The 452,720-nt window shown below is 65.8% G+C and carries 419 protein-coding genes, 5 tRNA genes, 5 pseudogenes and 1 riboswitch (2 of these 430 only partly in view); of the genes and pseudogenes, 212 read left to right on the forward strand and 217 right to left on the reverse strand.

The genetic code is table 11. The features are described from left to right. The 3 genes from QX135_RS02065 to QX135_RS02075 form a co-directional block, all read left to right on the forward strand. Positions 1–250 carry the 3' portion of a YraN family protein gene (locus QX135_RS02065; RefSeq protein ID WP_315778149.1) on the forward strand. 161 nt of this gene lie to the left of the window's left edge, so 250 of the gene's 411 nt are visible here — the last part of the coding sequence; its start codon lies off the left edge, out of view; it ends in the stop codon at positions 248–250. A gap of 33 nt (positions 251–283) precedes the next feature. Continuing rightward, on the forward strand, positions 284–1,225 hold the full coding sequence (gene gshB, locus QX135_RS02070; protein WP_315813465.1) for a glutathione synthase: 942 nt from the start codon (positions 284–286) through the stop codon (positions 1,223–1,225). 115 nt (positions 1,226–1,340) lie between these two features. Then, positions 1,341–2,159, forward strand: a complete 819-nt coding sequence (locus QX135_RS02075) for an exodeoxyribonuclease III (protein WP_316233917.1) — start codon at positions 1,341–1,343, stop codon at positions 2,157–2,159. 33 nt (positions 2,160–2,192) lie between these two features. Here the strand turns inward: QX135_RS02075 and QX135_RS02080 are convergent, their stop codons facing one another. Both QX135_RS02080 and QX135_RS02085 read right to left on the reverse strand, forming a co-directional pair. Continuing rightward, complete coding sequence (locus QX135_RS02080) at positions 2,193–2,636, reverse strand: cyclic nucleotide-binding domain-containing protein (RefSeq protein ID WP_315740402.1); 444 nt, start codon at positions 2,634–2,636, stop codon at positions 2,193–2,195. Positions 2,637–2,702: 66 nt separating this feature from the next. After that, positions 2,703–3,389 carry a response regulator transcription factor gene (locus tag QX135_RS02085; protein ID WP_315716813.1) on the reverse strand — a complete coding sequence of 229 codons (687 nt, stop codon included), beginning with the start codon at positions 3,387–3,389 and terminating at the stop codon, positions 2,703–2,705. Positions 3,390–3,663: 274 nt separating this feature from the next. Between QX135_RS02085 and QX135_RS02090 the strand changes: the two genes are divergently transcribed. Together QX135_RS02090 and QX135_RS02095 are read left to right on the forward strand one after the other, a co-directional pair. Continuing rightward, positions 3,664–4,185: a L,D-transpeptidase gene (locus QX135_RS02090; RefSeq protein WP_316233918.1), complete on the forward strand. Its 522-nt coding sequence runs from the start codon at positions 3,664–3,666 to the stop codon at positions 4,183–4,185. 20 nt (positions 4,186–4,205) lie between these two features. Continuing rightward, positions 4,206–4,991 (forward strand): fumarylacetoacetate hydrolase family protein, encoded by a 786-nt coding sequence (locus QX135_RS02095; RefSeq protein WP_315813463.1) that lies wholly within the window; start codon positions 4,206–4,208, stop codon positions 4,989–4,991. Between the two features lie 25 nt (positions 4,992–5,016). On the opposite strand, the gene QX135_RS02100 is transcribed toward QX135_RS02095, so the two are convergent. Continuing rightward, positions 5,017–5,700, reverse strand: coding sequence for a YggS family pyridoxal phosphate-dependent enzyme (locus QX135_RS02100; RefSeq protein WP_315759092.1), 684 nt, complete (start codon positions 5,698–5,700; stop codon positions 5,017–5,019). A gap of 112 nt (positions 5,701–5,812) precedes the next feature. Here QX135_RS02100 and QX135_RS02105 point away from each other — a divergent pair, with 112 nt between their 5' ends. Then, positions 5,813–7,510, forward strand: coding sequence for a diguanylate cyclase domain-containing protein (locus QX135_RS02105; protein ID WP_315740406.1), 1,698 nt, complete (start codon positions 5,813–5,815; stop codon positions 7,508–7,510). Positions 7,511–7,533: 23 nt separating this feature from the next. On the opposite strand, the gene QX135_RS02110 is transcribed toward QX135_RS02105, so the two are convergent. Next, positions 7,534–8,520, reverse strand: a complete 987-nt coding sequence (locus tag QX135_RS02110) for a GGDEF domain-containing protein (RefSeq protein ID WP_315740505.1) — start codon at positions 8,518–8,520, stop codon at positions 7,534–7,536. Positions 8,521–8,844: 324 nt separating this feature from the next. Between QX135_RS02110 and leuS the strand changes: the two genes are divergently transcribed. The 3 genes from leuS to holA are packed head-to-tail and all read left to right on the forward strand — an operon-like array spanning position 8,845 to position 13,054. Next, positions 8,845–11,469 carry a leucine--tRNA ligase gene (gene leuS, locus QX135_RS02115; RefSeq protein WP_316180706.1) on the forward strand — a complete coding sequence of 875 codons (2,625 nt, stop codon included), beginning with the start codon at positions 8,845–8,847 and terminating at the stop codon, positions 11,467–11,469. After that, positions 11,456–12,007, forward strand: a complete 552-nt coding sequence (gene lptE / locus QX135_RS02120; protein WP_315740408.1) for an LPS assembly lipoprotein LptE — start codon at positions 11,456–11,458, stop codon at positions 12,005–12,007. Before leuS ends, lptE begins: the two co-directional genes overlap by 14 nt. A gap of 18 nt (positions 12,008–12,025) precedes the next feature. Next, positions 12,026–13,054 (forward strand): DNA polymerase III subunit delta, encoded by a 1,029-nt coding sequence (gene holA, locus QX135_RS02125; protein WP_316163693.1) that lies wholly within the window; start codon positions 12,026–12,028, stop codon positions 13,052–13,054. 386 nt (positions 13,055–13,440) lie between these two features. On the opposite strand, the gene QX135_RS02130 is transcribed toward holA, so the two are convergent. The 7 genes from QX135_RS02130 to hemJ form a co-directional block, all read right to left on the reverse strand. After that, complete coding sequence (locus tag QX135_RS02130) at positions 13,441–14,337, reverse strand: ParB/RepB/Spo0J family partition protein (RefSeq protein WP_315740410.1); 897 nt, start codon at positions 14,335–14,337, stop codon at positions 13,441–13,443. 153 nt (positions 14,338–14,490) lie between these two features. Next, positions 14,491–15,342 carry a ParA family protein gene (locus QX135_RS02135; protein WP_315759087.1) on the reverse strand — a complete coding sequence of 284 codons (852 nt, stop codon included), beginning with the start codon at positions 15,340–15,342 and terminating at the stop codon, positions 14,491–14,493. 34 nt (positions 15,343–15,376) lie between these two features. Beyond that, on the reverse strand, positions 15,377–16,045 hold the full coding sequence (gene rsmG, locus QX135_RS02140; protein ID WP_409997749.1) for a 16S rRNA (guanine(527)-N(7))-methyltransferase RsmG: 669 nt from the start codon (positions 16,043–16,045) through the stop codon (positions 15,377–15,379). A 10-nt stretch (positions 16,046–16,055) separates the two neighbouring features. Further along, positions 16,056–17,933, reverse strand: a complete 1,878-nt coding sequence (gene mnmG / locus QX135_RS02145; RefSeq protein WP_316180703.1) for a tRNA uridine-5-carboxymethylaminomethyl(34) synthesis enzyme MnmG — start codon at positions 17,931–17,933, stop codon at positions 16,056–16,058. Between the two features lie 236 nt (positions 17,934–18,169). Continuing rightward, complete coding sequence (gene mnmE / locus QX135_RS02150) at positions 18,170–19,507, reverse strand: tRNA uridine-5-carboxymethylaminomethyl(34) synthesis GTPase MnmE (RefSeq protein WP_316180702.1); 1,338 nt, start codon at positions 19,505–19,507, stop codon at positions 18,170–18,172. Positions 19,508–19,686: 179 nt separating this feature from the next. Then, on the reverse strand, positions 19,687–20,952 hold the full coding sequence (gene rho, locus QX135_RS02155; protein WP_315740414.1) for a transcription termination factor Rho: 1,266 nt from the start codon (positions 20,950–20,952) through the stop codon (positions 19,687–19,689). Positions 20,953–21,192: 240 nt separating this feature from the next. Then, entirely contained in the window at positions 21,193–21,615 is a 423-nt protein-coding gene (hemJ, locus tag QX135_RS02160) for a protoporphyrinogen oxidase HemJ (protein ID WP_316163696.1), read from the reverse strand. 414 nt (positions 21,616–22,029) lie between these two features. Between hemJ and QX135_RS02165 the strand changes: the two genes are divergently transcribed. The 4 genes from QX135_RS02165 to dnaQ are packed head-to-tail and all read left to right on the forward strand — an operon-like array spanning position 22,030 to position 24,868. Further along, a complete protein-coding gene (locus tag QX135_RS02165) occupies positions 22,030–22,869 on the forward strand; it encodes a pyruvate, water dikinase regulatory protein (protein ID WP_315740416.1) in 840 nt (279 codons plus the stop codon). Positions 22,870–22,880: 11 nt separating this feature from the next. Beyond that, a complete protein-coding gene (locus QX135_RS02170; RefSeq protein ID WP_315740417.1) occupies positions 22,881–23,489 on the forward strand; it encodes a Maf family protein in 609 nt (202 codons plus the stop codon). Positions 23,490–23,527: 38 nt separating this feature from the next. Then, entirely contained in the window at positions 23,528–24,127 is a 600-nt protein-coding gene (coaE, locus tag QX135_RS02175; protein ID WP_315740418.1) for a dephospho-CoA kinase, read from the forward strand. 42 nt (positions 24,128–24,169) lie between these two features. Further along, positions 24,170–24,868 (forward strand): DNA polymerase III subunit epsilon, encoded by a 699-nt coding sequence (gene dnaQ, locus QX135_RS02180; protein ID WP_316233919.1) that lies wholly within the window; start codon positions 24,170–24,172, stop codon positions 24,866–24,868. Positions 24,869–24,926: 58 nt separating this feature from the next. Here dnaQ and secB read toward each other — a convergent pair whose 3' ends face one another. Continuing rightward, complete coding sequence (secB, locus tag QX135_RS02185; RefSeq protein ID WP_315740420.1) at positions 24,927–25,415, reverse strand: protein-export chaperone SecB; 489 nt, start codon at positions 25,413–25,415, stop codon at positions 24,927–24,929. Positions 25,416–25,800: 385 nt separating this feature from the next. On the opposite strand from secB, the gene QX135_RS02190 reads away from it, so the two are divergent. From QX135_RS02190 to QX135_RS02200, 3 genes are all read left to right on the forward strand, one after another. Beyond that, positions 25,801–26,502 (forward strand): Tim44/TimA family putative adaptor protein, encoded by a 702-nt coding sequence (locus tag QX135_RS02190; RefSeq protein ID WP_315740421.1) that lies wholly within the window; start codon positions 25,801–25,803, stop codon positions 26,500–26,502. A gap of 164 nt (positions 26,503–26,666) precedes the next feature. Next, positions 26,667–28,301, forward strand: coding sequence for a murein transglycosylase A (locus QX135_RS02195; protein WP_316233920.1), 1,635 nt, complete (start codon positions 26,667–26,669; stop codon positions 28,299–28,301). 12 nt (positions 28,302–28,313) lie between these two features. Continuing rightward, on the forward strand, positions 28,314–28,889 hold the full coding sequence (locus tag QX135_RS02200; protein ID WP_316180695.1) for a Smr/MutS family protein: 576 nt from the start codon (positions 28,314–28,316) through the stop codon (positions 28,887–28,889). A gap of 3 nt (positions 28,890–28,892) precedes the next feature. Here the strand turns inward: QX135_RS02200 and QX135_RS02205 are convergent, their stop codons facing one another. The 4 genes from QX135_RS02205 to hslV form a co-directional block, all read right to left on the reverse strand. After that, complete coding sequence (locus QX135_RS02205; protein WP_316180693.1) at positions 28,893–30,014, reverse strand: hypothetical protein; 1,122 nt, start codon at positions 30,012–30,014, stop codon at positions 28,893–28,895. A gap of 220 nt (positions 30,015–30,234) precedes the next feature. Further along, positions 30,235–31,539, reverse strand: a complete 1,305-nt coding sequence (gene hslU, locus QX135_RS02210; RefSeq protein ID WP_315740425.1) for an ATP-dependent protease ATPase subunit HslU — start codon at positions 31,537–31,539, stop codon at positions 30,235–30,237. Between the two features lie 51 nt (positions 31,540–31,590). Next, positions 31,591–32,190 carry a DUF2585 domain-containing protein gene (locus QX135_RS02215; RefSeq protein WP_316180691.1) on the reverse strand — a complete coding sequence of 200 codons (600 nt, stop codon included), beginning with the start codon at positions 32,188–32,190 and terminating at the stop codon, positions 31,591–31,593. A 3-nt stretch (positions 32,191–32,193) separates the two neighbouring features. Then, positions 32,194–32,754, reverse strand: coding sequence for an ATP-dependent protease subunit HslV (gene hslV / locus QX135_RS02220; RefSeq protein ID WP_315778162.1), 561 nt, complete (start codon positions 32,752–32,754; stop codon positions 32,194–32,196). Positions 32,755–32,949: 195 nt separating this feature from the next. On the opposite strand from hslV, the gene hisB reads away from it, so the two are divergent. The 7 genes from hisB to coaA all read left to right on the forward strand — a co-directional run bounded on the left by hisB (position 32,950) and on the right by coaA (position 37,715). Continuing rightward, positions 32,950–33,543, forward strand: a complete 594-nt coding sequence (hisB, locus tag QX135_RS02225; protein WP_316180690.1) for an imidazoleglycerol-phosphate dehydratase HisB — start codon at positions 32,950–32,952, stop codon at positions 33,541–33,543. Positions 33,544–33,568: 25 nt separating this feature from the next. Beyond that, a complete protein-coding gene (locus tag QX135_RS02230; protein WP_316180689.1) occupies positions 33,569–34,093 on the forward strand; it encodes a DUF2628 domain-containing protein in 525 nt (174 codons plus the stop codon). Continuing rightward, entirely contained in the window at positions 34,090–34,740 is a 651-nt protein-coding gene (gene hisH, locus QX135_RS02235) for an imidazole glycerol phosphate synthase subunit HisH (protein WP_315740430.1), read from the forward strand. The genes QX135_RS02230 and hisH overlap by 4 nt, the downstream gene beginning before the upstream one ends. A gap of 60 nt (positions 34,741–34,800) precedes the next feature. Continuing rightward, a complete protein-coding gene (gene hisA / locus QX135_RS02240) occupies positions 34,801–35,535 on the forward strand; it encodes a 1-(5-phosphoribosyl)-5-[(5-phosphoribosylamino)methylideneamino]imidazole-4-carboxamide isomerase (protein ID WP_316180687.1) in 735 nt (244 codons plus the stop codon). Between the two features lie 11 nt (positions 35,536–35,546). After that, positions 35,547–36,323 carry an imidazole glycerol phosphate synthase subunit HisF gene (gene hisF, locus QX135_RS02245; protein ID WP_315740432.1) on the forward strand — a complete coding sequence of 259 codons (777 nt, stop codon included), beginning with the start codon at positions 35,547–35,549 and terminating at the stop codon, positions 36,321–36,323. Positions 36,324–36,401: 78 nt separating this feature from the next. Beyond that, a complete protein-coding gene (locus QX135_RS02250; protein WP_257167618.1) occupies positions 36,402–36,725 on the forward strand; it encodes a phosphoribosyl-ATP diphosphatase in 324 nt (107 codons plus the stop codon). A gap of 33 nt (positions 36,726–36,758) precedes the next feature. Continuing rightward, a complete protein-coding gene (coaA, locus tag QX135_RS02255; protein ID WP_315740433.1) occupies positions 36,759–37,715 on the forward strand; it encodes a type I pantothenate kinase in 957 nt (318 codons plus the stop codon). A gap of 48 nt (positions 37,716–37,763) precedes the next feature. Here coaA and QX135_RS02260 read toward each other — a convergent pair whose 3' ends face one another. From QX135_RS02260 to QX135_RS02270, 3 genes are all read right to left on the reverse strand, one after another. Further along, positions 37,764–40,004: a PAS domain-containing hybrid sensor histidine kinase/response regulator gene (locus QX135_RS02260; protein ID WP_316233921.1), complete on the reverse strand. Its 2,241-nt coding sequence runs from the start codon at positions 40,002–40,004 to the stop codon at positions 37,764–37,766. A 127-nt stretch (positions 40,005–40,131) separates the two neighbouring features. Beyond that, a complete protein-coding gene (locus QX135_RS02265; RefSeq protein ID WP_315740435.1) occupies positions 40,132–40,359 on the reverse strand; it encodes a hypothetical protein in 228 nt (75 codons plus the stop codon). Between the two features lie 102 nt (positions 40,360–40,461). Then, entirely contained in the window at positions 40,462–42,000 is a 1,539-nt protein-coding gene (locus QX135_RS02270) for a YifB family Mg chelatase-like AAA ATPase (protein ID WP_316180683.1), read from the reverse strand. 229 nt (positions 42,001–42,229) lie between these two features. On the opposite strand from QX135_RS02270, the gene QX135_RS02275 reads away from it, so the two are divergent. After that, entirely contained in the window at positions 42,230–43,300 is a 1,071-nt protein-coding gene (locus QX135_RS02275; protein WP_316180681.1) for a DUF2336 domain-containing protein, read from the forward strand. A 19-nt stretch (positions 43,301–43,319) separates the two neighbouring features. On the opposite strand, the gene QX135_RS02280 is transcribed toward QX135_RS02275, so the two are convergent. The 4 genes from QX135_RS02280 to QX135_RS02295 all read right to left on the reverse strand — a co-directional run bounded on the left by QX135_RS02280 (position 43,320) and on the right by QX135_RS02295 (position 48,844). Further along, entirely contained in the window at positions 43,320–44,081 is a 762-nt protein-coding gene (locus QX135_RS02280; protein WP_315778169.1) for an outer membrane lipoprotein carrier protein LolA, read from the reverse strand. Positions 44,082–44,276: 195 nt separating this feature from the next. After that, on the reverse strand, positions 44,277–46,754 hold the full coding sequence (locus tag QX135_RS02285) for a DNA translocase FtsK (protein ID WP_316233922.1): 2,478 nt from the start codon (positions 46,752–46,754) through the stop codon (positions 44,277–44,279). A gap of 11 nt (positions 46,755–46,765) precedes the next feature. Then, complete coding sequence (locus tag QX135_RS02290; RefSeq protein WP_316233923.1) at positions 46,766–47,980, reverse strand: aminotransferase class I/II-fold pyridoxal phosphate-dependent enzyme; 1,215 nt, start codon at positions 47,978–47,980, stop codon at positions 46,766–46,768. A 675-nt stretch (positions 47,981–48,655) separates the two neighbouring features. Beyond that, the gene (locus tag QX135_RS02295) at positions 48,656–48,844 is read right to left on the reverse strand and encodes a hypothetical protein (RefSeq protein WP_315716967.1); all 189 of its coding nucleotides are present in this window, start codon (positions 48,842–48,844) and stop codon (positions 48,656–48,658) included. Here QX135_RS02295 and bamA point away from each other — a divergent pair. Continuing rightward, positions 48,795–51,296 (forward strand): outer membrane protein assembly factor BamA, encoded by a 2,502-nt coding sequence (bamA, locus tag QX135_RS02300; RefSeq protein ID WP_316233924.1) that lies wholly within the window; start codon positions 48,795–48,797, stop codon positions 51,294–51,296. The two genes, QX135_RS02295 and bamA, sit on opposite strands and share 50 nt — an antisense overlap. 1,215 nt (positions 51,297–52,511) lie before the next feature. Here bamA and QX135_RS02305 read toward each other — a convergent pair. Continuing rightward, the gene (locus QX135_RS02305; RefSeq protein WP_316180671.1) at positions 52,512–53,270 is read right to left on the reverse strand and encodes an SDR family oxidoreductase; all 759 of its coding nucleotides are present in this window, start codon (positions 53,268–53,270) and stop codon (positions 52,512–52,514) included. A gap of 187 nt (positions 53,271–53,457) precedes the next feature. Between QX135_RS02305 and QX135_RS02310 the strand changes: the two genes are divergently transcribed. Next, positions 53,458–54,984, forward strand: a complete 1,527-nt coding sequence (locus QX135_RS02310; protein ID WP_316180669.1) for a malonyl-CoA synthase — start codon at positions 53,458–53,460, stop codon at positions 54,982–54,984. Positions 54,985–54,991: 7 nt separating this feature from the next. Here the strand turns inward: QX135_RS02310 and QX135_RS02315 are convergent, their stop codons facing one another. After that, positions 54,992–55,249: a hypothetical protein gene (locus QX135_RS02315; RefSeq protein ID WP_315778175.1), complete on the reverse strand. Its 258-nt coding sequence runs from the start codon at positions 55,247–55,249 to the stop codon at positions 54,992–54,994. 558 nt (positions 55,250–55,807) lie between these two features. Between QX135_RS02315 and sdhC the strand changes: the two genes are divergently transcribed. The 10 genes from sdhC to QX135_RS02365 all read left to right on the forward strand — a co-directional run bounded on the left by sdhC (position 55,808) and on the right by QX135_RS02365 (position 67,649). Further along, positions 55,808–56,206, forward strand: a complete 399-nt coding sequence (gene sdhC / locus QX135_RS02320) for a succinate dehydrogenase, cytochrome b556 subunit (RefSeq protein ID WP_008965547.1) — start codon at positions 55,808–55,810, stop codon at positions 56,204–56,206. Positions 56,207–56,226: 20 nt separating this feature from the next. Further along, the gene (gene sdhD / locus QX135_RS02325; protein WP_315740508.1) at positions 56,227–56,601 is read left to right on the forward strand and encodes a succinate dehydrogenase, hydrophobic membrane anchor protein; all 375 of its coding nucleotides are present in this window, start codon (positions 56,227–56,229) and stop codon (positions 56,599–56,601) included. A gap of 3 nt (positions 56,602–56,604) precedes the next feature. Continuing rightward, complete coding sequence (gene sdhA / locus QX135_RS02330) at positions 56,605–58,443, forward strand: succinate dehydrogenase flavoprotein subunit (protein ID WP_315785744.1); 1,839 nt, start codon at positions 56,605–56,607, stop codon at positions 58,441–58,443. A gap of 48 nt (positions 58,444–58,491) precedes the next feature. After that, positions 58,492–59,274 (forward strand): succinate dehydrogenase iron-sulfur subunit, encoded by a 783-nt coding sequence (locus tag QX135_RS02335; protein ID WP_315740445.1) that lies wholly within the window; start codon positions 58,492–58,494, stop codon positions 59,272–59,274. Between the two features lie 121 nt (positions 59,275–59,395). Then, positions 59,396–61,546, forward strand: a complete 2,151-nt coding sequence (locus QX135_RS02340) for an ATP-binding protein (protein ID WP_316180666.1) — start codon at positions 59,396–59,398, stop codon at positions 61,544–61,546. Between the two features lie 64 nt (positions 61,547–61,610). Beyond that, complete coding sequence (locus QX135_RS02345) at positions 61,611–63,566, forward strand: ABC transporter ATP-binding protein/permease (protein WP_316180664.1); 1,956 nt, start codon at positions 61,611–61,613, stop codon at positions 63,564–63,566. Positions 63,567–63,684: 118 nt separating this feature from the next. Next, positions 63,685–64,512: an FkbM family methyltransferase gene (locus QX135_RS02350; protein WP_316180662.1), complete on the forward strand. Its 828-nt coding sequence runs from the start codon at positions 63,685–63,687 to the stop codon at positions 64,510–64,512. 86 nt (positions 64,513–64,598) lie between these two features. Then, entirely contained in the window at positions 64,599–65,084 is a 486-nt protein-coding gene (locus QX135_RS02355) for a pyridoxamine 5'-phosphate oxidase family protein (protein WP_316180660.1), read from the forward strand. Next, the gene (locus tag QX135_RS02360) at positions 65,084–65,302 is read left to right on the forward strand and encodes a hypothetical protein (RefSeq protein ID WP_315758646.1); all 219 of its coding nucleotides are present in this window, start codon (positions 65,084–65,086) and stop codon (positions 65,300–65,302) included. The genes QX135_RS02355 and QX135_RS02360 overlap by 1 nt, the downstream gene beginning before the upstream one ends. A gap of 244 nt (positions 65,303–65,546) precedes the next feature. Further along, the gene (locus tag QX135_RS02365) at positions 65,547–67,649 is read left to right on the forward strand and encodes an OmpA family protein (RefSeq protein ID WP_316180658.1); all 2,103 of its coding nucleotides are present in this window, start codon (positions 65,547–65,549) and stop codon (positions 67,647–67,649) included. A 244-nt stretch (positions 67,650–67,893) separates the two neighbouring features. Here QX135_RS02365 and argG read toward each other — a convergent pair whose 3' ends face one another. From argG to QX135_RS02390, 5 genes are all read right to left on the reverse strand, one after another. Beyond that, positions 67,894–69,231, reverse strand: coding sequence for an argininosuccinate synthase (argG, locus tag QX135_RS02370; RefSeq protein ID WP_316180656.1), 1,338 nt, complete (start codon positions 69,229–69,231; stop codon positions 67,894–67,896). A 113-nt stretch (positions 69,232–69,344) separates the two neighbouring features. Continuing rightward, positions 69,345–70,124 (reverse strand): phosphatase PAP2 family protein, encoded by a 780-nt coding sequence (locus tag QX135_RS02375; protein WP_315740453.1) that lies wholly within the window; start codon positions 70,122–70,124, stop codon positions 69,345–69,347. Between the two features lie 46 nt (positions 70,125–70,170). Next, a complete protein-coding gene (locus QX135_RS02380) occupies positions 70,171–70,656 on the reverse strand; it encodes a hypothetical protein (protein ID WP_316180654.1) in 486 nt (161 codons plus the stop codon). Positions 70,657–70,813: 157 nt separating this feature from the next. Then, positions 70,814–72,025 (reverse strand): 23S rRNA (adenine(2503)-C(2))-methyltransferase RlmN, encoded by a 1,212-nt coding sequence (gene rlmN, locus QX135_RS02385; RefSeq protein WP_315785761.1) that lies wholly within the window; start codon positions 72,023–72,025, stop codon positions 70,814–70,816. 115 nt (positions 72,026–72,140) lie between these two features. Continuing rightward, positions 72,141–72,752 carry an invasion associated locus B family protein gene (locus QX135_RS02390; RefSeq protein ID WP_315778183.1) on the reverse strand — a complete coding sequence of 204 codons (612 nt, stop codon included), beginning with the start codon at positions 72,750–72,752 and terminating at the stop codon, positions 72,141–72,143. Between the two features lie 263 nt (positions 72,753–73,015). On the opposite strand from QX135_RS02390, the gene QX135_RS02395 reads away from it, so the two are divergent. The 3 genes from QX135_RS02395 (at position 73,016) to QX135_RS02405 (ending at position 76,841) form a co-directional block, all read left to right on the forward strand. Beyond that, complete coding sequence (locus QX135_RS02395; RefSeq protein WP_316180650.1) at positions 73,016–73,990, forward strand: NADPH:quinone oxidoreductase family protein; 975 nt, start codon at positions 73,016–73,018, stop codon at positions 73,988–73,990. 515 nt (positions 73,991–74,505) lie between these two features. Further along, complete coding sequence (locus QX135_RS02400; protein ID WP_315740458.1) at positions 74,506–75,513, forward strand: hypothetical protein; 1,008 nt, start codon at positions 74,506–74,508, stop codon at positions 75,511–75,513. A gap of 149 nt (positions 75,514–75,662) precedes the next feature. After that, positions 75,663–76,841 (forward strand): TAXI family TRAP transporter solute-binding subunit, encoded by a 1,179-nt coding sequence (locus QX135_RS02405; RefSeq protein WP_315740459.1) that lies wholly within the window; start codon positions 75,663–75,665, stop codon positions 76,839–76,841. Between the two features lie 129 nt (positions 76,842–76,970). Here QX135_RS02405 and QX135_RS02410 read toward each other — a convergent pair whose 3' ends face one another. After that, positions 76,971–77,384, reverse strand: coding sequence for a YkvA family protein (locus tag QX135_RS02410; RefSeq protein ID WP_315758657.1), 414 nt, complete (start codon positions 77,382–77,384; stop codon positions 76,971–76,973). A gap of 105 nt (positions 77,385–77,489) precedes the next feature. Continuing rightward, positions 77,490–77,909, reverse strand: a complete 420-nt coding sequence (locus tag QX135_RS02415; protein ID WP_316180648.1) for a 4a-hydroxytetrahydrobiopterin dehydratase — start codon at positions 77,907–77,909, stop codon at positions 77,490–77,492. Between the two features lie 245 nt (positions 77,910–78,154). Between QX135_RS02415 and QX135_RS02420 the strand changes: the two genes are divergently transcribed. Continuing rightward, positions 78,155–79,513 (forward strand): TAXI family TRAP transporter solute-binding subunit, encoded by a 1,359-nt coding sequence (locus QX135_RS02420; RefSeq protein WP_316180646.1) that lies wholly within the window; start codon positions 78,155–78,157, stop codon positions 79,511–79,513. Positions 79,514–79,652: 139 nt separating this feature from the next. Further along, complete coding sequence (locus tag QX135_RS02425) at positions 79,653–81,224, forward strand: alkaline phosphatase D family protein (protein ID WP_316180644.1); 1,572 nt, start codon at positions 79,653–79,655, stop codon at positions 81,222–81,224. A gap of 45 nt (positions 81,225–81,269) precedes the next feature. Here the strand turns inward: QX135_RS02425 and QX135_RS02430 are convergent, their stop codons facing one another. Beyond that, the gene (locus QX135_RS02430; protein ID WP_315797944.1) at positions 81,270–81,644 is read right to left on the reverse strand and encodes a response regulator; all 375 of its coding nucleotides are present in this window, start codon (positions 81,642–81,644) and stop codon (positions 81,270–81,272) included. 168 nt (positions 81,645–81,812) lie between these two features. Between QX135_RS02430 and QX135_RS02435 the strand changes: the two genes are divergently transcribed. The 3 genes from QX135_RS02435 (at position 81,813) to QX135_RS02445 (ending at position 86,168) form a co-directional block, all read left to right on the forward strand. After that, a complete protein-coding gene (locus QX135_RS02435; protein WP_315778188.1) occupies positions 81,813–82,574 on the forward strand; it encodes a Crp/Fnr family transcriptional regulator in 762 nt (253 codons plus the stop codon). A 396-nt stretch (positions 82,575–82,970) separates the two neighbouring features. Further along, positions 82,971–84,797, forward strand: a complete 1,827-nt coding sequence (typA, locus tag QX135_RS02440) for a translational GTPase TypA (RefSeq protein WP_315740466.1) — start codon at positions 82,971–82,973, stop codon at positions 84,795–84,797. Positions 84,798–84,923: 126 nt separating this feature from the next. Continuing rightward, a complete protein-coding gene (locus tag QX135_RS02445) occupies positions 84,924–86,168 on the forward strand; it encodes an NAD(P)/FAD-dependent oxidoreductase (RefSeq protein ID WP_316180642.1) in 1,245 nt (414 codons plus the stop codon). Between the two features lie 99 nt (positions 86,169–86,267). Here QX135_RS02445 and QX135_RS02450 read toward each other — a convergent pair whose 3' ends face one another. The 6 genes from QX135_RS02450 to QX135_RS02475 all read right to left on the reverse strand — a co-directional run bounded on the left by QX135_RS02450 (position 86,268) and on the right by QX135_RS02475 (position 91,495). Continuing rightward, positions 86,268–87,152, reverse strand: coding sequence for a LysR family transcriptional regulator (locus tag QX135_RS02450; RefSeq protein ID WP_316180640.1), 885 nt, complete (start codon positions 87,150–87,152; stop codon positions 86,268–86,270). Between the two features lie 7 nt (positions 87,153–87,159). Beyond that, a complete protein-coding gene (locus QX135_RS02455; RefSeq protein WP_316180638.1) occupies positions 87,160–88,230 on the reverse strand; it encodes a YeiH family protein in 1,071 nt (356 codons plus the stop codon). Positions 88,231–88,366: 136 nt separating this feature from the next. Then, positions 88,367–88,777: a thiol-disulfide oxidoreductase DCC family protein gene (locus QX135_RS02460; protein ID WP_315740469.1), complete on the reverse strand. Its 411-nt coding sequence runs from the start codon at positions 88,775–88,777 to the stop codon at positions 88,367–88,369. Next, positions 88,777–90,105: an SDR family oxidoreductase gene (locus QX135_RS02465; protein WP_316180636.1), complete on the reverse strand. Its 1,329-nt coding sequence runs from the start codon at positions 90,103–90,105 to the stop codon at positions 88,777–88,779. The genes QX135_RS02460 and QX135_RS02465 overlap by 1 nt, the downstream gene beginning before the upstream one ends. 10 nt (positions 90,106–90,115) lie before the next feature. Then, positions 90,116–90,583, reverse strand: a complete 468-nt coding sequence (locus QX135_RS02470) for a DUF2269 domain-containing protein (protein WP_315740471.1) — start codon at positions 90,581–90,583, stop codon at positions 90,116–90,118. Positions 90,584–90,592: 9 nt separating this feature from the next. After that, positions 90,593–91,495: a dienelactone hydrolase family protein gene (locus QX135_RS02475; protein WP_316180634.1), complete on the reverse strand. Its 903-nt coding sequence runs from the start codon at positions 91,493–91,495 to the stop codon at positions 90,593–90,595. Positions 91,496–91,735: 240 nt separating this feature from the next. On the opposite strand from QX135_RS02475, the gene QX135_RS02480 reads away from it, so the two are divergent. After that, positions 91,736–92,245: a GNAT family N-acetyltransferase gene (locus tag QX135_RS02480; RefSeq protein ID WP_006611902.1), complete on the forward strand. Its 510-nt coding sequence runs from the start codon at positions 91,736–91,738 to the stop codon at positions 92,243–92,245. A 187-nt stretch (positions 92,246–92,432) separates the two neighbouring features. Further along, on the forward strand, positions 92,433–92,969 hold the full coding sequence (gene ppa, locus QX135_RS02485; protein WP_011923519.1) for an inorganic diphosphatase: 537 nt from the start codon (positions 92,433–92,435) through the stop codon (positions 92,967–92,969). 61 nt (positions 92,970–93,030) lie between these two features. On the opposite strand, the gene folD is transcribed toward ppa, so the two are convergent. From folD to QX135_RS02500, 3 genes are all read right to left on the reverse strand, one after another. Continuing rightward, positions 93,031–93,915: a bifunctional methylenetetrahydrofolate dehydrogenase/methenyltetrahydrofolate cyclohydrolase FolD gene (folD, locus tag QX135_RS02490; protein ID WP_316180632.1), complete on the reverse strand. Its 885-nt coding sequence runs from the start codon at positions 93,913–93,915 to the stop codon at positions 93,031–93,033. A 258-nt stretch (positions 93,916–94,173) separates the two neighbouring features. After that, positions 94,174–94,512, reverse strand: coding sequence for a DUF167 domain-containing protein (locus tag QX135_RS02495; protein ID WP_316180630.1), 339 nt, complete (start codon positions 94,510–94,512; stop codon positions 94,174–94,176). Between the two features lie 93 nt (positions 94,513–94,605). Beyond that, complete coding sequence (locus tag QX135_RS02500; protein ID WP_315740475.1) at positions 94,606–94,896, reverse strand: YggT family protein; 291 nt, start codon at positions 94,894–94,896, stop codon at positions 94,606–94,608. A gap of 181 nt (positions 94,897–95,077) precedes the next feature. Here QX135_RS02500 and QX135_RS02505 point away from each other — a divergent pair. After that, positions 95,078–95,153: transfer RNA gene (locus QX135_RS02505), tRNA-Ala, on the forward strand. A 137-nt stretch (positions 95,154–95,290) separates the two neighbouring features. On the opposite strand, the gene QX135_RS02510 is transcribed toward QX135_RS02505, so the two are convergent. From QX135_RS02510 to QX135_RS02535, 6 genes are all read right to left on the reverse strand, one after another. Then, on the reverse strand, positions 95,291–96,097 hold the full coding sequence (locus QX135_RS02510) for a glutamine amidotransferase (protein ID WP_316180629.1): 807 nt from the start codon (positions 96,095–96,097) through the stop codon (positions 95,291–95,293). Positions 96,098–96,177: 80 nt separating this feature from the next. Further along, the gene (locus QX135_RS02515) at positions 96,178–96,957 is read right to left on the reverse strand and encodes an SDR family oxidoreductase (protein ID WP_315740477.1); all 780 of its coding nucleotides are present in this window, start codon (positions 96,955–96,957) and stop codon (positions 96,178–96,180) included. A gap of 217 nt (positions 96,958–97,174) precedes the next feature. Continuing rightward, positions 97,175–97,642, reverse strand: a complete 468-nt coding sequence (locus tag QX135_RS02520; RefSeq protein ID WP_316163026.1) for a TerB family tellurite resistance protein — start codon at positions 97,640–97,642, stop codon at positions 97,175–97,177. A gap of 125 nt (positions 97,643–97,767) precedes the next feature. After that, a complete protein-coding gene (locus QX135_RS02525; RefSeq protein ID WP_316180626.1) occupies positions 97,768–99,177 on the reverse strand; it encodes an adenylate/guanylate cyclase domain-containing protein in 1,410 nt (469 codons plus the stop codon). Between the two features lie 69 nt (positions 99,178–99,246). Beyond that, positions 99,247–100,638, reverse strand: a complete 1,392-nt coding sequence (locus tag QX135_RS02530; protein WP_315740480.1) for a cytochrome P450 — start codon at positions 100,636–100,638, stop codon at positions 99,247–99,249. A gap of 207 nt (positions 100,639–100,845) precedes the next feature. Continuing rightward, a complete protein-coding gene (locus tag QX135_RS02535; RefSeq protein WP_316163028.1) occupies positions 100,846–102,219 on the reverse strand; it encodes a hydrolase in 1,374 nt (457 codons plus the stop codon). Between the two features lie 166 nt (positions 102,220–102,385). Between QX135_RS02535 and QX135_RS02540 the strand changes: the two genes are divergently transcribed. Beyond that, positions 102,386–104,068, forward strand: a complete 1,683-nt coding sequence (locus tag QX135_RS02540) for an MFS transporter (RefSeq protein ID WP_316233925.1) — start codon at positions 102,386–102,388, stop codon at positions 104,066–104,068. 75 nt (positions 104,069–104,143) lie between these two features. On the opposite strand, the gene QX135_RS02545 is transcribed toward QX135_RS02540, so the two are convergent. Beyond that, complete coding sequence (locus QX135_RS02545) at positions 104,144–105,145, reverse strand: NADP-dependent oxidoreductase (RefSeq protein ID WP_316233926.1); 1,002 nt, start codon at positions 105,143–105,145, stop codon at positions 104,144–104,146. A gap of 136 nt (positions 105,146–105,281) precedes the next feature. Beyond that, positions 105,282–105,872 carry a TetR/AcrR family transcriptional regulator gene (locus QX135_RS02550; RefSeq protein ID WP_316163031.1) on the reverse strand — a complete coding sequence of 197 codons (591 nt, stop codon included), beginning with the start codon at positions 105,870–105,872 and terminating at the stop codon, positions 105,282–105,284. 105 nt (positions 105,873–105,977) lie between these two features. Between QX135_RS02550 and QX135_RS02555 the strand changes: the two genes are divergently transcribed. Further along, positions 105,978–106,784, forward strand: coding sequence for an oxidoreductase (locus tag QX135_RS02555; protein WP_316233927.1), 807 nt, complete (start codon positions 105,978–105,980; stop codon positions 106,782–106,784). Positions 106,785–106,858: 74 nt separating this feature from the next. Here the strand turns inward: QX135_RS02555 and QX135_RS02560 are convergent, their stop codons facing one another. Continuing rightward, positions 106,859–107,074, reverse strand: a complete 216-nt coding sequence (locus QX135_RS02560) for a hypothetical protein (protein ID WP_315811878.1) — start codon at positions 107,072–107,074, stop codon at positions 106,859–106,861. A gap of 115 nt (positions 107,075–107,189) precedes the next feature. Beyond that, positions 107,190–107,477, reverse strand: a complete 288-nt coding sequence (locus QX135_RS02565) for a hypothetical protein (protein ID WP_315740486.1) — start codon at positions 107,475–107,477, stop codon at positions 107,190–107,192. A gap of 321 nt (positions 107,478–107,798) precedes the next feature. Here QX135_RS02565 and QX135_RS02570 point away from each other — a divergent pair, with 321 nt between their 5' ends. Next, entirely contained in the window at positions 107,799–108,845 is a 1,047-nt protein-coding gene (locus QX135_RS02570; protein WP_316230352.1) for a polysaccharide deacetylase family protein, read from the forward strand. Positions 108,846–108,924: 79 nt separating this feature from the next. Here the strand turns inward: QX135_RS02570 and QX135_RS02575 are convergent, their stop codons facing one another. After that, on the reverse strand, positions 108,925–109,341 hold the full coding sequence (locus tag QX135_RS02575; protein ID WP_316233928.1) for a hypothetical protein: 417 nt from the start codon (positions 109,339–109,341) through the stop codon (positions 108,925–108,927). A gap of 431 nt (positions 109,342–109,772) precedes the next feature. Between QX135_RS02575 and QX135_RS02580 the strand changes: the two genes are divergently transcribed. Continuing rightward, positions 109,773–110,351: a hypothetical protein gene (locus QX135_RS02580; protein WP_316163035.1), complete on the forward strand. Its 579-nt coding sequence runs from the start codon at positions 109,773–109,775 to the stop codon at positions 110,349–110,351. Positions 110,352–110,377: 26 nt separating this feature from the next. On the opposite strand, the gene QX135_RS02585 is transcribed toward QX135_RS02580, so the two are convergent. The 3 genes from QX135_RS02585 to QX135_RS02595 form a co-directional block, all read right to left on the reverse strand. Beyond that, positions 110,378–111,781, reverse strand: coding sequence for a GSCFA domain-containing protein (locus tag QX135_RS02585; protein WP_316233929.1), 1,404 nt, complete (start codon positions 111,779–111,781; stop codon positions 110,378–110,380). Positions 111,782–112,383: 602 nt separating this feature from the next. Further along, complete coding sequence (locus tag QX135_RS02590) at positions 112,384–112,884, reverse strand: DUF4411 family protein (RefSeq protein WP_316233930.1); 501 nt, start codon at positions 112,882–112,884, stop codon at positions 112,384–112,386. Continuing rightward, positions 112,881–114,062: an XRE family transcriptional regulator gene (locus QX135_RS02595; RefSeq protein ID WP_316233931.1), complete on the reverse strand. Its 1,182-nt coding sequence runs from the start codon at positions 114,060–114,062 to the stop codon at positions 112,881–112,883. The genes QX135_RS02590 and QX135_RS02595 overlap by 4 nt, the downstream gene beginning before the upstream one ends. Positions 114,063–114,311: 249 nt before the next feature. Here QX135_RS02595 and QX135_RS32410 point away from each other — a divergent pair, with 249 nt between their 5' ends. Next, positions 114,312–114,569: an HNH endonuclease gene (locus tag QX135_RS32410; RefSeq protein WP_410053216.1), complete on the forward strand. Its 258-nt coding sequence runs from the start codon at positions 114,312–114,314 to the stop codon at positions 114,567–114,569. Positions 114,570–115,646: 1,077 nt separating this feature from the next. Here the strand turns inward: QX135_RS32410 and QX135_RS02600 are convergent. The 5 genes from QX135_RS02600 to QX135_RS02620 all read right to left on the reverse strand — a co-directional run bounded on the left by QX135_RS02600 (position 115,647) and on the right by QX135_RS02620 (position 120,411). Then, on the reverse strand, positions 115,647–115,805 hold the full coding sequence (locus QX135_RS02600; RefSeq protein ID WP_316233932.1) for a hypothetical protein: 159 nt from the start codon (positions 115,803–115,805) through the stop codon (positions 115,647–115,649). A 402-nt stretch (positions 115,806–116,207) separates the two neighbouring features. Further along, a tRNA-Thr gene (locus QX135_RS02605) sits at positions 116,208–116,283 on the reverse strand. Between the two features lie 147 nt (positions 116,284–116,430). Then, the gene (locus tag QX135_RS02610) at positions 116,431–118,323 is read right to left on the reverse strand and encodes a heme biosynthesis protein HemY (RefSeq protein WP_316233933.1); all 1,893 of its coding nucleotides are present in this window, start codon (positions 118,321–118,323) and stop codon (positions 116,431–116,433) included. Between the two features lie 7 nt (positions 118,324–118,330). Beyond that, the gene (locus QX135_RS02615) at positions 118,331–119,632 is read right to left on the reverse strand and encodes a hypothetical protein (RefSeq protein WP_316233934.1); all 1,302 of its coding nucleotides are present in this window, start codon (positions 119,630–119,632) and stop codon (positions 118,331–118,333) included. A 50-nt stretch (positions 119,633–119,682) separates the two neighbouring features. Further along, complete coding sequence (locus tag QX135_RS02620) at positions 119,683–120,411, reverse strand: uroporphyrinogen-III synthase (protein WP_316178780.1); 729 nt, start codon at positions 120,409–120,411, stop codon at positions 119,683–119,685. Positions 120,412–120,551: 140 nt separating this feature from the next. On the opposite strand from QX135_RS02620, the gene tsaD reads away from it, so the two are divergent. The 4 genes from tsaD (at position 120,552) to QX135_RS02640 (ending at position 123,928) form a co-directional block, all read left to right on the forward strand. Then, positions 120,552–121,619 carry a tRNA (adenosine(37)-N6)-threonylcarbamoyltransferase complex transferase subunit TsaD gene (gene tsaD, locus QX135_RS02625; protein ID WP_316178782.1) on the forward strand — a complete coding sequence of 356 codons (1,068 nt, stop codon included), beginning with the start codon at positions 120,552–120,554 and terminating at the stop codon, positions 121,617–121,619. 219 nt (positions 121,620–121,838) lie between these two features. Further along, positions 121,839–122,819: an NAD(P)H-dependent glycerol-3-phosphate dehydrogenase gene (locus QX135_RS02630; protein ID WP_316178784.1), complete on the forward strand. Its 981-nt coding sequence runs from the start codon at positions 121,839–121,841 to the stop codon at positions 122,817–122,819. A gap of 312 nt (positions 122,820–123,131) precedes the next feature. Next, entirely contained in the window at positions 123,132–123,545 is a 414-nt protein-coding gene (locus tag QX135_RS02635) for an EVE domain-containing protein (protein WP_315797922.1), read from the forward strand. 167 nt (positions 123,546–123,712) lie between these two features. Beyond that, entirely contained in the window at positions 123,713–123,928 is a 216-nt protein-coding gene (locus QX135_RS02640) for a dodecin family protein (protein WP_042340486.1), read from the forward strand. Between the two features lie 225 nt (positions 123,929–124,153). Here QX135_RS02640 and QX135_RS02645 read toward each other — a convergent pair whose 3' ends face one another. The 5 genes from QX135_RS02645 to QX135_RS02665 form a co-directional block, all read right to left on the reverse strand. Next, positions 124,154–124,657, reverse strand: coding sequence for a DUF2059 domain-containing protein (locus tag QX135_RS02645; RefSeq protein ID WP_316178786.1), 504 nt, complete (start codon positions 124,655–124,657; stop codon positions 124,154–124,156). Between the two features lie 1,038 nt (positions 124,658–125,695). After that, the gene (locus QX135_RS02650; RefSeq protein WP_316178788.1) at positions 125,696–127,198 is read right to left on the reverse strand and encodes an ammonium transporter; all 1,503 of its coding nucleotides are present in this window, start codon (positions 127,196–127,198) and stop codon (positions 125,696–125,698) included. A 39-nt stretch (positions 127,199–127,237) separates the two neighbouring features. Then, the gene (locus QX135_RS02655) at positions 127,238–127,576 is read right to left on the reverse strand and encodes a P-II family nitrogen regulator (RefSeq protein WP_284417133.1); all 339 of its coding nucleotides are present in this window, start codon (positions 127,574–127,576) and stop codon (positions 127,238–127,240) included. Between the two features lie 332 nt (positions 127,577–127,908). Beyond that, positions 127,909–129,219: an ammonium transporter gene (locus QX135_RS02660; protein ID WP_316178793.1), complete on the reverse strand. Its 1,311-nt coding sequence runs from the start codon at positions 129,217–129,219 to the stop codon at positions 127,909–127,911. Positions 129,220–129,309: 90 nt separating this feature from the next. Continuing rightward, entirely contained in the window at positions 129,310–129,648 is a 339-nt protein-coding gene (locus QX135_RS02665; RefSeq protein WP_172112996.1) for a P-II family nitrogen regulator, read from the reverse strand. 208 nt (positions 129,649–129,856) lie between these two features. On the opposite strand from QX135_RS02665, the gene QX135_RS02670 reads away from it, so the two are divergent. After that, complete coding sequence (locus tag QX135_RS02670) at positions 129,857–130,732, forward strand: DUF4339 domain-containing protein (protein WP_315740634.1); 876 nt, start codon at positions 129,857–129,859, stop codon at positions 130,730–130,732. Positions 130,733–130,737: 5 nt separating this feature from the next. On the opposite strand, the gene tesB is transcribed toward QX135_RS02670, so the two are convergent. Beyond that, on the reverse strand, positions 130,738–131,613 hold the full coding sequence (tesB, locus tag QX135_RS02675) for an acyl-CoA thioesterase II (RefSeq protein WP_315740635.1): 876 nt from the start codon (positions 131,611–131,613) through the stop codon (positions 130,738–130,740). Positions 131,614–131,768: 155 nt separating this feature from the next. Here tesB and QX135_RS02680 point away from each other — a divergent pair, with 155 nt between their 5' ends. Further along, the gene (locus QX135_RS02680; protein WP_315740636.1) at positions 131,769–132,989 is read left to right on the forward strand and encodes a ubiquinone biosynthesis hydroxylase; all 1,221 of its coding nucleotides are present in this window, start codon (positions 131,769–131,771) and stop codon (positions 132,987–132,989) included. 3 nt (positions 132,990–132,992) lie between these two features. Here QX135_RS02680 and QX135_RS02685 read toward each other — a convergent pair whose 3' ends face one another. From QX135_RS02685 to QX135_RS02695, 3 genes are read right to left on the reverse strand one after another with little or no spacing between them, the layout of a single operon-like run. Continuing rightward, complete coding sequence (locus QX135_RS02685; protein WP_315740637.1) at positions 132,993–133,922, reverse strand: alpha/beta hydrolase; 930 nt, start codon at positions 133,920–133,922, stop codon at positions 132,993–132,995. A gap of 3 nt (positions 133,923–133,925) precedes the next feature. Further along, complete coding sequence (locus tag QX135_RS02690; protein ID WP_006613415.1) at positions 133,926–134,123, reverse strand: Trm112 family protein; 198 nt, start codon at positions 134,121–134,123, stop codon at positions 133,926–133,928. Between the two features lie 56 nt (positions 134,124–134,179). Then, positions 134,180–134,722 (reverse strand): TetR/AcrR family transcriptional regulator, encoded by a 543-nt coding sequence (locus QX135_RS02695; protein WP_315740638.1) that lies wholly within the window; start codon positions 134,720–134,722, stop codon positions 134,180–134,182. A gap of 91 nt (positions 134,723–134,813) precedes the next feature. Here QX135_RS02695 and QX135_RS02700 point away from each other — a divergent pair, with 91 nt between their 5' ends. The 3 genes from QX135_RS02700 (at position 134,814) to QX135_RS02710 (ending at position 136,649) form a co-directional block, all read left to right on the forward strand. Beyond that, complete coding sequence (locus QX135_RS02700) at positions 134,814–135,164, forward strand: hypothetical protein (RefSeq protein WP_315740639.1); 351 nt, start codon at positions 134,814–134,816, stop codon at positions 135,162–135,164. 346 nt (positions 135,165–135,510) lie between these two features. After that, positions 135,511–135,807 (forward strand): cupredoxin domain-containing protein, encoded by a 297-nt coding sequence (locus QX135_RS02705; RefSeq protein WP_315740640.1) that lies wholly within the window; start codon positions 135,511–135,513, stop codon positions 135,805–135,807. Between the two features lie 11 nt (positions 135,808–135,818). Next, the gene (locus QX135_RS02710) at positions 135,819–136,649 is read left to right on the forward strand and encodes an FTR1 family protein (RefSeq protein ID WP_315740641.1); all 831 of its coding nucleotides are present in this window, start codon (positions 135,819–135,821) and stop codon (positions 136,647–136,649) included. Here QX135_RS02710 and QX135_RS02715 read toward each other — a convergent pair whose 3' ends face one another. Together QX135_RS02715 and trxA are read right to left on the reverse strand one after the other, a co-directional pair. Next, positions 136,650–137,324: an LON peptidase substrate-binding domain-containing protein gene (locus tag QX135_RS02715; protein WP_315715855.1), complete on the reverse strand. Its 675-nt coding sequence runs from the start codon at positions 137,322–137,324 to the stop codon at positions 136,650–136,652. Positions 137,325–137,372: 48 nt separating this feature from the next. Then, entirely contained in the window at positions 137,373–138,293 is a 921-nt protein-coding gene (gene trxA / locus QX135_RS02720) for a thioredoxin (RefSeq protein ID WP_315781732.1), read from the reverse strand. Between the two features lie 288 nt (positions 138,294–138,581). Between trxA and QX135_RS02725 the strand changes: the two genes are divergently transcribed. Next, positions 138,582–138,656 (forward strand) — tRNA-Gly (locus QX135_RS02725). A gap of 37 nt (positions 138,657–138,693) precedes the next feature. Here the strand turns inward: QX135_RS02725 and QX135_RS02730 are convergent. The 3 genes from QX135_RS02730 to QX135_RS02740 form a co-directional block, all read right to left on the reverse strand. After that, positions 138,694–140,127, reverse strand: a complete 1,434-nt coding sequence (locus QX135_RS02730) for a caspase domain-containing protein (RefSeq protein WP_316233935.1) — start codon at positions 140,125–140,127, stop codon at positions 138,694–138,696. A 118-nt stretch (positions 140,128–140,245) separates the two neighbouring features. Beyond that, on the reverse strand, positions 140,246–141,550 hold the full coding sequence (pncB, locus tag QX135_RS02735) for a nicotinate phosphoribosyltransferase (protein ID WP_315758706.1): 1,305 nt from the start codon (positions 141,548–141,550) through the stop codon (positions 140,246–140,248). Between the two features lie 96 nt (positions 141,551–141,646). Next, on the reverse strand, positions 141,647–142,993 hold the full coding sequence (locus QX135_RS02740) for an amidase (protein ID WP_316233936.1): 1,347 nt from the start codon (positions 142,991–142,993) through the stop codon (positions 141,647–141,649). 384 nt (positions 142,994–143,377) lie between these two features. Between QX135_RS02740 and QX135_RS02745 the strand changes: the two genes are divergently transcribed. After that, entirely contained in the window at positions 143,378–144,655 is a 1,278-nt protein-coding gene (locus QX135_RS02745) for a PQQ-dependent sugar dehydrogenase (protein WP_316163052.1), read from the forward strand. 179 nt (positions 144,656–144,834) lie between these two features. Beyond that, entirely contained in the window at positions 144,835–145,422 is a 588-nt protein-coding gene (locus QX135_RS02750) for a c-type cytochrome (protein WP_315811895.1), read from the forward strand. Between the two features lie 250 nt (positions 145,423–145,672). Here QX135_RS02750 and panE read toward each other — a convergent pair whose 3' ends face one another. From panE to QX135_RS02775, 5 genes are all read right to left on the reverse strand, one after another. Further along, positions 145,673–146,596, reverse strand: coding sequence for a 2-dehydropantoate 2-reductase (gene panE, locus QX135_RS02755; protein WP_316233937.1), 924 nt, complete (start codon positions 146,594–146,596; stop codon positions 145,673–145,675). 116 nt (positions 146,597–146,712) lie between these two features. Continuing rightward, positions 146,713–147,450: an SDR family oxidoreductase gene (locus QX135_RS02760; RefSeq protein WP_316233938.1), complete on the reverse strand. Its 738-nt coding sequence runs from the start codon at positions 147,448–147,450 to the stop codon at positions 146,713–146,715. A 108-nt stretch (positions 147,451–147,558) separates the two neighbouring features. After that, positions 147,559–148,167: a 2-hydroxychromene-2-carboxylate isomerase gene (locus QX135_RS02765; RefSeq protein ID WP_316178803.1), complete on the reverse strand. Its 609-nt coding sequence runs from the start codon at positions 148,165–148,167 to the stop codon at positions 147,559–147,561. 104 nt (positions 148,168–148,271) lie between these two features. Beyond that, positions 148,272–149,570 carry an MATE family efflux transporter gene (locus QX135_RS02770; protein WP_315812019.1) on the reverse strand — a complete coding sequence of 433 codons (1,299 nt, stop codon included), beginning with the start codon at positions 149,568–149,570 and terminating at the stop codon, positions 148,272–148,274. 166 nt (positions 149,571–149,736) lie between these two features. After that, a complete protein-coding gene (locus QX135_RS02775) occupies positions 149,737–150,309 on the reverse strand; it encodes a DUF2239 family protein (RefSeq protein ID WP_315781717.1) in 573 nt (190 codons plus the stop codon). A gap of 164 nt (positions 150,310–150,473) precedes the next feature. On the opposite strand from QX135_RS02775, the gene QX135_RS02780 reads away from it, so the two are divergent. Next, positions 150,474–151,139 (forward strand): glutathione S-transferase, encoded by a 666-nt coding sequence (locus QX135_RS02780; RefSeq protein ID WP_315777318.1) that lies wholly within the window; start codon positions 150,474–150,476, stop codon positions 151,137–151,139. 3 nt (positions 151,140–151,142) lie between these two features. Here the strand turns inward: QX135_RS02780 and QX135_RS02785 are convergent, their stop codons facing one another. Both QX135_RS02785 and ggt read right to left on the reverse strand, forming a co-directional pair. Continuing rightward, on the reverse strand, positions 151,143–152,549 hold the full coding sequence (locus QX135_RS02785) for a serine hydrolase (protein ID WP_316233939.1): 1,407 nt from the start codon (positions 152,547–152,549) through the stop codon (positions 151,143–151,145). A 167-nt stretch (positions 152,550–152,716) separates the two neighbouring features. Further along, entirely contained in the window at positions 152,717–154,423 is a 1,707-nt protein-coding gene (gene ggt / locus QX135_RS02790) for a gamma-glutamyltransferase (RefSeq protein ID WP_316179057.1), read from the reverse strand. A 169-nt stretch (positions 154,424–154,592) separates the two neighbouring features. On the opposite strand from ggt, the gene QX135_RS02795 reads away from it, so the two are divergent. Beyond that, complete coding sequence (locus QX135_RS02795) at positions 154,593–155,996, forward strand: MFS transporter (protein WP_316233940.1); 1,404 nt, start codon at positions 154,593–154,595, stop codon at positions 155,994–155,996. Between the two features lie 77 nt (positions 155,997–156,073). On the opposite strand, the gene purH is transcribed toward QX135_RS02795, so the two are convergent. The 3 genes from purH to QX135_RS02810 all read right to left on the reverse strand — a co-directional run bounded on the left by purH (position 156,074) and on the right by QX135_RS02810 (position 161,255). After that, positions 156,074–157,666: a bifunctional phosphoribosylaminoimidazolecarboxamide formyltransferase/IMP cyclohydrolase gene (gene purH / locus QX135_RS02800; RefSeq protein ID WP_315777314.1), complete on the reverse strand. Its 1,593-nt coding sequence runs from the start codon at positions 157,664–157,666 to the stop codon at positions 156,074–156,076. Positions 157,667–157,689: 23 nt separating this feature from the next. Continuing rightward, positions 157,690–157,770, reverse strand: a riboswitch (ZMP/ZTP riboswitch). A gap of 172 nt (positions 157,771–157,942) precedes the next feature. Beyond that, positions 157,943–159,658, reverse strand: a complete 1,716-nt coding sequence (locus QX135_RS02805) for a heparinase II/III family protein (protein WP_316233941.1) — start codon at positions 159,656–159,658, stop codon at positions 157,943–157,945. A gap of 244 nt (positions 159,659–159,902) precedes the next feature. Beyond that, the gene (locus QX135_RS02810) at positions 159,903–161,255 is read right to left on the reverse strand and encodes an RsmB/NOP family class I SAM-dependent RNA methyltransferase (RefSeq protein WP_315740656.1); all 1,353 of its coding nucleotides are present in this window, start codon (positions 161,253–161,255) and stop codon (positions 159,903–159,905) included. Between the two features lie 195 nt (positions 161,256–161,450). On the opposite strand from QX135_RS02810, the gene QX135_RS02815 reads away from it, so the two are divergent. Beyond that, positions 161,451–161,705, forward strand: a complete 255-nt coding sequence (locus QX135_RS02815; protein WP_315740657.1) for a DUF1674 domain-containing protein — start codon at positions 161,451–161,453, stop codon at positions 161,703–161,705. A gap of 84 nt (positions 161,706–161,789) precedes the next feature. On the opposite strand, the gene QX135_RS02820 is transcribed toward QX135_RS02815, so the two are convergent. Both QX135_RS02820 and acs read right to left on the reverse strand, forming a co-directional pair. Further along, positions 161,790–162,296 (reverse strand): L,D-transpeptidase, encoded by a 507-nt coding sequence (locus QX135_RS02820; RefSeq protein ID WP_409997711.1) that lies wholly within the window; start codon positions 162,294–162,296, stop codon positions 161,790–161,792. Between the two features lie 216 nt (positions 162,297–162,512). Further along, positions 162,513–164,465, reverse strand: coding sequence for an acetate--CoA ligase (acs, locus tag QX135_RS02825; protein ID WP_316233942.1), 1,953 nt, complete (start codon positions 164,463–164,465; stop codon positions 162,513–162,515). Between the two features lie 377 nt (positions 164,466–164,842). Here acs and QX135_RS02830 point away from each other — a divergent pair, with 377 nt between their 5' ends. Beyond that, complete coding sequence (locus QX135_RS02830) at positions 164,843–166,030, forward strand: DNA topoisomerase IB (protein WP_315770588.1); 1,188 nt, start codon at positions 164,843–164,845, stop codon at positions 166,028–166,030. Positions 166,031–166,042: 12 nt separating this feature from the next. On the opposite strand, the gene QX135_RS02835 is transcribed toward QX135_RS02830, so the two are convergent. After that, complete coding sequence (locus QX135_RS02835; protein WP_316178815.1) at positions 166,043–166,411, reverse strand: hypothetical protein; 369 nt, start codon at positions 166,409–166,411, stop codon at positions 166,043–166,045. Positions 166,412–166,893: 482 nt separating this feature from the next. Between QX135_RS02835 and QX135_RS02840 the strand changes: the two genes are divergently transcribed. The 3 genes from QX135_RS02840 to QX135_RS02850 all read left to right on the forward strand — a co-directional run bounded on the left by QX135_RS02840 (position 166,894) and on the right by QX135_RS02850 (position 169,115). Beyond that, positions 166,894–167,448, forward strand: a complete 555-nt coding sequence (locus QX135_RS02840; RefSeq protein WP_315770585.1) for a fasciclin domain-containing protein — start codon at positions 166,894–166,896, stop codon at positions 167,446–167,448. A gap of 216 nt (positions 167,449–167,664) precedes the next feature. Then, positions 167,665–168,318 carry a cytochrome b/b6 domain-containing protein gene (locus QX135_RS02845; protein ID WP_316178818.1) on the forward strand — a complete coding sequence of 218 codons (654 nt, stop codon included), beginning with the start codon at positions 167,665–167,667 and terminating at the stop codon, positions 168,316–168,318. 14 nt (positions 168,319–168,332) lie between these two features. After that, a complete protein-coding gene (locus tag QX135_RS02850; RefSeq protein ID WP_316178820.1) occupies positions 168,333–169,115 on the forward strand; it encodes a molybdopterin-dependent oxidoreductase in 783 nt (260 codons plus the stop codon). 167 nt (positions 169,116–169,282) lie between these two features. Here the strand turns inward: QX135_RS02850 and QX135_RS02855 are convergent, their stop codons facing one another. Beyond that, positions 169,283–170,515, reverse strand: coding sequence for a YbfB/YjiJ family MFS transporter (locus QX135_RS02855; RefSeq protein ID WP_316178822.1), 1,233 nt, complete (start codon positions 170,513–170,515; stop codon positions 169,283–169,285). Positions 170,516–170,729: 214 nt separating this feature from the next. On the opposite strand from QX135_RS02855, the gene leuB reads away from it, so the two are divergent. The 4 genes from leuB to QX135_RS02875 all read left to right on the forward strand — a co-directional run bounded on the left by leuB (position 170,730) and on the right by QX135_RS02875 (position 176,039). Further along, positions 170,730–171,842 (forward strand): 3-isopropylmalate dehydrogenase, encoded by a 1,113-nt coding sequence (gene leuB / locus QX135_RS02860; RefSeq protein ID WP_315781700.1) that lies wholly within the window; start codon positions 170,730–170,732, stop codon positions 171,840–171,842. A 566-nt stretch (positions 171,843–172,408) separates the two neighbouring features. Further along, entirely contained in the window at positions 172,409–173,920 is a 1,512-nt protein-coding gene (locus tag QX135_RS02865; protein ID WP_316178824.1) for a sugar ABC transporter ATP-binding protein, read from the forward strand. Positions 173,921–173,924: 4 nt separating this feature from the next. Then, complete coding sequence (locus QX135_RS02870; protein WP_315770576.1) at positions 173,925–174,968, forward strand: ABC transporter permease; 1,044 nt, start codon at positions 173,925–173,927, stop codon at positions 174,966–174,968. A 129-nt stretch (positions 174,969–175,097) separates the two neighbouring features. Next, a complete protein-coding gene (locus QX135_RS02875; RefSeq protein ID WP_315770681.1) occupies positions 175,098–176,039 on the forward strand; it encodes an ABC transporter substrate-binding protein in 942 nt (313 codons plus the stop codon). A gap of 1,137 nt (positions 176,040–177,176) precedes the next feature. Here the strand turns inward: QX135_RS02875 and QX135_RS02880 are convergent. Together QX135_RS02880 and QX135_RS02885 are read right to left on the reverse strand one after the other, a co-directional pair. Next, complete coding sequence (locus QX135_RS02880) at positions 177,177–177,560, reverse strand: hypothetical protein (protein WP_315740669.1); 384 nt, start codon at positions 177,558–177,560, stop codon at positions 177,177–177,179. Between the two features lie 227 nt (positions 177,561–177,787). Next, positions 177,788–178,591: a hypothetical protein gene (locus QX135_RS02885; protein ID WP_316178827.1), complete on the reverse strand. Its 804-nt coding sequence runs from the start codon at positions 178,589–178,591 to the stop codon at positions 177,788–177,790. A gap of 114 nt (positions 178,592–178,705) precedes the next feature. Between QX135_RS02885 and QX135_RS02890 the strand changes: the two genes are divergently transcribed. Continuing rightward, positions 178,706–179,740: an aspartate-semialdehyde dehydrogenase gene (locus QX135_RS02890; RefSeq protein WP_315740740.1), complete on the forward strand. Its 1,035-nt coding sequence runs from the start codon at positions 178,706–178,708 to the stop codon at positions 179,738–179,740. 48 nt (positions 179,741–179,788) lie between these two features. Then, the gene (locus tag QX135_RS02895) at positions 179,789–180,331 is read left to right on the forward strand and encodes a TIGR00645 family protein (RefSeq protein ID WP_315740671.1); all 543 of its coding nucleotides are present in this window, start codon (positions 179,789–179,791) and stop codon (positions 180,329–180,331) included. Positions 180,332–180,397: 66 nt separating this feature from the next. On the opposite strand, the gene QX135_RS02900 is transcribed toward QX135_RS02895, so the two are convergent. Continuing rightward, positions 180,398–181,042 carry a carbonic anhydrase gene (locus QX135_RS02900; protein WP_315740672.1) on the reverse strand — a complete coding sequence of 215 codons (645 nt, stop codon included), beginning with the start codon at positions 181,040–181,042 and terminating at the stop codon, positions 180,398–180,400. Positions 181,043–181,143: 101 nt separating this feature from the next. Between QX135_RS02900 and QX135_RS02905 the strand changes: the two genes are divergently transcribed. Continuing rightward, entirely contained in the window at positions 181,144–182,022 is an 879-nt protein-coding gene (locus QX135_RS02905; RefSeq protein ID WP_315740673.1) for a CoA ester lyase, read from the forward strand. A 4-nt stretch (positions 182,023–182,026) separates the two neighbouring features. Here the strand turns inward: QX135_RS02905 and QX135_RS02910 are convergent, their stop codons facing one another. The 5 genes from QX135_RS02910 to QX135_RS02930 all read right to left on the reverse strand — a co-directional run bounded on the left by QX135_RS02910 (position 182,027) and on the right by QX135_RS02930 (position 184,934). Further along, complete coding sequence (locus tag QX135_RS02910; RefSeq protein ID WP_315781693.1) at positions 182,027–182,398, reverse strand: cytochrome c; 372 nt, start codon at positions 182,396–182,398, stop codon at positions 182,027–182,029. A gap of 34 nt (positions 182,399–182,432) precedes the next feature. Beyond that, entirely contained in the window at positions 182,433–182,849 is a 417-nt protein-coding gene (locus QX135_RS02915) for a DUF6455 family protein (protein ID WP_315770567.1), read from the reverse strand. Positions 182,850–182,960: 111 nt separating this feature from the next. Then, positions 182,961–183,761: a hypothetical protein gene (locus QX135_RS02920; protein WP_316178831.1), complete on the reverse strand. Its 801-nt coding sequence runs from the start codon at positions 183,759–183,761 to the stop codon at positions 182,961–182,963. Positions 183,762–183,842: 81 nt separating this feature from the next. After that, entirely contained in the window at positions 183,843–184,445 is a 603-nt protein-coding gene (gene leuD / locus QX135_RS02925; protein ID WP_315777298.1) for a 3-isopropylmalate dehydratase small subunit, read from the reverse strand. A gap of 90 nt (positions 184,446–184,535) precedes the next feature. After that, entirely contained in the window at positions 184,536–184,934 is a 399-nt protein-coding gene (locus QX135_RS02930; protein WP_315740677.1) for a metallopeptidase family protein, read from the reverse strand. Between the two features lie 143 nt (positions 184,935–185,077). Between QX135_RS02930 and QX135_RS02935 the strand changes: the two genes are divergently transcribed. From QX135_RS02935 to QX135_RS02950, 4 genes are all read left to right on the forward strand, one after another. Next, entirely contained in the window at positions 185,078–185,386 is a 309-nt protein-coding gene (locus QX135_RS02935) for a hypothetical protein (RefSeq protein WP_410052063.1), read from the forward strand. 286 nt (positions 185,387–185,672) lie between these two features. Next, positions 185,673–185,942 (forward strand): hypothetical protein, encoded by a 270-nt coding sequence (locus tag QX135_RS02940; RefSeq protein WP_315740679.1) that lies wholly within the window; start codon positions 185,673–185,675, stop codon positions 185,940–185,942. A gap of 94 nt (positions 185,943–186,036) precedes the next feature. Next, positions 186,037–186,312, forward strand: a complete 276-nt coding sequence (locus QX135_RS02945) for a hypothetical protein (protein WP_316178837.1) — start codon at positions 186,037–186,039, stop codon at positions 186,310–186,312. 328 nt (positions 186,313–186,640) lie between these two features. Beyond that, positions 186,641–187,282 carry a hypothetical protein gene (locus QX135_RS02950; protein WP_316178839.1) on the forward strand — a complete coding sequence of 214 codons (642 nt, stop codon included), beginning with the start codon at positions 186,641–186,643 and terminating at the stop codon, positions 187,280–187,282. Positions 187,283–187,366: 84 nt separating this feature from the next. Here QX135_RS02950 and QX135_RS02955 read toward each other — a convergent pair whose 3' ends face one another. The 7 genes from QX135_RS02955 to ffh all read right to left on the reverse strand — a co-directional run bounded on the left by QX135_RS02955 (position 187,367) and on the right by ffh (position 193,844). Beyond that, positions 187,367–187,582 (reverse strand): hypothetical protein, encoded by a 216-nt coding sequence (locus QX135_RS02955; RefSeq protein WP_315715897.1) that lies wholly within the window; start codon positions 187,580–187,582, stop codon positions 187,367–187,369. A gap of 191 nt (positions 187,583–187,773) precedes the next feature. Next, positions 187,774–189,180, reverse strand: coding sequence for a 3-isopropylmalate dehydratase large subunit (gene leuC / locus QX135_RS02960; RefSeq protein WP_316178840.1), 1,407 nt, complete (start codon positions 189,178–189,180; stop codon positions 187,774–187,776). Between the two features lie 450 nt (positions 189,181–189,630). After that, a complete protein-coding gene (gene rplS, locus QX135_RS02965; RefSeq protein WP_015663536.1) occupies positions 189,631–190,014 on the reverse strand; it encodes a 50S ribosomal protein L19 in 384 nt (127 codons plus the stop codon). A 109-nt stretch (positions 190,015–190,123) separates the two neighbouring features. Then, the gene (gene trmD / locus QX135_RS02970; RefSeq protein WP_316178842.1) at positions 190,124–190,900 is read right to left on the reverse strand and encodes a tRNA (guanosine(37)-N1)-methyltransferase TrmD; all 777 of its coding nucleotides are present in this window, start codon (positions 190,898–190,900) and stop codon (positions 190,124–190,126) included. A 199-nt stretch (positions 190,901–191,099) separates the two neighbouring features. Beyond that, positions 191,100–191,696, reverse strand: coding sequence for a ribosome maturation factor RimM (rimM, locus tag QX135_RS02975; RefSeq protein WP_316178843.1), 597 nt, complete (start codon positions 191,694–191,696; stop codon positions 191,100–191,102). A gap of 127 nt (positions 191,697–191,823) precedes the next feature. Beyond that, positions 191,824–192,156: a 30S ribosomal protein S16 gene (rpsP, locus tag QX135_RS02980; RefSeq protein ID WP_008964221.1), complete on the reverse strand. Its 333-nt coding sequence runs from the start codon at positions 192,154–192,156 to the stop codon at positions 191,824–191,826. A gap of 140 nt (positions 192,157–192,296) precedes the next feature. Continuing rightward, the gene (gene ffh, locus QX135_RS02985; RefSeq protein ID WP_316178845.1) at positions 192,297–193,844 is read right to left on the reverse strand and encodes a signal recognition particle protein; all 1,548 of its coding nucleotides are present in this window, start codon (positions 193,842–193,844) and stop codon (positions 192,297–192,299) included. Between the two features lie 413 nt (positions 193,845–194,257). Between ffh and QX135_RS02990 the strand changes: the two genes are divergently transcribed. Then, positions 194,258–195,250: an MBL fold metallo-hydrolase gene (locus QX135_RS02990; protein WP_316178847.1), complete on the forward strand. Its 993-nt coding sequence runs from the start codon at positions 194,258–194,260 to the stop codon at positions 195,248–195,250. An 83-nt stretch (positions 195,251–195,333) separates the two neighbouring features. Here the strand turns inward: QX135_RS02990 and QX135_RS02995 are convergent, their stop codons facing one another. Both QX135_RS02995 and QX135_RS03000 read right to left on the reverse strand, forming a co-directional pair. Continuing rightward, positions 195,334–196,044, reverse strand: coding sequence for an SIMPL domain-containing protein (locus QX135_RS02995; protein WP_316178849.1), 711 nt, complete (start codon positions 196,042–196,044; stop codon positions 195,334–195,336). A 5-nt stretch (positions 196,045–196,049) separates the two neighbouring features. Then, positions 196,050–196,820 carry a GyrI-like domain-containing protein gene (locus tag QX135_RS03000; protein ID WP_316178851.1) on the reverse strand — a complete coding sequence of 257 codons (771 nt, stop codon included), beginning with the start codon at positions 196,818–196,820 and terminating at the stop codon, positions 196,050–196,052. A 170-nt stretch (positions 196,821–196,990) separates the two neighbouring features. Between QX135_RS03000 and dapF the strand changes: the two genes are divergently transcribed. Continuing rightward, positions 196,991–197,857 carry a diaminopimelate epimerase gene (gene dapF, locus QX135_RS03005; protein WP_316178853.1) on the forward strand — a complete coding sequence of 289 codons (867 nt, stop codon included), beginning with the start codon at positions 196,991–196,993 and terminating at the stop codon, positions 197,855–197,857. Beyond that, complete coding sequence (gene mtaB / locus QX135_RS03010; RefSeq protein WP_316178855.1) at positions 197,854–199,203, forward strand: tRNA (N(6)-L-threonylcarbamoyladenosine(37)-C(2))-methylthiotransferase MtaB; 1,350 nt, start codon at positions 197,854–197,856, stop codon at positions 199,201–199,203. Before dapF ends, mtaB begins: the two co-directional genes overlap by 4 nt. A 9-nt stretch (positions 199,204–199,212) precedes the next feature. Here the strand turns inward: mtaB and QX135_RS03015 are convergent, their stop codons facing one another. After that, positions 199,213–200,106: an RNA pseudouridine synthase gene (locus QX135_RS03015; protein ID WP_316178856.1), complete on the reverse strand. Its 894-nt coding sequence runs from the start codon at positions 200,104–200,106 to the stop codon at positions 199,213–199,215. A 59-nt stretch (positions 200,107–200,165) separates the two neighbouring features. On the opposite strand from QX135_RS03015, the gene ftsY reads away from it, so the two are divergent. Continuing rightward, positions 200,166–201,113 (forward strand): signal recognition particle-docking protein FtsY, encoded by a 948-nt coding sequence (gene ftsY, locus QX135_RS03020; protein ID WP_315757133.1) that lies wholly within the window; start codon positions 200,166–200,168, stop codon positions 201,111–201,113. Positions 201,114–201,233: 120 nt separating this feature from the next. Beyond that, positions 201,234–201,836 (forward strand): septation protein A, encoded by a 603-nt coding sequence (locus QX135_RS03025; protein WP_315740693.1) that lies wholly within the window; start codon positions 201,234–201,236, stop codon positions 201,834–201,836. A gap of 106 nt (positions 201,837–201,942) precedes the next feature. Here the strand turns inward: QX135_RS03025 and QX135_RS03030 are convergent, their stop codons facing one another. The 5 genes from QX135_RS03030 to ccmA all read right to left on the reverse strand — a co-directional run bounded on the left by QX135_RS03030 (position 201,943) and on the right by ccmA (position 205,201). Beyond that, positions 201,943–202,533: a DsbE family thiol:disulfide interchange protein gene (locus tag QX135_RS03030; RefSeq protein WP_316233943.1), complete on the reverse strand. Its 591-nt coding sequence runs from the start codon at positions 202,531–202,533 to the stop codon at positions 201,943–201,945. Then, positions 202,530–202,709, reverse strand: coding sequence for a heme exporter protein CcmD (gene ccmD, locus QX135_RS03035; protein ID WP_315740695.1), 180 nt, complete (start codon positions 202,707–202,709; stop codon positions 202,530–202,532). Before ccmD ends, QX135_RS03030 begins: the two co-directional genes overlap by 4 nt. Position 202,710: 1 nt before the next feature. Next, entirely contained in the window at positions 202,711–203,487 is a 777-nt protein-coding gene (locus QX135_RS03040) for a heme ABC transporter permease (protein ID WP_315740696.1), read from the reverse strand. Positions 203,488–203,580: 93 nt separating this feature from the next. Beyond that, entirely contained in the window at positions 203,581–204,249 is a 669-nt protein-coding gene (gene ccmB / locus QX135_RS03045) for a heme exporter protein CcmB (protein WP_315740697.1), read from the reverse strand. Positions 204,250–204,571: 322 nt separating this feature from the next. Beyond that, complete coding sequence (gene ccmA / locus QX135_RS03050; protein WP_315781654.1) at positions 204,572–205,201, reverse strand: heme ABC exporter ATP-binding protein CcmA; 630 nt, start codon at positions 205,199–205,201, stop codon at positions 204,572–204,574. A gap of 223 nt (positions 205,202–205,424) precedes the next feature. Between ccmA and acnA the strand changes: the two genes are divergently transcribed. The 3 genes from acnA to QX135_RS03065 all read left to right on the forward strand — a co-directional run bounded on the left by acnA (position 205,425) and on the right by QX135_RS03065 (position 209,903). Continuing rightward, positions 205,425–208,142 (forward strand): aconitate hydratase AcnA, encoded by a 2,718-nt coding sequence (gene acnA, locus QX135_RS03055; protein WP_315781651.1) that lies wholly within the window; start codon positions 205,425–205,427, stop codon positions 208,140–208,142. 188 nt (positions 208,143–208,330) lie between these two features. Next, a complete protein-coding gene (locus QX135_RS03060) occupies positions 208,331–209,113 on the forward strand; it encodes a DUF1223 domain-containing protein (protein ID WP_315777347.1) in 783 nt (260 codons plus the stop codon). Positions 209,114–209,537: 424 nt separating this feature from the next. Next, complete coding sequence (locus QX135_RS03065) at positions 209,538–209,903, forward strand: DUF2794 domain-containing protein (protein ID WP_315757137.1); 366 nt, start codon at positions 209,538–209,540, stop codon at positions 209,901–209,903. A 43-nt stretch (positions 209,904–209,946) separates the two neighbouring features. Here the strand turns inward: QX135_RS03065 and QX135_RS03070 are convergent, their stop codons facing one another. From QX135_RS03070 to QX135_RS03085, 4 genes are all read right to left on the reverse strand, one after another. After that, positions 209,947–210,474 (reverse strand): GNAT family N-acetyltransferase, encoded by a 528-nt coding sequence (locus QX135_RS03070; RefSeq protein ID WP_315740701.1) that lies wholly within the window; start codon positions 210,472–210,474, stop codon positions 209,947–209,949. Between the two features lie 152 nt (positions 210,475–210,626). Next, positions 210,627–211,418, reverse strand: a complete 792-nt coding sequence (locus tag QX135_RS03075; protein WP_315740702.1) for a Bax inhibitor-1/YccA family protein — start codon at positions 211,416–211,418, stop codon at positions 210,627–210,629. A 264-nt stretch (positions 211,419–211,682) separates the two neighbouring features. Beyond that, a complete protein-coding gene (locus QX135_RS03080; protein WP_315781648.1) occupies positions 211,683–214,253 on the reverse strand; it encodes an ABC transporter permease in 2,571 nt (856 codons plus the stop codon). Next, positions 214,250–214,987 (reverse strand): ABC transporter ATP-binding protein, encoded by a 738-nt coding sequence (locus tag QX135_RS03085; protein ID WP_315757140.1) that lies wholly within the window; start codon positions 214,985–214,987, stop codon positions 214,250–214,252. Before QX135_RS03085 ends, QX135_RS03080 begins: the two co-directional genes overlap by 4 nt. 55 nt (positions 214,988–215,042) lie before the next feature. Here QX135_RS03085 and QX135_RS03090 point away from each other — a divergent pair, with 55 nt between their 5' ends. From QX135_RS03090 to QX135_RS03140, 11 genes are all read left to right on the forward strand, one after another. Continuing rightward, complete coding sequence (locus QX135_RS03090) at positions 215,043–215,675, forward strand: arylesterase (RefSeq protein WP_315781752.1); 633 nt, start codon at positions 215,043–215,045, stop codon at positions 215,673–215,675. A gap of 205 nt (positions 215,676–215,880) precedes the next feature. Further along, complete coding sequence (thpR, locus tag QX135_RS03095) at positions 215,881–216,420, forward strand: RNA 2',3'-cyclic phosphodiesterase (protein WP_315740705.1); 540 nt, start codon at positions 215,881–215,883, stop codon at positions 216,418–216,420. Positions 216,421–216,611: 191 nt separating this feature from the next. After that, positions 216,612–217,793, forward strand: a complete 1,182-nt coding sequence (gene zapE, locus QX135_RS03100) for a cell division protein ZapE (RefSeq protein ID WP_315757141.1) — start codon at positions 216,612–216,614, stop codon at positions 217,791–217,793. 226 nt (positions 217,794–218,019) lie between these two features. After that, the gene (gene mdh / locus QX135_RS03105; protein ID WP_009031546.1) at positions 218,020–218,988 is read left to right on the forward strand and encodes a malate dehydrogenase; all 969 of its coding nucleotides are present in this window, start codon (positions 218,020–218,022) and stop codon (positions 218,986–218,988) included. Positions 218,989–219,115: 127 nt separating this feature from the next. Next, positions 219,116–220,312: an ADP-forming succinate--CoA ligase subunit beta gene (gene sucC, locus QX135_RS03110; protein WP_315777283.1), complete on the forward strand. Its 1,197-nt coding sequence runs from the start codon at positions 219,116–219,118 to the stop codon at positions 220,310–220,312. Between the two features lie 55 nt (positions 220,313–220,367). Continuing rightward, positions 220,368–221,252 carry a succinate--CoA ligase subunit alpha gene (sucD, locus tag QX135_RS03115; protein ID WP_172184319.1) on the forward strand — a complete coding sequence of 295 codons (885 nt, stop codon included), beginning with the start codon at positions 220,368–220,370 and terminating at the stop codon, positions 221,250–221,252. A 139-nt stretch (positions 221,253–221,391) separates the two neighbouring features. Further along, positions 221,392–224,349: a 2-oxoglutarate dehydrogenase E1 component gene (locus QX135_RS03120; RefSeq protein WP_316178862.1), complete on the forward strand. Its 2,958-nt coding sequence runs from the start codon at positions 221,392–221,394 to the stop codon at positions 224,347–224,349. Positions 224,350–224,487: 138 nt separating this feature from the next. Further along, positions 224,488–225,726, forward strand: a complete 1,239-nt coding sequence (gene odhB, locus QX135_RS03125; RefSeq protein ID WP_316178864.1) for a 2-oxoglutarate dehydrogenase complex dihydrolipoyllysine-residue succinyltransferase — start codon at positions 224,488–224,490, stop codon at positions 225,724–225,726. A gap of 65 nt (positions 225,727–225,791) precedes the next feature. Then, positions 225,792–226,538, forward strand: a complete 747-nt coding sequence (locus QX135_RS03130) for an SDR family oxidoreductase (RefSeq protein WP_315770549.1) — start codon at positions 225,792–225,794, stop codon at positions 226,536–226,538. A gap of 44 nt (positions 226,539–226,582) precedes the next feature. Beyond that, entirely contained in the window at positions 226,583–227,986 is a 1,404-nt protein-coding gene (lpdA, locus tag QX135_RS03135) for a dihydrolipoyl dehydrogenase (RefSeq protein ID WP_315770548.1), read from the forward strand. Between the two features lie 129 nt (positions 227,987–228,115). After that, the gene (locus tag QX135_RS03140) at positions 228,116–228,646 is read left to right on the forward strand and encodes a hypothetical protein (protein WP_315740714.1); all 531 of its coding nucleotides are present in this window, start codon (positions 228,116–228,118) and stop codon (positions 228,644–228,646) included. Positions 228,647–228,687: 41 nt separating this feature from the next. On the opposite strand, the gene QX135_RS03145 is transcribed toward QX135_RS03140, so the two are convergent. Both QX135_RS03145 and QX135_RS03150 read right to left on the reverse strand, forming a co-directional pair. Further along, a complete protein-coding gene (locus QX135_RS03145) occupies positions 228,688–229,278 on the reverse strand; it encodes a DUF4337 domain-containing protein (protein WP_315740715.1) in 591 nt (196 codons plus the stop codon). An 82-nt stretch (positions 229,279–229,360) separates the two neighbouring features. Next, positions 229,361–230,344, reverse strand: coding sequence for a tyrosine recombinase XerC (locus QX135_RS03150; RefSeq protein ID WP_315781751.1), 984 nt, complete (start codon positions 230,342–230,344; stop codon positions 229,361–229,363). Between the two features lie 117 nt (positions 230,345–230,461). Here QX135_RS03150 and QX135_RS03155 point away from each other — a divergent pair, with 117 nt between their 5' ends. Next, complete coding sequence (locus QX135_RS03155; RefSeq protein ID WP_316178868.1) at positions 230,462–232,672, forward strand: primosomal protein N'; 2,211 nt, start codon at positions 230,462–230,464, stop codon at positions 232,670–232,672. A gap of 128 nt (positions 232,673–232,800) precedes the next feature. On the opposite strand, the gene QX135_RS03160 is transcribed toward QX135_RS03155, so the two are convergent. Next, positions 232,801–233,349 carry a septal ring lytic transglycosylase RlpA family protein gene (locus QX135_RS03160; protein WP_315740717.1) on the reverse strand — a complete coding sequence of 183 codons (549 nt, stop codon included), beginning with the start codon at positions 233,347–233,349 and terminating at the stop codon, positions 232,801–232,803. 650 nt (positions 233,350–233,999) lie between these two features. Here QX135_RS03160 and QX135_RS03165 point away from each other — a divergent pair. The 6 genes from QX135_RS03165 to QX135_RS03190 all read left to right on the forward strand — a co-directional run bounded on the left by QX135_RS03165 (position 234,000) and on the right by QX135_RS03190 (position 241,022). Continuing rightward, the gene (locus tag QX135_RS03165) at positions 234,000–234,560 is read left to right on the forward strand and encodes a F0F1 ATP synthase subunit delta (RefSeq protein ID WP_316178870.1); all 561 of its coding nucleotides are present in this window, start codon (positions 234,000–234,002) and stop codon (positions 234,558–234,560) included. Next, a complete protein-coding gene (gene atpA, locus QX135_RS03170; RefSeq protein ID WP_315715935.1) occupies positions 234,560–236,092 on the forward strand; it encodes a F0F1 ATP synthase subunit alpha in 1,533 nt (510 codons plus the stop codon). Before QX135_RS03165 ends, atpA begins: the two co-directional genes overlap by 1 nt. 156 nt (positions 236,093–236,248) lie before the next feature. Further along, positions 236,249–237,127, forward strand: a complete 879-nt coding sequence (locus QX135_RS03175) for a F0F1 ATP synthase subunit gamma (RefSeq protein ID WP_315770540.1) — start codon at positions 236,249–236,251, stop codon at positions 237,125–237,127. A gap of 96 nt (positions 237,128–237,223) precedes the next feature. Then, positions 237,224–238,666, forward strand: coding sequence for a F0F1 ATP synthase subunit beta (gene atpD / locus QX135_RS03180; RefSeq protein WP_315740720.1), 1,443 nt, complete (start codon positions 237,224–237,226; stop codon positions 238,664–238,666). A gap of 97 nt (positions 238,667–238,763) precedes the next feature. Next, positions 238,764–239,171, forward strand: a complete 408-nt coding sequence (locus QX135_RS03185) for a F0F1 ATP synthase subunit epsilon (protein ID WP_315740721.1) — start codon at positions 238,764–238,766, stop codon at positions 239,169–239,171. Positions 239,172–239,339: 168 nt separating this feature from the next. Beyond that, positions 239,340–241,022 carry an adenylate/guanylate cyclase domain-containing protein gene (locus QX135_RS03190; RefSeq protein ID WP_316178873.1) on the forward strand — a complete coding sequence of 561 codons (1,683 nt, stop codon included), beginning with the start codon at positions 239,340–239,342 and terminating at the stop codon, positions 241,020–241,022. 82 nt (positions 241,023–241,104) lie between these two features. Here the strand turns inward: QX135_RS03190 and QX135_RS03195 are convergent, their stop codons facing one another. From QX135_RS03195 to QX135_RS03260, 14 genes are all read right to left on the reverse strand, one after another. After that, on the reverse strand, positions 241,105–241,611 hold the full coding sequence (locus QX135_RS03195) for an RNA pyrophosphohydrolase (protein WP_315740723.1): 507 nt from the start codon (positions 241,609–241,611) through the stop codon (positions 241,105–241,107). A 137-nt stretch (positions 241,612–241,748) separates the two neighbouring features. Then, positions 241,749–242,255: an RNA pyrophosphohydrolase gene (locus tag QX135_RS03200; RefSeq protein ID WP_315740724.1), complete on the reverse strand. Its 507-nt coding sequence runs from the start codon at positions 242,253–242,255 to the stop codon at positions 241,749–241,751. An 87-nt stretch (positions 242,256–242,342) separates the two neighbouring features. Beyond that, positions 242,343–243,557, reverse strand: coding sequence for a divergent polysaccharide deacetylase family protein (locus QX135_RS03205; RefSeq protein ID WP_316178875.1), 1,215 nt, complete (start codon positions 243,555–243,557; stop codon positions 242,343–242,345). 186 nt (positions 243,558–243,743) lie between these two features. Next, complete coding sequence (locus QX135_RS03210) at positions 243,744–245,096, reverse strand: S41 family peptidase (protein ID WP_315740726.1); 1,353 nt, start codon at positions 245,094–245,096, stop codon at positions 243,744–243,746. After that, positions 245,093–246,463 (reverse strand): murein hydrolase activator EnvC family protein, encoded by a 1,371-nt coding sequence (locus QX135_RS03215; RefSeq protein WP_316178877.1) that lies wholly within the window; start codon positions 246,461–246,463, stop codon positions 245,093–245,095. The genes QX135_RS03210 and QX135_RS03215 overlap by 4 nt, the downstream gene beginning before the upstream one ends. A gap of 33 nt (positions 246,464–246,496) precedes the next feature. Then, complete coding sequence (gene rlmH / locus QX135_RS03220) at positions 246,497–246,979, reverse strand: 23S rRNA (pseudouridine(1915)-N(3))-methyltransferase RlmH (RefSeq protein ID WP_315740728.1); 483 nt, start codon at positions 246,977–246,979, stop codon at positions 246,497–246,499. A gap of 56 nt (positions 246,980–247,035) precedes the next feature. Further along, entirely contained in the window at positions 247,036–247,392 is a 357-nt protein-coding gene (rsfS, locus tag QX135_RS03225; protein WP_315740729.1) for a ribosome silencing factor, read from the reverse strand. 307 nt (positions 247,393–247,699) lie between these two features. Beyond that, positions 247,700–248,323, reverse strand: coding sequence for a nicotinate-nucleotide adenylyltransferase (locus tag QX135_RS03230; protein WP_315757270.1), 624 nt, complete (start codon positions 248,321–248,323; stop codon positions 247,700–247,702). Positions 248,324–248,389: 66 nt separating this feature from the next. Further along, on the reverse strand, positions 248,390–249,679 hold the full coding sequence (locus QX135_RS03235) for a glutamate-5-semialdehyde dehydrogenase (protein ID WP_316178879.1): 1,290 nt from the start codon (positions 249,677–249,679) through the stop codon (positions 248,390–248,392). A gap of 74 nt (positions 249,680–249,753) precedes the next feature. Beyond that, the gene (gene proB, locus QX135_RS03240) at positions 249,754–250,890 is read right to left on the reverse strand and encodes a glutamate 5-kinase (RefSeq protein ID WP_315740731.1); all 1,137 of its coding nucleotides are present in this window, start codon (positions 250,888–250,890) and stop codon (positions 249,754–249,756) included. A 143-nt stretch (positions 250,891–251,033) separates the two neighbouring features. Beyond that, positions 251,034–252,104, reverse strand: a complete 1,071-nt coding sequence (obgE, locus tag QX135_RS03245) for a GTPase ObgE (protein ID WP_316178881.1) — start codon at positions 252,102–252,104, stop codon at positions 251,034–251,036. Between the two features lie 127 nt (positions 252,105–252,231). Next, positions 252,232–254,346: a hypothetical protein gene (locus tag QX135_RS03250; protein ID WP_315797876.1), complete on the reverse strand. Its 2,115-nt coding sequence runs from the start codon at positions 254,344–254,346 to the stop codon at positions 252,232–252,234. Positions 254,347–254,365: 19 nt separating this feature from the next. Beyond that, positions 254,366–255,538, reverse strand: coding sequence for a phosphatase PAP2 family protein (locus tag QX135_RS03255; RefSeq protein WP_316178883.1), 1,173 nt, complete (start codon positions 255,536–255,538; stop codon positions 254,366–254,368). 117 nt (positions 255,539–255,655) lie between these two features. Beyond that, positions 255,656–257,578 (reverse strand): adenylate/guanylate cyclase domain-containing protein, encoded by a 1,923-nt coding sequence (locus QX135_RS03260; protein WP_316178885.1) that lies wholly within the window; start codon positions 257,576–257,578, stop codon positions 255,656–255,658. Between the two features lie 495 nt (positions 257,579–258,073). On the opposite strand from QX135_RS03260, the gene QX135_RS03265 reads away from it, so the two are divergent. Continuing rightward, positions 258,074–258,991, forward strand: coding sequence for a DMT family transporter (locus tag QX135_RS03265; protein ID WP_316178887.1), 918 nt, complete (start codon positions 258,074–258,076; stop codon positions 258,989–258,991). A 31-nt stretch (positions 258,992–259,022) separates the two neighbouring features. On the opposite strand, the gene QX135_RS03270 is transcribed toward QX135_RS03265, so the two are convergent. From QX135_RS03270 to rplU, 3 genes are all read right to left on the reverse strand, one after another. Beyond that, complete coding sequence (locus QX135_RS03270; protein ID WP_315777272.1) at positions 259,023–259,616, reverse strand: GNAT family N-acetyltransferase; 594 nt, start codon at positions 259,614–259,616, stop codon at positions 259,023–259,025. Positions 259,617–259,756: 140 nt separating this feature from the next. After that, a complete protein-coding gene (gene rpmA, locus QX135_RS03275) occupies positions 259,757–260,026 on the reverse strand; it encodes a 50S ribosomal protein L27 (RefSeq protein WP_008961804.1) in 270 nt (89 codons plus the stop codon). A 132-nt stretch (positions 260,027–260,158) separates the two neighbouring features. Next, entirely contained in the window at positions 260,159–260,542 is a 384-nt protein-coding gene (gene rplU, locus QX135_RS03280) for a 50S ribosomal protein L21 (RefSeq protein WP_315757168.1), read from the reverse strand. 371 nt (positions 260,543–260,913) lie between these two features. On the opposite strand from rplU, the gene QX135_RS03285 reads away from it, so the two are divergent. From QX135_RS03285 to QX135_RS03300, 4 genes are all read left to right on the forward strand, one after another. Next, a complete protein-coding gene (locus QX135_RS03285; protein ID WP_316178890.1) occupies positions 260,914–262,050 on the forward strand; it encodes an ROK family protein in 1,137 nt (378 codons plus the stop codon). 479 nt (positions 262,051–262,529) lie between these two features. Continuing rightward, the gene (locus tag QX135_RS03290) at positions 262,530–263,189 is read left to right on the forward strand and encodes an outer membrane protein (protein ID WP_316178892.1); all 660 of its coding nucleotides are present in this window, start codon (positions 262,530–262,532) and stop codon (positions 263,187–263,189) included. 245 nt (positions 263,190–263,434) lie between these two features. Next, positions 263,435–263,524, forward strand: a tRNA-Ser gene (locus QX135_RS03295). Positions 263,525–263,573: 49 nt separating this feature from the next. Next, entirely contained in the window at positions 263,574–264,332 is a 759-nt protein-coding gene (locus tag QX135_RS03300) for a DUF2786 domain-containing protein (protein ID WP_315781591.1), read from the forward strand. Positions 264,333–264,442: 110 nt separating this feature from the next. Here the strand turns inward: QX135_RS03300 and QX135_RS03305 are convergent, their stop codons facing one another. Further along, positions 264,443–265,051, reverse strand: coding sequence for a hypothetical protein (locus QX135_RS03305; RefSeq protein ID WP_315777267.1), 609 nt, complete (start codon positions 265,049–265,051; stop codon positions 264,443–264,445). 190 nt (positions 265,052–265,241) lie between these two features. Between QX135_RS03305 and QX135_RS03310 the strand changes: the two genes are divergently transcribed. Next, complete coding sequence (locus QX135_RS03310) at positions 265,242–265,577, forward strand: MmcQ/YjbR family DNA-binding protein (RefSeq protein WP_316178896.1); 336 nt, start codon at positions 265,242–265,244, stop codon at positions 265,575–265,577. Positions 265,578–265,618: 41 nt separating this feature from the next. Here QX135_RS03310 and QX135_RS03315 read toward each other — a convergent pair whose 3' ends face one another. Continuing rightward, positions 265,619–266,653, reverse strand: coding sequence for a hypothetical protein (locus QX135_RS03315; RefSeq protein ID WP_315770535.1), 1,035 nt, complete (start codon positions 266,651–266,653; stop codon positions 265,619–265,621). A gap of 502 nt (positions 266,654–267,155) precedes the next feature. On the opposite strand from QX135_RS03315, the gene QX135_RS03320 reads away from it, so the two are divergent. The 3 genes from QX135_RS03320 (at position 267,156) to QX135_RS03330 (ending at position 271,298) form a co-directional block, all read left to right on the forward strand. After that, the gene (locus tag QX135_RS03320) at positions 267,156–267,653 is read left to right on the forward strand and encodes a YchJ family protein (protein ID WP_315770675.1); all 498 of its coding nucleotides are present in this window, start codon (positions 267,156–267,158) and stop codon (positions 267,651–267,653) included. Between the two features lie 365 nt (positions 267,654–268,018). Continuing rightward, positions 268,019–269,527, forward strand: coding sequence for a bifunctional class I SAM-dependent methyltransferase/glycosyltransferase family 2 protein (locus tag QX135_RS03325; RefSeq protein WP_315740824.1), 1,509 nt, complete (start codon positions 268,019–268,021; stop codon positions 269,525–269,527). 151 nt (positions 269,528–269,678) lie between these two features. Beyond that, entirely contained in the window at positions 269,679–271,298 is a 1,620-nt protein-coding gene (locus tag QX135_RS03330) for a hypothetical protein (RefSeq protein WP_316178899.1), read from the forward strand. 19 nt (positions 271,299–271,317) lie between these two features. On the opposite strand, the gene QX135_RS03335 is transcribed toward QX135_RS03330, so the two are convergent. Then, entirely contained in the window at positions 271,318–272,058 is a 741-nt protein-coding gene (locus QX135_RS03335) for a GntR family transcriptional regulator (protein ID WP_316178900.1), read from the reverse strand. Positions 272,059–272,266: 208 nt separating this feature from the next. Here QX135_RS03335 and QX135_RS03340 point away from each other — a divergent pair, with 208 nt between their 5' ends. Genes QX135_RS03340 through QX135_RS03355 form a run of 4 tightly spaced genes read left to right on the forward strand, consistent with a single transcriptional unit; the run spans position 272,267 to position 276,942 of the window. Beyond that, positions 272,267–273,301: an extracellular solute-binding protein gene (locus QX135_RS03340; protein ID WP_316178902.1), complete on the forward strand. Its 1,035-nt coding sequence runs from the start codon at positions 272,267–272,269 to the stop codon at positions 273,299–273,301. Continuing rightward, on the forward strand, positions 273,298–274,374 hold the full coding sequence (locus tag QX135_RS03345) for an ABC transporter ATP-binding protein (protein WP_316178903.1): 1,077 nt from the start codon (positions 273,298–273,300) through the stop codon (positions 274,372–274,374). Before QX135_RS03340 ends, QX135_RS03345 begins: the two co-directional genes overlap by 4 nt. Beyond that, a complete protein-coding gene (locus QX135_RS03350; protein ID WP_316178905.1) occupies positions 274,371–276,032 on the forward strand; it encodes an ABC transporter permease subunit in 1,662 nt (553 codons plus the stop codon). The genes QX135_RS03345 and QX135_RS03350 overlap by 4 nt, the downstream gene beginning before the upstream one ends. A 4-nt stretch (positions 276,033–276,036) precedes the next feature. Next, positions 276,037–276,942, forward strand: a complete 906-nt coding sequence (locus QX135_RS03355) for a polysaccharide deacetylase family protein (RefSeq protein WP_316178907.1) — start codon at positions 276,037–276,039, stop codon at positions 276,940–276,942. Positions 276,943–276,948: 6 nt separating this feature from the next. Here QX135_RS03355 and QX135_RS03360 read toward each other — a convergent pair whose 3' ends face one another. Further along, positions 276,949–277,104, reverse strand: a complete 156-nt coding sequence (locus tag QX135_RS03360; RefSeq protein WP_316178909.1) for a hypothetical protein — start codon at positions 277,102–277,104, stop codon at positions 276,949–276,951. A 45-nt stretch (positions 277,105–277,149) separates the two neighbouring features. Between QX135_RS03360 and QX135_RS03365 the strand changes: the two genes are divergently transcribed. Continuing rightward, entirely contained in the window at positions 277,150–278,028 is an 879-nt protein-coding gene (locus QX135_RS03365) for an NAD-dependent protein deacetylase (RefSeq protein ID WP_316178911.1), read from the forward strand. Between the two features lie 124 nt (positions 278,029–278,152). Here QX135_RS03365 and QX135_RS03370 read toward each other — a convergent pair whose 3' ends face one another. After that, positions 278,153–278,326 (reverse strand): hypothetical protein, encoded by a 174-nt coding sequence (locus tag QX135_RS03370; RefSeq protein ID WP_315740815.1) that lies wholly within the window; start codon positions 278,324–278,326, stop codon positions 278,153–278,155. Between the two features lie 186 nt (positions 278,327–278,512). On the opposite strand from QX135_RS03370, the gene QX135_RS03375 reads away from it, so the two are divergent. Continuing rightward, a complete protein-coding gene (locus tag QX135_RS03375) occupies positions 278,513–278,761 on the forward strand; it encodes a hypothetical protein (protein WP_315740814.1) in 249 nt (82 codons plus the stop codon). Between the two features lie 60 nt (positions 278,762–278,821). Here the strand turns inward: QX135_RS03375 and QX135_RS03380 are convergent, their stop codons facing one another. The 3 genes from QX135_RS03380 to QX135_RS03390 form a co-directional block, all read right to left on the reverse strand. Continuing rightward, positions 278,822–280,123 (reverse strand): sorbosone dehydrogenase family protein, encoded by a 1,302-nt coding sequence (locus tag QX135_RS03380; RefSeq protein WP_316178912.1) that lies wholly within the window; start codon positions 280,121–280,123, stop codon positions 278,822–278,824. A 143-nt stretch (positions 280,124–280,266) separates the two neighbouring features. Then, positions 280,267–280,695: a type II toxin-antitoxin system VapC family toxin gene (locus QX135_RS03385; RefSeq protein WP_315777254.1), complete on the reverse strand. Its 429-nt coding sequence runs from the start codon at positions 280,693–280,695 to the stop codon at positions 280,267–280,269. After that, entirely contained in the window at positions 280,695–280,943 is a 249-nt protein-coding gene (locus tag QX135_RS03390; protein WP_315770518.1) for a type II toxin-antitoxin system Phd/YefM family antitoxin, read from the reverse strand. Before QX135_RS03390 ends, QX135_RS03385 begins: the two co-directional genes overlap by 1 nt. Positions 280,944–281,454: 511 nt before the next feature. Here QX135_RS03390 and QX135_RS03395 point away from each other — a divergent pair. The 9 genes from QX135_RS03395 (at position 281,455) to QX135_RS03435 (ending at position 292,380) form a co-directional block, all read left to right on the forward strand. Next, on the forward strand, positions 281,455–282,792 hold the full coding sequence (locus QX135_RS03395) for a DUF3422 domain-containing protein (RefSeq protein WP_316178914.1): 1,338 nt from the start codon (positions 281,455–281,457) through the stop codon (positions 282,790–282,792). Between the two features lie 69 nt (positions 282,793–282,861). After that, positions 282,862–283,554, forward strand: a complete 693-nt coding sequence (locus QX135_RS03400; RefSeq protein ID WP_316178916.1) for a DUF2848 domain-containing protein — start codon at positions 282,862–282,864, stop codon at positions 283,552–283,554. Between the two features lie 327 nt (positions 283,555–283,881). After that, positions 283,882–285,036, forward strand: a complete 1,155-nt coding sequence (locus QX135_RS03405; protein ID WP_316178918.1) for a glycosyltransferase — start codon at positions 283,882–283,884, stop codon at positions 285,034–285,036. A gap of 27 nt (positions 285,037–285,063) precedes the next feature. Beyond that, positions 285,064–287,334, forward strand: coding sequence for an exopolysaccharide transport family protein (locus tag QX135_RS03410; RefSeq protein ID WP_316178920.1), 2,271 nt, complete (start codon positions 285,064–285,066; stop codon positions 287,332–287,334). Further along, positions 287,331–288,488, forward strand: coding sequence for a glycosyltransferase family 4 protein (locus QX135_RS03415; protein WP_316233944.1), 1,158 nt, complete (start codon positions 287,331–287,333; stop codon positions 288,486–288,488). Before QX135_RS03410 ends, QX135_RS03415 begins: the two co-directional genes overlap by 4 nt. Continuing rightward, complete coding sequence (locus QX135_RS03420; protein WP_315777245.1) at positions 288,485–288,673, forward strand: hypothetical protein; 189 nt, start codon at positions 288,485–288,487, stop codon at positions 288,671–288,673. The genes QX135_RS03415 and QX135_RS03420 overlap by 4 nt, the downstream gene beginning before the upstream one ends. Next, positions 288,670–290,190: a lipid II flippase MurJ gene (locus tag QX135_RS03425; RefSeq protein WP_315740804.1), complete on the forward strand. Its 1,521-nt coding sequence runs from the start codon at positions 288,670–288,672 to the stop codon at positions 290,188–290,190. The genes QX135_RS03420 and QX135_RS03425 overlap by 4 nt, the downstream gene beginning before the upstream one ends. Then, positions 290,187–291,209 (forward strand): polysaccharide deacetylase family protein, encoded by a 1,023-nt coding sequence (locus QX135_RS03430; RefSeq protein ID WP_315797857.1) that lies wholly within the window; start codon positions 290,187–290,189, stop codon positions 291,207–291,209. Before QX135_RS03425 ends, QX135_RS03430 begins: the two co-directional genes overlap by 4 nt. Next, positions 291,202–292,380, forward strand: coding sequence for a glycosyltransferase (locus QX135_RS03435; protein WP_315797856.1), 1,179 nt, complete (start codon positions 291,202–291,204; stop codon positions 292,378–292,380). Before QX135_RS03430 ends, QX135_RS03435 begins: the two co-directional genes overlap by 8 nt. Here QX135_RS03435 and QX135_RS03440 read toward each other — a convergent pair whose 3' ends face one another. Next, positions 292,381–293,565 carry a glycosyltransferase family 4 protein gene (locus QX135_RS03440; protein WP_315797855.1) on the reverse strand — a complete coding sequence of 395 codons (1,185 nt, stop codon included), beginning with the start codon at positions 293,563–293,565 and terminating at the stop codon, positions 292,381–292,383. It lies immediately after the preceding gene. Between the two features lie 147 nt (positions 293,566–293,712). Here QX135_RS03440 and QX135_RS03445 point away from each other — a divergent pair, with 147 nt between their 5' ends. From QX135_RS03445 to ipdC, 4 genes are all read left to right on the forward strand, one after another. Next, positions 293,713–294,933 (forward strand): hypothetical protein, encoded by a 1,221-nt coding sequence (locus QX135_RS03445; RefSeq protein WP_409997713.1) that lies wholly within the window; start codon positions 293,713–293,715, stop codon positions 294,931–294,933. 198 nt (positions 294,934–295,131) lie between these two features. Next, positions 295,132–296,043 (forward strand): acyl-CoA acyltransferase, encoded by a 912-nt coding sequence (locus tag QX135_RS03450; protein ID WP_315797854.1) that lies wholly within the window; start codon positions 295,132–295,134, stop codon positions 296,041–296,043. A gap of 141 nt (positions 296,044–296,184) precedes the next feature. Further along, positions 296,185–296,376 (forward strand): hypothetical protein, encoded by a 192-nt coding sequence (locus QX135_RS03455; RefSeq protein WP_315797853.1) that lies wholly within the window; start codon positions 296,185–296,187, stop codon positions 296,374–296,376. A gap of 156 nt (positions 296,377–296,532) precedes the next feature. Next, a complete protein-coding gene (gene ipdC / locus QX135_RS03460; RefSeq protein WP_316233945.1) occupies positions 296,533–298,170 on the forward strand; it encodes an indolepyruvate/phenylpyruvate decarboxylase in 1,638 nt (545 codons plus the stop codon). A 33-nt stretch (positions 298,171–298,203) separates the two neighbouring features. Here ipdC and QX135_RS03465 read toward each other — a convergent pair whose 3' ends face one another. Beyond that, the gene (locus QX135_RS03465) at positions 298,204–299,355 is read right to left on the reverse strand and encodes a hypothetical protein (RefSeq protein WP_315740797.1); all 1,152 of its coding nucleotides are present in this window, start codon (positions 299,353–299,355) and stop codon (positions 298,204–298,206) included. Positions 299,356–299,671: 316 nt separating this feature from the next. Here QX135_RS03465 and QX135_RS03470 point away from each other — a divergent pair, with 316 nt between their 5' ends. After that, the gene (locus QX135_RS03470; protein ID WP_315777238.1) at positions 299,672–300,277 is read left to right on the forward strand and encodes a LuxR C-terminal-related transcriptional regulator; all 606 of its coding nucleotides are present in this window, start codon (positions 299,672–299,674) and stop codon (positions 300,275–300,277) included. 127 nt (positions 300,278–300,404) lie between these two features. Here QX135_RS03470 and QX135_RS03475 read toward each other — a convergent pair whose 3' ends face one another. The 5 genes from QX135_RS03475 to QX135_RS03495 all read right to left on the reverse strand — a co-directional run bounded on the left by QX135_RS03475 (position 300,405) and on the right by QX135_RS03495 (position 305,341). Next, positions 300,405–300,650 carry a hypothetical protein gene (locus tag QX135_RS03475; protein ID WP_315740795.1) on the reverse strand — a complete coding sequence of 82 codons (246 nt, stop codon included), beginning with the start codon at positions 300,648–300,650 and terminating at the stop codon, positions 300,405–300,407. Between the two features lie 240 nt (positions 300,651–300,890). Then, complete coding sequence (locus QX135_RS03480; RefSeq protein WP_316233946.1) at positions 300,891–303,440, reverse strand: hybrid sensor histidine kinase/response regulator; 2,550 nt, start codon at positions 303,438–303,440, stop codon at positions 300,891–300,893. A 6-nt stretch (positions 303,441–303,446) separates the two neighbouring features. After that, a complete protein-coding gene (locus QX135_RS03485; RefSeq protein ID WP_315740839.1) occupies positions 303,447–303,761 on the reverse strand; it encodes a response regulator in 315 nt (104 codons plus the stop codon). A gap of 223 nt (positions 303,762–303,984) precedes the next feature. Then, on the reverse strand, positions 303,985–304,374 hold the full coding sequence (locus QX135_RS03490) for a response regulator (RefSeq protein WP_008968243.1): 390 nt from the start codon (positions 304,372–304,374) through the stop codon (positions 303,985–303,987). A gap of 244 nt (positions 304,375–304,618) precedes the next feature. Continuing rightward, complete coding sequence (locus QX135_RS03495) at positions 304,619–305,341, reverse strand: Crp/Fnr family transcriptional regulator (RefSeq protein ID WP_315740838.1); 723 nt, start codon at positions 305,339–305,341, stop codon at positions 304,619–304,621. A gap of 652 nt (positions 305,342–305,993) precedes the next feature. On the opposite strand from QX135_RS03495, the gene QX135_RS03500 reads away from it, so the two are divergent. The 8 genes from QX135_RS03500 to QX135_RS03535 all read left to right on the forward strand — a co-directional run bounded on the left by QX135_RS03500 (position 305,994) and on the right by QX135_RS03535 (position 315,329). Beyond that, the gene (locus QX135_RS03500) at positions 305,994–306,743 is read left to right on the forward strand and encodes a histidine kinase dimerization/phospho-acceptor domain-containing protein (RefSeq protein WP_315740793.1); all 750 of its coding nucleotides are present in this window, start codon (positions 305,994–305,996) and stop codon (positions 306,741–306,743) included. A 297-nt stretch (positions 306,744–307,040) separates the two neighbouring features. After that, positions 307,041–308,591 (forward strand): flagellin, encoded by a 1,551-nt coding sequence (locus tag QX135_RS03505; RefSeq protein WP_315777235.1) that lies wholly within the window; start codon positions 307,041–307,043, stop codon positions 308,589–308,591. Positions 308,592–308,817: 226 nt separating this feature from the next. Beyond that, positions 308,818–309,213: a flagellar biosynthesis repressor FlbT gene (gene flbT, locus QX135_RS03510; RefSeq protein WP_315740791.1), complete on the forward strand. Its 396-nt coding sequence runs from the start codon at positions 308,818–308,820 to the stop codon at positions 309,211–309,213. Positions 309,214–309,471: 258 nt separating this feature from the next. Further along, entirely contained in the window at positions 309,472–312,267 is a 2,796-nt protein-coding gene (locus tag QX135_RS03515; protein ID WP_315757213.1) for a hybrid sensor histidine kinase/response regulator, read from the forward strand. A 26-nt stretch (positions 312,268–312,293) separates the two neighbouring features. After that, on the forward strand, positions 312,294–312,764 hold the full coding sequence (locus QX135_RS03520) for a chemotaxis protein CheW (RefSeq protein WP_172114528.1): 471 nt from the start codon (positions 312,294–312,296) through the stop codon (positions 312,762–312,764). A gap of 68 nt (positions 312,765–312,832) precedes the next feature. After that, a complete protein-coding gene (locus QX135_RS03525; RefSeq protein ID WP_006613312.1) occupies positions 312,833–313,198 on the forward strand; it encodes a PleD family two-component system response regulator in 366 nt (121 codons plus the stop codon). Between the two features lie 74 nt (positions 313,199–313,272). Continuing rightward, positions 313,273–314,463 (forward strand): chemotaxis response regulator protein-glutamate methylesterase, encoded by a 1,191-nt coding sequence (locus QX135_RS03530; protein WP_316182269.1) that lies wholly within the window; start codon positions 313,273–313,275, stop codon positions 314,461–314,463. Beyond that, a complete protein-coding gene (locus QX135_RS03535; protein WP_315734099.1) occupies positions 314,460–315,329 on the forward strand; it encodes a protein-glutamate O-methyltransferase CheR in 870 nt (289 codons plus the stop codon). Before QX135_RS03530 ends, QX135_RS03535 begins: the two co-directional genes overlap by 4 nt. A gap of 140 nt (positions 315,330–315,469) precedes the next feature. Here the strand turns inward: QX135_RS03535 and QX135_RS03540 are convergent, their stop codons facing one another. From QX135_RS03540 to QX135_RS03565, 6 genes are all read right to left on the reverse strand, one after another. Beyond that, a complete protein-coding gene (locus QX135_RS03540) occupies positions 315,470–316,555 on the reverse strand; it encodes a DUF2252 family protein (protein WP_316182271.1) in 1,086 nt (361 codons plus the stop codon). A 36-nt stretch (positions 316,556–316,591) separates the two neighbouring features. Further along, the gene (locus QX135_RS03545; RefSeq protein WP_316182273.1) at positions 316,592–316,828 is read right to left on the reverse strand and encodes a hypothetical protein; all 237 of its coding nucleotides are present in this window, start codon (positions 316,826–316,828) and stop codon (positions 316,592–316,594) included. Between the two features lie 106 nt (positions 316,829–316,934). Then, positions 316,935–318,098, reverse strand: a complete 1,164-nt coding sequence (locus QX135_RS03550; RefSeq protein WP_316182276.1) for a glutathionylspermidine synthase family protein — start codon at positions 318,096–318,098, stop codon at positions 316,935–316,937. Between the two features lie 339 nt (positions 318,099–318,437). Next, positions 318,438–318,830: a hypothetical protein gene (locus tag QX135_RS03555; protein WP_316182278.1), complete on the reverse strand. Its 393-nt coding sequence runs from the start codon at positions 318,828–318,830 to the stop codon at positions 318,438–318,440. Between the two features lie 2 nt (positions 318,831–318,832). Further along, positions 318,833–319,237 (reverse strand): DUF350 domain-containing protein, encoded by a 405-nt coding sequence (locus tag QX135_RS03560; protein WP_315771802.1) that lies wholly within the window; start codon positions 319,235–319,237, stop codon positions 318,833–318,835. A gap of 71 nt (positions 319,238–319,308) precedes the next feature. After that, on the reverse strand, positions 319,309–320,064 hold the full coding sequence (locus tag QX135_RS03565; RefSeq protein WP_315734086.1) for a GntR family transcriptional regulator: 756 nt from the start codon (positions 320,062–320,064) through the stop codon (positions 319,309–319,311). A 201-nt stretch (positions 320,065–320,265) separates the two neighbouring features. Here QX135_RS03565 and QX135_RS03570 point away from each other — a divergent pair, with 201 nt between their 5' ends. The 5 genes from QX135_RS03570 to hydA all read left to right on the forward strand — a co-directional run bounded on the left by QX135_RS03570 (position 320,266) and on the right by hydA (position 325,255). Continuing rightward, complete coding sequence (locus tag QX135_RS03570; protein ID WP_316182293.1) at positions 320,266–321,273, forward strand: ABC transporter substrate-binding protein; 1,008 nt, start codon at positions 320,266–320,268, stop codon at positions 321,271–321,273. A gap of 1 nt (position 321,274) precedes the next feature. Continuing rightward, on the forward strand, positions 321,275–322,084 hold the full coding sequence (locus QX135_RS03575) for an ABC transporter permease (RefSeq protein ID WP_315734084.1): 810 nt from the start codon (positions 321,275–321,277) through the stop codon (positions 322,082–322,084). 2 nt (positions 322,085–322,086) lie between these two features. After that, positions 322,087–322,863: an ABC transporter ATP-binding protein gene (locus tag QX135_RS03580; RefSeq protein WP_315771904.1), complete on the forward strand. Its 777-nt coding sequence runs from the start codon at positions 322,087–322,089 to the stop codon at positions 322,861–322,863. A 247-nt stretch (positions 322,864–323,110) separates the two neighbouring features. Further along, positions 323,111–323,839, forward strand: coding sequence for an aspartate/glutamate racemase family protein (locus QX135_RS03585; protein ID WP_316182281.1), 729 nt, complete (start codon positions 323,111–323,113; stop codon positions 323,837–323,839). 12 nt (positions 323,840–323,851) lie between these two features. Continuing rightward, on the forward strand, positions 323,852–325,255 hold the full coding sequence (gene hydA, locus QX135_RS03590; RefSeq protein WP_316182282.1) for a dihydropyrimidinase: 1,404 nt from the start codon (positions 323,852–323,854) through the stop codon (positions 325,253–325,255). Between the two features lie 544 nt (positions 325,256–325,799). Here hydA and QX135_RS03595 read toward each other — a convergent pair. From QX135_RS03595 to QX135_RS03605, 3 genes are all read right to left on the reverse strand, one after another. Beyond that, positions 325,800–326,282: a hypothetical protein gene (locus QX135_RS03595; protein WP_316182284.1), complete on the reverse strand. Its 483-nt coding sequence runs from the start codon at positions 326,280–326,282 to the stop codon at positions 325,800–325,802. A 12-nt stretch (positions 326,283–326,294) separates the two neighbouring features. Continuing rightward, positions 326,295–326,609 (reverse strand): hypothetical protein, encoded by a 315-nt coding sequence (locus tag QX135_RS03600; RefSeq protein WP_316163628.1) that lies wholly within the window; start codon positions 326,607–326,609, stop codon positions 326,295–326,297. A gap of 744 nt (positions 326,610–327,353) precedes the next feature. Then, positions 327,354–328,507 (reverse strand): IS3 family transposase gene (locus QX135_RS03605; RefSeq protein WP_315797622.1). Its coding sequence is split into 2 segments (ribosomal slippage): positions 327,354–328,258 and positions 328,258–328,507, totalling 1,155 coding nucleotides; the frame shifts between segments, so codons are not numbered across the junction. 428 nt (positions 328,508–328,935) lie between these two features. Here QX135_RS03605 and opgC point away from each other — a divergent pair. Both opgC and QX135_RS03615 read left to right on the forward strand, forming a co-directional pair. Then, the gene (gene opgC / locus QX135_RS03610; protein WP_316233947.1) at positions 328,936–330,303 is read left to right on the forward strand and encodes an OpgC domain-containing protein; all 1,368 of its coding nucleotides are present in this window, start codon (positions 328,936–328,938) and stop codon (positions 330,301–330,303) included. A gap of 431 nt (positions 330,304–330,734) precedes the next feature. Continuing rightward, positions 330,735–330,866 (forward strand): annotated as a pseudogene (locus tag QX135_RS03615) (IS3 family transposase); the annotation flags it as partial. 53 nt (positions 330,867–330,919) lie between these two features. On the opposite strand, the gene QX135_RS03620 reads toward QX135_RS03615, so the two are convergent. The 3 genes from QX135_RS03620 to QX135_RS03630 all read right to left on the reverse strand — a co-directional run bounded on the left by QX135_RS03620 (position 330,920) and on the right by QX135_RS03630 (position 335,694). Then, complete coding sequence (locus QX135_RS03620) at positions 330,920–332,152, reverse strand: GGDEF domain-containing protein (protein ID WP_315797391.1); 1,233 nt, start codon at positions 332,150–332,152, stop codon at positions 330,920–330,922. A gap of 155 nt (positions 332,153–332,307) precedes the next feature. Then, complete coding sequence (locus tag QX135_RS03625) at positions 332,308–333,816, reverse strand: class I adenylate-forming enzyme family protein (protein WP_316233948.1); 1,509 nt, start codon at positions 333,814–333,816, stop codon at positions 332,308–332,310. Between the two features lie 51 nt (positions 333,817–333,867). Then, complete coding sequence (locus QX135_RS03630) at positions 333,868–335,694, reverse strand: extracellular solute-binding protein (protein ID WP_316233949.1); 1,827 nt, start codon at positions 335,692–335,694, stop codon at positions 333,868–333,870. 261 nt (positions 335,695–335,955) lie between these two features. Here QX135_RS03630 and QX135_RS03635 point away from each other — a divergent pair, with 261 nt between their 5' ends. Next, positions 335,956–336,732 (forward strand): invasion associated locus B family protein, encoded by a 777-nt coding sequence (locus QX135_RS03635; RefSeq protein ID WP_315757443.1) that lies wholly within the window; start codon positions 335,956–335,958, stop codon positions 336,730–336,732. A 149-nt stretch (positions 336,733–336,881) separates the two neighbouring features. Here QX135_RS03635 and hspQ read toward each other — a convergent pair whose 3' ends face one another. Next, a complete protein-coding gene (gene hspQ / locus QX135_RS03640) occupies positions 336,882–337,214 on the reverse strand; it encodes a heat shock protein HspQ (RefSeq protein ID WP_315711998.1) in 333 nt (110 codons plus the stop codon). A gap of 144 nt (positions 337,215–337,358) precedes the next feature. Here hspQ and QX135_RS03645 point away from each other — a divergent pair, with 144 nt between their 5' ends. Then, positions 337,359–338,312: an AEC family transporter gene (locus tag QX135_RS03645; protein WP_316233950.1), complete on the forward strand. Its 954-nt coding sequence runs from the start codon at positions 337,359–337,361 to the stop codon at positions 338,310–338,312. Between the two features lie 6 nt (positions 338,313–338,318). Here QX135_RS03645 and QX135_RS03650 read toward each other — a convergent pair whose 3' ends face one another. Further along, positions 338,319–339,518: a UbiH/UbiF family hydroxylase gene (locus tag QX135_RS03650; RefSeq protein ID WP_316178308.1), complete on the reverse strand. Its 1,200-nt coding sequence runs from the start codon at positions 339,516–339,518 to the stop codon at positions 338,319–338,321. A gap of 118 nt (positions 339,519–339,636) precedes the next feature. Between QX135_RS03650 and pcsA the strand changes: the two genes are divergently transcribed. From pcsA to QX135_RS03665, 3 genes are all read left to right on the forward strand, one after another. Then, complete coding sequence (pcsA, locus tag QX135_RS03655; RefSeq protein WP_315772111.1) at positions 339,637–340,371, forward strand: phosphatidylcholine synthase; 735 nt, start codon at positions 339,637–339,639, stop codon at positions 340,369–340,371. Further along, positions 340,368–341,093, forward strand: coding sequence for a TerC family protein (locus QX135_RS03660; RefSeq protein WP_315737916.1), 726 nt, complete (start codon positions 340,368–340,370; stop codon positions 341,091–341,093). Before pcsA ends, QX135_RS03660 begins: the two co-directional genes overlap by 4 nt. Before the next feature lie 184 nt (positions 341,094–341,277). Further along, the gene (locus QX135_RS03665; protein ID WP_315772107.1) at positions 341,278–342,252 is read left to right on the forward strand and encodes a quinone oxidoreductase; all 975 of its coding nucleotides are present in this window, start codon (positions 341,278–341,280) and stop codon (positions 342,250–342,252) included. Positions 342,253–342,276: 24 nt separating this feature from the next. Here QX135_RS03665 and QX135_RS03670 read toward each other — a convergent pair whose 3' ends face one another. From QX135_RS03670 to QX135_RS03680, 3 genes are all read right to left on the reverse strand, one after another. Continuing rightward, entirely contained in the window at positions 342,277–343,032 is a 756-nt protein-coding gene (locus QX135_RS03670) for a hypothetical protein (protein ID WP_316233951.1), read from the reverse strand. Between the two features lie 120 nt (positions 343,033–343,152). Next, a complete protein-coding gene (locus tag QX135_RS03675; protein ID WP_315772105.1) occupies positions 343,153–343,434 on the reverse strand; it encodes a hypothetical protein in 282 nt (93 codons plus the stop codon). Positions 343,435–343,818: 384 nt separating this feature from the next. Continuing rightward, positions 343,819–345,015: an acetylornithine transaminase gene (locus QX135_RS03680; protein WP_316160222.1), complete on the reverse strand. Its 1,197-nt coding sequence runs from the start codon at positions 345,013–345,015 to the stop codon at positions 343,819–343,821. A gap of 417 nt (positions 345,016–345,432) precedes the next feature. Here QX135_RS03680 and QX135_RS03685 point away from each other — a divergent pair, with 417 nt between their 5' ends. After that, positions 345,433–346,554, forward strand: a complete 1,122-nt coding sequence (locus tag QX135_RS03685; RefSeq protein WP_316178302.1) for a DUF2336 domain-containing protein — start codon at positions 345,433–345,435, stop codon at positions 346,552–346,554. A gap of 91 nt (positions 346,555–346,645) precedes the next feature. Here QX135_RS03685 and rimO read toward each other — a convergent pair whose 3' ends face one another. Beyond that, complete coding sequence (gene rimO / locus QX135_RS03690; protein WP_315785398.1) at positions 346,646–347,971, reverse strand: 30S ribosomal protein S12 methylthiotransferase RimO; 1,326 nt, start codon at positions 347,969–347,971, stop codon at positions 346,646–346,648. Between the two features lie 113 nt (positions 347,972–348,084). Between rimO and QX135_RS03695 the strand changes: the two genes are divergently transcribed. From QX135_RS03695 to QX135_RS03715, 5 genes are all read left to right on the forward strand, one after another. After that, on the forward strand, positions 348,085–348,675 hold the full coding sequence (locus QX135_RS03695; RefSeq protein ID WP_012044202.1) for an ANTAR domain-containing response regulator: 591 nt from the start codon (positions 348,085–348,087) through the stop codon (positions 348,673–348,675). Beyond that, positions 348,672–349,826 carry a CmpA/NrtA family ABC transporter substrate-binding protein gene (locus tag QX135_RS03700; RefSeq protein ID WP_316178299.1) on the forward strand — a complete coding sequence of 385 codons (1,155 nt, stop codon included), beginning with the start codon at positions 348,672–348,674 and terminating at the stop codon, positions 349,824–349,826. The genes QX135_RS03695 and QX135_RS03700 overlap by 4 nt, the downstream gene beginning before the upstream one ends. Positions 349,827–350,171: 345 nt before the next feature. Further along, on the forward strand, positions 350,172–351,962 hold the full coding sequence (locus tag QX135_RS03705; protein ID WP_316178297.1) for a NirA family protein: 1,791 nt from the start codon (positions 350,172–350,174) through the stop codon (positions 351,960–351,962). Beyond that, positions 351,959–353,560: a sulfite reductase subunit alpha gene (locus tag QX135_RS03710; protein WP_316178295.1), complete on the forward strand. Its 1,602-nt coding sequence runs from the start codon at positions 351,959–351,961 to the stop codon at positions 353,558–353,560. Before QX135_RS03705 ends, QX135_RS03710 begins: the two co-directional genes overlap by 4 nt. 160 nt (positions 353,561–353,720) lie before the next feature. After that, positions 353,721–353,870, forward strand: coding sequence for a hypothetical protein (locus tag QX135_RS03715; protein ID WP_315774743.1), 150 nt, complete (start codon positions 353,721–353,723; stop codon positions 353,868–353,870). A gap of 6 nt (positions 353,871–353,876) precedes the next feature. On the opposite strand, the gene QX135_RS03720 is transcribed toward QX135_RS03715, so the two are convergent. Genes QX135_RS03720 through pxpB form a run of 3 tightly spaced genes read right to left on the reverse strand, consistent with a single transcriptional unit; the run spans position 353,877 to position 356,457 of the window. After that, complete coding sequence (locus QX135_RS03720) at positions 353,877–354,644, reverse strand: 5-oxoprolinase subunit PxpA (protein WP_316178291.1); 768 nt, start codon at positions 354,642–354,644, stop codon at positions 353,877–353,879. 50 nt (positions 354,645–354,694) lie between these two features. Next, on the reverse strand, positions 354,695–355,729 hold the full coding sequence (locus QX135_RS03725; protein WP_316178289.1) for a biotin-dependent carboxyltransferase family protein: 1,035 nt from the start codon (positions 355,727–355,729) through the stop codon (positions 354,695–354,697). Beyond that, positions 355,726–356,457 (reverse strand): 5-oxoprolinase subunit PxpB, encoded by a 732-nt coding sequence (gene pxpB, locus QX135_RS03730; RefSeq protein ID WP_316178287.1) that lies wholly within the window; start codon positions 356,455–356,457, stop codon positions 355,726–355,728. Before pxpB ends, QX135_RS03725 begins: the two co-directional genes overlap by 4 nt. A gap of 248 nt (positions 356,458–356,705) precedes the next feature. Here pxpB and QX135_RS03735 point away from each other — a divergent pair, with 248 nt between their 5' ends. Both QX135_RS03735 and QX135_RS03740 read left to right on the forward strand, forming a co-directional pair. Next, on the forward strand, positions 356,706–357,404 hold the full coding sequence (locus QX135_RS03735; protein WP_315737930.1) for a ribonuclease activity regulator RraA: 699 nt from the start codon (positions 356,706–356,708) through the stop codon (positions 357,402–357,404). A 48-nt stretch (positions 357,405–357,452) separates the two neighbouring features. Continuing rightward, positions 357,453–357,860, forward strand: a complete 408-nt coding sequence (locus QX135_RS03740; protein ID WP_316178285.1) for a cupin domain-containing protein — start codon at positions 357,453–357,455, stop codon at positions 357,858–357,860. Between the two features lie 89 nt (positions 357,861–357,949). On the opposite strand, the gene QX135_RS03745 is transcribed toward QX135_RS03740, so the two are convergent. Together QX135_RS03745 and QX135_RS03750 are read right to left on the reverse strand one after the other, a co-directional pair. Beyond that, positions 357,950–358,804, reverse strand: coding sequence for a DUF2147 domain-containing protein (locus QX135_RS03745; RefSeq protein WP_315774748.1), 855 nt, complete (start codon positions 358,802–358,804; stop codon positions 357,950–357,952). 91 nt (positions 358,805–358,895) lie between these two features. Beyond that, complete coding sequence (locus tag QX135_RS03750; RefSeq protein ID WP_315774749.1) at positions 358,896–359,372, reverse strand: Lrp/AsnC family transcriptional regulator; 477 nt, start codon at positions 359,370–359,372, stop codon at positions 358,896–358,898. Positions 359,373–359,517: 145 nt separating this feature from the next. On the opposite strand from QX135_RS03750, the gene QX135_RS03755 reads away from it, so the two are divergent. After that, the gene (locus QX135_RS03755; RefSeq protein ID WP_315757464.1) at positions 359,518–360,537 is read left to right on the forward strand and encodes a 1-aminocyclopropane-1-carboxylate deaminase; all 1,020 of its coding nucleotides are present in this window, start codon (positions 359,518–359,520) and stop codon (positions 360,535–360,537) included. A gap of 889 nt (positions 360,538–361,426) precedes the next feature. On the opposite strand, the gene QX135_RS03760 is transcribed toward QX135_RS03755, so the two are convergent. From QX135_RS03760 to QX135_RS03815, 12 genes are all read right to left on the reverse strand, one after another. Further along, positions 361,427–361,774: a GNAT family N-acetyltransferase gene (locus QX135_RS03760; RefSeq protein ID WP_316178282.1), complete on the reverse strand. Its 348-nt coding sequence runs from the start codon at positions 361,772–361,774 to the stop codon at positions 361,427–361,429. Positions 361,775–361,900: 126 nt separating this feature from the next. Beyond that, positions 361,901–365,074 carry an efflux RND transporter permease subunit gene (locus QX135_RS03765; RefSeq protein WP_316178280.1) on the reverse strand — a complete coding sequence of 1,058 codons (3,174 nt, stop codon included), beginning with the start codon at positions 365,072–365,074 and terminating at the stop codon, positions 361,901–361,903. Beyond that, entirely contained in the window at positions 365,071–366,495 is a 1,425-nt protein-coding gene (locus tag QX135_RS03770; RefSeq protein WP_315774752.1) for an efflux RND transporter periplasmic adaptor subunit, read from the reverse strand. The genes QX135_RS03765 and QX135_RS03770 overlap by 4 nt, the downstream gene beginning before the upstream one ends. 76 nt (positions 366,496–366,571) lie before the next feature. Beyond that, positions 366,572–366,964: a FixH family protein gene (locus QX135_RS03775; protein ID WP_315779891.1), complete on the reverse strand. Its 393-nt coding sequence runs from the start codon at positions 366,962–366,964 to the stop codon at positions 366,572–366,574. A gap of 90 nt (positions 366,965–367,054) precedes the next feature. Beyond that, positions 367,055–367,423, reverse strand: coding sequence for a hypothetical protein (locus QX135_RS03780; protein ID WP_316178393.1), 369 nt, complete (start codon positions 367,421–367,423; stop codon positions 367,055–367,057). A gap of 275 nt (positions 367,424–367,698) precedes the next feature. Continuing rightward, positions 367,699–368,490, reverse strand: a complete 792-nt coding sequence (locus QX135_RS03785; protein WP_316178275.1) for a transporter substrate-binding domain-containing protein — start codon at positions 368,488–368,490, stop codon at positions 367,699–367,701. 180 nt (positions 368,491–368,670) lie between these two features. Further along, on the reverse strand, positions 368,671–369,081 hold the full coding sequence (locus QX135_RS03790) for a hypothetical protein (protein ID WP_316178274.1): 411 nt from the start codon (positions 369,079–369,081) through the stop codon (positions 368,671–368,673). 252 nt (positions 369,082–369,333) lie between these two features. Next, positions 369,334–370,332, reverse strand: a complete 999-nt coding sequence (locus tag QX135_RS03795; protein WP_316178272.1) for a hydroxyacid dehydrogenase — start codon at positions 370,330–370,332, stop codon at positions 369,334–369,336. 28 nt (positions 370,333–370,360) lie between these two features. Further along, entirely contained in the window at positions 370,361–371,461 is a 1,101-nt protein-coding gene (locus QX135_RS03800; RefSeq protein ID WP_315737943.1) for a sn-glycerol-3-phosphate ABC transporter ATP-binding protein UgpC, read from the reverse strand. 19 nt (positions 371,462–371,480) lie between these two features. Further along, positions 371,481–372,392 carry a carbohydrate ABC transporter permease gene (locus tag QX135_RS03805; RefSeq protein WP_315737944.1) on the reverse strand — a complete coding sequence of 304 codons (912 nt, stop codon included), beginning with the start codon at positions 372,390–372,392 and terminating at the stop codon, positions 371,481–371,483. Beyond that, the gene (locus QX135_RS03810; protein WP_315737945.1) at positions 372,392–373,327 is read right to left on the reverse strand and encodes a sugar ABC transporter permease; all 936 of its coding nucleotides are present in this window, start codon (positions 373,325–373,327) and stop codon (positions 372,392–372,394) included. The genes QX135_RS03805 and QX135_RS03810 overlap by 1 nt, the downstream gene beginning before the upstream one ends. A 123-nt stretch (positions 373,328–373,450) precedes the next feature. After that, the gene (locus QX135_RS03815; RefSeq protein WP_316178270.1) at positions 373,451–374,791 is read right to left on the reverse strand and encodes an ABC transporter substrate-binding protein; all 1,341 of its coding nucleotides are present in this window, start codon (positions 374,789–374,791) and stop codon (positions 373,451–373,453) included. A gap of 397 nt (positions 374,792–375,188) precedes the next feature. On the opposite strand from QX135_RS03815, the gene QX135_RS03820 reads away from it, so the two are divergent. The 15 genes and pseudogenes from QX135_RS03820 (at position 375,189) to QX135_RS03890 (ending at position 389,431) form a co-directional block, all read left to right on the forward strand. Beyond that, a complete protein-coding gene (locus QX135_RS03820; RefSeq protein ID WP_316178391.1) occupies positions 375,189–375,917 on the forward strand; it encodes a Spy/CpxP family protein refolding chaperone in 729 nt (242 codons plus the stop codon). 118 nt (positions 375,918–376,035) lie between these two features. Continuing rightward, positions 376,036–376,725, forward strand: coding sequence for a hypothetical protein (locus QX135_RS03825; RefSeq protein WP_316178268.1), 690 nt, complete (start codon positions 376,036–376,038; stop codon positions 376,723–376,725). 312 nt (positions 376,726–377,037) lie between these two features. Continuing rightward, a complete protein-coding gene (locus tag QX135_RS03830; RefSeq protein ID WP_316178267.1) occupies positions 377,038–378,186 on the forward strand; it encodes a tyrosine-type recombinase/integrase in 1,149 nt (382 codons plus the stop codon). A gap of 186 nt (positions 378,187–378,372) precedes the next feature. Continuing rightward, positions 378,373–378,555 carry a transcriptional regulator gene (locus QX135_RS03835; RefSeq protein WP_316178265.1) on the forward strand — a complete coding sequence of 61 codons (183 nt, stop codon included), beginning with the start codon at positions 378,373–378,375 and terminating at the stop codon, positions 378,553–378,555. Positions 378,556–379,250: 695 nt separating this feature from the next. After that, positions 379,251–379,775, forward strand: a pseudogene (locus tag QX135_RS32415) (AAA family ATPase); the annotation flags it as partial. 1,393 nt (positions 379,776–381,168) lie between these two features. After that, complete coding sequence (locus QX135_RS03845) at positions 381,169–381,348, forward strand: hypothetical protein (protein ID WP_316178261.1); 180 nt, start codon at positions 381,169–381,171, stop codon at positions 381,346–381,348. 55 nt (positions 381,349–381,403) lie between these two features. Beyond that, positions 381,404–381,601, forward strand: a complete 198-nt coding sequence (locus QX135_RS03850) for a hypothetical protein (protein WP_316178260.1) — start codon at positions 381,404–381,406, stop codon at positions 381,599–381,601. Positions 381,602–381,615: 14 nt separating this feature from the next. Then, the gene (locus tag QX135_RS03855) at positions 381,616–381,807 is read left to right on the forward strand and encodes a hypothetical protein (protein WP_316178258.1); all 192 of its coding nucleotides are present in this window, start codon (positions 381,616–381,618) and stop codon (positions 381,805–381,807) included. Then, positions 381,804–382,145, forward strand: a complete 342-nt coding sequence (locus QX135_RS03860) for a hypothetical protein (protein WP_316178256.1) — start codon at positions 381,804–381,806, stop codon at positions 382,143–382,145. The genes QX135_RS03855 and QX135_RS03860 overlap by 4 nt, the downstream gene beginning before the upstream one ends. Then, positions 382,135–382,707, forward strand: coding sequence for a hypothetical protein (locus tag QX135_RS03865; protein WP_316178254.1), 573 nt, complete (start codon positions 382,135–382,137; stop codon positions 382,705–382,707). The genes QX135_RS03860 and QX135_RS03865 overlap by 11 nt, the downstream gene beginning before the upstream one ends. Positions 382,708–382,709: 2 nt before the next feature. Next, on the forward strand, positions 382,710–383,933 hold the full coding sequence (locus QX135_RS03870; protein WP_316178252.1) for a hypothetical protein: 1,224 nt from the start codon (positions 382,710–382,712) through the stop codon (positions 383,931–383,933). Between the two features lie 29 nt (positions 383,934–383,962). Then, on the forward strand, positions 383,963–384,304 hold the full coding sequence (locus tag QX135_RS03875) for a hypothetical protein (RefSeq protein ID WP_316178250.1): 342 nt from the start codon (positions 383,963–383,965) through the stop codon (positions 384,302–384,304). After that, complete coding sequence (locus QX135_RS03880) at positions 384,305–386,239, forward strand: hypothetical protein (protein WP_316178248.1); 1,935 nt, start codon at positions 384,305–384,307, stop codon at positions 386,237–386,239. Positions 386,240–386,489: 250 nt separating this feature from the next. After that, complete coding sequence (locus QX135_RS03885; protein WP_316178246.1) at positions 386,490–388,703, forward strand: hypothetical protein; 2,214 nt, start codon at positions 386,490–386,492, stop codon at positions 388,701–388,703. 275 nt (positions 388,704–388,978) lie between these two features. Next, entirely contained in the window at positions 388,979–389,431 is a 453-nt protein-coding gene (locus QX135_RS03890) for a hypothetical protein (RefSeq protein WP_316178245.1), read from the forward strand. Here the strand turns inward: QX135_RS03890 and QX135_RS03895 are convergent. The 3 genes from QX135_RS03895 to QX135_RS03905 all read right to left on the reverse strand — a co-directional run bounded on the left by QX135_RS03895 (position 389,423) and on the right by QX135_RS03905 (position 390,384). Then, the gene (locus QX135_RS03895; protein WP_316178243.1) at positions 389,423–389,662 is read right to left on the reverse strand and encodes a hypothetical protein; all 240 of its coding nucleotides are present in this window, start codon (positions 389,660–389,662) and stop codon (positions 389,423–389,425) included. The two genes, QX135_RS03890 and QX135_RS03895, sit on opposite strands and share 9 nt — an antisense overlap. Further along, the gene (locus tag QX135_RS03900) at positions 389,659–389,931 is read right to left on the reverse strand and encodes a hypothetical protein (RefSeq protein ID WP_316178241.1); all 273 of its coding nucleotides are present in this window, start codon (positions 389,929–389,931) and stop codon (positions 389,659–389,661) included. The genes QX135_RS03895 and QX135_RS03900 overlap by 4 nt, the downstream gene beginning before the upstream one ends. 363 nt (positions 389,932–390,294) lie before the next feature. Then, positions 390,295–390,384 (reverse strand) — tRNA-Ser (locus tag QX135_RS03905). Between the two features lie 928 nt (positions 390,385–391,312). On the opposite strand from QX135_RS03905, the gene QX135_RS03910 reads away from it, so the two are divergent. Next, positions 391,313–392,233 carry a septal ring lytic transglycosylase RlpA family protein gene (locus QX135_RS03910; RefSeq protein ID WP_316178239.1) on the forward strand — a complete coding sequence of 307 codons (921 nt, stop codon included), beginning with the start codon at positions 391,313–391,315 and terminating at the stop codon, positions 392,231–392,233. A gap of 75 nt (positions 392,234–392,308) precedes the next feature. On the opposite strand, the gene QX135_RS03915 is transcribed toward QX135_RS03910, so the two are convergent. Next, positions 392,309–396,739 (reverse strand): IPT/TIG domain-containing protein, encoded by a 4,431-nt coding sequence (locus QX135_RS03915; RefSeq protein ID WP_316178237.1) that lies wholly within the window; start codon positions 396,737–396,739, stop codon positions 392,309–392,311. A gap of 1,026 nt (positions 396,740–397,765) precedes the next feature. Between QX135_RS03915 and QX135_RS03920 the strand changes: the two genes are divergently transcribed. The 4 genes from QX135_RS03920 to QX135_RS03935 all read left to right on the forward strand — a co-directional run bounded on the left by QX135_RS03920 (position 397,766) and on the right by QX135_RS03935 (position 400,113). Then, positions 397,766–398,308 (forward strand): phage tail protein, encoded by a 543-nt coding sequence (locus QX135_RS03920; protein ID WP_316178236.1) that lies wholly within the window; start codon positions 397,766–397,768, stop codon positions 398,306–398,308. Positions 398,309–398,437: 129 nt separating this feature from the next. Next, a complete protein-coding gene (locus tag QX135_RS03925; protein ID WP_315711949.1) occupies positions 398,438–398,965 on the forward strand; it encodes a phage tail protein in 528 nt (175 codons plus the stop codon). Positions 398,966–399,027: 62 nt separating this feature from the next. Continuing rightward, a complete protein-coding gene (locus QX135_RS03930) occupies positions 399,028–399,576 on the forward strand; it encodes a phage tail protein (protein ID WP_315774770.1) in 549 nt (182 codons plus the stop codon). 18 nt (positions 399,577–399,594) lie between these two features. After that, the gene (locus QX135_RS03935; protein WP_316178234.1) at positions 399,595–400,113 is read left to right on the forward strand and encodes a GNAT family N-acetyltransferase; all 519 of its coding nucleotides are present in this window, start codon (positions 399,595–399,597) and stop codon (positions 400,111–400,113) included. On the opposite strand, the pseudogene QX135_RS03940 reads toward QX135_RS03935, so the two are convergent. Then, positions 400,110–401,063: pseudogene (locus tag QX135_RS03940) on the reverse strand (alpha/beta fold hydrolase). The gene QX135_RS03935 and the pseudogene QX135_RS03940 overlap by 4 nt on opposite strands. 164 nt (positions 401,064–401,227) lie before the next feature. On the opposite strand from QX135_RS03940, the gene QX135_RS03945 reads away from it, so the two are divergent. The 7 genes from QX135_RS03945 (at position 401,228) to QX135_RS03975 (ending at position 408,734) form a co-directional block, all read left to right on the forward strand. After that, positions 401,228–402,487 carry a D-alanyl-D-alanine carboxypeptidase family protein gene (locus tag QX135_RS03945; RefSeq protein ID WP_316178232.1) on the forward strand — a complete coding sequence of 420 codons (1,260 nt, stop codon included), beginning with the start codon at positions 401,228–401,230 and terminating at the stop codon, positions 402,485–402,487. A gap of 4 nt (positions 402,488–402,491) precedes the next feature. Further along, on the forward strand, positions 402,492–403,172 hold the full coding sequence (gene tmk / locus QX135_RS03950; protein WP_316178230.1) for a dTMP kinase: 681 nt from the start codon (positions 402,492–402,494) through the stop codon (positions 403,170–403,172). After that, entirely contained in the window at positions 403,169–404,209 is a 1,041-nt protein-coding gene (locus QX135_RS03955) for a DNA polymerase III subunit delta' (protein ID WP_316178228.1), read from the forward strand. The genes tmk and QX135_RS03955 overlap by 4 nt, the downstream gene beginning before the upstream one ends. A 70-nt stretch (positions 404,210–404,279) precedes the next feature. Further along, positions 404,280–406,340 (forward strand): methionine--tRNA ligase, encoded by a 2,061-nt coding sequence (gene metG / locus QX135_RS03960; protein WP_316178226.1) that lies wholly within the window; start codon positions 404,280–404,282, stop codon positions 406,338–406,340. After that, entirely contained in the window at positions 406,340–407,131 is a 792-nt protein-coding gene (locus tag QX135_RS03965) for a TatD family hydrolase (RefSeq protein WP_315779924.1), read from the forward strand. Before metG ends, QX135_RS03965 begins: the two co-directional genes overlap by 1 nt. Beyond that, positions 407,128–407,928 carry an MBL fold metallo-hydrolase gene (locus tag QX135_RS03970; protein ID WP_316160199.1) on the forward strand — a complete coding sequence of 267 codons (801 nt, stop codon included), beginning with the start codon at positions 407,128–407,130 and terminating at the stop codon, positions 407,926–407,928. The genes QX135_RS03965 and QX135_RS03970 overlap by 4 nt, the downstream gene beginning before the upstream one ends. A 176-nt stretch (positions 407,929–408,104) precedes the next feature. Continuing rightward, on the forward strand, positions 408,105–408,734 hold the full coding sequence (locus QX135_RS03975; protein ID WP_315774779.1) for an antibiotic biosynthesis monooxygenase family protein: 630 nt from the start codon (positions 408,105–408,107) through the stop codon (positions 408,732–408,734). A gap of 5 nt (positions 408,735–408,739) precedes the next feature. On the opposite strand, the gene QX135_RS03980 is transcribed toward QX135_RS03975, so the two are convergent. Next, entirely contained in the window at positions 408,740–409,324 is a 585-nt protein-coding gene (locus QX135_RS03980) for a hypothetical protein (protein ID WP_316160196.1), read from the reverse strand. A 76-nt stretch (positions 409,325–409,400) separates the two neighbouring features. Here QX135_RS03980 and QX135_RS03985 point away from each other — a divergent pair, with 76 nt between their 5' ends. Both QX135_RS03985 and QX135_RS03990 read left to right on the forward strand, forming a co-directional pair. Further along, entirely contained in the window at positions 409,401–409,949 is a 549-nt protein-coding gene (locus QX135_RS03985; protein ID WP_315779930.1) for a DUF2975 domain-containing protein, read from the forward strand. Positions 409,950–409,955: 6 nt separating this feature from the next. After that, complete coding sequence (locus QX135_RS03990; protein WP_315711932.1) at positions 409,956–410,192, forward strand: helix-turn-helix transcriptional regulator; 237 nt, start codon at positions 409,956–409,958, stop codon at positions 410,190–410,192. Between the two features lie 43 nt (positions 410,193–410,235). Here the strand turns inward: QX135_RS03990 and QX135_RS03995 are convergent, their stop codons facing one another. Genes QX135_RS03995 through QX135_RS04005 form a run of 3 tightly spaced genes read right to left on the reverse strand, consistent with a single transcriptional unit; the run spans position 410,236 to position 414,849 of the window. Further along, positions 410,236–411,879, reverse strand: coding sequence for an acyl-CoA synthetase (locus QX135_RS03995; protein ID WP_316178223.1), 1,644 nt, complete (start codon positions 411,877–411,879; stop codon positions 410,236–410,238). A 28-nt stretch (positions 411,880–411,907) separates the two neighbouring features. After that, the gene (locus QX135_RS04000; protein ID WP_316178221.1) at positions 411,908–413,794 is read right to left on the reverse strand and encodes a TRAP transporter large permease subunit; all 1,887 of its coding nucleotides are present in this window, start codon (positions 413,792–413,794) and stop codon (positions 411,908–411,910) included. A 35-nt stretch (positions 413,795–413,829) separates the two neighbouring features. Then, positions 413,830–414,849 carry a TRAP transporter substrate-binding protein gene (locus QX135_RS04005; protein WP_316178220.1) on the reverse strand — a complete coding sequence of 340 codons (1,020 nt, stop codon included), beginning with the start codon at positions 414,847–414,849 and terminating at the stop codon, positions 413,830–413,832. 402 nt (positions 414,850–415,251) lie between these two features. Here QX135_RS04005 and QX135_RS04010 point away from each other — a divergent pair, with 402 nt between their 5' ends. After that, positions 415,252–416,157 (forward strand): hypothetical protein, encoded by a 906-nt coding sequence (locus QX135_RS04010; protein ID WP_316178219.1) that lies wholly within the window; start codon positions 415,252–415,254, stop codon positions 416,155–416,157. A 60-nt stretch (positions 416,158–416,217) separates the two neighbouring features. Here QX135_RS04010 and QX135_RS04015 read toward each other — a convergent pair. From QX135_RS04015 to QX135_RS04030, 4 genes and pseudogenes are all read right to left on the reverse strand, one after another. Further along, positions 416,218–417,077: pseudogene (locus QX135_RS04015) on the reverse strand (ATP-binding cassette domain-containing protein); the annotation flags it as partial. Next, a pseudogene (locus tag QX135_RS04020) lies at positions 417,076–417,321 on the reverse strand (ABC transporter substrate-binding protein); the annotation flags it as partial. The pseudogenes QX135_RS04015 and QX135_RS04020, both read right to left, overlap by 2 nt. A 115-nt stretch (positions 417,322–417,436) precedes the next feature. Then, positions 417,437–418,162 (reverse strand): site-2 protease family protein, encoded by a 726-nt coding sequence (locus tag QX135_RS04025; protein ID WP_315770706.1) that lies wholly within the window; start codon positions 418,160–418,162, stop codon positions 417,437–417,439. Next, positions 418,159–418,977: a DUF2167 domain-containing protein gene (locus QX135_RS04030; protein ID WP_315770709.1), complete on the reverse strand. Its 819-nt coding sequence runs from the start codon at positions 418,975–418,977 to the stop codon at positions 418,159–418,161. Before QX135_RS04030 ends, QX135_RS04025 begins: the two co-directional genes overlap by 4 nt. Before the next feature lie 357 nt (positions 418,978–419,334). Between QX135_RS04030 and QX135_RS04035 the strand changes: the two genes are divergently transcribed. Beyond that, on the forward strand, positions 419,335–420,156 hold the full coding sequence (locus tag QX135_RS04035) for a hypothetical protein (protein WP_316233952.1): 822 nt from the start codon (positions 419,335–419,337) through the stop codon (positions 420,154–420,156). Between the two features lie 70 nt (positions 420,157–420,226). Here QX135_RS04035 and QX135_RS04040 read toward each other — a convergent pair whose 3' ends face one another. Continuing rightward, positions 420,227–421,051, reverse strand: coding sequence for a hypothetical protein (locus tag QX135_RS04040; protein WP_316233953.1), 825 nt, complete (start codon positions 421,049–421,051; stop codon positions 420,227–420,229). Between QX135_RS04040 and QX135_RS04045 the strand changes: the two genes are divergently transcribed. Then, on the forward strand, positions 421,050–421,190 hold the full coding sequence (locus tag QX135_RS04045; RefSeq protein ID WP_315737998.1) for a hypothetical protein: 141 nt from the start codon (positions 421,050–421,052) through the stop codon (positions 421,188–421,190). The two genes, QX135_RS04040 and QX135_RS04045, sit on opposite strands and share 2 nt — an antisense overlap. 103 nt (positions 421,191–421,293) lie before the next feature. On the opposite strand, the gene QX135_RS04050 is transcribed toward QX135_RS04045, so the two are convergent. Further along, the gene (locus tag QX135_RS04050) at positions 421,294–422,754 is read right to left on the reverse strand and encodes a GH1 family beta-glucosidase (RefSeq protein WP_316233954.1); all 1,461 of its coding nucleotides are present in this window, start codon (positions 422,752–422,754) and stop codon (positions 421,294–421,296) included. 278 nt (positions 422,755–423,032) lie between these two features. On the opposite strand from QX135_RS04050, the gene nthA reads away from it, so the two are divergent. The 4 genes from nthA to QX135_RS04070 all read left to right on the forward strand — a co-directional run bounded on the left by nthA (position 423,033) and on the right by QX135_RS04070 (position 425,677). Next, a complete protein-coding gene (gene nthA, locus QX135_RS04055; protein WP_315774787.1) occupies positions 423,033–423,668 on the forward strand; it encodes a nitrile hydratase subunit alpha in 636 nt (211 codons plus the stop codon). Further along, a complete protein-coding gene (gene nthB, locus QX135_RS04060) occupies positions 423,668–424,330 on the forward strand; it encodes a nitrile hydratase subunit beta (RefSeq protein ID WP_315779952.1) in 663 nt (220 codons plus the stop codon). The genes nthA and nthB overlap by 1 nt, the downstream gene beginning before the upstream one ends. Then, positions 424,327–424,713 (forward strand): nitrile hydratase accessory protein, encoded by a 387-nt coding sequence (locus QX135_RS04065; RefSeq protein ID WP_315738002.1) that lies wholly within the window; start codon positions 424,327–424,329, stop codon positions 424,711–424,713. The genes nthB and QX135_RS04065 overlap by 4 nt, the downstream gene beginning before the upstream one ends. 187 nt (positions 424,714–424,900) lie before the next feature. After that, positions 424,901–425,677 carry a hypothetical protein gene (locus QX135_RS04070; protein ID WP_316178214.1) on the forward strand — a complete coding sequence of 259 codons (777 nt, stop codon included), beginning with the start codon at positions 424,901–424,903 and terminating at the stop codon, positions 425,675–425,677. Positions 425,678–425,728: 51 nt separating this feature from the next. On the opposite strand, the gene queC is transcribed toward QX135_RS04070, so the two are convergent. Beyond that, entirely contained in the window at positions 425,729–426,445 is a 717-nt protein-coding gene (gene queC, locus QX135_RS04075) for a 7-cyano-7-deazaguanine synthase QueC (RefSeq protein WP_316178212.1), read from the reverse strand. 134 nt (positions 426,446–426,579) lie between these two features. Here queC and mazG point away from each other — a divergent pair, with 134 nt between their 5' ends. Further along, a complete protein-coding gene (gene mazG, locus QX135_RS04080) occupies positions 426,580–427,398 on the forward strand; it encodes a nucleoside triphosphate pyrophosphohydrolase (protein ID WP_316178210.1) in 819 nt (272 codons plus the stop codon). A 23-nt stretch (positions 427,399–427,421) separates the two neighbouring features. Here the strand turns inward: mazG and QX135_RS04085 are convergent, their stop codons facing one another. Further along, positions 427,422–428,324 (reverse strand): LysR family transcriptional regulator, encoded by a 903-nt coding sequence (locus QX135_RS04085; RefSeq protein ID WP_316178208.1) that lies wholly within the window; start codon positions 428,322–428,324, stop codon positions 427,422–427,424. Between the two features lie 128 nt (positions 428,325–428,452). Between QX135_RS04085 and QX135_RS04090 the strand changes: the two genes are divergently transcribed. From QX135_RS04090 to QX135_RS04100, 3 genes are read left to right on the forward strand one after another with little or no spacing between them, the layout of a single operon-like run. Then, a complete protein-coding gene (locus QX135_RS04090) occupies positions 428,453–429,826 on the forward strand; it encodes an MFS transporter (protein ID WP_316178206.1) in 1,374 nt (457 codons plus the stop codon). Between the two features lie 20 nt (positions 429,827–429,846). Beyond that, positions 429,847–431,547 (forward strand): FAD-dependent oxidoreductase, encoded by a 1,701-nt coding sequence (locus tag QX135_RS04095; RefSeq protein ID WP_316178205.1) that lies wholly within the window; start codon positions 429,847–429,849, stop codon positions 431,545–431,547. Then, positions 431,544–433,277 (forward strand): thiamine pyrophosphate-requiring protein, encoded by a 1,734-nt coding sequence (locus tag QX135_RS04100; RefSeq protein ID WP_316178203.1) that lies wholly within the window; start codon positions 431,544–431,546, stop codon positions 433,275–433,277. The genes QX135_RS04095 and QX135_RS04100 overlap by 4 nt, the downstream gene beginning before the upstream one ends. Positions 433,278–433,341: 64 nt before the next feature. On the opposite strand, the gene hflX is transcribed toward QX135_RS04100, so the two are convergent. The 7 genes from hflX to dusB all read right to left on the reverse strand — a co-directional run bounded on the left by hflX (position 433,342) and on the right by dusB (position 442,753). Further along, on the reverse strand, positions 433,342–434,721 hold the full coding sequence (gene hflX / locus QX135_RS04105) for a GTPase HflX (protein ID WP_316178201.1): 1,380 nt from the start codon (positions 434,719–434,721) through the stop codon (positions 433,342–433,344). A 27-nt stretch (positions 434,722–434,748) separates the two neighbouring features. Next, positions 434,749–434,997, reverse strand: a complete 249-nt coding sequence (hfq, locus tag QX135_RS04110) for an RNA chaperone Hfq (RefSeq protein WP_006613906.1) — start codon at positions 434,995–434,997, stop codon at positions 434,749–434,751. Between the two features lie 269 nt (positions 434,998–435,266). Beyond that, entirely contained in the window at positions 435,267–436,637 is a 1,371-nt protein-coding gene (locus QX135_RS04115; protein WP_315711893.1) for a sigma-54 dependent transcriptional regulator, read from the reverse strand. 17 nt (positions 436,638–436,654) lie between these two features. Continuing rightward, complete coding sequence (locus tag QX135_RS04120; protein ID WP_316178200.1) at positions 436,655–439,000, reverse strand: PAS domain-containing sensor histidine kinase; 2,346 nt, start codon at positions 438,998–439,000, stop codon at positions 436,655–436,657. 175 nt (positions 439,001–439,175) lie between these two features. Then, positions 439,176–440,618: a nitrogen regulation protein NR(I) gene (gene ntrC / locus QX135_RS04125; RefSeq protein WP_315711890.1), complete on the reverse strand. Its 1,443-nt coding sequence runs from the start codon at positions 440,616–440,618 to the stop codon at positions 439,176–439,178. 9 nt (positions 440,619–440,627) lie between these two features. After that, the gene (locus QX135_RS04130; RefSeq protein WP_315770733.1) at positions 440,628–441,803 is read right to left on the reverse strand and encodes a nitrogen regulation protein NR(II); all 1,176 of its coding nucleotides are present in this window, start codon (positions 441,801–441,803) and stop codon (positions 440,628–440,630) included. Beyond that, complete coding sequence (dusB, locus tag QX135_RS04135; protein ID WP_316233962.1) at positions 441,800–442,753, reverse strand: tRNA dihydrouridine synthase DusB; 954 nt, start codon at positions 442,751–442,753, stop codon at positions 441,800–441,802. Before dusB ends, QX135_RS04130 begins: the two co-directional genes overlap by 4 nt. A 448-nt stretch (positions 442,754–443,201) precedes the next feature. On the opposite strand from dusB, the gene QX135_RS04140 reads away from it, so the two are divergent. Both QX135_RS04140 and QX135_RS04145 read left to right on the forward strand, forming a co-directional pair. After that, positions 443,202–444,383 carry a bifunctional 2-C-methyl-D-erythritol 4-phosphate cytidylyltransferase/2-C-methyl-D-erythritol 2,4-cyclodiphosphate synthase gene (locus QX135_RS04140; RefSeq protein WP_316233955.1) on the forward strand — a complete coding sequence of 394 codons (1,182 nt, stop codon included), beginning with the start codon at positions 443,202–443,204 and terminating at the stop codon, positions 444,381–444,383. A 66-nt stretch (positions 444,384–444,449) separates the two neighbouring features. Further along, positions 444,450–445,061: a CinA family protein gene (locus QX135_RS04145; RefSeq protein ID WP_316233956.1), complete on the forward strand. Its 612-nt coding sequence runs from the start codon at positions 444,450–444,452 to the stop codon at positions 445,059–445,061. A gap of 142 nt (positions 445,062–445,203) precedes the next feature. Here QX135_RS04145 and QX135_RS04150 read toward each other — a convergent pair whose 3' ends face one another. After that, positions 445,204–445,488, reverse strand: coding sequence for a type II toxin-antitoxin system RelE/ParE family toxin (locus QX135_RS04150; RefSeq protein ID WP_316233963.1), 285 nt, complete (start codon positions 445,486–445,488; stop codon positions 445,204–445,206). After that, complete coding sequence (locus tag QX135_RS04155) at positions 445,485–445,712, reverse strand: hypothetical protein (RefSeq protein ID WP_315770741.1); 228 nt, start codon at positions 445,710–445,712, stop codon at positions 445,485–445,487. Before QX135_RS04155 ends, QX135_RS04150 begins: the two co-directional genes overlap by 4 nt. A gap of 401 nt (positions 445,713–446,113) precedes the next feature. Between QX135_RS04155 and QX135_RS04160 the strand changes: the two genes are divergently transcribed. Further along, positions 446,114–447,082, forward strand: a complete 969-nt coding sequence (locus tag QX135_RS04160; protein WP_316233957.1) for an alpha/beta hydrolase family protein — start codon at positions 446,114–446,116, stop codon at positions 447,080–447,082. A 36-nt stretch (positions 447,083–447,118) separates the two neighbouring features. Here the strand turns inward: QX135_RS04160 and QX135_RS04165 are convergent, their stop codons facing one another. The 3 genes from QX135_RS04165 to QX135_RS04175 all read right to left on the reverse strand — a co-directional run bounded on the left by QX135_RS04165 (position 447,119) and on the right by QX135_RS04175 (position 448,583). Further along, on the reverse strand, positions 447,119–447,469 hold the full coding sequence (locus tag QX135_RS04165) for a DUF1127 domain-containing protein (RefSeq protein ID WP_315779981.1): 351 nt from the start codon (positions 447,467–447,469) through the stop codon (positions 447,119–447,121). 249 nt (positions 447,470–447,718) lie between these two features. Then, on the reverse strand, positions 447,719–448,276 hold the full coding sequence (locus tag QX135_RS04170; RefSeq protein ID WP_316233958.1) for an HD domain-containing protein: 558 nt from the start codon (positions 448,274–448,276) through the stop codon (positions 447,719–447,721). Between the two features lie 46 nt (positions 448,277–448,322). Next, a complete protein-coding gene (locus tag QX135_RS04175) occupies positions 448,323–448,583 on the reverse strand; it encodes a hypothetical protein (protein WP_315779985.1) in 261 nt (86 codons plus the stop codon). Between the two features lie 228 nt (positions 448,584–448,811). On the opposite strand from QX135_RS04175, the gene QX135_RS04180 reads away from it, so the two are divergent. Together QX135_RS04180 and QX135_RS04185 are read left to right on the forward strand one after the other, a co-directional pair. Further along, positions 448,812–449,165, forward strand: coding sequence for a hypothetical protein (locus QX135_RS04180; RefSeq protein ID WP_315738022.1), 354 nt, complete (start codon positions 448,812–448,814; stop codon positions 449,163–449,165). After that, positions 449,137–450,399 (forward strand): methyl-accepting chemotaxis protein, encoded by a 1,263-nt coding sequence (locus QX135_RS04185; protein ID WP_315738023.1) that lies wholly within the window; start codon positions 449,137–449,139, stop codon positions 450,397–450,399. The genes QX135_RS04180 and QX135_RS04185 overlap by 29 nt, the downstream gene beginning before the upstream one ends. Positions 450,400–450,747: 348 nt before the next feature. Here QX135_RS04185 and QX135_RS04190 read toward each other — a convergent pair whose 3' ends face one another. Both QX135_RS04190 and lipA read right to left on the reverse strand, forming a co-directional pair. Further along, positions 450,748–451,221 (reverse strand): type II toxin-antitoxin system RatA family toxin, encoded by a 474-nt coding sequence (locus tag QX135_RS04190; RefSeq protein ID WP_315738024.1) that lies wholly within the window; start codon positions 451,219–451,221, stop codon positions 450,748–450,750. Positions 451,222–451,231: 10 nt separating this feature from the next. Next, positions 451,232–452,191 (reverse strand): lipoyl synthase, encoded by a 960-nt coding sequence (lipA, locus tag QX135_RS04195; protein WP_316233959.1) that lies wholly within the window; start codon positions 452,189–452,191, stop codon positions 451,232–451,234. Between the two features lie 135 nt (positions 452,192–452,326). On the opposite strand from lipA, the gene QX135_RS04200 reads away from it, so the two are divergent. Beyond that, on the forward strand, positions 452,327–452,720 hold the 5' portion of the coding sequence (locus tag QX135_RS04200; protein WP_316233960.1) for a DNA-3-methyladenine glycosylase. 230 nt of this gene lie beyond the right edge of the window; only the first 394 of its 624 coding nucleotides appear in the window; it begins with the start codon at positions 452,327–452,329; the stop codon falls past the right edge of the window.

The following is a 452,720-nucleotide window of genomic DNA, read 5'->3' on the forward strand; positions in this document are numbered from 1 at the left end:
TGGCGAGATCGACATCATAGTGCGCAAGCGCAGCCTGGTCGCCTTCGTCGAGGTCAAGGCGCGCGCCTCGCTCGACGATGCGGCCTATGCCGTGACGCCTCGCCAGCAGCAGCGCATCATCGATGCCGCCCAGGCCTGGCTGATGGCTCATCCGGACCATGCCGAATTCGAGCTGCGCTTCGATGCGATTCTGGTTGCGCCGCGCAGCCTGCCGCGCCATCTGATGGCGGCCTTCGACGCCAGCACCTGACATGAACTGACTGCAGAGAGCAGGGACCTGCCCATGAAACTGAATGTCGCCGTCCAGATGGATCCGATCGCGCGCATCAACATCCGCGGCGACTCGACCTTTGCGATGCTGCTCGAAGCACAGCGGCGCGGACATGGCCTGTGCTACTACACGCCGGACAAGCTGTCGCTGCGCGGCGAGGAGCTGTACGCGCCGGTGCAGGCGCTGACCGTGCGCGACCAGGTCGGCGACCACTTCACGCTCGGCGAGCCCAAGCCGACGGCGCTGACCTCGTTCGACGTCGTGCTGCTGCGCCAGGATCCGCCGTTCGATCTCGCCTACATCACCTCGACGCATTTCCTCGAGCGCATCCATCCGAAGACGCTCGTGATCAACGATCCCGCCAGCGTGCGCAACGCGCCGGAAAAGCTGTTCGTGATGAACTTCCCGCAATTGATGCCGCCGACCTTGATCTCGCGCGATCTCGACGAGATCAACGCCTTCCGCGATCAGCACGGCGCTGTCGTGATGAAGCCGCTGCATGGCCATGGCGGCGCGGCAGTGTTCCGCGTCATGCCGCAGGACATGAATTTCGGCTCGCTGTTCGACATGTTCTCGGTGACGTTCAAGGAGCCCTGGGTGATTCAGCGCTTCCTCCCCGAGGTGAAGCATGGCGACAAGCGCATCATCCTGGTCGACGGCGAGTTCGCCGGCGCCGTCAACCGCGTGCCGGCGGCGGACGATCTGCGCTCCAACATGGTGCGCGGCGGCGCTGCGCAGGCCACCGATCTCAGCGCCCGTGAGCGCGAGATCTGCGACACGCTGGGTCCTGAATTGCGCGCGCGCGGCCTGCTGCTGGTCGGCATCGACGTCATCGATGGCAACCTCACCGAGATCAACGTGACGTCGCCGACCGGCATCCGCGCGATCTCGCGGCTCGGGGGCCCCGACATCGCCGCCCGCGTATGGGACGTCATCGAGAGCAAACGGCGCTGATCAGGCACCGTCCCACATGGCTGGGGATAAGGCCAGCCAACGCGGTCATTCCGATGCGTCAGAAGCGGAGTGGAATCGCCGACATCGACGCATTTCATGATATGACGCGGGTCTCATGCGTCTCGTCCTGACCACCTGGAACATCAATTCGGTGCGCCTGCGCATCGACCTCGTCGCCAAGCTCATCAAGCAGGTCAGGCCCGATGTGCTGTGTCTGCAGGAGACCAAGTGCATCGACGACGCTTTCCCGTTGAAGCGTTTCAAGCGGCTCGGCTATGAGCATGTCGCGCTGAATGGGCAGAAGGGCTATCACGGCGTCGCCGTGATCTCGAAATGGCCGTTCGAGGAGACCAACGTCCGCACCTTCTGCGACAAGGTGGATTCGCGCCACATCACGGTGGCGTTCGGCGAGAAGGCGCAGCTCGCGCAGCCGCTGGTGCTGCACAATTTCTACGTGCCCGCAGGCGGCGACATTCCCGACCCCGCGCTCAACCCGAAATTCGAGCACAAGCTGCAATTCCTCGACGAGATGAAGGCGTGCGAGCCGCTGCATCCGCGCGGCGACGACCGGCACATCCTGGTCGGCGATCTCAACGTCGCGCCGCATGAATACGATGTCTGGTCGCACAAGCAGCTCCTGAAGGTGGTGTCGCACACGCCGATCGAATGCGAGAAGCTGTTGGCGGCGCAGACCCATGGCGAATGGGTCGACGTCGCCCGCGAGCGCATCCCGATGTCGGAGAAGGTCTACACTTGGTGGAGCTACCGTGCCGCCGACTGGACCGTCGGTGATCGCGGCCGAAGGCTCGACCACATCTGGGTGTCACGTGCACTGAAGGACCGGGTCAGCGACTTCAGGATCCTGCGCGACGCCCGCAGCTGGGAGCGGCCGTCGGATCATGTGCCGGTCACGGTGACGCTGGACGTGTCGTAGCGAAAGCGAAGCTGACCCGCCCGGTCACGAAGATCACGACGTCAGCTTGGTCCCGGCCGCCATGATGTCATTGGCGATTCGGCTGGCGCGGTGGGCGAACTCGTCGCGCAGCCGGCGCGCAGCCATGGCGTCGCTCTCGAGCACACGCTGAAACAGGCTGCGCGAAATCCGCACCACGGTCGAATATTCCAGGGCCGTCGCGGTCGCCGGGCGCCGCATCTCGACCAGCAGCGCCAGCTCGCCGATCAGCATGGTCGGCGTGGCGACGATCTCGGCACCGACCTCGTCGCTGATGCGCAATGACCCGCGCTGGACGACATAGCCGCAATCGGCGGTGTCACCCTCGCGGAACAGGGTCTCGCCGCTCTGGATGTTACGCTGCTCGGAGCCGATGGCGATCATGCGAAGTGAGTCGCTTCCCAGCAGGCGCAATGTTGGGACGCGCTCCAGCAGCGCAATATCGTCTTCGATCGACATCAAGGGCCCGGGGAAGGCGGAATGGAACCAATATCATAAATGGCGAAACCGCCATCCCCGAACCTATCACGGTACCAACTTGTAGCCACCGGCCTCCGTCACCAGAATCTCTGGATTCGCGGCATCTTTCTCGATCTTCTGCCGCAGACGGTAAATGTGCGTTTCCAGCGTGTGGGTGGTGACGCCGGAATTGTAGCCCCAGACCTCCTGGAGCAGGGTCTCGCGTGACACCGGCTGCTGGCCGGCGCGGTACAGGAAGCGCAGGATCGCCGTTTCCTTCTCCGTCAGGCGGACCTTGCGGGCGTTGGCGCCCGTCAGCATCTTCGAGCCCGGCCGGAAGCTGTAGGGGCCGACCGAGAACACCGCGTCCTCGCTGGCCTCGTGCTGGCGAAGCTGGGCGCGGATGCGGGCCAGCAGCACGGCGAAGCGGAAGGGCTTGGCGACATAGTCGTTGGCGCCGGATTCGAGCCCGAGAATCGTATCGGAATCGGTATCGTGCCCGGTCAGCATGATGATCGGCGCCTTGAAGCCGCCCTTGCGCAGGGACCGCACCACTTCGCGGCCATCGGTGTCGGGCAGGCCAACGTCCATCAGAACCAGGTCGGGTGAATTGGCCTTTGCGGCGGTGGCGCCTTTGGCACCGGTATCGACGGCCTGGGCTTCGAACTCGTCATGCAGCGAGAGCTGCTCCATCAGGGCATCGCGCAGATCGGTGTCGTCATCCACGATCAGGATCTTGCGGGCATTGGCCATTGTACAATCCTCTAGGTGGCGCCGGCGGGATCGGATGGGTGGCGCCGTCAAACGGTGGGCAAACAGGCTCATCAGCCCTGTTCCGTCTTGAAGTAGGGGGCTGTTACCGATTCACAAGCGCCCGGACTCTACTTCAGAATTGAGCAGGGATTGAGATGATTGTCCTGTTCGACCCTCGCGGCGGACCATTTGCCGACATTAAGGCAATTACCGGGCAATCCATGGCAATGAAAAGGCACGTTGTTTCATGTCGTTATCGAAGGTAAAGCTTGGCATGCCAGCATCGCGGATCTCGATTCGCACCAAAGCCGGGTCGCGGCAGCGCGGCTGGCTCCATGTCTGGGGCCAGGTCATCCCGGTGGCGCTCGGCCGCGGCGGCATCCTGGCCAACAAGCGCGAAGGCGATGGGGGTACGCCACGAGGCGTGTTCCGGCCGCGGCGGCTGTGGTGGCGGGCCGACCGTCACCCGCGCCCGCACACGGTCCTGCCGGTTCGGCCGATCGGTCCGGAGGATGCCTGGTGCGAGGACCCGGCCGACCGGCATTACAATCAGGCGATCCGGCTGCGCGGCGACCGGCCCGGAGACCGGCTGGCGCGCCAGGACCATCTGTACGATTTCATCATCGAGATCGACCACAACACGCGGCCGCGGATCGCGGGCCGCGGCAGTGCCGTATTCCTGCATCTGGCGCGGCCGAACTTCGGCCCGACCGCAGGCTGCGTGGCCATGACCCGCCCAGCGATGCTGCGTCTGTTGCAAAGGATCGGCCCGCGGACCAGGATCGTCATCCAATAACAAGAGAAGGGGAGGACGGCATGCGCGCACCGGATCAGCCAGCCAGCGCCGCGGGCCTTCTGCGTCAGCATTGGAACGAAGGCCGGAAGCTGGCAGCGCTGCCGCCGGAGCTGCGTCCAAGGGACCGCGCCGAGGGCTATGCCATCCAGGCCGAGCTCGAGCGCCACTCGCCCAAGCCACTATTTGGCTGGAAAATTGCGGCGACCAGCGAGGCCGGCCAGCGCCATATCAATGTCGCCGGTCCGATGGCCGGGCGGATCCTGGCCGAGACGGTGTTGCCGGCGGGTGGCACCGCAGCGATGGCCGGTAACGCGATGCGGGTCGCGGAGCCGGAGTTCGCGTTCCGCCTGGGAGCGGACCTGCTGCCGCGGCCGACACCCTATGATGTCGCAGAGGTGCTGGCCGCGGTCGACACGCTGCATCCCGCGATCGAGATCCCGGATTCGCGGTTCGCCGACTTCGTCAGCGCCGGCGAGGCGCAACTGATCGCCGACAATGCCTGCGCGCATCTGTTCGTGCTGGGCGAGGCCACCACCGCCGACTGGCGCAGCCGCGACCTGATCGCGGAGCGGCCGCGCATCGCGCTGCGTGGCGAGACCTTCATCGGCCACGGCCGCAACGTGCTTGGTGATCCGCTGATAGCGCTGGCCTGGCTGGTCAACGAGCTCAGCGCGCTTGGCGTGCCCGCGCGGGCAGGGCAGGTGGTCACGACCGGCACCTGTCATGCGCCGCTGCCGATCGGCAGCGGGGACCACATGGAGGCCGATTTCGGCGATCTGGGGCAGGTATCGGTGCGGTTCGAGTAGGGGCCGGCCGTGATTGCGCCCCCCTTCAGCGATGCCCGAAGATCGCCGAGCCAACACGGACATGCGTGGCGCCGAACTGGATGGCGGTGGCGAAGTCGGCGCTCATGCCCATCGACAGATGCGCAAGGCCATTGCGGGCGGCGATCTTGGCGGTCAGCGCGAAATGCGGACCGGGCGCATCCTCTACCGGCGGAATGCACATCAGCCCTGAAATCGCGAGCCCGTAGTCCTTGCGGCAGGCGGCGATGAAGGCGTCGGCGTCGCCGGGTGCGATTCCCGCCTTCTGCGGTTCCTCGCCGGTATTGATCTGGACGAATAGCTGCGGATGCCGGCCCTGGGCGGAAATCTCCTTGGCGAGCGCCGCGCACAGGCTTGGCCGGTCCACCGAGTGGATGGCCTCGAACAGCGCCACCGCCTCCTTGGCCTTGTTGGATTGTAGCGGCCCGATCAGGTGCAGTGCGAGTCCCGGATGCGCGGCCATCAGTGGCGGCCACTTGGCTTTGGCTTCCTGAACGCGATTTTCACCGAACACGCGCTGTCCGGCCGCGATCACCGGCTCGATTGCCTCGGCATCGAAGGTCTTCGACACGGCGATCAGCGTGACCGAGGCGCGATCGCGCTCGGCATCGCGGCAGGCGCGCAGAATCTCCTGCTCGACGGCGGCGAGCGCAGACGGCGAGGACGGGGATGAGGCGTTCAATTCAGGCACGATGGCGTCCGTCGGTCGGTAGATTTGCGGGTTTGGCTGCAATTTTACAGAGTTCGAGAAAGGGTTCTTGAGCCCTTCTCCTTACCCTGCACGGTCGGGGTAGGGGAAAGAAATGCCAAGCATCCGCTTCAATCGCAATAGAGTGAAGCTGAACCGGCTGATGGGGATCCGCGCCCGGCTGGCGCTGCTCGCCCTGATCCTGGTGGCGCCGCTGATGCTGGAACGCGCGCGCTCCCTGGAAAGCGCCAGGACGAGGCAGATCGCGCTCGCATCGGAGGAATTCTTCGGCCTCGCCCGGCAAAGCGCCGACATGCAGCGCGAGGTCATCATGTCGGTGGAGACGGTGCTGAAGTCGACCGCCTATGTCCGGGCGTCGAGCACCGGCGTGAGCCGCAGTTGCGACATGATGCGCGCCAGCCTGCCGGCGACCCTGCCCTGGATCCGCACCCTGATGATCGCCGGCCGCGACGGCCGCATCCAGTGCTCGACCAACAACCAATATGTCGGGCTCGATTTCAGCGACCGGCCGTATTTCCGTGGCGCCCAGGAATCACGCGATTTCGTGTTCAGCGACTACCTGCTGTCGAAACCGTCGCACGTGCCGATCGTCATGGCCGCCTATCCGGTCGGCGCCATCACCGGCGAGCCGGACGCGGTGATGCTGGCGAGCGTGAACCTGGAATGGATGTCCAAGATCATGAACAATCTTGGCGGCCGCCCCGGCATCACGGCGGTGCTGGTCGACAGCGAAGGAACCGTGCTGGCAGCGCCCGTCGACCGCACCGAGCTGATCGGCCGGCCGCTCGACAGCGTGCCGTTGTTGTCGGCCGTTGCCGAGACCGCGCTGAGTTCGGGGAAGCCGACCGAGACGATGGGCTTCACGGCGGCGGATGGATCCAAGCGCGCGATCACCTTCACCCGGATCGCCGACACCGGATCGCGGCTGATCGTCAGCATCGATGAGACCCGCGTCACCGCCGCCATCGACCGCGAGATCCGCAACGCCTATCTGCAGGCCGGCCTCGTGTGCCTGATCGTGCTGCTCGGCGCGCTGATCGCCGCCGAGAAGCTGATCGTGAAGCCCGTCAGCATGCTCGCCGCGACCGCCAAGCGCTTCGGCCATGGCCACTGGTCGGCGCGCGTCACCACCAAGCATCTGCCGTCGGAGTTCGTGCCGCTGGCAAAGTCCTTCAATGCGATGGCCGCCAAGCTTGGCCAGCGCGAGCGCGAGCTGGTCGCCGCGAATGACCGGCTGACGGTGATGGCGTCGATCGACATGCTCTCAGGCCTCGCCAACCGCCGCGGCTTCCAGAACCGCATCGACGTCGAATGGAGCCGCGCGCAGCAGGCCGGCACCGAGCTGTCGCTGCTGATGATCGATGTCGACCACTTCAAGCTCTACAACGACACCTATGGTCACCCCGAGGGTGACGCCTGCCTGTCACGTCTCGGCGAGACGCTGTCGCAGATCGCCGGCGCGATGACGGCGTTCGCCGGCCGCTATGGCGGTGAGGAGTTCTGCCTGTTGTTGCCGGGCATGGGTGCCAGAGAGGCGCTCGCGATCGGCGAGCAGGTGCGCGCCGCGGTGCTGGAGCTCGAGCTGCCGCATGCGACCTCGGCGCATCAATGCGTCACCGTGAGCGTCGGCGTCGCCTCGACGCGGCCGAACGAATCGCTGATGCCCTCCGACCTGATCGAAGCCGCCGACGCCGCGCTCTATGCGGCCAAGCATCGCGGCCGCAACACGGTGGTTGCACATGGCTTCGCGGATTTCGCTGACGACAGGAGCGGCGTGGTGCGCGCCGGATAGGGCGCTGCGGCCGCGGCCCGCAATCAGCCGACCGCGAGCTTGCGGTCGAGCTCGAGCTCGGTGACGACGCGGTTGCGACCGAGCTTCTTGGCGAGATACAGCGCACGGTCGCAACGGTCGATGAGATCAGCCATCGATTCGCCGAACTGGAACTGGCCGACGCCGATCGACACCGTGATCTGCGGCAACACCTCGCCGGTCGAGCGACGCGTGAACTGACAGTCGGCGATGGTGCGTCGGATCCGCTCCGCGATGACAGTGCAACCTTCGAGGTCGGTCTGCGGCAGCACCGCGATCAGTTCCTCGCCGCCATAGCGCGCCGGAAGATCGTTGTCGCGGACGCGCTCGCGCAAGGCTTTGGCGACAAGGCGAAGCACCTGATCGCCGACGCCATGGCCGTAATTGTCGTTGAACTTCTTGAAGTGGTCGACGTCGATCAGGAGAATGCTGAGCGGCTCGTCGCGCTCCATCGCCTCGATCTGCGCGTGGCGGAAGAACTCTTCGAGCGCGCGGCGGTTCGGCAATCCGGTCAGCGTGTCGGTGCGCGCGCGCTGCTCGGACTTGTTGAGCGAGTCCCTGATGGTGTCGAGCTCGCGTGACTTTTCGGCAAAGCTCACTTCGAGTTTCGCAGCACGCGCGGTCGCCTGGGCGAGCTCGCTGACCAGGTTCTCGATCAGGATCTTCGGATCGACGCCCTGCTCGCTGCGTTCGGCAACGCCATCGATCGCCGCCATGTGCGTGCGGTTGTCGGCGATCGCGGCGGTCAGATAACTTTTGGCGGAGTCCATCACGCCATGCAACTGCTGCGAGACTTTGTGGACGACGGCCGCTTCCGTACCCTGCTGGCCGATGTACGTGTCGAACAGCGCCTGGTTGGTGGTCTTGTCGAACTTGCGCTTGTTGCTGACCAGGATGTCGACGGCGCGCTTGAGGTCCGACGCCGAGCCCAGGGAGTACTTGAACCACAGATGGAAGTTGTTAGGCGTCGGTGGCACGCGCTGTTGAGCCATGGATTTCATGGCCTTTTCCGCGACCGTCGTCGCGTACTCGAAGTCAAGCTCGTCGAACGTAGCGCCGGACACGATGTGGAGTGACCCCAGATGCGGGCGGATGCCTGGATGTATGCACTCAGTCTCCCATTCAAGTCTTAACCGTGCCTCAATCGGACCTTCGACACTGCCGGCAGAGCCCGCAAAAAAACTCACGATTACCGTCGCTTAGCAGATGCCCAAAATGGTATCATCATCTGTCGCCCCATTGACCGGGCTGCCGCTTTTGTGGCCTAGTCCGCCGTCTTCAAACGACGCGAATCCTCGAAAATTATAAGCGATTCCATGACATCCGAACGCTACAACGCCCGTGAAGCCGAGCCGCGCTGGCAGCGCCAGTGGGACGAGAAGGCGATCTTCGCCACGAAGAACGACGATCCGCGTCCGAAATACTACGTGCTCGAGATGTTTCCCTATCCGTCGGGACGCATCCATATCGGCCACGTCCGTAATTATACGCTCGGCGACGTGCTGGCCCGCTTCATGCGCGCCAAGGGTTTCAACGTCCTGCACCCGATGGGCTGGGATGCGTTCGGCCTGCCGGCGGAGAACGCCGCGATCGAGCGCAAGGTGGCGCCGAAGGCGTGGACCTACGACAACATCGCCGCGATGAAGAAGCAGCTGCGCTCGATCGGGCTGTCGCTCGACTGGGCGCGCGAGTTCGCGACCTGCGATCCGTCCTACTACAAGCACCAGCAGAAGATGTTCCTCGACTTCATGCAGGCGGGGCTGGTCGAGCGCGAGAAGCGCAAGGTGAACTGGGATCCGGTCGACATGACCGTGCTCGCCAACGAGCAGGTCATCGACGGTCGCGGCTGGCGCTCCGGTGCGGTGGTCGAACAGCGTGAGATGAACCAGTGGGTGTTCAAGATCACGAAGTACTCGCAGGAGCTGCTGGACGCGCTCGATGGTCTCGACCGCTGGCCCGACAAGGTGCGGCTGATGCAGCGCAACTGGATCGGCCGTTCGGAAGGCCTGCTGATCCGTTTTGCGCTGGATCCGGCGACGACGCCTGCGGGCGAGACCGAATTGAAGATCTTCACGACCCGGCCGGACACGCTGTTCGGCGCCAAGTTCATGGCGATCTCGGCCGACCATCCGCTGGCCCAGGCCGCGGCGGCGAAGAACCCGGAGCTCGCCGCGTTCATCGCCGAGATCAAGCGGATCGGCACCGCGCAGGAGGCGATCGACACCGCGGAGAAGCAGGGCTTCGACACCGGCATCCGCGCCGTGCACCCGTTCGATCCGAGCTGGACCTTGCCGGTCTATGTCGCCAATTTCGTGCTGATGGAGTACGGCACCGGCGCCATCTTCGGCTGCCCGGCGCATGACCAGCGCGACCTCGACTTCGTCAACAAATACGGCCTCGGCAATGTCCCGGTGGTCTGCCCCGAGGGCCAGGACCCAGCGAGCTTCGTCATCACCGACACCGCGTTCGACGGCGACGGCCGCCTGATCAATTCGCGCTTCCTCGACGGCATGACGATCGCGCAGGCCAAGGACGAGGTCGCCAGGCGGCTCGAGAGCGAGCCGCGCGGCGGCGCGCCGGTCGGCGAGCGCCAGGTCAATTTCCGCCTGCGCGACTGGGGCATCTCGCGCCAGCGCTATTGGGGCTGCCCGATCCCGGTGATCCACTGCCCCAAATGCGATGTGGTGCCGGTGCCGGCGCAGGACCTGCCCGTCGTGCTGCCGGACGACGTCACCTTCGACAAGCCCGGCAATGCGCTCGACCACCACCCGAGCTGGAGGAACGTCACCTGCCCGAACTGCGGAGCCAAGGCGACCCGCGAAACCGACACCATGGACACCTTCGTCGATTCGTCCTGGTACTTCGCGCGCTTCACCGATCCGTGGAACGAGGCCTCGCCGACGACGCCTGCCGTCGCCAACCGGATGATGCCGGTCGACCAGTATATCGGCGGCGTCGAGCACGCGATCCTGCATCTGCTCTACAGCCGGTTCTTCACGCGCGCGATGAAGGCCACCGGCCACGTCGCCATGGACGAGCCGTTCGCCGGCATGTTCACGCAGGGCATGGTGGTCCACGAGACCTACCAGAAGGCCGATGGCACCTACGTCAATCCGGCCGAGGTCAAGATCGAGGTCGGCGGCAACGGCCGCCGCGCGGTGCTGGCCGCCACCGGCGAGGACATCACGATCGGCCCGATCGAGAAGATGTCGAAATCGAAGAAGAACACCGTCGACCCCGACGACATCATCGAGAGCTACGGCGCCGACGTCGCGCGCTGGTTCATGCTGTCGGACTCGCCGCCGGACCGCGACGTGATCTGGAGCGACGAGCGGGTGCAGGGCGCGGCGCGCTTCGTCCAGCGGCTGTGGCGGCTGGTCAACGAATCGGTCGCAGCAAGCCAGGAGGCCCCCTCCTCCCGTCCCTCCGACTTCGGCGCAGACGCGCTGGCGCTGCGCAAGGCCGCGCATGGCGCTCTCGACAAGGTGACCGGCGGCATCGAGCGGCTGCATTTCAACGTCTGCCTGGCGCACATCCGCGAATTCGCCAACGCGCTGGCCGAGGTGCTGGGCCGGCCGACGACGCCGGCGCCGGACCTGGCCTGGGCGATTCGCGAGGCCGCTGGCATCCTGGTGCAGCTGATCTCGCCGATGATGCCGCATCTGGCCGAGGAATGCTGGCAGGTGCTGGGCCAGACTGGCCTGATCTCGGAGGCCTCCTGGCCGCAAATCGAACGCGATTTGCTGGTTGAGGACAGCATGACCCTGGTCGTCCAGGTCAACGGCAAGAAGCGCGGAGAAGTCACAGTCGCCAGCAACGCGCAGAATCCGGAAATTGAGTCTGCCGTTTTGGCCCTCGATGCAGTAAAACTAGCGCTGGACGGCAAGGCCGTTCGCAAGGTGATCATTGTTCCCAAGAGGATCGTGAATGTCGTCGGCTAGGTTTCGGATCGCTGCACGCCTCGTTGCCGTGGCCGCCTTGGCCGGGCTGACGGCCGGCTGCTTCCAGCCGATGTACGCGGAGCACGCCGACGGCACCCCTGCCCTGCGCGACAAGCTGATGGGCATCGAGCTGCCGCCGGTCGACAAGCCGAACGCCTCCCCCGAGGCGCGCATTGGCGTCGGTATCCGCAACGCGCTCGCATTCAAGCTCTACGGCACCGCGACCGGCACGGCCCCGACCCACAAGCTGGTGCTGCGGTTGCAGACCAGCCGGTCCTCGCTGATCGTCTCGCAGACGACCGGCCTGCCGACCACCGAGAATGTCGGCGTCGACGTACAGTACAATCTGGTCGAGCTGGCGACCAACAAGTCGGTCATGACCGGTACGACCTTCGCGCGTACCTCCTACGACATCCCCGGCTCATACCAGCGCTTCGCCCGCCAGCGCGCCTTCCGTGATGCCGAGGATCGCGCCTCCGAGGAAGTCGCCGAGAAGATCAAGACGCGGCTCGCGGCCTATTTCACCGCCGGCACCTGACGCACGGCTGACATCGCCGTGGTCGCGCTGCGCGGACGAGACATCGATGCCTTCCTGGCCAAACCGGACGCCGCCCGGCCGCTGATCCTGTTGTACGGCCCGGATACGGGCCTGGTCCGCGAGCGCGCCGAGGCCCTTATCGCGTCGGCCGTCGACAACCCCGATGATCCCTTCTCCGTGGTCAGGCTCGACGGTGACGAGCTCTCCGCGGAACCGTCGCGCCTCGTCGACGAAGCCATGACGGTGCCGCTGTTCGGCGGCCGGCGGGCCATCCGGGTGCGCGCCGGCTCGCGCAATTTCGCCAGCGGCGTCGAGACGCTCTGCGAGATGAATGTACGGGACTGCCGCATCGTCATCGAGGCCGGCGACATCCGCCCCGATTCGCCACTGCGCAAGATTTGCGAGAAGGCCAAAACGGCGGTCGCGATCGGCTGCTACCCGGACACCGAGCGCGATCTCGCCAAGCTGATCGACGACGAATTGCGCATCGCGGCCCTGCGCATCGCGCCCGACGCTCGCGCCTCGCTGATGGCCCTGCTGGGCGGCGACCGCCAGGCCTCGCGCAACGAGCTGCGCAAGCTGACCTTGTTCGCCCATGGCGAGGGCGAGGTGACGCTCGACCATGTGATGGCGGTGGTCGCCGATGCCTCGGAGATGAAGCTCGACCCGATCGTCGACGGCGCCTTCGGCGGCAAGCCCGAAATGGTCGAGACCGAGTTCGGCAAGGCCATGATCGCCGGCACCTATCCCGGTGTCATCATCTCCGCTGCGCAGCGACATGCGGCATGGCTGCACAAATCGGCCCTTGCCGTCGCATCCGGCACGCCCGTGTCGGCCATTCTCGAAGGCGGTTTTCCGCGGCTGCATTTCTCACGAAAGCCGAGCGCCGAGACGGCGCTGCGCAATTTCTCTCCGGCGCGGCTGCTGCCGATCATCGATCAGCTCGCCACCGCCGCCCTCGACATGCGCAAGCAGCCGGGCCTCGCCGCAGCCATCGCGCAGCGAACGCTGCTGTCGATCGCGGTGAACGCGCGGCGCAAGGGATGAGTGGGCCTGCGGCCTTGCTCCAATCTCCGACGTCATTCCGGGGCGACGCGCGCCAGCGCGGCGAGCCCGGAATCCATCGGGCCAAGCGATCTGCCGAGAGATGGATTCCGGGTTCGTGCTGCGCACTCCCCGGAATGACGGAGAAGAGTTTCGAGATCACCAGAGGCAACCGTGACCAGGACGCACTGGTCGTACCCGTCGCCTAATGAGTAACTCGTCGTGCCCGGGCTTGACCCGGGCAGCCATCCTCTTGGAGCGAGTACCATCGAAAGATGGATGACCGGGTCAAGCCCGGCCATGACGATGTGGTGAGGACGTCACAACAAAGCTGACGGGAGTTCGTCGGAAGTATCTCGACAACGGGACCGCAATTACGACCTAACAGCCTAACCCTGCTCCAGCCGCCGCATCACCTCGTCGAGCTGCTCGAGGCTGCGGTAGGTGATCTGCACCGTGCCGCCGGGGTCGCGGTGGCTGATCGACACCGAAAGGCCGAGCGCATCGCCGACGCGCTTCTCCAGCGCGATGGTGTCGGCGTCCTTCTTCTCCGCCGGCGCACTGCCCCCAGAGCTGCGTGGCTTCTGCGGCTTGCGTTCCGGCACGCCCTCCTCGTGCGCGAGCGCCTCGGTCTGGCGGACGTTCAATCCTTCCGCGATGATCTTCTTCGCCGCCGACATCGGATCCGGCAGGTTGATCAGCGCACGCGCATGACCGGCCGAGATCTGTCCGGTCGCGATGAAGCCCTGCACCTCGGCCGGCAGTTTGGTCAGCCGCATCATGTTGGCGACGTGGCTGCGGCTCTTGCCGACGATCTTGGCGATGTCTTCCTGGTTGCGTTTGAACTCGTTGGCGAGCGCGTGATAGCCCTGCGCCTCCTCCATCGGATTGAGATCCTCGCGCTGCACGTTCTCGATGATCGCGAGCTCCAGGGCATCGCTGTCGCTGACATCGACCGGAACGATCGGCACCTCGTGCAGGCCGGCGGCCTGCGAGGCGCGCCAGCGCCGCTCGCCGGCGATGATCTCGTAGCGGTCGTGCTGGCCCTTCACCGGACGCACCACGATCGGCTGGATCACGCCGTGCTGCTTGATCGAGGCCGAGAGCTCGGCGAGCTCGCCGTCGGAAAACGTCTTGCGCGGATTGCGCGGATTCGGCTTGAGGAATTCGATCGGCACCTTGCGCTGATTGCGCGGCCGCTCCGGCGGCGCGCCGGCCTCGCGGCCGACGTCACCGATCAGACTTGCGAGACCCCGGCCCAATCGCGATCGCGACTCGTCGGCCATCGCCTTCTCCTTTGGATTCACGTCACGCTCCGCTTGCGTCTGCTGCCGATCGGTCCCGTCGGCACAATGAACGAGGGAACGGATTCATTTCGGAATCCGCTGCCGTCCTCGAATGAGATCCGGGCGACGAGGTCCCCCGGAGCAGAGGCAAAGTCAGTTCGTGCGCAGGTCACGCTCGCGCTGAATGACTTCGGTCGCGAGCTTGAGATAGGCCTCGCTGCCGACGCACTTCAAGTCGTAGACCAGCACCGGCTTGCCGTAGGACGGCGCTTCCGAGATGCGCACGTTGCGCGGGATCATCGTGTTGTAGACCTTCGATCCCATGAACTGGCGGACGTCGGCGACGACCTGGTTCGACAGGTTGTTGCGCGAGTCGAACATCGTCAGCACGATGCCGTGGATCGAGAGGTTCGGGTTCAGGGTCGAGCGCACCTGCTCCACGGTCTGCAGCAGCTGCGACAGACCTTCGAGCGCGAAGAACTCGCACTGCAGCGGCACCAGGATCGCGTCGGACGCGGCCATTGCATTGACCGTCAGCAGGTTCAGCGACGGCGGACAATCGACCAGCACGTAGGTGTAGTCGTTCTCCGGCGAGACGTTGTTGTTGAGGCCGGCGATCGCATCGCGCAGACGGAAGGCGCGGTTGGCGGTGGAGCCGAGCTCGAGCTCGAGACCCGACAAGTCCATCGTCGAGGAGGCGATGTGCAGCCGCGGCACGGCCGTCGCAACGATGGCGTCGCGCAGCGAGGCCTCGCCGATCAGCACGTCATAGGTCGAGCAGTTGCGGCTGCCGCGGTCGATGCCGAGCCCGGTCGAGGCGTTGCCCTGCGGATCGAGGTCGACGATCAGCACCCGCTCGCCGATCGCTGCCAGCGCCGTACCGAGGTTGATCGCGGTCGTGGTCTTGCCGACCCCGCCCTTCTGATTGGCGAGCGCCAGGATGCGCGGATGCCCCTCCGGGTGCGGGGCTCTATCTTCTTGATAAATCTGATCAATTACGGCCATGCGCGATCGCCATTGGTTGTCGTCTTGACGGAATTCAGCTCTGTCGCTCGATGCAATCGATTGCGACGATCCAGCCCTGCCCGCCCGTCCGGCTGGAGTGAAGTTTCGACTCAATTTTCCAATACTTAGTAGATTCGGTCAATTCCGCTTCTACATCTTGACCCTTGAGAAACAGCGCTTTCGCGCCTTTTTTCACCAAGGGCTCCGCAAAGCCGATGAGCTGATGTAGCGGAGCCAGCGCGCGTGCGGTCACGCAATCGACTCGCCCGCTCCACTTCTCCACGATATCCCCGATCTCTGACAAATGCACGATCCCCGGAGCGCCGGTGACGCGAATTGCTTCGCGCAGGAACGCTGCCTTCTTGGCGTTGCGCTCGACCAAGTGAATCTGTGCACCCGGCCGATCGGCCAAAGCGCAAGCAAGCACGACGCCGGGAAAGCCGCCGCCGCTGCCCAGATCAATCCAGATCCTGGCGTCGGGCGCGAGATCGAGAAGCTGCAACGAATCGGCGATGTGGCGCGTCCAGAGATGGGGCAAGGTCGACGGCGCGACCAGATTGGTCTTCGCCTGCCATTCCAGCAGCAATGCGACATAGCGATCGAGGCGTTGCTCCGTTTCACGTGAAACGGGAGTCAGCGCGAGCGCTGCCGCCTTGTCCGATTCGATCATCTTGGATGCCACCGCTGGCGATGCCTGTTTCACGTGAAACGCCTCAGCCGGTGGCCTTGCTGCGACGTGCTTCTCGACGGAGATAGGCCGCAAGGATCCCGAGCGCCGCCGGAGTCATCCCATCGATCCGGCCCGCCTGTCCGATCGTCCACGGCTTGGCTGCCGTCAGCTTCGCCCGCGCCTCATTCGAAAGACCCGGGACGAGCGCATAATCGACCCCACCGAGCACCAAGCCCTCATCGCGCCGGAAGGCATCCACGTCCTCGCTCTGGCGGCGGACATAGACATCATATTTGGCATCGATCTCCAGATGGACGGCGATGGCGGGATCGATCGCACCGAGCTCCGGCCAGATCGCTCCCACCTCGGAGAAGCCGATCTCCGGATGGGCCATCAGATCGAAGGCCGAGCGGCGCTGGCCATCCTTGTTGAGCGTGAGGCCATGCTTCGCCGCCTCGTTGGGCGTGATCGTCAGCGACCTCGCCATCGAACGGGCAGCCTCCAACGCATCCATCTTGGTTCGATGGAAACGCGCGCGATCATTGCCGACACAGCCGAGCGCGATGCCCTTGTCGGTCAGTCGCTGGTCCGCATTGTCCGCCCGGAGGGTTAGCCGATACTCCGCGCGCGAGGTGAACATCCGATACGGCTCGGTGATCCCTCGCGTGACGAGATCATCGATCATCACGCCGAGATAGCCGTCGGCACGATCGAACACGATCGACTCGCCGCCGCCCGCCGCGAGCGCCGCATTGAGCCCGGCTACCAGACCCTGGGCGGCAGCCTCTTCGTAGCCGGTCGTGCCGTTGATCTGACCCGCCAGGAACAGGCCCCTCATCCGCTTGGTCTGGAGCGTTGGCTCCAGCTCGCGTGGATCGACGTGGTCGTACTCGATCGCATAGCCCGGTCGGATCATCCGGACGCGCTCGAGGCCCGGGATGGTCGGCAGCAGCGCGAGCTGGACCTCCTCGGGCAACGAGGTCGAGATACCGTTCGGGTAGACGGTGGTGTCGTCGAGCCCTTCCGGCTCCAGGAAAATCTGGTGACCGTCGCGATCACCGAAGCGGACGATCTTGTCCTCAACCGACGGACAGTAGCGCGGCCCGGTCGACTTGATCTGGCCGGAGTACATCGGCGAGCGATGGACGTTGGCGCGGATCACCTCATGGGTCGCGGTCGTCGTTCGGGTAATCCCACACTGGATCTGCGGGGTGGTGATCCTGTCGGTCAGGACGGAGAACGGCTCCGGCGGATCGTCGCCGGGCTGCATCTCGACCGCTGTCCAGTCGATCGTCGATCCATCCAGACGCGGCGGCGTGCCGGTCTTGAGCCGCCCGAGCCGAAATCCGATGGCTTCGAGAGACCGGGACAGCCCCAGCGCCGGCGCTTCGCCGACCCGGCCGGCCGGCCAGGTCCTCTCACCCAGGTGGATCAGACCACGCAGAAACGTGCCGGTCGTGATAACGACGGCGCCAGAGATGAAGGTCCGGCCGTCAGTCAGCCGCAACCCCGCCACCCGCCCGCCGGTAGCGATAAGTTCGTCCGCCTCGCCTTCAATGACGGCGAGATTCGCGGTCTCCCGGATCGCCGACTGCATCGCGGCAGCGTAGAGCTTGCGGTCGGCTTGGGCGCGTGGACCTCGAACGGCCGGCCCCTTCCGGCGATTCAGAACCCGAAACTGGATACCGCCAACATCGGCGACGCGACCCATCAGCCCGTCGAGAGCATCAACCTCGCGAACCAGATGTCCCTTCCCCAGCCCACCTATGGCCGGATTGCAGGACATGGCGCCGATGGTCGCGAACTGATGCGTGATCAGGGCGGTTCGGGCACCCATGCGCGCCGCGCCCGCCGCAGCTTCACAGCCAGCGTGGCCGCCACCGATGACGATGACGTCGTAGGATGTCAGATGCTCGCTCATGTGGCTTATCTAGCGCGTGCGGACAACGCTCGGAAGACGTTTCACGTGAAACATTCGCCACCGTCGGGCAGGGAGGGAGATGTTTCACGTGAAACAGCATCGGTGCCATCTGGGACTTGTTTCACGTGAAACGTCCAACGAGGGCTCTACCCTGTTTCACGTGAAACGATTGACGATCAGTTAACCAAGCAACATTTCATTAAGCATATCTGCGTGCGCCGAGGCTCTTGACGCTACTACTTTCCGATACAGAACTCGCGGAAGATCACGTCCAGCACATCCTCGACATCGACCCGCCCCAACAGACGCCCAAGCGCCAGTGCGGCGATCCGCAGCTCCTCCGCGGCAAGCTCCTCACCGAGATCAACAGCCGTAACGCTCCGACGAAGCGCCGCCACGGTCTCATTGAGCAGGGCTCGTTGCCGCTCCCGGGTGATCAGGCCATTCTCGGTCGATCCGAAGAAATCACGGGCGAAGGCTATCAGAGCCTCCAGCAGGCCGGCCACCCCTGCTCCGGTTCTGGCCGAGATCGCAAAGACGGGAGCATCACCCTGCACCGTCGCCGTGGCTGTCTCCTGCGGTCTCGGCAGATCGATCTTGTTCCGGACCAGCCAGACAGGCACCTCGCTTCGACGCTCTGCCTCCGGCTGATTATCCTCGGACAGCCACAGCACGAGATCGGCCTGCGCAGCCCGATCCCGGGCCCGGCGCACACCCTCCTGCTCCACGGGGTCGTCCGTCTCCCGGATCCCCGCGGTATCGATCACCGTGACGGGATAGCCTTGGAGATCGAGCTGGATCTCGATGACGTCGCGCGTGGTGCCGGCATGAGGCGAGACGATCGCCACCTCACGTCGGGCCAGCTGGTTCATCAAGGTCGACTTGCCCGCGTTTGGAGGTCCGGCGATGACGACCGTCAGGCCATCGCGCAGCCGCTCGGCCCGGCCCTGCGCCGAGAACACGGCCTCGATCTCCGCCAGGAGCTGTTCAATCCGCGATAGCGCCGGCGCCATCAGCTCGGTCGGCACGTCGCCTTCATCGGCAAAATCGATCCCGGCTTCGATCAGCGCCGTAGCTTCGATGATCTGCTCACGCCAGCCCCGCGCCTTGTCACCCAGCAGGCCCTTGAGCTGGCGCAACGCCTGGCGCCGCTGCCGATCCGTGTCGGCATGAATGAGATCGTCGAGGCCTTCGGCTTCGGTCAGATCGATCTTGCCATTCTCGAACGCCCGCCGCGTGAACTCGCCCGGCTCGGCAGGGCGCATCTGCGGCATCGCCGACAGGACCGAGAACACCGCCGCGATGACGGCGCGGCTGCCATGGACATGCAGCTCGGCAACATCTTCGCCGGTGGCACTGGCCGGGCCGGGAAACCACAGCACGACGGCATCGTCGATTGGTTCGCCATTGCCATCCCGCAGCAAGGCGCGCGTCGCCATCCTCGGCAGCGGCAGTTTCCCCGCAAGCATCTGAAGGGCGATACCGGCGTGAGACCCGGAGAGTCTGACGATCGCAATCGCACTCGGCAGGCGTCCGGAGGACAGCGCGAAGATGGTCTGGTCGTGAGGATGCATGATCCTCAGTTGGGCTCACCGGCAGCGAAAGACAATCGGTTTGCAGCGGCATGCTTTACGCCGACGAACCATGGCGGGCGGATAAGCATCGAGGACTTCTCGCCGGGCGCAGCGACAAACAAGTCAAACAAAAAGGGCGCTCCAAAGAGCGCCCTTTCCAAATCGAGACCGTGGCGCGATCAGGTGTTCATGGATTCGAAGAACTCGGCATTGCTCTTGGTGCTGCGGAGCTTGTCGAGCAGGAAGTCGATCGCGTCCATCGTGCCCATCGGATTGAGGATGCGGCGGAGCACGTACATCTTCTTGAGGTTCTGCGGCTCGGTGATGAGCTCTTCCTTGCGGGTGCCGGAGCGGGCGATGTCGATCGCCGGGAAGGTCCGCTTGTCCGCGACCTTGCGGTCAAGGATGAGCTCGGAGTTGCCGGTGCCCTTGAACTCTTCGAAGATGACCTCGTCCATGCGGCTGCCGGTATCGACCAGAGCGGTCGCGATGATGGTCAGCGAGCCGCCTTCCTCGATGTTGCGGGCGGCGCCGAAGAAGCGCTTCGGCCGCTGCAACGCGTTGGCGTCCACACCGCCGGTCAGCACTTTACCGGATGACGGCACGACGGTGTTGTAGGCGCGGCCGAGACGGGTGATCGAGTCCAGCAGAATGACGACGTCGCGGCCGTGCTCGACCAGGCGCTTGGCCTTCTCGATCACCATCTCCGCGACCTGGACGTGACGCGCCGCCGGCTCGTCGAAGGTCGAGGACACGACCTCGCCCTTCACCGAGCGCTGCATGTCCGTGACTTCTTCCGGACGCTCGTCGATCAGCAGCACGATCAGGTAGCACTCGGGATGATTGGCCGTGATCGAGTGCGCGATGTTTTGCATCAGCACCGTCTTGCCGGTGCGCGGCGGCGCGACGATCAGCGCGCGCTGGCCCTTGCCGATTGGCGCGACGATGTCGATCACGCGTGGCGACAGATCCTTGCGGGTCGGATCCTCGAGCTCGAGCCGGAAGCGCTCGTCCGGAAACAGCGGCGTGAGATTGTCGAAATTGACCTTGTGCTTGGACTTCTCGGGATCCTCGAAGTTCAGCGTGTTGACCTTGAGCAGCGCGAAATAACGCTCGCCCTCTTTCGGGCTGCGGATGTGGCCTTCGATGGTGTCACCGGTGCGCAGCCCGAAGCGGCGGATCTGCGAGGGCGAGACGTAGATGTCATCGGGACCCGGCAGGTAGTTGGCATCGGGCGAGCGGAGGAAGCCGAAGCCATCGGAGAGCACCTCGACGACGCCCTCGCCGATGATGTCGATTTCCTGGATCGCAAGCTGTTTGAGGATGGCGAACATCAGCTCCTGCTTGCGCATCGTGCTGGCGTTCTCGACCCCGTTTTCCTCCGCGAAGGAGACGAGCTCGGCCGGCGTCTTTGACTTGAGGTCCTGTAGTTTGATTTCCCGCATTGGGGTGGTCCTGTGGAAGCGACTTGGGAGGGATGCGAGGTGGCTGTGGGAAGGCGGACGAAAATGAGGTCCGCAGGTCTGAGCAAGGTTGGCGCCGATGAGGCACCAGACCTGATGCGGCGGCCGGTCAAGCCGGAACGCAACCACATCCGCCTGCGTGGGGTGGGATATCTACAATATAGAAAATCGCGCCGGCGTCTGCAAGGCGTCTGCAGCGCAGCGGTATTCCGAGGGAAACGGTCAGAACGGCTTGACGATCACGAGAATCACGATGCCTATCATCAGTACCGTTGGTACCTCGTTGATGTAACGGTAGAATTTCTGGCTGCGGGTGTTCTTGTCGGCGCCGAATTCCCTGACCCAGCGGGTGAACAGTCCGTGGACTCCGGACATGATCAGCACCAGCAGAAACTTGGCATGAAACCAACCGCTGGTATACCAGTGGCCGGCCCAGACCAGATAGAGCCCGGCAAGCCACGTCACGGTCATCGCCGGATTGATGATCGCCTTGAGCAGGCGCCGCTCCATGACCTTGAACGTCTCGGACTGCTTCGAGCCGATCTCGGTGTCGCAATGATAGACGAACAGCCGCGGCAGATACAGCATGCCGGCCATCCACGCGATGACGGCGATGACGTGCAGGGCCTTGATCCACTCATACATCGGAGACGCGTGATCCTCTCGGCTGGTGATCAGCTTGCGTGCCGAGACATATCCGCTCGCTCAGTCCCCTCCAAACCAAATAATTTTAGAATCTTAAGGTTTGAGTCTAGGTAGCGGTGGATTGGACTCATGCAATGTCATCCGCAGTGTGCCCGCAGCTTGTTCACATCCCTCAACATGTGAGCTGCACACGCCGGATCGCCGCAGAGTTCAATGTGATTCAAACGCTTGCCGAAATCCTTCGACAGCTTATCCAGAGACAAACCGACCTCGTCCCGATATCATCGCGCTGCTGTCTGGCGCTGTCCCGGACGGCGACCATGTGCAGAACTATCGGGGTTATACAAAGGGAGCGGTCCGAGGCTGCTTTTTGGTCCCATCCTTCACAGGGATTCACAGATCGTTAAGGATTTGATGCCCACCACCGGCAATTACTTTCACCTGCATCTGGTTTCCGATTCGACGGGCGAAACCTTGATCACGGTCGCGCGAGCGGTCGCCGCGCAGTACACCAACGTGACCCCCGTCGAGCACGTGTACCCGCTGGTTCGCAGCCAGAAGCAGCTCGACCGTGTGCTCGACGAGATCGAGGAAGCCCCCGGCATCGTGCTGTTCACCCTGCTCGAGAAGGACCTGGTCAGCCGGCTCGAAGGCAAGTGCCAGCAGATCAACATCCCGAGCCTGTCGATCATCGGTCCGGTGATGCAGCTGTTTGAGGCCTATCTCGGCGCATCGACCGCCGGCCGCGTCGGTGCGCAGCATGTGCTCAATGCCGAATATTTCGCCCGCATCGATGCGCTGAACTACACGATGCTCCACGATGACGGGCAGATGGTCGACGGCCTCGAAGACGCCGAAGTGGTGCTGGTGGGCGTCAGCCGGACGTCGAAGACTCCGACCTCGATCTATCTCGCCAACCGCGGCGTGCGCACCGCCAACGTGCCGCTGGTCCCGGGCATTCCGATCCCGCATCAGCTCGAGACATTGAAGAAGCCGCTGGTCGTCAGCCTGCATGCGACCCCGGAGCGGCTGATCCAGGTGCGGCAGAATCGCCTGCTCAGCATGGGTGCGGAATCCGGCAATGAGAACTATGTCGACAAGCAGTCGGTGACGGACGAGGTCGCCTATGCACGCAAGCTGAGTGCGAAGTTCAACTGGGTCATGCTCGACGTGACGCGGCGCTCGATCGAGGAGACGGCCGCCGCGATCCTGAAACTCTATACCGACCGGCAGCGGCAGCGGCTTCCGGACTAGTGAGCGGATCAATGTCCATCTGGTGCAGTGACGAGCCTCTCATTCTGGCATCGCAAAGCCGCGCGCGGCGGATGCTGCTCGCGAACGCAGGCCTCGCGTGCGAGGCCCTTCCGGCCGATATCGACGAACGCGCGGTGCAGGCCGAAGCCGGCCTGGTGGCGCCCTACGAGATCGCGTTACACCTTGCCAACGCAAAGGCCGCTGCGGTCTCGGCAAGCAGGCCCAATTCATATGTGGTGGGCGCGGATCAGACGCTCGCATTGGGTGAGCGCATGTTCAACAAGCCAGCCGGCCGCCAGCATGCCATGCAGCAACTGTTGGCGCTGGGCGGGCGCACCCATGCGCTGCACTCGGCCATTGCCGTGGTCCGCAACGGTGAGGTGCTGTTCTCGCACGTCGCAATTGCCTGGATGACGATGCGCGCCCTCACCGAAACCGAGATCGCGGCCTATCTCGATGTCGCCGGCGAAGCCGTCACATCCAGCGTCGGCGCCTATCAGCTGGAAGGGCTCGGTGTGCACCTGTTCGACCGGATCGACGGCGATCACTTCACCATACTCGGCCTGCCGCTGTTGCCGCTGCTCGCCTATTTTCGCGAAGCGAAGCTGCTCAGGATCTGATGCCGACCGCAGCCATGCGTAAGGGGGAGTGACCGCGGATGAGAGTGCTGGGTCTGACCGGCTCGATGGGCATGGGCAAGTCGACGACCGCAAAGCTGTTCGCGGAAGCCGGCGTGCCGGTCTACGACGCCGACGCGACCGTTCATAAGGTCTATGAAGGCGAAGCCGCGCCGGCGATCGAAGCCGAATTTCCTGGGACGACGGTGGACGGCAAGGTGGATAGGGCCAGGCTCTCGGCCAAGGTCGTCGGCGATCCCGCCGCGATCCGCAGGCTCGAAGCGATCGTGCATCCGATGCTGCGCTCCTATCATCAGAAGTTTCTCGACGACGCCGAGCAGTCCGGCGTGCCCGTTGCCGTCGTCGATGTCCCCTTGCTGTTCGAGACCGGCGGCGACAAGCGCGTCGATGCCGTGGTGGTGGTGTCGACCGCGCCCGAGATCCAGCGTCAGCGCATTCTGGCGCGCGGCACGATGACGGAAGAAGCGCTCGATGCGCTGCTCGCACGGCAGATGCCGGATGCCGAGAAGCGCAAGCGCGCCGATTTCGTCGTGGATACCTCGCACGGGCTCGATCCGGTGCGGGCACGCATCCGCGACATCCTGGCGGAGGTCGTTAGAATGCCGCAGCGCCGGGGCTGATTCGCGAACGCCGGCGGCGCGGAATTCGACGGATCTGATCAGATGCGTGAGATCGTTCTCGACACCGAAACCACCGGCCTCGACGCTCTGCGCGGCGACCGCCTGGTCGAGATCGGCTGTGTCGAGATCATCAACCGCATGCCCACCGGCCAAGTCTACCACCGCTACATCAACCCCGAACGCGACATGCCGGCGGAGGCGTTCGCGGTTCACGGACTGTCGAGCGAGTTCCTGGCGGACAAGCCGCTGTTTCACGAGATCGTGGAGGAGTTCCTGGAATTCATCGGCGATGCCCCGCTGGTGATCCACAACGCCTCGTTCGACATCGGCTTCATCAATGCCGAGCTCGACCGGGTCAAGCGCGCGGCCATTCCCAGGGATCGTCTGGTCGATACGCTGCTGCTCGCACGTCGCAAGCATCCTGGCGTGTCGAACCGCCTCGACGACCTCTGCTCACGCTATGCGATCGACAACTCACGCCGCACCAAGCACGGCGCGTTGCTCGACGCCGAACTGCTGGCGGAGGTCTATGTCGATCTGGTCGGGGCGCGGCAGTCGCAGCTGATCCTGACCCAGGACAGCCAGGAGATCCGCATCGGGGGGGCCGGCGATACGGCGCGCCGTCAGCGCGAGCAGCCGCTTCTGCCACGTGTCACGGATGCGGAGCGAGAGGCGCATCGCGCCTTCATCGCCACCCTCGGCGACAAGCCGATCTGGATGGAGTTTCTCGCCGGCACGTGATCCGCCGGATCGGCAGCGGATCACGCCCTGCAAACATCAATCGTAAAGCTGAACCAGATCAGCTCGACAGCACTTGGCCGCCCTGGGCCGCTGCCTGGCGCTCCATGTTCTGGCGGTACAGGCCAACGAAATCGACCGGGTCCAGCATCAGCGGCGGGAAGCCGCCGTCGCGCACCGAGTTGGCGACGATCTCGCGGGCGAACGGGAACAAGAGGCGCGGGCATTCGATCAGCAGCATCGGCGACAGGTTCTCGCGCGGAATGTTGACCAGCCGGAACACGCCGCCATAGACCAGCTCGAAGCTGAACATCACCTGGCTGCCGCTCTCGGCCTTGCCCTCGATCGTCAGCGTCACCTCGTATTCCGTGTCATTCAGCGCGTTGGCGCCGACATTGATCTGGATATTGATCTGCGGCGGCTGGCCCTGCGGTGCCAGGGACTGCGGAGCGTTCGGATTCTCGAACGAGAGATCCTTGATGTATTGGGCCAGCACGTTCAGTTGAGGAGGAGCAGCCGCCTCGGGAGTGGCGCCGTTACCGTTGGTCATCGCAGTGTTCTCCAGGCAAAAAGGGCGGGTCGTTGCGGCGCGTGGCTACCATAGGGCCGGCTTGTTCCACAAGGACGAGCCACGGACGCCGCAAAAGGCCGAGGCAAAGGATTGATCCGGCCGGCATGCCTCTATTTGTCGCATCGGCCCCCGGGCGGAACCAGCGACCGGCCTACCCCGTTCCAATCAGGGGTCGATCGGATTTCCCCTTGAGAAGGAAAAGGGTTAGGATCGCTACGCCACAATGTGCCATTGGCCGGGCCCAATTCGATGACTACATCCGGGTCGACCGAGGGATTCACGGGTCTTTACCTGGATCCTGTAGAACGGGTGTCCGGTGGCCGGGCTCCGCGTTCGGCTCGACAGGTCAGAAAGCGAACACGACGTGGACATTTATACCATCATCTTCCTGGCGTTGGCGGTCTTCATCTTCGTGCGCCTGCGCGCCGTGCTCGGGCAGCGCACCGGAAGCGAGCGGACGCCGTTCGATCACGCCGCCAGAAACGCGGTCCAGGGTGCGCCGGACAACCACGTTATGCCGGTTCCCAACAAGCCCGTCGACCCCTCGGCTTCGGTCCCCGGCGGCGAGATGCCGGCGGCGGGCGATCGCTGGCGCGGCTTGGCCGAGCCGGGCACGCCGCTCGCGCGCGGCCTCGACGCGATCGTCGCCGATGACTCATCGTTTGACCCGCGCCATTTCCTGACCGGTGCGCGCAGCGCCTACGAGATGATCGTGCTGGCGTTTGCCAATGGCGATCGCCGCGCGTTGCGCGACCTGCTGTCGTCCGAGGTCTATGAGAGCTTCGACGCCGTCATCAAGGAGCGCGAGAAGCAGGAGCAGAAGACCGAAACCCGCTTCGTCTCCATCGATACCGCCGAGCTGGTCGGTGCCGAGCTGCGCGACCGCACCGCGCAGGTCACGGTCCGCTTCGTCTCGCAGATGATCTCGGTGACACGCGACAAGATGGGCAACATCGTCGACGGCAATCCGGACAAGGTGGCCGACATCACCGACATCTGGACTTTCGCCCGCGACACCGGCTCGCGCGATCCGAACTGGAAGCTGGTCGGCACTGGCAGCCATTGATGGAATAGGTTGCCGCCGCCGGCGTTACGTTGGAGGGCACCGCTCTCGGTGTCGGCCGGCTGCGTCAGGAGAACGACGAGGCGCATTCTTGAATTGTGACGTCGATTTTTTAGAATCCCGTTTTTTCCGAACTTCGCGTTGAGTGGTACTTTGATGGTGCAAGCATGGTTCGCGAAATTTGGAAGCGGGGTTTCACCGCTCATCGCGTGAAGTACTGGACATCGGCGCTCGCCTTGAGCGTCGTTGCCGTGGCGCTCGCCCCTTACGCGGCCGAGGCGGTGCGCTCGCGCCACCGGACCCCGGCGGCATCGGTGCGCCACCTGCCCTACCCCCAGCTCGACTGGCCGCTCGAAATCAACAACAGCCAGTACCTGCCATTGGCCTGGAACGACGTGCCCGGCTGGAACGACGATGATCAGCTCGCGGCGTACCGGACGTTCCGCGCCAGTTGCAGGCCGATCGCCGCCAAGACGGATGTCACGCCGGACGCCAAGGCGCTAGGCGATTCCCTGCGTGATCCTTGCCGCGATGCGCGGTCCGCCGATCTTGCCGACAATGCTGCAGCGAGGGCGTTCTTCGAACGGCACTTCGAGCCGCTGAAGATCTCCAAGCTCGGCGATGCCGACGGCTTCGTCACCGGCTACTACGAACCCGTGATCGACGGCTCGCGGACCCAGAACGAGGTCTACAACGTTCCGGTCTATCGCCGCCCCTCCAATCTGTTCGTTCGCGGCTTCAAGCAGGACGCGACGAGTCTGCCCAACAAGGGTCCCGTCTACCGGAAGATCGGACGGCGCAAGCTGGTCCCCTATTACTACCGCGCGGAGATCGAGGACGGCGCCATCGAGGGCCGCGGCCTGGAGATCGCGTGGCTGAGGAACCAGACGGACCTGCTGTTTGCCCAGATCCAGGGATCCGCGCGCATCAGTCTCGACGACGGCTCGACCGTCCGCATCAACTACGATGCCTATAATGGCCATCCCTATACGCCGGTCGGCCGTGTCCTGATCGAGCGCGGCATCATTCCGCGCGAGCAGATGTCGATGCAGCGCATCCGCGACTGGATGGAGCAGAACCCGGAAGGTGCCAACGAACTGCGACGGACCAACCGCTCCTACATCTTCTTCCGCGAGGTGCAGCTGTCGGAGAAGGACGAGGCCGTCGGCGCCCAGGGCATCCCGCTGACTCCGGGCCGCTCGATTGCGGTCGACAAGTCGCTGCACGTCTATGGCACGCCGTTCTTCATCACCGGCGAGTTGCCGATCGAATCCGAGAAGTCGAAGACGGCTTTCCACCGGCTGATGATTGCCCAGGATACGGGCTCGGCGATCGTCGGACCTGCGCGCGCCGATCTCTACTTCGGCGCGGGACCGGACGCCGGCAAGGTCTCCGGCCGCCTCAAGCACAGCATCCAGTTCGTGATGCTGGTGCCGAAGAGCCTCGATCCGGTCGCGCGTGGCCGCAAGATGCCGCTGCCGGATGCGCGTCCGTCGGAGAAGATCGCCAAGCTGTTTCCGCAAGCGCTGCCGAAGCAGGCAGCGAAGGAGCCTGCCAAAGATCAAGCGAAGGAGCAGGACCAGGCCAAGACGGCGGCGGCGCCCTCCGCGGCCAAGGATTCAAAGGCCGCTGCTCCCGTCGCAGCTAGCTCCGTGATCGCCGTCGCAAAATCCGCGACCACGGTGGCGCAGAACGTGGTGGCCCCACAGCCAGTGCCCCTGCCGGAGGCCCGACCGCGACTCGAAAGTGATCGCAATATCCGCCGATTGCGCTATGGCAGACGCCACCGCAACCGCCGATGACAAGCCGTTTCCATGTCGCATGATCCCGAGCCGCCGCGCGGCCGTCGCAAGCGCGGCCTTTCCGAGGACGAGCGCACGCTGTGGGAAACGGTCGCGCGACAAGTCAGGCCGCTGCGCAAGACACAGCGTCCGGTGCGGCTGCATCCGCCGATGACGACGTCCGAACCGCAGCCAGACAAACCCGCGATGACGCAGCGGCCGGTCGCGCCGGTTGCCGCTTCGAAACCTGTCCGGCCAGCGATACCGCCGCTGGTTTCGCTCGGCCGGAAGGAGCGTTCGAAACTGTCGCGCGGCCGCAATGAGATCGATGCGCGGCTCGATCTGCACGGCATGACCCAGAGCCGGGCGCACCAAGCGCTGCATCATTTCCTGCATCGCGCGCAGCATGATGGGCTGACCTTCGTGCTCGTCATCACCGGCAAGGGCACCATCGGCGCGGACCCTGAACGCGGCGTGCTCCGGCGCCAGGTGCCACATTGGCTGAGCCTGCCGGAATTCCGCTCGCTGATCGTCGGCTTCGAGGAGGCCCATGTCGGACATGGCGGCGCCGGCGCGCTCTACGTCCGTATCAGGCGCCCAAGAGGCTGAGGCTCAGAACGGCCGGATGATGCCGACGCGCGGCACGGCGGTGACGATCCAGCCCAGGATCGTGGTCCTGCGATCGTCGGGATCAATCGGTGCAATCGGCTTGGTCGCGGGAAGCGTCTTCACCGCGTGCAGCATCATCACCATGCAAACGACCCAGCTCGAGATCCAGCGCGAATAGTCGAACACCATCGCGAACATCACGACGTAGGCGAGGCTGATGAAGATCAGCGCGGCGATGACGATCTGGCGATGGCGCCGCTCTTCCAATGCGCCGACAAGATCTCTGTAGTAGCTCCATAGCGGTGCATGCAGCCAGAGCAGCAGCGCATATACGGGCACGCCGAGCAGATTGGACGGCATGCGCGCCCAGGTGTCCTGCACTTCCTTGGACAGCGGCTGGTACCAGACATAGGCGAACTGAAGCAGCTCGGTGCGCGATGGATCGGCCATTCGTGTCTGCAAATAACTTACGAAATCGGCTTCGGGCAGCGGCATGGTTCCGAGGAATTGCGCGGCTAGGAACAGGATGCCGAGGCCGAGCAGCGCGCTTGCGCCCACGGCAAGGTCGAGCCGGGCGATGGGGCGGGCCAGATAGCAGCGCAGCACGACGATGGCGACGATGGTGGGCACATACATCAGCAGATGGATGTGATGGATCAGCACCAGCACCGCCGAGATGAGCGTGGCGAGCAGGACGTAGCCGAGTGAGCTCGCCGGGACCAGCAACAGGATGATGACGCCGAGACAGCCATAGATGTCGAAATGACCGAGCGTGAACAGGAAGTTCTTGAAGACGAACGGCGACCCCGCCGTGAAGACGAACAGCGGCAGCTGCGCGCGATCAAAACCAAAGGTGCGTTGGAACAGCTTCAGGTACAGAGCGAGCGTGATCAGCCAGACGCTGCCGCCGATTGCGAACACCAGCCACACCGGCACCTTCGCCGTGAACAGTCCGACGATGGCGCCGACCAGCGTGCGCTTGATGAAGCCGTGGTGATAGTCGACCAGCAGGTGGATGTAGGGGATGTAGGGCGGCAGCGTGAGCTTGTGCAGGAAGACGCCGAGCATCACGGCGGCGTTGACGGCGAGCATCGCCTGCCAGTGTTTGTTGTAGGCGCCGGTCATGAGGCGTCCGCGATGTTCAGGAGGTCCGTGTCACATCCAGCATTGTCGTCCCGGCCTTGAGCCGGGACCCATAACCACCGCTGTCCGCGGTGAGGCAAGGCTGGAGCCGTCATCTTGAGTCACGATCAGCTTTGGTGGTTATGGGTCCCCGCGTTCGCGGGGACGACAGCGGAGTGCGACGTTACGCCGGCGCGAAGGCTGTCGCGACAAAGCGCAGCCTCTACAAAATGAACCGGCTGAGATCAGTGTTCTTGGCGAGATCGCCAATGTGCTGCTGCACGAAGGCGGCGTCGACCCGCATGGTCTCGCCGCTGCGGTCGGAGGCCGTGAAGGAGATGTCGTCGAGGACGCGCTCCATCACGGTCTGCAGCCGACGCGCGCCGATGTTCTCGACCGTGGAGTTGACCGCGACCGCGATGTCGGCGAGCGCGTCGATCGCATCGTCGGTGATGTCGAGCGTCACGCCCTCGGTCTTCATCAGCGCGACATATTGCTTGATCAGCGACGCCTCCGGCTCGGTCAGGATGCGGCGCATGTCGTCGCGCGTCAGCGCCTGCAGCTCGACGCGGATCGGCAGCCGGCCCTGCAACTCCGGCAAGAGGTCCGATGGCTTGGCGATGTGGAACGCGCCCGACGCGATGAACAGGATGTGATCGGTCTTCACAGCGCCATGCTTGGTCGAGACCGTGGTGCCCTCGATCAGCGGCAGCAGGTCGCGCTGCACGCCCTCGCGGGAGACGTCGCCGCCTGCGCGGTTCTCGCGCACACAGATCTTGTCGATCTCGTCGAGGAACACGATGCCGTTGTTCTCGACCACGCTGATCGCCTCCTGCACCAGCTGGTCGCTGTCGAGCAGCTTGTCGGACTCTTCCGCGATCAGGATGTCGTGCGAGGCTTCGACCGTGACGCGCCGCGTCTTGGTGCGGCCGCCGAGTTTGCCGAAGATGTCGCCGATGGAGATCGCGCCCATCTGCGCCCCCGGCATGCCCGGGATCTCGAACATCGGAAGGCCACCGCCGGACGACTGCGTCTCGATCTCGATCTCCTTGTCGTTCAGCTCGCCGGCGCGCAGCTTGCGGCGGAACGAGTCGCGGGTGGCGGCGCTGGAGCTGGCGCCGACCAGCGCATCGAGCACGCGCTCCTCGGCGGCAAGCTGGGCCCGGGCGGCGACGTCCTTGCGCTTGCGCTCGCGCACCTGGACGATCGCGACCTCGACGAGATCGCGGATGATCTGCTCGACGTCACGGCCGACATAGCCGACCTCGGTGAACTTGGTCGCCTCGACCTTCAGGAACGGCGCGCCCGCGAGCTTGGCCAGCCGCCGCGCGATCTCGGTCTTGCCGACGCCGGTCGGCCCGATCATCAGGATGTTCTTCGGCAGCACCTCCTCGCGCAGGCCTGCATCGAGCTGCAACCGGCGCCAGCGGTTGCGCAACGCAATGGACACCGCCCGCTTGGCGTCGGCCTGGCCGACGATGTAGCGGTCGAGTTCGGAGACGATTTCGCGGGGTGAAAAGTCTGTCATGAGGCTCTAGCTAGGGTCGGACGGGGATGAGGGCAAGCCGGATTTCCGCCGTCACAGGAGCGGAGGTCCGGCCTGCCACTGCCGGATCGCCTCGGTTGGATAGATCAGCATCAAGATGTTCAGGGTCAGGTTGTCACGGATGTGCAGGCCCACCCCGATCTCGAGCGCGACTGCAATCACGACGGTCAGCCAGAACGGCAGCACCCGCGCCAGCAGGAAGCCGGTCATCATCGCCAGCGTATCGCCGACGGAGTTCACGATGCTGTCGCCGAAATAGTCCAGCGAGATCGTGGCGGCACGATAGCGCTCGATGATGAAGCTGGAGTTCTCGACCAGCTCCCAGGCGCCCTCGATCAGCATCGCCAGGATCAGCCGCCCCTGCCAGGGCAGCCGCGGCACCACCAGCATGGTCAGCGCATAGAACAAGAAGCCGTGAATGATGTGGGAGAACGTGTACCAGTCGGTGAGATGCTGGGAGTTCTCCGAGCTCTGCACCACGCCATGCCACAGCTTGACGGTGCCGCAGGCGCAGATCGGCAGCCGGCCCATCGCGAACAACAGTGCGGCCTGCAGCGCCAGCAGACCGAGCACCGGGATGAGCCAGGGTCCGGACGACCGCCGGGACGGGGCGCCGATCTCGTCCGCGGTCATGGTCTACTCGGCCGACAATGCTTCGATGGTGATGTTGCGGTTGGTGTAGACGCAGATGTCGGCGGCGATGTCGAGCGAGCGGCGGACGATGCTCTCGGCGTCCTTGTCGGTGTCGATCAGCGCACGCGCCGCCGCAAGCGCATAGTTGCCGCCGGAGCCGATCGCCATCACGCCGGACTCCGGTTCCAGGACGTCGCCCGTCCCGGTCAGCACCAGCGAGACCTCCTTGTCGGCCACGATCATCATGGCTTCGAGCCGCCGCAGATAGCGGTCGGTGCGCCAGTCCTTGGCGAGTTCGACCGCCGCCCGGGTCAGCTGCCCCGGATATTGCTCGAGCTTGCTCTCCAGCCGCTCGAACAGGGTGAAGGCGTCGGCGGTGGCCCCGGCGAAGCCGCCGATGACGTCGCCCTTGCCGAGCTTGCGCACCTTCTTGGCATTGGACTTGATCACGGTCTGGCCGATCGAGACCTGGCCGTCGCCACCGATCACCACCCTGCCCCCCTTGCGGACGGTCAGAATCGTGGTGCCGTGCCAGACGGTGGGCTCGTTCGAGGATGCGTGCATGGGGGATCCCTGGTTGATGCCCTGATTTAGGCGCTCAGGCGTCGGGATACAATTACCGGGTCCCTGCCCTGCCCGACCCGGTCTTGAAATCCGCTCACCATGGCCCGAGATCAGGCGTACGGGGCGCTATCCCGCAGTAGCTAAGCCGACATCCGCCTGATAAAAGGGCCGCGTTTTCAAGGGAAAGCTGACCCCATGCGTAGCGCGACCATCAAGCGCAAGACCAAAGAGACCGACATCGAGGTGTCCGTGAACCTCGACGGCACCGGCGTCGTGAACATCGCGACCGGTATCGGCTTCTTCGATCACATGCTGGATCTGCTTGCCCGGCATTCCCGCATCGACATGACCGTCAAGGCGGTCGGCGACCTGCATATCGACTTTCACCACACCACCGAGGATGTCGGCATCGCGCTCGGCCAAGCGGTGCGGCAGGCGCTCGGCGACATGGCCGGCATCACCCGCTATGCCTCGGTCCACATGCCGATGGACGAGACCTTGACGCGCGTCGTGATCGACGTGTCGGGCCGGCCGATGCTGGTGTTCCGCACGACCTTCGCGCGCGACAAGATCGGCGAGTTCGACACAGAGCTGGTGCGCGAGTGGTTCAATGCGTTTGCCATGAACGCCGGCATCACCTTGCACGTCGAGACGCTGTACGGCGAGAACGCCCATCATATCGCCGAATCCTGCTTCAAGGGTCTGGCGCGGGCGCTGCGGACAGCGCTTTCGATCGATCCGCGCAATCAGGGCGAAGTGCCATCCACCAAGGGTCAGCTCGGCGGCTGACCTCCCCGTCCAAGGGATTATCGACATGCCCGTCTATACGGTTCACGCTCCCCTGGCCGCCGGGGTCGATCTGCGTTCGACCGATCGCTTCGTCTTCATCCGCGACGGCTTCCATTTCTGGGCCGCGGTGCTCGGCGCCGTCTGGCTGGCCTGGCATCGCCTCTGGCTTGCGATGCTCGTCTGGGCCGTGCTGATGATCGCGCTCGACGTGATCCTGGTGCGCGTCGGCGTCAACGGCGGTGCGATTGCCGGCATCGATCTGTTGTTCGCGATCCTGCTCGGGCTCGAAGCCTCCAGCCTGAAGCGCTGGAGCTACTCGCGCGGCAGTTGGCGCCAGCTCGACGTCGTCGTCGCCGATGATCTCGATGCCGCCGAGCGCCGCTTCTTCGAGCGCTGGGCCGCCCGGCGCAGCACGCTCGGCTACGACAATCATACCGTCGATCGCGGCGCGGCGCCGCCGACGCGCGACAACGGCAATGGCCTGCACCCGCCGCCGCTGCCGCACGCCAGCATCATTGGCTTGTTTCCCGAACCCGGAGGTGGACGATGAGTGTTGCAATCATCGATTACGGCTCCGGCAATCTGCATTCCGCCGCCAAGGCGTTCGAGCGCGCCGCGCGCGGCATGGCGGATCCGCAGAAGGTCGTCGTCACGCGTGATCCCGACACCGTGTATCGCGCCGACCGCATCGTGCTGCCCGGCGTCGGCGCCTTCGCCGACTGCCGCCGCGGCCTCGACTCCGTCAACGGCATGCTGGAGGCGATGACCGAAGCCGTCCGCCACAAGGCGCGGCCGTTCTTCGGCATCTGCGTCGGCATGCAATTGATGGCAACGCGCGGCAAGGAGCATGTCACCACCGACGGCTTCGACTGGATCGCCGGCGACGTCGAGAAGATCGCCCCTCGTGACGAGAGCCTGAAGATCCCGCACATGGGCTGGAACACGCTCGACCTGGTGCAGGAGCATCCGGTCCTGGAGCGGCTGCCGCTCGGGCCGAAGGGCTTGCACGCCTATTTCGTGCACTCCTATCACTTGAATGCGGTCAACGAGAACGACGTGCTGGCGCGCGCCGATTACGGCGGTCCGATCACGGCGATCGTCGGCAAGGACACCGCGATCGGCACCCAATTCCATCCCGAGAAGAGCCAGCGTTTCGGTCTCGCCCTCATTTCCAACTTCCTGAAATGGAAGCCGTGAGCGCTGTCGTCCTGTTCGCCGCAAGAGGCGGGCAGGGCGCGCTCTTGAAAGACAACTGATATGATCCTGTTTCCCGCCATCGATCTGAAGAACGGCCAGTGCGTGCGCCTGGAGCAGGGCGACATGGCGCGCGCCACCGTGTTCAACCTCGATCCCGCCGCGCAGGCCAAGAGCTTCGCCGACCAGGGCTTTGAATATCTCCACGTCGTCGACCTCGACGGTGCCTTCGCCGGCAAGCCTGTCAATGCGCAGGCCGTCGAGAAGATGCTGGAGGTCGTCAAGATGCCGGTGCAGCTCGGCGGCGGCATCCGCGATCTCAGGACGGTCGAGGCCTGGCTCGGCAAGGGCATCGCCCGCATCATCATCGGCACCGCCGCGGTGCGCGATCCCGAGCTGGTGAAGACCGCAGCCAAAGCCTTTCCCGGCCGCGTCGCCGTCGGCCTCGATGCCCGCGACGGCAAGGTCGCGGTCGAAGGCTGGGCGGAGACGTCCGAGGTCACCGCGCTCGACATCGCCAAACGCTTCGAGGACGCCGGCGTCGCCGCGATCATCTTCACCGACATCGCGCGCGACGGCCTGCTCAAGGGCCTCAACCTCGACGCCACGATCGCGCTCGGCGACGCCATCTCGATTCCCGTGATCGCCTCCGGCGGCCTTGCCTCTATCGAGGACGTCAGGGCGATGCTGACACCGCGTGCGAAAAAGCTCGAAGGCGCCATCGCCGGCCGCGCGCTCTATGACGGTCGGCTCGACCCGGCAGAGGCGCTGGCGCTGATCCGCGCGGCGCGCGCGTAGGAGAGAACAGGATGTTCAAAGTCCGTGTCATTCCCTGCCTCGACGTCAAGGACGGGCGGGTCGTCAAGGGTGTCAACTTCGTCAATCTGCGCGACGCCGGCGATCCGGTCGAGGCCGCGATCGCCTACGACGCCGCCGGCGCCGACGAGCTCTGCTTCCTCGACATCACCGCCACCCACGAGAACCGCGGCATCATGCTGGACGTCGTCCGGCGCACGGCGGAGGCCTGCTTCATGCCGGTCACGGTCGGCGGCGGCGTGCGCACCATCGACGACATCAAGACCTTGCTGCGGTCCGGCGCCGACAAGGTCTCGATCAATTCGGCCGCGGTGAGCAGGCGGGAATTCGTCAAGGAGGCGGCCGAGAAGTTCGGCGAGCAGTGCATCGTGGTCGCGATCGACGCCAAGTCCGTGTCGCGGCCTGGCGGCGGCAGCCGCTGGGAGATCTTCACCCATGGCGGACGCAAATCGACCGGCATCGACGCGCTGGAATACGCCCAGGAGGTGGTCGCGCTCGGTGCCGGCGAGATCCTGCTGACGTCGATGGACCGCGACGGAACGCGCCAGGGCTTTGACCTGCCGCTGACCCGGGCGGTCGCCGACAGCGTCCCGGTGCCGGTGATCGCATCTGGCGGCGTCGGCAATCTCGACCATCTGGTCGACGGCATCCGCGAGGGCCGCGCGACTGCGGTTCTGGCCGCCTCGATCTTCCATTTCGGGGAATTTACCATCCGGCAGGCCAAGGAGCACATGGCGCGCCAGGGCCTGCCGATGCGGCTCGATCCCTGACGACATTGCGCCGCAAAAATGTTAGATGAACGCTGGTCCGGCCGCCGTGGTTCGGGCAGGCGTTCCGAGTACCGGCTGATGTCCCGTTTCACGCTTCACGATCTCGCTGCCATCATCGACGCGCGCGCCGCGGCGGGCGGCGAGGCGTCGTATACGCGCAAGCTGCTCGACAAGGGCCCGGCGCAATGCGCCAAGAAGATGGGCGAGGAGGCGGTCGAGACGGTCATCGCCGCTGTTGGCACCGACCGCGAGCATCTGATCTCCGAAAGCGCCGATCTGCTGTTTCATCTGTTGGTGTTGTTGAAGTCGCGCGACGTCCGGCTCGAGGAGGTCGAGGCGGCGCTCGGCAAGCGCACCGGTCAGTCGGGGCTGGAAGAAAAGGCGTCGCGCAAGACGGAGTAGGGCGCGTCGGCCGGGGAAACGAAGGGCAGCGTCATGGATATGCGCACCACCGAACAACAATATAATCCGTACCGCGTCTTCACCCGCGAGCAATGGGCCGAGCTGCGCAACGACACGCCGATGACCTTGGAGCCCGGCGAGTTCTCCAAGCTGCGTTCGATGCACGATCGCCTCGATCTCAAGGAGGTCGAGGACATCTATCTGCCGTTGTCGCGACTGCTGTCGATGTATGTCGACGCGGCGCAGCGGCTGTACTACGCGCAGCGCCAGTTCCTCGGCATCCGCGACCGCAAGATGCCCTACATCATCGGCGTTGCCGGCTCGGTGTCGGTCGGCAAGTCCACCACCGCGCGCGTGCTGCAGGCCCTGCTGGCGCGCTGGTCGCCGCGGCCGAAGGTCGATCTCATCACCACCGACGGTTTCCTCTATCCGAACGCGGTCCTGGAGCGGCAGGGCCTGATGCAGAAGAAGGGCTTTCCGGAAAGCTACGACCTGCCGCGGCTGCTCGGCTTCCTCTCCGACATCAAGGCCGGCCGGCATCAGGTGCGCGCGCCGGTCTACTCGCATCTTACCTACGACATCGTCCCCCATCAGTGGGTCGAGATCGACCAGCCGGACATCCTCATCGTCGAAGGCGTCAACGTGCTGCAGACCGGGCCGCTGCCGCGCGACGGCAAGGCCGTGCCGGTCGTCTCCGACTTCTTCGACTTCTCGGTTTATATCGATGCCGACGAGGCGATCCTGCGCAAATGGTACGTCAAGCGCTTCCTGTCGCTGCGCGACACTGCGTTCCATGATCCCCGGTCCTACTTTAACCGCTACGCGCTGCTGTCGGACGAGGAGGCCATCGCCACTGCGATCGCCATCTGGGAGCGCACCAACCTGGCCAATCTCGAGGACAACATCCTGCCGACAAGGCCGCGCGCGACGCTGATCCTGAAGAAGGGCGCGGACCACGAGGTCGAGACGGTGGCGCTCAGGCGGTTGTGAGCGTGGCCCGCGAGCGTAGCGCTGAACTGATCCGCTCCAACTAATTACTTACGCCGCCACCTGTCGCGCCGCCGCCAGATTCGCCAGCGCCTCGTCCAGCTTGTCGCGATCGATCGGCTTGACCAGGAAGCCATCCATGCCGGCCTCGAAGCAGGCGTAGCGGTCCTCGACCAGGGCATTGGCCGTGAGCGCCAGGATCGGCGTGCGCCGGCCCGGCTCGCTGGCCTCGATGGCGCGGATGCGCTTGGCGGCGGCAATGCCGTCGAGCTTAGGCATCTGCACATCCATCAGGATCAGATCATAGGGCGCGCCGGCCGAGCGCGCCGCGAGCCAGGAGTCCAGCGCGGCTTCGCCATGCACGGCGATGTCGGCGTGGTGGCCGAGCTTGGTCAGCAGCGAGCGCATCAGCAGCGCATTGATGTCGTTGTCCTCGGCGACGAGGATGGACCGGCTCCCGCCGGCCTGAACCGCAATCGGCGGCGCGATCGTCGGGATTGGATCGTCAGCGAGTGCCGGGACCGTTCCATCGGTGTCGAAGCTCACGCGCGCGGCGAGCGAGGCGGCCCGCAGCGGCTTGACCAGATAGCCGTTGAACGGCGCCGCTGGGGTCAGCTCGTGGCGGCTCGCCGGCGTGACCAGCACGATCAGCCGTGTCGTGTGATGTTGCGCGGCCCCGCCCAGACGGAGCGACGCGTCGCTGCCGATGGCGTCGTCGACCAGCACGGCGTGCCAGGCGCGTTCGGGCAGCAAGGCTTCCGCCACCTCGGCCTCGGCGACCAGGCACGTCTGCGCGCCCCAGTTCTGCAGGCGCCGTTCGATCAGCTCGGCCTGCAGCCCGGCCGGCGCGACCAGCATGACCGACTGTCCCGCGAGGTCGGGGCCGCGGAAGCTGTTCTGCTCGCCGCGCTCCAGCGCCGGCGGCAGCGGCACCGACACCTCGAAGGTCGAGCCGGCGCCGAGCTGGCTCTGCAGCGCGATGCGGCCGCCCATGCGTTTGACGATCCGGTCGGAGATCGCCAGGCCAAGTCCGGTGCCGCCGAAGCTGCGCGCGACGCTGTCATCGGCCTGCTCGAATTCGCGGAAGATGCGCTCCTGGGCGTCGGCTGCGATGCCGATGCCGGTATCGCGCACCTGGAAGCTGATCTCGTTCGGCCAGATCCCGGGCTCGGCGATCAGCGCGACGCCGCCCGAAGCCGTGAACTTGATGGCGTTGCCGGCGAGGTTGAGCAGCACCTGGCGCAGCCGCGCGGCGTCGCCGGTCACCCAGGTCGGCAGCCGCTCGTCGAGATAGGCCGCGATCTCCAATTGCTTGGCCTGCGCCCGCGGCGCCAGCAGCTCGGTGATCTCCTCGATCAGCGTCGCCAGCGAGAATGGCTGCGCCTCGAGTGCGAGCTTGCCGGCCTCGATCTTGGAATAGTCGAGCAGCTCGTCGATCAGCGACATCAAGGCTTCACCCGAGGTGCGAACCGCCTTGGCGTAGGTGGTCTGCTCCGGCGTCAGCTGCGTCTCGAGCAACAGGCCGCTCATGCCGAGGATGCCGTTCAGCGGTGTGCGGATCTCGTGGCTCGCCATCGCCAGGAAACGCGACTTGGCGCGGTTCGCGGCATTGGCCTGGTCGCGCGCCTCCGCCAGCGCGCGCTCGGTCTCGGTGCGGTCGGTGACGTCGCGGCCGACACATTGCAGCACGGCGGGCTGGCCGGCGTCGGAACGCACCAGTGCCTCGCGCCACGCGATCCAGCGCGGCCCGACCGCGCTCTCGATGCGCTGGTCGTGGACGCGCGTGCCGTTCGGCTCCAGCGCGCTGTCGCCCTGCTCGATCAGCTCGAAGGTGAACGCGCTGCCGAGCAGCTTGTCGCGATCGAGGCCGGCCATCCGGCAATAGGCGTCGTTGACGAAGATGATGCTGCCGTCGCGCGCGCGCATGACGATGAGGTCGCCCTGCTGCTCGAACAGATTGCGGGCGCGCTGCTCGGCTTCCTGCAGCTCCCAGTTCCGGTCGGCCAGCACCTCGTTGTGGAGCGCAATCTTGTGCATCTTCCTGGCGACGAAGCGCAGCCGCATGCTGAGCGTGGCCAGGCCGACGCAGGCGAGCGCGAACAGGAAGCTGGCTCCGATCGCGAACGTGTGTGGGTTATAGCCGGAGTTGTCGGAGATGCTGGCCTTGATGAAGCCGTACGCGCCGCCGAAGCCAGCGGAGAAGATCATCAGCGAGCGCAGGATCGCGAAGATGGTGCGGTGACGGCGCATGAACCGGCGCAGGCGTAGCCTGACGTGAAAAATCGGTCCCATCTCGATCACCCCCGACGATTTCGATCCCAATGTCATGGCCGGCCCGCACCATGCGGCGTCGGTATTGCTGAGACTTTGAAAGGTCGTGCACGCGCGATTCTGCCGTGCAGAGATGGTGAACCGGGCGTTAGCCCGGCTCACAGAACCGGATCGGTCGGTGATGAGGCGTGGTTGCGCGCGCGGGATCATCGGTGAAGTCGACATGGAGATCGGCGTGAAAGGGCGCGGAGCCGAGCGAGACGCTGTCGGCACCGACGGCAATGCAGGGCTGCGGGGAGGGCGCCAATTCGAGTCTGGCGATGACCGCCGCCGCGATCAGCGGCACGGCCAAAACGAGGACCTTGAAACGCAACATGATACGCACCGACGCGGAAGGCCTGATGACGGAACGCGGGCCCTATGGTTGTCGGAGCGTAAAGAGAAGTCGTTACCAGAGTGTTGAGGGGGAGGGGCGCCTTTACGCCGCATGGCGATTGTCCTCCGCCAGCGCGCGATACGACAGCGCCTCGGCCAGATGCAGCCGGCCGATGGTCTCGGCATGGTCGAGATCGGCGAGCGTCCGCGCCACGCGCAGCACGCGGTGATAGCCGCGGGCTGACAGCCGCATCGTCTCGGCGGCCTCGCGCAGCAGCTTCTGGCCGGGCGCATCGAGCCTGGCGATCTCGTCGAGCACGGCGGCCGGCGCCTCGGCGTTGGTCCGGATGTGCGGCAGGCCGGCTTTGGCATAGCGGGCGCGCTGCAGGTCGCGCGCGGCCGCGACGCGGGCCGCGACCTCCTTTGAGCCTTCCTTGGACGGCGGCAGGATGAGGTCCGCGGCGGTGACGGCGGGCACCTCGATGCGCAGATCGATGCGGTCCATCAGCGGGCCCGAGATGCGCATCTGGTAGTCCGCCGTGCAGCGGTCGATGCGGCCGCGTTTGCAGGCGTAGCCGGGCTCGAAGGCATTGCCGCAGCGGCACGGATTCATCGCCGCCACCAGCATGAAGCGGGCGGGGTAGGTGACGCGGTGGTTGGCGCGCGAGATCGAGACCTCGCCATTCTCCAGCGGCTGGCGCAGCGAATCCAGCACGCGCGGATCGAACTCCGGCAGCTCGTCGAGGAACAGCACGCCCTGATGCGCCAGCGAGATCTCGCCGGGGCGGGCGCGCAGGCCGCCGCCGGTTAGCGCCGCCATGCTGGCGGAATGATGCGGGCTGCGGAACGGCCGGCGCGACGTCAGCGCCCCACCCTCGATCTCGCCGGCGACCGAGGCGATCATCGAGACTTCCAAGAGCTCTGCCGGCGACAGCGGCGGCAGGATCGAGGGCAGCCGCGCCGCCAGCATCGACTTGCCGGCGCCGGGCGAGCCGATCATCAGCAGATGATGCCCGCCGGCGGCGGCGATCTCGAGCGCGCGCTTGCCGCTCTCCTGGCCCTTGATGTCGCGCAGGTCGAGCAGGCTGGCGGGCGCCTCCTGAATCCTGGGTTGCGGCCGCGACAGCACCTGCGTGCCCTTGAAATGATTGGCGATCTGGATCAGCGACGTCGCCGCGATGATCTGCAAATCGGGGCTCGCCCATGCCGCCTCGGCGCCGCAGGCGGCCGGGCAGATCAATCCTTCCTCGCGCGCATTGGCGCCGATGGCCGCGGGCAGCACGCCGGCGACTGGCGCGATCGAGCCGTCGAGGCCGAGCTCGCCCAGCACGGTGAAGCCGCCGAGGGCATCCGGCGGAATGGCGCCGATCGCGGCCATCAGCCCCAGCGCGATCGGCAGGTCGTAATGGCTGCCTTCCTTGGGCACGTCTGCCGGCGCGAGGTTCACGGTGATGCGCCGCGCCGGCAGCGCCAGGCCCGAGGCGATCAGCGCCGAGCGCACCCGCTCGCGCGCTTCCGACACCGCCTTGTCCGGCAGGCCGACGATCGCGAAGGCCGGCAGACCGGGCGCGACTTGGACCTGCACGTCGACCGCGCGGGCCTCGATCCCCTCGAAGGCGACGGTGGAAACGCGCTGGACCATGATGCCCCTCCCAGCGACCAAGCTAGCGGAAGCAGGGATTGTTCGCAAGAACGATACAGGAACATCGTCGTTGCCGCGCTCTGCCGCAATCCATTAACGACAGCCGCGCGGGTTGCAGCTCCGTCCGCCGGGCTTAACGCCCCTTTAGTCCGGCCTTCGCATTCTTCCTCAATTGATGATCGACCCGCGCCTCCGTCACGGCCAAGAGGCGCCCAACGAGGGACGTGCGATGCCTCCAGCGCCTGCGGCAGCTCCGACCGCCAAGACGCCCGCCGGTGATGCGCGGACGGTGTCCGAGCTCGCCACCGACATGCTGCGCCGGACCACCAGCCTGTTCCTGGCCGGTCCGCGGCCCGCATCGGACGAGCAGCTCGATCTCTACGACCAGATGTTCGCTCGGCTGATGCCGCAGGTCGCGACCGAGCTGCTGGCCGAGCTGAGCATGGCGCTCGCCGGCGTCGAGCGTGCGCCTTACGCCACCGCGCGGCTGCTCGCCGTTCACCCCGAATTGCGCGTCGCCGGGCCGATGCTGGCCAAGGCGGCGGTGCTGACCGAGCGCGACCTCGCCGAGTTCATCCGCACCGGCAGCCCGGCGCATCTCGTCGCGCTCGCCAGCCGACGCGGCATCGGCGACAATCTCACGACGCAGCTGATCGCGCGCGGCTTTCCGGCGGTGCGCATGGCGCTGGCACAGAACCTCTCCGCCCGGCTGTCCGAGGATGGCTATCGCAGCCTGTTCAAGATCGCCGAGCGCGACGAGGATCTCGCCGAAAAGCTCGCGCTGCGCACAGATCTGCCGGCCAAGCTGTCGCGGGCCTTCGTCGCCGCGGCGAGCGAGGGCGCCCGCGCCCGCTTCATCAAGGCCGCACCGCCGGCGACCCGCGCCACCCTGCAGGCGACGCCGACCCGCTCGCCCGGCGCGGCAATGCGCGCGATCTGGGATTATCAGCAGGTCAAGGCCGAGGTTGCCGCCCTCAGCCGCACCGGCAAGCTCGGCGACTCCGCCGTCAACCGCTTCTGCGCCACCGGCGATTTCCCTGCCGTGATCGCAGCGCTGGCGCTGCTCTGCGTCGTCACCATCGAGACGATCGAAGCGCTGCTGGAGGAGGATCGTCTCACGGATCTGCTGCTGGCCTGCAAGGCGGCGCGGCTGAGCTGGGCGACGACGTCGATGATCCTGCGCGGCCGGCCCGGCTGCGACGCGCTTCCGGCCGATGACCTCGAGGAGGCGCGCAAGCGCTTCGAGAAGCTTGCACTGTCCGAAGCGCAATGGAAGGTGCGCGGGCTCGAATCGCGCTGAGCGAGCGCGAGAGGCGGCGTCAGCCCGGCGGCGTGCTCGGATAGGCCGTGAAGTCGATCTTGAACATCGCCGGATCGAGCTTCTTGGTCGTATCGAGATTGTAGACGGCGATGGTGGTGTCGTAGCCCTGCGGATCGGTCACGGTCCACTGCTTGAGCTGGCCGTCCTTGACGCCGAGCATCAGCATCAGCCGGCTGGTGCCGATCAGAGCCTGCTTCTCCTCGATCGTGATCGTGACGTAGAGGTCGTCGGCCGCAACCGCGATCACGTTGGTGTCCTTGAGCAGGTCGATGCGGTCCGACAGCAGATAGCGCAGCGGCGTCTGCGACAGCGGATAGACGTCCTGGGTCGCGAGCTTGCGGTCGCGCACCACCAGCGAGGAGCCGTCGGCGATGATGTCGATCGGCGTCGGCGGCTCGTATTCGAAGCGGACCTTGCCCGGCTTCTGGATGTAGAAATCGCCCTTGGTCTTGCTGCCGTCCGGGCCGACCTGGACGAAGTTCCCGACCAGCGTCTGCAGCGACGACAGATAGGCGCTGACCTTGGCCGCCTGCGCCTTCTGGTTGGCGTCGAACGAGGTGAAGATGCTGGCCGGCACGTTGCGCCGGGGATCGGGAATGATCGGATTGGGCGGGGCGGTCTGGGTGGTCGAAGGGCTCTGGCCCGAGCGCTGCTGGTCGGAGGCGCTGAGCTGGGAGCCGCTCTTCGGGCCTGATTTCGGAGCCGGCGTGCCCTGCGCGGCGGCGTGACCGGACGCACCGGCGACAGAGCATGTCGTCACGGCGCAGGCGACCAGCCAGGCGCAGATCCGGCGCCCGCGCGAAGCTGCGTGATACGAAAACGTGCTGTTCAACAAGGAGCTTTTCAAAACGACGTCCTGAGTTTTACGCGTTCTATCCCGGATCGGGCGGGCAGCGTGATCGTAATCGCGTGAAGATCGGGCACCGAAGCGGCGTTTCTGCGGCCATCGGGGCCGTCAGAATCCGCCTTCCTCCTCGGGCACCAGGATCTCGCGCTTGCCGGCGTGGTTGGCCTGGCCGACGATGCCTTCCTGTTCCATCCGCTCCATCAGCGAAGCGGCCTTGTTATAGCCGATCTGCAGCCGGCGTTGAATGTAGCTGGTCGAGGCCTTGCGGTCGCGCTTGACCACGGCGACCGCCTGGGAGAACAGGTCGTCGCCGCCGCCACCGCCGCCCATGCCGGTGGCATCGAACACGGCGCCATCCTCCTCGCTCGGCTCCTCGGCGGTGACCGCCTCGAGATATTCCGGCGAGCCCTGTGCCTTCAGGTGCTTGACGACCTTCTCGACCTCCTCGTCGGAGCAGAACGGGCCGTGCACGCGGCTGATGCGGCCGCCGCCGGCCATGTAGAGCATGTCGCCCTGGCCGAGCAGCTGCTCGGCGCCCATCTCGCCGAGGATGGTGCGGCTGTCGATCTTGGACGTGACCTGGAAGGAGATGCGGGTCGGGAAGTTCGCCTTGATGGTGCCGGTGATGACGTCGACCGACGGGCGCTGCGTCGCCAGGATGACGTGCAGGCCGGCGGCGCGCGCCATCTGGGCGAGGCGCTGCACCGTGCCCTCGATGTCCTTGCCGGCGACCATCATCAGGTCGGCCATCTCGTCGACGATGATGACGATGTAGGGCAGGGGATCGAGGTCGAGCTTCTCCTCCTCGTAGATCGCCTTGCCGGTCTCCTTGTCGAAGCCGGTATGGACGGTGCGGGTCAGCTCCTCGCCCTTGGCGCGCGCTTCGCCGAGACGGGCATTGTAGCCGTCGATGTTGCGCACGCCGAGCTTGGCCATCTTCTTGTAGCGCTCCTCCATCTCGCGCACGGCCCATTTCAACGCGACGACGGCCTTCTTCGGATCGGTGACGACAGGCGTGAGGAGATGCGGAATGCCGTCATAGACCGACAGTTCGAGCATCTTCGGGTCGACCATGATCAGCCGGCACTGGTCCGGCCGGAGCCGGTAGACCAGGCTCAGGATCATGGTGTTGATGGCGACGGATTTGCCCGAGCCGGTGGTGCCGGCGATCAGCATGTGCGGGGTGCGGGCGAGATCGATGATGATGGATTCGCCGCCGATATTCTTGCCGAGGCACAGCGGCAGCTTGGCGACGCTCTCGGTGGCCTCCTTGGCGACGAGCAACTCGCGCAAATACACCTTCTCGCGGTGCGCGTTCGGCAGCTCGATGCCGATGGCATTGCGGCCGGGCACGACGGCGACGCGCGCAGACAGCGCGCTCATCGAGCGGGCGATGTCGTCGGCGAGGCCGATGACGCGCGACGATTTGATGCCCGGTGCCGGCTCCAGCTCGTACAGCGTGACGACCGGACCGGGATGCGCCTTGACGATCTCGCCGCGCACGCCGAAGTCCTGCAGCACGCCTTCCAGCGCGCGCGAATTGGCCTCCAGCTCGCTCTTCGACAGCGGCTGGCGGTCGGAGGATTTCGGCGCCGCCAGCATCGAGACCGAGGGCAGGTCGTATTTGTCGTTGGACTTGCGCGCCGGCGTCTTGGCCGCGGGCTTCTTGCGGGCGCGGGGAGCGGGCTCCTCTTCCTCCTCGTCGTCCTCGCCTTCGTCGGCCTCGTCCTCGTCGCCGCCGTGCTCGTCCATCTCGGGCGCGAGCGTCGGCTTGCCCTGGCCGCGGCCCAGGCTCGGCTCCTGCCGGCTTGCGGCGGCGGCGCGCGGCTGCGGGCCTGATGACACCAGTGCGCGGTAGGCCGTGCTCAGGAACCAGACGACCTGCGCCTTGGCGCTCATGATGGCGTGGAACACCCAGCCGAGCCGGATCGCCTTGCGGTCGTCGTCGTCCTCGGGGTCGGCCAGCGGCGTGTCATCGTCCTCCTCCGCGAGCAGGCTCGGATCGGCTTCCTTCGCGCCCATGCCGCCGGCTACCAGCAGGCAGCCGATCATCGCAACCAGAAGAAGGGCGCCGAGCACCAGCCGATAGATCATACCGGGCGGACCGAACACCACGGCCGGTGCGCGCAGCAGGGCGTCGCCGACCACGCCGCCGAGACCGGTCGGCAGCGGCCAAGCGTGCGAGCGCGGCCAGCAACTGGCAAGTCCGGCGGCGATGACGGCGCCGAGCACCCAGGCGCCGAAGCGCAGCGCCTCGCGATCGAACGGCCGGTGCGTCATCATGCGCCAGCCGCGGATCGCGATCGGCAGGATGACCATGATGGCGCCGAGGCCGAAGATCTGCATCAGGAGATCGGCGCCGATCGCGCCGGGATAGCCGACGATGTTGCGGATCGCGCGCGAGGTGGCGTGGCTCAGGCTCGGGTCCTGCACCGACCAGGTCATCAGCGCCGCCGCGGCGATGCCGGACAGGCCGATCAGCGCGAGGCCCGCGAGCTCGCGCAGCCGCCGCACCAGCGCGTCGCGCAGCGACGTCGGCAGGTGGTTGACCAGGGGAATGACTCGTTCGATCGCCGGCATCTGCATCAGCCCCGCGATTATCCCAGGACCTCGACCAGCCGGTGCAACGCCTCACCGGTGGAGTCGGCATCGGCCACCAGCGCCAGCCGGATATAGCCGGCGCCTGGATTGAAGCCGTCGGCTTGCGGCCGCGCCAGGTAGCTGCCGGGCACAACCCGCACGCCGGCGTCGCGATACAGCCGCAGCGTCACCTCCTCGTCGCCGCCGCGGTTCGCCACATCGAGCCAGACGCAGAAGCCGCCATCGGGCCGCCTGTAGCCATAACGGTTGCCGATGATCTGGTCGGCGAGGTCGAACTTGGCGCGGTACAGCCGCCGGTTGTCCTCGACATGTGCCTCGTCGCCATAGGCGGCCACCGCGACGTGCTGCAGCGGCACCGGCACCTGCGGCGCCGCGACGTTGCGCAGCTCGTGGAAGGCGGCGAGGAATTTGCGGTCGCCGGCGGCGAAGCCGATGCGCATGCCCGGCACGTTGGAGCGCTTCGACAGCGATTGGAACGCGACGACGTTGGCGTAGTCGGGGCCGGCATGCTCGAGCATGCTGCCGGGCGCCTGTCGCGTGTAGATCTCCGAATAGCACTCGTCGCTGAAGATCAGAAAGCCCCAGCGGTCGGCGAGCCGGACCAGCTTGCGCATGTAGTCCGGGCTGGCTACCGAGCCCTGCGGATTGGCGGGCGTGGCGAGATAGAACGCGACAGTGCGCGCCAAGGTCGCCTCGTCGATCGCATCGAGGTCGGGCAGGAAGCCGTTGTCGCGCGTGGTCGGCAGATAGATGGAGTCGCAGCCGGCGGTACGGGCGCCGACGCCATACACCGGATAGAACGGGTTCGGCATCAGGATCGCCGATCGTCCGCGGCGCGGGCCGACATGGCGGAGCGCGGCATGGGCGGCGAAGAACAGGCCCTCGCGGCTGCCGTTCAGGACGAGAACCTCGTGCTCGGGATCGATCGCGCGCGGCAGCGCGAATCGCCGCGCCAGCCAGCCGGCGGCCGCCTTGCGGAACGGCTCGATGCCCTTGGCGGCCGGGTAGCGGCCGAACTCGGCGATGTGCTGGGCCAATACAGGCCCGACGAAGTCCGGCACCGGATGCTGCGGCTCGCCAACGGCGAGCGTGATCATCGGCTTGCCCGGCTTGTAGGGGGCGAGCAGCTCGTTCAGCCGCGCAAACGGCGAGCGTTCGCTCTCCGAATGGCTGGCGCCAGCGGGCGCGGGGGATGAAGCGGTCATTGCCATACGTAAAACGCGCGCCAAACCAGTGGAAGCCGCCGATCGCCCATGAACCGGTGTGCCTTTGTGGTCACCATAGGTGGGGCGAGGTTAAGACGCGATTAACCATCGGCGCTGCTGCCCGTTTTGATCGGTTTTTCCGGCCCGATCCAGAGGCAATTTCGCAACAGCGGCGGACATTGTGGTGATTCGGGTGGGGCGGCGGGAACCGTAGGAGGGCAAGGGGACCGCCGAAGGCGGCGGCTTGCACACCGCCGAGCAGCGCATTCGCGGTCAGACCGTGGGCACGGCGCTGCCGCGACCTCGGATGGAGCCGCGGCACTACCACGCCGCTGCCCATCCTACGGGCCATCGGCTCGCGCGCGAGGGAAAAAGGGGCGGCCCGGTGCGCCGGAATATCAATGGGAATCTACGCGCACCGGGCCTTGGCCGAACTACTTGGGGGCTTAGTTCGGATGACGATCAATTAGCACCCTCGTTTTTCCCTCGTATTGCCAACTTCCGAAGATTTGTAGAATTTGATTTCGGAAGCCACCGAATGCGGCGCGGCCGGGCCGATTGCTTAACGGAGATGTCCGTCTCAGCCGTGGCTTTCTGGTCGCAGCGCGGGCGACGCACTTATTAGCTGCTCATGCCCTCTGCCGCTCGGTTGGCCCGAGAATCTTGTCTGACCGGAAACACTCAGTCACATCCAGCATCATCAGACATTTCACGAAACGAGATCGGCGCATCGCGACCATCTTTGACGGGCATCAGCGATTCCGGTGGCGTGCCGACGAACGTCTGCGCGCCGAGGACTCTGACTTTCGAAAGAGCGTCGATGATGCGTCTGAGACTGCCGGGCGTGCTTGCCCTGATGCTGCTGGCCATGCCCGTTTCCTCGCTGCCCCGCATGGCCGCGGCGGCACCCGCCGTCGCCAGCGCGATCACCGTCGAGGGTAACAGGCGCGTCGAATCCGACACCATCCGCTCCTATTTCAAGCCGGGTCCCACCGGCACGCTCGATGCCGGCCAGGTCGACGGCGGCCTCAAGGCCCTGGTCCAGACCGGCCTGTTCGCCGACGTGAAGATCGACCGGCAGGGCGGCCGGCTGATCGTGCGCGTGGTCGAGAATCCCGTGATCGGCCGCGTCGCCTTCGAGGGCAACAAGAAGGTCAAGGACGAGCAGCTCACGGCGGAAGTGCAATCGAAGCCGCGCGGGACGCTGTCCCGTCCGATGGTGCAGTCGGACGCGCAGCGCATCGCCGAGATCTACCGCCGCTCCGGCCGCTACGACGTCCGCGTCACGCCCGAGATCATCGAGCAGCCCAACAACCGCGTCGACCTCGTCTTCACCATCGAAGAGGGCGTCAAGACCGGTGTGAAATCGATCAGCTTCGTCGGCAACAACGCCTATTCCGCCGCGCGTCTGCGCGACGTCATCAAGACGCACGCAACGAACTGGCTCAGCTTCCTCGGCAACAACGACGTCTACGACCCCGATCGCGTCGAGGCCGATCGCGACCTGATCCGCCGCTTCTATCTGAAGAACGGCTATGCGGACATTCAGGTCGTCGCGGCGCTCAGCGAATATGACCCGGACCAGAAGGGCTTCCTGGTCACGTTCCAGATCGAGGAGGGCCAGCAATACCGCGTCAGCTCGGTGCAGTTCCAGTCGAGCGTCGCGGCGCTCGACGCCAACACGCTGCGCGGCTACTCGCGCGTCAATGTCGGCGCGCTCTACAACGTCGAGCAGCTCGAGAAATCGGTCGAGGAGATGCAGATCGAGGCCTCGCGTCGCGGCTTTGCCTTCGCCGTCGTGCGTCCGCGCGGCGACCGCAATCTGGAAGCGCATACGGTCGCGATCGTGTTCCAGGTCGACGAGGGCCCGCGCACCTATATCGAGCGCATCACCATCCGCGGCAACACCCGCACCCGCGACTACGTGATCCGGCGCGAGTTCGATCTCTCCGAGGGCGACGCCTACAACCGCGCGCTGGTCGACCGCGCCGAGCGCCGGCTGAAGAATCTGGACTTCTTCAAGGAGGTGAAGATCACCGCGGAGCCGGGGTCGTCGAGCGACCGCGTCATCCTCGTGGTCAATCTGGAGGAGAAGTCGACCGGCGACCTCTCCGTTTCCGGCGGCTATTCGACCACCGATGGCGCGCTGGGTGAGGTCTCGGTTTCGGAGCGCAACTTCCTCGGCCGCGGTCTGTACGCCAAGGCGTCCGTGAGCTACGGCCAATACAGCAGAGGCGTCTCGCTGTCCTTCGTCGAGCCCTATCTGCTCGACAACCGGATCGCGCTCGGCCTGGATGTCTACTACAAGCAGCAGCTGGCGAACAGCTATACGAGCTATGGCGTGACGACGATCGGCTTCAGCCCGCGGCTCGGCTTCCAGTTGCGCGAAGACCTCTCGCTCCAGCTGCGATACTCGCTCTATCGCCAGGAGATATCGCTGCCGTCCTACTATAAGAACTGCAACAACAATACCGCCAACAGCCTGCTCGCCTTCAACCCGACCCCGGCGTACATCAAGAGTGTGCTCGGCGGCGTCGATCCGACCAATTCGACCAGCTCGGGCTATTATGGCTGGGGCTGCTACGGCGATGGCGAGTCGAGCCTGCCGGTCCGCAAGGAGCTGAGCGACGGCGCCGCGCTGACCTCTGCGCTCGGCTACACGCTCAGCTACAACACGCTCGACAACAACAAGAACCCGACGGATGGTCTGCTGATCGACTGGAAGCAGGATTTCGCCGGCGTCGGCGGTAACGTCAGCTACCTCAAGTCGGCGGTCGATGCGAAATATTACTCGCCGCTGGTGGCCGACATCGTCGGCATCATCCATCTGCAGGGCGGCATGCTGAACAAGATCGGCGACAAGGATCTGCGGATGCTCGACCACTTCCAGATGGGACCGAGCCTGGTGCGCGGCTTCGCCTCGAACGGAATCGGGGCGCGCGACATCACCTATGCGAGCCTCGGCGCGACCGGCGACGCGCTTGGGGGCACCAAATATTGGGGCGCCTCGGCGGAGCTGCAGATGCCGTTCTGGTTCCTGCCGAAGGAAGTGGGCTTGAAGGGCGCCGTCTATGCCGATGCCGGTTCGCTGTGGGGCTATCAGGGCCCGACCTCCTGGGCGGCGACCGGCGAGGTCAACACCGCGACCTGCAAATGCGGCCTGCTGTACGATGACAGCAAGGTGGTGCGCTCCTCCGTCGGAGTCGGCCTGATCTGGGCCTCGCCCTTCGGCCCGCTCCGCTTCGACTACGCGGTGCCGCTGTCCAAGGGCAAATACGACACCGTCCAGGAGTTCAGGTTCGGCGGCGGCACGTCGTTCTGAGCGCGGATGAAGCAGGCTTGATTGATCTGCGAGCGTTGGAATCTCGCCTTGACGCCAGCGGCGGTGCGCTCCCCTCCCCCTTGCGGGGAGGGGTCGGGGGTGGGGGGCCACGAATCATGCTCGACATGAGAGTCAAAGCCCATGCCCTGATATCGGCGATAGCGCCGCTTGCTGTTCGCCCGGCATTCAAGCCACTGAAGTCAGCGCTCGCGGACCCCCACCCCCAACCCCTCCCCGCAAGGGGGAGGGGAGCCGACCGTCTGCGCGGCGCACAGTGCGGTCCACATGATCTCTGATCTGCTTGATCTCTCATGAGAGAGATCGCATCAGAGATGATCGCGTCGATCGAATGATGTTGTTCGCATCCCTCCCATGCGCAAATTGCCCGTCGAGCCAGTTTGTCGCACGCTGCCGACGTTGCATCGTCGGGCAAATCACCTGCACATTTCCGCACGTCCCTGCTGCCGCATGAGGGGCGTTTCGCGACCGTCACGAACCGTTGGCAGTGGGATGCGATGGGCGTGTGTTGCTGCAGCGTGGTCGCCACGCGGACGAACAGCGACACGCGCACGGTCAAGTCGCGCGGTCCTGATATCCCGATGCTGATATCAAGCGGGTGCTGATGCTAGCGTGTCGCGCTCGTGATGGTGGCCAGACAGCCCGGCGCACCAGGGAGAACGCGAAGCAGCCGTTAAAACCGTTGCGCGGGGAAGGCCGGGTGTTCTCGGCCAGACCTGTGGTACCTGCCGCCTGCATTTTCTTTCGCAGGCGGGCCACGGGCGCGGCCAGCGCCCGGCCTTCCCCGCGCCCTCATGATTCGAGGGCGGTGAGTTTCAGCACAGCTCGGGCGCATCGTGTCGTGAGAACGAGATCGTTCGCCTTCGATCTGCGTCTCGGAGGCAACGACGGGTGCGCCAACCACAGCTGTCGTCCCGGGCAAGCGCGAAGCGCGCCGACCCGGGATCCATAACCACAGGGTTCAGTTGTCTTGCGCGGGACTCGCAGCCTGCCTCTTACAAACATCGTGCGGCATGGGTCCCGTTCGCAGGGACGACGCCGGTTATTTGGCGCGCGCTCGGCCCTCACGATCCAAATAATAAAGAGAGGGACATTGCCGGGTATTTGCCCGAACCGAAGTTGCGGACCTGGTCGCGTACGACCAAGTCCTGGGCAGTAGTTGTAGGCGCGCTCGCCGTGCTTGATATCCGGCGCTCCTCAATCCCTGTTGCCCGGCGTCTGAATGAACCCGCGATTCCATGTCGGGCTGATCAGGATCTCGTTGACGCAGACGCGCGGCGGCATGTTGGCCACGAACGCGATGGTGCGGCCGAGGTCTTCCGGCTGCAGCATCCGCGCCTGCTCCTCGGCGCTCGGCGCCACCGGGCGCTGCTCCAGGATCGGCGTGGCGACCTCGCCGGGCATCAGGCAGCAGGCGCGCAGGCCGTTCACGCATTCCTCCATGTTGAACGAGTGCGTCAGCGCCAGCACCGCGTGCTTGGTCGAGGTGTAGGCCGGTCCCGGCATCTTCGAGACATGGCGGCCGGCCCAGGACGAGACGTTGATGATGGTGCCGTCCTGCTGCGCCCGCATCGCCGGCAGCACCGCCTTCATGCAGTAGAGCACACCGTTGAGGTTGATCTCGACCAGCTGGTTCCAGCCCTCGATCGTCATGTCGTCCCAGCGCCGCTTCGGCACGTTGACGCCGGCGGAGTTGACCAGCAGATCAATGCGGCCGTGCCGCGCCAGGATGGCATCGGCCGCGGCCTGCACGTCGGCGGCCTTGGCGACGTCGAGCGGCACGGCCTCGGCCGTGCCGCCCGCCGCGGCAATCTGGGCCACCACGGCCTGGAGCGCGGCCGTGCGCCGGCCCGAGGCGATCACCGTCCAGCCCTCGGCCGCGAGCGCCAGTGCGCCGGCCTCGCCGATTCCGGTGCCGCCGCCGGTGATCCACGCGATCCGTTTTCCCTTGACCATATCCCAGCGTCTCCCGGTTGCCTTCGAAAGGGCGTTTTTGCTAGAGCAGCCTCGATCAGAGATGGCGACCGTGGTGACTGCGATGTCACCGGTCTTGTTCGCTGTCCCGGCCCTTTTCGTCTTCGTCGAGCATGATGTTCCGCCGGCTGGCACTGCCGGCCTGCCGATGCTCCCAGGGGAATGTTGCATGAACCAAGCCGCCAACGCCAATCTGTTCTCCCGCCTGTTCGATGGCCTCGACGATCCCAGCCGCCTGGCGATCGAGACCCATGACGGCCAGCGCATCACCTATGGCGATTTGATCGCGCGGGCAGGCCAGATGGCGAACGTGCTGGTGGCCCGTGGTGTGAAGCCGGGTGATCGCGTCGCGGCGCAGACCGAGAAGTCGGTGTCCGGCCTTGTGCTCTATCTCGCCACGGTCCGTGCAGGCGGCGTCTATCTGCCGCTCAACACCGCCTATACGCTCAACGAGCTCGACTATTTCATCGGCGACGCCGAGCCGACCGTCGTGGTGTGCGATCCCGCGAAGGCCGAAGGCATCGGCGCGCTGGCGGCCAAGGTCGGCGCCAAGGTGGAAACGCTCGATGCGTCAGGCACGGGCTCGCTGACGGAAGCCGCCGACAAGACCGGCTCCGCCTTCACCACCGTGCCGCGCAGCGCCGACGATCTCGCCGCCATTCTCTATACGTCGGGCACCACCGGCCGCTCCAAGGGCGCGATGCTGTCTCACGACAATCTCGCCTCGAACTCGCTGACCCTGATCGACACCTGGCGCTTTACCAAGGACGACGTGCTGATCCACGCGCTGCCGATCTATCACACCCATGGTCTGTTCGTGGCCAGCAACGTCACGCTGTTCGCGCGGGCGTCGATGATCTTCCTGCCCAAGCTCGATCCGGACCTGATCATCAACCTGATGGCGCGCGCCACCGTGCTGATGGGTGTGCCGACCTTCTACACGCGGCTGCTGCAGAACCCGCGGCTGTCGAAGGAGACGACGAGCCACATGCGGCTCTTCATCTCCGGCTCGGCGCCGCTGCTCGCCGACACCCATCGCGAGTGGTTCGCGCGCACCGGCCATGCCGTGCTCGAGCGCTACGGCATGACCGAGACCAACATGAATACGTCGAACCCGTATGACGGCGAGCGCGTGCCCGGCGCGGTCGGCTTCCCGCTGCCCGGCGTGTCGGTGCGCGTCACCGATCCGGAAACGGCCAAGGAGCTCGCGCGCGACGAGATCGGGATGATCGAGGTCAAGGGCCCGAACGTGTTCAAGGGCTATTGGCGGATGCCGGAGAAGACCAAGTCGGAATTCCGCGACGATGGTTTCTTCATCACCGGCGATCTCGGCAAGATCGACAAACAGGGCTACGTCCACATCGTCGGCCGCGGCAAGGACCTCGTGATCTCCGGCGGCTTCAACGTCTACCCGAAGGAGATCGAGAGCGAGATCGACGCCATGCCGGGCGTGGTCGAGTCCGCCGTCATCGGTGTGCCGCATCCTGATTTCGGCGAAGGTGTCACCGCGGTCGTGGTGCGCCATCCGGGGGCTGATGTCAGCGAGGCCGGCGTGCTCAAGGGCCTCGACGGCCGATTGGCAAAATTCAAGATGCCCAAGCGCGTGTTCGTGGTCGACGAGCTGCCGCGCAATGCGATGAGCAAGGTGCAGAAGAACGTGCTGCGTGATCAGTACAAGGACATCTATACGAAGTGACGGCGGCCTAGCGCCGTCGTCCGATCGCGAGGCCGGCGAGCGCGGCCAGCGGCGGCGCGGCGCAGATCAGCACGAATTCGAGCACGGCGAGCGAGGCGATCTCGTGCTGGATGGCGAATGCGAGACAGGCGGCGAACAGGCCGGAGGCGGTGAAGCCGAGCACGCAGGTCAACGGCTCCTCGGCGGGCTCGTGCGACGACACCTTGCGCGCCGGCAGGGCCGCCGGGCGTTCGGTGGTTGTCGGTCGGACCGTCGGCAGCGGCATCGAGGCTCCCTGCACCGCGTCTGTTGCACGTCGTTTGAGACTAAGCCGCTTCGCCGGGCGGCGACATGCGGCAAAATCGACCGGCGGAGGGGCCGTTTGCGCGGCGAGGAACCTGGGAGATCGAGGGAGATTTGCTGCAGCGCAGGCGGTCGCCGACGCAGGTTGTTGCTCCGCGTATCGCTCCGGGCAGGTTTGCAGAATCGTCAGATGGCACTGGCTCTTGTCGCGAAACCCGCTTCCTCAAGACCGAGGTTAAGCGGTGAATCAATGCTCGACAGTCGGCGCTATTCAACAGTCTCGCCGCGTTGGTAACGGCCTTGGTGAGGAGATAAGAATGAACGATGGTTCGTCATATCCGGTCAGGATGGGTTTCTGGTATACCACGGCGGCCATTGGCCCTTTTTCCACCGGTCGCCTAATACTGAATCGTCGTTCGGTTTTGGGCGATTTGTTCGTTGCAACGCCTGTTCCTTCTCCGTAAATAAAGCCCGCCTTGCCGATCCACATGGCCGCAAGTCCCTTCCGTTCACGGCCCACAAGAAATCATCAAAGCAACCAATGACAGCCAGGATCGAACGACCGCTTTCGCCGCATCTGCAAACCTACCGCTGGACGCTGACGATGATCCTCTCGATCGTCCATCGCGCCACCGGGGTTGCACTATATTTCGGGACGCTGCTGCTGGCCTGGTGGTTGATCGCCGCCGCGTCTGGTCCCAGCGCCTACTCCTACGTCCAGGGGTTCATGGGCAGCTTCCTCGGTCGCCTGATCGTGTTCGGCTACACCTGGGCGCTGCTGCACCATCTCTTGTCCGGCATCCGCCACTTCGTCTGGGACCTCGGCTACGGCTTCAAGCCCAATGAGCGCGAGACGCTCACCTGGGGCGCCCTGATCGGGGGCATCACGTTGACTGTCCTGGTCTGGATCGTGGCTTACGCAGTGGGAGGCGGCCGATGAGCAACGCACGCGCGAAGTCGATGCGCACCCCGCTCGGCCGCGTCCGCAACCTCGGCGCGGCCCATTCGGGCACCGGTGATTTCTGGCGCCAGCGCATCACCGCGGTCGCGATGACCCTGTTGATCGTGCCGGTCGTGATCGTGGTGATCATGCTGCTCGGCCGCAACCAGGCCGGCGCGGCGCAGATCCTGGGCTCGATTCCGATTGCCGTGATTATGCTGCTGTTCGTGATCGCGAGCTGCTGGCACATGAAGATCGGTATGCAGGTCGTGATCGAGGACTACGTGCACAGCGAGCCGCTCAAGCTCGTCGCGATCATGGCCAACAACTTCTTCGCGGTGACCGTGGCGCTCGCCTCGATCTACGCCCTCATCAAACTTTCCACTGGAGTCTAGGCCATGGCCGGCGGAGCAAATGGCAGCGCGAACGGCGCGCCCGCGACGAACGGAAAAGCATATCCGATCGAGGACCACACCTATGACGTCGTCGTGGTCGGCGCCGGCGGCGCCGGCCTGCGCGCGGTCGTCGGCTGCAGCGAGGCGGGCTTGCGCACCGCCTGCATCACCAAGGTGTTCCCGACCCGCTCGCATACGGTGGCGGCGCAGGGCGGCATCTCGGCCTCGCTCGGCAACATGCATCAGGACGACTGGCGCTGGCACATGTACGACACCGTCAAGGGGTCGGACTGGCTCGGCGACCAGGACGCGATCGAGTACATGGTGCGCAACGCGCCCGAGGCGGTCTACGAGCTCGAGCATTGGGGCGTGCCGTTCTCGCGCACCGAGGACGGCAAGATCTACCAGCGGCCGTTCGGCGGCATGACCCTGGACTACGGCAAGGGCCAGGCGCAGCGCACCTGCGCCGCCGCCGACCGCACCGGCCACGCCATGCTGCACACCATGTATGGCCAGTCGCTGCGGCACGCCGCGGAGTTCTTCATCGAGTTCTTCGCCATCGACCTGATCATGGACGACCAGGGCGTCTGCCGTGGCGTCATCGCGCTCAAGCTCGATGACGGTACGTTGCACCGCTTCCGCGCCCAGACCACGATCCTGGCGACCGGCGGCTACGGCCGTGCCTACGCCTCCTGCACCTCGGCGCACACCTGCACCGGTGATGGCGGCGGCATGGCGCTGCGCGCCGGCCTGCCGCTGCAGGACATGGAGTTCGTGCAGTTCCACCCGACCGGCATCTATGGCTCGGGCTGTCTTGTCACCGAAGGTGCGCGCGGCGAAGGCGGCTATCTCGTCAACGCCGAGGGCGAGCGCTTCATGGAGCGCTACGCGCCGTCCGCAAAGGACCTCGCCTCGCGCGACGTCGTTTCCCGCGCGATGACCGTCGAGATCCGCGAAGGCCGCGGCGTCGGCCGGAAGAAGGACCACATCTTCCTGCATCTCGACCATCTCGATCCGAAGGTGCTGCAGGAGCGCCTGCCCGGCATCTCCGAATCCGCCAAGATCTTCGCCAACGTCGACGTCACGCGCGAGCCGATCCCGATCGTGCCGACCGCGCACTACAACATGGGCGGCATCCCGACCAACTATCGCGCCGAGGTGCTGACCAAGAAGGACGGCGACGACAATGCGATCGTGCCCGGCCTGATGGCGGTGGGCGAGGCGGCCTGCGTCTCCGTGCACGGCGCCAACCGGCTCGGCTCGAACTCGCTGATCGACCTCGTGGTGTTCGGCCGCGCGGCGGCGCTGCGGCTGGCCGAGAAGCTGACGCCGAACGGCAAGCAGCCGGACCTGCCCAAGGACTCCGCCGATAAGGCGCTGAGCCGGCTCGATCATTATCGCCACGCCTCCGGCGGCACGCCGACCGCGAAGCTTCGCGAGAGCATGCAGAACGTGATGCAGACCAACTGTGCCGTGTTCCGCACCGGCGAGGTGCTGCAGGAAGGCCACAACCTGATCCACAAGGTGTATGGCGGCATCGGTGACATCGCAGTGTCCGATCGCTCGCTGGTGTGGAATTCCGACCTGATCGAGACGCTGGAGTTCGACAATCTGATCGCGCAGGCGGTCGTGACGATGGACTCGGCGGCGAACCGGACCGAGAGCCGCGGCGCCCATGCACGCGAGGACTTCCCGGATCGCGACGACACGAACTGGATGAAGCACACGCTGGCGTGGATCGACAGCAAGGATGGCAAGACCACGATCGATTACCGTCCGGTGCACAACTACACCATGACCAACGACGTGCAGTACATTCCGCCGAAGGCGCGCGTGTACTGATCGCGTGTGACCTGAGCCCGTCCGTCAAACCCAAGAAGGCCTTCCGAAATGGCTGAGTTCGCACTTCCGAAGAATTCTCAGATCACCGGCGGCAAGACCTGGCCCAAGCCGGCCGGCGCCGCCGAGGTTCGCGAGTTCAAGGTCTATCGCTGGAATCCGGACGACGGCAAGAATCCGAGCGTCGATACCTATTACGTCGACGTCAAAGATTGCGGCCCGATGGTGCTGGACGGCCTGATCTGGATCAAGAACCACATCGATCCGTCGCTGACCTTCCGCCGCTCCTGCCGTGAGGGCGTGTGCGGCTCCTGCGCGATGAACATCGACGGCCAGAACACCCTGGCCTGCACCAAGTCGATGCACGACGTGAAGGACGGCGCGGTCAAGATCAACCCGCTGCCGCACCAGCCTGTCGTGAAGGACCTGGTGCCGGACCTCACCAATTTCTACGCGCAATACGCCTCGATCGAGCCCTGGCTGAAGACGACCTCGCCGACGCCGCAGAAGGAATGGCGGCAGAGCCACGAGGATCGCGAGAAGCTCGACGGCCTCTACGAGTGCATCCTGTGCGCCTGTTGCTCGACCTCGTGCCCGAGCTACTGGTGGAACAGCGAGCGCTATCTCGGTCCGGCCGCGCTGCTGCAGGCCAACCGCTGGGTCAAGGACAGCCGCGACGAGGCGACCGGCGAGCGGCTCGACAACCTCGAGGATCCGTTCCGGCTGTATCGCTGCCACACCATCATGAACTGCGCCAAGGCCTGCCCGAAGGGGCTCAACCCGGCCGAGGCGATCGCGGAGCTGAAGCTCAAGCTGGTCGAGCGGCAGATCTAGCCGGGCCGAGCACTTTCGATCTGACCTTCCGCGCCCGAAACTGGTGCAAGTTCCGGGCGCGGCTAGTTTGTAGCTGCCGTCGATTGCGTTAAGCTCGTGGCCCTTTGAAGCCGGAGCGACCGTGCAGACCGCACAACGCAAATCGCTGACGATGCTGCGCTGGATGATGATCGCGTCCCTCGCGCTTCCCGTCGCGCTGTTCGTGATCGCGGCCTACGTATCCCACGGCACGACATATGAGGAGGCCGATCGCGAGATCCGGCGCTCGCTCGAAATCGTCCACGAGCACGCGCTGAAGGTGTTCGAGACCATCGAACGCAGCCTCTCGGAGATCGACGAGGTCGTCCGCGAGCTGTCGGATGCCGACATCAAGGCGCGCGAGCAGGTGCTGCATGCCCGGTTGCGGCAATTATCGGATGCGCTGCCGCAGATGAAGTCCGCCTGGGTGTTCGACGCCAATGGCCGGCCGCTGGTCAACAGCATGATCTATCCGGCGCCGGACATGACGTTCCTCGACCGCGACTACTTCAGTGCCCACGTCAAGGACAGCATCGGCACCTTCATCGGCGCGCAGTTGACGCCGCGGCCGCCCTATCAGGGCGCGCCGTTCTTCAGCATCAGCCGCCGCCGCCAGAGCGACGACGGCAGCTTCACCGGCATCATCCAGGCTTCGGTGCTTCCGGATTATTTCGAGCATTTCTATGCCCGGATCGGCCGGGCGCCCGGCAGCTACTTCGCGCTGCGCCGCTTCGATGGCCTCATTCTGGCGCGCTTCCCGGCCGGCGGGAGAAGCGCGGCCGCGGGCCCCAGCGACGTCCCCGCCGGGGCCGCAGATACGGAGCAGCTCGTGACCGAGATCTCGCCGGTCGATGGCGTTGAGCGTCTCGTCGGCTATCAGCGGCTCGGTGGCTATCCAGTCTACGTCTCGGCAGGGCTGGCGACGTCGACCATCCGCAACCGCTGGCTCGGCACGATCGGCCGGCACCTCATCTTCGGCATCCCGGCAACCGCGCTGCTCATCGTCTTCCTGGCCCTTGCCCGGCGGCGGACCGAGCGCCTGCATGTCGAGGCCGCCCGCCGCCTCGAAGCCGAGGATGCGCTCAAGCACGGTCAGCGCATGGAGGCGCTGGGACAACTGACCGGCGGCGTCGCGCATGACTTCAACAATCTGCTGACCGTGATCCGGGCCTCGGCCGATCTGTTGCGCCGGCCGAATCTGGCTGATGAGCGGCGGCAGCGCTATATCGACGCGATCTCGGATACGGTGGCGCGCGCATCGAAGCTTACGTCGCAGCTCCTCGCGTTCGCCCGGCGCCAGACGCTGAAGCCGGAGGTCTTCGACATCGGCCGCAGCGTCGTCGCCCTGCGCGACATGACCAAGACCCTGGTCGGGTCGCGCGTCGAGGTCGTGGTCTCCGTTCCCGACGAGCCGTGCTACGTCAATTCCGACGCCGGCCAGTTCGAGACGGCACTGATCAACCTGGCCGTCAATGCCCGCGATGCGATGGCCGGCCAGGGACGTCTCAGCATCACCGTCGCCCCAGCAGCGGCGCTGCCGACGCCGTCGGCGCCGCACGACCGTCCGCCGCTGGGCTATGTCGCCATCACCGTCCAGGACACCGGCGTCGGCATCCCGTCGGAGCATTTCGGACGCATCTTCGAGCCATTCTTTACGACCAAGACCATCGGCCAGGGCACCGGCCTCGGTCTCTCGCAAGTGTTTGGCTTCGCCAAGCAGTCCGGCGGCGAAATCGGGGTCACGAGCGAAAAGGGGCGCGGCGCGACGTTCACGCTCTATCTGCCGCGCGTCGCTCCAGCCCAGGTGCAGCGTGGCGAGGACGGCAGCCATGCGGAGCCGATCGGCGGTCGAGGCATGTCGGTGCTGGTGGTCGAGGACAACATCGACGTCGGCAGATCGGCGACCGAAGCGCTGGCCGAGCTCGGCTATCGCACCACGCTGGTCGACAACGCCAGAGACGCGCTGGAGGAGCTGATCGGCGGCACCAGCCGGTTCGACGTCGTCTTCACCGATGTCGTGATGCCCGGAATGACCGGGCTGGAGCTTGCCGAGGAAATCAGGCGGCTCGAGCTCAACGTGCCGGTCGTGCTGGCGAGCGGTTACAGCCATGTGCTGGTGCAGCAGGGCACGCACGGCTTCGAGCTGCTGCGCAAGCCCTATTCGATCGAGGAATTGTCGCGTGTGCTGCACAAGGTCGTTCCCGTGCCGCTGTATCGCGCCCCACCGATGGCGCCGAACACGCAGGTGCCCTGAAAGCGGCGCGAATTGCGCGGGAACCCGGGTGGGAACCTTCTGGTTGCGTTGCTGTTATCGCGGAATGGGACAGGTTCAGGACATCGCGCGGCCGGGGGCACAGGCGTCGGAGAAGGCGCCGATCATCGAGATCGCCGCTGAGAATGGTACCCAGGTCGAGCCGCCGCCGCCCGAACTGGTGGAGCCCGATCCGGAGCTGTCGCCCGAAGAGGCCGAGCAACTGCGCAAGCGCTATCTGCTGACCCGGTTCTGGATCAGCGCCCGCGGCTATTGGGGCAAGAGCGGCGACCGTCTGGCGTGGGCGTTCACGCTCGGGCTGCTGTTCCTGATCGTTGCGGCTGTCGGATTTCAGTACGGCATCAACGTCTGGAATCGGTCGATCTTCGATGCGATCGAGAAGCGCGATTCGGCGACCGTCTTTCATCTCACCGCGATCTTCTTCCCGCTTGCGATCGGCAGCGTCATTCTCGGCGTCGCCCAGGTCTATGCGCGCATGGCGATCCAGCGGCGCTGGCGCGCCTGGCTGACCAACAGCGTCGTCACCCGCTGGCTGGCCAGCGGGCGCTACTATCAGCTCAATCTCGTCAGCGGCGACCACAAGAATCCGGAATACCGGATCGCCGAGGATCTGCGCATCGCGACCGATTCGCCGGTCGACTTCATCGCCGGCGTGACCTCGGCGCTGCTTTCGGCTGCGACCTTCATCGTCGTGCTCTGGACCATCGGCGGCGCGCTGACGCTGCATCTCGGCGCCACCGAGCTCACCATTCCCGGCTTTCTGGTCATCGCCGCGATCGCCTACGCCGCCATCGCCTCGGGCTCGATCATGACGATCGGCCGCCGCTTCGTGCAGGTCTCCGAGGACAAGAACCAGGCCGAGGCCGATTTCCGCTACACCCTGACCCGCGTCCGCGAAAACGGCGAGAGCATCGCCCTGCTCGGCGGCGAGACCGAAGAGCGCGCCGGCATCGACCGGACGTTCGGCAACGTGCTGCAGCAATGGGCGCGGCTCGCCGGCCAGCACATGCGCACCACCCTGGTGTCGCAGGGCTCCAGCCTCATCGCTCCTGTCGTGCCGCTGCTGCTGTGCGCGCCGAAATTTCTCGACGGCAGCATGACGCTCGGGCAGGTGATGCAGGCGGCGAGCGCGTTCACGATCGTGCAGACCGCGTTCGGCTGGCTGGTCGACAACTATCCGCGGCTCGCGGATTGGAATGCCTGCGCCCGCCGCATCGCCTCGCTGATGATGTCGCTCGATGCGCTGGAACGTGCCGAGAGAGGCGACGGCGTCGGCCGCATCAAGCGCGGCGAGACCACCGGCGACGCGATGCTCAGTCTGAATGATCTGCAGGTGACGCTCGACGACGGTACCGCCGTGGTCGGCGAGACCGAGGTCGTGGTCGATCCCGGCGAGCGCCTGCTCGTCGCGGGCGAATCCGGCACCGGCAAGCGCACGCTCGTGCGCGCCATCGCCGGGCTGTGGCCGTGGGGCGGCGGCAGCATCAACCTCCACCCCGACCGCAAGCTGTTCATGCTGCCGCAGCGGCCCTACGTGCCATCGGGCACCCTGCGCCGGGCCGTCGCCTATCCCGGGGCTGCCGAGGATTGGAGCGTGGCGCAGGTCGGCGAAGCCCTGCACAAGGTCGGTCTCGACCATCTCAGGGACAAGATCGAGGAGGACGCGCCCTGGGATCAGACGCTCTCCGGCGGCGAGAAGCAGCGTCTCGCCTTCGCGCGCCTGCTGCTGCACAGCCCCGACATCGTCGTGCTCGATGAAGCCACCTCCGCGCTCGATGAGAAGAGCCAGGACCGGATGATGGAGATCGTGACGTGCGAGCTGCCGCAGGCCACCATCGTCAGCGTGGCGCATCGTGCCGAGCTGGAGGCCTTCCACAGCCGCAAGATCGTGCTCGAGCGGCGCAAGGGCGGCGCCAAGCTCGTCAGCGACATTGATCTCATTCCGCGCAAGGGACGGCGTCGCCTGATCGGCCGTTTCCTGCGTCAGCGCAAGGCGGCCTGAGCGGCTCGGGTGTTGCCTCAGCGCGGTCCTGGTGACGACACAATGCGGCCACGCCGCCTGCATTGGAGATCGCGGCGAAACCGGCTATCACACGTCGCCCTCAGCCCAGGACGCGACCTTGACGCCCGACAACGATCCTTCTCCGCCCTCCTTTGGTGCCTTCGCTCCGAATGCCGCCCAGGCACTGGTGATCCGGCTGGCGCACGGCTCCGGCCTGAAGCGCGGCGCGTTCCGGCCGATGTTGACGCGCGTCGTCAACGTGCTGGGGGCAGGTCCTCTGGATGTCGGCTATCAGGGCGCCAATTTCCGCTTCTATCATCAGGTCAGTGCGACCGAACGTGGTGCGCTGTTCAATCCCGACTACAATCGTGAGGAGCTGGATTTCCTGCGCAGCCACGTTCCGCCGGGCGGCGTGGTGGTGGATGTCGGCGCCAATGTCGGAACGTTTGCCTTGCCGCTCGCGCGTCACGTCGGGCCGAGCGGTCTCGTGATCGCAGTGGAGCCGCATCCGGTCACACATGCGCGGCTGAGCTTCAATCGCGATGCGTCCGCGCTGTCCCAGGTCAGGCTCGTCGCGGCGGCGGCAGGCGAGAGCGACGGCGAGGTGATGATCGAGACTGATGGCGACAATCTCGGCGCCAGCCACATCGTGACCGGAGAGGCGGGTGCTGAGGCATTCAAGGTCCCGTCGTTGCGGCTGCAGACCATCCTCGAACAGGCCGGAGCGACCACGGTCGATGCGCTGAAGATCGACGTGGAAGGCTTCGAGGACCGTGTGCTGACCTGCTTCTTCCGTGACGCGCCTGCCGCGTTGTGGCCGCGGGCCGTCGTCATCGAACACCTGTCGCGCGAGGAATGGCAGAACGATTGTCTCGCCGACATGCTCGGTCGCGGCTACCGCGAATGCGGCCGCACGCGCAGCAACACGCTGTTGCTGCGCGGCTGAATCGGCATTCTGTCGCCGTCCCCAATACGTCCGGAACATCGGCGCCCCACGCGGCGTTGTCGTCCCTGACATTGAGGGAGCCGGCCATGAGCAACGACAACGCGCGCGACCAGGGTCGCGTTTGGGACCTGATGAAGAAGATCGGCTTCGCGATGCTGGTCACCCGCGACGGTGACAGGCTGCGGGCACGGCCGATGAGCGCCTATCTCGCGCGCGACGAGAACATGATCTACTTTCTCACTGACGCGCGGCATCACAAGGACGAGGAGATCGCGCGATCGCCCCAGGTCAACCTGTCGTTCGCAGACGCCGGCAGCCAGAAATACGTGTCGCTGACGGGCACCGCGGCCATTTCCAACGATCGCGGCAAGATCCGAGAGCTGTTCTCGACGCCGGCCAAGGCCTGGTGGGACAGCGCCGAGGATCCGAACATCCGCCTTTTGAAGATCACGCCCGACGACGCCGAGTTCTGGGACTCGCCCGGCACCATCGTGCGCTACGTCAAGATGGCGGCGGCCGCCGTCAGCGGCACGCGTCCCGACCTCGGCGACCATCGAAAGGTTGCGATGTGATGCCGATCGAACCGCCAGAGATTCCGCCGGCGACGCCGGGCCGCCCGGTCGAACCGCCGCCGGAGGATCCGGTTGGCAATCCGCAGCCCGACATTCCGCCGCCGGTGTACGAACCCGATGCGCCGGCGCCCCCGCGCGAGCTGCCCGGGCAGACGCCAGACGAAATCCCCGGCCGAGGGCCGCTCGGCCCGACCACGCCCAATCCGGCCACGGATTGACCGCGATTGAGTGGTCATGATGATCGCCTGCGAAGGGGCTGGCCGTGCGCCGGTCCCGCATTTCGGCGATTGGGCCAAGCCCTTGAAAATCAAGACTGAATGAAACCTGAATGGCGGCCCTGCGGGGGTGGTTTCGCGTCGAAATAAATCCGCCTGCGGATTTGAACTGCGCCACAATCCGGCCTAACGCATACTCGTTGATCTCTCCGTGCTTGAAAAAGATCGTTCCGGGAAAACAAGACACATGAGCAAACTTCGCGTCCTGCTGCTGGCGACGACTGCGCTGTCGGCGATGCAACTAATGAGCTCCGGCTCCCGCGCGCAGAGCGCGCCGATGATCATGGCGCAGGGTCCAGGCGGCCCCGGCGGCGAGGTCGGCCCGGACGGTCGGCCCAAGCAACCGCCGCATGGTCAACCGCCAGGCCCGCCGCAGCGGCCGGGTGGCCCGCCGCCGGCCGCTGCACCGCCCCACCAGGCACCGCCTGCAGCTCCGCAGCCGCCGGCGGCGGCTCCGCCTCGTCCTGCTCCCCCGCCGCCTCCCCCGGCAGCGGCGCCGCGGCCCGCGCCTCCGCCACCTCCCCCGCCGCCCCCGCGTGCGGAGCCACCGCGCCCCGCACCGCCGCCGCCGCGCGCAGAGCCGCCTGCGGCTCCTCCGCCGCGTCCGACACCGCCGCCGCCCCCGGCCGCTGCGCCTCCGGCGCATCCGCCGGCTCCGCCGCCCGTGGTGCGCGAGCCTCCGCGTCCGGCGGCTCCGCCTGCTCCGCCGCCGCCCGCTGCGGCACCATCACGGCCGACGCCGCCTTCGCCGCCCGTGGTTGCTCCGCCTCCGCCTCCAGCTCCGCCTCCAAGTGCGGCGCCGACTCAGCGGCCTGGAACGCCGCCGCCCCCGGCTGGCGCGACGCCGCCCCATTCGCCGCCGGCCGCAAGCCCCTCGCCGCAGCCTTCCGCCGTGCCGAGTCCCCCTCCGGGTGGACCGACGCCAGGAGGCCGGCCGGGCGCTGGTGGCCCGCCGCCTGGCTCCCCGCAAGGCGGGCCCCCGCCGCGGGGTGCTCCCACCGCGCCGGCCGGGACGGTCGCGCCTGCTCCGGGAACCCCGCCGGCGCCACCCGCGCCTGCGGCCACCCAGACGCCGTCGCAGCAAGGCACGCCGTCCGGCAGCCCGCCGCCCGGCGGACGTCCGGGAACGCCTCCAGGCGCTCCGGGTGCGCCGCCTCCAGCGGCAGGTCCCGGTGCTGCTGGACCGGGGCCGGGACCCGCCGGCGCGCCGCAGGCCGGTCCGGGCGCTGTGCCGCCGGCCGGACCCCCGGCCATGTCCAATCGGCCGCCGCCGCAGGTCACTGCGCCCATCCCGGCGCCGCCACCGCCGACGGCACAGCAGCTCACGCCGATCGCGCCGGGCGCGCCGATGGCTGGGCCGCAGCGGCTGGACGATTTCCGCGGCCAGCGCCGCGAGGTCCAGGAGGGCGGTCGCACACTGATCTACGAGCCGGGACGCGTCATCGTGCGCGATCCGAGCGGCCAGTCCTTCGTGCGTCACGACGAGCTCGAGCGCTTCCGCTACGGCGCGCGTGACATCCGCGTGCAGCGGGAGGATCGCGGCGAGATGCGCACGGTGGTGATCCGCCCCGACGGCAGCCAGATCATCACGGTCACGGCGGCCGACGGCCGGCTGCTGCGCCGCATCCGCCGCGATATCGGCGGCCGCGAGATCATCATCATCGACAACGCCTACCGCGATCCCGCCGCGGTCGGCGGCTTCTATGTCGACCTGCCGCCGCCAGAGATCCGCATCCCCTACAACCGCTACATCGTCGACGCCGAGGAGGCGCCGCCGGATGTCATCTACGACACGCTGATCGCGCCACCGGTGGAGCGCGTCCAGCGCCGCTACTCGCTGGACGAGGTCCGCTACTCCCCGTCGGTGCGCCAGCTGATGCCGTCGATCGATCTCAACACGATCACCTTCGAAACCGGATCGTGGGAGATCGGTCCCGACCAGGTGGCGAAGCTGCAGGTCATCGCCGACGGCCTCAACCAGGCGATCCAGCGCAACCCGCGCGAGGTCTTCCTGATCGAAGGCCACACCGACGCGGTCGGCAACGAGACCGACAATTTGTCGCTCTCCGATCGCCGAGCCGAATCGGTCGCCACGCTGATGACGCAGCAGTTTGGCGTCCCCGCGGAGAATCTGACCTCGCAGGGCTATGGCGAGCAGTATCTGAAGGAGCAGACGCAGGGGCCGAGCCGCATCAACCGGCGCGTCACGGTCCGCCGCATCACGCCGCTGCTCAATGGCGGCCAGGCCGCGCTGCCGCCGCCGCCTCCGGGCGTGGCACCGCCGCGCTGAGGTTGCGTCAGATCTAAAAATGAAAATGGCCGGGAGCGATCCCGGCCATTTTTGTAAGTGGCAATCCGTTTCGTCCTGTTCGGTGTCGTCCCCGCGAACGCGGGGACCCATACTCACGGGATCCAGTTTTGCGACGGCTGGAGCCGCAGCCGGCTCTCACCATGTCAGTCGGTGGATATGGGTCCCTGCGTTCGCAGGGACGACAGCGGTGGAGACGGGGAGGATTGCGCTCGACAGCTCCAACTCAGCTCTTGTCGTGGCCGAGCTGGAAGATCTCCGCGCCTTCCGATCCCGACAGCAGGCCCGTATCCGAATAGAGCTTCAGCTTGGTGCGGGTGTCGGTGATGTCGAGATTGCGCATCGTCAGCTGGCCGATGCGGTCGGCAGGCGTGAAGGCGGCGTCCTCGACCTTCTCCATGCTCAGCCGCTCCGGCTGGTAGGTCAGGTTTGGGCTCTCGGTGTTGAGGATCGAGTAGTCGTTGCCGCGGCGCAGCTCCAGGGTCACCTCACCGGTGACGGCGCGCGCCACCCAGCGCTGCGCGGTCTCGCGCAGCATCAGGGCCTGCGAATCGAACCAGCGGCCCTGATAGAGCAGGCGACCGAGGCGCGTGCCGCTGATGCGGTACTGCTCGATCGTATCCTCGTTGTGGATGCCGGTGACGAGCCGCTCATAGGCGATGTGCAGCAGCGCCATGCCCGGCGCCTCGTAGATGCCGCGGCTCTTGGCCTCGATGATGCGGTTCTCGATCTGGTCGCTCATGCCGAGACCATGACGGCCGCCGATCGCGTTGGCCTCCAGGAACAGCGCCACGGGATCGCTGAAGGTCTGCCCGTTCAACGCGACCGGCTGACCCTCCTCGAAGCGGACCACGACCGTCTCCGGCTTCACGGCGCAATCCTCGCGCCAGAACGGCACGCCCATGATCGGATTGACGATGCGGATGCCGTTGCTGAGGCTCTCGAGATCCTTGGCCTCGTGGGTGGCGCCGAGCAGATTGCTGTCCGTCGAATACGCCTTCTCGGCGCTCATCTTGTAATTGAAGCCGTTGGCGGTCAGGAACGCCGACATCTCGGCGCGGCCCCCGAGCTCGTCGATGAACTGCTGGTCGAGCCAGGGCTTGTAGATCTTGAGATTGGGATTGGTGAGCAGGCCGTAGCGGTAGAACCGCTCGATATCGTTGCCCTTGTAGGTCGAGCCGTCGCCCCAGATGTTGACGCCGTCCTCCTTCATCGCGGCGACCAGCATGGTGCCGGTGACGGCGCGGCCGAGCGGCGTGGTGTTGAAATAGGTGATGCCGCCGGTCGAGATGTGGAAGGCGCCCGACTGAATCGCGGCGATGCCCTCATGCACCAGCTGAGTGCGGCAATCCACGAGGCGCGCCTTCTCCCCGCCGAAGCTCAGCGCCTTGCGCGGGATCTCGTCGTAGTCGGACTCGTCGGGCTGCCCGAGATTTGCCGTGTAGGCAAAGCAACGCGCGCCCTTCTGCTTCATCCAGAGCAGCGCGGCGCTGGTGTCGAGGCCGCCGGAAAAGGCGATGCCGACTTTCTCGCCCTTGGGCAGGCTTTTCAGGATCGTGGTCATGGGAGAGTCCAACCAGTGTTTAGGGCTGTGCCGTTCAGAAATTCGGGCGCGAATAACAGATTTTGCGTTGCTGGGCACGCCTTTAATGGCGACTGAGGGTGACCGGCCCGCGCTCAGGCCGCGGGGCTGGTATCCGCGGTACGGCGGCCGAACAGCCGGCGCATCAGGCGGAAGCCCGGCCAGGCGAAGCGGGTCAGGGCGGCGTCGATGCCGGCGTCGGTGAGGCGGGTGGACGGCCAGCGGTAGATGTAGCCGTGCAGCAGCCAGATCACGATGAAGGTGACGAGGCCGGCGGCGGCGATGTCGGTGAGGAAGTGGCCGCCGAAGGCCATCCGCAACACCGAGGTGGCGAGGCCGAACAGGACAGCGGCGCCGTAGGCGACGGGCCGGATCGCCGGCGGCGTCAGCGCGGCCGGCGCCAGGGTCCAGAATGCGGTGGCACCCTCACCGGAGAAGAACGAGCAGTTGCGGCCGCAGCCGCCGCGCGGATCCCACCACGGCACGAACTGCATGTCGCCGCCGAACTCGGCCACGACGACCGGGCGCGGCCGGCCCCAATAGGATTTGAAGGTGAAATTGGTGAGCACGCCGGCCGAGAGCGACAAGGTCAGCAGCAGGAACGCCATGGTGCGGCCCTTCACCAGCAGGGGCCGGTCGGGACGGATGAGCTTCACCACCAGCGCAACGATGGACGGCAGCGCGATGCCCCAGGCGAGCCACATCGCGGCATCGCGCGCGAACGCGGCATAGCCGTCGAGCTTCAAGGGGAAGCTGCGCGTGCGCGGATCGTAGAACAGCGCGGCCAGCTTGAGATCGAGCTCGGGATAGACGCCGAACAGCACGCCGATGACGAGCGCGAGCGACAATGCGATGAAGAGGCCGGTCCGGTTCATGACGCGCGGTTTAGCGAAAGCAGGTGGCGATGGAAAGGCCGGCGGCTCAATGTGGCGATCCCGACGGCAACGGTGGCGGTGGCGGCAGACGCGGCGGCGGCTCGCGCCAGCGGCCGGCGTTGCGCCCGGCAATCAGCCAATAGACCAGTCCGCCGACGATGCCGGCGCCGGTCAGGATCTCGAGATGGCGGCGCACGATGCCTTCGAAGCGGAAGGTCTCGGGATCGAACGGGACGAGACCGAGATAGCAGGCTGCGCCGACCACCCCGCCGCCGATCGCATAAGCAACCACGCTGCGGATCGAGAACGCCTCGGTGATCAGTGAGATCAGCAGCGCCGGGATCAGCGCGAAGCCCGACACGAAGATGAAGCCGAAGCCGATGATGACCTCGAACGCGCCCTGATCGATCGGGCCGTTGCCGAGATCGGCGAACTCCGGAAACAGGATCGCGGTCACGACGATCAGCCCCGCGAGGAAGCACGCGCCGAGAAAGGCGAAAGCGATCACGAAGAGACGGCCAATCAGCGCCATGGCTTTAGACCCGTGTTACCCAAGCGAGGCCCCGCTTTCTTCGCTCGTCATGGCCCGGCTTGAGCCGGCCATCTATCATTCAGTCGATGAATTGATGGGTGCCCGGGTCAAGCCCGGGCATGACGATCTTGTTCGGAGATGCAGGCGCGATCAATCATCAATCCGTCATCGCCATCGCGCGCAGTGCCTGACGCTCCCGCGCGGACAGCTTCTCCGTCTCCGACTTCAACTGGCCGCAGGCGGCGAGGATGTCGCGGCCGCGCGGCGTGCGCACCGGCGAGGAGTAGCCGGCGTTGAAGACGTATTCGGAGAACTTCTCGATCTGCTCCCAGTCCGAGCACTCATAGGCCGAGCCGGGCCAGGGATTGAACGGGATCAAATTGATCTTGGCCGGGATGCCCTTGAGCAGCTTGACCAGCAGCCTGGCGTCATCGAGCGAATCGTTGACGCCCTTGAGCATCACATATTCGAAGGTGATGCGCCGCGCGTTGGAGGCGCCCGGGTAGTCGCGGCAGGCCTGCAGCAGCTCTTGGATCGGATATTTGCGATTCAGCGGCACCAGTTCGTTGCGCAGCTCGTCGCGCACGGCGTGCAGCGAGATCGCCAGCATCACGCCGATCTCCTCGCCGGCGCGCTTGATGTTCGGCACCACGCCCGAGGTCGACAGCGTGATCCGGCGGCGGGAGATGCCGATGCCCTCGTTGTCCGAGACGATCAGCAGCGCGTCGCGCACCGCATCGAAATTGTACAGCGGCTCGCCCATCCCCATCATGACGATGTTGGTGATCAGCCGGTTGCCGAGCGGGGTCTCGCGGTCGGCCCAGTCGTTCAACCGGTCGCGCGCCACCATGACCTGGCCCACGATCTCGCCCGCGGTGAGGTTGCGGACCAGCCGCTGCGTACCGGTATGGCAGAACGCGCAGTTCAGCGTGCAGCCGACCTGCGACGAGACGCACAAGGTGCCGCGATCGGTCTCGGGGATGTAGACGCACTCGACCTCGTGGGCCTTCTGCAGATCGTCGCCGCTCGGCAGCCGCAGCAGCCATTTGCGGGTGCCATCGTTGGAAATCTGTTCGGCCACGACCTCGGGACGGTCGACCGTGAAACGTTCGGAAAGCGCGGTGCGCGTGTCCTTCGACACGGATGTCATCTCGTCGAACGACTTGGCGCCGCGGAAATAGATCCAGTGCCATAGTTGCTGCACCCGCATCTTCTGCTGGCGCTCGGGCACGCCGATGTCGCCGAGCCTGGCCGCCAGCTCCGCACGCGACAGGCCGATCAGCGAAGGCTTCGCCGGCGGGACGTAGGTTTCGAGCGGAGTCTTTTCGAGGGGCGCGGAGGAATCGCGCAGCCCGGCAGTCGTTGCCATGTCGATGGGCCCAAAGTGCTGCCCGGCCGCGGCGGCCGAAGGCTTTCAGCGGGCATATATAACGATCCGGCCGGCAAATGCGACCCGCCCGGCGAACGGTATCGGCGGCTGCCGTCTACCGGCGGCAATCCTGCGCGATGCGGTCGAGCGCCTGGGCCAGGCCCTTCAGTGAGAACACGTCGGTGGTCTCCGTGCCCTTGACCGAGACGCCCTTGACCACCGCCTCGGGCGCCTTGCGCATGGCATCGACCATCCGCTCTTCCTCGGCGGCGTTCTTGATCCAGAGCCCGTCGCCCTGGGTATACATGGCATAGGAGGCGCCGCCGACCTCCACCGCGGCGTCGGATCCGGGCTTCAGCGCATAGCCGATCATGATCGAGACCTCGTTGAAGACCTTCTCGGAGGGCCGCGTCGACACGAAGGCATAGGCAGGATCGCGCGGACGGTTGGGCGGATTGGTCTTGGAAGATGTCGGCTTGGCCAGCGCGAAGCAAACCTTCTTGCCGCCGGGCATCGCGGTATAGGCGCCCCAGCCGCCGAACTGTCCGATCAGCGTCGGTTCCGCCCCGCCGATATTCGGGACGGCTGGCTTCGGTTCCGATTTCGGTGCCGCCTTCGATTGCGGAGCGGCGGCCCTCGGCGCAGCGCTCTGCGCCGCAGCGAGGCTCGGTGCTCCGAACAGCAGCACGCTGCCGACCAGCGTTGTCAACAATCGCCCGAACAACATGATACGTTGAGTTCCCCCGCGACTTCGTTCCACCAATATTGTGACTGGAAAATGGCCCGGAATCGCTGATCCTTGGTCGCGATGGATAGCGGCTAAACGCTTCGCTTGCAAAGGCCGCAGACCTGGATTGTCCGGCGCTCCGCGTCCTTGGGCCGGCGCCGCGCACATGCCGCGGCCTCATGATGATTGTGGCGCGGCGGCAAATCCGGCATGACGTTCCCAAAGCCGGACCTCGATCCGGCACCAACGACCAAGGAGCGCCAATGAAAGCCATTCTCTGCTCGCAATTCTGCCAGCCCGACGATCTCGTCCTCACCGAGGTGCCCGATCCGGTGGCCGGTCCCGGCGAGGCTGTGATTGCGATCAAGGCGGCGGCGCTGAACTTCTTCGACATCCTGATGATCCAGGGCAAGTACCAGATCAAGCCGCCGTTCCCGTTCTCGCCGGGTGCGGAGGTTGCGGGTATCATCGAAAGCGTTGGCGATGGCGTCACCGACCTGAAGATCGGCGACCGCGTCGTCGCCTCCTGCGGCCATAACGGCGCGCGCGAGAAGATCGCGCTGCCAGCAGCGTCGATCGTCAAGATCCCGGACAATCTCGATTTCGACCGCGCCGCCGGCATCATCATCATCTACGGCACTGCGCTGCATGCGCTGGAGGATCGCGCCAGTCCGAAGCCGGGCGAGACCTTGGCCGTGCTCGGCGCGGCCGGCGGCACCGGCCTTGCGGCGTGCGAGCTGGGCAAGCTGATGGGGTTGAAGGTCATCGCCTGTGCCTCTTCGGACGAGAAGCTCGAATTCGCCAGGCAGCACGGCGCGACGCTGACGCTGAACTACGCCAAGGAGGATCTCAAGGAGGGGCTGCGGCGGCTCACCGACGGCAAGGGCGCCGACATCATCTTCGATCCCGTCGGTGGTGCCTACGCCGAGGCGGCGCTGCGTTCCATCGCCTGGGAGGGCCGCTTCCTGGTGATCGGCTTCGCCGCCGGCGACATCCCGAAAATGCCGCTGAACCTCGCGCTGCTGAAGGGCTGTGATATCCGCGGCGTGTTCTGGGGCGCCTGGACCCGACTCAACCCCGCCAAGAACCGCGCCAATCTTGAAAAGCTCGTGCGGTGGACCGCAGAGGGCAAGCTGTCGTCGCATGTCGACCGCACCTTCCCGCTGGCGCAGACCGCCGATGCCTTGAAGGTGCTCGCCGGCCGCCAGGCGATGGGCAAGGTGATCCTGCACCCCTGAGGACGTGCGATGAAGGCGCCCGGGGTGCGTATCCCCGGGGTAGCCTCGCCCTGATCCGCGCAACCAAACCGAGCAGAGCCCTGCCTGCTCTGCGGACGGCTTGCTCGAGCCGGCCCGAGGTCGCTGTGACATCCTCGCGCTGCGAGGCGCCGCAAATTTGTTCTGCGGGCTGCCGCGCCGGCGTCACGGATTCGCAACCGGAAGCAGAAAATCCGAAAACGAGCGTTTCTTGGTTAACGCAACCGAGCCACATTGTGGCATGGTAAATTGTAGGGCTTGGCTGTTGTTATTTCGACGTTTCTGGATTTGGTGCGGTGCGATGTCGCACTCGCGTTGCCACAATCAGATCAAAATATTTCCAGAATCATGCCGGCTCTCGTCCACTTTTAGTCGGATTCAATTAGTCAATTAGTTGTCGGCAGTGGGGTGCCTCTGGCAATCGTGACGTGTCTCGAGCTTCTGACGGGCTTGGGACCAAAAGTATGTTGCGTGAAGTTGAGATGGGGATGAAGGCCATGGCTGAGCGGACGACGCGCGGGCGTTTCAACAACAGAACTCCTTCGGAGCCTGACTTCAGGCCTTTCCCCGATGAACTCCCTCAGGAGCGCCCACCGAACTATCGTTTCGGCCGGTCGACCCAGGACAACTATCCAAACGACGAATCGATGCCGATGTTCCTCTCTGAGTATGAGAGCGGCAATCAGATCGACAGCACGCATTTCGAGGACCAGTGGCCGGTGCGGACCCGCCGCGTGTCGGTCTCGTCCCGGATTCTTCTCGCCGTGGTGGCTGCGGCCGGCGTCGCGGTGCTCTTCGCGCTTGTCACCTCGGATGCGACGCGCGACCTGATCGCCAGTGCCAAGGCTTCCATCATCGGCGCCACGCCGGATCCGACGGCCCCGCCGCAGGCCACCAACACGCAGCTCACCGCGCGCGACATGCAGCTGAACGAGCCGGCGCGACTGCCGCCCGAGCCGCCGGCTGCGGCGGCGCCGGTGCAGACGGCAGCCGTGGCCCCGACGCGTGACGACATCGCCAACGCCTACCAGACAGCGCTGCAGAATCGTAGCGTGACGCAGCCCGCGCCGGTTGCAGCACCACCGAGCTTCGCCACGGCACCGTCCGCGCCGGCCCCGAGCGCGATGGAGCCATCCTCGATCAATTCGCCTGGCGCGGGATCGGCAATCGTTGCACCCGGCCTCGGCGCCGTGACCGCTGCTCCGCCGCCCGCGCAGGTCCGCCGGCTCGATCCCGACGAGCTCGCGGGCATCATGAAACGCGCCAAGAGCCTGCTGGCCGCGGGCGACATTCCGCCGGCGCGACTGCTGCTGGAGCGCGCCGCCGAGGCGCAAGAACCGGCCGCGGCGCTGATGCTTGCGCAGACCTACGATCCGCACGTGCTGGGAACGAAGGACATCCGCAACATCAATGCCGATCCGGCTGCGGCGCGCAACTGGTACCGCCGCGCCGCCCAGCTCGGCTCGACCGAAGCGCAGCGCAGGCTCGATCAGTTGCAGAACTGAACGCTCGTGACGGCAGCGATGCCGCCCCGTTTCATTTTTTTGTTTCACGCGTGATTTTCGAGTCCGTTCATGGGCGACGCCAGGCGAGACTTGGTGCTGCCCGCGTTCCGGCTCGTAAACATGTGCCAACCTTACATCGAGGGGGACAGATGCGACGTGTTGTTGGAGCGGCCGTAGCCGCAATGATGATGATAGCGTGCGGCTTTGCTGCCCACGCCGAGGAAGGCGAGTTCGACCCCGCCAAGGTGAGCGACAGCCTCAAGGCGATCTTCCAGTTCGGCTCGGTGCAGACCAAGCAGGCGCTGAACGCCAACACGGTGACGCTCATCACCGGCACCATCGGCGGCACCTATGTGCAGTTCGGCGCCGACCTGGCCTCGCTGCTCGATGACGGCAACAATCTGCGCGTCTTGCCGATCGTCGGCCGCGGCTCGGTCCAGAGCGTGGCCGACATCCTGTTCCTGCAGGGTGTCGATCTCGGCATCGTCCGAGCCGACACGCTCGACTATCTCGAGCGCAAGGGCTTCGCCAAGGACATCAAGCGGCAGTTCACCTACGTCACCAAGCTCTACAACGAGGAGATGCAGGTCATCGCGCCACGCGCGGTGCGCACGCTGCGTGACCTCGAAGGCCGCCGGGTCAGCGTCGACCTGCCGAATGGCGGCACCTTCGTCACGGCGCTGACGGTGTTCGAGCGGTTGGGCCTGCGCGCCAACTTCGCCTATATCGAGCAGCGCATCGCGATGGAGAAGCTGAAGCGCGGCGAGCTCGATGCCGTCATCGTGGTCGGCGGCAAGCCCTACAAGTCGGTCAGCACCTTCGTCAACGACGGCCGCTTCCATCTCGTCAACGTCGATTACGATCGACCGCTGCAGACCGACTACCTGCCGGCGACCCTGACCGCGAAGGACTATCCGAACCTGATCGCCGAGGGCGAGAAGGTCGACACGATCGCTGTGCCGGCCGTGCTCGCCGCCTATAATTGGGCGCCGAACACCGACCGCTATCGCAAGCTCGCGACCTTCGTCGATGCCTTCTTCACCAAATTCCCGGCATTCCAGAATCCGCCGTTCCATCCGAAGTGGAAGGAGGTCTCGCTGTCGGCACCGCTGGCCGGCTGGCAGCGGCTGCCGTCCGCGAGCAAATGGCTGGAGAGCCATGCCATGGAAGGCGCACAGCGCGACCGCTTCGATGACTTCCTGAAGCAGAGCAGCGCCGGCAGGGCGATGCCGAGCGAGGCCGACCGCGAGGCGCTGTTCAAGCAGTACCAGGCCTGGGAGGCCGAGAAGACCGGCAGCGCCCGCGCCCAGGCGCGCGGCCAGCGCTGAGCTCGTAGCGTTCAACGAGGTCCCATCAGGAGAAAAGCCCCGCGAACGCGGGGCTTTTTGCTGTCGTTTGCCGTTGTGCCCGTCCGAGGCGCTGACTGCGGGAACCCGGCTTGCCGGCCCGAGCCGCCGTCAGCCGATATTCTCGCCGTCCTTCGCGACGTCAGCGTTCTTGTCTGCCGCCAGCCGCGCGAGTACGGCGCGGGCCGCGGCATGATGGTCGGGCGTGATGTTCGAGGCGACCATGCGGATGGCGGTGGCGAGCACCGCCGCGTCGTCGGTGAAGCCGAGGATGGGCAACACGTCAGGCATGAAGTCGAACGGCACGACGAAGTAGGCGATGGCGCCGAGCAGGGCGACCTGGACGTGCCGCGGCGTCTCCTTGTCGAAGGCGCAGTAATACGCCGCAAGCAGCTCCTCGGCGAACGGCAACCGCGCGACAACCTTCTTGAACTTGATCCAGAAACGGCGGCGAAGGGTCTCGCGATCCCGGGCCAGCCGCTCCGCGGGCTCGAAGCCAACGTTGTAGTCGGTCGCATCCGACATGATGTCCGATCTCCGGTTCCAGACGGCGCTGGAGGCGCGGTCCTCGCCCTCGGATGTGGTGATGGCGACGCCGGCCGCAAGGCGCGTGCCGTCGTCGCCAAGGCCTCAGCCGCGCATCGTTGCGGCGATCGCATCCATCGCCTTGGCGAGCTCGATGTCGCGCGTGGTCACGCCGCCTGCGTCATGGGTCGTGAGGACCACCTCGACGGTGCGGTAGACGTTGCGCCACTCGGGATGATGGTCGTGCTTCTCGGCGACCAGCGCGACCCGGGTCATGAAGCCGAACGCTTCGTTGAAGTTCTTGAACGTGAAGGTGCGGGCGATGGCCTCACGGCCCTCCAGCTCGGACCAGTCGGGAAGCTCCCGCAGGGCGGTGGCGCGTGCCTCCGCCGACAATCGTTGCGGCATCTCGATCTCCTCTTGTGGTGCAATCGACCGGACACGTGGCAGCGTACGGGCGATTGCGGGGCTACCTCCGGCTGGATCGCGCCGGTGTCCGGTTGCCAAGACTAGCCGAAAACGCATCCCGATCAGAGCCTTGTCACAGGCGCCGTGCCGGAGGGGCTCGGAACTGCCCCGATCCTGCGGTAACTGGCGCGGTGGTAACCATGACGCAGATGTCACCCCGGGCGGACAAGAAATTTGCTACAGTTCAGCTCTATCGAAGGACGACGTGGCCAGACGAAGCCGCCGGTGGCGTCGCCCGGCCTGGGACCACCGGAGGACGGAATCTGGTAGATACTCAGACCACGCCAGCGCAGCGCTCACGGATGCGCCCTGCCGTGTTCATCGTCATCGCCGGGATCCTCGCGGTCGTCGGCGCTTTGACGGGTGCCTACTATTTTGCGATGCGTCCCGTGGTGCTCAAGATCGCGGTCGGTCCGCCCAACAGCGACGACCTGAAGGTCGTCCAGGCCCTGACCCAGGCCTTTTCCCAGTCGCACGCCTCCGTCAGGCTGCGGCCGGTTCCGACCGAGGGCGCCGCCGAGAGCGCGCAGGCGCTGGCCGCCGCCAAGGTCGACCTTGCGATCGTGCGGGGCGACCTGGAGGTCCCAAAGAACGCACAGGCGGTAGCGACGCTGCGCAAGAACGTCGTCGTCCTCTGGGTGCCCTCGTCCGGCAAGGGCAAGAGCCGCAAGGGTGGCGCCAAGATCACGAAGATCTCGCAGCTCGCGGGCCACAAAGTCGGCATCATCGGCCGGACGCCGGCGAACGCGAACCTGCTGAAGGTCATCCTGCGCCAATATGGCGTCGACCCCGGCAAGGTCGAGATCGTCCAATTCCCGATCACCGAGGCCGCCGAAGCAGTCCGAAGCCAGAGGGCCGATGTCTATCTGGCGGCCGGTCCCATCAACAGCAAGATCACGGCGGATGCGATCGCCGCCGCCACCAGGGAGGGCGGCCCCCCCACCTTCCTGGCCATCGATTCCGCCGGAGCCATCGCACAGAACCATCCCGAATACGAGGCCACCGAGATTCCGGCCGGCGCGTTCGGCGGGGCGCCCGATCGCCCTGAAGATGAAGTGAAGACGATCAGCTTCAATCACCACATCGTGGCACGCAAGGGCCTCGCCGAATCGACGGTCTCGACGTTCACGCATCAGCTGTTCTCGGTGCGCCAGCAGCTGATGTCGGAATTTCCGCTTGCCGCCAAGATCGAGACGCCGGACACCGACAAGGACGCCGCGATCCCCGTCCATCCCGGCGCGGCGGCCTTCGTCGATGGCGAGGAGAAGACCTTCCTCGACCGCTACAGCGACTACATCTGGTGGAGCCTGATGGCGCTTTCGGCGATGGGCTCGGCCGGCGCGTGGTTCGCCGGCTATCTCAAGCGCGACGAACGCACCATCAACACCTCGCTGCGCGATCGTCTGCTGGAGATGATCACGATCGCGCGCAAGTGCGATTCGACCGAGGAGCTCGATCAGCTCCAGGCCGAGGCCGACGAGATCCTGCGCAACACGCTGACCTGCTTCGAGGACGGCGCGATCGAGCACGCGGCGTTGACCGCCTTCAACATCGCGCTTGAGCAATTCCACAACGCGGTCGCCGATCGCAAGCTCATCCTGATGAGCATGCCCGCCAATCTGCAGCGAACCGGCGCGCAGTTGCGTGCCGCCGGCACCTGAGGTCTGCCACGCTCCCCTTGCGGCGGTGTCGCGCGCTGCCCAAGACGCCGCGTGTAATTCCAGCGTCATCAATCTTTTCTAGGTCTGCCGGGCCGTGGCTCGCGCCTGCTCCCGCGCGCGATCCGATCAGGAGATCCGCATGACGCTTCGCATTCCTCGACCGCACGCCGCCCTGTCCCGCCGCCGCTTCCTGTCGACGGCCGCCGCAGCCGGCGTCACGACGCTGGCGATGCCCTATCTGAGCCGCGCCGCCGACCGGCCGCAGATCACGCATGGCGTGCAGTCCGGCGACGTCGGCATGGATGGCGGCGTGGTCTGGGCGCGTGCCGATCGGCCGTCGCAGATGCTGGTCGAGGTGGCGACCACCGAGTCGTTCAAGGACGCGCGAGCGCTGCCACCGATCGCCGCGCTTCCGGAAAGCGACTTCACGGCCAAGATGCTGATCGACGGCCTTCCGAGCGGCCAGGACATTTTCTATCGTGTCAAGTTCCGCGACCTGTCGCATACCGCGGTCGAAAGCGAGGCCGTGGCCGGCCGCTTCCGCACCGCGCCAGGCAACAAGCGTGACGTCTCGTTCGTCTGGGGCGGCGACGTGGCGGGGCAGGGCTGGGGCATCAACCCCGACGATGGCGGCATGTTCACCTTCTCGACGATGAAGAAGCACCGCCCGGACTTCTTCCTGCATTCCGGCGACACCATCTATGCCGACGGCCCGATCAAGTCCGAGGTGAAGCTGCCGGACAGCAAGGTGTGGAAGAACCTCACCGTGGAAGAGAAGGCGAAGGTCGCCGAAACGCTCGACGAGTTCCGTGCCGCTCACAAATACAATTTCCTCGACGAGAACGTCCGCGCCTTCAATGCCGAAGTGCCGATCTTCGTGCAGTGGGACGATCATGAGGTCACCAACAACTGGTCGGCCTCCAAGGAGCTGCCGGCCAGCTACAAGGAGCGCAACATCCAGCTGCTCGCGGCCCGCGCGGCGCGCGCCTTTCACGAGATGTATCCCATGCGCGAGAGCATCATCGAGCCGGGGCGCGTCTATCGCACGATCAATTACGGCCCGCATCTCGACGTGTTCGTGCTCGACGAGCGCAGCTACCGCGGCGCCAACGGTCCCAATCTCGAGGACAAATATGGTCCGGCGTCCTACTTCATCGGGCCGGAGCAGATGCGCTGGCTGAAGCAGGCGCTGCTCAATTCGCGCGCGACCTGGAAGGTGATCGCCTCCGACATGCCGCTCAGCATCATCGTCTATGACGACGCGGCCAACAAGAAGGGCTCGGAAGCGATTGCCCAAGGGGACGGCCCGGCGCGCGGCCGCGAGCTCGAGATTGCCGAGATCCTGCGCTTCATCAAGACGGCGCCGATCCAGAACACGGTGTGGCTGACGGCGGACGTGCACTACGCGGCCGCGCACTATTATGATCCGAACAAGGCGCAGTTTCAGGACTTCGAGCCGTTCTGGGAGTTCGTCTCCGGTCCGCTGCATGCCGGCACGTTCGGTCCGAACGAGCTCGACAACACCTTCGGCCCCGAGGTGCGCTTCATCAAGGCGCCGGGCCTCGATAAGCAGAACCTGCCGCCATCGGCCGGCATGCAGTTCTTCGGCCACGTCAAGATCGAGGGCGCCACGGGCCAGATGACCGTGACCCTGCGCGATCGCGCCGACGTCGCGCTGTGGTCGACCACGCTCGATCCGAAGCTGGGCTGAGCTGTCGTTGTTCGGCGGCAGGACGATCGCGTGCGGCGACGGCAACTAATCGCGTCGCCGCAGCACCGCCTCCAGCGCGTCGGTCGGGCAAGGCTTCGGCAGCCGTGGCCGGTCGGCGAACGCGGCCGGCACGCGGTCGGCGCCATAGCCGGTGGAGAAGGCGAAGGGAATGCCGAGCGCCGTCAGCCGCTCGGCAATCGCAAAGCTCTTTTCGCGGACCAGGCCGACATCGAGCAATGCGAATTGCGGGGTGCGCTCCGCGATCATGGCGAGCGCGGTCGCGACGTCGGCTGCGATCCTGATGTCGGGAACGCCGAGGTCGGTAATCGTGTCTTCCAATCCGAGCGCAATGATGGGGTCGTCTTCGACGACCAGCACATGTTGATAAAGCTCGGGCACGCCTGATTGCGAGCTGGTCATGGGATCTGCGGGTTCCAGGATGAGGGATGGGCGCCGCAGCCGGCGTCTCCTCTTGAGTGCGCTGGCGGGTTCCTGGAACCAAGGCAGCATATCAGAGTTCCTGTGTCGGTGCACTTGTGAACACAAGGAGCACGAATCACGCACATGCGTTGCGCGCAGGGGATGACGATGCTGAGCCAGGGTGTGACCACGCTGAACCGGGAGCGGCCCCACAACAACCTGCTGCTGCGGCTGAGTGCGGCCGACTACGCGCTGATTTCGCCGTATCTGGTGGAGGACGAGGCAACGCCGAACGATCTGCTCTACAGTCCCGGGGACGACGTGCAGATCGTGCATTTTCCCTGTGGGCCGGCGCTCACGTCCTATCTCGTCCCCAATGAGGACGGCCGCGACGTCGAGACCATCCTGGTCGGCCGCGAGGGCGCCGTCGGCGGCATCGTCAGCGAGGGCTTCCTGCCGGCCTATACGCGGATCGTCGTCAAGTTCGGCGGCCCGTTTGCACGGCTGCCACTGTCCCGCCTGGCGGCCGCCAAGCTGCAATCCAAGACGCTCCGCAACGTGTTCGCGCGCTACGCCGATTGCATGCTGGCGCAGATGTTCCAGTCGACCGCCTGCAACGCGATTCATTCGATCGAGCAGCGGACGGCGAAGTGGATCGTGGCCGCGATGGACCGCACCGACGGCGAGCCGATCGTGCCGCTGACGCATGAGCAGCTGGCGACGCTGCTCGGCGTCGGCCGCAGCTATGTCAGCCGGGTCGTCCAGACCTTCCGAGCCGAGGGCATTCTCGAAACCCGCCGCGGCGCCTTCATGGTGCGCGACTTCGACGCGCTGAAGCGCCGCTCCTGCCTGTGCAACGAAGCCGTGAAGACCCATTTCGAGGAGGTCCTGCGCGGCGTCTATCCGACCGAGCAGGCTGCGACGGGCTGAGCCCGCAGGCGTTTTTTACTTTCCGCGCATAGGCGCAGCCGACGGCTGTCAGTGCTGGTCCTCGTGGGATTGCCGGTCGGAGTGGTTGGTCTCGTCTTCTACCGCGCCGCCCGGAAGCGTGCGGTCGCGGAGGCGTTAGCCAGCCGCTCGGAAACCGCTCCTCGTTCCTGAAAGCAGTCATTGTTTTTTGGCATTTTCTGCCTATATTGCGCCGCAACGCGTGAGGTCTGCCCGGTCGATTGGCCGGGCTTCCTATTTGGGGCTGCCGGCCCCTGCCGCCGAACGAGTTTCGCGAGCGCGCGTCGTAAAGCTAACAGCTTGATTCGACTATAACAAAGCGCGCGCCCCGCCGGGGACAGAGCACGGGCTCTTGAGAAAGCTTAGAAGACACCGACCATGAATCTTCGCAACATCGCCATCATCGCCCACGTCGACCACGGCAAGACCACCCTGGTTGACCGTCTCCTGCAGCAGTCGGGTACCTTCCGCGAGAACCAGAAGGTTGCCGAGCGCGCCATGGACTCGAACGACCTGGAGCGCGAGCGCGGCATCACCATCCTGGCCAAGGCCGCCTCGGTGCAGTGGAAGGACACCCGCATCAACATCGTCGACACCCCCGGCCACGCCGATTTCGGCGGCGAGGTCGAGCGCATCCTGAACATGGTGGACGGCGCCCTGGTGCTGGTCGACGCCGCCGAGGGCCCGCTGCCGCAGACCAAGTTCGTGGTCTCCAAGGCGCTCAAGGTCGGCCTCAAGCCGATCGTCGTCATCAACAAGGTCGACCGTCCCGACGCCCGTCCGACCGAGGTCATCAACGAGGTGTTCGACCTGTTCGCCGCACTCGACGCGTCCGAGGAGCAGCTCGACTTCCCGATCCTGTACGGGTCGGCCAAGCAGGGTTGGATGGCTGAGAGCCCGGAAGGTCCGAAGGACGCCGGGATGCAGCCGCTGTTCGACCTGGTGCTGCGCCATGTGCCGGCGCCGTCGGTCGAGGAGGGGCCGTTCCGCATGATCGGCACCATCTTGGAGGCCAACAACTTCCTGGGGCGCATCATCACCGGCCGCATCACCTCGGGCAGCATCAAGCCCAACCAGGCCGTGAAGGTGCTGAACGCCGAGGGCAAGGTCGTCGAGCAGGGCCGTATTTCCAAAATTCTCGCGTTCCGCGGCATCGAGCGCGTGCCGCTCGACGAGGCCGAGGCCGGTGACATCGTCGCCATCGCAGGCCTGACCAAGGGCACCGTCGCCGACACGTTCTGCGATCCCTCGGTCGAGACGCCGCTCCCGGCGCAGCCGATCGACCCGCCAACCGTGTCGATGTCCTTCATCGTCAACAACTCGCCGCTGGCGGGCACCGAAGGCGACAAGGTCACGAGCCGCATGATCCGCGACCGCCTGCTGCGCGAGGCCGAGGGCAATGTCGCGCTGCGCGTCGTCGAATCCGCCGACAAGGACGCCATGGAAGTGTCGGGCCGCGGCGAATTGCAGCTCGCGATCCTGATCGAGACCATGCGCCGCGAAGGCTTCGAGCTGTCGGTGTCGCGTCCGCGCGTGGTGCTGCAGAAGGACGAGGCCACCGGCGCGTGGCTGGAGCCGATCGAGGAGGTCGTGATCGACGTCGACGAGGAGCATTCCGGCGTCGTCGTGCAGAAGATGAGCGAGCGCAAGTCCGAGATGATCGAGATGCGCCCGTCCGGCGGCAACCGCCTGCGGCTGGTGTTCTACGCGCCGACCCGCGGCCTGATCGGCTATCAGGGCGAGCTGCTGACGGACACCCGCGGTACCGCGATCATGAACCGCCTGTTCCACGGTTATGCCCCGTTCAAGGGCGAGATCGCCGGCCGCCGCAACGGCGTCCTGATCTCCAACGACCAGGGCGAGGCGGTGGCCTACGCGATGTTCAAGCTGGAGGACCGCGGCCCGATGATGATCGAGCCGGGCTGGAAGGTCTATCGCGGCATGATCGTCGGCGAGCACACCCGCGACAACGATCTCGAGATCAACGTGCTGAAGGGCAAGCAGCTCACCAACATCCGCACCACATCGAAGGACGAGGCGGTCCGTTTGACGCCGCCGATCCGGATGACGCTGGAGAAGGCGCTGGCCTATATCGAGGACGACGAGCTGGTCGAGGTCACGCCGAAGTCGATCCGCCTGCGCAAGAAGCATCTCGATCCGAACGAGCGCAAGCGCGCCGAGAAACAGAAGGAAGCGGTGGCGTAATTTCCGCCCTCCATTCTCAAATGCGTCATGGCCGGGCTTGTCCCGGCCATCCACGTTTTGGGGCTTGCGAGGACGACGTGGATGCCCGGCACAAGGCCGGGCATGACGACGGAGTTGGATGAGCCAATGTCTTTCCCATCCTCCATCGACATCGCCATCATCGGCGCGGGTGCCGCGGGCCTCGGCGCCGCACATGCGCTGCAGGACAAGGGCGTCTCGTTCATCGTCCTGGAGGCCCGCGACCGCATCGGCGGCCGTGCTCACACCATCATGGCTTCGCCTGACGTCACCTTCGATCTCGGCTGCGGCTGGCTGCATTCGGCTGATCGCAACTCCTTCGTCGGCATCGCCGAGCAGCTTGCTTTCACTATCGACACCAGCCGGCCGCCCTGGCGCGACCAGGCCTATGACGCGGCATTTCCGCGCCACGAGCGCGAGGAGTTCTTGCGGGCGCTGGAGGCGTTCTTTACGCGCACCGCAGAGGCCGCCAAGAGTGGCCGCGATGCCCCGGCGAGCCTCTGCCTGGAGCCCGGCAATCGCTGGAACGGCATGATCGATGCGATCTGCACCTATCTCAACGGCTGCGAGCTCGACCAGATGTCGCTGCTCGATTTCGAGGCCTATGAGGACACCGAGCTGAACTGGCGCGTTCGCCACGGCTATGGCGCGCTGGTCGCCGCCTATGGCGGGGGCCTGCCGATCGCCATGAGCTGCAACGTGACCCTGATCGATCACGGCGACACGCGCATCCGCCTGACGACCTCACAGGGCACGCTGACGGCCGACAAGGTCATCGTCACCGTGCCGACCAGTCTCATCGCCGACGAAACGCTCCGCTTTTCGCCGGCCCTGCCGAGCAAGGTCGAAGCCGCCGCTGGCCTGCCGCTCGGTCTCGACAACAAGGTGACGCTGGCGCTCGACGGCTGGGAGCACCTGCCGAGGGATTCGGGCATGCGCGGCCGAAGCCACACCGCGCGGGTCGGCAGCTTCCAGCTGCGCCCGTTCGGCCAGCCCTGCATCGAAGGTTTTTATGGCGGCAGCTTCGCTCGCGAGATCGAAGTGGCGGGCGAGGGGGCCTTGGCGGCGCAGGCGATCGACGACATCGTGGCCCTGCTCGGCAACGACATCCGCAAGAGCCTCCGTCCGCTCGCCGAGTCCCGCTGGGGCGCCGACCCGTTCGCGCGCGGCGCCTATTCGCATGCACTGCCCGGACATGCCGACAAGCGCGCCGTGCTGGCCGCGCCGGTTGATGATCGGCTGTTCTTCGCCGGCGAGGCGACGCCCGTGGATTTCTTCTCGACCGCCCATGGCGCGCGCGACAGCGGCGAGCGCGCGGCGCGGGAGGCTCTGGCGTCGTTAACCAGGCGCTAGCACATCCACCGTCGTTGCGAGCACAGCGAAGCACTCCAGACTGTCACCGCGATGGGATTTCTGGATCGCTTTCGCTGCGCTCGCGATGACGTGCCCCAATCATTCCGTCTTCCCCACCATCCGCAGAAACTCCCGTGCGGCCTGCGTCTGGTGATGCTCTTTGTGGCGCAGGCTGTAGAAGTGCCGCTTGGGCAGCTCGATGTTGGCGACGGCGAGCAACCCCGCCTTGACGGCGCGCATTGCCACCAAGCGCGACAGCACCGTGACGCCGGCGCCGGCTTCGACGGCGCCGCGCACGGCCTCGTTGGACGGCAGGTCGAACACCACATCGAGCTCGGCCGGAGTGATTCCGAAGCGGCCCAGCGCTGTTTCGAGCGCGGCGCGCGTGCCGGAGCCCTGCTCGCGCAACACCCAGCGTGCCGTCCTCAGGTCGCTGGTTGTCACCGACCTGCCGCGGCACAGCGGATGATCGATCGGGCCGACCAGCACCATGTCGTCCTCCGCGACCGGCTGGGCCGTGAGCACGGGATCGTCGACATCGCCCTCGACGAAGCCGAGATCGGCAGAGCCCTCGCGGACCTGGGTCGCGACCTGCTCGGTATTGCCGATCGACAGTTGCAGCTTGATCGCCGGATGCGCGGCATTGAAGCGGTGAATGAAGGCCGGCAGCCAATAGCCCGCGATGGTCTGGCTGGCCGCCAGCGCCAGCCGCCCCCGCTTCAGGCCGGCGAGATCGTTCAGCACGGTCTCGGCGGCGGCCGCGCGCGCCAGCACCGCCTTCGCTTCGACGAGAAACGCCTTCCCGGTCGCCGTGAGCACGATGCGGCGTCCGACGCGATCGAACAGCTTGGTCTCGTAGCGGGCTTCGAGCGCGGCCACAGCCGCGGATGTCGCCGACTGGGTCAAATTGAGGTCGCGGGCCGCCTGCGTGACGTGCTCGCGGGTCGCGACCGCCACGAAGATCCTGAGCTGTTCGAGCGTCACGTGCGTCCTATGTGGTCAGCTTCACCAGGGCCAGGCTGAAGCCTGCGATGAACAGGAAGGCGAGCAGGCCCAGCGCCAGGGGCCGCAGGCCCTTGGCCTTGAGCTTGGCGAAATCCGTTTCCAGTCCCATCGCGGCCAGCGCCATCGACAGCAGGAACGTGGTCGCCGTCACGATCACGGTCTTCATCTCGGCGGGTATGCTGATCACGCTGTTGAGGCCGACCAGCGCAATGAAGCCGAATACGAACCAGGGCAGCGGCGGCTGCGCATTGCTCCGGGTCTCGCCGCCATGGCGCGCGCGCCGCGTTGCCAGCAGGCCGAGCGTGAGCACGACCGGTGCCAGCAGCATCACGCGGGCCAGCTTGGCGATGGTGCCGAACTCGCCGGCCTGCTGGCCCTGCTGAAACGCGGCCGCGACCACCTGGGCGATCTCGTGAATGGAGGCGCCGCTCCACAGGCCGAAGGCGTGCGCGTCGAGATGCAGCAGCGCCGGAAGCAGCGGATAGATGAACATTGCGATCGAGCCGAACACCGTGACGCAGGCCACCGCATAGGCGACGTCCTCGTCATGGGCGCGCGTGACCGTGTTGGTCGCGATCAAGGCCGATGCGCCGCAGATCGAGGTGCCCGCGGCGATCAGCTCCGCCAGCTTGCGATCGATGCCGAGCAGCCGTCCCATCCACACCGTGAACACGAAGGTGCCGGTGAGGCTCAGCGCGATCACGGCGAGACCACGCGCGCCGACCTCGATGATCTGGGCGGCCGTCAGTTGCAGGCCGAGCAGGATGATCGCCAGCCGCAGCACGCGGCGCATCGAAAAGGCGACGCCGGGCTTGGCTCGCGCCGGCGTGCCGATGACGTTATGCAGCACCATCCCTGCCACGATCGCCATTATCATCGGGCTGAACAGGCCGAGGCCCGGCACCAGGCGCAGCCCGAAGGCACCGGCCGCGAGCGCCGCGGACAGCACGAGCCCAGGCAGCAGCGTCGATGCCGCCGGCGTCGCCGGCGCATAGGCAGGTCGATGAGGAACGGCAACGGGCGCATCGGCGATCAAATCATGCGACGGGGCAGCCATGGAAAACTCTCCCAAACAGGGTCTGGAGAGGAGAATTTCATGCTGCGATCAATCGATCCAACAGATTATATCGTATATATCATTCGTTAAAATCGATTAATTCCTGGCTCGCTCCCTCATCTCACCGCGGATCGGATCAGGACTCCAGCACCCGCCTTCGCAGCTCGGCATCGGGCACGAAGCAGGATTCGTATTTACCGAAGATGCGGTAGCGGTTGCGCGCGACCAGGCTGTAGACCGCATCGCGCAGCGGCTTCGGGATGGCGCGCAGCGCGCGCGTCCAGCCCCAGCCCGGCAGGCTCGACAATACGGTCAGCGCAGCATCGGATTTCAGATGCGCCTTGCCGCCGTGCACTACCGCATTGGTGTCGGGCTCCTGGGGATCGATGCCGAAGGCCTGCGCCAACCGGGTGCCGTAAGGCGACTGGATCGGCGTGAAGCGGAAGCGCTTGGCGGTGTCGCGCGCGATCACGAATTGCACCCAGCGGGAGCAGAACACGCAGACGCCGTCGTAGAGGATCACGTCGTCGTCGGGCCAATGGGTCATCATCGATTGTCCATCATGAGCAGCGCGACCAGCATCAGCACGATCGCTGGTCCCGTCTTCACCAGCGCGCCGAGCGGCTCGAGCCAGAGGTCGGGCGTGAGGATCGCGCAGCCGAGCATGTAGCCGAGCGAGACGAGGATGCCGGAGGCGAGCCCGAATGCTGCGGTTCTGCGGAACGCGATCAATACGCCGACCGAGATGTCCATCATGCTGGTGATCGCCGCAAACGGGGCGGCGAACCAGTCGGGCCAGCCGCGCGTGGTCAGGATCGCCGTGGTCGCGGGGAACGAGACCAACAGTGCGATCGACCCCGACGCGACCCAGAACAACACCAAGCCGGCAATGATCAGCGGCTTGATCAGGAACAGGCGTGCGAACCATTTGTCCTGAATGGTGGCGCCATGTGCGCCGACGGCGCGGTCCAGCGTCGTGGGTGTGATGCCGGTCGCAGCGATCCACGGTGCGGGATCGCCGTGCACCCCGCGGCGAAGCTCGGCAATCGCGGTGGTGCGCATCGGCGGCATCCAGCCGAGCCGGCTGCAGAGGTCACCGGCGAAAGCGCCGAGATTGATCAGCGGCGCGGGCACGGCAACGCGTGGCCAATCCATCGTGCCGAAACTGCGCCGAAACGCACCGAGCACGTCGCCAAGCGTCATCGCCTCGGGCTGCATCAGGTCCCAGCTCACCGCGCGCGTCGCCTCGTCATCGATCGGCCGCATCGCGAGCCAGGCGATCGTCGCGGCGATGTCCGCGACCGCCACCGGCTGGAACGGTGTCGCCGCATCCTTCGCCGGCAGGTCGACCGGAAGCGCCGCGAGCGCGCGGACCATCGCGCTGCCGCCATAGGCCGACGGTGCGATCACGAAGCCCGGGCGCAGGATGGCGTAGGGAATGCCTGAGGATGCAATCAGCCGCTCCGCCTCGCGCTTGGTCGTAGCGAAGGCGGTGTGATCCTCATCGGCCGTACCGGGGATCGAGATGTGAATGAAGCGCACGCGACGGCCGCAGGCCGTGATCGCTGCGAGCACGCGCGCGACGAACTCACGATGCACGGCCGTAGTGTCGCTGCGCGGGCCATCCTGCAGCACGCCGAGGCAGTTGACGACGACATCGATCTCGTGGGCGCGGATCAGACTCGCCAGAGCCGGCGCATCGAGCGCCATGATCGGCAGCTCGATGTCGAACGGCGACACGCGTTGTGATGGCGAGAACGCGCGCGCCACACCGACCGTCGCACAGCCACGCTGGCGCAGATCGTCGGTGATGAAGCGCCCGATCAGGCCGGAAGCGCCAAGCACGAGGATGCGGGGGTTGGTCGACGTGATCATGCGCGTCTCGTCAGAACGGCTTTGCGATCATCAGCCAGAGAATGGCCATGACCGCGCCGAAACCGGGGATGCCGCACAGGAACCAGCGGCGGAAGACGATGAAGTAGCGCGGCGGCAGCTCCTCGGCGCCGACGTCCGCGAGGCGCGCCAGGTCGCGCAGCTCGATCTGCATGAAGATCACCGGCACCCAGAACAGCCCGGCGACCGCGTAGAGCGCGAGCGAGGTGAGCAGCCAGCCGTCAGTCACCGCGGTCGACGACAGCCACATCAGCGTGCCGCCCGTGACCGGCTGCAGCAACACCGCGGACAATGTGAAGAGCATGTCGGCGATCACGACCACGCCGGCGGTGCGAGCGATGAACGCGGCCTCGCCACTCAGATGCGCCATCAGCATGAAGAATGCGATCCCCGTGCCGGTGCCGAGAATGACGATGGCGCCGAGCACGTGCAGATATTTGACCAGGAAATACAGCGTCATCGTGTCCTGCTAGTTCGGCGGCATCGGATGCGTCGATCGACGTGTCGTTGTCAGCGCCCTCGACAGCAAATCCGCCGCCAGTGCCACGCCGTCGTCGTGCTCGATCATCCAATGCCCCTCCTCGCCGGAAGGTGGCAACAGGTTGAAGCCCGCCTGGCCTCCAGCCGACGTGAAGGCATCCGCAAGCCGACGCGAAAGCGGTGGTGGAAAGTAGCTGTCATTGGCCGCAACAAGCCACGTGACCGGCACGCGCGCGCCGCGTCCGAACGCGCGGGCCGTATCAAGCAGGCGCGCCTCTGCACAGACACGCCCGGGCACGTCGTCGGCATGCCCGCCACGGCCGGGCGCGAACACGACGATTGCTGAGACGATCTGCGGCGGCTGATCGGCGAGCGCCAGCGCGCCCCAGCCGCCGGCCGAATGGCCGATGATGACGGCGCCGCCCTTCGCGGCGAACGGCTGCTCGCGCATGTCCGCGAGCGCGCGCAAAATCTGCGCCGCGGTCGCGCGTCCTGCTTTCTCATAGTCCGCGTCGGCGCAGCCGCCCTGGTCTTCGACGTAGGGACCGCCCGTGCGGCCGTGCCCGAGCCGCTCCGGGACCAGCACGGCATAGCCCCGCCCCACCAGGAGACGCGCCAGCGCCGTGTAGGTGGGCTGCGGCAGCTGTGCCCGCCACAGCGGATTCTGCGTCGAGGCATGCGCGATCACGGCCAGCGGAAACGGCCCGCGGCCGGCAGGCCGATAGAGGATCGCACGCGCGGGAATTTCGGTCTTGATGGACGGTATCAGCCATTGCTGCCGGCGCGCCGGCTCGGCTTCGGGCGACGCGGGACCGAACGGCTGTGCCGTTGCGCCGGCTGCCGACAGGACGAGCAGTGCGAGCAACCATGAGACGCAGCGAAGCAGCACCATTCAGCCGAACGGGAAGATGTTGAGCTTGCGCCACACTAGCCCACGCCGCGGCCGGTCAGATGCAGTTTTTCCCGCGACGTGTGAATCGGCGGTGACAGGACACCACCGACGCCCGACAATGTTGCGAAATTGTCCCTTTTCGGCACAGCTTTCCGCCACGGTGATGCCGAAAGTCCACAGGTTAACCGATCTTTAACGTGGCACCTTGAAGGCGGACCGCCGACTTGCTTTGATCTCGTCATGAGCACAACCCTGATCGAAGTCCGTCCGGCCAAGGCTGCAGATGCGGCTGCGGTGGCGTCAGCCCATGATGAAGCCTGGCGTTCCGCCTACCAGGGGATCATCCCTGGCGCAGAGCTGGAGAAGCTGATCAACCGGCGCGGCCCCCAATGGTGGGACAGCGCGATCCGCAAAGGCAGCCGCGTCAGCGTGCTGGTGTTCAACGACAAGGTCGCAGGCTATGCGAATTACGGCCGCAATCGCGCCCGCAGCCTGCATTTTGACGGAGAAGTCTACGAGCTTTATCTGCGACCGGAATTTCAGGGGCTGGGGTTCGGTCGCCGGCTCTTTCAGTCCGCCAAGCGCGACCTCGCGCAGAGCGGCCTGAAGAGCATGGTGGTGTGGGCGTTGTCCGACAACGATCCCGCCACCGAGTTCTACCGCGCATTGGGCGGCCGCATGGTCGCGCGGTCGTCGGAGCGCTTCGGGCCGAAGTCGCTCGACAAGGTCGCCTTTGCCTGGACCAACTGAGCCTGGACCGGCTGTGCTCTGTGCGCGTTAGGCGTTAACGCGCCCTCGAATTGAACTGAAAGTGTTGGCCTGAGGTAGCTGTTGCGCAGCCGCGATTTTTTTGCGACTGCGAATGCCAGCGCTCGCCTGTCGAGCGTCCGACCCTCAACGTTCAAGTTCCCAAACGTTCAAGTTCTACGGAGCATCCATGCGCATCGACGCCATCCCGATCGGGAAAGATCCGCCGCGCGAGGTCAACGTCGTCATCGAAGTGCCGGTCGGCGGCGAGCCGATCAAGTACGAGCTCGACAAGGAAGCCGGCACGCTGTTCGTCGACCGCTTCCTCTATACGGCGATGCGCTACCCCGGCAATTACGGCTTCATCCCGCACACGCTGTCCAACGACGGCGATCCCTGCGACGTGCTGGTGGCCAACACGCGCGCGATCGTGCCCGGCGCGGTCATGAGCGTGCGCCCGGTCGGCGTGCTGCTGATGGAGGACGAGGCTGGCGGCGATGAGAAGATCATCGCGGTGCCGTCCTCGAAGCTGACCCAGCGCTACGACAAGGTCCGCACCTATTCCGACCTGCCGGACATTACGCTGCAGCAGATCCAGCACTTCTACGAGCACTACAAGGATCTCGAGCCCGGCAAGTGGGTGAAGGTGCTACGTTGGGGCAATGCCGACGACGCCCACCAGCTGATCGCCGAGGGCATCGCGCGCGCCAAGGCCGCGAAGAAGTGAAAACAATTGACGTCATTCCGGGGCAGCCGCGCAGCGGCTGAACCCGGAATGACGCAGGTGGTTACACCGCCGGCTTCGGCAGCCCGGCAATGGCGCAGGCGGCGCGCAGCGTGTTGACCAAGAGGCACGCGACCGTCATCTGGCCGACGCCGCCGGGCACCGGCGTGATCGCGCCGGCGACCTCCGCCACTTCCGCATAGGCGACATCGCCGACCAGCTTCGTCTTGCCGTCAGCCGTTGGGATACGGTTGATGCCGACGTCGATCACGGTCGCGCCCGGCTTGATCCAGTCGCGCTTCACCATCTCCGGGCGCCCCACGGCGGCGTAGACCAGATCGGCGCGCGCGGTCAGCGCCGGCAGGTCGCGCGAGCGCGAATGCGCGATCGTCACCGTGGCGTTCTCGTTCAGCAGCAGCTGCAACAGCGGACGGCCGACCAGGTTGGAGCGGCCGATCACGATCGCGTTCATGCCCTCCAGCGAGCCGTGCACGGTCTTGCTGAGGATGATGCAGCCGAGCGGCGTGCACGGCGCCAGCGCCGGCTGGCCGCCGGCGAGACGGCCGGCATTGTGCGGATGCAGACCGTCGACGTCCTTGGCCGGATCGATGGCGTTGATGACGGCCTCGGTCTCCAGCCCCTTCGGCAGCGGCAGTTGCACCAGGATGCCGTGCACGGCGGGATCGCGGTTGAGCTTGCCGATCAAGGCCAGCAGCGCGTCCTGCGAGACGTCGGCGGGCAGCTTGTGCTCGAACGAGGCCATGCCGGCAGCCTGGGTCTGGGTGTGCTTGCTGCGGACATAGACCTCGGAGGCCGGATCGTTGCCGACCAGCACCACGGCAAGGCCTGGTGTCAGGCCATGGTCGCGCTTGACCCGCTCGACCTCACGGGCGACCTGCGCGCGCAGGTCGGCTGCAATGATCTTTCCGTCGATGATGCGCGCGGTCATTTTGCTCTATCCTCGGTTCAAAGGCTGTTCATCGAGCAAGATGCTGGCCGCGTGCTCCCACGCTCCCCTGGAGGGGGAGGGTCGATCGCACGCGAAGCGGGCGAGCGGGGTGGGGTGAAAGCCACGGATGCCGGTGGAGAGATCACCCCACCCCGCCTCACGCTCGCTTCGCTCACCGTGAGGCGACCCTCCCCCTCCAGGGGAGGGTGAAGATCGCCGCTTGCGAAGCCGAAAGGCCTCGGCTCGCGCTTCTTGCGTCTATTCTCGTTGTTTCCGGGTCGGCATATGGGCTGCAATGAGGTCGCGCAAGGCCTGATCGAGCGCCGACGGATCGCCGTCGATGGCGACCTGCTTCAGCCGTGACGTCGCGCCCGAGGTGATTCGCACGGCCTTCTTGGTGACGCCGATCGCCTTGGCCAGCAGCTCGGTCACGGCGCGATTCGCCTCGCCGCCATCGGCGATCGCGCGCACCCGGACCTTCAGCACATTGCGGCCGTCGGACAGCGTCTCGACGCCATCGACGGCGTCCCGGCCGCCGCGTGGGGTCACCCGCAATGCGAGGGTGACGCCGCCCTTCGAACATCGCCAAGGGACCATCGATAGGGACCCTCGATCCGAATCAGCAGCAGACCTGAATTGACGCAAGCAGCACCCTTGAATCCCGCGCGTCTACGTCAGTGCGTGCAGGCGCTAGACAAACAGACCCTGAAGCGCCGGGATGATCACGAACCGGATGAACTGGATGAGGATGAAGAGAACGAGAAACGAAAGGTCCAACGCTCCGGCAGGAGGCACGAAGCGCCGAATCTGTCGGAGCGCGGGCTCTGTCAGAGCATCAAGCGTGTAAAGCACCTGTCGGACCAAGTCGTTCCGGACGTTGATGACGCTGAACGCGACCAGCCAGGACATGATTGCCGCAACGACCAGGATGAACACGTAGAGGCCGAGAAGCCAGTCAACGAAGTCTAAGAGGCGTATCATCCGGGGTTCCTGGAACGAGATATCACCCGGTTAGATATCTGTTCCCTCCCGCGCAAACAAGGGAAGGTGCCCGTCAAGGCTAACAGGCGATGTGACCGTTCTTGACTTGACCAGGGCACCGACTGTAAATGGCGCCCGATCTGCCGGCCGCCTGTTCCCAACATCAAAGCGGTCGTGTTACGGGGCCATAGCTCAGCTGGGAGAGCGCGTCGTTCGCAATGACGAGGTCGGCGGTTCGATCCCGCCTGGCTCCACCACGCTTCGCCTTTCAGGCTACGCGTGGCGCAGCCACGCAATGCCTGAAAGGCGAAGCGTGGTGTCCGGCGTAGCCTCCTGCCGAAGCCGGGCTGAAGTCTGAACATTCCAAGCCAATCGATTGATCAGGACGCCGATCCTACTCCGCCGCCTCGGCCATCGCCGCCACCGGCTCGCGCGCCAGCCAGCCATCCAGAAAATGTGCCAGCCAGGCTCGCTCGGCGGCATCATGCATGGCGCGACCCTCGAAATGGTGGTGGCGCAGACGGGCGCCGGGGATGTCCAGCCGGGCATGTCCGCGGGTGGTCCAGCGGCACATCATCGCATAGGTCACGTCGGGGTGGAACTGCAGCCCGGTGGCGTTCTGGTATTGATAGGCCTGCACCGGAAAGTCGCCGCCCTCGGCGAGCAGATCGGCGCCATCAGGCAGATCGAAGCCCTCGCGGTGCCAGTGATAGACGTGATCAGGCCAATGCGGGCAAAGCCTGCGCCCGGCCCGGGTCGGGCGGATCGGATAATAGCCGATCTCGGCGCGCCCCTCTGGATGCGGCGCAACCGGCGCGCCGAGCTGGATCGCCAGCATCTGCGCGCCCAGGCAGATCCCGAGAAAGGGACGCTGCTCCCGCAGCGGCACCTCGATCCAGTCGATCTCGCGGCGGACGAAGTCGTCCGGATCGTTCGCGCTCATCGGACCGCCGAAAATAACGGCACCCGCATGCCCATCGAGCGTCTCCGGCAGCGGATCACCGAACCGCGGCCGGCGGAGGTCGAGCGGATAGCCGCGGGCGCGCAGGGCGTTGCCCACGCGGCCAGGGCTCGATGTTTCCTGATGCAGGATGATGAGGACGGGCCGCTGCGGCGCAGCCGCCGGGGCCAGCTTCGAGTAGAGATGCCGAACGTCCGCCTGGGTCCCGTTCGGATGGAGCGAAGGGTCTTGCCTGAGCATCACCTGGCGATCATAGCTAAGCAAAGGTTAACGGCGCGTGAGCGAGCGCACATTGCAAAGCAAGCGCCGGGCCAGCGCGATCAGGTCCGCTTCAGCTGCAGCCGGCCGACCGCGGCGAGGATGAAGCCGCGCGGGAACCAGCGCAGCATGAACGGCACGATCTTGATGCCGAGCCCGGGCAGCACCACGCGCTTGTCGGCCATCAGGCCGCGATAGCCGGCTTCCGCCACGGCCTTGGGCGAGACGTTGAGGATCACCGAATCCACGCCCGGCTTGAAGCCGGCGCGGTCTTGGAATTCCGACGGCACCGGACCGGGACACAGCACCGTGACCCGGACGCCATGCGGCGCCAGCTCCTTGCGCAGCGCCTCGGTGAACGAGATCACATAGGCCTTCGAGGCGTAATAGACCGCCATGCCAGGCCCCGGCAGGAACCCGGCCACCGATCCCAGATTGAGGATGCCGCCCTTGTTGCGGATCAACTGGTCGGAAAAGCGCAGCGACAGCTCGGTCAGGGCGCGGACGTTCACCGAGATCATGTCGAGCTGCTCGGTGCGGTCGAGCTGCACCGCCTTGCCGAACAGGCCGAAGCCGGCGTTGTTGACGAGATATTGCAGCTCCAGGCCGGCAGCCGACAGCGCAGCCTCGATGGTCGCGCCGGCGTCGGGGGAGGTGAGGTCACAGGGGATCACCAGCGGCGCCGGGCCGCCCTTGGCGGCGATCTCCTGCGCCAGCGCCTCGAGCCGGTCTTCGCGCCGGGCCGTCAATACGAGCCGGTGCCCGTTCGCGGCAAACACGCGCGCCAATTCGCTGCCGATTCCGGCAGAGGCACCCGTTACGAGCGTGACACGTTCACCCACGATCCCTGCTCTTCGATCACAATTCGCACATCATCCAATTGCGGCGGACGAGAGCATAGTGGGACGGGAACATGCAAGACACCGCGATGCATGGCCTTGCGCTGGATTGCGGCAATAGCCTCGGATTCACATGGATTTACATGAACGGGGGTGTCCGGAACAAAATTAAAGTTTGTTCATCTCCGCATGAAGTCGGTTCCACCCGGAGCGACGCGGTTCAAGCCGGGGCGCCGGACTTGCGCGCCGCCACCCGGTGCTTGAGGTCGAGGCGGTCATGCGTGGAGATGCCGAGCAGCTCCGAGGCGCGCCAGACCACATTGTCCTCGAATTCGGTGACCTTGCCGTCGGCGTAGACCAGCTCCCACATCATCTCGACGATGCGCAGGCGGCCGGCTTCGTCGACCTCGCGCATGATGACGCTGGTGAAGCGATAGAGATCGACCGCGTCGCCCTCCGCCAGCATGCCTTGCGCGATCAGCCGGTCGGCGCTGCCGGGATCGAGCCCGAAGCGCCGCTCGATCAGGCCGTGCAGCTTGCGACGCTCGATCTGGCTCGGTTCGCCGTCCAGCGAGATGACGTGGATCAGCAGGGCCGTCGCCGCGAGCTGATAGCCATTGTCGTCGAACGCCGGGGTCTGCTGCGGCGAAACGACGTCGGCGATGAATTGGCGCAGTCCTTCGAGCATGGCGTCCTTCGCTGTCAGATCCGTAGCGGACCGCAAACCGGCCGGCGAATGCTCATTATATGCAAATGCCGCGCTGCGCCGGCAATCCGCTGCGACCTTTGGACTGCATGACATTTCGGTAAGCCTCAGGGGATTTCGTACACCATCATGCGGTCGGCGATGCCGCGCAGCGCGGCGTGCTTCTGGATGGGCGCGATCTTCGCGCTCCGCAGGATGTCGGCAACGCCGGGGCTCTCGATCACGGGCGCGGTGAGATGGATCTCCTGCGCGGTCGACAGGCTCTGCACGCGCGACGCGATGTTGACGGTCTGGCCGAAATAGTCCTGGCGGTCGTTCAACATCACCGCGAGGCACGGCCCCTCGTGGATGCCGATCTTGACCACGAGATCCTCGGTTCCGCGCTCGGCATTGAGCCGCTGCATCGCCGCGCGCATGCGCAGGCCCGCGGACAGCGCATGCTCGGGCTGGATGAAGGTCGCCATCACGGCATCGCCGATGGTCTTCACCACCGCGCCCTTCTCGGCATTGATGATCTCCAGCAGCGCGCGGAAATGCGCGCGCACCAGGTCGAAGGCCGCGAGATCGCCGACGCGCTCATACAGCGCCGTCGAGCTTTTGAGGTCGGTGAACAGGAAGGTGAGAGAGGTGATCTTCAGCCGCTGGTCGATGTTGAGATTGTCCGCCTTGAACACGTCGCGAAAGGTCTGGTTGGACAATATGCGCTTGGCGGTCAGGAAAGGCCGGCGCTTGCCGAGGAGACGGTGGAGCGCATCGCCGGCAACGAAGACGGTCGGCAGCGTCCGTACGCCGGCCTGATTGTCGAGCGCCAGTCGCAGCGGGCCTGGACGCAACGTGATCGATCCGGTCGGAGGATGCGCCCTGTTGAATAGCAGTCCGAGCTGCTGGCGCTCCCTGGTGGGCTCGCCCTGAACGTCGATGAAATGCGCAGAATGCGTCACCGGTTCGAAGATGATGATGAAATCGGATGGGAGCTGCAGTGAGAGCACGGCCTTCTCACCGGCTGGCAGCTCGAGCGCATCAAGCGTCACTTCTTCGCTGAGCGAGGCAAAAGACTCCCGGTTGAGGTCGATCCCGGAACTCCAGAAGACCTGCTTGTAATACTCCCAGAGCGGCAGCGTGTTCGGATCGTGAGCGGCGATGCTCCTGACCTTGGAGCTCACGGTGAAAGCAACTTCGACCTGCTCGTCGATGGAAGGCTCGTAGCCGCAAGCGCATAGTCCGCAATGGTAATCGTCATGGCGGAGAGATTTCAGCGTGGCGTGCGCATCCAGCACGCCGCTGCAGCCAGGACAGAGCACGTTCCAGGTCAGATCGAACAAGCCGATCCGTGCAGCATGCAGGAACCCGGAAATAACCCGTTCTTCATCGAGACCGGCGCGCGCCGAGAACTCCAGGGCATTGATACGGTTGAGTTCGTGATCTTCACCCGCCTCAATCAACCGTGTGATCGCGTCCGCAACGGCCGGATCGGCGGTCTGCTTCAGAACCGAAAGCTGGGCCTGGATGTCGCTCATGGCGTGTTAAGATGGTGCCTAGCAAACCCACAAGCAAGAGACGAAGCGATGGCCCGGCCGCCGCCGGGATCAGACGCCCGCCCTGGGCGTGAGCTTGAACAGCGGCGAGCGATCCGGCTGGGTCGTGACCACGCCGACCGGCATCACGGGTGCGGCGTCGAGCATTTCGATGTCGAAGGCCGCCACCAGCCGTGCCAGCGCCAGCACCGCCTCGGTCAGGGCGAAATGAGCCCCGATGCAGACCCGCGCGCCCGCTCCGAACGGCAGATAGGCAAAGCGCTCCGGCGGCGGCGCGCCCGGCATGAAGCGATCCGGTATGAAGGCGTTGGGCGTTTGCCACAGCCTCTCGTGCCGGTGCAGCAGCCAGGGCGAGATCAGCACGACGTCGCCGCGCTTCACCTGGAACTCGGCGATACGGTCCGGCCCGCTTGCGGCGCGCGCAATCAGGAAGGCGGGCGGATAAAGCCGCAGCGTTTCGTCGATCACCGCGCGTGTGAATGGCAACTGATCCGGATTGCTCAGATCCGTCGCGGCGCGCGCCTCCTGCGCCAGCCTGTCCTGATTGGCTGGGTCGAGCGCGATGAGATACAGCGCCCAGAACAGCGCCGTCGCGGTCGTCTCGTGCCCGGCGAGGATCATGGTCGCGACCTCGTCGGCGAGCTGCGCATCGGTGAACGCAGCGCCCGTTTCCGGATCGCGTGCCGCGCCCATCAGGTCGAACAGGTCGCGCGGCGGCGCATCCTCCAGCTTGCCGGCCGCGCGCCGCTCGGCCATCAGCATGGCGACGAAGGCGGTCCAGCGCTTGCGGAAGCGTCGGCGCGCGAAGTCGCGCGGCGTCGGCCAGGACAGCGGCAACACGATGTCGAGCAGATGCGGGCTGGCCAGCCGCGCGCCATACTCGTAGACGAAATCGCGCAGGGTGGCGCCGTGCCGGCCCATCTCGAACGAGAACATCGTGCGGCCGGCGATGTCGAGCGTCATGCGCTGCATGATCTCCCGCAGGTCGAGCGGCTGACCGCATTGCTCTCTCAGCCGGACAACGGTCTCATCGGTCACCGCGACCATGTGCGGAACGAGGCCGGAAACGGCGCGCGGCGTGAAAGCCGGCGCCAAGGTGCGGCGCTGGTGCTTCCACGCCTTGCCTTCGGCGATCAGCAGCCCCTCGCCGAGCACTGGACGCAGCACGCGGATGGCACCGACGGTGCGGACGTAGTTCTCCCAATTGTCGACCAGCACATGCTTGATGGTATCAGGCGTATTGAGAATGTAGCTGGAGCTGCCGAAGAAGCGGCCGCGGATGATGTCGTCCTCATAGGCGCGCTGGCTCCAGGTCGCGATCGCGTTGTCGCCCATCATCAGCACGCGGCGCAGCGCGCCCATGCTGTCCGGCGCCCGCGGCGGCGTTGGAGGAACCAGTGGCAGGCGTGCCTGCGGCAGGTAGTGGACTTCGGCGGTACTCATTCACTGCCTCTCGACGCTGTCGTGAGCGGGGGACGGCGGACCGGCTGCACGGCGGCATGCCGAGCGCCGGCTGCTGTAGGACGAACCGGCCGGCCGCGGAACGGCGGTTTCCTGCCAGAGGTAATTCGGTCACCTCGCTTGCAACATGCGTGGGAGAGCGCGATTCAGCGCTCTCCCACGCCGTGATGTACCATCATACTCCAGCAACTAATTAGTCAGCTCGATCATCGCAATCCTGCTCTCCGATGCTGGCCAAAGACGGGCGGCGATGCGTTCCTCGTTGAACAGTCCGATGACGCTGCGCCCGACGTCGCCCGCCGGCAGCCGCAATGTCGTCGCTGCATCGGTCGGTATTCCCTTCTGTACGTCCCCGGGTTCCTTGCCGTCGAGCAGCACGATGTCGCGCGGCAGGCCGAAATAGCCGCGCGGCCTGATCATGATGAGAATCGCTCCGGCGCCGGCATCGGCCTGGCCGAGCGGCCGCGCCGCGCGCAGATGCACGACGTCGGACGAACGCGGGAACGGCGAACGGTAGAAGTGCGTGATCGGCGCGCCCGGCGAGGTCAGCACGATCTCGAGATAGGATGTCGGATCGACCTCCGCGGGACCCCAGCGTCCGTCGGCGCCGGCCTGGCCGCGATAGACAGGCTCGCCGTTGCGTGCGCCGGTCTCGATCGAGACGCGATAGACCTCCACGCTTGCGCCCGCCACTGGGCGATTGGTCGGCGCGCCGCCCGGCGTGCCCGTCACCAGGCCGCTGATCCGCACCTGCTGCTCGGGCTGGATCGCGATCTGCGCCGGCTCACGGCCGGCGATGAATTTGTAGATCTCGCGGAACGCGCGCGGGTGGAACGCGACCTCGCGATGGTCCAGCGCGCCGAGCACGAGATTGGTCGCGCCCTTCAACGCCGGCCCTTCCGCAGTGATCCCGGTGGGCACGCCGGGCTTGCCGACCAGCCGGCCATCGGCCTGCGCATATTTGTCGAGGCCGTCGCTGCGCAGCGTGAGGAAGGCGGTGCCCTCGGCCACCTCGCTGTCACCGACATTCAGTCCGCGCAGGAACGGGCCGCGGCCGTTGAACTCGCTGCCGGGGCTGTCCTCCCAGTCGAACACGCCATGATTGGGCGTGCCGCACAGCACCGCATGGCTGACATCGGCGCCGCCGCCGTTCTTCACCACGTTGCGGATCGCATTGCCGCCGCGCGAGCTGCCGACCAGCGCGATCCGCGCTGCACCGGTGCGCTCCTTGAGCGCCTTGATCGCTTCGGCAAGTTCGCGCCGCTGGTCGTCGGTCGACGAGCGACCCGGCTGCGCCACGGCGTCGTCATTGCGCGCCAGCGGGTCGGTGAAGTTGAGCGCGGCAAGGCGCGTTCGCGGCACGCCGTTGGATTCCATCCGCCACAGCGTCGTCAGCCAGAGCGCCGCGTGGTCGCCATTGCCATGCACGAACAGGATCGGGGGAATCTCGCCTGCCGATGTGGTCGCCGCCGCCGTTTGCGCACGTGCAGGTAAGGTCAGACCGCTGGTGAGCAGGGGCAGGGTTCCCATGGTCTGCAGAATGGTGCGGCGCGTCAGCTTCATCGGCGGTCTCCCTTTTGTCTCATTCATTTTGTGTTCGTTGGCCGCGGTCCATGATGCGAGCCTGAATAGCGAGCACTGGACAGCGGCGGACATTCGCAGGCATCACATACGTCCGGGCGGAATCAAGCGATAGTTCAATGCGGACGGACGACGTGGACGGAACGGCATGAATGCGCCGCAGAAACGTGAGCTGTTTGCGGCCGAGAGCATCGCCGCGCCGCTGCGGCACGCTGTGTTCCGTCGCATCTGGCTGGCGAGCCTGCTGTCGAATCTGGGCCTGCTGATTCAGGCCGTGGGCGCCGCCTGGGCGATGACGCAGATGACGTCGTCGGCCGACAAGGTGGCGCTGGTGCAGACCGCCTTAATGCTGCCGGTCATGTTCATCTCGATGCCGGCCGGTGCCATCGCCGACATGTATGACCGGCGCATCGTCGCGCTGGTTGCGCTTGCGGTGGCCCTGGGCGGCGCCACCACCCTGACCGTGCTGGCCTGGCTCGGCCTCGTGACCCCAGAGCGGCTGCTGGCGCTGTGCTTCGTGATCGGCAGCGGCATGGCGCTGATGGGGCCGGCGTGGCAATCCTCGGTCAGCGAGCAGGTGCCGCCAGAGACGCTGCCGGCGGCAGTCGCGCTGAACGGCATCAGCTACAACATCGCCCGCAGCTTCGGCCCGGCCATCGGCGGCGTCGTGGTCGCCGCTGCCGGCGCGGTCGCAGCCTTTGCGGCGAATGCGCTGCTGTATCTGCCGCTGCTGGCCGCGCTGTTCCTGTGGCGGCGCGTGGTCGAACCGAGCCGGCTGCCGCGCGAGCCGCTCAACTGCGCCATCGTCTCTGGCGTCCGTTATATCATCCATTCGCCGTCGATCCGGATCGTGCTGATCCGCACGCTGGTCACCGGCATCATCGGCGGCTCGATCTCGGCGCTGATGCCGCTGGTCGCGCGCGACCTGCTGCATGGCGGCGCGCAGACCTATGGCATCATGCTGGGCGCCTTCGGCATGGGCGCCGTGGTCGGCGCCCTCAACATCGGGGAGATCAGGAAGCGGCTGTCCGGTGAGGCCGCGATCCGCACCTGCGCGCTGACCTTGGGCGCGGCCACTGCCGCCGTCGCACTCAGCACCGCGCCGGTGCTGACGGCGGCGGCGCTCGTCATCGCCGGCGCGGTGTGGATGCTGGCGGTGGCGCTGTTCAACATCGGCGTGCAGCTTTCGGCGCCCCGCTGGGTCGCGGGCCGCGCGCTGGCGGCATTTCAGGCGGCGATCTCCGGCGGCATCGCGATCGGCAGCTGGGGCTGGGGCCGCCTCACCGACGCCGCCGGCGTCGAGGTCGCGCTGCTGGTGTCGGGCGCGCTGATGATGGTGTCGCCGCTGCTCGGCCTGTGGCTGCGGATGCCGCCGATCGGCGCCCGCAACGAGGACGGCGAGACCTTGGCCGATCCGGAGGTGCAGCTCGAGCTGACGCCGCGCTCGGGGCCGCTGGTGGTCGAGATCGAGTACCGCGTCGCCGAGGACAATGCCCGCGCCTTCCACGACCTGATGCAGGACGTGCAGCTCAGCCGCCAGCGCAACGGCGCCTATGGCTGGTCGATCGCCCGCGACATCGCCGATCCCGAATTATGGACAGAGCGCTATCACTGCCCGACCTGGATCGACTATCTGCGTCAGCGCAACCGCTCGACCCGCGCCGAGCGCGAGCTGCACAAGCGCGCGATCGACTTCCACATCGGCACCGACCCGGTGCGCATCCGCCGCATGCTGGAACGCCCATTCGGCTCGGTCCGGGCCAAGGAGGATATCGACCGCACCGCCGAGCAGGCACCGGCCGTTGCGTCAGCGGCCCGCAGCGGGCCCTAGAACGGCGGGGGCAAGCGTAGCCTTCGCGAGCTATGTCCGCTTCAGGATCGCTGTCAGCTGCAATCAAGAAACCCGCTACTGCACCTTGATCACGACCTTGCCCTTTGCACGGCCGGTCTCGACATAGGCGAGCGCCTCGGGCGTCTGGGTGAAGGGGAATATCTTGTCGACGACGGGGCGAATCGCGCCGCTATCGATCAACCCGGCGATCTGCTCGAGTTGCCGGCCATCGGCGTGCATGAACAGGAATGAATAGTCAACGCCGAGGCTCTTTGCCCTCTTGCGCACGCTGCGGCTCAACAGCCGGATAACAAGCTTCAGAACGGCGTTCAGCCCGAGAGCCGTGGCAAAGGGCGGATCGGGCGGCCCCGAAATCGAGACAAGGCGGCCGCCTTGCTTCAGGACGTTCAGCGATTTCGCAAGCGTCTTCGGATCCTGGCTGTGCAGCACGACGTCGTAGCCCGAGAGAACTTTTTCGAAGTCCTGGGTCGTGTAGTCGATCACGACATCGGCGCCGAGGCTGTTGACGAGGGCGGCGTTCTTCGCACTCGTCGTCGTCGCGACCGTCGCCCCCAGATGCTTGGCAAGCTGGATCGCGATCGTACCGACTCCGCCGGAGCCAGCCTGAATGAAGACCTTCTCGCCCGGCTTCACCTTCGCGACATCGACCAGAGCCTGCCACGCCGTCAGCGCGACCAGCGGCACGGACGACGCCTCTTCCATCGTCAGTGTGCGGGGCTTGAGTGCGACATCGTCTTGGTGGATGGCGATGAATTCCGCGAAGGTGCCAATGCGGTGATCTCTTGGCCGGGCATAGATCTCGTCGCCGACCCTGAAGCGGCTGACCCCATCGCCGACCTTGACGACGGTCCCGGCGACGTCGTGACCGAGCACAAAGGGCAGACGGTAGGGCAGGAAGATCTTGAACTCGCCGTCCCTGACCTTCGAGTCGATCAGGTTCACGGCCGAGGCATGAACGCGAATGAGGACGTCAGCGCTCTGGACCTGCGGATTGGGCCGTTCGACGAGGCGTAGCGGGCCCTTCTTCTTGTACTTCTCGACGACGTAGGCTTTCACTGGGCTCTCCGGTCTGTGTTCCTTGCCTGGCAAGGTTTGGCTTCCGCCGTGCGATCTGCACAAATTCAGGTGTGGTCGAGGCTGATGGCGCCGCGCGTGACGTCATCGGAACGCGCACGACGCGCGCATCGGGGGTTCATTCAGACTTAGGAAGCTGATGCGCGCGAAGGCCAGCCAAGGTGCGGATCGCGAGTTTTCCGCTCCGCAGGATGCCACTCGACGCCTCTTTGTCGACTGCGCGTGCCAGCTGGAGCGTCCCGATCAGGGTCGCAAAGATCGCGCATGCCACATCTTCCCTCGCTTCGACATGGGCCGGAAGTGCTTCTGCGAGCTGCAGCACAAGGGCGCGAGACTGTTGGGCATACATGCCGCGCGTCTCTTCCGGCTGCCGCGCAAGCTCCGGTAACAGTGCCGCAGAGGCGCAGCCCTGCCCCGGATGGTCCCGGTGTTCGGGGGAAAGATAGATGTCGATCAAGCGATCGAGTCCCCCTTCGTCCAGCACCTCGCGCAGCCATACGGCCTGCCTGCCGAGGGAGTCGGAGATCGTCTCGCGGACGAGATCGGCCTTCGAAGGGAAGTGGGGATAGAAGGCGCCGTTCGTCAGGCCGGCATCCTTCATGATCGTCGCCAGACCTGAGCCCGCAATTCCATCCGTGCGGAAGCGCTCGACAGCGACGTCCATGATCCTGCGGCGCGACGTGTCTTTTCGGCCCTTTTCGTATCGCATGACGCCTTCGTCCGCATCTCTATTGCATTATGATCATAATATCACTAAACGATCATAATGCAACCCGTCTCTGACGCGAAGTCCGAGATTACGTGAGGAAAACACATGGCCGCCGTAAGAACTGCAATCGTGACCGGGGCATCCTCCGGCATCGGCTACGCTGCCGCCGAAGGTCTAGCCCGCGCGGGTTTCACGGTGTTCGGAACAAGCCGGAGGATCGCCAATGACGGCCCCCAGGGCGTCACGATGCTGGCCTGCGACGTAACCGACGAGGCGTCGGTTTCTGCGCTGATCGCAGACGTCGTCTTGAGGGAGGGGAAGATCGACCTCCTCGTCAACAACGCCGGCATCGGCATGTTCGGCGGCGCAGAGGAATCCTCGATCCCGCAATCGCAGGCGCTCTTCGACGTCAATGTCTTCGGCGTGATGCGGATGACGAATGCGGTGCTGCCGGTGATGAAACGCCAGGGCGGCGGCCGCATTCTCAACATCGGCTCCATCCTCGGGGTCATCCCGGCGCCGTACTCGGCGCATTACTCGGCCGCCAAGCATGCGATCGAGGGCTATTCGGAATCGCTCGACCACGAGGTCCGGGCCTTCAATGTCCGCGTTTCCGTCATCGAACCGGCCTATGTCCGCACCGTTTTCGATCAGAACGGCATGGAGCCCGACCAGCAGAAGGCCGAATACGATCAGGCGCGCATGGCTGTCGCGGCGCTGCTGCGGGATGTCATGCCCAAGGCCGACCTGCCGGATGTCGTCGTGAAGGTGATCATCAAGGCGGCGAGCGATCAGGTCCCGCGCCGGCGCTACACCGCAGGCAATGCGGCGCGCATGGTCAGTCTGCTGCGCCGGTTCGCAACCGCCGGACTATTCGACAAGACCCTGCGCAAGCAGTTCCGCCTCGCGTAGTCAGACGCTTCCGACCGCCTTCGGGCGGGCCGCACCAGTTCGCGAAAATTGCTGTCCGTGCTGCGGGACGGACCTTACTGCCCGTGCTCGGTCAGCACCTTCTCGCAAGCCTTCGACAGCTTGGCCCGATGCTCCTTGAGACAGGCCAGCACCGCCTGATCGCCGTTGTTCATCACCGCGCGGCAATGCCGCGAGACGTCGCGCGCGCAGGCATCCTGGCCGGGCTGCTGCTGGGCTGAGGCCGCCGACGCCATCAGGACCAGAGGAATGATCGTTAGGATTTTGTTCATGACTGGCGCCTCGCTCCCGGCATTGAAAGGTTGGCGGCGCTTTTAGTGGTCACAACCGGCCGTCGCAAGCGCCGCGGTCGCAGCCGGGGCGCGCAGGGGAGCCAAGAGCGGTTCCTCAATTGGCGTCGTTGACCTCGGCGACCTTGCCGCTGCGCCGGGAGACCTCCTTGTCGAGCACTGCGCGGCAGCCGGAGCTGAGCGACGAGCGGTTCTTGATCATGCAGGCGGTGATCGCCGGGATGTTCGGGATCTCGCTGCTGCACAGGCGGAAGGCGTCGCCGGTGCACATCTGCTGCGCTTCGGCGCTGAAGGCGAAGCTCGCAGTCGAGGTGAAGGCCGAGACGGCGGCGACGCTGATGGCGGTCAGAACGGCCTTACGCAGAACATTGGTGGACGTCGTCATGGCTGGCTCCTATTGGCGCCGCATGTCTGCGGAGCCGCGTGTTTCAATGCGCCCATCATGGCCTGATCGCTCTCTAGCAACCGTGATGCGGGTCACGCCAGATCCAAACCTGGTCGGCAGTTCCGGCAGGCCGATGGCCGCGGCGACATGTCGCTCCGGTGAACTGCCGCTTCGGCGCCGGCATCATCCTGGAAATCTTGCTCGATCCTGGTCGTGTTGGCACCGCGTTAAGGAATCGTTGGCACTAATGGAAGCTAATTGAAGGAGGCGGACAGCGTTGCGTCCGCCATCGAGTGTCTCGCGCTTTCGGGAAGAGTAACCATGCGTAATGCGTTAGGCTTGCTGCTGGCCACCGTCGTCGCGGCGTTGGCGATCACCGGTGTCTGGTACTACGTATCGAAGCCCAGCGCCGCCAAGGCCGCCGCGCAGAGCGCAGCGGCGCGGCCGTCCGAGCCGGCGCCGCCCCCTCCGGCACGCGTCGCCGCCAAGGCCGGCGCCAAGGACGATGTCGAGACGACCGGCACGATTTCCACGCGCATGGCGGCAAGCGCGCCGGCGCCCGTGCAGCCCAAATCGACCTGCGCCAATCCTGACGCGCTCGGCATCTCGCGCACCGTCATGGTCGACACCACCGGCGGCCCCGGCTTCGGCCTCGACCATTTCAAGCAGTTCGACTTCCTCGCCGACCACGAGGTGGTGCTGACCTTCGACGATGGCCCGTGGCCGGTCAACACGCCGGCGGTGCTGAAGGCGCTGGCCGACGAATGCACCACCGGCATCTTCTTCACGATCGGCAAGCATGCGACCTATCATCCGGAGATCCTGCGCCAGGTGCTGGCCGCCGGGCATGTCGTCGGCGTTCATACCTGGTCGCACGCCAATCTGAACGGCAAGAAGATGACCGACGAGACGGCCAAGGAGGAGCTCGAGAAGGGCTTCAGCGCGGTCAAGTTCGCGCTCGGCACCAACCCGGCGCCGTTCTTCCGCTTCCCGCAACTGCAGCACCGGCCCTCTGCCGTGGCCTATCTCGGAAGCCGCAATGTCGCGATGTTCTCCTGCGACGTCGACAGCTTCGACTTCCGCTCCAAGGATGCCGACCAGGTCGTCAACACCGTGATGACCGGGCTCGACAAGAAGGGCAAGGGCATCATCCTGATGCACGACTTCCAGAAGAACACTGCGCTGGCGCTGCCGACCCTGCTGCGGCGGCTCAAGGCCGGCGGCTACAAGGTGGTTGCGATGAAGCCGAAGGGCACGCTCGACACGCTCCCGGAATATGACGCGATGATCGGCCAGGATCCGAAGCTGCCGACGACAATGACCAATGCGCGGCCGATCTCGAGCGTGATCCAGACCATCTCGCAGTGATGCTCCGCTGCAGGGTCTCCTCGCGCGAAAGGCCGGGCATTCGCCCGGCCTTCTTCGTTTGTCGCCTGTTGCCGGCCGCTCACCAATAGATGCCGTGGCGATGCAGCTCGCGGACGATCCGGGCTTCAGTCCAGCTCTTGCGGCGCGTCCGGTCGGAGCGCGCCGATTTCGACCGCCGCGATGATTTCTGCACCGAGCGGGTCGGCTCGGGTGCCGGCGTCGCAGCGGCGACGGCGGGCTGTGGTGGCGTGGTTGCGGCGACCGAAGCCGCGGGAGCCGCAGGCGCAACCGGTTGCGCAATCGGCTGGACCTGGACCGCGGCTGCTGGCACCGGCGCCGGCGTGACGGTGACCTCGCCGGCCTGCTGGACATAGCTCGGCCGCGGTGCCGGAGCGGCGGCATCGCTCGACGTCATCGACAGGCTGCGCGTTCCCTCGGCCTGTGCGGCCGCGGCGGACGCGAGCATCATGGCTCCGATCAGGATCATCTTGCGCATCGTGAAAGCTCCCCTCGTTGACTGAGAGGAGGTTTAGACGCCGGCGCGACCGTCCGATGTGACCGCGGTCACGCTCGGCCCTGCAAGGGTGAATGGAGCCGGGATCTCGGCACACGTCATTGCGGACCGGCGCACCATTTTTCTCGAACCCTTTTCGCCGCCGCGGCGACTTCCGTTCAGGACGCGGGAGCTCGGGACGAGCCCATCCGGACGAGCGACCGACTGCAGCATTTGCGCGGTGGCGCCCGCGGCAGTCCTGCTTACCTGACTTTTGCTACCAGATGACCGTCACGACGCGGTGCTTCATGGGGGCCAGGGCGATCTCAAGATTGAGGTATGATTGTATGTATATGTCCTGTTCGTTGGTGCTGGTTCAGAAGATTCGCCGAATCCGATAGTCAGGGCGATCGATTCGGAGGAAGGATGCGCGCATGGGCCGGGTGATCGTTGCGATGTTCATGGCGGCCGTGACGTTGCTGGCCGCCAGCGGGCAGGGCCGGGCGCAGTCCGGCGACAACAGCGTCGAGGAGATCTATATCGCGCGGAGCGTGCGCCAGGGCCGCGTCGTGCCGTCGGATTTCTGCGCGCCGACCAAGACCGGCTTCGCGCCGGCGCTGGAGGATCAGCTCTCGATCCGTTCCGTCGGGGTCCGACCGGCTGACGGCCGCATGACCGACACCGGCGACAAGAGCATCGGCGAGATGCGGGTCTGCATCGGCCAGGCGATGGATCCGACCCTGCTCGGCACCTACACCGAGGGCCAGCTCAACGGCATCGCGTTCACCGGCATCGGCGATTGCCGGCTGGTGCGCGGCAATCTGCCGGAGGACGGCCTGCTCACCCACCGCTGCTTCCTGGCGCTGTCGGGCCTGCCTGAGCCCTATGTTGGTGGCTTCCTGGTATCGAGCTCGCTGTATTCGAAGACGCCGTTCGGACCTGAGAGCTCGCCGCCGGGCTATGCCCAGGCCGGCATCCTGGTCATCCGACTCTGGAAGAAGCGGCTGCCCTGAGGCAGCCATTCCGCACGTTCGCGCGCTCAGGCCGGCGAGAAGGTCTGCACGAAGGCGCGCACCGCCGCGGACACCTTGTCCTCCGAGACGTGCCAGGCGGCGCCGTCGTCGGCGGCGAAGAAGCTGGAGGCGTTGGAGCCGGCCCAGCGGAACACCTCGAACGACGGCCAGTACCAGATGTCCTCGAGGTTCGAGTTGTTGACGACCTCGTGCGCGACCAGCCGCATCGTGCTCTTCGACAGGCAGTCGGCCTGCACCACCGATTCATATTCGAACGAGGTCAACAGCGGCACCGGCGACACGGTGACGATCACCTTGATGCCCGGCCGGATGCTGCGGATGAACTCGATCAGATAGAGCACGTTGTCGACGTTCTCCTGCACGCTGGCGGTGCGAAACTTGTACTTCTCCGCCAGTGCCCGCGAGTTCAGCGCGGTCGGCCGGGGCAGCACGAAGGCGCCGGTCTCGCGGTCGAAGAACGCCGCGGCGACGCCGAGCGTCAGGATGAAGACGTCGGCCTGCTTGATGACGGCGAGCGTATTCTCCTTGCTCGATCCCGGCGGCAGCAGCTCGACGATGCGCTCGCGGATCTCCGGATCGATCTTGGCGTCGCGCAGCCAGTCGACGAACACGCGGTTGGCGAAGGTCGTGTTGATGTACTCCGAGATCTCCATGTGGTGGCTGGCATAGCCGCTGTCGGTGAGGCTCTTGGAGAGGTTGCGCGCGAAGCACGAGCCCATGGTGAAGAAGCGCGTGCTCTTGTCGAGGAATTTCGGCGCGGCGGCGAGGTTCACCGCGATGTGGTTGGTGATCAGCGTCTGCAGGTCGCCGAGGAAGTCCTTGGTCTCCGGATAGCGTCCGACCTTGGCGCGGCCCTTGGCTTCCTTGGCCTTGCCCTTCTTGGCGTTCGACCGCGCGAGCTCCAGCGTCTCGCGGTTGATCGGGTTGTCATAGGCCGGGTTGAGCTTGATCGCCTTCTCCAGCGCGGCGACCGCTTCCTCGAATTCGTTGCCCTGGGTCAGGATCTCGCTGAGCGAGAAATAGTCGGCCGCCTGGTTGGAGGCGTGGGCGAGCTTGCGGAACAGCTCCATCGAGCGCGTGAACGGCCCGACATGGCTGCAGCGCACGGCCGCACTGCGGATCAGGTGCAGGTTGCCCTCGCTCGGCTCGTCGAAAATCTCCGGATGCTCGTCGAGGATCGCCAGCATCATGTCGCGCGCCTCGGCGCGCCTCTTGTGCGAGCCGTCGTCGATCAGCTGCGCATAGATGAAGCGCGCGTTGATGTCCTTGGGGTCGAGCTCGAGCAGCTTCTGGAACGCGAGCTGGGCGCTGACGAAGTCCTTGTCCTCGATATATTTGTAGGCGAGCGTCCGGATCTGGCCGACGATGGATTGAAACTGGGTGTGGTTGTCGAGGGCAGTCGTGCTCATGTCGCGGGTTCGCCTTTGTCTCGCGTTGCGTCTTCGGCCGTTGATCCGGCGCCGCTGCCAGCAGCCGGTGCATCGCCAGTGCCGGTCGAATCATCACGCGCACTGGCACCGCGCCCTCGCGAGAGACGTCCCACCATGACCTCTGGATACTGATCGCCACCGGCTTGGCCGCTGGCGTACGCCCGAGCGCAACCGGCACCTGCGGGATTCGAACGCGACGGACGCGTTCGTCCGCATCGCCGCCAGCCGCCAGTGCGGGCATTCATCCCGCCGCTCGCGCCGAACGATGGCGCGATTTGGGTTAAGCAATTCTTAACCGGCGGGGGCGTGGCGGCGGAGAGGAAGCGAGGAGAAGGCTGGCGCAAAAGGGGCCTCGAACCTCCAACCGCACCATTACGAAAGGCAAAGCCGTAACCGCTAGCGAGAGACCAACGTGGTGCCCACAAACTTCCGCGCGTTGCACCCGGCGCCGTCCGAGGGTGAATAGTGCGCCGGAGTAGAAGTAGGAGCGCGCTGAGGCGCCACTGTGGAATTGATGGTCATGGACTGCATCAACGCAACCGAGCGGCCACGAAAAACAAGCGCAAGTTGTTGCAAGGCTTCTAAAACTTAAGATTTTCGGCGCGGCAATATTCGCTGAAGGTCATGTGCTTCACACCTTCGATCTTGCAGATGTCCGGGATCCGACGCTTCCGCGAAGTGCCGTTGTTGACGGCGACCTCCATGCTAACCAACGGCAACTTGAGGGTCTTCGCGAGCGCGATAATCGAGATGTCGTTTAGGCCGACAGTGCCCGCTCTACCCGTGTTCTCGGCGATGAAATCGGCGTAGGCTTCTTGCATGCGCACCGTTTCCGCGGTGTAGGCATTGTAATCCCAATCGCCTTCGCCAACTTCGAGCAACAATTCTGACTCGGCATCCTTGATGCATTGACCCACGGTCCCAACGATGTGGATCATCTCATCGTAAATTTCTCTGGTGACGGCAATCTCCCCGCTGGAAATCTTTTCTTTGATTTTAGTCCACGCAGATTCGTGTATGTCCTCCGGCATCGTTTCTAGCGGATTGGATATGCCGGATGTATCGAAGCAATGCTTTTTCATGGACCGGCGAAATGGTTTCGGATGTCAAATAGGTGCTCGAAATTTTTGATTCCCATATATTCGGCAGCGCTGTGGTTGGTGATACGTCCGGAATTCCAAGCCTCAAGCACGAGCCCGGTATAAAGATTGCCTAGAGAAGAGCGGTACCGACTGCCGTAGTACTTCGGTCGTCCGAACGACTTGTAACTAGCTTCCTGTGCGTCAAAGAGCGGCTTCTTCACACTCCAATAGAAACTGGCTTTGACATAACCTAGGTGCACCAGCCGAATGAGCATTGCATGCGGGCTAACTCGGAAGTGCGACGCGATTCCGTTTATCCACTCGTCTCGCATATCTTCAAGTTGCGGCCGGTGTGGAGGTCCCAGAAGGGCGACGACCTCGCTTCTAGGCATCAGGAACGCGGCTGCGAACTGATCACACCAGCGTTCGATCGCTGCGGCGTCTTTGCTGCGTTTACCGCTGATGCCGCTTTCCTTGAGTGAGACGTGGGCTAGTTCATGCGCGAGGGTAAACGCCTGCGCCGCTGGCGATTCGTTTCCGAATACGACAATAGGAAGCGGGGTAGCAAAAATGCAAATCCCCCGAGCTTGGAAGTCGGCCAAGCCCGAGTGCTTCAGCGTGAGTATGCCGACGCCTTCCAACTTCTTTCGGAGGATTGTTGGCAGTTGCTCTTGCCTACTCGCAGGAAGCTTGGCTTGTTCCGAAAATGGAAATGATAGAATCCGCCGAACGCGTTCGGCCGCTTCTTCTGGATCACTACCAGCCCTCGAATAGAGCTCATCGGGTATCGAAGGCGGCGCATCGTCAATCTCTTCGAACAAGTCGAGCGCATTTGTCCGCTTTGCTTCGGCCCATGCCTGGATGATTCTTAGTTCACGTGTTTCTTTTGGGTTTGGCGCGTCGCGATGAAGACGAAAGTCGGTGACGAGTTGCGGTTCTTGAATTGGCGGGGGAGTGGCTAGGAAGAATTCCAGAAATTGCCGATCGTAGAAGTCTGCGAGCGCGCGGGCTTGTCGGACGGTAGGTCCGCCCGGCGTTGACTCCCACTCGGCTATATCTTCCGCCGTCTTGCCGACGCGACGCGCGGCCTCTTCGAGCGTGCGTCCCCGCCACTCGCGTGCCCATTTGAGCATTTGCGGGTTGAGCGCAGGCTTCTGTTTTTTAGCGGCAACGGCCATTGTTCGAATCTAGGGGTTACGGCAGCTTCGGACGAGGGTATGATATCGGTTGTCCGATAAAAGTCTCTCAAAGCACGCAGAGCGAATTTGCCGCGCGCCTCGGCTTGTCGGCTGACGACATTCGGCCAGCTGAGCTGCGCACGCGCGCCGTGCAGGCCTTTGCGGCGATCCATAGCGTGAACATCGTGTGGCTACTGGAGGGAACAGGCCAGCCGCAAGGACAAGCGCGAGCTGGCCCTGGTCGTTGTGATGCGCCAAGTCCATCGCGCCGAGCTCGTCGCGGCCCTCGGTCGACCTTGCGCCTATTGCGGGGAGCCCATGGGCGCACCGACCCGTGACCATATCCGGCTGCGGTCTCAGGGTCGCACTTTGGAGCCGGCAAACAAGGTTCTGGTTTGCGACGGCTGTAATCAGAACAAAGGAAGCCGACCACTCGCGTCATGGCTCTACCGGCCGCAAAAAACCGAAGATCCGAGAGCCGCGCTCGTAGTGGGCATGCCGAGTTGAATTGGCGGCGTCATGGAAGCGCGAGGCGCGTCAGCAATGGTGACCAGTATCTAATGGCAACGGATGCGGCACCACAGCATCCGGGTGTCGCGGACGTGGAAGGGCTACTACCAGAGAATGCAAAATAAATTTGTGATCTAGATGTAGATTGGCTCCTATCAGGAGCAAAGATTGTGCCAACCACAAGATATTGTGTTTTTACGGACCAAAAACCGGCGAGAAGCCGCGAATCCTGGGGAGCAGGGATTGCGAGGAATCGAAGAATCCGGCATATAGCAAAACACCCCGCTACGAACGGGGTGTTTCACTACGGGGACGTGGTGGAATTGGTAGACACAGCGGTCTTTAAAACCGAGGCTTCGCAGGCATTACGGGTTCGAATCCCGTCGTCCCTACCGATATTCCTTAAGAAGGGCCCATTGTGGCCCTTCTTTTTTATCCAAGCAAAATCTGACACCAAAGTCGATTCGCTTTTCGCATAGAAATGTACAACAATGGAATTCCATTGCAATTACATTGTTAGACCATCGCAACAATGGCTGGGGAAACAGAGCAATTTTCAATCACGCTTCCATCAGAGGCCATCGAAATGATTGAGAAGGGGCTTATCCCATTCGGCCTGTACGGCAAGAAGCGCAGCACCGTGGCTGCCGCACTTATCCTGGACATGCTAAAACGACCGGAAATCCGCGCGATAGTTCAAGACCATATGAAGTAACCGCTAGGGCGCGACCTCCCAGAGCAGGTACTGCCCGGCCCGAATTGCATCGATTTCTGACGCTATCAGGAGCCACAACCCGCCACGATCATGTTGTTGCCGGTCCTGGTCGACGAGCGCCGCGCGGCCAAGAACGAGTTACGGTGACGCTGCACCTTTCTCATCGTCCTGCTCGGGATCCAGTTTCGCCTCGTCCTCAAGTTTGATGGCGGTCAACACGGAGCTATCGACGGTGTGTCGCGGCAACGGAGCCGCGCAGGGCGCGATTCCGAATACCAGAAATTTCGTTGACAGGGTGCCCAAATCAGTGGTTTGATCCCGCCTATCCCGCCCGCACTGAGAGGGGCGCATCGCGATCGTCACGGGACGTTGCGGCGGGGAGCGGTGGCCGCGGGGCGACGCAGCATCTCGATGGAGGTGCGGACGAACGTCGCCGCGCGGACGGTCAAGCCGTGTGGTCCCGACACCCCGACGCTGGTGTCTTGGTCGACGACGATGTCGATGACGGGGGCAAGCAAGCCCGGTCCCCTGGGAGAGCACGGAGCAGCCGTTCAAACCATTGCGCAGGGAAGGCCGGGTTGTTTCCGGCTGAGCCTGTGGTTCCTGCCCCGTGCATTTTCTTCGCACGGGGGCCGCGGGTGCCAGTCGGCACTCGGCCTTCCCTGCGCCCTCTCATTCAAGAGGACGCCAGATTGCAGCAGAGCTCGGGCCGAACCGGCCGCGAGGCTGCGGTGGCATGGCGCGAGCAAGGCTACGACGAGCGGCAGGCTGTTTGACAGGGTTGATCGGATCAGAACGCGGGGCTTAGCCGGAGCAGCGGGGGGCTCAAACGCCCGGCTTCGCCAAGCGGCTTCGCCAGGCACGCCTCGCCCTTCGGGCACCTGCGCGGCTGCGCCACGCGTAGCCCGAAGGGCGAAGCGTGGTGCCGCAAGAGGGACTCGAACCCCCGACCCCGTCATTACGAATGACGTGCTCTACCAGCTGAGCTATTGCGGCGAACCATAGCGGCGAGCGCCCGGCACGGGGACGGACGACGCGATCGCGCTCCTGATATCGGGCGAACGGCCCGTTGGCAAGGACAACGCGCGCCGCCGCGGCGCGGAAACGAACCGGTGTGACCCGGAACGGCGGGGCTGGTTGCCCTCAGCCGCCGAACCGTGACCAGAACCCGCGCCAGCCGCCGGCCTGGGCCTTGGGTGCGATCTGCTCGGCGAACTCGTCGCGGGGCTGGTCGTCGTCGTCGACGCCGGGATCGTCCGGCGGTCGCATGATCGGGACGATCGCCTGGATCGGCGTCTCCGCCGGTCGGGCGAGATCGTTGCGGGTGCGGAACAGCGGCGTCGGCGCGGTCGCCGCGGTCTCGGCCGGCTTGGCGGCCACGGCATCCGGCCCGGCCTCGGTCTCCGGCTCCGATTCGGCCTCGGCGGGGCCCGCGGCCTGCAACGGCGGCGCCGGCTCGGCGGCGATGGCCGTGGCCTCGATCAGCCTGCCGTCCTCAGCCTTGTCCACAGGGATATCCACGAGCTTGTCGACAGGCTTGTCCACTGCCTCGACCGGCTTTTCGGCCTGCTCGGGCTCGGCGGCCGCCGGCCGCGGCGGCTCGTTGTCCTGCACGGCCGGCGTGATCACCACGGGCTCGGGTGCGGCCTCGCGCGGCGGCGCGACCGCGGCTTCGGTCACGGCGGGCCGGGCCGGCGGCGCCAGCACGGCTTCGGCGAAGGCCGAGCTTTCGATCACGCTGCTGCGCTCCGAGGGCAGGCTCGCCACCGGCGTCTGCCATTGGAAGGCGTCGAGCCGGCCGGTGACCGGCGAGATCGGCTGCCAGCGATCGCTGACATAACCGTCCGCGGTCCAGGCCGGGTCGTGGCGGGCGCGCACCGCGCGCAGCGCCCATTCCCGCGCCTTGCCGGCGTCGCCATGCTCGGTGCGCTCCAGCTCGGCGATCAGCATCGCCACGCGCTGGGTCGGGTCCTCCGTGAACGGCGCCAGCGCCTCGCGGGCGCGGCCGAATTCGGCGGCGTCGATCGCCGCGCGCGCCACCGCCAGCGCGCCCTCGACATGGCCGGGCGTCCGCGCGGCCAGGTTCTCCACCCGCGCCAGCCGCTGCCGGGCCGAATCGCCGAGCCGCACATGGGCGTAGGCGTCGGCGAGATCCGGATGCGGGCACGCGGCCCAGGCGGCCTCGATGATCTTCATCGCGCGCCGCACCTGGTGCGCCTCGCTCTCGAACTTCGCCGCCAGCACCGCGGCCGGCACCAGGGTTGGCGCCAGCTTCACCGCGTCCATCGCGCTGGTGCGCGACAGGTCGCGGTCGCCGGTCTCCAGCGCCAGCGCGCGCGCCGTCAGCAGCACGCCGCGCTGACGGCGGTAGGTCGGCTTGTCGATCATGCCGGCGGTGTAGTTGCCGTCGAGGATCGAAAGCGCACCGTCCCAGTCGGCCTCGGCGCAGCGGAAGCCGAGCACCGCATGCGAGGCCCAGGTGGCGTTGGGCGCCAGCCTGAGCGCTTCGTCGGCGATCATCACCGCAGCATAGGCGTCGTCGGCGCGCTGCGCCTCGATGAACAGGCCGCGCAGGCCGAGCAGGCGCGTGTCCTGGCGCTCGGCCATGGCGCGGAAGGCCCGCCGGGCGCCGTCGCGGTCGCCTTCGAGCTGCGCCGCCTGGGCGTGCAGGAGCAGCGTCAGCGGATCGTCGCCGGCCAGCCGCCTGGCGGTGTCGGCGTGCTGCCGCGCCGCAGTCGAATCGCCGTGGCCAATCGCCAGCAGGCCGTGGGTGATGGCGTGGCGGCCGCGCTGATGCCGGCGGGCGCGGTGCGCCTTGCGGATACGGCCGGGTGCCCGCAGCAGCGCGCTGATCAGGTTCCACAGCGCGACGCAGGCGGCGATGGTGAGGCCGAGCGCGAGCACGAACACCGGCAAGGTCATGGCGATCCGCCACGGGCCCCAATTCAAGACGACGTCGCCCGTCTGCTCGGCGACCCAGGCCGAGCCCGCAGCGGCGAGCCCGACCAGGATGAGGAAAATGACGATCCGGAACATGGGCGTCCTATTGCGCGGGTTTGGCGAGCGCGGTCATCGCGTCGTCGGCGAATTTGCGGGCGGCCGACAGCGCGGCGTCGCGGGCATCGGCGCGTGCGAGCCAGTCATTGGCGGGGGCGCGATCACCAGGCGAGAGACCCTTCAGCTCGCGGCGGGCCTCGGCGAAATCGTTGCGCAGCGCCGCCGCGGTGATCCGTGCCACGACCGCGCCGCGATCGGTGCCGGCGCCGTCGGTGCGCTCGACCTTGACCAGGCTCGAGGCGCCGGCCGAGAGCTTGCTGAGGATCGAGGTCCCGGTGGTGCTCTCGGGCGCCGGCGGCGAGAGCTTCGGCACGATGGTGAGCAGCTCGCGGCTCAGTGCCGCGGGGCTCGGCACGCCGGTCGTGGCGAACGCCTCCAGCGGCTTCAGCGCGGCCGCGTCGGGCGCCAGCGATTTGGCGGTGGTCAGCGCCGCTCCATAGGGATCGCCGTGACGCACGGCGACGTCGAGCAGGGTCGCGGCGACCACGCGGCGCAACGGCGCGTCGTCGGCCGGCTTGGCCGCCTCTGCCGCCTCGGAGATCCTGGCGCGCTCCTGCGCCAGCGCCGCGCTCTGGTTCTTGCTCGCCCGCTCCAGCGCGTCGATGCGTGCGGTCAGGCCGGAGAGATCGACCGGCTCGGGTGCGGGCGCCGGCGCGGAGCCGTCGCGCGGCTGCGCCCGGACGTCGTTGAGGGCGGCCACGGTCTTGTCGGCCTGCGCGCGCAGGCCGGCGACGTCGTTGCGAAGCGCCGCCATCGCCTTGTCGGCGGCATCGAGCCGGCCGGTCACGGCGCCATCCGGCTTGCCGATGCGCTGCTCCAGCCCGGCGACGCGGGAGGTGAGCTCGTCGACCGCCGTGGCCTGCGGCGAGATCGCCGAGGGCGGTGCGACCTGCGGCCAGCCCAGCATCCAGCCGACGCCGATGACCAGCGCGGCCGCGGCCGCGCCGGAGAACGGCGCGATGATCCAGGGCGAGATCGGGCGGGGTGGCGGCGTCATGCCCGGCGGCTCGGCCGCAGCAATGGTCTCCTCGGCCCTGTCATCGGCGGCAGCAGCCGCTTCGGCGTCCGGCGCCATATGCGGGTGCGATTCGGCGGCGGTCTCCGACGAGCCTTCGGCCATCGCTGCCGCCGGAGCGGACCATGGCGAGGCGGTCGGCCGCTCGGCCGCGCTCTCGCTGGCCGACGGGCGCTCTTCGCGTGAGGTCGGTTCCAGATCGATGGTCGGCGGTGGCCGTTTCGGCCGCCCGGTGTCGGAGGCCGGTGCAGCGGTGTCGGGTTCATCGACCATGGTGGAAGTTCCCTGGCTGAGGCAAGATTGAGCAGGCCCTCTTACGCCATTCACGACCGTAGCGCACGGGTCAGGCCCTCCAGCATGTCGTTTTCATCCGGATGCGCCGCGATTGTGACCTGGGTGGCGCCGGCCTCGCGCAGCACCTCGGCGACATTGGCCGACAGGCAGCCATGGGGCACCGCCAGCGCCGAGATTTCGACGCCATCGGCCCGGATGGCGGCCACGAATGCCGCGGCACTCCGCCGCGAATAATGCAGCACCGCCTCGATCCGGTTGGCTGCGAAGGCCGCGCAGACGTCACGCGGCAGCGCCGCGACCGGCGCCATCCGGTAGACGGTCTGGGTGATCACATCGAAGCCGCGCTCGGCGAGCTCGGAAGCGAGGTCGCGCGAGATGTCGGCGCCGGCGAGATAGAGCAGGGTGGCCTTGGCGTCGACGACGCCGCTGCCGGCGATCAGGTCGCGCAACGCGGTCGCATCGGCCGCGGCCGAGATCACCTGCATGAAGCCGGCCTCGCGTGCGGCTGCGGCGGTCCGGTCGCCGACCGCGAACAGCGGCAGGCGAAGCAATGCGGACCCTCTGAGCTGCGGCGCCGCCGCGCGCAGCGCGTTCGATGACGTCACGATGACGCCGGCGGCGTCGCGGCCCGCGTCCGGCGGCAGCGCGACCGGCTCGAAGCGCAGCATCGGCGCCAGCAGCACCTCGAAGCCGCGCGCTCGCAGGGCGCTCGCGGTGCGTTCATTGTCCGGGGCGGGACGGGTCACCAGCACGGCCATGTGCTATGCTCCCGTCGAACACGGATCGGCCGGGCTGCAACGGACGGACGATTGCACCTGGCGACCTCGTGGTGTTAGGCGGTTCTGCGCACTCATAATGACCAAAAGGGTTGAGATTGGGTAACGAATCGCAAACGCTCGTGCTGGGCATCGAAACCACCTGCGACGAGACCGCCGCGGCCGTGGTGGCGCGTGATTCGGACGGCAAGGGGCAGATCCTCTCCAACGTGGTGCGCTCGCAGACCGACGAGCACGCCATCTATGGCGGTGTGGTTCCAGAGATCGCGGCGCGCGCCCATGTCGACATGCTCGACCATCTCATCGACGCGGCGATGCGCGAAGCCGCCATCGACTATGCCGAGCTCGGCGGCGTCGCGGCGGCCGCCGGCCCCGGCCTGATCGGCGGCGTCATCGTCGGCCTCACCACCGCCAAGGCGATCGCGATGGTGCACGACACGCCGCTGATCGCGGTCAACCATCTCGAGGCGCATGCGCTGACGCCGCGCCTCACCGATGCAATCGACTTCCCCTATTGCCTGTTCCTGGCCTCCGGCGGTCACACTCAGATCGTCGCCGTCGCCGGCGTCGGCGACTACGTCCGGCTCGGCACCACCGTCGACGACGCGATGGGCGAGGCGTTCGACAAGGTCGCGAAGATGCTGGGCCTGCCCTATCCGGGCGGACCGCAGGTCGAGCAGGCCGCGCGCAACGGCGATGGTCAGCGCTTTGCCTTCCCGCGTCCGATGCTGGGCCGCAGCGATGCCAATTTCTCGCTGTCCGGGCTGAAGACGGCCGTGCGCAACGAGATCGGCCGGCTCGACCAGGTGAGCGAGCAGGACATCGCCGACCTCTGCGCCAGCTTCCAGGCGGCGGTGCTGGACTCGACGGCCGACCGCCTGCGCGTCGGCCTCGACCTGTTCAAGCAGCGTTTTGGCGCGCCGACCGCGCTGGTGGCCGCCGGCGGCGTTGCGGCCAACCAGGCCATTCGCGGCGCGCTCGACGACGTCGCGCAGCAGGCCGGCACGCGGCTGATCATGCCGCCGCCCGCGCTCTGCACCGACAATGGCGCCATGATCGCCTGGGCCGGACTGGAGCGCCTCGCGCTCGGCCTCGTCGATGGCATGGACGCCGCCCCGCGGGCGCGCTGGCTGCTGGATGCGAATGCCAGCGTGCCCGGCAAGTTCGCGAATACGCGCGCGGGGTTTTGAGGTGGCTGAGTTGCGTTTGCAAGTCAGCGCGAGCCGTCAGGCTACGCGTGCATCCGTGCGCGTTGAGGAAGGCTGCTGCTCCGAACGCGGTGCGCTCCCCTCCCCCTTGCGGGGAGGGGTCGGGGGTGGGGGTAGCTCCACAAAGATTCTCGCTCGTGGCACCCCCCTCCCCAATCCTCCCCCGCAAGGGGGGAGGGAGCGCAGCCGAATCCACGGCGAATGACCCGCTTCCAAACGATCTCCGTCATCGGCGCCGGTGCGTGGGGCACGGCGCTCGCCGCCGTCGCCGCGCGTGCCGGGCGTGACGTCACGCTCTATGCCCGCGATGCCGACCACGCCGCGCGCATCGGCGCTGCCCGTGAGAACCCGCGCCTGCCCGGCATTCCCCTCGCGTCGCGCATCGCCGTGACCGCCGATCTTGCCGAGCCCGCCCGCGCCGACGCCGTTCTCATCGTCGTCCCCGCCCAGCATCTGCGCGGCGCCGTCATGCATCTCGCACCGCTGCTCCGTCCGGGCACGCCGCTGGTCGCCTGCGCCAAGGGCATCGAGCACGGCACCCATAAATTCATGACCGAGGTGATCGCGGAGGCCGCGCCGAACGCAGTCCCGGCGATCCTGTCCGGTCCGAGCTTCGCGGACGACGTCGCGCGCGGGCTCCCGACCGCGGTGACGCTCGCCGCGCCCGACGAGGCGCTCGCGGCTGATCTCGTCCATGCGCTGGGCTCGCCGACCTTCCGGCCCTATCACTCCACCGACGTGCGTGGCGTCGAAATCGGCGGCGCCGCCAAGAATGTGCTGGCGATCGCCGCCGGCATCGTTTCCGGCCGCAAGCTCGGCGCCTCGGCGCTGGCGGCGCTGACCACGCGCGGCTTCGCCGAGCTGGTGCGGCTCGGCCGCGCCTATGGCGCCCGCAGCGAAACGCTCACCGGCCTGTCCGGCCTCGGTGACCTCATCCTGACCTGCGCCGGTCCGCAGTCGCGCAACTTCGCCGCCGGCCTCGCGCTCGGCCGCGGCGAGCCGCTGCCCGCAGGAAAGCTCGCCGAGGGACAATACACCGCGCCCGTGCTGGTCGAACTCGCCACCTCGCGCGGCGTCGAGATGCCGGTGGCGCAGGCGGTGGCCGCCATTCTCGCCGGCACCGTGACGATCGATGCCGCGATCGAGGCGCTGATGATGCGCCCGTTCAAGGCGGAGGAGTGAGCGGTCCGGCTGCGCACCACATTCACCCCTCACCCTGAGGAGCCCGCCGCAGGCGGGCGTCTCGAAGGGGGAGGCCCTGATCCGGCCTCATGGTTCTCGGGGCGATGCGAGAGCATCGCCTGAACGCGCCTGCGGCGCTCCTCACCATGAGGGTTGGGCGCAGAGACCGGCGCCGCGTCATCGCTGGGCAAAAGCGCAGCGCCCCGGCTCTAAGGTGTTGACCCGGCCGTTGTCGTCTTCTTTGATCCGGCCGCCGAGCGAGGCCGTATTCCGCTCGAGACTGGCGCGACGTGATCTGAGGATCTTGCACATATGAACTACTGGCTGGTGAAATCCGAACCCTCGGTATGGTCGTGGGACCAGCAGGTGGCGAAGGGGGCCAAGGGCGAAGCCTGGACCGGCGTGCGCAACTACACGGCGCGGCAGAACCTGGTGGCGATGAAGAAGGGCGACCTCGCCTTCTACTACCATTCCAACGAGGGCAAGGAGATCGTCGGCATCGCCGAGATCATCAAGGAAGCCTATCCCGACCCGACCGACAAGACGGGCAAGTTCGTCTGCGTCGACATCAAGGCGCACAAGCCCTTCAAGACCCCGGTGACGCTCGCCGCGATTAAAACTGACAAGAAGCTGTCGGAGATGGCGCTGGTGAAGCAGTCGCGGCTCTCGGTGCAGCCGGTGACGGCGGAGGAGTGGAAGCACATATGCAAGCTGGGCGGCGTGTAGGGCGCAAGGGCTTGTGAGACACGCAAGGCGTTAGCGCCATTCGTGGTAGCTCCGGACCTGCGGCTGCCATGGGCAGGCTGCGTCCTTTCAGGCGCCGCGCTATGATGCTACGTTCAGTTGTAGCAGGGAGCACCTGCTTCCTGCTCCATACCGAACAGGAGACCGACATGTCTGACAGCGTCTACAAAGTCATCGAGCTGATCGGTACCAGCAGCGAATCTTGGGAAAGGGCAGCTACCAACGCCGTCGAGCAGGCGGCGAAGACACTCCGAGACCTGCGTGTCGCAGAAGTGGTCCAGCTCGATATGCAGCTCGACGCGAAGGGGAAGGTGGAAGCCTATCGAGCCAAGCTCAACGTGTCGTTCAAGTTCGAAGGCGCATGAGCTGACCATCGACTTGCGTTGTCGTTCGCCGGACTATCGGCCGCGGCAAGGTTTGAGCCTGCAATCCGGTGTCGTGCCCGCCATCGGGGGCATGACCGTGGACGTCTCGGTTCGGCTTCCCGGGGATGGCGAGGCGGGACGGACCACAAGCCTGTCATACGGAAATTGCCCGTCGCGCCGGTTATGTCGCAGGGCGCGCCGCTGCACGACGATCGGGAGTTCGGATCAGAGATCGAGACCTTTCTTCCTCAGTTCATCGACCATCTGCTTCCTGATCTCTTCGCCGAGAGCTTGACCAAATTTCTGCCCGGCAATGCTCGACTCCTGGGTGACGGACGGCAGCTTCTGCAGGACTCTTTGACCTGTCGGGGTCCTGTAGAACTCAGCCATGGTCCTGAGGTCGTCCGCCGAGAAGTTCCTGGCATAGATGACCGCGATCGCATCCGAGAATTCGGAAACCCTGCCCTGAAAGGCCTGGGTGAACTTCGGGATCAACGCATCATATTGCAGAGCGACCTCGGCGCGCCCCTGGACGATCGTCGGTCTCAGGTTCTTCAGAACGATCGGCAACAGGGCTGTCGCCTGGTCATTCATATGCATCACGGAGACCAGCTCTTTCGCGGCCGCCAGGGACTCCTGTGATGTCGCTTGGGCTCTTGCCGATGGCGGCGTTGCGGCGGTGAGCCAAATGGCGGAGGCGACGACTACGTACCGACAGCGATGCTTCATCCTGATCCCCCATGTGCCGGCTGCAGCGGCGATCGCTGTTACGGCCGGGCTCCAATTCTTAAAATCAGCCGGAGCCAGCGAACAGTATTGCTAAGCTGTGTTTTCTGCCGCTGCAACCGGATTGGCATCCCCCGCGCTATTGTGCGGATCAAAGCCTGCTCTGTTGCCCGTCGGGCAGTTTCCGCATTCCCGACATGCGCCAATTGCCCGTCGAGTTAGTTTGCCGCAGCCGCGCCGGCTTGTGTCGTCGGGCAAATCACCTTCACATTTCCGCGCATCCTGTTGCCGCATGAGGGGCGTTTCGCGACCGTCACGGACCGTTGGCAGTGGGAGGCGATGGGCGTGTGTTGCCGCAGCGTAGTTCAGTCTGCGCGGACGAACGGCGATGCACGCACGGTCAAGTCGCGCGGTCCTGATATCCCGATGCTGATATCAAGCGGGTGCTGATGCTAACGTGTCGCGCTCGTGATGGTGGCCAACAAGCCCGGCGCGCCAAGGAGAACGCGAAGCAGCCGTTAAAACCGTTGCGCAGGGAGGGCCGGGTGTGTTCGGCCAGACCTGTGGTACCTGCCGCCAGCATTTTCTTTCGCTGGCGGGCCACGGGCGCGGCCAGCGCCCGGCCTTCCCTGCGCCCTCTGTTTTCCGAGGGCGGTGAGTTTCAGCAAAGCTCGGGCGCATCGTGTCGCGAGAACGAGATCGTTCGCCTTCGAGCTGCTTCTCGGAGGCAACGTCGGGCGCGCCAACCACAGCTGTCGTCCCGGGCAAGCGCGAAGCGCGCCGACCCGGGATCCATAACCACAGGGTTCAGTTGTCTTGCACGGGACCAGCAGCCTGCCTCTTACAAACATCGCGCGGTATGGGTCCCTGCGTTCGCAGGGACGACACCGGTTATTTGGCGCGCGCTCGGCCCTCACGATCCAAACAAAAAGAAAGGGGCCCCAGCTTGCGCTGGAGCCCCTCAACGGTCAGGGCATTGCCGGGTATTTGCCCGAACCGAAGTTGCGGACCTGGTCGCGTACGACCAAGTCCCGGGAGAACTCAGTAGTTGTAGGCGCGCTCGCCGTGGTCGGTGATGTCGAGACCCTCGCGCTCCTGCTCCACGGTCGGGCGCAGGCCGATGACCACGTCGACGACCTTGTAGAGGATCGCCGAGCCGACACCCGACCACACCAGCGTGGCGACGACAGCCTTGAGCTGCGCCAGCATCTGCGTGGCGAAGTCGTAGGTGCCAGCGTTGTTGCCGGTGATGTTGGTGTAGTCGGTGATGCCGACGCCACCCAGAGCCGGGTTGACCAGGATGCCGGTGGCCAGGGCGCCGATGATGCCGCCGATGCAGTGCACGCCGAACACGTCGAGCGCGTCGTCATAGCCGAGCGCGTTCTTCACGGTGGAGACGAAGAACAGGCAGACCGGGGAGACGATCAGGCCGAGCACCAGAGCGCCGATCGGACCGGCATAACCGGAGGCCGGGGTGACGGCGACGAGACCGGCAACCGCGCCCGAGCAGATGCCGAGCAGCGAGGGCTTGCCCTTGACCGCCCATTCGCACAGCAGCCAGGACAGCGCCGCACCGGCGGTGGCGACCATGGTGTTGACGAAGGCCAGCGCGGTGACGCCGTTCGACTCCAGGTTGGAGCCGGCATTGAAGCCGAACCAGCCGACCCACAGCAGCGCGGCGCCGATCATGGTCATGGTCAGCGAGTGCGGAGCCATCAGCTCCTTGCCGTAGCCGGTGCGCTTGCCGATCAGGACCGCGCCCACCAGGCCGGCGATGCCGGCATTGATGTGGACGACGGTGCCGCCTGCGAAGTCGAGAGCGCCAGCGCCGGCGAGCCAGCCGACAGCGCCGGTGACTTCGTCGAGCTTGGCCTGGGCAGCGGTCTTGGCGGCAGCGTCGCCAGCGGCGGCGAGAGCCTTGGCAGCAGCAGCGATGTCATCGGGAGCTGCGATGTACCAGACCCAGTGCGCGATCGGGAAGTAGATGAAGGTCACCCAGAGCAGGATGAACAGCATCACCGCCGAGAACTTGATGCGTTCGGCGAAGGCGCCGACGATCAGGGCCGGGGTGATCATCGCGAAGGTCATCTGGAACACGAAGTACGCCAGTTCCGGGATGACCACGCCGTTCGAGAAGGTCGGAACGGTCGAGTTGGCATCGACGCCCTTCAGGAAGGCCTTGCCGAAGCCGCCGACCCACGAGGTCATGCTGCCGCCGTCGGTGAAGGCCATCGAGTAGCCGTAGAGGGTCCAGACCACGCCGACCATGGCGACGATCGCGAACACCTGGGTCAGGACGGAGGCCATGTTCTTGGTGCGGACGAGGCCGCCATAGAACAGCGCGAGGCCCGGGATGGACATCATCAGGACGAGGGCGCTGGAGATCAGCATCCAGGCGACGTCGCCCTTGTTGGGAACGGGGGCGGCTGCGGCAGCGGCGGCCGGCGCGTCTTCAGCGAACGCCACATCGGCGAGGCCTGCGACGCAGAGCCCTGCGACTGCGAGCGTAACCCATCCCGCGCTGGTTGGACGTTTGAACGTCATTTTCTTCTACTCCGTAAGTGTTCTGGTTTGAGCGCGAAATCAGAGAGCCGCAGCGTCCGCTTCGCCGGTGCGGATGCGCACGGCGTGGTCGAGGCTGATGACGAAGATCTTGCCGTCGCCGATCTGGCCGGTCTTGGCGGCCGTGCTGATGGCGTCGATGGTCTTGTCGACCTGGTCCGAGGGGATCGCGACCTCGATCTTGATCTTGGGCAGGAAGCTCACCGCATATTCGGCGCCGCGGTAGATCTCCGTGTGGCCTTTCTGGCGGCCGTATCCCTTCACTTCGGTGACCGTGAGACCATGAACGCCGATGGCGGTCAGGGCGTCCCGGACTTCTTCGAGCTTGAATGGCTTAATGATCGCCATAACAATTTTCATGGGTCCTATCCCCGCTTGGGCCCGGCACGGACGTTACCGAGCGCTTCCTGTCGACTGAGGTTCACCACGCGGAGAAAGCTTCACGACGCGGGCACAGCCGGGAGCGATAGAATCAAATGCCGTGCCAGACGGCTGGTCAGGGCTAACGAGCGGTGAATCCTGACCTTTTCACCCCTCACCGGGGGCATCAAAGGCTGCGCTATTCCGTCGCGCTCAAGGAATGGGCATGCATGCGCAAAAGTTACGCATGTCAGGCTCAAGACACAATGCTGCTCACCGCGCGGGCAGAATCCCGCGACGCCGAACAGGTCAATTGGCGCCAATTGCTGCAGCTATTGCAGCGCCTCGCCATGCTGGGAGATGTCGAGTCCTTCCAGCTCGTGCTCGCGCGACACCCGCAGCGGCACGAAGGCGCTGACCAACTTGAGGAGCCCCCAGGTGACGCCGCCCGACCACACCAGGGTGACGGCGACGCCGTAGAGCTGGGCCGCGAGCTGCTTCGGGTTGCCCTCGATCAGCCCGGCTGTGCCGCCGATCGCGGCGGTCGCGAACACGCCGGCCAGCAGCGTGCCGGTGAGGCCGCCGACGCCGTGGACGCCGAACACGTCGAGCGAATCGTCATAGTTGAAGCGGTGCTTCAGCGAGGTGCAGGCCCAGTAGCAGATGATACCGGCGAGCGCGCCGATCACCAGGCCATGCCAGGGGGCGACGAAGCCGGACGCGGGCGTGATGGTGCCGAGGCCGGCCACCGCGCCGGAGATCATGCCGAGCACCGACGGCTTGCGCCGCGTCGACCATTCCAGCGCGCCCCAGGTGACGGCGCCGGCGCAGGCGGCGAGATGCGTCGTGAGGATCGCCATCACGGCATGCGCATTCGCCCCGAGCGCCGAGCCGCCATTGAAGCCGAACCAGCCGACCCAGAGCAGGCCAGTGCCGACCACCGCGAGCGACAGATCGAACGGCGAAAGGTTCTCGCTGCCATAGCCCTGGCGGCGTCCCATCACCAGCGCCGCGACCAATCCCGCGGTGCCCGCGGAGAGATGCACGACGAGACCGCCGGCGAAGTCGACCACGCCGGCCTGCGCGAGAAAGCCGCCGCCCCAGATCCAATGCGCCAGCGGCACATAGACGAAGATGAACCATGCGATGCTGAACAGGAGGTAGGCCGAGAAGCGCATGCGGTCGGCGACGGAGCCCGCCACCAGCGCCACCGTGATGATCGCGAACGTCATCTGGTACAGCATGAACAGCGACTCGGGGATCGTCTTGGCGCCGGGATGGACGCTGTCCATGCCCATGCCGGCGAGGAAGGCGCGGTCGAGCGAGCCGATCCAGGTGCCGTCGCCGACGAAGGCCAGCGAGTAGCCGAATGCGACCCACAGGATCGAGATCAGCATCACGGCTGCGAGGCTCTGCGCCATCGTCGCCAGCACGTTCTTCTTGCGCACCATGCCCGAGTAGAACAGCGCCAGACCCGGAATGGTCATCATCAGCACCAAAGCGGTGGCGACGATCATCCAGGCGGTGTCGGCCGGTTCGATCGTGGACGGCGCTGCGGCCGCTGCTGGCGTGGTGAAGGCAATCGCGCCCGCTGCAGCCAATGCTGCAGACGCGCGCAGGCAACGAGACGCGCAGGTCTCCATGACAGTCCCCCCGGCATGTCAGATGTTAGGATCTTGCAGTTCGCCGCGCCGTTGCGGCGGGCGTGCAGCCGTTGCGGCTGCTTGACGGGCTTAGAGTGCGTCGGTGTCGGTCTCGCCGGTGCGGATGCGGCGGGCATGATCGATTGGCGTCACGAAGATCTTGCCGTCGCCGATCTGGCCGGTGCGCGCGTGCGTCGTGATTACCTCGACCGCCTTCTCGGCGATGTCGGAGTTGACCGCGATCTCGATGCGCAGCTTGGGCAGGAAGTTCACGATATACTCGGCGCCGCGGTAGATCTCGGTATGGCCCTTCTGGCGGCCGTAGCCCTTCACCTCGGTGACGGTCATGCCGTGGACGCCGATCGCGGTGAGGGCCTGGCGCACCTCGTCGAGCTTGAAGGGTTTGATGATCGCGACGACGAGCTTCATGGGCGGGCCTTGGTTTCCTCGGGTCGAAGCCGCCTGTTTCGGAGGCAGGCTTGGGACGGCCGTTTTGGCCTGTTCCTAGGCAAATGGCACAAAATCAGCGCAGCGTTAAGCGAAAACGTCAAGGAGTGACGGATATCACTGAACGGAACGCGACATCGCCCGACAGACTGAAGACGTTTTCCTGCCATCCTCCACTCAAGGACATCCCATGTCGAATCGTTCCTGGTATTACGCGGCGCAAGGCCAGCAACAGGGCCCCATTTCGGAAGACGAACTGCGCGACCTGATCGCCCGGGGTGTCGTCACGGCCGAGACGCTGCTGTGGAGCGACGGGATGGCCGGCTGGGAGAAGGCCGGGCACATTCCCGGCCTGATGTCGGGCGTGCCGAGCATGTCGCCGGCCACGCCGCCCGCGTTCGATTCCGGCGGCGCCGCCTCGGCCGGCGCGCTCTCGGTCACGCTCGAGACCTGGTCCTATCTCGGCTGGACCTTGCTGTATGTCGTCGGCCAGTTCCTGATCGTCATCACGCCGTGGACCGCCGTCTACCTCTACCGCTACGTGATCGAGCGGATGAGGGTGCCCGGCCGGCCGAACCTGACCTTCACCGGCCAGCCGCTCGACATCTGGTACGTCTTCATCGCCATGGGCGTCCTGGCCTATGTCGGCCTCAGTGATCGGCCGATCCTCAACCTGATCTCGCTGGTCGCTCCGGCGTTCCTGGGCTGGATGGTGCTGCGCTGGCTTCTGAGCAACCTCGCCTCGAATGGCGAGCGGTTGCCGATCCATTTCGAAGGCAGCCCCGTCGTCTATGCCGGCTGGTACCTGCTGATGATCGTGTCGGGCATCACCATCATCGGCTGGGCCTGGGTGCTGACCGCCTGGATGCGCTGGGTCTGCCGCAACATCCAGGGGACGCGGCGCGAGGTCGTGTTCACCGGCTCGGGCCTGCAGGTGCTGTGGCGCACCTTCGCGTTCGTGCTCGGCTGCTCGGTGATCATTCCGATCCCGTGGCTGCTGCGCTGGTACAGCGCCTGGTACGTGTCGCAATTCGCGGTCGTGCCGCGGACGGCGCAGCCAGTGTGAGGCTGCTACGTCCGGCGCTCGCGGATCGAGCCCTCCTGCGCGACGGAGGCGACCAGCGTGCCGTCGGGCTTGAAGATCGAGCCGCGGGTGAGCCCGCGGCCGCCCTGCGCGCTCGGCGAATCCTGCGCATAAAGCAGCCATTCGTCGGCGCGGAACGGCCGGTGAAACCACATCGCATGATCCAGCGAGGCCGGCATCATGCGCTTGTCGAACAAGGTGCGGCCATAGCGCGCCATGACCGCGTCGAGCAGCGAGAAGTCCGACGCATAGGCCAGCGCGCACATGTGCAGCGCCGGATCATCGGGCAGCTTCGCCGCCGTCTTGATCCAGACGTTGATGCGGCCATCCTCGATCTTATGGCCGAAGTACCGGTTCAGTTCGACGGGGCGCAGCTCGATCGGCCGGTCGGATTCGTAGTAGCGGCGGATGAAGTCCGGCATCCTTTGGAAGACTTCCTGAAACATCGGCTGCTTGGAGATCTCCTCCGCCGTCAGCTTCTCCGGCGGCGGCACGTCCGGCATCTTGTCCTGGTGGTTGAATGCGCTGTCCTCGTCGCTGTGGAAGGACACCATGATCGAGAAGATCGCATTGCCGTGCTGGATCGCGGTGACGCGCCGGGTCGCATAGCTCTTGCCGTCGCGCAGGCGCTCGACCTGGTAGATGATCGGCACCTGCGGGTCGCCGGGCAGGATGAAATAGCAGTGCAGCGAATGCGGCAGCCGGCCCTCGACAGTGCGGCACGCCGCCATCATCGCCTGGCCGATCACTTGGCCGCCGAACACGCGCTGCCAGCTCGTCTTCGGGCTGTTGCCGCGGAACAGGTTCACCTCGATCGGCTCGAGATCGAGGATCGAGATCAGGTCGATCAGTCCCTTGGACATGGCGTGGTGCTTTCGCTGGCTCGGCCGTCAGCTCCGGCCCCGTTCTAGCGGGATCAGGCATCCGGAAATGACGGTCTCGGAGGGCAGACCTTGTTTCACGCTCCTGTTTCGCCCAGCTATACTCCACTCGCAAGAGTAACCGTGAGCAGGGCGGCATGACGACACAGCGAAGCATTGTCATTTGTGGCGGGGCGTTTGCCGGCCTGGCGCTGGCGTTGGCGCTCCGTCAGGGGCTTGGGCCCGAGGTGCCGGTGATCGTGGCCGATCCGGCGCTGGCGAACCGGCCGAGCCGTGATCCGCGCGCCAGCGCCATCGTCGCGGCCTGCCGCAAGCTGTTTGACGCGATCGGGGTCTGGGCCGATGTCGCGCCCGAGGCGCAGCCGATCCTCGACATGGTCATCACCGACTCCAAGCCCGAGGATGCGATCCGCCCGGCGTTCCTGACCTTTGCGGGCCAGGTCGAGGCCGGCGAGCCGTTCGCGCACATGGTCGAGAACCGGCTCTTGATCGACGCGCTGGTCCGGCATGCGGAGGCCGCAGGCGTCGAGCTCAAGGCGATGCCGGTGACCGGCTTTGCGACGCGGGCCGACGGCATTGCGGTGACTCTGGGCGACGGCAGCCAGCTCGAGGCGAGCCTGCTGGTTGCCGCTGACGGCGCGCGCTCGAAGCTGCGCGAGCGCGCGGGCATCCAGACCCATGGCTGGGACTATGACCAGTCCGGCATCGTCGTGACCATCGGTCACGAGCGCGACCATGGCGGCCGCGCCGAGGAGCATTTCCTTCCGCCCGGACCATTCGCGATTCTGCCGCTGACCGGCAAGCGCTCCTCGCTGGTGTGGACCGAGCGGCGCGCCGAGGCGAAGCGCCTCGTCGCGCTCAGCGCGGATGAATTCCAGGCCGAGCTGGAGAAGCGCGCCGGCCTGCATCTCGGCGAGTTGAAGGTGCTCGACCAGCCGCGCGCGTTTCCGCTGTCCTACTTCGTCGCCCGCTCGTTCATCGCGCCGCGGCTGGCGCTGGTTGGCGACGCCGCCCATGTGATCCACCCCATCGCGGGGCAGGGGCTCAACATGGGGCTGAAGGACGTCGCCGCACTGGCCGAGGTCGTGGTCGATGCGGCAAGAATGGGAATCGACCCGGGGCAGGTCGATGTCCTCGAGCGCTATCAGCGCTGGCGCCGCTTCGACACGATGGCGATGGGCGTCGCCACCAACTCGCTGAACTTCCTGTTCTCCAATAAATCGACGCTGTTGCGGGCCGTGCGCGACATCGGCCTTGGGATCGTCGATCGCGCGCCGCCGTTGAAGGAGCTGTTCATCAAGCAGGCCGCGGGGCTCACCGGCGAGATGCCGCGGCTGCTGAAGGGCGAGGCGCTTTGAGGTTCAGCGCGGGCCTGCGGCGGCGATGAAACCGGCGACGGCGTCGATCATGTCGGGGTCGAGCGGGCGGTCTGGATCGTTGTAGGAGGCGAGGTTCTCGTCCTCGTTGGCGACGTCGACCAGAACGTGGTTCATCTCCAGCAGCCACAGCGACTTGGCGGCCGGTGCGGCGGCGGCGAGCGCGACCATGTCGAGGCGTGCGATCTGGTGGTCGCGGGCGCCGCCGACGATCAGGATCGGGATCGTGAGTTGCTTGAGCGGATCAATCGGATCCTCGGCGAAGGCGGAGCCGATGCTCGGCTGCATGCTCGGGGCGATCGGCAGTTCGGGCGGTGGCGGGTCCACGATCTGCCCGGCCATGATGGCATCGATCGCCTTGGCGACCGGCTCCATCTTCGCGGCCGGCAGCTTCTTCTCGAGCTGCGCCTTGAGCAGATCGCCCTGCCGCCGCGCCGACGACGCGAGCAGGACGAGACGGTCGACCGGGGTGCGACGGGCGGTGAGGATGGCGACCAGGCCGCCCTCGCTGTGGCCGACCAGGACGATCCGGGCGAACTTGCCGCGCAGGAAGTCGACCAGCGCGGCGGCGTCGCCGACATAGTCCTTGAAGCGGAAGTCTTCCGGGCGGCCGAACTCCGCCTTCCAGCCGCGCGCGCCGCGCTTGTCGTAGCGCAGGCTGGCGATGCCCTGGGCGGCGAGCCGCTCGGCGAGCTTCTTCAAGGTCGCCGGCTTGAGCTGCGGCCCATTGCCGTCCCGGTCCGTCGACCCGGAGCCGGCGATCAGCAGCGCCACCGGAGGGCGCTCGACGCCCGCTGGCGTGGTCAAGACGGCGTCGAGTGCGCCAATGCGGACGGCGCTCTCCTCGGCCGAGACCACCGAGGTGAGGGCCATCAGCGCCACGGCGAGTGCGCAGCGGATCACGACGGGCCGCATCGGTCAGTCGATCTTCCGCGCTTCCTCCGGCAGCATGATCGGGATGCCGTCGCGGATCGGGTAGGCGAGCTTCGCCGACCGCGAGACCAGCTCCTGCTTCGCCGCGTCGTATTCCAGCGGGCCCTTGGTCATCGGGCAGACCAGGATCTCGAGCAGCTTGGGATCGACGGAATTGGCGGGGCGTTCGAGCGGGGCGTTCATGGCAAGGGTCTCCGGCGGGCGCCTCTGTAGCATATCGTCCGCCTGGTTGTCGTCCTTCAAGGCTTGTGCAGGGCGATCCGGATCAGCTCGTCGATGACCGTGTCCAGTTGCTGGGCCGGCAACGGCCGATCCGACAGCGCGTGGCCGAGGAAGGCCCAGTACAGCACCTGGGCGCGTGCGTGCGCGATCGCCGGCATCAGTCCTTCGGCTGAAAGCAGGCTCTCGACATAGCCCAGCCGGCGTCTGTCGATGGCCTGGACGGCCTGGCGCGCGGCGGGGTCGGATCCGGCCCAGCTGCGCACGGCGCGCTCCAGGGTGAGTCTGACGGTGAACGCGCGCCGGAGGAGCACGGCAATCGCCGGCTGGTCGCCGGCGCTCGCCTCCACCCCGGTGATGATCTGCTCGGCCGCAATCTCCCGCCACTTTTTGAGGAGGGCGGCGTGAAACGCGGCCACATCGGCGAAATGCCAGTAGAAGCTGCCGCGCGACACGCCCATGGCTTTCGCCAGCGGCTCCGCCTTCAGCGCGGTGAAGCCCCGGGTGGCCAGCACCTTCAATCCCTGTGTCAGCCAATCGTCGGCGGAGAGCTGATCGGTCATGTCGTCACCATCAGGGCGACCATACATAACTGTATTGACGGCCGCCAGGGCTTCGTGCATCTTCCATACATAACTGTATGGAAGGCGTGCCATGCGCGATGCGCTGCTCGTAACCGCGGGGCTGATGGCGATCACCGTCGCCGTGATCCATGGCGTGCTCGGCGAGACGATGGTGTTCGCGCGTGCCACCATCTCGCCGGAGCGGTTGCGAACCCTGCTGCGGCTGGTCTGGCAAACGGGCACGGTGGCGTGGATCGGCTGTGGCGTGCTGCTCACGGCCGCCCCGCGAATGGCGTCGGAGTCGGCGCGGCATTGGACGGTGGTCACCGTCATCGTCGTGTTCACCTTCGCTGCAGGCGCCAATGCGCTGGCGACGCGCGCGCGGCATTTCGGCTGGATCATGCTCGCCGGCGTGGTCCTCCTCGCCATCGCCGGCTACTGACGCTGCGCATCCGGTCGACATAGCCGCGGCACAAACTCGGCGAGATGACGGCATTGCGACGCTTTGCAACCGCTGCATCGCCTTAACTGCCGTTCGGCCGCACTCCGTTCACCGCGAGGCCACTGCCACGACACATTCGCCAAGAATGGTTCTAACTTAGAAGGAGTCTCTTTGCAGACACGGCGACGAGCCGCTTAGTTGTTCGTCGTCGCGAACGGGTGCCCGGCGTCGACATCGATCCGGGCGCGCAACCGTTCTCCGATTTGCTTGTCGGGATAGGAGAGGGGACGGATCGATGTTGGTCGACGTGGTGCGGAAGTTGGTCGTCGTAGGTGGAAGCGTCGGCATGCTGCTGATGGCAGCGCAGGCGCACGCTGGGGAATCGAACGAGATCTGCCTCACCTATGCCAATGGTCAATTCGAGCCCAAGGAGCCGACCGTTCCTGCCGACGCGCCGCTGACGATCCGCGTCAAGAACATGGAGAGCAAGGCCATCGAGTTCGAGAGCGAGACCCTGAAGGTCGAGAAGGTGATCGCGGCCAACAGCGAGGCGGTGCTCAACGTCCGCGCCATGAAGTCCGGGCGGTACGAGTTCTATAACGACTTCAACGAAAAGGCCCGCGGCTTCGTCAACGTCCAATAGGTCCAGATCCCATGCTCGCCGCCCTGATCATCGTCTTCCGCGAAGTGTTCGAAGCCGGCCTGATCGTCGGCATCGTGCTCGCCGTCACCAGCGCGGTCCCGCATCGCCTGCGCTGGATCGGCGCGGGGCTGTTTGCCGGCCTGGTCGGCGCATGCATCGTCGCGGCGTTCGCGGGCACGCTGACTCAGCTATTCGAAGGCATGGGACAGGAATTGTTCAATGCAGGGGTCCTGTCGGCTGCCGTGATCATGCTGACCTGGCACAATGTCTGGATGGCCCGGCACGGCCGCGAGATGAGCAACGAGTTGCGGACGATGGGCCAAGCGGTGGCCGAAGGCGCCAAGCCGCTGGTCGCGCTGGCGACCGTGATCGCCATCGCCGTGTTGCGCGAGGGCAGCGAGGTCGCGCTGTTTCTCTATGGCGTGGCGGCCTCCGGTGACGGCGGCGGGCGGGCGCTGCTCGGTGGCGGCGTCCTCGGCCTGCTGCTCGGCGTTGCCGTCTGTCTCGCGACCTATCTCGGCCTGATGCGCATCCCGCCGCGCGCCCTGTTCAAGACCACCACCGTGCTGATCACCCTGCTGTCGGCGGGAATGGCCGCGCAGGCGGTGTTCTTTCTCGCCCGCGCCAACTGGCTGACAACGTTCGACCAGGTGGTGTGGGATTCGAGCGCGGTTCTGCCCGAGCGTGGCGTCGCCGGACGGACCCTCAAGGCCCTGATCGGCTATACGGATCAGCCCACCGCGATGCAGCTCGCGGTTTACATCGGGGTGATCCTCGCCACCATCGCGCTGATGCGTCTCACGGCGGCGCCGCCAGCGCCGCGTGCGGCCGCCGCCGAATGATCATTGCAGCGGCGGATCGCCCGAGGTCCGCTTCTTGGCGAGATCCATCTCGGTCACGGCGATGAGGATTTCGGCGCGGGTCTTGAGGTCCGGCGCCTCGAGCATCGCCTGCTTCTCCGCCGGGCCGTAGGGCGACATCATCGCCAGCGCGTTCACGAGCGCTTCGTTCGGCGCCGCTTCGATGCCGGCCCAGTCGACCTTGAGATTGTTCGCTTTGAGGAAGTCGGTGAGCACCGCGAGCAGCGCCTCGCGGTCGACCGCGTCCTCACCCTTGCGCGCCGTGAAATCATCGACGAACGGGAAATAATCGACCTTGCACTGCCGATAGGGCGTGAGCACCGTCATTTCCTCGACCACCTTGAAGCGGGACACGCCCGTGAGCTCGAGGATGTAGCGGCCATCGCCGGACTCGGCGAGCTGCGTGATCCGGCCGACGCAGCCGACCTTGAACAGCACCGGCCGCTCCTCGCTGGAGGAATGCGTGACGTCGGGCTGGATCATGCCAATGAGCCGATGGCCGTCGCGAAGCGCATCGTCGACCATCGCGAGATAGCGCGGCTCGAAAATGTTGAGCGGCATTTGGCCGCGCGGCAACAGCAAGGCTCCCGCCAATGGAAACACCGGAACGATCTCCGGCAGCTCGGCGGGACCGCGATATTCGGCATTGATCGGCATGCGATACCTCGTGTCCGCTGGAACGAGCGCGCGTCCCGTCCAGCCGGGTTACGAAAACAGGATCGTCGACAGCCGCTTGCGGCCCTCGATGGTGGCCTCGTCTGCGCCGCCCCAGGCTTCGAAGAACTGCACGAGCTGCTTGCGCGCGCCGTCCTCGTTCCATTTGCGGTCGCGCTTCACGATCTCGAGCAGCTGATCGGTGGCTTCCTTCCGCTTGCCCGCGGCGTTCAGCGCCGTCGCCAGGTCAAAACGCGCCTGGTGGTCGAGCGGATTGGCGGCGACCTTCTGTTCGAGCTCGCCGACTGGCCCGAGCGACTGGGCTTGCTCGGCCAGATCGATCGCGGCCTGCACGGCGGAGACCGCCGAATCGCTACGCTTGGCGTCCGGGACCATCGCAAGCGTCTGCTTGGCCTCGTCGATCGCGCCGAGCTCGACCTGGCACTTCGCAAGCCCGGCGATCGCCGGGATGTTGGCGGCATCGACCGCGAGCACCTCGGCATAGATCTCGGCCGCGCCAGCCGCATCGCCCTCGGCGAGTGCGGCTTCGGCTTCCTTGAGGATTTCGGCGATGTCGGGCTCGCCGACGCCCGGAACGCCCTTGGTGATCTTTTCGATGAAGGCGGCGACCTGGCTCTCGGGCACGGCACCCATGAAGCCATCGGCGGGCCGTCCGCCGACGAACGCGATCACGGCCGGAATCGACTGGATCCCCATCTGGCCGGGAATGGCCGGATGCTCGTCGATGTTCATCTTGACCAGCTTGACCTTGCCATTGGCGGCCTTGACGGCCTTTTCCAGGATGGGCGTCAGCTGCTTGCACGGTCCGCACCACGGCGCCCAGAAGTCGATGAGGACCGGCTGCCGCTTCGATTCCTCGATGACGTCCTTCACGAAGCTCTGCGTCGTGGTGTCCTTGATCAGATCCGGCACCTGCGGCGCCGCTCCGCCGCCCTGCTCAACAATGGTCACGGGGTCCCTCGTCCGAAAAATTCCGATGGACGGCGACCGGGAACCGGCCGCCGCCGCGCCTCAATACACGTTTTCTCTCGCTTTAAGTGGCGGTCCAGCTGGAAATTTCAATCAGCGCCCATCGCGGCCCGGTGATGGGCAGGTTTGGGCCCGGTTCGGCCGGCCCCGACCGCAAAAATTTGAACGTCGTCGGCGTACGAAACCTGTCGCAGACCTGTTGCATTCGTCCGCGGCATTTGGCATAGGTCTGCCCGTCGCTGGCGGCCACGCCGCCAAGGCGTCACGGATGCGGGTGTAGCTCAGTGGTAGAGCACGACCTTGCCAAGGTCGGGGTCGAGGGTTCGAACCCCTTCGCCCGCTCCAAAAATTCCGCTCCGTTGCCCTCTCGCCTTATGCCTCATCATTTCGTCGGCTGGGATTTGTCCCAGGCCGCGAGTGCGTCGGCGAATACCCGATCTCCACTGGGACCTTTGCCGATGGCGAGGATGCCCCGGCGCTGGTTCGCATAGACGACCGGGATGTCGAACCATTCGCGCCGTGCGAGGAGTTCCTCGTTGCGCGCGCGATCGGCCTCGACGTTGGACAAGCCCACCAGGAATGAACCTTCGGTGATCTTGACGGAAAGCCCGGCAAGCGGCGTCCCGCGCGACTTCTCATCCGTCTTCATCAGCATTCCCGGGACGCTGCTGATGCCGCCACCGACGAAGTCGGCAGCGGGCCTGAATGTGAGCTCGGCGACATGGCTGGCCGGCAGGCTGGGATCGTCGTTGCGGCGCAGCTGCAGGCTGACCTTCAGCTTGCGCTCGGGAATGTCGATCTCGCCACGGATCACCGGCATGAGCCGTCCTGATTGTGCGTTCTTGACCGTCTCGGTCCGCCAGGTGATCGAGCCGGAATAGCGCCTACCCTTGGGGTCAGAGAGATCCTCATCATACAGCACGGCAAGTCCGGGCGTCCGCGCATCTGCCGCGTCGGACGAGGCGGTCGGGCTCGAAACGGGAGCGCTGCTCCGGGCGGCGTCAGGGCCGGCCGGCTGCGTCGGCTTCGCGGCGGCGGCGCTCAGTTGAGCGCCGCTGTCTATCGACGTGAACATGACGAGCGGCCGCTGCGCTCCGCTGGTGGCGCGCTCCACCGCGGCGTCGGTCTGGTTGAGGATCTCGATCAGACGTTGGCCAGGCTGCTGGAGCGCCTCTGCAAGGGCTGCGGCGAACACGCCGTGGCCGTCCGGGCCGCGCTGTCCTGTCGTCCCGGCCTGTGCGGCAAAGGAGATCACGGTCCGTGCGGAAACGTCGACCGGGACGAGGCCGGCGGCAAGACCGGCGATGCCGCGCCCGGCGAACGGATTGGAGCGGAAGGCGTCGAGAATGATCACGTTCTGCCGGGGGCTCGATCCGCCCAGCTCGCGCAGAATCGCAGTCAGGTCGCGCAGCTCGGTGTTGAGATCCGCAGCTGTCGCCGGTGCCGCGTCGACCGGGACGAGATAATCGGCGCCGCCCAGGTTGAGCCCATAGCCGGCATAATAGATCAGCGCGACGTCGGCGTCGGCGATCCGGCCCTTGAACTCGGCAAGCGCGCGATCAAAGCCTCGCCTGTCGAGGTCGATCTGCGCGGCACCGCCGCTCAGGGCGAAGCCGAGCCGCGACAGGCTGTCGGCGATCAGCCGGGCATCCGCCGCCGGCTCGTCCAGCAGTGGCGCGCGCTCGTGAATGGAGTTGCCGATCACCAGCGCCACGCGCTTGTCGGCGGCAGCAGGCCCGGTCGAGATCAGGATCGCGCCGACGACAAGGATGGTTGCAGATAGTAGCTGTCCAACTCGGCCGATCACCCGACGCATGCCAACGATCTCCTGTCACCCGATCTGCGCGCTTGTGCGACGATTTTACCGCATTTCGAACAAAGCAGGAACAAGAAACGTGGCAGGAAAGAGAAATCGCCGTGGGCTGTCGGGCGGCCTAGACGACCACCGGCGTGCGCACCCGGCCGGCATCGCCGAACACGCGGAGATAACGGGCGATCTCGGCGGGATCGCCGGTCGCCTTCTCCGGGTTGTCGGACAGCTTCACGGCGGGATGCCCGTCTGCCGACGTCACCTTGCAGACCAGCGAGATCGGATCGAGGTCGACCGAGCCGTCCGGCGAGCAGCCGACGAAATCGTTGGTCAGGTTGGTGCCCCAGCCGAACGACAGCCGCACCTGATCGGAGAATCGATGATGGAGCTGCTCGATCGATTCGACGTCCATCGCGTCGGAGAACACGAGCAGCTTCTGCTTGGGATCGCGCCCCTTCGATTTCCACCAGGCGATGATCTCCTCGCCGGCCTGGATCGGCGGCGCGCTGTCGGGACGGAAGCCGGTCCAGTCGGCGACCCAGTCGGGTGCGTCGCGCAGGAAGGCCTTGGTCCCGAACGCGTCGGGCAGCGCGATCAGCAGGTTGCCTGCGTAGGTCTGCCGCCACTGGTCGAGAATGCGATACGGCGCGAAGCGCAGCTCGTCATCGTCCTTGGCAAGTGCCGCCGCGACCATCGGCAGCTCATGCGCGTTGGTGCCGATGGCCTCGAGGTCGTTGTCCATCGCCAGCAGCACGTTGGAGGTGCCGGTGAACGACGAGCCGAGACCTTCCTTGACGGCCTCGACGCACCAGCGCTGCCACAGGAAGCCGTGGCGGCGGCGGGTGCCGAAATCCGACAGCCGCAGCCCCTCGAGCTTGCGCAGCCGCTCCACTTTGGCCCACAGCTTGGCCTTGGCGCGGGCGAACAGCACGTCGAGTGCGAACCGGCCCTGGCCCTTCATGGCCTGGCGCGAGCGCAGCTCGTTGACGATCGCGAGCGCCGGGATCTCCCACATCGTGGTGTGGGTCCAGGGTCCGTGGAAATGCAGCTCGTACTGGCCCTCCGACTTGCGCAGCTCGTATTCGGGCAGGCGGAAATTGGCGAGCCAGGCGATGAACTCCGGCGAGAACATGTGGGTCTTGCCGTAGAACGTGTTACCGGCCAGCCAGATCAACTCCTTCTTGGCGAAGCGGATGGTGCGGGCGTGATCGAGCTGGGCGCGCAATTCGCCTTCGTCGATGACGTCGCCGAGCCGCACCCGCCGGGTCCGGTTGATGACCGAGAAGGTCACCTGCTGACTCGGGTAGAACTCCCGAATCATCTGCAGCATCAACAACTTGTAAAAATCGGTGTCGAGCAGGCTGCGCACGATCGGATCGAGGCGCCAACCGTGATTATAGGTTCTGCTCGCGATGTCTGTGACTGTCATGTGATCGTTTTACAGCGCTGGCCGCAAACCCGCCACTGGGCTTGTCGCAGGAGGCCCTCGTGGCGCAGCGGTATCCTTGCTCGGGGTTCGTGGCGGCTATTTGCGCGCCAGGAGCGGCACGCCGGGGTCGAACGCCAGCACCGCTTCGGCCCATTTCGCGACGCGGAGCACATGGAGGTCGTTGCGATAGGGGCCGGCGATCTGTACGCCCAGCGGCAGGCCGTTGTTGCCGAACCCGGCCGGCAAGGAGACTGCCGGCGCTCCGACGAAGGTCCAGGGCGCGCAATATTCGGCGTCTCCGGTCCAATCCAAGCCGCGCGGCGCTTCGCCGAAAGCCGGCAAGGTGAGCACTGCGTCGAAGCCGTCGAGCTCAGCGGCGAGCGCCTTCTGCCTGAGGGCCTGGGCCGCCTTCGCGGCGAGATATTCCATGGCCGTCTTGCTTCGCCCGCTCTCGACGTGGCCCTTCATGACCTCGCTGACCCGGTCGGGATGGCGCGCGATCAGATCGGAGAAGATCGTGGTCGCCTCGCTGAGCATGATCGTGGTGATCGCATGCCAATTCACCGCGTCGAGCTCTCTCAGTTCGATCTCGGTGATCGTCGCGCCGGCGCTGCGCAGCTTGTCGATGACGGACTCGAATACGGTCTTCTGCTCCGCCTCGGCGCGCTCCCATTTGGCGAAGCGCACCACCGCGAGCCGTGGCGTGCGGAGCGGCGTGAGGCCCTGGTCGATGTCGACGGTGAAGCCCGGCAGCGGCCGGCCGTGGCGATCATCTGCGCTGGTGCCGGCGAGCAACGAGAGGGCGATGGCCACGTCGTCGACGCGGCGGGCGAAGAAGCCGACATGGTCGAGCGACGGGCTAAGCGGATGCACGCCGCCGCGTGGAATCGCGCCGAAGCTCGGCTTGAAGCCGACGATGCCGTTGAAGGCCGCCGGTCGGATCACCGAGCCGAGTGTCTGTGTTCCCAGCGCCAGCGGCACCAGGCCGGCCGCAACCGCGGCGGCTGATCCGGACGATGAGCCGCCCGGTGTGTGCTCGGGGTTCCATGGATTGACGGTCGGACCTGGATGACGCCAGGCGAATTCGGTGGAGACCGTCTTGCCGAAGATGGTTGCGCCGAGATTGCGCAGCCGTTCGACCACCCAGGCGTCCGCATCCGGCACGTGATCGCGATAGATCTGCGAGCCGTTGGTGGTCGGCATGTCCGAGGTGGCGATGATGTCCTTGATGGCGACGGGAATTCCACCGAGCGGGCCGGTCTTTGGAGCGACATCCCGCGGCAGATATTCGAATGCTTTCAGCTGCGGTTCGATCGCCTGCGTCTTCTTCAGGCATTCTTCACCATAGGCGGTGGCCGCTGCGGGGTCGGCTGCGAACCGCCGCAGCAGGTCGAGGACGCCGGCACCGGCCTTCGGTGTGGACACAGGGAAACGCTCGGACATTCATCGATCCTGTCGACTTGATCTCGTTGCCGGGCGGTGAACGGCCGCAGCGTGTTGTTCCGATCCTATCGGCTGTTCAAGCACACGCCAATCGTCCGGCCGATCGGCGCATATGAATACAGCGCATGGCGGCAGGCCCGTGCCGCGTGGCGGACAATCGCCGATGCGGCGCAGGCACGCGCACGGACATGCGCATCTGGCATGACATGAGTGGAGCGGCATCATTTGAGCCTCGCGCGAACTTGGCAGCAATCCGCTTCTCACCCGCTCAGGATGTGCTACCATTTTCGAGCAGGACCACTGATGTGGTCGGCCAAAGGACGTCTTCAGATACGTTCCGATAAGTAGACGCAGCCACATGAGCTGCCTCATGGGAGTGAAGCGATGACATCGGCTTTTCACCGAAGCATTCTTGCGCTTGCAACAATAGGTCTCCTCGCCGGCACCAGCATCGCCGGCGCGCAGCAGCAATCCGATCAGGGGAAGGGCCTGAAGAAATACGAATCCGGCACCAAGGAGTTCTGGACGCATCCGCCGGACGACTGGTTCCTCGGCGACGAGACCGAGGCGCAGAAGGGGCTGGCGCCGCCGTCAGGCCCGCCGACCGGCGCGTCCGATGCCGAGCTCGCGAAGATCGTCAAGCAGGTGAAGCTGCCGGACGGCTTCAAGATGGAGGTCTGGGCCTCGGGCGTGCTCGCCGCGCGGCAGATGGCCTGGGGCGACAAGGGCACGCTGTTCGTCGGCTCGTTCGGGCTTGGCAACGTCTATGCCATCACCGACAAGGGCGGCAAACGCGAGGTCAAGACGGTCCTCAAGGGCCTGAACATGCCGACCGGCCTCGCCTTCCAGGACGGCAATCTCTACGTGATCGCGGTCGACAAGCTGATCAAATACGAGAATGCCGAAGCCAGTCTCGACAATCTCGGCCAGGGCAAGGTCGTCTACGACGACATGCCGTCCTATGCGGCGCATGGCTGGAAATACATCGCGGTCGACAAGGAAGGCTGGTTCTATATCCCGTTTGGACCGCCCTTCAACATCGGCATCCCGCCGACGTCAGTCTCGCAGATCCGCAGAGTCGATCCGCGCACCGGCAATGCCGAGATCTATGCGCTCGGCGTCCGTAACAGCGTCGGCGGCGACGTCGACCCGCGCACCGGCAAATACTGGTTCACCGAGAATGCGCGCGACTGGGTCAGCGACGATCTGCCGAGCGACAAGCTCAACATGATCTCGAAGATCGGCGAGCATTTCGGCTATCCCTATTGCCACCAGGGTGACCTGCCGGATCCGAAATTCGCGATGGGTCACAAGTGCTCGGAGTTCACACCGCCAGTGCTGAACCTCGGTCCGCACGTGGCGCCGCTCGGCATGAAGTTCTACACCGGCGACCAGTTCCCGGCGGAGTACAAGAACAACATCCTGATCGCCGAGCACGGCTCCTGGAACCGGCACAAGTACCAGGGCGCACGGATCATGCGCGTCATCGTCGGCCCCGACGGCAAGGACGCCAAGCAGGAGGTGTTCGCCTCCGGCTGGCTCGAGGGCGACCAGGGCTATCTCGGCCGCCCCGACGACATCATCCTCGCCAAGGACGGCTCGATCCTGGTGGCGGACGACTGGGCCGGCGCGATCTATCGCATCAGCTACGAGAAGAAATGAGCTCGTCGTGAAAGCGGGGCTGCGCGCTGCCTTACGGCGGCCGCAGCCCCAACTATTTTGAATGTCGCGCGTTGATCAAGGAGGACGTGCCGCACCCGGTCGCGGGTTTCGGGTATCGTCCGCGCGCCAAAGCAACGATGGGAGCGAGAACGCCTGCGATGAATCCAGGGACCTCCAGAATGCACCAGGTGATGGCCGCCGCGCTGATGCTTATGCTCATGCTCGTGCTTGCGGCGCCTCCGGCCCATGCCGCCGATATCGAAGCGGGCAAGGCCAAGGCCGAGCTCTGCGCCGGCTGCCACGGCGAGAACGGCATCTCGCAGACCGAGAATATTCCTTCGCTCGCCGGCCAGCAGGATCAGTTCATCCAGTGGCAGCTCGTGTTCTTCCGCGCCGGCACGCGCAAGAACGAGGCGATGAAGCCGATCGTCGATCAGCTCACCAACGAGGACATCCGCAACCTCGGCGCCTATTTCGCCTCGCTGCAGCCGGCCAAGGCGCCGCCGGACAACGATCCGGATCTGTCGGCCAAAGGCGCGCAAGCCGCCGCCGGCCGGCGCTGTGCCTCATGTCATCTCGACAGCTATGCCGGCACCAAGGGCGTGGCGCGGCTCGCCGGCCAGCGCGAGGAATATCTCGTCAAGGCGCTCCACGACTACAAATCCGGCCAGCGCGTCGGCGGCAGCCAGGCCGCGATGACCGATGTTGCCTATCCGCTAAGCGACGAGGAGATCACGGCGCTGGCGCATTATCTGGCGCATCTGTAGTTGCTGGTGATGGGATGGGGTCTCGCGCCACACCCACAGCTGTCGTCCCGGACAAGCCTGCCGACGCGAAGCGTTGGCGGGCGCCGATCCGGGACCCATACCGCGGAGTCCATCGAGGGATTTCGCTGCGAGTTGCCTGCCTCACCGCGGCCGCGGAGTATGGGTCCCTGCGTTCGCAGGGACGACACCTGTACTTGCCGCGGGACCGTGCCTGATCAACCTAAATCGCCTGATTATCCGGCCACTGCGGTCAACTTTGCCGCTGAGCCTCGTACACCTTCAGCTGCGTGTAGGATATGCGCAGGCGCGGCACCGGGACCTTGGCGGCATCGGCGCGGGCGACGAGATCGCCGATGACGTGATCGGCCTCGACCGGAAGGCCGGCGCTGAGATCGCGGAACATCGAGGCGGTCATCGGTGATCCCTCCGCGGTGAGCATGCCGGAGACGCGCTGGAAGAACGCGCCGGCTGGGGGGTAGCCTGCGGCCGCAGCGGTGGCGCTGCATTCGTCGAGCATGCCGAGCAGGAAATCCTTGCCGCCCGGCGCGGTCAGGATCACGCCGACCGGCGCACGCATCAATGTGGTCGATGCAGCGAGCGAGGACAGGAACACCCACTTCTCCCACATGTCCTGCATGACGTGGTCGCTGGCCGACGCATTGAAATTCCCGCGCTGGAAAATCTCGAAGATCGCGCGGACGCGGTCCGACGATCCGCCGTCGCGCTCGCCGAAGCTCAGCGATTGCATCGGCTGCAACTGCACGACCTCGCGCTGCTCGTTCAGGGTCGCGGCGATGGCGCAGAGCCCGCCGAGCACGCGCGCGCGCCCGAACCTGGCGTCGAGCACGTCGAGATGTTTCATGCCGTTGAGCAGCGGGATGATCGCGGTGCTCGGACCCACGGCCGGCGCGAACGAGGTGATCGCATCGTCGAGGTCGTAGGCCTTGCAGCTCAGCAGCACGACGTCGAAGTGCTGCTTCAGAGCGTCCGCCTGTACGGTCGGCGGATTGGGGAGGGTGACGTCACCGGTCGGACTGCGGATCACGAGGCCGGCACTGGCGAGTTCAGCCGCGCGGCGCGGGCGGACCAGGAAGGTGACATCGGCGCCGGACTGCAGCAGCCGGCCGCCGAAATAGCCGCCGATGGCGCCGGTGCCGACGACGAGAATACGCATGGGTAGGTCCTCTCTCTCAGCGAGGTCTCATCATGCAGGAGCGAATAGCGAATGGCGAGTAGCGAATGGGGATGGCCACCATGCCCTACTCGCTACTCCCTGTTCGCCATCGCTTCTCACCATTTCTCGCCAAACGGACGGATCTCCATTTCGAAGGTCCAGGCGCTCTTCGGCTGCTGGTAGAGCTGCCAATAGGCACCCGCGACCGAGGCCGGCGGCATCAGCAGGTCGGGATTGTCCAGCGCCTCCTTACCCCAGAGTTGGGCGCGGCGCTCGCGCACCCAGGCGGTATCGACGCCGGAATCGATGATCAGGTGGGCGACATGGATGTTCTGCGGCATCAGCTCGCGCGCCATCGCCTGCGCCACCGCGCGCAGGCCGAACTTGGCCGAAGCGAAGGCGGCATAGCCGGAGCCGCCGCGCAGCGAGGCGGTGGCGCCGGTGAAGAAGATCTTGCCGCCGCCACGGGGCAGCATCAGCCGGGCGGCCTCGCGCCCGGTCACGAAGCCGGCCCAGCACGCCATCTCCCAGACCTTGTGGAACACGCGGTCCGTCGTCTCGAGGATCGGGAAATTGACGTTGGCGCCGACATTGAAGATCACGACCTCGAGCGGCGCATGCCTGTCGGCGTCGTTGAGGAAGGCGGTGGTCTCGTCCTCCTTGCGGGCATCGAGCGAGCGCGCCACGATCCGCCCGCCAGCGGCCTCGACCTCCGCGACCAGCGGCGCGAGCTTCTCGCCATTGCGCCGGCCGGCGAACACCGTGAAGCCTTCGGACGCGAATTTCTTGACGATCTCGGCGCCGATGTAGTCGCCGGCCCCGACGACCGCGACGGTAGCGTTGCGCTGTTGCATGCTTGCTCTCCCGATCTCACTTCAGCGTCATTGCGAGGAGCGAAGCGACGAAGCAATCCAGCCTTGCTTTGCGGCGGGATCGCGTCGCTGCGCTCGCGATGACGACAATCACTTGCCCAGGATGTATTCCTCGACGTCGCGCAGCTGTTCCTTGCCGAAGAACATCTCATTGCCGACGAAGAAGGTCGGCGAGCCGAACGCGCCGCGCTCGACCGCGCGCTGGGTGTTCTCCACGAGCTTGGCCTTGACCTCGGGCTCCTGGGCGCGGGCGAACAGCTTGGCCCCGTCGAGCCCCGACGACGTGATCGCAGCCACCGCGACATCGGGATCGTCCATCTTCTTTGGCTCGCGCCACATGTGATGAAACGCCGCGTCGACATAGGCTTCGAACACGCCTTCGAGCTGCGCGGCCACGGCCGCGCGCATCAGGTTGAGCGTGTTGACCGGGAAGTACGGGTTCCAGACCCAGGGCTGCACCTGATAGCGCTTGAGGAAGCGCTGGGTCTCGACCTCGTGGAATTCACGCTTGTTCTTGATGCCGGCGAGTGACTCGGCCGGTGACTTGTTGTTGGTCGCCTTGAAGATGCCGCCGAGCAGCACCGGGACATAATAGAACTGGACGCCGATCCGCTTCACGATCGCCGGGATCGCCTCATGGCTCAGATAGGCGTTGGGACTGCCGAAGTCGAACATGAATTCTGGCGCAGGACGGCTCATGGGCGGTCTCCTCGGTTTTTCACATTGTGGTCCAGCGCAGCAGCTCCGTCCAGGGTTTTATGACGGTCATCATATTCCAGCGGCCGGAAGACGCCGGTGGTGCGTCAGATCATCCGGCGCACCGTCCGCTTGCGCCACACCAGGAGATAATAGCTCATCTGCAGCAGCATCATCGCGGCGAACGTGATGGGATAGGCGAGCCAGACGCCGTCGAGCCCGATGCTGCGGCTGAGCCAGGTGGCGGCGGGCACCTCGATCGCGGCGATCGCAAACGCCGAGATCGCCAGCGGCATCCACACCGTCCCGGAGGCGCGCATCGCCGACGAGAACGTGATGGACATGCCGAACAGCACGGAGCTCCACAGCACGATGTGCAGCGAATGCTGCGCCACCTCGATGACGGCAGGGTCGGTGATGAAGAGTCCCATCAGCACCCGTGAGAACAGATAGCCGATCGCGACCAGGCCGCCGGTCAGCACCACGTTCATCTCGATGCCCGTGCGCACGATGTCGCCGATCTGCTCGGCTTGCCCGCGACCGATCGCCTGGGCGCCGAAGATCGAGACCGAGATCGCGATCGACAGCGCCGGAAACTGCACATAGCCGAGCACCTGGTTGACCGCGCCATAGGCCGCCGTCGCGTCCGAGCCGAAGCCGTTGACGAGGCCGATCAGCACCATTTCGGCCAGCGACATCACGATCATGCCGATCGCGGCGGGGATGCCGAGCCGCAACACCGCCCGCAACAGTTTCGCGTCCGGCAGCATGCCCCGCAGGAACGCGGCATCGATCGCCAGCGGGTGCTTGCGACGGCGCAGATGGACATGGAGCCAGGCCAGCGTCGTCAACGTCGAGATCGCCGAGGCCCAGGCGGCGCTGGCGACGCCGAGCACGGGCGCGCCGAGCCAGCCGCGGATGAAGACCGGGGTGAGCACCAGCCCGAGCGTGGTCGATGCGGCGAGCGAGGCCAGCGGCGTCACGGTGTCGCCGACGCCGCGCATCTGCGACGACAGCAGGATGTAGGCGAAGGTCAGCGGCATCGTGATCATCATGATGCGGGCATAGCCCGCGGCTGCATCAAGGATGTTGGCGGGCGTGGCGAGCGCGGTCAGCAATTGGCGGCTGAACACGCCGCCCAATACCGCGATCAGGCCGCCGAGCAGCAGCGCAATGGTCAGCGTCGTGCCGGCGACCTGCTTCACCTTCGCGGGCTCACCGGCGCCCCAGGCCTGGCCGATCAGAACGCCGGCACCTGAGCCGAGGCCCATGACGAAGGAGACGAAGAAGAACATCGCCGGGAAGAACACCGAGACCGCGGCGAGCGCATCGACGCCGATCATCTGGCCGAGATAGACGTTGTTGATGGTGCCGAACAGCGACTGCAGGATGTTGCTCAGCATCATCGGAACGACGAACGTCAGGAACGGCTTGCGCAGCGAGGCGGTTGGCGGCGACACGGCATGTTTCTCCGTCGACCGCTCTTCATTCGGAGTACGGTCGCGTTGCGAGGAATTGGAACAAGAGCCGCCGCGAACGGCCGCTCTCATTGGCTGTTGAAATCAGCCGATCTCACTCGGCGCGGTGGCGGTGCGCGAGCGCGACGGCGTGGTCGCGGATGTCGGCCGGCCAGTCCGCGATCAAGGCGGCGAAGCGGCCGAGATCGCCGGCGAACAGCGCCCGCGACGCCTCCTCGAACTGCGGCAGGTTGCTGCCGATCCCGGACATGAAATGATAGGCCGCATCGCGTGCCTCACGGGCGCGGTCGGTGTCGCCGCTGGCACGGCGGGCGTCGTGGACCAGCTTGCGCAGTGCGACCGAGGCACCGCCCGGCTGCGCGTTCAGCCAGTCCCAGTGCTGCGGCAGCAAGGTCACCTCGCGGGCCACGACCCCGAGCTTCGGCCGGCCGCGGCCACGCGGCTCGGTCGGCCCTTGGTTCGCCGCCGCGCCGGCTTCGACCGGCAGGCGCGCCAGGATCTCCCGGTCGCTGCCGCGCAGATCGAGGTCGATCGGCTGTCCGGTGCGGTCGCTGAAAATCACGATCGGCTCGGTGCCCGGCGCGGCGTGTTTCAGCACCAGCGCCACCTTGGGCAGCGGCCCGGCGGCGACCCGGGTTTGGCCGGCAAATGCGGTGAAGGTGTCCATATCGGCAGTCCCATGTGATCACCCCAATAAAGCCCGGGTGAAATTAAAGTCAATATTACCCGGGTAATTATTTCATGCCGGGGTGAGGATCCCGGCGCCTCGCCGAACCCGTCCTGTCCTGCTACGGAACGGCGCCCGCCACCCGATCCGTCCCTGGAAACCCCATGCTGACCGTTCACCACCTCAACAATTCCCGCTCGCAACGCGTGCTCTGGTTGCTCGAGGAGCTCGGCGTGCCCTATGAGATCATCCGCTACGAGCGCCAGCCCGACATGCGGGCGCCGAAGGAGCTGCGCGCCATCCACCCGCTCGGCAAGTCGCCTGTCATCACCGACAACGGCAACACCGTCGCGGAGTCCGGTGCCATCGTCGAATATCTGATCGAGACCTACGGCAATGGCCGCCTGATCCCGCCGCCGAAGACACCGGAGCGGCTGCGCTATTCCTATTGGCTGCATTACGCCGAGGGCTCGGCGATGCCGCTGCTGCTGCTGAAGCTGCTGTTCAACATCATGCCGAAGCGAGCGCCGGCGCTGCTGCGTCCGATCGTGCGCAAGGTGTCGAACCAGGCCTTGAGCACACTGGTCAATCCGCAGCTGAAGCAACACATGGCGTTCTGGGAAAGCGAGCTGCAGAAGAGCGAGTGGTTCGCCGGCGATTCGTTCACCGCGGCCGACATCCAGATGAGCTTCCCGCTGCAGGCGGCGGCATCGCGCGGCGGCCTGGAGCAGGGCCATCCGCGGGCGATGGATTTCCTCGCGCGCATCGAGTCGCGGCCTGCCTACAAGATCGCGCTGGAGAAGGGCGGGCCCTACGAGGTCGGCCGCTGAGCGCTATTTTGTGGCCGTCGCCGGCGCCGCGGTCGCCGCAATCACCTCGCGCACCAGCCGGGCGACGCCTTTGATGTCGCCGTTCGGATCCACGGAATCGCCGAGCCGGACCACGACCATGCGCTGGCTCGGCATGATCACCAACCGCTGGCCGAGCAGGCCGAAGGCGAAGAACGCGTCCGGTGGCATTCCCGCGCGGGCACGTCCCTGCGCGTGAAAATGCTGGCTGCGGTTGGTCCACAGCCCGGCGCCGTAGTCGGTGTCCAGCGTCGCAGTTGCCGACATCGCGACCCAGCCTTCCGGGAGTATGCGCCGGTCGCCGACGACGCCGTCGCCGAGATAGAGCAGTCCAAGCTTCGCCCAGTCGCGCGCGCTCGCCAGCATGTTGCCGTAGCCCTGAACGGTCCCGCTCCCATCGTATTGCAGCGTCGCGCTGCGCATGCCGAGCGGGTTGAACAGCTCGCGCCAGGCCAGCTCGATGGTCTGCTCCGGTCCCCCGGCGGCGTCGCGGATGATGCGCGCCAGGATCTGGGTGCTCGCGCTCGAATAGGCCCAGCGCTGGCCGGGCGGCGCGATCAACGGCGCATGCACCGCGAACGCCGCCATGTCGCGGTGGATGTCCATCTGGCTCGACGGATCGAAGCCGGAATTGGTCTCGTCCAGCGCCAAGCCTGATGTCATGCGCATCAACTGCTCGATCGTGATGTCGTGGCGCGGATCTCTGGCCTCGCGCCACTCCGCGACCGGCGCCGGGATCGACGGGCTCAGCTTGCCCTGCCGGGTGAGGATGCCCAGCAGCGCATTGGTGACCGTCTTGGTCATCGAGAAGCCCACAAGTGGCGTATCGACGCCGATGCTCGGCGCATAGCGCTCTGCGATCAGGTGACCGTCCTTGACGACGACGACCGCCTTGGTGCGGCGGAACGGCGGGTTGGCCGGCTCCTCGAAGGCGTGATCGAGCGCCGCCTTCAGCGCGGGATCGCTGGGCTCCACCGCCGTGTTTTCCGCGAAGTCGGGCAGGGCGGGAGCAGGCCCCGCAGCACGCAGCGCAGCGACGTCGGTGTGCGGTAGGTAAGGCGGCTTCTGGCCCTGGAGCGTCACGCAACCGAGGCCGTCGTGAAACGAGGCGCGGGTGGCGTGCAGGCCGAGCAGCGACGCCTCCACCAGGCGCATGTCGGGCTCCACCCGGTAGCGCATCACGGCCCGCAACCGGCGCAGACCGGGCCGTTCCATGGTCTCCGCAAACACCGTTTGCGGATCGAGGCCGGAGACGTAGGTCTTGGCGCAGATCATCTCGGCGACCGCGCTGGTCGCGACGCGCAGCGCCCGGTCAGGCCGATAGGTGAGCCACCCCGCCACCAGCAGGGCCGCAAACACCAGCAGACCGACCACGAATCTTCGCAAATGCACCAGAACGTCCGACACCGTCTCGCGGGCGAGCCTCGCTGCGCCCTGGTATACTTCTAACGCGCCTCGGTCACCACGCCAACGGAGGGAAGCGGGTGAAGGGCCCCGCCGGGCGGCGGCAAATCGTCATCCGGGGCCACGATGTCCGACATCGCCTGGGAACCGGCGCCTCAGCGCCCGGCTGCGGTGGCGCCCTTGCTGCGCGGATCCGGCGCGCCGACGAATCCATCGGACGTCACCAGGATGGAGTTGGCCGAGGTCCGTCCCATCGGCTCCTCGATCTTGTGACCTCGGGCGCGCAGACCGGCGAGGACGTCATCGGCAAAACCCTTCTCGATTCGGACCTCGTCGGGCATCCATTGGTGATGCAGGCGAGGCGCGGTGACGGCCTGTCGGACGTCCATCCGATAGTCGAGCACGTTGACGGTCACCTGCAGCACGCTCGAGATGATGCGGCTGCCGCCCGGCGAGCCCGTGACGAGCACGGGCTTGCCGTCCTTCAGCACGATGGTCGGCGACATCGACGACAGCGGCCGCTTGCCGGGACCGGGCAGATTGGCTTCGAAACCGACCAGGCCGAAGGCGTTGGAGGCGCCGGGCGCGGCGGTGAAATCGTCGAGCTCGTTGTTGAGCAGCACGCCGGTGCCCTCGGCGACGAGGCCGACGCCATAGGGGAAGTTCAGCGTGTAGGTGTTGCTGACGGCATTGCCGTCATTGTCGACGACCGAGAAATGCGTGGTGTTGCTGCCCTCCCGCAGCGGCGTGGTGTTGAGCACGTCGCCGGCGCTGGTGGCGTGCGCGGGATCGATCCCGGCGCGCTGGCGCGCGGCATAGTCCTTCGACAACATCGCGCGCACCGGCGCGTCGACGAAGGCGGGGTCGCCGAGATAGCGCGCACGATCGGCATAGGCACGCTTCATTGCCTCGATCAGCAGATGCAGCGACGCGGGCGAGCCCTGCTTCAGCTCAGCGAGCGGAAAGCCTTCGAGGATGTTCAGCATCTCGACCAGCACGGTGCCGCCCGACGACGGCAGCGGCATCGACACGATGTCATAGCCGCGATAGGTGCCGCGCACCGGCGTGCGCAGCACCGGCTGGTAGGATTTGAGATCGTCCGCTGTCATGATGCCGCCGGCATCCTGGATCGCCTTGGCGAGTTGGTCGGCGACCGGCCCTTCATAAAATCCGCGCGGGCCCTGCTCGGCAATGGCGGTGAGCGTCGCCGCCAGATCGCGCTGGATCAGCCGGTCTCCTTCCCTCAGCACCGTGCCGTCGGGACGAATGAAGATCGCGGCCGACGATTTCCATTTGGCCAGCCGCGGCGCCATCATCGGCAGGGTGACGGCAACGTCGTCGGTGACCGGGATGCCGTCGCGCGCCAGCACGATCGCCGGATGCAGCAACTGCGCCAGCGTGAATTTGCCCGAGCCGTATTTCTCCAGCGCCAGCGCGAGACCTGCGACCGATCCGGGCACGCCGATCGACAGCGCGGAGTCGCGCGACTTGGCATTGTCGGGCTTGCCATCGGCGCCGAGGAAGATGTCGCGCGTGATGGCAGCGGGGCCGGTCTCGCGATAGTCGATCGCCACGTCCTCGTTGGTCCTGGCGATGTGAATGACCATGAAGCCGCCGCCGCCGATGTTGCCGGCAACGGGATAGGTGACCGCCATCGCAAAGCCGGTGGCAACAGCGGCATCGACTGCGTTGCCGCCGAGCGCGAGGATGCGCTGGCCGACTTCGGCTGCGATCCTCTCCTGTGCCACCACCATGCCATGCGCGGGCGGCTGCGCCGGCGCGGCGACACCGGGTGGCTGCGGGATGTCGATGGCTTGCGAATCCAGCGCCCGCGCCGGCAGGCAGCCGGCCAGCAACAGCATGAAACCCGCAAGGAGCCGTCGTCGATCAATCGTGAACGTGGTCATCGCAATTCCGCCGTTGCTGACATCCGCCTGGGATCGTCAGATGTTATAGGGCCGCGTCGCCGGCGTAAAACGCGACACCGTGATCGTCGCAGGATGCGACGCCGTGATCGCAAAGGATCTTCGAATGGCCGTCACCACGATCGAGACCTCTGGCACTGCCGACGGCCGAATCTATCCCGGGCGCGCGGCCGTCGTCAGCTGGATCTTCTTCGATTGGGCGGCGCAGCCCTATTTCACGCTGATCACGACCTTCGTCTTCGCGCCCTATTTCGCGGCGCATGTCGCGCCGGACGCCGCGAGCGGCCAGGCGCTGTGGGGCTTTGCGACCGCCGTGGCCGGCATCGTCATCGCGCTGCTGTCACCGGTGTTCGGCGCGATCGCCGATGCCACCGGCCGCCGCAAGCCATGGATCGCGGCGTTCGGCGCGATGCTGGTGATCGGCGCCTCGCTGATGTGGATCGGGCGTCCCGGCGCGCCCGATCTGATCCCGCCGCTGCTCGCGGCCTATGTGATCGCCACCATTGGAGTCGAGTTCGCCACGGTGTTCAACAACGCGATGATGCCGACCTTGGTGCCGCCGGAACGCATCGGCCGGCTGTCCGGCACCGGATGGGCCACCGGCTATGTCGGCGGCATCCTCTCGCTCGTCATCGTGCTCGGCTTTCTCGCCGCCAATCCCGATAGCGGCCGCACGCTGTTTGGATTCAAGCCGCTGTTCGGGCTCGATCCGGTGAGCCATGAAGGCGACCGCATCTCCGGTCCGCTCACCGGGCTCTGGTTCATCGTGTTCGTGCTGCCGATGTTCCTGTTCACACCGGACTTTCCGGCGCGGCACCGGTTGGGCGCGGCCGTGCGCGAAGGCATCGGTCAGTTGAAGGAGACATTGCGCAGCCTGCCGCAGCAACGTGACGTTGCGTTCTTTCTCCTCGCCAACATGATCTACACCGATGGCCTCGTCTCGCTGTTCGCCTTCGGCGGCATCTATGCCGCCGGCACGTTCGGCTGGAACACGATCCAGATCGGCACCTTCGGCATCATCCTCGCCGCTGCCGGCACGTTCGGCGGCTGGCTCGGCGGCAAGCTGGATGATTTTCTTGGGCCGAAGCGCGTGATCGCCGGCAGCATGACCTTGCTGCTGCTCGCGATCATCGCGATCCTCATGGTGAGCCGCGAGTCGATTCTGTTCATTCCGGTCACGCCGGCTGCGCCCGGCGGCCCGCTGTTCGCCTCGCTGCCGGAGCGCGCCTACCTGCTGCTCGGCTGCATCATCGGCGCCTGCGGCGCGCCGCTGCAGGCGGCCTCGCGCTCGCTGCTGATCCGGATGGTGCCGAAGGAGCGCGTGGCGCAATATTTCGGTCTGTTCGCGCTCACCGGCAAGGTCACGTCGTTCATCGGCCCGCTGCTGATCGGCACCATCACCGCGGTCACTGCGAGTCAGAAGGCCGGCATGGCCGTGCTCGTGCCGTTCTTTGCGGTGGGGCTGGTGTTGCTGGCGCGGGTCAACTCAGACCGTCATGCCCGGGCTTGACCCGGGCATCCATCCCGCTTCGACAGGCTCTTCTTTAGACGATGGATTGCCGGTCAAGCCCCGCAATGACGACCTCGCTAGTGCCGGAAGTGCCGCACGCCGGTCAGCACCATGGCGATGCCGTGCTCGTCAGCCGCCTTGATGACCTCGTCGTCCTTCACCGAGCCGCCCGGCTGGATCACTGCGGTGGCGCCGGCCTCGATGCAGGCGAGCATGCCGTCGGCGAACGGGAAGAACGCGTCGGAGGCGACGACCGATCCCTTTGTCAGGGGCTCGGCGAGCTTCAGCTCCGCGGCCGCATCCAGCGCCTTGCGCGCGGCGATGCGCGCCGAATCGACCCGGCTCATCTGCCCGGCGCCGATGCCGACCGTTGCCGAATCCTTGGCATAGACGATGGTGTTCGACTTGACGTGCTTGGCGACGCGGAAGGCGAAGCGCAGGTCACGCAGCTCGGCCTCAGTGGGCGCGCGCTTGGTCACCACCTTCAGCTCCATGTCATCGACGACGGCATTGTCGCGGCTCTGCACCAGCAGGCCGCCGGACACCGTCTTCGCGGTCAGGCCGGCCTCGCGCGGATCGGGCAGGGCGCCGGCGAGCAGCAGCCGCAGTTTCTTGCGGCCGGCGATGATGGAGATCGCCTCCTCGGTGGCGTCGGGCGCGATGATCACCTCGGTGAAGATGCCGGTGATCGCGCGTGCCGTGGCGGCGTCGAGCTTGCGGTTCATCGCGATGATGCCGCCGAACGCCGAGGTCGAATCGCAGGCCAGCGCCTTCTGGTAGGCGGTGACGAGATCGGGCCCTTCCGCGACGCCGCAGGGATTGGCGTGCTTGACGATGACACAGGCGGCGGTGCGCGCCGGGTCGAACTCGGCGATGCACTCATAGGCCGCGTCGGTGTCGTTGATGTTGTTGTAGGACAGCTCCTTGCCTTGCAACTGGCGCGCGGTGGCGACGCCGGGACGGCGGCCGGGCAGCGCGTAGAACGCCGCATGCTGATGCGGGTTTTCGCCATAGCGCAGCGACTGGATCAGCTTGCCGCCGAAGGCGCGGTAATCGGGCGCGTCGTTCTGGATGGTGGCGGCGAACCAGTTGGAGATCGCGGCGTCATAGGCGGCAGTGCGCGCATAGGCCTTGGCAGCAAGCCGGCGGCGCAGCAGCAGCGTGGTCGAGCCGTCATGCCGCGTCAGGTCGTCGAGCACGGCGTGATAGTCGTTGACGTCGACCACTACGGCGACGTCCTCGTGGTTCTTCGATGCAGCGCGGATCATCGCCGGGCCGCCGATGTCGATGTTCTCGATGCAGTCGTTGAACGCGGCGCCGCGCTCGACCGTGGCCTCGAACGGGTAGAGGTTGACGACGAGCAGGTCGATCGGCGCGATGTCGTGGCTCTTCATCGCCGCCGCATGCTCATCATTGCCCCGGATCGCGAGCAGGCCGCCATGCACCTTGGGGTGCAGGGTCTTGACGCGGCCGTCCATCATCTCGGGAAAGCCGGTGAGGTCGGAGACGTCCTTGACCTTCAGGCCGGCCTCGGAAATCGCCCTGGCGGTGCCGCCGGTCGATACGAGCTCGACGCCGCGCGCCGCAAGCGCGCGCGCGAACTCGACCAGACCGGTCTTGTCGGAAACGGATAACAGGGCACGGTGAACGCGACGAAGCTGATTGGTCATGGGCAGAGTCCTTGTGCAGGAGTTCAATTTGCCCAGGCGCACGGCGGTCAATCCCGCGCTCCCCGATGGTGCTCCATCCAAAGTCGCCAGTCGCACGAGAGCGGGCCTCATATCAGCTTTTGCCGCCCGCGACAACGGGTGGGCGATCGAACGATCATCTTGGCCTCACAGCTCACCATGAGGGTGCACGGTCTCGCCCGAACATCGGCCGCGTCCCGAGGGCCCGCCGAAGGCGGACGGCTCGACGAACGGTGATGTGAGATGATGTGAGAAGCGTTACAGCGGCAATTCCGGCTCTCTCCGAGCATTGCGGCGTCCGTTGGTCTCGGTCGGCGACGCCGACGAGCGCACGAAGCTCCAGCGGATCGATGGGGCTTGCTGCGCGTCCTGCCGGATCACCAGTTGCGTGGTGCGGCGCGGACCGTCATTGCCGGCGAGAAACACGCTGTCCTCGAGATCGACGCGATCGTCGAACGTCTCGAACGTCCAGACCTCGCGATTAGGCAGCACCAGCATGGCGCCGCGGCCGTCGCTGAGCCGGCTGGCCTTGACGGCCGGATGCAGGTGGAAGCGCAGCGCGTAGTCCGAGCCGCCGCCGCGAAGACGGGCGCCCTGCGCCGGCGTCACGGTATCCTCGCCGTCGAGCCGGGAGCCGTCCTCGGCCGTCACCAGCACGCGGCGGTGGACGAGGCCGAACTTCGCCGCGTAGCCATTGTGCGAGGTCGACAGCACGGTGCCGTCAGGCACGACCTCGCGGAAGTTCTCGACCCGCGTCGGACCCGACACGATCGGCGCGCCATGCAGCAGGCGCTTCATCGCCGACATCTCGACGAAGGTGCAGGACGAGGTGTTGTGATAGGTCAGCGTCGAATGCGCCACCGTGCTGCGCGCGAAGGCGCGCCAATTGTCGCGGCCGGTCGACGGCATGCCGCAATTGATCACGATGCGGCACGGTCCGGAGGACATCTCGAAGGCGAGACAGCCGGCATGGGCCTCATGGCTCAGATGCGGCGGCGGCGGTGCACCGGTGTCGACGATCACCGTCATCGGTCCGGCGTCGAGCCGCTGGAAACCGGAATGCGGCATGCTCGCCATCGGCGTGCCGTGGGTGTCGTCATAGGCGAGCAGGGTCGCCAGCAGGTCGGACGGGGTGCCGCCCATGCCATTGAACAGCGCCATGTTGCCGTCGCCGTGCCGGAAGAAGCGCAGCATCGGCATCATGCGGTCGATGGCGTTGAGCAGCGCCGGCGGCGGGGCGATGTTGCGGGCCGCAAACGTCTGCCGCAGCGGCAGCAGGTCGATCAGCAGCTCGATCAGCGCGCCCGGATTGCGCGACACGTGGCCGCCATCGGGCAGGATCTGCCGCTGCAATTCGTCGGAGAGTTTTCGGGTCGCGCTGCGGATGTGCTTGGCCTGGTTGGCGAGGCACAGCGCCGCGTAACACAGTGCGATCAGCACCTGCAGCCGCGGCGCGCCATCCGGGATGTCGATGGTCGAATAGCGCAGATAGCGGATCTCGCGGGTCAGCCCCCGAAGATAGCGGCGGTAGAACTTGCCGTCGGAATCGGCCAGCACCAGCGGCGCCTGCGACAGCAGCGAGATCACCCGCCGGGCCAGCACGTCGGCGCGCCGGCTCAGCGGATGGCGGCCGATCTGGTTGGTGATCCAGTCATCGACCAGGGCACGGGCGTTGGCGCGGGTCAGCGCGGTGTCGGCTGCGCGCAGATGTCGCAGCCAGCCGAAGCCGAGCAGGGCGACCTCCCAATCCTCCGACGGCGGCTCCAGGTCGAAGATCGAGCGGCCATGGCAGGTCACGATCTTGCCGGCGAAGACGAAGCGGCCGGCATAGATCTCGGCGGCCCGCGTCGCGTCCGAAGTGCGCAGATCATGCGGCGCAATGATGAGTCGGTCCGCCCGTCCGGGCCACAAGCCGGACACGGATACCGATACACCGCTGACGTTGGACATCAGGCTGCGCGCAAAGCGGCCCATCACCAGCGTCGATATGCGTCTGCGTTGAGCGGCGGACACGCCAAGCCTTGGATTCAGAGGGGGATTCGGTTGCGCATCCTTCATAGATCGCAACTGCCGCCGATACACCATTTTTGGCCCCGGTGCAGCACCATCGCGGGACCAGAATCTGGTGCAAAATCAGGATTTAACGGACTAACGCAACGCCGACGCCCTCAACCCGCGACCGACGCAGGGCCGGCGCACGGCGCGCACGATGACACGCTCACGGCCGCCGCTCCAGTCTCGCCGCATAAAATCCGTCGAGACCGCCAAGCCGGGGGTCCTGGTGTGGCAAATGGCAGGGCAGAGTGCGTAGGTCGCCGGCCGGGGTGACCAGCTCGGCCAGTCCTGCCACCTCGCCAGGGGTGACGGGGACGCGGCGCAGCTCGGTGGTTTCGGCCAGCACGCGCTCGACCACCTGCTCGCCCTCCTCGGGCTCCAGCGAACAGGTGCAGTAGACCAGGGTTCCGCCCGGCTTGAGCAGGCCGCTCGCTCGGGTCAGCAGCCGCGCCTGGAGTGCGGACAGGGCGGTGATGTCAGCCTCGCTGCGCAACCAGCCCACATCAGGATGGCGCCGAATGGTGCCGGTCGAGGTGCAGGGGGCATCAAGCAGCAGGCCGTCGAAGCCGCCGCTTTCGGCGGGCTGCCATTCGGCGGCATCGGCCACGACCGTCTCGGCCGTGAGCTGCAGCCGGGTCATGTTGTCCTTCAGCCGGTTCATCCGGGCCGGCGACCGGTCGACCGCGGTGACGCGGGCGCCGGCGTGGGCGAGCTGGGCCGTCTTGCCGCCGGGTGCGGCGCAGAGGTCGGCGATGGTCTTGCCGCCGACGTCGCCGAGCAGCCGTGCAGGCAGGGCGGCGGCGGCGTCCTGCACCCACCATTGTCCCTCGGCGAAGCCCGGCAGTACTGTCACCGAACCATGCAGCACGGTGCGCACGGTGCCGGTCGGCAGCACCTCACCATGCAGCCGCGACGCCCATTGCGCCGGGTCCGACTTCACTGTCAGGTCGAGCGACGGCTCCTGGCCGAGCGCCGCGGCGATGTCCTTGGCGGTCGCTTCGCCGTAATGATCGATCCAGCGCTTGAGCAGCCAGGGCGCGATGTCGAGCGGCTGGCCGGTGGCATCGTCGAGCAGGCCCGCGCCCTCGCGCGCGCAGCGCCGCAGCACCGCGTTGACGAGCCCGGCATACTTCGCTGCGCGGCGGTCGGCCTGGACCAGGCGGACGGAGAGGTCGACGGCGGCGTGGTCGGGGACGTCCATCCACAGGATCTGGGCGGCGCCGATCAAGAGCGCGCTCTGCGCCCGCGGCGCGTCGGTCGGCACGCCGCGATCCAACAGCCGCGACAGCACGTGGCCGAGCGTTCCGAGCCGCCGCAGGGTGGTGGCGACCAGCCGGCGCATCAGCGCGCGGTCGCGGTCGGCGAGATGCTTCAGTCCGGGATGCGCGCCGGTTCCGTCGAGCTGATCGTCGAGGGTGCGATGCTTGTGCAGCACGCCGTCAACCACGTCGGCGGCGATGCGGCGTGCCGCCAGGCCTGGGACTTCGGAAGGGGTCGCAAAACGCGGCGGAGGCATGCCTGGGAATTACTCGCGAAAGAAGAAAGGCAGTTCCGCGACGATCGGGTGCATGCCATCAGCTTGCGGGTCCTCTGTCACCGGAATATGCCAAATGTAAGAATCGGCTCCGCATTTTTTAGACCTGTTTTATCGCGTGCGCTCACACGATCTGATGATATCGGGAACGATCCGGTTCAACGGTGGAATGGTACGATGAGTAACGAGCCCAAGAGTGAGTCCAAGAGCGGGCCTGAGACCAGGCCCGCATTGTCGGTGGTCGCCAGCAACGACAATCCGCGCAAGCCGCTGACGCCGGCCGCGCAGCGCGCGCTGGCCGAGGCTGAGGAACGCCGCCGACTGGCAGCAGAACAGACGAAGCCGATGCCGACGGAGTTGCAGGGGCCGAAAGGGCCGGAGCCGACCCGTTACGGCGACTGGGAGAAAAAGGGAATCATCTCGGACTTCTGACGGGATGTCCGCGCGCGACGTTCGCGGTTCGGCGCCGGGCTCGTCGGTCCCGCGTTCTCCGCGCTCCCGGATCGCAGCGGTGACTCAGCGCGTGACCACCACAGTTGTGCCGATCGATACGCGCTCATAGAGATCGGTGATGTCGGTGTTGAGCATGCGGATGCAGCCGTAGGACACGTAGCCGCCGACCGAGTTCGGCACGTTGGTGCCGTGGATCGCATATTCGCCGCCGGCGAGCGTCATGGCGGCGACACCCATCGGGTTCTGCGGCGAGCCGCCGGGGATCACGTCGGGGATGTTGGGCTTGTCGCGCTTGACGTCGGCCGGCGGCGCCCAGGCCGGATATTTGTACTTGCCGTCGATCTTGGTGGTGCCGGCCCATTGCCGGCCGGCCTTGCCGACGCCGACCGTGTAGCGCATGGCGTGGCTGCCATCGAGCACGAGATAGAGCTTCCGCTCGCCGGTCCTCACCACGATCGTGCCCGGCGAATAGTCGCCGGCGATGGCGACCAGCTCGGGACGGGCCGACGCAGAGTCGGCCGTCGTGACCATGGCTCCGACCACCGACGCGGCCACCATCGCCGCCTTCATTGTCAGCCTGCCCGCCCCAGTCCGCATTGCCATCCCCTCAGGCCGTTCCGCGGCGCCTGCTCCCCGGCCGGGAGCACGCGGATGGCTTGAGGAAAGAAAAACTTCGTCTGCAAGTAAATGACCTGAAAACAACACTCCCGCGGAATCAGCCGCGGGAGTGCGATGAGCCTTGACGAATGCGGCGAGCGCCTCTCGCGCCCGCCGGGCACGGCGTGCCTACGCCTGCTTCTCCTTGCGGTTCTGACGGTGCTGCACGAGGTCGTCGACCACGCCGGGATCGGCGAGGGTCGAGGTGTCGCCCAGTGCGCCCGGCTCGTCCTCGGCAATCTTGCGCAGGATGCGGCGCATGATCTTGCCGGAGCGGGTCTTGGGCAGGCCAGGGGCGAACTGGATCTGGTCGGGCGAGGCGATCGGGCCGATCTCCTTGCGCACCCAGGCGACGAGCTCCTTGCGCAACTCCTCGCTCGGCTGCTCGCCGGCCATCAGGGTGACATAGGCGTAGATGCCCTGGCCCTTGATGTCGTGGGGATAGCCGACCACGGCTGCTTCCGAGACCTTGGCGTGGGCGACCAGCGCGCTCTCCACCTCGGCGGTGCCCATGCGGTGGCCGGAGACGTTGATGACGTCGTCGACGCGGCCGGTGATCCAATAGTAGCCGTCGGCGTCGCGGCGGCAGCCGTCGCCGGTGAAGTACTTGCCCTTGTAGGTCGAGAAGTAGGTCATCTCGAACCGGGCATGGTCGCCATAGACGGTGCGCATCTGGCCCGGCCAGGAGCGAGTGAGGCAGAGATTGCCTTCGGTCGCGCCCTCCAGCGGCTTGCCGTCGGCATCGACGATCTCCGGCACGACGCCGAAGAACGGCCGCGTCGCCGAACCCGGCTTCAATTTGGTCGCGCCCGGCAGCGGCGTGATCAGGATGCCGCCGGTCTCGGTCTGCCACCAGGTGTCGACGATCGGGCAGCGGTCGTCGCCGACGACGCGGTGATACCACTCCCAGGCTTCCGGATTGATCGGCTCGCCGACCGAGCCGAGCAGGCGCAGAGACGCGCGCGAGGTCTTTTTGACCGGCGCGTCGCCGCCCTGCATCAGGGCGCGGATCGCGGTCGGCGCGGTGTAGAAGATGTTGACCTTGTGCTTGTCGATGACGTTCCAGAACCGCGAATTGTCCGGATAGTTCGGCACGCCTTCGAACATCAGCGTGACAGCGCCATTGGCCAGCGGCCCATAGAGGATGTAGCTGTGGCCGGTGACCCAGCCGACGTCGGCGGTGCACCAGTAGACGTCGCCGTCGTGATAGTCGAACACGTATTGATGCGTCATCGCGGCGTAGACGAGATAGCCGCCGGTGGTGTGCAGCACGCCCTTGGGCTGGCCGGTCGAGCCCGAGGTGTAGAGGATGAACAGCGGATCCTCCGCATGCATCGGCTCGCACGGGCATTCGGTGGTCACCATCTCCGCGGCCTCGTGGTACCAGAGGTCGCGGCTCGGGTTCATCTCGACCTTGCCGCCGGTGCGCTTGACCACGACGACCCAGTCGACATTGTCGACCTTGTTCAGCGCGGCATCGACATTGGCCTTGAGCGGCACCTTGCGACCGCCGCGCAGGCCCTCGTCGGCGGTGATGATGATCTTGGAATCGCAGTCCTTGATGCGCTGGGCAAGCGAGTCCGGCGAGAACCCGGCGAACACCACCGAGTGGATGGCGCCGATGCGGGCGCAGGCCAGCATTGCATAGGCGGCTTCCGGAATCATCGGCAGATAGATGGTGACGCGATCGCCCTTCTTGACGTTGCGGTTGCGCAGGATGTTGGCCATCCTGCACACCTCGTCGTGCAGCTCGCGATAGGTGATGTGCTTGGATTGCGAGGGGTCGTCGCCCTCCCAGATGATTGCGGTCTGGTCGCCGCGGGTGGCGAGGTGACGGTCGACGCAGTTGTAGGCGGCGTTGAGGACGCCGTCCTCGAACCATTTGATCGAGATGTTGCCGGGGGCGAAGGAGACGTTCTCGATCTTCGTCGGCGCCTTGACCCAGTCGACGCGCCTGGCCTGCTCGGCCCAGAAGCCGTTGGGATCCTTGATCGAGCGCGCGTACATCTCCTGGTACTTCGCGTCGTCGACAAAGGCGCGTTTCGCCCATTCGGCCGGAACGTCGTAGATCTTCTCGGACATTTCACACCCTCCACATGCGGCCCGCCGTGGTCCAGCGCAGGCCGTCGTTGTTCCCACTATGCGTCCGCGTAACCGGCGGCGACAAGGCAAGACAAGTAGAACCTTCGGCGGGGACCCGGTCTGCGCAGGATCAAAGAATTGTGCGCGGAGGTTGCGGCAGCCGGCCGCGCGGCAGAGGTCGCGACAATCAGCAGCATCAAGGTTACCCAGAATCGGGTCGCTGCCCGGTATTTTGAAACCGCTTTGCCCAAAATTAGGGACTCGCTATCCGGCCCATCACGCCCTAAATCGCCTTGAAGCTGTGGATAACTGGGCCGGAACCAAACCGGACTCCGGGGCATTGAGCGGATCAACACGACGGCAGGGCGTCTAAAGCAATGATGGACCAGCAGAATTTCGAGAGCCCGCGGGTCGGCCCGGCCGACGCCGAGGTCGCGCTCGCGAAAGCGCTGGGCCAGTGGCCGTCCAAGCCGCCGCGCCGCAAGCTGACCTTGAAGGATCTGGCCCACGCCAAGACCGCCGACGCCCAGGGCAATGCCAAGACCTCGGTCGAGGAGCTCGCCAAGCGCATCGGGCTGAAGCTCGGTGACCAGGCCGAGCTGACCATCCGCCGCATCAAGCGCGGCAAGAGCTACACCTTCATCCGCGCCAACGGCACCCCGATCCGCCACGCCGGCACGATCCGCCGCCTGCACGCCATGGCGGTGCCGCCGGCCTATCGCGAGGTGCGCTACGCCCCCGACCCGAGCCTGCACCTGCAGGCGGTCGGCGTCGACGCCGCCGGCCGGCTGCAATACCGCTATCACGCCGACTGGGAGAAGGTGCGCGAGCATCGCAAGGCGCATCGCCTCGCCAAGCTGGTCGGCGCGCTGCCGCGCATCCGTCGCGCGGTGTCGAAACATCTCGCCGGCGACGAGCCGACGCGCGAGTTCGCGCTCGCTGCTGTCATCGAGCTGATCGCGCGCACGGCAATCCGCCCCGGCAACGAATCCTATGCGCGGCTGAACGGCACCCGCGGCGCCACCACGCTCTTGAAGTCGAACGTCGCGCTCGAGGACGACAGCCTAGTGCTCACCTTCAAGGCCAAGGGCGGCAAGGCCGTGCGCAAGGAATGCGACGCCGCCAAGTTGGTGCGGGCCGTCGGCATCCTGCGCGGCGTGCCCGGCCGGCGCATGTTCCAGTATCGCGACGCGCAGGGCGTCGTGCGTGCGGTCTCGACCACACAGGTCAACGCCTTCCTGCGCGAGATCGCTGGCATCAAGATCTCGCTGAAGGATTTCCGCACGCTGATGGCCTCCGCCGTCGCGCTGGAGACCTTGTCGCGGATCACGCCGGCGCCGAGCGCGCGCGGCCGCAAGAAGCAGATCCTGGAAGCGATCCGCGCCGCCGCCGACGAGCTCACCAACACGCCGGCGATCTGCCGCCGCAGCTATGTGCACGACACCATCGTCACGGCGTTCGAGGACGGCATTCTCGAACGCTTCGCCGCCACCATGAAGGGCCAGCGCTCGCAGACGCGGCGCGAGCAATTGCTGGCGCAAGTGGTGACGGCCGTCTCGGCCTGACACAGCTAACGATCAAGCCTGGCAGCGCGCCCCGATCTTGGCCGACGCAAGGAAGCGGGCGATCGGATCGAGCTGCCGGCACGGCACCGCCGCACTCTTCACCGTCGCGGCCTCGCGCCTGGCCGGCCGCAGCACGGTCGACTTGCTGGCCGGCTTGGCACGGCGGGCAGCCGTCGCACCACGTCCCTCCGCGCGCACGGCCCTCGAGAGCAGCGGCAGGCGCGCGCCTTCGTTGAGATCGAGCGGCGGTGATTCGAAACTGCGATCGGACTCGTTCAATGTATCAACGCCGGGAATCGGCTCGCGGATCAGCGACGACGTCGCTTCGCCCGCGATGTCGCCGGGCGATACCGCGGCAAGCACCATCTTCGTTGCAAGCAAGCAGCAGATTATCACGAGGCAGAACCCCGCAATCCAGATCGTTCTGTTCACTGTAGGAAACCCCCGCCGATCGCGCCGGACAGTGCGGGACATCCCCTTCCCGCAGCCGGCGCCGTGCCGACCAATCAACCTTAAGAAAGTCTTACTCGCAATGTTTTCGGCAGGTTCGGCCGGGCTCGGCTCGCATTGTAGTTAATGACGACGATGATCGGTCATCGGCATCGGCCAATGACCGACAGAGAGCTGATCAGTTCGCAGCAGGCTGCGACATTGCGGCGCGGATCTCGTTCAATGAGTCGGCGAGACGATCTCGATGCCCTGAGGTTTCACGGATCACGTTAAGTTATTCGCCGAAACCAGCTTCCAAAAGCGTCCGTAGCTCGGCTCGACACGACGCGAGAGCAACAGCGCTCTCCAACGCATCGATGTCGCAGTCGAACTCATCGTGCGGCTCTGCCGCCGTCTTCATTAGGGAGCTACCCATGTCCAAGCGCATTGCCTTTCTCGCTGCCGCCGCCTTCAGCGCGCTGTCGCTGACCTCGATCTTCGTCGCGCCCGCCAGCGCCGAGGAGAAGACCGTGATGGTCGGAGGCGCGGCGATGTATCCGTCGAAGAACATCGTGCAGAACGCGGTCAACTCGAAGGATCATACGACGCTGGTCGCCGCGGTGAAGGCCGCCGGCCTGGTGCCGACCCTGGAAGGCAAGGGACCGTTCACGGTGTTCGCGCCGACCAACACCGCCTTCGGCAAGCTGCCGGCCGGCACCGTCGACAGCCTCGTCAAGCCGGAGAACAAGGCGACGCTGACCAAGATCCTCACCTACCACGTCGTGCCCGGCAAGCTCGAGGCGTCCGACCTGAAGGACGGCCAGATGCTGAAGACGGTCGAGGGGGAGCAGCTCACCGTCAAGCGCGAGGGCAGGAACGTCATGATCGTCGACGCCAAGGGCGGCACTTCGATGGTGACGATCCCGAACGTCAACCAGTCGAACGGCGTCATCCACGTGGTCGACACCGTGCTGATGCCGGCGTCGTGAGGCCCGGCGCGACACCGGACACATCCGTTTCTTCCTCCTCCTCGCGGATGTGACCAGGAGCGAGCCGGGCCACCCCCGGCTCGCTTTTTTGTGAACGCGATCGATTCTGCGTATCGTTTTGATCGGCGCCGCGGGTGTAACGGAGCCCGCCGAGCCGGCGTATACTTGGCGTGACGAATGCAAGCGACGTAAATGCAAGCGACGGAGCCGACCGCCATGACGAGCGCCACCACCAGCGCCCCCTCGACCCTCGCGGCGACCGAGGGGCCTGCAACCGCAGTCGCGACCAAAGTCATTCAGCCGGCCTGGGTGCGCGTCATGCATTGGATCAACGCCGTCGCGATGATCATGATGATCATGTCGGGCTGGCAGATCTACAACGCCTCGCCGCTGTTCGACTTCCGCTTCGACCGCAACTTCACGCTCGGCGGCTGGCTCGGCGGCGCGCTGCTGTGGCACTTCGCGGCGATGTGGCTGCTGATGCTGAACGGCCTTGCCTATCTCGTCACCGGTCTCGCCACCGGCCGGTTCCGCCGCAAGCTGCTGCCGATCTCGCCGGCGTCCGTCGTCGCCGACCTCAGGGCCGCGCTGACCTTCAAGCTCGCCCATGACGACCTCACCGTCTACAACGCGGTGCAGAAGCTGCTCTATCTCGGCATCATCTGCGTGGGCATCGTCGTCGTGCTCACAGGCCTGTCGATGTGGAAGCCGGTGCAGCTGCACTGGCTGGTGAGCCTGTTCGGCGACTATCCGGCGGCGCGCTACGTCCATTTCGTCTGCATGGCGCTGATCTGCGCTTTCCTGGTGATCCATATCCTGCTCGCGCTGCTGGTGCCGAAGAGCCTGCGCACGATGATCATCGGCCGCTGAGAGGAGAGACAGCCATGGCGAAACGTCCGTTCCTCATTCCCGGCGTCGACAAGCGGCTCCTGATCAAGGACTCGCTGAAGGTGATGCCCGATCTCACGCGGCGCCGCTTCATCACCGGCGGCGCCAGCCTCGGCGCGCTGACCTTGCTCGCCGGCTGCGACGTCGTCGACGGCGACACCGCCGAGGAGCTGCTCAAGAAGGTCTCGAAGTTCAACGACGCGGTGCAGGCCTGGATGTTCAATCCGGACGCGCTGGCACCGACCTTCCCGGAGAGCGCGATCACCAAGCCGTTCCCGTTCAACGCCTACTACACGCTGGACGAGGCGCCGGAGATCGATGCCGCCGATTGGAAGCTCGAGGTGCGCGGACTCGTCGACAACAAGAAATCATGGACGCTCGACGAGCTGCACGCGCTGCCGCAGGTGACGCAAGTGACGCGCCACATCTGCGTCGAGGGCTGGAGCGCGATCGGCTCCTGGACCGGCACGCCGCTGCGCGATTTCCTCAAGCTGATCGGCGCGGACACCCGCGCGAAATATGTCTGGTTCAACTGCGCCGACAAGGACGGCTACAACTCGCCTCTGGACATGCGCACCGCGCTGCATCCGCAGACCCAGATGACCTTCAAGTTCGCCGACCAGATCCTGCCGCGCGCCTACGGCTACCCGATGAAGATCCGCGTCCCCACCAAGCTCGGCTTCAAGAACCCGAAATACGTCGTCGCGATGGAAATCACCAACGACTACAAGGGCGGCTATTGGGAGGATCAGGGGTACAATTCGTTCAGCGGGAGCTGAAGACGTCGATCGATAGAGCCGCGATCGCCGCCACATCCTCCGCTGTCGTCCCGGCCTTGAGCCGGGACCCATAGCCACCGGCGGTGATGACGCGGGCAACTGGCAGCCACGTCCCTCGATGGCTTCCGCGGTATGGGTCCCGGCGTTCGCCGGGACGACACCATTTGTTAGGCTCGATCGGCGGCTTTCAACTTCCCCTGCATCGCCGCCATCACAGCACCCAACAGCAACAAGGCCGCCGATACATTCAGCGCATAAGTCAGGCTTCCCATCGCATCGGTAATCGCCCCGACCACGAATGGACCCAGCGTCTGGCCGATGCCGAACACGATGGTCAGGGCCGCGATCGCGCGCGACCACGCCGCCTGCGGCAGGTTGAAGCGCACGAACGCGGTGGTTGCCGTGGTGACGGTGGAGAAGGCGACGCCGAAGATCGCGGCCGACAGCGCCAGCATGGCTGGCGAATGGCTGAGCGCCGGCAGCGCGGCGCCGATGGCGTTGATGGTGAGGATGATCGCGGCCGGCATACCGCCGCGATCCAGCGCCAGCACGCGGCGCCACACCCACGGCGTGGTGAAGCCGGCCAGCCCGATCAGGCACCAGAACGCGGACTGGGCGGCGGCGCCGCCGCCGAGGTCGCGGACATAGGCGATCATGAAGGTGAGATAGGCGATGTAGCCGGCGCCATAGAGGAAGTAGCCGAACAGATAGATCGCCATCGGCCGCAGCGAGACCGGACCCGCGCTGCCGCCGGGCACGGCCGCCATCGCCGGGATCGGCGTCAGCAGCAGCGGCAGGATCAGCACGCAGCCAAGCGCGGTCAGCGCCAGCCAGACGATCCACCACGAGCCAGGCCCGAACGCCTGCAGCACGAACGGCGCCACCAGGCCGGAGGCGACGATGCCGAGCGGCGGTCCGGCATAGAACAGGCTGAGGATGAAGCTCGCCTGGGCCGGCCGCGATTGCGCGATCCGCGCCGCCAGCGTGCCGCCCGCGACGAAGGCGACGCCCGCGCCGATGCCGGTGATCAGCCGCGCCAAGCTGAGCGAGACGAAGTCGCCTGTCAGGGCGCAGACCGCGAGCGAGGCCAGCGCCGCCAGGGTTCCGCCACGCACCGTCGCCGGTGCGCCGGTTCGGCCGATCAGACGCGACGCGATCAGCGCGCCGATCAGATAGCCGGCGGCGTTCACGGTGTTCATGAAACCCGCGGCCGAGTACGACCAGTGCAGCGAGTCGCGCATGTCCGGCAGCACCAGCGCATAGGCGAAGCGGCCGATGCCGAGGCCGACGATGGGGCCGAGCGAGAGCGTCAGGTTGAGCCGCGCCGGATGGGCCGGAGGCGGATCGGGCGTGGGATTCAGCAAGACATGCTCCGGCGCAGCGATCGTCCGGCAGTCCATGCTCTCTAGCGGCGATCCTGGAGAACATAGCAGCTCGGCGCGCCGGTCCAGAAGACGTGCGGCGGCAATGGTGGCTTGCCAACCGTGCAGGAGGGCTTTAGCACTCCGCGCGGATTTTCGTTCCCGTCATTGCCGGTTTGGCCGGCAATCCGGCCAGGAATGCTGGATGCCCGCGCAACGCCCGGGCATGACAAGCCCCGCGAGGACAACGACCATGGCGACCCAGAAGCTCCTTTTGCTGCCCGGCGACGGCATCGGCCCCGAAGTGATGGCGGAGGTGAAGCGGCTGATCGGCTGGCTCAACGCCAAGGGGCTCGCCTCGTTCGAGACCGAGGACGGGCTGGTCGGCGGCGCGGCCTATGACGCCCATGGCGCCTCGATCTCGGAAGCCGACATGGACAAGGCCAAGGCGGCCGACGCCATCATCTTCGGCGCCGTCGGCGGCCCGAAATGGGATGGCGTTCCCTACGAGGTCCGCCCCGAGGCGGGCCTCTTGCGCCTGCGCAAGGATCTCGGCCTGTTCGCCAATCTGCGCCCCGCCGTGTGCTACCCGGCGCTCGCCGATGCCTCCAGCCTGAAGCGCGAGATCGTCGAGGGGCTCGACATCATGATCGTGCGCGAGCTGACCGGCGGCGTGTATTTCGGCGAGCCCAAGACCATCACCGATCTCGGCAACGGCCAGAAGCGCGCCGTCGATACCCAGGTCTACGACACCTATGAGATCGAGCGCATCGCCCGCGTGGCCTTCGACCTCGCGCGCAAGCGCCGCAACAAGGTGACGTCGATGGAGAAGCGCAACGTCATGAAGTCGGGCGTGCTCTGGAACGAGGTCGTCACCGCGGTTCACAACCGCGAATACAAGGACGTCACGCTCGAGCATCAGCTCGCCGATTCCGGCGGCATGAACCTGGTGAAATATCCGAAGATGTTCGACGTCATCGTCACCGACAATCTGTTCGGCGACATGCTGTCGGACATCGCGGCGATGCTGACCGGCTCGCTCGGCATGCTGCCGTCGGCTTCGCTCGGCGAGGTCGACGCCAAGACCCACAAGCGCCGCGCGCTGTACGAGCCGGTGCACGGCTCGGCGCCGGACATTGCCGGCAAGGGTCTCGCCAACCCGATCGCGATGCTGACGTCGTTCGGCATGGCGCTGCGCTACTCCTTCGACATGGGCGCGCTCGCCGACAAGCTCGACGCCGCCATCGCCGCCGTGCTGGCGTCAGGCCTGCGCACCGCCGACATCAAGGCGGAAGGCTCGACGCCGGCGTCGACCACGCAGATGGGCGAGGCGATCATCAAGGAGCTGGAGAAGCTCACGGCGTAGGCGGAGCCGAGGTTCCGCCGCGCCGAAGGTGCACTCCCCTCCCCCTTGCGGGGAGGGGTTGGGGGTGGGGGTCCCCACCCAGTGACACCCGCTTGAGGCACCGTCTCACCTGCCCCGACGATTACTTTTCGTCGTTGCACGTCTCGACCCGAACTCATCACATCAAGCATCGCCCGGGGACCCCCACCCCCGACCCCTCCCCGCAAGGGGGAGGGGGGCTCACCGTCGTTGTCGAGATCGCGCAAATCCAACGCACGACGTGTTCGATCTCGCCACCGGGCGCGTCGTCGCTATTCCGCGGTCGCGTCCTGCATGCGCATCGCAAGGCCTGTCGATTTTACCTATAGACTTTCATCCCCGGATGAATAGCCTGACCACAACGCCGCGCCATTGAATGGACGCGGTCTCGTACGCGTTCGACATGATGCGTGCGAAGGCCGGGGAGGATGAATGTGATCGCGCTTGCGATGCGATATGTCGCTCGCCGTGCATGGTGTCGCCGCCAATGTCGCGACCATCGCCCCGTGGCGATTGTACGCGACCTCCCTCACCACATGCGCTGACGCATGAGCGCGCCGCTCATCTCCGTTCACGGCCTGTGCAAGAGCTTCCCCGGCGTCCGGGCGCTGCACAATATCAGGTTCGAGCTGCGCGCAGGCGCGGTCCATGCCGTGATGGGCGAGAACGGCGCCGGCAAGTCGACCTTGATGAAGATCCTCGCCGGCGTCTACCGCAAGGACTCCGGCGAGATCATCTACGACGGCGCCAGCGTCGATTTTCCAGGACCGCGCGAGGCGCAGGCCGCCGGCATCGGGATCATTCATCAGGAGCTGCAGCTGATGAACCACCTCACGGTGGCGCAGAACATCTTCATCGGGCGCGAGCCGATGAAGGCGTTCGGGCTGCTGCTCGATGAGGACAGGCTCAACCGGCAGGCGGCCGAGCTGCTTGCCCAGCTCAATCTGTCGATCGACCCGCGCACGACAGTCGGCGGGCTGACGGTGGCCAGGCAGCAGATGGTGGAGATCGCCAAGGCGCTGTCCTTCAACTCGCGCGTCCTGATCATGGACGAGCCGACCGCCGCGCTGAACAATCGCGAGATCGCCGAGCTGTTCAAGATGATCCGCGCCTTGAAGGCACGCGGCGTCGGCATCGTCTACATCTCCCACAAGATGGACGAGCTGAAGCAGATCGCCGATCGCGTCACCGTGCTGCGCGACGGCGAGTATGTCGCGACGGTGCCGGCCGAGAGCACCACGATCGAGACCATCATCGGCATGATGGTCGGGCGCAGCCTGAGCGATGCGCGCGTGGCGGGCACGGCGCCGGCCGGCGAGATCGCGCTCGAGGTGCGCAGGCTGAATTGCGGGCCGCTGGTCCGCGACGTCAGCTTCACCTTGCGCAAGGGCGAAATCCTCGGCTTTGCTGGACTGATGGGCGCCGGCCGCACCGAGGTCGCGCGCGCGATCTTCGGCGCCGACGCCGTTCCGTCCGGGGATATTCTCGTCGACAATCGCAAGGTGACGATCCGCTCGCCGGCGCATGCGGTCGCCCACGGCATCGGCTATCTCTCCGAGGACCGCAAGCGCTTCGGCCTCGCCACCGGCATGGACGTCGAATCCAACGTCGTGATGTCGAACCTCGCGAACTACCTTGCAATGAAGTTCGTGCTCAGGAAGCGCGCGATCCGCGACACCGCTGGCCGCTTCATCCGGATGCTGAACATCCGCACGCCTTCGGTGTCGCAGCAGGTTCGCCTGCTTTCCGGCGGCAACCAGCAGAAGATCGTGATCGCCAAATGGCTCGATCGTGATTGCAACATCCTGTTCTTCGACGAGCCGACCCGCGGCATCGACATCGGCGCCAAGAACGAGATCTACCGCCTGCTCCGCTCGCTGGCCGACCAGGGCAAGGCGATTGTGATGATCTCGTCGGAGCTTCCCGAGGTGATCAGGATGAGCGATCGCATCGTCGTGATGTGCGAGGGCCGCATCACCGGCGAGCTGTCGCCGGACGAGGCCACGCAGGAGCGGATCATGCAGCTGGCCACGCAGCGCGAAACCATGAAGGCAGGCTGACGGCATGAGCGACCCGGCATTGGTCAAGGACCACAAGGACAGTCTCGCGGCGCCCGGGTCCGGTGCGATGGCCGCGCTGCGGCGCCGGCTGCTCGGACCTGCGGCGCTGCAGAAGCTGCTGGCCTTCGCGAGCCTGGTGCTGCTGCTGGTCTATTTCAGCTTCGCCTCGCCGGCCTTCATGCAGACCGACAACATGATCAACATCCTGCAGGCGACCGCGGTCAACGGCGTGCTGGCGATCGCCTCGACCTTCGTGATCATCACCGCCGGCATCGACTTGTCGGTCGGCACGCTGATGACCTTCTGCGCCGTGATGGCGGGTGTGTTCCTGACCTATTGGGAGCTGCCGATGTGGACGGGCATCGTCGCGGCCATCGCCACCGGCGCGCTGTCAGGCGCCGTGTCGGGCACGGTCATCACCAAGATGAAGGTGCCGCCGTTCATCGCGACGCTCGGCATGATGCTGGTGCTGAAGGGGCTGGCGCTGGTCGTCTCCGGCAGCAAGCCGATCTATTTCAGCAACACCGAGAATTTCTCGATGATCTCGCAGGACTCGCTGCTCGGCACTGTCGTTCCTGCCCTGCCGATTCCCAACGCGGCCCTGATCCTGTTCGTGATGGCGGTGCTGGCGGCCGTCGTTCTCAACCGCACCGCGCTCGGCCGCTACACGTTCGCGATCGGCAGCAACGAGGAGGCGGTGCGGCTGTCCGGCGTCAATGTCGACCGCTGGAAGATCGTCATCTATGGCCTCGGCGGCGCCATCTGCGGCGTGGCCGGGCTACTGCTCGCCTCGCGCATCAACTCCGCGCAGCCGGCACTCGGCCAGGGCTATGAGCTCGATGCGATCGCCGCCGTCGTCATCGGCGGGACGTCGCTGAGCGGCGGTACCGGCACCATTCTCGGCACCATCATCGGCGCCTTCATCATGAGCGTGCTGACCAACGGGCTGCGAATCCTGTCGGTGGCCCAGGAATGGCAGTTCGTCGTCACCGGCATCATCATCATTCTCGCCGTCTACGCCGACATGCTGCGCCGAAACCGCGGCTGATCCTCAAAGGAGATCCAGCGGACCACCATCGCCCCGAGTTCGAGCCGAACGACCAGCGCCGCGCGCAGCGGCAATGGCAACGAGACCATCGTCAAAACGACAATCACCAGACTGAATGGAGGAACACCCATGATGAAGAAGCATCTCCTCGGCGTCGCGCTCGGCGCCGTCATGACCACGGGCGTGTCCGCAGGCGCGCGCGCCGACGATGTCTACATCCCCCTCGTCTCCAAGGGCTTCCAGCACCAGTTCTGGCAGGCCGTGAAGCTCGGCGCCGAGCAGGCCGCGAAGGCCGCCAACGTCAAGATCACCTTCGAGGGGCCCGAGACCGAGGCCATGGTCGACAAGCAGATCGACATGCTCTCGGCGGCGCTCGCCAAGAAGCCGCAGGCGATCGGCTTCGCCGCGCTCGATTCCAAGGCAGCGATTCCGCTGCTGAAGAAGGCAGATGCGGGCAAGATCCCGGTGATCGCCTTCGACTCCGGCGTCGACAGCGACATTCCGTTGACGACCTGCACGACCGACAACCTCGCCGCGGCCGGCCTCGCCGCCGACAAGATGGCGGACATGATCGGGGATTCCGGCGACGTCGCTGTGGTCGTGCACGACCAGACCAGCCGCACCGGCATCGACCGTCGCGACGGCTTCCTGAAGCGCATCAAGGACAAGCATCCGAACATCAAGATCGTCAGCGTGCAGTATGGCGGCGGCGATCAGCTGAAGTCGACCGAGATCACCAAGTCGATCCTGCAGGCCAATCCGAACCTCAAGGGCATCTTCGGCGCCAACGAGGGCTCCGCGATCGGCGTGCTGAACGGCGTCAAGGAGATGAAGAAGAAGATCGTCGTGATCGGCTACGATTCCGGCAAGCAGCAGAAGGCGGCGATCACCTCGGGCGAGATGGCGGGCGCGATCACGCAAAATCCGATCGGCATCGGCAGCTGCACAGTGGAGTCGGCGGTCAAGGCGTTAAAGGGCGAGAAGCTGCCGAAGGTCACCGACACCGGCTTCTACTGGTATGACAAGTCCAACATCACCGATCCGAAGATCGCGGCTGTGCTGTACGATTGAGACCGGTGCGAGGTCGGGCCGGGCGATCGCATATGATGATCTGAGTTTGTCGCGGTCCATCTCCGCGTCGTCATGGCCGGGCCCGTCCCGGCCATCCACATCGCGAGGCATCCCGGGAAGGACGTGGATGCCCGGGACAAGCTCGGGCATGACGGAGCAACCCACTCGGACGCCTGCTTGTCGCGACTGCCCGTCGGGCAAATCGGATCAGCTCTCGGGTGCGATCGATGCGATTGACGGAGGTTGCCAGTCGTCCCGTTGCTCTATTCCCTTCGCGGCGAAGAACTTTTTTCGCCCGCGATTTCAATCTCGTCCGCTTGATCAGTCGGACTCCGTCAAAAATTTCACTTTCGTTTTTCCAGAATCCATGGTCTTCTCCCTCCATCCCGCTTCGCTTGCGAGGGGCGTTTCGCGATCGTCACGAGGCGCGAGGCGGGAATGCGGTGGCCGCGAGGGCTCGCAGCATGTCCTAGGGGCATGCGGACGAACGAGGCTCTTGCGGACGTGAAGCTGCGTGGTCCTGGCGCCCCGATGCTGGCGCCAAGTCGGAAGGGCGATGATCCCGACGACAACGGTGGCTAACAGGCCGGACACCGGGGAGAGCGTAGAGTAAGCGTGAAGACCATCGCGCGGGGAAGGCCGGGTCGGTCCGACTGTACCTGTGGTTCCTGCCCCGTGCATTTTTCCCGCACGGGGGCCACGGGCCTCAGCCGAGGCCCGGCCTTCCCTGCGCCCTCTGCAAGGAGAGGGCGATCAGACGAGCAAAGACTCGGACGCGAAAGCGGGTGCGAGGATGACCAGTCGTGCCGAAAATTCCGGTGTCGTCCCGGCGAACGACGGGACCCAGACTCCCCGACATGGGTGTGAGGCACGCTGGAGCGATGAGACCGGGCGGTCATGCCGGCCGGTGGTTATGGATCCCGGCGTTCGCCGGGATGACACTGAGGGGTGGGAGCAGGCTGGCCTCCATCGGCGTGTAGCGATGTGTCAGCCATGTCTCCGAACGGTCGTCTCACACGTTCGAAATCGAGCAGTGACCAGCTCATGATCGATGACGACGCGATGGAACGTCAGCGCGGCAAAACAGCAAAAGGCCGGGCGGGGCCCGGCCTTGATGATCTGACGATGCGGCCGCCCTCAGTAGGGGATCGGAATCCGGGTCGGATAGCCGCCGAGATCGGACGGCGCCATCAGCGGCTGGCGGTCGATCGGCCGGTTCAGATTCTCGCGCGCGAACGACGGGTAGCCGACAGCCGGCGGGAACGCATAGTCCGAGAACTTGCGGTCGCCCGGAAGCACCTCGGTGCCGCCGTCGAGGAACGAGCGGCGGGTGATGTAGATGCGGGTGCGCGGGCCGGACTGGTAGGAATAGTTCGGATTGCCGTTGTTGGTGACGGCAACGGCACGGCGCTTGGTGGTGGCGGCATCCGCCGAGGTGGCGGCAAGAGACGTGACGGCAAGGCCCGTCGCGGCGATCACCGCCAAGGCCATGACCCGGGTCGCAGCAGGAAATTCGATCATCACGTCCTCTTCCTCGCGCCAAAAGGGGCGGGCGCTCGCCATGCGCATGATTTGGCCCGCACAATATCTGGGTCGGCTGTGGCATCACAAGGTCATTCCCGCGGCGAGGGGCAAGATAAATCCCTGCTGTGGCGGGAAAGTTGCATCAATATCCGTCACTTGCCCGTGGGTTTGACGGGTCGAATAGGATGCGTCACGCCCAGCAACATCCGGACGCAGGCAGACATTCACAAGGCGCCGCGCAGCCTCGGATTGGCGGTCGAAGTCACCCAATCGCCGCTGCCGCTGGCGATGGCGGGTTCGTCGCAGCCGCCGCGCCGCTGATCGGTCCCCATGAAAAGCTGGCTCAGGGCCCGGTTCTGGTCGGGCGCCAGCAGGGTCAGCCGGTTGAGCATGCAGCCGACCATGGCGCGGCGCGCCGGCATCGTCACGCCCTGGCACGACCAGCCGGAGATCCGCAAGCTCGGCTCGGCGATGGTCTTGAGAAAGCCGAGGCAGGCTCCGGCGCCCTCGGGAGCCCCAGCCCGGCGAACCAGACTGACGGGGCCGAACCGGCTGTCGATCACGCCGGCGGTCTCGAGCTCGGAGGCGGAGTTGCGCCCCATCCGGATCGCCAGATCGGCCTGGGGATCACGCCTTGCATCGCGCTCCGGTCCGAACCGGTAGATCTCGAGCTCGGCAGCGGGGCGATCGGCGGGGTCGCCCCAGCGCAACACGTCCTTGCGGCCGCCTTCGGGGTGGATGAGCACGGTGTAGGTGGCGGTCCTGTCGGGCTGGTCGGTGAGACGGAGCGAGAACGCCGGCACGGCGCCGTCGGCCAAGGTCCAGCCGACGCGGCCGGGCGACGTGTCATCGCCGCCGTCGAGATGGTTCCAGCCGGCCACGCCGAGCATGGCGATCAGCGCCAGAGCCCCCACATAGGCGAACAGGCGCGCAAATGTGCCGCAGACCTCGTCCGCGAAGCTCTGGAGCCCCTGCAGGACGGACGCGGATCGGGGCGCTGCGGCTGTTCTGGCCGAATCGGACTGCATCGAATGCGAGACATCGTGGTAACGTTGTGCCAGGGACGTTTCTCGCATAGAAGCGCTGCCGCTTCGGTTTCCGCTGACATGCGCGGTCGGCCATATTTCTTCGGAGAGTGAATGATGGGTTACAAAGTCGCAGTGGTCGGCGCGACCGGCAATGTCGGACGGGAAATGCTCAATATTCTGGACGAGCGACAATTCCCCGCCGACGAGGTCGTGGCGCTGGCCTCGCGCCGCAGCGTCGGCGTCGAGGTGTCCTATGGCGACCGCACGCTGAAGGTCAAAGCGCTCGAGCACTACGATTTTGCCGACGTCGACATCTGCCTGATGTCGGCCGGTGGTTCGGTGTCGAAAGAGTGGTCGCCCAAGATCGGCGCCGCCGGCGCGGTCGTGATCGACAACTCGTCGGCTTGGCGCATGGATCCCGACGTGCCGCTGATCGTGCCGGAGGTGAATGCCGACGCCGCCGCCGGCTTCAACAAGAAGAACATCATCGCCAACCCGAACTGCTCGACGGCGCAGCTCGTCGTCGCGCTGAAGCCGCTGCACGACAAGGCGAAGATCACGCGCGTCGTGGTGTCGACCTATCAGTCGGTGTCCGGTGCCGGCAAGGATGCGATGGACGAATTGTTCTCGCAGACCAAGGCCGTCTACACCAATGACGAGCTGGTCAATAAGAAGTTCCCCAAGCGCATCGCCTTCAACGTCATTCCACAGATCGACGTCTTCATGGAAGACGGCTTCACCAAGGAAGAGTGGAAGATGATGATGGAGACCAAGAAGATCTTGGATCCGAAGATCAAGCTGACCGCGACCTGCGTTCGCGTGCCGGTGTTCGTCGGCCACTCCGAAGCCGTCAATGTCGAGTTCGAGAATCCGATCACGGCGGATGAGGCCCGCAACATCTTGCGCAACGCGCCGGGCTGCCTCGTCATCGACAAGCACGAGCCGGGCGGCTACGTGACGCCCTACGAGGCGGCCGGCGAGGACGCGACCTATATCAGCCGCATCCGCGAGGACGGCACGGTCGAGAACGGTCTCGCCTTCTGGTGCGTGTCCGACAACCTGCGCAAGGGCGCGGCGCTGAACGCGATCCAGATCGCCGAGGTGCTGATCAACCGCAAGCTGATCACCGCGAAGAAGAAGGCGGCGTAACGGACTCGGTCAACACGCAACGTCTTCGGGGCGGGGGCGCGGGACACGATGAGCGAGAAGACCACGCCGGAAGCCGCCAAGCACGTCCCGGGTCCGGTCGAGCGCGGCCTCGAAGGCTTCCTGTTCAAGAGCCGCTGGCTGATGGCGCCGTTCTATGTCGGCCTCGTCATCAGCCTCGCGGTGCTCTTGTTCAAGTTCGTGTTGCTGCTGTGGGAGAGCGTCATTCATCTGCCCACCGCCAAGGAAAGCGACATCATCCTCGGCGTGCTCAGCCTGATCGACGTCTGCCTGACCGGCAATCTCGTGCTGATCGTGGTGTTCTCGGGCTACGAGAACTTCGTCTCGCGCATCGATCCCGGCGGCCATCCGGACTGGCCGGAATGGATGACCAAGGTCGACTTCGCCGGGCTGAAGCAGAAGCTGCTCGCCTCGATCGTCGCGATCTCGGCGATCCAGCTGTTGAAGGCGTTCATGAATCTCGACGCCGGCTACGACTCGACCAAGCTCGCCTGGCTGGTCGGCGTGCACATGACCTTCGTGGTGTCGACGGTGATGCTCGCGCTGTCGGACCGCTGGTCGGGTGATCATTGAACAGGGACGAATAGCGAGGAGCGAATGGCGAATAGGGCCGGTGAACTCCTCGCTACTTCCCATTCGCTATTCGCCAGCGCGCGCGCTCTTGAATTCCTTGGCCGCCTTGTCGAGCACGAACAGCGAGCCCTCGGCGACGCCGAAATAGGCCCCATGGAGCTGCAGGTCGCCGGCCTCGACCCGGCTGCGGACGAAGGGGAACGTCATCAGGTTCTCGAGGCTACGGAACACCGCGGCCTTCTCGATCCGGGTGACGAAGTCCTGGAAACTCTCATGCGTGCGCTGTTCGACGACCTCGCCGGGCTTGATGAACATCGACATCCAGCGGCCGATGAAATCGCCGGGCGACAACGGCGCCGCCTTGTCGACGAAGGCGCGGATGCCGCCGCATTGGGCATGGCCCAGGATGACGATGTGCTTCACCTTCAGCACGGTGACGGCGTATTCCAGCGCCGCCGACACGCCGTGCGCGTTGGCGTCCGGCTGATAGATCGGCACCAGGTTGGCGATGTTGCGCAGCACGAACAATTCGCCGGGACCGACGTCGAAGATCACCTCGGGCGAGACGCGCGAGTCGCAGCAGCCGATCACCATCACTTCGGGCGACTGGCCGCGCTCCGAGAGCTCGAGGTAACGGCTCTGTTCGGTCGGCAGGCGTTGGGTGGCGAAGGCGCGATAGCCTTCGAGCAGGCGTTGCGGAAACGAGATCATGGACCTTGCCTAAACACATGCGCCTTCCGGGAACAAGCCTTTCGGCCTGGCTCTCGAAATGGTATCGCGGGCCGCGTCGATAAACCAAGGGAAACGCCGAAATGATCCGCCCGCGCCGCAGTCTCCTGTTCATGCCCGGCTCCAATGCGCGTGCGCTGGAGAAGGGGCGGAACCTGCCGGCCGACGGGCTGATCCTCGATCTCGAGGATTCGGTGGCGCCGGATGCCAAGGCCGCCGCCCGCGACCAGATCGCCAAGGCGGTGGCGGCCGATGGCTACGGCAAGCGGGAACTGCTGATCCGTATCAACAGCCTGGATACGGCGTGGTGGAGCGACGACGTCGCCATGGCGGGACAAGCGGCGACCGACGGCATCCTCGTTCCCAAGGTGTCGACCGTCGAGGACCTTCGTCTGGTCACGGATCGTCTGGCCGAGGTCGGGGCAGATCCGGCGCTGAAGGTCTGGGCCATGATCGAGACGGCGCGCGCCGTGCTCGATGCCGATCTGCTCGCGGCCACGGTGCACGAGCCGGGCTCGCGGCTCGCCGGCTTCGTGTTCGGTCCCAATGACATCTCGCGCGAGACCCGCATCCGCATGCTGCCGGGCCGCTCCACGATGCTGCCGATGATCAGCCACTGCATCCTGGCGACGCGGGCCCATGGGCTGGAGATTCTGGACGGGCCTTACAGCGACTTCGCCAACACCGACGGATTCGCGCAAGAATGCATCCAGGCCCGCGATCTCGGCTTCGATGGCAAGACGCTGATCCATCCCGGCCAGATCGACGCCTGCAACGCGATCTTCACGCCGCCCGCCGACGAGGTCGCTGCGGCACGCAAGATCATCGCTGCGTTCGAGCTGCCGGAGAATGCCTCGCGCGGCGCGATCCAGATCGACGGCCGCATGGTCGAGCGGCTGCATGCCGAGATGGCGCGGCGCACGATCGCGATCGCCGATGCGATCGCGGCTGTGGCGAAGTGAGGCGTCAGATGCGGCGGAGACTGAGGATGTAGTTGACCAAGTCGCCGCGCTGCTCGGCGGTCAGGATGACGTTGGGCATCGTCGGGTGGCTGCTCTGCAGGAACACCTTGAGCGACAGCTCGGTGGTCGAGGGCATGTTGGCGACGGCCACAAAGTCGGGGGCGGTCGTGGTCTGGCTTCGCGCGCCGCTCGTGTCGATGGCGTGGCAGGTGCTGCACCAGGCCTCCGCCAGCTTGCGGCCGGCCTGCACGCTGTCGGCCGCGGGCGTCACGCCGCCGGCATTGTGCAGCCGGATCAACAGCATCGCGCCGAGCGCGAGCAGGATCGCGACGCCGACATGGAGCCAGGTGTTGCGGTACAGTTTGGGCAGGCTCATCGCGTTGCTTCGCTCAGTGGGAGGGAGACGGCGATCAGTGCTTGACCGCGGCGGTGCCCAGGCGGTCGATGGTCGGGGCGTTGAGGCAGTACTCCTCGTAGTGCTCGGCGCTCGTGCCGGCGGCAAGATCGCGATGGCAGCGCGGCTTGTCCTTGCACATGGCGCAGACGCGCTCCATGTCGCGCAGCACCAGCGGCTCGGCGCGCCCCAGCGCGGCTTCGTCGATGCCGAGCGCCTTCAGCATCCGGGGCAGCTCGTCGGCGGCGTGCTCGCCGTGACGGACCAGCTCGTCGAGATCCGCCGGTGTGACCTGCAGGTCCATCGCGATACGCTCGAAATCGTCGCGGTCCAGCTGCCGGATCTCGCTCAGCTCACGCCGGTGCCGGAGCCATTGCGCGAACGTATCGATCAGGAACTGAACCCGCGGATAGGGCTTGGCGTCTACGGTCATGACACGTCTCCGATGATTGTTCGCAATCAATCACCGGGTGGACGCGCGGACGTTGCGGTAGATCAAGCAGCGAATCGGTCCTGCGCAGGCCGCAAAGCTGCGCGGCGAAGGTCAGCGCGGGGCAAATCGCTCGGCCGCCCACGCATAGAGGCTGCCAGGGATCGGCGCCTCGCCGCCGCGGCCCTTCGGCGAGATGTGCAGGCCGATGATCGCGGGATCGCCGATCAGGCCGGAGAAGTCAGAGGGATCGAAGAACGCCTTCGGCTCGGCATGGACAGCGTAGAAGCTGCGCTTCGGCAGCGCGTGGCGCAGCGAGCCGTGGCGGCGGGCCAGCGCCGTCAGCGCGGCAGGGCCGAAGATGGCGACGCGGATGTCCGAGAGGCGGTCGGAGCCGCCGCGCAGGCGGCGCATCGCATAGGTGAGGCGATGACGCAGCGACAGCCAGTTCGGCGTCAGCTCGTCCTGCGCCATCAGCGCAGCGAACTCGGCGACGATCGGATCGTCCGGCGGCAGGTAGAGCACGGAGTTGCCGAGCTGCCGCGGACGCTCCCAGGCGAAGTAGGGCAGAGCCGGATCGATCTCGACCGGCCTGAGCAGCAGCACGTCGGCATCGAGCCAGAGGCCGGCGCGCTGTGCCATCAGCCGCATCCGGAAGAAGTCGCTGAACTGCAAGGTGGTCCAATCGCGCCAGCTGCCGTCGGGCTGCGGCGGCCTGAGACGTTCGGAGAATGCGTAAGGAAGGACCGCCCCGGCCTCGGCATTGCCGACGCCGTCGGGCAGGCCGGGCAGCGGATCGAAGCTGTAGACGGTGACCTTGTGGCCGGCGGCGAGCTGCGAGCGCAGGCAGGTCTGGCGCAGCCGGTCGAGCGGCCCGCGCCAGAAGGTGACGACCTCTGGCAATACACGCGTCAACGGCGGACCTGCTGGGCTGCTCTCGAAACAAGGCCCCGGACGAGGTCCGGGGCCCGCGAACTCTCTGCCTTCAAGCGGGGCTCAGGCCCAGGCGCGCTCGGCCAGCTTGGCCTCGTAGCTGTCGATCGAGGCCTTCTTCTCCAGCGTCAGCCCGATGTCGTCGAGCCCATTGAGCAGGCAGTGCTTGCGGAACGGATCGATGTCGAACTTGACGGTGCCGCCGTCGGGGCCGCGGATCTCCTGGTTGGCGAGATCAACCGTCAAGGTCGCGTTGGCACCGCGCTCGGCGTCGTCGAACAGCTTGTCGAGATCGGCCTGCGACACGCGGATCGGCAGAATGCCGTTCTTGAAGCAGTTATTGTAGAAGATGTCGCCGAACGAGGTCGAGATCACGCAGCGGATGCCGAAGTCGAGCAGCGCCCAGGGCGCGTGCTCACGGCTCGAGCCGCAGCCGAAATTGTCGCCGGCGACCAGGATCTTGGAATTGCGGTAGGCCGGCTGGTTGAGGACGAAATCCGGGTTCTCGCTGCCGTCGTCCTTGTAGCGCTGCTCCGAGAACAGGCCCTTGCCGAGGCCGGTGCGCTTGATGGTCTTCAGGTACTGCTTGGGGATGATCATGTCGGTGTCGACATTGATGATCTTCAGCGGCGCGGCGACGCCTTCCAGCGTGGTGAACTTGTCCATCGGGGCACCTTCGAGAATACGGGCAGGCCGCTGTTTAGCCCGAACGGCAGGGCGGATAAAGTCAAAATCCCGGTGCTATCGGCCGGGTCGTCAGTCGACGGACGCCTCGATCGCCTCCATGTCGTCGTCGGACATTCCGAAATGGTGGCCGATCTCGTGGATCAGGACGTGGCGGACGATGTGCCCAAGACTCTCGTCGTGCTCGGCCCAGTAATCCAGGATCGGACGGCGGTAGAGCCAGATCATGTTGGGCAGCCGGGGCAGGTCGTCGTTGCTGCGAAACGGCAGTCCCGTGCCCTGGAACAGGCCGAGCAGGTCGAACTCGCTTTCGGCCTGCATCTCGTCGAGCACCTCCTCGGTCGGAAAGTCGTCGACCCGGATGATGACGCCCTCGCAAAGCCTGCGAAAATGCTCGGGCAGACGCTCGAACATCTCGTGCGCCATGACTTCCATGTCGGCGAGCGATGGGGCTTTCAGATCCGTCCACATTGCCGCCTTCTAGCCCGGCTTTGATCATCTTGCATCTTGGTTCTATGACATGTGGGGCGGCGCCGGTTGACGCAGGGGATGAAAACGGCGACCGTCTTGGCGCGCGAATTGGGGGTTGGGGACAGATGAGACAGATGTCGATGGTGCTGGCCGGGACGGCGTTGGCCGCGGCGGTCGTGATCTCGATCTCGGCGGGAGCGCAAGCGGAGCAGGCCGCGGGCCTACGCGGCGCCGTCCAGAGCGAGATGAGCACGGATCTCTCCGCACAGCGCCGGCAACGACGAATCCAGATCTATCCGCGCTACGAGGGTCATTGGCAGCCGGACGTGGTGCCGCGCTTCAATCCGGGTCCGAACGCGGTTCGTGTATGCGATGCCACTTATGTTCCGGAGCATCGGCCGAGCGGCACCGTGATCGTCCCGCATATGAGTTGCGTCTGGCGACGCGGCTGACTCCTGGGTCCCGCGCACTGATCGGCTCGGCAAGCGCGCACGTGATTCGGTCGCGATCGCGACGTTGCCTGATGTTACCGTCCGGACACAGTGCCGATATGTCGCGCACTGCGGTGGAACCATGTGCGACATATCGGCATTCTGCTCCTGCGCAGGTCTTCATGTCCCATTCACGTCGCTCGTTCGAGACTGGTCTGCGTCGCGCTGCTGCGGCCGCCCTTCAGGCAACTGACAAGGCGGAATGTACGGTGCCGGACGTGATGTCAGGCGATCGAGGGAGAAGTTCATGACTGTGATGAAGCTGTTGGGCATCGCGGCGGTTGGCGCCGTTCTCGCGATGGCTGCCCCCGCCGAACGCGCGCAGGCGCTGTCGCTGATCAATCCGGGCGCCGCGACCGCGGTGCAGCAGGGCACGGTGCAGGAGACCACGCAGGTGCATTGGCACGGCCGCCACCATTGGCATCCCCGGCGCCACTACTATCCTCGGCATTACTATCATCCGCGGCATCACTGGCGGCCGCATCACTACGGATATCGCCATCACGGCCGCTGGTAAGCCGCGCTTTCCGGCCGATCGAGACAATGACCGAAATCAAACAGGCCCGCTTTGCGGGCCTGTACGTTGATGGGGGCTGGCAACGAGGTTCGCCATGAAACCATCAATCAACAGAACCTGGCTCGGGATCGGCATCGTCACGGTGGCGATGCTGCTCGCGAGTTCCGCCGCCACCTCTCCTGTCGCCGCAGCGCCCGCCGTCACGCAGGCGCGTCAGACCGCAACGGATCCTGGCCCGCGCCGGGAGGGTCGCAGAGTGAAGCCCGTGGTGTCGACGGCGGAGGTGCCCCACTATCTTGACCGTCCCACGGACTACGCGCCGGCCTATCCGCCGGGCCCCTTGGTTCTGTTCACGCCGTTCTACGATTGAGGCCATGTCAGCGAGGCGCGTCGCGTTCGCGGAGCAAATGCCTGCGCGTGGTTAGTTGCGAAGTCCCCGCACGAGCAGCGCGTCAGCCCTTGCGTCGGCATCCGTGATCCTGAGTTGCAGGACGACGTAGAGGCTCACGTGCATCTCCTCTGCCGCGACGCCACGCCGCAGATGCGCGTGCACCGTGCATCACTGACGAGCATCATTCATGCCGCATTCACGTCGCTATCTCTACGTTCATGTTGGGGCGCGCCAATTCCACCGATCGGACAACCAGCATCGGCGCTGCATGGGTCCATCGTTGCACGGCATTCAGGGAGAAGGGACCATGATGAGGATGAAGGACCAGCGCGCTGGTCTGGCTCGTCGCCTCAGTCTTGCGGCGGCGACATTGTTTCTCTTGGCCGGCGCGTCCGGCCGGCCGGCGCTTGCGATGTCGCCGGTGAGTCCCGGCGCCGGGCCTGCGACGCAGGCGCCCTCCGACGTGTTGGCCGTTCAGGTCCGAGGACCCGGCGGCCATGGCGGGGGTGGCGGCGGCGGACATCCCGGCGGTGGATTTCACGGCGGACCGGCCTTCCACGGCGGCGGCGGTGGCCCGGCGTTCCATGGCGGCGGCGGCCACGCCTTCGGAGGCGGTGGTCCGCGTCCCGTCTTCCACGGCGGCGGCCCGGCCTTTCACGGCGGATTCGGCCCGCGGCCGGTGTTCCATGGCGGCGGCTATCATTATCGTCCGCACTATGCCTACCGGCCGTACTTCCATCACCACCGCCGGCACTTCTACGGCTATCGCAGCTACTACACGCCGGTCTATACGTCGGGCTACTACTATCCTTATCGCCGCTGTCGCGTCGTCTGGACCTACTACGGGCCGCGCCGCATCTGCCACTATCGGCATTGGCGGGGTCATCACTGGCGTCCTCATCACCGATGGCACCATCGCCACCACCGGCACCATTGGCGCTACTACTGACGGTGTCTGAAGTTCGAACGAGACAGGGAAGGACGCTCAACGGCGTCCTTCTCTCATTTCAAGGGGATGAGTGGGGCGCGGCGGTCAGAGCCAGTCCTTGAACTGCCAGTTCCTCACACTCAGCTTCCAAGGCACCAGCGTTTCCAGGCGCCATTTGGCGAAGCGGCCGGGCGGCCAGTTCGACAGCCGCCGCTCCTCCTTCGGAGCCTCGGGCTGGGCAATGATCTTGGCGGGCGGTGTCTTCCGGCGCTGGCGCGTCGCATCACGGATGAGGTCGACGTATTCCGGCTTGTCGGCCATGTCGGGCTCCTCGGCACGTTCCTCTGCAGACGCAGCGCGTCCGGCGGTAGGATTGTGCGCGCTGAGACTTAAGAAGCCATTGCCGAACTGTGTCGATGTTGAGGTGAAATGAAAAACGCGACGGCTTGGGGAAGCCATCGCGCTCGTTTGTAGACCGGCCGCCGTGCCGGATGTGAAGCAGCGAGATGACGTCAGCGCCAGTCGCGCACGTCGACGAAGTGTCCTGCGATCGCGGCCGCCGCAGCCATCGCCGGCGACACCAGGTGGGTGCGGCCCTTGAAGCCCTGGCGTCCCTCGAAATTTCGGTTCGAGGTCGAGGCGCAGCGCTCTTCGGGCGCCAGCTTGTCCGGGTTCATGGCGAGGCACATCGAGCAGCCTGGCTCGCGCCATTCGAAGCCGGCCTTGATGAAGATCTTGTCGAGGCCCTCGGCTTCCGCCTGCTCCTTGACGATGCCCGAGCCCGGGACGACCATCGCATTGACGTGGCCGCTGACGGTCTTGCCTTCGGCGATCTTGGCTGCGGCGCGCAGATCCTCGATGCGACCGTTGGTGCACGAGCCGATGAAGACGCGGTCGAGCTTGATGTCGGTGATCTTGGTGCCCGCGGTCAGGCCCATGTACTTCAACGCGCGATGCTTGGAGATGCGCTTGGCCTCGTCGGCGATCTTGTCCGGATCGGGCACAACGCCGGTTACCGAGATCACGTCCTCGGGCGAGGTGCCCCAGGTCACGATCGGCGGCAGCTTGGCGGCGTCGAGCCGGAGCTCATGGTCGAAATGCGCGCCGTCGTCGGAGCGCAGCGTCTCCCAGTAGCGCATCGCCGCATCCCAGGCCGCGCCCTTCGGCGCCTTGGGACGGCCGCGCAGGAAGTCGAACGCCTTCTGGTCGGGCGCGACCAAGCCGGCTCGTGCGCCGCCCTCGATCGACATGTTGCAGACGGTCATGCGGCCTTCCATCGACAGCGCGCGGATCGCCTCGCCGGCATATTCCAGCACGTAGCCGGTACCACCCGCGGTGCCGATCTCGCCGATGATGGCGAGGATGATGTCCTTGCCCGTCACGCCGTCCGGCAGCACGCCGTCGACCGTGACGCGCATGTTCTTGGCCTTCTTCTGGATCAGGGTCTGCGTCGCCAGCACATGCTCGACCTCGGAGGTGCCGATGCCGTGCGCCAGCGCGCCGAACGCGCCATGGGTCGAGGTGTGGCTATCCCCGCAGACGATCGTGGTGCCGGGCAGCGTAAAACCCTGCTCCGGCCCGATCACGTGCACGATGCCCTGGCGGCGGTCGAACTCGTTGTAATATTCGATGCCGAACTCCTTGGCGTTCTCGGCCAGCGCCTTGATCTGCTCGATGCTCTCCGGATCAGGGTTCGGCTTGGAGCGGTCGGTGGTCGGCACGTTGTGGTCGACGACGGCGAGCGTCTTCTCCGGTGCATGCACCTTGCGGCCGGTGGCGCGTAGGCCTTCGAACGCTTGCGGCGAGGTGACCTCGTGCACCAGGTGACGGTCGATGTAGAGCAGGCAGGTGCCGTCCTCGGCTTCGTGCACCAGATGGTCGTTCCAGATCTTGTCGTACAGCGTGGTCGGTTTCGACATGAGCGAATGCTCCCGGGAATTTAAGGTTTGAAACTGGACGCGTGGCGGGCACGCGTGAACAATCAGGAATGGCGCTGCGGCTTACAGCGCGCGCCTAAGCTCTGATGTTGCCGAGGTGGCGAAGCGTCCGAAGAACCGCCCGGGCAGCCGGCGGCGATCGTCGATGACGACGCGGCGACAGGCCATGCTGGTGCGATCTAGAACCATTCGAGGGCGTTATATAGCACGCAGCCACCGAAGTGCGAGATGCGTTTGTCGCAGTGAGGATGCGCGATCTCTCCGCTGTCATTCCGGGGCGCGTCGACGACGCGAACCCGGAATCTCGAGGTGATCAGGTCAATCGAGATTCCGGGTTCAGCCCCTTCGGGGCTGCCCCGGAATGACGGCAGCGCAAAAACAAAAAAGCGCGGGGCCAGCCCGCGCTCTTCGTCAATCCAATGAAAGCAACGACTACTCGTTGACGGCGGTCTGCTGCCGGTCCTGCTTCTCGACGATGCGGGCCGACTTGCCGCGCAGCTGGCGCAGGTAATACAGCTTGGCGCGACGCACCTTGCCGCGGCGCACGACCTTGATCGAATCGATCATCGGGGAGAGGATCGGGAACACGCGCTCCACGCCCTCGCCATAGGAGATCTTGCGCACGGTGAAGCTCTCGTTGATGCCGCCGCCGGACCGGCCGATGCAGACGCCCTCATAGGCCTGCACGCGCGTGCGCTCGCCTTCGACCACCTTCACGTTGACGATCACGGTGTCGCCTGGGCCGAACTCCGGAATGGTCTTGTTGGCGGACAGCTTGTCGAACTGCTCTTTTTCGAGCTGCTGAATCAGGTTCACGGGTAAATCTCCATCGGCGGCGCGCCCAGCCGGGTCACGCGGGGGCTGCGCTTGTTCCTGCCGTCACTTGCGGAATTGGGCGCTCCTATAAGCCAAAGCGCGAGGCTTGTCACCCGTCTGTCGTGCTTTTTGGCTCTTTTTGGCTGGTCTCTCTTTGTTCTCGGCCGTCGCGCGCCTGCCATTCGGCCCACAAATCCGGCCTTCGCGCTTCAGTCAGCGCCTCGGCCTGGGCGCGGCGCCAAGCGGCGACCTTGGCGTGGTCACCCGAGGTGAGCACATCCGGAATGGTCCGGCCTTCGAATAGCTGGGGCCGGGTGTATTGCGGGTATTCAAGTAGGCCATCGGAAAAACTCTCGTCGGTGCCCGATTCGAGCTTGCCCATCACGCCTGGGAGCAGCCGGACGCAGGCGTCAATCAGCACCAGGGCGGCGATCTCGCCGCCCGACAGCACGTAGTCGCCGATCGAGACCTCGGTCAGCGAGCGGGCATCGATGACGCGCTGGTCGATGCCTTCGAAGCGACCGCAGACGATCAGCGGGCCCGGACCGGCCGCGAGCTCGCGGACGAGGGCCTGGGTCAACGGCTGGCCACGCGGGCTCATCAGCAGCTTCGGCCGCTCGGGATCGATCGCCGCCGCGTCGATCGCCGCTGCCAGCACGTCCGCGCGCAGCACCATGCCGGGGCCACCGCCGGCCGGCGTGTCATCGACGCTACGGTGCTTGTCGTTGGCGGACGCCCTGATGTCGCGTGCCTCGAACGACCAGATGCCGGAGGCCAGCGCGCGGCCGGCCAGGCTGACGCCGAGCGGCCCGGGAAACATCTCCGGGAACAGCGTCAGCACGGTGGCGCGCCAGGGTGCGGCTGGGGATGGGGACGAAGTCGTCATGATGCTCTGTTAAGGTACCCAGGTTGCGAGATCGAGCCCTGGATCAGCATTGCCGGCTTTTGCGACCTCGACACCGGTGTCGTCTCGGACAAGCCGTGACGCGCACCCGCGCGTCGCGGCGCCGATCCGGGACCCATACCGCGCGATGTTGGAAATGGGCACGCGGCCAACCCCCGTGTGAACCAACCAGCTGCGGTGGTTATGGGTCCCCGCTTTCGCGGGGACGACGAGCGGAGTTTGAGGCGGCAGCGTCGTCTTGATCCGACGCCAACTCATCCGAGGCCGATTCATCATCGCCCTCGATCTCTGCCGGCAGCTCGATGATCACGCGCCCACCCGCGAGATCGACCGTCGGCACCACCGCATTGGTGAACGGCAGCATCAATGTGCTGCCCGAGGGCGGGGCGATCTCGATGATGTCGCCGGCGCCGAAATTATGGATGGCGAGCACGCGGCCGAGCTGCGCACCGTCAGCGGTCTCCGCGGCGAGGCCGATCAGGTCGGCGTGGTAGTATTCGTCGTCAGCCGTCTCGGGCAGGCGGTCTCTGGGCACGTAGAGCTCGAGCCCGTTGAGGCGTTCGGCCGCATTGCGGTCGGTGACGCCCTTGATGGCTGCGACCAGATGGTCCTTGGCCTCGCGCGCCTTCGCGACCTCGAACGAACGGCTGCCGTCCTTGGTCGTGAGCGGGCCGTAATGCAGCACGGCCAGCGGATCCTCGGTGAAGGTCCATAAGCGAACCTCGCCGCGCACGCCATGCGCGGCGCCGATTCTGGCGACACAGATGAGCTTGGACATCAGCGTGCCTCGTCCTTTGAGACGCGCTCGAACGCGCGCTCCTCAGGAGGAGGAGCCAGATCCTCATGCAAGGGAGCACGGCGCAAGCCGTGCGTCTCGAAGCATGAGGCCGCGCTCGTCAACGACCTTAGCCCTTGGCGGCGGCTTCGGCCTGCGCCTTGCGCTCCTTGCGCGGCACGGCCTTGATCGGGTTCTGGCGGGCTTCGCGCTTCTTGACGCCGGCGGCGTCGAGGAAGCGGGCGACGCGGTCGGACGGCTGCGCGCCCTTGGCGAGCCAGCCCTTCACCTTCTCCATGTCCAGCTTGAGGCGTGCCTCGTTGTCCTTCGGCATCAGCGGATTGAAGTAGCCGAGACGCTCGATGAAGCGGCCGTCACGCGGGAAGCGCGAGTCGGCGACGACGACGTGATAGACCGGGCGCTTCTTGGTGCCGGCGCGGGCGAGACGGATGACGACGGACATGAAAGTTCTCCTTTGAGGTCGATGTATTGATGTGAACGGTGGATGTGATCGTCATTGCGACCGAAGCGAAGCAATCCAGGGCGGCGTGTGCGACTCTGGATTGCTTCGCCGCTTCGCTCCTCGCAATGACGGGAGTGAGGTCATTTCTTCTTCCCCGGAGGCAGGCCGAGGCCCGGCAGAGTCGGCTTGCCGCTGAGACCGGTGAGGCCCGGGAGGTTCGGCAGGCCGCCGCGCAGGCCGGCGGGCAGATCCTTCGGCAAATTCGGCAGTCCGCCGGGCATGCCACCCGGCATCTTTTCCGCAAGCGCCTTGAGCTGATCCGGTGACGGCATGCCACCACCGCCGCCAAAACCCATCGCCTGGGCGATGCCGGCCAGCGGGCCGCGCTTGCCGGAGCCCATGGCCTTCATCACGTCGGCCATGTTCCGGTGCATCTTGAGCAGCTTGTTGACGTGCTCGACGCTCTGGCCGGAGCCGGCGGCGATGCGCTTCTTGCGGCTCGCCTTGAGCAGGTCGGGATGCTTGCGCTCCTCGCGCGTCATCGAATCGATGATCGCGACCTGGCGCTTGAGGATCTTGTCGTCGATGCCAGCGGCGGCGATCTGGTTCTTCATCTTCGAGATGCCGGGCATCATGCCCATCAGCCCGCCGATGCCGCCCATCTGCGCCATCTGCTGCAGCTGCTCGCGCATGTCGTTGAGGTCGAACTGGCCCTTGCGCATCCGCTCGGCGGCGCGCGCGGCCTTCTCGGCGTCGATGTTCGCCGCGGCCTTCTCGACCAGCGAGACGATGTCACCCATGCCGAGGATGCGGCCGGCGATGCGCGAGGGATAGAAGTCCTCGAGCGCGTCGGTCTTTTCGCCGGTGCCGAGCAGCTTGATCGGCTTGCCGGTGACCGCGCGCATCGACAGCGCCGCGCCGCCGCGGCCGTCGCCGTCGATACGGGTCAGCGCGATGCCGGTGAGGCCGACGCGCTGGTCGAAGGCGCGGGCGAGATTGACGGCGTCCTGGCCGGTCAGCGAATCCGCGACCAGCAGCACCTCGTGCGGGTTGGCGACCGCCTTGATCTCGGCGGCCTCCTTCATCATGTCCTCGTCTAGCGTGGTGCGGCCGGCGGTGTCGAGCAGCACCACGTCGTAGCCGCCGAGCTTGGCGGCCTCGATGGCGCGGCGCGCGATCTGCGGCGGCATCTGGCCGGCGACGATCGGCAGGGTCGGGATGTCCAAGTCGCGGCCGAGCACCGCGAGCTGCTCCATGGCGGCCGGACGGTAGACGTCGAGCGAGGCCATCAGCACCTTGCGCTTGTCGCGCTGGACCATGCGGCGCGCGAGCTTGGCGGTGGTGGTGGTCTTGCCCGAGCCCTGCAGGCCGACCATCATGATCGGCACCGGCGGCACGGCGTTGAGGTCGATGGTCTGGCCGTCGTCGCCGAGCGTCTTGACCATCTCGTCATGGACGATCTTCACGACCATCTGGCCGGGGGTGACGGACTTGACGACGGTGGCGCCGATCGCCTGCTCGCGCACGCGCTCGGTGAAGCTGCGGACAACTTCCAGCGCGACGTCGGCCTCGAGCAGCGCCCGGCGGACCTCGCGCATTGCGGCGTCGACATCGGCCTCCGACAGGGAGCCTCGCCCCGTCAGCCGATCGAGAATGCCGCCAAGCCTTTCCGACAGATTGTCGAACACTTGCTTCGTCCTTTGTCCTGCGGAACGCAGGCGCTTGAATTGCTCGGTCGTCATGCCCCGTGCAGACGGGGCATCCAGTACGCCGCGGCGTCTCGGATCGAGCCGCACCGTCTCGGAGTACTGGATCACCCGCTTTCGCGGGTGATGACCACCATGTATGTTTCGGCAAGGCTCGCCGAAACGGAAGTTCCAAACACGTTTGCGCCCGAGGGCGCACAGCGCTGTCGGGCGGTGACCTCCGGCCTCCAGGGCCGGGCGGTGGCTCGAAAAGACGAAACTTTCCGAAATTCGGCCGGGTTAAACCCTCAGCAGCCGCAAAAGTCAAGGAAACTTGCTTCTCGCCGTCCCGTTGCCGGACCCTGTGGGGGCGCTTACCTCTTGCGCCAGTTCAGCTTTCCCTTGCGAGGACGACCTTGCTGCGCCGTTCCAGGACCTATTCCGGCCCCGTCACCGACCATTTCGACGGCAAGCGCTTCTACGATCCCGACGGCGTTCCGCCCAAATCCCTGTCCCAGGTGCTGCGCTGGCAATTCGACCGCAACCGCAAGCGTTCCCGCTGGCCGTCCTGGGCGGCGAGCCCGCACGCCGACACGCCGCCGCACCGGATCGACGGCGAGACAGTGCGGCTGTCCTTCATCGGCCACGCCAGCTGGCTGGTCCAGACCGGCGGGATCAACATCCTGGTCGATCCTGTCTGGTCGGAGCGGGTGTCGCCATTCGCGTTCGCCGGTCCCCGGCGGCACAATGATCCCGGCATCGCCTTTGAGGGGCTGCCGCATATCGACGTCGTGCTGGTGTCGCATGGGCACTACGATCATCTCGACATCCGGACCTTGTCGAAGCTGACCGCGCGCTTTTCACCGCGCGTCGTCACGCCGCTCGGCAACGACCTGACGATGACACAGGCGGACTCCAAAATTCGCGCCGAGGCCTATGACTGGCACGATCGCGTGACCCTGAACAAAGAGGTCGCCGTGACCCTGGTGCCGACGCGGCACTGGACGGCGCGCGGGCTCTTCGACCGCAACAAGGCGTTATGGGCGAGCTTCGTGCTGGAGACGCCGCGCGGCAGGCTCTACATCGTCTGCGATTCCGGCTATGGCACCGGCGCGCATTTCCGCCGCGTGGCGGAGCAGCACGCGCCGATCAGGCTCGCCATCCTGCCGATCGGCGCCTACGAGCCGCGCTGGTTCATGCGCGACCAGCACATGAACCCAGAGGACGCCGTCCAGGCGCTGCAGGATTGCGGCGCGGAGGCCGCGCTGGCGCATCACCACGGCACGTTCCAGCTGACGGACGAGGCGATCGATGCGCCGGTCCACGCCTTGCACGCCGCGCTCGACCAGGCCGGCATCCCGCGCGAGCGGTTCGGCGTGCTGAAGCCGGGGCAGGTGGTGGAGATCTGACTCGCTGTCGCAACCACAAAAGGTGTCGTCGCGCTATGGGTTCACGACCGCGCGTGAATGGGCCGCGCCGAAGGGAGTGCGCCTTACTGCCCCGGCTTGATCGCCCAGGTCACGTTGACCGTGATCGACAATGTCTCCTCGCCCTGTGCCACCGGCGTCGGCGTCGCGGCCATCGGTGCGGCGAAGGTCTTGGCGCGGAACACCGGCGCCGGAGCGCCGTCCTCGGAGATGCTGAGCGGCTGGCCCAGCGTCACGCCGGCGGCCTTGGCGTAGATCTCGGCCTTGCGGCGGGCATCTGCGACGGCCTTCTCGCGCGCCTGGTCGAGCAGCTTGGACGGCTCGGCGACGCTGAAATAGATGTTGCCGACATCGTTGGCGCCGGCCGCGACCAGCGTGTCGATCACGCTGGCGACCTTGGCGACGTCGCGCACCTTGATGGTGACGCGATTGCTGGCGCGATAGCCGGTCACGGCCGGCTGGGCCGGCCGGTTCTGCGCATATTGCGGCTGCAGCGACAGCCGCGAGGTCTGATAGTCCTTGTCGGCGATCCCCGCCTGCTTGAGCGCCTGCAGCACCTTGGCCATGGCGGCGTTATTGGCCTCGGCCGCCTCGCGCGCGGTCTTGGCGTCGGACGCCACGCCGGCGTCGATCTGCGCCAGATCCGGCGGCGCCGACACGCTGGCCTCGCCGCTGACGGTGATCGCCGGTGTGTCCTGACGGGCGATGTCATCCGCCAGCGCCGGCAGTGCCGTACTCGCCGCAAGTGCGGCTACAAACATCGATCTGATGATCATGGTGCTCACTTCAGCGGCACGTAGACGTTGATGACGAGCTTATCCTCGGCCGTCTTCAAGGGGTCGGTCAGGTACTCCTCGATGAAGGTGTCCTTGGCCTCCAGCCGGCGCTCGTCGAGGTGGTTGGTGATCGCCTCGTAGGTGTTGTCCATGTTGTCGTAGGAGCCGCGATGGACGAACTTCAGCGCCTTGCCCTCGGGCGACTGGCCGATGCTCATCCCCTTGCCGAGCGTCTTCGGCTCCTGCTCGATCGGCATCTCGGCCAGGAAGGTGAAGCCGGTGTCGTCGGTCGAGGTGTAGACGATCATGCCGTTGCCGGCGGGCTTGATGCCCTGCTTGTCCAGCGTGGCCGACAGCGTTTTGAAGGAGTCGATCAGCGTTTCGAACGCATTGTCCCAATTGGCGGTGCCCTTGACGAGGACAACCTTCTTCGCCTCGAGCTTGATCTCGTCGCCGAAGGCGTCGGCCGCCTGGGCTGGCGCCGCGGCCGGCGGCGACGTGGCCGGGGACTGGGCTGCGGTCGGAGATGACGACGGCGAGGGGCTTGCGCTGGCGGCCGGCATCGGGCTGGTCGCGGGCGCCGGACTGGCCGACGCGGCGGGCGCAGGAGAGGCCGGCACCGCCGGGGCCGGTAGCGCGCTCGGGGCCGGTGCGGGCGTGGCTGAGGCCGCCGGAGCCGGCGAGGCCGACGGCGCCTGGGCCCGGGCGAGCGTGCCGCCGAGCAGAAGCGCGACCGAGCTCACGGCCAGAACGAGGCGGAAAGTGCTGAGATTCATTCGACTATTCTCCAGTGGCCGTGCTGCTTTGCCCGGTTCGTGCCGGCGAATGAACCGGTCCTAACATGCTCGGCGGCGCGGCGTCCCATGACAGATGCGTCATGTCGCTCTGCAGGCTGGTCAATGCCGCGCCATTCGCCATATAAGGCGGACACAATTTGGATATTTTCATGAGCGCGCTGGCCAACCACAGCTTCGTCAAGATGAACGGGATCGGCAACGAGATCGTCGTGGTCGATCTGCGCGACGTGAAGCATGTCGTCACGCCGGACGAGGCGCGGGCGGTGGCATCCCGGGTGCCTTACGACCAGCTGATGGTGCTGCAGCCGCCGCGGCTCGACGGCACCGAAGCGTTCATCCGCATCTACAACAACGATGGATCGGAGTCCGGCGCCTGCGGCAACGGCATGCGCTGCGTGGTGCGCCAGGTGTTCGGCAAGACCGGCCAGACCAGCGCGACGTTCGAGACCCGCGCCGGATTGTTGAACTGCTGGCAGGGGCCGGCGCCCGACCTCTACACCGTCGACATGGGCGTGCCGAAGTTCGGCTGGCAGGAGATTCCGCTCGCCGAGGAGTTCCGCGACACCCGCTACATCGAGCTGCAGATCGGGCCGATCAATGCCCCGATCCTGCATTCGCCCTCGGTCGTCAACATGGGCAACCCGCACGCGGTGTTCTGGGTCGACGACGTCAATGCCTATGATCTGGAGCGCTTCGGGCCGCTGCTGGAGAACCATCCGATTTTCCCGGAGCGTGCGAACATCACGCTCGCCCACATCGTCGATCGCGACCACATCACGATGCGCACCTGGGAGCGCGGCGCGGGGCTGACCAAGGCCTGCGGCTCGGCGGCCTGCGCGACCGCGGTCGCGGCTGCCAGGCTGAAGCGCGCCAACCGAATCGTGCAGATGACGCTGCCCGGCGGCGAGCTCACGATCGAGTGGCGCAAGCGCGACGATCACGTGCTGATGACGGGCACCGCCGCATTCGAGTTCGAGGGGCGGTTCGAGCCGTCGATGTTCGCCAGCGTCGCATGAGCGTCGACGTCGTCACCTTCGGCTGCCGCCTGAACGCGTTCGAATCCGAGCTGATCGCGAAACATGCCGAGGCGGCCGGCGCCGATGACACCATCGTCATCAATAGCTGCGCCGTCACCAACGAGGCCGTGGCGCAGGCGCGGCAATCCATCCGCAAGCTGAAGCGCGAGCGCCCGGCGGCGCGCATCGTCGTGACCGGCTGCGCCGCGCAGACGCAGGCCACCATGTTCGCTTCCATGCCCGAGGTCGACCGCGTCATCGGCAATGACGACAAGCTGCAGCCCGACGCGTGGCGTGCGACGACACAGGCGCTGGCCGTGCCACGCTTCGGCATCGATGCGTCCGAGAAGGTTGCCGTCTCCGACATCATGGCGGTGACGGAGATGGCGCCGCATCTGGTCGATGGCTTCCAGCGCGGCCTGCCGCGTGTCTTCGTCCAGGTGCAGAACGGCTGCGACCATCGCTGCACGTTCTGCATCATCCCGTTCGGCCGCGGCAATTCCCGCTCGGTGCCGATGGGCGCCGTGGTCGATCAGGTGCGCGCGCTGAGCGAGCGCGGCCATGCCGAAATCGTGCTGACCGGAATCGACCTCACGAGCTATGGCGCGGATCTGCCGGGCGCACCCAAGCTCGGCCGGCTGGTGAAGCAGATCCTGCGCCACGTGCCCGAGCTGAAGCGCCTGCGCATCTCCTCAATCGATTCGATCGAGGCGGATGCCGACCTGCTCGATGCCCTCGCTGATGATGCGAGGCTGATGCCGCATCTGCATCTGTCGCTGCAGGCGGGTGACGATCTGATCCTGAAGCGCATGAAGCGGCGGCATGCGCGCGCCGATGCCATCGCATTCTGTGCTCAGGTGCGCCGGCTGCGGCCGGACATCGCGCTTGGCGCCGATCTGATCGCGGGCTTCCCGACCGAGACCGAGGAGATGTTCGCAAAGTCGCTCGACCTGGTCGAGGAATGCGGCCTCACTTTTCTGCACGTGTTTCCGTATTCGCCGCGCCCGGGCACGCCGGCGGCGCGCATGCCGCAGGTGGACGGCGCCGTCATTCGCGACCGGGCGCGGCGGCTGCGGGTCGCGGGAGAGGCGGCGTTGCGGCGGCGCCTGGATGCCGAAATCGGCTGCGAGCGCGAGGTGCTGATCGAAAGCTCGACGCAGGGCCGGACGGAGCACTATCTGCCGGTGTTAGTCACTGGCGCCGAGCCCGGCGCCGTGCAGCGGTTCAAGATTGCGGGGCACGATGGGTCGAGGCTGTTAGTCCCACCCTCACTGTCATCGCCATACATCAAGCCGGGCGATGACAGCTGGGGATGTGGCGAGAGCACTGCTCACACTAGCGCCTGATGCGGCGGCTCACTCCCCGTTCCACCCGCACATCCTGAGTCGCTCATGCATGTGCACCGGCGCCGGCGCCACCACGTGTACCGGCGGCTTGTTTTTCGACAGCGGGATCGAAATCTCGCGCGCGTGCAGATGCAGCCGCGGCTCGCCGAAGCGCGGGCCGTTGCCGTAGATGTTGTCGCCGACGATCGGCCAGCCCGACGCAGCCGAATGCACGCGCAATTGATGGGTGCGGCCGGTCACTGGTTCCATGGCGAGCCAGGTGAGTCGCGCACTGCGATTGGAGTGCACTGACTCTACACCCGGCAGATGCGCTCCCTCCCCCCTTGTGGGGGAGGGCTGGGGAGGGCGGTGGCTCCAAGCGACACTGCCCGTGGGGGCCCTCACCCCCGACCCCTCCCCGCAAGGGGGAGGGGAGTCGTTGCCACGAGTGGGAGGGGAGTTCAGGGATAGACTGGCAAGAGAGTATGATCGCCCCAGCACGCGCCATTTCGTCACCGCCGGCTGCCCTTGCGGATCCGGCTTCTGCCACCAGCCGCGCTCGGCGTTGAGCTTGCCGAGCGGCAGCTCGATCACGCCCTCGTCAGCGTCAGGCCCGCCCTCGACCACCGCCCAGTAGGTCTTCGAAATCTTGCCGTGCTTGAACAAAAGCCCGAGCGAGGCCGTTGCCTTGCGATGACGGCCGAGCACCAGACAGCCCGAGGTTTCCTTGTCGAGCCGATGCGCCAGCACCGGCGGGCGCGGCAGGCCGAAGCGCAGTGCGTCGAACGAGGCTTCGAGGTTCGGTCCGCCCTTTGGTCCCTTGTGCACGGGAATGCCGGCCGGCTTGTCGATCACCAGCATCAGCCCGTCGCGATGAAGCACGCGGGCGAGCATCTCCTCGTCGCTGGGTTGGTTAATGTCCATGGAAACCGTAACGCGGGTGTGAGCTTTCGTTTGCGAATGGAAAGGGCTAACACCACGCCATGAACGATACCACCTCCGAAACACCCAAGCTGTCGTGGTGGCGGCGGCTGTCCGCGGGCCTGAAGCGCACCTCCGGCGCGCTCGGCACGGCCGTGGCCGATCTCGTCACCAAGCGCAAGCTCGACCGCGCGATGCTGGACGACATCGAGGACGTGCTGCTGCGCGCCGATCTCGGTACCCAGGTCGCTGCGCGGATTGCGGAGGCCGTCGGGACCGGCCGCTACGACAAGGCTATCAGCGCCGACGAGGTGAAGGCGGTGGTCGCGACCGAGGTCGAGAAGGTGCTGTCGCCGGTGGCGAAGCCGCTCGAGATCGCGCCGGGCCACAAGCCGTTCGTCATTCTCGTCGTCGGCGTCAACGGCTCCGGCAAGACGACCACCATCGGCAAGCTGGCCGCGAAATTTGCGTCCGAGGGCAGGCAGGTGATGCTGGCGGCGGGCGACACGTTCCGCGCCGCCGCCATCGAGCAGCTCAAGGTCTGGGGCGAGCGCACCAAGGCGCCGGTCATCGCCGGCGCGCAGGGCTCGGACTCGGCCAGCCTTGCGTTCACCGCCATCACCGCGGCCAAGGAGCAGGGCCGCGACATTCTGCTGATCGACACCGCCGGCCGTTTGCAGAACAAGGCCGAGCTGATGAACGAGCTCGAAAAGGTGGTGCGTGTCATTCGCAAGGTCGACGCGTCGGCGCCGCATGCGGTGCTGCTCGTGCTCGACGCGACGGTGGGACAAAATGCGCTGTCGCAGGTCGAGGCGTTTCATCGTACGGCAGGCGTCACCGGTCTCGTGATGACCAAGCTGGATGGCACGGCGCGCGGCGGCATCTTGGTGGCGCTGTCGGAGAAGTTCAAGCTGCCGGTGCACTTCATCGGCGTCGGCGAGGGGGTCGACGATCTCTCCCCGTTCGCCGCCAAGGATTTCGCGCGGGCGATTGCGGGAATCGAGGATTGACGTCACGGTGCGGCGCGCCTGCGAGCCTTTCCGCCCGTTGCGCGGCCTCCTCCGCCACGAGACATCAGAGGCTACTGGATCATCCGCGGCCGCGGATGATGACAGCCAACGGGACATGGAATGGACAAGACCCAGCCGCATCCGCTGTTCAAGCTCGCGACCGAACTCGGTCCGCTGATCGTGTTCTTCGTGGTCAACGCCAAGTTCAATCTGTTCGCTGCGACCGGCGCGTTCATGGTGGCGATCATCGCGGCGCTGATCGCGTCCTATGTGGTGACGCGGCACGTGCCGCTGATGGCGCTGGTGACCGCCGTCGTCGTCATCGTGTTCGGCACGCTGACCCTGGTGCTGCACGACGAGACCTTCATCAAGGTCAAGCCGACCATCATCTACTGCCTGTTCGCGGCCGTGCTCGGCGGCGGTCTGCTGTTCAACCGCTCCTTCATCGCGATCATGTTCGATCAGATGTTCAACCTGACGGCCGTGGGCTGGCGCATCCTCACCTTCCGCTGGGCGCTGTTCTTCGCGGCGATGGCGGTGCTGAACGAGATCATCTGGCGCACGCAGAGCACGGATTTCTGGGTCGGCTTCAAGGCTTTCGGGGTCGTGCCGCTGACCATGATCTTCGCCATCGCCCAGATGCCGTTGATCAAACGCTACCACCAGGACCCGGCGTCGCTCGAAGCCAGCGATGCGGCCGAGGGGGATGTGAGCAAGGGGTAGCTCCGCCAGTGCCCTCTTTGCGAGGAGCGTAGCGACGAAGCAACCCAGGGCTGCGCGAGGACTCTGGATTGCTTCCCCGACCCGTTGGCTAGCAACGACGCCTGAACTACGATCCCGCCTTCAACGCCTTCTCGATCTCCGGCTTCAACACCGCATCGATGTTCTGCGCCGTGATCGGGCCGACCAGCTTGTAGACGATGGTGCCCTCGCGTCCGACCACGAAGGTCTCGGGCACGCCGTAGACGCCCCATTCGATGCCGGCGCGGCCATTGCCGTCGACGCCGACGACGTCATAGGGATTGCCGTAGCGGCCGAGGAAGCGGCGGGCGTTGTCGGCGCCATCCTTGTAATTGATGCCGATGATCTGAAAACGCTTGTCGCGGCCGAGCTCGACCAGCAGCGGCGCCTCGTCGTGGCAGGGCACGCACCACGATGCCCAGACATTGACGATGCTGACCTTGCCCTTGAGCGCCGCCGGATCGAGTCCGGGCACTGGGGTGCCGTCTTTGGCCAGTTCCGGCAGCGGCGGCAGCAGTGTGGCCGGCGCTGGACGGCCGATCAGCGCCGACGGAATGCTTGACGGATCGCCGTTGCCGAGGCGCGACCAGAACAGCGCCGCCAGCCCGAGGAACACCACGAGCGGCAGCAGCATGAGGAATGAGCGGCGCCGCGGCGCCGGCTCCGTCGGTTCGGTCATTGGATGTCCGTCGCGGCACGGCCGGAGCGCCGGCTGATGCCGCTGTCTTCAAGCGCCCGCAGCCGCGCTTTCTGGGTGCGGTAGTCGATGGCGATCCAGCCGATCAGCACCACCACGACCAGCGCCGCCGCAAGATAGGAGGTGGCGATGAAGGAGGTATAGGGGCCGAGGTCCATATCAAGCCGCTCCCGCGATCTGGCCTGCCGGATCGTCGGCTGGTGCGGTCGTTGTGTAGGCGCGCGCCTGCATCATCTGCAGGCTGCGCACACGACGACGCAGGATCTCGTTGCGCATCGCCGCGACATGCAGCGTCACGAACAGGAACGTGAACCCGATTGCCATCACCAGCAGCGGGATCAGGAATGATTTGTCGAGCGCCGGACCGCCCATCCGCATCACCGACGCGGGTTGATGCAGCGTGTTCCACCAGTCGACTGAGAACTTGATGATCGGCAGGTTGATGGCGCCAACCAGCGTCAGCACGGCGGCGGCACGGGCGGCGCGGGTGGGATCCTCGACCGCGCGCCACAGCGCCATCAGGCCGAGATACATCAGGAACAGGATCAGCACCGAGGTCAGCCGGGCATCCCACTCCCAATAGGTGCCCCACATCGGCCGGCCCCACAGCGAGCCGGTGAGCAGCGCGAGGAACGTGAAGCTGGCGCCGATCGGGGCGGCGGCCTTGGCGGCGACGTCGGCGAGCGGATGCCGCCATACCAGGGTGCCGAGCGAGGCGATGCTCATGACGCCCCAGACGAACATCGACAGCCACGCATTGGGCACGTGGATGAACATGATCTTGACGGTCGCGCCCTGCTGATAGTCGTCGGGCGCCAGCGCCGAGAGGTACAGGCCGGCAGCCAGCAGCGCGGTCGTGACCAGCGCCAGCCACGGCAGCAACCGTGCGGCGAGGCCGAGGAACCGGGTAGGATTGGCAAGGTCGATCAGCGACATGAGACCCTTGTTAAAGGCGGAAGCGGTTGCAGGCAATCAGCACGGCGCCACCAGGTAAGAGTTGATCATGGTCAAACCTCGGCGGGCGGTGGGTCAATCCAGCCCGTTCCGCAAGCTTGTCGCAGCGGCGAACGGGCCGATCACGAAACTCACCAGCGACAATGCGCACAGGATCGAGAATGGCGCCCCGAACGGCAGCGGACCGACGATGGCCGCCTGCGACGCCGCGACGCCGAAGATCAGCACCGGGATCGATAGTGGCAGCACCAAGACCGCCAGCAGCAGCCCGCCGCGGTGCATGGTCACCGCCAGCGCCGCACCGATCATACCGATGAAGGTCAGGGCAGGCGTGCCCGCCAATAGCGTCAGCGCGACGGCGCCGGTGGCGGTGGCGTCGAGATTGAGAAGCAGTCCGAGCACGGGCGTCGCGATCACCAGCGGCAGGCCGGCGGCGAGCCAGTGCGCCAGCGCCTTGGCAGCGCAGGCCAGCTCCAGCGGTGTCCGGCTCATCACGACCAGGTCGAGCGAGCCGTCCTCGTGGTCGGCGGTGAACAGCCGGTCCAGGGTGAGCAGGCTGGAGAGCAGGGCACCGAGCCAGAGGATGGCGGGGCCGAGCCGGGTCAGGAGCGCCAGATCCGGCCCGACCGCGAATGGCATCAGCACCACGACGGTGAGGAAGAACAGCACGCCGATCAGCGCGCCGCCGCCGATGCGCAGCGCGATCCGGATGTCGCGGCGGATGAGGGCACCGAGCGCGGTCATGCGGGGAGGGCCTTGGCTGATTGCTTGATGGCAGATGGTGAGCCACGCTCCCTCCACCCGCAAACTGCGCTCCCTCCCCTCTTGTGGGGGAGGGCTGGGGAGGGGGGTGGCTCCGGGTGACGCTGCCGTTGTGGACGCCCACCCCCGACCCCTCCCCGCAAGGGGGAGGGGGGCGCGCGCCGATGGGACGTTGGTTGGTGCGACCGAGTCTCGTCAAACAAGTTAGAGCGCGTCGTGGGGCACCCCCCTCCCTGACCCTCCCCCAGAAGGGGGGAGGGAACGGAGAGAGCGGTGGGTGGGACTGCGAAGAGGCGAGAGGGAATCATCGAGCCTCCCCGATCCGCAGCTCACGCGTGGCGATGCCGAGCGGTCCATGTGTCGCGGCCACGATCAGCCCGCCGCTAGCGAGATGCTCGCGCATCAGGCCGGCGAACATCGCCTGTCCGGCGATGTCGAGCGCGGCGGTCGGCTCGTCCAGCAGCCACAGCAGGCGCGGCACCGCCAGCAGGCGCGCCAGCGACAGGCGGCGGCGCTGGCCGGCGGAGAGATAGGCGGCGGGCAGGTCGATGGCGTGCGCGATGCCCACCGCCGCCAAACAGTCGGGGATCGGTCGCGTGACGCCGCCGCCGAGGAATTCGGCCCAGAAGGTCAGATTTTCGCGGACGCTGAGCGCCGGCTTCAGCGCGTCGCGGTGGCCGAGATAGTGCGCCTGCTCGGGCACCGTCAACTCGCCTTCGCCGCCCTCGATGGCGATGGAGCCGCCCGCCGGCAGCAGTAGGCCGGCAATCAGCCGCAGCAGTGATGTCTTGCCCGCACCATTGTGTCCGGTCACCGCCAGCGCCTCGCCTGCGACCGCTTCGAACGCAAGTCCTGCGAACACCTCGCGGCCGCCGCGCACGCATCTGACGTCGCGGCCGAACAGTTTCGGCGACTGTGTTGGAGAAAGCTGCATGGCCCGTCGTGACAGCCCTTACGAAATTGATGGCTAGCGCGTGAGAATTTGTGGGTGATGCCACGTCGCGGCTTGCTTGTGGCTGTGGCGGCGCAGTTAGAAAGCTTCTATAAGCCCGACCTTGATGCAGCACACAATCGCCCGCTGCAAGCCATCCGGCGCCTCGCGCTGACGGTTCTTAAATACCCCCTCCGGGTATACAGATCAATTGGGATTTCCACGCATGACCTCGCTCGACAGCTTCAAGTGTCGCAAGACCCTCAAGGTCGGAACGAAGAGCTACATTTACTACAGCTTGCCCACAGCCGAGAAGAACGGTCTCAAGGACATCTCCAAGCTGCCCTATTCGATGAAGGTGCTGCTCGAGAATCTGCTGCGCAACGAGGACGGCCGCACCGTCACCAAGGACGACATTGTCGCGGTGTCGAAATGGCTGCGCAAGAAGTCGCTGGAGCACGAGATCGCCTTCCGTCCGGCGCGCGTGCTGATGCAGGATTTCACCGGCGTGCCTGCGGTGGTCGATCTCGCAGCGATGCGCAACGCGATGCAGAAGCTCGGCGGCGATGCCGAGAAGATCAACCCGCTGGTGCCGGTCGATCTCGTCATCGACCACTCGGTGATCGTGAACTACTTCGGTGACAACAAGGCGTTCGGCAAGAACGTCGCCGAGGAGTACAAGCAGAACCAGGAGCGCTACGAATTCCTGAAGTGGGGCCAGAAGGCGTTCTCGAACTTCTCCGTCGTGCCGCCCGGCACCGGCATCTGCCACCAGGTCAACCTCGAATACCTGGCGCAGACCGTCTGGACCAAGAAGGAGAAGATGACCGTCGGCCGCACCAAGGGCACCTTCGAGGTCGCCTATCCGGATTCGCTGGTCGGCACCGATTCGCACACCACGATGGTCAACGGTCTGGCCGTGCTCGGCTGGGGCGTCGGCGGCATCGAGGCTGAGGCCTGCATGCTCGGCCAGCCGCTGTCGATGCTGCTGCCCGACGTCGTCGGCTTCAAGCTGACCGGCGCGTTGAAGGAAGGTGTGACCGCGACCGACCTGGTGCTGACTGTCACCCAGATGCTGCGCAAGCTCGGCGTGGTCGGCAAGTTCGTCGAGTTCTTCGGCCCCGGCCTCGACCATCTCTCGGTCGCCGACAAGTCGACCATCGCCAACATGGCCCCCGAGTATGGCGCGACCTGCGGCTTCTTCCCGGTCGACGCCGCCACCATCGACTATCTCAAGACCTCGGGCCGCAAGGGCCCGCGCGTCGCGCTGGTCGAGGCCTATGCCAAGGCGCAGGGCCTGTTCCGCACCGCCAAGTCGGCGGACCCGGTGTTCACGCAGACACTGACCCTCGATCTCGCCGACGTCGTGCCGTCGATGGCTGGTCCGAAGCGTCCCGAGGGCCGCATCGCCCTGCCGGCGGTGGCCGAGGGCTTCGCCACCGCGCTGGCCGGCGAGTACAAGAAGAGCGATGCCGCGCAGCGCTTCACCGTTGAGGGCAAGGACTTCGACATCGGCCATGGCGATGTCGTCATCGCCGCCATCACCTCCTGCACCAACACCTCGAACCCGAGCGTGCTGATCGGCGCCGGCCTCTTGGCCCGCAACGCCGCCGCCAAGGGCCTCAAGGCCAAGCCGTGGGTGAAGACCTCGCTCGCCCCGGGCAGCCAGGTGGTCGCCGAGTACCTGGCTAACTCCGGCCTGCAGAAGGACCTCGACAAGGTCGGCTTCAACCTGGTCGGTTTCGGCTGCACCACCTGCATCGGCAATTCAGGTCCGCTGCCGGAGGAGATCTCGAAGTCGATCAACGACAACGGCGTCGTCGCGGCGGCCGTGCTGTCGGGCAACCGCAACTTCGAAGGCCGCGTCTCGCCGGACGTGCAGGCCAACTACCTGGCCTCGCCGCCGCTGGTCGTGGCCTACGCGCTGGCCGGCACCGTGACCAAGGATCTTTCGGTCGAGCCGATCGGCATCGGCAAGGACAAGAAGCCGGTCTACCTGAAAGACATCTGGCCGACGACCAAGGAGGTCAACGACTTCGTCAAGAAATTCGTCAAGGCGTCGATCTTCAAGAAGCGCTACGCCGACGTGTTCAAGGGCGACACCAACTGGCGCAAGATCAAGACGGTCGAGAGCGAGACCTATCGCTGGAACATGTCGTCGACCTACGTGCAGAACCCGCCGTATTTCGACGGCATGAAGAAGGAGCCCGAGCCGATCAAGGACATCGTCGAGGCCCGCGTGCTGGCGCTGTTTGGCGACAAGATCACGACCGACCACATCTCGCCGGCCGGTTCGATCAAGCTGACCTCGCCCGCCGGTAAATTCCTCAGCGAGCACCAGGTCCGCCCGGCCGACTTCAACCAGTACGGCACGCGCCGCGGCAACCACGAGATCATGATGCGCGGCACCTTCGCCAACATCCGCATCAAGAACTTCATGCTCAAAGGTGCCGACGGCAACATTCCGGAAGGCGGCCTGACCAAGCACTGGCCCGACGGCGAGCAGATGTCGATCTACGACGCCGCGATGAAGTACCAGGAAGAGGGCGTGCCGCTGGTGGTGTTCGCCGGCGCCGAATACGGCAACGGCTCGTCGCGCGACTGGGCTGCGAAAGGTACCCGGCTGCTCGGCGTCCGCGCCGTGATCTGCCAGAGCTTCGAGCGCATCCATCGTTCGAACCTGGTCGGCATGGGTGTGCTCCCGCTCACCTTCCAGGAAGGCACGTCCTGGTCCTCGCTCGGCCTGAAGGGCGACGAGAAGGTCACCATCAAGGGCCTGCAGGGCGACCTGAAGCCGCGTCAAACCCTGACCGCCGAGATCGTGTCGGCCGACGGGGCGGCGCAGCAGGTGCCGCTGCTCTGCCGGATCGATACGCTGGACGAGCTGGACTACTATCGCAACGGCGGCATCCTGCACTACGTGCTGCGCAAGCTTGCTGCTTAACCAAAGCGCGACGCGACAGTTTGGCTCACTCTGAAGTGAGTAGCGGGTGATGAAGGAGGCGGCCTATGACAAAGGCCGCCTCCTTTTCGTTTGCAATCTATTAACTACGAGGGCGGCTTCGCAGATCATTGACGCGGCAGGGCGCAGCGGACCATGTTCCAGACAGGACAGTGACGATGAGTGGACAGATGTCGTGGTGGTCGCGCGCGGCGCTGAGTGTCTGTGCGGTCATCGCTTTCGTCCGGCCGGCCGCGTCCGATCCGCGTGCGGTGATCGAACTCTTCACGTCCCAGGGCTGTTCATCCTGCCCGCCGGCCGACAAGATCCTCGGCGAGCTCGCCAGAGATCCCTCGGTCATCGCGCTGTCCCTGCCGATCGACTACTGGGACTACCTGGGCTGGAAGGACACGCTGGCCGACTCCCGCTTCACGGCCCGGCAGCGGGCCTATTCCAGGGCGCGTGGCGATCGCGAAGTCTATACGCCGCAGGCGGTGGTCAACGGCTCCGTGCATGTGATCGGCAGCGACCGCGAGGCGATCGAAGGCGCCATCGAGGAGACTGTCCAGGGTGGCAGCGTGATGTCGGTGCCGGTGAGGCTGTCGGTCGACGGCCAGGACCTCACTGTCTCCGTGGCCGCGGCCAACGACCAGATGCCGCGCAAGCACGGCGAGGTCTGGGTCTGCTCGATCTCGCGGGTGGTCCCGATCTCGGTCGGCCGCGGCGAGAACAGCGGCCGTGATCTGACCTATTACAACGTCGTTCGCGGTCTTCAGAAGCTGGGTGACTGGAATGGTTCGCCGGTCAGATGGAGCGTGCCGCTGGAGAAGATCGCCCGCGAGGGCGTCGATGGCACCGTCGTCTATGTGCAGGACGGCAGTCGCGACCGCCCCGGCGCGATGCTCGGGGCCGCCTTTTCCGAGTTGCCATTGGTCGGACGGGCTTCAGCAACGGCGCGTGCTCCCGAGCGCTGATCTTCGGTCGTCCTGATCTTCGTTTCCCTTGACCTGCGGTAAGGCGCGTCACGTCCATAGGACGGAGGCGCGCCATAACATGTTCCGTGCAGCTCACGCCAAAGAAGCAAAAGGACCAACTTGCGTTGGCCCTTTGCCTTACTTGTGAATGGACCCGATCCTGACGACCCCGGGGGGCTGGGGGCTGAGGAATCCGGAACCGAAAGGACCGGGCCAACGCACATGAATCTTATGCCTAAGGTCGGGGGCGGTCGGTGGGCGGAAAGACGGCGCGATTATGATTCTGCTAACGATCCCGTGACGCTTGCGTGTTCGCGGAGTTCGCGCGGTTGGCATGCACGGCCGAACTTCAACAATGAAAACGGCCCCTTGCGGCCTCCGGCGGTTGGCGCGATCATGTCACACAGATGACAGGAGGACGCTCATGAACCTCACTCCGGAGGATGCCGACCCCAGCGAGAACCGCGCGGCGGCGCGCAACGCGGCCGCAGCGCCCAACCGGGTGACGTTCGATCGCCTCGAGCTGAATCGTATCCTCAACCTCTACGGCCGCATGGTCGCCGACGGTGAGTGGCGCGACTATTCGATCGACTTCCTGCGTGACCGGGCCGTCTTCTCCGTGTTTCGCCGGGCGTCCGAGGTGCCGATCTACCGCATCGAGAAGGACCCGCGGCTGGCGCGCAAGCAGGGCATGTACAGCGTGATCTCGGCCACCGGCCTGATCCTGCGCCGCGGTCATGAGCTCGAGCGCGTGCTGCTGGTGATCGCGCCGAAGCCGGCGCTGGTCTGATCCCACGCGCTCCGGCTGATCATGACATTCCGACTGGCGTTGCTTACGCCGGGACGTCGCTGCTCCCGGCCCCGAGCGGGCGCTGCATCATCACAGTATCGAGCCAGCGGCCGAATTTCAGGCCGACGCTCGGGTGGGTGCCGATCATCTGGAAGCCGCAGGCGGTATGCAGCCGGACCGAGCCGGCATTGGCGGAGTCGCCGATGACGGCGATCATCTGGCGAAAGCCTCCCTCCTCACAGGCGTCGATCAGCCGCCGCATCAGTCGCATTCCGATGCCACGACGCTGGCTGGCGGGGGCGAGATAGATCGAGTTCTCCACCGTGAAGCGATAGGCCGGGCGAGGCCGGTAAGGCCCCGCATAGGCATAGCCAACCACCTCTCCGTCCAGCAGGGCGGCGAAATAGGGAAAGCCGTCGTCGGTGAGCGCCCGGAAGCGGCGCGTCATTTCCGTCAGATCCGGAGGGTCGAGCTCGAAGGTGGCCGTGCCCTCGCGGACGGCCTGGCCGTAGATGGCGGTGATGGTGGGAAGGTCGGCCTCCCGGGTGGGCCGGATCTCAATGTCGGACATGGTGGAAACATACCAAAGCGGACGCGGCGATCAATCCGGCCTCGCGGCATGGCTGCCGTCGCGCCCGCGCCGCGGTCGCAATTGGCTTGCGCAAACGAAAAGCCCCGGCGGTGAGGCCGGGGCTTCGAAGGTCGCTCGTGTGAGCCGCTGGCTCAGTCGCGCTGTCCGAGCAGCTGCAGCAGCAGCGTGAACAGGTTGATGAAGTTCAGGTACAGCGACAGGGCGCCGGTGATCGCTGCGCGCTCGGCAATGTCGCCGCCCGCGGAAGCGTAGCCGTAGATGTACTCGTTCTTCAGACGCTGCGTGTCCCAGGCGGTCAGGCCGGCGAACACGAACACGCCGATCACCGAGACGATGAACTGCAGCATCGAGCTCGCCAGGAACAGGTTCACGAGGCTCGCCAGCACGATGCCGACCAGGCCCATGAACAGGAACGAGCCCATGCCCGTCATGTCACGCTTGGTCGTGTAGCCGTACAGGCTGAGCGCGCCGAACGTCGCCGCGGTGATGAAGAACACCCGCACGATCGAGGTGTGGGTGTACACCAGGAAGATCGACGACAGCGAGATGCCCATCAAGGCCGAGAACACCCAGAACAGGATCTGCGCGGTCGACGGCGCCAGGCGGTTGATGCCGGCCGAGATCGCGAACACCATGACCAGTGGGGCCAGGATGAACAGCCACTTCAGCGGGCTCACGAACATCGCGTAGCCGAACTGCGTCAGGTACGCGTTGCCGAACTTGAATACGCCAGCAGCCGGATCGCCGGTCACCGACGCCATGTAGACGCCCAGCGCCGCGAGGCCGGTGATGGCCAGGCCGATGCTCATGTAATTGTAGATGCGCAGCATGTAGGCGCGCAGACCGGCGTCGACGGTCGCGGCATCGGCGCGCCCGGCCACCCGGCCAAAGGGTGAAGCATAATTGCGGTCTAGGTCCGACATGGTCGATTCCCGTTGGTTGCCCGGCAGTCCGGTCCTGGCAGGACCTTTAGCCGGTTCTCGAAAAACCCTATCTCATACCCACTGCCACAGATATTAAATTTGCGTCATCGGCAAAATCGCCATCTTTTGGCAGGTCTCTGAGCCCATTCCCTAGATGGGAAACTAGCATATCCGCCGCAAGCTTCCACGCGCGGCCGAATGTCGCTCCGCGCGCGTCCCAGCCGTATAAATCGCGTTAACCGTGCGGCATGAGCGCGCAAGCCGCTAGAGATTCCGAAGGACCGTCGCCGGCTTCTGGTTGAGCGCAAGCAGGGTGCCGGCCAGACCGAGGCCGACCGTCACGATCAGCGCGGTCAGGACGACCAGCGCGGCGCTGCCCGCCTGCCAGGCGAAGCTCAAGGTCATCAGCCGGGTCACGATCAGCCACGCGGCGACCGACCCCGCGACGACGCCGAAGGCGGCGGTGGCGAAGCCGATCATCAGATATTCCAGCGCGTAGGCGCCGAGCAGCCGCAGCCTGGTGGCGCCCAGCGTCTTCAGGATCACGGCATCGTAGACCCGGTGGCGGTGGCCGGCGGCCAGCGCGCCGCCCAGCACCAGGATGGCCGAGATCAGCGTCACCGCGCTGGCGCCGCGGATGGCGAGCGCAAGGTTGGAGACGACCGAGCCGACCGTCTCCATCACCTCGCGGACCCGCACGCTGGTCACCATCGGGAAGGCGTCGGCCACCTTGCGGATGACGCGCGCATCCTCGACGGCATCGGAGCGCGCCTCGGTCAGGGTGGCGACATGGGTGTGGGGCGCGCCCTTGAAGGCATTCGGGGAGAACACCAGCACGAAATTGATGCCGAGCCCCTGCCAGTCGATGGTGCGCATGTTGCCGATCCGCGCCGTGATGTCGCGTCCGAGCACGTTGACCACGATGTCGTCGCCGAGCTTGAGGCCGAGACCGTCGGCGATCCGCTTCTCGATCGAAACCAGCGGCGGGCCGCCGTAGTTCTCGCCCCACCACGCGCCCTCGACGACCTTGGATCCCTTGGGAATCTCGGCGGTATAGGTCAGGCCGCGGTCGCTCTGCAGCACCCATTCGGTGTCCGTCGTCGCCTTGAGGTCCTCGGCGCGCACGCCGCGGGCGGAGACGATGCGCCCGCGCAGCATCGGCACGTCTTCGACTGCCGATTGAGGGGCGAGGTCCTTGAGGAAGCCGCGGAAGCGGTCGGCCTCGCCCGAGGGGACGTCGATGAAGAAAAACGACGGCGCCTGCTCCGGCAGCTGTGCCAGGAACTGGCGTCGCAGATTGCCGTCGATCTGGGTGATGGTGACCAGCACGGCGAGCCCCAGCCCGAGCGACAGCACTACGGACGGTGTCAGCGCGCCTGGGCGATAGATATTGCTGACCGCCAGCCGCAGCATCGGGAAGCGGCTGCGCGGCAGGGCGCGCGCAATCGCCATCACCGCGGCGGCAATGCCGCGCAACAGCACGAACACCAGCGCGGCGGCCGCGACGAACACCGCGGCGATGCGCTTGTCGTAGGACAGGCCGATCACCACCGCGATCAGCAGCACGACCGTGCCCGCGATCAGCACCAGATAGCTCCAGCGCGGCCGGTGCCATTCGGCGATGACCGCCTCGCGGAACAACGCCGCCACCGGCACGTCACGCACGCGCCCGAGCGGCCACAGACCGAACGCGAGTGCGGTGAGCAGGCCATAGACGAAGGACAGCGCCAGCTCGTCCGGATGAATAGCCGGGATCACGGGCAGCGGCAGGATGTTGCCGAACAGTCCGACGATGGCAAACGGCAGGGCCGCGCCGGTGCAGAGTCCGATGATCGAACCAATCGTGGCGAGCACCATCACCTGCACGAGGTAGATGCCGAACACGTCGCGGCTGGTGGCGCCGAGCGCCTTGAACGCCGCGATCACCTCGGTGCGGCGGTCGACATGGCTCTTGACCGCATTGGCGACGCCGACGCCGCCGACCAGCAGGGCGGCGAGACCGACCAGGGTCAGGAACTGGGTGAAGCGGCCGATGGTCCGCTCCAGTTGCGGCGAGGCGTTGCTGCGGCTGCGGATCTCCCATCCGGCCGACGGCAGCGTCAGGCGGGTATCGGCGATGAAGGACGCCGCGGCGTGATCGTCCTTGGCATTGTCGGGCAGCCGGACCCGGTAGGTCCAGCGCACGAGACTGCCCGGCTGCAGCAGCGGCGTCGCCCGCAGACCCGCCTCGCTGACCAGGAAGCGCGGCCCGAGGCCGATGCCGCCGGACAATTTGTCGGGCTCGGCCTGCAGCGCGCTGCGAATCTGGAAGCGGACCGTGTCGATCGTGACGATGTCGCCGACCTTCAGGTCGAGCCGGGCCAGCAGCGCCGGATCGGCTGCAGCTCCGTAGACGCCGTCGCGCTCGGCCAGGATGTCGGCCATCGGCAGATCGGGCTGGAGCTCGGCGTTGCCGAGCAGCGGATAGGCGTTGTCGACGGCCTTCAGCTCGACCAGGGCCAGCTTGGCGTCGCTGGAGCGCACCATCGCGCGCAGGGTTGCCGCCAGCGACAGCTGTCCACGCGAGCGCAGGAAGTCGATCTCCTCCGGCTTGGCCTCGCGCTGAAACAGCGAAAAGGCAACGTCGCCGCCGAGCAGCGTGCGTCCTTCGCGAACCAGGCCGTCATTGAGGCTCGCGGCCACCGAGCCGACGCCAGCGATGGCGAGGACGCCGAGCGCGATGCAGGCGATGAAGACATAGAAGCCGCGCAAGCCGCCGCGCAGCTCGCGCAACGCGTAACGAACGGGCAGGAGGGCGATCCGGCCGCTCGCGACCGGTTCTGACATGGCGCTCATGCGTCAGCCGGCTCGCGGGCGTCGCTCTCGCTTTCGATCCGCCCCGAGCGCAGCCGCACGACGCGGTCGCACCGGTGCGCGAGGCTGCTGTCGTGGGTCACCAGCACCAAGGTCATGCCGCGCTCGGCGTGCTTGGTGAACAACAGATCGACGATCTGCCGTCCGGTGGTCTCGTCGAGATTGCCGGTCGGCTCGTCGGCCACGAGAATTGCAGGATCGGGAGCGAGGGCGCGGGCCAGCGCCACGCGCTGCTGCTCGCCACCCGACAGCTGGGTCGGATAGTGATGCAGCCGGTGGCCCAGCCCGACCGAGTCGAGCTCGCGGGCCGCGCGCTCGGCGGCGCCGGCGTGGCCGGCCAGCTCGAGCGGCACCGCGACGTTCTCCAGCGCCGTCATGGTCGGGATCAAATGAAAGGACTGGAAGACAATGCCGACCTGGCGGCCGCGGAACCGGGCCAGGGCGTCCTCGTCCAAGACATTGAAAGCGGTCCCGTTGACCACCACCTCACCGCTGTCAGGACGTTCCAACCCCGCCATCACCATCAGCAATGTGGACTTGCCAGAGCCCGACGGTCCGATCAGACCGATCGTCTCGCCCTGTCCGACCCGCAGGCTGACGTCCTTGAGGATATGGACCCGCGCCGCGCCGGTGCCGAGCGAGAGGTTGACGTTCGAGATGGTAATGGTGTCCGGCGCGAGGCCGGCCAAACGCGAGGTTTCGATGAGACTGTCCATGGCTCGGTCATATGGCAACTCCGCAAGCCGGGTCGAGAGGCGCGGACACATCTTCGTGCACATACTCGTGTTGATGCTCGCCTTGATGACAGTCGGGTCCGCGTTCGCCGCTGCCGAGGCCGTCAAGCCGATCAAGCTGGTCGTTCTCGGCGATTCCTTGAGCGCGGGACTCGGCCTGTCCGCTTCAGATGCGTTTCCAGCCAAGCTGCAGAAGGCCTTGCAGGCCCAGGGGCTGCCGATCGACCTCACCAACGCCGGCGTATCCGGGGACACCTCGTCCGGCGGCCGCGACCGGCTCGACTGGTCGGTGCCGGAGGGGACCGAAGCGGTCGTCGTCGAACTCGGCGCCAATGACGCGCTGCGCGGCATCGATCCCGCCGTGACGCGCAAGGCTTTGAGCGAGATCGTGACCCGGCTGAAAGCCAGGGGCATCGCCGTCATGCTCTGCGGCATGCTGGCGCCGCCGAACTACGGCAGCGACTATGCCGCGAAATTCAACGCGATCTATCCCGAGCTCGCCAAGGAATTCGGCGTGCCGCTGTATCCGTTCTTGCTCGACGGTGTCGCCGCCGACCCCAAGCTGAACCAGGCGGACGGCATTCACCCCACCGCAGCGGGCGTCGACATCATCGTGTCCAGGCTGTTGCCTACGGCGGAAGCATTCCTGCGTCCGCTTCGTGGGCAATAACGGAACGAAGCCCTGCGCCGACAATTTGCGATAGCCTTAAGGGCCGGGTTTTCCGCAGCTTTTACCGGCGTTAACCCACCTTCCGTCGCGGAGTCATATAAGTTCGGTAGGAATTATGCATTGGCGATTCGTCGTCGATCATTTCTCGAAGGCATGATCTCGTCAATTTTCGAGATCAGCCTCCAGCATCGGGAGTCCTGAAACGATGCCGCGTCTGTTTACTGGACTGGAAATCCCGGCCGAGGTTGGCCACACGCTTTCCGGTTTGCGGGGTGGCCTCCCCGGCGCCCGCTGGATCGATCCCGAAAATTACCATGTGACGTTGCGTTTCATCGGTGACATCGACGGCGCCTCCGCCAACGAGATCGCCTCGATGCTGTGGCGGGTGAACCGCAAGCCGTTCGAAGTGACGGTGCAAGGTCTCTCCAGCTTCGGCGGCCGCAAGCCGCGTGCCGTCGTTGCCAACATCGCGCCGAGCCGGCCGCTGATCGAGCTGCAGGCCGAGCTGGAGCGGCTCATGCAGCGGATCGGGCTCGATCCCGAGGGACGCAAATTCGTGCCGCACGTCACGCTGGCGCGGCTGCACGATGCATCGAGCCAGGACGTCGCCGACTATCTCTCCGTCCGCGGCTATTTCCCGAGCCGCGTGTTCATGGCCGAGCGCTTCGTGCTGTTTTCGTCGCGTGCCTCGACCGGCGGCGGGCCCTATGTGGTCGAGGACGCCTACGATCTCTCCCCGGGATGAGGTCTGCAGCGCGGTCGTTCAAGCCAGCCGTTCGCAGAGGCCAAGAGCGAAGACGAGCGTCGTTAGCCCCGGGCTAACGATCACGGCGGCGTTTGCGTGCCATATACCAAGACATCACGGCTCCGACGCATGGCGGCTTCCACCATTTGCGGATTGCATTTTACGTAAGTCTCGTGACCTAGAGTGGACTCATGCTGTCCACTCCCTCAGACGCGTTCCGCGCGCAATATCAGTCTTTGGTCGATACTGGTGCGATCGAGCCCGACCCCGCCCAGGCCGAGGTCGCCGACGCGCTGGCGGCGCTGGAGCGCCGGCTCTCCACCTACAAGCCCTCGCGCAAGCAGGGCTTGTTCGGCCGCCTTTTTGCCGACAAGAGCGAGCCGCCGAATGGCCTCTATGTCCATGGCGAGGTCGGCCGCGGCAAGACCATGCTGATGGACCTGTTCTTCCAGAACTGTCCGGTTGAGCTCAAGCGCCGCGCGCATTTCCACGAATTCATGGCCGAGGTGCATGAGCGCATCTACGGCTACCGCCAGAACATCGCGCGCGGCGAGCTCGCCGATGCCGATGTGATCGGGCTCACGGCGCAGGCGATCTTCGACCAGGCCTGGCTGCTCTGTTTCGACGAATTCCATGTCACCGACATCGCCGACGCGATGATCCTGGGCCGTCTGTTCGCCAGGCTGTTCGAGCTCGGCACGGTGGTGGTGGCGACCTCCAACGTCGCGCCTGAAGACCTCTACAAAGGCGGCCTCAACCGCTCGCTGTTCCTGCCCTTCATCAAGCAGATCGCCGACCACATGGACGTGATGCGGCTGGACGCGCGCACCGATTTCCGGCTGGAGAAGCTGGCCGGCGTGAAGATGTGGCTGGTGCCGGCCGATGTCGACGCGCGGGCGGCGCTCGACAAGGCCTGGGCGCGGCTCACGGGTCATGCCAAGTGCAAGCCGCGCGACATGACGATCAAGGGGCGCATCCTGCATGTCCCGTGCTCCGCCAACGGCGTCGCCCGCTTCGGCTTTGCCGATCTGTGCGGAAAGCCGCTGGCAGCCTCGGACTATCTGCGGCTCGCGCACGACTATCATACGATCCTGATCGATCATGTTCCGGTCATGGATCTGGCCGAGCGCAATGCCGCCAAGCGCTTCATCACCCTGATCGATACGCTCTACGACAACGCCGTGAAGCTGATCGCCTCCGCCGAGGCTGACCCGGTTTCGCTCTACATCGCGACCGAGGGCGTGGAGGCCATGGAGTTCAAGCGGACCACCTCGCGCCTGATCGAGATGGGCTCGGACTCCTATCTGGCCCTGCCGCACGGGCGGAAGGACTCGGCGGCATCTGGGACTTCCACGGGGTTGGTCGAAACCTGACAACCACCGGAGCTTTGGCGAGCGCCTGCCGCCGGGCACACAGCCGCGAAAAGGCCACGTCAATCATGCTGAAAGGATCATCAGCGCCCGTCGCCCGGTCCTGATCGAAATCAAGGCACGCCCGCCAATTGGCCATAGCGTGACTTGAACGGCCCGGGCGAAAGGGATAACCACCACTCGACTTTTCAACCTCCCTCACTCCTTCGGGTTCAAAGGAAAATTTGCCATGGCGCGCGACAAGATTGCTTTGATTGGCTCCGGTCAGATCGGCGGAACGCTGGCTCACCTCGTTGGCCTCAAGGAGCTCGGCGACGTCGTGATGTTCGACATTGCCGAAGGCGTTCCGCAGGGCAAGGCGCTCGACATCGCCCAGTCGTCGCCGGTCGACGGCTTCGACGCGCACTATACCGGGGCCAACTCCTATGAGGCGCTCGACAACGCCAAGGTGTGCATCGTTACCGCCGGCGTGCCGCGCAAGCCCGGCATGAGCCGCGACGATCTGCTGTCGATCAACCTCAAGGTGATGGAGCAGGTCGGCGCCGGCATCAAGAAGTACGCGCCGGACGCCTTCGTCATCTGCATCACCAACCCGCTCGACGCGATGGTCTGGGCGCTGCAGAAGGCCTCCGGTCTCCCGGCCAAGAAGGTCGTTGGCATGGCCGGCGTGCTCGACTCGGCGCGTTTCCGCTACTTCCTGGCCGATGAGTTCAACGTCTCGGTCGAGGACGTCACCGCCTTCGTGCTCGGCGGTCATGGCGACACCATGGTGCCGCTGACCAAGTACTCGACCGTTGCCGGCATTCCGCTGCCCGACCTGGTCAAGATGGGCTGGACGTCGCAGGCCCGCATCGACGAGATCGTCGATCGCACCCGCAACGGCGGCGCCGAGATCGTCAATCTGCTGAAGACCGGCTCGGCCTATTACGCGCCGGCGGCGTCGGCGATCGCGATGGCCGAGAGCTATCTGCGCGACAAGAAGCGCGTGCTGCCCTGCGCGGCGCATCTCAACGGCGAGTTCGGCGTCAAGGACATGTATGTCGGCGTGCCCGTCGTGATCGGCTCCAAGGGTGTCGAGCGCATCGTCGAGATCGAGCTCGCGGGCAAGGACCGCGAGGCGTTCGACAAGTCGGTCGCCGCCGTGCAGGGCCTCGTCGACGCCTGCAAGAAGATCGCGCCCGACCTGCTCGGCCGCTGATCAGGGGTCATTCACGGGGCGTAATCTCGCCCACATCGAGTTGCAGGATGTTTGGTATATGGTATACCAGACATCCTAACAACAATTCTGGTCGTCACCCCATCGCGGGTTCGGGGAGCAAGCGCTTATGAACATTCACGAATATCAGGCCAAGGCACTGCTGCACGAGTTCGGCGTGCCGATTTCCAAGGGCGTGCCGGTTCTCCGTCCGGAGGACGCGGATGCGGCGGCGAAGACGCTCGGCGGCCCGGTCTGGGTCGTGAAGAGCCAGATCCACGCCGGCGGCCGTGGCAAGGGCAAGTTCAAGGAGGCCTCGGCCGGCGACAAGGGCGGCGTCCGCCTCGCCAAGTCGATCGACGAGGTCAACACTTTCGCCAAGCAGATGCTGGGCGCGACGCTGGTGACGGTGCAGACCGGCCCCGACGGCAAGCAGGTCAATCGCCTCTACATCGAGGACGGCTCGGATATCGACAAGGAGTTCTATCTGTCGCTGCTGGTCGACCGCGAGACCTCGAAGGTCGCCTTCGTCGTGTCGACCGAAGGCGGCGTGAACATCGAGGACGTGGCGCACAGCACGCCTGAGAAGATCATCACCTTCTCGGTCGACCCGGCCACCGGCGTCATGGGCCATCATGGCCGCGCTGTCGCCAAGGCGCTGAAGCTGACGGGCGATCTCGCCAAGCAGGCCGAGAAGCTCACCACCCAGCTCTACAATGCGTTCGTCGCCAAGGACATGGCGATGCTCGAGATCAACCCGCTGGTCGTCACCAAGCAGGGCCAGCTCCGCGTGCTCGATGCCAAGGTGTCGTTCGACTCCAACGCGCTGTTCAAGCATCCCGAGGTCGTCGCGCTGCGCGACGAGACCGAGGAGGACGCCAAGGAGATCGAGGCCTCGAAGTACGACCTCAACTACGTCGCGCTCGACGGCACCATCGGCTGCATGGTCAACGGCGCCGGCCTCGCCATGGCGACGATGGACATCATCAAGCTCTACGGCATGGAGCCCGCCAACTTCCTCGACGTCGGCGGCGGCGCCAGCAAGGAGAAGGTCGCGGCGGCGTTCAAGATCATCACCGCCGACCCGAACGTGAAGGGCATCCTGGTCAACATCTTCGGCGGCATCATGAAGTGCGATGTCATCGCCGAGGGCGTCGTGGCCGCGGTCAAGGAAGTGGGTCTGAAGGTGCCGCTGGTGGTGCGCCTCGAAGGCACCAATGTCGATCTCGGCAAGAAGATCATCAGCGAGTCCGGTCTGAACGTGCTGCCCGCCGACAATCTCGACGACGCCGCGCAGAAGATCGTCAAGGCCGTCAAGGGAGGCTGAGCGCCGGTCCAGGCGCTCGCTCATTCCTCACCGCAACGCTTTTAGAGAAAGCACGATGTCCATCCTCATCGACAAGAACACCAAGGTCATCTGCCAGGGCTTCACTGGCAAGAACGGCACCTTCCACTCCGAGGCGGCGATCGCCTATGGCACCAAGATGGTCGGCGGTACCTCGCCGGGCAAAGGCGGCTCGACCCATCTCGGCCTGCCGGTGTTCGACACCGTCAAGGAGGCCCGCGAGGCCACCGGCGCCGACGCCTCGGTGATCTACGTGCCGCCGCCCGGCGCAGCAGATGCGATCTGCGAAGCCATCGACGCCGAGGTCCCGCTGATCGTCTGCATCACCGAAGGCATCCCGGTGCTCGACATGGTCCGGGTGAAGCGCTCGCTGCAGGGTTCCAAGTCGCGCCTGATCGGACCGAACTGCCCGGGCGTCATGACCGCCGGCGAGTGCAAGATCGGCATCATGCCGGCCAACATCTTCAAGCCGGGTTCGGTCGGCATCGTATCGCGTTCGGGCACGCTGACCTACGAGGCGGTGTTCCAGACCACGTCGGAAGGTCTCGGCCAGACCACCGCGGTCGGCATCGGCGGCGACCCGGTCAAGGGCACCGAGTTCATCGACATGCTGGAGATGTTCCTGGCTGACCCGAAGACGACCTCGATCATCATGATCGGTGAGATCGGCGGCTCGGCCGAGGAGGACGCGGCGCAGTTCATCAAGGACGAAGCCAAGCGCGGCCGCAAGAAACCGATGGTGGGATTCATTGCCGGTGTCACCGCCCCTCCCGGCCGTCGCATGGGTCATGCCGGCGCGATCATCTCGGGCGGCAAGGGCGATGCCGGCTCGAAGACGGCCGCGATGGAAGCTGCTGGTATTACAGTGTCTCCGTCGCCCGCACGGCTCGGCAAGACGCTTGTCGAAAAGTTGAAATCCTGATTCAGGACTTAGTGCTTTTCGGCGCGAATATTTACAATAAATAAGGTAGACGGTCCTAACCGGAGCCTGATCCGCTTTGTCAGCGGGTCAGGCATTGCGCCGTTTTGATTGGGCGCATCGAAATTACCAGGACGCCACCATGTCTCGCCAAGACGCGAACGCCGCCTTCGCCCTGTCGTCTTTTCTGCAGGGCACCAATGCCACCTACATCGATGAGATCTACGCCCGCTACGAGAAGGATCCCGCCTCGGTCGATCCCGAGTGGCAGGAATTCTTCAAGAGCCTGAAGGATGCGCCGACCGACGTGCAGAAGAATGCGTCAGGTCCCTCCTGGGCGCGCAGCAACTGGCCGGTGGCCCCGCGCGACGAGCTGACCTCGGCGCTCGACGGCAACTGGGCGGTGGTCGAGAAGAAGGTCGGCGAGAAGATCGCGGCCAAGGCGCAGACCAAGGGCGTCGAACTGTCGCTGGCCGACGTCAACCAGGCCACCCGCGACTCCGTCCGCGCGTTGATGCTGATCCGCGCCTACCGCATGCGCGGCCACTTCCACGCCAAGCTCGATCCGCTCGGCATCGAGGCGCCGCGCAACCGCGAAGAGCTCGACCCGCGCTCCTACGGCTTCACCGAGGCCGATTTCGACCGCAAAATCTTCCTCGATCACGTGCTGGGCCTCGAATACGGCTCCCTGCGCGAGATCGTCGCGATCTGCGAGCGCACCTACTGCCAGACGCTCGGCGTCGAGTTCATGCACATCACCAACGCGGCGCAGAAGGCCTGGATCCAGGAGCGCATCGAGGGGCCGGACAAGGAGATCTCGTTCACCCGCGAGGGCCGTCGCGCCATCCTGCAGAAGCTGATCGAATCCGAAGGCTTCGAGAAGTTCTGCGACGTCAAGTTCACCGGCACCAAGCGCTTCGGTCTCGACGGCGGCGAGTCGCTGATCCCGGCGCTGGAGCAGATCATCAAGCGCGGCGGCAATCTTGGTGTGAAGGAGATCGTGCTCGGCATGCCGCATCGCGGCCGCCTGAACGTGCTGACCCAGGTCATGGGCAAGGCGCACCGGGCGTTGTTCCACGAGTTCAAGGGCGGCTCGGCCAATCCCGACGCGGTCGAAGGCTCCGGCGACGTCAAGTACCACCTCGGCGCCTCCTCGGACCGCGAGTTCGACGGCAACCGGATCCATCTGTCGCTGACTGCCAACCCGTCGCATCTTGAGATCGTCGACCCCGTGGTGCTCGGCAAGGTCCGCGCCAAGCAGGATCAGCATGGCGATCCGCCGGACATGCGCATCTCGGTGCTGCCGCTGCTGATGCATGGCGACGCGGCGTTCGCCGGCCAGGGCGTCGTTGCGGAATGCTTCGCGCTCTCCGACCTGAAGGGCTACCGGACCGGTGGCTCGATTCATTTCATCGTCAACAACCAGATCGGCTTCACGACCTATCCGCGCTATTCGCGCTCGTCGCCCTATCCGTCCGACGTCGCCAAGATGATCGACGCGCCGATCTTCCATGTGAACGGCGACGATCCGGAGGCGGTGGTGTTCGCGGCCAAGGTCGCGACCGAGTTCCGGCAGAAGTTCCACAAGCCGGTCGTCATCGACATGTTCTGCTACCGCAGGCATGGCCACAACGAAGGTGACGAGCCGGCTTTCACCCAGCCGGTGATGTACAAGAAGATCGCCGGTCATCCGTCGACCCTGGAGATCTACTCCAAGCGCCTGGTCGCCGAAGGCGTCATGACCGAGGGCGAGGTCGACAAGGCCAAGGCCGACTGGCGCGCCCGTCTCGACGCCGAGTTCGAGGCCGGCACCTCCTATCGTCCCAACAAGGCCGACTGGCTCGACGGCAAGTGGGCAGGGTTCAAGTCTGCCGACCAGGAAGAAGAAGCGCGCCGCGGCGTGACCGGCGTCGAGCTCGACCGTCTCAAGGAGATCGGCCGCAAGATCACCAAGGTGCCGGACGGCTTCCGCCTGCACCGCACGATCCAGCGCTTCCTCGAGAACCGCGCCAAGGCGATCGACAGCGGCATCGGGATCGACTGGGCGACCGGCGAGGCGCTGGCGTTTTGCTCGCTGCTCCTGGAAGGCCACAAGGTTCGTCTGTCCGGCCAGGACAGCGAACGCGGCACCTTCTCGCAACGTCACTCGGTCTTGATCGACCAGGAGGACGAGAGCCGCTACACGCCGTTCAACCATCTGGCGCCGGAGCAGGGCCATTTCGAGGTCATCAACTCGCTGCTCTCGGAAGAAGCCGTGCTCGGCTTCGAATACGGCTACTCGCTCGCCGAGCCCACTGCGCTGACGCTGTGGGAGGCGCAGTTCGGCGATTTCGCCAACGGCGCCCAGGTGCTGTTCGACCAGTTCATCTCGTCGGGTGAGCGCAAATGGCTGCGCATGTCCGGCCTGGTCTGCCTGCTGCCGCATGGCTATGAGGGCCAGGGCCCCGAACATTCGTCGGCCCGCCTCGAGCGCTATCTGCAGATGTGCGCCGAGGACAACATGCAGGTGGTCTATCCGACCACGCCGGCGAACTACTTCCACGTCATGCGTCGGCAGCTGCATCGCGAGATCCGCAAGCCGCTGATCGTGATGACGCCGAAGTCGCTGCTGCGCCACAAGCGCGCGGTGTCGCGGCTCGAGGAGCTGGCCAAGGGAACGACCTTCCACCGCATCCTGTACGATGACGCCCAGATGCAGGCGGACGACAAGACCAAGCTGGTGCCGGACGATCAGATCCGCCGCATCGTGCTGTGCTCGGGCAAGGTCTATTACGACCTGTACGACGAGCGCGAGAAGCGCGGGCTCAACGACGTCTATCTGATGCGCGTCGAGCAGCTTTACCCGGTGCCGCTCAAGGCGCTGGTCGCCGAGCTCGGCCGCTTCAAGAACGCCGAAGTCGTCTGGTGCCAGGAAGAGCCGCGCAACATGGGCGCCTGGCATTTCATCGAGCCGTATATCGAGTGGGTGCTGAACCAGACCAGCGGCAAGAGCAAGCGTCCGCGCTATGCCGGCCGCGCCGCGTCGGCGGCCACCGCCACGGGTCTGATGTCGAAGCATCTTGCGCAACTGAAGGCGCTGCTCGACGAAGCCCTGAACTGAACCTGCCTATAGGGGCGCCCCGCAAGCCATGCGGGGCGCAAGTACATCGCGTTGATCGTCCGTCCCGCATCGCTTGCTCGCCGCAAGGCGATGGCGGACGGACTTTATGGCCGCACGGGTTATTGAGGATAAAAGACCATGACTGAAATTCGCGTTCCGACGCTGGGTGAATCCGTCACCGAAGCCACCATCGGCCGCTGGTTCAAGAAGGCTGGCGACGCGGTTGCCGTCGACGAGCCCCTCGTCGAGCTCGAGACCGACAAGGTCACGATCGAGGTGCCCGCGCCGTCGGCCGGCACCTTGGGCGAGATCATCGCCAAGGATGGTGAGACGGTCGCCGTCGGCGCGCTGCTCGGCCAGATCACCGATGGCGTCGCGGCTGCCAAGCCGGCCGCTGCTGCTCCGGCTCCGGCAAAGCCCGCTGCCTCCGCGCCGCCGGCTGCGGCACCTGCGCCGGCCAAGGCGCTGCCCGCCGATACGCCGCAGGCCCCGTCGGTGCGCAAGCTCTCGGCCGAGAGCGGCGTCGATGCCACCACCGTGCCCGGCTCGGGCAAGGACGGCCGCGTCACCAAGGGCGACATGCTGGCCGCGATCGAGCGCGCCGCCTCGGCGCCGACTCCGGTCAATCAGCCGGCCGCCGCCGTGCAGGTGCGTGCGCCGTCGCCCGCTGACGATGCGGCGCGCGAGGAGCGCGTGAAGATGACCCGGCTGCGCCAGACCATCGCGCGCCGCCTCAAGGACGTCCAGAACACCGCGGCCATGCTCACGACCTTCAACGAGGTCGACATGACCAACGTGATGGCGCTTCGCAGCCAGTACAAGGACGTGTTCGAGAAGAAGCACGGCTCGAAGCTCGGCTTCATGGGCTTCTTCACCAAGGCGGTGGTGCAGGCGCTGAAGGACATTCCGGCGGTCAACGCCGAGATCGACGGCTCGGACCTGATCTACAAGAACTACTATCACATCGGCGTCGCCGTCGGCACCGACAAGGGCCTGGTCGTGCCGGTCGTGCGCGACTGTGACCACAAGTCGATCGCCGACATCGAGAAGGGCATCGCCGATTTCGGCCGCCGCGCCCGTGACGGCCAGCTCAAGATCGACGAGATGCAGGGCGGCACCTTCACGATCACCAATGGCGGCATCTACGGCTCGCTGATGTCGACCCCGATCCTGAACGCGCCGCAGTCCGGCATCCTCGGCATGCACAAGATCCAGGAGCGCCCCGTCGTGGTTGCCGGCAAGATCGAGGTCCGCCCGATGATGTATCTCGCGCTGTCCTACGATCACCGCGTCATCGACGGCAAGGAGGCGGTGACCTTCCTGGTGCGCGTCAAGGAGAGCCTGGAAGATCCGGCGCGGCTCGTGCTGGATCTCTGAGCAACGTCATATCTGATGCTCGAGAGGCGCGCCGAAAGCGCGCCTCAAACCTAACGGGGGCCATCATGACCGATCGAGTTGCAGTGATCACCGGCGGCAGCCGCGGCATCGGCCGCGCCACCGCCATTGCGGCCGCATCGCGCGGCTTCAAGATCGTGGTCGGCTACGCCTCCAACGAGGCGGCGGCGCAGAGCACGGTGGCCGCGATCGAGGCCAAGAACGGCAAGGCCATCGCGGTCAAATGCGACGTCGGCCGCGAGCACGACATCCTCGCTCTGTTCAAGGCGGCCGACAAGTTCGGCACCCTCGGCGCTCTCATCAACAACGCTGGCATCGTCGGCCCCACCACGCGCGTCGACGAGATGAGCGCGGAGCGCATCGAGCGATTGATGGCGGTCAACGTCACCGGCAGCATCCTGTGCGCACGTGAGGCCGTGAAGCGGATGTCGACGCGGCATGGTGGTCAGGGCGGCGTCATCATCAATTTGTCGTCGGTCGCGGCCAGGCTCGGCTCGCCCAACACCTATGTCGACTACGCCGCCTCGAAAGGGGCGATCGATTCCTTCACCGTCGGCCTCGGTCACGAGGTCGCGAACGAAGGCATCCGCGTCGCCGCGATCCGCCCGGGCCTGATCGACACCGAGATCCATGCCGCCGGCGGCGAGCCCGATCGCGCCCACCGCCTTGCCCCCATGGTGCCGATGAAGCGCGTCGGCACCGCGGAGGAAGTCGCCAATGCCATCGTCTGGCTGCTGTCGGACGAGGCCTCCTATGTCACTTCGGCCATTCTCGACGTGTCGGGCGGACGCTGACGACCGTCGTCATCTTTGACTGCAAGCTTACGGAACATTCGATCATGGCATCTTACGATCTCGTCGTCATCGGCACCGGACCCGGTGGGTATGTCTGCGCCATCCGCGCGGCGCAGCTCGGCATGAAGGTGGCTGTAGTCGAGAAGAACGCGACCCTCGGCGGTACCTGCCTCAACGTCGGCTGCATGCCCTCGAAGGCGCTGCTGCATGCCTCCGAGCTGTTCGAGGAGGCCGGGCACTCCTTCGCCAAGATGGGCGTCAAGGTGTCGCAGCCCGAGCTCGATCTGCCGGCGATGATGAACTTCAAGCAGCAGGGCATCGACGGCAACGTCAAGGGCGTCGAGTTCCTGATGAAGAAGAACAAGATCGACGTGCTCGTGGGCAAGGGCAAGATCCTCGGCACCGGCAAGCTGCAGGTGACCGGCAATGACGGCGCGGTGCAGACCGTCGAGACCAAGAACATCGTGATCGCGACCGGCTCGGACATTGCGCGCCTGAAGGGCATCGAGATCGACGAAAAGCGCATCGTCTCGTCGACCGGCGCGCTGTCGCTGGAGAAAGTGCCTTCGAGGCTGCTGGTGGTCGGCGCCGGCGTGATCGGGCTCGAGCTCGGCTCGGTGTGGCGCCGCCTCGGCGCCAAGGTCACCGTGGTCGAATTCCTCGACCGCATCCTGCCCGGCATGGATGGCGAGATCGCGAAACAGTTTCAGCGCATTCTCGAGAAGCAGGGCTTTGCGTTCAAGCTCGGCGCCAAGGTGACCGGCGTCGATACGTCCGGGGCTACGCTCTCGGCGACCATCGAGCCCGCCGCGGGCGGAGCGGCTGAAAAGATCGAAGCCGATGTCGTGCTGGTGGCGATCGGGCGCGTGCCCTACACCGACGGTCTTGGCCTGCAGGAGGCCGGCGTGGTGCTCGACAATCGCGGCCGCGTCCAGATCGATCACCATTTCGCGACCAGCGTGCCGGGCGTCTATGCCATCGGCGACGTCGTCGCCGGGCCCATGCTCGCGCACAAGGCCGAGGACGAGGGTGTTGCGGCCGCCGAGATCATCGCCGGACAGGCCGGCCATGTGAACTACGACGTCATTCCCGGCGTGGTCTACACGACGCCGGAAGTCGCGTCCGTCGGCAAGACCGAGGACGAGCTGAAGCAGGCGGGCGTCGCCTATACCGTCGGCAAGTTTCCGTTTACCGCGAACGGTCGCTCCAAGGTCAATCAGACCACTGACGGCTTCGTGAAGATCCTTGCGGATGCGAAGACGGATCGCGTGCTTGGCGCCCATATCATCGGCCGCGAGGCCGGGGAAATCATTCACGAGGCCGCCGTATTGATGGAGTTCGGTGGCTCTGCCGAGGATCTCGCGCGCACCTGCCACGCGCATCCGACGCGGTCGGAGGCCGTCAAGGAAGCCGCGCTTGCGGTGGGCAAGCGGGCCATCCATATGTGATGGACGCCCGGAGACGTCTTCGGTGGGTGCGACAAAACGCCCGCTGGTGACGCTGAACCGAACGGCAAGGCGCGAGGTCGTATCGTCATAGCGGCCTCAACCCGCGGGGCCTGGCGGAGATGGAGTCCGATGCTGCGCCGCCTGCTTCAGCCGTTCTGGGTTCTGCTTGCGATCATCTTCCTGATCGAGGCCTGGCTGTGGGACCATCTCGAGCCGATCGTGGCGCGCATTGTCGCCGCGATACCGCTGCGTAGCTTCAAGCACTGGCTGGCCGGGCGCATTGAGACGCTGTCGCCGGCGCTGACCCTGATCGTCTTCGTCGTGCCGGTCGTGCTGCTGTTTCCGCTCAAGCTGATCGGCATGTGGCTGCTGATGCACCAGCAGTGGAAGTTTGCGCTGGCCACGATCGTGTTCGGCAAGATCGTCGGCGTCGGCGTCACCGCCTTCATCTTCGATGTGACGCGCAGCAAGCTGCTGCAGATGTCCTGGTTCGCGTGGCTCTACGAGGCCGTGCTCGCGCTGCGCAGGAAAGCCGCGGCGCTGGTCGATCCGATCAAGCAGCGCATCCGCGAGATCATCCGCGGCAATGCCGATGGCTGGTCATCGCGCGTGCTGCGCGTGATCATGCGCTTCCGCAGGAGCGTGCAGCAGGCGCGGTAGCGGTGGTCGCCACGTCGCAAAGCCAGTTGCTGTCGCTGACCTCAGTGCAGATGCAAGAGATGCGGCTGGAACAGGCCGAGCAACGTCATGGCAATACCGATCAGCGCGAGCCCTCCGGACGCCCAGGCCAGCACGAGCATGCCCGTGATGATCGTCGCTGACGCCAGCACGATGCCGATCTGGAAGGCGGCCGACGCCAGCTCATAGTGGTGGTACTTTGCGGTGGCGAGGTCGCGCTCGTGCTCGGCATGCTTGGCGCGTTCGGCCAGCTGCTCGCTGCCTTCGCCGGTCTCCGGCTCCGAGCGATAGCGCGCGGCATTCTTCTGCCAATCGTCGATCTGCTTCTGCAACGCCGCCTTCGCTGCCTCGTCAGGCAGCGCCGGCAAGCTCAGCTTGCCCTGCTCGGCGGCGGTCTGCACCACGGTGCGGCGAACGGTCTTGGCCTGGAAGAAGGCCCAGAGGTTCGAGGCCTCGACGTTCTTGCTGATCGATTCGGTCTGCGCGCCCTTGCCGAGCGTCTCCGAGAGCGCCAGGAACAGGGCTATGACGGCGATCAGCAGCGCGATCTTCTTGTTTTCGCCGGACGCATGCTCGGCATGCTCCGCATGCTCCATGCTCTCATGTGCGCTCATCTGTTCCCCTCCGGATCAAGCAGCCAAGACGATTGCCGGAACCGGGGGGACAGCGCAAGCGAAACGATATGAACGAAAGATGTCACCGCCGCGGATGCGCTGACGCGTACACCTGCAGCAGGCGCTCCGAATCAATCCCGGTATAGACCTGGGTCGTCGACAGCGAGGCGTGGCCGAGCAGCTCCTGGATCGCCCGCAGGTCGCCGCCGCGCGACAGCAGATGCGTCGCGAAGGAATGGCGCAGCGCGTGCGGCGTGGCGCTGTCGGGCAGGCCGAGCGCGCCGCGCAGCCGCTCCATCGTCAGCTGGATGATGCGCGGGCTCAACGGGCCGCCCTTGGCGCCGAGGAACATCGGCCCGTCCGCAGACAGCGGATAAGGACAAAGCTTGGCGTACTCGTCGATCAGCTGCAGCACATTCTGCAGCACCGGCACCATGCGGGTCTTGTTGCCCTTGCCGGTCACGACCAGCACGTCGCCTTCGCCCGGCCGTGGCACCTCGCGGCGCTTGAGGCCGAGCGCTTCGGAGATGCGCAGGCCGGAGCCGTAGAGCAGGGCCATCACAGCGGCGTCGCGCGCCAGCACCCAGGTCTCCCGGGTCTCGCCGGCGCGCTCGTCGGCATCGGCGAGCCGCTTGGCGGCATCCATCGGCAGCGGCTTGGGCAGGCTCTTGGCGATCTTTGGCGCGCGGATTCCGGAGAGTGCGCCGACCTTGCCCTTGCCCTCGCGCTCGAGGAAGCGGCCGAACGAGCGCAGGCCCGCCAAGGTTCGCATCAGGGAGCGTCCGGCGATGTCGTCGGCGCGGCGCATCGCCATGAAAGCGCGGATATCGGCCGCCTCCAGCGCAGCGAAGCGCGCCAGCGTCACCGGCTCGCCCCAATGGGTGCAGAGAAATTGCAGGCATTGCCGCAGGTCACGGGCATAGGCCTCGACCGTCTTCGGCGACAGCCGGCGCTCGCTGCGCAGATGCGCCAGCCACTGCATCATGACCTGGATGACGCCTTCGTCGGCGCCGAGGAGGTCGGTTTGCTCGGGCTTCTCCGCCGCTGATGTCGTGGTCGCAGCCATCGCGAACAGCTCGATCTCGTCTCGTCGAGTCATGTATATCGCACTGTCGTCCTTTATCGTTCGCTAACTTTGCCGGGCGGCTTTCGCTTCAGCCAGAGCAAGGCTATCTCCGGCCTCATGGACCGCCCGACCGATCTCTTTCCAGGTGCAGCCAGCGCGACCGGCGTGGTCGACGTGCTGGTTCCGGTCGCGCTGGACCACACCTATTCCTACCGTGTGCCGCGCGGCATGGACCTGAAGCCTGGCGATGTCGTCGGCGTGCCGCTGGGCCCGCGCGAGGTGCTGGCGGTGGTGTGGGCCGAGAATGCCAATCCCGATTCGCGCCTGCACAACCGGCTCAAGGACGTCAGCGAGAAGCTCGATGTGCCGCCGCTCAAGCCGGAGCTGCGGTCCCTGATCGACTGGGTCGCCAATTATACGCTGTCGCCCCGCGGCATGGTGCTGCGGATGTCCCTGCGCATGGGCGAGCATCTCGGCCCGGAGCGCGTTCGCCTCGGCGTCCGGCTGGTCGGCGAGCCGCCGAAGCGGCTGACGCCGTCACGCCGCCGCGTCATCGACGCCGTTTCCGACGGCCTGCTGCACGGCAAGTCGGATCTGGCGCGCGAGGTCGGCGTGTCCGGGGGCGTGATCGACGGCCTGGTCGACGAGGGCACCTTGACGGTGGAGGCGATGCCGCGGACGCTGGCGCCGCCGGCGCCCGATCCCGACTTCGCCCGGCCGGAGTTCTTCGACGCGCAGCAGGCCGGCGTCGAGGCGATGCGGGCGCTGGCCGCGAGCGGCACGTTCCAGGTTGCGCTGCTCGACGGCGTCACAGGGTCAGGCAAGACGGAAGTCTATTTCGAGGCGGTGGCCGAAACGGTCCGCCGCGGCCGGCAGTCGCTGATCCTGATGCCGGAGATCGCGCTGACCGGCCAATTCCTGGAGCGCTTCTCGCGCCGCTTCGGCGTCCGCCCGCTGGAATGGCATTCCGAGCTGACCCCGCGCAACCGTCAGCGCAACTGGGCTTCGATCGCCGCCGGCGAGGCGCCGGTGGTCGTCGGCGCCCGCTCGGCGCTGTTCCTGCCCTATGCCGATCTCGGCCTGATCATCGTCGACGAGGAGCACGACCAGGCCTACAAGCAGGACGAGGGCGCCCATTACCACGCCCGCGACATGGCCGTGGTGCGCGGCCACATCGCCAAGATCCCGGTGGTGCTGGCGTCAGCGACGCCCTCGGTGGAGACCGAGGTCAATGCCCGCAAGGGCCGCTACCAGCGCGTGGCGCTGCCGTCGCGCTTCGGCGGCCAGCACATGCCGCATATCGAGGCCATCGATCTCCGGCGCGAGCCGCCGCCGCGCGGCCGCTATATCTCGCCGCGGCTGGCCGGCGAGATCCGCACCGCGATCGAGCGCGGCGAGCAGGCGCTGCTGTTCCTGAACCGCCGCGGCTATGCGCCGCTCACCCTGTGCCGCGCCTGCGGTCACCGCTTCGCCTGCACCATCTGCGACGCCTGGCTGGTCGATCACCGCTTTCGCCAGCGGCTGGTCTGCCACCATTGCGGCTTCTCGATGCCGCGTCCGCCGACCTGTCCGCACTGCGCGGCCGAGGAATCGTTGGTCGCGGTGGGACCCGGCGTGGAGCGGTTGCAGGAGGAGGCGGCGGTGCTGTTTCCGGAGGCGCGCAGCATGGTGCTGTCGAGCGATCTGATCACCTCGATCGAGACCATGCGCGCCGAGCTGACGGAGATCGCGGAAGGCCGCGTCGATCTCATCATCGGCACCCAGCTCGTCGCCAAGGGGCATAACTTTCCGCGGCTCAATCTCGTCGGTGTGGTCGATGCCGATCTCGGCCTCGGCAATGGCGATCCGCGCGCCGCCGAGCGCACCTGGCAGCTCCTGAACCAGGTGATCGGCCGCGCCGGCCGTGAGCAGGGGCGAGGCCGAGGCTACCTGCAGACCCACCAGCCCGAGCACCCGGTCATGAAGGCGCTGGTCGCCTGCGACCGCGAGGCCTTCTACACCAGCGAGATCGACATCCGCGAGCGCACCGGCTATCCGCCGTTCGGGCGGCTCGCGAGCCTGATCATCTCGGCCGGAGACCGGCCCACCGCAGAAGGCTTTGCCCGCCGGCTGGTCGCGTCGGCGCCGCGCGAGGAGGGTGTGCTGCTGCTCGGCCCAGCCGAGGCGCCGCTCGCGGTGATAAAGGGCCGCTACCGCTTTCGGCTGCTGCTCAAGTCGGCACGCAATTTCGACCTGTCGGATTATCTGCGCCACTGGCTGGCGCATGCCGAGAAGCCCAAGGGCAATCTCAAGCTCGAGGTCGACGTCGACCCGCAGAGCTTCCTGTAGCGCTCGGCGCGCTCTCCACCGATATCGCGAGGAGCGACGCGACGAAGCAATCCAGAGTCCAGACCCGGCCCTGGATTGCTTCGCTGCGCCGCTGCGCTCGCAATGACGCGTAAATAGATTCTGGTGCCTTACGACACGACCTCAGCGGTGACGCGGCCGACGCCGGCGCGGGTCAGGCCGATGGCGCGGGCGGCGCCGGTCGAGAGGTCGAGCACACGGCCACGGATGAACGGGCCGCGGTCGTTGACGGTGACGATGACGCTGTTGCCGCCATGGGTCACGCGCAGCTTGGTGCCGAACGGCAGCGAGCGGTGCGCGCAGGTCATGGCGTTGGCGTTCATGCGCTGGCCGGAAGCAGTGCGGCTGCCGGACTCGTTGCCGTAGTACGACGCCATGCCGGAGAAGCTGCGGCCGGTGCCGGACGACGGCGTGACCGCTGCGTTGGAGTTCATCCACGAGGAGCCGTTGGACGACCATCCGTTCGAGAACGAGTCGGCCGCGGGCTGAGCAGCATGGCGCGACATGTGGTGATGGTGGTGGCGAGCGTGGTGCTGGTGGTGCCTGGATCGGGCCGAGGCTTCGGTGGCGCTGCCGCCGACGATCAGCGTCACGGCAACAGCGAGCGCGGTGCGCGAGCCGGCGATTTTGCCAGCCGAGATGTTCTTCAGTTTCAGCATCTATGTCCCTCGAACAGTATTGCCGCGTTCTGCGGCCAGTGAACCCCCGTCAGGTGTTGAGGCGGGCGCCGTTTGGTGGGGCAATGAGGCGTGAATGGGGCAGTAGAAATTGTTTCGCTCTGATCGAAACATCTTGCGTCGCGGTCTACTCATCACGGAAAATTCCGTAATCCGTTGCTTTAACGCTTTCTTAACGATCAAATACTTCAAAATACTGTTGATTTAAGTTCTCGCTTAGGACGCCAAGATGTCAGCAAGTAATGTCGATGCGGGCCGGCCGGCGGCCGCCGGGCACCGCCGACGGGAGTCAAGGCCAAACCGGCATGGCGGCCATGCAGCAACAGCTGGAACCTTGTCCAAAGTGATTGGTATTGGGGTCGGGTCGCGTGTTGGGCGCGATCAGCGTGTCCGTTGGACGGGCGCTTTCGCTCCGACCGCGGCGCGGCAACAAGGTGCCGAATAGCGGGCCACCGCTTGTTGCGGCTGCGCGTACGCTATGTTAGCAAAGCGCCGCTTTTCGTGATCAAGCTGCTCCCGCGGCGATCGAAAATCAAAGTCCTGCTTGAATTCCAAGGGCTTAACTGGTTTGCGCCGCAGCGGCGCGCCGGTGTCCCTCTTGTGGGTTGGGCACATATAAAAAGAGCACGTCTGTGGCTGCTGAAGATCCCTCCGTATCCGGTGTGTCCGGTCGTTACGCGACGGCCCTGTTTGAACTGGCCCGTGACGAAAAGTCCGTCGATGCGGTCAAGGCCGATCTCGACAGGTTCAATGCCCTCCTCGATGAGAGCGCCGATCTCAAGCGCCTTGTCCGCAGTCCGGTGTTCGGTGCGGATGTGCAGCTCAAGGCGCTCAATGCGGTGCTGGACAAGGCCGGCATCGCCGGCGTCGCCGCCAACGTGCTGCGCGTGCTGACCGCCAACCGCCGCCTGTTCGCGGTGACCGACGTGATCCGCGCCTTCAATGCGCTGGTCGCCAAATACAAGGGAGAGGCCGCGGCCGACGTCATCGTCGCCGAGCCGCTCTCCGACAAAAATCTCGACGCCTTGAAGGCCTCACTGAAGACGGTGACCGGCAAGGACGTCGCGCTCAACGTGAAAGTCGATCCAGCGATTATCGGCGGGCTCGTCGTCAAGCTCGGCAGCCGCATGATCGATAGTTCGCTTCGCACCAAACTCAACTCGATCAAGCACGCGATGAAAGAGGCAGGCTGATGGACATCCGCGCCGCGGAAATTTCCGCGATCCTCAAGGACCAGATCAAGAATTTCGGGCAGGAAGCCGAAGTTACCGAAGTCGGACAGGTGCTGTCCGTCGGTGACGGTATCGCCCGCGTCTACGGTCTCGACAACGTCCAGGCCGGTGAGATGGTCGAGTTCGAGAACGGCACCCGCGGCATGGCGCTGAACCTCGAGACCGACAACGTCGGCGTCGTCATCTTCGGCGCCGACCGCGAGATCAAGGAAGGCCAGACCGTCAAGCGCACCCGCGCCATCGTCGACGCTCCGGTCGGCAAGGGTCTGCTCGGCCGCGTCGTCGACGCGCTCGGCAATCCGATCGACGGCAAGGGCCCGATCCAGGCGACCGAGCGCAAGCGCGTCGACGTCAAGGCCCCCGGCATCATTCCGCGCAAGTCGGTGAACGAGCCGATGTCGACCGGCCTCAAGGCGATCGACGCCCTGATCCCGGTCGGCCGTGGCCAGCGCGAGCTGATCATTGGTGACCGTCAGACCGGCAAGACCGCGATCGCGCTCGACACCATCCTGAACCAGAAGCCGCTCAACGTTGCCGGCGCCCCCGAGAGCCAGAAGCTGTATTGCGTCTACGTCGCGATCGGCCAGAAGCGCTCCACCGTTGCTCAGTTCGTCAAGGTGCTCGAAGAGCAGGGCGCGCTGGAATACTCGATCGTCATCGCCGCCACCGCGTCCGATCCGGCTCCGATGCAGTATCTCGCGCCGTTCACCGGCTGCACCATGGGCGAGTACTTCCGCGACAACGGCATGCACGCCGTCATCATCTATGACGATCTGTCGAAGCAGGCCGTCGCCTATCGCCAGATGTCGCTGCTGCTGCGCCGTCCGCCGGGCCGCGAGGCCTATCCGGGCGACGTGTTCTATCTGCATTCGCGCCTGCTCGAGCGGGCCGCCAAGCTCAGCAAGGACCATGGTCTGGGGTCGCTCACCGCGCTGCCCGTCATCGAGACCCAGGCCAACGACGTGTCGGCCTACATTCCGACCAACGTCATTTCGATCACCGACGGCCAGATCTTCCTGGAGACCGATCTGTTCTTCCAGGGCATCCGTCCTGCCGTGAACGTCGGTCTGTCGGTGTCGCGCGTCGGCTCCTCGGCCCAGACCAAGGCGATGAAGAAGGTCGCCGGCAAGATCAAGGGCGAGCTGGCGCAGTACCGCGAAATGGCGGCGTTCGCGCAGTTCGGCTCCGACTTGGACGCCTCGACGCAGCGCCTGCTCAACCGCGGCGCGCGCCTGACCGAGCTCCTGAAGCAGCCGCAGTTCTCGCCGCTGAAGATGGAAGAGCAGGTCTGCGTGATCTGGGCCGGCACCAACGGCTATCTCGATCCGCTGCCGCTCAACAAGGTGCGCGCGTTCGAGGACGGCCTGCTGTCGCTGCTGCGCGGCAAGAATGCCGACCTGCTGAACGCGATCCGTGACAGCAAGGATCTGTCCGACGACAGCGCCGCCAAGCTGAAGGCGGTCGTCGAAGGCTTCGCCAAGACCTTCGCCTGACGGCAAAGGATGGCCGGACTTCGCCCGGCCATCAACGTCGTCGACGTGGGACAACAAGACATCTCATGTCCGGCACCAGGCCGGGCATGACCAATCTCGAGGGTTGAACGGCAAGGTCCCAAGGGGATCCGGCCGCCGGGGTGAGATCGACGAACAATGGCGTCACTGAAAGACATGCGGGTCCGCATCGCCTCGACCAAGGCGACGCAGAAGATCACCAAGGCCATGCAGATGGTCGCGGCCTCCAAGCTGCGCCGTGCGCAGCTCGCGGCCGAGGCGGCGCGTCCCTATGCCGAGAAGATGGACGCTGTGATCTCCAACATCGCGAGCGCCACCATCGCCTCCGCCGGCGGGCCGAAGCTGCTCGCGGGTACCGGTCGCGACCAGGTGCACCTGCTGCTGGTCTGCACCGGCGAGCGCGGCCTGTCCGGCGCGTTCAACTCCTCGATCGTCCGCCTGGCGCGCGAGCGTGCGCTCGCCCTGATGAACCAGGGCAAGGAGGTGAAGTTCTTCTGCGTCGGCCGCAAAGGCTATGAGCAGCTTCGCCGCCAGTTCGACAAGCAGATCGTCGAGCACATGGACCTGCGCTCGGTGCGCCAGATCGGCTTCGCCAATGCCGACGAGATCGCCAAGAAGGTCATCGCCCGTTTCGATGCCGGCGAGTTCGACGTCTGCACGCTGTTCTATTCGCGCTTCCGCTCGGTGATCGCGCAGATCCCGACCGCCCAGCAGATCATTCCGCTGGTGGTCGAGGCGCGGCCCGCCAACGCGGCGCCGCTGGCGCCTTACGAGTATGAGCCGGAGGAGGACGAGATCCTGGCCGGACTGCTGCCGCGCAATCTCGCGGTGCAGATCTTCCGCGCGCTGCTCGAAAACAACGCCTCGTTCTACGGGGCGCAGATGTCGGCCATGGACAACGCCACCCGCAACGCCGGCGAGATGATCCGCAAGCAGACGCTGATCTACAACCGCACGCGTCAGGCGATGATCACCAAGGAACTGATCGAAATCATTTCGGGCGCCGAGGCGGTCTAACCGGATCGCGTCGCGCCCCGTTGAAGCGCAACCCAAGGACATATCCCGGTCGAGCCGACCGTGGTTTCGTATACGGATCGTAAGGAGAGAAATCCAATGGCTACCGCAGCCAACCAGATCGGTCGCATCACCCAGGTCATCGGCGCCGTCGTCGACGTGCAGTTCGAAGGTCACCTGCCGGCCATTCTCAACTCGCTCGAAACCAAGAACGGCGGCAACCGCCTCGTGCTTGAGGTCGCCCAGCATCTCGGCGAGTCCACCGTGCGCACCATCGCGATGGACACCACCGAGGGCCTGGTTCGCGGCCAGGAAGTCAGCGACACCGGGTCGCCGATCCGGGTGCCGGTCGGCGTCGGCACGCTCGGCCGCATCATGAACGTGATCGGCGAGCCGATCGACGAGGCCGGCCCGGTCGAGGCCGAGGGCCTGCGCCCGATCCACGCGGACGCGCCGAGCTACACCGACCAGTCGACCGAAGCGGAAATCCTCGTCACCGGCATCAAGGTCGTCGACCTCCTGGCGCCCTACGCCAAGGGCGGCAAGATCGGCCTGTTCGGCGGCGCCGGCGTCGGAAAGACCGTGCTGATCCAGGAGCTGATCAACAACGTCGCCAAGGCGCACGGTGGTTATTCGGTGTTCGCCGGCGTCGGCGAGCGTACCCGTGAAGGCAACGACCTCTATCACGAGTTCATCGAATCCAAGGTCAACGCCGATCCGCACAATCCCGATCCGAGCGTCAAGTCGAAGTGCGCGCTGGTGTTCGGCCAGATGAACGAGCCGCCGGGCGCCCGCGCCCGCGTCGGCCTGACCGGCCTGACCGTCGCCGAGCACTTCCGTGACCAGGGCCAGGACGTGCTGTTCTTCGTCGACAACATCTTCCGCTTCACCCAGGCCGGCTCGGAAGTGTCGGCGCTGCTCGGCCGCATCCCCTCGGCGGTGGGTTATCAGCCGACGCTCGCCACCGACATGGGCGCGCTGCAGGAGCGCATCACCACCACCAACAAGGGCTCGATCACCTCGGTGCAGGCGATCTACGTGCCGGCCGACGACTTGACCGACCCGGCGCCGGCGACCTCGTTCGCCCACTTGGACGCCACCACCGTGCTCAACCGCGCGATCTCGGAAAAGGGCATCTACCCGGCCGTGGACCCGCTCGACTCGACCTCGCGCATGCTCTCCCCGCTGGTCGTCGGCGAGGAGCACTATCAGACCGCGCGTCAGGTCCAGCAGATCCTGCAGCGCTACAAGTCGCTGCAGGACATCATCGCCATCCTGGGCATGGACGAACTGTCGGAAGAGGACAAGCTGACCGTGGCCCGCGCCCGCAAGATCGAGCGCTTCCTGTCGCAGCCGTTCCACGTCGCCGAAATCTTCACGGGATCGCCGGGCAAGTTCGTCGACCTCGCCGACACCATCAAGGGCTTCAAGGGCCTGTGTGAAGGCAAGTACGACCACCTGCCGGAGGCCGCCTTCTACATGGTCGGCAACATCGACGAGGCGGTCGAGAAGGGCAAGAAGCTGGCCGCCGAGGCGGCCTAAGGGCGAATAGCGAATAGGGAGTAGCGAATAGACGAACTGTTCGCTGCTTCCTCCTTCACTACTCGCCATTCGCTATTCGCTATTCGCAGGTTTCCCAATGGCTACTTTCCATTTCGATCTCGTCTCGCCGGAAAAGATCGCCTTCTCGGGCGAGGTCGACCAGGTCGACGTTCCCGGCCAGGAGGGTGATTTCGGCGTGCTCGCCGGCCATGCGCCATTCGTGGCGACGCTGCGGCCGGGTATCCTGACGGTGACCGCTGGCGGCTCGCAGCAGAAGATCATCGTGCTCGGCGGCCTCGCCGAGATCTCGGACAAGGGTCTGACGGTTCTGGCCGACGTCGCGACGTCGCTGAAGGAGCTCGACCAGACCGCTTTCGCGGCCGAGATCGCCGGCATGGAATCCAAGCTGAACGAGAAGCAGGGCAACGAGCTCGATCGTGCGATCGAGCGGCTCGATCACTTCAAGACGATCCAGCAGCAGCTCAACACGACCGCGCTGCATTGATCCAACAGCACGACGTATGAATGAACGTTCATGGCCGGGCTCTGCCCGGCCATTTTCGTTTTCCGGCTCGAACGTCCGGGGCCGGCGGATGACTACTAGCAAGGGATGCCGGTTGCGTGCTCGCCGATCTGACGGCATGCTCCCGGCCGTTCGACTGGGCGTGGTGACATGGCAGGGCAGATCGTGTTGAAGCGCAAGATCGCGGCGATTTTTGCCGCCGATATTGCCGGCTATTCCCGCCTCGTCGCCGAGGATGAAGAGGAGACGCTGCGGCGTCTGGCGGCCTATCGCGAAGTGGTCGACGACTTCATCGCGCGCGCCGGTGGCCGCATCTTCAACACCGCGGGCGATGCCGTCCTCGCGGAGTTTCCCAGCGCGGTCGAAGCGGTGCGCTGCGCGATCGACATTCAGGAGAGCCTGCGCACGCGCAACATGGCCTATCCGCCGAACCGGCAGATGAGCTACCGCATCGGCATCACCATCGGCGACGTCGTCGAGCGCGACGGCGATCTGCTCGGTGACGGCGTCAACATCGCAGCCAGGCTGGAGGGGCTCGCCGATGTCGGCGGCATCTGCATCTCGCGCGCGGTGCACGAGCAGGTCGCCAATAAGCTGTCGGTGCAGTTCGCCGACATGGGTGCGCGGGAGGTCAAGAACATCCCGACCCCGGTGCACGCCTATCGGGTCGCGATGCGCCGCGAGGACGGCACCTACGCGCCGCCGGAAGAAAAGAAAGTCGCCCACGGCGGCGGGCTCCGCCTGATCTGGCGAATTGCGGCCGCCCTGGTTGCGCTCGGAGCCGTCGGGGTCGGGACTGAGCTCTATCTGGACTACCGCGATCCGCATCCTGTGCAGCGCGATGCCGCCAAGGCGGCGGCGGAAGCGCTGGCCCGGCTGTCGGCCACGCCGGCTTCGCCTTCCTCGGCCCCGTCTTCATCTCCGTCCGCCGCGGCGACGCAGTCATCCGTCGCCGTGCAGCCCGCTGCCTCGCCGCAGCCGTCACCGCAACCGTCGTCCGTTGTCGCCGCCGAGAAGTTCGCACCTGAAGCCGTGCCGTTCGTGAGCGAGCGGACCCGCATTGCGCTGGCGCGCGACTACGTGCTGGCACCGGATCACAAGGCGTTCGCGACAACGATCAACGGCGTCAGCGCCTATGTCACCGGACAGGCGAGCGATGAGGCCGCGAAATCGGCTGCGCTGGAGCAGTGCCAGCAGCGCGCGGAAAACGCGAACGGACCGCGCAAATGCGAGCTCTATGCCGTCGGCGACAGCGTCGTCTACGTGCACAGCAAGCCACCGTTGCCGCCGCAGCCCTGGGTGCGCCACGACCCGATGACCGAGCGCGCCTTCAGCGCTGCAGAGATGCCGCTGGTGCGCGATACAGGCCGAGCCCGGCTCGAGGCGAACTACGGCACGGCGCGACGGACCAAGGCCATCGCGCTCGGGCCCGGCGGGCAGTTCTTCTATAGCGTCGGCGGCGACCTCGTCGACGACGTGGTTCGCCGCAATCTCGAAGCCTGCGGTGCCCAGGCGGGGACCGCCTGCATCATCGTTGCGCTCGACGATGCCTTCGTGGTGCCGGTGCCGACGGTGATGAAAGCCACCGGCTTCTTCCGCGCGGTCAACCATCAGGCGATCGCCCCGGAGGCGCGCGAGGAGGTGGCGCGGCGCCTCGAGGCCGCGCCGTCGGGCTGGAATGCAGTCGCGGTCGGAACGGCTGGCCGTCCCGGCTTCGGCCTCAACGGCGATCGCGAGGAGACCGCGATCGGCGGCGCGCTGGCCGATTGCGCCACGCGCGACAGCGATTGCCGGGTGATCGCGATCGGCCCGTTCACGGTCGAGGACAATTAAGCCGGCGAACTCTCTCGACCTCGTCTTTCCGAGGCGCGCGGAGCGCGAGGCCGGAATGACGGTGAGCCTCACTCTTCGTTGATCAGTCGCCAGCTTTGGCGAGATGCGCAAAGGCCTGCGCCACCGCGCGGTAGACCTCTCGGCGGAACGGCACCACCAGATCCGGAATGCGCGCGAGCCGCTCCCAGCGCCAGGCGTCGAACTCGGCCGGCTGGTCGTTGCGCGGCGTCACCGGATCGATGTCGCCCTCGCGTCCGGTGAAACGCATCGCGAACCATTTCTGGCGCTGGCCGCGAAAGCGCGCGAGCCGGTGGTTCGGATCCTCGAATGGGGGAAATTCGTAAGTCAGCCAGTCGGTCTCGCCGAGGATGTCGGCGTCGCGAATGCCGGTTTCCTCCCAAAGCTCGCGCCGCGCCGCCGCCTGCAGATCCTCGCCGGGGTCGACGCCGCCTTGCGGCATCTGCCATTCGAGGCCGGGCAGGACGATCTCCGGCCCGTCGTCGCGGAAGCGGCGCCCGAGGAAGACGAGGCCTTCGGCATTGAGCAGGGCGATGCCGACATTCGGCCGGTAGGGTCTGGTTTCGGTCATGCTCATATCCGTGGGGCTTCGTCTCGCATGGCAACGCATCGTGACGGCGTTGTCGCGACGGATCTGCAGAGATTCTTTGCAGTGCGAGCGTATGACACGGTTTCGGCCACGCGTCGCGGTCGGCCCGCGATCGCGAGTCAGCCGCCAGCCAGCGTGGCGAATTCCTTCACCACCCGCTCATAGACCGGCCGCTTGAACGGCACGATCAGCCCCGGCAGGTTCTTCATCGGCTCCCAGCGCCAGCTGACGAATTCCGCCTTGTGGTGGCCGCCGCCGGGCCGCTCGACGTTGATCTCGGCATCGGGCCCGGTGAAACGCAGCGCGAACCATTTCTGGCGCTGGCCGCGATAGCGGCCCTTCCAGGCGCGACCCGCGACCGTGCGCGGGATGTCGTAGGTCAGCCAGTCCCCGACCTCGGCCAGCTTCTCGACGGAGCGCACGCTGGTCTCTTCGTACAGCTCGCGTTTGGCCGCCTCCCAGGCATCCTCGCCGGGATCAACGCCGCCCTGCGGCATCTGCCAGACATGGGTGTCGTCGACATGCTCGATCCCGCCGGCGCGGCGACCGATGAAAACCAGCCCCTCCGAATTGATCAGCATGATGCCGACGCAGGTGCGGTAAGGCAGGTCCTCGTAGCGCGTCATTCCGGTCTCGGCCTTCCTGCGGGACCCTGCGCCTCGCTGCGCAGGCCTCACGCTGTCACGTCGCCAGTCGGGCCGGCGCACGTTCGTTCAGTTCGATTTTGATTTCAGCATCGCGGTTGTCAATGGCACCAGCAGAATGCCCTTGCGGTCGAGCCCCTTGATCCAGGTGCCGATGCGGTCGATCGAGACCGGCAGCGCCGACGCGGTCCCGACGGCGACGCCACGCTCCTTGGCCAGGCTTTCGAGCTTGGCGAGCGCATTGTCGATCTCGACCGGGGTCGGCACCGCGTCGATGGCGACGTCGCCCTTCGCGAACGGCATCGCGCGTCCCGTGGCCAGCGAGGCCGCCACGCTGCGCGGGGCTGCGCCATCGTCGAACAAGGCCAGACCGCGCTTGGCGGCCTCGTTCACGATCGGCTGCATCGCCGCTTCCGTTGCGACGAAGCGCGCGCCCATGAAGTTGCCGATGCCGACGTAACCCTGCAGCCGGCTCATGTGCCAGAACAACCGGTCGATGTTCTGGTCCGGTGCGAGTGTAGCGAGCAGCGTCTGCGGACCCGGATCGTTGTCGGGATAGTCGTAGGGCTCCATCGGGACCTGGAGCAGGATCTCGTGGCGCTGCGCCCGGGCGCGCTCGGCGAGTTTGGTCGGATCGGAGCCATAGGGCGTGAAGGCCAGCGTGACCGCCGGCGGCAGCTTCATGATCGCGTCCACCGTCTTCGCGGCGCCGACGCCGAGACCACCGATCACGATCGCGACGGCCGGCATGCGCGCCGCCTTGGCGCGGTCAGCCTCGGCCGCATAGGCGGTGAACGGCTTCAGCCCGTCGGCCATCACCGGGATCATGCCGTAGCGCGACTTCTCCAGCAGCCGCGGGTCCACGCCGGGCATCTGGATCGCCGGAGCGGCCGATCCAGGCTCCGCCGTCTCGCCACCGGCACCGATCGCGACCTCCTGGCGGGTGCCGCTGGAGCCGTCGATGATGGTGACCGTCTTGCGCTCGCCGCCCTCCTGCTTGGCCGCGGGGGCCGCGCCGTGATCGACCTTTGCCTCAGACTTGCCATCCGGCTTGGCGGCCTTGTCGTCGGCAGGCCTTGCGCCTTCGTTGATCGCGACGCGGGCGACCGGCTCGCCACCGAGCGGATTGTCGTTGAACATCGCAAAGCCGGCGAACGCGACCAGGAACAGGCCGAGCAGCATCGCAAGGGCCTGCAGGGCCGTGAAGGGAAGCCGAATGCGGCGCTTGCGACGCGTTTCCGTCTGTCCGAGCGGGGCGCTCAGCTCGTCGGCCGTCTCTGTCATCGAAATTCCCGAATCAATCGGGTCGACGATACCACGGCGAGGATTCGGACGCAGGGCCAGTCTCCCAAAGCCCGTAGATCGGCGGAGCGGGAAAGCAAGAAGCCAAAGAGAAAAGGAAAGGGCGGCCCGGAGGCCGCCCTTCAAACCCGATGCGCGTCTGTCGGCTTCCGCCTAGTTCGCAGCCTCTCAGTTCGCAGCCTTGGCCGGCTTGTCGGCCGCGGCCTTCTCGGTCGGCGCCGGCGTGTTGGCGCTGTTCTTGATGCCGTGGAGGAGGTCGGCGGCCATTTTGAGCGCCTTGTCGTCCTTGGCGTCCGGCGGCACGTAGGATTGCGAGCCGGTCTTCTCGTCGCCGTCGTTCTTCAGATGGCCGCGCAGCGAAGCCTCGCCCTTGGTGTCGGTGCGCGACTTCAGTTCATCCGGCACGTCCTGCAGCACCTCGATGTCGGGCACGATGCCCTTGGCCTGGATCGACTTGCCCGACGGCGTGTAGTAGCGCGCGGTGGTCAGCCGCAGCGCGCCATTGCCGGCGCCGAGCGGGATGATGGTCTGCACCGAGCCCTTGCCGAACGAGCGGGTGCCGACCAGGGTCGCGCGCTTGTGGTCCTGCAGCGCGCCGGCCACGATCTCCGACGCCGAAGCCGAGCCGCCATTGATCAGCACGATGACCGGCTTGCCCTTGGTGAGGTCGCCGGCATGCGCCGCACGGCGCTGCGTCTCCTCGGCATTGCGGCCGCGGGTCGAGACGATCTCGCCGCGCTCCAGGAACGCGTCGGAGACGGTGACCGCCTCCTCGAGCAGGCCGCCCGGATTGTTGCGCAGGTCGATGATGTAGCCCTTCAGCTTGTCACCGATCTGGTTCTGCAGGTCGGCGATGCTCTTCTTCAGGCCCTCGGTGGTCTGCTCGTTGAAGGTGGTGATGCGGACATAGGCGATGTCGTCGCTCTCGGTGCGCGAGCGCACCGAGCGGACGCGGATGTTGTCGCGGGTCAGCGTCACGTCGAGCGGATTGTCGGCGCCCTTGCGCACGACCTTCAGCTTGATCTTGGTGCCGACCGGGCCGCGCATCTTCTCGACCGCCTGGTTGAGGGTCAGGCCCTGCACGGCTTCGTCGTCGAGATTGGTGATGATGTCGTTGGCCTGGATGCCCGCCTTCGAGGCCGGCGTATCGTCGATCGGCGACACCACCTTGATCAGGCCGTCTTCCATCGTCACCTCGATGCCGAGGCCTCCGAACTCGCCGCGGGTCTGCACCTGCATGTCGCGGAAGCTCTTCGCATCCATGTAGCTCGAATGCGGATCAAGGCCCGAGAGCATGCCGCTGATCGCGGACTCGACCAGCTTCGAATCGTCGGGCTTCTCGACATAATCGCTGCGCACGCGCTCGAACACGTCGCCGAACAGATTGAGCTGGCGATAGGTATCGGCGGTCGCGGCGCGCGCCGTCGATCCCATCAACACCGCGCGCGGTTGCGAGACGAACAGGGTCAATGCCGCACCGGTGGCCGCGCTCAGGAGAATTACCGAAGTCTTACGCATCATCCGCGTACCTTTTCGCCTTCATTTGCGGCCCACCATGGGCCTGGATCGATTGGAGTGCCGTCCTTACGGAACTCGACATAGAGCACTGGTTGACTCGCGTTGGTAGCGAGAATGGAGGCGACCTGGGACGAGTTACCCATGGTCGCGACCGGTTCTCCCGTCTGAACAAACTGCCCGATGTTGACGGAAATGCGCTCCATCCCGGCGATCAGGACATGATACCCGCCACCGGCGTTGAGGATCAAGAGTTGTCCGTAGCTGCGGAAGGGACCCGCATACACAACCCAGCCATCACACGGGGTTGTGACCTGAGCGCCCGGCCGGGCTGCCAAAGAAATGCCTTTATCGGAGCCCCCGGCGCCGTCCGACGCGCCAAATTCGCGAATCTTGGTGCCGTTGACGGGAAACGTCAGCATGCCCTTGGTCGAGGCGAACGCGATCGCGGGCGCCTTGCGGCCCGGGTTGCGCAGCGCATTCGCGTCCGGCTTGCTGTTGACCGGCACGCCCTGCAGGCTTGCCGTCGACGCGGCCTTGGCGGCGCTCTTGAGATCGAGCTCCATCGTCGTGATCAGCCCTTGCAGCGAGTCGATCTGCTGGGCCAGCACAGCCGCGCGCGCGCTTTCGGCTTCCATGTCCTTCTCGGCCGAGCTCTGCTTGCGCTGGCGTTCCTCCACCAGGGCCGCGAGACGGGTCTGATCGGTACGCAGCCTGTCGCGGTCGCCGGCGAGCTTGTCGCGTTCGCTGGCGATCGTCTTGCGGATGGCGACGAGCTCGCCGAGATCGGTCGAGAGCTTTTCAGCGCGGCCACGCATCTCCGGGATCACAGCGCCCAGCAGCATGGCGGTCCGCAGCGACTGCAGCGCATCCTCGGGACGGACGAGCAGGGCCGGCGGCGTGCGGCGGCCGGCGCGCTGCAGCGCAGCCAGAACCTCGATGATCTCGGTGCGCCGCGCCTCCAGCGAGGTGCGCAGATCCTGCTCGCGGCCGTCGAGCCCGCGCAGTCGCGTTTCGGCCTCACCAACCCGCACCTCGACGCTGCGCACCTGCGCGGCGACGTCGATCAGCTGCTGATTGAGCTTGCCGCGATCCTCGCCGAGCGCGGCGATGTCGGCCTTCAGGCGCTCCTGGGCCTCGGCGGCGGCCTTCTGGGCCGCGCGGGCGGCCTCGAGCTCCTGCTCGCGCTGCTTCAACTGCTCGGGTGTCGCCGGTGTCGGTGAGGCGGTACCGGCGAGGGAAGGCCGAAGTCCGGTCTGCGCCGTCGCCGGCAGACCGGGAACGACGATCAGCAGCGCGACCAGCGACGCGCGGCACAACCGGCCGCTGCGGACGGTTCTTGAGGAACGGGAGAGGGGCCGCGCAGCGAACATCGAGGTCCTTATTGTGCTCCCATCGTCCCCTATTCAAGCGCGGTGATAGGGGTGACCGGCCAGGATCGTAGCAGTACGGTAAATCTGCTCGAGCAGCAGGACGCGGACGATCTGGTGCGGCCAGGTCGCAGCGCCGAACGCAACCCCAAGCTTGGCTCTGCGCCGTAATTCGGGCGAAAGTCCGTCGGCGCCGCCGATTGCGAAGACGGCGGCCGGAATGCCTTCGTCCCGCCAGCGGCCGAGATAACCCGCAAAGGTTGTGCTGTCGACGTTCTGGCCACGCTCGTCGAGACACACGAGTACGGACTTGTCCGGGATTGCCGCCGACATCGCGGCGGCCTCCTCGGCGATGCGCGTTGCCGCGTCGCGGGCGCGGCTTTCCGGAATCTCATGAATGTCGAGGCCGCGAAAGCCGAGCTTGCGGCCGATGTCATCAAAACGCCCGCGGTAGCGCTCCGCGAGCTCCCGCTCGGGACCCTGCTTCAACCGGCCGATGGCGACCACGATCAGGCGCATGCGCACGGACTAGCACGTGCGCCGCACGATTCGCATCCGGCGCGGCGTGGGACCGCCTAGACCGTCTTCGCCGGGTTCGGCCCTTGAGTCCACAATCGCTCGAGATTGTAGAACTCGCGAACCTCGGGTCTGAACACGTGCACGATCACGTCGCCGGAATCGATCAGCACCCAATCGCAATTGGGCAGGCCCTCGATGTGGAGTTTCTTGGTGCCGGCTTCCTTCAGGCCCTTGGCGACGTTTTCCGCGATCGACCCGACGTGCCGGTTCGAGCGGCCCGTGGTGATGACCATGTAGTCGGAATACGCCGATTTGCCGTGAAGATTGATCGTGACCGTCTCCTCCGCCTTCATGTCTTCGAGGCGGGAGAGGATGGTGCGCAGGGTCTTGTCGGCGTCGGGTTGCGCCTGCAAGGCCGCATCTCGGGTCGACGTCTTACGCGCTGACTTGGCAGTGGCCGACTTGGTCGTCGTTGCCTTCGTCTTGGGTAAGGCCGACTGGGACAATACAGATGTGGTCAGGGACCATTCCTTTCACTGTATCGCAGGCCGAATCCAACCCGGCCTGCTGACCATACTAGGCATGTGGGGTTAACGGTTTCAACAATCCAGTGCCCCGACTGCCCGGCCCGACATTCTCGACCGGCCGCCCCGCTTCGGACCGTAACGGGACGGCAAGTTCCATGCACATCCGATGCCGCGCGACAGCGAGCGCGGCTGTTCAGAACGACTTCCAACTGCCGTCCGGGTTCCTCAGGCCCGTCGACGACAGGCTGAGCTTGAGGCCGGTGAGGTAGACCCAGGCTGGCGCGGCGCTGTCGGCGAGACGGCTGGCCTGCGCTTCGGGAATGCGATACCGCGCCAGGGCGCGTGCGGCGGGCGCGTTCAGGGCGCGGAAGCTGCGGGGCGGACGATCGACCACGGCCATCGGAACCTGGGCCGCGATGTGCTGCCACTTTTGCCAGCGATGGAACTGCGCGAGATTGTCGGCGCCCATGATCCACACGAAGCGCAGGCGGGAGGCGCGCCGGCGCAGATAATCGATCGTGTCGGCAGTGTAGCGGGTGCCAATGACGGATTCGAGACAGCTGATCTCGATGCGCGGATCGGCGGCGACTTTGCGCGCCGCCTCGGCGCGCTCGGCCAGCGCATGCAGCCCGCCATTGTTCTTGAGCGGATTGCCCGGCGTCACCAGCCACCAGACACGGTCGAGCTGCAGCCGCTTCAGCGCGAACAGGCTGATCGCGCGATGCGCCTGGTGCGGCGGGTTGAACGAGCCGCCGAGCAGGCCGATGCGCATGCCGTCGCTGTAGGGCGGCAGCGCCTGGCGGATCGCAGGCCGCATGGCTGTGGCGTCGGTCACGGCGGCCCCCGCCTGCTGCTCGTGTAACTCAACCACAGGATGCGGCGGTCATGGCCGCGTCTGACCACTGCCGTGAATGCGGTATTTGAAGCTCGTCAGCTGCTCGACCCCGACCGGCCCGCGCGCATGGAACTTGCCCGTGGCGATGCCGATCTCGGCGCCAAAGCCGAACTCGCCACCGTCGGCGAACTGGGTCGAGGCATTGTGCAAGACGATGGCCGAGTCGACCTCGTTGAGGAACTTGTCGGCCGCGGCGCTGTCGTCGGTGACGATCGCGTCGGTGTGGTGCGAGCCGTGCGCGTGGATGTGGGCGATCGCACCCTCCACGCCGTCGACGACCTTGGCGGCGATGATCGCGTCGAGATATTCGGTGTCCCAATCCTCGTTGCTGGCCGGCTTTACCCGCGCATCGGCCGCCCGCACCGCATCGTCGCCCCGCACCTCGCAGCCGGCGCCAATCAGCATGTCGACCAGCGGCTTGATCTTGTCGGCGCTGGCGCGATCGACCAGCAGCGTCTCCGCCGCGCCGCAGACGCCGGTGCGGCGCATCTTGGCGTTCAGCACGATCGACTTGGCCATCTCGAGATCGGCGGCGCCGTCGACATAGACGTGGTTGACGCCTTCGAGATGCGCGAACACCGGCACGCGCGCCTCGGCCTCGACGCGGGCGACGAGGCTCTTGCCGCCGCGCGGCACGATGACGTCAACGCCGCCGTTCAGGCCGGACAGCAGCAGGCCGACTGCGGCGCGATCGCGCGTCGGCACCAGCGTGATCGCAGCCTCCGGCAGGCCCGCCTCGCGCAGGCCTTCGACCATACATTCATGGATGGCGCGGCAGGAGCGGAATGAGTCCGAGCCGCCGCGCAGGATCACCGCATTGCCGGACTTCAGGCACAGCACGCCGGCATCGGCCGCCACATTGGGACGACTTTCGAAGATCACGGCAATGACGCCGAGCGGCACCCGTACGCGCTCGATGGTCATCCCATTCGGCCGCTGCCAGCTCTCGGTCACGACGCCAACCGGATCGGCGACGCCGCGTACCACGGCGATGCCGTCGGCCATCGCGGCGACGCGGGCCGGGGTCAGGGTGAGGCGATCGAGGAAGGACGAGGTCATGCCGGCCGCCTTGGCCTCGGCAACGTCCTCGGCATTGGCGGCGATGATCGCTTCAGTGCGGGCGCGGATCCGCCGCTCCATCGCCTCCAGCGCGCGGTTCTTCTGCTCGGCCGGCGCCAGCGACAGCACGCGGGCGGCCGCACGGGCGCGCTTGGCGAGGTCGTTCATCAGGGCGGGCAGATCGGCGCTGCCGTCGATGGCTTTCAAAGGCGCGGTCATGGGCTTTTCAACCTTGAACTAAGGCTCTCCAGTAGCACGGAACGAGGCCGTTTGCGAACGCCGGTGCCTTGGCCTCAGGCTGGGCCGGCGCCCGCCGGGCCGATGACCAGGTCGTCGCGATGGATCATCTCGGCGCGGCCGGAGACGCCGAGGATGATGGCCACGTCCGGCGACGAGCGACCCTTGATCCGCTCGGCATCATCGGCGTCGTAGGCGACGAGGCCGCGGCCGATCTCATGGGTGTCGGGGCCGCGCACCACGACGGCATCGCCGCGGGCGAACTGGCCGTCGACACGGATGACGCCGGCCGGCAGCAGGCTCTTTCCGGCGCGCAGTGCGGTCACTGCGCCGGCATCGATCGTCAGCGTGCCCTTCGGCTCCAGCGAGCCCGCGATCCAGCGTTTTCGCGCGGTGACCGGGTTCGCTGGCGTCAGGAACCAGGTGCAGCGGCCGCCATCGGCGATCGCCCGCAGCGGATGCTCGATCTTGCCGGACGCAATCAGCATGTGGGTGCCGCCTGTGGTGGCGATCTTGGCGGCTTCGATCTTCGTGCGCATGCCGCCGCGCGAAAACTCCGAGGCGGCGCTGCCGGCCATGGCCTCGATGTCGGCGGTGATGCTCTCGACCACGGGGATCAGTCGCGCATTCGGATCCTGCGCGGGCGGCGCGGTGTAGAGGCCGTCGATATCGGACAGCAGTACCAGCAGATCGGCGCTCGCCATGGTCGCGACACGGGCGGCGAGGCGATCATTGTCGCCATAGCGGATCTCGGCCGTCGCAACCGTGTCGTTCTCGTTGATGACCGGCACTGCGCGCCATTCCAGGAGCTTGGCGATGGTCGAACGGGCGTTGAGATAGCGCCGGCGCTCCTCGGTGTCCTGCAGCGTCACCAGGATCTGGCCGGCACTGACGCCGTGGGCGCCGAGCACCTCCGACCAGGTCCGCGCCAGCGCGATCTGGCCGACCGCGGCGGCCGCCTGGCTCTCCTCCAGCTTCAGCGGTCCGCGCGGCAGTTTCAACCGGCTGCGGCCGAGCGCGATCGAGCCTGAGGACACGACCAGCAGCTCGCAGCCGCGGCTGTGCAGCCTGGCGATGTCGGCGGCCAGCGCTGTGAGCCAGGAGGCGCGCACCTCGCCGGCCTCGGAATCGACCAGCAGCGACGAGCCGACCTTGACGACGATGCGGCGGAAATTTTCGAGACGGGGTGCCATGGCGTGAACAGGGTCGGTTCGAGCCCTCGCATCGTGATGAGAGGTGCGTGGCTGACACGCGGTCCCACGGGACGGGGCTCAAGTGTTGATGGATGGCGGCGAGTGTCGCAAGCGAGGGCCTGCGAGGCAAGGTTGGCTTCAGTTCAGCCCTGCGGTGACGTTGGGGCCGCCCATGGCTCCTCGGTCGCCGCGCTCTCGGTCGTGCTCTTGGCCTTGAGGGACACCGGCTGTTCGCCGACCACGTCGGCGAGCTTGCGCAGCGCTTCCTTGACGCCCTCGCCGGTGGTGCCGGAGATCAACAGCGGCGTCTTCTTGGCGGCGCGCTTCAGCCGGTCCCTCTGCTTCTTCAGCTCGTCCGGGTCGACCGCATCGATCTTGTTCAGCGCGACGATCTCCACCTTGTCGGTCAGCTCGCCGCCATAGGCTTCCAGCTCGTGCCGCACCGTCTTGTAGGCCTTGCCGGCATGCTCGCAGGTGGCGTCGACCAAGTGCAGCAGCACACGGCAGCGCTCGACATGGCCGAGGAAACGGTCGCCGAGGCCGGCGCCCTCATGCGCGCCCTCGATCAGGCCGGGAATGTCGGCCAGCACGAACTCGCGGCCGTCGGCGTTCACGACGCCGAGCTGTGGATGGAGCGTGGTGAACGGATAGTCGGCGATCTTCGGCTTGGCGGCCGAGACCTTGGACAGGAAGGTCGACTTGCCGGCATTGGGCAGGCCGACCAGGCCGGCGTCGGCGATCAGCTTCATACGCAGCCAGATCCAGCGCTCCTCGCCGGGCTGGCCGGGATTGGCGTGGCGCGGCGCCCGGTTGGTCGGCGACTTGAAATGCGCGTTGCCAAAGCCGCCATTGCCGCCCTGGGCCAGCACGAAGCGCTCGCCGACCGCGGTAAAGTCGTGGATCAGCGTCTCCCGGTCCTCGTCGAAGATCTGGGTGCCGACTGGAACCTTGAGCACCACCGACTTGCCGCCGGCGCCATGACAGTCCTTGCCGGACCCGTTTCCGCCCCTCTGGGCCTTGAAATGCTGCTGGTAGCGGTAGTCGATCAGGGTGTTGAGGCCGTCGACGGCCTCAATCACGACGTCGCCGCCGCGGCCGCCATTGCCGCCGTTCGGGCCGCCGAACTCGATGAACTTCTCGCGCCGGAACGCAACGCAACCGTTGCCGCCGTCGCCGGAGCGCACATAGACCTTGGCTTCATCGAGGAATTTCATAGGGCTCTAGGTAGGCGAGGCGGGCCTCCGGGGCAACTCAAACCGCCGCGGATCGCGCGGAAAAGCTCAAGATTCCCGCCCCGGTCAGGGCCGAAGGCCGCTCGCGCAGCACCGCGACGACCTGCCGCTACGGCGGCTCGAGATCGCCGCCGCCCCTCTTTGCGATCTCCGCGATGTCGTTCGGGGACGGGACGGCGGTGGGCTGAGGCAAAGCCAAGCCGCCGCGCAATCTCGCAAATTGGCGCGCGAGTTGCGGAGCCGCAGTGCTCGTCCCGATCAGGCGCAGGACGGCGCCGCTCCGGTTACCCCCGGCACGGATTCCGGTGAGGGCGTTGTCTTCGTCACAGGGCAGCACGTAATCCGGACCGATGCGGTGGCCGCCGCGGGGCCGGCCCGCCGATGAATAAGGCGTCTTGCGGCCATCCGCCACCACGTACCCGCCTGCAACATGGACCCGGTGCTTCTTGCCGGTTGCGATCCCGTTCAGCGTCCCAAACCGATCCAACAGCGATCCGGTCCGATCGAACTCCCCGTCGATGCGCGTGCAACTGGCCCCAGCCGACCGGGTTTGCTCCCAGTTGGAATCGACAAAATGCGAGCGCTTGGCCCCCGTGCGCGCGCCCATGTTCGGATCGGTGCGCGCCACATAGGCGTGCATTTCGGCGTTTTCGGGAATGCCGTCGACCTTGATGGTCCAGTCGCCGTGCTCGTTGCTGGCCTGATCTTCTGGCCTCACCACGGTCGGGCCGACTTCGAGCAGCCACATCCTGTCTTTGCCCCAGACGATCGGGCCGATCAGCTGAGGGGTGGTGCCGCCCGGCTTCGGAAGCGTTGTTCCGATGACAGCACAGCCTGATGTCAGCTGAACTTTGCCGCTCGGCGACGTCAAGGTGACGGTGACTCCCTGGGCCTCATCGTCCTCCATCCAGATCTCTGCAAAGACCAGCACGGTATTGTCCGGCGGCAAACGCCAGATCCATTCGACGTGCTCGGGCTGCTCGCTGTCGCTGGTGAAGACGACGTGACCGTCGCTGAGATAGGCGTTGCCGGCGGAGAGCACGATGTCGAGCTTCGGCTTGTTGTTCTTGCCGTTGTATTCAGCAACCAGAGCCGACAAGGCGCTCTCGAGTTCTGCCGTGCCGTCATGCGGTCCGGTGGTCGGACCGTAGCTGAGGCTGATGATCACGTTCCTGGTCTTGACCGGGTCTGCAAACGACAGAATGTACTGGATGCCCTGGACGACATAGGTCTTCAGCCACACGCCAGTCGCATCCCGGATACATTCATCGGAGAATTGCACGAACACGACGTCAGCGTCGCACGCAGGATCAGTCGAGGGGCGACCAGGTGTCCAACTCGGCGGATCGCGGCGGTCCTTGCCTGGTTTCGACGGGCCGATACGAGAGGAAATCGGAACAGGCCCCGCCAGGACGTCCATGACATGGCCCCCATGCGAGTCCCGGCGTGCGAGGGTCGTGAACCCGGCGGCTGCGTAACAGCCATCCTCGTCGACGCCATCGGTAGCTGTCGCGTGCAGCGAGATCCAATCGTCGAGTCCGATCTGCTGCGGCTCTATGCCGGCGGCGAAATCGCGTCGGTACTCGAGACCGTAGGCAAAGTCGGTGAGCTCCATTCCGAACTTGCGCGTTCCGATCGCGACCGGCTGCTTATTCTGGTTCTGATCCCAGATGGCTCGGACCCGCGTGCTCAGTGGGCCGCTGGTTCTTAGGAAGCGCGCCGCAGAAAACGGGCAGCCATCGTCCAGCATGCCGATCAGAAGCGGTCCTGGCGCCTCCTTACCTTCCTTGAAGCGGTGGCGGATGGGCGCACTCTTTTGGAATGACTTGGGAGATGACGGTTTGACCGGCAAGGATAACGCGACCCGGTTGACATAATTGCCCCAGACGGACTCGTGCAATGCGCTATCCAGCACCGCACTCGCGCGGCAGCGCATCGTCAGGTACCGCGAGTCTGCCGCATAAGGCGCGAGTTCGATGCCGTACTTTGTCGTGGCGAACTCGGGCTGGGTTGGTTCCAGCTGGCCCGCCACTTTCGCGAAATCTGCGGCCGTTCCAGCCTCTTTCAGCTCGATCAGGAGCAGGAGCCTGTATTTGTCATCGTCGAAACGATCCCATTTTTCCTGGAGGTTTTCCTCGAAGTTCTTGAATTCCGTCGAGATCGCGTATCGGAGATAGGGATCGAAGCATCTCGGATAGTTCTTGGGCGCCCCGGGCTCGGCCATGGCTCGCTCTCCGCATGAATTATGGGTAGCTCGGAACGCCAAATCTGCCCTTCCACTCCGCTTGAGCCTCACACCAGACGTGATGCATCAGAGGGGACTGGGTGACGTTCACGCCGGCAGATTGCGAGAAGTAGAACGGACCCTGGTCGAGATCCTGGGCCGGGACGATCGTGGTGTTGAACGGATTGAAATCCGTCGTCGGGTATTGGTCGATTCCTGCCGCAAGGAAGGTCCGCTTCATGAAGGGCTGGCTCGTCTCGTCCCCATCGCAACGCCCGACAAAGTACTCGCCCAGGGCGACGCCCAGCATGCGTCCCGCCATGCTGTCAGCCGGAAAGTGGACGCCGGCGATGACGCGGTTGGTCGTGATCCGGGCACACACGCGATCGAGCTGATCGATGACCCATTTGTGCCGCGTCGGATCAAGCTTCAGCAACTGCTTCAACACGTAGGTGACCGCATAGGTCTGCGTCGCGTGCCCCATCGGGAAGCTTCCATGCCCCGGGGTCGTGATCATCGGCTGGACCTCGGCGTTGTATTCGACCGGACGGTAGCAGCCCAGCGCGTGCTTGACGCGCATCTCCACGTAGACGCAAAATTGCAGCACCATGTTGATGAGTTCGAATGTGCGCCGCGTCCGCTCGGCATGGAGGTAGACGATCGATGCCCAGAAAGCGAACTGCGGATCGATCTGCGCCAGGATTTCCGTGGCGCGCTCGTTGCGCAGTTCGGCCCAACTGAGGACCAGGGGGATCTGCTGTTCGAAGGTGGTTTGTGCCGGCCGCTGAATTTCGGCGATCAGCGATCTCTGTCCGGATACGGACGACCATATCTGGAAGGCGTCAGAGCTTGACGGTTGAGAGTTTGCCGTGATGCCCTGGAAGGTGATGCCTTGCAGCATCTCTCCGATAGCAACATAGGCGCGAACCCACGCCTCCCAGCGCTCCATTTGGGCGGGGTCATCGATGACCGGGAGCGCCGGCTCATAAAGCACGAGCGGTTTTTCGGTGACGATGCTGCCCTCGCGCACATGGATCAATGCATCGACCATCACCGGATTGGCATAGACATCGCCAAGCGTGCCGAGTACGGCACCGCCCGCGCCGCCGACGCCACCGGCACCACCCGCGCCACCCGCGCCGCCTGCTCCGCCCGCTCCGCCGGCACCACCTGCGCCGCCCAGTTGGCCCATGTCCGCCTCCTATGATTGAGTCAGCTCACAATGGTAGGGTCGTCCTTTCAGTTGCAGTTCGCCGGGCGATACTCACTCAGCTGTCGACCAGTTCACACGCCCGGATCCTTTTCGTCCTCAATGCCGCTTGGAGTTGCCGTTACCGGATGGCAGGCCGGCTAACGCCAGACAGCGCGCCCATTCCCGACCGGTTTCGAGCTGAGCGTTCGGCATGCGGGCAAGATAGGTTTCGACCGTCAGCGTCGGGTCGACCTCCCGCACCTTCGTTAGTGTCGATCGGGCCTCCTCCATTCGGCCCTGCAGCACGAGCGCAATGGTCAAGGCTCGCCACGTCGAGGGGTGCATGCGGTTGAGTGCCAGCGATGAGCGCGCAAGTCTTTCAGCGGTGGCATAGTCATGAGCGGAAAGTGCAGCCGTCGCGCTGAGCGACTCGAAGTAATAGCGCATCGGATCAAGCGGCGAGAGCTCCATGGCGCGCTGGGTCTCGTGCACTGCAGCGGCACCGTCACCCTTGAATGCGTCGACCGTCCCAAGGAACAGCCAGCCGAGCGCGTGGCTGGGGTTTGCGAGGACGGCCGCCTCGCAACGCCTGCGCGCCATGTCGAGGTCCTTGAACAGATGACAGTAGACGAACCCCTCGGCTGCGAGCGCGAGCGCGTCGGACGGGTCGCGATCAAGCGCGGCATGGGTCGTCGCCAGGGCCTCGGCTGCGTCGCGGGTGCGGTCCTCAGACCAGCCTCGTGTCAGTCGCAGGATGTACCAGTGGCCGAGCCAGGCGCGCGGGGCCGCAATACGGCCGTGCCGGTTGATCAGCTCCTCGAGGATATTGCGTGTCTGGAGAAACTCTTCCCTGGTGGACCTGTGCATGAGCTTGATTGCGCCGAGCAGGAGCGAGTAGCTCTCGAGCGTCGGCAGCGGCTGGGTCAGGATATGGTCGACCTCGGCGTCGAACACGGCGAAGTGTACGGCTCGTGCGATGCGATCGGCCATCTCGCTTTCGGGCCGAAGCAAATCCTCGACGGATCCGCTGAGCCGATCCGTCCAGATCACCTGATCGTCGCGGGCGGCGGAGAGCTCAGCAGTCACCATGATCTGGCTGCCGTTGGCCACATAGGCTCCACTGAGGACGTAGGCCGCACCCAGATGCGCCGAGACCTGGCCAAGGTCGCTGGTCCGACCGCGGAACACGGCGGTCGAAAGCCGCGAGATCACCTTGAGATTCGCAGACTTCGACAGGCGCCAGATCACGCCGTCGGCGATCAGGTTGCCGACGTCCACGAGCCCAGGCGCCTCGGTTCGGGCTGCGAATGGAATCACCGCAATGCTCGGCTGCATCGCCGCTCCGTAGTCGCGCCTCCCGGCGATGCTCGGCTGCGGCCCCGGCGGACCGACGCGGTATGCTCGAACCGGCCTGTCAAAGTGCTTCAAAACGCAGTTGCCGAGATCTTCGCAGACCGCGTCGACGCCATGCGTCAATTCGTCACGCGCGGCGGCGCTCCCGATCGTCTCGCCTGGGCTGGCGAGGCTAGCCAGAGCGGCAGCGAGCTCCTCCTGCGCCGATGCGCTTGCGATCGTCTCGCCGGGTCCGGCCAGAGTTGCCAGCCGTGCCGCAAGGTTGACGCCGGTCCCGTAGATGTCGACGCCATCGCTCCAAGCCATTGCGGCGTTGATGCCCGCACGCAAGTGAAGATGTCGATCATCCGGGAGCCCGGCGTTCTGCGCAGCCGCCGCTCGATGCATCTCGGCAACGGCATTCACGGCATCCCTGACGGTCTCGAAACGAGCAAGCAAGCCGTCGCCAAGGCTTTTCACAAGAGTGCCCTGATGCCGGGGCAATATTTCCGACGCGATCAGGCGGATGAGTTCGGTCCAGCGCTGAACGGTAGCAGCCTCATGCGCGCTCATCAGGCGCACGGATTCGACCACATCGACCAACAGCACCACGGTCTGCTGCAGCACCAGACTTGCCGCAGCATTCCCCATCGCGGGCGGTTCCGCCCGGAGATCCAGCTCGTTCTTGCCCTCTGCATCACTGCTCATATTGGACTCGAAACGGGCGCACGCCCTGTTTCATGACGCGGCGGCCAGCCGAGATGTCGCGCGGGTGCAAGCGATGCGGTGCCGGCGCTGCCCTGCTGCCGACGAATGTGGGTATGGGGATATGCTGCGTTGGCATGACCAGATACTCGAACCGCTTCTAGAGCCGCCATCGCGCGTCAGATTCGGAGCGCCTCGTCCCAAATGCAACTGCATATGATGGGTTTTGCCGAGCGCCCGAATGGTTCAGCAAAATCGCAGGTTGAAGAACCGGATCGAAAAGAAGCTGCAGTATGAGGCCCGGGCGAGTGTGGTGCGCCGGAACCCCGGCTCGCTTAATCGTGATCTTGTGATCGGCGCCTGTGTTTGCGCATCTTCCCGCCGAGGGCTTGTCGCGCGCGCTCACGACTCCTAAACGAGCCGATGAAGAAATGAAGGCCGGGATACCGCGACCATATCGCACCCGGGCTTCAGCCAGAACAACCAGCCCATTGCGCAATGACCCTCCTCTCCCGGATCTCCGTCCAAAACGATGTACGATCGGCGCGGCTGGCCGGCATCGGCCTGATGCTGCTGTCGATTTCGATGTTCTCGTTCGGCGATGCCTTGGGCAAGTTCCTGGTGTCGACCTATGCCGTCGGCCAACTGCTGTGGCTGCGCGCCTGTGCGGCGCTGCTGCTGCTCGCGCCATTCATCTGGCGCAACCGGGTCGCCTTTCTGCAGCTCGAGCGTCCCTGGCTACAGCTGGTGCGCGTGATCCTGTCGACGCTCGAGGTCGCGGCGTTCTTTCTCGCCACCGTCTATCTGCCGCTCGCCGACGTCATCACCTACTATCTCGCAGGTCCCATCTTCGTCACCGCGCTGTCTGCGCTGGTGCTGCGCGAGCATGTCGGCTGGCGACGCTGGACCGCGATCCTGATCGGCTTCTGCGGCGTGCTGATCGCGCTGCGGCCCTCGGCGCAGACCTTCAGCCTGCCGGCCCTGATTGCGCTCGGCGGCAGTCTGTCGTTCGCGGTGCTGATGCTGATCACGCGCAGCCTGCGCGCAACGCCGGACATCGTGATGGCGTCGTCGCAATTCGTCGGGACCTTCCTGCTCGGCGCGGCGATGTCCTCGTTCGGCTGGGTGACGCCGACGCCCGGCAGCCTGGTGATGTTCGCGGCCGCCGGCATCATCTCGGTGACCGCGCTGTTCTGCGTCAACCGCTCGCTGAAGCTCGCGCCGGCCTCAGTGGTCGTGCCCTATCAGTACACGATGATCGTCTGGGCCGTGCTGTTCGGCTTCGTCGTGTTCGGCGACGTGCCGCATCCCGCGACGATCGTCGGCGCCACCATCATCATCGGCGCGGGGCTGTACATCTACTTGCGGGAACGAAGCCTGGGGCAGGGACAGGGTGCGGTGAATCCGCCGGCCTGAGGTGCCACCCTCCAGGGGAGGGTGGCCCGGCCTAGTTCCGCCGTCCCGCGTTGGCCCAGGCCTTCAGCGACCCCCAGACACCGCGGGTGAGGCGGAAGGCGTCGACCGGGGCGGACGAGCCGAGCACCTCGAAGCGGTGCAGCTCGACGCCGGTCCATTGGAAGCCGCACTTTTCGAGGATGTTGCGCGAACCAGGATTGTTGACACGGGCGTGCCCGATCAGCACGTTCTCATCGCCCTCCTCGAAGAAATAGTCGATCGTGGCGCGCGCCGCCTCGGTGCCGAAGCCGCGGCCCCAATGATCGACGCCGAGCCAGTAGCCGAGCTCGGCCCGCCCTTGCGCAGGACGGTTGATGCCAACCATGCCGATCGGCGTGTCCAGGTGTTCGATCAGGAAGGCGGTCTCGCCTGCCTGCTCCGCCAGCGCGCGCACGAAACGGGCGGCGTCGACCTCCGAATACGGGTGCGGCAGGCGGCGGGTGTTCTCGGCGATAACACGGTCGTCGGCGAGCCGGGCGATGGCAGTCACGTCCGCGAGCACCGGCGCACGCAGCGTCAGCCGGGGGGTCTCGAGGACGCAAGGTCTCGCCTCGCGCAAGGTGGGAGTCGTGATGTCCTGCAGCATGTCGGGCTCCATCGACGCTTCGGGATCAACTGATCAGCGAAAAAGAAAAGGGGAGGCCGGTTGTCCCGCCTCCCCTGGAGCCATCTGGCGCTCCGCCGGTTCATCAGGACCCGGCGGACGCATGTTGTTCCACCGTTATTCTATTCGGCAGCCTGGGCGGCTACCGGCCGCACCGAAATGAACGTGCGGTTGGCCCGGTCATGGAACTCGACGACGCCCTCGATCTTGGCGAACAGGGTGTGGTCCGTGCCCATGCCGACGTTGAGGCCGGGGTGCCAGGTCGTGCCGCGCTGACGCGCAATGATGTTGCCGGGAATCACGCGCTCGCCGCCGAACGCCTTGATGCCGAGGCGCTTGCCCTTGGAGTCGCGTCCGTTGCGGGATGAACCGCCTGCCTTTTTATGAGCCATCGCTCGTCTCCGATCTCGCGATCACCTTTAGCGCGATTCCGCCAAGGGATCATTCACATTTGCTGGGCGCGGACGAAAAATCCGCGCGATGAGGGTTCAAGCCAATGCGGCGCGGCAATCGCGCCGGCACGCTTACTCGGCGGCGTCGGCCGCCGGGGCTTCCGCCTTGGCCTTCTTCGGCCGCGGGCCCTTGGTCGGCTTGGCGTTGCCGGTCAGGATTTCGCTGACGCGGATCAGCGTCAGCTCGTCCCGGTAGCCGCGCTTGCGGCGCGAATTCTTGCGGCGGCGCTTCTTGAACGCGATGACCTTGGGGCCGCGCTTGTGGTCGAGCACCTCGACGGCCACGGACGCACCGGCCACGGCGGGCACGCCCAGCACCGGGGTGTCGCCACCGACCACCAGCACTTCGTTCAGCTGCACGATCGTACCGGGCTCACCGTCGATCTTGCCAATCTCGAGCACATCATCCGGGGCGACGCGGTATTGCTTGCCGCCGGTCTTGATGACTGCGAACATCGTTCTCATCCTTCGTGTTCGATCCCGGCCTCGAAGCACCATGGCCCCGGGTCGGCTTCTTGTTCAGTCGTTATGGTTCATGAAGTCCGGCCCGATCGGGACCGGCGTCGCGCCCTTGGGCTCAACACCCGCCGGATACGCGCAACGACAAACGGCGCGAGAACACCCGCGCCGGTCTATCGGGTGCTTATAGCCGGGTCGGCTGACGAGTCAAGGGAAAGGGGCGAATAGGGAGTAGCGAGTAGGGAACGCAGGTGGCGACCAACCTCGACCCCTATTCGCTACTCCCGATTTGCCATTCGCCCTCCCGCCGCAACCAAACTGTCGCCTGCGCCGTTGTCCGGGCCAACGCACAGCACGGCAGGGATCCGATGGCCGACGACGTCATGACCACCACGGGCATCGCCCGCCACGGCGCGGCGCGGCTGCCGTCGGTCGAGATCGACAGCTTCAACATCGAACTCAAGGACGAGGATGGCTTCCTCGGTGACCGTGCCTCCAAGGGCGCGTTCCGCAAGATCCTCGAGCGCTGGCGCAAGCCGTTGCGCAAATCCGACAAGGACCCGTTCGGCGACGAGGACAGCGAGACCATCAGCAAGAAGGCGCTGGATGCGATCCTGGTCGGCGACGACACCGAGGCCTCTGCCGTGGTGCACTCCGCGATCGAGGAGTTCGCCCAGGAGCTCGCTTATGTGACCCGGCGCTTCCTGCGCACCAAGGCCTGGGCCAAGACCGAGTGCATCGTGGTCGGCGGCGGCTTTCGGGATTCCCGGCTCGGCGAGCTCGCCATCGCGCGCACCGAGATCATCCTCAAGGACGAGGGCTTCGGCGTCGAGTTGGAGCCGATCCGCTACCATCCCGACGATGCCGGGCTGATCGGCGCGCTGCATCTGGCGCCGTCGTGGATCTTCGAGGCCCATGACAGCATCCTCGCGGTCGACATCGGCGGCACCAATATCCGCTGCGGCGTCGTCGAGACCGCCCGGAAGAAGGCGCCGGACCTGTCCAAGGCGTCGGTCTGGAAGTCCGATCTGTGGCGCCATGCCGATGACGAGCCGACGCGGGAAGGCGCCGTCAAGCGGCTCGCCAAGATGCTGAAGGGCCTAATCGAGGAGGCCGATACCGAGGGGCTCAGGCTCGCGCCGTTCATCGGCATTGCCTGTCCCGGCGTGATCAGCGAGGACGGCTCGATCGAGAAGGGTGCGCAGAACCTGCCGGGCAATTGGGAGAGCAGCAAGTTCAACCTTCCGGCCAGCCTGGTCGAGGCGATCCCGATGATCGGCGATCACGACACCGCGGTGCTGATGCACAATGACGGCGTCGTCCAGGGCCTGTCCGAGGTGCCGTTCATGCAGGAGTTCGAGCGCTGGGGCGTGCTGACCATCGGCACCGGGCTGGGTAATGCCCGCTTCACCAACCGTCGCAAGGAGAACGGTCGCAAGGACAAAGATGACAAGTCGAAGGACGAGAAGGGCGACGACAAGAAGGCGGCCAAGAAGAAGGATTGAGCGTCGGCGCGGCCGCACCACTGTGTCTCTCGGCGGCCCGGAGGGAGCGATGCTGCGTTGCAGCGGGGGGTGCCTCCCCGGTCCAAGACGTGCGGAAAACCGCCGTGCAACCAATCGGATGGCCTAAAACCCGGTAACCTTGACTGGTTAGGTTAAGGAACGGTTCACATTGCGATGCACGCGCAGATGGCCCAGGGTCGCCGGCGTCGCTCAGGCCGGCCGGATTGACCCCCGTCTCTTCCGTCGGTTTCCCCAAGATGTAGCGACACGGGACCGCCGGTATGTGTCAGCGTACGGCGGTCCCACCCTCTTGCTTGTCCTTTCCGACCTCCGCCAGCCATCGCGGCCTGCAACGACCAAAAAATCCTCGGCATGATGCCAGTCCATATTTACAAACCGTCTAGTCGGTTTTATAAGAAGGCATCCCAAATGGGGTGGGATTTTGACGGCGCGCTCGCGCCCAAACGGAGTATGAGCAGATGACGATCAGAGGCGCGAGATCTTGGCCGGCCGCCCTGGCGGTGACCGCGCTGGCCTGCGGCGGGGCGCAGGCGGCGGACCTGCCGGCGACCGCGTACAAGGCGCCGGCCTATGCGGCTGCGCCGGCGCCGTTCTCCTGGACCGGCTTCTATGCCGGCGCCAATGTCGGCGGTGCCTTCACCGGCAATGATGGGTTCGCCAATGCTGCGAGCGGCAATGGCGGCAAGCTGTCCGGGGTCATTGGCGGTCTGCAGGCCGGCTACAACTACCAGCTCTCGCCGCTCGTCGTGGTCGGCATCGAGAACGACCTCGGCTTCACCGGCCTGTCGCGCAAGGGCGACCTGGTCAATCCCGCCATCAGTGCGCCCTGGCTGACCTCCGGCCGCGCCCGCGCCGGCGTCACGCTGCTCGACCAACGGCTGTTTCTGTACGGCACTGCGGGCCTCGCGGCCGGCGAGCTGAAGGACGGTCCGATCCACAAGGTGAAGATCGGATGGACCGCGGGCGGCGGTGCCGAATGGGCGTTCCTGCCGAAATGGTCGGCCAAGCTCGAATATCTCTACACCGACCTCAAGCACGACGGTCTGCCGGACTGGCGGGCAGCCAAGATCCACACGGTGCGGGCCGGCGTGAACTACCATTTCGACCTGTTCCGCTGACCGGAGCGCACCAGTGTCGACGGTGTTCGAAGGGCCCACGCGTCAGTCTCGGGCCTTCGGGACGCGCGGGTCGGGCGGTATAGCTGACTGACCCGCGCGAGCGGTTCGCTTCCCCGAGCGGACCGCAACCGGCCTGCGCGCGCCGCGCGACGGTCCGGGGAAAAATTCGGCCGGCTGCCTTGTCACCCCCTGCATCGTGCCCTAGAACGACGCCCGACCCGGGGGCTCGCCCCTGATTTGCGCCTGGAGAGGTGGCAGAGTGGTTGAATGCACCGCACTCGAAATGCGGCATAGGTGCAAGCCTATCGGGGGTTCGAATCCCTCCCTCTCCGCCAGTTCCCCCGTCTGCCACCTCCCAGCGGGGCTTCATATGAGCCGTGATCGGTGAGCCAGACGTTCGATCCTGCCGCCTCCGATCCTGTTGCGCTCGACAAGCTGAAATCCCGCATTCAGGCTTTGCGCGCGAAGACAATCGCCAATGGCTGCACCGAGGACGAGGCGCTGTCCGCGGCCGCCAAGGTCGCCGAGCTGCTCGATCGCCACGACCTGTCGCTGTCGGACCTCGAGCTGCGGGCGTCGGCGTGCGAGCGCAAGGTCTACGAGACCCATCGCAAGAAGCGCATTCCGCTCGACGACTGCATCGGCGCGATCGCGCATTTCTGCGATTGCCGGGTCTGGCGCGAGAAGAATCCGGCCGGCGAAGCGAGCTATGTGTTCTTCGGTCTCCCCGCGGATGTCGAGGTTGCGCACTACCTGGCGGAATTGATCGACAACGCCGTGCGCGCCGAACTCGGTCGCTTCAAGACCTCGGCCGAGTACCGCCGGTTCCGGCACCAGGACCGGCATCTCGCCAACGCCTCCTTCGCGCTCGGCATGGTGGTGTCGATCGCCGACCGACTGGTGGCGATGAAGGCGGCCCGGGACCAGGTCAACCAGAGCAGCGGTCGCGGCCTGGTCGTGCTCAAGACCTCGGTGGTCGATGCCGAATTCGACAAGCTCGATCTGAAGCTGCGGTCGGCGCGCAGCACGAGCCGGATGGTGTCGACGGCGGCCTATGAAGCGGGAGGTGCCGCGGGCACCACGCTCGCGATCAGTCCGGGCGTCAGCGGAGCGCCGCAACGAAATGGACCGAAAGGAAACTGAACTCAGTCCCTAACGGTCGTTGCCCTTATCGCTGGCATGTCCGACCCGATCGGCCGCTGATGGGGCAGGCCACCAGCGTTGGCTGCAGCAATCGTCGGTAGCGCATGCCCTCAGCTCTTCGCGCCCGGCCCCTTCAACGCATTCCAGGCCGCCTGGTTGGCCTGGTCGAACGCCTTGCGGGATTCGTTCAGGGCGGCGCTGAACACCGACCAGGATTCGCTGCCGGTCTGCTTCAGCTTCTCGAGATGGGCGCCGGCCTCCGCCGCGTCGGATTTGAGCTGCTTCAGCACGGCGTCGAGATCGGTGGTGCCGACCGTCGTCACCTTGGCCGCCGCCTCGCGAAACCTGTCGGCCGACTCCCGCCACGCCTTTGCCTGCGCAGCGGCGATGTCCTTGAAGGTCGCCTGCTGCTGCGCGGCCTGCTTGCCGGCGGCGTCGAAATAGGCCTTCATCTGCGCCTCGAATCCGGCCCAGTGCGCGTCCAGCTCGGTCTTCGCGCTGGCCATCGCGGCTTCGCCGGCTTCGGCTTGCGTCTTGAGCAGGGCCTCGAGATCGCCACGGCGCTTCTTCAGGTCCGCCATGATCTCCTGCGCCTTGGCCTTCGATGCCGCTTCGGCCTCGGTTGCCTTGATTTCGAGTGACGCCAGCGCGGCATCCATCTCGTGGAGGCGCTCCCTGGCCCAGTTCAGGTAGACCTGCATCGTGCTCTGTGCCGGCATGGCTGCTCTCCTCTGATCCATCCTGCGACAAGCCATATAGAAACGGCGTCGTATAGTTTTGACATGCATCAAGGCCCCGGGGTGCCGGGCATCACGTTCGCGTGCAGGGCGGCAGTGCGCCCCGCATGGCGGACCGCCATGGCCGGTGCTAGTCATATCGTTCGAATATGATCGCACGAGGCGCGTCGAGATGACCGGTGACGAATTTCGTACGCTCGCTTTGTCGCTCGCCGGAACGACCGAGGCGCCTCACTTCGATCGCACTGCGTTCAAGCTGCACCGGACATTTGCGACCCTGGCCGCTGATGGCGCATCCGCCAACGTCCTGCTCACGCCCGACGAGCAGGAGCACCATGCCGGGGTGCTACCCGGCGTGTTTCGCCGGGTCCCGAACAAATGGGGTGATCAGGGCTGGACCACCGTGTCGCTGGCCGATGTCGACGCCGCTTGCCTGCGCCCCGTGCTCGAGAGCGCGTGGCGCGCCGCGCATCGTGCGCAGGGGTCACGCGGCCGCAGCAAGCGCTGAGCCGACCTCGGCGAAACAATCGCCGGCGGCGACAAGAAATCTCATACCCTCCGCCCGACCATCAGCAGGATGCCGCCGATCTGCGGCAGCAGCGCCAGCAGGATCAGGCGGAGCATGATGAAGTCCTCGGCGGAGGGCTTCACCACGCCGCGCGACACCCAGGCCACCAGCTTGATCGCGGCCTCGGTTTGCGGATCGGCGGTCTGGCTCACCGTGGACATCGCCGCGTCCAGCGCCAGCCGGCGCTCGGCGACGGCGGCCTCGCGCTCCCGACAGAACTTGCCGACGCCGCCCTTGCACTCGCGGTCGCGCGCGGTCATTGCATCCGCAAGCGCCGTTTGCGCGGCCTGCACCGCGGGCGTGACCCGGGAGGCGCGCGCCAAGGTGACGTCGCTGATGTTGGTCGAGGCGAAGCCGATGCCGGCGGTGACCGCGAACACGAAGGTCATCAGCCACACCGTCCAGCCGGTCAGTGCCGAGGCGCGATGGCGCCCCTGCCACAGCCGCGCGGCGCAGCTCGGCATCACCAGCGCGACGAGGTCGGCGGTCACCCCGACCGCGAGAAACATCCAGCCGGCCGTGCTGTTCGAGCCGAGCGAATGCGCGAACCAGCCGTTCATGGCCATGCCGACCGCCGCCAGCGCCAGCGCGGCCAGTTGCAGCAGGATCGACGAGGCGGTGAGGCGTCCGCGTGCGACCTTGGCCGGAGTGACCGGCGCGGCGGCCGGAACGACCTCGCCCTCGATCACCGCGGGCGTTTCCCGCGGTGTCATTGTCGTCGGCGCGGTTGCTGCGGGGATCGCCGCGGCGGCCGCGCTCGCGGCGGCCTCCGTCCGTGCCGGCTCGGCCGCCGCCCGGCTCTTCGCCGGCTCGTTCACGAACTCCAGGAAGTCCGGCATGATCAGCGTCTCGGAGGCCAGCATCTCGTCGTCGAGCGCCGCCGTCTTGGCCTTCTCCGCCTTGTCGGCTCGGGGACGCGGACGCGGTTTGACCACCTTTGCCCGCTTCGGACGCGGCTTGGCCGTCTTCGGCTGCTGCCAGGGAATGATGGATGCGACTACGGACTCATCAGCCATCGGGGCTGCTCCAATCGGTGGTGATGGGCGCGACGCTGCGTTTGCACGCAGCGCGTCTCGCGCCGGCATCGGGTGCACGTTTGATCGGGAATCGAGCAGCGGCCCGCCTCGAAGCGGGCTTTCGTTGTTGCGGCCGGGCTGGCGTCGCGCGAAGAAATCGTTGGCGTCTCACGCGCCCTGATCCGCCGATGATGCGGAGGGCTTGCGGTCACAAGCGCCACGTAATGAGGCGGCGCCCGGAAGGTTCTGGTCCGCGCGGGGCCGGGCCGGTCAGCCGTGCGCCCAATACCCTTGTTCTTAACCAATGGTTAACACGGATTCGCCGGTTTCGAAACGGTGCCAGGTCCTCGTTCACATATCGGATGATCGCCAACCGAGAACTGCGTCTTTGCGGTCACAACCGCAAGTGACGCCCTTCTTGTTCAATGGACGAACGCGCGGGGGCCTCGGCCTCGCGGCGCGCTATGGTAGGACCTCGAATGTGGAGCTCCGTCGTCGTCTCATGCAATGTCCCTGCGGCTCAGGCTTTCCCTACGATCGTTGTTGCGGTCGCTATCTCCAAGGTGATGATCGCCCGCCGACGGCCGAAGCTCTGATGCGCTCGCGCTATACGGCCTATACGCGCGGCGACATCGGCTACATCGAATCGACGCTCGCCGCCGACCGTCGCAGCGCGTTCGATGCCGCCGCGGCGAGAACCTGGGCGACGCGCGCGACATGGCTCGGCCTGCGTATCGTCTCGTCGGTCCGCGGCCAGCCCGGCGACGCCGACGGCGTCGTCAGCTTCGTCGCAACCTATCGCGAGGCCGGCAAGACCATCGAGCACCACGAGGTCTCACAGTTTCGCCGCGACGACGACGGCGCCTGGCGCTTCGTCGAGGGTGACGCGCGAGCCGTCGTCACTCAGCCGAAGCGGGCGGCCGCCACCGCGAAGGTCGGCCGCAATGATCCATGCCCGTGCGGTAGCGGCAAGAAATACAAATTCTGCTGCGGACGGTGAGCGCAGCTGTTGATAGGAGGGGGCGCGACTGCGGGCTCGTCAGGTGCTTCCGTGCCCCGCGAAGGCAGGCGCGCGGGCGCTCAAGCCGTTGGTGCCGGCGCCAACCTGGCAACGACGGTCCAGCGTCACCGGTCTTCCCGCGCCCGCTTAGTTGCGAGCGCGAATGAGATGCAAAGATCGGAGGTATGCGGCGCGAACGATCGCGGCGGCCTCAATGTGGCTGGCCGATGTCTGCTCGTTTCCGTCGCGCGTCAGAGCGGGGGCGCCACGATGCCAACAGAGCGCAGGACTTCTCTGCCGCCGCCTTGACTCCGCCCAACCGGGCTGGCCTAGAAGGACGTAGTTCCTAACAGGGGTGGTATCAGGTGGCGGAGTTGGACGAGCAGGTCCGGCAGGACGAACGCGAGCGGTCGCAGGTTGCCGCAACCCTGTCGCCGGCAACGAAGGCGCTGTCACCGCGCAAGGCAGCCATCCTCGACCATGCCAACGATTTCGCCGATGCGCGCGCCGGCTGGCGCGACAAGGCGGCGTTCTTTCACAGCGAGGACGCGTGCTATCTGCGCTTCCTGATCCCGCCGGGCAGTCGCGTGCTCGAGATCGGCTGCGGCCTCGGCGACACCCTGGCATCGCTCGCGCCGTCCTACGGCGTCGGCATCGACTTCAGCGAAAAGCAGATCAAGATCGCCCGCAGCCGGCATCCTGAGCTGACCTTCATTCTGGGCGACGCGGAGGATCCGGCCACGCTCGCCGCCGCCACCGGCCCGTTCGACGTCATTCTGGTGCTCGACACCATCGGTTCGCTCGACGACTGCCAGCAGTTCATCGAGCAGTTGCACCCCTTGTGCACGCGCGAGACGCGCCTCGTCATCGGCTACTTCTCGCACCTCTGGTATCCGCTGCTGAAGGCTGCGGAGGCACTGGGCCTGCGGATGCCGCAGCCGGAGCAGAACGTGCTGTCGCCGGCCGACCTGCGCAATCTCGCGCAGCTTGCCGATTTCGATCCGGTGAAATCCGAGCAGCGCGTGCTGTCGCCGCTGCGGCTCTACGGCCTCGGCCGCTTCGCCAACCGCTTCCTCAGCGTGCTCCCGATTCTGCGCGCCTTGTCGCTGCGGCACTATCTGGTGTCGCGCTCGCTCCGCTGCGTGAGCGACGACGTCCGCTCGGCGACCGTCGTGATCCCCGCGCGCAACGAGCGCGGCAACATCGAGCCCGCGGTGCAGCGCATCGCCGCGTTCTGCCCGGACATCGAGATCATCTTCATCGAGGGCCACAGCAGGGACGGCACCTATGAGGAGATGGAGCGGGTGCGCCAGGCGTTCCCGGACCACGACATCAAGCTGATGCGGCAGCCCGGCAAGGGCAAGGCCGACGCGGTGTTCACGGCCTTCGACGCGGCACGCGGCGACGTGCTGATGATTCTGGACGCCGACCTCACCATGCCGCCGGAGCAGTTGCCGAAGTTCTTCGAGGCGCTGCGCTCGGGCAAGGGCGAGTTCATCAACGGCTCGCGCCTGGTCTATCCGATGGACGAGGGCGCGATGCGCTTCCTCAACCTCATCGCCAACAAGACCTTCTCCTATCTGTTCTCGTGGCTCTTGAACCAGCGCTACACCGATACGCTCTGCGGCACCAAGGTGCTCCGCCGCAGCGACTATGTCAGGCTCAAGGCCGGCAAGGCCTATTTCGGCGATTTCGATCCGTTCGGCGATTTCGACCTGATCTTCGGCGCCTCCAAGCTGAACCTGAAATCGATCGACCTGCCGATCCGCTACGCCGCGCGCAGCTACGGCGAGACCCAGATCTCCCGCTTCCGCCACGGCTGGATGCTGCTCAAGATGGTCGTGTTCGCGTTCTTCAAGATCAAGGCGATCTGAGGATGACGGGAGTTCGCGGTGTCCAGCCTCAGAGGAGGCTGCGCCGATCGTTCGCCAATCGACCTACGTCGTCAAGGCCGGGCTTGACCCAGCCTTCCACGCCTTCCTTCGCCGAGGAAGGACGACGTGGATGCGCGGGACAAGCCCGCGCATGACGAAGAAAACGATTACGAAAACATCGAATCCGCCTCGTGACGCCTTCGATCGCCTGACGCGCTTCGGCTGGCACGGCGGCGTCGCGGTCGCGCTGCTGCTGTCGCTCGTGTCGTTCCTGGTCGTCGGCTATTTCACCGTCTATTGGCGCAATGCCGACATGGACTTCATGATGATCTACAACGCGCTCGCCATCAACGATGGCGGCGCGCAGGCCTTCTTCGATCACCCGGCCTATCTCACCATCCTGTCGGTCGAGACCTGGTTCGCGTTGCTGCATCGGCTCGGCCTGCTCGACGCCTGGACATTGTCGGCGATTCCCGCCGATCACGCTGCCTTCGATGTCGCGATGACCGGCGCCGTCCATGCCGGACGCGTCGCCGCGCTGCTGATGGCGGCGGGCCTCATCCTGGCCTTTGCCTGGCTGGCGCGCCGGCTGGTGTCCGATTGGCGCATCGCCATGCTCGCCGTCACGGCCTTCGTATTCTCCGGCGGCGTGCAGATGCATCTGCGCATCCTGCGCAGCGAGATGATGGCGGCGTCGTTCTGCATTCTCGCGCTGATGATCCTGATCGTGGCGGCGCGCCGCGCCAGCCTCGCGCGTCCGCTTGCGATCGGGCTCGCCGCCACGCTCTGCACGCTCGGTCTGGAGAACAAGGTCCATGCGATCCTGTTGATCGCCGCGATCCCCGTGCTGGTGCTGCCGTTCGGCACGGCGACGAGCCGAAGCGTTGCGTTCTGGCAATCGCCGCGCGCCTGGGCGGCCGTGCTGGTCGCCGGGATCGCTGCGCTGCTCGCCCTGAGCGCTGCCTGGCCCCTGATCGTCGCCGGCTTCGATCCTGTCAACGCAACGGCTGCCGGCCTCAAACCCATGCTGTTGGGCCGCTTCGGCGTCTATCAGCTCGCGCTGCTCGGCCTGATCGCGGCCTGCATGGTCGTCTTCGCGTGGCTGTGGCGCGTGAGCGCGGCCGAAACTGTTGCGGCGCTACTGGCGATGGTCGCCGGCGCCGCCATCGGCCTGCTCGCGCTGGATCTGAGCTACGACGTCAACGATGTCGTCGTCGTGCTCAATCCGCTGGAGAAGATGATCACCTTTGTCGACGCGCCAGATGCCGCCGGTAGCCTGAGCGGTGCGATCGGGCTGTTGTTGTCCGGGCTGTTCGGGGTCATCAGGCGCTACACCTTCGTGCTGCAAACTTCGGCGCGGCCCACGGTGTTCCTGACCTGGCTGATCATCCCCGGCGTCGTCATGGCCTGGCGCCGCGGTGAGCGGCAGGCGGCTATCCAGGCCATTCTCCTGATGCTCGCTGCTATCGGCATCGATACGCTCGGTGTCCGCCGCGGGCTGAAGGTCGAGTACTTCGTCTTCACCGATCCCCTGATCATCATTGCCGGCATGGTCCTGCTCGATCATCTGGCGGACCTGCGCTTCTCCCGCTTCGCCTATCCGATCGGCGCGGCGCTGCTCGCGCTCCATGTCGGCATCAGCCAGGCCGAGCCGGTCAAGATGGCGCTCAAGCGCAGGGGGCCTGAGGAGGTCTGCGCGTGGAGCGGCCACTACATGCCACGGATGGCGCTGCCCTGGTGCGCGCCGCCGAACAGCCCGCCGAGGACGTGACGGCCGACGCTCAGGAGCGTCAGGACAATCCTGATCGCACCCTGCGGCGTGGCTTGACCGGCGCAAAGATCGCCGCGAGATCCGTGCCGTCGGGCGCCGGGCACTCGTCGAGCCGCAGCCGGCCCTCGACATGCAGGAAGTGCTCGCGCGACACCGCGATCGCGCGCATCAGGTCGCGGTCGCGTAGCGCCGCGACGATCGCGCCGTGCTCGTCGACCGCGCAGATCGACTGCGCCGCCGGCTCGTACACCGACACCATCACCGAGGAGCGGCTGAGCAGGTCGCCGAGCATGCGCGACAATTCCGGATTGCCGAGCGCGTCGACCAGGTGGACATGAAAGGCGCCGGACAGCCGCACCGAGGTCGCGCGATCACCGCGCCGCGCCGCCGCGTGCTCCTCTGCCAGATGCGCATCGAGCCGGGCGAGCAGGAGATCATCGACCCGCAGCACCAGCTGGCTGAGCACGCCGGCCTCGAGCACGCGATGCGCCTCATAGACTCGTCTGATATCATCAAGCGTCGGCCGCGGCACCCGCGCGCCGCGGTTCGGAATCATCTCCAGCCGCCGCTCGGCGCCGAGCCGGTGCAGCACCTTGCGGATGCGCTCGCGCGACACGCCGAAGACCGCGGCCAGCGGCGTCTCGGCGAGCTTGGTGCCGGCCTTGAGCTTGCCTTCCAGCAGCGCGCGCAGAATGGCCTGATACACCGCCTCGTCCTCGGCGGGATTGGCCTTCCCGATTCGCTGCGCTCGCATCGCCATGCTCCGTAGCTAGGCCCAAAGCCGCGGCAGGTCACCTCCAAAAAATGTGCACATTATGCTCGCGGCCGGGGAGGAGGTCGGTCGAGAAGCGGATCGAGGAAGAGCTCAGAGCAATGATCTCGTTGATGAATCCAAAAATGTGCACATTTGGCACGGCGCTTGCTGATCCTCGTGACACGTCACGCGACAGCTCACACGGGATCCTCTCATGCACCCCTTCTCCCGCCGCAGCCTCCTGAAAACCGGTGCGGCCTTCGCCGCCACCCTTGCCGCGCCCGCGCTGGTGCGCGCCGCCCCCAAAGAGATCGTGATCGGCGGCCCCGCCGGTGCCGCCAAATATTTCAACGCCGATCTGTTTCCGGTGCTGGAGAAGAAGCTCGACTGCAAGGTGCTCTACGAGGGGACGAACTCGCTGACCAATCTGCAGAAGATGCAGGCCGACAAGGCCAGCCCGAAGATCTCCGTCGTGATCATGGACGATCCGGTGATGCTGCCGGCCGCGGCCGAAGGGCTGATCACCAGGATGTCGTCGTCGGCGATTCCCAATCTCGGCAAGCTGGTCGACGACGCGGTGCACCAGGACGGCATGTGGGCCAACTACCAGAAGCCGTGGGTCGGCATCGCCTATTCCACCAGGCGGATGAAGACGGCACCTGGCAGCTGGGCCGAGCTGTGGGATGCGAAATACGACTCCAAGATCGTCGTGCCGTCGTTGTCCAACACCGAAGGATTCTGGACGCTGCTCGCCGCCGCGCATCTCGAGACCGGCAAGCCCTACAAGGAAGCGCAATACGAGATCGATGCCGGATTCAAGAAGATCAAGAGCCTGAAGGTCAATCTGCTGAACGTCTATACGAACGCACCGCAGGCCATCAATCTGCTGGAGCAGGGCGAGGCCTGGATGATCGGCGGCCAGTTCTCGGCCTATACCTTGATCCGCAAGGCCGACGGCTCGCCGGTCGATCTCGCGATCCCCAGGGATGGCGGCTTCTCGATGCCGTCGGGCATCGCCAAGGTCGCAGGCGCGCCGGCCGGCGATCTCGCCGACGCCGTGATCGACTTCTATCTCAGCCCGGATGCGCAGACCATCCTGGCCAAGACGGCCTTCATCGCACCGACCAGCAAGGCGACGCCGCTGCCGGCCGGCTATCCGGATCCGGCCTCGCTGTTCGCGCCCGACTGGGCCTTCATCGCCAAGAACCGCGCCGGCTGGGTCGATCGCTGGAGCAAGGAGATGACATGACCGCCGCGCCGCATCTCGTCATCAGCGGAGTCTCCAAGCGCTTCGGTGCGGCGACCGTGCTCGATCGCGTCGATCTCACCATCCGACGCGGCGAGCTGGTCACCCTGCTCGGCCCGTCCGGCTGCGGCAAGACCACCTTGCTGCGTGCCATCGCCGGCCTGGCGCCACCGGACAGCGGCACGATTTCGCTCGCCGGGCGCGACGTCACCCATGTGCCGCCGCATCGACGCAATGTCGGCGTCGTGTTCCAGAGCTACGCGTTGTTCCCGCATCTCACCGTCGCCGGCAACGTTGCTTTCGGCCTGAAGGTGCGCGGCACGCCGAAGGCCGAGATCGATCGCGCGGTGGAGCGCGCGCTTTCGCTGGTCAAGCTCGGCCATCTCGGCGGCCGCCGCATCTCGGCGCTGTCCGGCGGCCAGCAGCAGCGCGTGGCGCTGGCGCGCGCGATCGCGGTCGAGCCCGACGTGCTGCTGTTCGATGAGGCGCTGTCGGCGCTCGATCGCAAGCTGCGCGAGGAGATGCAGGTCGAGCTGCGCCGTCTGCTGCAGGAGGTCAAGGCGACCGCGATCTTCGTCACCCACGACCAGGACGAGGCGCTGACCATGTCGGACCGCGTCGCGGTCATGAACAGGGGCCGCATCGAGCAGCTCGCCGAGCCGCGCGAGCTCTATGCCCGGCCTGCGAGCTTGTTTGCGCTCAACTTCGTCGGACTGTCGACGCGCATCGCGGGCCAGGTGGTCGGCGCGCATGACGGCACGGTGGACGTCGTGACGCCGGTCGGCCGTCTGTCGGCGCGCGGCGCGTTTCAGCCCGGCGCCTCGGTGATCGTCGCGACGCGGCCGGAGCAATTGCGTCTCGGCGCGATGGATGGCGCCAACTCGGCCGCCGGCCGCGTGCGCTCGGTCGTGTTCCAGGGCTCGCGGACTCTGGTGGATGTCGATGCCGGCGCCGGCGCGAGCCTGCTCGCTGAGCTGTCGGGGCGCGAGGCCGAGCTGCCGCGCGTGCACGACGAGGTCCGCTTCGCATGGCCGGTGACCGAAACCTTCGCCTTCGCCGCCGAGGCCTCGCCATGACCGACGCCGCGTTGCCCGCACCGATGATCAAGCCAGCGCCGGATCGCGAGCGGCTTGCCGCGGTCGGCTTCGTCGCGCCCGCGGCGCTGATCATCGCGCTGGTGTTCGTGCTGCCGCTGGCGCTGCTGCTCGGCGTCAGCGTGCTCGACGCCAAGGGCGGCGTCACATCGGTGCACTACGTCCGGCTGCTCGGCACGCCTTATTATCTTGGCGTCATCTGGAATTCGCTGCGGCTCGGCCTGCTGACGACGCTGATCGCCTTCCTCGTCTCCTACCCGGCCGCGTTTGCACTGGCCCGCGCCCGCGGCGCGCTGCGCTCGATCCTGCTCGCCACGCTGTTCCTGCCGCTGGCGGCTTCCGTCATCGTCAAGGCCTTTGCCTGGACCATCCTGCTACGCAGCGACGGCCTCATCAACGAAACGCTGATCGCGCTCCACATCATCGAGGATCCGATTCGCATGATCTTCACCCAGACGGCGCTGATCGTGGGCGCGGTCAACATCTTCCTGCCATTCATGGTGCTGCCGATCTACGCCGTGGTGGCGCAGCTCGATGGCCGCTGTGCCGAGGCAGCGGCGACGCTCGGCGCTTCTCCGCTCGTGGTGTTCTTTCGCGTCATCCTGCCGCTGACCTTGCCCGGCATCGTCGCTGGGGTCGCGCTGGTGTTCTCGCTGTCGGTGTCGGCCTATGTGGTGCCGACGCTGTTGATCGGCGAGAAATACCCGACGCTCGCGACCACGATCGCCAAGGCGTATTTGCTGGCGCGAGCCCGGTTTCGGCGCCGCCGCCGGCGTCGTGCTGCTCGCGATTGCCGTCATCGTCGTCGCGCTCAGCGCACGGCTGTCGCGGGAGCCGAAATGATGACGCGCATCGCCATCATCATCTGCTGGCTGCTCGCGATCGGCCTGGCGCTGTTCCTGCTGCTGCCGCTCGTCGTCATCGCCGCCGCGTCGTTCTCGCCGACCCCGGTGTTCGATCTGCCGCTGACGGGCGCATCGCTGCGCTGGTATGGCCGCATCGGCCGGCTCGACGGCTTCTGGCCGTCGTTGTTGCTGTCGCTGCAGATCGCGCTGCTGTCGACGGCGCTGTCGCTGGTCGCTGGCACGCTCGCCGCGATCGCCATCGCCCGTGGCAAATTGCCAGGTGCCACCGCCGTCGGGACGCTGCTGGTGTCGCCGCTGATGATGCCCGGCCTGGTGCTTGGCATCGCGCTGTTGCAGTATTTCCGCATGATCGGTTTCACCGCGACCTGGAGCGCGCTGCTGGTGGCCCATCTCGTGGTGACCTTGCCCTATGTCGCCCGCACGATGATCGCAGGCCTCTCGCGCTTCGACTTCACCCTCATCGAAGCCGCGCGCACGCTCGGCTGCACCTATTCCGGCAGCGTGCTGCGCGTGATGGTGCCGGCGCTGGCGCCGTCGTTCCTGATCTCCGGCCTGTTCAGCCTGTTGGCTTCGTTCGACAACTATCCCGTCTCGATCTTTCTCACCGACGTGCGCTCGAAAACGCTGCCGATCCGCATGCTGCAATATATCGAGGAGGCGCCCGATCCGACGCTCGCGGCGCTGTCCACCCTCATTCTCGCCGGCACCCTGGTGCTGCTGCTGATCAGCGACCGCCTGGTCGGCCTGCACCGCATGGCTGGAACCGCGGATTGACACGATGACCCCACAGCCTGTTTTCCGCCGCGATCTCACGGGTTATGCCGGCAGGCCGCCGCATCCGCGCTGGCCCGACGACGCACGCGTCGCGGTGTCGCTGGTGGTGAATTTCGAGGAGGGCTCGGAATTCTCGGTGTGCGACGGCGATCCGAGCAACGAGGCGATCTACGAGGTCGTGCATCGGCTGGACGGCCCCGATCCCTGTATCGACAGCCATTTCGAATACGGCACGCGCGCGGCGTGGTGGCGTATCATGGACCTGTTCGACGCCCACGGCGTCAAGGTCACCGTCAGCGCCTGCGGCCGCGCCGTCGAGCGCTCGCCGGAGCTGGCACGCGATGCCGTCGCGCGCGGCCACGAGGTGTCGGCGCATGGCTGGCGCTGGCAGAGCCATGCCGGCATGGGCGAGACGGAGGAGCGCCGGGTGATCGCGCGCACGGTCGAGACGATCCAGCGCGTCACCGGAAAGCGTCCGCTCGGCTGGCATACGCGCTCGGCGGCGTCAGCGAACACGCGCCGGCTGCTGGTCGAGCAGGGCGGCTTCCTCTATGACAGCGACGCCTACAATGACGACCTGCCGTACTATGTCGCCGTCGCCGGCCGGCCGCATCTGGTGCTGCCCTACGCCTTCGACAGCAACGACATGCAGTTCTTCAACGGCTCGCGCTTCCGCGGCGCCGACTTCGCCGACTACGTCATCGACGCCTTCGACTGGCTTGCGCGTGAGGGCGCGACGGCGCCGAAGATGCTGTCGATCGGTCTGCATCTGCGCATGATCGGCCGCCCCGGCCGGATCGGCGCGCTCGACCGGATCCTGAGGCACATTGCCGGCAGCGGCGCGGCGTGGATCGCGCCGCGCGCGGACATCGCCCGGCACTGGTTGGCGACGGTGCCGCCGGAATCGTGAGCGCGGTCAATCGTCGTTGGCGATGTCCTTATCCCGCAGCGGCACCTCGATGGTGCCGCCCTCGCCAGTGTCGAGGTCGCGCTCGTCGTCGATCGGCGCGCCATCCCGTTCGTCCGCTTCGAGCGGCCACAATCCGCGGTCATGTCCGTTGCGTGGTGTCATGGCAGGTCCTCCCGCCGGGATAAGATCGGGCGAGCGCAATGGTTCATGCGATCCCGACGCGGGCGTGGCGGACTGGCGCAGGCCGGCTCCGGCGACTACATCTGCGCCATGGTCGATCCCACCGCGCTGAAATCCTTTCTCGACAATCACCGCCGCATCGTCGTGCTCACCGGCGCCGGCTGCAGCACCAATTCGGGCATCCCCGATTATCGCGACAATGACGGGCAGTGGAAGCGCACGCCGCCGGTGACCTATCAGGCCTTCATGGGCAGTGAGGAGACGCGCCGGCGCTACTGGGCGCGCAGCATGGTCGGCTGGCGGCGCTTCGGCCGCGCCCAGCCGAACGGCGCACACCACGCGCTGGCGCGGCTCGAGGCGCAGGGCCGCTGCGCGCTGCTGGTGACGCAGAATGTCGACCGGCTGCACCAGGCCGCAGGCACCAGCAATGTCATCGATCTGCACGGCCGGCTCGACCGCGTCCGCTGCATGGGCTGCGGCGCCACGCTGTCGCGGGCCGCGTTTCAGGACGAGCTGGCGGGCGCCAATCCGCGCTGGCTGGCGCATGATGCCGCCGCCGCGCCCGATGGCGATGCCGATCTCGACGGGGTCGATTTCGCCGGGTTCTCCGTTCCGGCCTGTCGCGCCTGCGGCGGCATCCTCAAGCCCGACGTCGTATTCTTCGGCGAGACCGTGCCGCGCGAGGTCGTCGCCACGGCGCGCGAACATGTCGATCAGGCCGACGCGATGCTCGTGGTCGGCACCTCGCTGATGGTCTATTCGGGTTTCCGCTTCGTCCGCGCCGCCGCCGACCGCGCCATCCCGATCGCGGCCGTCAATCTCGGCCGCACCCGCGCGGATGATCTGTTGTCGCTAAAGGTGGAAGCGCCTTGCGACGAGGCGCTGGCGTTCCTGCTCGAAGGATAGGGCGGACAGTCCTCTCTCCGCCGTCATGGCCGGGCTCGCCCCGGCCATCCAGCTGTTTTGGCGCGGTAGAAATGAATGCCCGGGTCAAGCCCGGGCATGACGAGAACCTAAAATGTTGTCCGCCTCACCGCGACTGCGGCTTCTCGCGGTTCTCGATGCGGTCCTTGTTGTTGACCTGCTCGTTCTCCGGCTTGCCGACCTCGACCGTCTTGCCGGCCTGGTTGCCTGGATTGTAGTGGAACTTGCCTTCGCGATGCTCGCCCGGCTGCTTCCGATCGGGATTGACATTGTCGGCCATGGAACTCTCCTGTCGCTGTGCCGGACAACGTCGCGGGCGTGATGCTTGTTCCGCGGCTGAGCGCCGCGGCCCCGTCCATGCGGCATCATCTCTCTCTGTGCGGACCGTCACGGAAGCAGCGCGCCCTGACCGTCATGATCCTCGCATGGGCTGCAGGGGCAGCCTCAAGCAACGAGGGACAAGGTCATGACGTCCAGCATTCGTCTTTTCGCCGCCGCCGCCATCGTCGCGGGCGCGGGCCTGCTCGCATCCGCATCGACATCGCCGGCGTCTGCCGGCTGGGAATGGCTGGGCAACAAGAACTACATCAACTGCCTGCAACTGTTTGCGAGCGGCAACTTCCTGATCCCGGCAAACGCCACCCCGGCCCAGCGCGCGGCCAAGCACGAAGCGGGCCGCCGCTACTGCAATCGCCAGTACTACGGCCACGACTGAGCATGGCGGCACATGCGCAAGGCCGAGGCCGATCGCGGCCTCGGCCTTCGCTTGCGAGGCTCACGCCCCCGTCACGCGCCAGATGCAGTTGCCGACGTCGTCGGCCACCAGCAACGATCTGTCCGGGCCGATGACGACGCCGACCGGGCGGCCATAGGAGAAGCTCTCGTCCGGCGCCAGGAAGCCGGAGAGAATGTCGCGCGCCGGACCCGACGGCTTGCCGTTCTCGAACGGAATGAACACTACCTTGTAGCCGGACAGCTTGCTGCGATTCCACGAGCCGTGCTGGCCGATCACCATGCCCTCGGGGAAGCCGGGCAAGGTGCCCGCCGGAAGCCAGCACAGGCCGAGCGAGGCGGTGTGGCCGCCGAGCGCGTAGTCCGGCGTCAGCGCGGTCGCGACCAGGGCCGGATCCTGCGGAACGCGGTCGTCGACCGTCCTGCCCCAGTAGCAATAGGGCCAGCCATAGAAGCCGCCCTCGCGCACCGAGGTGAGATAGTCCGGCGGCGTCTCGTCGCCGAGCCCGTCGCGCTCGTTGACGACGGTCCACAGCACCCGCGTCTGTGGCTCGAACGCCAGCCCCACCGCGTTGCGCAGGCCGGCTGCGAAGATGCGGCTCGCACCGCTGGCGATGTCCAGCTCATAGATGCAGGCGCGGCCCTCCTCGACCTCGAAGCCGAGCTCGGCAATGTTGGTGAGCGAGCCGACGCCGGCATAGAGCTTGGTGCCGTCAGGGCTGACCAAAAGGCTGCGCGTCCAGTGCCCGCCCGGCTTGAACGTCGTCAGCCGCTTGCCCGACGCGGTGATGCGCTCGGCGCCCGCAGAATAGGGGAAGGCTGTGATGCCGTCGGTGTTGCCGACATAGAAGGTGCTGCCGATCAGCGCCATGCCGAACGGCTGGCTGAGATTCTCCATGAAGGCACTGCGGCGTTCGGCGGTGCCGTCGCCATCGGCATCGACCAGCCGGGTGATGCGGTTGGCGCTGACGCCGAGCGCTGCAGCGCGGCGCATCGTCGCCTGCATCGCATAGCCGAACATGTTGCGCACCGGGCTCGGCACCTGCGTCGCCTCGGCGATCAGCACCGATCTGTCCGGCATCACGTAGATCCAGCGCGGATGGTCGAGCCCGGTGGCGAACGCATTCACCTTCAGCCCAGGCGCCGCCACCGGCTTCTCGCCGTCGCGCCAGCCGCGCGCCGTCGGCATCTTGAGAGTCGGCAGCAGGCCCTGCGGCTTCGCCACCGGGATCTGCGGCTGCGCCCCCCACGCCGGCTGCGGCGTCTCGCCATGCAGCTTGCGCCACTGCAGCGCCGCATTGCCAACCAGCGCGACACCGCGCGCGACGATGGAGGAGAGGGTCATGAAACGTCCTGTGGGGTGAGACAGAGGCCGGGTGTGACGGTCGAGATCCATAATACATCTCGCCGACGCGGCGGATGTGACGATTCTGCGGAGCGGGCGCGGTTGGCCTGCGTGCCCTGCATGCGCGGCGCTCCCCGCGTGGCTCAGGGCGCGCCGTCTGCATCGCTCCACGGGTTGAGGAGCGCGACGCCGGTGGCGACGAAATCGGCAGTGTTGCGGGTGACGACGGTCAGCCCGTGGACCAGCGCCGTCGCGGCGATCAGCGCGTCGCGCTCGGGCCGCGGGTCGGGCACATGCAGGCGCGCGCAGTGCTGCGCCACCGCGGTGTCGATGGCGAGAATACGGCCGTCGAAATGCGTCAGGATATGCTGGTCTATCCAGGCCCGCAGCGCAGCTCCCTGGGTCGGGTCTCTGCGCGCAACGCGCTGCGCGCCCAACTCGATCTCGAGGATCGAGATCGCCGAGAGGAAAACGCTCGCGGCGGGCCGCGCTGCGGCCCAGGCGACGACGTTGCGGTTCGCCTTGTCGCGGCGCCTGAGCTCGGAGACGACGTTGGTGTCGAGCAGGAACATCAGTCGAGGTCGGCGGGCCGGCCGATCGGCCCGGCGATGCGCGGCGGCTCGAAATCGAAATCGGTCCCCGGCTGCGCCAGCGCGTCGGCGAGGCTCATGCCGCCGCCGGCCAGGCGGAGATAGTCTTCGATGGTCAGCAGCACATGCGCCGGCCGCCCGCGGTCGGTGATGAACACCGGCCCGTTGGCCGCTTCTTTCTTAGCGCGGCCAGTGTCCTGGTTGAACTCGCGGCTGGTCAGCGTGGTCATGGCCGGCCTCCTGGCAGTGGTCGTTATCCCTCTGACGGCAGAGCATATGTAGAGACGTTACTACATTCAAGCGCGATGGTGACGGCGACTGGCGACGGGCGTGTTGCTCACGCTGCCCACCGCCGGTCGCATCCGGACATCCGCCGTCGGATTCGACCTCTCACCGCGAAGCCGATGCGCCCCTCCCCCTTGCGGTGAGCGGTCGGGGGTGGGGGTAGCCCAGTCGTGCGCTGGTCATGATCGATCGAATGAATGCCCGCTCCTCATCGTGCAACATCGCATCGGTGATTGCGGCGGAGGGGGCGCGCTGAGAGAGCCGCCAACACGCACGACATTGCCGCAGCCGTGGCGCCGTTATTGAATTGCACTACAGTGGTGTCACATGCTGCCGGCGCGTCGGTGGCAGGGCAACAATGGAAGTCAGGGGGATGCACGGCATGATGGGGGTGATCAATTCAGGCGCAGCGCAATCGTCTGCGTCAGGTGTCGCTCTCACGCGTGGGCTCTGCCGATGACGTCGCTCGACAAGTCCGCCTTCACGCCGCACGCGCTGCGCGAGAGCGTGCTGAACGAGGTGCATGCGCGGCCGTTCACGCCGCTGACGCAGCCGGTGCTGGTGATCCGCTTCGCCTTCATGGCCAGGAAAGGCGTCGATGGCGACAGCGCGGCGACCGACCGCGCCAGCCTTGCCGCGTTCTGCGCGCAGCATGGTGCGCTGCCGCCGGAGCCGGGCGTGAAGCATCACCAGGTCGATCTCGGCCCGGTCAGGCTGCGCTTCGAGCAGCATTCGGAATTCGCCACCCTCACCTGGATCTGGAGCCCGCCGGCCGGCGCCGGCCCGCGCCGCTTCGGCGCCATCGCGCCCGAGCTGCAGGCGTTGATCGCGGCGCTGCCGCAGGCCGGCGAGCTGCTGGTGGCGGTCAAGCTCGAGGTCGAGAACGCCGCCGATCCGGTGGCGCGCGCCGAGGAGATCTTCGACAAGAGCAGCCTCGCCATCGTTGCGATCAAGGGCAGCGCCGGCGCGGTCGCCTCCGACTTCCGCCTCGACGACGACGGCTTCACCCGCATCCTGGTCTGCGCCGACGGTCCGACGCCGGAGCGGCTCGGCGCGCTGGTGCAGCGCGTGCTGGAGCTCGAGACCTATCGCACTCTGGCACTGCTCGGCCTGCCGGCGGCGCTGGCGCTGGCGCCGGACGTCGACCGCATCGAGCGCCGTCTGGTCGAGGTGCTCGCGGAGATGCAGGGCGCGCAATCGTTCAAGCTCAACAACCATTTGCTGCGCGAGCTGACCGAGCTCGAGGCGCTGCTGGAGCGCGGCGCCACCGGCAGCCTGTTCCGGTTCGGCGCCAGCCGCGCCTATTACGACCTGGTGCAGGCCCGCCTGTCGGTGATCGAGGGCGAGCCGGTCGCGCCCTATTCGAGCTGGTCGTCGTTCCTGGCGCGGCGCACCGCGCCGGCGATGCGCACCTGCAACGCGCTGGAGGGGCGGCAGTCGAACCTATCGCTCAAGCTGGCGCGCGCCGCCGATCTGTTGCGCACCCGCGTCAATGTCGAGCTGGAGCAGCAGAACCGCGATCTCCTGCGCTCGATGAACGAGCGCACCAAGCTGCAGCTGCGCCTGCAGAGCACGGTCGAGGGCCTGTCGGTGGCCGCGATCGGCTATTACGTCGTCAGCCTGTTCGGCTATCTCGCCAAGGGCGCGCATGACAGCGGCCTGCCGGTCGAGCCGACGCTCGCCACCGCCGCCTTCGTCCCGGTCGCGATCGCGCTGATCTGGTTCACGACCCACCAGATCCGCAAGCGGCATCTGAAGGAGGACCACGAGGCGGAAAAGGCCGAGCACGAGTGACGCGCGGCGCTTGCCAGCGCGCGGCGAGGCGGCTAAGCGGCGGTCTGACGGGACAGAGGCGATGAGACGATGAGCGGCACGACAATCGAATTCCTGGTTCACGCGGATGGTGCGGCGACGCGGCAGCAGGTGACGCTGAGCCGGCTCGTCATCGCGGGCTGGACCGGGCGCGATCCGGTCGCCCGCGACAAGCACATCGCCGAATTGGAAGAGCTCGGCATTCCCCGTCCGGCGACGACGCCGATCTATTACGAGGCCGCGGCCAGCCGGCTGACCATATCCGACAGCATCGAGGTCAGCGGCGGGGAGTCTTCCGGCGAGGTCGAGTTCGTGCTGGTGAAATCGGGCGGCCGGCTGTTCGTCGGCGTCGGCTCCGACCATACCGACCGCAAGGTCGAGACCTACAACATCACCGTCTCCAAGCAGATGTGCGACAAGCCGGTGGCGTCGGAGCTGTGGCTGGTCGACGACGTCGCCGCGCATTGGGACCGGTTGATGCTGCGCGCGTTCGCGACCATCGGCGGCGAGCGGGTGCTGTACCAGGAGGGAGCGCTGAGCGGCATGCTGGCGCCTCTCGACCTGATCGCGCGCCGCTACGGCGAGGCCGGCCTGCCCGAGGGCACCGCGATGTTCGGCGGCACGTTTGCCGCCAAGGGCGGCATCCGCTCCGCCGACCGCTTCGAGTTCGAGCTCGCCGATCCCGTGCTGAACCGCGTGATCCGCCATGGCTACGCGATCGCGCAGCTCGCCATCGCCGGCTGATCGGGACGCGCGCGATCACGATCGTGTGCGGCGAGGGTGGACCGGGTGAGCGTCCGCTACGGCAAGGGCCTGTTAAGCAAGACGGCCTAGGGTGTTGGAGTGTGCCGAAGCGGGACCGCCGCGCATCAGGCGTTCGCGTCCGGCACGATCCTGTCGCGACATGAGACGCGGAGCGGCTGGCAAATCCTTAACCGATCCCTACCTGATCATGGCTCATTCGACGGGTCGGAGGACAAGGGCGATTAACTAGAAGTTTAGGAATTGGTTGTGCGCGTGGATACCTCCCTTAAGGGTTTTATTAAATACCCCGGGAATTGGGAGAGTGCGATGCGCGTGGCGATCGTCCACGATTGGCTTTACGTTCTCGGCGGCGCCGAGAAGGTCCTGCAGGAGATCTTGCGCTGCTATCCCGGCGCCGACGTCTTCACGCTGTTCGACCTGCTGCGTCCCGAGGACCGCGCCAAGCTGGGATTCGAAAAGTCGCATACGACGTTCCTGCAGAAGATGCCGTTGTTGCGGAAGTATCACCGCTCCTATCTGCCGCTGATGCCGCTCGCGATCGAGCAGCTCGACTTGTCGAGCTATGATCTCGTGATCTCCTCGAGCTGCGCGGTGGCGAAGGGCGTGCTGACCGGGCCGGAGCAGGTCCACATCGCCTATGTGCATTCGCCGATGCGCTATGCTTGGGACCTGCAGCACCAGTATCTTCAGGAGAGCGGCTACGCCACCGGCGTCAAGGGCCTCATCGCCCGCACGTTGCTGCACAAGATGCGGATCTGGGACGCCCGCACCGCGCACGGCCCCGACGCCATCTTCACGAATTCGCAGTTTGTCGCCCGCCGCATCAAGAAGATCTACGGCCGCGACGCCAAGGTGATCTATCCGCCGGTGACCATCGCGCAGCGCGATGCGATCCTGCCGGTCGGCAACCACTTTCTCGCCGCCAGCCGGCTCGTGCCCTACAAGCGCATCGAGCCGATCGTGCGCGCCTTCAATACCATGCCGGACCTCGAGCTGGTCGTGGCCGGCGACGGCCCGGAGGCGGCGCGTCTGAAGTCGATCGCAGGGCCGAACGTCAAGTTCGCCGGCTTCGTGCCCGACAAGCAGCTGCGTGACCTCATGACCACCGCCCGCGCCTTCGTGTTCGCCGCGGAAGAGGATTTCGGCATCATCCCGGTCGAGGCGCAGTCCGAAGGCGCGCCGGTGCTGGCCTTGGGCCGCGGCGGTGCGCGCGAGTCGATCCTCACCACCGGGCCGCGCCCGACGGGCATGTTCTTCGGCTCGCCCGAGCCCGCGGCGATCGCGGCCTGCGTGCGATCGTTCGTGGCCAAGGAGAAGTCGATCTCGCGGCTCGATTGCCGCCAGCGCGCCGGCTTCTTCTCGGCGGAGCGCTTCCGCAGCCAGTTCGTCGCGGCGGTCAACGAGGAGATCGAGCATTTCCGTGCGGGACATCAGGGCCGCGCGACACGGCTGATTGCGTAACGTTCATATGTGGTGTGGGTGCAGATCATGAGGCAGGCGGGTCTTACGGAAGCCTTGTCCGGTCTCGACGCGTTGGGGCGGATCTGGCGCCGTCGCGGCGTGTTCGCCATTGTGGCCGGTGCCGTCCTCGCGCTTGCCGTGGCCGCGCTTGTGCTGCTGCCGGTACGCTATCTCGCCACGGCCTCCGTGATCATCGCCGAGCAGGAGCCTGGTGCCAACACCTCGGCGGCGTGGGCGCAGAAGGTCGGCGACCCCGCCGACATGGAAAGCCAGCTGCTGGTGATCCGCTCGCCGCGCCTTCTGCGGCAGATCATTTCGTCGCCGGGTGTTGCCGACGCTGTCGTCAGCGAATGCGAGCGCGGCCGCCTGCTCGGCTCGACGGATGCGTGCCAGCGTCTCAAGACGGATGTCGGCGCGTTCATCGACCACGTCGAGAGCCGTTTCAGCGTCGCCTCCGCCGGCCGCTCGCGCGTCATCAACATCTCCTATCAGTCTGGTCTCCCCGACGTCGCGCAGACGCTCGCCAACGCGCTGACGCAGACGTTTCTCGAGGATCAGCGCACCGAAGGCGCCAACAGCCGCGAGGTCGCGAGCTCCTGGCTGTGGCAGGAGCTGAAGCAGCTCGATCAGCAGCTGCGCGAGGCCGATGACAAGATCCAGAAGTTCCGCCGCACCAAGGGGCTGATGCGCGGCGCGAACGCGCCGATCTCCTCGGAGCGGCTGACGAGCATCGGGCAGCAATTGTCGCAGGCGGAGGCCGCGCGGGCCGAGGCTGCGGCGCGGCTGCAGGAGATCAAGTCGGAGCAGGAGCGCGGCCCCACCGATGCGCCTTCGGTGCTGCAGAGCCGGACCATCGCCGACCTCAAGCAGCAGCTCACGACAGTGAGCGCGCAGCTCGCGAGCGCCGCCGGCGTGCTCGGTCCGAAACACCCGTCGATCCTGGCGCTGACCCGCGAGCAGGCGAGCATCCAGCAACGTCTCGTCGAGGAGATGCAGTCGATCGCGGCCAGCGCGCAGAAGGCGTTCGATGCCAACACCGCGCTGGTCAATTCGCTCAAGAAGCAGATGGAGACCGCCAAGGCCGAGGCCGGCTCGGCCACGCTGGATGAGGCCTCCATCGAGAGCATGGTGCGCGACACCGAGATCAAGCGCCAGCAATATGCCGAGCTCTACAAGAAGGCGAGCGAGCTCGAAACCGAGCGGCGCGTCCTGCGCGGCAGCACGCGGCTCGTCAGTCTCGCCGAGCTGCCGAGCAAGCCGTTTTTCCCGAAGAAGATCCCATTCCTCGCCGCCGGCATGACGCTCGCATTGATCTTCGGCGTCGGTGCTGCGCTGCTCGCCGATCAGCTCGGCGCGCGCCTGATCAGCCCGCCCGTGCCCGTCACTCCGGAAGCGCCGGCCCAGCAGGTCGAGGCCCCCGCTGTCGACGAAGCTCCGGCCATCGTCCCTGAATTGGCCGAGAGTGTGACCGCACCGGAGACGGCGACGCCACCGGCGGCGCCCGAACGAAGCTCTCATCTCCCGAGCGTCGCCGACGTTTCGATCCTGGCCTGCTTGCCGCGCCTGAAGAGCCTGCGCGAGATGTCGGCGCTCGGCGCGATCCTGCAAGGCCATCAACCGCTGGCGATCCCTCGCGTCTTGCGCCTCGCCTCCGAGGACACCGATTTTCAGCACACCCTGCATGATCTCGTCCACGAACTCGGCTTGAAGCGGTCCACCCGATCGCAGCGCATCGTCGTGACCTCTCCCGATGCAGGAGATGGCAAGACGACCACGGCCTGTGCGCTGGCAGAGCACCTCGCGGCCGCCGGCCGGCGCGTGCTGGTCGTCGAGTGCGACGTCTCGCATCCCGCCTTTGCCGAGATCATGGCCCTGCCGGCAAGTCCCGGATGGCTCGGCGCGCTGGAGCGCGGGACGCCGCTCCGGGACATGATTCTGCCGACCGCGCATCCCTCGCTCGACGCGCTGCCGATTGGTGCGACGACCGGTCCGGTCGGCGACATTCTCGACGCGATCAGCCTCGACGGTCTCCTCGCTGGTCTCGATGGCTATGATGCCGTGATCGTCGACACACCATTGCCGGCGCAACGGAACGACTTCCTTGCCGGTACGGACTGGGCGATCGTCTGTGTGCGCAGTGACCGGTCGTTGATCGAGCCGGCGGTCGTGACGGTGAACAGGAGCAGGGCACTCGGAGCCCGTGATGTCGGCATCGTCGTCACCATGACCGACGTCGAGCACCGCAGCACGCCTGTGGTCCAGACCGCGCCCGTGGCAGCCTACGCCGGAGCCGGGTGATGTCGACCGAGCGTGTCCTTTTCGTCGATCACACCGGGCAGATCGGCGGCGCCGAGTTGATCCTGCTCGATGTCGTCCAGGGCCGCAAGGATTCCGCGGTGTTCCTGTTCGAGCCGGGCCCGCTCGGCAAGGTGCTGGCTGAGCGCGGCATGTCGGTCATCACGTCGCGCCGGGGCCGCGGCCTGGGGCATTTCAGACGCGACAGTTCGTGGCTCAAGGCGCTGCCGCTGTTCGGTCGACTCGCGGCAATCACCGCGGAGCTCGCGCATGTCGCACGCAAGCATGACGTCCTCTATGCCAATTCGCAGAAAGCCTTTGTCCTGTCGGCCATCGCCAACATCGCGGCACGGCGGCCGTTGATATGGCATCTGCATGACATCATCAGCCCGGCCCATTTCGGCGCGCTGCAGCGGCGTATGCAGATCAATCTTGCCAACCGTTTCGCGGCGAAGGTCGTTGTCCCCTCCGAAGCCGCCGCAGCCGCCTTCATCGAGGCCGGAGGTCGACGCTCTCTCGTCGAGGTCGTGCCCAATGGCCTCGCCGTCGAACCCGTGCGCGCATCGCAGCAGGAGGTGCGGCAGCGACTCGGCCTGCCCTCCGCACCTCTGGTCGGCGTCTTCAGCCGGCTCGCCCAGTGGAAGGGCCAGCATGTTCTGATCGAAGCGCTGGCCAAACTGCCGGGTGTTCACGGCATCATCGTCGGAGATGCCCTGTTCGGCGAGCAGGACTACGCGGCTGACCTGAGACGGCTGGTCGCGGAGCTGGGCCTCGGCGATCGCGTTCACTTCCTTGGGCATCGCAGCGACGTGCCGCTGCTGATGCAGGCGGTGGACGCGATGGTGCATCCGTCGATCGATCCCGAGCCGTTCGGCCGCACCCTGGTCGAAGCGATGCTCGCCGGCGTGCCGGTGATTGCCACTGACGCTGGCGCTGCGCCGGACATCCTCGAACATGGCCGGGCCGGCCTGCTCGTGCCGCCTGGTGATGCGCGTGCGCTGTCCGAGGCTTTGGACGCGGTGCTGGCTCAACCCGAGATCCTCGCGCCACAGCTCGACTACGCGTCGCGCCGCGCGCGCACCCATTACAGTCTTGCACGCATGCTGGACTCGATCGGGCTTCTGATCCGCAATGTCGGTGCGGGAGCGGCGGTGTGAGCACGATCGTCACACCTGCCCCGTCCTCCGAGCGGCGCATGGTTGATCTCGTTGCGGATTGCGATCCGCTCGGCCCGCTGTTCGCCATTCTCGCGCCGATGCTGTCGTGGCCGAAACTGCTCGAGGACGGACAAGTCTCTGCGCGATGGAAAGGGCCGCCGGCCGTGTCGGAGGAAGCCGCATGAGCGCCTCCGGTCCTTCGCTCAAGCGCTTCAGTGCGCTGCTGATCAGCGGTGCGCTGGCGAGCAAGATGCTCGGCTTCGGCCGCGAGGTGCTGATGGCGCATGTGTTGGGTGCCTCGCTCATCGCCGACGGCTTTCGCGCCGCGATGGCGGCCGTGCTCATCCCGCTCGCATTCCTGCAGAACGAGAGCGTGCCGGCGATCATGATCCCGATGCATCGCGAGGCGCTGCAGCGGCCGGATGCCGCGCGCAGCCTCGGTGCGCTGACGATCGTCATTGCCATCGTGTCGAGCGCGGTGACCGCGATCATCCTGCTGCTGGGCGAGCTCTGGGTGAACGCCGTCGTCGGCGGCTTCTCGGCGGAGGGGCGTGAGCTCACTTTGCATTTCGTGCGCATGATGGCGTTCGGCATGCCGGCGTCCGCGGTCCTCAACGTTCTGGCGGCCGGCGAGATCGCGCTCGGGCGCACGCGGCTGACCAATGTCCGCGCCAGCCTGCTCAACGTCGCAGTGATCGGCGGAATCGGCCTGCTGGTGCTGACCGGCGACGCCTACATGCTCGCCTGCGCCTTCACCGTCGCTTTCAATGGCCTCGCCGCCTGGGGCCTGGTCTCGCTGTGGCGCGAGGGCGCGCTGAGCGTCTCCGGCCTGACCGCCGGCATGGTGGTCGACAAGGGTGTCGAATTCTTCCGCCGGCTGCGCGTCCTGCTTGCGCTGCCGCTGGCCGAGCAGGGCAATGTCTGGATCGAGCGCTTCACGGCGTCGCGGCTGACGACGGGCGCCGTCGCCTCGCTGGACTACGCGCGCTCGCTGACCGAGAGCGCGCTGCTGCTGATCAGCCAGCCGCTCGGCATGGCCGTGCTGTCGCAGCACGCCCCGCACGATCCGCGCGCGCAGACCGAGGCGCTGCTGCGGCCGCTGCTCGCACTGACTTTGCCGGCCTCAGCGTTCCTGCTGGTCTTCTCGACCGACATCGTCCGCCTGATCTATTTCCGCGGCGCGTTCGGCGACGAGGCCCTGCTGCTGACCTCGCATGCGCTCAAGGGCATCGCCTGCGGCGTCTGGGCCGCGACCCTCGGCTGGATCCTGATCCGCCTGCTCAATGGCGCCGGGCGCAACGGCGTCGCCGCGCTGATCATCGTCTCTGCCTATCTCGCCAACATGGGTTTCAACCTGCTGATGCCGCTGTTCGATCCGTCGCCGGCGGCCGGCATGCAGTTGCTCGGAGTTGGCGAAGCGATCCGCAGCCTCGTGCTGCTGTCGGGCGTGGTGTTCGTGCTCGGCGATGCGCGAAAGCTCCTGCTCGTGATCGGCTTGGCCCTGCTGCCGACCGCACTGATGGCCGTGCTCGGCCTGATGATTCAGACCTCCGTGCCGGGCCTGCTGCCGCGCCTGTTCGCCGGCGGATTGGCCTATATGCTCTGCCTGGCCTTCGCGATCGGCATCCTGCTGCCGGCCGTGGTGGGCACGGCGCTCCGCCATGTTCGTCGTACGTTCAAGATGAAGGGAGAGCTGAGTTGACCCTGTTGGCCCTCGCTGCCGCCAAGGCCATGATGGCATCCGGTGCCTTCGTCCTTCCGCTCGCCAAGGCCGCCGATCGTGTGCTCGGCCCGCGCGGCTGCTGCCTGACCTTCCACCGCACCGCGCCCGCGGAGCAATGGGAGCGTCTGCCCAATCGCGACTTCTACGTCGATGCCGACTTTCTCGATCGTTTCCTCGGCTATGTCCTCGACCAGGGTTGGGATGTCGTGACGATCAGCGAGGCGCTGCGCCGGCCGGCAAGCGCCGAGCCGCCCGGCCGCTACGTCAACTTCTCGATCGATGATTGCTACCGCGATACGTGCGAGCTGCTGGTGCCGGTGTTCCGCAGGCACAAGGTGCCGGTGACGCTGTTCGTGACGACCGGCATTCCCGACGGCACTTTGCCGCTGTGGGCCGCTGGCTTGGAGGATGCGCTGCTGCACAGGGACCACGTCACGGTCGACGATGAGCGGATCGCGCTGTCGAGCGCCGAGCAGCGCCGCGCGGTGTTTGCGCAGGTCGCCTCGCGCTGGGATGGCCCGCAGGCCGCGGATCGTTACGCCGCGTTCTGTGCCGCCAACGCCATCGACAGCGATGCAATGCATTGGAAACATGCGATCTCCTGGGACATGCTGGAAGCGCTGGCGGGGGATCCCCTCATCGAGATCGGAGCCCACACCGTCTCGCATGCGCGCATCTCGTCGCTGCCTCCGGAAGCCGCCCTGCGCGAGCTGGCCGGCGCGCGGCTGCGATTGAACGAGCGGCTCGGCATCGACGTCCGGCACTTCGCGTTTCCTTACGGGCGCGCCGCCGATTGCGGGCCGCGGGACTTTGCGCTGGCGCGGCAGGCCGGATTCGCCAGTGCTGCGACCACGCGCAAGGGCCTTGTCAAAGCCGGGCAGGATGCGTTTTCGATTCCGCGCAACACCATGAACGGCGCGCATCGCACGCTGGCGGCGATGGAGCTGCATCTCACCGGCTTCAGCGGGACTGCAGCGAAGGTGATGGGCCGTGTCTAGCAGGGGCCGCTTGCGGATCGTCTCGATTGCGCATCCTGCCACCAGCAGCGAGGCCGGCCGGCTGCGCTACCGCCATCTCGCCTCCCGGCCCGACGTCGATCTGCATCTTGTGATGCCCGAAGTGTGGAAGGAATTCGGCCGCACCATTACCGCGCCTCACTCCAACGAAGGGTTTCCCGTCCATCGGCTTCCGATCCGGCTGCCGAACGCCGGGCCGATGAAATGGTACCTGCACTTCTATCCGGCGCTGCGCCGCCTGCTGCGCGAGCTCGATCCCGACGTGATTCACCTTTGGGAAGAGCCCTGGAGCATCGTCGCGCTGCAGGCGCAGATGCTGCGCGGCCGTGCGGCGGTCGTGCTCGAGGTCGACCAGAACATCCTGAAACGGCTGCCGCCACCATTCGAGGCGATCCGCAAATTCGTCCTCGGCCACACCGCTCACATCCTGTCGCGCAGTCCCGACGCGACTGAGGTCGTGAGGGCGCGTGGCTACACGGGTCCGGTGACCCCGATCGGCTATGGTGTCGATCTCGCGACCTTCATGCCGGCGGATGATCCGTCGAATGCGACGACCGGCTCGCCGCTGCGGCTCGGCTATGTCGGCCGGCTGGTGGTCGAGAAGGGTCTCGACGATGCGCTCGATGCGCTCGCACGGAGCAAGTCGGCGGCCACGCTGAGCATCATGGGTGAAGGTCCGCACGAGCCGCATCTGCGCCGGCGCGTGGCCGAACTCGGCTTGAGCGGGCGCGTCACGATCCAGGGCTGGGCTTCACCCGCCGCGGTCGCGGCCTTCCTGCGCGGCCTGGACGCATTGCTGCTGCTGACGCGAACCACGGACGCGGTGCGCGAGCAGTTCGGCCGGGTGATCATCGAGGCCCAGGCCTGCGCCATTCCGGTGATCGGATCAACCTGCGGAGCGATTCCGGATGTCGTCGGCGACGGCGGCTGGATCGTGCCGGAGCAGGATCCCGGCAGCCTGTGTCGGCTCATCGATGAGCTCAGCGGCCAGTGGGCGGAGCTCGCCGTTCGCAGTGAGGCGGCCCGCGCAAACGTGCTCCGGCGCTTCACCTATGATGCGGTCGCGGCGGCGATTGAAACGGCATGCCGTGCGGCCCATCAGTCGAGAACCGCATCCCGCCTCGCCCGCCCACAGCGGCTGCAGACGAATTAGCTAGGCCTTCAGCGGCAGTGCAATCACTGCGCGGCCAGGCTGTCGCTTGGCGGCATCGATCTGCTTGAGCAGCTCGATGTATTGCAGCCCGATCTGGTCCCAGCCATAGGTCTGCGCGGTCGCATGGGCGCCGTCCTGCAGCCGGCGCATCAGTGCGGGATCGGCGAAGACCGCCGCGAGCTTGGCGGCGATGTCGTCGGCGTCGGCCGCGATGCGGAAGCCGTTGACGCCGTCGTGCAGATAATCCTCGATTCCGCCGACCGGCGTTGCGAACACCGGCACTGCGCAGGCCATGGCCTCCATGCAGACCAGCGAGAACGTCTCATAGCTCGTAGGTAGCACGAAGGCATCGGCCGCCGAGTACAGCGCCGGCATGTCCGAGCGTGGGCCGGCGAAGATCAGTCGTTGCTGGGCGTTGCGCGTCAGTCTGCGGTAGGGCGCGGGATTGTCCGAGCCGACGACCAGCAGCCAGACGTCGTTGCCGAGCCGATCGAGCGCGCCGATCGCATGCGCCAGTCCCTTGCGGTTGAATTCGTGGCCGGCGAACAGCAGCAGGCGCGCATGATCCGGGATGCCGAACTCACGCCGGATCGCCTGGCCGCTGGTGGTATCGCGGTTGAATCGCGCGAGATCGATGCCGTTGGAGATGACGTGGATGCGGGCGGCCGGCACGCGGAAGAAGCGCTGCAGCTCCGCGGTGACGCGGGAGGACACCGCCACGAACGCCTGATACCGCAGGCCTCCGATCATGAATCGGTCGCGCAGCGCGACCCACAGATGCATCGGGTTGAGCATCCAGCGCCAGCTGCCGGCGGCGCGCTTCTCGGCCAGGCTCTGCGCATTGACCGCATGCACGATCAGCACGTCGCCCTTGAGACTATCGCCGTGGCTGACGACGACGGCATCGGGGTGCCGCGCCAGCGCCCGTGTCGCGGCGAGCGTGAACAGCGGCACGACCACGGCGCGGCCGATGTGCCGAAACAGTCCGCGAGTCGGAATCCGCGCCAGCCATGGCGCAACGCGCTCGACCCTTATCGTGTGTTCGAGATTGTCCGCGACGGTGCTCGCGAGCACGACGTTCGATAAACCATTCCGGCCGAAAACGCGCGCCAGCTCGATAGCAACGGTTTCCACGCCGCCCGCATTGCTTATCTCTTGAACGATCTGGACAATCTCAAACGTCATAACGGAAATCTAAGGGATCAGACATTGCGACTTCGTTCCAATCTGCTGGTCATTAGCACAGCCCTGTTAACGTTTGTCACGTCGCCATGGCCGAGCGCCGTTCGCGCCGGCGAAACGAACGCCTCGGCGTTGCGGATCGACGAGCGCATCGGCGGCGGCAATCTGGTCACGCATCTGGCCGGCAAGAGCACGCAGATCTATCAGGCGCTGCACGGTGTCGGTGCCAGGATGGGCCGAATGGATTCCTACGGCTGGCGGACGTTAGCGCGGGTGCCCACGCCGCACGACTTCGATGCCGCCATGCTGGAGGCGCACAAGAACGGTATCATGCCGCTGATCCTGCTGGAGTACGAAGGCAGCTATCAGAGGTTGGATCCGCCGCAGCCGATCGGATCCTATCAGGACTGGTTCGCCGCCGGGCAGGCGATGGCGAGACGTTTCCGTCCCGGTGGCGATTGGGGCCGCGAGAACGGCATTCCCGATTGGGGCGCAACCGTCTTCACCGCGATCAACGAGCCCGACGTGCAGGCCACGATCCCGCGCCAGGACTATCACGACGCGCTGGCTGGGCTTGCGGACGGTGTTCACAGCGTCGACCCCAAGCTGCGGGTCGTTCCCGGCGGCTTTGCCACCTGCAACTCGCATGGCGATGCGACGTTGCGCGGCTACGGTCCGGCGATCGCCGATCTGCTCGAGGACGGCCGTCTCGACGGCATCGACCTGCATACCTACTACAATGATAAATGGTATCCGATGACCCGCGGCCGCGAGTTCTCGGTGCAGACCTGCTTCGACCGCATCAAGCAGGCGATGGGGCTGAGCCGCGACATCAACTTCTACGCAACCGAGTTCAACGTCGCGCGGGCCGGCGCATGGGATAGCGAGCCGGACGCGGCGAGACTGTTTCTCAATGCGATCTGGGACCAGCTTGCGGTGGTCGGCAAGGATGGCAGCTCGCCAGTGTCCATGCTGGCGTTTCCTTGGAATCTCGGCGACACGCCCGATGTCGACGGTCTGGCCTATGCAATGGCGGCGGGCAAGGATCCCTGGACCCCGGAGGCGCGCAGCCTCGTGGTGAAGACGGTGTTGCAGCTCGCCGGTCACATGAGGATCGTGTCCATCGACCGGCGGCTGGCGCTGTACACGCTGCGCGGATCGGATGCCGATTTGATCGTGTGGCAGAACATTGCCGGCTGGACCGACCGGCCGGGCCGCGCGGTCGAGCTCGAGCTGCCCGCATGGACGCGCAGCCTCGAGGTCTGGGGCTGGGACGGGCTGCGGCGCCGCATCGAGGCGAAGCCCGGCCGCTTCTTCGTCGACGGCTTCAATGCCGATGAAACCTACATGTTTCGCGTGCCGCGGCCGTGAGTGATGACGCCAGTCGCGAGGGTCACCGTGAGGGGGGCGAGTGACAACACCTCGATGTGGTTCGCGAATCCCGTTAACTGAAAAGTAAGGTCAGCGCGACGTGGTTCACTGCCACCTGACCTTTTTACGATAATTGCAGCCGTGACAATCCCGCCGCGCGACGGGTGACGCGCTGGACCTCTCTCGGGTGATGCTGGAATGCAGCCGATCAAAAAGGCCGAGATTGCGAACGACAAGCCGGTGCCGGCGCAGGCCGTGACCGGGGTTCGCATCCGAGAGGTCCGCACGGCGGATCTGCCGGCGGTCGCTGCGCTGCTGACGCGCGGATTCGCCTTCCGCAGCGAGGCCTATTGGCTGCGCGGACTCGAACGTCACGCGGCGCGCCCGCGGCCGGCCGGCTTTCCGGCATTCGGCTATTGTCTCGACCATGGCGGCGTTCCCGTCGGCGTGATCCTGCTGCTGTTCTCCGAGCTCCACAGCGGCGGTAAGCCGATCGTCAGGGCCAATGTCTCGAGCTGGTATGTCGAGCCGGCGTTCCGTGCCTTCAGCTCGATGCTGGTGCGCGCGGCGACCCGCGACAAGACGGTGACCTATTTCAACATCACGCCGGCTCCGCACACTTGGCCACAAGTCGAGGCCCAGGGCTTTTCGGTCTACTGCAAGGGACAGGTCTACGCCGCGCTGGCCCTGTCGCGATCGCGCTCGGATGTCCGTATCGAAGAATTCTCCGAGGGCGATGTGCATGGGCTCTCTCCCGACGCGGCCGATCTGTTGCGGCAGCATGCGCAATGGGGGTGTCTCAGTCTCGTCGCGCGCGAGGCCGATGCGGCGTATCCGTTCGTGTTTCAGAAGCACCGGGTGATGAACGCGCTGCCGGTGTATCGCCTGCTGTATTGCCGGGATGTCGCCGACCTCGTGCGGCTGGCCGGCAACATCGGCCGGTTCCTGCTGCGGCGGGGCGGCCTGCTGGTGCGGCTCGATGCGAACGAGCCCGTTGCCGGGCTGGCCGGCTGGTACTCGGACAAGCGCGGACGCAAATATGCCAAAGGTCCGCATCCGCCGTGTCTCGGCGATCTCGCCTTTACCGAGGCCGCGCTGTTCGACGGCTGAGAGGTGGCAATCGATTGGGTTGCATGGTCCCGCTGCGGCGGCCGGGATACTGGCTCACGCGGTCTATCGGACCGATGTGACGGCACGCACAGTCTGGGCTTCCGGCCTGCGCCATCCTCCTGGCAAGGGAGGTGGTCATCCATGTCTTACGTTTTCGAACTCGCGCTGGCGGCGATGCTGCTGTTCTTCCTGTTCCTGCCGATCACCGATCGCAGGACGGTCATGATGAAGCTCTGCATGATCATGGCAGTCGCCATCCTGTTCACGGTTACGCTTGCCGTCCCGCATGGCGTTGCACCCTCCGCCCAGGTTCTGCGGCTGACGGCGAACTGATGTGGCGCGGGTGAGCTCGGGCCTTGCCGCTCCAGCATGAAGTTTGGACGGGGCAATCCGGACGGTACGGCTCGCAGACCGAACGGCCGGCGGTTGGCAGTCCGCCCCTCATCGTGTAGCACCGGCTGAACGTCACGCCACGCTCAGGGGATCCGGATGCCTGCTCTTGCCCATGCGCTGCTTGCCGCCCTGAAGGACCACGGCGCCCGCGAGATCTTTGGCATTCCCGGCGACTTCGTGCTGCCGCTGTTCAAGGTCATCGAGGAGAGCAACATCCTGCCGAGCGTCACGCTGAGCCATGAGCCGGCGGTCGGCTTCGCCGCGGATGCGGCCGCACGCTATCATGGCGGCCTCGGCGTCGCCGTCGTCACCTATGGCGCCGGCGCCTTCAACGTCGTGAACGCGGTCGCCGGCGCCTATGCCGAACGCTCGCCGGTCGTGGTGATCGCGGGCGCGCCCGGCGCGCGTGAGCGCGTCTCCGGTTTTCTGCTGCACCACCAGGCCCGCACCGTCGACACGCAGCTCGCGGTGTTCAAGGAGATCACCTGCGATCAGGCGGTGCTGAGCGATCCGGCCACGGCGCCGGCCCAGATTGCGCGCGTGCTGCGCAGCGCGAAGGAGATGTCGCTGCCGGTCTATCTCGAATTTCCGCGCGACATGGTCGATGCCGAGGTCGAGCCGGTGGTGCCGCTGCCGCCGCGGCGGGCCAGCCGCGAGGCGCTCGACGAATGCGTCGAGGAGATCCTCGCCCGCATCGCGCAGGCGGAGCGTCCCGTGATCGTCGTCGACGTCGAAATCCGGCGCTACGGCGTCGAGGACAGGATCGCGGCGCTCGCGCGCAAGCTGGGCCTGCCGCTGGTGACGACCTTCATGGGCCGCGGCCTGCTCGACAGGGCCGACGATGTCGTCGCCGGCACCTATCTTGGCGCCGCGGGCAACCCGGCGATCACGGAACTGGTCGAGAATGCCGATCTCGTGCTGATGCTGGGCGTCATCCTGTCGGACACCAATTTCGCGCTGTCCAACCGGGCGCCGGACCCGCGCCGCATGATCCTGGCCGCCAGCCGTGAGGTCCAGATCGGCCATCACGCCTATCGCGACATGCCGCTTGGCGATCTGATCGATGCGCTGGACGAGCGCGCGACGCCGCGGGCCGCGGCGTCCGGCCTGCCGCGGCAGCGCTCGGTCTATCCGCGCGGCCTCGCGGCCGATGGTGCGCCGATTGCGCCTTCGGACATCGCGACCGCGGTCAACGACATGTTCGATCGCCATGGCCGGATGCCGATGACCTCCGATATCGGCGATTGCCTGTTCACCGCGATGGAGATCGACAACACGGCGCTGGCCGCGCCGGGCTACTACGCCGGGATGGGCTTCGGCGTGCCGGCCGGCATCGGCGTGGCCGCGACCGGCCTTCGTCCGCTGATCCTGGTCGGCGACGGCGCATTCCAGATGACCGGATGGGAGCTCGGCAACTGTCGCCGCTACGGCCTCGATCCGATCGTCGTGCTGTTCAACAATTGCAGCTGGGAGATGCTGCGCGTGTTCCAGCCGGAGTCGCGGTTCAACGATCTCGATGACTGGCACTATGCCGACATCGCCAATTCCATCGGCGGCACCGGCGAGCGCGTCGCCACCCGGAGCGAGCTCGTCGCTGCGCTGGAGCGCGCGGTGCATCGGCGCGGACGCTTCTCGCTGATCGAAGTGATGCTGCCGCGCGGCAAGACCTCGGACACGCTGGCGCGCTTCGTGGCAGGATTCAAGTCGGCGCGCGAGCGCATGGCCCAGGGATAGGATGGCCGGAAGGGCGCTCTGAACGCGCGGCCGTCAACCGGTTGCCGACCGCAGCACCGTCTTGATCGCGTCACGGCCCTTCCAGGCGAAATAGGTGAGGCGGCCGCCGAACGAGCGATGGCTGCGCAGCCTGTTGGAGCCGAGCACGTGCCCAACTTCTGCGGGGAAGCGCTTGACCTCGGCCTGCACCATTCTGTCGGTATTGGCCATGATGGCGTTCAGGCGCGTGCCCCACTCGGACTCGTCGATGCGATCGATGCGGACCTGGATCGCATACTCGATGTCATAGATGCTGGTGAGGATTTCCTTGGCGGTCACGACGCGGTTGTTCTTCAACGCGACACGAAGCGCGAGCCGCTTGTCCTCGAGCTGATCGAGCACCATCGGCACGGTCATGGCGTAGGGCGCCGCGATGACATCCGCGACGTTCTTCGAGCGCGCCGCCTTGGTCGCCAGCCGCAACACCTGCCAGGGCTCCTTCAGACGCTTGGCGACCAGCGTCAACGCAAAGGGCACGGCTTCCGGCTGCCTCTTGCGCAGCGCATCGAGCAGCAGCACCATCTTCTTCACCTGCGGATCGTCGAACTCAACGATCCGGTCCGGCAGCGAATCGGCGAACTTAGCGAGTTCCTCGCGGGCGCGCAGCGCCTTCAACAGCTTGACGACGTCGTCGAACACCGACGGCGAGGCCGTATAGGCCTTCAGCTTGCTGCGGACCTGCTCGATGCCCTCGGCGCGCGCCAACGTGCCTTCCAGCGACTTCGTCACCTTGGTCTGGAACGCGCTCGCGACCTGGCGGATCTCGCGCTGCTTGTCCCCGGCGATCAGGTCCTTCATCTGCGCGTTGTAGTCTCGCGCCATGGTCGGCAGCAGATCGCGCGAGATCCATTCCCAGATCGGCGTGAGGGAGCCGCGGGCAATGCGGCCCTCATTGGCATGCTCCGGCGAACCGTCGATGAGAAGCTGCTCGACGGGCATGAAGAAGTAGCGCGAAGGATTGATGGTGCGGTGGCCGCCGGCGCCATTGTTGTTGCGGATCTCGGCGCGCAGCCGGGCCTGGAGGTCGGCGGATCCCGGCATGTCGACGCCGCTCAGCTCCAGCCGTTCGAGCTCGCTGAGCAGGCAGCTTCGTGTCAGCGGTGACAACCGCTGCAGGAATTCCCAGATCCGGTCGACCGGTCCCATTGGCGTCAGGCTGTCAGCTATATGTCAAGGTCGCTCGTCTCCACGGACGAGCACGGAGCTCATCGAAGCACGAAACAGTTGGTGCGAAATTAATGTCAGTAAACAATCGTAGCATTGCACGACATCGTGGACAGGCGTCGCGGCACGCGCCGGGGACGGGTCTCCCGAAGCACGGCATCACGCCCCGGCTTAACCATTTCAGATTGTAACTTTTGGGAAAATTAGCGGCGGTTGCGCGAGTTGCCGGGAAAAATCCCGTATTGCTACGGACGGTATAATTAACCATGTTAAAGTTGCCGCCGCGTCAGAATGAGGCATGGCACAGCTGAACAACAGCCTTTCCGACGCTCACGCCGCACCTGCTCCGGGCGGCCAAGGAGTTAACGACCCGGACCTCCTGGCGACCCGTTCCGGCACATCTGCGCCGCTCGCGATGGGACGTCACGACGACCAGGGCACGCTCGCTTTGGCGCGTCAGCTGAACGGTTCGCTCACCGCCCTGATGCTCTACATGGAGGAAATCAAGCAGCGCAGCGACGAGATCGCCAGGACGCCCGGCGAGCGCCGGCATGTCCAGGTGGTCGTCGACAACGCGTTGCTGCAGACTGAGCGGATCTGCGCCCTGGTCAACCAGATGTCCGGCGCGCACGGGCAGTTAAGACCGCTGTCGCGGACGGTGCCGGCTCACGAGCAGGGCACGGCGCCCGCGCGACCACCCGGCCGGGCCAGCAAGTCGCTGACCCCGCGCGAACACGAGGTCCTCAAGCTGATCAGTGAGGGGCATTCGAACAAGGAGGGCGCCTTGCGCATGGGCATCAGCCCCCGCACCTTCGAGAGCCATCGCGCCGAGGCCATGCGCAAGGTTGGCGCGCGCAACACAGCCGAACTCGTTCGCGCAGCACTTCTCAACCAGATCGGATGACGGCGGACGAGCGCGAATGCCGCGCTCGCGCTTTCGACCCCCGCAGTGCCGCGCGCTGCAGGCAATGAAGATCGGCGTCCGACCGGCTCGGTCGAACGCGCTGAGCGGGACGAGGACGTCCGTGCTGTCAGAAATAATCCTCGGCGAAGGGGCGAACCCGGGAGGTCGGGCGCAGCGGCGCCTGCGCCTTGGGCGGTGCCGGCACGATCGTAATGGTCCAGCGCGGCGGTACGCTCGCTTCGTTCTCCATGACTGAACGGACGTGGCCGGTGATCGTCGATCCGCCGGATTTCACGGTCGCGGTCCGGCCGTTGAACTGCGCAATTCGGAAACGCCTGACTTCCTTCTGGTCGGCGGTTTCAAAAGTAAACATGGGACACATCTCCTATGTGACCCCGAGTCTCGCAGCTCATGATTAGTTGATTGTGAAAATCGTGAGCCGTAGAAGTACGGCGTCAACTTATTGTAAGGGAATATGAAGATCAGGTTCAGCGAATCCGCGTCGTGAAGGTCTCGTTTGCCATCTCGGTCGTCCGAGCCCGTCGCGGCGGTGCGGCGTGCGAGACGCCGCACAGATCGGATTGCGCCATGGAGGCCTGCGGCCTCCCTCGCTTCAATATTGCAGCTCCTGGGCGCGGGCGGCGGCGTAGGCGGCCTCGATGTTGTCGAGCAGCTCGGCATACTCCTTGGCGGACAGGCGTGGCGCGCTCTTCTCCAGCGCGAGCGCGTAGGCCGCAAGCCGGCGGTACCCGAAGGTTCCGGCTGCGCTCTTCAGCGAATGCGCCTCGCGGCCGATCTTGATGCGCCCGCCGTCGAGCGTCAGCTGGCGGAGCTGCTTCAGCCGCGCATCCGTCTCGCTGAAGAACACGTCGCGGATCTCCTCCGCGGCCTCGTCTCCGATCTCGCCGACCAGCTCGGCATAGGCTTCGCGGTCGAGCGCGGCTTCGGGAGCAATTTCGGTGTCGGTGGCAATGTCGGCGGCCCTGGCATCCGGCTGGGCCGGCACCAGCGGGGCGTCTGACGCCACGGTGTCCAGCACCGGCACGGGCAGGGGCAGCACGCGCAGGATGGCTTCCACGAGCGCTTTCTTGCGGGCCGGCTTGACGACGAAGTCGTTCATCCCGGCTTCCCGGCAGGCCCGGATATCCTCCATGAAGGCGTTCGCCGTGAAGGCGATGATCGGCACGTTGGAACGGCGCTCGCCTCGCGCGCGAATGGTCCGGGTTGCCTGGAAGCCGTCCATCTCCGGCATGCGGACGTCCATCAGGATCAGGTCGTAGTTGAAGCGGCTGGCGGCGGTGACGGCCTCGGCGCCGTCGCAGGCCGTGTCGGTCTGGATGTCGAAATCCTTGAGCATCTTGGTCGCGACCAAGCGATTGGTCGGATTGTCGTCGACCACGAGGACGCGCAGCGGCCGGCCGAACGCCGCGATCCGGTTCTGCAGCGAGGTGTAGATGCCGTCGTCGTTCTGCTCTGGCACCGCGATGGTCTCGGCAATCGGCAGCGTCAGGCGGAACGAGAAGGTGGATCCGCTGCCCAGCGTCGAGGTGACCTTGATGTCACCCCCCATCTGCTCGATCAGGCGCTTGCAGATCGCAAGCCCGAGTCCGGAGCCGCCGAACCGGCGGCTGATCGAATTGTCGGCCTGGACGAAGTTCGCGAACAGCGAGCCGATCTTGTCGGCGGCAATGCCGATGCCGGTGTCGGTCACCGTCCATTCCACCGTCGCCTTCTCGTCATCCTTCTCGATGCAGCGCGTCGTGACGACCACTTCGCCGGACGAGGTGAACTTGACCGCGTTGGACACCAGGTTGAGCAGGATCTGGCGAATGCGGCCGGCGTCGCCGACCAGCGCGGGCGGCACCGCCGGGTCGCTGACGCTCCTCAGCTTCAGGTCCTTGGCGGAAGCCCGCGGACCGATGATGCTCAGCGTGTTGTGGACCAGGGCCTCGGCGGAGAACGCGATGTCCTCGAGCGAGAGCTGGCCGGATTCGAGCTTGGAGAAGTCGAGAATGTCGTTGAGGATCTCGAGCAGATTGTCGCCGGCATTGTGGATCGCCACCACCGAGCGGCGCTGCTCGGGATCGAGATTGGTCTCCAGCAGCGTCGTGGCGAGGCCGAGCACCGCGTTCATCGGCGTGCGGATCTCGTGGCTCATCATCGCGACGAAGGTGGACTTCGCCGCGTTCGCGGCCTCGGCGGCCTCGATCAGGTGCTCGTGGCGTTCCCACCAGCGGGAGATCAGGACGGCGGCCGCGAACACGGCCATCGCGCTCACCAGGGACACGATGACCAGAAGCGTCGCCATGTCGCGCCAGGCCTTCAGGACGTCGTGCTCGAACACCGACACCACGATCATCGCGGGATAGTTCGGCAGCATCTTTGCCGCCCGCAGGCGCATCTCGCCGGTTCGTGCGGAGGGTTCGCGCAGCACGCCGCCGGCCGACAGTGCGCGCTGACCGAAGCCGGAGGTCGGCTTGCCGATCTCGCTCGTGGGCGGAAAATGCGCGAGCAGCGTACCGTCCTCGCGGATCAGCGACACCGCGGCATCGAGACCCTGCGCGGTGGAGCCGAAGAAGTTCTCCAGATAGGGCACGGACATGGCGCCGAGCATCATGCCCATGAACTCGCCATTGGAATCGTCGAGCCGGCGGGCAAAATAGATGTTCCAGGTGCCGTCGCCGCGATTCTGAACCGGCGTGCTGAGGAAGGTCCGCAGTGCAGGGTCGGCCTTCAGCGCCTTGAAATAGTCGCGGTCGGCGATGTTGACGTCCGGGATCGGCCAGTAGCGCGAGAAGTTCAGGAGCCCGCCTTGTGCGTCGATCAGCGTCACCGCATCGATCTGCGGCAGTCCTGCGATTTTCTCCTTGAGCAGGAGGTGGGTCTGATGGTCTGACGCGACCTTGCGAAACGCCGCAGCGTCGATGGCGCCGCCGCGCACCAGGTAGTCGCGCACGCTGGTGAGCACGAGGTCGACCGATTTCACCGAGCGGTCGGCGTTCTCTGCAAGCGTGAGGCTATGGCGGCTGAGATCTTCCTCGGCGTGCTGAAGCGCGTTCTCGCGCAGATTGGTGAGGAAGAACAGGTTGCTGCCGGCAATGACGCAGATGAGGATCAGCGCGATCGCTGCAGGCGCTCCCAGAAAGCGTTTCTTGTTGCTCATCGCCTGCTACCAGCCCGCCGCTCTGACCAGCCGCCGGCAATCGGTCTCCTGCGCGATCTGCTTCAGAGTCTGCCGGAGCCGCATCAGATCGATCGGCTTCGAGAAGGGAGGATCTATGTTCAGCTCGAGAACCTCGGTGCCGGGGCGGTTGTCCAGCGAGAGGTCCGGCATGACGCAGTCCAAGTTCCTCTTCTGCAGGACGATCGAGGCTGCGTCGACCGGGCTCACGTCCGTCGTGTTGAAGCCGGCCTGTGCTGCGATCTTTCGCAAGATGGACAGATGCACGGCGGCATCTTCGATCACGAGGAGGTCGTTGCGCATGAATTCCCTGTCCCGTTGCCACCCTGACGCGGTCATCGGCAAGCAGGATTATGTCTATCGGCCGGCTCTGACCCCCTCGTAAATTTTGGTTTCCGTACGACTACGGGGAGGGCACGGCGATGTATGCGTCCTGCCGTCGTCAACCACGCGGAGTTCGCCCGCCAAAGAGAAAGCGGCCGAACACCGGTCCGGCCGCCGCGCAGGACATTCCCAGGGAGCTCGGCTATTCGGCCGGGCCGAACACGGCTTCCATCTTGGTCTTGAGCGTCGCCGCATTGAACGGCTTGACGATGTAGTTGCTCACGCCGGCCTTCTTGGCGGCGATGACGTTTTCGGTCTTCGACTCGGCTGTGATCATGATGAACGGGGTCTTCGACAGCTCCGGGCTGGCGCGCACCTCCCGGAGCAGGTCGTAGCCGGTCATCGGTTCCATGTTCCAGTCGGAGATCACCAGACCGTACTTCTTCGCCTGCATCTTCGAGAGCGCGGCCGATCCGTCGCTGGCGTCGTCGACGTTCTCAAATCCGAGCTGCTTCAGCAGGTTGCGGATGATCCGGATCATAGTGGCGTAGTCATCGACCACCAGGATCGGCATCGACAGATCAAAGGCCATGTCATTACTCCGCGCGTTTGGTCAAAAGCCGAACACGGGCGAGGTATATCAGCACGAAGATTATTCGACGCCTCTTGGAACTCGCGCTCGTCAGCACGTCGACAATTATCAGCGCCCGTTGAACAGCGCGTTAATTCCAGCGGTGCCGACGATGGGGATCATGCCACGGGCCGTAGTTGTACGGAGGCAAGGGCGCTCGGCGAGGCAACGGCGCGCGACGAGCGAGGGCCGGAACGACGCCTGCTCACGGCACGCTGCGTGGCCGGACCAGATTCTCGTAGTGGGCCTTCACCGTACCGTAGCACTCGCACGCCGTCTTCTTCAGCCCGTCCAGATCGATGATCTCGATATGGCCGCGGCTATAGTGGATGAAGTCCGCCTGCTGCAGCGTGCTCGCCACCAGCGAGACGCTGTTGCGCCGGGCGCCGATCATCTGCGCCAGGGCCTCCTGGGTGATGTAGAGCTTGTTGCCGCCTGAAAGGTCATGCGTCTGCAGCAGGCAACGGGCGAGACGTGACTCGACGGTGTGGGCGGCGTTGCAACCGGCGGTCTGCTGGCTCTGCACGTAGATGGCGAGTGCGTGGCGCAACATCAGCGCGCGAAACGAGGGGCTCTGTTCGGCGGCCGCCCGTACCTTGTCGATGTCGACGACCGATGCAGCACCGGGAACGAGGACCGCCGCGCTGTTCAGCACCACCGGATCGCCGCCCGCGAGCAGGGACATGCTTCCGAAGAGACTATCGCGACCGATCATCGCCACCTGAACACGCTCTCCGCGCGCGAGGTTCACGACCAGCGAGATGACGCCGCGATGAGGAAAGTAGATGCGCGAAAGCTTTTCGCCGACCTCGGCGAGAATGGAGTCCTGCACCAGATCCACGGTCCGCAGATAGGGTCGGATCAGCTCGAAGTCATCGTCGGTCAGTGACGACAGGAAGCCGTTCGGAGAACGCAAGCTGGGGTCCAAAGCCATCTCCTGCATTGCAGTAACGGAGCCTCGCAGATCTCAATGCACTCATGGTTCCATAGAACTGCGTCCTATCCGCTGACAAGAAGAATCACGGGTAATATTCCCAGTAAAGGCCATTCGTTCCTGCTGTGCTCGTTGTCGTGCAGACGGGCGCGGATGCGCGGTTGCGCATTTGGCCATCAACATGTGTGCGATGTGCTGATCTGATAGCGCGCTGTTGTATACAGTCGGCACGCATCGGCCTCGGCTGGTGAAAGCAGCGCAACGCGCTTGCGGCGGGCCTCCTTCTTGCTCCGGCCGCCGCAGCTCCGGCGGGCACGGACACCACGTAGCATGCGGCCGCATTGACAGCGGACATCTTGAAGCCAAAATCGCTAATAAGCGCGCTGATTCGTTGACGGATCTTTTTCTGTCGGATGCAACCCTCGTCGCGAGTGGAGGCATCGGCCGGTGCTTTGCGACTGGCGGTGACGAGGTTGTCGTCATTGCAGGAGCAGGAGTCCGCCTGATGCTGCATCCAGCTGGAGCGCGATCGATGGTCAGCGATGAGACTGAGCGCCAAGACGAAGCTGAACGTTGCAGCGGCGTCCGTTCGTTTGCGTCCCGATAGCCCCGCCGTCCTCCCCCCCCAACAGGTAATGCAGGATTCATGGCCTCTTCCACCTACCAGCGGTCCAACCAGTCGTTGCCGAGCGCGGGCGTAGACATTCCGGCCGCAGCGACGCCGGACATCCACCCAGGAATGGCGATCGTCGGTCAGGTTGCCGGTGGGCTACTGCACGACTTCAACAACATTCTCACCGTGATCACGGGGACCATCGACATTCTCGCCGAAGCGGTCGAGGACAAGCCCGAACTGGCGGCCGTCGCGCGTCTGATCGACGAGGCTGCGACTCGTGGCGCTCGATTGACCTCGCAGCTTCTGTCGTTCGCAAGAGGCCGGCCGCCGCTGCCATGTGCGGTGGAGTTGAACGAGCTCCTGATCGACGTCGCTCGTCTGCTTCGTCCGACATTGGGCACCGAGGTCGAGGTGACGACATCGGTGGGCGCGGACGTGCCGGCCGTCTTCGCCGATCCGGGACAACTGATGGCGGCACTGCTGTGTCTTGCGATCGGGGCCCGACATCGATTGGAGCATGGCGGCCGCATCGACATCGAGGCAAGGCGCATGCGTGCGGACGCCTCGGGTGCCGACGGCATTTCCTCCGACGTGCTGATCGTGTTGACGGCGTCAGTGAGCGCGGCGGATGCCTCTCCGGCCGATCCCGCCTTCTCGGAGATCCGCATGGTCGAGGATTTCGTCAGGCGTTCGAACGGACGTCTGGAGCTCAAGGAGCCGCGCGGCCGGACCGCCGGCGTCGAGATCGTCCTCCCGCGCGCCGACCGCGTCCCCTCGTAGTCGGCCGCTCTTCCGCAAAGCTCATAGTTAGCGCTGCCTTAACGGTCACGCCGCGCATCGGCGCACGCCAACCGCGATGCCGTGTCAGCGCGCCATTTTACCGCGAGTCTCTGCGGTCTGCGCGCATTTGATCGAACTGATTAGCGGCCAATTAGGATTAACGGCGGTGGCGGACGCCGCGCGCGGCCGTTCCGGGATCAATTTAACGAACGGGTAGGATTCCGCGGACCAGTCTGCGCCATCGCCGACAGAACGGTGCGGCGATGTTTACTCATGTTCATCCAGAAGGGAATGACAATGTCAGGTATCGTCCTCTCCGCGTCGGTTCGCCAGAACCTGCTCTCGCTCCAGTCGACGGCTCAGCTCCTCGCGACCACGCAGAACAACCTCTCCACGGGCAAGAAGGTCAACTCGGCGCTCGACAATCCGACCAACTTCTTCACCGCCCAGGGTCTCGACAACCGCGCTTCCGACATCTCCAATCTGCTCGACGGCATCGGCAACGGCGTGCAGGTGCTGCAGGCCGCCAACACCGGCATCACCTCGCTGCAGAAGCTCGTCGACAGCGCCAAGTCGATCGCCAACCAGGTGCTGCAGAGCTCCGTGGGCTATTCCACCAAGTCCAGCGTCACCTCGGCGGCTCTGACCGGCGCGACCGCCACCGACCTGCTCGGCTCCAGCTCGACGGCTGTGACCGGCTCGGTCGTGAACAACGACAATACCTCGAGCGCGGTGGCGATCACCGGCTCGACCAAGCTGTCGGGTACGGCAGGCACCGCGTCGAACAACCTCGCCACCGGCATCACCTCCGGTGAGACGCTGGTCGTCAACGGCACCACCTTCACCTTCGTCACCGGCACGTCCTCGTCCGGCACCAACATCGGCATCGGCGACAGCGTCAGCAACCTGCTGTCGGCGATCCAGACCCAGACCGGCGTGACCGCGTCGATCACCGCGGGTGCGATCACCCTGACGCCTCCGGCGGCGGGATTGACGCTCTCGGGCAGCACCGGCACCTTGGGCAAGCTCGGGCTGACTGCTGTCGGCGACGGCTTGTCAGGTCAGACCTTGACGGTCGGCGCCACAGGAGGTGGCACGGCGACCAGCATCACGTTCGGTCTAGGGACAGGACAGGTCAAGTCGCTGAACGATCTCAACGCCAAGCTCGCAGCCAACAACCTGCAGGCCACGGTCGACTCGTCCACCGGCAAGATCTCGATCACCACGACCAACGACGCGGCTTCGGCCACGATCGGCGCGATCGGTGGTACGTCGGCTGCGGCCAGCCAGGCCTTCAATGGTCTGACGGCGGCGGCTCCGGTGGCGGATGCGACCGCGCAGACGCAGCGCGCGAGCCTGGTCTCGCAGTACAACAACGTGCTGGCGCAGATCAACACGACCGCTGCTGACGCTTCGTTCAACGGCATCAACCTGCTGAACGGCGACACGCTGAAGCTGACCTTCAACGAAACCGGCAAGTCGACGCTGTCGATCACTGGTGTCACGTTCAACTCGGCGGGCCTCGGCCTCTCGACGTTGACCTCGGGCACCGACTTCCTCGACAACAGCTCGGCGAACAAGGTCATCGGCGTGCTCACCACCGCGAGCTCCACGCTGCGCAACGAGGCCTCGACGCTGGGTTCGAACCTCTCGGTCGTGCAGGTTCGTCAGGACTTCAACAAGAACCTGATCAACGTGCTGCAGACCGGCTCGTCGAACCTGACGCTGGCCGACACCAACGAGGAAGCGGCCAACAGCCAGGCGCTGTCGACCCGCCAGTCGATCGCGGTGTCCGCGCTGTCGCTCGCCAACCAGTCGCAGGCGAGCGTGCTGCAGCTCCTGCGTTAAGGCGCGGGCGGCACCCACGAATATCGGAGGCGGCGGGGCTTGCCCCGCCGTTTTCGGCTCTAGAATATTCGAAGATTGACGTCGCTCGGCTTCGGCGTCTGCGGCGCCGGATCAGCCGGACAGTGAGCACGAGAGCAACGTCGTGTCGACGCGAATGCAGCCTGCCGACGACGCCGCTCCCGAGAGGAGACTCCCGAGAGGAGCCTTCTGAGAGGAGAGTTGGGCCATGCCCCTGCGGGTCGAGCTGAAGCCTTTCGAGCGCATCGTGATCGGCGACAGCGTCATCGTGAATTCGAACACGCGCGCCCGCTTCATCGTCGAAGGCGACGCGCCTATACTCCGCGAACGTGACACCGTCACCGCCGAGACCGCCGATACGCCGGCCAAGCGCCTCTATCTCTGCGTCCAGACAATGTACCTGAAGAACGACGCGATCCGCTATCGCGCGTCCTATCTCGCCTGCATGAACGAGTTGCGCAGGGCGATTCCGGAAGCCGCCGGCCAAGCCGAGACGGTGGATCGCCATGTCACGGAAGGAGCGCTGTACAAGGCGCTGAAGGAGATCAGGGCGCTGATCGAGCGAGAGGATCGTGCAGTCGCGCCGGCCGAAGCGATGCCTTGACATTCCGGCCGCCGAAGGGGCCGGGCTCGCCGCAGCCTGAGAGGTTGATGCTACGTCCGTATTAGCACGGACAATAAAATTAACGGGACGGATAAAAGCCCCACCTAACGATGGCACGGACAGAAAGTCTGTTCAGCCCAGTCAGCGAGGGCCGGGTATCGATCCGCGCGGCTGGTGAAGGCTGGGACCGACCGTTGCTCTGACAGGGATCAGCGGTCGCCCCGTGACCGCGGCGCCAATTCTTGGAAGGCCAGTTTCATGGATGACCTGTTGCGTGAGTTTCTGACGGAGACCAGCGAGAGCCTGGACACCGTCGATAATCAATTGGTGCGGTTCGAGCAGGAGCCGAACAACGCCAAGATCCTCGATAACATCTTCCGGCTGGTGCACACGATCAAGGGGACCTGCGGCTTCCTCGGCCTGCCGCGGCTCGAAGCGCTGGCGCATGCCGCCGAGACCCTGATGGGCAAGTTCCGCGACGGCATGCCGGTCACCGGCGAGGCCGTGACGCTGATCCTCACCACCATCGACCGCATCAAGGACATCCTCGGACAGCTCGAGGCCAACGAGGCCGAGCCTGAGGGCGAGGACCGCGACCTCATCAGCGAGCTCGAAGCCATGGTCGAGCGCGGCATGGCGGCAATGGCCGCGTCGGCGGAGCCGATCGCGATGGCCGGCGAGACCGCGCCACCGCTTGCGCCTGCAGCGCCGGCCGCGCCCGCGGTCACGCACGGCTCGCTGATCGACCAGACGCTGGAGCGTCCGCTGCGTCCGGGCGAAGTGTCGCTCGACGAGCTCGAGCGCGCCTTCCGCGAGACCGCGATCGAGTTGCCGCCCGCGCATGAGAAGGCGCCTGAGCCCAAGGCCGCTGCCCCGGCGCCGGTCGCCAAGGCCGGGCCTGCCAAGGCGGAAGCAGAGGCCAAGGCCGAGGCGCCGAAGAAGGCGGCGCGCGCCAAGGCCAATGCCGATGGCGAGGTGCACGAGAACGACAAGGTCGCCAACCAGTCGATCCGCGTCAACGTCGACACGCTCGAACATCTGATGACGATGGTCTCGGAGCTGGTGCTGACGCGCAACCAGCTGCTCGAGATCGCCCGCCGCAACGAGGACACCGAGTTCAAGGTGCCGCTGCAGCGGCTGTCCAACGTCACCGCCGAGCTGCAGGAGGGCGTCATGAAGACGCGCATGCAGCCGATCGGCAATGCCTGGCAGAAGCTGCCGCGCATCGTCCGCGACCTCGCCACCGAGCTCGGCAAGCAGATCGAGCTCGAGATGCACGGCGCCGACACCGAGCTCGACCGCCAGGTGCTCGACCTGATCAAGGACCCGCTCACCCACATGGTGCGCAACTCCGCCGATCACGGCCTGGAGACGATGGCCGAGCGCGCCGCGGCCGGCAAGGCCGAGCAGGGCACCATCCGGCTGTCCGCCTATCATGAAGGCGGCCACATCATCATCTGCATCGCCGACAACGGCCGCGGCCTCAACACCGAGCGCATCAAGGCCAAGGCCTTGGCGAACGGCCTCGTCACCGAGGCCGAGCTCGAGAAGATGACGGAAGCGCAGATCCACAAGTTCATCTTCGAGCCGGGCTTCTCGACCGCGGCCGCCGTCACCTCGGTCTCGGGCCGCGGCGTCGGCATGGACGTGGTGCGCACCAACATCGACCAGATCGGCGGCACCATCGACATCAAGTCGGTGCTCGGCGAGGGCACCTCGGTCACCATCAAGATCCCGCTGACGCTCGCGATCGTCTCGGCGCTGATCGTCGAAGCCGGTGGCGACCGCTTCGCGATCCCGCAATTGTCGGTCGTCGAGCTGGTGCGCGCGCGCGCCAACTCCGAGCACCGCATCGAGCGCATCAAGGACACCGCGGTGCTGCGCTTGCGCAACAAGCTGCTGCCGCTGATGCATCTGAAGAAGCTCTTGAAGATCGACGACGGCTCGTCGACCGATCCGGAGAACGGCTTCATCGTGGTGACGCAGGTCGGCAACCAGACCTTCGGCATCGTGGTCGACTGCGTGTTCCACACCGAGGAAATCGTGGTCAAGCCGATGTCGACCAAGCTGCGTCACATCGACATGTTCTCGGGCAACACCATCCTGGGCGACGGCGCCGTGATCATGATCATCGATCCGAACGGCATTGCGAAAGCGCTCGGCGCCGCCGGCTCTGCCTCGCAGGCGGTGTCCGACGAGCACGCCGCGCATCACGCGATCGGCGGCGAGCAGCTCACCTCGCTCTTGGTGTTCCGCGCCGGCACGGCGCAGCCCAAGGCGGTGCCGCTGGCGCTGGTCACGCGCCTGGAGGAGATCGCGGCCGACAAGATCGAGATCTCCAACGGCCGCTACATGGTGCAGTACCGCGACCAGCTGATGCCCTTGGTGCAGATGGAAGGCGTGTCGGTGCAGACGTCAGGCTCGCAGCCGATCCTGGTGTTCGCCGACGAGACCCGGGCGATGGGCCTCGTGGTCGACGAGATCATCGACATCGTCGAGGAGCGGCTCAACATCCAGGTCTCCGGCGCCAAGGACGGCATCCTCGGCTCGGCGGTGATCAAGGGCCAGGCGACGGAAGTGATCGACGTCGGCCACTTCCTGCCGATGGCGTTCGCCGACTGGTTCATCCGCAAGGAGATGGCGACCGAGTCGCAGACGCAGTCGGTGCTCTTGGTCGACGACTCGCCGTTCTTCCGCAACATGCTGGCGCCGGTGTTGAAGTCGGCCGGCTACAAGGTGCGCACGGCGGCGTCGGCGATCGAGGGCCTCGCCACGCTGCGTTCCGGGCACAGCTTCGACATCGTCGTCACCGACATCGAGATGCCGGAGATGAACGGCTTCGAGTTTACCGAGGCGATCCGCGCCGACCAGAACCTGAACCAGATGCCGGTCATCGCGGTGTCGTCGCTGGTGTCGCCGGCGGCGATCGAGCGCGGCCGCCAGGCCGGGCTCTACGACTACATCGCCAAGTTCGACCGGCCCGGCCTGATCGCGGCGCTGAAGGAACAGATCGAGGAACGGGCGCGCGCCGAAGCCAACCGGCGGGCCGCGTGACAGCAAGCGGACAGGAGTAGCGTGCGATGAGCAGCAAGATCGAAACCACCGAAGGCGCCGCCGTCGAATACGTCACTGCGATGATCGGCGGTCAGCTGTTCGGCCTGCCCATCTCGCGGGTGCAGGACGTGTTCATGCCGGAGCGGGTGACGCGGGTGCCGCTGTCGTCGGCGGAGATCGCCGGCGTCCTCAACCTGCGCGGCCGCATCGTGACCGTCGTCGACATGCGGGCGCGGCTCGGCCTCGCCCGAGCCGAGGACGGCAAGCCGCCGATGGCGGTCGGCGTCGATCTGCGTGGCGAGTCCTATGGTCTCCTGATCGATCAGATCGGCGAGGTGCTGCGGCTGCCCGAGGAGAGCCGGGAGGAGAACCCGGTCAATCTCGACCCGCGCATGGCGAAGCTCGCCGGCGGCGTGCACCGCCTCGACGGTCAGCTGATGGTCATCCTCGATGTCGATCGCGTGCTCGAGCTCGCAGCAGACAAGATGGCGGCCTGAACACTGCAATTTGAGGGCGGCGGCGCATCAGGCGTCGTTGCATTGGATCCTGACCTCGTGAGGCTGATATGAGAACGTGTCTGGTAGTTGACGATTCCAGCGTCATTCGAAAGGTGGCGCGACGCATTCTGGAAGGTCTGGATTTCCAGATCGTGGAAGCGGAGGACGGCGAGCAGGCTCTGGAGATCTGCAAGCGGGGCCTTCCCGATGCGGTGTTGCTCGACTGGAACATGCCCGTCATGGACGGCTATGAGTTTCTCGGCAATCTCCGGCGCATGCCCGGTGGCGACGCGCCGAAGGTGGTGTTCTGCACGACCGAGAACGATGTCGCGCACATCGCGCGCGCGCTGCACGCCGGCGCCAACGAGTACATCATGAAGCCCTTCGACAAGGACATCGTGACCGCGAAGTTTCAGGAAGTCGGGCTGATCTGATCTCCGTTGCGTGCGGCGGTCCCGTGGTCGTCCGGGCTTGCCGTCACCCCGTGCCTCTGTCCTGTTGGTGAACTATGAGCGTCGCGTTGGCCAGTTCTTCGATCCCGAGTTCGATCAGGCAGGAACCTCTCCGGGTGATGGTCGTGGACGACTCCGTCGTCATCCGCGGCATGATCTCGCGTTGGATCGCGTCTGAGCCCGACATGGTCGTGGCGGCGTCGCTGCGCACCGGCCTGGAAGCCGTGAACCAGATCGATCGCGTCAATCCCGACGTCGCCGTGCTCGACATCGAGATGCCCGAGCTCGACGGCATTGCCGCCCTGCCGAAGCTGCTTGCCAAGAAGAAGAACCTCGCCGTCATCATGGCGTCGACGCTGACCCGCCGCAACGCGGAGATCAGCTTCAAGGCGCTGTCGCTCGGCGCGGCCGACTACATCCCGAAGCCCGAGAGTACGCGCGAGGCCTCGGCGGCCGACAATTTCCACTACGATTTGATTCAGAAGATCCGCAATCTTGGCGCCAAGGCGCGCCGCGCCGCTCCTGCTCCGCATGCGCCGGCCGCATCGCCGATCGTTCCGCAAGTCCAGGGGCTCCGGCCTGCGCTTGCATCGCGGCCGATGCTCGCCCCCGTGGCGCCCGCCGTGCCGACCCAGCTGGCGCGCCGCTCCTTCAGCACGCAGATGCCGAAGGTGCTGCTGATCGGATCGTCGACCGGCGGCCCGCAGGCGCTGATGTCGCTGGTGACCGAGCTCGGTCCCGTGATCGACCGCTTTCCGGTGCTGATCACCCAGCATATGCCGCCGACCTTCACCACCATCCTCGCCGAGCATCTGGCGCGCTCGAGCCGCCGACCGGCCCACGAGGCCGTCGACGGTGAGGTGGTGAGGCCGGGTCAGATCTACCTTGCCCCCGGCGGCCGCCACATGCGCGTGGCGCGCCATGGCGCCGATGTGGTGATCGCGCTCGACAACGGTCCTCCGATCAATTTCTGCAAGCCCGCCGTCGATCCCTTGTTCATGTCGGCGATCGAGGTCTGGCAGGGCTCGACCCTGGCCGTGATCCTGACGGGCATGGGTTCCGACGGCATGCGCGGCGGCAAGGACATCGTCGCCGCCGGTGGCAGCGTGATCGCGCAGGACGAGGCGACCAGCGTGGTCTGGGGCATGCCGGGCTCAGCCGCCAATGCCGGCATCTGCGCGGCCGTCCTTCCCTTGAACCAGATCGGACCGAAGCTGGTCCGTCTGTTTGCTGGAGACCGTTCGTGACACCCCTGGACTATGAGTTCTTGCGTAAGGTCCTGAAGGATCGCTCCGGCCTCGATCTGTCGGCCGACAAGCAGTACCTGGTCGAAAGCCGGTTGCTGCCGCTGGCCCGCCGCGCCAACCTGCCGGGCATCCCGGAGCTGGTGCAGAAGATCAGGAGCGGCGCGGAGCAGCTCACGACGCAGGTGGTCGAGGCGATGACCACCAACGAGACGTTCTTCTTCCGCGACAAGATTCCGTTCGATCATCTCCGTGAGGGCATCCTGCCGGCGCTGATCCAGTCGCGTGCCAATCGTCGTTCCCTGCGCATCTGGTCGGCCGCCTGCTCGACCGGACAGGAGCCGTATTCGATCGCGATGTGCCTGCGCGAATTCGGTCCCGCTCTGGCGGGCTGGCGCATCGAGATCATTGCCACCGACCTGTCGCAGGAGGTGCTGGAGAAATCGAAGGCCGGCCTCTATAGCCAGTTCGAGGTGCAGCGTGGATTGCCGATCCAGCTGCTGGTGAAATATTTCACGCAGCTCGGCGAGCTCTGGCAGCTCAGCGCCGACATCCGCGGCATGGTCCAGCATCGCCAGCTCAATCTGCTGCAGGACTTCTCGCATCTCGGCAAGTTCGACATCATCTTCTGCCGCAACGTGCTGATCTATTTCGACCAGGAGACCAAGGCCTCGATCTTCGAGCGGATGGCCAAGGTGATGGAGCCGGACGGCACGCTGTTGCTGGGAGCCGCCGAATCGGTCGTCGGCATCACCGACGCGTTCAGGCCCAACCAGGAGCGGCGGGGTCTGTACCAGATCAATCCGGTGCGCAGTCCGCGCGGTGGCGCTGCGCTGCTGCCCGGCCTCAAGGTGGTCGCTGCTCGCTGACGTTTGCGCTGAGCGCGGAGACATCGTCGGAACCGCCGGCGTCGGCCGCGCGGCCGGACTGACCGGTGCGTGGTGAAGGTCGCGCTCCGGTCGGTGCTTCCTCGTCCTCGCCGTATCGGCCCTCACGTCGAGCGCTGAACTCAGGCCCGTCGGCACCACACGTCGTAGTCCCTCTCCGTCGCCTCGCGTGCGGCGCGGGAAGCTCTGCGCAGCCAGCCCGAACCGCGTTTCCTGAGATCCGCCGCGATGGTGCTGCTGACGCGACCGTCAGCCGCATGGACGGAGGCGAGCTCCGCGCCCATGCCGCGCAGAAGGACGAGCTTGAGGTCGGCGCCGGCCTCCTTGCCGAGGTCGATCTTGCGCGCATCGGCCGACAATCGCCGAACGACGTAGTCCCCCTCGTCGGTCCGGTAAACGCGGAGGAATGGATCGGGCGCGCGATGGGCTCCATTCGAGAGTTCAATGAACCTGTGCTGAGGCGCCGGCTTCCGTTGCGGCTTGTCCTTCGCCCAGGTCCAGGCCGAAGGGACCAACGCCTTCGCTTCGCGCACGACACGGCCGCCGCGCCATGTTGCGACGACGACGAAGCGTGGACGTCCCAGGCTGCCGCCGCCGGCGGCGCGGCGGAAGAATCTCGGCGTCTCGCCCGTCCCGGGAAGGCTGCCGAGGAGCAACTTATGGACGGCGGAAGGAATTGCATCCGCCGGCGTCAATCCGTCGATCTCGTCCCAGAATCTTCGCCGGCACTGATCCGAGCATTTGACGTAGGAGCGGATCCACATCTCATGGTCGTCGAGCAGCGCCGGCCCTGGCCTTTGAAGTCCGTGGCGATAGCCTTCCAGGATCGCGTCTGCCGCATCGCGGTTGCCGATCTCCATTTTCGGCGCGAGCTCGACGCTGGTCGTGAGTCGGACCAGATCGAGGACGTAGGGCATCACCGCGGCCTCGTCGAAATCATTGACGCCCCACACCCAGCGCCCGTCGGCGTCGCGCCATGTCCCGAAATTCTCCAGATGGATGTCGCCGACGCACAGCGCGACCGGTGCCTCGGGCAGCTCCGGGCAGATCTCCTCGATGCGCCGCGCCCAGCGGTAGTACGTCGCCCGCAGGAAGACGAAGGGGCTCTTTCGCATCCGCTCGTGCTTGGTGAGGAGGTCGTCTTCGACCACTGCGCATTGGCTGCGAAGCCAGGCCTCGTAGGCCGCGGTATCTTCGATGATGGACACGCGATGCCTCCGGATGTGCCGGGCCCGAGCGAAGCCTTATGAGTTGCGCTGATGCCGAACGAACGTGGTCTCGCCCATCGCGCGCAGCGCGCGCTTGTCGAACGGCTTGTCGAACGGCTTGGCGAGCCGGGGCAGGCCGCGGATCTCCGGCGGAAACAGCGTCGCATCGTCATGGCCCGAGGTAATGACGATCTTCAGATCGAGCGCAATCAGGCCCTCGTCCTCGGCGACCAGGATCCGCAGGCCTTCGAGTTCGGAGTTGTCCGTCGCCATGCCTCATCCCGACTATGCGCGCCGATCGCGCAGGGAATTCCCCTCGGTCCTATCTAGTGCTCCGGAACGGCGTGTCGAGGCGCTTTCGCTGGCTGTCGTCAATATCCTACAGGATTGCATGCGGCAAAAAGCGCGAGCGGTTGCCGGTGATCGGGCTCGTGTCCTCCCGGATCGACAGGCCGCATGGCTCGTGGTCGACGAGCCAGCTGCCGATCACCGGGAACACGCCGCCGAAATCCGGCAGCGGCGCCACCGCCTGGCGGATGTAGCCCTCGGCGCCGTAGGGGCCGTCCTGCGCGGAGACGGCGACGCCGTCGGACACCAGGCTGACATTGGCGCCCTCGCGCGAGTAGATCGGCTTGCGCACGAAGCTCGAGCCGAGGCTGGCGGCTTTCGGATCGTCCTCGAAATAGGCCGGCAGCAGGTTCGGATGGCCTTCGTGCATCTGCCAGAGCAGCGGCAGGATGCCCTTGTTGGACAGGATGGCCTTCCACGGCGGCTCGATCCATTGCGTCGGCGCTTGCGCGAGCTTGGCGCCGAACGCATCGCGGAACATCCATTCCCAGGGATAGAGCTTGAAGGCGAGCGCGATGTCGCCGTCGTCGAGATCGACGAAGCCGCCGCCGGTCTCGCGCCAGCCGATGTCGGCGACATCAAGGATGGTTGTCGACAGGCCCGCTTGGGCTGCCGTGTCGGCCAGATAGGCCAGGGTCGCGGTGTCCTCGGCGTTGCCGGTGAGGCCGGCCAGATGCACGCGGCGCTGCTTGCCGAGTGCGCGCCAGCGCTCGATCAGGCGCTCATGGATCGAGTTGTACTGGTCCGCACGCCCCGGCAGGATGCGACGTTCGATCGCCTGCTCCAGCCAGGTCCATTGGAACACCGCAGCCTCGAAGATCGAGGTCGGCGTGTCCGCGTTGTATTCGAGCAGCTTCGCCGGCGCGCGGCCGCCGTGATAGCTGAGGTCGAACCGTCCGTAGAGGCTGCCGTCCCTTCGCTGCCAGCTCTCCGACAGCAGCGGCCAGACCGCCTGCGGGATCTTCAGCCGGCGCAGCAGCGCCTCGTCGCCGATGACGCGCGCGACCAGCGCGAGGCACATCTGCTCGAGCTCGGCCGTCGGCTCCTCGATGCCGATCTCGATTTCGGTGATCGTGAATGCGTAGTAGGCGCGCTCGTCCCAATAGCGCTCGCCGTCGAGTTCGTAGAAGTCGAAGCCGCATCGTGCCGCCGTCTCGCGCCAGTCGTCACGCTCGGGGCATGGGATGCGCTGCATCGGCGTCAGCCTAAGGCAGCGGCGATCATGCCGTGCCCGTGGCAACGGGGCGCAGCACGGCCGAGGCCGTCATCGCTGATGCGGCCATGACATCGTCCGCGCGGTCCAGGCGCAAGCTCGCGCCCGGCACCGTACGATTGTTTGCTACCAAAACGCGGCGAGGTGGCGGCGGCCACCGCAGCCGTCATAGTCGTCGGCACCCCAAGGTGCGGACGTTGCATCGGGTCGTTTCCGATGAGTGGGCAGGCCAGTTTTTTATGATTTTGAGTCTGTGTCAAAGATCCGAATCCAAGATAGCATCATGAACGCGGTGTTTTCACGGCGCCGGCGCGACGAAAATCAGCCACCGCCACCGAAGCCGTGTCCGAACGAGCCGAAGCCGCCGCGCGAGACATGCGCGGAGGAGGCCTCGGCGACATGGCTCGAGCCGCTGCTTCTGGAATCGCTGTCGCCGCTCGAAAATCCCCAGCGGCTGGAGCCGCTGCCGCCACCACCGCCGCTCGAGCGGTGCGTCGTGCATTCGCTCGTCTGCGGCTGGCCGGCCATCGTCGGCGTCTCGGTGCCCTGCTGCGGGCAGCTCTGCTGCCGCGGCATCAGCGCATAGGCGGTGCCGCCGACCGCGAGCGTGCCCATCAGCAGCAGCGCGACGTGGCCGGAGCGCTTCACCGGCGGCGTCGCGGGCGGGGGCGGCATCGGCCGACGCTTGCCGAATTCGCGGCGTTGCTTGGACATGGTCAGATGATCATCGAGGCGGCGTTGAGTGCGCCGGCGGAGAGCGACGCGAGACCGAGCCAGATTGCGGAGGCCAGCTCGCCGGCGACGATGCGCTGGGCGAGGTCCGGCACCGGGATGCGGACGAGGTAATAGACGATCACCTGGACGATCAGCGCGACCAGCGCCCAGATCAGGCAGTCAAGCACGTTGGCGGAATGGGCGATGGCGCTGACCAGTGGCAGGGTGAAGCCGAGCAGGCTGAGACCGAGCGAGATCGCGGCCGACGGATGGTTGTCCCGGATCAGCTGGAATTCATTGTAGGGCGTGACGCGGGTGTAGATGAACAGGTAGGCCGTCACCGCGACCAGCGCGGTACAGAAGTACACCAGAAAGGCCGGCAGGCCGGCGAGCGATTGCAGGATCATGGATCAGGCCCGACGCGTGGAAGCTCTCATCTGTCGCGATGCCAGCATGCCCGGTTCGACGTGAACAAAGTCTATCCGCCTTTCGCCGGATCCAGCCTGGCCTGGTCCAGCATCTGCAGCACGGAATCCCCCGTCTTGCGGGTGTGCTCGGAGAGCGCCTGCGCGAAGCCGGATGCGTCCCGCGCCCGCAGCAGCGCCATGAACGCTTCGTGCTCGCCGATCGACTCGTCCCAGCGCCGCGCGTCGTAATTGGCGACCGCCCGCGCGCGAAACACGCTCGCGTGCAGGGTGCTCCACATGTTGAGCAGCACGGCGTTGCCGGCGAGCTTGGTGATCTCGGCATGGATTTGCTGGTTGAGCCGGAAATAGGCGGCGCGCTCGGCGGCGCGATGCAGCGCCACCAGCTCGGCATGCATGGCGTCGAGCCTGGCGAGGTCGTCCGCCGTTGCACGCGCGGCCGCAGCGCGGCCTGCGGCGGCATCGAGCGACACCATCACGTCGAAGATCTCGGCGATCTCGCGGGCGTCGATCGGCGTCACCACGGGCGTGCGATGCGGCCGCAGCTCGATCAGGCCCTCGGCGGCGAGGATCTTGAAGGCCTCGCGCAGCGGCGTGCGCGAGACGCCGAAGGTCTCGCACAGCATGCGCTCGGGCAAGGCAGCGCCGGCGGCGAGCTCGCCGTCCACGATCATCTCGCGCAGCCTGGCGACGAGCTGATCGTGCAGCGACAGCCGATCGAGCGGCCGCTTGGAGTGGTCGGACGACAGCTTCAGCCGCGCCGGCTTGAAGCGCGTCTTCAGTCTGGGCCGGGGTGCCGGTGGGGTCATGTCGGGCGCGGCTGCTCCGCTGCGAGATGCCTGAAATTCGGGCGATGCGCCCGCGGATCAGGCAGGTTCTCCAAGTTTGATATGCTATTTCATATTGATTTTGTTGTATAAAATCAACATTGCATATCGCATCCAGTTGGCATGTCGTTTGCTGATGAGAGGACAAGCCGTGACAATCCCGTGGATCGACCTGCCCTGGAGATGGATGTGAAACGTTTCGTGCTGCCCATTCTCGCCCTGCTCGCGCTCGCGCTGCCCTCGCTCAGCTTCGCCGACGACGCCGCCAAGATCAAACTCGGCTACGCCAAATGCGCGCATTGCACGCCGATGTCGCTGACGCCGCAATTCGCGGAGGGCGTCGCGATCGACGCCGTCAGCTTCAACACCGGCACCGATGCGCTGACCGCTTTGGTGTCGAAGAACATCGACGTCGCCCAGGTGACCTATCTGCACTACGCCATCGCGCTCGACAAAGGCTTCGATGTCGTCGCCATCTCCGGCCAGGTCAATGGCGGCTCGGCGATCCTGCTCGGCAACGATCTTGAGATCGCGCCGGGCGACTGGGCCGCGCTGAAGGCGCTGATCGCCAAATACAAGACCGACGGCAAGCCATTCCGCGTCGCCGCCTCGCGCGGCAATGCGCAGGACATCCACATGCGCGGTGCCTTCGCCAAGCAGGGCATCGACATCAATAAGGACGTGCAGTTCATCAACATCCCGAACCCGTCGGATCATCTGCAGGCGCTGCGCCGTGGCGAGGTCGAACTGATCTGCACCGTCGAGCCGTTCGCGACCCAGATCATGCAGGCCAAGGCGGCGAAGTTCTTCGGCTTCCCCTATGACCAGGCCGCCGGCAAGCTGACCAATCTGATCCTGACCCGCTCCGACGTCATCGCATCCAACCCGAAGGCGCTGGAGGGCGTGGTGCGCGCGGTCGTGAAGGTCGACGCGCACATCGCGGCCGACAAGCCGGCGCTGATCGAGGTGATCTCCAAGATCACCGGCCTGGACAAGGCGATCGCCACCGGCGCGGTCGAGAATCTCGATCCCGATCCGAAGATGTACCGCGCTTCCGCGCTCGCCATCGCCACGATGATGCGCGACCTCAAATACATCAACTCGGACGTCTCGGCGGCGGTCGAGAAGAACCTCGACTACCGCTTCCTGGAAGCGGCGACCGGCAAGCCGAAGAGCGAGCTCGGCTACTGAGATGGCCGCGCTCGCCCAGCTCAGGAAGCTCGACCGCACCATCGTGCCCGTGCTGGTGCTCGCTGGCTGGGAGGCGTTCTCGCGCTCCGGCGCGCTGCCGGCGGCGCTGCTGCCGGCGCCGTCGACGGTGCTGTGGGCGTGGGCGGACTGGCTGGTCGGCACCGACGGCAACACCCAGACCTACAGCGCGCATTGGCTCGCCGACATGCTGGCGAGCCTGTCGCGCGTCGCGGCGGGCTTTGCCATCGCCACTTTGCTCGGCGTCGGCCTCGGGGTCGCGATCGGCTGGTCGCGCAAGACCGAGATCGTGATCGAGCCGACCTTGCAGATGCTCAGGCCGATCCCGCCGGTGTCGTGGATCCCGCTCGCAATCATCTGGTTCGGCATCGCCAACAAGCCGGCGATCTTCCTGGTGTTTCTCGGCGCCTTCTTCCCGATCCTGCTCAACACCATCCACGGCGTGAAGACCTGCGACCGCAATCTCATTCGCGCCGGCGCCATGGTCGGCGGCAGCGAGCGCAAGCTGTTGCGCTACATCGTCGTGCCCGCGGCGATGCCGAGCATCTTTGCCGGGCTTCGCATCGGCATCGGCTCGGCCTGGATGCTCACCGTGACGGCCGAGATGGTCGCGGTGAAGAGCGGGCTCGGCTACGTGCTGTGGGATTCCTACTACTTCCTGCGTTACGATCTGGTGCTGGCGGCGATGGCGAGCATCGGCCTGCTCGGCTTCTGCAGCGATCTCGCCATTCGCTTCGTGATGGCGCGCGTGCTGCACTGGCAGCGCAACACCACCTTGGGCGGCGGGGAATGAGCATGGTCGCGATCGAGATCGCCAGCGTCTCCAAGATCTTCACCGACAGGAAGCGCAACGCCGAGGTGACGGCGCTCGCCGACATCAGCCTCAGCATCGCGCGCAACGAGTTCGTCTGCCTGCTCGGCCCGTCCGGCTGCGGCAAGTCGACCCTTCTCAACATGATCGCCGGATTCGAGCAGCCGAGCGCGGGCCGCATCGCCGTCGACGGCGAGACGGTGACGGCGCCCGGCGCCGATCGCGGCGTCGTCTTCCAGCACGCCAATCTGATGCCGTGGCTGCCGGTGTGGGAGAACGTCGCCTTTCATCTGCTGCTAGGCGGCGGCCAGAAGGCCGAGCGCCGCGCGCGGGCGCAGGTCTATATCGACATGGTCGGGCTCACCGGCTTCGAGAACCACTATCCGTCGGAGCTGTCGGGCGGCATGAACCAGCGCGTCGGCATCGCGCGGGCGCTGCTGATGAATCCTCAAGTGATTCTGATGGACGAGCCGTTCGGCGCGCTCGACGAGCAGACCCGCATGGACATGCAGACCGAGCTTGTCAGGATCTGGCAGCAGCACCAGGGTACGATCGTGTTCGTCACCCACGGCATCGACGAGGCGCTGACGCTCGGCACCCATGTCGCCGTCATGAGCGCGCGTCCCGGCCGCATCGTCGAGATCATCCCGATCGATCTGCCGCGGCCACGGGATATTACCTCGCCGCAGTTCAACGCGCTGAAGCGCCACATCCTGGCGCTGCTGCGCGGCGAGCGGGCGGAGCAGGGGGAGCGGGTGTGAGGATGGCCCGATTGCTCCCGCACAAACGATGCGTGTTGAAGCCGGGACAGCTCGATATGCGTAGTGCGCCCCCTCTCCCGCTTGCGGGGGAGGGCTGGGGTGGGGGCGCTCCACGGCACGCTGCCCGTGAGGAGAGAGTTCCCCCACCCGGATCGCATCTGCGATGCGATCCGACCTCCCCCGCAAGCGGGAGAGGTCTTCCCGCCGACCACCTCCAACTGCCCGCGCCGAGAGAGGCAAGCCACCAATGACCAAACGCACTCTCCTCGGCATGCTGACGCCGTCGTCGAACACCGCCCTGGAGCCGATCACCTCGGCCATGGTCGCCGGGCTGCCGAACGTGTCAGCGCATTTCTCGCGCTTCAAGGTCACCGAGATCGCGTTGTCGACCGACGCGCTGGCGCAGTTCGACACATCGAACATCCTGCGCGCGGCAGAATTGCTCGCGCATGCCAGGGTCGACGTCATCGGCTGGAACGGCACCTCGTCCGGCTGGCTCGGCTTCGAGGCCGACGTCAGACTGTGCGAGCAGATCACCGCGGCGACCGGCATTCCCGCGACCACCTCGATGCTGGCGCTGAACGAGATTCTGACGAGATCCGGCGTGAAGCGGCTCGGCTATGTCACACCCTATCGCGACGACGTGCAGGCGCGGATCATCGCCAACTACGAGACGCTCGGCATCGGTTGCGGCGGCGACCGCCATCTCGGCCTGCAGGACAATTTCTCCTTCGCCGAGGTCACCGAGGCGCAGCTCGAGCGCATGATCCGCGAGGTCGCGGCCGAGAAGCCCGATGCGATCGCCGTCGTCTGCACCAACCTGCGCGCCGCGCCGCTGGTCGACAGGATGGAGCAGGAGACGGGCATTCCAATTCTCGACACCATCGCCACCGTGGTATGGAAGAGCCTGAAGGTCGCCGGCGTCGATCCGGCCGCCGTGACCGGCTGGGGCTCGCTGTTCAAGAACTTCGCCTGAGAAGGACGTCACATGGCTGCATTCGACACCGTCATCCGCAACGGCACCGTCGCCACCGCGAGCGATACGTTCAAGGCCGATGTCGCCATCAAGAGCGGCCGCATCGTCGCGATCGGCGAGGCCATCACCGATGCCGACGAGATCGTCGATGCCACGGGCCTGCTGGTGCTGCCGGGCGGCATCGACAGCCATGTCCATATCAGCCAGCCATCCGGCCCCGGCATCGTCATGGCCGACGATTTCGAGAGTGCGACGCGCGCCGCCGCCTTCGGCGGCAACACGTTCGTCATGCCCTACTGCCTGCAGGAGAAGGGCCAGCCGCTGCGATCAGCGCTGAAGGACTATCATGCCCTCGCCGACAACGCTTGCTACGTCGACCACTCCTTCCACCTCATCATCGCCGACCCCTCCGACGCCGTGCTCGGCCAGGAGTTGCCGGCGCTGGTCGCCGACGGTTATTCGTCGCTGAAGATCTTCATGACCTATGAGGGCCTCGCGCTCAGCGACTACGAGATTTTGGGCGTGCTGCAGGTCGCGCGCGAACGCGGGGCCTTGGTGCAGATTCACGCCGAAAACTACGACGCCATCCGCTTCCTCACCGACCGCCTGGAGCGCGCCGGCAACATCGCGCCGTATTATCACGGCAAGTCGCGGCCGATTCCGGTCGAGCGCGAGGCGACCCATCGCGCGATCTCGCTGGCCGAGCTGATCGACGTGCCGATCGTCATCGTCCACGTCTCCAACCGCGAGGCGATGGAGGAGATCCGCCGCGCGCAGGCGCGCGGCCTGAAGATCCACGGCGAGACCTGCCCGCAATATCTGGTGCTGTCCGAAGAGGACATGCAGGGCCTCAACATGGAAGGCGCCAGATATGTCTGCTCGCCGCCGCCGCGTGACAAGGCCAGCCAGGAGGCGTGCTGGGAGGGCCTGCAGCAGGGCGTGTTCTCGCTGTTCTCGTCGGATCACTGCCCGTTCCGCTATGACGACGAGGCCGGCAAGCTGACGCCGAAGGGCCGCACCAGCTTTCGCTGGGTGCCGAACGGCATCCCCGGCGTCGAGACGCGGCTGCCGATCCTGTTCTCCGAAGGCGTCAACAAGGGCCGCATCACCCTGAACCAGTTCGTCGCCTTCACCGCCACCAACCACGCCAAGACGTATGGGCTGAGGGCTAAGGGCTCCATCGCGATCGGCTACGATGCCGACGTCGCGCTGTGGGACCCGACCAAGACGGCCAAGATCAGCCAGTCCGGCCTGCACCACGGCTCCGACTACACGCCCTATGAAGGCATCGAGATCACCGGCTGGCCGGTCGCGACGATGCTGCGCGGAAAATTCGTCGTGCGCGACGGCCAGCTGGTCGGCGCCAAGGGCGACGGCCGCTACGTTACGCGCGGCAAGCCAAGCGCAGTGGCCTGAGTGGCCTAAGCACGCTCTTCCCATCCGTCATTGAGAGCGCAGCGAAGCAATCCAGAGTCGAGCTCGCGACTCTGGATTGCGTCGTCGCTTCGCCCTTCGCAATGACGGCCAATTGCGACATCGCTCCTGTGAACAACCGTCAGACAAGGAGTGCCGCTAGGTCCGCGGCTCTTCCGAGACCCTGAGATCATGATGCGAGTCCGCGGGATCGCATCATGATCTCGTCTCTTTGCTCGAAGTTCAATAGGCCGTCCATCCGCCGTCCGTCGCGTAGAACGCGCCGGTCAGGTTCGACGCCTCGGGCGACAGCAGGAACAGTATCTCCGCGACTAGCTCCTACATGGCGTCTGCGCGTACGGTGCCGCCAGCGCGACCGGCCAGACTCATGGGCCCGCCGTTGCACAACGGCCGAGATGATGGTTTTGTGCAGTCGAGCAGCGTCGCCGCAATCGCTGTCGGTCAATGCAAGGACAGCTAGTTTTCGTGGACGTGAAAGCCCGGTGCGCGGAACGCTCCGGGCTCATCACGTGGTCGCAAGAAACGACTAATGATGCACCCGCAGGGTCCCGTCCGCGTTGTAGTCACTCTTGGGATTGTAGCCGGAATCGCGGTGCGTTCTACGATGTAGGGCAGCGTTGCTGCCGCTTGCGCCCGGAGTTCCGCTATCAACCCGCATGGTCCCGTCTGCATTGTAGTCACTCTTCGGCCTGTAGCCGGAATCGCGATGCGTTTTTGCATGTAGGTCAGCGTTGCTGCCGCTCAGGCCCGGAGTTCCGGGATTGACCTGCATATTTCCATATTGGTCGCGATCACTTTTGCTCGCCCCGACCTGCTGAGCCGCACTGGCTTTTGCATGAGTACCTTTTGCATGATGAGTACGATGTCCGGCCAAGGCCGCAGATGTAGAGACGGCGAGAATAACAAGACCAACAGCAATGCTTCTAGCCATAGTGAACTCCTCACGTTGAAGGACCATTGATGACGGATACGCCGTCAATGCTAGCCTGCCACGAAAATTGCTGACCATCTTTGATGCAACTCAAGGTACCAAAAGCGGGTGCGACGTCACGATCCGCACGACTTTTGGCATCATTTCTTCGGCTTTGGCGCGGTGCCCGGCGGAGCCGATGTCGCTCCGCAACATGCCACTGAGGACGGGTTTGACCGATGCCTTCACCGTACCGCTATCGACTTCGACTTGCGAAACGCCGGTCGTCATGTCGACCAGAAGCCGATCGCCGCTCAGCACGTTCTGGCAACTGGTCGACACCACCCCGCCGAGCGTGGTGATCGGAATTGGGACCGAGCTCTGCGCCGCATGGGCATCGCAGGTGACTTGCGCGAAGCCGCTCATGGCAGATCGCCGATCCGAAACAGGAGCGTTCGACAGGGTCTCGATCGGGAACGCAAGCCTTGGCGGTGACCGTTCGAACGCCTGAAAGGAATATGATTTCTGTTTATCGAAATTATATTTTGTTTTTCCGAAAAACGTGCTTTACTGCGCGCCGTCCCGCCCCAACGAGGGGGCGCTTCGCGGTCGCGACGGACGTCGGGTGTGGGATGCGATGGGCGCTGTGGGGTCGCAGCATGGTTGGCCGTGCCGACGAACGATCCCCGGCGCACGGTGAAGTCGCGTGGTCCTGGCCTCCCGGTGCTGAGGTCAAGCTTGTGGGCGTTGCTGATGAGCTGCCTGCGGGTGATGGGGCAAGACAGCCGGTCCCCAGGGAGATCGCGTATAAATCGTAAAGCCATCGCGCAGGGAGGGCCGGGTGTTTCGGCCAGACCTGTGGTGACTGCCGCGGGCCACGGGCGCGGCCAGCGCCCGGCCTTCCCTGCGCCCTCAGAGGAGGGCGGTGAGAACGGCACACAACTCGGGCGCCGCGAGACCGCGAAAGCTTGGGATGACGGAAGGTTTGAAGCGCGGGGCGTGGATCGCGGTCGAGGCTCTATCGAGCTTCGTGCTCGCATTGGTGGAAGGCGAGGGCGGTCGTGTTTGGGGAGTTCGGGGTTTGAGGCGCGTAGGCGCGGCAGAAGCGGTGGGCTCCCCTCCCCCTTGCGGGGAGGGGTTTGAGCTGCTGCCGGTTTGATGGACACCCGGTCAAGCTAATCCCACCTTGCGCTCGAACTCAACCGGGCTGACGTAGCCGATGGTCGAGTGCCTGCGGGTCGTGTTGTAAAATCTCTCGATGTAGTCGAACACATCGGCTCGCGCCTCGTCTCTGGTCCTGTAGGTTTTGCTCTCCGTCCGTTCGGTCTTGAGCGACGAGAAGAAGCTCTCCATCGCCGCATTGTCCCAGACATTGCCGGAACGGCTCATGCTGCAGACGATGCCGTGGTCGGCCATCAGGCGCTGGAACTGCTCGCTGGTGTACTGGCTCCCCTGGTCGGAGTGGTGCAACAGCGCATCCGGTTTGCCCCGTCGCCAGACTGCCATCAGCAACGCATCGGTCACCAGCTGAGCCGTCATGGCGGCGCTCATCGACCAGCCCACCACCCGGCGCGAGAACAGGTCGATCACTGCTGCAACGTAGAGCCAGCCCTCGGCCGTCCAGAGATACGTAAAGTCGGCGATCCACTTCTGGTTCGGCCGCTCGGCGGCGAACTGCCGGTCCAGCAGGTTCGCCGGCACTGTCTCGAGTTGCCGATCGCCACTGTCCTTCGGTAAACACCGGCGTCGCGGCCGCGCCCGCAAGCCCTGCAGGCGCATCAGCCGTTCGATCTGGTGGAGGCCGCAGTCCACCCCGTCGGCGAGCAGATCACGCCACACCCGGCGCGCGCCGTAGGTGCGGTCGCTAGCCATGAAGCTGGCCTTGACCTTGCCGCCGAGCTCTTCGTCGCTGCGGGATCTGGCGCTGGGAGAGCGGTTCAGCCAGGCATGAAAGCCCGACCGCGACACCCCCAGCGCATTGCATAGCCATGCCACCGGCCAGATCGCCCGGTGCTTCGCGATGAAGACGAACTTCATGTCGCTTCCTTCGCGAAGAAGGCTGCGGCCTTTTTTAGAATATCCCGCTCGGCCTTCAATTTGGCGACCTCACGGCGCAACCGCTCGATCTCCTGCTGCTCAGGCTTCATCTGGCCATGGCCGGGAAAGGCCCGTACCGGGTCGGAGCCGAACTCCTTGACCCACTTGCGCAGCACGTTCTCATGAACGTCCAGATCGCGGCCGGCTTGCGCCACCGATACCCCGCGCTCCCTGACCAGCTTGACCGCCTCGACCTTGAACTCGCGACTGAACTTCCGTCTCTTCATCGCCCACCTCCGGCTTCATGAAACACCCAATCTCGGTGTCCATCAAACCGGCAGCAGCTCACACCTCGCGGTAGGAGCGTGAGTACGGACCACGAAAGTCGTGGGACTCAGAGTCTCCTTCGCCTGTAGGCAAAGGTGATTGATGCCGAGATCTGTACGGTACCTTGATCATAGGACCTAGGAACCTCTCTCTGTGGACCTCCGGCTGATTTACGCGCTGTGCCGTTTGAACGATGATCGTCAAACTCACGCGCCAGCAGGTTCTACCAAGCGCCGCCATATGATCGTTATCGTAATAGCGTTCGTGGCGGGGTCGGCGTGAAGCAGATCTAGATTGCGGCGTTGTCACGATCCGGCAGCGCGGCGGTGACTTTTTGTCAAATTCGGTCCCTCTTGAAGCGTGCTCGTACGCCGGACGGGGCAATCAGATGCATGATCGAACTGCCGACCTGAAGCGATCGGTAGGCGCGTTGCCGGAGCTGAAAGGCTACGGCCGCGATTTGCGCATTGATGCCTGCCGCGGCATCGCGCTCTGGTGCATCTTTCTTGATCATGTCCCCAACAACATCGGGAGCTGGCTGACGCTGCGGAACTACGGCTTCAGCGATGCCGCGGAAGTGTTCATGTTCGTGTCGGGCGTAACCTGCACGTTGGCCTACGGCAAGGCATGGCGCTGCGGGGGCTGGACCGGCGTGATCGGCCGGACGCTGTGGCGAAGCTGGGATATTTATGTCGCATTTCTGCTGCTCACGCTCGCCTGCGCCATCATGGTTCACCTCGCAGGCGGCGGCCATCTTGCCGACGAGAGCAATACGCGCATTCTGTTGGAACAGCCGGGCGTGACGCTCGCGCACGCGGCGATCCTGCAATACTGCCCCGTCAACACCGACGTCTTGCCGCTCTTCGTGCTTTATCACCTTTTGTTCGCGCCGCTGCTGTGGCTGCTGCTGCGAGCGCCGAACGCAACGCTCGGCGCGTCGCTGTTGCTTTACGCACTGGTGCACGTCTTCGGCTGGAGCATCCCGGCATGGCCGAACGGCCACTGGGCCTTCAATCCGCTGGCGTGGCAGCTGCTGGTCGTGCTTGGCGTGTGGTGGATGATCGAAGACAAGAGAGCCCGGCCATGGGTGACCTCAGGCACCGCGCTTGTGGCTGCCGCTCTCTATCTGGTGTTCAGCCTCATCATCGCATTGAGCTGGAGCATCAAACCGCTGGAAGCGCTGGTCCCGCAGGCGTTGCTGACGCTGCTTTACCCGATGGACAAATCGAATCTCGATCCATTGCGACTGCTGCATTTCTTGGCCCTTGCGGTTTTGGTGGTATGGTTAGTGCCTCGCAATTGGCGAGGGCTGACGACGGCGGTGATGCGCGGCGCCATTCTCTGTGGCCAGAATTCGCTGCCAATCTACTGCCTCGGCGTTCTGCTGACGTTCGCCAGCCGCCTGGCGCTGCTCGGCATCTCGGAGGGGCTGACGATGCAGATCGCGCTCAGTGTTGGTGGCGTCCTGGTGATGATCGTGGCGGCGACGCTGCTGAACTTGATCAAGATCAAGCCGAGGCAGCAGCCGGACGCGAAGCCCGTCGAGCAGACAACCAGGTCTGAGCTGGTCGTCAATCTCAAGCCAGCCAAGGCGCTCGGCGTTGACATTCCGCCCACGTCGCCCGCCTCGGGCCGACGAGGTGGCCGAATAAGGATGCTGTTTGCTCCGGTGCGCGAGTCCGGCTGCGGCGCTGGTCCAGTGCCAGCAATGAGCACGCCTTCGGGCCACCAGCGAAAACTGTGGGTCAGGTCGTGAATTAGATCACAAGGACCGTGGAGCCTGCCCTTTATTCTTCCGGCCATCGTACAGAGGAGCCAAGGCCATGATTTCCCACCCAAGGACCCACAAGGGAGCGGTGCTGATCGCGGCGTGTGTGATGTTTGCCTGCGTAGCGGCATTATTGTCGGTCAACCTGACGTCACCCACTAGCGCCGCGCTCGGCGCTGACTGGCAGTGCAGCCGGCTTGCGCTCGTTATCACGACCTGCACCCATGTGCGTGCACACGAGACCGTTTCAACTGGCGTGCGCAAGCGGACCTGGTACCCGGAATCATAGCTCGGTGATACGGCGGTCTTTGAAGCGGCGTTGCCGGGCCTTTTTCTTCGTCCAGACGTTTCTTGGTCCAGACGAAGGGCTCAGATCTGACATTATATGCTTTGATGTAGTGACCTGCCCCTAAGAATTTGCGGCCTATGCCGCCAACCTCACCGCAACGGGCGATCGGCTGCGCAACCCCGACCAGCTCCGCCAATCGCCCGTTGCTGCATCCGCGCCACTCGGCGTAAAATTCAACAGGACTCTAAATGCTCCTGGATGAAACTTCGGTGGCAGGTCACTCGCAATGACGACCGTGACGCAGGCAACATCGTTCTATGAAGCCGCGCGTTGCGCCTCGCCGTAGACGCGGGCCAGCAGGCTTCGGGCGGTATCGCCGGCCTGCAGCGCGGCGACGGTGACCGAAGGCTCCGTGCGCGTATCGCGCTTGCCGTGGGAGGTGTGGCGCATCACGCTGGAGAGGCGGCGCGCGATGGCGTGAGCCGAGCGCAGATCGGTCTCGGCGAACACGACGACGACCGAGCCGTTGTCCTCGTGGGTGCCGAAATCCATCCGCCGCATCAGGCGGCTGATGATGCGGGCGCCGTCATACTGCGCGCGCGGATTGACCGGATCGAACGCGAAGCGGGCGACGGCAAGGCTGCCGCCGTTCTTCTGGGTCTGGCTGACGGCGCTGGCGAAGTCGCGGGCGAACGCGTTGCGGGTGAGCAGGCCGGTCTGCGGATCGAGCATGCCGCCGGCTTCGATGGCGCGCAGCGTGCGGTTGAGGCGGGCCTCGAAGGCGTGCTGGCGGATCAAGGGGAGGGCGCTGGCCGCGATGTGCGCGGGTGCGCCGGCGATGATCTCGAGATTGGCGAGTTCCTGCAGCGGTGCCGGCTGGTTGGCGGTGACGACCACGGCGAGGTTGCGGAAGCGGGTGTCCTCGGCGAGCACCGCGAGGAACGCATCGACCACGCGCGGCGAAAACCCTTCGCCGAGCACGATGCCGTCGATGTCGCGGCTCGACAGATGCTTCGCGGCGGCTTCGATGCTCAGCGCGCCGACCACGGCCATGCGCTCGCCGAGCGCAACCGAGAGGCCGGGCAGAGAGGTGCCGCGGCCGAGCAGTAGCACGGTCGCATCATCGAGCGGATCTGTTTCCGGCAGCGCGGCGTCGGGCGTCTTCTTCTCGTCGAGACGGCGCAACACGGTGGTGTGCAGAGTGCGGACACGCAGGGCGGCGCGCAGTCGCGCCAGTAGCCGTTCGTGGTTGTCGCTGTCCTGCAGGGGAAGAGCGTGATCGGGCAGGGTTGCGTCACCCGGCGTGATTGCGATCAGCGGCACGTAGGGCTTTCGCGCGCCGATATGACGCGAGAGCGCCGCAAGCTCGGCCGCATCAGCGCCCTCCATCACGGCCACCACTGCGGCCGGCTGCACCTTGGACATCGCGCTCAGCGCATCGGTCCAGCGCGTTTCGACGGAGGGGAGAATCTGCGCCGCCGCGAGGGCAGCCGTCAGCGAAGGCCGCGTGGAAGGAGAGACGATGAGAAGCGGGCCTTGTTGGGACATCCAGGGAACTCAGGATACGCTGATGACAACGTGCGATCCTAGGTCGCTCCCGTTAACGCGGCGTCAACACTGTTCCGAACGCACCGGTTCCCCTGTCAGAGCGCGCGCCCTTCTCGCGGGCGCACCGGATCGACGACCTGGCCAACGCGGCAATATCAGCCGCCCGAGCTGGCGCGATCGCGGAAGGCCTCGACCATCAGCGGATTGAGTCCGAGTTCGGCGAGCGCTTCCCGCGCGCGCGCATTGTCCATCGCGCGGCCCGCGAGGCGGTGACCGCTGAGACGGTCGGGCAGAGCGGTGAGCAGCGCGCCTTGGCCGAGCCGCCGTGACCATTCGTGCAGATCCTGCGCGAGGAAGCGGTAGCCGCCCACGGCCATCACGCCTGCCGGCGGCGCCGTAATGGAGATCGTGTCCTGGGCGCGGTCGAGGCGCACGGCGTATTCGGTGTCGACGTAGTCGCGCGGCGCTGCCGGCAGCAGCGAGTCGCTTGGCGGCGGCGGTGGCGCGTAGGCGGCGAGCACGACCATGGGCCCACGCAGTCCGAGCGTGCCCTTCGGCGTCACCAGGATCTCGCCGGCGATCGACGAGCCCGGCTGTTCGCGCGGGGCGCCCTGGCGTCCCGGTTTGACCGGGCCCGGGCTGCCGTCGGCCGCGGTGCGGCGCACCGCGAACAGGCCGGCTTCGCCGAACAGATAGACATCGGTGAGCTCGATGTCGCGCGTCTTCCACGATGCGCTCGACGCGACCTGCTCGGGCGCGCGCCACAGGCCGAGCACATAGCGCAGGTTCGGCAGCCGCGCGGCGAGGTCGCCCTCGTCGAGACGCAAGGCGAGTTGGGCCGGGGCGATCAGCGTATCGCAGGCCAGCTCCGCGAGCTGCTGTTCCAGCGCATCGGCGTCGAACGGGTGATGTAGCGCAAGGGTGCCGCCGGACAACAGCCATGTCACGACCGAAGCGGCGAGACCGGCGAATGACGACGGCAGGAAGGCCGACATCATGTTCACGCCCTGCGGCAGATCGCTCTCGAGCGAGACGGCGAGCCCGCCGGCGATCAGGCTCAAATGGGTGCGCGGGACGGCGCGGAAGCCGTCGGCGGTCACGTCGAACGAGACGATCGCGGCCTTGCGGCCGTCCGGCATGAGCCCGCGCGTCGAGCGCGAGGGTTTTGCGATCGACTGGTCCAGCGAATACATCCCCTCCGGCAGGTCGGTGCCGAAGCCGCAGACGTGGCGGATCGAGAACGCCTCCGCCGCCGCGTTCATCGCGAGATCGGAGTGGATCACGCCGTCGATCTTCGACATCGTGACGATGGCGCGCGCGCTGGTGCGGTTCAGCGCCGCCACGAGCTCCGACTGACGCCACAGCAGCGGGAACACGGCGACCACGAGGCCGGCGCGATGCGCGGCCAGCACCGTCAGCACGAACTCGATGGTGTTGGGCAGTTGGACCGCGATCACCGAATGAGCGGGCAGGCCGGCGTCAATGAAATGCGCCGCCAGCGCAGAGATCACGCGATCGGCTTCGGCATAGGTCAGGCGCATCGGCGGCCGCCCGGCGACGCGCTGCTTGTTGATCGGATCGACCAGCGCGACCGCATCCGGCTTGCGCGCCAGGATGCGTTGAAACAACGCGTCGAGCGTCGGCGACGTATTGGCCTGATTCACCTGTTGCCCCGTACTTTCACGGACCCGGCCACGACCAATTGCCCCGATTGGTCACTTCCGTGCCGGCTCCGGCCGCTGCCACCAGCTCTCCGGGAGCGCTCCCGTCAAAGCCGTCCTCTTTGGCCGTTCTATACGATTCCACCGAGCAATCCATTCCTCGGCGGCATTGAGCACTGGAATAGCGTAGAACCCCGCCATCAGGGTACGGTCCAATGCGCGAACCGTCGAGATAAATTCCGGCCTGTCGCGGGCGCGCAACAGCGCCGCGATCATGGCGTCGATCGCAGGATCCTTGGCGCCCATGTAGTTGCGGGTTCCGGTGCGGTCGGCGGCCTCGCTGCCCCAATAGAACGCCTGCTCGTTGCCGGGAGACAGCGACTGGTCCCAGCGGTTCTGGATCATGTCGAACTCGAAGCTCAGGCGGCGCTGGTCGAACTGCACGGGATCGACGACCCTGATCGAAGCATTGATGCCGGCCCGCTTGAGACTGCCGGCGTAAGCCAGTGCAAGACGCTCCTGATCGCGCGTCGTGACCAGGATCTCGAAGGCGAGGGGGGCCCGCGTCGTCCGATGCCGCAAGACCGTCCCGTCGAAGCCATAGCCAGCCTCGTTCAGCAGATCGAGCGCCGCCTTCAGCGTTGCGCGGTCGCGGCCGGACCCGTTGGTGATCGGCAGGCGGTAGCTGCCGTCCAGGATGTCGGCGGGGATCTGCGCGGCGTACGGCTTCAACAGCTCGAGTTCGGCCGCATCGGCTGGACGTCCATAGGCCGAAAGCTCGGATCCGGCGAAATAGCCACCGCTGCGGCGGTACAGCCCGAAGAAGTAGTTGCGGTTGATCCATTCGAAATCGAACAGCAGCGTCAGCGCACGGCGCACCTTCACGTCGGCGAACACCGGCCGCCGCGTGTTGAACACCAGGAACTGCGAGGGCTGCGGCATCCCCGAGGTGAAGCTGTCGCGGATGACCTCGCCATTGCGCGCGGCCGGGAAATCGTACCCGTCGTGCCAGCGCAGCGGCTCGGTCTCGACGCGGAAGTCGTACAGCCCGCGTTTGAAGGCTTCGAACTGTCCATTGGACTCGCGGTAGTAATCGAGCCTGATCTCGTCGAAGTTCCACAATCCGCGGTTGACCGGCAGGTCGCGTCCCCAATAGTCCGGATTGCGGGTGAGGGTGACGCTGGATCCCGGCTGTACCGCCGTGACACGATACGGGCCTGACCCGAGCGGCGCGGTCATCGTCGTGTCCTCGAAGCTCGCCACGTCCGTCGCGCGCTTCGCCAGAATGGGCATCAGGCCGAGGATCAGCGGCAGCTCGCGGTCCTCGGCGCCGCCGAAATCGAACCGGATGGTCAGCGGGTCGAGCACGTCGGCCCTGGCGACCTTGCCGTAGAACTGCCGGTGGTTGGGGCGGCCGTGATCGCGCAGCAGCGCAAAGGAGAACGCGACGTCCTCGGCAAGCACCGGGCTGCCGTCGGAGAAGCGGGCACGCGGGTCGAGCCGGAAGGTGACATAGGTTCTGTTCTCGTCGGTCTCGACGGTTTTCGCCAGCAGGCCATACAGCGTGAACGGCTCGTCATTGCCGCGAGTGAGCAGGCTCTCGACCACATAGCTGCGGATTTGCTGCACCGCGATGCCGCGGACGATGAACGGGTTCAGGCTATCGAAGGTGCCGAGCAGTCCCCAGACCAGACGACCGCCCTTGGGCGCGTCGGGATTCGCGTACGCCATGTGGTCGAAGTCGGCGGGCAAGGCTGGGTGACCATGCATGGCGATCGCCGCAGTTTCTGCCGCGTTCGCCGTGGGAGTGTAGACCGCGGGCAACAATGCCAGAATCACGGCGGCCCATCTCGCGGCCGCGCTGAACATGCGCTGCAGCATCAGGATCGGGGCGCAAGCATTTGATTCGGAACAGGTCACAAGGGGCTTTTACCACAGGCTCGCCAGCGCTAGACCGCGGCTTCGACATGGTCTCGCGGCATTGATTCTTCCGCGCACCGCGTTAAGAAGGCGGGCGATTGAGTGAGGGCGGCAACGCCTGTCACTTAACCGCCTCATTTCCTGAGGAGACAGCCGCTTCAACGGCTTGGTGTGGCGCCTTTGGCGGTCTCGGGCGCTGCCGTTCAGAAAGGGTTTTCCGCAATGAATTTCCGTGACTTGGCCTCGTCGGTTGGGCCGCGTGGGCGGCTCGTCGCGCTGCTCGCGGTCACCGCGCTGGCCGTTTCCTTCGCTCCTTCGGTTGCGCAGGCTCAAGCGCCGAAGGCGAAGGCTCCGGCTGCCGCTCCCAAGGCTCCCGCTCCGGCCGCTCAGGCCCCTGCAACTCCTCCCGCCGGCGGCCAGCCTCAGGCCCAGGCTCAGCAGGAGATGCCGCAGCTGATCTACGCGCCGTGGACCAAGTTCTGCCTGAAGGGGCAGGATGCCAACGCCAAGCAGGTCTGCTTCATCGGCAAGGACGGCCGCATCGAATCCGGTCAGCCTGTGGTTGCAGCCGTCATCATCGAGCCTGAAGGCGAGCCGAAGAAGATCCTGCGCGTGACGCTGCCGCTCGGCATGCAGCTCCAGCCCGGAACCCGCATCGTCATCGACAACAACCAGTTCATGGAAGGCAAATACGTCATCTGCTTCCAGAACGGCTGCATGTCGGACTACGAAGCCACGCCTGAGTTCGTGAACAACCTGAAGAAGGGCCAGACCCTGTTTGTCCAGGCGATCAACTCGAACGGCACCGCGCTGACGCTGCCGCTGCCGCTGCAGGAAGGCAACAGCAGCTTCGCCAAGGCCTATGATGGCCCGCCGACCGACCCGAAGCAGTTCGAGGAGACCCAGAAGAAGCTGCAGGAAGAGCTGCAGAAGCGCGCCGAGGAGCAGCGCAAGAAGCTCGAGCAGACCCAGCCAGGCCAGCCGCAGGCGAAGCAGTAACGCCGGTCGGGTCCATTCCGCAAAATCAAGGGCGCTCCATTCGGAGCGCCTTTTTCGTTCTGCGAACGGATGTGAGGGGAACCTGCGCGCCGGGACCAGAGATCAAGCCTGCGCCGACGGCGCTGGGTTGAAACCCTCCGGTCGACAGGTCAGTTCATCAGCGGATTGCGCGGACGATAGCCGCCCGACTTGTCCTTGATGAAGATCTCCGCAACCTGGGAATGGCGGATCGGCTCGCCGGACTCGTCGGGAACCAGGTTCTGCTCGGAGACATAGGCGACGTATTCGGATTCCGCGTTCTCGGCCAGCAGGTGATAGAATGGCTGGTCCTTGTGCGGACGGACCTCCTCGGGAATCGACAACCACCATTCCTCGGTGTTGTTGAACTCCGGATCGATGTCAAAAATCACGCCCCGGAACGAGAACACCCGATGCCGGACGATCTGGCCGATCTGAAACTTGGCAGTTCGCGCTTTGATCATCCCAGTCGAATAGACCAGGATGGGGAGCGATGCTAGTGCCCCGCGGGCGGATTTGATCTAGACCAATCCGATTCGCGTCAAGCCGCGACGCCCCCGCATTCCAGGCCCTTCCCAGGCCCCCTCAGGGGGTCATCTTCCGAGCCCATGTTCGACATTCTCAATCTGGCCCTGCCTTATTTCGGCGTCGTTTTCATAGGCTTCGCCTGCGGTAAGTGGAGGAGGCTGCCCGAAGCCGGGCTCGCCTGGATGAACTTCTTCCTGCTCTACGTCTCGCTGCCCGCCTTGATGTTCAACCTCATCGCGCGCACGCCGTTCACGGAGCTGAGCAACCCTCCCTTCCTGGTTGCAACGACGCTCGCCACCATGCTCACCTTCGCCTTGGCGCTCGTGCTCGGCAAGGCCATCGGGCGGCTGTCGCTGCGCGAGGCGACCATGGCCGGGCTCGCGGGCGGCTACGGCAACATCGGCTATATGGGGCCTGGGCTGGCGCTGGCCGTGCTCGGGACCAAGGCGGCGGCGCCGACCGCGCTGATCTTCTGCTGCGACAGCATCTTCCTGTTCTCGATCGTGCCGCTGCTCGTCGAGCTGACCGAGCGGGATCACGCCTCGGTGGTGCATGCGCTGCGCACGGTGCTGCGCCAGATCCTGCAGAACCCGCTGATCATGGCGACGGCAGCCGGCATCCTGGCGGCCGCATTTCAGCTGCATCCGCCGACGGTGCTCGATCGCACCCTGCAGTTCCTGCAGAACGCCGCTGCGCCGACGGCGCTGTTCGCGCTCGGCGTGACCGTGGCGCTGCGCCCGTTCGAGCGGCTGCCCTGGGAGGTGCCGGTCCTGACCGTGGTGAAGCTCGTCGTCCACCCGCTGCTGTCGTTCGGGCTGATGCTGCTGTTCGGGCCGTTCGCGCAGCCCTGGGCCGCGACTGCGGTGCTGATGGCGGCGCTGCCGCCGGCGCTCAACGTGTTCGTGATCGCGCGCCAGAATGACAGCTGGATCGAGCCGGCCTCGTCGGCGGTGCTGATCGGTACCTTCGCCTCGGTGATCACCCTGACCAGCGTGATGTGGCTGATCCAGAGTGGCCGGCTGGTGTTTCCCTGATCGTCCTCAGCCGGCCCTGCGCGTGGCCCTCCATGACGGCGCCAGGCCCTCGCGCATCGCGAGCCGCCGCAGCGGACCGATGCCGCCGATCAGGTGCATGCCGACGGCGCGCAGCGACTGCATCGGCAGGAGATCGCTGAGCAGCGAGCGGTTGGCGACATCGATGGCGAAGGTGCGGCTCAGGATGTCGGCGCGGCGCGCCGCACCATAGCGCGCGAGCACCTGCGGCGCACCGATATCCTCGCCGGCCGCATTGGCCTTGCGCACGACATCGGCGATGTCGATGCCGTCGCGCAGGCCGAGGTTCAGTCCCTGGGCACCGATCGGCGGCACCACATGCGCGGCCTCGCCGACCAGGACGATGCGGTTTTGCGCGTAGCGCAGGGGCCGCTCGATCGCGAGCGGAAACACATGGCGGCCCGGCTCGACGCGAACGCGGCCGAAGATCGAATGCGACTGCCGCTCGGCCGCTGCCGACAGGGCATCGTCGTCGAGCGCGAACAGCCGGTCGGCCTCCTTCGGGGCTGCGACCCAGACGACGCTGGAGCGATCGCCCGGCAGCGGCACGAACACGCAAGGTCCCTGCGGCGTGTGGAATTCCGTCGACACGTTGTGATGCGGCCGTGCATGGGTGATGTTGAAGGTCAGCGCCGACTGCTGCAGCGTGCGCCGGCTCACGCCGATGCCGGCGGCCTCGCGGCACAGCGAATGCCGGCCGTCGGCGCCGATCACGAGCCGCGCCGTCAGCACGCGGCCCGATGCGCTGGTGACGGTCACCGCATCGGCATCGCTGCGGACGCTTTCCGCATCCTCGGCGATCCGCATCAGGCCGTCGATCTCGCCGGCGCGTTGTTCCAGCGCCTCGACCAGGACGGCATTGGCGACGTTGTAGCCGAACACGTCGAGACCGATCTCGTCGGCGACGAAACGCACCTCCGGGGCCCGGATCAGCCGGCCGGTATCGTCGACCAGCCGCATCGCCCTCAGGCCGGCGGCGCGGTCACGGCACGATGACCAGACGCCGATCTCGTCGAGGAAATCGACGGAGCCGCCGAGCAGGGCGGTGGTGCGGTTGTCTGCATACGGGGCCTTGCGGGCCACGAGCGCCGTCCGCGCCCCGGTCTGCGACAAGGCAACGGCGGCGGCGAGCCCGGCGGGCCCGCCGCCGACGACGATGACATCAAAGCTGGCGTCTGTGTTGCTCATGCGGGAACATTTGACGTTCCTGCGGGGCTTTTTCAAGAGTATTGCGTGAGCCTGCGCGGCGCATCGCCGCAACGGCGGATATGCAATTGGCTCCGATTCCTGATAGCACTGGCGCCGCATGGATCAGTTGAGACCAGAGAGCAGGGTGGCCGCAACGCCCGCCCATCGCGCCGCGGCGTTCTCGGTGCACGTCTTCACCGCGCTCGGTGCGGGCGTCGCGCTGCTCGCGCTGCTGGAGGCCGTGCGCGAGCATTGGACTGCGATGTTCTGGTGGCTCGGCGTCGCGCTCGTCATCGACGGCATCGACGGGCCGCTGGCGCGTCGGCTCGACGTCGTCCATGTGCAGCCGGACTGGTCGGGCGAAGTGCTCGATCTGGTAGTGGATTTCACGACCTATGTGTTCGTGCCGGCCTACGCCATCACCGCCAGCGGGATGCTGCTGCCGCTCGCGGCGCCGGTCATCGGCGTCGGCATCGCCGTCACCGGCGCGCTGTATTTCGCCGATCGCCGCATGAAGAGCGACGACAATCATTTTCGCGGCTTTCCGGGACTCTGGAACATCGCGGCATTCTACCTGTTCCTGCTGCATCCCTCGCCATCGTTGGCGACCTTGGGGCTCGCGGTCCTGATCGCGCTGACCTTCGTCCCATTCCATGTCATCCACCCGGTGCGCGTCGAACGGCTGCGCTGGCTGACGCTGCCGCTGGTCGCGCTCTGGGGCGTCCTGGTCATCGATGTGCTGGGAAACAACTTCGCCGTGGACCCGATCGTGACGACGCTGTTGTGCGCGATCGCCCTCTACATCGTCGCGAGCGACTCCGCGATCCGCCTGTTGAGATCCTTGAAAGCATGATCGACCTTCTGACCAGTCCCGAAGCGTGGGCGGCGCTGCTCACCCTGACCGCCCTCGAGATCGTTCTCGGCATCGACAACGTCATCTTCCTGTCGGTGATCACCTCGCGCATCCCGCAGCCGCAGGCGACACGCGCCCGGCAGGTCGGGCTGGCGCTGGCCTTGATCTTCCGCATCGTGCTGCTCAGCGTGCTGGTCTGGCTGATCGGGCTGACGCAGCCGGTGCTCACGATCGGCGGCGTCGGCTTCTCCTGGCGCGACATCATCCTGATCGCCGGCGGCTTGTTCCTGATCGCCAAGGCCACGCATGAGATCCATGCCGAGGTCGAGGCGCGTGAGGACGGCGGGTCGCAGGGCGGCGGCACCAACAAGTTCTTCTGGGTGATCGTGCAGATCATCGTCATCGATCTCGTGTTCTCGCTGGACTCGATCATCACGGCGATCGGCATGGCCCAGGATCTCGAGATCATGATCGCCGCCGTCATCATCGCCATGGTCATCATGTACGTGTCCTCCGGACCGGTCGCTCGCTTCGTGGCGAACCATCCGACCACCAAGATGCTGGCGCTCGCTTTCCTGCTCCTGATCGGCGTCGCGCTGGTCGCCGACGGCTTCAAGTTCCACATCCCGCGCGGCTACATCTACTTCGCGATTGTCTTTGCGCTGGCGGTCGAAGCCTTCAACGTGATGGCCTCGCGCAACCGCAGGAAGCGTAACGCCTGACAGGTGCCGAGTTGACAAGGCCGTCGCGATCGACTTCGCTTTTGCCGCCGGCAGCGCCCGATGCGCGGCCGGAGTCCGGCTCCTTCAACGGAGCCGGATGTCCGATGAGAATCAGGTAACTGTCGGAAGTTCTTTCGCCGGATTCTCGGACGCGGCGATGGAGAGTCCGAAGGGAGATGGCGGGATGACCAAGGCGGTGCGCGTGCACAAGGTGGGAGGCCCCGAGGTGCTCGTCTATGAGCCGGTCGACGTCGCCGCGCCCGGCCCCGGCGAGGTCCGCATCCGCCAGCACGCGATCGGCCTGAACTTCATCGACGTGTACTACCGCACCGGACTGTACAAGGCGCCCGGCCTGCCGTTCATCACCGGCAACGAGGCGGCAGGCGAGGTGATCGCCGTAGGGCCGGGCGTCACGAATTTTCATCCCGGCGACCGCGTCGCCTACTACGAAAATCTGGGCGGCTACGCGACCGAGCGCAATATCGCTTGGCAGCGCCTGGTCAAGCTGCCCGACCACATCACCTATGAGCAGGGCGCGGTGCTGATGCTCAAGGGACTGACGGTCTGGTATCTGCTGCACAAGACGTTCAAGGTCGAGCCGCACCATCGCGTGCTGATCCACGCTGCCGCCGGCGGCATCGGCCTGCTGGCCTGCCAGTGGGCGCGCGCGCTCGGCGCGCACGTCATCGGCACCGTCGGCTCCAAGGCGAAGGCCGATCTCGCCCTGGCCAATGGCTGCGACCACGTCATCCTCTACAACGAGGAGGACTTCGTCGCACGGGTCAAGCAGATCAGCCGCGGTGAATTGTGCGACGTGGTCTATGACGGGGTCGGCAAGTCGACCTTCCCCGGCTCGTTGTCCTGCTTGAAGCCGCGCGGTCTGTTCGTCAGCTTCGGCAATGCCTCGGGTCCGGTGCCGCCATTCTCGATCGCGGAGCTCAACAGCCATGGCTCTTTGTTCGCGACCCGGCCGAAGCTCAACGACTACATCGGCAAACGGTCCGAGTTGCTGGAGGGCGCCGACACGCTGTTCTCGGCGGTGATCAGCGGCAAGCTGCACGTGCAGATCAATCACGCCTATGCGCTGAAGGATGCGGGCCGGGCGCACGCCGATCTCGAAAGCCGCGCCACGACCGGGGCCTCGATCCTCAAGCCATAGGCGCTTGGCGATCGGGATCTGCCGCTAGAATTCGTCCCGGATCGAAGCGCCACCAGCCGAAGCCCGGCTCCAGAGCACCGCGTCCGTCTGCGCTGCCGTCGTCGACGCCTCGATCCGCGCCGGCGCGAGGCTGTCTTGTCCGTCGCGCCAGGCGCGCTCGCGCTCGGGGTCGTCGAGCGCCAGAACGAGACCCTGATTGAGCTCATAGAGGCCAGCGGCGAGTCCTGCGCTGTCGAGCGCTTCCCTGAGCGAATCCTGCACCAGGGCGCGCAGAGCGACGTGTGGCGCCGAGACCGGCACGTCCACCTCGCGGCCGGCCATGGCCTGCGCGCAGGCGCGCCGGTCGAACGAGGCATGGCCGCGGCAGGCGAGCGGACGCGCGGGATGGATGATGCAGCCGCCGCGCACGACGAATGGGCAAGGCTGGCGCAGCTTCATTCGCTCGGTCTCGCCCAAGCCGCGCGTCGCGCGGTTGGCGAGCTTGATCCGTCGTGACAGCGAGCCGAGCGCGGTTGCCGGCATGCGCTGATCGATCTGCCGGGCGTAGCGCGCGAGCAGGAAGATCTCCGGTGCCGTCGCCGTCACGCGCAGCGCGCAACAGGAGGGGCAGCCTTTGGCGCAGGCGAGGGCGGGCAGATGCGCCGTCTGGGCATGGATGTTGGCTTCGAACAGATCGAAGGCGCGGTCGGCGAGCATGTTCGCCAGGTTCTGCGAGGCCCGCCCGGACGCCAGCAGCGCGCTGAAGACCCGTCGCAGTTCGCTGAAAGCTGCTTCGCTCAATGTTGTCCTCCGACGCCCGCACGAACCAAAACGTCAGCGACCGCGGCGCACCCGGCGCACCGCGGTCGACATGGATGAGGCAGAGAGGACGCCCGCTGCCTCATCCGGAGAGAGCCGACGTCAGGCAGCAACGCCTTTCAGGATCGCGTCGAAGCAGGAGCGGGGGATGCGGAAGAAGCCGCGGCCGCCGGCGAACGTCCGATAGTGCGGACGTGCCATCTCGAGCAGCCGCTCGTACCATTCGTTCGCGGTGAGCCCGGCCGGCTTCTCGCCGATCGAGTTGATGTCCGAGTTCGGAAAGAAGCGGACGTGAATCAAAACCTCTTCGGTGGCGGCAGCGGGGGCGATGTGGCTCGTGGCGTCCGTGACGGGTAGTGCCCGAGCCAGATTGTCTCTCGCCATTCTCGTATCTCCTTGTGTCGTACCGACGTCGTTGTCGGCGGAATGATCATCAGCTTGGTCCGGCAAGCCTCGTCCCTCCGAGCTGATCACATCCCGTACAACGCTATATCCACAAGGATATAACGTATGTCATCGGACCGCAGGTGTTTGGCTCCGCAAAGATCGTTGGTCAGGCGGCGCGCTGTCTTTGATCTAGGTCAATCGACGTCCGGGAACCTCCGTCGCGACGCGATAGACCTGACGCTGTGGCTCCTCGTCTTCGCGCCGGCATTCTTCCGCTCCTCCGACAATCATGTTCTCGGCGATCGCGCGCCCCTCCGGACGCGCATCCCGCAAGGCCGGCTCGACTGATGAATGCCGCGCCGGTCCTCGCGACCTGAGCCGCTACGCCACGCACCGGGCAGCGCCGACCTTGGTCAGGATGCCATCCAGCGTGTCGATCATCGCCGCGATTTCGTCCCGGGTCACGTTGAGCGCCGGCATGAAGCGCAACGCATCCGGACGCGGCGCGTTCAGCAGCAGGCCGAGCTCGAAGGCATGCGCGACGATCGCCGGCGCGATCGGCCTGATCACGTCGAGCGCGAGCAACAGACCACGGCCGCGTACTTCGCCCAGGCCGTGCCTTGCCGAGATGCGCTGCAACTCACTCTCGAGATAGATCCCGTTGTCCGCGACAGCCTTGAGAAACTCCGGCTTCTCGATGACGTCGAGCACAGCAAGTCCCGCCGCGCACATCAGGGGATTGCCGTTGAAGGTGCCGCCCTGATCGCCATGCTCGAAACAAGACGCCGCGTCGGTCGCCAGCAGGGCGGCGAGCGGGACACCACCGCCGATGCCCTTGCCCAAGGTCATGATGTCCGGGAGGACGTCGGCGTGCTCATAGCCGAACAGTTTTCCGGTGCGGCCCATTCCGGTCTGGATCTCGTCGACGATCAGCAGCAGCCCGTGCTCGGCGGTCAGCGCCCGCAAATGCTGCAGGAACTTGTCCGTCGCGGGCCACACGCCGGCCTCACCCTGGATCGGCTCCAGCATGATCGCGACCGTCTGGTCGGAGATCAGCGCCTCGACCGAGCCGATGTCGTTCAGGCGCGCCTTGGGAAAGCCAGGCACCTTCGGCTCGAACAGCGGCTCGAACGCCTTCTTGCCAGAAGCCGACATCGTCGCCAGGGTGCGGCCGTGGAAGCCGCCCTCGAAGGTGATGATCTCATACGCGCCGTTCTTGCGCAGGGCGCCGTATTTGCGCGCGAGCTTGATGGCGCCTTCATTGGCTTCGGCGCCCGAATTTGTGAAGAATACCTGGTCGAAGCACGAGCGGTCGACCAGTGCTTTGGCGAGTTGCAGGCTGGTATCGTTGAAATAGGCTGGGCTCGGCGTGATCAGGCGCGCCGCCTGGTTGGTGAGCGCGCTGGCAAGCTCCGGCGGCGCATGGCCGAGCGCGTTCACGGCCCAGCCCTGGATGAAGTCCAGATAGCGCTTGCCATCGTCGTCCCATAGCCAGGAGCCCTTGCCCTGAACGAAGACGGTACGCGGACGCGCCGTGATCTCCATCAGAGCGTCGTAGGGATGGGAGGCGGTCAGCATGTGCAATCTCCTGTGCTCAGGGGAAACGGTGGGCCAAAAAGCGAGAAGGCCGCTCCTTTGCGGGAGCGGCCTTCTCGAAAACCTGGAGCTGATGAGCTAGCTGATCAGCAACGTCTTCGGACATGGCGCGCCCCGGCATCGTCACGGCGGTGACGACGGCAAACGGCGGCGCGGCGGTTGGTCCGGTTGAAGATCATGCGGCGGCCATACAGGCAAATCGCAACCGGTGTCAAGATGCCGGCCTGCAGGCTGCAATACGGGCCGCTGCTCCGGGAAGCGGCGAGGGAAGCGCCGGCCGGCGCGAGGGCCGCACGATCCAATCTCGGGTCTCGCGCTTTAGTGACAACTTTACCAAACATTTAGCGGCTGCGTTTACTTTGCCGGGCAGCTTGAAAATGCAAGCGCTCAGGACGAGCGATGTCGAACCCCCATCTCACGATCGCCGAAGAAGTGCAGGCGGCCATAGCCACCGGCTCAGCCGACCGCTGCTCCGGCGTGGCCGAGCGGGTGGCCGCCCTGTTCGTCGCCTCGGCCGGCAGCCTGGATATCGAGCAGCACGCGCTGTTTGCCGACGTCTTCGAGCGTCTCGTCAACACCATCGAGCTGCGCGCGCTGGCCGACGTCGGTGCCCGGATCGCACTCGCCGAACTCAGCGCCCAGCTTGCCCCGATCCCGCAGGCGCCGGCCGGCGTGATCCGGCGGCTGGCCTATCATGACGACATCGCCGTCGCGGGGCCGGTGCTTTCGGAATCGCCGCGGCTGAGCAGCGAGGATCTCGTCGAGATCGCGCAGACGCGCGGCGAGAAGCACCTGATTGCGATCGCCGGGCGCTGGTGGCTGCAGGAGATCGTTACCGATGCGCTGCTCGCGCGACGCTATCCGAGCGTGAGCCGCCAACTGATGAGGAATCCCGGGGCGCGGGTGTCTCCCGCCGGATTCGCCGCCATCGTGGCACAGGCGGCTGGAGATGCGGAGCTCACGGTCGCGGCCGGCATCCGCGCCGATCTGCCGGCAGCCTTGCGCAGGACCCTGTTGCAGCGCGCGACGGAGGCGGTGAGGGCGCGGCTGCTCGCGTCGGCGCCGCCGCATCTCTACGAGGAAATCCGCAGCGCCATTTCAGCGGCCACGCTCGACGCCGAGCGCGACATGTCGCGAAACCGCGATGGTGGCAGCTCCAAGGTGGCGGTTGGCCAGCTGAAGCAGGGCGGAAAGCTGACCGAGGCCGCGCTGCTGGAATTTGCCCGTCAGCGGCGCTACGGCGAGACGATCGCGGCCATCGCGGAGCTCGCGAAATGCAGCATCGAGCTGGTGCGGCCGCTGATGCAGAGCTTGCGCAGCGACGGCATTCTCGTGCCGTGCAAGGCCGCTGGACTGAGCTGGGTCACGGTTGCCGCGATCCTCGATAGCCGGTTCGTTTCAGGTGCAACGCCTCCCGACGAGCTGACCAAGCTCAAGAACAAATATCTCGAACTGAAGCAGGACGAGGCGCTTCGCCTGCTGAAGCTCTGGTCGGTTCGCACCACGGGCTCCTCGCACTGAGGGGCGGTCCGCAGGTCCAGGGCGCGTTGACACGCCCATTCTGCAATTCCCGCGAGTTCCCGACGGTGGCCCGAGACGCGACAGAGCCGCGCTAGAAACCCGCGACCGTGCCGTGCAGGTCGTATTCGTCGGCACGCTCGATCTTGACCGTGACGATCTCGCCGACACGCAGCGGCCGGCGGCTGGACAGATAGACGGCGCCATCGATGTCAGGGGCATCAGCCTTGGTGCGGCCCTTGGCGACGCTCGGCCCGACCTCGTCGATGATCACCTGCTGACGCGTTCCAACCTTGCGCTTGAGCCGGCGTGCCGAGATCTTCTGCTGGCGGGCCATCAGGGCGTCCCAGCGCTCCTGCTTGACGGCGTCCGGGACTTGGTCGGGCAGGGCGTTGGATGTCGCGCCGGCCACCGGCTCGTATTTGAAGCATCCGAGCCGATCGATCTCGGCCTCATCCAGCCAGTCCAGCAGATAGGCGAAATCCGCGTCCGTCTCGCCGGGGAATCCGACGATGAAGGTCGAGCGCAGCGCAAGGTCGGGGCAGGCTGTCCGCCAGGCTTTGATCCGGTCCAGCGTCTTGTCCTGCGCCGCCGGGCGGCGCATCGCCTTCAGGACGTTCGGGCTGGCATGCTGGAATGGGATGTCGAGATAAGGCAATATCTTACCGTCTGTCATGAGGCCAATCACCTCGTCGACATGCGGGTAGGGGTAGACGTAATGCAGCCGGACCCAGGCTCCGAGTTCGCCGAGCTCGCGCGCCAGATCGAGGAAGCGCGCCCGGACGCTGCGGTCCTTCCAGGCGCTTTCGGCATATTTCAGGTCCAGCCCATAGGCCGAGGTGTCCTGCGAAATGACCAGGAGCTCCTTGACCCCGGCTGCGACCAGCCGCTCGGCCTCGCGCAGCACGTCGGCCGCGGGGCGCGACACCAGATCGCCACGCAGCTTCGGGATGATGCAGAAGGTGCAGCGGTTGTTGCAACCTTCGGAGATCTTCAGATAGGCGTAGTGCCGGGGCGTAAGCTTGATGCCCTGCGGAGGAACCAGGTCGAGATGAGGGTTGTGCGCAGGCGGCGACGCGCGGTGGACCGCGTCCAGCACACTCTCATACTGCTGCGGGCCGGTGATCGACAGTACGCCGGGATAGGCCTGCTCGATCTGCTCCGGCTCGGCGCCCATGCAGCCGGTGACGATGACCTTGCCGTTCTCGGCCATGGCCGAGCCGATCGCCGACAGCGATTCCTGCTTGGCACTGTCCAGGAACCCGCAGGTGTTGACGATGACGACGTCGGCGCCGTCATGCTTCCGGGCAAGCTCGTAGCCCTCGGCGCGGAGACGCGTGATGATGCGCTCGGAATCGACCAAGGCCTTGGGACATCCGAGCGAAACAAAGCTGATCTTGGGCGCCGAACCCTGCTGCATCTTGGAACTGCCTGATGAGATAGGCGTCAGCTAGTCCGAATTGCCCAGAAAGACAAGGCTTTGACGCGGCCACGTCCATGCTATGGGTGAGGGCCCGGACAACCTGGTGATCGATGAGCGCCGAGCAATCGCCTAAAATCGTGATCGTCGACGAAAGCCCGATCCGCGCGGCCATCCTGGAGGAGGGCTTGCGGGAAGCGGGCTTTACCGGCGTCGTGCATGTCAGCGAGATGCAGGGTCTTCTGGCGCGCATCTATGCCCTGGATCCGGACGTCATCGTCATCGACCTGGAGAACCCGAGCCGCGACGTGCTGGAGCAGATGTTCCAGGTCAGCCGCGCCGTCCGCCGGCCGATCGCGATGTTCGTGGACCAGAGCGACGCCGCCTCGATCCAGGCCTCGGTGGAGGCGGGCGTCTCCGCCTACATCGTTGATGGCCTGAAGAAGGAGCGGATCAAGCCGATCCTCGACCTCTGCATCTCCCGCTTCAATGCGTTCTCCAAGCTTCAGGACGAGCTGGAGCGCGCCAAGTCCGCGCTCGAGGACCGCAAGGTGATCGACCGCGCCAAGGGCATTCTGATGAAGATGAAGGGCTTCACCGAAGAGGAAGCCTACGTGCTGTTGCGCTCCACAGCCATGCGCGAAAAGAAGAAGATCGGCGAGATCGCACAATCGATCCTGACCGCCTCGGAGATGTTGAAATGACTGGCCCGCTTCGCATTGGCTTCATTCCGCTGGTCGATGCCGCGGCGCTGATCGTCGCCGTCGATAAGGGCTTCACGGCCGCGGAGGGGCTCGACGTCACCCTCGTCCGCGAGGTCTCCTGGTCGAACGTCCGCGACAAGCTCAACATTGGCCTGTTCGATGCCGCGCATCTGCTGGCACCGGTGGCCATTGCGTCCAGTCTTGGTATCGGCCACGTCAAGGTTCCGATCGTCGCGCCGTTCAATCTCGGCGTGAACGGCAACGCGATCACCGTGACGCCGGCGCTGCATGCGGCAATCATGGCCCACCTCGAGGGTGATCGTTTCGATCCGATGGCGACGGCGCTGGCCCTGGCGCGCGTCGTCGCTGAACGGCGCAAGGTCGGCGCCGAGCCGCTGACTTTCGGCATGACGTTTCCGTTCTCGACCCACAACTATCAGTTGCGGTTCTGGATGGCCGCAGGCGGCGTTGACCCCGATGAGGACGTCCGCCTCGTGGTGCTGCCGCCGCCCTACATGGTGGAGAGCATCGCCAACGGTCACGTCGATGCGTTCTGCGTCGGAGCACCGTGGAACTCGATCGCGGTCGATCTCGGCATCGGCCATATTCTCCACTTCGTGTCTGACGTGCTGGTGCGCGCGGCCGAAAAGGTGCTGGCGGTCAGGCAGAGCTGGGCTGACAAAAATCCCGGCGCCCTCGCCGGCCTGGTCCGCGCCTGCGCGAAGGCCGCCGATTTCATCGAGCAGAACCATGGGGAGGCCGCGCGTATCCTGGCCCAGCCGGAGCGGATCGGCGTCGATGCGGAGGTGCTCCAGCGTACGCTGGACGGCCGCCTCAAGATCTCGCCGGATGGCACCTTCCGCGAAAGCTCGCGCTATCTGCTGGTGGGCCGGGAAGAAGCGGGACGGCCCGAGAAGATCCAGGCGGCATGGCTGTATGCCCAGATGGTGCGGTGGGGCCAGACTCCCCTCAGCAATGAAGCCCTGGGCACCGCCATGGGCGTGTTCCGGCCGGATATCTACGACGCGGCGATGGGCACGGCCGCGGTCGGCACGGATGCCGCCATCGGCGCGTTCGCTGGTCCGCCTTTTGCGGTGGACGACGTGATCGGCCATCTCAAGGCATTCAAGATCGGCCGCTGGACGGCCTGATCCACCGCTCCGATCAGGGTCCGGGCACCGAGCGCCGCCGACCAATTTTTGGGCGGCGTGCCCGTATTTCGGGGCTTGAGCCTGACAACGCGCCTTCATCGGTTCGGGTAGCGACCTGATTCTTCACGCTTTTTCTTGATTTGTGCCGCTGGCACGCAACTTGAATGTTGCGGTGCAGTCGGCCGCCGCAGACGCCGCTGACTGCAATCCATGTCGGATTTCCGCAGCAACGAAGCTGGTCGGATCGCTCACCTGAATCAGGCCATATCGGCCGGTCGGACGATGCGATCCTCATCCCATTCCCGAACGCCAATCGCCGTGGCCGCTGGAGCTTCGTCCGCCATCATGAAAATCGAATCGTTGTCAGTCGACTTCAACGACGAGCAGAAGCGCTACCTTGAAGGGTTGGCCGCGGGCCTCAAGGTCACGCTCGCAGGACGCGGCCAGGGTGGCGCGGCGACAGCAAGCGAGCCGACCGGTCCGGACGCCATCCACATCAAGGCGCAGGACAAGGTGATCGCGTCGGGACGGAAGCTCGCCGACCAGGAAAAGGTCAAACGCGAAGGACATCCGTTCGATGCCTACGAACGGCTGAAGGAGCAGGCGCGCAACGATACCGCGCCATCCACGGCCGACAATTTCCGTTGGCGCTACTACGGCCTGTTTCACGTCGCTCCGGCGCAGGACTCCTACATGTGCCGTCTGCGCATCCCCAACGGCATCCTGAAGCATTGGCAGTTGACCGGCCTCGCCGATCTCGCCGACGAGCTTTGCGGTCCCTACAGCCACGTCACCACGCGGGCAAACCTGCAACTGCGCGAAATCCCACCCAGGCACGCGGTCATGCTGCTGGAGGGACTTTCGGATCTCGGTCTGACCGCGCGCGGCTCCGGCGCCGACAACATCCGCAACGTAACGGGAACGCCGACCGCCGGCATCGATCCGCAGGAATTGCTGGATACGCGGCCCCATGCGCGCGAATGGCATTTCCACATCCTCAACGACCGCTCGCTGTACGGCCTGCCACGCAAGTTCAACGTCGCTTTCGACGGTGCCGGGCAGATCGCGGCGCTCGAGGACACCAACGACATTGCGTTCTCGGCGGTCGAGGTGAAGGACGGATTTGGGGTTGCGCCCGGCGTGTGGTTCAGACTCGGCCTCGGCGGCATTACGGGACACAAGGATTTTGCCAAGTCGACCGGCATCATCGTCGAGCCGGAGCGGGCGACCGAGGTGGCTGACGCCATCGTGCGGCTCTTTATCGAGACCGGCGACCGCACCAATCGTCTCAAGGCGCGGCTCAAATATGTGCTCGACAACATGGGGCACGACAAGTTCATGGAAGCCGTCGAGACGAGGCTCGGCCGCAAGCTTGCGCGCGTGCCGGACGAGGCGCTCGAGCCGCGACCCGACTCCGACCGCATGGCCCATGTCGGCGTGCACCAGCAGAAGCAGCAGGGGCTGAACTGGATTGGCGTCGTGCTGCCGCTGGGCAAGCTGACCACGGATCAGATGCGCGCGCTTGCCAGAATCGCAGCGGATCTCGGCGACGGCGAGATCCGGCTCACGGTGTGGCAGAACCTGCTGTTATCGGGCGTCCGCGACGACAAGGTCGCGCTGGCCTGCGCCGCGGTCGAGCAGATCGGACTGTCGGTCAAGGCCTCGCACATCCGCGCCGGACTGATCGCCTGCACAGGCAACGCCGGCTGCAAGTTCGCAGCATCCAACACCAAGAAACATGCGGCCGAGATCGGCGACTGGTGCGAGAGCAGGGTGGACGTCGACACGCCGCTGAACATTCATCTCACCGGCTGTCATCACTCCTGCGCCCAGCACTACATCAGCGACATCGGCTTGATCGCGGCAAAGGTGCCGGTTGGTGACGGCGACGACACGGTCGAAGGCTATCATCTGTTCGCCGGGGGTGGTTTCGGCCCTCAGGCCGATATCGGCCGCGAGGTCTATCGCGACCTCAAGGCGGCGGATGCGCCTGTAACCGTCGAGAAGCTGCTCAAGGCCTATCTCGCCCATCGCGCCTCGCCCGAAGAGACCTTCCTGTCGTTCGCACGCCGTCACGACGGCGAAGCGCTGCGCAATCTCGCCGAAGCCCAGACCTCGTCGCAGGTGTCAGCATGAACCAGATCACGCCCATGCCCAACATCGATATCATTCCTCCGACGGCGCCATTTTCCGAAGCGCAGCGCTCGTGGCTCAACGGCTTCCTGGCCGGAGCGCTCGGTCTAGACGGCTCGACAGCATTGTCGCCGGCGCAGAACGGCGCTGTGCTCGCGCCCGCAGGCGACGGTGATGACGGCGGGGCGCCATGGCACGATCAGACCATGCCGATCGCCGAACGCATGAAGCTGGCCGAGGGTCGTCCGCTGCGCCGGCGCATGATGGCAGCCATGGCGCAGCAGGACTGCGGCCAATGTGGCTACAATTGCAACGACTATTCGGATGCGATCGCCGCTCGCAGCGAGGCGCGGCTGAATCTGTGCGTCCCCGGTGGCAAAGAAACCGCGCGGATGCTGAAGGCTCTTTACGAGGAGATCGACACGGCTCCGGCGGCCGCCAAGCCCGCTGCTGCTGCGCCGGCCACCGTCTCCGTCGTCGTCAGCGAGCCCGGCCGCTCGCGCGACAATCCGGTCGAGGCGACGTTCCTGTCGCGGCGCCTGCTCAACAAGCCGGGCTCGGAGAAAGAGACCTGGCACATCGAGTTTGATCTGGGAGAGAGCGGGCTCGACTACGTCGTCGGCGATTCCTTCGGCATCTTCGCCAAGAATGATCTCGGCCTGGTCGACCAGATCATCGCGCTGCTCGGCGCCTCGCACATGACCGAGGTGAAGGGAAAGCCGCTGCGGCAGTGCCTCTTGGAGGATGTCTCGCTGTCGCCGGCACCGGATTCGCTGTTCGAGCTGATCTCCTTCGTCACCGGCGGCGCGACCCGCGAGAAGGCGCGGCAGCTGGCGCAGGGCGAGGATCCCGATGGCGATGCGGCGACGCTCGATGTGATGGCGGTGCTGCAGAAGTTCTCCGGTGTCCGGCCGCATCCCGAAGCCTTCGTCGAGGCACTGGAGCCGCTGCAGCCGCGGCTCTACTCGATCTCGTCGTCGCACAATGCCACGCCCGGCAAGTTGTCGCTGACGGTCGACTGCGTCCGCTACGTCATCGGGAAGCGCAAGCGGCTGGGCCTCGCCTCGACGTTCCTGGCCGAGAGGATCAATCCCGGCGACAAGCTGCGTGTCTATGTGCAGAAGGCGCATGGCTTCGCGCTGCCGGCCGATCCCAAGACGCCGATCATCATGGTCGGCCCCGGCACCGGCGTTGCGCCGTTCCGCGCCTTCCTGCTCGATCGCAGGGCGACCGGCGCGCCGGGCAAGAACTGGCTGTTCTTCGGCCATCAGCGCAGCGACTGCGACTTCTTCTACGCCGACGAGCTCAACGCCATGAAGACCGCGGGCCTCTTGACGCGGCTGTCGCTGGCGTGGTCGCGCGACGGCGACAAGAAGTTCTACGTCCAGGACCGCATGCGCGAGGTCGGCCGCGAGGTGTGGACCTGGCTCGCCGACGGCGCCCACCTTTACATCTGCGGCGACGCCAAGCGCATGGCCAAGGACGTCGAGCGCGCCCTGGTCGACATCGTCGCCCAGTTTGGTGCCCGGTCCACGGATGAGGCCGTCAGCTTCGTTGCGGACCTCAAGAAGAAGGGCCGGTTCCAGCTCGACGTCTACTGAGCCGGAACCCGATGGAGAATATTTCTCGGTCGGAACACCGATCGAGAATTTTTTGGTTCCAAGCGGACCCGAAACAGGGGGCTTGTCGTTATTTCGCCGGTTGCCTTGCACCCGGCCGCGGGAACGCTTTTCTCATGGCCGGAACTTCAGGAGACCGGCCATGCGGACGATATCGACGCCCCTGCGACACATGCCCCAGGCCCGCGCCATTCGCGAGCGCGGCGCAACCGTCGCGCTAGTTGCCTTCTACAGCGCGATGGCGCTGATTGCCGCGATCACCCTGGGCACGTCTTTCACGCATCCGTTCTGATTCTCATCACCTCTTGAACGGCGCGACCGTGATGGCGGCCGCGTCGAGTGCCCTGCGAACCTCGCGTGCGATCTCGACGGCGCCGGCTGTATCGCCGTGGATGCAAACGGTGTCGGTGCGCATCTTCATGACCTTGCCGCTCACTGAAATCACGGCGCCGTCCTGAACCATTCGCACGACGCGCTCCGCGATCTGCTTGGGCTCGTGCAGCACCGCGCCGGGCTTGCTGCGCGACACCAACAGCCCATCGTCGCCATAGGCGCGATCGGCAAACACCTCGTGAGCCATCCTCAGATTGGCCTTCTCGCCAGCTGTCACCAGCTTGGAGTTGGCGAGCACGACGAAGATCAGGGTGGGATCGATGGCCTTGATCGCCTTGGCGATGGCGTTCGCCGTCATCTCGTCCTCGCAGGCGACATTGGACAGCGCGCCGTGTGCCTTCACATGCGTGACCTTGTGACCGGCCGCGGTGGCGATCGCCTGCAGGGCGCCGATCTGATAGGCTACGAGGTTCTCGATCTCCGATGATTTCAGCCCCGGCATCGGACGCCGACCGAAACCATGCAGATCGCGATAGCCGGGATGCGCGCCGACGCTGACGCCTTTGGCCTTCGCCATCTCGACCGTCCGCCGCATGATGTCGGCGTCACCGGCATGAAAGCCGCAGGCGACGTTGACCGATGTCGCCAGCTCGATCATGGCGGCGTCATTGCCCATTTCCCACGGGCCAAAACTCTCTCCGAGGTCGCAGTTCAGATCGACGGTGCTGGTCATGTCAGGGTCCGCTCGTTGATGGGTCCGAAGCAGCGTGAGATGCGATCAGGTTAATCGAGAGTCACTTCGGGCCAGGTGGTGGCGTCGGTTGCGCTGACGGCATGACCGGCCACATTGGCCGTGAGCAGCGCATCGACGTTGAAGTCGCTGCTCGCGATCGCGGTGACGCGGCCGGGCAGGCTGCGCAACAGGCCCTTATAGCGGCGCAGCTCGGCCTGCGCCTCGGCCATGCTCACCGCCTTGAAGCGGAACGGCGTGCCGGCGGGCGTCTGCGCCAGGCGGCCGAAATCGGCTGTGATGACGGTCGCGATCTTCGGATAGCCGCCGCTGGTGCCGCGGTCCGACATCAGCACGATCGGCGAACCATTGCCGGGCACCTGGATGCTGCCGTCCACGGTGCCGTCCGAGACGATGTTGTGACCGTGCAGGTGGCGGATCTGCGGCCCCTCGAGCCGATAGCCCATGCGGTCGCTGGTCGCCGAGACCATCCAGTCGCTGCCGAGGAACAGCGCTTTCATCTCGTCGCTGAACTCGTCGTCCTGCGGCCCCATGACGACTCGAATCGCGCCGCTAATTTTCGGCAGATCGATCCGCAGTTCCGGCGCGTCGCCGGCGGGTGCGACCTCGAACACGTCGCCGGCCTGGAGCGGCCGCGGGTAGGGACTGCCAAGTCCAGCGCGTGCATTCACCGAGAGACTGTTGAACATCGGTTCGCCGGCGATGCCGCCTTCGACGGCGAGATAGGTGAAGGAGCCGCCGCGAGCAAAGCCGAGCGTGAGTTCCTCTCCGTCGTTCAGCGTCACCGACGTGTTGATCTCGACCTGCCGCTTGGCAACATCCGCCGGTCGTTGCGCGCCCGCGAGCGCCACGCGCACCGCGCCGCCCTTCGCCGTGAAGGTCGCGCCGAACGGGCCGATCTCGATCGCAGCCGCCATCGGCTCATTGCCGACGAGGCTGTTGGCTGCCGCCAGCGCCAGCTTGTCCATTGCACCGGACGGTGTCAGCCCGTAGCGCTGCGCGCCGAAACGCCCGCCATCCTGGACCGAGCTTGCCGGGCCGATCTGTGAGACGACGAGCGTGCTCATGCGGCGATCCGCTCGGCGATGAGCTCGCCGCCCTCGGCGGCGCGCTCCTGCTCGGTGAAGGTCTTCGCGTCAACGGCGTAGAAGCTGACCTCGTCGCCGGGCTCGAGCAGGAAGGTCGGGTCGCGATGCAGTTGAAACGTCCGCATCGCGGTGCGGCCGATCAGGTGCCAGCCGCAGGGGCCCGCAAGGCATTGGATGCCGGTCTGGATGCCGCCGATGGCGATGATGCCTGCCGGCGTCGAGAGCCGCGGATTCTGGCGGCGCGACATCTGCAGCGTGGGATCGAGACCGGACAAATAGGACCAGCCGGGGGTAAAGCCGATCATTGCGACGCGATAAGTTCTGGCGATATGGCGCGCGACGACTTCGTCCGGCGTGAGACTCAACGCCTTCGCGACATCCTCGAGGTCGATGCCATTCTCTCCGCCATAGCAGACAGGAACCCGCCAGCGCCTGACCTCGCTGTCCGGCGCGAGCGACCCGGCCGACAGCGCCAACAGCCTTGCCCCGAGCGTGTCGTGGTCGATGACGTCAGCATCATAGTGCACGAGCAGCGAACGATAGGTCGGCACCGTCTCCGTGATGCCCTCGATCCCGGCCGCTGCCACTGCATGGTCGAGCGCCAGGACGCGGCGGTTGGCGATCTCGTCGATCGTCCGGCTGAACTCGACGGTGACGGCGCTGTCACCGCTGGGCAGCAGGCGGGGAGGTGGAAAGGGATCGGCCATGAGTCCGAATTGATCCGCGTTGATGGTCCCTGATCTAGCTCGTTTCGATCGCAAGTGGAATTGGGTCAAAGGCAAAAAGTCTCGAAAATTCAATAAATTAATCGGATGTTCGGCGATAAGAAGACTTTATCGGATGGGCGCAAGCCCCGCATGCGCTGGACGCACCGAGCATGCCCTTGACGCCGCCTTCGTCGCTCGCAAGATGCGCCTGCTTTTTCCGCCAGCCTGTTTGGAGCGCCAGTCTCAAGATGTCCCTCACCCCCGAAGCCATCGCCACCCTGTCTCAAGTCACAACCGCGACCATCACGACGGTCTTGCTGAAGAAGGGGTTGCGCAATGTCTGGCTGCGCGGCGCCAAGCCGCTGCGCCCGGGACAGAAGCGGCTGGTCGGTCCCGCCTTCACGCTCCGCTTCGTGCCGGCGCGCGAGGATCTGGCGACGCCGGAATCCTGGTCGTCGCCGATCTCGACCCGCACCGCGATCGAGGCCATGCCCGAAGGCTGCATCGCCGTGGTCGATGCGATGGGCGTCAAGGACGCCGGCATCTTCGGCGACATCCTCTGTGCCCGCATGGTCAAGCGCGGCGTCACCGCGCTGATCACCGACGGCGTGGTGCGTGACCTCGAAGGCGTGCTCGGCACCGGGCTTCCGGTATGGTGCGACGGCTACGCTGCTCCGCCCTCGGTCGCCGGCCTGACCTTCGTCGGTTGGGGCGAGGCGATCGGCTGCGGCGGTGTGGCCGTGTTCCCGAACGACGTCGTCGTGGCCGACCAGGACGGTGCGGTGCTGATCCCGCAGGCGATGCTCGATCACGTGCTCGCCGAGGGCCCCGAGCAGGAACGCATGGAGGCCTGGATCGTCGACGAGGTGAACAAGGGCGCGGTGCTGCCGGGTCTCTATCCGATGAACGCAGAGACCAAGGCGCGTTACTCCGCGTCGAAGAAGTAGTTCACGGCCCCGATCAATCGACGGCACAGATTCAGGAAAGGTAGAACAATGGTCGAAGTCTATCTCGCGGGCTCTCGCCCCACCCGCCGCGCGGCGGCGGAAAGCTTTACGGGCACGGTCTGGCAGGATCCGATCATCACGCCACAGGCTCCGGCTCGCGTCGCCTCGGCGCGTGTCGCGTTCGAGCCGGGTGCTCGCACGGCCTGGCACACCCATCCCCTCGGGCAGACGCTCTATGTCATCCAGGGCGTCGGCCGCGTGCAGGCCAAGGGCGGGCCGGTGCGCGAGATCAAGGCCGGCGACGTCGTCTGGATTCCGCCGGGCGAGAAGCATTGGCATGGCGCCGCGCCGACCACCGGCATGGTCCACGTCGCGATGCATGAATCGCTCAATGGCAAGCACGTGACGTGGATGGAGCACGTCACCGACGAGGAATATGCCGCCCCGGTCGGCTGAGGCCGAGCAGCGCCTGAGATCAGTTCGAGCGCGCGGTCGCAAGGCCGCGCGCTTTTCATTTGAAAGAGCGTGGACCGCAGGCGCGGCGCTCAGTTCACCCGCGTCCAGGTCTGGCCACCGCAGAACATGCCGCCGAAGGCGCAGCCCTGCACGCGCAGACTGTCCATTCCCTTCAGCGCAATGGTCGAGTCGTAGGTGCTGCCACTGTTCGGATCGAAGATGCGGCCGGTCCACTTCTTTTCCTGCGTCTTGTCGCTCGGACGCATGTTGATCAGGATCTGCTCGCCGTTCTGGTTGGTCTTCGTATCCACGGCGTAGCCGCAGAGATTGGTGCCGCAGGGCTCGATGCGGATCTGGCCCTCCTTCTCCTCGGTCAACCAGATGCCGACCGGCGAGTTGGGATCGCGACCGGCGGTCTGCGCCGCAGCGGGCGGCGCGGCTGCGGTGGTCACGGCAGGCGTCTGGGCTGGGCGCGGTGGCGGCGGCGCGGCGGCAGGAGCCGGAGCCGCAGCAGGTGCCACAACGGCCGTCGCAGCGGCTGGCGGCGCAACCGGTGCCGCGGCGTTGGCGGCCGGGGCCGCTTGGACGGGAGCAGGCGCAACCGGCGGGGTCGCCGGTACGGCTGCCGTCGGAGCTGGTGCGGGAGGAACAGGGGCTGGGGCCGCGGCGGCCGGAACCTGCGGCTGCGGGGCCGGCGTAACGGCCGCCTCGGCTGGCGCCTGGGCCGGCTTGTCCGCGCCGGGCTGCGGCCTGGCCGCCGGATCCGGATCGCGCTTGGTGCGCTTGGTCTTCTTCTGCTCGGTATTGTCGTAGACCCCGGGGATCTGCACGGTGCCGCGGTCGGGATCGATGCGGATCGTCTTGCCGCCGTATTCGATGACGTACTGCGCCTCGGCGGCACTGCTGGCCAGAACCAAAGCCACAACAGCCAACAGCCTCTTCATCCGTGTCTCCGCGATGTCGGTTGCTGATGTGAGCGAGCTCACGCGCAGTTAAGTCGCTGATGCGGCGTCCCCGGTTCAATGCGCGACCTGCTCAGAAATCGAGCGGCGCATTGTCGACGACCTCCTTCATCACGAAGAACGTGCGCGTCTGGCGTACGCCGGGCAGCGAGATCAGTTGGTCGCCATGCATCCGATTGAAGTCGTGCATGTCGCGGACGCGGATCTTCAGGAAGAAGTCGAAATCGCCGGCCACGAGATGACAGTCGAGCACGAATTTCAGCTTTCGGATCGCGGCCTCGAAGGTGCGAAAGCTCTCCGGCGTTGAACGGTCGAGCACGACGCCGACCAGCACCAGCGCGCTGCGCTCGACCTTCTCCGGCGCGATCTGCGCGCGCACGCTCCTGATGTAGCCGTCCTCGAACAGACGCTGGGTGCGGCGATGGCAGGTGGCCGGGCTGACATGGACGGCTGCGGCCAGGTCGGCATTGGTCATGCGGCCGTCCTTCTGCAGCAATTGCAGAATGCGCCGATCGACCCGGTCGAGATCCGGGGTGGAAGGTTCTTTCACATTTATTGTCATCTAAGGACGTATCTCTTGCCAAAGTCGAGCTTGGTGGACGTAAGCACGAAACATAGGAACGATAAAGAGAGCACCTTTCCCCGGCAATTTTGTATGTTTGGGGCGGCCCTTTCATCCACCCACGGAGAGACCCGTGCTTCGGCTCGACAAGTTCAAGAAGTATCCGCTGACCTTCGGTGCCACCCCGATCGAGCATCTGCCGCGGCTGACCGCGGCACTCGGCGGCAAGGTGCAGATCTACGCCAAGCGCGACGACTGCAATTCCGGCCTCGCGATGGGCGGCAACAAGCTGCGCAAGCTCGAATACATCGTGCCCGACGCGATCGAGTCGAACGCCGACACGCTGGTCTCGATCGGCGGCGTGCAGTCCAACCACACCCGCATGGTCGCGGCGACCGCGGCCAAGATCGGCATGAAGTGCGTCGTCGTCCAGGAGAGCTGGGTGCCGCACGAGGACGCCGTCTATGACCGCGTCGGCAACATCCTGATGACGCGCCTGATGGGCGCCGACAGCCGAATCGTGCCGGATGGATTCGACATCGGCATCCGCAAGAGCTGGGAGGATGCGATCCAGTCGGTGAAGGATGCCGGCGGCAAGCCCTACGGCATTCCGGCCGGCGCCTCCGTGCACAAGTTCGGCGGCCTTGGCTATGTCGGCTTCGCCGAGGAGGTGAGGGCGCAGGAAGCCGAGATGGGCATCAAGTTCGACTACATCATCGTCTGCGTCGTGACCGGCTCGACCCAGGCCGGCATGATCGTCGGCTTCGCCGCCGACGGCCGCGCCGACCGCGTCATCGGCATCGACGCCTCCGGCACGCCGGAGCAGACCCGCACCCAGGTGCGCCAGATCGTCGACAACACCGCCGAGCTCGTCGAGCTCGGCCGCAAGGTCCGCGACGACGAGATCGTGATCCTGAATGACTACGCCTATCCGGCCTATGGCGTGCCGAGCGCCGAGACCAACGAGGCCATCCGCCTCGCCGCCCGCACCGAGGCGATGATCACCGACCCGGTCTATGAGGGCAAGTCGATGCAGGGCATGATCGACCTGGTCAAGAAGGGCTACTTCCCGGAAGGATCGAAGGTGCTCTACGCCCATCTCGGCGGTGCTCCGGCGATCAACGGCTACAGCTACACGTACCGGAACGGGTGAGGGCGGTTTCGTCTTCCGCCGCCGCGTAGCGGTGGTCCGAGGTCCAACACCACATTCCGCTGTCGTCCCGGCCTTCGAGCCGGGACCCATAGCCGCCGGCGGTGCTGTTGTCGTCCTCTGCATCTCCGGCTGTGCCTCAAACTACGGCCTGTGAGTATGGGTCCCGGCTCAAAGGCCGGGACGACACCGAATGTGTCGCGCGAGCGATCCACACATGACGTCGCCTTCTCGCGACGCGCCAGCGTCCGAGGGATCCATCAGTTCGCCCCTCTGAATGAAGAGGGTGCAGGGAATGCCGGGTGAGGGCCTCACCCATGGCCCGCCTGCAACAAGAAAAGCAGGCGGCAGTTACCACAGGATCAGCCGAACATCCGGCATTCCCTGCGCGACGGTCTTAACGCTTATACGCAGTCTCCCTGGTGCGCCGGGCTTGTTGGCCACCATGGCGACAATGCGCTTGCGCGCACTGCGCTGGACACCAGCATCGGGGTGTCAGGACGCTGCGATTTCACGTCCGCGCCGTGCCGTTCGTCCGCGTGCAAGCACGCTGCGGCAAAACGCGGCCATCGCCTCCCCACCTCGCGTGTCGTGACGATCGCGCGCAACGCCCCTCTCGTTGAGGTGGGATGGCGGCAGTCAATCATAGTTTCCGGAAAAACGAAAGGTGAATATTTTTAGCGCAAGGACTGGACAGGGGTCTTCGCGTTGAAATGACTGCAGGACTTTGCGTTTTGCGTCCTGCTGGACATTCCATGTCAGGTTCCGGCTGCGGCCTCATCTCGGAATCCGCAGTATCCCAATGGAGACCCCGACCGCCGTCTTGTATAAGCCCCGCGATAATGCTCTCCGGAGACATCCACAGCAGCGAAATCATCGCACTATGCTACACTCACGCTACCACGAACGCCGTCGAGATCACGTTCTCATAGCGGCCGTCGATGCGGACGGCGTAGCGTTGCAGCCCTTCGGCTCGGAAGCCGACGTCCTTGTAAAAGGCGATCGCATTCATGTTCTCCTCGCACACGGTCAGCTTGATGCGCGTGAGGCCGACGGCAAGCGCGGCGTCCATCGTCCGTCGAATGAGAGCACGACCAATTCCGCGGCCGCGATGAGCTGGCAGCAGACCTATGCCGAGGGTGCCGCAATGGGCGTAATCACTCGGCAAGCACGTGTCCTGCGCCAGACGAGGGGAGGCAATGGCGCTGTCGGCGCAACGCAGGTCGCGCAGCTCCCCCAAGGCAGCATATTGGAAGACGGCTGTTCTCGCGTGCCACCGCGAGCGCGCGATCCGCAAGTCCCGTCGACGTGTCCAAGCGAGCCTGGCGGCAGGGCGATGACCTAACCTCCGTCTCGAAGCTTCGGCTCAAGCCGCCTCTGCCACCGGTTCCGATCCATCGCCAGAGGCGCCGCGCGCCGCTGTGCTGCCGGATGACAGGCCGCGTCCTTTCACCAGACCGAAAATGGCGGGGATCACGATCAGAGTGAGCAGAGTCGATGAGATCATGCCGCCGATCATGGGGACGGCGATGCGCTGCATGATCTCTGAGCCCGTACCATTGCTCCACATGATCGGAAGCAGACCCGCCATAATGGCGACCACGGTCATCATCTTCGGCCGGACGCGCTCGACGGCGCCCTCCATGATCGCGTCCTGGAGATCGCGCCGGGTCAAGGGCGCGCCCTCAGCGGCCCGCCTGGCTTTCATCTCGGCGAGCGCGTGGTCGAGATAGATCAGCATCACGACGCCGGTCTCAGCGGCCACGCCGGCGAGTGCAATGAAGCCGACCGCGACGGCGACCGATAGATTGAAGCCGAGCCACCACATCATCCAGATGCCGCCCACCAGCGCGAACGGCAGCGACAGCATCACGATCAGGGTCTCCGTCATGGCCCTGAAGTTCAGATAGAGCAGCAGGAAGATGATGGAGAGCGTCACGGGGACGACGATCTTGAGGCGGGCAGCGGCCCGCTGGAGATATTCGTACTGGCCGCTCCAGACCACGTAAGTGCCGGCTGGAAACTGGATGTTCTCGGTGACGGCGCGCTGCGCGTCGGCGACGTAGCTGCCGATGTCGCGATCGCGGATGTCGACATAGATGTAAGTTGCAAGCTGTCCGTTCTCGGTCCGGATCGAGGTGGGTCCCCGGACCGGCTCGATCCTGGCGACCTCGCCGAGCGGCACGGCGCCGCCGGCCGGCATCGGCACCAGGACATCGTCGGCGATGGCCTTCGGATTGTCGCGGAGATCGCGCGGATACCTCATGTTGACCGTGAAGCGCTGGCGGCCCTCCACCGTGGTGGTGACCGTCTGGCCGCCGAGCGCAGCCGCGATCGTATCCTGGACGTCCTGGACCAGCAGGCCGTAACGGGCGAGCGCCTCGCGGTCGGGTGTGATCTCGAGGTAGTAGCCGCCGATGCCGCGCTCGGCATAGGCCGAGGACGTTCCGGGGACGGTCTTGATGACCCGTTCGATCTGCTTTGCCAGACGATCGATCTCGGTCAAATCAGTGCCCATCACCTTCACGCCGATCGGCGTGCGGATGCCGGTCGAGAGCATGTCGATGCGGGCCTTGATCGGCATCGTCCAGGCGTTGGAAACGCCGGGGAATTGCAGCGCCTTGTCCATCTCGGCGATCAGGCTGTCGATCGTGACGCCAGGGCGCCATTGATCCCTCGGCGTGAGGTTGACGACCGTCTCGAACATCTCGATCGGCGCGGGATCGGTTGCGGTCGCCGCCCGCCCGGCCTTGCCGTAGACCGAAGCGACCTCCGGGAACGATTTGATGATGCGGTCCTGCATCTGCATCAGCTCCGCGGCCTTGGTCACGGAGATGCCGGGCAGGGTCGTGGGCATATAGAGCAGCGTGCCCTCGTTCAAGCTGGGCATGAACTCGGTGCCGAGCTGGCGCGCCGGCCAGATGGAGATCGCCAGCACCGCGACCGCGGCAAGGATCACGATCGTCTTGGCCCGCAGCACGCCCTTGATGACGGGCCGGTAGATCCAGATCAGCAAGCGGTTGATGACGTTGCGGCGCTCGGGAATGATTCTGCCGCGCACGAAGATCACCATCAGCGCCGGCACCAGCGTGACCGACAGCAGCGCGGCCGCCGCCATCGCGAACGTCTTGGTGAAGGCGAGCGGGCTGAACAGCCGGCCTTCCTGCGACTCCAGCGTGAAGATCGGCATGAACGACACGGTGATGATCAGGAGGCTGAAGAACAGGGCAGGGCCGACCTCCGCGGCCGCGTCGATCAGGATTTGCACACGCGATTGCTCGGGCTTGGCACGCTCGAGGTGCTTGTGGGCGTTCTCGATCATGACGATCGCGGCATCGACCATGGCGCCGATCGCAATCGCGATGCCGCCCAGGCTCATGATGTTCGAGCCGAGCCCGAGCAGTTTCATCGCGCCGAACGCCATGAGCACGCCGACCGGGAGCATCAGGATCGCGACCAGGGCGCTGCGGACGTGCAGCAGGAAGACGACGCAGACGAGGGCGACGACGATGCTCTCCTCGAGCAGGGTGTGCTTGAGCGTGGCTATGGCGGCATAGATCAGGTTCGAGCGGTCGTAGACCGGAACGATCTCGACCGATTTTGGCAGACTGCTCGCGATCTCATGCAGGCGCTTCTTGACGTTCTCGATGACATCGAGCGCGTTGACGCCAAAGCGCTGCAGCACGATGCCGCTGGCGACTTCGCCCTCGCCGTTGAGCTCGGCAATGCCGCGCCGCTCGTCCGGACCGAGCTCGACGGTTGCGACGTCGCGCAGCAGCACCGGCGTGCCGCCGGACGTCTTCAGCACGATGTTGCCGAGGTCGTTGATGCTCTTGATGTAGCCCTTGCCGCGGATGACGTATTCGAACTCCGAGAGCTCGACGGTGCGGCCGCCGACATCGGCATTGCTGGCACGGATCGCATCGCGGATCTTCTGCATGCTGACGCCGCGATCGCGCATCCGCTGCGGATCGAGAACGACGTTGTACTGCTTGACGAAGCCGCCGATGCTCGCGACCTCCGCGACGCCTTCGGCCTTGGCCAATGCGAATTTGAGGGTCCAGTCCTGGACCGTGCGGGCGTCGGCGAGGTTCAGCTCCTTCGACATGACGGCGTATTGATAGACCCAGCCAACGCCGGTCGCGTCGGGGCCGATCGTGGGTGCAATTCCGGCCGGCAGCCGCGACGCTGCGCTGTTCAGGAATTCCATCACGCGCGAGCGCGCCCAATAGATGTCGGTGCCGTCCTCGAAGATGACGTAGACGAACGAGACGCCGAAGAACGAGAAGCCGCGCACGACCTTCGACTTCGGCACCGTGAGCATGGCCGTGGTCAGCGGATAGGTGACCTGATCCTCGATCACCTGCGGCGCCTGACCGGGATATTCGGTGTAGACGATGACCTGTGTATCCGACAGATCGGGGATCGCGTCGAGCGGCAGATGAATGAGCGCGTAGAAGCCGGCGGCTGCGGCGAAGCTGGTGCCGAACAGGACCAGCAGGAGATTGCGCGCGGACCAGGCGATGATGCGGGCGATCATTTGTGCGCTCCCATCCCGGCGTGATCGGCGTTGGCGGGCTGCTGTTCAGCTGCTTCGGCAAAGCTCTTCAACGCGGCCTTGAGGTTGCTCTCGGCATCGATCAGGAAGTTGGCTGACGTGACGACCGCCTCGCCCTCCGACAGACCGTCCCGCACCTCGACATAGCCGGCGCCGTGGCGGCCGAGCTTGACGGCGCGCGGCTCGTAGCGGCCGTCGCCCTTGTCGATCAGGACCGCCTGGCGACTGCCGGTGTCGAGCACGGCATCCGCCGGCACAGCCAGCACCGGCGCCGGGGCTGCGGTCTCGATCTCGGCATCGACATACATGTCAGGCAGCAGCGCGAGGTCCGGATTCGCGAGCTCGATCCGCACCCGCGCCGTCCGCGTGTCCTTGTTCACCTGGGGATAGATCACCGCGATCGCGCCAGCGAAGGTTCGCCCCGGGAAGCTGCGCGCGCGGATCATCACGGGCTGACCCACCGCGATGCTGCCGAGATCGCGTTCGGCGACGTCGACCAGGGCCCAGACCAGCGAGATGTCGGCGATGCGGAACAGTACGTCGCCCGGATTGGCCCGCATGCCTTCGATCGCATTGCGCTCGAGCACGATGCCGTCGCGCGGTGCCGACCATTGCACCGTCACGGGGGCGGTGTGCGACTTCTCCATGGCCGCGATGACCGGCTCCGGCACGTCCAGATTGGTCAGCCGCTGGCGCGAGCCGCGGCCATAGGCGGCATTGCCGCCGACGATGTTGGAATTGATGGTGGAGAGATATTCGGCGGCGGCCGCCGCGATCGCCGAGCTATAGATCTCCATCAGCGGCTGGCCCGCTCTGACGCGCGTGCCGGTCGTCACGTCGGCGACCTTCTGCACGAAGCTTTCGGCGCGCATCGCGATCACGGAGATGCGCCGCTCGTCGAGCTGGATGGTGCCCGGCGCCTTCACCGCGACGTGGAGCGTGCGCCGCTCGACCGGCGTTGACTTCACGCCGCTGCGCTGGATCTTGCCGGGCGACAGCTTCACCACGCCGTCGTCGGCCTCGTCGCCGTCGTAGACGGGAACGTAGTCCATTCCCATCGGGTCCTTCTTCGGAGTGGGAGACGTGTCCGGCAGGCCCATCGGATTGCGGTAGTAGAGAATCTTGCGTGAGGAGTCCGCCAGCTGCTTCGGCTTGGCCGGCTCCGGCGCCGCTTGATCGTCGTCATAGACGGGCAGATAGTCGTGCCCGCGATCGTCCTTCCTGGGGGTCGCCGACCAAGCGGGGGCACCGCTTGGGTCGCGATAGTACAGCGGCATCCGATCCGCCGCGGCGGCGGCAAGAGGGGCGCGAAACGACGGAGGCGTGGTCTGGATGGATACGAGCCCACCCAAGCCGAGGCCAGCACCGACCGCAATGGTCGCGAGCAGACGCAACGTGTTCATGGCATCACCGTGAGGCGCGCTGGGCGCGCGCTATCCGTTGGGAGACTGGGGCGCTCGTCGGGAGCGCCCCGCGAGCTCACTTCGTCGCCTTGACGATGACCTTGCCGGTGACCGTCTCAGGCTCGCCCTGCACCTTGGCGGACAGCGTGACCTGGTAGCGCCCGGCCATCGGCAGGTCGGTCTTGAAGGCGTAGACGCCCGGTTCCTTCGACGGCAGCGGCGCCACGTCCGACACCATGTCGGCCATCCCGTCGGGAGCCATGTCGACGCGCGTCTTGAAGATGACCGCGTCGGCGACCGGCTTGCCGGTCTGCTTGTTGGTGAGACGAATGGCGACCGTGACATCGTCGCCTTTCTTCATCTCCGGAGTGACCGGCTCGAACGTGTAGTCAGTCACGCCTGCCAGTGCGGCTGATGTGGCAAGCGAAAGGGTGGCGGCGAACGCCGCGATGCTGAGTCTGGAAAGCATGGTCCTGTCCTCATGAATGGATCTCGGCCGTGGCGCCGATGGCGCGCACGTCAGCGGTCGGCGCGCAGGCATGCGCGCGTCGGTACGAGATCAGACTCGAGGAGGCCGGAAAGGAGGACTGCCGCTATCGAGGGAGGCCACCTGGTCGGCGGGAAGTGCCAGCGTGGTCGCCGCGATAGCGAGTGGAGCGACGACGATGGTCCTGATATCGCCGAGCGCAACCGCTCCGCCGGCGCAGCAGAAACCCATCCCACATTTGTCGCCGTGTGATGGGGAACTCGTCCCCTTCATGTCGTCAGGACAGCACTCGTCCATCGACATGTCGGCGCCATCGCCCATGGCCATGCTTGCCTGCATGTCGTTCGACGACATTGCGACCGCCGCCGTCGATGCGCCAATCGGCAGCATCGCCAGCGAGAGGGCGATCGCGAACGCTAGGATGGTCCGAACAAGCCGCATCAGGATCCGAGTTTGCCTTGGCCGCAGCATACCCTACTGCGCTTCCGGAGGCAGTCCTTGAGACGGGTCAAACTGCGCCATCGCGGACGCGATGGCTGCCAGGGTCGACGTCATCGACCCCGATATACCCCCATGGGGTAGATTCCGCAAGCGGGTGTGAATGCCCGGGCGAGCCGGGCATGACGACCGAAAGTCTGGTGAATTCCTGCCATTCCGGCGCGCGCCCGGTTTGAAGCGATGGTTCCGACAGGAGTCGCGCGGGGCACATGCCAACGTCAATCAAACCAATTCTTGTAGATCGCCTGGTAGCTGCCGTTCTCGGTCGAGATGTGCAGCCACTGATCCACGAACGCCTTCAGGGCGACGTCGCGCTGCAGCCAGTAGGCCTTCTCGGAGAAGTCGAACGGCTTCTCCGGGTGGATGGCGCAGAGCACGCCGGGATGCAGCTTCTGCTGATAGCGCGTCTCGGAGGCATCGGTCATCATCAAGTCGGCGTCGCCCTTGGCGATCTCGTCGAAGATGGTGACGTTGTCGGTGTGGACGCGGATGTCGGCGGACTTGATGTTAGCGCGGGCGAAGCGCTCGTTGGTGCCGCCCGGGTTGACGACGACGCGGGTGCCCGGTCTGTCGATGTCGGCCAGCGTCTGGTATTTCGACGTGTCCGAGCAGCGAGCGATCGGCGTCTTGCCCTCGCGCATGATCGCGGTCGAGAAGTAGCCCTTCTTCTGGCGGTCGAGCGTGATCGACACGCCGCCCATGGCGACGTCGAACTTGTCGGCCTCGAAATCCTTCATCAGTTGCGGCCAGCTGGTCGGCACGAACTCGACCTTGACGCCGAGCGCCTTGCCGAGCGACTCGGCCATGTCGACGTCGAAGCCGGAGAATTTGCCGGTCGCCTTGTCGAGATAGGTGAAGGGCTTGTAGTCGCCGGTCATGCCGACCCGCAAGCTACCGCGCTGCATGATCTCGTCGAGGCGCGAGGCCTGCTCGGCGGCCGCCGGCACGGCAAGGCTGCAGACGAGGACGAGCCCAGTCAGGACGGACAGCGGACGATCGAAGAACCCCATGATGCGACACCTCGGCTTGAGTGGGACGAGGTTCTTCTTATACGAAGCGGTGTCGCGGGACGAGGGGCAGGGGGCGGCTGTCGTACCGTTCGGAGCGGCTTACGGCCGCCGCCGGCGGTCGAGCCTGCAGGTCCACCAGGCAATGCCGCACATCATTCAACGATGCGAGGCGACCGAGCGCTAGGTCCGGCTGGGTTCCACCGGAGCAAACGCACCATTGCCGGTCATCTCGTTCTTCAGCGCCTCGAAGCGCTCTGCCGCCTCGTGCGCACGGGTGTCGACCATGTCGATGGCGGCTTCGGCCGTCATCGGGCCGCTGCTGACGGCGATCGAGGTCGGCCCGACGGTCTCGTCGACGTAGTAGCCGTCTTCGCCGCGCCGCGCGGTCCAGCGGAAGCGGATCGCAGAGATCGGGCCGGGACCGATCTTGGTGTAGCCGTCGGCCTGATCGAACGAGACCACCGTGCCTGCGGCCTTCTTGGCGGGAGAGTTGGGAGCAGGCGCGGCCGCCCGGTCGTCACGCTTCGCAGACTCCGGCTTGTCGAGGATGCTCGCTATCGTTGCGAGCGCGTGCTCCGTCGCAACACTCATGATCGCCTCTGTTCCTACTGACGCGCGCAAACGCCGACGCCAATAGCTATAGTTGTAGCGAAATCTGGGCGAGATGCAATAATGCGTTCAAATTTGGGCAACAAAGCGGTGGATGAGGATCTCGAGGAGTGCAGGAGGACGCTCGACTCAGCCGGCCCGTTCTCCAAAAATGGATGGCCGGGACGGAGCCCGGCCATGATTATTCGTGAGAACTGAGCATGGGTCAGTCCGAGGACGGTACCAGCTCGCGACTCAGAGCACGTCCTGATTGATCACGTTCTGCCGGATCGGATCGCCGTCGAGCACACTCAGGATGTTGCGCGCGGTCTGCTCGCTCATACGGTCGACGGCCTCGCGGGTAACGCCGGCGACGTGCGGCGCCATGATCACGTTGGGTAGCGCATGCAGCGCGTGGCCGACCGGCGGCGGCTCCTGCTCGAACACGTCGAGGCCGGCGCCGGCGAGGCGGCCGGACAGCAGCGCGTCGTACAGCGCGGCCTCGTCGATCAGGCCACCGCGCGCGGTGTTGATCAGATAGGCGGAAGGCTTCATCAGCCGCAGACGCGCGGCATTGAACAGGCCGATGGTCTCCGGCGTCTTCGGGCAGTGGATGCTGACGAAATCGGCGCGCGGCAGCGCGGCGTCGAGGTCGGTCACCGGCTCGCAGCCGGCGGCGGTGATGTCGGCGGCCGGCTTGTAGGGGTCGTAGACCAGGACCTGCATCTCCATCGCCAGGCAGCGCTTGGCGGTGCGGGTGCCGATGCGGCCGAAGCCGATGATCAGCACGGTCTTGCCGTACAGATCGAACGGCAGCACACCGAGCCGCGCGCCCCAGGTGCCGTCCCTGACCATCGCATGCATCTCGTTGGCGCGCTTGGCCAGCGTCAGCATCATGAACAGCGCTTGCTCGGCGACCGACGGCGAATTCGCGGTGCCCGCGACCATCAAGGGCACCTTGTGGCGGCTCAGCGCCGGCACGTCGACCGCGTCGAAGCCGACGCCGATCCGGGTCACGACCTTCATGTCGCCGGCAGCGACGAGCTCCGGCTCGCCGAACCGGGTCGCACCGAGGGCGACGCCATGCACCGGGGCATGGGAGGTGAGCAGCGCAGAAAAGTCCGCCGCCGAGATCATGTTGGGGAACTCGATCATCTCGACGTCGTCGCGCGCCGCGAGCAGCGCGCGTCCCTTGGCCGAGAAGGATTCCGTGACGAGGATCTTGTTCTTGTTGGTTGCCGTCCTGGTGGTCATATCCTGCCCTTGAAGCTTCTTGTGCTCGTCAGATCACGAGCCCGGTCGCCTCGTTTAGCAGGTGCATGTTGTTGAGGTCCATTGCCATGCGCAGAGGGCTGCCATCCCGCGCGCCGGCGTTGGGGTTCACCCGCCCGCAGACCGGCGTCTCGTTGAGGGTGAAGTAGACCAGCGTCTCCATGCCCATCGGCTCGGTGACGTCGAGCAGCGCCTCGAACGGCTCAATCCCAGGCTCCGCATGCGGCTTGGTCTCGGTGATGTGCTCCGGCCTGATGCCGAGCAGCAGCGGCTCATTTCGTGACACGGATTGATAGCGCGCGGCGCGCGCCGGCGGCAGCGGAAAGGCGATGCGGTCGGTGAGGCGGATGTGGAGCCGGCCATTGGCCTCCTCGAGCCGGCACGGCACGAAGTTCATCGCGGGCGAGCCGATGAAGCCGGCGACGAAGCGTGTCGCTGGATTGTGGTACAGCTCGTTCGGCGTGCCGATCTGCTCGATGCGGCCCTTGTTCATGACCACGACACGGTCGGCCAGGGTCATCGCCTCGACCTGGTCGTGGGTGACGTAGACCGTCGTGGTGCGGACCTTCTGGTGCACCTTCTTGATCTCGATGCGCATCTGCACGCGCAGCTTGGCGTCGAGGTTTGACAGCGGCTCGTCGAACAGGAAGACCTTGGGATTGCGCACGATCGCGCGGCCCATCGCCACGCGCTGGCGCTGGCCGCCGGAGAGCTGCTTGGGCTTGCGGTCGACGAGGTCGGCGATATCCAGCATGCGCGCGGCCTCCGCCACGCGGCTCTTGATCTCGGCCTTCGGATAGTGCTTCAGACGCAGCCCGAACGACATGTTCTCGGCCACCGTCATGTGCGGGTAGAGCGCGTAGTTCTGGAACACCATCGCGATGTCGCGGTCCTTCGGGGGGACGTCGTTGACGACGTCGCCGCCGATGGTGATGTCTCCGTCGGAGATGTCCTCGAGCCCTGCGATCATCCGCAATGTCGTCGACTTGCCGCAGCCGGACGGGCCGACCAGCACGACGAACTCGTGGTCGGCGATATCGAGATCGATGCCCCTGACCGCCTCGACGTCGTCATAACGCTTCACGACCTTGCGCAAGCTCACTTCAGCCATGTGTGGTCAACCCCCGTCATCAGCCCTTGGTCGCGCCGGCCGTGAGTCCGGCAATGTAATAATCCATCAGGAACGCGTAGATGATCAGCGGCGGCGCCGCGCCAAGCAGCGCGCCGGTCATGATCTGTCCCCAGTTGAAGACGTCGCCCTTGATCAGGCTCGTGACGATGCCGACCGGCAGCACCAGTTGGTCGGTCGAGGTCGTGAACACCAGCGGATACAGGAACTGCGCCCAGGAGACGGTGAAGGCAAAGATCGTCGCGGCGATCAGGCCGGGCAGGGCGACGGGAATGAAGATCCGCGTCAGCGTCTGCAGCCAGGAGGCGCCGTCGATGATGGCGGCTTCGTCGAGCTCCTTCGGGATCGACGCGAAATAGCCGATCATGATCCAGGTGCAGAACGGCACCGTCAGCGTCGGATAGATGAACAGCAGCACGTACCAGCGGTTGATCAATTGGATGCCCGTGACGTCGCCGATCAGCGCGAACATCTTGAACAGCGGAATGAACAACAGGCTGTCCGGAATCAGGTAAGTCAGGAACACGCCGGTCGCGAGCGTGGCCGAGCCCCAGAATTTCATCCGCGACAGCGCGAACGCCGCGGGGATGCTGATCAGCATGGTGATGATCACGACGACGATCGAGACCATGGCCGAGTTGAAGAAGAAGCGCATGAACTGGTTCGAGGTCAGCAGCTCGAGATAGTTCTCCAGCGTCGGGTGGAACACCCACCACGGATTGGTCGCCGCGGAGATCTCCGCGCTGCCCTTCAGCGAGGTGATCAGCATGTAGAGCGGCGGCACCAGCGAGAAGATCGCGAACAGCGTCAGGAAGAAATACGACCAGCGCAGCGCCCAGGCGCGGTCGCGGCTCATCGAGCCGTATTTGACATTGCGGGTCGGGCCGGCCTTGTCGATCGTGACGGTGCTCATCAGGATTCGTTCCCCCGCTTGTTGACGTCGCGCAGGATGAAGATGGCGGCCACCGCCAGGATCGGCACCATGAACAGCGAGACGCTGGCGCCGAGCGGAATGTCACTGCCCTCGATGCCGACGCGGAACGCCCAGGTCGCGAAGATGTGCGTCTTGTCGAGCGGGCCGCCGGCGGTGAGGATGCGGACGATGTCGAAATTGGCGAACGTTACGATCAGCGAGAACAGCGTCGTGATGGCGATGATGTTGCGCATCATCGGCAGCGTCACGTACCAGATGCGTTGCCACCAATTGGCGCCGTCGATCGCCGCGGCTTCATAGAGCTGCTCGGGAACCGATTTCAGCGATGCCAGGTACATGATCATGAAGAACGGCGCGCCGTACCAGATGTTGACCAGGATCACCGAGAATCGCGCCCAGGCGGCATCGCCGGTCCACGGGATCGGGCCGATGCCGAAGAAGGCGAGCGTGTAGTTGAAGGCGCTGTAGGACGGGTCGAACAGCCACAGCCAGGCCAGCGTGCTCATCGCCGGCGGGATCACCCAGGGTACCAGCAGCATGCCGCGCCATTTGCGCTGCCCCTTGGCGGGGATGTTGTGCACGAAATGCGCGACGATGAAGCCGATCAGCGCCTTGAACACGACGGCGGTGATCGCGAAGATGCAGGACTGCTTGACGACCAGCCAGAACGTGTCGCGCTTGAACAGGAACTCGAAATTGCCGAAACCGACGAAGCGCTGCATCGACTTGTTCAGCGTCGCCAGATGCACCGAATACAGGGCGGGATAGACGACGAGGAGCACGATCAGCAGGATCAGCGGCAGCGTCATCAGGAAAGCGGCGGTCGATTTCCGCTTCAACGCCCTGTGCAGACCATTGCGGCGGGCCGCGCGAGGGCGGGCGACGGCGTTTTCACCGATGGCGGCATCAACCATGAAAAAAGGCTCCTCGTGATGTCCCCCGCGACGGCGGGGTCCTCACTGGATGGGGAACACTGACAAGGTGAAAGGAGGCGGCCCGCCTGCTGAAGCGGACCGCCGGCGTTGCTTCAACATGCCTCAGCTGCGCATGAAGCCTTCGCACTCGCCTTCGGCCCAGGCGAGGGTCGATTCCATCTTCTCGCCCTGGGCGTAGCGCAGGCACATCTTGGTCATCGTTGCCTGCGCATAGATCTGCTGCGCGATCTTGGGCGGAGCAGGGGAGGCTGCGATCGACAGCGTCTGGTGATTATAGGGGTTGGGATAGTGATAGAGCGTCCCCTTCGGCGGGCCCTCCTCCTGCCACACCTTGAGCGTCGTCAGCTTCTGATAGGCCGGCAGATCGTAGCCGCCGCTCGCCACCACCATCTTCTCGATCGATGACGGCTTCGACAAGTGCACGATCAGGCTCTTGGCCGCCTCCTTGTTCTTGGAGAACGACCAGATGCTCCAGAAGTAGGGCAGGAACGGCGCGAAGCGGCCCTTGGGGCCGACCGGGAAGCCGTGGGTCCAGCACTGCTCGGCAATCTGCGGCGCGTCGCGCTTGGCCACCGCCCAGGCGCTCGGCGGATTCATGATCATCGCGCCCTTGCCCGAGACCAGCCATTTGTTGTTCGATGCGTCGTCCCATGAGGCGACATCCGGCGGCAGTGCCGCGATCAGCCGCTTGTAGAACTCGAGCGCCTGGCGCACGGCATCCGTCTTCACCGTGACATCGCCCTTGGCATTCACCAGCTCGGCGCCATACGCCTGGAAGAACGCGCCGGCGGAGTCCACGCTATCGGTGGTTTCGCCAAGCCCGATGCCGAACGGCACGCCAGCCTTCTGGCAGGCCTCCGCCGCTTTCAGGAAGGTCTCTGTGGTCCAGCTGTCGGCCTTCGGTGGAGAGCCGGCCGGATACAGCTCCTGCACGTCGATGCCCGCATGCTTCTTCATGAGATCGATGCGGGTGCAGGGGCCCTTGATCTGACTGCCGACGCAGGCCGGCACGGCGAGCCATTTGCTGCCGGACTGTCCGAGATATTTGACGGTGCCGTTGACCTCGCCATTCTCCTGGATGATCGGCCCCATGATGTCGTTGACCGGCTCCAGCAGTTCGGCATGCGCATGCGGCCACCAGGTCGGCATGGCGATCAGATCGTGGCCGGACTTCGCGGCGCCCTCGGCGGCGATCGTCAGCTCGATCTTCTTGCCCTGGCTGGTGATGTAGTCGATCTGGACCTCGACCTTCTCCTTGGCGGCCCACTCGTTGACGAGATCGGTCGAGGCCTGGTTGGCGCCCGGAACCCAATGGTCCCAGAAGCCTATCGAGAGCTTGCCGGCGGCGTAGGCACCGCGCACATAGGGCGCGGCAATCATGACCGCCGAGGTGGCAGCGGTCGCAGCAACGAATTGTCGACGGTTCAGCTTCCTCCGTGACATGGCGTTCCCTCCCTGGTGAGCCAAGCATTCTGTCAATGCGAATCCGATTTGTTAGTTGTTGCGTCGCGTCATGCGCGCATGGATTTCGCTTGGGTGCAATCAGAGCAGAATTGCGAGCGGCTGTCGAGAAAGCAGGTGAGGCGAATCCTTGAACTAATGGCGGGCACAATTCGTCGCAGGTCCGTAACTGATTGCATCGCAGCGCTGAGCGCTGCAGTGCAAGGCGCGTCCCCGGCAGAGCAGGAATCAGTCTAGCCGAACGCGTTCGATGCATCGCACTGCATGCGGCCGATGGACTTGCGCGTTGCGGCAACGATAGAATTCGTTGGAATCATGGCCGTCACGACCAGCGACTGCGCGCGACGGTCGGACGTGTTGCACGGAGCCTGAACTGATGATGACGAGCCCCGCCGGCATTTGGCGCCGGTCTCTCCGGTGCATCGCAATAGGAGTGTCAATAGGCCTCATCGGCCTCGCGGGCCTGCCGCGTCAGCTTGGCGCGCAGGGCCTGTTCAAGGGCGTCGAGCAGGGCGCGCGCGAAGGCAACAAGGCGGCGGGGCCGGTCGGCGGTGTGCTCGGCGGCGCGATCGGCGGTGTCGTCGGCGTGGTCACCGGCGTGACCGGGGCGTTCACCGGCAACAGCGGCCAGCAGAGTACGCAGCCCGAGGCACCGCCGGCCGAGGGCAGGAAGGCGAAGCCTTCCAAGGCGACGAAGACGAGCAAGGTCGCCAAGGCGACGCCGATGTTGACGCAGCCGGGCGTCCCGCAACTCACGGCCGAACAGATCGTCGCCAACAGCGACAGCAATATCGAGCGCCTGAAGACCGGGCTGAACCTGACGGAAGAGCAGGCGAAGAACTGGGGTCCATTCGCCGACGCGATGCACGCGCTCGGCCGCAACGGCGCGGATCGACTCGAGCTGCGCATCGCGCGGTCGAAGCGCGATCCGCCGGATGACATCGTCGAGCAGATGCGCAACGAGGCTCAGTTCCTGGTCGATCGTGCCGCCGACCAGCGCGCGGTGGCCGACACGTCGGAACCGCTGTTCACCAGCCTCGACGACAAGCAGAAGCAGATCTTCATCGACGAGATGGTGCGCCTGAGTCGCGAGCGCGGACTGGACTAGCTCAGCTGGCGTCGTCGGGGCTGCGCCCGTTGGCAGCAGTGGCGCCTGCGGCATGCCGTGACGCATGACCACCGCGGTCGCGCTGGGTCACGGTACAATAATACCCTAAGAATGGCAATTGGTCGCGTTGACCGGCATGGACCGGGCGGCGTGCATCGCAAGCCTGGTGGAGAATGCCGAGCTGTCGCCGCAGAACCACGTCTACTACGCCGATTCGCCGGCCGCGCAGCGCAAGCGTCCGACCGCTTTCCACTTCGGAGAGATGTCGAGGCAGCAATGGATGGATCTGTCGCTGGCCGACAAGTTCGGCTGGTACTACGACAAGACCCACGCCTTGATCGAACGCTACAAGAGCCTGTTCCCGAACACGCTCTCCGTCGATACCGAGGACCTCAACGCGGACAGCGTGCGCCTCGCGCTGGCCCAAGCGGCCGGCAGTGCCGAGGCGCCGCGAGCCTTCCACGTCAACCGGTTCGTCGATCTGCGCCACGTGCCACCCGATCGCCGCAGCTTCGTGCAGCGGTTGCTCGGCCAGCTCGATGTCCAGAAGCTCGCCCATGACGACCTGTACGGGCTGCGGCAGGTGCTCAACGAGATGATCTATCATCTCTCGCATTTTCCCGACGCGGCACCGGGCGCGCTGGATGAGCTGCGTTGGACGCTCAGCGAGATGCACGGCCTTCTCGACAACCGCATCCGCGACGTTCGCGAACTGATGGAGCGGGTCGGCGTGCCCCCCGAGACCGCCGGCGCCGTGAACGGCCACCGCGCGCCGCAGGCAAGCCATGGGGCGCACCCTGGTCGTTGACCGGGCGCGCGGCTCTGAGCAGGGGGGCTGCGGGCGCGCTCGCCAGCGCTGTGCGCGGCCAGCCGATCCATCGGATCGGGGATCAGCGGCAAGTTCGGGGACGTGGAATTCGAGGACACGTGGAAGGAGACTTGGCGGAAGGGGTGTCCCCCTAACGTCGGTCCGTGAAGGTTCGGCACACTACCGGACGGTCCAAACATTCTCGGTATATCAATGGCTTAGGACAATTTAGAGTCCGGCACGCTATCGCACGCTATCGCATAATCCCATGTACGTGCTAGGGCACGTGTTGGGGCAGAGGGATAGCGGCGCATGGCGAGAAGCATCAATCGACTGAGCGCACGAGGATTGCCCGGTATCGTGAAGCCGGGCCGGCATGCCGACGGCGGCGGCTTGTATTTGTCCATCTCTCCGAACGGCGGTCGGCGCTGGACCTTCCTTTTCCGATGGCGTGGCAAACCGACAGAGATCGGTTTCGGGAGCGCTCGAGACGTGTCGCTGGCACGCGCGCGGGAGTTGGCGACGGCCGCACGGGCGGCGCTCGCCGAGGGTCTGGATCCGCGATCGGTGCGCAAGACCGCGGGTGCAACATTCGGAAAGGTTGCCGAGGCGGTTGTGACGAGCATGGCGCCGAGCTGGCGCAACGAGAAGCACGCCGCGCAATGGAAAATGACGCTCCTGGGAAAGGCGCCCGACGGCGAGCCGACCGAGATGGACTATTGCGCCTCGCTGCGACCGCTCGACGTGGCGACAATCAGCGTGCACGACGTGCTGGCGGTCCTGCAGCCTATCTGGCGGACCAAACCCGAGACGGCGAGCCGGCTGCGCGGCCGGATTGAACGGGTGCTGGACGCCGCGCGGGCGAAGGATCTGCGATCGGGAGAGAACCCGGCGCGATGGCGAGGGCACCTTGACCAGCTATTGCCGCGACGGGAGCGGCTGACCCGCGGACACCATCGGGCGATGCCCTACGCGGCCGTGCCGGCATTCGTGAAGCAGTTGCGGGAGCGGCAGGCAATGGCGGCCCTGGCCCTGGAATTCACCATCTTGACGGCCGCACGGAGCGGCGAGGTGCTCGGCGCTGAACCTGGCGAGTTTGATTCGGAGGCGAAGGTCTGGACAGTGCCGGCGGGGAGGATGAAAGCGGGGCGGGAGCATCGGGTGCCGCTGTCCGATCGCGCGTCGCAGATCGTGGCGGAGGTCGGAGGTCGATTCGATCTGTCGTCGATGGCAATGGCGATGCTGCTGCGCAGGATGGACGCCGACGCGACGGTTCACGGGTTCCGTAGCAGCTTTCGTGATTGGGCCGGCAACGAGACGCACTTTCCGCGGGACGTGTGCGAAGCGGCCTTGGCGCACACAATCGAGGACGCGACGGAAGCGGCTTATCGGCGAAGCGATGCCCTGGAAAAGCGCCGCGGGCTTATGATCGCGTGGGCTGAATACTGTTGCGCACCGTGACGAACTATTAACTAGTTGCGCGCACCGTAATCATATTGCGAGCGCTCAAACCGCTCGCCGCGAGCCTCGAATAGACGCCGCGCCAGACCTTACAGCCGCTCAGACCGGCACCAATCCCCAAATTCTGAACAGTTTTGCGAACCGCGTTTTGCTGCGCGTTCGCATGCAATTGGAAGGTCGCACGCTATGAAATCCATCTCCATCAACGAATTCTGCGTCAACCACGGTATCTCCCGGACGCTGTATTTCAAGCTTCAGGAACAGGGTATGGGGCCGCGCACCATGAAGCTCGGCAAGCGCGTACTCATCACCGAACAGGCCGTTGCCGACTGGATCGCGACGCACGAGAAGCAGAAGAAAGCCGCCTGAACGCAAACCGCCCCTGCACGGGTCATGCAGAGGCGGTCGAAATGCGTACTCGGTGATTGGAGAATTGCCTGTATGACACATTTCGACAGCGGACGCAATATGGTTGTGCACGGGGCTCCAACTGGAGTTCCCCAATGTCTATTTCGACCAAACGAAAGTACCGCGTTCCTGTTGAGGATCGCATCGGACCGCCTCGGGTCGCCCTGACGTCGGTCGAGCGGCGCTTTGGCGAATATCTGCACGATCGCGGGCTCGACTGCAGCCCGGAAGAACTGGCGGGCCGGAAGCATCAGCGCGCCGAGGATGCCAAGTTCCGCGAGGATATGCGACGGGTCCATCGTTGGATGGATCTGTCGCCAGCGTCCAAGGAGAAGCTTGCAGCGCGCCAAGCAGAGCGGGATGACGCCGAGCACGAGGCATGGCTCGCGGCCGGCGCTCCCAACTCGCTTGATGATCTGATCGAGAAGCGCGCGGCGTCCCGCGTCGTTGCCGAATCGGAGTGGGACGAAATCCGCAAACAGCTCGTGAATCTCACGGACGACGATGAGGACATGACCGACGAGCAGGTTTCCGCTCACGAGGCGCGTGTCGCCGCGTGGCACAAGAAGCACGATCACCTCTACCCGAAAAAGGTTACGCCCGTGAGCAACGTTGTCCGCCTTCCTGTTCCGCCGATGGTCGCCCCTGCCGCGCCGATGCCCGACCTGATCATCTCGTCTGCGGACTTTGTAAAAGGATTTGTTCCGCCCGAATACCTGATCGACGGCATGATACAGCGGCGCTACTTCTACAGCATGACCGCGCAAACGGGCGTCGGAAAGACGGCAATTGCAATGCGCTGGGCTGCTCACGTCATCACCGGCGCGAAGCTCGGGACCGCCGAGGTGGAAAAGGGGACGGTCCTGTATTTGGCCGGCGAGAACCCGACCGACGTACAGGCGAGGTGGCTCGGGCTTTCCTTGTCGATGGACATCGACCCCGCGACGGCCGACATTCACTTTCTGGTCGGAGCAATGAACATCGGCGAGGTGGCGGGCCGGATCGTGGCGGAGGTGCAAAAGAAGCAGTTGAGCCTCGCTATGGTCGTGGTCGACACGGCCGCGGCCTATAACTTTGGCGACGACGAGAACAATAACGCGCAGATGGGCGCCTATGCTCGGCAGTTGCGGACGCTGACGAATCTTCCCGGCGGGCCGTGCGTCATCGTATTGGCTCACCCGACCAAACGCGCCAACAGCGACGACCTGATGCCGCGCGGCGGCGGCGCCTTCATCGCGGAGGTTGACGGCAATCTGGCCGTCATCAGGGAAAACGGCGTTCTGACCGTATGCCCACAAATCAAGTTCCGCGGCTCGCAGGACTGGAAATGCAAATACGAATTGAATGTCGTTCGGGACCACCCGATCTTGCGCGACGTGAAGGGGCGGGCGATTCCGACGGTTGTTGCGCGGCCCGTGTCGGAAGGCGCAGCCGAGGTCATGGAGAAGCGCGCCGACGCGGATATGGAACTGCTACTTGATGCCGTGCACCGCATGCCGAGCGCCACGCCGACGGATCTGGCGCGCGCCCTGAACTGGACGTTCGGCGCGAGGGCGGAGCCCAATAGCAACCGCGTCAAGCGGAACCTTACTCGTCTCGCAAGCGATAAGCTGGTGAAGGAAACGCTGGGTAAGTGGCGCGTCACCGAGGCGGGACAGAAGGAATTGAACGCGATCGAGCTGGCGCGGACAAATCGGCCGCTTCCGCCGATGCCGTCAGGGGTTCATTTTCCAGGTGTACCCCTGACATCCTGACGGCTGACACCCTATGGGATATGGCTGTCAGGAAAAACCGTCAGTAGGGGCCTAAGGGCCCCACTAACTGACAACGGTGTTCTGACAGCCGTGGAAATAGCTAGTACGTTGAAACCGTGCATGTTTTAGCGATTTTCTGACAGGCTGACAGGCCGTTTCTGACGCGTCAGTTTTCTGTCAGTTTGCCGCTGATTTTTCGATCGAAACTGACAGGCCGCTTTTGACCCTGTCAGGAACGTAGGGCGGAACAGCGCCGCAATATTTTAGTGCGATTTAGTGCGGACCGATGTACCGCGTAACTAATAGGTTTAGACCGCCTGATCCGCCGCACCGCGTAACTAATAGGTTTAAGATGCTCGCGTGGGCGATGCGGCCGACGACGACAAGCGGGCGCAGCCCGCGCTCTTACTCCCTGGAAAATGCAACATCCCGAAACATTGTGAACGTTCACGAAGCTTTCATTTCCTTCGTGCACTGTGCTTGTCAGACGTCTTCTGCCCGGAAGACTCATCAGGGTCCGCTGCAATGGACCTGAGCGAAGAAGCCTGAGCCGGCCAGCTTAGGAAGCCTCGCGCGGTGTGTCGGATGGGCTTTGCAGAGCTAGTGCAGATAGACGAATAGCGCGTCTCAGACGCCCGCGCGGTCAGCGTTCACCGAGAGAACGCCGGACAGCCTCATAAGCTCCGAATGCCCGGCACGCCCCTGGCGTTGCGCCTTACAGCCGATTCAGACCGGCACCCCCTCCAATACGATCACGACACCATCCCTTTCAGCGCTGGCGCGCCTCATCCGCGCGCCGCGCTACCAAAGGAATCCGCACATGTCGACCAACCTCGTATATTTCCCCGATGCCCGAGCGCTGCTTGGGATCGGAGACAATGCCACGCTGAAGAAGCTGCTGCGCGCTCATGGCGTGAAGTGGATTGCGTTCAACTCGCGGCGCCTGGCTGTCCGTCGAGCCGATCTCGACCTTCTGCTGACACTCGCCGAGGCCGCATAACATGGCAACGGCACCTCATACGTTCAAGCATATGTCAGGCGGCAAGGCGACCGCGTTGGCGACGCATATCGACGCCGCGCAGCCGAGCGCTGATCTGCTCTGCCGTTCGGGCTTTCCCGGTCCCGTGGCGGTCGAGCTGGCCCGCCTGATCAAGCTCGGCGCGCCGTGCATTGAGAATTTGCGTCAGATGGGCTGGAGCAGCAGCGACGCGGTTGCGACGAGTGCGGCTATCGTCGCGAGGGGCGCGCACTGATGAGCCGGCGCCCGATGAAGGACGATTTCCCAGGCAAGGCGACTGCGCCGGCATTGGTTGCCGGTCTTATGGCGAGCGACAAAGAACTCAATCGCGAAACCGTATGGGGCCGCTCGGACGTGATCCGGACTGCGTGCGGCGATTTGCTGGCGCGGCTCAACTTCTTCCATGGCGACGACACCGCCGAGCGCGAGGTGACGCCGTGAGTGTCCGCGACAGCATTCGGCGCGCAGCCCGCAAGGTCGACACCGCCACCAATGGTGATGCGTCGATGGCGCTGGATCTGCGGCACCAGGCCGAGCTGGCCAAGATCGAGTTTGAAGGCACGAAACGGCGCTTGGCCAACAAGCAAGCGGCGCACGAGGCGGCAATCGCAGCGGAACAGCGAGTGCTGACGTCCTACAGGAAACAAGCGGCGCTCCATGCAGCGATCCAAAAACGTGAAGCTGCAAGGCGTGCTGCGCTGAGCGAGATGGAGCACGCCAAGCATCAGAGAGAACTGGCGAGCATAGCTGCGGGGATGGGTCTGCGTCATGGCTGCTGAATTCGGAGAGCTGAAGGCACCGGCCGCCGCAGAGTTGTCGCGTCAAATCGATGCGATGGATCCGAATGTCTCGAGCCTAGCCGGGCAGGGCTTCGGCTGGGCGCTGGCAAAATATCTCGGCGAGATCATCGCCAGCGGCGAACCGGACATCGGCGCGCTTCGTGCTTTCGGCGTCGATGCAAAGGCCGCAATCGGTATCTGCACGGCAATTGCCAGTCGCCATACCAAGGTCAAGGCGCACTTGGCGTCACTGCCGGCACCGGAGCAGCCGACCCTGAACCTTGCCGCATATAGGCCGCCCCTGTCGGCGACAGAGAAGCCCGCATCGCCGCGCTCGGTGCTCGTTGCGCCAGACGTGGCGATCCGTGCTCTCCCTGTCGAGGCGGCACCGGCCGCTCCAGATGAGCCGCTGTATGCCGCGCAGGCGATGCACATGCTTCATACGCTGGCGGAAAGCTTGCGGCTTGAGCGGGCCTGCCCGACCGAGTTGCACCGCGACGGCTGGTCGGAGAGCACGGCGGAAGAATTGGCGCGCGTTATCAACACTTCGAGGAGCATCTAACTATGACTGTCCTTTCACCCGCGCAGATCGTCGGCACCATGCCGCTCCTGCCGCTTGCGCCGTCCAGCGGCCCGAGCAGCGGTGTCGGCCTTGGTGGTGCGATCCGCGAGACCTGGGAACGCCGCGCCGAGGTGCGGGTCAAGACCGCCGCCGAGCGCAAGGCGGCGCTGCGCAAGGCCGCTGCGGCCGTCGAGGCGCGGGCGCAGACGAAGCAAGAGCGTCTGGCGAACAACGAGCGCCAGTTGGTCCGCACCGTGGGCAGCAACCTGGAACGCCGCTGGACGCATTCCACCGTGGCGAGCGCCATGGAGAAGGTTGCAGCCGATCATCCCGACGTCAATTTGGACACTGCCGAGGTTCGCGAGGCGATTGCCAAGCTTCGGCACTATCATCCGCGCTTCACGATTGGCGAGATCGTCGAGCGTGCGGCGGCGTGGGACAGGGCGTTTAAGGAGGATCCCATCGGCGCCCGTGAGTTGATGCTGGAGGACTTGGTTCGTTTGCCGCTGGAGAGCTTCCGGCCGTACGAGGCGGAGAAGCGCGCCGAGGGCATGCGTGGCACCGTCCAGCGGGCTCGGCAGCGGCACGAGGACGCGGAATCGCTCAAGGATGCGGTCAAGACGTACGGCGCGAACCTGCCGCATCTGCTGATGCAGTTGCAGCGCTGGGACCAATCCCTTCGGGAAGACCCGCACAACGCGTCCGCGCGCCTAGCCGCGTCGACCGGCGCACCGGTCAGTGTGCGTCAGGTGCAGGAATACGGCGCCAAGCTGGAGCGGCAGGCGGCGTATCAGCAGCGTTTCGACAACATGATGCACGGTTTGGCGCTGGCTATTGATCACGGTCACATTCCCGGCGACGAAGATACGTTGCAGGAGATGGCCGCAATCATGGCGCTTCCCACCTTCCAGCACAATCGGACCGACGCGCTCGATACCCTGAAGCGGGCCGCTGCAATCGCGCGGCATCCGCAGTACAAGCGCCTGACCGGCAAGCAGGCTGCACCGGTCGTCGAGAAGCCGAGCGATGCTGGACAAAGGAGCATCGGCGGCGCTCCGGGACATGGTCAAGGCGAGAACGCATTCGATGACCGGCGCGGCCAGCGCTCGACCCGAGATGCAATCCGCGAGGCCGCGGAGCCCGGATCGTCGAGCAGGCACCGGCCGCGGCGCGATTCGATTCGCACCGTGCGGGAAGCGCTCGCCAGTGCACAGGGGGCTATCTGATGGCTCGCATTCGAGAAGGAACAAACGTCGTGGATATCATCGACCCGCCGCCGTCCAGTTGGAAAATCAGTCGCGAAGCGTGGGCTGCGACTCCTGAGGTCGTGCGCGCCGAAGCGCTGCGCGCGGTCGCGGAGCTGGCGCGGGGTTTCGAGAGGTACCGCCCTGCAGCCGAGCGTGACGCCGATCTGGCCGAATTCCACGCGATCGCGGCGGCTGGCGGCACGACCGTCAAGCAGGCGCTGCGCAACTACATCGGAATGGAAAATATGCTCCGCTCCGACCCCGAGGCCGGCATTGTCGCCCTGTGTCATCACATGGATCTGGACCCGGTCGACCTCGCTACGGCTGTCATCAACGAGGAGGTTGCGTGAATGGCAATCATTCGACCGAAAGACAAGACCGCCGCGACGAGTGTAGCCGCTGGCGACATCTTCCTCATTGACGGTACGACCGGAGTCCGCGCCTTAGCGGCAAGCTTGGTGCCGCTCACCAATTCGGCGAACACGTTCACCGCGGCGCAGGCGTTCGGTGTTCTTACCGCGACGTCGATCAACAAGGTTGCGGTGACCACCCCGGCGACCGGCTCGACGTTGACCATTGCCGATGGCAAAACGCTAACCGTCAGCAACAGCCTCGCTCTCGCCGGCACCGACGCCACGGTCCAGACCTTCCCGAGCACCAGCGGAACGGTCGTCACGTCAGCTTCGGTGAATGCGGTCACCAATGCGATGCGGGCGCAGATGGCCGCGTACACGCTCAAGGGTAATTCGACCGGAGCCCTGGCGAACGAAGCGGATATTGACGTCACGGCGTTGACGCTGAAAGCGACTCCGGTCGCGGGTGACATCGTTCTGATTCAGGACAGTGCGGCAAGCAACGCGTTCAAGAAAACGACGATCGGATCGCTCTCCGCGGCAACGGGCGTTGCATCGATCAACGGTGCGACGGGCACTCTGACCGGCATCCTGACGGGAACGCGTCTCGCGAAAACGGCCGCCTACACGGTAGCAAACGCTGACGTAGGTAGCAGTCTTGCGTTGGGAGGAACTGCACTTTACGCCGCGACATTCGGCCCGGCGTCAGGCTACACGGCGCCATGGGCAATCCGTGTCGTCAATGAAGACTCAACCCGCAGCAAGCAATTGCTGACCACAGTTGACGTCAGCACGACCAGCCTTGCGATTGGGCTTGGGTCAAAGGCGTTCACCATCACGGCGGGGTTGGATATCCCCGTCGGCCAGCGGGTGCGCGCGTGGTCCGCGTCCGGCAACACCAATTGGATGAGCGGCCTTGTTGCGTCCTACAGCGGTACGACGCTGACGCTCACGGTGGACGCCATCGGAGGCACCGGCATCAAAACCGATTGGCAGATCGGCATCGAGACGATGCTTTGGCCGCGGCAGTCAGTGACGATCGAAAATCAGAACAACGTTTGGCGAATGTACGGCCGGACGCGCTGGAAAGCTCCAAACAATGTAGTAGTCAACATCGACGCAATCAACGGCCTGGAAACGAACGACGGCCTTTCGACCGGCGCAGGGGGGGCCGTCAAGACCATGAATCGCGGGATTCGCCAGATCATCAAAGACGAATTTGATCTTAGCGGCATCTCGACCTATCCGACGGCCCTGGTAACGGTCCAGCTTGCCGACAATGCGACGGCGGGCGTCGCCAACGCGAACGCCTACAGCCTGGCGCACATAGCCTTTACGCCCGTTGGCAATGAAGGTCGATGTACCATCCTGATCAAGGGCAACAACTCAGACCCGACAAAGACTGTCATTTCTGACGCCACGGGCGCGGCTGTTGGCTGCTACGGCTCGGTGAACGTCGAATTGCAGGATTTGCAGGTTGGGCAGGCTGGCGCGGCAACTCCCACGGCCAATATCGGAATTCAGGCATCGGACGGTGCGAACATTCGGCTAATGGGCGGCGTCTATTTTGGAACGTGCACAGACGCTCAAATCAGCGTTGATAATCGCGGCTCCATTGCGGCGGACGGCAACATAGTTATTTCCGGCGGCGCTTCTTACTTTATTTTTGCGAATGATCGCGGAGGCGTGAACCTCAACACCAGAACCGTGACGTGGATTGCGTCGTCTCCGTATTCGCAGCAGACCGTTGCGGCGCTCGGCATGTCGTTTGTTCAACTCAGTAGCGTTAGCTATGTTAACACCGGCAACGTAACCGGGGCTCGCTACTTCATTCGAGATCAATCGACGGTGCGCACCGATGCCGGAACTCCGTCAACTGCAATCCCTGGCAACGCGTCCGGTTCGCTGTCATCGGGCGGTCAGATCCTTTAGTTGCGGCTACATCCAGCGAGGACAACGACCGTGCCAATTGCAAATGAGTTCACTGGACATGCGGCCTGATATCTCACCACGAGCAAAGCACCTGCGACTATCAAACAACTCAAAAGCAAAATGCGCACTTTTGACCACCATCTGCAATGTATCACCTGAGATAGTGGGTTTTAAGTAGCTGATCAACGGTCGCGCTAAACGTTGACATTTCGTACTAATTAGTTGCACTGCACCGCAAGGAAACAATACAATGGCAACGCCCATCAAAGATCCCGCTCTGCTGACTATCTTGAATGCTCCGGAGCCGAAGGGCGCCGTCACAGATCCGGAGTTGCTGCGGCAGTTGAACGGGCCGGGAGGCGGCGATCCAATCCACATCGGCGCACCTGACGGTTCGATCGCAGAGTTTCCAGTGGGGACGAGCGATGACACGATCAAGAGCGTGATGGCGAAAGCCTATCCGGCCAAATCCGCCGCTCCGAAGGAAGACGGCGGCTACATGAAGGCCGTGGACAACGTCGTCCGCGCCCTGGCCAATGGCATGACATTCGGCTTGGCCGACCGGTTCGCCGCAGGCATGAGCGCCGCGACGGGCGTTGGTGCGCAGCCGCACGGCGTCTCCGAACTGGTCACTGGCCAAGGTGTCGGCAATGACTACGCCGCGAACCTGGAACGCGAGCGGAAACGAACTGACGAATTCGCCGCGGAGCATCCGGTCATCTCCACGGGCGCGAACCTGGTCGGCGGAGTCGCGTTGCCGCTCGGTGCGCTCGGCGCTGCTGCGCGCGGCGCAAGCCTCGGCACAAAGACCCTGCTCGGCGCGGGTACCGGCGCGGGGTTCGGTGCGGTCCAGGGCGCGGCGGGCTCGAAAGACTGGACCGATCCAGGCCAGACGGCGAAGGACACCTTGTTCGGGCTCGGCACGGGCGCTCTGATTGGCGGTGCGATTCCCGGCACGTCGGCAGCCGTCGGCGCGGCATACGGCAAGGTCATGAATGCGATGCGCGGGCGCGTCGAGGGTATGTCCCGCGGTGCGTCCAGCCACGTCATCAAGGGCGTGGCGGCGGATGGTCCGGCTGCGGTGCGGGCGCGTCTCGACGAGCTTGGACCGGATGCGATGCTCGGCGACGCCGGGCCGGCTCTGCTCGGCAAACTGCAGGGTGCGGCGCTGAATTCAGACGAAGGGCGCTCGGTCGCAATGAACGCGCTGACGACCCGCGACAAGGGCACGAATGCTCGAATTCAGTCGGACGTGAACCGGGCGCTCGGGCCGGCGGAGGATCCGCAGTTGGCGAGCGCCAATATTCGGCGCATCCGCGAGGAGAAGGACGCGGTTGCGTATCCGGCCGCCCTGGACAATGCGCCGTCGGTCAAGATTGCGCCGATCATGACGGAGCTGGAGGACCGCATCGCGCAGACCCCGGCCGGCGGCATGGAACACAAGGCGCTCACGAAACTGCAGGAGATGCTGACCCGAAAGGAAAAGCAGCGGGTGCTCGACGCGGAGGGGTATCCGCAATACGACAAGCTCGGGAATGAACGCTGGAAAGACGTCCCGATGAGTCACGACGACGCCAGCGTGTTGCACAAGGTCAAGCAAGAGCTGGACAACGTGATCCAGTACGACGCGCCGGGGCTCGGCGTGCCGGCTGGTGCGCTGTCCAGACAGCAGGGCGCACTGAAACAGATGCGCTTTGCGATCAACGATGCGCTCGAGAAGCAGGTACCCGGCTATGCCGAGGCGAACAGTCAATCGGCGGCGCTCGCGAAACGCATGGATGCGGTGCAGGCGGGGACGCAGTATCTCGGCGCCGGCAAGACCACGCCGTCACCCGAGCGCTTCGCAATGGAGTTCGATCCGCTATCACACGGCGAGAAAATCGCCCTGGCTAAGGGATCGCGCGGCGAGGTTGAACGCATCCTCGGCACACAGGCGAATGACCTAGTCGAGCTCAAGCGCGAATTGCAGGGCGAAGGCGGCTGGAATACGGCCAAGCTAGGCACGGTGCATGGGCAGGATGCTGCCGACGAGCTGGCCCGTTCGGTCGACCGCAACACCGTGTTCCGCGACACTCACACCAAGGTCGTCGGCGGATCTCAGACCGATCTGCGCAACGCCGCGCGCAAGGAAATGAAACCGGAGCCGTCGACCGATACGCCGCTGATCAACCCGAACGCGACCGCAACCGGCATGGCCAGCACAGTGGCCAAGATGGGCGTGCAGAGCATCGTCAATGCCCTGACGCGATCGGACCCGACGCGTCATTACGGCGAGGTGGCGCGGGCGCTGACGGAGCAGGGTGCGGGGCGAGATGCGCGTCTCTTGGCGATCACGGATGCGATCGAGCGGCGGCAGGGCAATGCTGAGGCTGGGAAAAGGGTCGGTGACGCCTCGGCGCTGCTCTCGGCTATCGCTGCGAACGGCTACGCGCTTGATGCCAGTCGAAGGCGAAAGCCGCAGTGACCATGAGCGCGACGCCGACGGCGCAGAAGGTCATATAGCCGCCGAAGCTCATGACGTGCCGAAGGACCGCGAGCCCTTCGGAATAGCCCCATACGATGACGAGCAGGGCGATCGAGCAAACGACGTTTCGCAGCAGCATGGAGCGGCCCTCGGGGATGCTCCAATAGCACGCGCTCATATAGTTAACAAATCGTTGCGATTGAGTGGCGGCGCAGCAAGTAAACGCGGAGTGTCAACGTTAAGCGCGCTCTCCGCAGCTCGACTATGGTCGGTGCATGGCCGATTCTCCCGACTGGACAGACGAGACCTTGCGACCGCTTCCCGAGCTTGCGCGGCTGGCGTTCCCCGACGGTGGCGTGACAGGCGAGACACTGCGGCGCCTGGCGCGAGAGGGAAAGCTGACGGTCTACCGACCTGGCAAGTCCTATCTGGCGTCACTGGCCGGCGTCCGCGCGATGCTCGAGCAGACCCGCGTTTCGCCAGAGCAGAGGGCGCCGCGGACGACGCCTGCTGTGCCCAACTCGCTCGGTCTCACGGCCATGGAGCTGTCGAACATGGCGCTTGATCAAGCATTGGAAAACGCGCGCAGCAAGCGCGTCGAAAAGAGGCGGCTTCGCGATGAAGAACGCGCCCGCACCACGGATGCCTACCGCGAAGAAATACGAGAGCGTCGCAGAGTGCGAGCGCGTAAGAGGTATCGCGAGAAGAAGGCCGAGCAGTCACGATGAAAGCATGCGGTCCAGCGGATTCACCCTCGTGTCGTCGGGCAGATCCGAGAACGCCATGTCCAGCTTGAGGCGGTCCCACACCACACGGCCGTCGATACGCTTGGGTCGCGGCATGCGGCCGTCGGCGACCATCTCGTCGAACTTGGTGCTGCCGACGCCGATATACCGGGCCGATTCCTCGCGGGACATGCCACGAGGCGCATAGGCGATCGGGTCGGGGCGCGCGGTCATACCGGCATTCCGTAGGCTGTCCGCAGTTCGGCGCCGCGCGCTACGGCGGCGATGTCGGCGTAATCCCAGCCGAGCCCGCGCAACGTCTCCCACAGCGCTTCCTCGATACCGTCGACCCTGTATTCATCGATCGCGCGGCGCTCGGTCAGGGCATCGGAACAGCTGTCCCGGAGATCAGCGAGGGAAAAGAAGATGACGCCGGGGCCGGGCAACTCGGGGGACGTGATCTGAAAGCGGGCGAGAGACTTGCAGGCGGTGCGGCTGGCCATGTGCGTTGCTCCGGTTCGGTGCAGGGTGCTTGCCCTGTTCACTTAAATATCGTATATGCGATATATGCGTTAGTCAATAATGCATATATCGCATATACGATATTTTAGTGGAGTAAAAATGCCCCGTCCCGAGGTCTACCCGGTCAAGAAAATGGTTGGTTTTAGCGTCGCCATGCTTGAGGAAATCGAGAGGTGGCGCGCTGAACAACGTCCGATTCCCAACGTGTCGGACGCAATACGTCGTCTAATCGAGATCGGACTCGGCGCGGAGCGAACCAAACCACGCAGCTAGGGCACGCGATAGGGCACACCTCGCGCTTGATCCAATAACTGTAGTTATTTCAGGAGGTTACCTAATTCAAATGGCGGAAGGGGTGGGATTCGAACCCACGGTACCCTTGCGGGCACGCCGGTTTTCAAGACCGGTGCCTTAAACCACTCGGCCACCCTTCCATCCGGTGTCGTCTCCGGAACAGCGATACCCGCGCCATGACAGCGCGGTAGCGACGCGATCCTTGTTTAGGGTGCTGGCTTGCGGCTCGTCAACGGCGCATTCACGCCTGCCCGAACGGCATCAGCTCAAAGCCCGCGGCTTAGCGGAGTGCGAAAACCATCAGGCCCGAGCACAACACTGCCGTGCTCAGCGCTGTCAGGGCGAGAAAGCTGCTCGAAAGCAAGTCCGGACGTCCAACGTCTTGACGTCGTAGGTATGGGTATCGCATGGGCCACCTTCTACAGCTGGGCTGCCGGTCCGACCTCACGTCGATCGGAAGAAGCGGAGGACCGGACGAAGAGCGGTCTGAAAGATCTGTTGGTCGAAACTGCCGGCTTCAGGGATGCTCCTGAAGTGTCGTTCTTGAAGCGGACGAAATCATTGAAGCGGACGAGAGCCGACCATGACGTCGGCTGTCCGATCCGTCCGGAATCAGGCCCGCGAGCGGACCCCTTCAAACGCATGAGCAAGGAAGATCCCGGCGCCAACCAAGCCCATCACTGCCGTCATTGCTTCGATCATAGCGAACACACCCTGTTGCGCCCCACGTGAAGCAAACGACGTGCAGCCCTGCACAGTCAAAATGATTCAGGTCCCGGGAAATGAGAACACTCTCAAGTGAGGATTTCACGCAACATATGTGTCCAAAAAGGTGCACTCGCAACGAGGAGGCGGAGCGGAGCGCACGCTTAGGCGGCTATCGTCCTCGTCACAACCGCCGGAAAGCTCCGGTTAACCACGGCGGGGCCTACCCCATTTCCGCCGTGTTCGGGTTGCGTTATCCTTGTGCGTTGAGTTGCGGGGGACGCGACTCGCGGGGACAAGCGCGCGGCGCGCGGGGCTGATGGGATGGCCCGGCTGCGACCGGCACATTGGTAATTGGGGTCGATGGGGATTGGTCAAACAGATCCGGTCGAGAGAGCGGTGCGCAGTGCCGTCGCCGTCCTCGCCTGCCTGATGGTCGCGAACTGCGCCTCGTCCAACAAGTTCGCCAGCAAGGTCGATCCGAAATACGGCGTGTCGTCGAGCCCGCGCGTCGTCGGCTTCGGCGAGCCGGTGCCGAAGGGCGGCGGCGTCTACCGCATCGGCAAGCCCTACACCGTGGCCGGCAAGACCTATGTTCCCGAGGAGGATACGAACTATCGCGCCGAGGGCATGGCCTCCTGGTATGGCGATGATTTTCACGGCCGGCTGACCGCCAATGGCGAGGTCTTCGACATGACGTCGCTGACGGCCGCCCATCCGACATTGCCGCTGCCGAGCTACGCCCGCGTCACCAATCTCGCCAACGGCAAATCGCTCATCGTCCGCATCAATGATCGCGGGCCATACCACGGCAACCGGCTGATCGACGTCTCCAACAAGGCGGCCGATCTGCTCGAGTTCAAGGGCAACGGCATCGCCAAGGTGCGGGTCGAATATGTCGGCCGCGCCCCGCTGGAGGGCTCAGACGACGTCCAGTTGATGGCGACCTTGCGCACGGGCATCCCGGCGCCGGCACCGTCCCTGGTGCGCGTCGCCTCGGCCAGGCCGTTCGTGCCCGAGATGGGCACAGGCCGTCCGATTCGCGGCGAGATCCCGCTGCCCGAAGGGCGCCCCTATACGCTCGGCAACGGCTCGGCTGATCTCGCCTCGATCGGCGCGACCTCGGAAATGTCGGCGTCCAGCAGGACGCGGGGCCGCAACCTCGAGAACCCGCGCGCTGTGTCCTACGACCAGGACGGCCGCTACGTCTCGCAGGGCAGGGCAGAGCCGAACGACGGCGCCAACGAGGCGCGCGACATCATGAGCGGCCGCGGCCTGTACTGAACTCCGCCAAGCACGGCTTGTTCACGTGAACCGCCCCATGCCGGGGCGGTTTTGATTCCGGCGATCAGCAAAGCTTTATTGGGCCGAGAACGGCACGCGCGCTCTCGCCGAGTAGGTCCAGACGCGGGTGGTGCTGCCGATGCCGCCCAACTCGGCGCCGAGCCCGACGCTGGCGCCGCCCTGAGTCCTGATGCCGAGACCGCCCGTGGCGCGCGCCGACCAGCCCTGCAGCAGCGGGGTCGAGGCCAGACCGGTGCCGCCGTTGGCGAGCGTGTTGGCATCCTCCTTGTTGAAGTAATAGTCGCCATACATACCGACGAACGGCGTCAGCACGATGCCGCTGTCGAACCAGGCCACCGGGTAGGCGGCTCTCAGGCCACCGGAGGCGCGGCCGCTGGCGAAGTCATTGGTGCCCTGCCGGGTGCCGAGCGAATCGGTATACGCATTCTGGTGCTCCCACAGCGCGTAGACCTTGGCCGAGGGCTCGAGCAGGAAGCCATAGGCCTTGTACATGCCCGTCAGTCCCGTCGACGCCATCCAGCGCTCGCCGTTGAAATTGCCCTGCGCCGTCCCGGCCGTGCCGTTATAGCCAATGCCGGAATAGGCGACCGTCGCATCGTAGCGGAGTGTCGGCAAGATCTTCCAGCCGAGATAGGCGCCAACCGTCCAGCCGTCTCCCTTGAGCTTCCCGTTGATATCCTGCTCGGTATAGCTGAAGGTCTCATACCCGCCGAGCACGCCGATCAGGACATTCGGCGTCGCCTTGTAGGTCAACCCCATCAGCGCGTTGAGCTGCTGGCCGTAGAGCGAGGTTTGGCTTGCCTGAGTGACACCGAACGCGCTGGTCGTGCTCCAACGGTCGATGTTGGTGCCACGCACATCGGCCCAGAGCAGCCACTGCTTGTCCTCGTGCCATTTTGGCAACGCCTTCTCCGGCGTCTGCTGGTCGATCGCTGCGAAGGCATTGTCGATGCGCGACCGGCCACGGGCGGATCTGCCGCCCGGGCCGGGGTTTCCGCCACGGTCTGTAAAGGCGCTGCTGCCCGAATTGGCCGAGCTCGGGACCGCCGCGGCGTCGTCCTGGTCCCGCGGGTCAGCCGAGAAATTGAAGCGCATGCGGCCGTTGCTGGGCGTCACGAACGCGCCGCCATCGTTGAAGCCATCAGCGATGGCATCGTCGATCGCCCCGGAAATGGCCTGGCCTGAGTTCTGCGCCACCATCTTGGTGACGTTGAGCTGCAACGCGCGAAGCCTGACGCTGTCGAGCGGAACGTTCACGGTCTGCGCAAGGCCGGGTGAGGTGCTCGCCGCAAAGGTTGGGCTGCCGGTATAGCTTGCGATGATGGTGTGGCTGCCGACCGCCAGCGCGGATGTGGTGAAGGCCGCAACGCCGCCGCTCAGCGTCGCTGTTCCGATCGGTGTGCCGTTGTCGCTGAACGTGACCGTGCCCGTCGGCGTTCCACCCGACCCGGTGACCGTTGCCGTGAACGTCACGGGTTGACCGCCCTGGCTCGGGTTCTGCGACGAGCTCAGGGTTGTCTGCGTCGTCGCCGACAAATAGGTGAACCGGTCCGCGACTGAGGTCGCGGACGTCTGCCCGTTGTTGGTCACGGTCACATCGACCGCCCCGGTGCCGGGGGGCGAGGTGGCCGTAATCGAGGTCGCGGAATTGACGGTGTAGCTCGCCGCATTGACGGCGCCGAACTTCACGCCTCCCGCACCGGTGGTGCCGGCGAGGCCGGTGCCGGTGATGGTGACCGTGGCGCCGCCGGCCGCGGGGCCTGACGTCGGCGAGATCGATGTCACGGTGGGCGCGCCGATATAGGTGAACTGGTCAGCCGCCGAGGTCGGCGAGGTGCCGCCGGCGGTGGTGACCCTGACGTCGACCGTACCGGTCCCCGCTGGCGATGTCGCGGTGATCGAGGTGGCCGAGTTGACCGTGAAGCCGGTCGCGGCGGTGGCGCCGAAATTCACCGCGGTCGCCCCCGTGAAGCCGGTGCCGGTGATGGTGACCGAGGTGCCGCCGATCCCAGGTCCGGAGGTTGGTGCGACCGAGGTGACGGTCGGAGCTGTCGTATAAGTGAATTGATCGGCCGCAGAGGTGGCCGAAGTGCCGCCCGCGGTGGTCACCCTGACGTCGACGGTGCCGGTGCCGGCGGGCGCGGTCGCGGTGATCGAGGTGGCGGAGTTGACCGTAAAGCCGGTCGCCGGCGTCGCACCGAAATTCACCGCTGTGGTGCCGGTGAAGCCGGTGCCCGTAATGGTCACCGACGTGCCCCCCGCCAACGGCCCGGCAGTCGGCGCGATCGACGTCACGGTCGGTACCGGCGAGTAGGTGAACTGATCGGCGGCCGACGTCGCCGAGGTGCCGCTCGGGGTGGTCACGCGGACGTCGACGGTGCCGGTCCCCGCCGGTGAGGTCGCCGTGATCGAGGTGGCCGAATTGACCGTGAAGCCGGTCGCCGGTGTGGCGCCGAAATTGACCGCGGTCGCCCCTGTGAAACTGGTGCCGGTGATGGTCACCGAGGTGCCGCCGGCGACAGGCCCGGATGTCGGCGAAAGCGAGGTCACGGTCGGCGGGCCGATATAGGTGAACTGGTCGGCCGCCGAAGTCGCCGAGGTCCCGCCTGCAGTGGTGACCCTGATGTCGACGGTGCCGGTGCCGGCCGGCGAGGTCGCGGTGATCGAGGTGGCCGAGTTGACGGTGAAGCCGGTCGCAGGCGTCGCGCCGAAATTGACAGCGGTGGCGCCGGTGAAGTTCGTGCCTGTGACGGTCACCGTGGTGCCGCCAGCCGCCGGACCTGACGTCGGCGAGATCGAGGTGACGGTCGGTGCGGGGATGTAGGTGAACTGGTCGGCCGCAGAGGTCGCCGAGGTGCCGCCCGCGGTGGTGACGCGCACGTCGACGGTGCCGGTGCCGGCCGGCGAGGTCGCGGTGATCGAGGTCGCCGAGTTGACTGTGAAGCCGGTCGCCGGCGTGGCGCCGAAATTCACTGCCGTTGCGCCGCTGAGGCCAGTGCCGGTGATCGTCACCGAGGTGCCGCCTGCACCAGGGCCCGATGTCGGCGAGATCGAGGTCACGGTCGGTGCTGCGACATAGGTGAACTGGTCAGCGGCACTGGTTGCCGACGTTCCACCGGCGGTCGTGACGGTCACGTCGACCGTGCCGGTGCCGGCCGGTGAGGTTGCGGTGATCTGGGTGGCCGAGTTGACCGTGAAGCCGGTGGCAAGCGTCGCGCCGAAATTGACCGCCGTCGCCCCGCTGAAGCCGGTGCCGGTGATTGTGACTGACGTGCCACCGGTTGTCGGACCTGCGGTCGGCGAGATCGACGTCACGGTCGGCACGGCGGCATAGGTGAATTGATCCGATGCCGATGTGGCCGAGGGGCCGCCTATCGGAATCGTCACCCGGACATCGACCGTACCGGTCCCAGCGGGCGAGGTCGCGGTGATCGAGGTGGCCGAATTGACCGTGAAGCCGGTCGCAGGCGTGGCGCCGAAATTGACCGCGGTGGCGCCGCTGAAGCCGGTGCCGGTGATGGTGACCGTCGTGCCGCCGGCCACCGGCCCCGAGGTCGGCGAGATCGAGGTGACGGTCGGTGCGGGGATGTAGGTGAACTGGTCGGCAGCCGAGGTGGCCGAGGTGCCACCGGCTGTCGTGATGCGGACGTCGACTGTGCCCGTTCCCGCTGGCGAAGTCGCGGTGATCGAGGTCGCCGAGTCGACCGTGAAGCCGGTCGCCGGCGTGGCGCCGAAATTGACCGCGGTGGCGCCGCTGAAGTTGGTGCCGGTGATGGTCACCGTGGTGCCGCCGGCGCCGGGACCCGAGGTCGGCGAGATCGAGGTCACGGTCGGTGCGGGAATGTAGGTGAATTGATCGGCGGCAGACGTGGCCGATGTTCCGCCCACAGTGGTGACGGTAACATCGACGGTGCCGGTCCCGGCCGGCGACGTCGCGGTGATCTGGGTGGCAGAGTTGACCGTGAATCCGGTCGCAGACGTGGCGCCGAAATTCACCGCGGTCGCGCCGCTGAAGCCGGTGCCGGTGATGACGACAGATGTACCGCCGGAGCCGGGGCCCGATGTCGGCGCGATCGACGATACCGTGGGCGCGGCCACATAGGTGTATTGATTCGCCGCCGCCGCCTGGGATGGCGCGCCATTGGTGACCGTCACATTGACGGTGCCCGCCGACCCGGCCGGCGCGACCGCCGTGATCTGGGTGTTGGAGTTGACCACGTAGCTCGTCGCATTGTTCGAACCGAACTTCACGCCGCCGGCGCCGGTGGTCCCCGTGAATCCAGTGCCGGTGATGACGACCGAGTTGCCGCCCGCGGTCGGGCCGGAACTCGGTGACAATGCGGTGACGGAGAGGCTGGGCGTGACGTTCGAGAGCGAGATGGTCAGGCCACTATCGGTGGTGCCGAACGTGCCAGTGCCAACATCAGTCGTCGACGAATAGTTCAGAATGATCGTGTCGGAGGTCGTCGGCGGCGCCGTCGTCATCGTCAGATTATAAGTTACGTAGTAGGCATTGCCGTTATTGGGATCAATCGTCTCTATCGGCGTGATCGTGTAGACGCCCCCATTCGAACCAGCGATCGATGCGGACGTGTCGGATCCGGCCCCTGTAATCGGGAAACCAGTATTTGTGTCAGTTCCGCACGCATTGTACAGGCCGCTGTTGGCGATTCGATTGTATTGTGTGCCCGTTTTCGGCACGAGCGTCGCGCCGGGACCGGTGGCGCCATTGACGCTGAATGTGATCTGCGAGTTCAGCTGAATGCTCGTCGACACCGTCAATGCGGACACTGCCGTGCAATTGGCAGCCCAGGCGTCACTTGCAGCAAAGGATACGAGGCCCACGACTGCCGAGACCACTGCCGAGACGACGGCGTAGCGCCGCGCGCCGGCTTTGCCGGGCCGGGAGGCAGAGGCTGTCGCATGGGAGGACGGGCGTGCCGGCGGTCTGTCGAGCGAGAAGCCGAAAGCGTGGGCGAATGCGTACCCCATGGCACGGACCACCATCCAGATCCCGGCAGTGAGATTCACAACGCCCCCTCGCGGCCCGTCCTCGAGCTGGACGATGCCGCTGCAAATTCTTTGATAAAAAATTCGACTGTTATCGTGTGTATTAGGTCGTTTGCGTGCATTAGGCCGTGACGGTGCGCGGCGAGCAAGCAGGCAGACGATTGTTCCCGGCAAAACCCAGCCATTGCGAGCACTTTGCGACCGTCAGTTGCAGCTCAGCAACAGGGCAGTGTGTGGTGGAACCGCCTGGGCCCGCCGCGCCCTCCCGCGGCAGCACATCTTGCGTGGCAGCCGACTCAGCGCCGCTCGCTGCGAGCGACACTGCCAGAAGTTGTTGCTCTCGATGACTGCGCGTGCGGGCTTGACGGCGCCGGTTCCGCCCACTAACAATCTTTGCGAGCATATGCATCGTGACGCACTGCGTTTTTCTTATCCACCGCGCGTCGATATTCCGCGCTTCAATGACAAGGCGATCCATCGCCTGCTGCAAGAGGGGGGAGCATGCCGCTACAGCCCATCCTGGGTCAGATCATGCCCTTTGCCGGCACGACGGTGCCGAGAGGGTGGGCGCTGTGCAACGGCGCGCTCCTGGCAATCCAGACCAATCAGGCGCTGTTTTCATTGCTCGGGACGTACTACGGTGGTGACGGCGTCAGGACCTTCGGGCTCCCCGACTTGCGCGGCCGCGCAATTCTCGGGTCCACCGGCGGCAGCGGCACCTTTCCTGCCGGCATGACCAGCGGCACGGTTTCGGTGACCCTGAACGCACAGCAGCTTCCAAGCCATAACCACATCGTTTTGGCATCGACAGCGCAGGGAGCCGGACGAGGCGCTTCGGCGACCAACAATCTGTTCGGCACCAACACGATTCCGCCGGCCGGCCCAAAGTCTATTTTCGTGACCGCAGGCAGCGGCGAGGTGCCGCTGGCGCCGGGCACGAATGTCCTCAATGAAGGCAGCAATCAAGCTCATAACAACCTGCAGCCGTACCTGGTCATCAACTACATGATTGCGCTCAACGGCGTCTTTCCGTCTCGCGACTGAGACTTCGATCGCGAAGCGTTCAGCTCCAGCAAACCGCTTCCATGATTGAGCTTTTCCGAACTGCGCTTCGTGAGAGGCGACACGTTCCCGATATTGATTTGCAATCGATACTTGAAAGGGACTTCGGCGATGTCAGACCCCTTTATCGGCGAAATCCGGCTGTTCGGGTTTCCACGGGTGCCGGATGGCTGGCTGGCCTGCAATGGACAAAGCCTGGCGATCGCACAATACGATACGCTCTATGCCATCATCGGCACCACCTATGGCGGCGATGGCGTGCAGACCTTCAATGCGCCCGATCTGCGCGGCCGGGTGCCGATTGGCCAGGGGCAGGGACCGGCTCTGCCGCTCTATGTGCTCGGCGAAATCGCCGGAGAGGACGGACACGTCCTGATCGAGAACGAGATGCCCGCGCATAGCCACGCGCTGATGTCGTCGACCGTCACGGCGGAAACGCAGACGCCGGGTGCGACCGTTCACCTGGCGACGGCGTCAGCGGGAAATCTGTACGCGCCGGCAGCAGACGCCGCGCCGTATGAGACGATGGCGGCCGGCGTCGCGCTTGCAGGCAACAGTTTGCCGCACAACAACATCATGCCAACGGTCGTGGGCAACTACTGCATCTGCTTCGCCGGCATCTTTCCGTCATCGGGCTGATCGCGCCTCGTCCTACGCGCGTCGGCAGATTTCACGCTTCACTGGATTTAAGGAGAGACCACGTGTCGGACCCGTATATCGGCGAAATCCAGGCCTTCCCGTTTACCTTTGCTGCTCAGGGCTTCAACCAGGCTTGGCTGCCATGCTTCGGCCAGTTGGTGCCGATCCAGCGATTCACGCCACTGTTCGCGTTGATCGGCACCGCCTTCGGCGGCAATGGGACCAGCAATTTTCAACTGCCCAACCTCAGCGGCTGCATCACCAACAGTCAAGGCGACGGTCCGGGCCTTCAGCCACGCGTGATCGGCGAATCGATCGGGAGCAGCACGGTCGGCCTGATCACCAGTGAGATGGCGGCGCACACCCACGGTCTGCAGTTGGGGAGCAAGACGGCCGCAAATGCGGCGCCTGGTCCGGGAACGGCCGGGACCATGGCCGCCATCGATCCCATCTTCAATGGTTTCGTGCCGCTGCCGAGCACCACCACGCTCGCACCGAACGCCATGACGTTGACCGGGCAGGGCATTCCCCATGACAACACGCAGCCGACCCAGGCGCTGATCTGGTGCATCGCCTATGCCGGCATCTACCCGTCGTTCAACAACTCCTGACCGGTGAGCTCGGTCGGCGTGACGACGATCGAATCCGAGATAGTCTCACGCGACGCCCGATTGCGGCTGCGGCTTGCCGAGGCCGCCGACGAGCCGTTCCTGCACAATCTGTTCAAATCCGTCAAAGGCGTGCAACTTGCCGCAGCCGGCTTGCCGCCTGCGATGCTCGACCTCGTGCTGGCGCAGCAATTTCGCGCACAGCTCGCGGGCCATGCGGCGCAATGTCCCGCGGCGCAATCGCTTGTTATCCTCCGCGATGCCGTGCCGGTCGGGCGGCTGCTGCTCGACCGCGCGGCGCAGAGATGGCACGTGGTCGATCTCGCACTGCTGCCGGGCGCGCGCAACGCGGGTGTCGGACGCGAGATCATGCAGGCGATCGCCACGGCGGCACGGGAGCAGGGCGCCGAGGTGCTCTCGCTCGCGGTCGCGACGACGAATGAGGACGCGATAAGGTTCTACGTCCGGCTTGGCTTCCGCGACGTCGCGGACGAGGCGACGGCGTCGCATCGCACGATGGAGCGGTCGCTCGCGTGCTAGCGAGCAGGAGCCACCTCGCGCAGGAACGCAATCAGCGCCGCATTCACCTCGGCAGCGCATTCCTGCTGGATCCAGTGCCCGGCGCCGTCGATGATCAGCTTGCGCCGGAGATCCGGCAGCACGCGCGTCATCTCCTGAACGCGCTTGGCACCGATGATCCCGGTCACGACCGCGTCCTCGCTGCCGGCGATGAACAGCGACGGCTGGCGGATCTGCGCGTCCTGCCACGGCGCGGTGAGCTCCCAGTTGCGATCGATGTTGCGGTACCAGTTCAGGCCGCCGCGAAAGCCGGAGGCGCGATAGGCCGCGACGAACTCTGCGAGGTCGGCCTCGCTCAGCCACGCCGGCAGAGCGAGATCCGGCGTCACGTCGCCGAGAAAGCCTTTGTCCGGTGCGACGAACAGCGACTGCGGATCGGAGAAGCCGCGCGCCAGCATCGTGCGCATCGTCAGCGCCACGTCGCGCTCGAGCTCGGCCTCGGCCGCGCCGGGCGTTTGAAAATACTGCTAGTAGAAATTCTCGATGCCGCCGGCGCGGAGCGTCTCGAGCGGCCGGCTGCGGCCGCGGAACGGCGGCGGCACGCTCAGTCCGGCAACGGCCCTGAACAGGTCCGGTCGGAACAGCGCCGCATGCCAGGCGACCGGCGCGCCCCAGTCGTGGCCGATGATGACGGCCTGGCGCTCGCCGAGCGCCCCGACCAGTCCGACCACGTCTCCGACCGTGTCGAAGATGGTGTAGGCGCCGATGTGGTCAGGCGCCTGCGAGCGGCCGAACCCACGCATGTCGGGCGCCACGACCCGATAGCCCGCAGCGGCAAGGGCAGGGATCTGGTGCCGCCACGAATACGACAGTTCGGGCCAGCCGTGGCACAGCACGACAAGCGGGCCTTCGCCCTGTTCGCGCACGAACAGCTCGATTCCGTTGGCCTTGATGATCCGCGTCGATGACACCGTTTCCTCCTTGATTGCTCGACTTTTGATTGCCGGCCCAGGACGTATCGCACCGCGCGAAAGGCCGTGCAAATCCACGGGAGAGCGGTCTGATCCGCGGGATTGCCGAGTTGTTTGCGCCCCCCGCAGCTGCTAGATTCCCAGTGCGCTCCAGAGCTTAGCCGATGGATTTCATGACCTTACCGCTGCGTCGCGCCGGTTTCACGTCCGGACGGACGACGCGTGCGCTCATCGCCTTGGCCGTGGCGGTTGCCGTCGGCTGGAGCGGTGTGCTTTTCGCTGCCAACCAGAGCGTCCAGGGCGCGCGCAAGGAGGATGGCGGCTTCGACGGCGATGCGCCGACCGCGATCCTGATCGAGGCCAACAGCGGCAGCGTTCTGTTCGAGAAGAACGCGGACGAGCTGCGCGCACCCTCCAGCATGATGAAGCTGATGACCGCCGAGGTGGTGTTCAACGCCGTCAAGGAGGGCACGATCAAGCTCAATGACGAATACCGCATCAGCGAGAATGCCTGGCGCCGGGGCGGAGCGCCCTCCGGCACCTCGACGATGTTCGCCGCGCTCAACAGCAAGGTGTCGGTGAGCGACCTCCTGCACGGCGCCATCATCCAGAGCGGCAACGACGCCTGCATCGCGCTCGCCGAGGGCATGGCCGGCAACGAGAAGATCTTCGCCGCCGACTACATGACCAAGCGGGCGCGCGAGCTCGGCCTCACCAAATCGACCTTCGCCAATTCCAACGGGCTGCCGGATCCCGGCAACAAGATGACGGTTCGTGAGCTTGCCATGCTCGCCCGGCACATCATCCTGGATTTCCCGGAGTTCTATAAGATCTTCGGCGAGAAGGAGTTCACCTGGAACAAGATCCGGCAGCAGAACCGCAACCCGCTGCTGAACGCGATGGAGGGCGCCGACGGCCTCAAGACCGGCTACACCAAGGAAGGCGGCTACGGCATGGTCGGCTCGGCCGTGCAGAACGGCACGCGGCTGATCGTGGTCGTCAATGGCCTGGAGGATTCCGAGGACCGCGCCACCGAGGCCAAGAAGATGCTGGAATGGGGCTTCCGCAATTTCGAGACCCGCACCCTGTTCGCCGCGGAGCAGCCGATCGGCTACGCCAAGGTGTTCGGCGGCGAGAGCCGCTCGGTCAAGCTGTCGAGCCCGGTGCCGGTCAAGGTCATGGTGCAGAAGAACGGCGGCGACAAGCTGATCGCCCGCATCGTCTACAGTGGCCCGGTCAGGGCTCCCGTCGAGCCCCGGCAGAAGGTCGGGGTTGTCAGGGTTTGGCGCGGCCCCAATATCGCCATGGAGGCCCCTGTCTATGCTGCGGAAGCGGTGGGCAAGGGGTCCACGATGCGGCGTGCGATCGATGGGGTCAGCGAGCTCGTGATCGGGATGTTCCGCGCCGGGGCCGAGAAGCTCTAGAGACATGGCGGAAGCAGCTTTGAAACGTGGTCCTGGCCGCGGCCGATTCGTCACCTTCGAGGGCGGCGAGGGCGCCGGAAAATCGACGCAGATCAAGATGCTGGCGGACCATCTGCAGAATGAGGGTGTGCGCCTGGTCCTGACCCGCGAGCCCGGGGGCTCACCGGGCGCGGAGATCATGCGCCACCTCGTGCTGTCGGGCATGGGCAGGCTGCTGGGCCCGGAGGCCGAGACGCTGCTGTTTGCCGCCGCTCGCGACGACCATGTCCGCAACGTGATTCTGCCGGCCCTGAACCAGGGCAGCTGGGTGCTGTGCGATCGCTTCTTCGATTCGACCCGGGCCTACCAGGGCAGCCAAGGCAAGGTCGCGCCGGACGTGCTCAATGCGATGCAGCGGGTGACGATCGGCGACCTCAAGCCGGATCTGACCCTTATCCTCGATGTTCCCGTCGAGATCGGTCTGCAGCGTGCCGGGGCGCGGCGCGGCGCCGGAACCCCGGACCGGTTCGAAGGCGAAGACATCAAGTTCCACAAGGGGCTGCGCGAGGCCTTTCACAAGATCGCCGCCGAGGATCCCCGGCGCTGCGTGCTGATCGACGCGACGGCGAGCGCGGAGACCGTCTCGCAGCTCGTTTGGGACGCCGTGCGCGAGCGCCTGTTCACGGAAGTGGCGGCGGCGTCATGAGCGCACGCAAGGTCGAGCCGGAGATCGCGGTCCGCCATCCACGCGAAACCACCGCCTTGTTCGGGCATCGCGACGCCGAGGCGGCGCTGCTTTCCGCCTACCGCAGCGGACGGATGGCGCATGCCTGGCTGATCGGCGGCCCACAAGGCATCGGCAAGGCCACCTTGGCCTACCGCATGGCGCGCTTCGTGCTGGCCCACCGCGATCCCACCACCGCCGAGGTGCGCGCTGCCGATTCGTTGTACGTCGATGCGGGGGACCACGTCGCGCGCCTGATCGCCTCCGAGGCTCATGGCGGGCTGCTCACCTTGGAGCGCTCGGCCAACGACAAGGGCGTGCTGCGCACCGTCATCACCGTGGACGAGACCCGCGAGACGATCTCGTTCTTCGGCTCGACGGCGGCGGTCGAGGGCTGGCGGGTGTGCATCGTCGACACCGTCGACGAACTCAATCCCAACGCGGCCAACGCGCTCCTCAAGATCCTCGAGGAGCCGCCGCAGCAGTCGCTGTTCCTGCTGGTCAGCCACGCGCCGGCACGGGTGCTCGCCACCATCAAATCGCGCTGCCGCCGGCTGGCGCTGCGGGCGTTGTCGACCGACGACGTCGTCAGCGCCGCGGCTGAGGCCACCGGAATGGACGGAGCCGATCCGGCGCTGCGCGAGGCCGCCAGGGCCTCCGAGGGCAGCGTCGCGCGGACCCTGATGCTGATGGGCGGCGATGGGCTGCAGCTGCAGACCCGGACCGCCGCGCTGCTCGCGAGCCTGCCCCGGATCGACCCGGGCGAGTTGCATGCCCTGGGCGATGCGCTCGGCACCAGCGACCGCGTCGCGCTGGCGAGCTTCCTCGACAGCATCGAGCGCTGGGTGGCGGAGCGGCTGCGCGCCGCAGATCCCAACGCGGAACTGCCGCGCCTTGCACGGCTGGCGGAGGTATGGGAAAAGATCGTCCGCGCCGCGCGCGACACCGAATCCTATAATCTGGAGCGAAAACCGCTGGTTTTCTCGGTGTTCGGGATGCTCGCCGAAGCCACGCGGTAACCGCGCCGACCATCATCCCGGGATCATCAGGATCAATCCGTCGACCGACGTCGTCAAAGAGGAATTTGCCGTGGCGAAGGCCAACAAGACCACCGTGAAGAAGGGCAAGCCCGCGGGCAAGAGCGCCGCGAAGAAGGCTGCCGCCAAGGCGCCCGCGAAGGGCAAGGCCAGCGCGGCCAAGGCGAAGGCGGCGAAAGCGAAGAAGGACAAGGACGCCAAGAAAAAGACCGCCACGTCCAAGACGGCGCCTGCGAAAGCCAAGAGCAAGGCGCCGAAAGCGAAAGCAACCAAGAGCGCCGCCAAGAAGGCCGTGAAGGTGCCGGCGAAGAAGGCTGCGGCCAGGCCTGCACCACCGCCGGTCAAGAAGACGGCCGCCAAGCCCGCGGCAGCAACGAACAAGCCTTCGGCAGCGAAGAAGCCCGCCGCTCCGAAACAGCCGGCTGCACCGAAGAAGGTCGCGCCGGCCATCGTTGAAGCGCCGAAGCCGCCACGCGCCGCGAAGCCGAAGGCACCGCGCAAGCCGAAGGTCGAGGCCGCGGTCGTCGATATCGACGAGGTCGTAGCGCAGATCGCCGCAGCTCCCGTCGACAAGAACACCTTCTACGTCACGACAGCGATCGCCTATCCCAACGGCAACCCGCATATCGGCCACGCCTATGAGGCGATCGCGACCGACGCCATCGCGCGCTTTGCGCGGCTCGACGGCAAGGACGTGTACTTCCTGACCGGCACCGACGAGCACGGGCTGAAGATGGTGCAGACCGCGCAGAACGAGGGGCTGACGCCATCGGAGCTGGCGACCCGCAACGCCGGCCGCTTCCGCGACATGGACGAGCGGTTGAACGTCTCGTTCGACCGCTTCATCCGCACCACCGAGCCCGCGCATCATCGCTCCGTCCAGGCGATCTGGAACCGCATGCGCGAGAATGGCGACATCTATGCCGACAGCTATGCCGGTTGGTACTCGGTACGCGACGAGGCCTATTACGCCGAGGACGAGACCGTCGTCGGCGAGGACAACGTCCGCCGCGGACCGCAGGGCACGCCGGTCGAATGGGTTGAGGAGAAGAGCTATTTCTTCCGCCTGTCGGCCTATCAGGAGAAGCTGCTGGCGCTGTATGAGAGCCAGCCCGATTTCATTGGGCCGGACGCGCGGCGCAACGAGATCATCAGCTTCGTCAAGGGCGGGCTGAAGGACCTGTCGATCTCGCGCACGACTTTCGATTGGGGCGTCCGGGTGCCGCATGACGACGAGCACGTGATGTATGTGTGGGTCGACGCGCTGACCAACTACATCACCGGCGTCGGCTTTCCCGACGAGAGCGATGCGAACTGGAAATACTGGCCGGCCGACGTGCACGTCATCGGCAAGGACATCATCCGCTTCCATGCGGTGTACTGGCCGGCGTTCCTGATGTCGGCCGGCGTGCCGGTGCCGAAGCGGGTCTATGCGCACGGCTTCCTGTTCAACAGGGGCGAGAAGATGTCGAAATCGGTCGGCAACGTCGTCGACCCGTTCAATCTCGCCGACCAGTATGGCGTCGACCAGCTCCGCTACTTCTTCCTGCGCGAGGTGCCGTTCGGCCAGGACGGCAACTACAATCACGAGGCGATCGTCGCGCGCATCAACGCCGATCTCGCCAACGACCTCGGCAACCTCGCGCAGCGCTCGCTGTCGATGATCGCAAAGCAGCTTGGAGGCCAGCTGCCGGAGCCCGGCGAGTTCTCGGCCAACGACAAGGCGATCCTGGCGGAGGCCGACGCGATGATCGGCGCCGCACGGAAAGCCATGGCGACGCAGCAGATCCACCAATGGCTCAATGCGGTCTGGTCGGTCGTGGCCGAGGCCAACCGCTATTTCGCGGGTGAGGCGCCCTGGGCACTGGCGAAGACCGATCCGCCGCGCCAGCACACGGTGCTCTATGTCACCGCCGAGGTGATCCGTCAGGTCGCGATCCTGACCCAGCCGGTGATGCCGGCCGCGTCGGCCAAGCTGCTCGACAGCCTCGGCATCCCCGAGGACGAACGGAATTTCGCGCAGCTCGGCGGCGAGGTCAGGATTGCGGCCGGGACGCAGCTGCCGGCGCCCCAGGCGGTGTTCCCGCGCTACATCGAGCCGACGGCGGCGTGATGCTGGTCGACAGCCATTGCCATCTGGACTTTCCGGATTTCGCCGAGGATCTGGATGGCATCGTCACGCGTGCCGCCGCCGCCGGCGTCGGCCGCATGGTGACGATCTCGACGCGGGTGCGCCGGCTTCCCGAACTGCTCGCCATCGCCGAGCGTTTCGACAACGTCTTCTGCTCGGTGGGCACCCATCCGCACAACGCGGACGAGGAGGACGGCATTCCGGCCGAGGAGCTGATCGCGCTGACGCGCCATCCCAAGGTGGTCGCGCTCGGCGAGGCCGGACTCGACAATTTCTACGACCACGGCTCTAAGGACGCCCAGGAGCGTGGTTTTCGCGCGCACATCGCGGCGGCGCGCGCCACCGGCCTGCCGCTGGTGATCCACACCCGGGAGGCCGACGAGCAGTGCGGCCGCATCCTCGACGAGGAAATGGCGCGCGGACCTTTCAAGGCCGTGCTGCATTGCTACACCGGCGGGCGTGAGCTGGCGATGAAGGCGATCGATCTCGGACTGCACATCTCGTTCACGGGCATCGTGACGTTCAAGAAGTCCGAGGCATTGCGCGCGCTCGCCGCCGAGGTGCCCGCCGACCGCATCATGGTCGAGACCGACGCGCCGTATCTGGCGCCCGGCAAGTTTCGCGGCAAGCGCAACGAGCCCGCCTACGTCGTCGAGACCGCGAAGGTGCTGGCAGAAGCGCGCGGCGTCTCGCTCGAGGAGTTCTCGCGCCAAACCACCGAGACCTTCTTCAAGCTGTTCTCGAAGGTGCCGCGGCCAAAGGAGGCTGCATGACGCTGACGCTCACCATTCTCGGCTGCGGCTCCTCGGCCGGCGTGCCGCGCCCGGCGCTGGGGTGGGGCGCCTGCGATCCCAACAACCCGAAGAACCGCCGCAGGCGCTGCTCGCTTCTGGCTGAGCGCCGCGGAGCGCATGGCGTGACGCGCGTCGTCATCGACACCTCGCCGGATCTGCGCGAGCAGTTGATCGATACGCAAGTCGATCACATCGACGCGGTGTTTCTCACGCACGAGCATGCCGACCAGACTCATGGCATCGACGATCTGCGCTCGGTGGTGATGCATCAGCGGCGGCGGATTCCGGTCTACCTGAACCAGTCGACCGCCAAGGACATCATGCACCGGTTCTCCTATTGCTTCATCTCGCCACCGGGAAGCGACTATCCGCCGATCCTGACCCAGCACGCGATCGAGGCGGGCGAGACCCAGGCGGTGGAAGGCAAGGGCGGCGAGCTGAAGCTGACGGCGTTCCTGGTCCAGCACGGCAACATCCCCGCGCTCGGCTATCGCATCGGCGATGCCGCCTACACGCCGGACCTCAACGACATCCCCGAGGAGAGCTGGGGCGCGCTGGAGGATCTCGACCTCTGGATCGTCGACGGCCTGCGCCCTGCCTCGCATCCGAGCCATTTCTCGGTCAACGACGCTCTGGCCTGGATCGAGCGCTTCAAGCCGAAGCGCGCCGTCATCACCAACATGACCGCCGATCTCGACTACGAGGTGCTGCGCCAGAGCCTACCCGATGGCGTGGTACCGGCGTATGACGGCATGCGACTGGAGCTGGATTCGTAGGGTGGGCAAAGGCGCGGCCGCGCTCTCTCCCCATGCGGATTGCGATGGCGCCGTGCCCACCATCTTGCTTCTTGAGTCCGCCGCCCGACGGTGGGCACGCGGCGCCTGACGGCGCCGCTTTGCCCACCCTACGCAGCGACTATCATGTTCGCGAACTAACAAGGAGCAGCCTTGCCATGCTGTCGCTGTTCTTCGAGGTCGAGGTCAAGCCAGGTCGGCTCGACCAATATCTGCAACTCGCCGCGGCGCTGCGGCCCGAGCTCGATGCGCTCGGCGGCTGCCTGTTCCTCGACCGCTTCCGGAGCCTGTCGCGTGACAATCTGATCCTGTCCTACCAGATCTGGCAGGACGAGGGAGCCATGACCGCCTGGCGCGTCCACGCCCATCATCACGACATCCAGACCCTCGGCCGCGACAAGGTGTTCTCGGACTATCGCCTGCGTATCGCCGAGTTGGTCCACGAAATCAGGCCAGGGCAGGCCGCCTGGCAGCCGGAGCGGCGCGGCACCTACAATGATCCGAAGCGGCGGGCGCCGACGTATGTGCTGGCCGTCGAGACGGCGAGGCCGCAGTTGGGCAGCGTGACCGACCTGCCGGTCGCGAGCTTCTCGAGCGTCTATCGCGAGGGCCGCTTCGCGCATCTGGTCGAGCTGCCGGACGAGGCCACCGGCCTTGCGCTGAGCAAACAATTACTCACCGAGCCGGGTGCCGACAACATCCGTATCGTCGAGGTCACCCGCGACTACGGCATGTACGACCGCCGCGAGGCGCCGCAATATTACGCGGAGAAGACACGAGACGCGTAGCGAGCTCAGGTGGGGCAGCGCGGAATGCCATCGACCACGGCCTGATCAGGAGCAATCGAGCGCAGATCGACGTCACGTGCCAGCGTAACATAGTCGATGGTCTCCGATGTCCTCAGATAGGTCGTGAAGTTGATGGGGCCAGCCGGCAGCGCTACGGTGGTGCAGGCCTTCGGCGCGACCGAGATCGTGATCGATCCGCCACCGGCAGAGTTCTTTTCCGCCATCAGCTCGGCGCGAAAAGACTGTAGACGCGCCGTGTCGGTCTCCTCGAGGCGGTAGGCGTAGATGCGCGTGCCGGCTCCGGCCTCCTGCGCCAGAGCCGGGGGATCCGGAATTTCCCGCAGCACGAAGTCCCGCTGCTGTTCCGCGCCGCGCCCGCGTTTCACGGCAATCCTCAGCACCACGCCACCTGGCAGCGGCCGCAGACTCGTGGGCAGTCTCACGGCCGCGCGCAGCTGTGCGGGGTCGCTGGTCTGGAAATCGACCCGGGCCAGCTTGACCATTGAGGTCACCGGCATATGGCCACAACCAACAGCGCTCAACGTTAGTCCGATGGCCAGAACGAGCCGCTGGAAGGGATGCATGGGCATGAGGAGGAGCCTTCGTTTGACAGTCATTAATTATCGTAATACGATAAATTATTCACTGGTCAATAGGAGGCTCGTTATGGTGGACCGTGCGGATCAATCCCGTCGCCTGCGCCACTTCTCCCGGGTAATGGCCTGGATCACGGGACTCGGCATCGTCTTGATCGCCGCCGCGACGTGTCTCGTCTTTATGATTCCGGAGTGGACGAGAGGTCTGCTCCTGGCGCGCCTCGGCACGGCTGGCGCGGAGCTGCAAACCACGCCGGATCGCGTGCTTTTGGGCGCGGCGGTGACTGCGATCCCGGTCGGCGTGATGCTGTACGGGTTGTGGCGGGTGAGAGCCCTGTTCCTGGATTTTGCGGAAGGGATGGTTTTCACGCTGGCGACAGCGCGCCGCTTGCGCGATTTCGCCGTCACAGTCCTGGCGCAGGCCTTGCTTGGTCCGCTGTCGTCGACGGCCCTGCTGATCGCCTTCACCATCAGCAATCCGCCTGGCAGCCGGCAACTCGGTATCGCGCTCTCGGTCAACGACTACATCGCGCTGATCGTTGGCAGCGTGCTGCTCGCCGTCGCCTGGGTCATGGCTGAGGCGACCCGGATCGCCGAAGAGAACGCCAGCATCGTGTGAGACGTGATGCCGATCATCGTCAATCTCGACGTCATGCTGGCGCGCCGCAAGATGCGATCCAAGGAGCTCGCCGAACGCATCGGTATCACCGAGCAGAACGTCTCGCTCTTGAAATCGGGCCGGGTGAAGGGCGTGCGTTTCGACACCCTTGCGCTGATCTGTGAGGTGCTGCGCTGCCAGCCCGGTGACATTCTCGAGTATCGCAGAGGCAACGAAGACACCACCACGCCGGAGACCGCATGAGCGAGGCGCACGCGCGCGCCTCGCTCATGCGCATGTCCTTGGCTTACGCCGAGATCGCCTTGGCCGAGTCGATCTGATTGCGCAGCAGAAATTTCTGGATCTTGCCCGTCGACGTCTTCGGGATCGGGCCGAACACCACGACCTTGGGCGTCTTGAAGCCGGACATGTGGCTGCGGCAATAGGCGATGATCTCGGCTTCGGTCGCCTCGGCGCCATCCTTCAGCTCGACGAAGGCGCAGGGCACTTCGCCCCATTTCGGATCGGGCTTGGCGACGACGGCGGCGAACAGCACGGCGGGGTGCTTGTAGAGGATGTCCTCGACCTCGACGGAGGAGATGTTCTCGCCGCCGGAGATGATGATGTCCTTGGAGCGGTCCTTGATGATGACGTAGCCGTGCTCGTCGAGCACGCCGAGATCGCCGGTGTGGAACCAACCGCCGGCAAACGCCTCCTGCGTCGCCTTCTCGTTCTTGAGATAGCCCTTCATGACGATGTTGCCGCGGAACATGACCTCGCCGATGGTCTCGCCGTCGCGCGGCACCTCCTGCATCGTCTCCGGATTGAGCACGGTGACGGCTTCCTGCAACGGATATGGCACGCCCTGGCGCCGCTTCAGCCGCGCGCGCTCGGGCGCGGGCAGGTCGTCCCAGCCGGGCTGCTCGGCGCAGACCGAGGCCGGGCCGTAGACCTCGGTCAGGCCGTAGACATGCGTCAGCTTGATGCCGATGCTCTCGGCACCTTCGAGCACCGCGACCGGCGGCGCGGCGCCGGCGATCAGGCCGACGACGGGCTTCTCCCGCTTGCCCTTGGGCGCGTCGGGCGCATTGATCAGCACGTTGTAGACGATCGGCGCGCCGCACATGTGGGTGACGCCGTGGGTCTTGATCAGCTCGAATATCTTCGTCGGCTCCACCTTGCGCAGGCAGACATTGACGCCGGCCGCGGCGGCCATGGTCCAGGGGAAGCACCAGCCGTTGCAGTGGAACATCGGCAGGGTCCAGAGATAGACCGGATGCTGGCCGAGCCCGCCCGCGAGAATGTTGCTGACAGCGTTCAGATAGGCACCGCGGTGATGGGTGACGACGCCCTTGGGATTGCCGGTGGTGCCCGAGGTGTAGCTCATCGCGATCGCGTCCCATTCGTCGGCGGGACGGCGCGGCTCGAACAGCGGATCGCCCGAGGCGACGGCGGCTTCGTACTCGATCTCGCCGATGCGGCTGCCGCCGGCATAGGAGGCGTCGTCGACGTCGATCACGAACGGCTTTGCGCCGCTCATCAGCTTCAGCGCTTCGCTGATCACGCCGGAGAACTCCGGATCGACCAGGATGATCCTGGCCTGGCCGTGATCGAGCTGGAACGCGATCGACGGCGCGTCGAGGCGGATGTTGAGCGTGTTGAGCACGGCGCCGGCCATCGGCACGGCAAAATGCGCCTCGTTCATCGCCGGGATGTTCGGCAGCATCGCCGCCACGGTGTCGCCAACGCCGATGCCGCGGCCCGCGAGGTACGACGCGAAGCGCCGGCAGCGGTCATAGGTTTGGCGCCAGGTGAAGCTGCGGCCTTCATAGACCGTGCTGACGTGGTCGGGATAGACGGCCGCGCTGCGCGCCAGGAAGCTGAGCGGGGTCAGCGGCACGTAGTTGGCCGGCGTCTTGTCCAGGCCGAGCTGATACTGGTTCGTGCTCATCACCACCCTCCCTCGTCATCTGAAGAGTTTACAGGAACCCGATCGAAATCCACGGAAAAATCGCAACGATGATGAGGCCGATGAGAAGCGCCAGCAGGTAGCCCCAGATCGGACGGATGCCCTCGGCGGGATCGACCCGGCCGATCGCGCAGGCGGCGTAATATCCAACTCCGAACGGCGGTGCGAACAGGCCAATTCCCATCGCCAGGATGATCACCATGGCATAGTGCACCTCGTGCACGCCGACGGCACGCGCGATCGGAAACAGCAGCGGGCCGAACAGCACGATCGCCGGAATGCCCTCGAGCACGCTGCCCAGGATCGTGAAGGCGACGATCGAGACCGCGATGAACGTCGCCGGGCCGCCCGGTAGCCCGGTCATGGCGGAGGCCAGCGCGCGCGAGAAGCCGGACTGCGTCAGGCCCCAGGCCATGCCGGTCGCAGTCCCGATGATCAGCAGGATGGCGCCGGAGAGAGCGGCCGTCTCAATCAGCATCGGCATCAGGCGGCGCCAGTCGAAACGGCGATAGACCAGCAGGCCCGCCAGCACACCATAGACGATGCCGATGGTCGAAACCTCCGTCGCCGTTGCGACGCCCTCGACGACGGCAGCACGGATCACGAAGGGCAGGGCCAGGGCAGGGAGCGAGACGATGAAGGCCTTGCTGATCTCGGCTCCCGTCGCGCGGCGGACGCCGGTCATGTCCTCGTTGCGGTAGCGCCACCACACCAGCGCGCACAGCGTGATTGCCAGCACCACGCCCGGCAGCAGGCCGCCGGTGAACAGCGCCGCGATCGACACGCCGGTGACGGAGCCGATCGTGATCAGAACCAGGCTCGGCGGAATGGTCTCGGTCTGGGCGCCGGTGGCGGCGAGCAGGGCGACGAGATCGCCGGGACGGGCGCCGCGCGCCTTCATCTCCGGGAACAGCACCGGCGCGACCGCGGCCATGTCGGCCGCCTTGGCGCCGGAAATGCCGGACACCAGGTACATCGCGCCGACCAGCACGTAATGCAGGCCGCCGCGGACGTGACCCAAGAGGCTCGCCAGGAACGCGACCATGGCGCGCGCCATGCCGGTCATCTCGATCAGCAGGCCGAGAAAGACGAACAGCGGCACCGACAGCAGGATGAGATGGCTCATGCCCTCGTCCATGCGCCCGACCAGCACCATCAGCGGCGTGCGCGTCGTCAGCGCCAGATAGCCGAAGATCGCGAGCCCGAAGGCGAACGCGATCGGCACGCCGGCGAAGACGCACAGGCCGACCACGCCGACGAAGAAGATCACGAGGTTGACGTTGCCGAGCGGCTTCAGCACCGGCTGCGCCAACCAGAACAGCGCGATGATGGCTGCGATAGAGACGACAGCCAGCAGCATCATCTTGAGGCTGGCCGCGCGGGCGAGACGGATGAGGGCGAACAGCGCCATCAGTCCGATGCCGACCGGCAGCGCGGCGGCGCGCCAGATGTTTTCGATCTGCAGCGCCGGCGTCGTGATGAAGCTTTCCTCGTAGGCGTACTCCCAGGACGGCCAGGCGATCATGACCAGGAACGCCAGCGCCGCGGCAGTGGCGACCAGATCGAGATAGGCGCGCAAGCCGGGGCTGGCGCGCGCCACCATTGCCGTCATCCGCATGTGCTCGCCGCGGCGGAACGCCACCGCGGCGCCGAGCATCGCGAGCCACAGGAACAGGATCGAAGCCAGCTCGTCCGACCAGATCAGCGGCCGGTGCAGGCCGTAGCGCGCCACGACGCCCGCGAACAGGATGACGATCTCGGCCACGACCAGCAGCGCGGTTGGGATCTCGACCAGGAGACCCAGCAAGGCATCCAAGCCATCGAGCCAGGACCGGCGGCGAGGGGTCTCGATGACCACCTCGCTGATCGCGATTTCCGTGAACTCGGCATGCGCCATGACGTCACCCGAACGCGCCTTCAGCCATCAACCCGTCAGGACAGCTTGCCGACGGCCTTTTCCAAGAGCGCCCAGGCTTCATCGCCGTATTTGCCCTTCCACTCGGCATAGAAGCCGGCGGAGCGCAGCTTGTCGCGGAACGGCGCGACGTTGGGCTGATTGAACGTCAAGCCTTTCGACGCGAGCTCCTGCTGCAGGCCGGCATTGAGCTTGGCGACGTCCTCACGCTCCTTCACGGCGGCCGCGTTGATGTGCTTGGCGACGATCGTGCGCATGTCGGCCGGCACGGCCTCCCAGGCGCGGCGGTTCGCTAGGAACCAGAAGCCGTCCCACATGTGGTTGGTCAGCGAGCAGTATTTCTGCACCTCGTAGAGCTTGGCGGTCGAGATGATCGCCAGCGGGTTTTCCTGGCCCTCGACGACCTTGGTCTGCAGTGCCGAATAGACCTCGCTGAAATTGATCGAGGCGGGCGCCGCCTCGAATGCCTTGAACATCGAGGTCCACAGCGGCGACACCGGCACGCGGATCTTGAAGCCCTTGAGGTCGTCGGGCCCATTGATCGGCTTGGTCGACGACGTCGTCTGGCGGAAGCCGTTGTCCCAGATCTTGTCCATGACCACCAGGCCGGCCTTGTTGATCTGGCCGCGCACGTAAGCGCCGAGATCGCCGTCCATGGCCTTCCAGACCGTGTCGTAGTCCGGGAACGCGAAGCCGATGCCGTTGATCGAGGCCGCCGGCACCAGGGTCGCCAGGATCAGCCCGGACAGCGTGAAGAACTCGACGCCGCCGGAGCGGATCTGGCTCAGCATGTCCGTGTCGGATCCGAGCTGGTTGTTCGGGAAGATCTGCAAGTCGAACTTGCCGTTGGTCTCGGCCTTGATCGCCGCCGCCATCTCCTTGGCACGAACGTTGAGCGGATGGGTGTCGGGCAGGTTGTTGGCGTACTTGTAGGTGAATTCGGCGCTCTGGGCGCGCGCCACATGCGGCGCCGCGATCCCACCCAGTACGGCTGACGCTGCGGAGGCCTTCAGCAGCGCGCGTCGTGACAGGCTCATGCTCGTTTCTCCCTGAGAAGCTTCTTCTTGTTGCATCCAGTCGCCGCATGATAGCGCGGTCCGAATCCCGCGACGTCAGCAGCGTCATCAGCGCTTATTGCAGCGATGAGCCGCAGCAGCAATATGCGGCGTTCGCTGCGGGCGCCTTGGCGCGGGTTTCAGGCGCCAATGGCGAGCGGCGATGGTCGTGCTCGCGACGCGGGTTGCAGGCTCGGTGCTACGGCAGAGTTTGAGGAGTCGGCCGCAAGTCTCTGATTTGCCCAAGCATATTAATATTCCATAATATACCTTATGCGAATTGCCTATGGCGGCTCCTGATGTGAGAAGCCGCACAACGGCCCGCCCAGCGCACGTCGGCACCTGTGCGAAATCGCCCCCGCCTTGTCACCCTGCAGTCTTCGTTTGGTCAAAGCCCAGAGGTCAAAAGCGCATCCTTCAGGATTGGGCACGGGCGTATCGCGAATGGGACCCGAAGACATGCCAGTTCAGTCGACGCCGAAGGAAGTTGATCCGGGTGATGTCGCGCTGCCGCCCGACGACGATATCTGCGAGGAGATCTATCAGCGGGTGCTGGCCGAGGTGCGCGCACGTATCGACCAGCGGATCGCCGCCATCGAGGCCCAGGCCGCCGCTGATGCAGTCGAGGCCGCCGACCCCGCTGCAGGCGGCGAGCCCGTTGAAACGCCTCCTCCGGCCCGGCGCCGGCCCGTATTGCGGGCGATGATCACGCTGATAGCGTCAGCCGGGCTCGTCGGCGCTGCCGTCACCCTGGCGCGGGACCATACCGAGACCATCACCTCCGTCACCGACCGGATCGAAGCGGCGGTTCAATCCATCCGGCGTGAGAACGCTCAGACGGCGAATCCGGCCGGGTCACCGGAGACGGCGGCGAGCGGATCGAGCGCGGCCGAAACGGCAGAGACGGCCCCTTCCTCGCCATCACCATCCGTTTCGCCGACACCCGAGACATCATCAGCATCAGCATCAACGCGCTCCAGCGATCCATCCTCCGCGATGGCGGAGGCAACGCCGGAGCATGACATGCCGCCCGCTCCCGACCGGGACGTCGCGCCGCTGATCGAGAAGATCGCGCATGATGTCGCCGAACTGCAGACCGGGTTTCAGGAGCTCAAGGCCAGCCAGGAGCAGGCCAACCGCGATCACGCCAGGGCGATCGAACAGCTGCAGGCGAGCCAGGACCAGCTCGCGCGCGCGTTTCGCGCAGCGAAGACCGAGCCGACGACCGTCGGCGCAGCGGCGCGCCTCGCGCCCCGGCCGCCCCAGGCGCGCCCGCCCCGTTTCCCGTAGCTCCGAACTCATGAGATCCGGGCAGGGCGCAGGGATGCCCCTGCTCCCTGCCCCTGTCCCTCACAGGTAGTTCGCCGCGGCTTCGGCCTCGAACCGATCCGGCGGGCCTTCCCAGACGATCTTGGCATGATCCAGCACGTAGACGCGGTCGGCGTGCGGGAGCGCGAAGGTGACGTTCTGTTCGCCGAGCAGCACCGTGATCTTGGTGGTCTCGCGCAGTCGATCGAGCGCCTTCGACAAGGTTTCCAGGATGACCGGCGCAAGTCCGAGCGTCGGCTCGTCGAGGATCAGGAGCTCTTCGGCTTCATCATCAGCGCGCGCGCGATCGCCAGCATCTGCTGCTCGCCGCCGGACAGCGTGCGCGCCAGCTGCGGCTGCCGCGACTTGAGGATCGGAAACAGCCCGAACAGCCATTCGAGCCGCTCGGCACGCTCGGTGTCGGGCAGCGCATTGCCGCCGAGCTCGAGATTTTCGCGCACGCTCATGTCGCCGAACAATTCGCGCGTTTCCGGACACTGCACGATGCCGGATCGCGCGATCTGCGCCGCCGTGCCGCCGGCAAGGCTGCGCCCTGCCCACTTCACCTCGCCCGAATACGGCACCAGTCCCGAGATCGCGTTGAACAGCGTCGTCTTGCCGGCGCCGTTGAGGCCGACGACCGAGACGAACTCGCCCTCGTGGACGTGCAGCGAGACGTCCTGTAGCGCTTGCGCCTTGCCGTAGAGCACGCCGACATTGTCGACCTGCAGTGCCGGCGTGACGTCCTTGAAGCTCGCTTCGGGCCGCGCGGACGAGACCAGCGCGCCGCCGAGATAGACGCGGCGCACGGTCTCGTCCTGCATCACCTCGGTCGCCCTGCCCTCGGCGATCTTCTCGCCGAGATACATCGCGAGCACGCGGTCGACCAGCGCCGACACGCTCGTCATAGGAGGTGTAGCCGGCATAGGACGGGAAGTTTCCGAACTTCTTCTGATAGGCCTCCACGAACGGCAGCGTCTTCGGCGTCACCGCGACGCCCGGTCCCGACACGGCATTGTACATGACGCCCTCGACGGCGCCGTTGGTGTCCTTCCAGAAGGTCGAGTTGGTCGCCTGCGAGGAGATGCCGAACATCGGAATCGGCACCTGCTGGCTCTTCCACTGCACCGTTGGCTGGGTGCCTATCCGCTGCATTGCAGCAGCGGATATTCCCAAGCTGAGGAAGGCCCATGTCCTCACGACGAGGCGGCGCCTTGACCTACATGAAGCTTCTCAACTGAAGCGGCGACCTCAACAGCACTCAGCCAAGCTGACGCAAGTGCCCAAGCATCTCGTGCACGTCGTAGGTCATGACGGCGAGGAGCGCCGCCAGCGCGAGATAGGTCCCGGCATATTCGAGCTTGGTCTGCAGCGTCGTGCCGTAATAGGCGACGTTCTCGGGCGCGCCGGGATCGTAGCGCCAGGCCTTCATCAGTTGCGGGGCTGCGAGGATGGCGATGATGATCAGCATCGGGCTCGGCCGATAGAGCATCAAGGTCAGCAGCATGGGAACGCCAAGCAGCCAGATGCGCGGACTCAGCACGCTGGTGACGCGGCCGCCGTCCAGCGGCGAGATCGGCAGCAGGTTGAACAGGTTGAGGAACAGACCGGAATAGGCGATCGCAAGCAGCAGATTGCTGTCGTCCGATCGCGCCCACAGATAGACCGCAAGCGCGGCGGCGGTCCCGACCAGCGGACCGGCGAGTGCCACATAGGCTTCCGTCTCGACGTCGACCGGCTGCTCCTTGAGCGCGATCCAAGCGCCAACGAACGGGATGAAGGCGGGAGCCCCGACGTCGAGGCCGCGCTGGCGTGCGGCGATGTAGTGTCCCATCTCATGGGCAAACAGGAGCGCAATGAAGCCGGCCGCATAGCGCCAGCCCCAGATGCCGGCATAGACGACCAGCGACAGCAGCATCGTGCCGCCGCTCATGGCGAGCTTCCCCCATTTCAGGCCGGAGAACAGGATCAGCAGGAGAGCCTTCACGCCGGCCCGCCCGCGTTGTCGCCGCGCCGCTTGCGGCGCAAGAAGTTCATGACCGCAGCCGCGGCGCCGACGACGGCGAAGATGATGATCTTGGCGAACTTCAGGACGAACGCACCGGCCAGCGCCAGCAGCCCGAGCTTCTTCGCGGCAACGCCGCCGACCAGCGCAAGCAATCCATATTCGGCGATCCGATCCGTGCTCGCGCTGAAATCCTCATAGCGCTTGCCGGCATTGTAGGAGAGATCGGACAGCAGTTCGTGCGCCACCGCCTTGTCCCCCGCGATCCGCTCCGAGCCGGACAGGAGGTTCAGGCTGAAATAGCCGTCACGCCCGAGCGCGTAGGTGTTGTAGTTGACGTTCTTCGGCGCATCGTCGGGCTGGCCCTTCTCCTTCGCGAGCAGCGACCAGACGAGACGATGCGTCGTGGCATCGTAGGCCGGCGGCTCGACCCAGCCGACGACGGCCATTTCCGGAAATCCGCGCGCCGCACGGTCCTTGTTCGCCTCCTCGGCGCCGGCGCGAAGGTTGCTCAGGAGATCGTCCGCGTTCCAGTTCTTGGCGTCGTCGTCTTTGATGTAGCCGTCCTTGATGTGCTTGATGACCACCATCCAATCGTCGTTCTGGCGTCTGCCGACGACCAGCCCGACGAAGGTCGCGTCGTTGACGACGTTGCCGAGCGCGCGTAGGACCCGCAGGCCTTCGCTCTTCGGCACGTAGAAGTAGTCGGCCGGCAGCTTCAGCGTGCCCTGATCGATCAGCACGATGTCGCTTGGTCCGTCGGTGCCCGCCTGGCTCGCCGCCTGCCAGGCCGCCATCAATTCAGCCTTGCGCGTGGCCTCATCCGCTGGCGCGGCCTGCACGTGAGCGGTAAGGACTACGAACGCTGCGCACACCACTGCGCGCGCAATGACAATCAAGCTTTGCACCGGCCCCAATCCCCAAAAACATCGGTCGGATAGTACCTCGAAGGCTCGGCGGTGCGCAACCAAAGGCGGATTCGGGCCTCTCGAAGCGATCTGCTGGCGCTGCGCCGAGGGAGAGATGGTCCGAAAAGGCCCCCTCCTCGTCACGACGCTGTCTTGCTTTCGGCCAAAGCGGCGGGTCGAGTCACGTTTGAAAATTCAAAGAGAACAGCGGCGTCGGCGGCGGGCTAAAGGGTTTGGGGATCAGCAATGCAGTCCACACAGAACGTGCAACAGATTGATCAGAGCGAGATCGGCCTCGCCCCGGAGAAGCCCGAGAAGGCAAGCTACGATCAACTGTACCGGCGGGTGCTGCGCGAGGTGCTGACCCGGATCGATACGCGGCTCGCGGCGATCGAGAAGCCGGGTGTGGCGGCGGATGCTGCTGCGGCGAGCACGAGCGAGGCGACAGGCAGCGGGACCCGCCGCTGGGCGCGGATGAAGGCGCCGCTCGGCAAGCTGCGCGGGCGCAACGCCGTTGGTCTCGCTCTGCTGGTCGTGCTGGTCGGTGGCTCGGTCGCCTGGTCGCAGCGCGACGCCGGCACCTCGCTGATGGACCGCTGGATGCCGGGCGCCAGCGAAGCGTCGCAGGATGAGGCGTCGGTCCAGCAGGGCAGCGAGGATGCCATGATGTCGAATGCCTCGCTGAGGGGAGCGGAAGACACCACCGGCGCCCGTGAGCCGGGAACGTTGATGCAGAGGATGGCGCGCGACATCGCCGAGCTGCAGCAGGGCATCGAGCAGATCAAGTCGACGCAGGATCAGGCCAGCCGCGATCACACCCGCGCCATCGAGCAACTGCAGGCCGGCCAGGATCAGCTGATGCGACTGGTGTCGCGGATGACGAACCAGGCGGTGCAGGCACGCGGCACTGCGGTCCCCCCGGGACCGCCCCAGCAGATCATCGTGACGCCGCAGCAGCGGACCACGACGGGAATGGCCCGTCCGCAGCCGGCGCAGCCGCAGGGCTCGACGTTCGGGACACTCTTTACCCGCAACACCTCGGGCATTCAGCCGCCGATGCCGCGTTGATGGTGTGATCGGCAGCGGCGATCGGTGGCGGTCTTGGCCGCCGCCGATGAGCGCACTCGCCGATCGGTCCTTACGAGCAGGTGTGAACGCGCCCGTCGTAGCCCCGATAGGTGCCCTTCTCCGCGTCATAGGTGCGGAAGCTCTTGCAGTTCACACCCCGCCTCTTCGCCTCCCGCTTCATGTCGCTCTTCGGTTCGCTCTTGGGCTTGCGGGCGCGGTGCTCGCGCTTGGCGTCGTCCTCGGCATGTTGATGCGCTTGGCCGTGCCGTTCGGGCTTGGCTGACGTGGTTGCGGTGTTCTGCTTCGCAGCCGCCTTCTCCGGCGTGGCCGCGGGCTTGCTCTCGGCGGCCTTCTCCTCGACCTTCTCCGATGCGGGCGCGTCCTTGGCGACGGCAGCGGGCTGAACGGCCAGAGTGGGCTCTGCCGGTTTCGACTCGGTCACGGCCGGCTTCTGGCCGACGTCGGTGCCGGAGTTCGGTTCGACCTTGGTCTCGGATTTGGCCTCGGCCGGCTTGCTCTCGGCCGCAGCATCCGTCGCGGCTTTTTCAGTCGATACCTTGTCCGCCGGCGGCTGGCTCGCGCTGTCTGTGGCCTGAACGGGCTTGGCGTCCGCAGCGGCTGGCTCGCCGGGCTTCTCGGCCGTCTTCTCAAGCTCGGCCGCAGGCTTGCCGGCGGCATCCGAGGGCTGCTCGGCGGGCCTGGTTTCAGCGACCGCGGGTTTCGGCTCGGACTCTGCGGGCCTGTCGGCCGTTGGCGCGGCAGACTGCTCCGTGGCGGGCTTGGCCGCATCGTTCGCGGCTCCCTGAGCCCAGGCGCTGGAGCCAGCGATCACTCCGAGGACGCAGAACAGAACGCCGGCGCGGACGGCTGGCGGACAAACAACGGAAACTTGCATGCTGGAAAACTCGCTTGAGGGGCCGGCAGATTGCCGGTTTACGTCATCTGCAGCCAGCTTTCGCCACGAAAACGGCATGCGCGCAAAAGAGTCGCACAAGGTGTGCTTTCCGCATCATGAATTTGCAATCGCGGCGTGAAGGCCGGCGTGCCGACACTCAATGCGCCGGATGCCGACGGCACATTGGCCGCCTGAATGGCGCGGACTGCGTCCGGCTGGACCCCGGGTGGCGTCGCGGCGCTTCACGCGCTCACGGCGTTGCGGCTGATCACGTGATGGTAGTACGACGCGCTGAGCTTGGGCGTGCGCACCTGGGTGTCGAAGTCGACGTGATAGATGCCGAAGCGCTGCTTGTAGCCGAACACCCACTCGAAATTGTCCAGCAGGCTCCACAGGAAGTAGCCCTTCACGGGCACGCCCTCGGACGTAGCGCGCTGCAGCTGGGCGAGATAGTTGCGCAGATACATCACGCGGTCGAGGTCGTGGACCTTGCCATCGGCGGTCAGCTTGTCGTTCGAGGAGGTGCCGTTCTCGGTGATGTAGATGGTCTGGAGATTCCAGATCTTGGCGGCGAGCTTCGGCACCCAATAGGCCGTCTCCGGACCGACCAGCAGCCAGGGTGAGCTCATGTGCGGGAACGAGGACGGCATCGGCAGCACGTCGAATCCGGCCGCGCGGTCCGACGCGACGACATAGGCTTGCGGCGCGTAGATGTTGAGGCCGACGAAATCGACCGGCGCCGAAATGATCTTCAGTTCGTCGGCGGTGAATTTCGGCGCATCCTTGCCGGACCACGCCAGGAAACCCTCCGTGTAGCGCCCCTCGAGGATGACGTTGAGGAAGCCGGCATTCAATTCGCGCGTCGCGATCTCGGCGGCGCGGATGTTCTCCGGCGTGTCGATCGCCGGCAGGCAGGCCGTGATGTTCTCGGCCATGCCGACGCGCATGCCGGTGCGTCCGCCGGCCCGGATGGCCTGGACGGCGAGACCGTGCGCCAGCGCCACGTGATGGCGCGCCTGGTTGACCTGCTGCTGCGGCAGCTTCAGCCCGGGCGCGTCGACGCCGAGGCCATAGCCGAACGGGACGAAGCGGCCGCATTCGTTGATGGTGAAGATGGTCTTGGCACGGTCGCCGAGATGCTGCGCGACGTAGCCCGCATAATGCGCAAAGGCCTTGGCCGTGTCGGCCGAGAGCCAGCCGCCGACACGGTCCTGCAGCGCCTGCGGCAGATCCCAATGATACAGCGTTGCGTACGGCGTGATGCCGTTCGCCAGGAGCTCGTCGACGAGCCGGTTGTAGAAGTCGAGGCCCTTCGGATTGGGCGTCAGCCCGCCGTCGGGAAACAGCCGGGGCCAGGCGATCGAGAACCGATAGGCCCGGCAGCCGAGCTCCTTGATCAGCCGCACGTCGTCCTTGTAGCGGTTGTAGTGATCACAGGCGACGTCGCCAGTGCTGCCGTCCTCGATGTTGCCCTGCAAATGCGTGAACACGTCCCAGATCGACGGCCCGCGGCCATCGGCCGTAGCCCCGCCCTCGATCTGGTACGACGACGTCGCCGTCCCCCACACGAAATCTGCGGGAAACCGCCGCCCGATGTCCTCCTTCACCGCGCCCTCCTCCGCTTGCGCCGGGCCATTGGCCGCCCCGAGGGCGGCCAGCCCGGCCAGCTTCGCAAGATCACGGCGGGAAACGTCGTTCGGCATTGATGAACCTCAAACCTCTGTTGCTATCGTGCCCGATCGGAACGGCGAAAGCACTACGAACCATATCTGGGCTCCGATTTGAACCGCCCGAGGTGGCGGCAATGGAGCGGCCCCGATCACATCTGCGTCCGGAATCGGCGCGTCAATGACCGATGACGCCGCGCTCGGCATTGTGACCGCCGCACGGCTGCGGCGGCAGTGAAACGCGACTGCTCGCACCGTGGGTTCGTAGTGGCCCCGGCTCGACAGCGGTGCCCGATTACGCCTATGGTTGAGTCATGACGGATCACGATCACCATCACGACCATCCGCACGATCACTCGGACCTGTCCGAGACCGATCTGCGCGTCCGCGCGCTCGAAAGCATCCTGACCGAGAAGGGGTATATCGACCCCGCCGCGCTCGACGTGCTCATCGAGACCTATGAGAGCAAGGTCGGTCCCCGCAACGGCGCGCAGGTCGTGGCGCGGGCCTGGACCGATCCGGCCTATCGAGCGCGCCTTCTTGCCGACGCCACGCCGGCGATCGGCGAGCTCGGCTATGCCGGCCGCCAGGGCGAGCACATCGTGGCGGTCGAGAACACGCCCGATCTGCACAACATGGTCGTGTGCACGCTGTGCTCCTGCTATCCGTGGCCCGTGCTCGGCCTGCCGCCGGTCTGGTACAAATCGGCGCCCTATCGCGCCAAGGCGGTGAAGGACCCGCGCGGCGTCCTGAAGGATTTCGGCTTCGAGCTGCCGCCGACGACGAAGATCCGGGTGTGGGATTCGACGGCCGAGGTCCGCTACTTCGTGCTGCCGATCCGTCCCGCCGGGACCGATGGCTGGAGCGAGGATCAGCTCGCCGCGCTCGTCACGCGCGACAGCATGATCGGCACCGGCCTGCCGAAGCAACCGCACGAGGTTGGCCGCTGATGGATGGTGCGCATGACATGGGCGGCGTGGCCGGCTTTGGTCCGGTCCGCCCCGAGCCGAACGAGCCGGTGTTCCACGCCGAATGGGAGCGTCGCGCCTTTGCCATGACGCTGGCGATGGCGACGCCCGGCGGCTGGAACATCGACATGTCGCGCTTCGCGCGCGAGAACCGTCCGCCGGACGACTACCTCGGCATGAGCTACTACCAGATCTGGCTCGCGGGCATCGAACGGCTGATGCAGGAGCGGCATCTGGTCGACGCCGATGAGATCGTCGCCGGCAAGGTGCTGCATCCGGCCAAGCCCGTCGCCAAGATCCTCACCGCCGATGCCGTCGCGCCGACCTTGCGTCGCGGCGGCCCGACCGAGCGCGCGGCGACGAAGCCGGCGCTGTTCGCGGTCGGCGACCGCGTCCGCGCCAAGGACATCCATCCGACGACGCATACGCGGCTGCCGCGCTACGTGCGCGGCCATCTCGGCCGCGTCGAGGCGGTCAGAGGCGTGCACGTGTTTCCGGACAGCAACGCCCATGGCGGCGGCGAAGACCCGCAATGGCTCTACACGGTGTCGTTCAGCGGCGCCGAGCTGTGGGCCGATGCGCCCGATCCGCTGCTGGAGGTCACGGTCGACGCCTTCGAGCCCTATCTGGAGCCGGCCCGATGACACCCGACCGCGAGGCTGCAGCCGCGGCGACGCGCGCCCTGCCCGGCATTCCCGTCGACGACAGCGGGCCCGTGTTTCGCGAGCCGTGGGAAGCCCACGCCTTCGCGATGGCCGTCACGCTGCACGCCCGCGGCCTCTTCACCTGGCCCGAATGGGCGGCTGCGCTCGCCGAGGAGATTTCGCGCGCGCAAGCGTCTGGCGATCCCGATTGCGGCGATACATATTACCGGCACTGGCTCGCGACGCTCGAGCGGCTCGTCGCCGAGAAGGGCGTCACCTCCGCCGACGCGCTGACGCGTTACCGCAATGCCTGGGATCACGCTGCCGATCGCACCCCGCATGGCAAGCCGATCGAGCTAAGGCCCGAGGATTTTGTCGGCTGAGCCCTTCGCGCGCGCGTCTGGCGGATGCTTAATGCCCGGTGTGCGGACGATCCTGCTTTTGATGGTCCGGTCTTAACGGCCGGCTATTCATGCCGCGAACAGCGGTATTCGTTCGAAATTGAACGTTCATCAGTGCGTCCGTAGCGTCCCGCGCATCTTCTTTGCTGAAGTTGAGGGGGACGTCGAAATGCCCGCGCCAGAGTTCGCCACCATCGTCGACACGCTCGCCGGCGTGCGTCAGGACTATCACGAGAAGCTCAAATCGATTCCGCAATACGAGGCCTTCCTGCTGATCGAGAGCTCGACCGAGAAGGCTGCGGGAGCCCTGCACGGCACCGAGGCGTCGGGCTCCTCCATCGCCACCGACGTGATCGATTCGCTGCAATATGCGCGCAACCGGTTCGAGCAGCATATGGCCTCGATCCCGGAGTATCGCGTGCTGGTGGCGATCGACCGCGTGATCAAGGAGATCTCGCAGCATCTCGGCCTCGCGCCGCATGATGATGCGCCGGCCAAGGAGGGCCTTGCCGCGGCCGCCGAACAGCCCGCCGAAGCCGCCGAGGCTGTGGTCCGCGCTGAGAGCGCCGACACCGATGCCCCCGCCGAGGAGGCCGCGCACCCCGAGCCGGAGCAGGCAGAAATGGCCGAGGACGAACCGGCCGCAGCCGCAGCGGAGCCGGTCGAAGCCGAGGCCCCCACCCTGCGTATCGTCGACACCCCAGTGAAGTCGCCGTCGATCGTGCCCGCCGATCACGACGGTGCCGCCCACGACGACGACATCGTCGTGCTCAACGCGCCTGCCTGGGAGAAGAGCGGCAAGGACGGCAAGGACGACATCACCGCGCGCCTCGTCGCGCAGGCGGCATCCGCTGCAGCCAATGAGGCCGATGACGGCCACGACCTCGCCGATGCGGATCTCGTCATCGTCAGCCAGCGTGAGCCCTCGGACAACGAGGCCGCCTGAGCGCTCGTCTGTCGCGCACTCTCCGCGGGGCCCGAGGGCCCCGCTTCCGATTCAGGATGGCCCGCCCGCCGCGATGTATTCGCGCCACCCCCTGGCGCGCAGCTCGCAGGCGGGACACTGCCCGCAGCCATGCCCCCAGTCGTGCCGCGCGCCGCGCTCGCCGAGATAGCAGGTGTGCGACTGGTCGCGGATCAGGTCGACGAGGCCGGCGCCGCCGAGGTCATGCGCCAGCTGCCAGGTCGCGGCCTTCGACAGCCACATCAGCGGCGTGTGCAGCTCGAACGCGCGCGCCATGCCCAGGCTCAGCGCATTCTGCAGCGCCTTGATGGTCTCGTCGCGGCAGTCCGGATAGCCCGAATAGTCCGTCTCGCACATGCCGCCGACGATGTGGCGGATGCCGCGGCGATAGGCGAGCGCCGCCGCAAAGGTCAGGAACACCAAGTTGCGGCCCGGCACGAAGGTGTTGGGCAGGCCGTCGGCGCCCATCTCGATCGCGACGTCGCGCGTCAGCGCGGTCTCGGAGATCGCAGCCAGCGTTGGAATTTCCAGCGTATGGCTGTCACCGAGCTTGGCTGCCCAGTCGGGGCGCAGGCGCGCGATGCCCTCGACCAGCCGGTCGCGGCAGGCGAGCTCGATCGCATGGCGCTGGCCGTAGGCGAAACCGATCGTCTCGACGCGCGCGAAGCGCTCGAGCGCCCAGGCGAGGCACGTCGTGGAATCCTGCCCGCCCGAGAACAGCACCAGGGCCGTCGTGTCCTGCTCACTCATGGCTCCCGCTTAGCATCATCGACGGGTCGGGCCAACCCGCCGGGCGCATCCCGTGCAGTCGCCCTTTTCGCTGGGAGCCGCGCGCGGCTTGGGGCATACAGGACCCGATCGAACGATGCTGTCAGGACCTGCCCATGATCCCCTCCCGCGACATCTCACGCCTGATCGAGATCATGGCGGCGCTGCGCACGCCGGTCACCGGCTGCCCGTGGGATGTCGAGCAGACGTTCCGGACCATCGCACCCTACACCATCGAGGAAGCCTATGAGGTGGCGGACGCGATCACGCGCGACGATCTCGACGATCTGCGCGAGGAGCTCGGCGATCTCCTGCTGCAGGTGGTCTATCACGCCCGCATTGCAGAAGAACAAGGCGCGTTTGCATTCGGCGACGTCGTCGAGGGCATCACGAAGAAGATGATCCGCCGCCATCCGCATGTGTTCCCGGACAAGGACGGCAACGTCACCCAGCCGACCAAAGGCACCTGGGACCGCATCAAGGCCGAGGAGAAGGCCGAGCGCGCCGCGCGGCGGCCGCCCGAGGCGCAGACGAGCAAGTCCTCGCTGCTATCAGGCATCAAGGCCGGACAGCCGGCGCTGGTCCGCGCCATGGAGCTGCAGCACAAGGCCGCGACCGTCGGCTTCGATTGGAACGATCCGCGCGCGGTGTTGCAGAAGATCCGCGAGGAGGCCGACGAGATCGAGGCCGCGCTCGACAACAAGGATGCGACCGAGCTGACCGAAGAGACCGGCGATCTCCTGTTCGCGCTGGTCAATCTTGCCCGCCACGCCGAGGTTGATCCGGAGACCGCATTGCGCGGCACCAACGCCAAGTTCGAGCGCCGTTTCGCGCACATCGAACAGGCGTTGACGGCGAAGGGCCGCACACTCGAAGAAGCGTCGCTCGACGAGATGGACGAATTGTGGAACGAGGCGAAGCGGCTGGAGAAGTAGCGTCCCCGGCTCCGAGGTCGTGATCAGCCGCCCTTGCGCGACAGCTCGGCCCTTGCGATCTCGACGAAGCGCTGGGCGGCCGGCGACAATCCAAAGTCGGCGCGGCTCAGCAGCGAGACGTGCCGATGAATCGTCGGCTGCGACAGCGGGATCGCGGCCAAGGTCGGAAATTGTACCTTGGGCAGCATGTGCGCGGGTAGGATGCTGATGCCGGCGCCCTCCGCCGTGAGCGCCAGCGCGGTCGTGATCAGCGACACTTCCCAGGCAGGCTTCAGCGACCGCCCGGTCTCCGCCAGCGCCTCGTCGATCTGGCGGCGGATGCGCGTGCCGTGACGCATCGTGATCAGGTCGGAGCTCATGATGCCGTCCCACGTCAGACGGCGGTGCTTCTCGAACCGCCCGTCCTTGATGCCGATCGCCGAGAGCGGACTTTGCATCAGCGTCTCGATCCTGACCTCTGGTACGCCCTCGTCCTCCACGCTGCCGAGGCCGAACTCCGCATGCCCGGCCATCACGATCGCGAGCAGCTCGTCGGGCGCGACATCACGCAGATCGATGCGCACCTCGGGATGGCGCGATCGAAACGTCGCAAACACGCGTGGAAGCAGCGCCGACGCGACGCCCGCTGAGACCGCGATGGAAATTCGGCCGGCTTTGATCTCGGCCAGGTCGCGCATCCGCTGCGACAGCCCCTGCGTCCCCGCCAGGATGCGTTCCGCCGCGGTGATCGCCTCGCGGCAGGCCGCCGTCGGGTGCAGCGCCCGCGTCGTGCGATCGAACAGCTTGAGCTGAAAGTTCTCCTCGATCTGCCGGATCAGCAGGCTGATCGCCGACTGCGTGACGCGCAGCTCGGCGGCCGCCTTGGTGATGCTGCCGAGCCGATACACCAGGACCAGGGCCTCCAATTGCCGCAAGGTCGGGGGCATTAGCTTTCCTCATGAATGAATGAGAATTTTGTGGCTAATCGAAAGAGTTTGATCATGCAACATATTTGCAAACAGCCGGCGGCTGCGGTGAAGCGGCCAGGCAACAACAAGCACATGGGGAGGGACATTTGACGCAAGCGATCAATCTCACGCGCTACGTCGACGAGCGGCCGCTGTCGGGATTCCAGATCAGGGTGATCTGCCTGTGCGCGCTGGTCGTCGGGCTCGACGGCTTCGATGCCCAGGCGCTCGGCTTCGTCGCCCCTGCCCTCAGCAAGGACCTGCATCTGGCGCCGGGCGCGTTGGGACCCGTGTTCGGTGCGTCCCTGTTCGGCGTGATGATCGGCTCGCTGGTGTTCGGCGCGCTGGCCGACTATCTCGGGCGCAAATGGCTCGTCGTCGCCGGCGTTCTCGTGTTCGCGCTTGGATCGCTGGCGACCACCCAGGCCACGAGCGTATCCGACCTCGTCATCATTCGGTTCCTCACCGGCCTCGGGCTCGGCGGCGTCCTGCCCAACACGATCGCTCTGACCGGCGAATATTCGCCGCAGCGTCGCAGGACCCTGTTGATCATGCTGATGTTCATGACGGTGTCGCTGGGATCGGCGATCGGGGGAGCGGTCGCGGCCAAGCTCATCACCGCCTATGGCTGGCAGATCATCTTTCTCATCGGCGGCATTCTGCCGCTCATCCTCTGTCCCGTCCTCATTATCTGGCTGCCGGAATCGCTCTCGCTGCTGGCCCTCGACGACAGCAAGAATGATCGCGTGCGCGCGCTGCTGACGCGGATCGATCCGTCGGACCGCCTCCCCGCCGACGCGCGCTTTACGATCATCGAGGAGAGCGGCAAGGGCTTTCTGCTGCCACAGCTGTTCACCAAGCGGCGTCTGCTGCCGACCTTGCTGCTGTGGGTCATGTTCTTCATGAACATGATGGACATCTATTTCCTCAACAGCTGGCTGCCGACGCTCACACATGGTGTCGGGCTCGACGTCCAGGCGGCGATCGCCGTCGGCATCGCCTTCCAGCTCGGCGGCATGCTCGGCACCGTCGGGCTCGGCCTGCTGATCGAAAAGTTCGGCTTCGATCGCGTCCTGTTCGCGACCTACGTTGCCGGCTTCCTCTCGATCATCACCATCGGTATCGCGGGAGCCTCGTTGCCGTTTCTCGTGCCGGCCGTCTTCATTGCCGGCGTCGCGGTGATCGGCGGACAGATCGGCTGCAACGCCTACGCGGCGCGCATCTATCCGACCTACATCCGCGGCACCGGCATCGGCTGGGCACTGGGCATCGGCCGCTTCGGCTCGATCCTCGGCGTCACGATCGGCGGGTTGATGCTCGCGGCGAAATGGGACGTCTCCTCGCTGTTTCAGGCCAGCGCGGTACCGCAACTGTTCTCGGCGCTGGTGATCCTCGGCCTCGCTGTCCTCGGCATGCGCGGCAGTCTTCCGAGCGCCGACGATGCGCAACGCAGTGCGCTCTCCACGCCCGAGCGCGCGTAGATCAAAGCAAGAGAACCGACATGAAGACGATACGAACCCAGGTGCTCATCGTGGGCGCCGGCCCGGTCGGACTGACCGCCGCCATGGATCTCGCCTCGCGCGGCATCGACGTCGTGGTCGCGGAGATCAGGCGCGCCGGAGAGCCGCCCAACGTGAAATGCAACCACGTCTCCGCGCGCTCGATGGAGGTGTTCCGCCGCCTCGGCATCGTCCGCGAGGTGCGCGAAGGCGGCCTGCCGGCTGATTTTCCAAACGACTGCGCCTATCGCACCGCCGTCGTCGGCCGCGAGCTGACGCGCATCCCGATCCCATGCCGCCAGGACCGCTACACGGCAACCGGTGGGCCGGACACCGATTGGCCGACGCCCGAGCCGCCCCATCGCATCAATCAGATCTATCTCGAGCCGATCCTGTTCGCTTGCGCAGAGGCGCAACGCGGCATCACGATTCTCAACCGCGTCCAGGTCGATCGGTTCGACCAGGATGAAAACGGCGTGATCGCGCGGGCGCGCGATCTCGACGCCGGCCGGGACATCACCATCTCAGCCGACTATCTGATTGGCTGCGACGGTGGCCGCTCCACGGTGCGCAAGCTCATCGGCTCACGGCTCAGCGGCACCGATGTCGTGCAGCGGGTGCAGTCGACCTACATCCACGCTCCTGCGCTGAAGGAGCTGATCACCCAGAAGCTGGCCTGGATGACGATGTCGCTCAACCCGCGGCGCTGCGGCACCACCGTCTCCATCGACGGCCGCGACAACTGGCTGATCCACAACCACCTCGCGGCCGAGGAGCTCGAGTTCGACAGTGTCGATCGCGATTGGGCACTGCGCACCATTCTCGGTGTCGACGACCGTTTCCAGTATGAGATCATCAGCAAGGAGGACTGGATCGGACGTCGCCTGGTGGCGGATCGCTTCCGCGATCGCCGCGCCTTCATCTGCGGTGATGCGGCGCATCTGTGGATCCCCTATGCCGGCTACGGCATGAATGCAGGGATCGCCGATGCGGTCGACCTGTGCTGGATGCTTGCCGGCGTCCTCCACGGCTGGGCCACCCCTGCCCTGCTCGACGCCTACGAAGCGGAGCGGCAGCCGATCACCGAGCAGGTGTCGCACTTCGCGATGAACCACGCGCTCGCGGTGATGAGCCAGAGACGCGCCGTGCCTGCGGAGGTGGAGATCGATGGCCCCGTCGGCGACGCGGCGCGCAGCAAGGTCGGCAAGGCCGCCTATGATCTCAACGTGCAGCAATATTGCTGCGCCGGCTTGAATTTCGGCTATTACTACGACCGGTCTCCGGCGATCTCATACGATGGCGAGACGCCGCCGCCCTACGGCATGGGCCATTTCAGCGCGTCCACAGTGCCCGGCGCACGCGCGCCGCACGTCTGGCTGGCCGATGGCCGATCGCTGCTGGATGCGCTTGGCCCGGCTTACACGCTGGTGCGGTTCGATCCGGCCGTCGATGTCATGCCACTGGTCGACGCCGCGGCCCGCCAGGGCGTTCCCTTGACGCTCGTCGACGTCGAGCGCGCAAAGGCCGGCTATGGCTTCCCGGACAGCCTGCTCGTGCTGCGGCCGGACTCGCACATTGCCTGGCGCGGCTTGGCCGCACCGCTCGAGCCCAACGACCTGGTCGGTCGCCTGCGTGGACAGGCAAGTCAGAGCATGCGCCGTGACGATGCCGTCGTCGCCCTGACTCGTGTCATCGCGCCATGACCCGCCACACCACCGCGCATTACTTCCTCGAGGCGCTCGTCGATATCGGCATCGACTACATCTTCGCCAATCTCGGCACCGATCATGTCTCGCTGATCGAGGAGCTTGCACGCTGGGACAGCGAAGGTCGACGGCACCCCGAGGTGATCCTGTGTCCCCACGAGGTGGTCGCGGTGCACATGGCAATGGGCTATGCGAGCGCGACCGGCCGCGGCCAGGCCGTGTTCGTCCATGTCGATGCCGGCACGGCGAATGCGTGCATGGCGATTCAGAACGCCTTTCGCTACCGGCTGCCGGTGCTGCTGTTTGCAGGGCGGGCTCCGTTCGCGATGCATGGCGAGCTGCCGGGAGGACGTGACACCTACGTCCACTTCGTGCAGGAGAGTTTCGATCAGGGCAGCATCGTGCGTCCTTATGTCAAATGGGAATACACGCTGCCGTCGGGTGTCGTCGTCAAGGAGGCGGTCGCCCGCGCTGCCGCGTTCATGCACAGCGATCCGCCCGGCCCGGTCTACATGATGCTGCCGCGCGAGACCCTCGCCGAGACCTGGGACGAGGCGGCGATGCCGGCCTGCCCGCCCGCGCGCCATGGCAGCGTCAAGGCGGGAGGGATCGAGCCGGAGCGCGCGCGTGCCATCGCGGACGCGCTGATGAAGGCGGAGAATCCGATCGCGCTGACCGCTTATCTCGGACGCAGCGCCGAGGCCGTCTCTGTGCTGGAGCGGCTGGCGCTGGTCTGCGGAATCCGTGTCGCGGAGTTCAACCCCGTCACGATGAACATCTGCCAGGACTCCCCTTGCTTTGCCGGCTCCGACCCGGCCGCGCTGGTCGCCGGCGCCGATCTCGGGCTGCTCATCGACATCGACGTGCCATTCATTCCGCAGATGCTGAAGGCCGCCGATCGGCTGCGCTGGATCCAGATCGATATCGACGCCCTGAAGGCGGACATCCCGATGTGGGGATTTGCCACCGACCTCCGTATTCAGGGCGATTCGGCCGTCATTCTTCGTCAGGTGCTGGAGATCATCGTTGCCCGTGGCGACGACGCCTATCTCACGAGAGTGCGCGACCGGATCGCGAGCTGGCAGCCGGCACGCGAGGCCGCGCAGGCGAAACGGATATCCGCGGCGGCACAGAAGGGCCGGATCGGAGCGATCAACCCGGCCTATTTGTTTGCGCGGTTGCAGGCGCTGCTGTCGGAGGACGACATCGTCCTCAACGAGGCGGTCCGCAACGCGCCAATCCTGCAACAGCAGCTTCGCCGCACCAAGCCGATGACCTATGTGGGCCTGGCCGGCGGCGGCCTCGGCTTCAGCGGCGGCATGGCGCTCGGACTCAAGCTCGCCAATCCCTCAGCGCGCGTGGTGCAGATCGTCGGCGACGGCGCCTATCATTTCGCCGCGCCGGACTCCGTCTACGCCTTATCGCAGCAGTGCCAGCTCCCGATCCTGACCGTGATCCTCGACAACAACGGATGGCAGGCGGTGAAGGCATCGGTGCAGCGCGTCTATCCGGACGGCGCCGCACAGCGCACGGACTCCTTCCTCTCTAGGCTCAGCACCGGGCGCCAGGGCGAGCAGCGTCGTCTCGCCGACATCGCCTGCGCATTCGGCGCCCATGGCGAGCGGGTCGAGGATCCCGACAAGCTCGATGCGGCGATCGAGCGCTGCCTCGCCGCCCTCGACGGCGGGCGCGCCGCGGTGCTGCACGTCGACATCACGCCCTTGTAGCCCGATGGATAGGCGCAGCGATGCATGTCATCCTGCACGAGAGGCAAACGACGTCGCGCGCGGCTCACGCCACGCGGGGCACGCCGTGATAGCGCTCGACCACGATGTCGCGCTTGGTGGCATCGACGCGCACGGTCATGTCGTAGTGGCCCTCGTGCAGCTCCTTGGCCAGCACTTCGGCGTTGCGATGCAGCCAGGAGATGCCGGCGCCGTCGGCCGCATCGATGGTGAGATCGAGCGTCGTCCGCGCCGCCGCGAGCCGGTCCTCGATCGTCTGCAGGAGCGCGTCGACGCCCTCCCCAGTCTGGGCCGAGACCAGCAGGCACGGGCGCTCCGGTGGCCGCCGTGCGGCGATGTTGGCGAGGTTCTCGCACGCCGCCTCGTCGAGGCGATCGATCTTGTTCCAGACCTCGATGATGGTGTCGGTGGCCTCGGGATCGATGCCGAGCTGGCTGAGCACCAGTTCGACATCGTGCTGCTGCGCCTCGGCATCCTCGTGCGACATGTCGCGGACGTGCAGGATCACGTCGGCCTCCAGCACCTCCTCGAGCGTGGCGCGGAAGGCGGCGACGAGCTGCGTCGGCAGGTTGGAGATGAAGCCCACGGTGTCCGACAGCATCGCCTTGCCGCCATGCGGCAGCGTGATCGCGCGCAAGGTCGGATCGAGCGTCGCGAACAGCATGTCGGCGGCCTGGACGTCGGCGCGCGTCAGGCGATTGAACAGCGTCGACTTGCCGGCATTGGTGTAGCCGACCAGCGCCACGACGCGATACGGCACGCGTTGGCGGCCGGCGCGATGCAGCCGCCGCGTCGCCTGGACCTTCTTCAGCTCGTTCTCGAGCCGCGTGATGCGGTCGCCGATCAGCCGGCGGTCGGCCTCGATCTGGGTCTCGCCGGGACCGCCCATGAAGCCGAAACCGCCGCGCTGGCGCTCGAGATGGGTCCAGGACCGCACCAGACGGCTGCGCTGATAGTTGAGATGCGCGAGCTCGACCTGCAGCGCACCCTCCTTCGTCTTGGCGCGGCGGCCGAAGATCTCCAGGATCAAGCCGGTGCGGTCGAGCACCTTGGTGTTCCAGGCCTTCTCGAGGTTTCGCTGCTGGATCGGCGAGAGCGCGCAATCCATCACCACCAGCTCGACGCCATGGCCGGCGATCACGCCGGCAATCTCTTCGACCTTGCCCTTGCCGAGATAGGTCGCGGGGCGGATCTGCCCGATCGGCGTGAGAATGGCCTCGGCCACGGTCAGGTCGATGGCCCGCGCGAGGCCCGCCGCCTCGTCGATCCGCGCCTCGAAATCACGCATGTCGGATTGGCCTGCTTGCGCGCCATCGTCGCCGCGGCGCGCTCGCAAGTAGGGGCCGACCACGATGACGAGCCCGGTCCCCTTATTGTCATCCGGCCTCGACAGGCCGATGGTCCCTTCGCGATCGCGGGGTTCCAATCAGGTCACTCTCACGTCAGGTCACACTCACGCAGACGCGTCCTCGCCGCCTTCGAACAACTGGATCGGCGCGCCTGGCATGATGGTGGAGATCGCATGCTTGTAGACGAGCTGCGAGTGACCGTCACGCCGGAGCAGCAGGCAGAAATTGTCGAACCATGTGACAATCCCCTGCAGCTTCACGCCATTGACCAGGAAGATCGTGAGCGGCGTCTTGGTTTTGCGGACATGGTTTAGAAAGGTGTCTTGTAGGTTTTGTGCGCGGTCTGCCGCCATTGTTATTGTCTCGCAGTCTTGTGCTTTTTCTTATTGAACCTTCGATGTCCCGATCGCAGGCCCCGGATTCATCGAGGTGGCCCATGGTCCATTGAGATCCCCCTCAAGGGACCACGGGATGCCGGATTAGAAGACAGGCGAGCATATTAGGCAAGCCGCTTGCAAGGAAGCCGGTTCCAAAAGAGCCGGATTCATCCGTAAAATTCCGGAAATGGACGAATTTTCCAATGTAAATTCGTCCAGTCGGCAGGTTTGGCCGAGCTGGAGCCTCAGCCGACGCCGAGCGCCTTCAGCTTGCGATGCAGGGCCGACCGCTCCATGCCCACGAACTCGGCCGTGCGCGAGATGTTGCCCGAGAAGCGGCTGATCTGGGCGATCAGATAGTCGCGCTCGAACACCTCGCGTGCCTCGCGCAGCGGCAGGCCCATGATGTGCTCGCCATTGTTGCTGGTCGGCATCGCCGGCACCATCGATCCCACATCCGGCGGCAGCATGTCGGCGGTGATGATCACCTCCGGTCCACCGGCCGCCAGAATCATGACACGCTCGACGTTGTTGCGAAGCTGACGGACGTTGCCGGGCCACACATGCGACTGCAGCACGGCCATGGCGTCCTGGCCGATCTGGCGCTTTGGCAGGCCGGTCGTGGCCGAAATCTGCTCCATGAAATAGTCGATCAGCTCGGGAATGTCCTCGCGGCGCTCCGACAGCGGCGGAACCCGGATCGGCACCACCGACAGACGGTGATAGAGGTCCTCGCGGAAACGCCCGGCGGCAATCTCCTCCTCGAGATTCCGTGCGGTCGAGGAGATGATGCGCACGTCGACGTGCACCTTGGTGGTGCCGCCGGCGCGCTGGAATGTCTGGTCGACCAGCACGCGCAGGATCTTGTTCTGCGTCTCGCGCGGCATGTCGGCGATCTCGTCGACGAACAGCGTGCCGCCGTGGGCCTCCTCGAGCGCGCCGGTCTTGCGCGCCTGCTCGCCATTGGACTGCTCGATGCCGAACAGCTCCTCCTCCATCCGCTCCGGCGTGATCGCGGCGGCGTTGATGACAACGAACGGGCCCTCGGAGCGCGGCGACTGAGCGTGCAGCGAACGCGCGGCAAGCTCCTTGCCCGAGCCCGGCGGGCCGACGATCAGGATGCGGCTGTTGGCCTTGGCGGCGCGCTCGATGGTCTGGCGCAACTGGTTCATCGATGGCGAGCGGCCGGTCATGCTGCTCGCGGTCGGCGCCAGCTGCTTGAGCTCACGAACCTCGCGCTTCAGCCGGGAATTCTCGAGCGCACGCGTGGCAACCAGAATCAGGCGGTCGGACTTGAACGGCTTCTCGATGAAGTCATAGGCGCCGCGCTTGATCGCGGCGACCGCCGTTTCGATGTTGCCGTGGCCGGAGATCATCACGACCGGAAGGTCGGGATGGTCCTTCTTGATCTGCTCGAGGAGCTGCAGACCGTCGAGCTTGGAGCCCTGCAGCCAGATGTCCAGGAACACCAGGTTGGGACGGCGGCTCGTGATCTCCGCGAGCGCCGAATCGCTGTCGCGCGCGGTTCGCGTCGTGAAGCCTTCGTCATCCAGGATGCCGGCGACCAGCTCCCGGATATCGGCTTCATCGTCGACAATCAGAATATCACTCGCCATGGGTCACGCCTGTCTCGTCAGCTGCCGGTTGCGGCCTGGATTTTTGGTTCATCATTGGTCGTTTGAACCGTGTCAGCGGTTTCGCCGCCGGCCTCGGTCTTCTGCGCATTGTCAGACACCCCCGCCTGCTCCTTCGCTCCCGTCTTCGCGGCCTGGCCGGAGACGGCAAAGCGCAGCCGCATCCAGGCGCCGCGCTGGCCGGGACGGAAATCGGACGCGTCCTTCAGCTCGAGCTTGCCGCCATGGTCTTCCAGCACGCGGCCGACGATGGCGAGCCCGAGGCCGGTGCCCTTGGCGCGCGTCGTGACGTAGGGCTCGAGCAGCCGCTGCCGCGCCACCTTCGGCAGACCGATGCCGTTGTCGATGACGTCGATCAGCACGTCCTCACCCTCGCGCGAGGCGACGACATCGATTCGGCCCTTGCCGAGCTCCGCCTCGGGCACCACCTCGATCGCCTCGGTGGCGTTCTTGATGATGTTGGTCAGCGCCTGCGAGATCAGGCGGCGGTCGAACTGCGCGCGCAACGGGTCCTGCTTGATCTCGGTCTCGATGTCGATCTCGGGATGCGCGACCTTCATCAGGAACACGGCCTGCCGCACGGTGTCGGCGACGTCCTCGCCTTCCATCACCGGCTTCGGCATCCGCGCGAATCGCGAGAACTCGTCGACCATTCGCCTGATGTCGTCGACCTGCCGCACGATCGTCTCGGTACATTGCTCAAATACCGCCTTGTCCTCGGTGATGACCTTGCCGAATTTGCGGCGGATGCGCTCAGCCGAGAGTTGAATCGGCGTCAGCGGATTCTTGATCTCGTGCGCAATGCGGCGCGCGACGTCGCCCCAGGCGGACGTGCGCTGCGCCGAGACCAGCTCGGTGATGTCGTCCAGCGTGATGATGTAGCTGTCGCGCGCCTGGTTGGTCTGCTCGGCGGTGACGCGAACCGACAGATTGCGCTCGTGGCCGTCGCGCTGGATCGTGATCTGCCCCTGCACCAGCCGCTGCTTGCCCTCGCGCGCCGTCTTCATCATGTCGTCGAGCTCGGGCAGCACGTCGGAGAGCGGATGATCCAGCACCTCCTGCTCGGCATGTCCAATCAGCTTCTCGGCCGAGCGGTTGAGGATGCCGACGCTGCCCGAGGCATCGACGCCGATGATGCCGGCGGAGGCCGACGACAGCACCGCCTCGATGAAGCGGCGCCGGCTGTCGATCAGCTCGCTGGCGCTGACCAGCTCGTCGCGCTGCGTGCGCAGCTCCTGCGTCATCTTGTTGAAGGTCTGGCCGAGCTGGGCGAGATCGCCCTCCGAGCGATGCACCGGGACCTGGACGTTGAGATCGCCGGTCGAGACGGTGTTCGCGGCATTCATCAATTGCCGGATCGGCGCCACCAGCCAGTTGGCGAAGTTCAGCCCGATCAGCACCGAGGCCATCAGGATGGTCAGCGCGATCACCGCGAACATCAGCGCGAAGGCGATCTGGATGCCGAAGCGCCGCGCTTCGACCTGGGCGTATTCGGCGACCGACAGCTCGGTCTGCTTGAGCTGCTCGACGACCTGCGGATCGAGCGGGCGCGCGACGTAGAGGAAGGTGTCGTTGAACGCGCGCAGCCGGATCACCGCGGCGACGTAGTTCGATTCCGGCAGGACCGCGATCTCGGGCTCCTCCTCCCGGACATTGTTCAGGAACTCCGGCGCCGGCGGCGAATAGGCCAGTTGCACCCCGCCGGTCTCGGCCCAGACGATCGGGTTGGTGTTCTTGTCGATGATCATCGCGCCCGGCAGGTTGCGCGAGGCGGCGCTGGTGGTGAGCAGCTCGCGGAAGCTGGCGCGGTCCTGGTCGAACAGCGGCCGCGCGCGTGCGATGTCGGTCGCCATGCCGATGATGTCACCGCGGATGAATTGCGCGTGCTCCTGCATGTAGGCGCGCGCGATGGTCAGCGAGTTCTGGATCGCGACCTTGGCCGGTCCGGAGAACAGCCGGTCGAGGCCGCGATCGATGGTGACGTTGGCCGCCACGGCGACCAGCACCGCCGGCAATACCGCGATCACCGAGAACAGGCTGACGATCTGCACGTGCAGCCGCGCCGCCGCCCGGCCGCGCCGGCGGGCCTGCACCACCTGCCAGACCTCGCGGATGATGATCCCGACCAGGACCAAGATCGTTCCGGCGTCGATCAGGTAGAAGGTCTTGACGACGTCCGTCGTCGGCTCGACCGGGGTCAACCCGACCAGCACGATGAAGGTCAGGAAGGCCGACAGCAGCGCGAGCGCCACCGCCACCGGCGCCAGCCAGGTGCGCCAGGTCCAGCGCCGGCCGTCGGTGGACGACGAATCGAAGGGGGTGGCCGAGGTCTCTGCGCTGGTCATTCCGGCAAGGTGGGTGATGCTGAACGCGGCATGTCCGGGAATCGGACTGATGCATTCCTACCACGCTGTTGCCAAATTGCGACAAATCCGCGGCGCCGGAGCGCGTCGCGGATTTGTCTACATTAATTCTCACCTGAGGCGGGCCTGAGCCCGCCGGAAAGGTATCAAATCACCATCAAGCGCCGCTGCGGTACACCTGAATGTCGAGGTCGCGAATCTTCTTCCGCAGCGTGTTGCGGTTGAGGCCGAGCAGATCGGCCGCGCGGATCTGGTTGCCGCGGGTCGCCGCCAGCGCTGCCGTCAGCAGCGGAATCTCGATCTCCTTGAGAATGCGGTGGTACAGCCCCGGCGGCGGCACGCCGTTGGGAAACCCCTGGAAGTGCGACGACAGATAGGCCTCCACGGCGCCACCGAGATTGTCGATCGAGGTCGGCGTGTTCGAGCCGGTCGTGACTGCCGGCGGCGCCAGCTCGCCATCGATCACCGAGGCAGTGATCACGTCCTGCGGATACAGCGCGGCCAAACGCCGGGCGAGATTCTCCAGCTCGCGGACGTTGCCCGGCCAGCGGTGCTGCTTGAGCCGCTCCAGCGCCGCAGCATCGAGCTTCTTCGGCGGCAGCCCGTCCTTCTCGGCCAGCGCGAAGAAGTGGCGGACGAGGTCCGGCAGGTCCTCGATGCGCTCGCGCAAGGGAGGCAGCCGCAGCGGCACGACGTTGAGGCGGAAGAACAGATCCTCGCGGAACAGCCCCTGCTGGATCAGGATGCGCAGGTCCTTGTTGGAGGCGGCGACGATGCGCACGTCGGTCTTGATCGGGGTGCGGCCGCCGACGGTGGTGTACTCGCCCTGCTGCAGCACGCGTAAGAGCCGCGTCTGCGCCTCCATCGGCATGTCGCCGATCTCGTCCAGGAACAGCGTGCCGCCCTCGGCCTGCTCGAAACGGCCGGACGCTCGGGTGTTGGCGCCAGTGAAGGCGCCGCGCTCGTGCCCGAACAGTTCCGACTCGATCAGGTCGCGCGGGATCGCCGCCATGTTGACCGCAACGAACGGGCCGTTGCGGCGCTTGCCGTAATCGTGCAGCGCGCGCGCCACCAGCTCCTTGCCGGTGCCGCTCTCGCCGGAGATCATCACCGTGAGGTCGGTCTGCATCAGTCGCGCCAGCACGCGGTAGATGTCCTGCATCGCCGGCGAGCGGCCGACCAGAGGGATCGATTCGAACTCGCCGTCGTCGGGCTGGCTCGCCGCACGCTCCTTCGGCTCGGCCAAGGCACGGCCGACGATCGCAATCAGCTCCTTCAGGTCGAACGGCTTCGGCAGATACTCATAGGCGCCGCGCTCCGACGCCTTGATGGCGGTCATGAAGGTGTTCTGCGCGCTCATCACGATGACCGGCAGGTTCGGCCGCATCTTCTTGATCCGCGGCAGCAGGTCGAACGCGTTCTCGTCCGGCATCACCACGTCGGTGATGACGAGATCGCCCTCGCCCTGGCTCACCCAGCGCCACAGCGTGGCGGCGTTGCCGGTCAGCCGCACCTCATAGCCGGCGCGTGACAGCGCCTGGTTTAGGACCGTGCGGATGGCCGTATCGTCGTCGGCAACGAGAATGCTACCTGCAGGCATAGGTGGTCCTCAATTTGATCCCTGTGAGGCATGCAACGGCGTCCCCGAAACGTCATCGCGATGGCCGTGGTCTGGTTGTCTGGCTGCGCTGTACATCGGCATCAGCACCCGGAAGGTCGTCTTGCGCGGCTGCGACTCGCACTCGATGATCCCGCCATGGTCGCCGACGATCTTCGCGACCAATGCAAGTCCGAGGCCGCTTCCGGTCGGCTTGGTGGTCACGAACGGATCGAACAGATTGGGCATCAGGTCTTCCGGCACGCCGGGGCCGTTGTCCCTGACGCAGAACTCCAGCGGCAGCGACACCCGTGATTTCTTGCCGGGCACCGACAGCCGCACGCCCGGGCGGAAGGCCGTGGTGAGCTGGATCTCGGCATCCGAGCCGAGATCGACGACCGCTTCCGCGGCATTCTTGACCAGGTTCAGGAACACCTGGATCAGTTGATCCTGGTTGGCGAGCACCGGCGGCAGCGACGGATCGTAATCCTCGACGAAGCGGATGTTGCGGGCAAAGCCCGACTGCGCCAGCCGCTTCACGTGATCGAGCACGGAATGGATGTTCACGGGCCCGCGCGCCACCGGGCGGTCGTCGCCGAACACCTCCATGCGGTCGACCAAAGTGACGATGCGGTCGGCCTCGTCGCAGATCAGCCGGGTCAGCATGCGGTCCTCGGAGGAGGCCTGCTGCTCCAAAAGCTGCGCGGCGCCGCGGATGCCCGACAGCGGGTTCTTGATCTCGTGCGCCAGCATCGCGGCCAGCGCGATCACCGAGCGCGCAGCGCTGCGATGCGTGAGCTGGCGGTCCATCTTGTCGGCGATGGTGCGCTCCTGCAGCATCACCACGATATGGCCGGGGCGCTCCGGCAGCGGCGCGACGTGCAGGTCGACGAGCCGATCGGCGCCGGTGCGCGGCGTGCCCAGATCGACCTTGTACTCGTTGACCGGCGCGCTGGTGGTGCGGACCTGGTCGATCAGCGCCAGCAAGGGGCTGCCGAACGGCACCAGCTTCTTCAGCGACTGCCGCTGCAAAAACTGCGTCGAGGAATCGAAGAAGGATTCCGCCGCCATGTTGGCGTCCATGATCATGCCATCCGGGCCGATGACGAGGACCGGATTCGGCAAAGCGTTGAGGATGGCGTCGCCATCCGACGGAAGTCGCTTGCGCTGTTCTGCGGCTGAGCTCATGCGGCTGCACTCCAGGCAAAATCGTCGAAAGCCTCACGCAGCGCCCGATGCACCAAGGACGGCTGCTCGGACGTCAGGATACGGTCGCGCCACGCCTTCAGTTTTTCGGCCGGCGCCTGGGCGTGCTGGGCGGCGACGTCGAGCCCCCAGCTGAGATGCTTGCGGGCGTGGCGCAGGCCGACACGCGCGCCATAGTGACGGCAGATCTCGTCATAGAGCGCGGTGAGAAGACTGAGCTGCTGCGCCAGTTCGGGCGCGCCCTCTTCCGCACCGCCGTCGAGCCGGCGGCCGATCTGGCCGGGCAGCCACGGCTGTCCTTGCGCGCCGCGCCCGATCATCACGGCATCGGCGCCGGACGTATCGAGCGCCTCGCGCGCGTCTTCGTAGGTGGTGATGTCGCCGTTGACGACGACCGGCAGATCGACGGCATCCTTCACCGCGCGCACCGCGCCCCAGTCGGCCTCGCCCTTGTAGAACTGCTGCCGCGTGCGGCCGTGCACGGTGATCAGCTGCACGCCCGCGGCTTCGGCGCGGCGCGCCAGCTCCGGTGCATTGAGGCTGCCCTGGTCCCAGCCGAGCCGCATCTTCAGCGTTACGGGCACGTCGACGGCCTCGACCGTCGCCTCGATCAGGGTCAGCGCATGATCGAGATCACGCATCAGGGCCGAGCCGGACTGGCCGCCGGTCACGTGCCGCGCCGGGCAGCCCATGTTGATGTCGATGATATCAGCGCCGCCCTCCTCGGCGACCCTCGCGCCCTCGGCCATCCAATGCGCCTCGCAGCCGGCGAGCTGCACCACATGCGGCCCGACGCCGCTCGCCTCGCAGCGCAACCGGGATATCCACCGCCCGCGCACGAGATCGTCGCTCGCGGTCATCTCGGACACCACCAGCCCGGCGCCGAGCTCGGCCGCGAGTCGGCGGAACGGCGCGTCGGTGATGCCCGACATCGGCGCGAGAATGGCCCGGTTGGCGAGTGAAACGTCGCCTATCTTCAAGGCTTTGGCGTGTGTATTGGCCGGACCGGTCACGAACGACTCTTAAAGCTCTTCGGACGCATCATCGCGTCTGCGCTGTACTCTCAAGCACAAATCTTGGGCAGTCAAGCGTCATGCCTACACTTTAGCCAAGACAATCAGCATTTCAAGTGCAGTGCAGCAAAATATGCTTGTTCGGCAGTCATGGTAAACCCGTGAGCCGCCGGATTTTTGCATGGCTCAGCGAGGATGCCCACAGGCGGCGGGCGATCGGCCCGCTCGAGGCCACGGCGCCTCCCGGCACGTGCATCGCGATCGCAGTTGCCGCTCAGACAACGTGTGATCCTGCTCGCTTAACATGTTCTGCAGATGTAAGAAGCCGCGAACCCATCATCTCCCTTTGCATCGATACCCTGTTCCCATGACGACTTCTCAGCGGACTGCAGCCATTCTCGTCGCGGCCGGACGTGGCCTGCGGGCCGGCGCCGGCGGTCCGAAGCAATACCGCATGATCGGCGGCCGCACGGTCATCCATCGCGCGCTCGCCGCCTTCGCCGATCACCCCGAGGTGGCGGTGGTCCAGCCGGTGGTGAACCCCGACGACATCGACATCTTCAACGCAGCCGTCTTCGGCCTGCGCCACGAGGTCCCAGCGCATGGCGGTGCGACGCGCCAGGCCTCGGTGCTCGCAGGCCTGGAAGCGCTGGCGCCGCACAAGCCCGACATCGTGCTGATCCACGATGCCGCGCGTCCGTTCGTCACGCCCGCCGTGATCTCGCGCGCGATTCGAGCGGCCGGCAAGACCGGTGCGGCGATTCCCGTGGTGCCGGTCACCGACACCATCAAGGAAGTCGGCACGGGCGGCGACATCACCGCGACACCGGAGCGCGCGAAGCTGCGCATCGCCCAGACGCCGCAGACCTTCAAGTTCGACACGATCCTGGAGGCACACCGCCGCGCCGCGCGCGACGGCCTCACCGAGTTCACAGATGATGCGGCGATCGCCGAATGGGCGGGATTGACCGTCGCGACCTTTGAGGGCGATGTTGCCAACATGAAGCTCACCACACCGGAAGATTTCGTGCGCGAGGAAGCGCGCCTTGCCGCGCAGCTCGGCGACATCCGGACTGGCACCGGCTACGACGTCCACGCCTTCGGCGAAGGCGACCATGTCTGGCTGTGCGGCCTGCGTGTGCCGCATAGCAAGGGGTTCCTTGCCCACTCCGACGGCGACGTCGGTCTGCACGCTCTGGTTGATGCAATTTTGGGCGCCCTGGCCGATGGCGACATCGGCTCGCACTTCCCGCCCTCCGACATGAAGTGGAAAGGCGCCTCCTCCGACCAGTTCCTGAAATACGCCATCGAGCGCGTGACCGCGCGTGGCGGCCGCGTCGCCAATCTCGAGGTCACGATGATCTGCGAACGCCCGAAGATCGGCCCCCTGCGCGACCAGATGCGCGCCCGCATCGCCGAGATCACCGGCGTCGACATCTCGCGCGTCGCGGTGAAGGCCACCACCAGCGAGCGGCTCGGCTTCACCGGCCGCGAGGAAGGCATCGCAGCGACGGCGAGCGCGACGATCCGTCTGCCGTGGAGCGCCTAGAGGCGCACCACCCTGTCACCGCTCGTGGAGCTTTCGATCTGACGGTCGGATGAGGACAACGCAGCCATGGCCAGCGAACGTCAAATCGGCTCTACCAGCGCGCTGGCCCGCTCGCTGCTCGACCTGTGCCGGTCGCGCAAGCTGATGATCGCGACCGCCGAGTCCTGCACCGGCGGCCTGGTCGCAGCGGCGCTGACCGACATCCCCGGCTCCTCTGATGTCATCGACCGCGGCTTCGTCACCTACTCCAACGAGGCCAAGCGCGCGATGCTCGGCGTCGAAGCTTCGACGCTGCAGACCTTCGGCGCCGTCTCCAAGGAGACCGCGATCCAGATGGCGGTCGGCGCCCTGGAACGCGCCGACGTCGACCTCGCAGTCGCCATCACCGGCATCGCCGGCCCCGGCGGCGCCACCCCCGGCAAGCCGGTCGGCCTCGTCCATTTCGCCGTCGCCGCCCGCGACGGCCGCATCACCCACCGCGAACACCGCTTCGGCGCCATCGGCCGCAGCACCGTCCGCACCCGCTCCGTCATCGAGGCCCTGCGCCTGCTGATGGAGCTGGCCCGGCCGCAGGTCCCCGCCAAGCCCAAGCGCGCCGCCGCCACCCGGCTCCGTCCGCGCGTCGCCCGCACGCCGCGGCTGCATCCGGTGAAGCGGCCACGCCGGCCGCGAACTTAGTTGCTCGTCATGAGCGCAGCTCTCGCCCCATCGTCATCCCGAGCGCAGCGACGCGATCCAAGGCTTTCGCGCTTCAAGACATTGGATTGCTCCGGCGCGACAGCGCCTCGCAATGACCAGATGTTCAATCTTCATTCCGCCCCTAACCGAACTCATCCGGATTGCGCGCCGTGTGACGCACACTGTGAATGACCACCTCGTCGGCAGCAACTTCGTAGTAGATGAGGTAAGGATAAGGATTGATAGTCAATCTGCGCAGGCGCGGATGGGTCGATTGAGCACCTGCCTTAGGATAATAAACCAACATGTCAAAGACGGACTTGATCCGCATGTGAACGCGCCTTGCGCCGCCTGGCGAATGCGACGCGACATAATCGAGTACGCTCTCAAGCTCGTTCGCTGCGCGAGTCGTGAAGCGAAGCTTCAGAGACCGTGCTTAGCCCATATGGCCTTGATTTCGTCTTCGGTCGCGAACCGCCCTTGATCTGCTTGGCGCAGCGATTCTTCCAGCGAAGCAAGGTCGGCAGGAGTCAGCTCAACGCAAGCTTCGTCGTATCCGGTCAACCGTAACAGTACCCGCGCCAGCTCATCCTGCTCTTCGGCCGGAAGCTGGCGTGCGACGTCAAAAGCCCTGTCAAGCAATGTTGTCATGCAGGCAATATATACTGACGAGCCTCCGCCGGGAAGTGTTCACGCAATAGGCTGAGGACACCTAGGCAAAGAGCCGCCCGTAAGGCGCCCGGACTGCCGCCATGTCAGCCGCGCATTCGGAATGGTGGGCACGGCGCGCCCGCACTGGCCGGGACTGAAGCTAACGTTTGGGAGTTACCGCAGAACCTCGACGGCTTGATCAAATCATCTTGTCATCGGAGGCACGAGCTGGTGGTGAACGCAAAGATGGTCGGCACGACAGACCCTATGGCACCCGAGGTGATCTGCCGATGGATTGTCCACTCCGGTTCGACGGCCGGTCATTGGGCGGAACGGGCGGTCCAGTTGGCACAACTTTCGCGGGTACACGCCATTTCGTAGTTCAACGTGAGGAGACCGTCTTGCTTCATCGGACCTTCGCCACTCTCGCGCTGCCGCTCCTCCTCCTGACCTCCTCCGCCCACGCCGCTGGCTTGCAGCTCTTGGAGGTCGATCATGGATTTCACGGCATCATCTGGACGCCCTGCGCCGCAGACGCCGGTAGCGTGCCGGTTGGAAGCCTCGCGATCCCAGGGCTGGAGACACTGCCCGGGGTAAAGAATTGTCCAATCAAGGGCACGAAGCTGCCATTGGTCGTGATGTCCCACGGGCGCGGCGGCTGGATCGGTGGAAACCACGATGTTGCGGAAGCGCTGGCGGACGCGGGATTCATCGTCGCGGCGATCAACCATCCCGGCGACAGTGTCGGCGACCTGGCGCAGCGCGACAGCCTGTCGGTCTGGCTCTCACGGCCGCAGGACATGATGCATCTGATCGATTTCATGTTGAACGATTGGACAAGCAGAGCCGCGATTGATCCGGACCGTATCGGCTTCTTCGGCTTTTCGCGCGGTGGCTACACCGGAACCGTTCTCGCCGGCGTCGACCCGGACTTTCAAAGGGTGGCGCACTACTGCACGCAACAGAACCCGTTCTGCGAGCAGGTCCGCAATGGCGAGTTTCCCAGAAGCTGGCCGCACGACGAGAGGATCAAGGCGGCCGTGCTGGCCGACGCCGCCCACACGGTCGGATTCACGCGAGCAAATCTCGCGAGCATCAAGATTCCCCTCCAGGTCTGGCGCTCGGAGCTCGGCGGCAACGGGGTCGATCCGGAAGGGACCGCCCGCGTAACCGCGAGCCTTCCCGGCACGCCCGAGGTCCACACCGTGCCCGCCGCGCATTTTGCTTTCCTCGCGCCGTGCTCCGCGGAGCTCGCGGCCGCCGTCCCGCGCATCTGTGCTGATACGCCTGCGGATTTCGACCGCGCGGCGTTTCACCGAGAGTTTGACGCCCAGGTCGTCAGGTTCTTCTCCGAGAAGCTGGGCAAGTAGGATCCGTGGCAGAACCTGCGTTCCGCCGCGTCGCTCTCATGCGCGCCAGAACGGGCGCCGGCACAGCCGCCGCGCCTCGTCGCGTGTCAGGCCGTAGTCCTGCAGCACCTCGTCGGCGATCCACGGCAACTCCCGGGCGAAGCGACCGCGCTCGCGCCAGCGCTTCCACCAGAGCCGCAGCAATGACACTGGCTGCAGCTCGGCGCAGCTTTGATCAGGCGCCGGTCGCGCCAAGTAGTAGATCTCGGCGCCGGGCTTGGGCGAGATGGGATGGCTCGCCGAGGGACCACGGCGCCGCTCGTCGAGTTCCTGGAAACGCAGCACATGATGGAGCGGAGTTCGCTCCTCGATGGCGCTGACCCTCGGATCGTCGGTCGTGCTCGGCATGGCGGGCTCCCCCTTCAAATGAAGAACCTGCCGGCAACAAAAAAACCGCCAGGTTCTGGCGGCTGTTCGGATCAAATGCTGCAATTCGTCAGATTGAGCGCGATCCTCCCGCCGCCAGCGAGCTACGGTGCGTGATGCGACCAAAACGATGGGAGGCGACGGTGATCATGGCCGGCTCTATAGCGGATCGCCCTGAGGTTGTCATCATCGAATCCGGTGCGAGGCGGGCAAGCGCATTGCCCGATCTGGTCAGGACGGAAAAGCACCAACGGTCCGCGCAAGTTGCCGCGCCAACGGTCCAGGCAGAGCCTCATCGAAAATCCGGCTCAGCGTGCGGTAATACCAGATCGTCCCATCCCTTCCACCGGTGAAGCGTTGCCACACGACGTCGCCCACCTCATCAAGGTCGCTCGCGATCGCTTCCGCGTTGTCAACCTTGTCAGCGAGCGAGACCAGCAGCGATGACGCCGGCTTGAGCGGCAGCCGGGCGAGATAGGCTTCCTTCCGCGGGCGCCAGGCCGGCCTCGGATCGACCCAGGAATCCGTGCAGTCCGCAACGATCACGGCGACGCTATCGCCAAAACGCCGGCGGATCTCATCCAGCGTGGCCTGCCCGCCCTGGTCCTCGGCGGCGTCATGCAACAGTCCCGCGATAGCCTGCACCTCGCTGCCGCCCGCCGACAGCACGCGGCTGGAGACGCTCAGCAGATGCGCGATGTAGGGCACGTTGCTGCCCTTTCTCAATTGGGTCCGGTGCAGCCTTGTCGCATAGACGAGCGCTTCGTCGTAGAGATGGGAGAGTGACATTGCTTGCTTTCTTCTCTGGCTGACGCAGGGTCAGGCCGATGGTTCGTCATTGGGGATTATCGGCATTGTTCCAATCATTGGGCACCACGTCGAGCATCATCCTAGCCGACCCGTCGGGCGAATCAGCTGGCGTGCGGAATAGCGGAGAGCCCGCCTCCGGTGCCTTGCTGCGATCGAAGCGCATCGCGAGGGCGTGCGCCAAGACACTGATTTCCTCAATCCGTTCAATGTCCGACTCACTGTCCAGTCCTGCCGACGAAAATATTCTCGTTTCTATTTTCCAGAATTCATGCTTCCCTCCCGTCATCCCGCCTCGACACGAGGGGCGTATCGCGATCGTCACGACACGCGAGGTGGGGAGGCGATGGCCGCCGATGGGCCGCAGCACGTCTGATGACGTGCGGACGAACGGCTCTTGGCGGACGTGAAGTCGCAGCGTCCTGGCACCCCGATGCTGGTGTCACGCCGGTGGAGATGATGATCCGCCGGTCACGGGGGCAAGACAGCCCGGTCCCCGGGGAGACTGCGTATAAACGTGAAGACCATCGCGCAGGGAATGCCGGATGTCGGCTGGACCTGTGGTGACTGCCGCCTGCTTTTTGTTGCAGGCGGGCCATGGGTTGCGGCCAGCACCCGGCATTCCCTGCGCCCTCGTGATTTCAGAGGGTCGATCGAGATGCACAGCCCGGGCGTGATTGCGCCGCGGAGGATGCGGCTGCGTGCCCGCTGGATGCCGTCCCTCACCGTCCGGACCGCGATCGCCGACCATTATCGCTCGCCCCTCCACGGCCTAAAGGTTTTGGTTAATTTTGTCCTGCTACGTCTCGCGCATTCTTCTCTGACAGTGGATTCGGGACCCCATGGCTTTCTTCTCCGGCAAGTCGGCTGATCGCACGCATAACCTCCTGATGACGGAGCTGTTCGAACGCCATCGCGACGCCATCCTGGTGATGTCCGACGGCAAGATCATCGCCTGCAACGAGACCGCGGTTCGCTTCGGCGGCTTCCGCAGCAAGCAGGACTTGCTGTCGCGTTCGCCGGCGACCATGGCGCCGGAGTTTCAGCCCAGTGGCAAGCGCTCCGCCGACGTGGTGAAGGAGATGGATGCCAAGGCCAGGCGCGAGGGCCACGCGACGTTCGAGTGGACCACCAAGCGCGCCGACGGCAGCCCGGCCCTGGTGCAGATCACGCTGGTGCCGACCCAGGTCGAGGGCCAGACCTACGTCATGAGCTTCCGCCGCGATCTTTCCGACCTCGTCGCCGCACGCGAGGAGAAGAAGCGCGCGCTGGACCAGATCGCCAAGGATTTCGAGACCAGCGTCGGCGCCATCGCCAATGCGATCTCTGGCGCCTCGCGCGAAGTCGAGACGACGGCCGCGTCGCTGACGACCACGGCGGACCAGGCCGCGCAGCGCGTGGCGCTGGTCGCCTCCGCCTCGAACTCCGCATCGTCCAACGTGCAGTCGGTGGCCGGCGCCACCGAGGAGCTCTCGACCTCGGTCAGCGAGATCAACCGCCAGGTCGCGACCTCCTCAACCATCGCAGCCGAAGCGGTCGAGGCGTCCTCGCGCACCAACGATCTCGTCAACAGCCTCGCGGACGCCGCCGCCAAGATCGGCGCGGTCACCGACATGATCAATGCGATCGCGAGCCAGACCAACCTGCTGGCGCTGAACGCGACCATCGAGGCGGCGCGCGCCGGCGATGCCGGCCGCGGCTTCGCCGTGGTCGCCTCGGAGGTGAAGAGCCTGTCGAGCCAGACCGCAAAGGCGACTGACGAGATATCAGCCCACATCAGCGCGATGCAGCGCGCCACCAGCGACACGGTGGCCGCGATCCAGGGCATCGGCGGCACCATCGGCCAGATCAGCGAGATCGCCAAGACCATTGCGACCGCGGTCGACCAGCAGGGCCACGCGACGCAGGAGATCGCCCGCTCGGTCAGCCAGGCCGCCAGCGGCACCCGCGAGGTCGCCACCAACATCGGCTCGGTCAGCCAGACCGTGGAATCAGCTGGCGGCGCCGCGCGGCAGATGCTGGGCGCGGCCGGCCAGCTCGCCAAGCACGCGGACGAGCTGCGCGGCAAGGTGAAGGACTTTTTGAGCGCCGTGCAGGCGGCGTAGTTTCGATCGCCGGCGCGACGTGTCCGCGATCAGAACGACTCCGCGACGATGTCGCGGAGCAGCTGTTTGAAGACGTGGATAGGAAGGAAAGCGCTCGGGCTTCGCACTCGGAACGCGCGGGGTGAGATGACGAGGAGCGTCCTCACGCTGTCGTCCCGGGCAAGCCAGAGCGTCGCGGAGGCGCCGACCCGGGACCCATACTCCGCGGCGGCTATGGTGAGACGAGACCGGAACTTCGCGGGTGCCGCCACACCGCATCCTGTGGCCATGGATCCCCGCGTCCGCGGGGATGACAGCTGAGGTTGGGGCGCCGGCCGTGGTCTACCATCGGCAGGGATTGGCAAGGACTTACGTCGACGACACCGCCGGCTTGCGGCCGTAGATCGCATCGGCGCGCTTTTCGAACGCCGCCGACATGCGCGCGAAGATGGTGTCGAACATCGAGCCCATCAGCATCGCCAGCATGCGGCTCTTGAACTCGTAGGCGATGAAGAACGTCACCTCGCAGGCGCCCTGCTCGCGCGGCTCAAAGCTCCAGCGGTTCTCCAGGCTGGAGAACGGCCCGCTGACATATTCGACCAGGATGTTGCGCTTGGCCCGATCCAGCGTAACCCGGCTGGTGAAGGTCTCCTTCACCAGCTTGAACGACACCGTCATGTCGGCGACGACGACCTCGGTGCCATCGGGCTTCTGGCTACGCTGGCGCACCACCAGCTTCTCGCACAGCGGCACGAATTCGGGATAGCGCTCGACATCGGCGACGAGGTCGAACATCTGCTCGGCCGTATGCGCGACGCGGCGCTTGTTGGAAAATCTCGGCATCTGGTCTCGATCAGCGCGCGATGGCGGCGCGCGCGGCCTTCAGCTTGGCGAAGTCCTCGCCGGCATGGTGCGAGGAGCGCGTGAGCGGGCTCGCCGACACCATCAGGAAGCCCTTGGTATAGGCGACGGTCTCGTAGCCGGAGAATTCCTCCGGCGTGACGAAGCGCATCACGGCGTGGTGCTTCCTGGTCGGCTGCAGATACTGGCCGATGGTGAGGAAATCGACCTCCGCCGAGCGCAGGTCGTCCATCACCTGCAGCACCTCGTGGCGCTCCTCGCCCAGGCCGACCATGATGCCGGACTTGGTGAAGATGGTCGGATCGATCTCCTTGACCCGCTGCAGCAGCCGGATCGAGTGAAAGTAGCGCGCGCCGGGACGGACCGAGAGGTAGCGCGACGGCACGGTCTCGAGATTGTGGTTGAAGACGTCGGGCTTGGCGGCGACGACCTGCTCCAGCGCGCCGTCCTTGCGCAGGAAGTCGGGCGTCAGCACCTCGATCGTGGTGGTCGGACATTTCGCGCGGATGGCACGGATGGTCGCGGCGATATGGCCGGCTCCGCCGTCGGCGAGATCGTCGCGGTCGACCGAGGTGACGACGACGTGGGCCAGGCCGAGCTTGAAGGTCGCCTCCGCCACATGCTCGGGCTCGCCGGCGTCGAGCGCCTGAGGCAGACCGGTCTTGACGTTGCAGAAGGCGCAGGCCCGCGTGCAGGTGTCGCCCATGATCATGAAGGTGGCGTGCTTCTTGTCCCAGCACTCGCCGATGTTCGGGCAGCCGGCCTCCTCGCAGACGGTGACGAGGCCGTTCTCGCGCACGATGTTGCGGGTGTCGGCATAGCCGCGGGTGGTCGGCGCCTTGACCCGGATCCAGGCAGGCTTGGCCGGCGAGATCGAGTCCGGCCGGTTCGCCTTTTCGGGGTGGCGGGGGCGCAGCGGCGTGTTCGCGTTGATGTCGACGATGGTGACCATGGGATTCGCACAAACCTCTGTTGCGCCCTAGCTATTCCGTGCCGCGGCGCGCCGCAACCGGCTGGCCGACGATACCAGGGCATGGCAGATATGGGCAGCGCGGAACAGCGCTCATCACGGCGGATTTCCTCAAGAATGGCGCAAAAACCGGCAAAAGCCCCCGGGGTTTCACGGCCCCGGCGGCATGGCGCGGCCAAACGGCTGACGCGGGCGTTCTTCGCCCGCGAGGTGCTCGCGGTGGCGCCGGAGCTGATCGGGGCGACCTTTCTGGTCGACGGCGTCGGCGGAACCATCGTCGAGGTCGAGGCCTATCATCACACCGACCCGGCGGCGCATTCGTTCCGGGGCCCGACGCCGCGCAACCAGGTGATGTTCGGCCCGCCCGGTTTCGCCTATGTCTACCGCTCCTACGGCATTCACTGGTGCATGAACTTTGTCTGCGAGGTGGAGGGCTCGGCGAGCGCGGTCCTGATCCGCGCGATCGAGCCGACGTTCGGGATCGACGAGATGCGGCAGCGGCGCGGGCTGG

Source organism: Bradyrhizobium sp. SZCCHNR1098, from assembly GCF_032489375.1.
In the GTDB taxonomy this organism is placed as follows: domain Bacteria; phylum Pseudomonadota; class Alphaproteobacteria; order Rhizobiales; family Xanthobacteraceae; genus Bradyrhizobium.

Bases quoted from the DNA above. Each gene is read 5' to 3' on its own strand.
- gshB (WP_315813465.1), top strand. From the start codon at position 284: ATGAAACTGAATGTCGCCGTCCAGATGGATCCGATCGCGCGCATCAAC.
- QX135_RS02075 (WP_316233917.1), top strand. From the start codon at position 1,341: ATGCGTCTCGTCCTGACCACCTGGAACATCAATTCGGTGCGCCTGCGC.
- QX135_RS02080 (WP_315740402.1), bottom strand. From the start codon at position 2,636: ATGTCGATCGAAGACGATATTGCGCTGCTGGAGCGCGTCCCAACATTG.
- QX135_RS02085 (WP_315716813.1), bottom strand. From the start codon at position 3,389: ATGGCCAATGCCCGCAAGATCCTGATCGTGGATGACGACACCGATCTG.
- QX135_RS02090 (WP_316233918.1), top strand. From the start codon at position 3,664: ATGCCAGCATCGCGGATCTCGATTCGCACCAAAGCCGGGTCGCGGCAG.
- QX135_RS02095 (WP_315813463.1), top strand. From the start codon at position 4,206: ATGCGCGCACCGGATCAGCCAGCCAGCGCCGCGGGCCTTCTGCGTCAG.
- QX135_RS02105 (WP_315740406.1), top strand. From the start codon at position 5,813: ATGCCAAGCATCCGCTTCAATCGCAATAGAGTGAAGCTGAACCGGCTG.
- QX135_RS02110 (WP_315740505.1), bottom strand. From the start codon at position 8,520: ATGGCTCAACAGCGCGTGCCACCGACGCCTAACAACTTCCATCTGTGG.
- leuS (WP_316180706.1), top strand. From the start codon at position 8,845: ATGACATCCGAACGCTACAACGCCCGTGAAGCCGAGCCGCGCTGGCAG.
- lptE (WP_315740408.1), top strand. From the start codon at position 11,456: ATGTCGTCGGCTAGGTTTCGGATCGCTGCACGCCTCGTTGCCGTGGCC.
- QX135_RS02130 (WP_315740410.1), bottom strand. From the start codon at position 14,337: ATGGCCGACGAGTCGCGATCGCGATTGGGCCGGGGTCTCGCAAGTCTG.
- QX135_RS02135 (WP_315759087.1), bottom strand. From the start codon at position 15,342: ATGGCCGTAATTGATCAGATTTATCAAGAAGATAGAGCCCCGCACCCG.
- mnmG (WP_316180703.1), bottom strand. From the start codon at position 17,933: ATGAGCGAGCATCTGACATCCTACGACGTCATCGTCATCGGTGGCGGC.
- mnmE (WP_316180702.1), bottom strand. From the start codon at position 19,507: ATGCATCCTCACGACCAGACCATCTTCGCGCTGTCCTCCGGACGCCTG.
- rho (WP_315740414.1), bottom strand. From the start codon at position 20,952: ATGCGGGAAATCAAACTACAGGACCTCAAGTCAAAGACGCCGGCCGAG.
- hemJ (WP_316163696.1), bottom strand. From the start codon at position 21,615: ATGTATGAGTGGATCAAGGCCCTGCACGTCATCGCCGTCATCGCGTGG.
- QX135_RS02165 (WP_315740416.1), top strand. From the start codon at position 22,030: ATGCCCACCACCGGCAATTACTTTCACCTGCATCTGGTTTCCGATTCG.
- QX135_RS02170 (WP_315740417.1), top strand. From the start codon at position 22,881: ATGTCCATCTGGTGCAGTGACGAGCCTCTCATTCTGGCATCGCAAAGC.
- coaE (WP_315740418.1), top strand. From the start codon at position 23,528: ATGAGAGTGCTGGGTCTGACCGGCTCGATGGGCATGGGCAAGTCGACG.
- dnaQ (WP_316233919.1), top strand. From the start codon at position 24,170: ATGCGTGAGATCGTTCTCGACACCGAAACCACCGGCCTCGACGCTCTG.
- secB (WP_315740420.1), bottom strand. From the start codon at position 25,415: ATGACCAACGGTAACGGCGCCACTCCCGAGGCGGCTGCTCCTCCTCAA.
- QX135_RS02195 (WP_316233920.1), top strand. From the start codon at position 26,667: ATGGTTCGCGAAATTTGGAAGCGGGGTTTCACCGCTCATCGCGTGAAG.
- QX135_RS02200 (WP_316180695.1), top strand. From the start codon at position 28,314: ATGTCGCATGATCCCGAGCCGCCGCGCGGCCGTCGCAAGCGCGGCCTT.
- QX135_RS02205 (WP_316180693.1), bottom strand. From the start codon at position 30,014: ATGACCGGCGCCTACAACAAACACTGGCAGGCGATGCTCGCCGTCAAC.
- hslU (WP_315740425.1), bottom strand. From the start codon at position 31,539: ATGACAGACTTTTCACCCCGCGAAATCGTCTCCGAACTCGACCGCTAC.
- QX135_RS02215 (WP_316180691.1), bottom strand. From the start codon at position 32,190: ATGACCGCGGACGAGATCGGCGCCCCGTCCCGGCGGTCGTCCGGACCC.
- hslV (WP_315778162.1), bottom strand. From the start codon at position 32,754: ATGCACGCATCCTCGAACGAGCCCACCGTCTGGCACGGCACCACGATT.
- hisB (WP_316180690.1), top strand. From the start codon at position 32,950: ATGCGTAGCGCGACCATCAAGCGCAAGACCAAAGAGACCGACATCGAG.
- QX135_RS02230 (WP_316180689.1), top strand. From the start codon at position 33,569: ATGCCCGTCTATACGGTTCACGCTCCCCTGGCCGCCGGGGTCGATCTG.
- hisH (WP_315740430.1), top strand. From the start codon at position 34,090: ATGAGTGTTGCAATCATCGATTACGGCTCCGGCAATCTGCATTCCGCC.
- hisA (WP_316180687.1), top strand. From the start codon at position 34,801: ATGATCCTGTTTCCCGCCATCGATCTGAAGAACGGCCAGTGCGTGCGC.
- hisF (WP_315740432.1), top strand. From the start codon at position 35,547: ATGTTCAAAGTCCGTGTCATTCCCTGCCTCGACGTCAAGGACGGGCGG.
- QX135_RS02250 (WP_257167618.1), top strand. From the start codon at position 36,402: ATGTCCCGTTTCACGCTTCACGATCTCGCTGCCATCATCGACGCGCGC.
- coaA (WP_315740433.1), top strand. From the start codon at position 36,759: ATGGATATGCGCACCACCGAACAACAATATAATCCGTACCGCGTCTTC.
- QX135_RS02260 (WP_316233921.1), bottom strand. From the start codon at position 40,004: ATGGGACCGATTTTTCACGTCAGGCTACGCCTGCGCCGGTTCATGCGC.
- QX135_RS02265 (WP_315740435.1), bottom strand. From the start codon at position 40,359: ATGTTGCGTTTCAAGGTCCTCGTTTTGGCCGTGCCGCTGATCGCGGCG.
- QX135_RS02270 (WP_316180683.1), bottom strand. From the start codon at position 42,000: ATGGTCCAGCGCGTTTCCACCGTCGCCTTCGAGGGGATCGAGGCCCGC.
- QX135_RS02275 (WP_316180681.1), top strand. From the start codon at position 42,230: ATGCCTCCAGCGCCTGCGGCAGCTCCGACCGCCAAGACGCCCGCCGGT.
- QX135_RS02285 (WP_316233922.1), bottom strand. From the start codon at position 46,754: ATGCAGATGCCGGCGATCGAACGAGTCATTCCCCTGGTCAACCACCTG.
- QX135_RS02290 (WP_316233923.1), bottom strand. From the start codon at position 47,980: ATGGCAATGACCGCTTCATCCCCCGCGCCCGCTGGCGCCAGCCATTCG.
- bamA (WP_316233924.1), top strand. From the start codon at position 48,795: ATGATGCGTCTGAGACTGCCGGGCGTGCTTGCCCTGATGCTGCTGGCC.
- QX135_RS02295 (WP_315716967.1), bottom strand. From the start codon at position 48,844: ATGGCCAGCAGCATCAGGGCAAGCACGCCCGGCAGTCTCAGACGCATC.
- QX135_RS02305 (WP_316180671.1), bottom strand. From the start codon at position 53,270: ATGGTCAAGGGAAAACGGATCGCGTGGATCACCGGCGGCGGCACCGGA.
- QX135_RS02310 (WP_316180669.1), top strand. From the start codon at position 53,458: ATGAACCAAGCCGCCAACGCCAATCTGTTCTCCCGCCTGTTCGATGGC.
- QX135_RS02315 (WP_315778175.1), bottom strand. From the start codon at position 55,249: ATGCCGCTGCCGACGGTCCGACCGACAACCACCGAACGCCCGGCGGCC.
- sdhC (WP_008965547.1), top strand. From the start codon at position 55,808: ATGACAGCCAGGATCGAACGACCGCTTTCGCCGCATCTGCAAACCTAC.
- sdhD (WP_315740508.1), top strand. From the start codon at position 56,227: ATGCGCACCCCGCTCGGCCGCGTCCGCAACCTCGGCGCGGCCCATTCG.
- sdhA (WP_315785744.1), top strand. From the start codon at position 56,605: ATGGCCGGCGGAGCAAATGGCAGCGCGAACGGCGCGCCCGCGACGAAC.
- QX135_RS02335 (WP_315740445.1), top strand. From the start codon at position 58,492: ATGGCTGAGTTCGCACTTCCGAAGAATTCTCAGATCACCGGCGGCAAG.
- QX135_RS02345 (WP_316180664.1), top strand. From the start codon at position 61,611: ATGGGACAGGTTCAGGACATCGCGCGGCCGGGGGCACAGGCGTCGGAG.
- QX135_RS02355 (WP_316180660.1), top strand. From the start codon at position 64,599: ATGAGCAACGACAACGCGCGCGACCAGGGTCGCGTTTGGGACCTGATG.
- QX135_RS02360 (WP_315758646.1), top strand. From the start codon at position 65,084: ATGCCGATCGAACCGCCAGAGATTCCGCCGGCGACGCCGGGCCGCCCG.
- QX135_RS02365 (WP_316180658.1), top strand. From the start codon at position 65,547: ATGAGCAAACTTCGCGTCCTGCTGCTGGCGACGACTGCGCTGTCGGCG.
- argG (WP_316180656.1), bottom strand. From the start codon at position 69,231: ATGACCACGATCCTGAAAAGCCTGCCCAAGGGCGAGAAAGTCGGCATC.
- QX135_RS02375 (WP_315740453.1), bottom strand. From the start codon at position 70,124: ATGAACCGGACCGGCCTCTTCATCGCATTGTCGCTCGCGCTCGTCATC.
- QX135_RS02380 (WP_316180654.1), bottom strand. From the start codon at position 70,656: ATGGCGCTGATTGGCCGTCTCTTCGTGATCGCTTTCGCCTTTCTCGGC.
- rlmN (WP_315785761.1), bottom strand. From the start codon at position 72,025: ATGGCAACGACTGCCGGGCTGCGCGATTCCTCCGCGCCCCTCGAAAAG.
- QX135_RS02390 (WP_315778183.1), bottom strand. From the start codon at position 72,752: ATGTTGTTCGGGCGATTGTTGACAACGCTGGTCGGCAGCGTGCTGCTG.
- QX135_RS02395 (WP_316180650.1), top strand. From the start codon at position 73,016: ATGAAAGCCATTCTCTGCTCGCAATTCTGCCAGCCCGACGATCTCGTC.
- QX135_RS02400 (WP_315740458.1), top strand. From the start codon at position 74,506: ATGGCTGAGCGGACGACGCGCGGGCGTTTCAACAACAGAACTCCTTCG.
- QX135_RS02405 (WP_315740459.1), top strand. From the start codon at position 75,663: ATGCGACGTGTTGTTGGAGCGGCCGTAGCCGCAATGATGATGATAGCG.
- QX135_RS02410 (WP_315758657.1), bottom strand. From the start codon at position 77,384: ATGTCGGATGCGACCGACTACAACGTTGGCTTCGAGCCCGCGGAGCGG.
- QX135_RS02415 (WP_316180648.1), bottom strand. From the start codon at position 77,909: ATGCGTTTTCGGCTAGTCTTGGCAACCGGACACCGGCGCGATCCAGCC.
- QX135_RS02420 (WP_316180646.1), top strand. From the start codon at position 78,155: ATGCGCCCTGCCGTGTTCATCGTCATCGCCGGGATCCTCGCGGTCGTC.
- QX135_RS02425 (WP_316180644.1), top strand. From the start codon at position 79,653: ATGACGCTTCGCATTCCTCGACCGCACGCCGCCCTGTCCCGCCGCCGC.
- QX135_RS02430 (WP_315797944.1), bottom strand. From the start codon at position 81,644: ATGACCAGCTCGCAATCAGGCGTGCCCGAGCTTTATCAACATGTGCTG.
- QX135_RS02435 (WP_315778188.1), top strand. From the start codon at position 81,813: ATGCTGAGCCAGGGTGTGACCACGCTGAACCGGGAGCGGCCCCACAAC.
- typA (WP_315740466.1), top strand. From the start codon at position 82,971: ATGAATCTTCGCAACATCGCCATCATCGCCCACGTCGACCACGGCAAG.
- QX135_RS02445 (WP_316180642.1), top strand. From the start codon at position 84,924: ATGTCTTTCCCATCCTCCATCGACATCGCCATCATCGGCGCGGGTGCC.
- QX135_RS02455 (WP_316180638.1), bottom strand. From the start codon at position 88,230: ATGGCTGCCCCGTCGCATGATTTGATCGCCGATGCGCCCGTTGCCGTT.
- QX135_RS02460 (WP_315740469.1), bottom strand. From the start codon at position 88,777: ATGACCCATTGGCCCGACGACGACGTGATCCTCTACGACGGCGTCTGC.
- QX135_RS02465 (WP_316180636.1), bottom strand. From the start codon at position 90,105: ATGATCACGTCGACCAACCCCCGCATCCTCGTGCTTGGCGCTTCCGGC.
- QX135_RS02470 (WP_315740471.1), bottom strand. From the start codon at position 90,583: ATGACGCTGTATTTCCTGGTCAAATATCTGCACGTGCTCGGCGCCATC.
- QX135_RS02475 (WP_316180634.1), bottom strand. From the start codon at position 91,495: ATGGTGCTGCTTCGCTGCGTCTCATGGTTGCTCGCACTGCTCGTCCTG.
- QX135_RS02480 (WP_006611902.1), top strand. From the start codon at position 91,736: ATGAGCACAACCCTGATCGAAGTCCGTCCGGCCAAGGCTGCAGATGCG.
- ppa (WP_011923519.1), top strand. From the start codon at position 92,433: ATGCGCATCGACGCCATCCCGATCGGGAAAGATCCGCCGCGCGAGGTC.
- folD (WP_316180632.1), bottom strand. From the start codon at position 93,915: ATGACCGCGCGCATCATCGACGGAAAGATCATTGCAGCCGACCTGCGC.
- QX135_RS02495 (WP_316180630.1), bottom strand. From the start codon at position 94,512: ATGGTCCCTTGGCGATGTTCGAAGGGCGGCGTCACCCTCGCATTGCGG.
- QX135_RS02500 (WP_315740475.1), bottom strand. From the start codon at position 94,896: ATGATACGCCTCTTAGACTTCGTTGACTGGCTTCTCGGCCTCTACGTG.
- QX135_RS02510 (WP_316180629.1), bottom strand. From the start codon at position 96,097: ATGCTCAGGCAAGACCCTTCGCTCCATCCGAACGGGACCCAGGCGGAC.
- QX135_RS02520 (WP_316163026.1), bottom strand. From the start codon at position 97,642: ATGCTCGAAGGACTGCGCCAATTCATCGCCGACGTCGTTTCGCCGCAG.
- QX135_RS02525 (WP_316180626.1), bottom strand. From the start codon at position 99,177: ATGAGCGACATCCAGGCCCAGCTTTCGGTTCTGAAGCAGACCGCCGAT.
- QX135_RS02530 (WP_315740480.1), bottom strand. From the start codon at position 100,638: ATGAGTACCGCCGAAGTCCACTACCTGCCGCAGGCACGCCTGCCACTG.
- QX135_RS02535 (WP_316163028.1), bottom strand. From the start codon at position 102,219: ATGAAGCTGACGCGCCGCACCATTCTGCAGACCATGGGAACCCTGCCC.
- QX135_RS02540 (WP_316233925.1), top strand. From the start codon at position 102,386: ATGAATGCGCCGCAGAAACGTGAGCTGTTTGCGGCCGAGAGCATCGCC.
- QX135_RS02550 (WP_316163031.1), bottom strand. From the start codon at position 105,872: ATGCGATACGAAAAGGGCCGAAAAGACACGTCGCGCCGCAGGATCATG.
- QX135_RS02555 (WP_316233927.1), top strand. From the start codon at position 105,978: ATGGCCGCCGTAAGAACTGCAATCGTGACCGGGGCATCCTCCGGCATC.
- QX135_RS02560 (WP_315811878.1), bottom strand. From the start codon at position 107,074: ATGAACAAAATCCTAACGATCATTCCTCTGGTCCTGATGGCGTCGGCG.
- QX135_RS02565 (WP_315740486.1), bottom strand. From the start codon at position 107,477: ATGACGACGTCCACCAATGTTCTGCGTAAGGCCGTTCTGACCGCCATC.
- QX135_RS02570 (WP_316230352.1), top strand. From the start codon at position 107,799: ATGCGTAATGCGTTAGGCTTGCTGCTGGCCACCGTCGTCGCGGCGTTG.
- QX135_RS02575 (WP_316233928.1), bottom strand. From the start codon at position 109,341: ATGCGCAAGATGATCCTGATCGGAGCCATGATGCTCGCGTCCGCCGCG.
- QX135_RS02580 (WP_316163035.1), top strand. From the start codon at position 109,773: ATGGGCCGGGTGATCGTTGCGATGTTCATGGCGGCCGTGACGTTGCTG.
- QX135_RS02585 (WP_316233929.1), bottom strand. From the start codon at position 111,781: ATGAGCACGACTGCCCTCGACAACCACACCCAGTTTCAATCCATCGTC.
- QX135_RS02590 (WP_316233930.1), bottom strand. From the start codon at position 112,884: ATGAAAAAGCATTGCTTCGATACATCCGGCATATCCAATCCGCTAGAA.
- QX135_RS02595 (WP_316233931.1), bottom strand. From the start codon at position 114,062: ATGGCCGTTGCCGCTAAAAAACAGAAGCCTGCGCTCAACCCGCAAATG.
- QX135_RS32410 (WP_410053216.1), top strand. From the start codon at position 114,312: ATGCGCCAAGTCCATCGCGCCGAGCTCGTCGCGGCCCTCGGTCGACCT.
- QX135_RS02610 (WP_316233933.1), bottom strand. From the start codon at position 118,323: ATGTTCCGGATCGTCATTTTCCTCATCCTGGTCGGGCTCGCCGCTGCG.
- QX135_RS02615 (WP_316233934.1), bottom strand. From the start codon at position 119,632: ATGGTCGATGAACCCGACACCGCTGCACCGGCCTCCGACACCGGGCGG.
- QX135_RS02620 (WP_316178780.1), bottom strand. From the start codon at position 120,411: ATGGCCGTGCTGGTGACCCGTCCCGCCCCGGACAATGAACGCACCGCG.
- QX135_RS02630 (WP_316178784.1), top strand. From the start codon at position 121,839: ATGACCCGCTTCCAAACGATCTCCGTCATCGGCGCCGGTGCGTGGGGC.
- QX135_RS02635 (WP_315797922.1), top strand. From the start codon at position 123,132: ATGAACTACTGGCTGGTGAAATCCGAACCCTCGGTATGGTCGTGGGAC.
- QX135_RS02640 (WP_042340486.1), top strand. From the start codon at position 123,713: ATGTCTGACAGCGTCTACAAAGTCATCGAGCTGATCGGTACCAGCAGC.
- QX135_RS02645 (WP_316178786.1), bottom strand. From the start codon at position 124,657: ATGAAGCATCGCTGTCGGTACGTAGTCGTCGCCTCCGCCATTTGGCTC.
- QX135_RS02650 (WP_316178788.1), bottom strand. From the start codon at position 127,198: ATGACGTTCAAACGTCCAACCAGCGCGGGATGGGTTACGCTCGCAGTC.
- QX135_RS02655 (WP_284417133.1), bottom strand. From the start codon at position 127,576: ATGAAAATTGTTATGGCGATCATTAAGCCATTCAAGCTCGAAGAAGTC.
- QX135_RS02660 (WP_316178793.1), bottom strand. From the start codon at position 129,219: ATGGAGACCTGCGCGTCTCGTTGCCTGCGCGCGTCTGCAGCATTGGCT.
- QX135_RS02665 (WP_172112996.1), bottom strand. From the start codon at position 129,648: ATGAAGCTCGTCGTCGCGATCATCAAACCCTTCAAGCTCGACGAGGTG.
- QX135_RS02670 (WP_315740634.1), top strand. From the start codon at position 129,857: ATGTCGAATCGTTCCTGGTATTACGCGGCGCAAGGCCAGCAACAGGGC.
- tesB (WP_315740635.1), bottom strand. From the start codon at position 131,613: ATGTCCAAGGGACTGATCGACCTGATCTCGATCCTCGATCTCGAGCCG.
- QX135_RS02680 (WP_315740636.1), top strand. From the start codon at position 131,769: ATGACGACACAGCGAAGCATTGTCATTTGTGGCGGGGCGTTTGCCGGC.
- QX135_RS02685 (WP_315740637.1), bottom strand. From the start codon at position 133,922: ATGCGGCCCGTCGTGATCCGCTGCGCACTCGCCGTGGCGCTGATGGCC.
- QX135_RS02690 (WP_006613415.1), bottom strand. From the start codon at position 134,123: ATGAACGCCCCGCTCGAACGCCCCGCCAATTCCGTCGATCCCAAGCTG.
- QX135_RS02695 (WP_315740638.1), bottom strand. From the start codon at position 134,722: ATGACCGATCAGCTCTCCGCCGACGATTGGCTGACACAGGGATTGAAG.
- QX135_RS02700 (WP_315740639.1), top strand. From the start codon at position 134,814: ATGCGCGATGCGCTGCTCGTAACCGCGGGGCTGATGGCGATCACCGTC.
- QX135_RS02705 (WP_315740640.1), top strand. From the start codon at position 135,511: ATGCTGCTGATGGCAGCGCAGGCGCACGCTGGGGAATCGAACGAGATC.
- QX135_RS02710 (WP_315740641.1), top strand. From the start codon at position 135,819: ATGCTCGCCGCCCTGATCATCGTCTTCCGCGAAGTGTTCGAAGCCGGC.
- QX135_RS02715 (WP_315715855.1), bottom strand. From the start codon at position 137,324: ATGCCGATCAATGCCGAATATCGCGGTCCCGCCGAGCTGCCGGAGATC.
- QX135_RS02730 (WP_316233935.1), bottom strand. From the start codon at position 140,127: ATGCGTCGGGTGATCGGCCGAGTTGGACAGCTACTATCTGCAACCATC.
- pncB (WP_315758706.1), bottom strand. From the start codon at position 141,550: ATGACAGTCACAGACATCGCGAGCAGAACCTATAATCACGGTTGGCGC.
- QX135_RS02740 (WP_316233936.1), bottom strand. From the start codon at position 142,993: ATGTCCGAGCGTTTCCCTGTGTCCACACCGAAGGCCGGTGCCGGCGTC.
- QX135_RS02745 (WP_316163052.1), top strand. From the start codon at position 143,378: ATGACATCGGCTTTTCACCGAAGCATTCTTGCGCTTGCAACAATAGGT.
- QX135_RS02750 (WP_315811895.1), top strand. From the start codon at position 144,835: ATGCACCAGGTGATGGCCGCCGCGCTGATGCTTATGCTCATGCTCGTG.
- panE (WP_316233937.1), bottom strand. From the start codon at position 146,596: ATGCGTATTCTCGTCGTCGGCACCGGCGCCATCGGCGGCTATTTCGGC.
- QX135_RS02760 (WP_316233938.1), bottom strand. From the start codon at position 147,450: ATGCAACAGCGCAACGCTACCGTCGCGGTCGTCGGGGCCGGCGACTAC.
- QX135_RS02765 (WP_316178803.1), bottom strand. From the start codon at position 148,167: ATGAGCCGTCCTGCGCCAGAATTCATGTTCGACTTCGGCAGTCCCAAC.
- QX135_RS02770 (WP_315812019.1), bottom strand. From the start codon at position 149,570: ATGATGCTGAGCAACATCCTGCAGTCGCTGTTCGGCACCATCAACAAC.
- QX135_RS02775 (WP_315781717.1), bottom strand. From the start codon at position 150,309: ATGGACACCTTCACCGCATTTGCCGGCCAAACCCGGGTCGCCGCCGGG.
- QX135_RS02780 (WP_315777318.1), top strand. From the start codon at position 150,474: ATGCTGACCGTTCACCACCTCAACAATTCCCGCTCGCAACGCGTGCTC.
- ggt (WP_316179057.1), bottom strand. From the start codon at position 154,423: ATGCTGTTGCTGGCCGGCTGCCTGCCGGCGCGGGCGCTGGATTCGCAA.
- QX135_RS02795 (WP_316233940.1), top strand. From the start codon at position 154,593: ATGGCCGTCACCACGATCGAGACCTCTGGCACTGCCGACGGCCGAATC.
- purH (WP_315777314.1), bottom strand. From the start codon at position 157,666: ATGACCAATCAGCTTCGTCGCGTTCACCGTGCCCTGTTATCCGTTTCC.
- QX135_RS02805 (WP_316233941.1), bottom strand. From the start codon at position 159,658: ATGGGCCGCTTTGCGCGCAGCCTGATGTCCAACGTCAGCGGTGTATCG.
- QX135_RS02810 (WP_315740656.1), bottom strand. From the start codon at position 161,255: ATGCCTCCGCCGCGTTTTGCGACCCCTTCCGAAGTCCCAGGCCTGGCG.
- QX135_RS02815 (WP_315740657.1), top strand. From the start codon at position 161,451: ATGAGTAACGAGCCCAAGAGTGAGTCCAAGAGCGGGCCTGAGACCAGG.
- QX135_RS02820 (WP_409997711.1), bottom strand. From the start codon at position 162,296: ATGAAGGCGGCGATGGTGGCCGCGTCGGTGGTCGGAGCCATGGTCACG.
- acs (WP_316233942.1), bottom strand. From the start codon at position 164,465: ATGTCCGAGAAGATCTACGACGTTCCGGCCGAATGGGCGAAACGCGCC.
- QX135_RS02830 (WP_315770588.1), top strand. From the start codon at position 164,843: ATGATGGACCAGCAGAATTTCGAGAGCCCGCGGGTCGGCCCGGCCGAC.
- QX135_RS02840 (WP_315770585.1), top strand. From the start codon at position 166,894: ATGTCCAAGCGCATTGCCTTTCTCGCTGCCGCCGCCTTCAGCGCGCTG.
- QX135_RS02845 (WP_316178818.1), top strand. From the start codon at position 167,665: ATGACGAGCGCCACCACCAGCGCCCCCTCGACCCTCGCGGCGACCGAG.
- QX135_RS02850 (WP_316178820.1), top strand. From the start codon at position 168,333: ATGGCGAAACGTCCGTTCCTCATTCCCGGCGTCGACAAGCGGCTCCTG.
- QX135_RS02855 (WP_316178822.1), bottom strand. From the start codon at position 170,515: ATGGACTGCCGGACGATCGCTGCGCCGGAGCATGTCTTGCTGAATCCC.
- leuB (WP_315781700.1), top strand. From the start codon at position 170,730: ATGGCGACCCAGAAGCTCCTTTTGCTGCCCGGCGACGGCATCGGCCCC.
- QX135_RS02865 (WP_316178824.1), top strand. From the start codon at position 172,409: ATGAGCGCGCCGCTCATCTCCGTTCACGGCCTGTGCAAGAGCTTCCCC.
- QX135_RS02870 (WP_315770576.1), top strand. From the start codon at position 173,925: ATGAGCGACCCGGCATTGGTCAAGGACCACAAGGACAGTCTCGCGGCG.
- QX135_RS02875 (WP_315770681.1), top strand. From the start codon at position 175,098: ATGATGAAGAAGCATCTCCTCGGCGTCGCGCTCGGCGCCGTCATGACC.
- QX135_RS02880 (WP_315740669.1), bottom strand. From the start codon at position 177,560: ATGATCGAATTTCCTGCTGCGACCCGGGTCATGGCCTTGGCGGTGATC.
- QX135_RS02885 (WP_316178827.1), bottom strand. From the start codon at position 178,591: ATGCAGTCCGATTCGGCCAGAACAGCCGCAGCGCCCCGATCCGCGTCC.
- QX135_RS02890 (WP_315740740.1), top strand. From the start codon at position 178,706: ATGGGTTACAAAGTCGCAGTGGTCGGCGCGACCGGCAATGTCGGACGG.
- QX135_RS02895 (WP_315740671.1), top strand. From the start codon at position 179,789: ATGAGCGAGAAGACCACGCCGGAAGCCGCCAAGCACGTCCCGGGTCCG.
- QX135_RS02900 (WP_315740672.1), bottom strand. From the start codon at position 181,042: ATGATCTCGTTTCCGCAACGCCTGCTCGAAGGCTATCGCGCCTTCGCC.
- QX135_RS02905 (WP_315740673.1), top strand. From the start codon at position 181,144: ATGATCCGCCCGCGCCGCAGTCTCCTGTTCATGCCCGGCTCCAATGCG.
- QX135_RS02910 (WP_315781693.1), bottom strand. From the start codon at position 182,398: ATGAGCCTGCCCAAACTGTACCGCAACACCTGGCTCCATGTCGGCGTC.
- QX135_RS02915 (WP_315770567.1), bottom strand. From the start codon at position 182,849: ATGACCGTAGACGCCAAGCCCTATCCGCGGGTTCAGTTCCTGATCGAT.
- leuD (WP_315777298.1), bottom strand. From the start codon at position 184,445: ATGGACAAGTTCACCACGCTGGAAGGCGTCGCCGCGCCGCTGAAGATC.
- QX135_RS02930 (WP_315740677.1), bottom strand. From the start codon at position 184,934: ATGTGGACGGATCTGAAAGCCCCATCGCTCGCCGACATGGAAGTCATG.
- QX135_RS02940 (WP_315740679.1), top strand. From the start codon at position 185,673: ATGACTGTGATGAAGCTGTTGGGCATCGCGGCGGTTGGCGCCGTTCTC.
- QX135_RS02945 (WP_316178837.1), top strand. From the start codon at position 186,037: ATGAAACCATCAATCAACAGAACCTGGCTCGGGATCGGCATCGTCACG.
- QX135_RS02950 (WP_316178839.1), top strand. From the start codon at position 186,641: ATGATGAGGATGAAGGACCAGCGCGCTGGTCTGGCTCGTCGCCTCAGT.
- QX135_RS02955 (WP_315715897.1), bottom strand. From the start codon at position 187,582: ATGGCCGACAAGCCGGAATACGTCGACCTCATCCGTGATGCGACGCGC.
- leuC (WP_316178840.1), bottom strand. From the start codon at position 189,180: ATGTCGAAACCGACCACGCTGTACGACAAGATCTGGAACGACCATCTG.
- trmD (WP_316178842.1), bottom strand. From the start codon at position 190,900: ATGACGACTTCGTCCCCATCCCCAGCCGCACCCTGGCGCGCCACCGTG.
- rimM (WP_316178843.1), bottom strand. From the start codon at position 191,696: ATGTCCAAGCTCATCTGTGTCGCCAGAATCGGCGCCGCGCATGGCGTG.
- rpsP (WP_008964221.1), bottom strand. From the start codon at position 192,156: ATGTCCGTCGTCATCCGTCTCGCCCGCGCCGGCACCAAGAAGCGCCCG.
- QX135_RS02995 (WP_316178849.1), bottom strand. From the start codon at position 196,044: ATGATCATCAGATCGATGTTTGTAGCCGCACTTGCGGCGAGTACGGCA.
- QX135_RS03000 (WP_316178851.1), bottom strand. From the start codon at position 196,820: ATGAATCTCAGCACTTTCCGCCTCGTTCTGGCCGTGAGCTCGGTCGCG.
- dapF (WP_316178853.1), top strand. From the start codon at position 196,991: ATGAGCGCGCTGGCCAACCACAGCTTCGTCAAGATGAACGGGATCGGC.
- mtaB (WP_316178855.1), top strand. From the start codon at position 197,854: ATGAGCGTCGACGTCGTCACCTTCGGCTGCCGCCTGAACGCGTTCGAA.
- QX135_RS03015 (WP_316178856.1), bottom strand. From the start codon at position 200,106: ATGGACATTAACCAACCCAGCGACGAGGAGATGCTCGCCCGCGTGCTT.
- ftsY (WP_315757133.1), top strand. From the start codon at position 200,166: ATGAACGATACCACCTCCGAAACACCCAAGCTGTCGTGGTGGCGGCGG.
- QX135_RS03025 (WP_315740693.1), top strand. From the start codon at position 201,234: ATGGACAAGACCCAGCCGCATCCGCTGTTCAAGCTCGCGACCGAACTC.
- QX135_RS03030 (WP_316233943.1), bottom strand. From the start codon at position 202,533: ATGACCGAACCGACGGAGCCGGCGCCGCGGCGCCGCTCATTCCTCATG.
- ccmD (WP_315740695.1), bottom strand. From the start codon at position 202,709: ATGGACCTCGGCCCCTATACCTCCTTCATCGCCACCTCCTATCTTGCG.
- QX135_RS03040 (WP_315740696.1), bottom strand. From the start codon at position 203,487: ATGTCGCTGATCGACCTTGCCAATCCTACCCGGTTCCTCGGCCTCGCC.
- ccmB (WP_315740697.1), bottom strand. From the start codon at position 204,249: ATGACCGCGCTCGGTGCCCTCATCCGCCGCGACATCCGGATCGCGCTG.
- ccmA (WP_315781654.1), bottom strand. From the start codon at position 205,201: ATGCAGCTTTCTCCAACACAGTCGCCGAAACTGTTCGGCCGCGACGTC.
- acnA (WP_315781651.1), top strand. From the start codon at position 205,425: ATGACCTCGCTCGACAGCTTCAAGTGTCGCAAGACCCTCAAGGTCGGA.
- QX135_RS03060 (WP_315777347.1), top strand. From the start codon at position 208,331: ATGTCGTGGTGGTCGCGCGCGGCGCTGAGTGTCTGTGCGGTCATCGCT.
- QX135_RS03065 (WP_315757137.1), top strand. From the start codon at position 209,538: ATGAACCTCACTCCGGAGGATGCCGACCCCAGCGAGAACCGCGCGGCG.
- QX135_RS03070 (WP_315740701.1), bottom strand. From the start codon at position 210,474: ATGTCCGACATTGAGATCCGGCCCACCCGGGAGGCCGACCTTCCCACC.
- QX135_RS03075 (WP_315740702.1), bottom strand. From the start codon at position 211,418: ATGTCGGACCTAGACCGCAATTATGCTTCACCCTTTGGCCGGGTGGCC.
- QX135_RS03080 (WP_315781648.1), bottom strand. From the start codon at position 214,253: ATGAGCGCCATGTCAGAACCGGTCGCGAGCGGCCGGATCGCCCTCCTG.
- QX135_RS03085 (WP_315757140.1), bottom strand. From the start codon at position 214,987: ATGGACAGTCTCATCGAAACCTCGCGTTTGGCCGGCCTCGCGCCGGAC.
- thpR (WP_315740705.1), top strand. From the start codon at position 215,881: ATGCCGCGTCTGTTTACTGGACTGGAAATCCCGGCCGAGGTTGGCCAC.
- zapE (WP_315757141.1), top strand. From the start codon at position 216,612: ATGCTGTCCACTCCCTCAGACGCGTTCCGCGCGCAATATCAGTCTTTG.
- mdh (WP_009031546.1), top strand. From the start codon at position 218,020: ATGGCGCGCGACAAGATTGCTTTGATTGGCTCCGGTCAGATCGGCGGA.
- sucC (WP_315777283.1), top strand. From the start codon at position 219,116: ATGAACATTCACGAATATCAGGCCAAGGCACTGCTGCACGAGTTCGGC.
- sucD (WP_172184319.1), top strand. From the start codon at position 220,368: ATGTCCATCCTCATCGACAAGAACACCAAGGTCATCTGCCAGGGCTTC.
- QX135_RS03120 (WP_316178862.1), top strand. From the start codon at position 221,392: ATGTCTCGCCAAGACGCGAACGCCGCCTTCGCCCTGTCGTCTTTTCTG.
- odhB (WP_316178864.1), top strand. From the start codon at position 224,488: ATGACTGAAATTCGCGTTCCGACGCTGGGTGAATCCGTCACCGAAGCC.
- QX135_RS03130 (WP_315770549.1), top strand. From the start codon at position 225,792: ATGACCGATCGAGTTGCAGTGATCACCGGCGGCAGCCGCGGCATCGGC.
- lpdA (WP_315770548.1), top strand. From the start codon at position 226,583: ATGGCATCTTACGATCTCGTCGTCATCGGCACCGGACCCGGTGGGTAT.
- QX135_RS03140 (WP_315740714.1), top strand. From the start codon at position 228,116: ATGCTGCGCCGCCTGCTTCAGCCGTTCTGGGTTCTGCTTGCGATCATC.
- QX135_RS03145 (WP_315740715.1), bottom strand. From the start codon at position 229,278: ATGAGCGCACATGAGAGCATGGAGCATGCGGAGCATGCCGAGCATGCG.
- QX135_RS03150 (WP_315781751.1), bottom strand. From the start codon at position 230,344: ATGGCTGCGACCACGACATCAGCGGCGGAGAAGCCCGAGCAAACCGAC.
- QX135_RS03155 (WP_316178868.1), top strand. From the start codon at position 230,462: ATGGACCGCCCGACCGATCTCTTTCCAGGTGCAGCCAGCGCGACCGGC.
- QX135_RS03160 (WP_315740717.1), bottom strand. From the start codon at position 233,349: ATGCTGAAACTGAAGAACATCTCGGCTGGCAAAATCGCCGGCTCGCGC.
- atpA (WP_315715935.1), top strand. From the start codon at position 234,560: ATGGACATCCGCGCCGCGGAAATTTCCGCGATCCTCAAGGACCAGATC.
- QX135_RS03175 (WP_315770540.1), top strand. From the start codon at position 236,249: ATGGCGTCACTGAAAGACATGCGGGTCCGCATCGCCTCGACCAAGGCG.
- atpD (WP_315740720.1), top strand. From the start codon at position 237,224: ATGGCTACCGCAGCCAACCAGATCGGTCGCATCACCCAGGTCATCGGC.
- QX135_RS03185 (WP_315740721.1), top strand. From the start codon at position 238,764: ATGGCTACTTTCCATTTCGATCTCGTCTCGCCGGAAAAGATCGCCTTC.
- QX135_RS03190 (WP_316178873.1), top strand. From the start codon at position 239,340: ATGGCAGGGCAGATCGTGTTGAAGCGCAAGATCGCGGCGATTTTTGCC.
- QX135_RS03195 (WP_315740723.1), bottom strand. From the start codon at position 241,611: ATGACCGAAACCAGACCCTACCGGCCGAATGTCGGCATCGCCCTGCTC.
- QX135_RS03200 (WP_315740724.1), bottom strand. From the start codon at position 242,255: ATGACGCGCTACGAGGACCTGCCTTACCGCACCTGCGTCGGCATCATG.
- QX135_RS03205 (WP_316178875.1), bottom strand. From the start codon at position 243,557: ATGACAGAGACGGCCGACGAGCTGAGCGCCCCGCTCGGACAGACGGAA.
- QX135_RS03210 (WP_315740726.1), bottom strand. From the start codon at position 245,096: ATGATGCGTAAGACTTCGGTAATTCTCCTGAGCGCGGCCACCGGTGCG.
- QX135_RS03215 (WP_316178877.1), bottom strand. From the start codon at position 246,463: ATGTTCGCTGCGCGGCCCCTCTCCCGTTCCTCAAGAACCGTCCGCAGC.
- rlmH (WP_315740728.1), bottom strand. From the start codon at position 246,979: ATGCGCCTGATCGTGGTCGCCATCGGCCGGTTGAAGCAGGGTCCCGAG.
- QX135_RS03230 (WP_315757270.1), bottom strand. From the start codon at position 248,323: ATGCGGCCTGCGATCCGCCAGGCGCTGCCGCCCTACAGCGACGGCATG.
- QX135_RS03235 (WP_316178879.1), bottom strand. From the start codon at position 249,679: ATGACCGCGCCTTTGAAAGCCATCGACGGCAGCGCCGATCTGCCCGCC.
- proB (WP_315740731.1), bottom strand. From the start codon at position 250,890: ATGGCACCCCGTCTCGAAAATTTCCGCCGCATCGTCGTCAAGGTCGGC.
- obgE (WP_316178881.1), bottom strand. From the start codon at position 252,104: ATGAAATTCCTCGATGAAGCCAAGGTCTATGTGCGCTCCGGCGACGGC.
- QX135_RS03250 (WP_315797876.1), bottom strand. From the start codon at position 254,346: ATGGCCGAGCCCGGGGCGCCCAAGAACTATCCGAGATGCTTCGATCCC.
- QX135_RS03255 (WP_316178883.1), bottom strand. From the start codon at position 255,538: ATGGGCCAACTGGGCGGCGCAGGTGGTGCCGGCGGAGCGGGCGGAGCA.
- QX135_RS03260 (WP_316178885.1), bottom strand. From the start codon at position 257,578: ATGAGCAGTGATGCAGAGGGCAAGAACGAGCTGGATCTCCGGGCGGAA.
- QX135_RS03265 (WP_316178887.1), top strand. From the start codon at position 258,074: ATGACCCTCCTCTCCCGGATCTCCGTCCAAAACGATGTACGATCGGCG.
- QX135_RS03270 (WP_315777272.1), bottom strand. From the start codon at position 259,616: ATGCTGCAGGACATCACGACTCCCACCTTGCGCGAGGCGAGACCTTGC.
- rpmA (WP_008961804.1), bottom strand. From the start codon at position 260,026: ATGGCTCATAAAAAGGCAGGCGGTTCATCCCGCAACGGACGCGACTCC.
- rplU (WP_315757168.1), bottom strand. From the start codon at position 260,542: ATGTTCGCAGTCATCAAGACCGGCGGCAAGCAATACCGCGTCGCCCCG.
- QX135_RS03285 (WP_316178890.1), top strand. From the start codon at position 260,914: ATGGCCGACGACGTCATGACCACCACGGGCATCGCCCGCCACGGCGCG.
- QX135_RS03290 (WP_316178892.1), top strand. From the start codon at position 262,530: ATGACGATCAGAGGCGCGAGATCTTGGCCGGCCGCCCTGGCGGTGACC.
- QX135_RS03305 (WP_315777267.1), bottom strand. From the start codon at position 265,051: ATGCCGGCACAGAGCACGATGCAGGTCTACCTGAACTGGGCCAGGGAG.
- QX135_RS03310 (WP_316178896.1), top strand. From the start codon at position 265,242: ATGACCGGTGACGAATTTCGTACGCTCGCTTTGTCGCTCGCCGGAACG.
- QX135_RS03315 (WP_315770535.1), bottom strand. From the start codon at position 266,653: ATGGCTGATGAGTCCGTAGTCGCATCCATCATTCCCTGGCAGCAGCCG.
- QX135_RS03320 (WP_315770675.1), top strand. From the start codon at position 267,156: ATGCAATGTCCCTGCGGCTCAGGCTTTCCCTACGATCGTTGTTGCGGT.
- QX135_RS03330 (WP_316178899.1), top strand. From the start codon at position 269,679: ATGACGAAGAAAACGATTACGAAAACATCGAATCCGCCTCGTGACGCC.
- QX135_RS03335 (WP_316178900.1), bottom strand. From the start codon at position 272,058: ATGGCGATGCGAGCGCAGCGAATCGGGAAGGCCAATCCCGCCGAGGAC.
- QX135_RS03340 (WP_316178902.1), top strand. From the start codon at position 272,267: ATGCACCCCTTCTCCCGCCGCAGCCTCCTGAAAACCGGTGCGGCCTTC.
- QX135_RS03345 (WP_316178903.1), top strand. From the start codon at position 273,298: ATGACCGCCGCGCCGCATCTCGTCATCAGCGGAGTCTCCAAGCGCTTC.
- QX135_RS03350 (WP_316178905.1), top strand. From the start codon at position 274,371: ATGACCGACGCCGCGTTGCCCGCACCGATGATCAAGCCAGCGCCGGAT.
- QX135_RS03355 (WP_316178907.1), top strand. From the start codon at position 276,037: ATGACCCCACAGCCTGTTTTCCGCCGCGATCTCACGGGTTATGCCGGC.
- QX135_RS03360 (WP_316178909.1), bottom strand. From the start codon at position 277,104: ATGACACCACGCAACGGACATGACCGCGGATTGTGGCCGCTCGAAGCG.
- QX135_RS03365 (WP_316178911.1), top strand. From the start codon at position 277,150: ATGCGATCCCGACGCGGGCGTGGCGGACTGGCGCAGGCCGGCTCCGGC.
- QX135_RS03370 (WP_315740815.1), bottom strand. From the start codon at position 278,326: ATGGCCGACAATGTCAATCCCGATCGGAAGCAGCCGGGCGAGCATCGC.
- QX135_RS03375 (WP_315740814.1), top strand. From the start codon at position 278,513: ATGACGTCCAGCATTCGTCTTTTCGCCGCCGCCGCCATCGTCGCGGGC.
- QX135_RS03380 (WP_316178912.1), bottom strand. From the start codon at position 280,123: ATGACCCTCTCCTCCATCGTCGCGCGCGGTGTCGCGCTGGTTGGCAAT.
- QX135_RS03385 (WP_315777254.1), bottom strand. From the start codon at position 280,695: ATGTTCCTGCTCGACACCAACGTCGTCTCCGAGCTCAGGCGCCGCGAC.
- QX135_RS03390 (WP_315770518.1), bottom strand. From the start codon at position 280,943: ATGACCACGCTGACCAGCCGCGAGTTCAACCAGGACACTGGCCGCGCT.
- QX135_RS03395 (WP_316178914.1), top strand. From the start codon at position 281,455: ATGACGTCGCTCGACAAGTCCGCCTTCACGCCGCACGCGCTGCGCGAG.
- QX135_RS03400 (WP_316178916.1), top strand. From the start codon at position 282,862: ATGAGCGGCACGACAATCGAATTCCTGGTTCACGCGGATGGTGCGGCG.
- QX135_RS03405 (WP_316178918.1), top strand. From the start codon at position 283,882: ATGCGCGTGGCGATCGTCCACGATTGGCTTTACGTTCTCGGCGGCGCC.
- QX135_RS03410 (WP_316178920.1), top strand. From the start codon at position 285,064: ATGAGGCAGGCGGGTCTTACGGAAGCCTTGTCCGGTCTCGACGCGTTG.
- QX135_RS03425 (WP_315740804.1), top strand. From the start codon at position 288,670: ATGAGCGCCTCCGGTCCTTCGCTCAAGCGCTTCAGTGCGCTGCTGATC.
- QX135_RS03440 (WP_315797855.1), bottom strand. From the start codon at position 293,565: ATGACGTTTGAGATTGTCCAGATCGTTCAAGAGATAAGCAATGCGGGC.
- QX135_RS03450 (WP_315797854.1), top strand. From the start codon at position 295,132: ATGCAGCCGATCAAAAAGGCCGAGATTGCGAACGACAAGCCGGTGCCG.
- QX135_RS03455 (WP_315797853.1), top strand. From the start codon at position 296,185: ATGTCTTACGTTTTCGAACTCGCGCTGGCGGCGATGCTGCTGTTCTTC.
- ipdC (WP_316233945.1), top strand. From the start codon at position 296,533: ATGCCTGCTCTTGCCCATGCGCTGCTTGCCGCCCTGAAGGACCACGGC.
- QX135_RS03465 (WP_315740797.1), bottom strand. From the start codon at position 299,355: ATGGGACCGGTCGACCGGATCTGGGAATTCCTGCAGCGGTTGTCACCG.
- QX135_RS03470 (WP_315777238.1), top strand. From the start codon at position 299,672: ATGGCACAGCTGAACAACAGCCTTTCCGACGCTCACGCCGCACCTGCT.
- QX135_RS03475 (WP_315740795.1), bottom strand. From the start codon at position 300,650: ATGTTTACTTTTGAAACCGCCGACCAGAAGGAAGTCAGGCGTTTCCGA.
- QX135_RS03480 (WP_316233946.1), bottom strand. From the start codon at position 303,440: ATGAGCAACAAGAAACGCTTTCTGGGAGCGCCTGCAGCGATCGCGCTG.
- QX135_RS03485 (WP_315740839.1), bottom strand. From the start codon at position 303,761: ATGCGCAACGACCTCCTCGTGATCGAAGATGCCGCCGTGCATCTGTCC.
- QX135_RS03490 (WP_008968243.1), bottom strand. From the start codon at position 304,374: ATGGCCTTTGATCTGTCGATGCCGATCCTGGTGGTCGATGACTACGCC.
- QX135_RS03500 (WP_315740793.1), top strand. From the start codon at position 305,994: ATGGCCTCTTCCACCTACCAGCGGTCCAACCAGTCGTTGCCGAGCGCG.
- QX135_RS03505 (WP_315777235.1), top strand. From the start codon at position 307,041: ATGTCAGGTATCGTCCTCTCCGCGTCGGTTCGCCAGAACCTGCTCTCG.
- flbT (WP_315740791.1), top strand. From the start codon at position 308,818: ATGCCCCTGCGGGTCGAGCTGAAGCCTTTCGAGCGCATCGTGATCGGC.
- QX135_RS03515 (WP_315757213.1), top strand. From the start codon at position 309,472: ATGGATGACCTGTTGCGTGAGTTTCTGACGGAGACCAGCGAGAGCCTG.
- QX135_RS03520 (WP_172114528.1), top strand. From the start codon at position 312,294: ATGAGCAGCAAGATCGAAACCACCGAAGGCGCCGCCGTCGAATACGTC.
- QX135_RS03525 (WP_006613312.1), top strand. From the start codon at position 312,833: ATGAGAACGTGTCTGGTAGTTGACGATTCCAGCGTCATTCGAAAGGTG.
- QX135_RS03530 (WP_316182269.1), top strand. From the start codon at position 313,273: ATGAGCGTCGCGTTGGCCAGTTCTTCGATCCCGAGTTCGATCAGGCAG.
- QX135_RS03545 (WP_316182273.1), bottom strand. From the start codon at position 316,828: ATGGCGACGGACAACTCCGAACTCGAAGGCCTGCGGATCCTGGTCGCC.
- QX135_RS03550 (WP_316182276.1), bottom strand. From the start codon at position 318,098: ATGCAGCGCATCCCATGCCCCGAGCGTGACGACTGGCGCGAGACGGCG.
- QX135_RS03555 (WP_316182278.1), bottom strand. From the start codon at position 318,830: ATGTCCAAGCAACGCCGCGAATTCGGCAAGCGTCGGCCGATGCCGCCC.
- QX135_RS03560 (WP_315771802.1), bottom strand. From the start codon at position 319,237: ATGATCCTGCAATCGCTCGCCGGCCTGCCGGCCTTTCTGGTGTACTTC.
- QX135_RS03565 (WP_315734086.1), bottom strand. From the start codon at position 320,064: ATGACCCCACCGGCACCCCGGCCCAGACTGAAGACGCGCTTCAAGCCG.
- QX135_RS03570 (WP_316182293.1), top strand. From the start codon at position 320,266: ATGGATGTGAAACGTTTCGTGCTGCCCATTCTCGCCCTGCTCGCGCTC.
- QX135_RS03575 (WP_315734084.1), top strand. From the start codon at position 321,275: ATGGCCGCGCTCGCCCAGCTCAGGAAGCTCGACCGCACCATCGTGCCC.
- QX135_RS03580 (WP_315771904.1), top strand. From the start codon at position 322,087: ATGGTCGCGATCGAGATCGCCAGCGTCTCCAAGATCTTCACCGACAGG.
- QX135_RS03585 (WP_316182281.1), top strand. From the start codon at position 323,111: ATGACCAAACGCACTCTCCTCGGCATGCTGACGCCGTCGTCGAACACC.
- hydA (WP_316182282.1), top strand. From the start codon at position 323,852: ATGGCTGCATTCGACACCGTCATCCGCAACGGCACCGTCGCCACCGCG.
- QX135_RS03595 (WP_316182284.1), bottom strand. From the start codon at position 326,282: ATGGTCAGCAATTTTCGTGGCAGGCTAGCATTGACGGCGTATCCGTCA.
- QX135_RS03600 (WP_316163628.1), bottom strand. From the start codon at position 326,609: ATGAGCGGCTTCGCGCAAGTCACCTGCGATGCCCATGCGGCGCAGAGC.
- opgC (WP_316233947.1), top strand. From the start codon at position 328,936: ATGCATGATCGAACTGCCGACCTGAAGCGATCGGTAGGCGCGTTGCCG.
- QX135_RS03620 (WP_315797391.1), bottom strand. From the start codon at position 332,152: ATGTCCCAACAAGGCCCGCTTCTCATCGTCTCTCCTTCCACGCGGCCT.
- QX135_RS03630 (WP_316233949.1), bottom strand. From the start codon at position 335,694: ATGCTGCAGCGCATGTTCAGCGCGGCCGCGAGATGGGCCGCCGTGATT.
- QX135_RS03635 (WP_315757443.1), top strand. From the start codon at position 335,956: ATGAATTTCCGTGACTTGGCCTCGTCGGTTGGGCCGCGTGGGCGGCTC.
- hspQ (WP_315711998.1), bottom strand. From the start codon at position 337,214: ATGATCAAAGCGCGAACTGCCAAGTTTCAGATCGGCCAGATCGTCCGG.
- QX135_RS03645 (WP_316233950.1), top strand. From the start codon at position 337,359: ATGTTCGACATTCTCAATCTGGCCCTGCCTTATTTCGGCGTCGTTTTC.
- QX135_RS03650 (WP_316178308.1), bottom strand. From the start codon at position 339,518: ATGAGCAACACAGACGCCAGCTTTGATGTCATCGTCGTCGGCGGCGGG.
- pcsA (WP_315772111.1), top strand. From the start codon at position 339,637: ATGGATCAGTTGAGACCAGAGAGCAGGGTGGCCGCAACGCCCGCCCAT.
- QX135_RS03660 (WP_315737916.1), top strand. From the start codon at position 340,368: ATGATCGACCTTCTGACCAGTCCCGAAGCGTGGGCGGCGCTGCTCACC.
- QX135_RS03665 (WP_315772107.1), top strand. From the start codon at position 341,278: ATGACCAAGGCGGTGCGCGTGCACAAGGTGGGAGGCCCCGAGGTGCTC.
- QX135_RS03675 (WP_315772105.1), bottom strand. From the start codon at position 343,434: ATGGCGAGAGACAATCTGGCTCGGGCACTACCCGTCACGGACGCCACG.
- QX135_RS03680 (WP_316160222.1), bottom strand. From the start codon at position 345,015: ATGCTGACCGCCTCCCATCCCTACGACGCTCTGATGGAGATCACGGCG.
- QX135_RS03685 (WP_316178302.1), top strand. From the start codon at position 345,433: ATGTCGAACCCCCATCTCACGATCGCCGAAGAAGTGCAGGCGGCCATA.
- rimO (WP_315785398.1), bottom strand. From the start codon at position 347,971: ATGCAGCAGGGTTCGGCGCCCAAGATCAGCTTTGTTTCGCTCGGATGT.
- QX135_RS03695 (WP_012044202.1), top strand. From the start codon at position 348,085: ATGAGCGCCGAGCAATCGCCTAAAATCGTGATCGTCGACGAAAGCCCG.
- QX135_RS03700 (WP_316178299.1), top strand. From the start codon at position 348,672: ATGACTGGCCCGCTTCGCATTGGCTTCATTCCGCTGGTCGATGCCGCG.
- QX135_RS03705 (WP_316178297.1), top strand. From the start codon at position 350,172: ATGAAAATCGAATCGTTGTCAGTCGACTTCAACGACGAGCAGAAGCGC.
- QX135_RS03710 (WP_316178295.1), top strand. From the start codon at position 351,959: ATGAACCAGATCACGCCCATGCCCAACATCGATATCATTCCTCCGACG.
- QX135_RS03715 (WP_315774743.1), top strand. From the start codon at position 353,721: ATGCGGACGATATCGACGCCCCTGCGACACATGCCCCAGGCCCGCGCC.
- QX135_RS03720 (WP_316178291.1), bottom strand. From the start codon at position 354,644: ATGACCAGCACCGTCGATCTGAACTGCGACCTCGGAGAGAGTTTTGGC.
- QX135_RS03725 (WP_316178289.1), bottom strand. From the start codon at position 355,729: ATGAGCACGCTCGTCGTCTCACAGATCGGCCCGGCAAGCTCGGTCCAG.
- pxpB (WP_316178287.1), bottom strand. From the start codon at position 356,457: ATGGCCGATCCCTTTCCACCTCCCCGCCTGCTGCCCAGCGGTGACAGC.
- QX135_RS03735 (WP_315737930.1), top strand. From the start codon at position 356,706: ATGTCCCTCACCCCCGAAGCCATCGCCACCCTGTCTCAAGTCACAACC.
- QX135_RS03740 (WP_316178285.1), top strand. From the start codon at position 357,453: ATGGTCGAAGTCTATCTCGCGGGCTCTCGCCCCACCCGCCGCGCGGCG.
- QX135_RS03745 (WP_315774748.1), bottom strand. From the start codon at position 358,804: ATGAAGAGGCTGTTGGCTGTTGTGGCTTTGGTTCTGGCCAGCAGTGCC.
- QX135_RS03765 (WP_316178280.1), bottom strand. From the start codon at position 365,074: ATGATCGCCCGCATCATCGCCTGGTCCGCGCGCAATCTCCTGCTGGTC.
- QX135_RS03770 (WP_315774752.1), bottom strand. From the start codon at position 366,495: ATGAACACGTTGCGTCTGCTCGCGACCATTGCGGTCGGTGCTGGCCTC.
- QX135_RS03775 (WP_315779891.1), bottom strand. From the start codon at position 366,964: ATGCTTTCCAGACTCAGCATCGCGGCGTTCGCCGCCACCCTTTCGCTT.
- QX135_RS03780 (WP_316178393.1), bottom strand. From the start codon at position 367,423: ATGCGGCTTGTTCGGACCATCCTAGCGTTCGCGATCGCCCTCTCGCTG.
- QX135_RS03785 (WP_316178275.1), bottom strand. From the start codon at position 368,490: ATGGGGTTCTTCGATCGTCCGCTGTCCGTCCTGACTGGGCTCGTCCTC.
- QX135_RS03790 (WP_316178274.1), bottom strand. From the start codon at position 369,081: ATGAGTGTTGCGACGGAGCACGCGCTCGCAACGATAGCGAGCATCCTC.
- QX135_RS03795 (WP_316178272.1), bottom strand. From the start codon at position 370,332: ATGACCACCAGGACGGCAACCAACAAGAACAAGATCCTCGTCACGGAA.
- QX135_RS03800 (WP_315737943.1), bottom strand. From the start codon at position 371,461: ATGGCTGAAGTGAGCTTGCGCAAGGTCGTGAAGCGTTATGACGACGTC.
- QX135_RS03805 (WP_315737944.1), bottom strand. From the start codon at position 372,392: ATGAGCACCGTCACGATCGACAAGGCCGGCCCGACCCGCAATGTCAAA.
- QX135_RS03810 (WP_315737945.1), bottom strand. From the start codon at position 373,327: ATGGTTGATGCCGCCATCGGTGAAAACGCCGTCGCCCGCCCTCGCGCG.
- QX135_RS03815 (WP_316178270.1), bottom strand. From the start codon at position 374,791: ATGTCACGGAGGAAGCTGAACCGTCGACAATTCGTTGCTGCGACCGCT.
- QX135_RS03820 (WP_316178391.1), top strand. From the start codon at position 375,189: ATGACGAGCCCCGCCGGCATTTGGCGCCGGTCTCTCCGGTGCATCGCA.
- QX135_RS03830 (WP_316178267.1), top strand. From the start codon at position 377,038: ATGGCGAGAAGCATCAATCGACTGAGCGCACGAGGATTGCCCGGTATC.
- QX135_RS03835 (WP_316178265.1), top strand. From the start codon at position 378,373: ATGAAATCCATCTCCATCAACGAATTCTGCGTCAACCACGGTATCTCC.
- QX135_RS03845 (WP_316178261.1), top strand. From the start codon at position 381,169: ATGTCGACCAACCTCGTATATTTCCCCGATGCCCGAGCGCTGCTTGGG.
- QX135_RS03855 (WP_316178258.1), top strand. From the start codon at position 381,616: ATGAAGGACGATTTCCCAGGCAAGGCGACTGCGCCGGCATTGGTTGCC.
- QX135_RS03865 (WP_316178254.1), top strand. From the start codon at position 382,135: ATGGCTGCTGAATTCGGAGAGCTGAAGGCACCGGCCGCCGCAGAGTTG.
- QX135_RS03870 (WP_316178252.1), top strand. From the start codon at position 382,710: ATGACTGTCCTTTCACCCGCGCAGATCGTCGGCACCATGCCGCTCCTG.
- QX135_RS03880 (WP_316178248.1), top strand. From the start codon at position 384,305: ATGGCAATCATTCGACCGAAAGACAAGACCGCCGCGACGAGTGTAGCC.
- QX135_RS03885 (WP_316178246.1), top strand. From the start codon at position 386,490: ATGGCAACGCCCATCAAAGATCCCGCTCTGCTGACTATCTTGAATGCT.
- QX135_RS03890 (WP_316178245.1), top strand. From the start codon at position 388,979: ATGGCCGATTCTCCCGACTGGACAGACGAGACCTTGCGACCGCTTCCC.
- QX135_RS03895 (WP_316178243.1), bottom strand. From the start codon at position 389,662: ATGACCGCGCGCCCCGACCCGATCGCCTATGCGCCTCGTGGCATGTCC.
- QX135_RS03900 (WP_316178241.1), bottom strand. From the start codon at position 389,931: ATGGCCAGCCGCACCGCCTGCAAGTCTCTCGCCCGCTTTCAGATCACG.
- QX135_RS03910 (WP_316178239.1), top strand. From the start codon at position 391,313: ATGGGGATTGGTCAAACAGATCCGGTCGAGAGAGCGGTGCGCAGTGCC.
- QX135_RS03915 (WP_316178237.1), bottom strand. From the start codon at position 396,739: ATGACGACGGCGCCGCCGACGACCTCCGACACGATCATTCTGAACTAT.
- QX135_RS03920 (WP_316178236.1), top strand. From the start codon at position 397,766: ATGCCGCTACAGCCCATCCTGGGTCAGATCATGCCCTTTGCCGGCACG.
- QX135_RS03925 (WP_315711949.1), top strand. From the start codon at position 398,438: ATGTCAGACCCCTTTATCGGCGAAATCCGGCTGTTCGGGTTTCCACGG.
- QX135_RS03945 (WP_316178232.1), top strand. From the start codon at position 401,228: ATGGATTTCATGACCTTACCGCTGCGTCGCGCCGGTTTCACGTCCGGA.
- tmk (WP_316178230.1), top strand. From the start codon at position 402,492: ATGGCGGAAGCAGCTTTGAAACGTGGTCCTGGCCGCGGCCGATTCGTC.
- QX135_RS03955 (WP_316178228.1), top strand. From the start codon at position 403,169: ATGAGCGCACGCAAGGTCGAGCCGGAGATCGCGGTCCGCCATCCACGC.
- QX135_RS03965 (WP_315779924.1), top strand. From the start codon at position 406,340: ATGCTGGTCGACAGCCATTGCCATCTGGACTTTCCGGATTTCGCCGAG.
- QX135_RS03970 (WP_316160199.1), top strand. From the start codon at position 407,128: ATGACGCTGACGCTCACCATTCTCGGCTGCGGCTCCTCGGCCGGCGTG.
- QX135_RS03975 (WP_315774779.1), top strand. From the start codon at position 408,105: ATGCTGTCGCTGTTCTTCGAGGTCGAGGTCAAGCCAGGTCGGCTCGAC.
- QX135_RS03980 (WP_316160196.1), bottom strand. From the start codon at position 409,324: ATGCCCATGCATCCCTTCCAGCGGCTCGTTCTGGCCATCGGACTAACG.
- QX135_RS03985 (WP_315779930.1), top strand. From the start codon at position 409,401: ATGGTGGACCGTGCGGATCAATCCCGTCGCCTGCGCCACTTCTCCCGG.
- QX135_RS03990 (WP_315711932.1), top strand. From the start codon at position 409,956: ATGCCGATCATCGTCAATCTCGACGTCATGCTGGCGCGCCGCAAGATG.
- QX135_RS03995 (WP_316178223.1), bottom strand. From the start codon at position 411,879: ATGAGCACGAACCAGTATCAGCTCGGCCTGGACAAGACGCCGGCCAAC.
- QX135_RS04000 (WP_316178221.1), bottom strand. From the start codon at position 413,794: ATGGCGCATGCCGAGTTCACGGAAATCGCGATCAGCGAGGTGGTCATC.
- QX135_RS04005 (WP_316178220.1), bottom strand. From the start codon at position 414,849: ATGAGCCTGTCACGACGCGCGCTGCTGAAGGCCTCCGCAGCGTCAGCC.
- QX135_RS04030 (WP_315770709.1), bottom strand. From the start codon at position 418,977: ATGGCGGCCTGGCAGGCGGCGAGCCAGGCGGGCACCGACGGACCAAGC.
- QX135_RS04035 (WP_316233952.1), top strand. From the start codon at position 419,335: ATGCAGTCCACACAGAACGTGCAACAGATTGATCAGAGCGAGATCGGC.
- QX135_RS04045 (WP_315737998.1), top strand. From the start codon at position 421,050: ATGCTGGAAAACTCGCTTGAGGGGCCGGCAGATTGCCGGTTTACGTCA.
- QX135_RS04040 (WP_316233953.1), bottom strand. From the start codon at position 421,051: ATGCAAGTTTCCGTTGTTTGTCCGCCAGCCGTCCGCGCCGGCGTTCTG.
- QX135_RS04050 (WP_316233954.1), bottom strand. From the start codon at position 422,754: ATGCCGAACGACGTTTCCCGCCGTGATCTTGCGAAGCTGGCCGGGCTG.
- nthA (WP_315774787.1), top strand. From the start codon at position 423,033: ATGACGGATCACGATCACCATCACGACCATCCGCACGATCACTCGGAC.
- nthB (WP_315779952.1), top strand. From the start codon at position 423,668: ATGGATGGTGCGCATGACATGGGCGGCGTGGCCGGCTTTGGTCCGGTC.
- QX135_RS04065 (WP_315738002.1), top strand. From the start codon at position 424,327: ATGACACCCGACCGCGAGGCTGCAGCCGCGGCGACGCGCGCCCTGCCC.
- QX135_RS04070 (WP_316178214.1), top strand. From the start codon at position 424,901: ATGCCCGCGCCAGAGTTCGCCACCATCGTCGACACGCTCGCCGGCGTG.
- queC (WP_316178212.1), bottom strand. From the start codon at position 426,445: ATGAGTGAGCAGGACACGACGGCCCTGGTGCTGTTCTCGGGCGGGCAG.
- mazG (WP_316178210.1), top strand. From the start codon at position 426,580: ATGATCCCCTCCCGCGACATCTCACGCCTGATCGAGATCATGGCGGCG.
- QX135_RS04085 (WP_316178208.1), bottom strand. From the start codon at position 428,324: ATGCCCCCGACCTTGCGGCAATTGGAGGCCCTGGTCCTGGTGTATCGG.
- QX135_RS04095 (WP_316178205.1), top strand. From the start codon at position 429,847: ATGAAGACGATACGAACCCAGGTGCTCATCGTGGGCGCCGGCCCGGTC.
- QX135_RS04100 (WP_316178203.1), top strand. From the start codon at position 431,544: ATGACCCGCCACACCACCGCGCATTACTTCCTCGAGGCGCTCGTCGAT.
- hfq (WP_006613906.1), bottom strand. From the start codon at position 434,997: ATGGCGGCAGACCGCGCACAAAACCTACAAGACACCTTTCTAAACCAT.
- QX135_RS04115 (WP_315711893.1), bottom strand. From the start codon at position 436,637: ATGGCGAGTGATATTCTGATTGTCGACGATGAAGCCGATATCCGGGAG.
- QX135_RS04120 (WP_316178200.1), bottom strand. From the start codon at position 439,000: ATGACCAGCGCAGAGACCTCGGCCACCCCCTTCGATTCGTCGTCCACC.
- ntrC (WP_315711890.1), bottom strand. From the start codon at position 440,618: ATGCCTGCAGGTAGCATTCTCGTTGCCGACGACGATACGGCCATCCGC.
- QX135_RS04130 (WP_315770733.1), bottom strand. From the start codon at position 441,803: ATGAGCTCAGCCGCAGAACAGCGCAAGCGACTTCCGTCGGATGGCGAC.
- dusB (WP_316233962.1), bottom strand. From the start codon at position 442,753: ATGTCGGGCATCACCGACGCGCCGTTCCGCCGACTCGCGGCCGAGCTC.
- QX135_RS04140 (WP_316233955.1), top strand. From the start codon at position 443,202: ATGACGACTTCTCAGCGGACTGCAGCCATTCTCGTCGCGGCCGGACGT.
- QX135_RS04145 (WP_316233956.1), top strand. From the start codon at position 444,450: ATGGCCAGCGAACGTCAAATCGGCTCTACCAGCGCGCTGGCCCGCTCG.
- QX135_RS04155 (WP_315770741.1), bottom strand. From the start codon at position 445,712: ATGACAACATTGCTTGACAGGGCTTTTGACGTCGCACGCCAGCTTCCG.
- QX135_RS04165 (WP_315779981.1), bottom strand. From the start codon at position 447,469: ATGCCGAGCACGACCGACGATCCGAGGGTCAGCGCCATCGAGGAGCGA.
- QX135_RS04170 (WP_316233958.1), bottom strand. From the start codon at position 448,276: ATGTCACTCTCCCATCTCTACGACGAAGCGCTCGTCTATGCGACAAGG.
- QX135_RS04175 (WP_315779985.1), bottom strand. From the start codon at position 448,583: ATGACGGGAGGGAAGCATGAATTCTGGAAAATAGAAACGAGAATATTT.
- QX135_RS04185 (WP_315738023.1), top strand. From the start codon at position 449,137: ATGGCTTTCTTCTCCGGCAAGTCGGCTGATCGCACGCATAACCTCCTG.
- QX135_RS04190 (WP_315738024.1), bottom strand. From the start codon at position 451,221: ATGCCGAGATTTTCCAACAAGCGCCGCGTCGCGCATACGGCCGAGCAG.
- lipA (WP_316233959.1), bottom strand. From the start codon at position 452,191: ATGGTCACCATCGTCGACATCAACGCGAACACGCCGCTGCGCCCCCGC.